Origin of the sequence: Microbacterium plantarum (genome assembly GCF_035231185.1) — a bacterium.
GTDB classification, from domain to species: domain Bacteria; phylum Actinomycetota; class Actinomycetes; order Actinomycetales; family Microbacteriaceae; genus Microbacterium; species Microbacterium plantarum.
The window spans coordinates 2,622,918-3,084,290 of record NZ_CP141117.1 but is presented as its reverse complement, the minus strand read 5'-3'; the positions used below and the strand labels follow the sequence as shown (position 1 = coordinate 3,084,290).

At 69.4% G+C, this 461,373-nt stretch carries 430 protein-coding genes, 1 tRNA gene, 3 rRNA genes and 3 pseudogenes (2 of these 437 running past the window's edge); 275 read left to right on the top strand and 162 right to left on the bottom strand.

Translation table 11 applies throughout. The features are described 5' to 3' along the window. The 5 genes from VC184_RS14915 to VC184_RS14895 form a co-directional block, all read right to left on the bottom strand. Positions 1-476: the 5' portion of a DUF6226 family protein gene (locus VC184_RS14915; protein WP_282502649.1), read on the bottom strand. It extends 199 nt beyond the left edge of the window; only the first 476 of its 675 coding nucleotides appear in the window; it begins with the start codon at positions 474-476; its stop codon lies off the left edge, out of view. A gap of 37 nt (positions 477-513) precedes the next feature. Further along, positions 514-1,363 (bottom strand): IS5 family transposase gene (locus VC184_RS14910; protein ID WP_404568988.1). Its coding sequence is split into 2 segments (ribosomal slippage): positions 514-1,056 and positions 1,058-1,363, totalling 849 coding nucleotides; the frame shifts between segments, so codons are not numbered across the junction. Between the two features lie 123 nt (positions 1,364-1,486). Beyond that, on the bottom strand, positions 1,487-2,173 hold the full coding sequence (locus VC184_RS14905; RefSeq protein WP_234058073.1) for a hypothetical protein: 687 nt from the start codon (positions 2,171-2,173) through the stop codon (positions 1,487-1,489). A 5-nt stretch (positions 2,174-2,178) separates the two neighbouring features. After that, positions 2,179-3,471 (bottom strand): hypothetical protein, encoded by a 1,293-nt coding sequence (locus tag VC184_RS14900; RefSeq protein ID WP_323986762.1) that lies wholly within the window; start codon positions 3,469-3,471, stop codon positions 2,179-2,181. A 77-nt stretch (positions 3,472-3,548) separates the two neighbouring features. After that, complete coding sequence (locus tag VC184_RS14895; RefSeq protein WP_234058075.1) at positions 3,549-3,899, bottom strand: PadR family transcriptional regulator; 351 nt, start codon at positions 3,897-3,899, stop codon at positions 3,549-3,551. Positions 3,900-4,043: 144 nt separating this feature from the next. On the opposite strand from VC184_RS14895, the gene VC184_RS14890 reads away from it, so the two are divergent. The 8 genes from VC184_RS14890 to VC184_RS14855 all read left to right on the top strand — a co-directional run bounded on the left by VC184_RS14890 (position 4,044) and on the right by VC184_RS14855 (position 9,609). After that, positions 4,044-4,763 (top strand): hypothetical protein, encoded by a 720-nt coding sequence (locus VC184_RS14890; RefSeq protein WP_323986761.1) that lies wholly within the window; start codon positions 4,044-4,046, stop codon positions 4,761-4,763. A 435-nt stretch (positions 4,764-5,198) separates the two neighbouring features. Then, the gene (locus VC184_RS14885; protein WP_234058077.1) at positions 5,199-5,396 is read left to right on the top strand and encodes a hypothetical protein; all 198 of its coding nucleotides are present in this window, start codon (positions 5,199-5,201) and stop codon (positions 5,394-5,396) included. A gap of 114 nt (positions 5,397-5,510) precedes the next feature. After that, positions 5,511-6,146 (top strand): hypothetical protein, encoded by a 636-nt coding sequence (locus VC184_RS14880; protein ID WP_269268788.1) that lies wholly within the window; start codon positions 5,511-5,513, stop codon positions 6,144-6,146. Between the two features lie 41 nt (positions 6,147-6,187). Then, entirely contained in the window at positions 6,188-6,397 is a 210-nt protein-coding gene (locus VC184_RS14875; RefSeq protein ID WP_269268789.1) for a type II toxin-antitoxin system HicA family toxin, read from the top strand. A 13-nt stretch (positions 6,398-6,410) separates the two neighbouring features. Then, entirely contained in the window at positions 6,411-6,845 is a 435-nt protein-coding gene (locus VC184_RS14870; protein WP_269268790.1) for a hypothetical protein, read from the top strand. Positions 6,846-6,976: 131 nt separating this feature from the next. Then, positions 6,977-7,738, top strand: a complete 762-nt coding sequence (locus VC184_RS14865) for a ParA family protein (protein WP_282502687.1) — start codon at positions 6,977-6,979, stop codon at positions 7,736-7,738. Continuing rightward, complete coding sequence (locus VC184_RS14860) at positions 7,735-8,124, top strand: hypothetical protein (protein WP_269268792.1); 390 nt, start codon at positions 7,735-7,737, stop codon at positions 8,122-8,124. The genes VC184_RS14865 and VC184_RS14860 overlap by 4 nt, the downstream gene beginning before the upstream one ends. 258 nt (positions 8,125-8,382) lie before the next feature. Beyond that, positions 8,383-9,609 carry a hypothetical protein gene (locus VC184_RS14855; RefSeq protein ID WP_282502688.1) on the top strand — a complete coding sequence of 409 codons (1,227 nt, stop codon included), beginning with the start codon at positions 8,383-8,385 and terminating at the stop codon, positions 9,607-9,609. 556 nt (positions 9,610-10,165) lie between these two features. Here the strand turns inward: VC184_RS14855 and VC184_RS14850 are convergent. Continuing rightward, complete coding sequence (locus tag VC184_RS14850; protein ID WP_269268733.1) at positions 10,166-10,483, bottom strand: hypothetical protein; 318 nt, start codon at positions 10,481-10,483, stop codon at positions 10,166-10,168. Between the two features lie 158 nt (positions 10,484-10,641). On the opposite strand from VC184_RS14850, the gene VC184_RS14845 reads away from it, so the two are divergent. The 11 genes from VC184_RS14845 to VC184_RS14795 all read left to right on the top strand — a co-directional run bounded on the left by VC184_RS14845 (position 10,642) and on the right by VC184_RS14795 (position 19,756). Next, positions 10,642-11,841 carry a nucleotide-binding protein gene (locus VC184_RS14845; RefSeq protein WP_323986760.1) on the top strand — a complete coding sequence of 400 codons (1,200 nt, stop codon included), beginning with the start codon at positions 10,642-10,644 and terminating at the stop codon, positions 11,839-11,841. Position 11,842: 1 nt separating this feature from the next. Beyond that, positions 11,843-12,121: a hypothetical protein gene (locus VC184_RS14840; protein WP_269268735.1), complete on the top strand. Its 279-nt coding sequence runs from the start codon at positions 11,843-11,845 to the stop codon at positions 12,119-12,121. Positions 12,122-12,325: 204 nt separating this feature from the next. Continuing rightward, complete coding sequence (locus tag VC184_RS14835) at positions 12,326-12,805, top strand: hypothetical protein (RefSeq protein WP_323986759.1); 480 nt, start codon at positions 12,326-12,328, stop codon at positions 12,803-12,805. Beyond that, on the top strand, positions 12,805-14,061 hold the full coding sequence (locus tag VC184_RS14830; RefSeq protein ID WP_269268737.1) for a hypothetical protein: 1,257 nt from the start codon (positions 12,805-12,807) through the stop codon (positions 14,059-14,061). Before VC184_RS14835 ends, VC184_RS14830 begins: the two co-directional genes overlap by 1 nt. Beyond that, positions 14,058-15,731 (top strand): SCO6880 family protein, encoded by a 1,674-nt coding sequence (locus VC184_RS14825; protein ID WP_269268738.1) that lies wholly within the window; start codon positions 14,058-14,060, stop codon positions 15,729-15,731. Before VC184_RS14830 ends, VC184_RS14825 begins: the two co-directional genes overlap by 4 nt. Continuing rightward, a complete protein-coding gene (locus tag VC184_RS14820) occupies positions 15,728-17,209 on the top strand; it encodes an ATP/GTP-binding protein (protein WP_269268739.1) in 1,482 nt (493 codons plus the stop codon). The genes VC184_RS14825 and VC184_RS14820 overlap by 4 nt, the downstream gene beginning before the upstream one ends. Further along, entirely contained in the window at positions 17,206-18,189 is a 984-nt protein-coding gene (locus VC184_RS14815) for a M23 family metallopeptidase (protein WP_269268740.1), read from the top strand. Before VC184_RS14820 ends, VC184_RS14815 begins: the two co-directional genes overlap by 4 nt. Beyond that, positions 18,186-18,485 (top strand): hypothetical protein, encoded by a 300-nt coding sequence (locus VC184_RS14810; protein WP_269268741.1) that lies wholly within the window; start codon positions 18,186-18,188, stop codon positions 18,483-18,485. Before VC184_RS14815 ends, VC184_RS14810 begins: the two co-directional genes overlap by 4 nt. A 30-nt stretch (positions 18,486-18,515) precedes the next feature. Beyond that, positions 18,516-18,902, top strand: coding sequence for a single-stranded DNA-binding protein (locus tag VC184_RS14805; RefSeq protein ID WP_269268742.1), 387 nt, complete (start codon positions 18,516-18,518; stop codon positions 18,900-18,902). 6 nt (positions 18,903-18,908) lie between these two features. Then, positions 18,909-19,238, top strand: coding sequence for a hypothetical protein (locus VC184_RS14800; RefSeq protein WP_269268743.1), 330 nt, complete (start codon positions 18,909-18,911; stop codon positions 19,236-19,238). A gap of 14 nt (positions 19,239-19,252) precedes the next feature. Beyond that, the gene (locus VC184_RS14795) at positions 19,253-19,756 is read left to right on the top strand and encodes a thermonuclease family protein (RefSeq protein ID WP_269268744.1); all 504 of its coding nucleotides are present in this window, start codon (positions 19,253-19,255) and stop codon (positions 19,754-19,756) included. A gap of 12 nt (positions 19,757-19,768) precedes the next feature. Here VC184_RS14795 and VC184_RS14790 read toward each other — a convergent pair whose 3' ends face one another. Together VC184_RS14790 and VC184_RS14785 are read right to left on the bottom strand one after the other, a co-directional pair. Then, positions 19,769-20,104 carry a hypothetical protein gene (locus VC184_RS14790; protein WP_269268745.1) on the bottom strand — a complete coding sequence of 112 codons (336 nt, stop codon included), beginning with the start codon at positions 20,102-20,104 and terminating at the stop codon, positions 19,769-19,771. A gap of 420 nt (positions 20,105-20,524) precedes the next feature. Beyond that, positions 20,525-21,268, bottom strand: coding sequence for a VIT1/CCC1 transporter family protein (locus VC184_RS14785; RefSeq protein ID WP_269268746.1), 744 nt, complete (start codon positions 21,266-21,268; stop codon positions 20,525-20,527). A gap of 234 nt (positions 21,269-21,502) precedes the next feature. On the opposite strand from VC184_RS14785, the gene VC184_RS14780 reads away from it, so the two are divergent. From VC184_RS14780 to VC184_RS14750, 7 genes are all read left to right on the top strand, one after another. Then, positions 21,503-22,834, top strand: a complete 1,332-nt coding sequence (locus tag VC184_RS14780; RefSeq protein WP_282502679.1) for a ferredoxin reductase family protein — start codon at positions 21,503-21,505, stop codon at positions 22,832-22,834. A 275-nt stretch (positions 22,835-23,109) separates the two neighbouring features. Continuing rightward, positions 23,110-23,334, top strand: a complete 225-nt coding sequence (locus tag VC184_RS14775) for an FMN-binding protein (RefSeq protein WP_311200160.1) — start codon at positions 23,110-23,112, stop codon at positions 23,332-23,334. 2 nt (positions 23,335-23,336) lie between these two features. Beyond that, positions 23,337-24,098: an FAD:protein FMN transferase gene (locus VC184_RS14770; RefSeq protein ID WP_269268748.1), complete on the top strand. Its 762-nt coding sequence runs from the start codon at positions 23,337-23,339 to the stop codon at positions 24,096-24,098. Between the two features lie 29 nt (positions 24,099-24,127). Further along, positions 24,128-24,796, top strand: coding sequence for a response regulator transcription factor (locus tag VC184_RS14765; RefSeq protein WP_269268749.1), 669 nt, complete (start codon positions 24,128-24,130; stop codon positions 24,794-24,796). Further along, positions 24,796-26,037, top strand: coding sequence for a sensor histidine kinase (locus VC184_RS14760; RefSeq protein WP_269268750.1), 1,242 nt, complete (start codon positions 24,796-24,798; stop codon positions 26,035-26,037). The genes VC184_RS14765 and VC184_RS14760 overlap by 1 nt, the downstream gene beginning before the upstream one ends. Positions 26,038-26,093: 56 nt before the next feature. Then, on the top strand, positions 26,094-26,426 hold the full coding sequence (locus VC184_RS14755) for a PadR family transcriptional regulator (RefSeq protein WP_269268751.1): 333 nt from the start codon (positions 26,094-26,096) through the stop codon (positions 26,424-26,426). Positions 26,427-26,549: 123 nt separating this feature from the next. Then, on the top strand, positions 26,550-27,149 hold the full coding sequence (locus VC184_RS14750) for a DNA-binding protein (protein WP_282502681.1): 600 nt from the start codon (positions 26,550-26,552) through the stop codon (positions 27,147-27,149). Positions 27,150-27,236: 87 nt separating this feature from the next. On the opposite strand, the gene VC184_RS14745 is transcribed toward VC184_RS14750, so the two are convergent. The 5 genes from VC184_RS14745 to VC184_RS14725 all read right to left on the bottom strand — a co-directional run bounded on the left by VC184_RS14745 (position 27,237) and on the right by VC184_RS14725 (position 30,417). Next, positions 27,237-28,484, bottom strand: coding sequence for an MFS transporter (locus VC184_RS14745; protein WP_282501775.1), 1,248 nt, complete (start codon positions 28,482-28,484; stop codon positions 27,237-27,239). After that, positions 28,481-28,825, bottom strand: coding sequence for an ArsR/SmtB family transcription factor (locus VC184_RS14740; RefSeq protein WP_282501776.1), 345 nt, complete (start codon positions 28,823-28,825; stop codon positions 28,481-28,483). Before VC184_RS14740 ends, VC184_RS14745 begins: the two co-directional genes overlap by 4 nt. Positions 28,826-28,914: 89 nt before the next feature. Further along, positions 28,915-29,493 carry a copper resistance CopC family protein gene (locus tag VC184_RS14735; RefSeq protein WP_323986758.1) on the bottom strand — a complete coding sequence of 193 codons (579 nt, stop codon included), beginning with the start codon at positions 29,491-29,493 and terminating at the stop codon, positions 28,915-28,917. Positions 29,494-29,594: 101 nt separating this feature from the next. Further along, positions 29,595-30,215 (bottom strand): hypothetical protein, encoded by a 621-nt coding sequence (locus VC184_RS14730; protein ID WP_323986757.1) that lies wholly within the window; start codon positions 30,213-30,215, stop codon positions 29,595-29,597. Positions 30,216-30,288: 73 nt separating this feature from the next. After that, on the bottom strand, positions 30,289-30,417 hold the full coding sequence (locus tag VC184_RS14725) for a hypothetical protein (protein WP_323986756.1): 129 nt from the start codon (positions 30,415-30,417) through the stop codon (positions 30,289-30,291). A 59-nt stretch (positions 30,418-30,476) separates the two neighbouring features. On the opposite strand from VC184_RS14725, the gene VC184_RS14720 reads away from it, so the two are divergent. The 6 genes from VC184_RS14720 to VC184_RS14695 all read left to right on the top strand — a co-directional run bounded on the left by VC184_RS14720 (position 30,477) and on the right by VC184_RS14695 (position 35,414). Next, positions 30,477-30,758, top strand: a complete 282-nt coding sequence (locus tag VC184_RS14720) for a metal-sensitive transcriptional regulator (protein WP_323987779.1) — start codon at positions 30,477-30,479, stop codon at positions 30,756-30,758. A 24-nt stretch (positions 30,759-30,782) separates the two neighbouring features. Beyond that, positions 30,783-31,103 (top strand): heavy-metal-associated domain-containing protein, encoded by a 321-nt coding sequence (locus VC184_RS14715; protein ID WP_323986755.1) that lies wholly within the window; start codon positions 30,783-30,785, stop codon positions 31,101-31,103. Positions 31,104-31,163: 60 nt separating this feature from the next. Next, positions 31,164-33,296: a heavy metal translocating P-type ATPase gene (locus tag VC184_RS14710; RefSeq protein ID WP_323986754.1), complete on the top strand. Its 2,133-nt coding sequence runs from the start codon at positions 31,164-31,166 to the stop codon at positions 33,294-33,296. Positions 33,297-33,338: 42 nt separating this feature from the next. Beyond that, positions 33,339-33,779, top strand: coding sequence for a DUF6153 family protein (locus tag VC184_RS14705; protein WP_323986753.1), 441 nt, complete (start codon positions 33,339-33,341; stop codon positions 33,777-33,779). A gap of 93 nt (positions 33,780-33,872) precedes the next feature. Beyond that, positions 33,873-34,475, top strand: a complete 603-nt coding sequence (locus tag VC184_RS14700) for a DUF305 domain-containing protein (protein WP_323987777.1) — start codon at positions 33,873-33,875, stop codon at positions 34,473-34,475. A gap of 63 nt (positions 34,476-34,538) precedes the next feature. Next, entirely contained in the window at positions 34,539-35,414 is an 876-nt protein-coding gene (locus VC184_RS14695; protein WP_323986752.1) for a beta propeller repeat protein, read from the top strand. A gap of 809 nt (positions 35,415-36,223) precedes the next feature. On the opposite strand, the gene VC184_RS14690 is transcribed toward VC184_RS14695, so the two are convergent. Together VC184_RS14690 and cmtR are read right to left on the bottom strand one after the other, a co-directional pair. Beyond that, a complete protein-coding gene (locus VC184_RS14690) occupies positions 36,224-36,826 on the bottom strand; it encodes a cadmium resistance transporter (RefSeq protein ID WP_016997609.1) in 603 nt (200 codons plus the stop codon). Further along, positions 36,823-37,182 (bottom strand): Cd(II)/Pb(II)-sensing metalloregulatory transcriptional regulator CmtR, encoded by a 360-nt coding sequence (gene cmtR, locus VC184_RS14685; protein ID WP_006590980.1) that lies wholly within the window; start codon positions 37,180-37,182, stop codon positions 36,823-36,825. Before cmtR ends, VC184_RS14690 begins: the two co-directional genes overlap by 4 nt. 220 nt (positions 37,183-37,402) lie before the next feature. Between cmtR and VC184_RS14680 the strand changes: the two genes are divergently transcribed. Continuing rightward, positions 37,403-38,137: a recombinase family protein gene (locus tag VC184_RS14680; RefSeq protein ID WP_323986751.1), complete on the top strand. Its 735-nt coding sequence runs from the start codon at positions 37,403-37,405 to the stop codon at positions 38,135-38,137. 122 nt (positions 38,138-38,259) lie between these two features. Here VC184_RS14680 and VC184_RS14675 read toward each other — a convergent pair whose 3' ends face one another. Next, a complete protein-coding gene (locus tag VC184_RS14675; RefSeq protein WP_323986750.1) occupies positions 38,260-39,084 on the bottom strand; it encodes a helix-turn-helix transcriptional regulator in 825 nt (274 codons plus the stop codon). A 100-nt stretch (positions 39,085-39,184) separates the two neighbouring features. Between VC184_RS14675 and hxlB the strand changes: the two genes are divergently transcribed. Then, the gene (hxlB, locus tag VC184_RS14670; protein ID WP_323986749.1) at positions 39,185-39,763 is read left to right on the top strand and encodes a 6-phospho-3-hexuloisomerase; all 579 of its coding nucleotides are present in this window, start codon (positions 39,185-39,187) and stop codon (positions 39,761-39,763) included. 28 nt (positions 39,764-39,791) lie between these two features. Next, the gene (gene hxlA / locus VC184_RS14665) at positions 39,792-40,415 is read left to right on the top strand and encodes a 3-hexulose-6-phosphate synthase (protein WP_271174940.1); all 624 of its coding nucleotides are present in this window, start codon (positions 39,792-39,794) and stop codon (positions 40,413-40,415) included. Between the two features lie 4 nt (positions 40,416-40,419). On the opposite strand, the pseudogene VC184_RS14660 reads toward hxlA, so the two are convergent. Beyond that, a pseudogene (locus VC184_RS14660) lies at positions 40,420-40,629 on the bottom strand (IS5/IS1182 family transposase); the annotation flags it as partial. Between the two features lie 244 nt (positions 40,630-40,873). Between VC184_RS14660 and VC184_RS14655 the strand changes: the two are divergent. Together VC184_RS14655 and VC184_RS14650 are read left to right on the top strand one after the other, a co-directional pair. Further along, positions 40,874-42,040, top strand: coding sequence for a glutathione-independent formaldehyde dehydrogenase (locus VC184_RS14655; protein WP_271174932.1), 1,167 nt, complete (start codon positions 40,874-40,876; stop codon positions 42,038-42,040). Positions 42,041-42,067: 27 nt separating this feature from the next. After that, positions 42,068-42,370 (top strand): putative quinol monooxygenase, encoded by a 303-nt coding sequence (locus tag VC184_RS14650; protein ID WP_076697299.1) that lies wholly within the window; start codon positions 42,068-42,070, stop codon positions 42,368-42,370. A 60-nt stretch (positions 42,371-42,430) separates the two neighbouring features. Here VC184_RS14650 and VC184_RS14645 read toward each other — a convergent pair. Beyond that, positions 42,431-44,023: pseudogene (locus VC184_RS14645) on the bottom strand (excinuclease ABC subunit A); the annotation flags it as partial. Between the two features lie 368 nt (positions 44,024-44,391). Between VC184_RS14645 and VC184_RS14640 the strand changes: the two are divergent. Next, positions 44,392-45,393: a glycosyl hydrolase gene (locus VC184_RS14640; protein ID WP_323986748.1), complete on the top strand. Its 1,002-nt coding sequence runs from the start codon at positions 44,392-44,394 to the stop codon at positions 45,391-45,393. 6 nt (positions 45,394-45,399) lie between these two features. Here the strand turns inward: VC184_RS14640 and VC184_RS14635 are convergent, their stop codons facing one another. Next, the gene (locus tag VC184_RS14635) at positions 45,400-46,770 is read right to left on the bottom strand and encodes an ROK family transcriptional regulator (protein WP_323986747.1); all 1,371 of its coding nucleotides are present in this window, start codon (positions 46,768-46,770) and stop codon (positions 45,400-45,402) included. Here VC184_RS14635 and VC184_RS14630 point away from each other — a divergent pair. From VC184_RS14630 to VC184_RS14585, 10 genes are all read left to right on the top strand, one after another. Continuing rightward, the gene (locus VC184_RS14630; protein WP_323987776.1) at positions 46,702-47,541 is read left to right on the top strand and encodes a LacI family DNA-binding transcriptional regulator; all 840 of its coding nucleotides are present in this window, start codon (positions 46,702-46,704) and stop codon (positions 47,539-47,541) included. The genes VC184_RS14635 and VC184_RS14630 overlap by 69 nt on opposite strands. A gap of 192 nt (positions 47,542-47,733) precedes the next feature. Next, a complete protein-coding gene (locus VC184_RS14625; protein WP_323986746.1) occupies positions 47,734-50,838 on the top strand; it encodes a cellulase family glycosylhydrolase in 3,105 nt (1,034 codons plus the stop codon). A 56-nt stretch (positions 50,839-50,894) separates the two neighbouring features. Further along, a complete protein-coding gene (locus tag VC184_RS14620) occupies positions 50,895-52,190 on the top strand; it encodes an ABC transporter substrate-binding protein (RefSeq protein ID WP_323986745.1) in 1,296 nt (431 codons plus the stop codon). A 64-nt stretch (positions 52,191-52,254) separates the two neighbouring features. Then, positions 52,255-53,196, top strand: coding sequence for a carbohydrate ABC transporter permease (locus VC184_RS14615; RefSeq protein WP_323986744.1), 942 nt, complete (start codon positions 52,255-52,257; stop codon positions 53,194-53,196). Beyond that, entirely contained in the window at positions 53,196-54,092 is an 897-nt protein-coding gene (locus VC184_RS14610; RefSeq protein ID WP_323986743.1) for a carbohydrate ABC transporter permease, read from the top strand. The genes VC184_RS14615 and VC184_RS14610 overlap by 1 nt, the downstream gene beginning before the upstream one ends. Further along, the gene (locus VC184_RS14605) at positions 54,089-56,569 is read left to right on the top strand and encodes a glycoside hydrolase family 2 protein (protein ID WP_323986742.1); all 2,481 of its coding nucleotides are present in this window, start codon (positions 54,089-54,091) and stop codon (positions 56,567-56,569) included. Before VC184_RS14610 ends, VC184_RS14605 begins: the two co-directional genes overlap by 4 nt. A gap of 50 nt (positions 56,570-56,619) precedes the next feature. Beyond that, positions 56,620-57,558 carry an ROK family protein gene (locus VC184_RS14600; protein ID WP_323986741.1) on the top strand — a complete coding sequence of 313 codons (939 nt, stop codon included), beginning with the start codon at positions 56,620-56,622 and terminating at the stop codon, positions 57,556-57,558. Further along, a complete protein-coding gene (locus tag VC184_RS14595; RefSeq protein ID WP_323986740.1) occupies positions 57,555-58,400 on the top strand; it encodes an ABC transporter transmembrane domain-containing protein in 846 nt (281 codons plus the stop codon). The genes VC184_RS14600 and VC184_RS14595 overlap by 4 nt, the downstream gene beginning before the upstream one ends. Further along, on the top strand, positions 58,397-59,758 hold the full coding sequence (locus VC184_RS14590; RefSeq protein WP_323986739.1) for a carboxylesterase family protein: 1,362 nt from the start codon (positions 58,397-58,399) through the stop codon (positions 59,756-59,758). Before VC184_RS14595 ends, VC184_RS14590 begins: the two co-directional genes overlap by 4 nt. 190 nt (positions 59,759-59,948) lie before the next feature. Further along, positions 59,949-60,653, top strand: a complete 705-nt coding sequence (locus VC184_RS14585) for a DUF3800 domain-containing protein (protein WP_323986738.1) — start codon at positions 59,949-59,951, stop codon at positions 60,651-60,653. Between the two features lie 305 nt (positions 60,654-60,958). Here the strand turns inward: VC184_RS14585 and VC184_RS14580 are convergent, their stop codons facing one another. Both VC184_RS14580 and VC184_RS14575 read right to left on the bottom strand, forming a co-directional pair. Beyond that, on the bottom strand, positions 60,959-62,098 hold the full coding sequence (locus tag VC184_RS14580; RefSeq protein WP_323986737.1) for an XRE family transcriptional regulator: 1,140 nt from the start codon (positions 62,096-62,098) through the stop codon (positions 60,959-60,961). Continuing rightward, the gene (locus VC184_RS14575) at positions 62,095-62,805 is read right to left on the bottom strand and encodes a hypothetical protein (protein ID WP_323986736.1); all 711 of its coding nucleotides are present in this window, start codon (positions 62,803-62,805) and stop codon (positions 62,095-62,097) included. Before VC184_RS14575 ends, VC184_RS14580 begins: the two co-directional genes overlap by 4 nt. A 344-nt stretch (positions 62,806-63,149) precedes the next feature. On the opposite strand from VC184_RS14575, the gene VC184_RS14570 reads away from it, so the two are divergent. After that, positions 63,150-63,515, top strand: coding sequence for a hypothetical protein (locus VC184_RS14570; protein WP_323986735.1), 366 nt, complete (start codon positions 63,150-63,152; stop codon positions 63,513-63,515). Between the two features lie 189 nt (positions 63,516-63,704). Further along, positions 63,705-63,971, top strand: a complete 267-nt coding sequence (locus VC184_RS14565; protein ID WP_323986734.1) for a hypothetical protein — start codon at positions 63,705-63,707, stop codon at positions 63,969-63,971. A 65-nt stretch (positions 63,972-64,036) separates the two neighbouring features. On the opposite strand, the gene VC184_RS14560 is transcribed toward VC184_RS14565, so the two are convergent. Next, the gene (locus VC184_RS14560; RefSeq protein ID WP_323986733.1) at positions 64,037-65,440 is read right to left on the bottom strand and encodes a serine/threonine-protein kinase; all 1,404 of its coding nucleotides are present in this window, start codon (positions 65,438-65,440) and stop codon (positions 64,037-64,039) included. A gap of 184 nt (positions 65,441-65,624) precedes the next feature. Here VC184_RS14560 and VC184_RS14555 point away from each other — a divergent pair, with 184 nt between their 5' ends. Further along, positions 65,625-66,941 (top strand): SIR2 family protein, encoded by a 1,317-nt coding sequence (locus tag VC184_RS14555; RefSeq protein ID WP_323986732.1) that lies wholly within the window; start codon positions 65,625-65,627, stop codon positions 66,939-66,941. An 88-nt stretch (positions 66,942-67,029) separates the two neighbouring features. Here the strand turns inward: VC184_RS14555 and VC184_RS14550 are convergent, their stop codons facing one another. Further along, the gene (locus VC184_RS14550; RefSeq protein ID WP_323986731.1) at positions 67,030-67,857 is read right to left on the bottom strand and encodes a hypothetical protein; all 828 of its coding nucleotides are present in this window, start codon (positions 67,855-67,857) and stop codon (positions 67,030-67,032) included. Positions 67,858-68,345: 488 nt separating this feature from the next. Between VC184_RS14550 and VC184_RS14545 the strand changes: the two genes are divergently transcribed. The 3 genes from VC184_RS14545 to VC184_RS14535 all read left to right on the top strand — a co-directional run bounded on the left by VC184_RS14545 (position 68,346) and on the right by VC184_RS14535 (position 73,093). Next, positions 68,346-68,489 carry a hypothetical protein gene (locus VC184_RS14545; protein WP_323986730.1) on the top strand — a complete coding sequence of 48 codons (144 nt, stop codon included), beginning with the start codon at positions 68,346-68,348 and terminating at the stop codon, positions 68,487-68,489. A gap of 3,259 nt (positions 68,490-71,748) precedes the next feature. Continuing rightward, entirely contained in the window at positions 71,749-71,988 is a 240-nt protein-coding gene (locus tag VC184_RS14540) for a helix-turn-helix transcriptional regulator (RefSeq protein ID WP_323986729.1), read from the top strand. Further along, positions 71,936-73,093: a tyrosine-type recombinase/integrase gene (locus VC184_RS14535; RefSeq protein WP_323986728.1), complete on the top strand. Its 1,158-nt coding sequence runs from the start codon at positions 71,936-71,938 to the stop codon at positions 73,091-73,093. The genes VC184_RS14540 and VC184_RS14535 overlap by 53 nt, the downstream gene beginning before the upstream one ends. Positions 73,094-73,347: 254 nt before the next feature. On the opposite strand, the gene VC184_RS14530 is transcribed toward VC184_RS14535, so the two are convergent. Beyond that, a complete protein-coding gene (locus VC184_RS14530; RefSeq protein WP_323986727.1) occupies positions 73,348-73,785 on the bottom strand; it encodes a hypothetical protein in 438 nt (145 codons plus the stop codon). Positions 73,786-74,261: 476 nt separating this feature from the next. Between VC184_RS14530 and VC184_RS14525 the strand changes: the two genes are divergently transcribed. The 3 genes from VC184_RS14525 (at position 74,262) to VC184_RS14515 (ending at position 76,737) form a co-directional block, all read left to right on the top strand. Continuing rightward, the gene (locus VC184_RS14525) at positions 74,262-74,531 is read left to right on the top strand and encodes a hypothetical protein (protein WP_282501629.1); all 270 of its coding nucleotides are present in this window, start codon (positions 74,262-74,264) and stop codon (positions 74,529-74,531) included. Positions 74,532-74,572: 41 nt separating this feature from the next. Next, a complete protein-coding gene (locus tag VC184_RS14520; RefSeq protein WP_323986726.1) occupies positions 74,573-76,279 on the top strand; it encodes a hypothetical protein in 1,707 nt (568 codons plus the stop codon). A 77-nt stretch (positions 76,280-76,356) separates the two neighbouring features. After that, on the top strand, positions 76,357-76,737 hold the full coding sequence (locus tag VC184_RS14515; RefSeq protein WP_274179305.1) for a DUF2267 domain-containing protein: 381 nt from the start codon (positions 76,357-76,359) through the stop codon (positions 76,735-76,737). 253 nt (positions 76,738-76,990) lie between these two features. Here the strand turns inward: VC184_RS14515 and VC184_RS14510 are convergent, their stop codons facing one another. The 3 genes from VC184_RS14510 to VC184_RS14500 form a co-directional block, all read right to left on the bottom strand. Further along, positions 76,991-78,325: an SDR family oxidoreductase gene (locus VC184_RS14510; RefSeq protein WP_323986725.1), complete on the bottom strand. Its 1,335-nt coding sequence runs from the start codon at positions 78,323-78,325 to the stop codon at positions 76,991-76,993. A 10-nt stretch (positions 78,326-78,335) separates the two neighbouring features. Beyond that, positions 78,336-79,178: a helix-turn-helix transcriptional regulator gene (locus VC184_RS14505; RefSeq protein ID WP_323986724.1), complete on the bottom strand. Its 843-nt coding sequence runs from the start codon at positions 79,176-79,178 to the stop codon at positions 78,336-78,338. A 120-nt stretch (positions 79,179-79,298) separates the two neighbouring features. Next, positions 79,299-79,424: a hypothetical protein gene (locus tag VC184_RS14500; RefSeq protein ID WP_323986723.1), complete on the bottom strand. Its 126-nt coding sequence runs from the start codon at positions 79,422-79,424 to the stop codon at positions 79,299-79,301. Between the two features lie 11 nt (positions 79,425-79,435). On the opposite strand from VC184_RS14500, the gene VC184_RS14495 reads away from it, so the two are divergent. After that, positions 79,436-80,464: a S41 family peptidase gene (locus VC184_RS14495; protein WP_323986722.1), complete on the top strand. Its 1,029-nt coding sequence runs from the start codon at positions 79,436-79,438 to the stop codon at positions 80,462-80,464. A gap of 20 nt (positions 80,465-80,484) precedes the next feature. On the opposite strand, the gene VC184_RS14490 is transcribed toward VC184_RS14495, so the two are convergent. Genes VC184_RS14490 through VC184_RS14470 form a run of 5 tightly spaced genes read right to left on the bottom strand, consistent with a single transcriptional unit; the run spans position 80,485 to position 84,209 of the window. Beyond that, on the bottom strand, positions 80,485-81,336 hold the full coding sequence (locus VC184_RS14490) for a hypothetical protein (protein WP_323986721.1): 852 nt from the start codon (positions 81,334-81,336) through the stop codon (positions 80,485-80,487). Then, positions 81,329-81,877, bottom strand: a complete 549-nt coding sequence (locus VC184_RS14485; protein WP_323986720.1) for a hypothetical protein — start codon at positions 81,875-81,877, stop codon at positions 81,329-81,331. The genes VC184_RS14490 and VC184_RS14485 overlap by 8 nt, the downstream gene beginning before the upstream one ends. Continuing rightward, entirely contained in the window at positions 81,870-82,481 is a 612-nt protein-coding gene (locus VC184_RS14480) for a hypothetical protein (RefSeq protein ID WP_274179293.1), read from the bottom strand. Before VC184_RS14480 ends, VC184_RS14485 begins: the two co-directional genes overlap by 8 nt. Positions 82,482-82,515: 34 nt before the next feature. Further along, positions 82,516-83,778, bottom strand: a complete 1,263-nt coding sequence (locus VC184_RS14475) for a hypothetical protein (protein ID WP_323986719.1) — start codon at positions 83,776-83,778, stop codon at positions 82,516-82,518. After that, positions 83,775-84,209 (bottom strand): hypothetical protein, encoded by a 435-nt coding sequence (locus VC184_RS14470; RefSeq protein WP_323986718.1) that lies wholly within the window; start codon positions 84,207-84,209, stop codon positions 83,775-83,777. Before VC184_RS14470 ends, VC184_RS14475 begins: the two co-directional genes overlap by 4 nt. Between VC184_RS14470 and VC184_RS14465 the strand changes: the two genes are divergently transcribed. Together VC184_RS14465 and treS are read left to right on the top strand one after the other, a co-directional pair. After that, the gene (locus VC184_RS14465; protein ID WP_323986717.1) at positions 84,208-84,867 is read left to right on the top strand and encodes a YoaK family protein; all 660 of its coding nucleotides are present in this window, start codon (positions 84,208-84,210) and stop codon (positions 84,865-84,867) included. The two genes, VC184_RS14470 and VC184_RS14465, sit on opposite strands and share 2 nt — an antisense overlap. Positions 84,868-84,929: 62 nt before the next feature. Then, the gene (gene treS / locus VC184_RS14460) at positions 84,930-87,227 is read left to right on the top strand and encodes a maltose alpha-D-glucosyltransferase (protein WP_323986716.1); all 2,298 of its coding nucleotides are present in this window, start codon (positions 84,930-84,932) and stop codon (positions 87,225-87,227) included. A 126-nt stretch (positions 87,228-87,353) separates the two neighbouring features. Here the strand turns inward: treS and VC184_RS14455 are convergent, their stop codons facing one another. Continuing rightward, positions 87,354-88,598 (bottom strand): maltokinase N-terminal cap-like domain-containing protein, encoded by a 1,245-nt coding sequence (locus VC184_RS14455; protein WP_274179288.1) that lies wholly within the window; start codon positions 88,596-88,598, stop codon positions 87,354-87,356. A gap of 161 nt (positions 88,599-88,759) precedes the next feature. Between VC184_RS14455 and VC184_RS14450 the strand changes: the two genes are divergently transcribed. Beyond that, positions 88,760-89,035: a hypothetical protein gene (locus VC184_RS14450; protein ID WP_114588784.1), complete on the top strand. Its 276-nt coding sequence runs from the start codon at positions 88,760-88,762 to the stop codon at positions 89,033-89,035. Here VC184_RS14450 and VC184_RS14445 read toward each other — a convergent pair. Beyond that, complete coding sequence (locus VC184_RS14445) at positions 89,032-90,321, bottom strand: MFS transporter (protein ID WP_274179287.1); 1,290 nt, start codon at positions 90,319-90,321, stop codon at positions 89,032-89,034. The two genes, VC184_RS14450 and VC184_RS14445, sit on opposite strands and share 4 nt — an antisense overlap. A 70-nt stretch (positions 90,322-90,391) precedes the next feature. On the opposite strand from VC184_RS14445, the gene VC184_RS14440 reads away from it, so the two are divergent. Both VC184_RS14440 and VC184_RS14435 read left to right on the top strand, forming a co-directional pair. After that, entirely contained in the window at positions 90,392-91,000 is a 609-nt protein-coding gene (locus tag VC184_RS14440; RefSeq protein WP_274179286.1) for a TetR/AcrR family transcriptional regulator, read from the top strand. After that, the gene (locus VC184_RS14435; protein ID WP_323986715.1) at positions 90,997-91,698 is read left to right on the top strand and encodes a FadR/GntR family transcriptional regulator; all 702 of its coding nucleotides are present in this window, start codon (positions 90,997-90,999) and stop codon (positions 91,696-91,698) included. Before VC184_RS14440 ends, VC184_RS14435 begins: the two co-directional genes overlap by 4 nt. 7 nt (positions 91,699-91,705) lie before the next feature. On the opposite strand, the gene VC184_RS14430 is transcribed toward VC184_RS14435, so the two are convergent. Next, a complete protein-coding gene (locus tag VC184_RS14430; RefSeq protein ID WP_274179284.1) occupies positions 91,706-91,897 on the bottom strand; it encodes a hypothetical protein in 192 nt (63 codons plus the stop codon). A gap of 186 nt (positions 91,898-92,083) precedes the next feature. Between VC184_RS14430 and VC184_RS14425 the strand changes: the two genes are divergently transcribed. From VC184_RS14425 to VC184_RS14415, 3 genes are all read left to right on the top strand, one after another. Then, positions 92,084-93,514 carry a four-carbon acid sugar kinase family protein gene (locus VC184_RS14425; RefSeq protein ID WP_323986714.1) on the top strand — a complete coding sequence of 477 codons (1,431 nt, stop codon included), beginning with the start codon at positions 92,084-92,086 and terminating at the stop codon, positions 93,512-93,514. A 20-nt stretch (positions 93,515-93,534) separates the two neighbouring features. Beyond that, a complete protein-coding gene (locus VC184_RS14420) occupies positions 93,535-94,431 on the top strand; it encodes an NAD(P)-dependent oxidoreductase (RefSeq protein ID WP_282501604.1) in 897 nt (298 codons plus the stop codon). 370 nt (positions 94,432-94,801) lie between these two features. Next, positions 94,802-95,011, top strand: a complete 210-nt coding sequence (locus VC184_RS14415) for a DUF3072 domain-containing protein (protein ID WP_274179344.1) — start codon at positions 94,802-94,804, stop codon at positions 95,009-95,011. Here VC184_RS14415 and VC184_RS14410 read toward each other — a convergent pair whose 3' ends face one another. Genes VC184_RS14410 through VC184_RS14395 form a run of 4 tightly spaced genes read right to left on the bottom strand, consistent with a single transcriptional unit; the run spans position 95,012 to position 97,363 of the window. Next, entirely contained in the window at positions 95,012-95,482 is a 471-nt protein-coding gene (locus tag VC184_RS14410; protein ID WP_282501603.1) for a BLUF domain-containing protein, read from the bottom strand. Beyond that, a complete protein-coding gene (locus VC184_RS14405; protein WP_274179280.1) occupies positions 95,479-95,721 on the bottom strand; it encodes a hypothetical protein in 243 nt (80 codons plus the stop codon). Before VC184_RS14405 ends, VC184_RS14410 begins: the two co-directional genes overlap by 4 nt. Continuing rightward, a complete protein-coding gene (locus VC184_RS14400) occupies positions 95,718-96,074 on the bottom strand; it encodes a DUF6804 family protein (RefSeq protein WP_274179279.1) in 357 nt (118 codons plus the stop codon). The genes VC184_RS14405 and VC184_RS14400 overlap by 4 nt, the downstream gene beginning before the upstream one ends. A gap of 59 nt (positions 96,075-96,133) precedes the next feature. Further along, entirely contained in the window at positions 96,134-97,363 is a 1,230-nt protein-coding gene (locus VC184_RS14395) for an ROK family transcriptional regulator (RefSeq protein ID WP_323986713.1), read from the bottom strand. Positions 97,364-97,451: 88 nt separating this feature from the next. On the opposite strand from VC184_RS14395, the gene xylA reads away from it, so the two are divergent. Together xylA and xylB are read left to right on the top strand one after the other, a co-directional pair. Then, the gene (gene xylA / locus VC184_RS14390; RefSeq protein ID WP_114588790.1) at positions 97,452-98,639 is read left to right on the top strand and encodes a xylose isomerase; all 1,188 of its coding nucleotides are present in this window, start codon (positions 97,452-97,454) and stop codon (positions 98,637-98,639) included. 47 nt (positions 98,640-98,686) lie between these two features. Next, positions 98,687-100,003: a xylulokinase gene (gene xylB, locus VC184_RS14385; RefSeq protein ID WP_274179277.1), complete on the top strand. Its 1,317-nt coding sequence runs from the start codon at positions 98,687-98,689 to the stop codon at positions 100,001-100,003. A gap of 6 nt (positions 100,004-100,009) precedes the next feature. Here the strand turns inward: xylB and VC184_RS14380 are convergent, their stop codons facing one another. After that, positions 100,010-100,855 (bottom strand): NAD-dependent epimerase/dehydratase family protein, encoded by an 846-nt coding sequence (locus VC184_RS14380; protein ID WP_274179276.1) that lies wholly within the window; start codon positions 100,853-100,855, stop codon positions 100,010-100,012. 53 nt (positions 100,856-100,908) lie between these two features. Here VC184_RS14380 and VC184_RS14375 point away from each other — a divergent pair, with 53 nt between their 5' ends. Beyond that, the gene (locus VC184_RS14375) at positions 100,909-101,448 is read left to right on the top strand and encodes a YaeQ family protein (protein WP_269268216.1); all 540 of its coding nucleotides are present in this window, start codon (positions 100,909-100,911) and stop codon (positions 101,446-101,448) included. On the opposite strand, the gene VC184_RS14370 is transcribed toward VC184_RS14375, so the two are convergent. Continuing rightward, positions 101,433-102,284: a hypothetical protein gene (locus tag VC184_RS14370; protein WP_323986712.1), complete on the bottom strand. Its 852-nt coding sequence runs from the start codon at positions 102,282-102,284 to the stop codon at positions 101,433-101,435. The genes VC184_RS14375 and VC184_RS14370 overlap by 16 nt on opposite strands. Before the next feature lie 92 nt (positions 102,285-102,376). On the opposite strand from VC184_RS14370, the gene VC184_RS14365 reads away from it, so the two are divergent. Further along, on the top strand, positions 102,377-104,719 hold the full coding sequence (locus tag VC184_RS14365) for a helix-turn-helix transcriptional regulator (RefSeq protein ID WP_323986711.1): 2,343 nt from the start codon (positions 102,377-102,379) through the stop codon (positions 104,717-104,719). On the opposite strand, the gene VC184_RS14360 is transcribed toward VC184_RS14365, so the two are convergent. Beyond that, entirely contained in the window at positions 104,626-105,810 is a 1,185-nt protein-coding gene (locus tag VC184_RS14360) for an MFS transporter (RefSeq protein ID WP_274179273.1), read from the bottom strand. The genes VC184_RS14365 and VC184_RS14360 overlap by 94 nt on opposite strands. 179 nt (positions 105,811-105,989) lie before the next feature. On the opposite strand from VC184_RS14360, the gene VC184_RS14355 reads away from it, so the two are divergent. From VC184_RS14355 to VC184_RS14330, 6 genes are all read left to right on the top strand, one after another. Continuing rightward, positions 105,990-108,572 carry a DUF7507 domain-containing protein gene (locus tag VC184_RS14355; RefSeq protein WP_323986710.1) on the top strand — a complete coding sequence of 861 codons (2,583 nt, stop codon included), beginning with the start codon at positions 105,990-105,992 and terminating at the stop codon, positions 108,570-108,572. A gap of 190 nt (positions 108,573-108,762) precedes the next feature. Then, on the top strand, positions 108,763-110,073 hold the full coding sequence (locus tag VC184_RS14350) for a hemolysin family protein (RefSeq protein WP_274179271.1): 1,311 nt from the start codon (positions 108,763-108,765) through the stop codon (positions 110,071-110,073). 78 nt (positions 110,074-110,151) lie between these two features. Beyond that, entirely contained in the window at positions 110,152-111,414 is a 1,263-nt protein-coding gene (gene nhaA / locus VC184_RS14345) for a Na+/H+ antiporter NhaA (RefSeq protein ID WP_323986709.1), read from the top strand. Between the two features lie 127 nt (positions 111,415-111,541). Then, positions 111,542-112,096 (top strand): MarR family winged helix-turn-helix transcriptional regulator, encoded by a 555-nt coding sequence (locus VC184_RS14340; RefSeq protein ID WP_240309765.1) that lies wholly within the window; start codon positions 111,542-111,544, stop codon positions 112,094-112,096. A 74-nt stretch (positions 112,097-112,170) separates the two neighbouring features. Continuing rightward, positions 112,171-112,422, top strand: coding sequence for a hypothetical protein (locus VC184_RS14335; RefSeq protein ID WP_269268212.1), 252 nt, complete (start codon positions 112,171-112,173; stop codon positions 112,420-112,422). A 61-nt stretch (positions 112,423-112,483) separates the two neighbouring features. Further along, the gene (locus VC184_RS14330; RefSeq protein WP_112617734.1) at positions 112,484-112,801 is read left to right on the top strand and encodes a DUF7882 family protein; all 318 of its coding nucleotides are present in this window, start codon (positions 112,484-112,486) and stop codon (positions 112,799-112,801) included. Positions 112,802-112,852: 51 nt separating this feature from the next. Here VC184_RS14330 and VC184_RS14325 read toward each other — a convergent pair whose 3' ends face one another. Continuing rightward, on the bottom strand, positions 112,853-113,197 hold the full coding sequence (locus VC184_RS14325) for a DUF7882 family protein (RefSeq protein WP_112617735.1): 345 nt from the start codon (positions 113,195-113,197) through the stop codon (positions 112,853-112,855). 88 nt (positions 113,198-113,285) lie between these two features. On the opposite strand from VC184_RS14325, the gene VC184_RS14320 reads away from it, so the two are divergent. Genes VC184_RS14320 through VC184_RS14310 form a run of 3 tightly spaced genes read left to right on the top strand, consistent with a single transcriptional unit; the run spans position 113,286 to position 114,783 of the window. After that, on the top strand, positions 113,286-113,426 hold the full coding sequence (locus VC184_RS14320; RefSeq protein ID WP_162815491.1) for a hypothetical protein: 141 nt from the start codon (positions 113,286-113,288) through the stop codon (positions 113,424-113,426). Positions 113,427-113,436: 10 nt separating this feature from the next. Then, complete coding sequence (locus VC184_RS14315; protein ID WP_323986708.1) at positions 113,437-114,300, top strand: transposase; 864 nt, start codon at positions 113,437-113,439, stop codon at positions 114,298-114,300. Between the two features lie 9 nt (positions 114,301-114,309). Continuing rightward, positions 114,310-114,783, top strand: coding sequence for a glutaminase (locus tag VC184_RS14310; RefSeq protein WP_282501591.1), 474 nt, complete (start codon positions 114,310-114,312; stop codon positions 114,781-114,783). Between the two features lie 39 nt (positions 114,784-114,822). Here VC184_RS14310 and VC184_RS14305 read toward each other — a convergent pair whose 3' ends face one another. The 5 genes from VC184_RS14305 to VC184_RS14285 form a co-directional block, all read right to left on the bottom strand. Further along, complete coding sequence (locus VC184_RS14305; RefSeq protein WP_282501590.1) at positions 114,823-115,866, bottom strand: YihY/virulence factor BrkB family protein; 1,044 nt, start codon at positions 115,864-115,866, stop codon at positions 114,823-114,825. Positions 115,867-116,011: 145 nt separating this feature from the next. Further along, the gene (locus tag VC184_RS14300; protein ID WP_114588803.1) at positions 116,012-116,587 is read right to left on the bottom strand and encodes a DUF3618 domain-containing protein; all 576 of its coding nucleotides are present in this window, start codon (positions 116,585-116,587) and stop codon (positions 116,012-116,014) included. Beyond that, positions 116,584-117,000 carry a phage holin family protein gene (locus VC184_RS14295; protein WP_323986707.1) on the bottom strand — a complete coding sequence of 139 codons (417 nt, stop codon included), beginning with the start codon at positions 116,998-117,000 and terminating at the stop codon, positions 116,584-116,586. The genes VC184_RS14300 and VC184_RS14295 overlap by 4 nt, the downstream gene beginning before the upstream one ends. After that, positions 116,990-117,820, bottom strand: coding sequence for a hypothetical protein (locus VC184_RS14290; protein WP_323986705.1), 831 nt, complete (start codon positions 117,818-117,820; stop codon positions 116,990-116,992). Before VC184_RS14290 ends, VC184_RS14295 begins: the two co-directional genes overlap by 11 nt. A 210-nt stretch (positions 117,821-118,030) precedes the next feature. Continuing rightward, positions 118,031-119,437, bottom strand: coding sequence for an HNH endonuclease signature motif containing protein (locus VC184_RS14285; RefSeq protein ID WP_323986703.1), 1,407 nt, complete (start codon positions 119,435-119,437; stop codon positions 118,031-118,033). 209 nt (positions 119,438-119,646) lie between these two features. Here VC184_RS14285 and VC184_RS14280 point away from each other — a divergent pair, with 209 nt between their 5' ends. From VC184_RS14280 to VC184_RS14250, 7 genes are all read left to right on the top strand, one after another. Continuing rightward, entirely contained in the window at positions 119,647-119,934 is a 288-nt protein-coding gene (locus VC184_RS14280; RefSeq protein ID WP_112617469.1) for a WXG100 family type VII secretion target, read from the top strand. A 164-nt stretch (positions 119,935-120,098) separates the two neighbouring features. After that, positions 120,099-121,415, top strand: a complete 1,317-nt coding sequence (locus tag VC184_RS14275) for a hypothetical protein (RefSeq protein ID WP_323986701.1) — start codon at positions 120,099-120,101, stop codon at positions 121,413-121,415. A gap of 157 nt (positions 121,416-121,572) precedes the next feature. After that, positions 121,573-122,337 (top strand): hypothetical protein, encoded by a 765-nt coding sequence (locus tag VC184_RS14270; RefSeq protein ID WP_323986698.1) that lies wholly within the window; start codon positions 121,573-121,575, stop codon positions 122,335-122,337. A gap of 127 nt (positions 122,338-122,464) precedes the next feature. Further along, entirely contained in the window at positions 122,465-124,678 is a 2,214-nt protein-coding gene (glgX, locus tag VC184_RS14265; RefSeq protein ID WP_323986696.1) for a glycogen debranching protein GlgX, read from the top strand. Next, a complete protein-coding gene (gene treY / locus VC184_RS14260) occupies positions 124,675-127,080 on the top strand; it encodes a malto-oligosyltrehalose synthase (RefSeq protein ID WP_323986694.1) in 2,406 nt (801 codons plus the stop codon). Before glgX ends, treY begins: the two co-directional genes overlap by 4 nt. Continuing rightward, the gene (treZ, locus tag VC184_RS14255; protein WP_282501581.1) at positions 127,077-128,813 is read left to right on the top strand and encodes a malto-oligosyltrehalose trehalohydrolase; all 1,737 of its coding nucleotides are present in this window, start codon (positions 127,077-127,079) and stop codon (positions 128,811-128,813) included. The genes treY and treZ overlap by 4 nt, the downstream gene beginning before the upstream one ends. Before the next feature lie 31 nt (positions 128,814-128,844). Further along, a complete protein-coding gene (locus VC184_RS14250; protein ID WP_282501580.1) occupies positions 128,845-129,696 on the top strand; it encodes a tryptophan-rich sensory protein in 852 nt (283 codons plus the stop codon). A 118-nt stretch (positions 129,697-129,814) separates the two neighbouring features. On the opposite strand, the gene VC184_RS14245 is transcribed toward VC184_RS14250, so the two are convergent. Next, positions 129,815-130,540: a glutamine amidotransferase-related protein gene (locus VC184_RS14245; RefSeq protein WP_282501579.1), complete on the bottom strand. Its 726-nt coding sequence runs from the start codon at positions 130,538-130,540 to the stop codon at positions 129,815-129,817. A gap of 75 nt (positions 130,541-130,615) precedes the next feature. Here VC184_RS14245 and VC184_RS14240 point away from each other — a divergent pair, with 75 nt between their 5' ends. Then, positions 130,616-130,915: a hypothetical protein gene (locus VC184_RS14240; RefSeq protein WP_112617750.1), complete on the top strand. Its 300-nt coding sequence runs from the start codon at positions 130,616-130,618 to the stop codon at positions 130,913-130,915. Positions 130,916-130,943: 28 nt separating this feature from the next. Here the strand turns inward: VC184_RS14240 and VC184_RS14235 are convergent, their stop codons facing one another. Beyond that, positions 130,944-131,705 (bottom strand): LysR substrate-binding domain-containing protein, encoded by a 762-nt coding sequence (locus VC184_RS14235; RefSeq protein WP_323986692.1) that lies wholly within the window; start codon positions 131,703-131,705, stop codon positions 130,944-130,946. A 22-nt stretch (positions 131,706-131,727) separates the two neighbouring features. Continuing rightward, positions 131,728-132,135, bottom strand: coding sequence for a UDP-3-O-(3-hydroxymyristoyl)glucosamine N-acyltransferase (locus VC184_RS14230; protein WP_023953942.1), 408 nt, complete (start codon positions 132,133-132,135; stop codon positions 131,728-131,730). Between the two features lie 230 nt (positions 132,136-132,365). Between VC184_RS14230 and VC184_RS14225 the strand changes: the two genes are divergently transcribed. Further along, positions 132,366-133,013, top strand: a complete 648-nt coding sequence (locus VC184_RS14225; protein ID WP_112617752.1) for a YitT family protein — start codon at positions 132,366-132,368, stop codon at positions 133,011-133,013. Positions 133,014-133,048: 35 nt separating this feature from the next. On the opposite strand, the gene VC184_RS14220 is transcribed toward VC184_RS14225, so the two are convergent. The 4 genes from VC184_RS14220 to VC184_RS14205 form a co-directional block, all read right to left on the bottom strand. Beyond that, positions 133,049-133,822, bottom strand: a complete 774-nt coding sequence (locus VC184_RS14220) for a DNA-formamidopyrimidine glycosylase family protein (RefSeq protein WP_114588815.1) — start codon at positions 133,820-133,822, stop codon at positions 133,049-133,051. After that, positions 133,815-138,650 carry an Lhr family ATP-dependent helicase gene (locus tag VC184_RS14215; protein WP_323986689.1) on the bottom strand — a complete coding sequence of 1,612 codons (4,836 nt, stop codon included), beginning with the start codon at positions 138,648-138,650 and terminating at the stop codon, positions 133,815-133,817. Before VC184_RS14215 ends, VC184_RS14220 begins: the two co-directional genes overlap by 8 nt. Positions 138,651-138,839: 189 nt before the next feature. Continuing rightward, entirely contained in the window at positions 138,840-140,510 is a 1,671-nt protein-coding gene (locus VC184_RS14210) for an ABC-F family ATP-binding cassette domain-containing protein (protein ID WP_282501575.1), read from the bottom strand. A gap of 216 nt (positions 140,511-140,726) precedes the next feature. Further along, a complete protein-coding gene (locus tag VC184_RS14205; protein WP_282501574.1) occupies positions 140,727-141,380 on the bottom strand; it encodes an alpha/beta hydrolase in 654 nt (217 codons plus the stop codon). 57 nt (positions 141,381-141,437) lie between these two features. On the opposite strand from VC184_RS14205, the gene VC184_RS14200 reads away from it, so the two are divergent. Continuing rightward, a complete protein-coding gene (locus VC184_RS14200; protein WP_269268189.1) occupies positions 141,438-142,049 on the top strand; it encodes an NUDIX hydrolase family protein in 612 nt (203 codons plus the stop codon). 26 nt (positions 142,050-142,075) lie between these two features. Further along, positions 142,076-143,995 carry a M3 family metallopeptidase gene (locus VC184_RS14195; RefSeq protein ID WP_282501573.1) on the top strand — a complete coding sequence of 640 codons (1,920 nt, stop codon included), beginning with the start codon at positions 142,076-142,078 and terminating at the stop codon, positions 143,993-143,995. A 23-nt stretch (positions 143,996-144,018) separates the two neighbouring features. On the opposite strand, the gene VC184_RS14190 is transcribed toward VC184_RS14195, so the two are convergent. Continuing rightward, entirely contained in the window at positions 144,019-144,993 is a 975-nt protein-coding gene (locus VC184_RS14190) for a helix-turn-helix transcriptional regulator (protein ID WP_282501572.1), read from the bottom strand. A gap of 100 nt (positions 144,994-145,093) precedes the next feature. On the opposite strand from VC184_RS14190, the gene VC184_RS14185 reads away from it, so the two are divergent. Then, positions 145,094-145,549 (top strand): VOC family protein, encoded by a 456-nt coding sequence (locus tag VC184_RS14185; protein WP_282501571.1) that lies wholly within the window; start codon positions 145,094-145,096, stop codon positions 145,547-145,549. 81 nt (positions 145,550-145,630) lie between these two features. Here the strand turns inward: VC184_RS14185 and VC184_RS14180 are convergent, their stop codons facing one another. Continuing rightward, positions 145,631-146,758 (bottom strand): threonine aldolase family protein, encoded by a 1,128-nt coding sequence (locus VC184_RS14180; RefSeq protein ID WP_323986688.1) that lies wholly within the window; start codon positions 146,756-146,758, stop codon positions 145,631-145,633. 47 nt (positions 146,759-146,805) lie between these two features. Next, positions 146,806-148,293: a DUF6421 family protein gene (locus VC184_RS14175; protein ID WP_282501569.1), complete on the bottom strand. Its 1,488-nt coding sequence runs from the start codon at positions 148,291-148,293 to the stop codon at positions 146,806-146,808. Positions 148,294-148,541: 248 nt separating this feature from the next. Between VC184_RS14175 and VC184_RS14170 the strand changes: the two genes are divergently transcribed. Together VC184_RS14170 and VC184_RS14165 are read left to right on the top strand one after the other, a co-directional pair. Continuing rightward, the gene (locus VC184_RS14170) at positions 148,542-149,225 is read left to right on the top strand and encodes a thiamine pyrophosphate-dependent enzyme (RefSeq protein WP_323986686.1); all 684 of its coding nucleotides are present in this window, start codon (positions 148,542-148,544) and stop codon (positions 149,223-149,225) included. Then, positions 149,225-150,097 (top strand): transketolase family protein, encoded by an 873-nt coding sequence (locus VC184_RS14165; protein WP_323986684.1) that lies wholly within the window; start codon positions 149,225-149,227, stop codon positions 150,095-150,097. Before VC184_RS14170 ends, VC184_RS14165 begins: the two co-directional genes overlap by 1 nt. Here VC184_RS14165 and soxR read toward each other — a convergent pair. After that, positions 150,092-150,574 (bottom strand): redox-sensitive transcriptional activator SoxR, encoded by a 483-nt coding sequence (gene soxR / locus VC184_RS14160; protein WP_114588822.1) that lies wholly within the window; start codon positions 150,572-150,574, stop codon positions 150,092-150,094. The two genes, VC184_RS14165 and soxR, sit on opposite strands and share 6 nt — an antisense overlap. A gap of 190 nt (positions 150,575-150,764) precedes the next feature. Here soxR and VC184_RS14155 point away from each other — a divergent pair, with 190 nt between their 5' ends. The 5 genes from VC184_RS14155 to VC184_RS14135 all read left to right on the top strand — a co-directional run bounded on the left by VC184_RS14155 (position 150,765) and on the right by VC184_RS14135 (position 156,017). Continuing rightward, entirely contained in the window at positions 150,765-151,751 is a 987-nt protein-coding gene (locus VC184_RS14155; RefSeq protein WP_274179239.1) for a diacylglycerol/lipid kinase family protein, read from the top strand. Between the two features lie 72 nt (positions 151,752-151,823). Then, a complete protein-coding gene (locus tag VC184_RS14150; RefSeq protein ID WP_274179238.1) occupies positions 151,824-153,020 on the top strand; it encodes a histidine kinase in 1,197 nt (398 codons plus the stop codon). Further along, complete coding sequence (locus tag VC184_RS14145) at positions 153,017-153,673, top strand: response regulator (RefSeq protein WP_112617765.1); 657 nt, start codon at positions 153,017-153,019, stop codon at positions 153,671-153,673. Before VC184_RS14150 ends, VC184_RS14145 begins: the two co-directional genes overlap by 4 nt. A gap of 95 nt (positions 153,674-153,768) precedes the next feature. Further along, positions 153,769-154,530 carry an ABC transporter ATP-binding protein gene (locus VC184_RS14140; protein WP_114588824.1) on the top strand — a complete coding sequence of 254 codons (762 nt, stop codon included), beginning with the start codon at positions 153,769-153,771 and terminating at the stop codon, positions 154,528-154,530. After that, positions 154,527-156,017, top strand: coding sequence for an ABC transporter permease (locus tag VC184_RS14135; protein WP_112617767.1), 1,491 nt, complete (start codon positions 154,527-154,529; stop codon positions 156,015-156,017). The genes VC184_RS14140 and VC184_RS14135 overlap by 4 nt, the downstream gene beginning before the upstream one ends. Before the next feature lie 34 nt (positions 156,018-156,051). Here the strand turns inward: VC184_RS14135 and VC184_RS14130 are convergent, their stop codons facing one another. After that, positions 156,052-156,606 (bottom strand): GNAT family N-acetyltransferase, encoded by a 555-nt coding sequence (locus VC184_RS14130; protein ID WP_282501567.1) that lies wholly within the window; start codon positions 156,604-156,606, stop codon positions 156,052-156,054. 7 nt (positions 156,607-156,613) lie between these two features. Continuing rightward, a complete protein-coding gene (locus VC184_RS14125) occupies positions 156,614-157,144 on the bottom strand; it encodes a hypothetical protein (RefSeq protein WP_112617768.1) in 531 nt (176 codons plus the stop codon). A 32-nt stretch (positions 157,145-157,176) separates the two neighbouring features. On the opposite strand from VC184_RS14125, the gene VC184_RS14120 reads away from it, so the two are divergent. Then, entirely contained in the window at positions 157,177-157,824 is a 648-nt protein-coding gene (locus VC184_RS14120; RefSeq protein WP_282501566.1) for a 2-phosphosulfolactate phosphatase, read from the top strand. Between the two features lie 89 nt (positions 157,825-157,913). Here the strand turns inward: VC184_RS14120 and VC184_RS14115 are convergent, their stop codons facing one another. From VC184_RS14115 to VC184_RS14105, 3 genes are all read right to left on the bottom strand, one after another. Next, positions 157,914-158,402 carry a SprT-like domain-containing protein gene (locus VC184_RS14115; protein WP_323986681.1) on the bottom strand — a complete coding sequence of 163 codons (489 nt, stop codon included), beginning with the start codon at positions 158,400-158,402 and terminating at the stop codon, positions 157,914-157,916. A gap of 43 nt (positions 158,403-158,445) precedes the next feature. Further along, positions 158,446-158,973 (bottom strand): hypothetical protein, encoded by a 528-nt coding sequence (locus VC184_RS14110; protein WP_112617925.1) that lies wholly within the window; start codon positions 158,971-158,973, stop codon positions 158,446-158,448. 79 nt (positions 158,974-159,052) lie between these two features. Further along, positions 159,053-159,916 (bottom strand): spermidine synthase, encoded by an 864-nt coding sequence (locus VC184_RS14105; protein ID WP_114588825.1) that lies wholly within the window; start codon positions 159,914-159,916, stop codon positions 159,053-159,055. A gap of 173 nt (positions 159,917-160,089) precedes the next feature. Between VC184_RS14105 and VC184_RS14100 the strand changes: the two genes are divergently transcribed. The 3 genes from VC184_RS14100 (at position 160,090) to VC184_RS14090 (ending at position 163,800) form a co-directional block, all read left to right on the top strand. Then, positions 160,090-161,763 carry an ABC transporter substrate-binding protein gene (locus tag VC184_RS14100; RefSeq protein ID WP_112617772.1) on the top strand — a complete coding sequence of 558 codons (1,674 nt, stop codon included), beginning with the start codon at positions 160,090-160,092 and terminating at the stop codon, positions 161,761-161,763. Between the two features lie 82 nt (positions 161,764-161,845). Next, a complete protein-coding gene (locus tag VC184_RS14095; RefSeq protein WP_112617773.1) occupies positions 161,846-162,850 on the top strand; it encodes an ABC transporter permease in 1,005 nt (334 codons plus the stop codon). After that, on the top strand, positions 162,847-163,800 hold the full coding sequence (locus tag VC184_RS14090; RefSeq protein ID WP_112617774.1) for an ABC transporter permease: 954 nt from the start codon (positions 162,847-162,849) through the stop codon (positions 163,798-163,800). Before VC184_RS14095 ends, VC184_RS14090 begins: the two co-directional genes overlap by 4 nt. 156 nt (positions 163,801-163,956) lie before the next feature. Here the strand turns inward: VC184_RS14090 and VC184_RS14085 are convergent, their stop codons facing one another. Further along, the gene (locus VC184_RS14085; protein ID WP_323986679.1) at positions 163,957-165,648 is read right to left on the bottom strand and encodes an ABC transporter ATP-binding protein; all 1,692 of its coding nucleotides are present in this window, start codon (positions 165,646-165,648) and stop codon (positions 163,957-163,959) included. Positions 165,649-165,867: 219 nt separating this feature from the next. On the opposite strand from VC184_RS14085, the gene pxpA reads away from it, so the two are divergent. The 7 genes from pxpA (at position 165,868) to VC184_RS14050 (ending at position 178,053) form a co-directional block, all read left to right on the top strand. After that, on the top strand, positions 165,868-166,614 hold the full coding sequence (gene pxpA, locus VC184_RS14080) for a 5-oxoprolinase subunit PxpA (protein ID WP_282501563.1): 747 nt from the start codon (positions 165,868-165,870) through the stop codon (positions 166,612-166,614). A gap of 88 nt (positions 166,615-166,702) precedes the next feature. Continuing rightward, the gene (locus VC184_RS14075) at positions 166,703-168,295 is read left to right on the top strand and encodes a 5-oxoprolinase subunit B/C family protein (RefSeq protein ID WP_323986677.1); all 1,593 of its coding nucleotides are present in this window, start codon (positions 166,703-166,705) and stop codon (positions 168,293-168,295) included. A gap of 70 nt (positions 168,296-168,365) precedes the next feature. Then, positions 168,366-169,004 (top strand): hypothetical protein, encoded by a 639-nt coding sequence (locus VC184_RS14070; RefSeq protein WP_323986675.1) that lies wholly within the window; start codon positions 168,366-168,368, stop codon positions 169,002-169,004. A 98-nt stretch (positions 169,005-169,102) separates the two neighbouring features. Then, positions 169,103-169,711 (top strand): DcrB/PsbP domain-containing protein, encoded by a 609-nt coding sequence (locus tag VC184_RS14065; protein ID WP_323986673.1) that lies wholly within the window; start codon positions 169,103-169,105, stop codon positions 169,709-169,711. A 250-nt stretch (positions 169,712-169,961) separates the two neighbouring features. Next, positions 169,962-173,456, top strand: a complete 3,495-nt coding sequence (rpoB, locus tag VC184_RS14060; protein WP_112617780.1) for a DNA-directed RNA polymerase subunit beta — start codon at positions 169,962-169,964, stop codon at positions 173,454-173,456. 41 nt (positions 173,457-173,497) lie between these two features. Beyond that, positions 173,498-177,370, top strand: a complete 3,873-nt coding sequence (locus VC184_RS14055; RefSeq protein WP_112617781.1) for a DNA-directed RNA polymerase subunit beta' — start codon at positions 173,498-173,500, stop codon at positions 177,368-177,370. A 95-nt stretch (positions 177,371-177,465) separates the two neighbouring features. After that, a complete protein-coding gene (locus VC184_RS14050) occupies positions 177,466-178,053 on the top strand; it encodes a hypothetical protein (protein WP_323986670.1) in 588 nt (195 codons plus the stop codon). A 39-nt stretch (positions 178,054-178,092) separates the two neighbouring features. Here VC184_RS14050 and VC184_RS14045 read toward each other — a convergent pair whose 3' ends face one another. Further along, positions 178,093-178,740, bottom strand: coding sequence for a hypothetical protein (locus VC184_RS14045; protein ID WP_323986668.1), 648 nt, complete (start codon positions 178,738-178,740; stop codon positions 178,093-178,095). 129 nt (positions 178,741-178,869) lie between these two features. On the opposite strand from VC184_RS14045, the gene VC184_RS14040 reads away from it, so the two are divergent. From VC184_RS14040 to VC184_RS13840, 41 genes are all read left to right on the top strand, one after another. Beyond that, a complete protein-coding gene (locus VC184_RS14040) occupies positions 178,870-179,985 on the top strand; it encodes an ABC transporter (protein WP_323986666.1) in 1,116 nt (371 codons plus the stop codon). Continuing rightward, positions 179,985-180,458, top strand: coding sequence for a hypothetical protein (locus VC184_RS14035; RefSeq protein WP_112617785.1), 474 nt, complete (start codon positions 179,985-179,987; stop codon positions 180,456-180,458). The genes VC184_RS14040 and VC184_RS14035 overlap by 1 nt, the downstream gene beginning before the upstream one ends. A gap of 45 nt (positions 180,459-180,503) precedes the next feature. Beyond that, complete coding sequence (locus tag VC184_RS14030; protein WP_112617786.1) at positions 180,504-181,166, top strand: spermidine/putrescine ABC transporter substrate-binding protein; 663 nt, start codon at positions 180,504-180,506, stop codon at positions 181,164-181,166. Positions 181,167-181,206: 40 nt separating this feature from the next. Next, positions 181,207-182,865, top strand: a complete 1,659-nt coding sequence (locus VC184_RS14025) for a DUF5684 domain-containing protein (protein WP_323986664.1) — start codon at positions 181,207-181,209, stop codon at positions 182,863-182,865. Between the two features lie 261 nt (positions 182,866-183,126). Beyond that, positions 183,127-183,495 carry a 30S ribosomal protein S12 gene (gene rpsL / locus VC184_RS14020; protein ID WP_018187369.1) on the top strand — a complete coding sequence of 123 codons (369 nt, stop codon included), beginning with the start codon at positions 183,127-183,129 and terminating at the stop codon, positions 183,493-183,495. Between the two features lie 5 nt (positions 183,496-183,500). Beyond that, positions 183,501-183,971: a 30S ribosomal protein S7 gene (gene rpsG / locus VC184_RS14015; protein ID WP_023954027.1), complete on the top strand. Its 471-nt coding sequence runs from the start codon at positions 183,501-183,503 to the stop codon at positions 183,969-183,971. Positions 183,972-184,040: 69 nt separating this feature from the next. Beyond that, positions 184,041-186,155 carry an elongation factor G gene (fusA, locus tag VC184_RS14010; RefSeq protein ID WP_112617787.1) on the top strand — a complete coding sequence of 705 codons (2,115 nt, stop codon included), beginning with the start codon at positions 184,041-184,043 and terminating at the stop codon, positions 186,153-186,155. Positions 186,156-186,299: 144 nt separating this feature from the next. Beyond that, positions 186,300-187,493 carry an elongation factor Tu gene (gene tuf / locus VC184_RS14005; RefSeq protein ID WP_023954029.1) on the top strand — a complete coding sequence of 398 codons (1,194 nt, stop codon included), beginning with the start codon at positions 186,300-186,302 and terminating at the stop codon, positions 187,491-187,493. Between the two features lie 130 nt (positions 187,494-187,623). Beyond that, the gene (locus VC184_RS14000; protein ID WP_023954031.1) at positions 187,624-187,839 is read left to right on the top strand and encodes an Rv0909 family putative TA system antitoxin; all 216 of its coding nucleotides are present in this window, start codon (positions 187,624-187,626) and stop codon (positions 187,837-187,839) included. Positions 187,840-188,018: 179 nt separating this feature from the next. Continuing rightward, the gene (locus VC184_RS13995) at positions 188,019-188,975 is read left to right on the top strand and encodes a hypothetical protein (RefSeq protein ID WP_282501555.1); all 957 of its coding nucleotides are present in this window, start codon (positions 188,019-188,021) and stop codon (positions 188,973-188,975) included. 478 nt (positions 188,976-189,453) lie between these two features. Continuing rightward, positions 189,454-189,762 (top strand): 30S ribosomal protein S10, encoded by a 309-nt coding sequence (gene rpsJ, locus VC184_RS13990; RefSeq protein WP_017201594.1) that lies wholly within the window; start codon positions 189,454-189,456, stop codon positions 189,760-189,762. Between the two features lie 8 nt (positions 189,763-189,770). Further along, positions 189,771-190,430, top strand: a complete 660-nt coding sequence (rplC, locus tag VC184_RS13985; protein ID WP_023954036.1) for a 50S ribosomal protein L3 — start codon at positions 189,771-189,773, stop codon at positions 190,428-190,430. Positions 190,431-190,432: 2 nt separating this feature from the next. After that, positions 190,433-191,095: a 50S ribosomal protein L4 gene (gene rplD, locus VC184_RS13980; protein WP_023954038.1), complete on the top strand. Its 663-nt coding sequence runs from the start codon at positions 190,433-190,435 to the stop codon at positions 191,093-191,095. Next, on the top strand, positions 191,092-191,391 hold the full coding sequence (gene rplW / locus VC184_RS13975) for a 50S ribosomal protein L23 (RefSeq protein WP_023954040.1): 300 nt from the start codon (positions 191,092-191,094) through the stop codon (positions 191,389-191,391). Before rplD ends, rplW begins: the two co-directional genes overlap by 4 nt. A 24-nt stretch (positions 191,392-191,415) precedes the next feature. Further along, positions 191,416-192,255, top strand: coding sequence for a 50S ribosomal protein L2 (gene rplB, locus VC184_RS13970; RefSeq protein ID WP_023954042.1), 840 nt, complete (start codon positions 191,416-191,418; stop codon positions 192,253-192,255). 12 nt (positions 192,256-192,267) lie between these two features. After that, positions 192,268-192,549, top strand: coding sequence for a 30S ribosomal protein S19 (gene rpsS, locus VC184_RS13965; RefSeq protein ID WP_023954043.1), 282 nt, complete (start codon positions 192,268-192,270; stop codon positions 192,547-192,549). 38 nt (positions 192,550-192,587) lie between these two features. After that, complete coding sequence (gene rplV, locus VC184_RS13960; protein WP_036304774.1) at positions 192,588-192,986, top strand: 50S ribosomal protein L22; 399 nt, start codon at positions 192,588-192,590, stop codon at positions 192,984-192,986. Continuing rightward, on the top strand, positions 192,986-193,744 hold the full coding sequence (rpsC, locus tag VC184_RS13955; RefSeq protein WP_023954045.1) for a 30S ribosomal protein S3: 759 nt from the start codon (positions 192,986-192,988) through the stop codon (positions 193,742-193,744). Before rplV ends, rpsC begins: the two co-directional genes overlap by 1 nt. Then, a complete protein-coding gene (rplP, locus tag VC184_RS13950) occupies positions 193,744-194,163 on the top strand; it encodes a 50S ribosomal protein L16 (protein WP_023954047.1) in 420 nt (139 codons plus the stop codon). The genes rpsC and rplP overlap by 1 nt, the downstream gene beginning before the upstream one ends. Beyond that, positions 194,163-194,471, top strand: coding sequence for a 50S ribosomal protein L29 (gene rpmC, locus VC184_RS13945; protein ID WP_023954048.1), 309 nt, complete (start codon positions 194,163-194,165; stop codon positions 194,469-194,471). The genes rplP and rpmC overlap by 1 nt, the downstream gene beginning before the upstream one ends. After that, positions 194,471-194,800 carry a 30S ribosomal protein S17 gene (gene rpsQ, locus VC184_RS13940; RefSeq protein ID WP_023954049.1) on the top strand — a complete coding sequence of 110 codons (330 nt, stop codon included), beginning with the start codon at positions 194,471-194,473 and terminating at the stop codon, positions 194,798-194,800. Before rpmC ends, rpsQ begins: the two co-directional genes overlap by 1 nt. 4 nt (positions 194,801-194,804) lie before the next feature. Further along, complete coding sequence (gene rplN, locus VC184_RS13935; protein ID WP_023954050.1) at positions 194,805-195,173, top strand: 50S ribosomal protein L14; 369 nt, start codon at positions 194,805-194,807, stop codon at positions 195,171-195,173. A gap of 2 nt (positions 195,174-195,175) precedes the next feature. Then, complete coding sequence (gene rplX, locus VC184_RS13930) at positions 195,176-195,535, top strand: 50S ribosomal protein L24 (RefSeq protein ID WP_112617789.1); 360 nt, start codon at positions 195,176-195,178, stop codon at positions 195,533-195,535. Positions 195,536-195,537: 2 nt separating this feature from the next. Beyond that, positions 195,538-196,128 (top strand): 50S ribosomal protein L5, encoded by a 591-nt coding sequence (gene rplE, locus VC184_RS13925; protein WP_112617790.1) that lies wholly within the window; start codon positions 195,538-195,540, stop codon positions 196,126-196,128. 133 nt (positions 196,129-196,261) lie between these two features. Beyond that, positions 196,262-196,660, top strand: a complete 399-nt coding sequence (rpsH, locus tag VC184_RS13920; protein WP_112617791.1) for a 30S ribosomal protein S8 — start codon at positions 196,262-196,264, stop codon at positions 196,658-196,660. A gap of 4 nt (positions 196,661-196,664) precedes the next feature. Continuing rightward, positions 196,665-197,201: a 50S ribosomal protein L6 gene (gene rplF, locus VC184_RS13915; protein WP_112617792.1), complete on the top strand. Its 537-nt coding sequence runs from the start codon at positions 196,665-196,667 to the stop codon at positions 197,199-197,201. 2 nt (positions 197,202-197,203) lie between these two features. Further along, complete coding sequence (rplR, locus tag VC184_RS13910; protein WP_112617793.1) at positions 197,204-197,563, top strand: 50S ribosomal protein L18; 360 nt, start codon at positions 197,204-197,206, stop codon at positions 197,561-197,563. Beyond that, positions 197,560-198,258, top strand: a complete 699-nt coding sequence (rpsE, locus tag VC184_RS13905; RefSeq protein ID WP_023954060.1) for a 30S ribosomal protein S5 — start codon at positions 197,560-197,562, stop codon at positions 198,256-198,258. Before rplR ends, rpsE begins: the two co-directional genes overlap by 4 nt. Beyond that, positions 198,258-198,443, top strand: coding sequence for a 50S ribosomal protein L30 (gene rpmD / locus VC184_RS13900; RefSeq protein WP_023954062.1), 186 nt, complete (start codon positions 198,258-198,260; stop codon positions 198,441-198,443). Before rpsE ends, rpmD begins: the two co-directional genes overlap by 1 nt. Beyond that, a complete protein-coding gene (rplO, locus tag VC184_RS13895; RefSeq protein WP_181574259.1) occupies positions 198,443-198,934 on the top strand; it encodes a 50S ribosomal protein L15 in 492 nt (163 codons plus the stop codon). The genes rpmD and rplO overlap by 1 nt, the downstream gene beginning before the upstream one ends. A 131-nt stretch (positions 198,935-199,065) precedes the next feature. After that, the gene (gene secY / locus VC184_RS13890) at positions 199,066-200,391 is read left to right on the top strand and encodes a preprotein translocase subunit SecY (RefSeq protein ID WP_112617794.1); all 1,326 of its coding nucleotides are present in this window, start codon (positions 199,066-199,068) and stop codon (positions 200,389-200,391) included. Beyond that, on the top strand, positions 200,388-200,975 hold the full coding sequence (locus VC184_RS13885) for an adenylate kinase (RefSeq protein ID WP_114588836.1): 588 nt from the start codon (positions 200,388-200,390) through the stop codon (positions 200,973-200,975). The genes secY and VC184_RS13885 overlap by 4 nt, the downstream gene beginning before the upstream one ends. 44 nt (positions 200,976-201,019) lie before the next feature. Then, positions 201,020-201,805, top strand: coding sequence for a type I methionyl aminopeptidase (gene map, locus VC184_RS13880; protein ID WP_407667145.1), 786 nt, complete (start codon positions 201,020-201,022; stop codon positions 201,803-201,805). Between the two features lie 11 nt (positions 201,806-201,816). After that, complete coding sequence (locus VC184_RS13875; RefSeq protein ID WP_112617796.1) at positions 201,817-202,503, top strand: DsbA family protein; 687 nt, start codon at positions 201,817-201,819, stop codon at positions 202,501-202,503. Positions 202,504-202,659: 156 nt separating this feature from the next. Further along, positions 202,660-202,881 carry a translation initiation factor IF-1 gene (gene infA / locus VC184_RS13870; protein WP_017201569.1) on the top strand — a complete coding sequence of 74 codons (222 nt, stop codon included), beginning with the start codon at positions 202,660-202,662 and terminating at the stop codon, positions 202,879-202,881. Between the two features lie 76 nt (positions 202,882-202,957). After that, a complete protein-coding gene (gene rpmJ, locus VC184_RS13865; protein ID WP_005050492.1) occupies positions 202,958-203,074 on the top strand; it encodes a 50S ribosomal protein L36 in 117 nt (38 codons plus the stop codon). Between the two features lie 156 nt (positions 203,075-203,230). Then, positions 203,231-203,605, top strand: a complete 375-nt coding sequence (gene rpsM, locus VC184_RS13860; RefSeq protein WP_023954076.1) for a 30S ribosomal protein S13 — start codon at positions 203,231-203,233, stop codon at positions 203,603-203,605. Between the two features lie 34 nt (positions 203,606-203,639). Then, entirely contained in the window at positions 203,640-204,038 is a 399-nt protein-coding gene (rpsK, locus tag VC184_RS13855) for a 30S ribosomal protein S11 (protein WP_023954078.1), read from the top strand. Between the two features lie 122 nt (positions 204,039-204,160). Then, positions 204,161-205,150, top strand: a complete 990-nt coding sequence (locus VC184_RS13850) for a DNA-directed RNA polymerase subunit alpha (protein WP_023954080.1) — start codon at positions 204,161-204,163, stop codon at positions 205,148-205,150. 29 nt (positions 205,151-205,179) lie between these two features. Next, a complete protein-coding gene (rplQ, locus tag VC184_RS13845) occupies positions 205,180-205,755 on the top strand; it encodes a 50S ribosomal protein L17 (protein ID WP_323986650.1) in 576 nt (191 codons plus the stop codon). A gap of 85 nt (positions 205,756-205,840) precedes the next feature. Then, positions 205,841-206,842, top strand: a complete 1,002-nt coding sequence (locus tag VC184_RS13840) for a GNAT family N-acetyltransferase (RefSeq protein ID WP_323986649.1) — start codon at positions 205,841-205,843, stop codon at positions 206,840-206,842. On the opposite strand, the gene VC184_RS13835 is transcribed toward VC184_RS13840, so the two are convergent. After that, positions 206,836-208,710: an acyltransferase family protein gene (locus VC184_RS13835; protein WP_323986648.1), complete on the bottom strand. Its 1,875-nt coding sequence runs from the start codon at positions 208,708-208,710 to the stop codon at positions 206,836-206,838. The genes VC184_RS13840 and VC184_RS13835 overlap by 7 nt on opposite strands. A 135-nt stretch (positions 208,711-208,845) precedes the next feature. On the opposite strand from VC184_RS13835, the gene VC184_RS13830 reads away from it, so the two are divergent. Genes VC184_RS13830 through VC184_RS13820 form a run of 3 tightly spaced genes read left to right on the top strand, consistent with a single transcriptional unit; the run spans position 208,846 to position 211,269 of the window. Beyond that, positions 208,846-209,730: a PfkB family carbohydrate kinase gene (locus tag VC184_RS13830; RefSeq protein ID WP_323986646.1), complete on the top strand. Its 885-nt coding sequence runs from the start codon at positions 208,846-208,848 to the stop codon at positions 209,728-209,730. Between the two features lie 4 nt (positions 209,731-209,734). After that, a complete protein-coding gene (gene truA, locus VC184_RS13825) occupies positions 209,735-210,568 on the top strand; it encodes a tRNA pseudouridine(38-40) synthase TruA (protein WP_282501549.1) in 834 nt (277 codons plus the stop codon). 32 nt (positions 210,569-210,600) lie between these two features. After that, positions 210,601-211,269: an endonuclease/exonuclease/phosphatase family protein gene (locus VC184_RS13820; RefSeq protein WP_112617802.1), complete on the top strand. Its 669-nt coding sequence runs from the start codon at positions 210,601-210,603 to the stop codon at positions 211,267-211,269. A 92-nt stretch (positions 211,270-211,361) separates the two neighbouring features. Here the strand turns inward: VC184_RS13820 and VC184_RS13815 are convergent, their stop codons facing one another. From VC184_RS13815 to VC184_RS13805, 3 genes are all read right to left on the bottom strand, one after another. After that, positions 211,362-211,925 carry a hypothetical protein gene (locus tag VC184_RS13815; RefSeq protein ID WP_282501548.1) on the bottom strand — a complete coding sequence of 188 codons (564 nt, stop codon included), beginning with the start codon at positions 211,923-211,925 and terminating at the stop codon, positions 211,362-211,364. Between the two features lie 184 nt (positions 211,926-212,109). Further along, positions 212,110-212,658: a cell wall protein gene (locus VC184_RS13810; RefSeq protein WP_269268138.1), complete on the bottom strand. Its 549-nt coding sequence runs from the start codon at positions 212,656-212,658 to the stop codon at positions 212,110-212,112. 11 nt (positions 212,659-212,669) lie between these two features. Next, entirely contained in the window at positions 212,670-214,463 is a 1,794-nt protein-coding gene (locus VC184_RS13805) for a DUF4012 domain-containing protein (protein WP_323986644.1), read from the bottom strand. A gap of 59 nt (positions 214,464-214,522) precedes the next feature. Here VC184_RS13805 and VC184_RS13800 point away from each other — a divergent pair, with 59 nt between their 5' ends. The 3 genes from VC184_RS13800 to VC184_RS13790 all read left to right on the top strand — a co-directional run bounded on the left by VC184_RS13800 (position 214,523) and on the right by VC184_RS13790 (position 217,668). Further along, the gene (locus tag VC184_RS13800) at positions 214,523-215,155 is read left to right on the top strand and encodes a hypothetical protein (RefSeq protein WP_323986642.1); all 633 of its coding nucleotides are present in this window, start codon (positions 214,523-214,525) and stop codon (positions 215,153-215,155) included. A 128-nt stretch (positions 215,156-215,283) separates the two neighbouring features. After that, positions 215,284-216,045, top strand: coding sequence for a fructose 1,6-bisphosphatase (locus VC184_RS13795; RefSeq protein WP_282501545.1), 762 nt, complete (start codon positions 215,284-215,286; stop codon positions 216,043-216,045). A 126-nt stretch (positions 216,046-216,171) separates the two neighbouring features. Continuing rightward, positions 216,172-217,668, top strand: coding sequence for a glycosyltransferase family 2 protein (locus VC184_RS13790; protein WP_323986640.1), 1,497 nt, complete (start codon positions 216,172-216,174; stop codon positions 217,666-217,668). A 21-nt stretch (positions 217,669-217,689) separates the two neighbouring features. Here the strand turns inward: VC184_RS13790 and VC184_RS13785 are convergent, their stop codons facing one another. Further along, positions 217,690-218,751 carry a response regulator transcription factor gene (locus tag VC184_RS13785; RefSeq protein WP_282501543.1) on the bottom strand — a complete coding sequence of 354 codons (1,062 nt, stop codon included), beginning with the start codon at positions 218,749-218,751 and terminating at the stop codon, positions 217,690-217,692. Positions 218,752-218,831: 80 nt separating this feature from the next. Continuing rightward, positions 218,832-219,959: a glycoside hydrolase family 6 protein gene (locus VC184_RS13780; protein WP_282501542.1), complete on the bottom strand. Its 1,128-nt coding sequence runs from the start codon at positions 219,957-219,959 to the stop codon at positions 218,832-218,834. 70 nt (positions 219,960-220,029) lie between these two features. Between VC184_RS13780 and VC184_RS13775 the strand changes: the two genes are divergently transcribed. Continuing rightward, positions 220,030-220,737, top strand: a complete 708-nt coding sequence (locus VC184_RS13775) for a universal stress protein (protein ID WP_282501541.1) — start codon at positions 220,030-220,032, stop codon at positions 220,735-220,737. Then, positions 220,734-221,135 (top strand): VanZ family protein, encoded by a 402-nt coding sequence (locus tag VC184_RS13770; protein WP_269268128.1) that lies wholly within the window; start codon positions 220,734-220,736, stop codon positions 221,133-221,135. Before VC184_RS13775 ends, VC184_RS13770 begins: the two co-directional genes overlap by 4 nt. On the opposite strand, the gene VC184_RS13765 is transcribed toward VC184_RS13770, so the two are convergent. The 7 genes from VC184_RS13765 to VC184_RS13735 are packed head-to-tail and all read right to left on the bottom strand — an operon-like array spanning position 221,114 to position 226,596. Then, on the bottom strand, positions 221,114-221,527 hold the full coding sequence (locus tag VC184_RS13765; RefSeq protein ID WP_404568923.1) for a PLD nuclease N-terminal domain-containing protein: 414 nt from the start codon (positions 221,525-221,527) through the stop codon (positions 221,114-221,116). The genes VC184_RS13770 and VC184_RS13765 overlap by 22 nt on opposite strands. A gap of 47 nt (positions 221,528-221,574) precedes the next feature. Beyond that, positions 221,575-222,645: a spore photoproduct lyase family protein gene (locus VC184_RS13760; RefSeq protein ID WP_282501539.1), complete on the bottom strand. Its 1,071-nt coding sequence runs from the start codon at positions 222,643-222,645 to the stop codon at positions 221,575-221,577. An 8-nt stretch (positions 222,646-222,653) separates the two neighbouring features. After that, positions 222,654-222,902 carry a hypothetical protein gene (locus tag VC184_RS13755; RefSeq protein ID WP_023954097.1) on the bottom strand — a complete coding sequence of 83 codons (249 nt, stop codon included), beginning with the start codon at positions 222,900-222,902 and terminating at the stop codon, positions 222,654-222,656. Between the two features lie 9 nt (positions 222,903-222,911). Then, a complete protein-coding gene (locus tag VC184_RS13750) occupies positions 222,912-223,742 on the bottom strand; it encodes a metal ABC transporter permease (RefSeq protein WP_407667144.1) in 831 nt (276 codons plus the stop codon). 41 nt (positions 223,743-223,783) lie between these two features. Next, positions 223,784-224,533 (bottom strand): metal ABC transporter ATP-binding protein, encoded by a 750-nt coding sequence (locus VC184_RS13745; RefSeq protein ID WP_323986637.1) that lies wholly within the window; start codon positions 224,531-224,533, stop codon positions 223,784-223,786. Then, positions 224,530-225,471 carry a metal ABC transporter substrate-binding protein gene (locus VC184_RS13740; RefSeq protein WP_323986636.1) on the bottom strand — a complete coding sequence of 314 codons (942 nt, stop codon included), beginning with the start codon at positions 225,469-225,471 and terminating at the stop codon, positions 224,530-224,532. The genes VC184_RS13745 and VC184_RS13740 overlap by 4 nt, the downstream gene beginning before the upstream one ends. Positions 225,472-225,480: 9 nt before the next feature. Then, entirely contained in the window at positions 225,481-226,596 is a 1,116-nt protein-coding gene (locus VC184_RS13735; RefSeq protein ID WP_323986635.1) for a Gfo/Idh/MocA family protein, read from the bottom strand. A 77-nt stretch (positions 226,597-226,673) separates the two neighbouring features. On the opposite strand from VC184_RS13735, the gene VC184_RS13730 reads away from it, so the two are divergent. After that, complete coding sequence (locus tag VC184_RS13730; RefSeq protein WP_323986634.1) at positions 226,674-227,636, top strand: alpha/beta fold hydrolase; 963 nt, start codon at positions 226,674-226,676, stop codon at positions 227,634-227,636. Positions 227,637-227,668: 32 nt separating this feature from the next. On the opposite strand, the gene VC184_RS13725 is transcribed toward VC184_RS13730, so the two are convergent. Genes VC184_RS13725 through VC184_RS13710 form a run of 4 tightly spaced genes read right to left on the bottom strand, consistent with a single transcriptional unit; the run spans position 227,669 to position 230,351 of the window. After that, positions 227,669-228,469: a MerR family transcriptional regulator gene (locus VC184_RS13725; RefSeq protein WP_323986632.1), complete on the bottom strand. Its 801-nt coding sequence runs from the start codon at positions 228,467-228,469 to the stop codon at positions 227,669-227,671. Beyond that, positions 228,466-229,002: a VOC family protein gene (locus VC184_RS13720; protein WP_323986630.1), complete on the bottom strand. Its 537-nt coding sequence runs from the start codon at positions 229,000-229,002 to the stop codon at positions 228,466-228,468. Before VC184_RS13720 ends, VC184_RS13725 begins: the two co-directional genes overlap by 4 nt. Positions 229,003-229,054: 52 nt before the next feature. Next, positions 229,055-229,231, bottom strand: coding sequence for a hypothetical protein (locus VC184_RS13715; RefSeq protein WP_162815494.1), 177 nt, complete (start codon positions 229,229-229,231; stop codon positions 229,055-229,057). A 19-nt stretch (positions 229,232-229,250) separates the two neighbouring features. Then, positions 229,251-230,351: a VanZ family protein gene (locus tag VC184_RS13710; protein WP_323986628.1), complete on the bottom strand. Its 1,101-nt coding sequence runs from the start codon at positions 230,349-230,351 to the stop codon at positions 229,251-229,253. Positions 230,352-230,468: 117 nt separating this feature from the next. On the opposite strand from VC184_RS13710, the gene VC184_RS13705 reads away from it, so the two are divergent. Next, on the top strand, positions 230,469-231,158 hold the full coding sequence (locus VC184_RS13705) for an L-ribulose-5-phosphate 4-epimerase (protein WP_323986626.1): 690 nt from the start codon (positions 230,469-230,471) through the stop codon (positions 231,156-231,158). 11 nt (positions 231,159-231,169) lie between these two features. Here VC184_RS13705 and VC184_RS13700 read toward each other — a convergent pair whose 3' ends face one another. Then, positions 231,170-231,403, bottom strand: coding sequence for a three-helix bundle dimerization domain-containing protein (locus tag VC184_RS13700; RefSeq protein WP_112617818.1), 234 nt, complete (start codon positions 231,401-231,403; stop codon positions 231,170-231,172). Between the two features lie 91 nt (positions 231,404-231,494). Between VC184_RS13700 and VC184_RS13695 the strand changes: the two genes are divergently transcribed. Then, the gene (locus VC184_RS13695) at positions 231,495-231,962 is read left to right on the top strand and encodes an acyl-CoA thioesterase (RefSeq protein WP_240309703.1); all 468 of its coding nucleotides are present in this window, start codon (positions 231,495-231,497) and stop codon (positions 231,960-231,962) included. On the opposite strand, the gene VC184_RS13690 is transcribed toward VC184_RS13695, so the two are convergent. From VC184_RS13690 to VC184_RS13655, 8 genes are all read right to left on the bottom strand, one after another. Next, the gene (locus VC184_RS13690) at positions 231,963-235,724 is read right to left on the bottom strand and encodes a phosphodiester glycosidase family protein (RefSeq protein ID WP_323986625.1); all 3,762 of its coding nucleotides are present in this window, start codon (positions 235,722-235,724) and stop codon (positions 231,963-231,965) included. A gap of 124 nt (positions 235,725-235,848) precedes the next feature. Continuing rightward, positions 235,849-236,565 carry a glycosyltransferase gene (locus tag VC184_RS13685; protein WP_323986623.1) on the bottom strand — a complete coding sequence of 239 codons (717 nt, stop codon included), beginning with the start codon at positions 236,563-236,565 and terminating at the stop codon, positions 235,849-235,851. Next, on the bottom strand, positions 236,562-237,929 hold the full coding sequence (locus VC184_RS13680) for a PIG-L family deacetylase (protein ID WP_323986621.1): 1,368 nt from the start codon (positions 237,927-237,929) through the stop codon (positions 236,562-236,564). Before VC184_RS13680 ends, VC184_RS13685 begins: the two co-directional genes overlap by 4 nt. After that, the gene (locus VC184_RS13675) at positions 237,923-238,990 is read right to left on the bottom strand and encodes an acyl-CoA dehydrogenase family protein (RefSeq protein WP_323986619.1); all 1,068 of its coding nucleotides are present in this window, start codon (positions 238,988-238,990) and stop codon (positions 237,923-237,925) included. The genes VC184_RS13680 and VC184_RS13675 overlap by 7 nt, the downstream gene beginning before the upstream one ends. A gap of 82 nt (positions 238,991-239,072) precedes the next feature. After that, the gene (locus tag VC184_RS13670; protein WP_323987773.1) at positions 239,073-240,383 is read right to left on the bottom strand and encodes a UDP-glucose dehydrogenase family protein; all 1,311 of its coding nucleotides are present in this window, start codon (positions 240,381-240,383) and stop codon (positions 239,073-239,075) included. A 96-nt stretch (positions 240,384-240,479) separates the two neighbouring features. Continuing rightward, a complete protein-coding gene (locus tag VC184_RS13665) occupies positions 240,480-242,354 on the bottom strand; it encodes an amidase family protein (RefSeq protein WP_323986618.1) in 1,875 nt (624 codons plus the stop codon). Next, entirely contained in the window at positions 242,351-243,103 is a 753-nt protein-coding gene (locus tag VC184_RS13660) for a cohesin domain-containing protein (RefSeq protein ID WP_323986617.1), read from the bottom strand. The genes VC184_RS13665 and VC184_RS13660 overlap by 4 nt, the downstream gene beginning before the upstream one ends. Before the next feature lie 127 nt (positions 243,104-243,230). After that, positions 243,231-243,989, bottom strand: a complete 759-nt coding sequence (locus VC184_RS13655) for a hypothetical protein (RefSeq protein WP_323986615.1) — start codon at positions 243,987-243,989, stop codon at positions 243,231-243,233. Between the two features lie 58 nt (positions 243,990-244,047). Here VC184_RS13655 and VC184_RS13650 point away from each other — a divergent pair, with 58 nt between their 5' ends. Together VC184_RS13650 and VC184_RS13645 are read left to right on the top strand one after the other, a co-directional pair. After that, on the top strand, positions 244,048-245,508 hold the full coding sequence (locus VC184_RS13650) for a protein adenylyltransferase SelO (RefSeq protein ID WP_323986614.1): 1,461 nt from the start codon (positions 244,048-244,050) through the stop codon (positions 245,506-245,508). Between the two features lie 129 nt (positions 245,509-245,637). Further along, positions 245,638-246,228, top strand: a complete 591-nt coding sequence (locus tag VC184_RS13645; RefSeq protein WP_323986612.1) for an excalibur calcium-binding domain-containing protein — start codon at positions 245,638-245,640, stop codon at positions 246,226-246,228. An 11-nt stretch (positions 246,229-246,239) separates the two neighbouring features. Here the strand turns inward: VC184_RS13645 and VC184_RS13640 are convergent, their stop codons facing one another. After that, the gene (locus VC184_RS13640) at positions 246,240-247,175 is read right to left on the bottom strand and encodes an aldo/keto reductase (protein WP_323986610.1); all 936 of its coding nucleotides are present in this window, start codon (positions 247,173-247,175) and stop codon (positions 246,240-246,242) included. 59 nt (positions 247,176-247,234) lie between these two features. On the opposite strand from VC184_RS13640, the gene VC184_RS13635 reads away from it, so the two are divergent. After that, entirely contained in the window at positions 247,235-247,723 is a 489-nt protein-coding gene (locus VC184_RS13635; protein ID WP_323986608.1) for an SRPBCC family protein, read from the top strand. 34 nt (positions 247,724-247,757) lie between these two features. Here VC184_RS13635 and VC184_RS13630 read toward each other — a convergent pair whose 3' ends face one another. After that, the gene (locus VC184_RS13630; RefSeq protein WP_323986606.1) at positions 247,758-249,182 is read right to left on the bottom strand and encodes an HNH endonuclease signature motif containing protein; all 1,425 of its coding nucleotides are present in this window, start codon (positions 249,180-249,182) and stop codon (positions 247,758-247,760) included. A 196-nt stretch (positions 249,183-249,378) separates the two neighbouring features. Further along, positions 249,379-250,776 (bottom strand): hypothetical protein, encoded by a 1,398-nt coding sequence (locus VC184_RS13625; protein ID WP_323986604.1) that lies wholly within the window; start codon positions 250,774-250,776, stop codon positions 249,379-249,381. 236 nt (positions 250,777-251,012) lie between these two features. Between VC184_RS13625 and VC184_RS13620 the strand changes: the two genes are divergently transcribed. From VC184_RS13620 to VC184_RS13600, 5 genes are all read left to right on the top strand, one after another. Further along, positions 251,013-251,777 carry a hypothetical protein gene (locus VC184_RS13620; protein WP_323986603.1) on the top strand — a complete coding sequence of 255 codons (765 nt, stop codon included), beginning with the start codon at positions 251,013-251,015 and terminating at the stop codon, positions 251,775-251,777. A gap of 374 nt (positions 251,778-252,151) precedes the next feature. Beyond that, positions 252,152-252,334: a hypothetical protein gene (locus VC184_RS13615; protein WP_323986602.1), complete on the top strand. Its 183-nt coding sequence runs from the start codon at positions 252,152-252,154 to the stop codon at positions 252,332-252,334. Between the two features lie 19 nt (positions 252,335-252,353). Continuing rightward, positions 252,354-252,566: a hypothetical protein gene (locus VC184_RS13610; protein ID WP_323986601.1), complete on the top strand. Its 213-nt coding sequence runs from the start codon at positions 252,354-252,356 to the stop codon at positions 252,564-252,566. A 214-nt stretch (positions 252,567-252,780) separates the two neighbouring features. Next, positions 252,781-252,993: a hypothetical protein gene (locus tag VC184_RS13605; protein WP_323986600.1), complete on the top strand. Its 213-nt coding sequence runs from the start codon at positions 252,781-252,783 to the stop codon at positions 252,991-252,993. A gap of 508 nt (positions 252,994-253,501) precedes the next feature. After that, a complete protein-coding gene (locus tag VC184_RS13600; protein ID WP_323986599.1) occupies positions 253,502-253,951 on the top strand; it encodes a hypothetical protein in 450 nt (149 codons plus the stop codon). 345 nt (positions 253,952-254,296) lie between these two features. Here VC184_RS13600 and VC184_RS13595 read toward each other — a convergent pair whose 3' ends face one another. Beyond that, complete coding sequence (locus tag VC184_RS13595; RefSeq protein ID WP_323986597.1) at positions 254,297-255,373, bottom strand: hypothetical protein; 1,077 nt, start codon at positions 255,371-255,373, stop codon at positions 254,297-254,299. Between the two features lie 1,343 nt (positions 255,374-256,716). On the opposite strand from VC184_RS13595, the gene VC184_RS13590 reads away from it, so the two are divergent. Further along, positions 256,717-257,460 carry a hypothetical protein gene (locus tag VC184_RS13590; protein WP_323986596.1) on the top strand — a complete coding sequence of 248 codons (744 nt, stop codon included), beginning with the start codon at positions 256,717-256,719 and terminating at the stop codon, positions 257,458-257,460. A 184-nt stretch (positions 257,461-257,644) separates the two neighbouring features. On the opposite strand, the gene VC184_RS13585 is transcribed toward VC184_RS13590, so the two are convergent. The 5 genes from VC184_RS13585 to VC184_RS13565 form a co-directional block, all read right to left on the bottom strand. Further along, a complete protein-coding gene (locus VC184_RS13585; RefSeq protein ID WP_323986595.1) occupies positions 257,645-258,424 on the bottom strand; it encodes an SGNH/GDSL hydrolase family protein in 780 nt (259 codons plus the stop codon). 883 nt (positions 258,425-259,307) lie between these two features. Beyond that, entirely contained in the window at positions 259,308-259,595 is a 288-nt protein-coding gene (locus tag VC184_RS13580) for a Dabb family protein (RefSeq protein WP_323986594.1), read from the bottom strand. Continuing rightward, positions 259,592-260,572, bottom strand: a complete 981-nt coding sequence (locus VC184_RS13575; RefSeq protein WP_323986592.1) for a GDP-L-fucose synthase family protein — start codon at positions 260,570-260,572, stop codon at positions 259,592-259,594. Before VC184_RS13575 ends, VC184_RS13580 begins: the two co-directional genes overlap by 4 nt. After that, positions 260,569-261,597, bottom strand: a complete 1,029-nt coding sequence (gmd, locus tag VC184_RS13570) for a GDP-mannose 4,6-dehydratase (protein ID WP_323986591.1) — start codon at positions 261,595-261,597, stop codon at positions 260,569-260,571. The genes VC184_RS13575 and gmd overlap by 4 nt, the downstream gene beginning before the upstream one ends. Continuing rightward, a complete protein-coding gene (locus VC184_RS13565) occupies positions 261,594-262,886 on the bottom strand; it encodes a glycosyltransferase (RefSeq protein ID WP_323986589.1) in 1,293 nt (430 codons plus the stop codon). The genes gmd and VC184_RS13565 overlap by 4 nt, the downstream gene beginning before the upstream one ends. 67 nt (positions 262,887-262,953) lie before the next feature. Here VC184_RS13565 and VC184_RS13560 point away from each other — a divergent pair, with 67 nt between their 5' ends. The 4 genes from VC184_RS13560 (at position 262,954) to VC184_RS13545 (ending at position 267,070) form a co-directional block, all read left to right on the top strand. Beyond that, the gene (locus VC184_RS13560) at positions 262,954-263,514 is read left to right on the top strand and encodes an LbetaH domain-containing protein (RefSeq protein ID WP_407667117.1); all 561 of its coding nucleotides are present in this window, start codon (positions 262,954-262,956) and stop codon (positions 263,512-263,514) included. Continuing rightward, the gene (locus tag VC184_RS13555; protein ID WP_323986587.1) at positions 263,511-264,638 is read left to right on the top strand and encodes a glycosyltransferase; all 1,128 of its coding nucleotides are present in this window, start codon (positions 263,511-263,513) and stop codon (positions 264,636-264,638) included. The genes VC184_RS13560 and VC184_RS13555 overlap by 4 nt, the downstream gene beginning before the upstream one ends. Then, positions 264,631-265,731 (top strand): glycosyltransferase, encoded by a 1,101-nt coding sequence (locus VC184_RS13550; RefSeq protein ID WP_323986586.1) that lies wholly within the window; start codon positions 264,631-264,633, stop codon positions 265,729-265,731. The genes VC184_RS13555 and VC184_RS13550 overlap by 8 nt, the downstream gene beginning before the upstream one ends. 706 nt (positions 265,732-266,437) lie before the next feature. Further along, the gene (locus VC184_RS13545) at positions 266,438-267,070 is read left to right on the top strand and encodes a glycosyltransferase (protein ID WP_323986585.1); all 633 of its coding nucleotides are present in this window, start codon (positions 266,438-266,440) and stop codon (positions 267,068-267,070) included. A 298-nt stretch (positions 267,071-267,368) separates the two neighbouring features. Here VC184_RS13545 and VC184_RS13540 read toward each other — a convergent pair whose 3' ends face one another. The 3 genes from VC184_RS13540 to VC184_RS13530 form a co-directional block, all read right to left on the bottom strand. Beyond that, a complete protein-coding gene (locus VC184_RS13540; protein ID WP_323986584.1) occupies positions 267,369-268,535 on the bottom strand; it encodes a lipopolysaccharide biosynthesis protein in 1,167 nt (388 codons plus the stop codon). Positions 268,536-268,646: 111 nt separating this feature from the next. Next, a complete protein-coding gene (locus tag VC184_RS13535; RefSeq protein WP_323986583.1) occupies positions 268,647-269,597 on the bottom strand; it encodes a hypothetical protein in 951 nt (316 codons plus the stop codon). A 22-nt stretch (positions 269,598-269,619) separates the two neighbouring features. Next, positions 269,620-271,182, bottom strand: a complete 1,563-nt coding sequence (locus tag VC184_RS13530; RefSeq protein ID WP_323986582.1) for a sugar transferase — start codon at positions 271,180-271,182, stop codon at positions 269,620-269,622. A 375-nt stretch (positions 271,183-271,557) separates the two neighbouring features. On the opposite strand from VC184_RS13530, the gene VC184_RS13525 reads away from it, so the two are divergent. After that, complete coding sequence (locus VC184_RS13525; RefSeq protein ID WP_323986581.1) at positions 271,558-277,104, top strand: fibronectin type III domain-containing protein; 5,547 nt, start codon at positions 271,558-271,560, stop codon at positions 277,102-277,104. Positions 277,105-277,455: 351 nt separating this feature from the next. Here VC184_RS13525 and VC184_RS13520 read toward each other — a convergent pair whose 3' ends face one another. From VC184_RS13520 to VC184_RS13505, 4 genes are read right to left on the bottom strand one after another with little or no spacing between them, the layout of a single operon-like run. After that, the gene (locus VC184_RS13520; RefSeq protein ID WP_323987770.1) at positions 277,456-279,420 is read right to left on the bottom strand and encodes a glycoside hydrolase family 127 protein; all 1,965 of its coding nucleotides are present in this window, start codon (positions 279,418-279,420) and stop codon (positions 277,456-277,458) included. 2 nt (positions 279,421-279,422) lie between these two features. Continuing rightward, positions 279,423-280,346, bottom strand: a complete 924-nt coding sequence (locus VC184_RS13515) for a carbohydrate ABC transporter permease (RefSeq protein WP_218823014.1) — start codon at positions 280,344-280,346, stop codon at positions 279,423-279,425. 1 nt (position 280,347) lies between these two features. After that, complete coding sequence (locus VC184_RS13510) at positions 280,348-281,253, bottom strand: carbohydrate ABC transporter permease (RefSeq protein ID WP_323986580.1); 906 nt, start codon at positions 281,251-281,253, stop codon at positions 280,348-280,350. A gap of 57 nt (positions 281,254-281,310) precedes the next feature. Then, positions 281,311-282,612 (bottom strand): extracellular solute-binding protein, encoded by a 1,302-nt coding sequence (locus tag VC184_RS13505; RefSeq protein WP_323986578.1) that lies wholly within the window; start codon positions 282,610-282,612, stop codon positions 281,311-281,313. A 158-nt stretch (positions 282,613-282,770) separates the two neighbouring features. Here VC184_RS13505 and VC184_RS13500 point away from each other — a divergent pair, with 158 nt between their 5' ends. The 9 genes from VC184_RS13500 (at position 282,771) to VC184_RS13460 (ending at position 304,702) form a co-directional block, all read left to right on the top strand. Next, positions 282,771-283,793 carry a LacI family DNA-binding transcriptional regulator gene (locus VC184_RS13500; RefSeq protein WP_269268067.1) on the top strand — a complete coding sequence of 341 codons (1,023 nt, stop codon included), beginning with the start codon at positions 282,771-282,773 and terminating at the stop codon, positions 283,791-283,793. Positions 283,794-283,927: 134 nt separating this feature from the next. Beyond that, positions 283,928-290,161, top strand: coding sequence for an OmpL47-type beta-barrel domain-containing protein (locus VC184_RS13495; protein WP_323986576.1), 6,234 nt, complete (start codon positions 283,928-283,930; stop codon positions 290,159-290,161). Positions 290,162-290,276: 115 nt separating this feature from the next. After that, positions 290,277-291,290 carry a LacI family DNA-binding transcriptional regulator gene (locus tag VC184_RS13490; RefSeq protein ID WP_269268064.1) on the top strand — a complete coding sequence of 338 codons (1,014 nt, stop codon included), beginning with the start codon at positions 290,277-290,279 and terminating at the stop codon, positions 291,288-291,290. 65 nt (positions 291,291-291,355) lie between these two features. Continuing rightward, positions 291,356-295,483 carry a LamG-like jellyroll fold domain-containing protein gene (locus VC184_RS13485; protein ID WP_323986574.1) on the top strand — a complete coding sequence of 1,376 codons (4,128 nt, stop codon included), beginning with the start codon at positions 291,356-291,358 and terminating at the stop codon, positions 295,481-295,483. Positions 295,484-295,737: 254 nt separating this feature from the next. Then, positions 295,738-299,367 (top strand): OmpL47-type beta-barrel domain-containing protein, encoded by a 3,630-nt coding sequence (locus tag VC184_RS13480; RefSeq protein ID WP_323986573.1) that lies wholly within the window; start codon positions 295,738-295,740, stop codon positions 299,365-299,367. Beyond that, positions 299,364-301,328, top strand: coding sequence for a discoidin domain-containing protein (locus tag VC184_RS13475; RefSeq protein WP_323986571.1), 1,965 nt, complete (start codon positions 299,364-299,366; stop codon positions 301,326-301,328). The genes VC184_RS13480 and VC184_RS13475 overlap by 4 nt, the downstream gene beginning before the upstream one ends. 21 nt (positions 301,329-301,349) lie before the next feature. Continuing rightward, on the top strand, positions 301,350-303,062 hold the full coding sequence (locus VC184_RS13470; RefSeq protein WP_323986570.1) for a LuxR C-terminal-related transcriptional regulator: 1,713 nt from the start codon (positions 301,350-301,352) through the stop codon (positions 303,060-303,062). A gap of 171 nt (positions 303,063-303,233) precedes the next feature. Continuing rightward, complete coding sequence (locus VC184_RS13465; protein WP_323986568.1) at positions 303,234-303,581, top strand: PadR family transcriptional regulator; 348 nt, start codon at positions 303,234-303,236, stop codon at positions 303,579-303,581. Next, complete coding sequence (locus VC184_RS13460; protein ID WP_323986567.1) at positions 303,578-304,702, top strand: hypothetical protein; 1,125 nt, start codon at positions 303,578-303,580, stop codon at positions 304,700-304,702. Before VC184_RS13465 ends, VC184_RS13460 begins: the two co-directional genes overlap by 4 nt. 153 nt (positions 304,703-304,855) lie before the next feature. Here VC184_RS13460 and VC184_RS13455 read toward each other — a convergent pair whose 3' ends face one another. Together VC184_RS13455 and VC184_RS13450 are read right to left on the bottom strand one after the other, a co-directional pair. Then, a complete protein-coding gene (locus VC184_RS13455; RefSeq protein ID WP_282501497.1) occupies positions 304,856-305,311 on the bottom strand; it encodes a MarR family transcriptional regulator in 456 nt (151 codons plus the stop codon). A gap of 111 nt (positions 305,312-305,422) precedes the next feature. Beyond that, complete coding sequence (locus VC184_RS13450; protein WP_323986565.1) at positions 305,423-306,178, bottom strand: SDR family NAD(P)-dependent oxidoreductase; 756 nt, start codon at positions 306,176-306,178, stop codon at positions 305,423-305,425. Positions 306,179-306,256: 78 nt separating this feature from the next. Here VC184_RS13450 and VC184_RS13445 point away from each other — a divergent pair, with 78 nt between their 5' ends. Then, entirely contained in the window at positions 306,257-306,523 is a 267-nt protein-coding gene (locus tag VC184_RS13445) for a hypothetical protein (RefSeq protein ID WP_323986564.1), read from the top strand. Between the two features lie 31 nt (positions 306,524-306,554). On the opposite strand, the gene VC184_RS13440 is transcribed toward VC184_RS13445, so the two are convergent. Beyond that, a complete protein-coding gene (locus VC184_RS13440; RefSeq protein WP_269268053.1) occupies positions 306,555-306,932 on the bottom strand; it encodes a MerR family transcriptional regulator in 378 nt (125 codons plus the stop codon). Between the two features lie 155 nt (positions 306,933-307,087). Between VC184_RS13440 and VC184_RS13435 the strand changes: the two genes are divergently transcribed. Then, the gene (locus VC184_RS13435; RefSeq protein ID WP_323986562.1) at positions 307,088-308,617 is read left to right on the top strand and encodes a SulP family inorganic anion transporter; all 1,530 of its coding nucleotides are present in this window, start codon (positions 307,088-307,090) and stop codon (positions 308,615-308,617) included. A gap of 30 nt (positions 308,618-308,647) precedes the next feature. Here VC184_RS13435 and VC184_RS13430 read toward each other — a convergent pair whose 3' ends face one another. Continuing rightward, positions 308,648-308,821, bottom strand: a complete 174-nt coding sequence (locus VC184_RS13430; protein WP_323986561.1) for a hypothetical protein — start codon at positions 308,819-308,821, stop codon at positions 308,648-308,650. Positions 308,822-309,631: 810 nt separating this feature from the next. Here VC184_RS13430 and VC184_RS13425 point away from each other — a divergent pair. From VC184_RS13425 to VC184_RS13410, 4 genes are all read left to right on the top strand, one after another. Next, positions 309,632-310,975 (top strand): HNH endonuclease signature motif containing protein, encoded by a 1,344-nt coding sequence (locus VC184_RS13425; protein WP_274179385.1) that lies wholly within the window; start codon positions 309,632-309,634, stop codon positions 310,973-310,975. Positions 310,976-311,220: 245 nt separating this feature from the next. Beyond that, entirely contained in the window at positions 311,221-311,673 is a 453-nt protein-coding gene (locus tag VC184_RS13420; protein WP_323986560.1) for a helix-turn-helix transcriptional regulator, read from the top strand. A 52-nt stretch (positions 311,674-311,725) separates the two neighbouring features. After that, positions 311,726-312,022, top strand: coding sequence for a DUF7882 family protein (locus VC184_RS13415; RefSeq protein ID WP_112617853.1), 297 nt, complete (start codon positions 311,726-311,728; stop codon positions 312,020-312,022). A gap of 118 nt (positions 312,023-312,140) precedes the next feature. After that, complete coding sequence (locus VC184_RS13410) at positions 312,141-313,691, top strand: UDP-N-acetylmuramoyl-L-alanyl-D-glutamate--2,6-diaminopimelate ligase (protein WP_323986558.1); 1,551 nt, start codon at positions 312,141-312,143, stop codon at positions 313,689-313,691. Here VC184_RS13410 and VC184_RS13405 read toward each other — a convergent pair. Beyond that, entirely contained in the window at positions 313,625-314,011 is a 387-nt protein-coding gene (locus VC184_RS13405) for a hypothetical protein (RefSeq protein WP_114587647.1), read from the bottom strand. The two genes, VC184_RS13410 and VC184_RS13405, sit on opposite strands and share 67 nt — an antisense overlap. Positions 314,012-314,174: 163 nt before the next feature. Here VC184_RS13405 and VC184_RS13400 point away from each other — a divergent pair, with 163 nt between their 5' ends. The 4 genes from VC184_RS13400 to VC184_RS13385 all read left to right on the top strand — a co-directional run bounded on the left by VC184_RS13400 (position 314,175) and on the right by VC184_RS13385 (position 317,697). After that, positions 314,175-314,543: a hypothetical protein gene (locus VC184_RS13400; RefSeq protein ID WP_112617855.1), complete on the top strand. Its 369-nt coding sequence runs from the start codon at positions 314,175-314,177 to the stop codon at positions 314,541-314,543. Positions 314,544-314,676: 133 nt separating this feature from the next. Next, positions 314,677-315,699, top strand: a complete 1,023-nt coding sequence (locus VC184_RS13395) for an SDR family oxidoreductase (protein ID WP_323986557.1) — start codon at positions 314,677-314,679, stop codon at positions 315,697-315,699. A gap of 25 nt (positions 315,700-315,724) precedes the next feature. Then, positions 315,725-316,240, top strand: coding sequence for an ASCH domain-containing protein (locus VC184_RS13390; RefSeq protein WP_323986555.1), 516 nt, complete (start codon positions 315,725-315,727; stop codon positions 316,238-316,240). A gap of 152 nt (positions 316,241-316,392) precedes the next feature. Then, positions 316,393-317,697 (top strand): alpha/beta hydrolase, encoded by a 1,305-nt coding sequence (locus tag VC184_RS13385; protein WP_323986553.1) that lies wholly within the window; start codon positions 316,393-316,395, stop codon positions 317,695-317,697. Positions 317,698-317,712: 15 nt separating this feature from the next. On the opposite strand, the gene VC184_RS13380 is transcribed toward VC184_RS13385, so the two are convergent. The 8 genes from VC184_RS13380 to VC184_RS13345 form a co-directional block, all read right to left on the bottom strand. Beyond that, positions 317,713-320,223 (bottom strand): DUF2156 domain-containing protein, encoded by a 2,511-nt coding sequence (locus VC184_RS13380; RefSeq protein ID WP_323986552.1) that lies wholly within the window; start codon positions 320,221-320,223, stop codon positions 317,713-317,715. Between the two features lie 55 nt (positions 320,224-320,278). Further along, positions 320,279-321,169 (bottom strand): hypothetical protein, encoded by an 891-nt coding sequence (locus VC184_RS13375; protein ID WP_323986550.1) that lies wholly within the window; start codon positions 321,167-321,169, stop codon positions 320,279-320,281. A gap of 47 nt (positions 321,170-321,216) precedes the next feature. Then, entirely contained in the window at positions 321,217-322,230 is a 1,014-nt protein-coding gene (locus VC184_RS13370; RefSeq protein WP_274179377.1) for a LacI family DNA-binding transcriptional regulator, read from the bottom strand. Beyond that, entirely contained in the window at positions 322,223-323,767 is a 1,545-nt protein-coding gene (locus tag VC184_RS13365) for a sugar ABC transporter ATP-binding protein (RefSeq protein ID WP_407667143.1), read from the bottom strand. Before VC184_RS13365 ends, VC184_RS13370 begins: the two co-directional genes overlap by 8 nt. Before the next feature lie 46 nt (positions 323,768-323,813). Next, a complete protein-coding gene (locus tag VC184_RS13360) occupies positions 323,814-324,833 on the bottom strand; it encodes an ABC transporter permease subunit (protein WP_274179375.1) in 1,020 nt (339 codons plus the stop codon). Beyond that, the gene (locus VC184_RS13355; protein ID WP_112617864.1) at positions 324,830-325,873 is read right to left on the bottom strand and encodes an ABC transporter permease; all 1,044 of its coding nucleotides are present in this window, start codon (positions 325,871-325,873) and stop codon (positions 324,830-324,832) included. Before VC184_RS13355 ends, VC184_RS13360 begins: the two co-directional genes overlap by 4 nt. Beyond that, positions 325,870-327,387 carry a sugar ABC transporter ATP-binding protein gene (locus tag VC184_RS13350; RefSeq protein ID WP_240309640.1) on the bottom strand — a complete coding sequence of 506 codons (1,518 nt, stop codon included), beginning with the start codon at positions 327,385-327,387 and terminating at the stop codon, positions 325,870-325,872. Before VC184_RS13350 ends, VC184_RS13355 begins: the two co-directional genes overlap by 4 nt. 61 nt (positions 327,388-327,448) lie before the next feature. Further along, the gene (locus tag VC184_RS13345) at positions 327,449-328,429 is read right to left on the bottom strand and encodes an ABC transporter substrate-binding protein (protein ID WP_114587640.1); all 981 of its coding nucleotides are present in this window, start codon (positions 328,427-328,429) and stop codon (positions 327,449-327,451) included. Positions 328,430-328,745: 316 nt separating this feature from the next. On the opposite strand from VC184_RS13345, the pseudogene VC184_RS13340 reads away from it, so the two are divergent. From VC184_RS13340 to VC184_RS13320, 5 genes and pseudogenes are all read left to right on the top strand, one after another. Next, positions 328,746-329,293, top strand: a pseudogene (locus VC184_RS13340) (linear amide C-N hydrolase). 139 nt (positions 329,294-329,432) lie between these two features. After that, complete coding sequence (locus VC184_RS13335) at positions 329,433-329,603, top strand: CsbD family protein (protein ID WP_094260399.1); 171 nt, start codon at positions 329,433-329,435, stop codon at positions 329,601-329,603. 159 nt (positions 329,604-329,762) lie between these two features. Continuing rightward, positions 329,763-330,134, top strand: coding sequence for a sigma factor (locus VC184_RS13330; RefSeq protein ID WP_282501480.1), 372 nt, complete (start codon positions 329,763-329,765; stop codon positions 330,132-330,134). Positions 330,135-330,209: 75 nt separating this feature from the next. Next, positions 330,210-331,220: an LLM class flavin-dependent oxidoreductase gene (locus VC184_RS13325; RefSeq protein WP_323986545.1), complete on the top strand. Its 1,011-nt coding sequence runs from the start codon at positions 330,210-330,212 to the stop codon at positions 331,218-331,220. Beyond that, complete coding sequence (locus VC184_RS13320) at positions 331,217-332,869, top strand: alpha-amylase family protein (protein WP_323986543.1); 1,653 nt, start codon at positions 331,217-331,219, stop codon at positions 332,867-332,869. The genes VC184_RS13325 and VC184_RS13320 overlap by 4 nt, the downstream gene beginning before the upstream one ends. Positions 332,870-333,022: 153 nt before the next feature. Here VC184_RS13320 and VC184_RS13315 read toward each other — a convergent pair whose 3' ends face one another. The 3 genes from VC184_RS13315 to VC184_RS13305 all read right to left on the bottom strand — a co-directional run bounded on the left by VC184_RS13315 (position 333,023) and on the right by VC184_RS13305 (position 336,184). Then, a complete protein-coding gene (locus VC184_RS13315) occupies positions 333,023-333,943 on the bottom strand; it encodes a hypothetical protein (protein WP_323986541.1) in 921 nt (306 codons plus the stop codon). A gap of 6 nt (positions 333,944-333,949) precedes the next feature. Then, the gene (locus VC184_RS13310; protein ID WP_323987769.1) at positions 333,950-335,488 is read right to left on the bottom strand and encodes a polysaccharide biosynthesis tyrosine autokinase; all 1,539 of its coding nucleotides are present in this window, start codon (positions 335,486-335,488) and stop codon (positions 333,950-333,952) included. Positions 335,489-335,584: 96 nt separating this feature from the next. Then, positions 335,585-336,184 (bottom strand): arsenate reductase/protein-tyrosine-phosphatase family protein, encoded by a 600-nt coding sequence (locus tag VC184_RS13305; protein ID WP_274179367.1) that lies wholly within the window; start codon positions 336,182-336,184, stop codon positions 335,585-335,587. A gap of 23 nt (positions 336,185-336,207) precedes the next feature. On the opposite strand from VC184_RS13305, the gene VC184_RS13300 reads away from it, so the two are divergent. Both VC184_RS13300 and VC184_RS13295 read left to right on the top strand, forming a co-directional pair. Next, entirely contained in the window at positions 336,208-336,975 is a 768-nt protein-coding gene (locus VC184_RS13300; protein ID WP_323986539.1) for a CPBP family intramembrane glutamic endopeptidase, read from the top strand. Between the two features lie 25 nt (positions 336,976-337,000). After that, entirely contained in the window at positions 337,001-338,635 is a 1,635-nt protein-coding gene (locus tag VC184_RS13295; protein WP_323986537.1) for an ATPase, read from the top strand. On the opposite strand, the gene VC184_RS13290 is transcribed toward VC184_RS13295, so the two are convergent. Both VC184_RS13290 and VC184_RS13285 read right to left on the bottom strand, forming a co-directional pair. Further along, positions 338,627-339,688 (bottom strand): sensor histidine kinase, encoded by a 1,062-nt coding sequence (locus VC184_RS13290; RefSeq protein WP_112617938.1) that lies wholly within the window; start codon positions 339,686-339,688, stop codon positions 338,627-338,629. The two genes, VC184_RS13295 and VC184_RS13290, sit on opposite strands and share 9 nt — an antisense overlap. Before the next feature lie 51 nt (positions 339,689-339,739). Continuing rightward, positions 339,740-341,437: a PAS domain-containing sensor histidine kinase gene (locus VC184_RS13285; RefSeq protein WP_274179365.1), complete on the bottom strand. Its 1,698-nt coding sequence runs from the start codon at positions 341,435-341,437 to the stop codon at positions 339,740-339,742. A gap of 228 nt (positions 341,438-341,665) precedes the next feature. Here VC184_RS13285 and rplM point away from each other — a divergent pair, with 228 nt between their 5' ends. From rplM to glmM, 3 genes are read left to right on the top strand one after another with little or no spacing between them, the layout of a single operon-like run. Next, a complete protein-coding gene (gene rplM / locus VC184_RS13280) occupies positions 341,666-342,112 on the top strand; it encodes a 50S ribosomal protein L13 (protein WP_112617876.1) in 447 nt (148 codons plus the stop codon). Positions 342,113-342,141: 29 nt separating this feature from the next. Beyond that, the gene (gene rpsI, locus VC184_RS13275; protein WP_023954328.1) at positions 342,142-342,633 is read left to right on the top strand and encodes a 30S ribosomal protein S9; all 492 of its coding nucleotides are present in this window, start codon (positions 342,142-342,144) and stop codon (positions 342,631-342,633) included. Positions 342,634-342,638: 5 nt separating this feature from the next. Continuing rightward, positions 342,639-343,997: a phosphoglucosamine mutase gene (gene glmM / locus VC184_RS13270; protein ID WP_112617877.1), complete on the top strand. Its 1,359-nt coding sequence runs from the start codon at positions 342,639-342,641 to the stop codon at positions 343,995-343,997. 72 nt (positions 343,998-344,069) lie between these two features. Here the strand turns inward: glmM and VC184_RS13265 are convergent, their stop codons facing one another. After that, positions 344,070-348,119 (bottom strand): IPT/TIG domain-containing protein, encoded by a 4,050-nt coding sequence (locus VC184_RS13265; protein ID WP_323986536.1) that lies wholly within the window; start codon positions 348,117-348,119, stop codon positions 344,070-344,072. 173 nt (positions 348,120-348,292) lie between these two features. Further along, positions 348,293-349,309, bottom strand: coding sequence for an NAD(P)/FAD-dependent oxidoreductase (locus VC184_RS13260; protein ID WP_323986535.1), 1,017 nt, complete (start codon positions 349,307-349,309; stop codon positions 348,293-348,295). A 158-nt stretch (positions 349,310-349,467) separates the two neighbouring features. Here VC184_RS13260 and VC184_RS13255 point away from each other — a divergent pair, with 158 nt between their 5' ends. Further along, complete coding sequence (locus VC184_RS13255; RefSeq protein WP_323986534.1) at positions 349,468-351,198, top strand: ATP-binding protein; 1,731 nt, start codon at positions 349,468-349,470, stop codon at positions 351,196-351,198. 7 nt (positions 351,199-351,205) lie between these two features. On the opposite strand, the gene VC184_RS13250 is transcribed toward VC184_RS13255, so the two are convergent. Beyond that, positions 351,206-352,150 (bottom strand): Ppx/GppA phosphatase family protein, encoded by a 945-nt coding sequence (locus tag VC184_RS13250; RefSeq protein WP_269268822.1) that lies wholly within the window; start codon positions 352,148-352,150, stop codon positions 351,206-351,208. A gap of 65 nt (positions 352,151-352,215) precedes the next feature. Between VC184_RS13250 and coaA the strand changes: the two genes are divergently transcribed. From coaA to VC184_RS13200, 10 genes are all read left to right on the top strand, one after another. Then, complete coding sequence (coaA, locus tag VC184_RS13245; protein WP_404568870.1) at positions 352,216-353,172, top strand: type I pantothenate kinase; 957 nt, start codon at positions 352,216-352,218, stop codon at positions 353,170-353,172. A gap of 93 nt (positions 353,173-353,265) precedes the next feature. Further along, on the top strand, positions 353,266-354,480 hold the full coding sequence (locus VC184_RS13240) for an esterase/lipase family protein (protein ID WP_274179359.1): 1,215 nt from the start codon (positions 353,266-353,268) through the stop codon (positions 354,478-354,480). A 37-nt stretch (positions 354,481-354,517) separates the two neighbouring features. Beyond that, complete coding sequence (gene glmS, locus VC184_RS13235) at positions 354,518-356,368, top strand: glutamine--fructose-6-phosphate transaminase (isomerizing) (RefSeq protein ID WP_274179358.1); 1,851 nt, start codon at positions 354,518-354,520, stop codon at positions 356,366-356,368. A gap of 25 nt (positions 356,369-356,393) precedes the next feature. Further along, complete coding sequence (locus VC184_RS13230; RefSeq protein WP_112617885.1) at positions 356,394-356,750, top strand: holo-ACP synthase; 357 nt, start codon at positions 356,394-356,396, stop codon at positions 356,748-356,750. Continuing rightward, on the top strand, positions 356,747-357,883 hold the full coding sequence (gene alr, locus VC184_RS13225) for an alanine racemase (RefSeq protein ID WP_323986532.1): 1,137 nt from the start codon (positions 356,747-356,749) through the stop codon (positions 357,881-357,883). The genes VC184_RS13230 and alr overlap by 4 nt, the downstream gene beginning before the upstream one ends. Beyond that, positions 357,880-358,383: a tRNA (adenosine(37)-N6)-threonylcarbamoyltransferase complex ATPase subunit type 1 TsaE gene (tsaE, locus tag VC184_RS13220; protein WP_269268828.1), complete on the top strand. Its 504-nt coding sequence runs from the start codon at positions 357,880-357,882 to the stop codon at positions 358,381-358,383. The genes alr and tsaE overlap by 4 nt, the downstream gene beginning before the upstream one ends. Before the next feature lie 36 nt (positions 358,384-358,419). Then, positions 358,420-359,082, top strand: a complete 663-nt coding sequence (gene tsaB / locus VC184_RS13215; protein ID WP_274179356.1) for a tRNA (adenosine(37)-N6)-threonylcarbamoyltransferase complex dimerization subunit type 1 TsaB — start codon at positions 358,420-358,422, stop codon at positions 359,080-359,082. Continuing rightward, the gene (gene rimI, locus VC184_RS13210; RefSeq protein WP_269268830.1) at positions 359,079-359,546 is read left to right on the top strand and encodes a ribosomal protein S18-alanine N-acetyltransferase; all 468 of its coding nucleotides are present in this window, start codon (positions 359,079-359,081) and stop codon (positions 359,544-359,546) included. Before tsaB ends, rimI begins: the two co-directional genes overlap by 4 nt. Further along, positions 359,543-360,610 (top strand): tRNA (adenosine(37)-N6)-threonylcarbamoyltransferase complex transferase subunit TsaD, encoded by a 1,068-nt coding sequence (tsaD, locus tag VC184_RS13205; protein WP_323986531.1) that lies wholly within the window; start codon positions 359,543-359,545, stop codon positions 360,608-360,610. The genes rimI and tsaD overlap by 4 nt, the downstream gene beginning before the upstream one ends. Further along, the gene (locus VC184_RS13200; RefSeq protein ID WP_274179354.1) at positions 360,607-361,068 is read left to right on the top strand and encodes a hypothetical protein; all 462 of its coding nucleotides are present in this window, start codon (positions 360,607-360,609) and stop codon (positions 361,066-361,068) included. Before tsaD ends, VC184_RS13200 begins: the two co-directional genes overlap by 4 nt. Here the strand turns inward: VC184_RS13200 and VC184_RS13195 are convergent. Then, the gene (locus tag VC184_RS13195) at positions 361,047-362,282 is read right to left on the bottom strand and encodes a class I SAM-dependent methyltransferase (RefSeq protein ID WP_323986530.1); all 1,236 of its coding nucleotides are present in this window, start codon (positions 362,280-362,282) and stop codon (positions 361,047-361,049) included. The two genes, VC184_RS13200 and VC184_RS13195, sit on opposite strands and share 22 nt — an antisense overlap. Positions 362,283-362,424: 142 nt before the next feature. On the opposite strand from VC184_RS13195, the gene groES reads away from it, so the two are divergent. The 3 genes from groES (at position 362,425) to VC184_RS13180 (ending at position 365,317) form a co-directional block, all read left to right on the top strand. Continuing rightward, positions 362,425-362,721: a co-chaperone GroES gene (gene groES, locus VC184_RS13190; protein WP_023954390.1), complete on the top strand. Its 297-nt coding sequence runs from the start codon at positions 362,425-362,427 to the stop codon at positions 362,719-362,721. 122 nt (positions 362,722-362,843) lie between these two features. After that, positions 362,844-363,785: an EamA family transporter RarD gene (gene rarD / locus VC184_RS13185; protein WP_323986528.1), complete on the top strand. Its 942-nt coding sequence runs from the start codon at positions 362,844-362,846 to the stop codon at positions 363,783-363,785. Between the two features lie 173 nt (positions 363,786-363,958). Continuing rightward, the gene (locus VC184_RS13180; protein ID WP_112617893.1) at positions 363,959-365,317 is read left to right on the top strand and encodes an ABC transporter substrate-binding protein; all 1,359 of its coding nucleotides are present in this window, start codon (positions 363,959-363,961) and stop codon (positions 365,315-365,317) included. Here VC184_RS13180 and VC184_RS13175 read toward each other — a convergent pair. The 5 genes from VC184_RS13175 to VC184_RS13155 form a co-directional block, all read right to left on the bottom strand. After that, positions 365,229-366,521, bottom strand: coding sequence for a hypothetical protein (locus VC184_RS13175; RefSeq protein WP_323986526.1), 1,293 nt, complete (start codon positions 366,519-366,521; stop codon positions 365,229-365,231). The two genes, VC184_RS13180 and VC184_RS13175, sit on opposite strands and share 89 nt — an antisense overlap. A 124-nt stretch (positions 366,522-366,645) precedes the next feature. Further along, positions 366,646-367,368, bottom strand: a complete 723-nt coding sequence (locus tag VC184_RS13170; RefSeq protein ID WP_091503903.1) for an ABC transporter ATP-binding protein — start codon at positions 367,366-367,368, stop codon at positions 366,646-366,648. Then, positions 367,365-368,402 carry an ABC transporter ATP-binding protein gene (locus VC184_RS13165; protein WP_114587620.1) on the bottom strand — a complete coding sequence of 346 codons (1,038 nt, stop codon included), beginning with the start codon at positions 368,400-368,402 and terminating at the stop codon, positions 367,365-367,367. The genes VC184_RS13170 and VC184_RS13165 overlap by 4 nt, the downstream gene beginning before the upstream one ends. Next, the gene (locus VC184_RS13160; RefSeq protein WP_269268837.1) at positions 368,392-369,372 is read right to left on the bottom strand and encodes a branched-chain amino acid ABC transporter permease; all 981 of its coding nucleotides are present in this window, start codon (positions 369,370-369,372) and stop codon (positions 368,392-368,394) included. Before VC184_RS13160 ends, VC184_RS13165 begins: the two co-directional genes overlap by 11 nt. 5 nt (positions 369,373-369,377) lie before the next feature. Further along, entirely contained in the window at positions 369,378-370,652 is a 1,275-nt protein-coding gene (locus VC184_RS13155) for a branched-chain amino acid ABC transporter permease (RefSeq protein WP_407667142.1), read from the bottom strand. Between the two features lie 251 nt (positions 370,653-370,903). Between VC184_RS13155 and guaB the strand changes: the two genes are divergently transcribed. Together guaB and VC184_RS13145 are read left to right on the top strand one after the other, a co-directional pair. Next, on the top strand, positions 370,904-372,409 hold the full coding sequence (gene guaB / locus VC184_RS13150) for an IMP dehydrogenase (RefSeq protein WP_094261156.1): 1,506 nt from the start codon (positions 370,904-370,906) through the stop codon (positions 372,407-372,409). Positions 372,410-372,604: 195 nt separating this feature from the next. Beyond that, on the top strand, positions 372,605-373,468 hold the full coding sequence (locus tag VC184_RS13145) for an endonuclease domain-containing protein (protein WP_323986524.1): 864 nt from the start codon (positions 372,605-372,607) through the stop codon (positions 373,466-373,468). Positions 373,469-373,590: 122 nt separating this feature from the next. Here VC184_RS13145 and VC184_RS13140 read toward each other — a convergent pair whose 3' ends face one another. Next, a complete protein-coding gene (locus VC184_RS13140; protein ID WP_323986523.1) occupies positions 373,591-374,703 on the bottom strand; it encodes an FAD-dependent oxidoreductase in 1,113 nt (370 codons plus the stop codon). A 104-nt stretch (positions 374,704-374,807) separates the two neighbouring features. Between VC184_RS13140 and VC184_RS13135 the strand changes: the two genes are divergently transcribed. From VC184_RS13135 to der, 28 genes are all read left to right on the top strand, one after another. Next, positions 374,808-376,496, top strand: a complete 1,689-nt coding sequence (locus tag VC184_RS13135; RefSeq protein WP_274179347.1) for an ABC-F family ATP-binding cassette domain-containing protein — start codon at positions 374,808-374,810, stop codon at positions 376,494-376,496. Positions 376,497-376,553: 57 nt separating this feature from the next. Next, complete coding sequence (locus VC184_RS13130) at positions 376,554-377,672, top strand: GuaB3 family IMP dehydrogenase-related protein (protein WP_112617902.1); 1,119 nt, start codon at positions 376,554-376,556, stop codon at positions 377,670-377,672. Between the two features lies 1 nt (position 377,673). Further along, positions 377,674-378,555: an SURF1 family protein gene (locus VC184_RS13125; RefSeq protein ID WP_323986521.1), complete on the top strand. Its 882-nt coding sequence runs from the start codon at positions 377,674-377,676 to the stop codon at positions 378,553-378,555. Between the two features lie 10 nt (positions 378,556-378,565). Continuing rightward, positions 378,566-379,087 (top strand): DUF3817 domain-containing protein, encoded by a 522-nt coding sequence (locus tag VC184_RS13120; protein WP_112617903.1) that lies wholly within the window; start codon positions 378,566-378,568, stop codon positions 379,085-379,087. Further along, a complete protein-coding gene (gene guaA, locus VC184_RS13115; RefSeq protein ID WP_323986520.1) occupies positions 379,084-380,664 on the top strand; it encodes a glutamine-hydrolyzing GMP synthase in 1,581 nt (526 codons plus the stop codon). Before VC184_RS13120 ends, guaA begins: the two co-directional genes overlap by 4 nt. Next, positions 380,661-380,825: a hypothetical protein gene (locus VC184_RS13110; protein ID WP_323986518.1), complete on the top strand. Its 165-nt coding sequence runs from the start codon at positions 380,661-380,663 to the stop codon at positions 380,823-380,825. Before guaA ends, VC184_RS13110 begins: the two co-directional genes overlap by 4 nt. A gap of 448 nt (positions 380,826-381,273) precedes the next feature. Beyond that, positions 381,274-382,793 (top strand): 16S ribosomal RNA (locus VC184_RS13105). Between the two features lie 374 nt (positions 382,794-383,167). After that, a 23S ribosomal RNA gene (locus tag VC184_RS13100) occupies positions 383,168-386,274 on the top strand. A 100-nt stretch (positions 386,275-386,374) separates the two neighbouring features. Beyond that, positions 386,375-386,491, top strand: a 5S ribosomal RNA gene (rrf, locus tag VC184_RS13095). The 16S, 23S and 5S rRNA genes sit together here, the layout of an rRNA operon. A gap of 217 nt (positions 386,492-386,708) precedes the next feature. Next, the gene (locus VC184_RS13090; RefSeq protein WP_323986517.1) at positions 386,709-387,074 is read left to right on the top strand and encodes a hypothetical protein; all 366 of its coding nucleotides are present in this window, start codon (positions 386,709-386,711) and stop codon (positions 387,072-387,074) included. A gap of 29 nt (positions 387,075-387,103) precedes the next feature. Continuing rightward, positions 387,104-387,736 (top strand): hypothetical protein, encoded by a 633-nt coding sequence (locus tag VC184_RS13085; protein ID WP_269268025.1) that lies wholly within the window; start codon positions 387,104-387,106, stop codon positions 387,734-387,736. Then, on the top strand, positions 387,736-388,770 hold the full coding sequence (locus VC184_RS13080; RefSeq protein WP_274179021.1) for an HAD-IIA family hydrolase: 1,035 nt from the start codon (positions 387,736-387,738) through the stop codon (positions 388,768-388,770). Before VC184_RS13085 ends, VC184_RS13080 begins: the two co-directional genes overlap by 1 nt. Before the next feature lie 20 nt (positions 388,771-388,790). Continuing rightward, the gene (locus VC184_RS13075) at positions 388,791-389,000 is read left to right on the top strand and encodes a hypothetical protein (RefSeq protein ID WP_323986515.1); all 210 of its coding nucleotides are present in this window, start codon (positions 388,791-388,793) and stop codon (positions 388,998-389,000) included. Further along, positions 388,997-389,803, top strand: coding sequence for a TlyA family RNA methyltransferase (locus VC184_RS13070; protein ID WP_323986514.1), 807 nt, complete (start codon positions 388,997-388,999; stop codon positions 389,801-389,803). Before VC184_RS13075 ends, VC184_RS13070 begins: the two co-directional genes overlap by 4 nt. Positions 389,804-389,811: 8 nt before the next feature. Next, positions 389,812-390,735 carry an NAD kinase gene (locus tag VC184_RS13065; RefSeq protein ID WP_404568845.1) on the top strand — a complete coding sequence of 308 codons (924 nt, stop codon included), beginning with the start codon at positions 389,812-389,814 and terminating at the stop codon, positions 390,733-390,735. After that, positions 390,732-392,423 carry a DNA repair protein RecN gene (recN, locus tag VC184_RS13060; RefSeq protein ID WP_323986512.1) on the top strand — a complete coding sequence of 564 codons (1,692 nt, stop codon included), beginning with the start codon at positions 390,732-390,734 and terminating at the stop codon, positions 392,421-392,423. The genes VC184_RS13065 and recN overlap by 4 nt, the downstream gene beginning before the upstream one ends. Positions 392,424-392,441: 18 nt before the next feature. Then, on the top strand, positions 392,442-394,136 hold the full coding sequence (locus VC184_RS13055) for a CTP synthase (protein ID WP_094262415.1): 1,695 nt from the start codon (positions 392,442-392,444) through the stop codon (positions 394,134-394,136). Further along, entirely contained in the window at positions 394,129-394,695 is a 567-nt protein-coding gene (locus tag VC184_RS13050; protein ID WP_112617526.1) for an NUDIX domain-containing protein, read from the top strand. The genes VC184_RS13055 and VC184_RS13050 overlap by 8 nt, the downstream gene beginning before the upstream one ends. A gap of 5 nt (positions 394,696-394,700) precedes the next feature. Further along, positions 394,701-395,624, top strand: a complete 924-nt coding sequence (xerD, locus tag VC184_RS13045; protein WP_274179017.1) for a site-specific tyrosine recombinase XerD — start codon at positions 394,701-394,703, stop codon at positions 395,622-395,624. 51 nt (positions 395,625-395,675) lie between these two features. Then, positions 395,676-396,752 carry a DUF2207 domain-containing protein gene (locus VC184_RS13040; RefSeq protein ID WP_323986511.1) on the top strand — a complete coding sequence of 359 codons (1,077 nt, stop codon included), beginning with the start codon at positions 395,676-395,678 and terminating at the stop codon, positions 396,750-396,752. Positions 396,753-396,844: 92 nt separating this feature from the next. Continuing rightward, on the top strand, positions 396,845-397,468 hold the full coding sequence (locus tag VC184_RS13035) for a vitamin K epoxide reductase family protein (protein ID WP_323986510.1): 624 nt from the start codon (positions 396,845-396,847) through the stop codon (positions 397,466-397,468). Positions 397,469-397,629: 161 nt separating this feature from the next. Then, entirely contained in the window at positions 397,630-398,514 is an 885-nt protein-coding gene (locus VC184_RS13030; RefSeq protein WP_094262410.1) for a ParA family protein, read from the top strand. Then, entirely contained in the window at positions 398,498-399,346 is an 849-nt protein-coding gene (locus tag VC184_RS13025; protein WP_323986507.1) for a segregation and condensation protein A, read from the top strand. Before VC184_RS13030 ends, VC184_RS13025 begins: the two co-directional genes overlap by 17 nt. After that, on the top strand, positions 399,336-399,929 hold the full coding sequence (scpB, locus tag VC184_RS13020; RefSeq protein ID WP_112617521.1) for an SMC-Scp complex subunit ScpB: 594 nt from the start codon (positions 399,336-399,338) through the stop codon (positions 399,927-399,929). The genes VC184_RS13025 and scpB overlap by 11 nt, the downstream gene beginning before the upstream one ends. Then, entirely contained in the window at positions 399,926-400,702 is a 777-nt protein-coding gene (locus VC184_RS13015) for a pseudouridine synthase (protein WP_114588643.1), read from the top strand. The genes scpB and VC184_RS13015 overlap by 4 nt, the downstream gene beginning before the upstream one ends. After that, entirely contained in the window at positions 400,699-401,826 is a 1,128-nt protein-coding gene (locus tag VC184_RS13010) for a prephenate dehydrogenase (protein WP_323986505.1), read from the top strand. Before VC184_RS13015 ends, VC184_RS13010 begins: the two co-directional genes overlap by 4 nt. Then, positions 401,819-402,517, top strand: coding sequence for a (d)CMP kinase (cmk, locus tag VC184_RS13005; protein WP_274179012.1), 699 nt, complete (start codon positions 401,819-401,821; stop codon positions 402,515-402,517). The genes VC184_RS13010 and cmk overlap by 8 nt, the downstream gene beginning before the upstream one ends. Continuing rightward, positions 402,517-404,043 carry a ribosome biogenesis GTPase Der gene (gene der / locus VC184_RS13000; protein ID WP_269268010.1) on the top strand — a complete coding sequence of 509 codons (1,527 nt, stop codon included), beginning with the start codon at positions 402,517-402,519 and terminating at the stop codon, positions 404,041-404,043. Before cmk ends, der begins: the two co-directional genes overlap by 1 nt. Positions 404,044-404,075: 32 nt before the next feature. On the opposite strand, the gene VC184_RS12995 is transcribed toward der, so the two are convergent. Together VC184_RS12995 and VC184_RS12990 are read right to left on the bottom strand one after the other, a co-directional pair. Then, complete coding sequence (locus VC184_RS12995) at positions 404,076-405,482, bottom strand: HNH endonuclease signature motif containing protein (protein ID WP_323986503.1); 1,407 nt, start codon at positions 405,480-405,482, stop codon at positions 404,076-404,078. Between the two features lie 99 nt (positions 405,483-405,581). Beyond that, positions 405,582-406,001: a GNAT family N-acetyltransferase gene (locus VC184_RS12990; protein WP_112617516.1), complete on the bottom strand. Its 420-nt coding sequence runs from the start codon at positions 405,999-406,001 to the stop codon at positions 405,582-405,584. Between the two features lie 93 nt (positions 406,002-406,094). Between VC184_RS12990 and VC184_RS12985 the strand changes: the two genes are divergently transcribed. Both VC184_RS12985 and VC184_RS12980 read left to right on the top strand, forming a co-directional pair. After that, positions 406,095-406,985, top strand: coding sequence for an NUDIX domain-containing protein (locus VC184_RS12985; RefSeq protein WP_323986501.1), 891 nt, complete (start codon positions 406,095-406,097; stop codon positions 406,983-406,985). After that, complete coding sequence (locus VC184_RS12980) at positions 406,982-407,389, top strand: ribosomal maturation YjgA family protein (RefSeq protein ID WP_323986499.1); 408 nt, start codon at positions 406,982-406,984, stop codon at positions 407,387-407,389. Before VC184_RS12985 ends, VC184_RS12980 begins: the two co-directional genes overlap by 4 nt. Here the strand turns inward: VC184_RS12980 and VC184_RS12975 are convergent. Further along, positions 407,328-407,918 carry a TetR family transcriptional regulator gene (locus tag VC184_RS12975; RefSeq protein ID WP_323986498.1) on the bottom strand — a complete coding sequence of 197 codons (591 nt, stop codon included), beginning with the start codon at positions 407,916-407,918 and terminating at the stop codon, positions 407,328-407,330. The two genes, VC184_RS12980 and VC184_RS12975, sit on opposite strands and share 62 nt — an antisense overlap. Positions 407,919-408,026: 108 nt before the next feature. On the opposite strand from VC184_RS12975, the gene VC184_RS12970 reads away from it, so the two are divergent. From VC184_RS12970 to VC184_RS12960, 3 genes are read left to right on the top strand one after another with little or no spacing between them, the layout of a single operon-like run. Further along, entirely contained in the window at positions 408,027-408,668 is a 642-nt protein-coding gene (locus VC184_RS12970) for a biotin transporter BioY (RefSeq protein ID WP_323986497.1), read from the top strand. Continuing rightward, on the top strand, positions 408,665-409,351 hold the full coding sequence (locus tag VC184_RS12965; protein WP_274179006.1) for an energy-coupling factor ABC transporter ATP-binding protein: 687 nt from the start codon (positions 408,665-408,667) through the stop codon (positions 409,349-409,351). The genes VC184_RS12970 and VC184_RS12965 overlap by 4 nt, the downstream gene beginning before the upstream one ends. Before the next feature lie 25 nt (positions 409,352-409,376). After that, positions 409,377-409,973, top strand: coding sequence for a CbiQ family ECF transporter T component (locus VC184_RS12960; protein ID WP_323986496.1), 597 nt, complete (start codon positions 409,377-409,379; stop codon positions 409,971-409,973). Positions 409,974-410,003: 30 nt separating this feature from the next. Here VC184_RS12960 and VC184_RS12955 read toward each other — a convergent pair whose 3' ends face one another. From VC184_RS12955 to VC184_RS12920, 8 genes are all read right to left on the bottom strand, one after another. After that, the gene (locus tag VC184_RS12955) at positions 410,004-410,720 is read right to left on the bottom strand and encodes an anaerobic ribonucleoside-triphosphate reductase activating protein (protein ID WP_274179004.1); all 717 of its coding nucleotides are present in this window, start codon (positions 410,718-410,720) and stop codon (positions 410,004-410,006) included. A 10-nt stretch (positions 410,721-410,730) separates the two neighbouring features. Next, positions 410,731-412,527, bottom strand: a complete 1,797-nt coding sequence (locus VC184_RS12950; protein WP_323986495.1) for a ribonucleoside triphosphate reductase — start codon at positions 412,525-412,527, stop codon at positions 410,731-410,733. A gap of 120 nt (positions 412,528-412,647) precedes the next feature. Further along, entirely contained in the window at positions 412,648-415,677 is a 3,030-nt protein-coding gene (locus VC184_RS12945; protein WP_323986494.1) for an alpha-mannosidase, read from the bottom strand. 27 nt (positions 415,678-415,704) lie between these two features. Next, positions 415,705-416,556 (bottom strand): carbohydrate ABC transporter permease, encoded by an 852-nt coding sequence (locus VC184_RS12940; protein WP_112617507.1) that lies wholly within the window; start codon positions 416,554-416,556, stop codon positions 415,705-415,707. A 1-nt stretch (position 416,557) separates the two neighbouring features. Further along, on the bottom strand, positions 416,558-417,502 hold the full coding sequence (locus VC184_RS12935; RefSeq protein ID WP_112617506.1) for a carbohydrate ABC transporter permease: 945 nt from the start codon (positions 417,500-417,502) through the stop codon (positions 416,558-416,560). Between the two features lie 7 nt (positions 417,503-417,509). Beyond that, entirely contained in the window at positions 417,510-418,871 is a 1,362-nt protein-coding gene (locus VC184_RS12930) for an extracellular solute-binding protein (RefSeq protein WP_323986493.1), read from the bottom strand. 107 nt (positions 418,872-418,978) lie between these two features. Then, on the bottom strand, positions 418,979-420,208 hold the full coding sequence (locus VC184_RS12925; protein WP_323986492.1) for an ROK family transcriptional regulator: 1,230 nt from the start codon (positions 420,206-420,208) through the stop codon (positions 418,979-418,981). An 88-nt stretch (positions 420,209-420,296) separates the two neighbouring features. After that, complete coding sequence (locus tag VC184_RS12920; protein ID WP_282502596.1) at positions 420,297-421,193, bottom strand: Bax inhibitor-1/YccA family protein; 897 nt, start codon at positions 421,191-421,193, stop codon at positions 420,297-420,299. A 158-nt stretch (positions 421,194-421,351) separates the two neighbouring features. On the opposite strand from VC184_RS12920, the gene VC184_RS12915 reads away from it, so the two are divergent. Genes VC184_RS12915 through VC184_RS12900 form a run of 4 tightly spaced genes read left to right on the top strand, consistent with a single transcriptional unit; the run spans position 421,352 to position 425,654 of the window. Further along, positions 421,352-422,350, top strand: a complete 999-nt coding sequence (locus VC184_RS12915; RefSeq protein ID WP_323986491.1) for a glycerophosphodiester phosphodiesterase family protein — start codon at positions 421,352-421,354, stop codon at positions 422,348-422,350. Between the two features lie 46 nt (positions 422,351-422,396). Further along, entirely contained in the window at positions 422,397-423,374 is a 978-nt protein-coding gene (locus VC184_RS12910; protein WP_323986490.1) for an ABC transporter ATP-binding protein, read from the top strand. Beyond that, the gene (locus tag VC184_RS12905) at positions 423,371-424,462 is read left to right on the top strand and encodes an ABC transporter permease (RefSeq protein ID WP_112617501.1); all 1,092 of its coding nucleotides are present in this window, start codon (positions 423,371-423,373) and stop codon (positions 424,460-424,462) included. Before VC184_RS12910 ends, VC184_RS12905 begins: the two co-directional genes overlap by 4 nt. 7 nt (positions 424,463-424,469) lie before the next feature. Continuing rightward, entirely contained in the window at positions 424,470-425,654 is a 1,185-nt protein-coding gene (locus VC184_RS12900) for a sensor histidine kinase (RefSeq protein ID WP_274178996.1), read from the top strand. 10 nt (positions 425,655-425,664) lie between these two features. On the opposite strand, the gene VC184_RS12895 is transcribed toward VC184_RS12900, so the two are convergent. The 3 genes from VC184_RS12895 to VC184_RS12885 all read right to left on the bottom strand — a co-directional run bounded on the left by VC184_RS12895 (position 425,665) and on the right by VC184_RS12885 (position 427,325). Then, entirely contained in the window at positions 425,665-426,582 is a 918-nt protein-coding gene (locus VC184_RS12895) for a helix-turn-helix domain-containing protein (RefSeq protein ID WP_274178995.1), read from the bottom strand. A gap of 19 nt (positions 426,583-426,601) precedes the next feature. Then, positions 426,602-426,928 (bottom strand): DUF7882 family protein, encoded by a 327-nt coding sequence (locus VC184_RS12890; RefSeq protein ID WP_112617498.1) that lies wholly within the window; start codon positions 426,926-426,928, stop codon positions 426,602-426,604. Positions 426,929-427,115: 187 nt separating this feature from the next. Then, positions 427,116-427,325: a hypothetical protein gene (locus VC184_RS12885; protein WP_274178994.1), complete on the bottom strand. Its 210-nt coding sequence runs from the start codon at positions 427,323-427,325 to the stop codon at positions 427,116-427,118. Between the two features lie 134 nt (positions 427,326-427,459). Between VC184_RS12885 and VC184_RS12880 the strand changes: the two genes are divergently transcribed. The 3 genes from VC184_RS12880 to VC184_RS12870 all read left to right on the top strand — a co-directional run bounded on the left by VC184_RS12880 (position 427,460) and on the right by VC184_RS12870 (position 429,414). Then, the gene (locus tag VC184_RS12880) at positions 427,460-427,795 is read left to right on the top strand and encodes a DUF7882 family protein (protein ID WP_269267985.1); all 336 of its coding nucleotides are present in this window, start codon (positions 427,460-427,462) and stop codon (positions 427,793-427,795) included. A 163-nt stretch (positions 427,796-427,958) separates the two neighbouring features. Continuing rightward, positions 427,959-429,065 carry a fatty acid desaturase family protein gene (locus tag VC184_RS12875; RefSeq protein WP_269268047.1) on the top strand — a complete coding sequence of 369 codons (1,107 nt, stop codon included), beginning with the start codon at positions 427,959-427,961 and terminating at the stop codon, positions 429,063-429,065. Between the two features lie 43 nt (positions 429,066-429,108). After that, positions 429,109-429,414, top strand: coding sequence for a biopolymer transporter Tol (locus VC184_RS12870; RefSeq protein ID WP_323986489.1), 306 nt, complete (start codon positions 429,109-429,111; stop codon positions 429,412-429,414). 8 nt (positions 429,415-429,422) lie between these two features. Here the strand turns inward: VC184_RS12870 and VC184_RS12865 are convergent. From VC184_RS12865 to VC184_RS12855, 3 genes are all read right to left on the bottom strand, one after another. Further along, a tRNA-Met gene (locus VC184_RS12865) sits at positions 429,423-429,498 on the bottom strand. Between the two features lie 63 nt (positions 429,499-429,561). Beyond that, the gene (locus VC184_RS12860) at positions 429,562-429,906 is read right to left on the bottom strand and encodes a hypothetical protein (RefSeq protein ID WP_323986488.1); all 345 of its coding nucleotides are present in this window, start codon (positions 429,904-429,906) and stop codon (positions 429,562-429,564) included. Next, positions 429,903-431,363, bottom strand: a complete 1,461-nt coding sequence (locus tag VC184_RS12855; RefSeq protein ID WP_323986487.1) for a PspC domain-containing protein — start codon at positions 431,361-431,363, stop codon at positions 429,903-429,905. Before VC184_RS12855 ends, VC184_RS12860 begins: the two co-directional genes overlap by 4 nt. Positions 431,364-431,477: 114 nt before the next feature. Here VC184_RS12855 and VC184_RS12850 point away from each other — a divergent pair, with 114 nt between their 5' ends. From VC184_RS12850 to ligD, 5 genes are all read left to right on the top strand, one after another. Then, entirely contained in the window at positions 431,478-432,719 is a 1,242-nt protein-coding gene (locus VC184_RS12850; protein ID WP_323986486.1) for an ATP-binding protein, read from the top strand. Continuing rightward, on the top strand, positions 432,688-433,371 hold the full coding sequence (locus tag VC184_RS12845; protein WP_274178989.1) for a LuxR C-terminal-related transcriptional regulator: 684 nt from the start codon (positions 432,688-432,690) through the stop codon (positions 433,369-433,371). Before VC184_RS12850 ends, VC184_RS12845 begins: the two co-directional genes overlap by 32 nt. Positions 433,372-433,415: 44 nt before the next feature. Beyond that, positions 433,416-435,884 (top strand): ATP-dependent helicase, encoded by a 2,469-nt coding sequence (locus tag VC184_RS12840; RefSeq protein WP_274178988.1) that lies wholly within the window; start codon positions 433,416-433,418, stop codon positions 435,882-435,884. Positions 435,885-435,929: 45 nt separating this feature from the next. After that, positions 435,930-437,012, top strand: a complete 1,083-nt coding sequence (locus VC184_RS12835) for an SseB family protein (protein ID WP_323986485.1) — start codon at positions 435,930-435,932, stop codon at positions 437,010-437,012. Positions 437,013-437,198: 186 nt separating this feature from the next. After that, positions 437,199-438,230: a non-homologous end-joining DNA ligase gene (gene ligD, locus VC184_RS12830; RefSeq protein WP_323986484.1), complete on the top strand. Its 1,032-nt coding sequence runs from the start codon at positions 437,199-437,201 to the stop codon at positions 438,228-438,230. A 15-nt stretch (positions 438,231-438,245) separates the two neighbouring features. On the opposite strand, the gene VC184_RS12825 is transcribed toward ligD, so the two are convergent. From VC184_RS12825 to VC184_RS12810, 4 genes are all read right to left on the bottom strand, one after another. Next, positions 438,246-439,544, bottom strand: coding sequence for a threonine/serine exporter family protein (locus VC184_RS12825; RefSeq protein ID WP_274178985.1), 1,299 nt, complete (start codon positions 439,542-439,544; stop codon positions 438,246-438,248). A gap of 80 nt (positions 439,545-439,624) precedes the next feature. Continuing rightward, the gene (locus tag VC184_RS12820; protein ID WP_323986483.1) at positions 439,625-441,739 is read right to left on the bottom strand and encodes a phosphatase PAP2 family protein; all 2,115 of its coding nucleotides are present in this window, start codon (positions 441,737-441,739) and stop codon (positions 439,625-439,627) included. 143 nt (positions 441,740-441,882) lie between these two features. Continuing rightward, a complete protein-coding gene (locus VC184_RS12815) occupies positions 441,883-442,926 on the bottom strand; it encodes an ATP-dependent DNA ligase (protein WP_112617487.1) in 1,044 nt (347 codons plus the stop codon). A gap of 9 nt (positions 442,927-442,935) precedes the next feature. Continuing rightward, positions 442,936-444,093 (bottom strand): AI-2E family transporter, encoded by a 1,158-nt coding sequence (locus tag VC184_RS12810; RefSeq protein WP_274179039.1) that lies wholly within the window; start codon positions 444,091-444,093, stop codon positions 442,936-442,938. A gap of 219 nt (positions 444,094-444,312) precedes the next feature. Here VC184_RS12810 and VC184_RS12805 point away from each other — a divergent pair, with 219 nt between their 5' ends. Further along, entirely contained in the window at positions 444,313-446,184 is a 1,872-nt protein-coding gene (locus tag VC184_RS12805) for an alkaline phosphatase (RefSeq protein WP_323986482.1), read from the top strand. A 74-nt stretch (positions 446,185-446,258) separates the two neighbouring features. Continuing rightward, on the top strand, positions 446,259-447,239 hold the full coding sequence (locus VC184_RS12800; RefSeq protein ID WP_323986481.1) for a COG1470 family protein: 981 nt from the start codon (positions 446,259-446,261) through the stop codon (positions 447,237-447,239). Between the two features lie 18 nt (positions 447,240-447,257). On the opposite strand, the gene VC184_RS12795 is transcribed toward VC184_RS12800, so the two are convergent. Next, positions 447,258-448,505 (bottom strand): acyl-CoA dehydrogenase family protein, encoded by a 1,248-nt coding sequence (locus VC184_RS12795; protein WP_274178980.1) that lies wholly within the window; start codon positions 448,503-448,505, stop codon positions 447,258-447,260. Positions 448,506-448,551: 46 nt separating this feature from the next. Continuing rightward, on the bottom strand, positions 448,552-449,217 hold the full coding sequence (locus VC184_RS12790) for a TetR/AcrR family transcriptional regulator (protein ID WP_323986480.1): 666 nt from the start codon (positions 449,215-449,217) through the stop codon (positions 448,552-448,554). A gap of 61 nt (positions 449,218-449,278) precedes the next feature. Between VC184_RS12790 and VC184_RS12785 the strand changes: the two genes are divergently transcribed. Then, positions 449,279-450,799 (top strand): FAD-dependent oxidoreductase, encoded by a 1,521-nt coding sequence (locus VC184_RS12785; protein ID WP_323986479.1) that lies wholly within the window; start codon positions 449,279-449,281, stop codon positions 450,797-450,799. Positions 450,800-450,808: 9 nt separating this feature from the next. On the opposite strand, the gene VC184_RS12780 is transcribed toward VC184_RS12785, so the two are convergent. Both VC184_RS12780 and VC184_RS12775 read right to left on the bottom strand, forming a co-directional pair. After that, the gene (locus VC184_RS12780; protein ID WP_323986478.1) at positions 450,809-452,503 is read right to left on the bottom strand and encodes a long-chain-fatty-acid--CoA ligase; all 1,695 of its coding nucleotides are present in this window, start codon (positions 452,501-452,503) and stop codon (positions 450,809-450,811) included. Positions 452,504-452,565: 62 nt separating this feature from the next. Beyond that, on the bottom strand, positions 452,566-453,066 hold the full coding sequence (locus VC184_RS12775; RefSeq protein ID WP_323986477.1) for a small multidrug efflux protein: 501 nt from the start codon (positions 453,064-453,066) through the stop codon (positions 452,566-452,568). 112 nt (positions 453,067-453,178) lie between these two features. On the opposite strand from VC184_RS12775, the gene VC184_RS12770 reads away from it, so the two are divergent. From VC184_RS12770 to sucD, 4 genes are all read left to right on the top strand, one after another. Beyond that, positions 453,179-454,423, top strand: a complete 1,245-nt coding sequence (locus tag VC184_RS12770) for a sensor histidine kinase (protein ID WP_323986476.1) — start codon at positions 453,179-453,181, stop codon at positions 454,421-454,423. Next, positions 454,420-455,022: a response regulator transcription factor gene (locus VC184_RS12765; protein WP_274178975.1), complete on the top strand. Its 603-nt coding sequence runs from the start codon at positions 454,420-454,422 to the stop codon at positions 455,020-455,022. Before VC184_RS12770 ends, VC184_RS12765 begins: the two co-directional genes overlap by 4 nt. Positions 455,023-455,155: 133 nt before the next feature. Further along, positions 455,156-456,322 (top strand): ADP-forming succinate--CoA ligase subunit beta, encoded by a 1,167-nt coding sequence (sucC, locus tag VC184_RS12760; RefSeq protein WP_269267968.1) that lies wholly within the window; start codon positions 455,156-455,158, stop codon positions 456,320-456,322. A gap of 27 nt (positions 456,323-456,349) precedes the next feature. Continuing rightward, entirely contained in the window at positions 456,350-457,252 is a 903-nt protein-coding gene (gene sucD / locus VC184_RS12755) for a succinate--CoA ligase subunit alpha (RefSeq protein WP_112617478.1), read from the top strand. 93 nt (positions 457,253-457,345) lie between these two features. Here the strand turns inward: sucD and VC184_RS12750 are convergent, their stop codons facing one another. After that, positions 457,346-458,782 carry an NCS2 family permease gene (locus tag VC184_RS12750; protein ID WP_269267966.1) on the bottom strand — a complete coding sequence of 479 codons (1,437 nt, stop codon included), beginning with the start codon at positions 458,780-458,782 and terminating at the stop codon, positions 457,346-457,348. 79 nt (positions 458,783-458,861) lie between these two features. Here VC184_RS12750 and VC184_RS12745 point away from each other — a divergent pair, with 79 nt between their 5' ends. The 3 genes in view from VC184_RS12745 to purH are tightly spaced (at most 39 nt apart) and all read left to right on the top strand, a layout consistent with a single transcriptional unit that may run on beyond the window. Further along, positions 458,862-460,148 (top strand): cell division protein PerM, encoded by a 1,287-nt coding sequence (locus VC184_RS12745; protein ID WP_282501430.1) that lies wholly within the window; start codon positions 458,862-458,864, stop codon positions 460,146-460,148. Positions 460,149-460,152: 4 nt separating this feature from the next. Then, positions 460,153-460,767, top strand: a complete 615-nt coding sequence (purN, locus tag VC184_RS12740; RefSeq protein WP_274178973.1) for a phosphoribosylglycinamide formyltransferase — start codon at positions 460,153-460,155, stop codon at positions 460,765-460,767. Positions 460,768-460,806: 39 nt separating this feature from the next. Next, on the top strand, positions 460,807-461,373 hold the beginning of the coding sequence (gene purH / locus VC184_RS12735; RefSeq protein WP_323986475.1) for a bifunctional phosphoribosylaminoimidazolecarboxamide formyltransferase/IMP cyclohydrolase. It continues 1,038 nt past the right edge of the window; 567 of the gene's 1,605 nt are visible here — the first part of the coding sequence; its start codon is at positions 460,807-460,809; its stop codon lies off the right edge, out of view.

Here is a 461,373-nt window from a genome sequence, read left to right as displayed (position 1 = left end):
ATCGTCTCTCGGTAGTTGCCGCTGACGGTCGCGAATACTTGCTGCTCGAGTTCATCGGCTTCGGCCTCCCAGTTCGAGTCGCAAGCGTCGCAACCGCAGACTGGGTAGTGGAAGTCGTGCAATAGTCCCGCGTGCATGTAGATCCCCGGATAAGCGGTGAAGACCAACGTCAAGGACGCGCACTTCGGATCATTAGGACGTATCCGCACCGCGCGCACCACATCATGAAACGCGGGACGCAGCAGATCCGCTGTCACCTCAACGCCCTCATCGACCTCGACGTCATACGTCTCTCGGAGGTGGGCGATAAGGGCGTCAGCGACAACGTGCAGCGGTGCGAACCGCTCGGGATGCGTGTCGACCGAGTAGGTGTCTTCCGGAGGTGACTCGTGCCACCGGCTCCCGTAGTTGATCACCGCGCCGTCAGCGTCGCGGAACACCGGCGCTTCGATCAGAGGGCGAACGTAGGAACTCATCCCGTCATCCTGCCGCATCGGCGCGGCGCCGGCCGGCCTATGGCCAGGCCGGACGGGACAGGTCCGTCTTGATCCAGATCAGCGTCGCAGCGAGGCTGATCGCGGCACGATAGTTGCGAGCGAGCTTGTCCGAACGCATCGCGATGCCGCGCCACTGCTTGAGCTTGTTGAAGCAGCGTTCGACGACGTTGCGGCCCTTGTAGCGTTCCTGCTGCTGATCGCCGAAGTCGATCGGTCGGCCTGGCCTCTTGCGGCGGTGCGCGATCTGATCGTCCCGCTCGGGGATCGTGGCCGCGATCCCTCTCGCGCGCAGCCATGCACGGTTTGCCTTCGACGGGTAGCCTTTGTCGGCGAGCACCCGGTCGGGGCGGGTGCGCGGCCGGCCCTCCCCATCGCGGGGCACGCGGATGTCCTCAAGCACGGCGGGCATCATCGTGGTGTCGTTGACATTCCCACCGGTGATGACCATGCCTAGCGGCCTTCCGCGGCCGTCGCAGACCAGGTGCAGCTTGGTCGTCAGTCCGCCCCGGGAACGTCCAATCCCGTGATCAGACGGCTCGAACCACGGATTCTTGTGATTCGGCAGAGCCCCCTGTGTCACGCTTCAGTGTCGCGCCGTGCTGATGCACACGTGCAATCGTGGAGTCGATCGAGACGACCCAGTCGATCTTCCCGGCGGCGTCGGCCTGCTTCTGCACCTCGGCCAGCAGCTTCTCCCAGGTGCCGTCCTCGGCCCACCGGTTGAACCGCTTGTAGATCGAGTTCCACTTACCGAACCGCTCCGGCACGTCCCGCCACGGCGCCCCGGTGCGGTACTTCCACGTCATACCCTCGACCGCGGGGCGATGATCCGTCCACGGCCTCGACCTCCCGGTCACCGTCGGCATCAACGGCTCCAGCACGGCCCACACCTCGTCCGAGATCTCCTGCCGCGTCACCGTTCAAGACTCGCCCAGCGGAGAGTGAACCCTCTTGATCAACACGGCCTAGAGGGAGTCGGCTGTGTTGCGCTAGAGGCCGCGGCGTTGCGCGAACCTGAGGTCCAGGTACTGAAGATGCTCGCGCGAGATCACGACCGTCAGTGTTCCGCCGCCCGGGAGCTCTGCGCCGATGGCGTATACGAAAGGATCCGTGTCGATCTCCGCACCTGTCACCGTGGTGCCGTCGACGACAACCCCCGCTCCATGCCGGACCGCGCGCTCCGTAGTCAGCGCGGGCGACTCCCAATCGTGCAGGCTGAGTCCGAGCTGTTCTCGAAAGTGGTTCATCAGGATGTGGTTCGCGTGATGAACGAGAAGGTAGGCGAGCGTTGTGCGCTCGGACGCGTCCCGATGCCAGGTGGTCTGCACCGCCTCCCACAGGGAGGGGTACCGCATGCGCTCTACTGACTCGATCAGCCAGGCAGGGCGCGGCCACGGCGGGACCTGCTCGATTGATCGACGTGTCTGCTCGTCGAGGTCGGCGAGGTTGATCGGGTCTGATTTATCGTCCGGGTTTCGCCACAGTGTGGCCGAGACGCTCGCGGTCATCATGTTCATGCCGCGCCCATCGGTGCCGGAGCTCACGCCGATGTCGGTGTCGCCAACAGCGCGCTGCGCTGCGAATTCGTAGATAGGGATCGGCATGGCCTTGAGATGCTGTTCCCGTTCGAAGCGGGGATCGGGTGCGTCCTCGGGGAGAACTCCAGCGAACTGCATCGTTTCTATCCTTGCGTTGTGCGGAAAGCGGTGGGCATGGCGGCCTCTACGCGACGCAGTTGGGTGTCTGGTCGTTTTCGTCGCCCAACCACGAGGGCGAGGGTGATCGCGGCGAGGGGGACGGTGAAAGCGAGTATGGGGACGACGGTCATGCCGAACAGTGCCGCATAGGCGAGGCCGAGTGCTGCGCTGACGGCGACCCGGATGGCAGGGGTGCCGCGCAGCCGCGGGATGCTCCACCAGGTGACAGCTCCGCCGCCCAGCGCAGCCGATACCCCCAACCAGAGTGTCATCTGTGACCCGGCAGGCGCGGAGACGTAGGCGACCGCGACCGCGATCAGGGCGAGGGTGACCAGGCCGAGGGGTCCCCAGACTGCTGCTCGCCCGTAGCGGGTCGGGACGATCAGCGCGACGGCCGTCAGGAGGGGGATTGCTGCGGCGAGGAGGATCGTGATGCCCTGGCTCATCGCGATCGTCGTATCGACGGCACCCGCCGACCAGCCGGCGCCGGTAAGTGCGTACGCGACCCCTACCGCCCCGAAAACGCCGCTGACTGCGCTCAGCCAGAGGACCGTGCTGCGGGTGTCAGCAGGCCGGGATCTCTTCGCGGCGTTGCGTACCGGGAGTGTTCGGGCGCGTCGGCCACTGAGCGCGCGGAGCGCCGCGACGGCCAGGACGGCGGCGATGACCGTCGACACCGTGGGAGTGGTGAGGGTCAGACCCAGCGCGGGCGCTGCCACGGCGCCGGTGAATGCGGCCAGAGGAAGTTGGGCGAACCATCGCCAGCGAGTTCGGTAGAGGAGCCCGTCGACGCCCAATCCGATCCCTGCCGCGCCGACGACCCACGCCGACACGAACAGCAGACCCCACCATCCGGCAAGACCGGTCAGCGGCTGGTTGGCGTCCGCGAGCCGAAACCCCCACGCCCACGACAACTGCGTCAACCCGGCTAGCAACAGGGCTAGCAAGAGGATGGGGAGGATGAGGAGGGCACGCGGTGGGATGAGCCACCGTCGCTGTCTGGCGACCGCGATCAAACCGATCGCCGTCAGCATCGGGGCGACACTCGTTGTCGCAAGCCCCACCCCCCAACCGGGCTGGGGTCCACCGTTCACGCCCACCAGAAGCCCGATCCACGACAACGCACCCAACGCGATCGCGAGCAACGACGCCCACAACGCGACCCGCGCGTCCAGGCGAAGGCCGACACCGTTCACGAACGCGGAGAACCGGTCGCCCGGTGACGGAGCCGCGCGCTGCTCATGATCCGCGTGATCACGCAGACTGTCCACGAACACGGCGCCATTCGCCCGCCGCCACCATGCCGGGTACCAGCGCAACAACCGCTCGAACGGATCCCGTCTCCGGCGGCCCATCACGCGATCAACCCGGCAGGCGCGTAAGCGAACCCGTGCACGGCAAGCTGGGTCCGGGCCGCACGCGCAGACCGCTCCATTAGATCGGCCTCCGCCGACAACCGCGCCGCGCCCTGCTCCGTGATCACGAAGTACCGTCGGGCACGGCCCGCGACGATCTCCTCACCATCGGGTGTGATGGCGCCCTCCGCTTCGAGCCGATCCAGAGCCGCATACAAGGAGGCAACCTTCAACGACACCCGCCCGCCCGACGCGTCACTGGTCTCCCGGAGAATCTCGTAGCCATGTCGCCGCCCCGACGCGAGAGCGGTCAGGATCCAGAACGATGGCTGAGACAGGAACGCGGTCATAACGTCAAGCATATTCCAGAATTGGGAGTATTGCACTCATCGCTCCCCGCCCCCATTGGCCGACCCCATTAGCGTCAACACATACCCTGCTTCTATTCAGTTGTGAGCGTGAGGTCCCGGGCAGCCGGTTCGTAGACTGGCGTTATGTACACGTACACCTCGCTCGCTGGGGCGTCACGGCGCGGGCGTGTATGGCGGTGGCTGAAGTACGGCGGCGGCATGATGCGTGGTGGGGCCGCCTACCTGGAGGTGACCACACCGCGCCCGTGGGCCGTGCCGTGGCGAGCTTGGCGTGCACTGGCCCGCCACCGGCTGATCATCCCGTCGCCGCTGCTGTATCTTGTGGCCGCTGGCATCGGCCTCGTGGTCGGTGTCGTAGTGCAGCTCACGGTCGGCGTGTGGTGGTGGCTTCCGCCCATCGTGCTGCTGGTCGTCGCGTGGCTGGTCGCGTTCACCTCGATCTGGTGGCGTCCACGAACGCGAGCCGAGAGCCTGCGCGTGGCGATCCTGTCCGCAACCGACCCGCAGCGAGGTTTCGAGGAGCGGCGCCGTGAACAGCGCGACCGGCTGCTGGCCTCGCAGCTGCCGCTGTTCGAGCTCGAGTCCTGGCCGGGCACCGTGCGACTGGCCGGTTGGGGTGGTCCCCCCGAGAGGATCACGCACATCAGCGTCGGCTTCTACGACGAGCCCGACACCCCAGCGGTCGTCTCGATCACGACCGTCGCCGATGAGGCCGGCACGAGGACCGTGTGCAGGCGCGGCTGCTGGGCGAGCTCAGCGGCCGCGATCTGGAGAGCCGCACAGGCCCGCTCCCATCGCCCGAGGCAATCCGCGACGGCCTCGATCAAGCACGAGACGAGCTGAGGAGGCTGAGGTGGGCGCCCGCCATCATCCACATCAACGGCCGCGACCATGAAGGCGCCGCATTCCGGGCGCCGCAGGGCTCAGCCGCATACTGCGCGGTGGGCGACCTGTGGGTGACGATCGAAGGGTCCTCCGACGTCGACTACCGGCTGCGCACGCTCGCTGACCGCGACCGGCTGATACACCAGAGCTGAGAACTGACGAGTAACCATCGCTTGAATAGGTACTTGCACCATTGAAGAGACGGTCCGATGATCACCTCCGCCAGCGTGTTCGTCACGGCCGCGCATGCCAGCGAACCGTCGCTGGTGATGGTCACGAACAGTGTGGCGCAACCTCCTGAGGTGGCGTGATCGTGATCGATTTGGCCACCGCTCGCTCAACCAGAGAATGGGGCACCCCTGACGCACCAGCCCGGCGGGTTAGCGTGAGGGCATGACGATCGAGACGTACATCGCACTGCTGCACGAAGACGTCACGCCGACCAAAGAAGGTCGACCCGTCCTGTGTCCCCTTCAACCGGACGGCACAGCCAAGCCCGTGATCGATCACGACGGGGTCCTGTACCACCTGATCGGATCGAACTCTGGCGCCGACGTGTTCGATTACACGCGCGCCCCGCGCAACGCATGAAGGGCCGTCCACGAACTGCGAGCGGGGAGGCGTAACGAGCGCGGAAACTGATTCCACGCCGAATAGTGCAACCTTCGATATTGCCTCTCCGCCAGTCCCCGAGGCGGTGAACGCATGAGCGCCACCGTCGCCGCTCCCCTGGTCGCCGCAATCGAGCAGGCGTGGGCCGATATCCGCAAGCGTCACCCCGAGGTTCCCGAGGTCGTCGTCACGATCGGCAGCGGGAGCGAGGCAAAGGGGATGAAGCTCGGACACTTCGCCGCAGCGCGATGGGTGCGCGGAGAGGACGAGCTGCACGAGCTGTTCGTCGGCGGTGAGGGCCTGGCCGGGGGCGCCGCGTCCGTCCTCGCGACGCTGCTGCACGAGGCCGCACACGCGGCCGCACAGTCCCGCGGCATCCAGGACACCAGCCGTCAGGGCCGCTACCACAACCAGCGATTCAAGAGCATTGCCGAAGGCCTCGGGCTCACCATCGAGCACGATCAGAGCATCGGGTGGAGCGTGACGACACTCCCCCGTCACACCGAAGCCGAGTACGCCGAGACGATCGCGACGCTGCACACCGCGATCACCGCTCACCGCCGCGCCGAAGCGATCGCCACCGGCGGAGGACGGAAGAGCAACAACAACGGCGCCGCCGTCGTCTGCGGATGCGGGCGGAAGATCCGCGCCTCTCTCAGCGTCATCGAGGCAGGCCCCATCATCTGCGGCATCTGCGGCACCGCGTTCGAATCCGAAGAAAATAGCTAGTCCCCCTTGCATTGCAGTGCTAGGGGGACTAGCATAGTCTTATGACCAAGCGACAGAAGCACCGGGACGTAGCGAAGTTCCTGCGCTCAAAGGGCTGGGAGCACGTGCGAACCAAAGGCAGTCACGAGACGTGGAAATCGTCAGACGGCGCCATGACGCTGGTGATCGCCGCTCACGGCGGCGAGGTGTCCGCGGGCATCGTGCGACAGATTCAGAACGCATTCGACGACACCCCGGCCAACTGGAACTGAAAGGAGCCGACAGATGACCCGACAGCTTGCAGCTCGCGCGTACCGAGACGAAGACGGATGGTGGACGATCGAGATCCCCGAACTCACCAGTCCCTCCCCCGCCGGCGGCACGATCATCGCGACCGGCACCGCGACGACCTTCCGAGGCATCGACAAGGCGGCTCACGAACTCGCAGCGGCGTGGCTCGATGACGACGCGGTAACCGTCGATGTCGACGTCGTGATCCCCGAAGACGTCGCCCAGCTCTGGAAAGACAGCACCGCCGCCGAAGAAGCCGCCCGCGAACAGCAGACCCGCGCAGCCATGCTCCGCCGTGACGCCGTTCGAGCCCTCCGCGCTCAGGGCTACCCCGCAGAGGCCGCGGCGGCAGCGCTCGGCATCAGCCGCCAACGCATCGACCAGCTCGGCAAGGCTGCGCCCGTGCGGACCAGCGAACTCGCGTCGTAAGCGTCTCAGACGAACCGTCTGAGACAGGGCGGTAGCTAGCTGTCTTTCTAGAAAGCTAGCTAGTCAGATAGGCAGAAAGAAAGCTAGCTGGAACGTTAGCTAGAAGGTAGGATGGAAGCATGCAAATCGTGATGGTCTACAGCGAGGCGGGCGGAGTCAGTAAGACGACCGCGGCGGTATCGGTGGCGATGACCTCGGCCGAAGCCGGGCATCGCACGGTGCTTATCGACCTCGACCCACGTGCGGCATCGACGAAGTGGACGCGCACTGAGCCGGTGGGGGAGGGGCTGCACGTTGGCGCGATCCTCGGGGCCAAGGAAGAGCCCACTGGTTGGGCGCAGGATCTCGCCGTGCCGAGCCGTTGGCATGAGCTGTTGCGCGTGATCCCCTCCGCTCGTGACCTCAGCAACCGCGAGAGCGAGCGCGACGACTACGCCGAGCTGCGGCTCAAGGCGTCGCTGGTCGACCTCGACGCCGACGTTGTGGTGATCGACTGCGCGAACCGTCAGGGCGGTCCTCTGACGCTGTCTGCTCTGCACGCCTCGGATCGGGTGCTGTACGCCGCTACGGCGTCCGATTCGGGCATCGATGGGGTGACCGGTGCGAAGCGCACCGTGGAGGCGTTCAGGCGCAGCATGGCGCGCCTGGGAGCGGCAACCGGGATCGAAGAAGCCGGAGTCACGATGACCCGCGACGGCACGGGCTTCTTGTCCTACGCCGAACAGGACGCGATCGACCAGGTGCGCGAGCTCGCGCCGATTATCGAGCCGATCGTCCCGCACCTGGCGATCGTTCCCGAGGTCCGCATGGCGGGGGAGTGGTACGGCGCGTACCGCAAGGGAACGCCGGTGCGAGAGGCATACAGCGAAGTGATGCGAAAGGTGATCCGATGACCGCGAACCAGCCCGACCGGCCCGCCCGTTCCCGCCCACGTCCCGCTCCCGACGCCGGGGTTGACCCGATCGATTACAAACCCAGCCCCGCACCGACGCCGGCGCCGGCAACCGTGTCCAAAAGCCCTGTCGAGGGCAAGGGCGCCGAGGCGCCCGCGGCAGCCCCGTCGCCTGCTCCGACGACGAACACGCGGTTCGCGGCATCGCCCGCGCCGGCCCCCGTGGCTGGGGGTTCGGAAGTGACCGTGCAGCTCGCGACGCGCATCAGCCCCGACGTCGCGGCCGTGCTCGATGCCGCAGTCGCGCGCGAGAAGGCAAGGCGCGGAAGCAAGGCGTCAAAGCGCGTCCTCATCGAAGAAGCGATCCTCGCGCTCTGGAGCCAATAGCCGCAGCGCCCAGCTGACCATCATCCATATGGATGAGATCCATCGGAAAAATTGGGCGGCCTGATCAGCCCGGTGGCGCGGCCACACAGCGACAGGTCTCGCGTTGAGAGCCGCCTTGAATGGCGTGGGGCGGCTTGCGACGTAACGCGTGCGGCATGGGGCACAAGGAGTATGTGTCTCGACGGCTGCATGTCATCTCGTATGACCGTGCACCGATCCCAACCTCACCCCAGCGTGAAAGAAGATGCGGAGCGATCGATGAAGAAGTCCCGACTCATGGCAACTGGAGCAACCGCAGCGGTTTTGGCTCTCGTAGCGACCGCCCCGAGCTATGCCGCCGAACCGGGGGGCGAGGCTACAGGGAGCCCGCCCACCGCTGTCTCTGCTCCCGCCACTGCCCGGGTCGACGTGCCCCTCACTTCTCATCAGCGTCTTCAGGATGTTGTGAGCATGGAGGAGGCTCTCGGCTACCCCGTTTCGGCGTTCCGGTTCGAGAACGATGTGGTGGTCGGTGAGTACTCCCCGAGCTCTGGCGTGGACGTGGAGACGTATCTCGCGGAGTTCAACGATCTCTATGGGACGCAGCCAGAGATATCTCACGTTGTTGTAGAGATGCCGACGGAGCAAGCGAAAAGCCTCTACATGTCTAAGGGGCTCACCGTGAGTCCGCCTCTCAGCTCTACAGCTCGTTCCTCGAGTTACGTTGCCCCGGCTGCCGATCCGGCACGCATCGAGCAGCTGTTCGAATCTCGTCGGGAGCGAGCAGGAATCGATATGGCAGGCGTGGACCAGCAGGCGAGGGGCGCCGCCCGGGCGGCCACGCGTTGGGAGCCCACCTCGGTCGACGTCCAGATCACAAGACCCACCAGCAGCACTGTTCTGTTCGATCAGTACTTGAACTGGTACCCGGGTCAAGCTTCCACAGATGTCATGAACGGCGAGGACGGATGGGAAGCCGAGGTGAACGTGTACACAGATGCGTCGGCTTACCAGGTCAACCAACGTCCTAACTGCTCGGTCGCTGCGGCCAACTACAAAGATCGACCGTTCGCGAAGAACTACGGGTGGAACTGGTCGGTGATGTACGACTCGGGCTTCGGCTTGAACCCGCTGCCCTCGCGTCTCGGCGCATACGCCGACTACAACGATCTCTTCGACGAGTGCAACCGCAACTCGATTGGCATCGGCATCCGGAGCCCGCAAACTCTCGGCGCGTGGCCGAACGGGATGCAAGAGATGCTCATCCTCGTCACCGCGCCCCGTGGACTCGACAACATCGGACGGATCTCGGGGAACATCCAGCCCGTCAACTCCACAGGCTGCCTTCTTCAGCCCTGGCTGTCCAACACCGACTGCATGGGGCTCACGCAGACCGGATACCAGTCGCGCGGCACGCTCGCCTCGTGGCGAAACTGGACGGCACCGACTGTGTGCTGGAACTCTGGGGGCTACGGAGAGATTCCCCCCAGCAAGTACCCGTGCTGACTCCAGTACTTTCTTAGCGGAGGTCCGACTATGAGAAACAAAGGGCACGGGCGGCTCAGAGCCGCCCTCACGGCCGTTTTCTTTGTGGCGGGATCGTTTCTCGTAGTCGGACTTGCTGCGCAGTACCTGGAAACGAGGGTCAGCGCAGAGGCGCAATGTCAACTTGCGCCCCCTGCCAACGTTGCCTTGACAGAGCAGGCGCTGACGTACGCCGAGGCCTCCGCGTGGCCCATCGGGCGGCAGTGCACCTGGCTGCTCGCAGACGGCACTACAGCCACGATTCACTCGAGCTGGACAGTCACATTCCTGACAGTTGGTGCCACCGCCGTCTGCATCTTGCTTGCTGTGTGGGCGGGCTACATTGCACACCGGACACGCGACCGCCTGCTGTGGGGTCTGGCTTCCGTGAGCGTTATCGCCCCCGCCCTGACGTGGATCATCCTTGGCTGGGCTGCTTCCACCTTTCAGTACGGAACAGCCAGTTAGCTGACAGTGCGGACGCTACTCGGGGTTGACACGTACGTGTCAACCCCGAGTGCCATGTCGGCGGGCGTGACTACCTGAGAACCCAGCTCACGAACGCGAGAAGTTCGGTCGTGACTCGTTCCCGATTCGCCTTGTACTGCGGACGCCTGCCGGCACGAGAATGCGCGGGCATGTTCGGGTCTGTCACGTAGCCGCGCTCTTCAAGCTCTGTGAGGGCTTCGACAGTCGTCGTCACCGCAAGGCCGGTGGCCTGTGTGATCTCGGCGCGGGATGCGGACTCGACGCTGAGGAGGTACCGCAGGCAGATCAGGCGCGATTCGTTCTGAATGACCCGATGCGCGTTCAGCGGTTCCCCCGTCAGGTCGGGTATCGGGGTGCGAATCGGCATGGCTTCATTGTGCCAGTAGTGGCATGACCCAGATTGTTAAAGCACTCTCATCCAACATCTCGGGTAACGCGTTACCGTTGATTCGAGGGCGAGTTATCGCCTCCCGCGGGGAGCATGTCATCGCCCGTCGTTAGCATGGTGCACGCAGGGGGTGCGAAGTGACTGAAAAGGTCGAAAATACAAGCTTCCGAGGCGCGTCACGCGCCGAGGGCTACGTCGAGTCGGTCGAGCTGCCGTCATCGCCGCGAGCGGGTGAATCTGTCCCCCAAATGGGGGACAAGACGCATAAAGCGCAAGCTTCACCGACGGACGATCTGCTCGACCGGTTTCGCAACGATGTTGCACCGGCCGAGCCTCCGGCGGTGATCGACGACGTGCCCCTGCCGGATGAAGCGCAGGGCGCGCCGGAGGCTGCCGGCGGCGTCCCGTCGGTAGATCTCCGAATTAACCGTCGCGAACGTGCCGCAGAGGCGCCGTCGCTTGGCTGGCGGGCCGTCGCACGAAACCTGGGTTTCAAGGTGAAGCAGGGCCCCGCGGAACTGGCCGCGGCCGAGCTGGGTAGCGCTCGATCGCTCATCCGACTGTCGCGCTGGCAGCGCAGCGTCGGGATTCTCGTTGCCAATCCCAAAGGCGGCGTCGGGAAGACACCCCTCTCGCTCGCGATCGGTGGCTGCTTTGCTACCACCCGTGGGGGAGGGACAGTTGTTGTCGAGGTCGCAGACGACCCCGGCGCCCTGTCGGTGCGTTCCGAAGGTCGCGCGAACGTCGGCGTTGCCGAGCTGCTGCGCGACCTCGACCAGATCCGCGGCGCCGGCCACCTCGCCGGCTATGTCTCGCAGCAAACCAGCTACGCATCCGTGATCGGCACCGTGGGCGACCGGGAGCCCCTGAGCGGCGAGGACGTCAAGCGGATCACGAGCAAGATCGACGAGTTCTTCCCCGTCCGCGTCATGGACACCGGTAACCAGCCCAGCTCGAGCGCGTTCCACGGGGCACTCGATGTCACCGACGTTCTCGTGATCCCCGTGCTGGATGCTCTCGACGCCCTGCAAGGCGCTATGCAGCTCCTCCGGCACCTCCACCAGGGCGGCGGCCACGCCGCGCATCTGGCACGAAACGCGATCGTCGTCCGTACCCACGACGGCCGGCCCGAGGATGCCGAGGTCAGCGCTTACGCAGACGAGCTGATCGAGAAGGCCGGCATCCGAGCGGTCTACCACCTGCCGATGGATCACCACATCGCTGAGCGCACGACGCTCGTCTACGGCCAGCTCGCGCCTGCCACGAAGGACGCAATCACCCGACTGACAGCCGGCGTGGTCGAGCAACTCAACACCGAACTACGAAAGGCGCAGTGACATGCAGAATCCGCTTGACGGGATCATCCCCGACTTCACGATCTTTGGAGCGCAGTTCACTGAGCTGTGGCAGAAGATCCTCGCCGGTGTCTGGGCGATCGCAATCGTCATCAGCATCGTTTTCCTCATCCAAGCGATCGTGAAGGTTGGCCAGAACGGCGAGAGCAACCCCGCCGCCGTCGCAGAGGGCAAAAAGCAGGTGCTGTGGGCCAGCATCTCCCTCGGCGTCTTGGTCGCCCTCGCCGTCGTTGTTGGCGCCATCATCGCGATCTTCGCCTGACCATGAGCACGCCGACGACAGCACCGCGCCGCCGCTGGGTATGGGTCGCGGTCATCGCGGCCGCCGCGATTCTCGTCGCCGGCGGCATCGGGCTCGGCGTATTCCTCGGCAGCCGCGGGGACAACACCGCGGCGCCCGAGCCGCCCGCTCAGCCCACAACCCCACAAACCCCGTCGACGTCCGCCACGACCTCCCCCCCCTGCCGTGGCGGGCGTCGACGGCTGCCTCGGAGGCGACTCCCGTGGACCGCAGGCCGTGCTCGACGCGCAGGCCGCGGCACCGCAAACCCCCGAAGGCGCCGTCTCGTTCGCGATCGCGTTTACGCGGTGGATCGGGCAGAAGCCGGTCGTACCCGCCGAAGAGGTTGCGCTCATCGACGGTGTGGCGTCTGTCGCGCCGAACCTCGCGCAGTCGGCTGCATCTGCCGAGAAGGTCGATGCGTCGCAGTTCTACCTCACCAGCCTGAACGGCTACTACCGGGTGGACAGCTTCACGGATCAGCGAGTGGATCTCACGCTGATGCTGCCGCTGGTGCTTCAGGGGGCGATCGATCCGACGCTCAACTTCATGCCTTCCTATGGCGTCGTTTGGACCGATAACGGGTGGGCGATCGAAGACGGTGAGTTCAAGGACGATGCGAACACACTTCGCACCACAGGAACGGTCATCCCGGAGGGCTGCTGATGCACCGCATCGACCTTTGGGGTGACTTCACCGACGGTGTGTCCGGTGCTGTCGACGCCGTGGGCGGGGTCGTCAACTTCTGGTCCGATCCGTTCGGGAACATGTACAAGTCGGGCCGCGACGCGACGATCAGCCTCAGCCGGGACGTCATTCCGGCGATCACCGAGTCGACTCTCCCGGATCTCACGTTGCAGTCGTTCCTAAGCACCTACGCCGTGTCGTTCGCGCTCGCGTTGATGCTCGCCGTTCTGTTGCTGTTCCCGCAGTTCGTGCGCGTCGCGAAGGGCGACCAGAGCGGGCAGGAGCTTTTCGAGGCGATCGGGCTGTACTTCCCCGGTTTCATCATGGGCGCGATGTTCGGCCCTCTCATTGGGCTGTCGATCATCGAGCTGCTGCGACTGCTGACCCGCAGCATCATCGATTGGGCCTATGGCGGATCGATCGAGCAGATGGTTGAGACGTTCTCGACCATCGCCCCGGATGACCCCGCGAAGATGACCGGCGCGGCCGTCGTGGGCATGATCGTCATCTGGGCGATGACGCTGGGCATGCTCATCATCCCGTTCATCTTCATCTTCCAGCTCGTCGTCCAGTACTTCACCGGCGCGCTCATCCCCATCGCTATTGCATGGATGGTCGACCCGCGTCGCCGTGCTGCCGCGTCGCGAGCCGTTGGCCTGTGGGTCGGGATGCTCCTTGTGCAGCCTCTGCTCTTCCTCGCACTCGGATTCGCGTTCCGGTTGCCGATCGACTCGGTGGCCGCATGGGGTAACGACGGGTTCAAGAACCTCGCCCGCGTCATCATCGCCGTCATGGCGATCGTGCTGGCCGTCTTCCTGCCGTTCGTGCTGATCACGTGGGCTCGGAAGAGCATTGCCGCGGCGCCGACGTCGGATTCGACGCCGACGACACCGATCGGGCCGACGTCGCCCGGCCGGTCGCACCGCGCTCCCAGCCGTGAGGCGCCCGCAGCGCCCACGCGTCAGACCGTTCGCACATCTGCGCGGCCGAGCGACGCTGCGGGCTCCATTGCCCCCAAGCTCGGCGCCCAGAACGCGGGGAAGGTACGCGCGAAGCAGCCCACCGGCGCCGGCACGCCCGCCCTGGCAAGTGCGGGCACCAAGGCGTCGACGGCATTTAACGCGGGGACCGCCGTGGCCGCGAAGGGTGCGCAGACCGTCGCGAGGAAGGCAAGCGAGACAGCACACGAATCCGTCACACCCCCGCCCGTTCAAGGTAAGGAGCGCCCGCAGTGAGCGAGTCACAGTACGAGTCCGAGCGCGGCATCTACATCCTCGGCGGCGAGGGCCGCCACCGCGGATTCTGGGGCACTCAGAGCAAGTCCCGGGGATGGGGCACGGTGGCGATTATCGGTGTCGGCATGGTCTTCACGCCGGCCCTCGGGTGGGTCGCGATCGTCTCCGCTTTGGTGGGCGTGACGGTCCTCGTCATCCTCACGAGCGGCACCCATAACGGGAGCATCATCGAACGTCGGCGCCGCTCGCGGCGGCACCAGCTCGCCCAGCGCACGCACGCGGATGAGTTCATCCCGTACGACGCCGATCGTGCGGCGCTGCTGACCACCGCGCTTGAGCAGACGAACAAGACCAAGGACAAGGCTGACCGGGCCGGCCGCATCGAATGGGCGCGTGAGCTGAACGCGATGCGAGCCAACCCGGACGGCTGCGACGGTATGGGCTGGTTGCAGTCCGGCCGTGGCGTCCCCGGGATCGCCTGGCACGGCCCGACCGGGGAAGAGCCCTACCTGAGTGTCGCGTTCTCGGTGAGTGGCCAGCTGCGCGGCATGGAGTCGTCCGAGAACGTCGTACGCGGCGCCGAAGCGTTCGGAGCCTTCCAGGCCAGTAAGGCCGCTCCGGGCTCGCTGATGCGCATGATGCAGTCGGTCACCCGGGTTCTGCCGGCAGACACCGCGCTGCAGGAGTTCTGGGTGCTCAACAACATCGACGAGGACGCGCCCGATTGGGCGAAGAAGTCCTACGAAGAGGTGCTGATCGAGTCGTCTCGTGGAGCCATGGTGCAGCGCCACTACGTCGTGGGCCGCTGGCCCGTGAACGCTCGGTTCGTCGAGCAGGCACGCAAGTACGGCACCGGTCGTGACGGGTGGCGCAAGCTCATGGCAGCCGAGATCGAGTCGTTCCGCCGCGGGCTGCTCGACTCCCGCCACTCATGGGCGGAACCGCTCACCGCCCGCGGAACGGCGGCGGTGATCCGCCACATGCAGAACCCCTCACGGCCCCTCGACCTGGTGCGCGACATGGAACCCACGAGCACCGGAGAACGAGCCCGGGGCGGGGAGTACTCCGCTCACGTCGTAGAGGGCATCGACCCGGAATCGGGCGAGCACGTTGAGTGGTGGCACCGCACCGCGGTGATCCGCGCGGAATCGCTCACCGTCGCGCAGCGGCGCCCGCTGTGGCTGCTCGAGCTGCTGGTCGGCCGCGAGCTGGACATGATCCGCACCGTCAGCTTCCACGTCGAGCTGATCCCCGCCGGGGAAGCCCGCCATGCCGCACGTCGTGACCTCGTGTCGGACATGGCCGCGGAGATCTCCGAAACATCGAACGGGAAGATCCCGCTGGACGAGGGCAAGGTGAAGATCCTCGCCGCCCAGCGTCGACGCAGCGACCTCGCGGAAGGCAGCGGACACCACGGCGCGAACTGGGTCGGTTTCATCACCATCACCACCGACAGCCGCGACCGTCTCGCCTCAGCGAGCCGGGAACTCGCGGAGGTCTGCGCCAACGAAGTCGGCATCCAGCGGTTGGAGTGGCTGGACTCGTACCAGGCCGCAGCAAGCGGCACGACCTGGCCCATCGCGCGCGGGCTGCGCCCGCACGTACCCACCTTCGGTGCACGCGCTATGCGCGTCATCGCGGGCGGGGGAGACAAGGAGGCGATCGCGTGAGCGAGAGCACGACGCCCCGCCGGTCGCGGCGGAGCAAGAAGCAGTCCGACGTTGCCGTTGCGGAGATCCCCGCTGACGTCGAGGAGACGCACGGCGAGGTCTCGCCCTATGAGCTGCCCGGGCGTAACCGGCGTGCGAACACTCGAAAGGCGGGACGTGGGTACTACGCGCCGGTATTCGAGGGAGCCCCCTCGACGACCCGGCAGACCTCCGTGCTGAACACTGCGCTCATCGGCCCGGTGACGGGAACCGCCGGCGTCGCGAACGGTCGCGACATGCTCTCGCACACCCTCATCGCCCATGATCCGATCACCGCGTACAACTCGAACCCCCGCCTGATCTCCTCCCCGAACACCGTGGTCGCCGGCGGTGTCGGAGGAGGCAAATCGTCGTTCGTGAAGACGGTTTACGTGATCCGGCCGCTGCTGATCCGGCGCCGGCGCGCGGTGATCTTTGACAAGAAGAACCGCGGCGGCGAAGGCGAGTACGCGGAGCTGGTGCGTGAGTGGGGGACTGGTGAACCGATCCGGTTCACCACGGACGGTTCCGGGTCGCGGCTGAACCTGCTCGACCCGCTCATCGTCAACCAGATCGGCTCAGCCGGCACCTACCGGCTGCTGCACGCGATCCTCCGTATCGCTCGTGACGGTGAGCGCATCGACGAGTGGGAGGAGAAGGCGGCACGCTCGGCCCTCACCCGGGCTCTCGTGCAGTTCGAGGACGCGCGGCGCGTACCCACCATGAGCGATCTGCTGCCGCTGCTGGGCGACGTCGATGCCGAGGAGCTGAACGGCAGCGAGCAAGCACGCGACCGGCTGCATCAGGCCGGCCTTGGGGTCCGGTTCACCCTCGAAGGGCTGTTGGAGGAGTACGGCGGCCTGCTCGACGGCGACACCAGCAAAGAGGTGGCGCTGACCGGCAAGCTGACGAGCTTCGATATCTCTCAGCTCCCCGGTGAGGGTCCGTCCTCGCACGTGGTCCGCGCGATCGGCAACCAGTGGATGCTGGGCCGGCTTCGTGCCGATCCGGGCTGGCAGACGACCTGCATCAACGAGGAAGGGTGGGACATGGTTCAAGGCCCCACCGCGCACCTGCTGAAGTCGAACCAGAAGCTCTCTCGTGGCCTCGGCCTGAGCAACGTGTTCGTGTTCCACAAGGGCGCCGATATCCCCGTCGATTCCCCCGGCCGCACTGTCATCAGCGAAGCCCAGAGCATCTACATCTTCCGGCAGGACCGCCAGGAAGATGCCAACTGGGCGGTGCAGACGTTCGGGTTCGACCCGTCGACCGCTGAGACGTTGCAGAACCTTGCCCCCGGACACTTCGTCTTCAAGTACGGCAGCGTTCCCGAGACGCACGTGCAGCACGTGCGCTCATCGATCGAGATCGGGTTGACCGACACCGACGAGGGCATGCGAGGCGACGGCCAGGCTGAAACCGCCGAGGAGACGCGAGGGGACGGCCAGGCTGACGCATGAAGATCAAGCTGGTTGCGATCGTCGCGGTGGTTGGGTTCGTCCTGACCTTCGGGGTGGCGTTCATCCTCGCATCGGTGCAGCGCGCCGATGCCGCCGACATGTGTATGGCCGACACCGGCTCACTGCCGGCCGAGGTCAACGGCTATAAGCGTGACCAGCTCACCAACGCCGCGGCGATCGTCCGCGCCGGCATGGATCTCGGCATCGACCAGCACGGCCAGATCCTCGCGGTGATGACCGCGATGGGGGAGTCGTCACTGCGGAACGTCACCTATGGAGACTGGGAGACGTCGGGGGTGACGAACCCGGACGGGTCGCGTACGACGTCGATCGGACTGTTCCAGCAGCAGGATTCGTGGGGCACCGTCCAGGAGCGAATGGACCCCTCCCGCTCGGCCGCACTGTTCTACGGCCGGCTGACGAGCGTGGACGGGTGGCAGACGATGCCCGCGACCCTCGCGATCCACGCCGTGCAGGTCAACGACAACCCCCAGCACTACGCCCCGTTCGAGGCTGACGCGAAAGCGATCGTTACGGCGTTGACCACGGCGTGCAGCGCAGGCACGGGGGAGTGGGTCGTTCCCGCCCGGGGGAAGATGACCGACCGATTCGGCTCGTGCGAGATCAACCGCCCGGGCGATAGCTGCCACAAGGGGACCGACTTGGCCACCGGGTCATGCGGGAGCCCGATCTGGGCCGCTGGCAGCGGCACCGTGACCTTCGCCGGCGTGCAGCCCTACCGCGGAAACGTCGTGTGGATCGACCACGGCAACGGCATCGAGTCCGGCTACTTCCATATGGAAGACGGCAGCCTGCGGGTGGCCAAGGGCGATCAGATCGCCGCGGGAACACAGATCGGCACGATGGGCGAGACAGGGTTCTCGTTCGGGTGCCACCTCCACTTTGAGATCCACCACAGCGGCAAGCCGATCAATCCCGAGCCGTTCATGCAAAACGCCGGCGCACCGCTGCCGGGGTGACCGCCAAGAAAGGAAACCGCATGTTTCTACCCCTGATCCGCCGCAACAGCGGGAACACGGACCTCATCAACGTCACCCACATTCGCCGCGTGTGGGTAGAGGCAGCTGATGACCTTGACGGCAGCGATGCCGTCGTGAAGAGCACGCTCATTCTGTTCGTTCAGCTCGGAGAGGACGGCACCACTCACCGGTACGTGCCGGTCGACGTCACCGGGAAGGCGTGGCCGGACGCGAATGACAAGGAGCGGGCTCTACTGGGCTTCACGACACGCGCTCATCAGTCGCTGTCCGAGTGACCTCGACCTCGACCTCGAAAGGAACTACCCATGTCCACTCGATTCATTACCGGCCGTCTCTCTGCCGACCCTGAGGTGCAGCAGGCGGGCCGCATCCAGATCACCAAGTTCACGGTGCTCGAGAACACCTACGAGTACCGCGGCGAGGAGCGAATCGAGGGGCACCAGCCCCTCGCTCACTATGTCGAGGCGAAGTTCGAGCTCGGCGCGAATGCCGCGAGCTCGCTGCACAAAGGCGACGCGGTGATCGTCGTCGGCGCCGAGCGGGATGCCTCGTTCGGGGGCCGAGAGGGCACCGTGTACCGGCGCATCATCGACGCCTCCGCGATCGGTCCCGACCTCGCCCACGCGACAGCCACCGTCGATCCCATCCGCCGTGCCCCTGCTACAGCAGCGCCGGCCTCCGCAGAAAGCTGACCGCGCATGTTCTCGCAATCCGGCATGCCCGACATCCAGCCGCAAATCCCACCCATTCCCGGACTTGCTGAGTCGATCGCGGGGTTCGGCGCCGTTGCCGGGGGCATCGCGTTCGTCGCGCTCGTTCTAACCGCGGTATTCGCCGCTTTGGGTGATCGGTGGCGGCTGGGTGTTGTGACCGTCACGATCGGCAGCGTCGCGGCGGTTGTCACGGTCTTCTGCTGCGTCGCTGTGGGTGACTGGCGGCCCGCGATCGCGGTCGTGGCTGGCCTCGTGCTCGCGATCGTCATCGTCGTGGCCGTGCGCTGGCAGCGCCGCCGAGTCTCATGGCGCTGAGCCCGCGGCGCTTGATGCTCGCTCCGATCCTGATCGGGGCGAGCATCTGCGTTACCGCGTGTGTGCCTCTCGGCGGTCCCGACGCCGGCAGCTCGTCGACGAGCGGTGTCGTGGTCGCGGTCGTTGACGGCGACACGATCGACGTCGACACCGGCGCCGGCGCGCAGCGGGTGCGGATCATCGGGATAGACACCCCCGAGATCGGCCGGGGTGGGAACACAGACGAGTGTTACGCGCAGGAGGCGCGCGAGATCCTGGATGAGCTGATCTACCGCAGCGACGTCGAGCTGATCGCGGACCCCACCCAAGCCGACGTCGACCGGTGCGGCCGACTACTGCGGCACGTCCGCCACGACGGCCACAGCATCGCCCTGACACTCATCGAGGCGGGCGCTGGGTATGAATACACCTACGACGCCGCTTATGACGGCCAGGAGGCCTACAGGGCCGCTCAGAACGCCGCCGAGCGCGACGGTCGCGGCCTGTGGGCAGCGTGCGCGACGGGCGGCGACAGATGACCGCGTTCGCGCTCACCCGGCGGGCGGCTTCGCGCTGAGAGGCGTCACCGCAGAGGCCCATACCCACGCGCGATGCTCAACACCGCCCACGGGGAACCGGATAGCTACGGCATCCGGTGTCCACCGGCACGCCTCGGCTTCGACCCACACGGGTGTTGCGCTGAACCGCACCCACGCCCGGACGGGCCTTGGTTTCGGGTCGATCGTCACGGGCTCGGTGTCGAGGCCGATCTCTTCGCGGGAGAGAGACTGCAGCGGGCCGGCGTCGCGCGCGATGCGTTCCAGGATCTTCTGATCCATCCGCCGGTCGACCGAGGCCGCATAGCGCTTGTTCGTCCCCACGGTCACACCTGCCCCTCTCGGAACCAGGGTAACCGCGTTCGAACATTTGTTCTATCCAGCTCGCGCCGTGGGCAGGGGTGTCCGCTGCAGCGGCACCCGAAGCCGCGCAGCGGACGGCCGGCGGCGGGGCCATGGTGCCCCCCGGAGGGAAACGAGCACCATGATGACCGCCGTCGGGATTGCAGTCATGGCGGTGCGCATATCTGGATGCGATGGTCTCGTCGGCCTGACCGACGAATCTGGAGTCTGGTACTGGCTGAAGCAGCAACGGTCTCCCTCCTCCGCATCGTCGGGCTCGTCCTCCTTGCAAACCTTACAACGGTGCTGAATAAGCCACCGGAACTTGCAGCATTCCTTGGCTGCTCCGCTTCATAAGCGGCTGATGGGCACCGGTGACCGCGAACGGGAGCAGATCCTCGCTCAGTATCAGGCCACTCCCGAGGCGCCCAGGAGCACCCCGACCCCGTAGGTGGCGGCGAGTGCGAGGGCGCCGCCGGTGACGACGCGGATCATGGCGCGGGGTCGGGAGCTGCCGCCGATGTGTGCGGAGATGGCGCCGGTGATGGCGAGGGCGATGAGGACGGCCGCGAAGGTCACCGGAACACGCCACTCTGGTGGGGGTAGGAGGATGGCGAGCATGGGGAGGATCGCGCCGATCGTGAACGCGGCTGCGGAAGCGACCGCCGCGTGCCAGGGGCTCACGACGTCGTCCTCGTCGATGTTGAGCTCGGCTGATAGGTGCGCGGCAAGGGCGTCGTGCGCGGTGAGCTCCACGGCTACCTGTCGTGCGGTCTGCTCGCTGAGCCCACGGGCCCGGTAGAGCCCGGTGAGCTCGTCGAGCTCTTCCTCCGGCATGTCGCGCAGTTCCTGCCGTTCCTTCGCGATCAGGGCGCGTTCGCTGTCGCTCTGGCTGCTGACGGAGACGTACTCGCCGAGGGCCATCGAGATCGCACCCCCGACCAACCCCGCCAGCCCGGCGGTGAGGATGGGCCCGGAGGCGGTGGTCGCGCCGGCGACGCCGACCACGATCGCGGCAACAGAGACGATGCCGTCATTTGCGCCGAGCACGCCGGCACGCAGCCAGTTCAACCGTTGCGCAATGCCGTCGCGATGCGGCTCATCGGGGTGCGGCTGGAGCGCGGGGTTGTCTGCGGGCAGATCTGTCGACATGACCCCAATACAAGCACCGCTGGTCCCGGTGAGCAACGTTGGTGAGGAAGCGTGCCGCGGCCAGGCGGCTAAGAATCCTGGAAGAAAGGAGGGGGATCGTGGGAACTGTCGATAGCCGGAGCTACGCGAAGTGAGTTGAGAATGGCGACAGATACGGCCCCCCTTTCACGGGCGGCAACGTTCCGCACTGACGATACGGTTGCGCGGGTCCGGCGGGTCCGCACTCGTCGACGGATGCGCGCGGCCGACCTGATGGTTGTTGCGGTCTGGCTGTCGGTCGCCGTCGCGATCTCCCTGTGGCTCGCCTACGGCGGGATGAACCAGGTCACCGATCCCGCTTCCGCGATCACCGCGCTCGGCATCGTCACGGGACTTGTGGGTACCGACCTGATCCTGGTGATGCTGGTGCTCGCCGCTCGCATTCCGGCGATCGACCGCGTCTTCGGCCAGGACAAGGCGATGGCCCTCCACCGCAGGCTCGGCAAGCCCGCCCTCTCACTGATCCTCGCCCACGCAGCCCTCCTCACCGTCGGTTACGCGATGAGCGACGGGTCGAACGTGGTTGCCGAGACGATCGGGTTCCTCCAGAGCAAGGACCTGCTGCTCGCCTATCTCGGGTTCGGGCTGCTCGTCGCGGTCGTGGTCACTTCGCTCGTCGCCGTCCGCCGTCGCTTCTCCTATGAGGCCTGGCATCTGATCCACTTGCTCAGCTACCTCGCCGTGCTGGTCGCCGTGCCTCACCAGCTGAGCGCGGGCGGTGTGCTCGCCGAAGGCACCGGACAGCGGGTGTACTGGCTCGCCCTGTACGTGCTCGCGTTCGGTTCGATCGGTGTCTTCCGCTTCCTGGTGCCGATGATCCGCAGCGCGCGTCACGGCATCCGCGTCGCCGGGGTCGAGCAGGTCGCTCCGGGTGTCGTGTCGCTCCACCTCACGGGGCGGAACCTGGATCGGCTGCACACGGCCGGCGGCCAGTACGCGATTTGGCGGTTCTGGACGGGTGCGACGTGGTGGCATGCGCATCCCATCTCCTTCTCCGCTGTGCCGACCGCCACGACGGCGCGCATCACAGTGCGTGACCTCGGGCGCGGCAGTGCCGCGATCGGACGCGTGCGTCCGGGCGCGCGCGTCTCGATCGAAGGTCCGTACGGTGTCTTCACTGACGCGCACCGGGTCGCTCCGAAACTCGCAGTCGTCGCGGCGGGCATCGGCATCACGCCGATCCGATCCCTGCTGGAGCATTCCCCGCTCAGTCCGGGTGAAGCCACCGTCGTCCTCCGCGGCACCGATTCCACCCAGAGCTACCTGTGGAGCGAGATCGGCGCACTGCCCAGCATGCGCGGCAATACCGTGTATACGATGCTCGGTGCACGGCCTCCGGGCCTTGCCACCTGGATGTCTGCCGAGGCGCTGTCGCGTGGGGTGACGATCACCTCGGCGTTCCCTGACTTGCTGCGCTCGGACCTTTACGTGTGCGGGCCGCAGGCGTGGACGGATCTGGTGATTCGCGATGCCCGCGCCGCAGGATTGCGGGAAGCGCAGATCCACGTGGAGAGGTTCGACTGGTGAGGGCGCGCGCTACGATACTGGGCGCCCTGTCCTCGATTGCCGTACTCGCGGTCGGTTGGCAGCTCGGCGCTGATGGCCAGCAGTCAGAGACAACGACATCCGATACGGCTGCCGGATCAGCACCGACTTCGACTGTCACGCCGTCGGCGGATGCCGGAAGCAGCACAGCGACGCCCGCACCGACACCCAGTGCGTCCGCGTCGGAGACCACGACGTCAGCTGTCTCGGGGACTTTCACGGGGACATCCGTTCATACGCGTTTCGGTGACGTCCAGGTGCAGATCACCGTGCAGGACGGCATCCTCAGCGACGTGACCGCGCTGCAGCTCACCGACCAGGATTCCCGGTCGGTGTCGATCAGCAACCGCGCTGCCCCGATCCTTCGTCAGGAAGTCCTGTCCGCACAATCAGCGAACGTGCACAGCGTCTCAGGTGCCACCTACACGAGCAACGCCTACCTGACCTCGCTCCAGTCCGCCCTCGACCAGGCTGGACTGTGACCGTGACGACGCATGTGTTCAACACGATGGGCACGACGGCGAGCCTCCGCTTCGCGGGGCCGGTGCCGAGCGATGAGGTGCTGCTCCAGGTGGAAGATGCCTTCGCCGAGTTCGACCGCCGGTTCAGCCTCTACCGTGCCGACTCAGAGCTCAGCCGCATCGCGACAGGGGAGTTGACGCTCGCGCACTCCAGCGATGCCGTGCGCGACTGCTACAGGGAGGCGATGATGTGGTCGCATCGTACGGCTGGCGTGTTCACGTCTCACCGGCCGGACGGTGTCCTGGATCTGTCCGGCATCGTGAAAGCCGCGGCCATCGCAGCGGCTGGCACCATTCTCGACACCTTCGGCATGCCCTCCTGGGTGCTCAACGTCGGCGGCGACATCCTCACCCGCGGCAGCATCAACGGCTCCGCGTGGCGGATCGGGATCACAGACCCCGACGCCCGAACATCCCTCCTGTGCGCCCTCGAAGTGCAGAACCCACGGCAGGCGGTGGCCACCTCCGGCACCGCAGAACGCGGCGAGCACATCTGGCGAGCCCCGGCTACATCGGACACTCTCGTCCGTTACCGGCAGGTGACGGTCGTCGCCGATGACATCGTCACCGCCGATGTGCTTGCGACCGCGATCCTGGCCGGCGGTCCTCAGTGGTGCGACGACATCCTCGACCGGTTCGACGTCGACGCCCTCACCGTCGACGACCACGGGGGGATCACCGCATCGCCCGGGCTGCGGGAAGCCGCAAGCCTAATCCTCGGATGAGCGCGTCAGGCCCTGCCTATACTGCGATCATGCCCGAGCGTGCGCGGATCCTGCTCGTCGAAGACGACGCCCGCCTCGCCGGCATGCTCGAGCAGTTGCTGCGCTCCGAGGGGTATGACACCGTCCTTGCCCGCGACGGGCAGCGAGCCTTGCACGAAGGACTGACTCAGAGCTTCGATGCCATGATCCTGGACCGTGGCCTGCCGGCTATCGAGGGTCTCGACGTGCTCAACAGGCTCCGCAAACGCGGCGTGCTCACCCCTGCGCTGATCCTGTCCGCCCTCAGCAACCCCGCCGACCGTGTGGAGGGGCTGGACCGGGGAGCCGAGGACTACCTCGGCAAGCCGTTCGACATTGACGAACTCCTCGCCCGGATCCGCGCGCTGCTGCGCAGACATCTCAACATCGTGCCCACGCTTCCCCTCCCAAACGGAGCCCTGGACACGAGGAGCCGCACCGTCACGACTCGCGACGGTGACACGATCGACCTCTCCGAGCGGGAATCTCAACTCCTCGAGCACCTCGCACGCCGACCCTCGCAGATCTTCGAACGGCACGATCTGCTCGGCACGGTGTTCCCCGATGCGGACGATCCTGGCGTGATCGACACCTACGTGCACTATCTGCGCAGAAAACTCGGCCGCGAATCGGTGAAAACGATCCGCGGCATCGGCTACCAACTGGGACCGCTCCGGTGATGGCGCGCAGGCCTCGCGACCCGGAGGATCTCCGGGGCGCCGCGCTACGACTCACCGCCCAGTTCACCGCGCTCGTCCTCGTGGTGCTCGTCGTCGTCGGCGGGGTCGTCTTCGCGATCGTGAGCAGCAGCATCGCCGAGGCCAGCGAGCATGCGCTGCGCGCCGCCACCCAACTCGACTCCAGGAAGGATGCCGCCTCCGGCACCTTTGTGACCATCGTCGATACTCACAGCGGCGGCCAGATCGTCACGTCCGAGAGTATGCCCGACGGCCTGCTCGACACCGCCGCGATCCAATCCGTCGAAGCTGGCGGCGGGGACCAGCGATCCGAACGCACCGTCGACGGTCGCACCTACGCGCTGCTCACCACCGCCGATGGGGACCACGACCGCGTCATCCAGGTCGCTATCGATCAGCACGAGACAGCTGAGGAGCTCAGTCGTCTTTCGGCCGCGCTTCTTGTCGGCGGTGTGATCGCAGTCGTGCTCTCGTTCGCCGCGTCGTATCTGATGGCGAAGCGTGCCATGCGGCCCCTCGCCGATGCGCTGGCACTCCAGCGCCGCTTCGTCGCAGACGCCAGCCACGAGCTCCGTACCCCCCTCACCCTCCTCAGTACCCGTGCCCAGCTGCTCAAACGCAGAGGGCAGGACAGCCTGCCGAGTGACGTCACCGATGCCATCGAGGACGTCGTCACCGACACGAACGCCCTCACCGAAATCCTCGACGACCTCCTTATCGCCGCCGACCCACGAAGCAGCGCGACGCAGGAGCCCGTCGATCTCGTCGCCGTCGCCGACCGGGCCATCGCCCTCCTCGCCGACGACGCGACCGCCCGACACATCGAACTGATACGCACAGGCAAGTCAGGATCGGTAACCGTGACCGGGTCGCCCGCGGCACTCCTGCGCCTCGTCCTCGCACTGTGCACGAACGCGCTCGACCATGCGCAGCACGCCGTCAGCATCACAGTGACGGCGAGCGCGTCCAGAGCGGTCCTAACTGTGACCGATGACGGGCCCGGGTTCGACCCGACGATCGCCGCGACCGCTTTCGAACGATTCTCCAGCAGCCGAGCAGGCACCCGCACCGGCGCTCCGGGCAGCGGCACGCGACACTATGGCCTCGGCCTCGCCCTCGTGAGCGAGATCGCGCGGCGACACCATGGCACCGTCGCCATCGACCACTCGAACTCGGGCGGCACTGTCGTGTGCAGCTTCCCCGTCGCATCGTCGGCGCGTTAAGCACACGTTCACCTGCCCTATCGACATTCGATATCGAACTCCGATAGAAAGCCGGAGTGGCGAGCGAACCTTCCGTTGACGAACTGGAGGAGTACCGTGACCTCCTCGCTGGGCTCGTCAGGATGCACGTGCTGCACCACGCGTCACAGGAAGAGATCTACGGCGCCTGGATGATCGAGGAGCTCGCCAGTCACGGATACCGCCTCTCAGCGGGCACCCTCTACCCCATGCTCCACAGAATGGCCGAAGACGGCTACCTCACCGTACGAACCGAACGAACTGAGCGCGGCATCCGCAAGCTGTACTCCGCGACCGAGAAAGGCCAGCGCGGCCTCGCGGTCGCCCGGCAACGGATGCGTATCTTCACACAGGAAGACACAGGCCGATGACAACGGACACCACCACTCCCGCGCAAGCTAGACAGGGATCCACCCGCGAGGTGCTAGGTGTCTGGGTAACATGGGTAACAAGTAACAACGATTCCCACGTTACTCACGAAAGGAAGTGGTCGCATGGCCGAGGTAAACGAGCAGGCAGCCGCGACGAGCCGCGCGGCTGCGGCCGCCGAAGCGTTGGCCGCGGAGGGAGCCGCAGTCACGGCGAGAGCCGTGCGTGAGCGCTCCGGCGTGAAGATGTCTGTCGCCGCGGACGTGGCACGCGAGTGGAATCAGCGCGAGCAGAGCAAGGGCGATGTTCCGAGTGTCCCTGACGCGCTACGGACTCGCTTCGATGCGATCTGGGCCGAGGCGGTCGTGCTCGCGCGGGCGGAGCACGCCGCCGAGCGGGAGGGCTGGCAGCAGCGTCTTACGCAGCTAGAGGCAGAGCGCGACGCGCTCACGGATGACCTCGCCAAGGCTGAGGATGCGCTCGACAGCGCGGTGACGGACGCGAAGGTGCAGCAGCAGGAGGCACAGCAGCTCGCGGAGCGTGCCCGAGCGGAGGCCGAGCAACGCGCACAGCTCACAGCAGATGAGCTTGCCGGCGAACGGTCCCGGGCCGATCGAGCAGAAGCGCGTGCGGAGGCGCTGGTCGAGGAACGCGACCGACTGATTGGCGAGCGCGATCGAGCCACCCAGGAGGCGCGCGAGAGCCGTAAGCCGTCCAAGGGCTGACGCTTGACGAGGCCTGCCAGAAACGATCGTTTCTGACGCGCCAGCACCTACCCCGCCATATTGGGGGTCAGAAACGGTCCCCGATACCTAGTTTCGGCGGACGTTTGCGGTCGTTTGGCTCGTGGGTTCGGGGCGTGCTTTCCGTGCCTGGAAAGTGGCGGCCGCGAGGGCTCCGATGGCGAGGGCGGCGAGGGTTACGGCTGCTGCCAGCAGGCTTGCGCCTCCGAGCCACCCGGCGATCGGGTAGGTGATGAGGAAGCAGGCGTGGGAGAGCGCGAACTGTGCCGTGTAGACGAGGTTTCGGTTCTGCGGGGTTGAGGCTTCGGCCAGCAGCCGGGACGACGGCGTGTTCACAAGCGAGGTGCCCATGCCGAGCAGCATCCAGGTGCCCAGGAGCACGGGCCAGCCGGCGTCGGTGTCGGTGAGGAGCGCGGTGAGTGCCACAGCGGCGAGCAACCCGATGGCGATGAGCGTGCCACCGGCGAGCATGGGGCGGATGACTCCGAACCGGTCGACGAGCCAGGGAACGTTGAGCGCGACGGCCAGGGAGCCGATGCCGTAGCAGGCGAGCGCGAGGGTGAGCGCGGTGTCATCGAGCCCGAAGACCCCGCGGGCGTAGACGACGGAGTTGACGAGGACGATCGCCGTGCCCGCGGCGACGACGACGTTGGTCAGCAGCACGAACCGCAGCGTCGGGGTCCGCGCGAACACGCGCACGCCGGTGGGGAGGCGTTGCCAGAACGTGTCGGTCGAGGCGTTGGGTTCTCGAGCGGGGAGCTTCGCGATGAGTACCAGGACTGCGGAGCAGGCGAAACCGAGCGCGGTCCCGAGGAACAGGTTGTTGTAGGAGACGATGGTGAGCAGCGCCGCGGCGATGATTGGGCTCACCAGCGCTTCGAGGTCATACGCGAGGCGGGACAGCGAAAGGGCGCGGGTGTAGTCGCGTGACTCGGGGAGCACGCTGGGGATGAGGGACTGGAACGCGGGTGTGAATGTCGCGGATGCTGATTGCAGGACGAACACGAGCACGTAGATCTGCCACGTCTCGGTCACCATCGGAAGAGAGAGCGCGATCGCGAACCGGATCGCGTCGGCACCGACCAGGACAACCTTTTTCGGAAGCCGGTCAACGAGGGCTGCGACCAGCGGTGCCACGCCGACGTAGGCGACCATCTTGATCGTCAGCGCCGTGCCGAGCACGGCGCCGGCGGACTCACCCGCGAGGTCGAACGCGAGCAGCCCGAGAGCAACGGTGAGAAGACCTGTGCCGAGGAGGGCGAGCACTTGGGCCGAGAACAACGCCCGATAGGTGGGGTTGCGAAGCACGCGGATCATGCGTGGTGTCCCGGGGCGTCGTCGACGGCGTGCTCCGCCTGCCGGATCGCCTCGACGACGAGCCGCATCGCGTGCTCATCGGTGAGGCGATAGAACGCTTTGTTCCCGTCCTGGCGAACCCGGACGAGCTTCCCCCACCGCAGTTTTGCGAGGTGCTGCGAAACCGCTGCGGGGCTGCGGTCGACGATGTCCGCGAGATGGTTCACCGACAGCTCCCCGTCGCGCAGCGCCAGCACGATGCGGATACGGGTCGCGTCAGCGAGGAGCCGGAACACTTCGACGGCGACCTCGACATACTCACTGGCGGGATTGAGGTCGTCTCCATTCGTATCTACGTGCATACGCAGATAGTAGTACATGTGAAGGGCGGCCCGGTCACGCACCGTGAGGTGCTGCCCGGGCCGCCCTGTTGCTGCCGCCGCGTCGTTGGTTAGGTGCGGCGACGGCGGACGAGGATGACGGCCAGGAAAGCGAGACCGGCGGCAACGACAGCGCCACCGACACCCAGTGTCACGAGTGCCCACGCGGGGAGTGCGGCGGAGTCACCTGCCGTCTCCGAATCCGCATGGTCCGGGTCGGAGTCTTCGGAGTGGGAAGAGTGCCCGTCGTCGTGCGTCTCGGTCGAGACTTCCGCGTCACCAACGGCGAACGGGATAGTCGACGAGATGGGGTGTCCGTCCCCGGACACCACCCGCCACTGCACTTCGTAGCCGGCGTCCGGCATACCCGTTTCGAGGGGGATCGTTACCGTCGAGCCGTCGATTGTTGCCTCACCGTCAACCCAGTCTGTGCCGGCGTCGTCGACGACGGCGATGGCTGCGCCTTCCGGGAGAACTTCGGCGGTGAAGACGAGTTCGACCTGCTCCGGGGCAGTGTCGAATTGCTGCCCCTCGGAGGGTGAGCTTGATGCCAGGCTCTCGTGGGCGAAAGCCGGCGCACCGCCGGCGGTGACGAGGAGTGCTGCGAGGACCGCGGCCGCAGCGCCGCTGAAGAGATGTGTATGCCGCATGGGCATCCTTTCGGAGAGTTCCCGGCAGGGAGCGGGAACGAACTGACACCCGGCGCGATTCGCGCACGGGTCCGCGACGGAGAGACCGTCGCGTGAAGTGGTCAGATGCCGAAAGACAGCGGTGGCCCGCGGCGCCGATCACTAGGGAGGACGCACAACGACCGCAGGGCACGCGCCGCAGGGGCGACCACCCAGAGGGATCCGTCCGGGATCACGACCGAGGGGGCGGCGACGATCGCAGTCTTCCGACGCAGCCACGCACGGGCCTCGCCTACCGCGGCGGCCGCCAGCAGCACGGATCGTTCTCCGACATAGATGCCGGCGACCGTGATCACCGCAGCAACAGCGTGGGCCACCCACATAGTCCTGCCACCGTGATCATGCGTCACCGCCGAGGCAGCAGCTTCGGTAGCGATCATCGCGGTGTGATGGTGCCCGTGCACGTACCCGTCGAGCGAAGCTGCGCCCCCGGGAGCCCCAACAGTGAACAGAGTATGGAAGAGCAGCTGTGAGGCGGTGACCGACAGCGTCAGGCGCACCATGGACAACCGGTGGCCGAGAATGACCGTCGACACCGCAGCCGCCAGCACGAGTGGCACGAACAGCCCCAGCCAGCCTGGAACCTCACCGCCACCCGCAACGTGAGACATCAGCGCGACGAACGTCGCAAACAGCGCGACCAGGCCACCGCGCGCAGCGCGAGCACCCCGGTGCAGCCTCATCGATCCATTCTCGCTGACTGAATGTAGGTCACGATCCCCCCGCCGAAAACGATCGTTCCTGACGCGCCAGCGCCTACCCCGCCATACCGAGCAACACCCACGTGCCCAGGAGCATGGGCCAGCCGGCCGTGGTGGCTGTGAGGAGCGCGGTGAGTGTCACGGCGACGAGCAGCCCCACGACGAGCGTCCCGCCGGCCAGCATCGGGGCGGATGACTCTGAACCGGTTGCACTGCATACCCTAGGGGGGTACGGTGCCCATCATGAATGGGTATGCCGCTAGCAAGGACGATCTGCAGCAGCGACTTCGCCGTATTGAGGGGCAGGTGCGCGGGATCGCGCGGATGGTCGATGAGGAAAAGTACTGCATCGACGTGCTGACCCAGGTGTCGGCCGTGACGAATGCGCTGGAGACGGTGGCGTTGTCGTTGTTGGGGGATCACCTCAACCATTGCGTCGCTGAGGCCACCGCCGAGGGTGGCGCTGTGGCGGCCGAGAAGATCCGGGAAGCAAACGATGCGATCGCGCGCCTGGTCCGTTCATGATTCGACTGATTTAGGGAGAGAGATATGACTGACCGCATCGAGCTTGGGTTGAAGGACGCCAACGCGGGGTGTGCGTGCTGCGCGACATCATCGGTGTCCGAAACTGCTGCCGCGACGTCGGCGGTAACGGGCGAGGTGCTCGTATCGGGCATGACGTGCTCGCACTGCGTGTCCAGTGTGACTGAGGAGCTATTCGCGATCGACGGCGTTCAAGGCGTCACTGTCGACCTGAATGCCGGTGGCGTTTCGCGTGTCACCATCCACAGCGACCGCCCGATCGATGAGGGATCCGTGAAGGCTGCAGTCGAGGAGGCCGGGTACGCCCTGACCAGCGCGACTGCGTGAACGCGGTCGGCGCACCCGATTGACCCGCGCACCTGCTGCGCTGAAAAGAGGGAGGCTCTGATGAGCCAGCACGAGCATCACGACCACGCCGCCCACCAGGGCTACGCGGTCGCTGCAGAGCACGACCATGCCGCGATGGGTCACAGCCCGAACGACGAGAGGGCGCCCGCATCGGGTCATTCCGCGCATGGGCATGCTGATCACGGCGGGCATGCTGGCCACGGGGACCACGTCGCGAGCTTCCGTCGACTGTTCTGGATCATGCTGATCTTGGCGGTTCCGGTGGTCGGGTTCTCGATGATGTTCGCGATGCTCATCGGGTATGAGCTTCCCGATGCGGCGTGGGTGGGGTGGATCTCTCCGGTTCTGGGCACGGTCATGTACGTGTGGGGTGGTGCCCCGTTCCTCACCGGTGCGGTTAGTGAGCTGCGGGCACGCAAGCCCGGGATGATGCTGCTGATCGCCCTCGCGATCACGGTCGCGTTCCTAGCGTCCTGGGGTGCGAGCCTTGGGGTCCTCGATCATGAGCTTGATTTCTGGTGGGAGCTCGCGCTGCTGATCGTGATCATGCTGCTCGGGCATTGGATCGAGATGCGTTCGCTCGCGCAGACCACGTCCGCTCTGGACTCCCTTGCCGCGCTCCTGCCCGACGAAGCGGAGAAGGTCGACGGGGACAACACCGTGACCGTCGCGCCGGCGGACCTGCAAGTGGGGGATGTTGTGGTCGTCCGCCCCGGCGGGCGGGTTCCCGCAGACGGGCGGATCGTGCAGGGCTCAGCCAGCATGGACGAGTCGATGATTACCGGCGAGTCTCGTCCCGTCCGCCGCAGCGACGGCGACCAGGTCGTCGCCGGGACGGTCGCGACCGACTCGGGTGTCCGGGTGGAGATCACTGCGGTGGGGGAGGACACCGCTCTCGCCGGAATCCAGAAGCTTGTCACCGATGCGCAGAACTCGTCATCCCGCGCCCAGCGGATCGCGGACCGTGCGGCCGCGTGGTTGTTCTGGTTCGCGCTCGGCGCTGGTGTGATCACCGCGATCGTGTGGACGCTGGTTGGGTTGCCCGATGATGCGGTGATCCGCACCATCACCGTGCTGGTGATCGCATGTCCCCACGCCTTGGGCCTGGCGATCCCTCTCGTGGTATCGATCGCGACCGAGCGGGCCGCTCGCGGCGGTGTGCTCATCAAGGACCGGCTCGCGCTGGAAAGCATGCGCACCGTCGACACGGTCCTGTTCGATAAGACCGGCACCCTCACTAAGGGCACCCCCGCGGTTACTGCGATCAAGCCCGCCGGTGCCATCACCTCGGACGAGCTGCTCGCTCTCGCCGCGGCAGCGGAGTCCGACTCCGAGCACCCGCTGGCCCGAGCGATTGTGAACGCCGCGAAAGAGAAGCTGCTACGCCTCCCTGCTGCCACCGACTTCACATCGTCGCCCGCAGTGGGGGTGCGTGCGCAGGTGGAAGGACGCGCCGTGCAGGTCGGTGGACCGTACCTGCTGGAACAAGCAGGCGGCACGGAGTTGCCGGTCGCGGAGGAGTGGCGCAAGGAAGGTGCGATCATCCTTCACGTCCTCATCGACGGGCAGGTCGCTGGTGCACTACGCCTGGCCGACGAGGTGCGGTCCGAGTCGCGAGCGGCAGTGGCTGCCCTTCACGAAAGGGACGTGCAGGTGGTGATGATCACCGGAGATGCCGACGCTGTCGCCGGGTCCGTCGCCGCGGAACTCGGGATCAACCGGTACTTCGCCGGGGTCCGCCCCGAGGACAAAGCCTCAAAGGTGAAAGCGCTGCAGGACGAGGGCCGGAAGGTCGCGATGGTCGGTGACGGCGTCAACGACGCCCCCGCTCTTGCTCAGGCCGACGTGGGTATCGCGATCGGCGCTGGAACCGATGTCGCGATCGCCTCCGCGGGGGTGATCCTCGCTAGCGACGACCCGCGGTCGGTGCTGTCGGTGATCGAACTGTCCCGCGCGAGCTACCGGAAGATGAAGCAGAACCTGTGGTGGGCGGCCGGTTACAACCTCATCTCCGTTCCCCTTGCCGCGGGCATCCTGGCCCCGGTCGGGTTCGTGCTGCCCATGTCGATCGGGGCGATCCTGATGTCCCTGTCGACGATCGTCGTTGCGCTCAACGCGCAGTTGCTGCGCCGACTGGATCTCACCCCTGACGCGGTGGCAGGGCGCCGCTGATCGATAGGCGCTGGTCGTAGCCTGGAACGGAGGAGGTGAATCGTGTCGCTGATCAACATCGCTGAGAGCGTCAACCGCTCGCGCACGCTGACGCGAACGCGCACGCTTCTCACCCTCCTGGCCGTGACGAGCGCGGTGATCCTGGGGCTCCTCGCGATGCACTCGCTCAGCTCCGCCCACGGGCACGACCCCGCCACAGTGGCTCACACCGCCTTGATGGATACCGGACACGGCGCAGCTCACGCGGACGGACACGAGGCGGCGGCCGCGACGGAGTGCGCCGACTGTGGCGGGGGTCACGCGGACATGCTCGCGATGGCGTGCATCCTCGCCCTAATGGCCCTCACGGTTCTGCTCTCCCCACGGGTCGGGCACCTCCTGGGACTGCTGCGCGGCAGAGCACCCACCGTCGCCCGGGCATGGGTTCGCGGCCACGTTCCTCCCACACCGTCGTTATCCGTTCTCTGCATCAGTCGCACGTGAGCCGTGGCTGAGCGGCGTACCTCGTACCCGCTCGTCCCGCTCTGTTGCCAGCGAGCTGCTGGCGTCACGTACACCGATATTTGGAGAACCCTGATGAAGATTCGTACCGCGGCGACCGTCGCACTCACCCTCGCCGCCGCTCTCACCCTTGCCGGGTGCGCAGACGGCGGAAACTCCTCTTCAATGCCCGGAATGAACCACGATGGAGACTCATCGCCCTCGGCGGAGGCCGCGAACGCGAACGACGCGGACGTGATGTTCGCGCAGATGATGATCCCGCATCACACCCAGGCCGTGGAGATGTCCGACACCCTCCTAGCCAAGGACGGTGTCGACGAGCGGGTGACCGCACTGGCCGAGAAGATCAAAGCTGCCCAGCAACCCGAAATCGACCAGCTCGAACAGTGGCTGGAAGAGTGGGGCGCCGAACCCGCCAAGGACAGCATGGACGGGATGGACCACGGCAGCGGGATGATGAACGAAGAGGACATGCAGGCCCTCGATGATGCCACCGGGAACGACGCCTCCCGACTCTTCCTCGAGCAGATGACGGCGCACCACGAAGGGGCGATCGAGATGGCGCAGGACGAAGTCAATAACGGCCAGAACCCGGGCGCGACCCAGATGGCGCAAGACATCGTCGACACCCAGACCGCGGAGATCACGGAGATGGAGGACATCCTCGCAACGCTCTGACCCCGAACGTGTGGAGCGCTCCCGCGCTCCACACCCGGGTCAGACCCCTGCCAGGTCCCGACAATGCGCCGCAGCTCCATCCCCAGCGCCCACAAGTCCTCCGCCAACTCCGTCCGCCGCGCCTTGACCTCAGCAGCAGCGATCGCCGCCGCGATGCTGGTCACCGGATGCGGCGCCAATCCCCGCGATGCCACTGCGGCTCCCGAACCGGAACTCACCCATGTGCACGGGGTCGTCACTGACCCCGCGGGCGACGGTTTCCTCGTCGCCACCCACGCGGGAATCATCCCCGCCACCGCTGAGGGTGCGATCGGCGCCCGTATCGGGCCCGGATTCGACGCAATGGGTCTCACCCTTGCGGGAGACACCCTGCTGGCATCCGGTCATCCCGGTGAGGACACTCCGGCCGAGCTCGGAACACCACACCTGGGCATCATCCAAAGCACCACCCGGGCGATGTCCTGGACTCCTGTGACATTCACCAACGAGAAGGACTTCCACGTCCTAGCCGGAACCCCCTGGGGCGTCGTCTACGGAATCGCCACCGACGGCCCCGACCTCCTCATCAGCAAAGACAATGGGCACACCTGGGAACCCGCGGGCGCAACCCTCCCCGCATACAACCTCGTCGTTGACGCCACCAAACGCGTCATCGCCTCCACAGAGAACGGACTGCAGACCAGCACAGACTCGGGAGCAACCTTCACCAACTGGGCCAACACCCCCACCATCGCGCTCCTGAACAACTCGCCCGACCACGAACAGATCGTGGGCGTAGACACGGAAGGGACCGTATGGGTCACCACTGCCGGCGCGACCGGATGGGACAAGGCCGGCAGTACCAGTCTTAGCGTGCAAGCTGTCGCCATCACCAACGACGGTGACGTCGTCACGGTGGATCAGACAGGCGTCACCTCCCTCACAACGGCCCGTCCGTGACCCGTCTCCTGCCATGACAAAGCAACGAAAGACTCAGCGGCGAACATCCGATGAGCTGCACACGCAAGACCAACCTGTCATCGTGGTGTGCCGCGGCGGGGACTGCGGTAGTCGTACCAAGCATCCCGAGATCAACCATATGGAACAGCTGCGCCGGGTCAGAGAGGGAGCATCCGACTCAGCACTTGTCGCCACCAGCAAGTGCCTCGATGCGTGTGAGCACTCCAATGTCATTGTGGTTGTCCCCGGCGATGCAGCACGCCATACCGAGCCCGACCCCGTCTGGTTCGGTGAGATGAACGACCCAGAGCTCACGGAGGACTTGATCGATTGGGTCAATGAAAAGGGCCCGGAGAGCGTGAGCATACCTGTCTCACTAAACCTCGCCAGATTTACTCCGACCCGAGCCAGTCGGCATGAGCTGGGGAGCGGCGCTGTCATGATGCCGTCTTCCGGCAAGCTTCGGCGTCCGCGGTAACGCGGTCCCTCGTTGCGCAGGAAACCGAGCGCTCCTAACGAGTCTTCAGCACCGATCGTGCCTATGCCGCGAAATCTCCCGCCTCACCATCGGCCCCCTGACCCTCGTTACCTCTGTCCGTTCCTGCCGAAAACGATCGTTTCCGGCAGGCCCGTCGACATCGACGGGCAGCTGCGCGACATGTGGCTTCGTTCGCTTGGTGGCGGGGTTTTTGCAGCGCTCCGTGGCGGTCTTGTTGCCGCGATCACGCAGGACTGGCTGCAGGAAGGTGTCGCGGTCTGAACCGAGAGGGGTGCGCCCGGTCGGGGCCGTTTGGATCGCTGCCGCTACGTCAGAGTCCGAAGGCTCCGCCGCTGACGAGGATCACGATGCCGAGGCCGATGAGAACGATGGGGAAGAGGATGTGCTCCCAGCGTTCGAGCACTTCTGCGATCGGGGGGCGGGTGGCGACGAACTTTGCCAGGGCCACCAGGACCGCGACGAGCGCGAGGAAGACGATGCAGTAGGCGACTACTGCGAGAGGTTCCACGCTGAGGAAGACAGGGGTGTAGACGCCGATGTTGTCGCCGCCGTTGGCAAGGGTGACGCCTGCGACTGTCCACACGCCGACCTTCTTGCCGGCAACCTTGGCCTCGTCGTCATCGTCGTCATCGTCTCCGCGCCAGGCCTGCCATGCGGCCCAGAGGCCGAGGCCCAGAGGGATGAGACCGAAGTACGGGATGGCTGCCGAGGGCAGGAATGCTCCGGCACCGATGGTCACCAGGACCGCGGCACCGAGGATGCCGGCGAATCCGAGGTACTGGCCGGCCAGAATGCGGGCGGTAGTGCCGCGCTGGCCTGCCCCTCGCGCGAAGAAGAGGGAGAGCACGATGATGTCGTCGATGTTGGTCGCTGCGAACAGGCCCATCGCCTGCAAGACCGAGGTGAGGATCATGCGCCCTCCCCAGCTGCGTCGCATCCGGGAAGCGAGCAGGCGGGATCGATGCACGGGGCGTCTTCGTCCACTGCCAGGGTGGCATCGACCAGTGCCGTCAGCGCCTGCGCCAGGTGCGAATCGGCGATCTCATATCGTGTCCGACGACCCTCGGGCTCGGAGACGACGATCCCGCAATCGCGCAGGCATGCCAGGTGGTTGGACACGTTCGGGCGTGTCAGGTCCAGATCTCGGGCCAGTTCCGCCGGGTAAGCGGGATGGTCGAGCAGGGTCAAGATGATCCGAGATCGAGTGGGGTCGGCCAGTGCACGACCCAGGCGGTTCATCACGTCGAGACGCGAAGCAATAGTCAGCATGAACTGAACTATACAGCGCGCACTGAACACTCGTTCACAGGCGTCAGCCCAGATCGCATGCCCGTAAGGGGATCGCTTTGTGGGACGGCATCGAGCGTGCGCGCTTGCTGACGACTCAGGCAGAATCACGTGCCCCACCGACGATGTCGACCGTCCCATATAGCGTGTTCGTAAGGAATCCCGCTGACGGTTCCCTATATGGGACGACGAGGAGGGTCAGATGATCGTTGGCTACGCGCGGGTGTCCACTATCGCCCAGGACGTCGAGACGCAGCGCCTCGCCCTGCTCGAGCTGGGTGTCGCCCCCGACCGGATCTACACCGACGAGGGGTTCACGGGTAAGAACCTCGAGCGTTCGGGGCTGCGTGAAGCGATGGCCGCGGTGCGAGAAGGGGATACTCTCGTCGTCCCACGGCTGGACCGGTTCGCGCGGAATGCGGAAGAGACGCTCCGGCGTGTTCGTGAGCTCACCGAACGCGGCGTGATCTTTCAGATGGGGCGCACCACGTACGACCCTCGCGACCCGTGGTCGAAGCTGTTTCTCACTTTCCTCGCTGGCATGGCTGAGGCGGAGGGTGGATGGATCAGTCTCCGGACCCAGGAGGCGATGGCGCGCCCCGCGGTCCGGGCGAAGTTGAAAGGCCGGCAGCCGAGCTTGTCGCCCGAGAAGGATGCGGCGATCGCCAGGCACCTCGCGGACAACGAGATGACTCCGGCTGAGATCGCCACGCTATTCAACACGTCGCGCAGCAGCGTCTACCGCGCGGCCGGCAGGCATCAGAAGCGGATGGAGGCGCGTCGTTCACCGAGGCAGACATCCGCGAGAACAGCGCAGCGCGTGACTATGTGGTCGAGAACCTCGGCTATACCGAAGCGCCCGTCGTGGTCGTCTCCAGTCCGTCCATGGTGCTCAGGATACGAGCGCGACGACACTAGTGGGCTGGCACCCGCATAGGAGCGGTAGAGAACCGGGGACGGTTCAATCGTCTATCGCGCCGCAGTGATCCTCAACGCCGTCATCGCCTGGACCCGGCTATTGTCAGACATGCCCTAGGTCACGGGTGACGCTGGTGAAAATCATCTCGACGTTGCAATAAGCTGCGCCCGATTGCGCGCGCCGACCTTCCGGAGAAGGTTCGACACATGGAACTTCACCGTGTTGACGGAGATGAGGAGCTCCTCCGCGATTTCGGCATTGCGCGCTCCCGATGCGAGAAGCCGTAACACATCTCGTTCGCGCATGGAGAGTTGTGAGAATTCCGGAAGTGGCTCGGGTTCCGCCGGCGGATCGAGGGGGAGGCGGATGTCGACTGAGGACCCCCAGCCGGGTGTTGAGGAGACCGCAATCGCGCCGTCGAGGGCTGTGACGCGTTCGACGATTGGGCGGATCGAGTCGTCGTGTGCGGAAAGTTCGCCGGCCCCGTCATCTCGGATGCCGATCAGGAGATTTAGGCCGTCGCAGTCCCACTGGATGCGCACCCGCCGAGCCTCGCTGCGATCCGCGAGTGCGAGCACCGAGCTGCGGACGATGGCGCGCGCCGCGTGCGCGACCTCTCCGGGGAGTGCCCGACCGGTCGCGGGCGGCTCAACGAACTGCACGTCGAGATCGCCGAACCGGACGAGGGGGAGCAGGTCGCTCTGCAGTCGGGCGAACGCTCCGACGACGGGTTCGAGGATGCTGCTGCGTTCCTGATCGGTGACAGCGCGCAGCCCGATCAAGGCGCTCGTTGCCGCCTCGATCGCCATGTTGCGTGCTGCGCGGTCATCGAGGCGAGGCGATCGCAGAAGTGCGAGCAGAGATTCGAGCGTGATCGCGTGCCGGTCAGCATGCTCGGCGACGATTCGGGCGTGGTCGGCGACATGCTGACGGGACGCGGGCGACGCCAGTTCGGTGAGGTCCACGGTGACAACCTACCCACTCAGGTAGGCCCATGCCTACGGGTAGGTTGGCCTGGTCCTTTGCGGAGGAGCCAACGCGGCCGACGGCCGTGATGATGGGGCGATGGACGTCCTCGAAATCGGTGTGGGCAACTCGCTCAGCCGCATCGCCCGCGAACTCGAACTCGCCACCGACAGACTGATCGCTCGCGACCGGGCGGAATTGGCGGAGCTCGCGGATATCGTCGGCGCTGCTCCGCGAGTCTTCGTGCTGGGTGCAGGCCGATCGGGGCTCGCGCTGCGAATGACCGCGATGCGACTCATGCATCTTGGCCTGACCGTCCACGTCGTCGGGGAGGTCACCGCTCCTGCGATCGAACCAGGTGACTTGCTCCTCGCTGCCAGCGGTTCCGGAACAACGGACGGCATCGTGCGCGCGGCACAGACAGCCGTCGATGCTGGCGCCCGGGTGGCGGCGATTACAACAGTCCCAGACTCTCCGCTCGCAACGCTGGCAGCCGTCACGGTAGTCGTGCCGGCTGCGGGCAAGCTTGATCGCTCTGAAACGGCATCTGAGCAGTATGCCGGCAGTCTCTTCGAGCAATTGGTCGTTGTCCTCGGCGACGCGCTTTTCCACACACTCTGGTGCCGCTCCGGCTTGACCGCTGATGAGCTCTGGCCTCGCCACGCAAATCTCGAATGACGCAAACCACTGCACGAAAGGAATCCAAATGAAACTGCAGTTTGCCATGGACACCCTCTCTACCGAGGCCGCGCTCGAACTCGCTGCTGCCGCCGCGCCGCACGTCGACATCCTCGAGCTCGGTACCCCGCTTATCAAGAGTGCTGGCCTTTCGGCGATCACCGCGATCAAGAAGGCCCACCCCGACAAGGTCGTCTTCGCCGACCTCAAGACGATGGATGCCGGCGAGCTCGAGGCTGATATTGCCTTCGCTGCGGGTGCCGATCTCGTGACGGTTCTCGGTAGCGCCGGTGACAGCACGATTGCCGGTGCCGTGAAGGCGGCGAAGAAGCACGGTAAGGGCGTTGTCGTCGATCTCATCGGCGTGAGCGACAAGGCGAAGCGTGCGAAGGAGGTCGTTGCACTTGGAGCGGAGTTCGTCGAGATGCACGCGGGCCTCGACGAGCAGGCCGAAGAGGGCTTCACCTTTGCCACCCTGCTCGAGGACGGCAAAGCTTCGGGCGTGCCGTTCTCAGTCGCAGGCGGCATCAATAGCTCGACGATCGCTTCGGTGCAGGAATCTGGGGCGCAGGTGGCTGTGGCGGGAGGCGCGATCTACGGCGCTCCCGATGTCGGTGCTGCCGCCGCGGAACTCCGAGCAGCCATCGTCTGACGACCTAGGGCGTGTCTGACAATAGCCGGGTCCAGGCGATGACGGCGTTGAGGATCACTGCGGTGCGATGGACGATCGCATGCTTGTCGAAGTGGGTGGCGAGTCCACGCCATTGCTTGGAGTGGCAGTAGTGGCGCTCGATGACGTTGCGGCCCTTGTAGTCGGCGGCATCGAACCCGACGGGTCGTCCGCCGCGTGACCGGCGGCGCTTGCGAGCGCAAGCGGCGCGCTACTCACCGCTGATTCGCACAGCCGCGTTGGTTGGCACAGGGCCCGCGCTGACGACCACAGTCGTGACGCTTACCCCTCTGCGGTACCGGCTCCTCATCAAACACATCAACTCAAGGCGAGCCCCTTGACATGTCGTTCGGTGGGGGCGTTTGCTGTCTCGCGCAGGGCCCAGCGTTGTCGAGGCCCTACCAAAGAAACACCGAGCAACACATCGGATCGGAGTGGACATGAAGGCAGTGGTGTACGAGGGACCCCGTCAGGTCAGCACGAAGGACGTCCCGGACGCGAAGATCGAGCGCCCTACCGATGTGCTGGTCAGGGTGACGACGACGAACATCTGCGGCTCGGACCTCCACATGTACGAGGGGCGGACCTCCTTCGAGGTGGGCCGGACGTTCGGTCACGAGAACATGGGGGAGGTCATCGAGGTCGGTAGTGGTGTGGAGAAGGTCAGGGTCGGAGACCGGGTTGTGCTCCCTTTCAACATCTCGTGCGGATTCTGTAAGAACTGCGAACGCGGCCTGACCAACTACTGCCTCACCACCCAGCCCGACCCATCATTCGCCGGTGCGGCCTACGGGTTCGCCGACATGGGTCCCTACGGCGGTGGCCAAGCGGAACTGCTCCGTGTGCCTTTCGGTGACCACAACGCACTGCGCTTGGGCGAGGATGCGGAGGAGAAGGAGAACGACTACGTCATGCTCTCCGACATCTTCCCCACCGGCTACCACGCTACCGAGATGGCCGGGGTGGTCCCGGGCGACAGCGTTGTCATCGCCGGTGCAGGTCCGGTCGGGCTTATGGCCGCCCTGTCCGCGATGATCAAGGGCGCCGCGAAGGTGATGGTGGTCGATCGCCACCCTGACCGGCTCGCGTTGGCCGAGCAGATCGGCGCGATCGCCATCGATGACTCCAAGGTCGATCCCGTGCAGGCTGTGCTCGACGAGACGATGGGGCTGGGAGCTGACCGGGGCTGCGAATGCGTGGGTTACCAGGCCCACGATCCCCAGGGCAACGAGGACACCGCCGCCACGATGAACATGCTCATCAACGCGGTGCGTTTCACCGGAGGAATCGGCACCGTCGGCGTGTTCGTCCCCCAGGACCCCGGAGCCAAGGACGAATTGGCCAAGCAGGGAAAGGCGGCCATCGACTTCGGAATGCATTGGTTCAAGGGTCAGACCTTGGGGAGCGGTCAGGCCCCGGTCAAGCGGTACAACCGCCAGCTGCGGGACTTGATCGCCGCCGGCAAGGCGACCCCTTCCTGGATCGTCTCCCACGAGATCTCGCTGGACCAAGCCGCCGACGCGTACAAGAACTTCGACGCTCGGTCAAAGGGTTGGACCAAGGTTCTCATCAAGCCCGGGATGTCGACCGAGAAGAAGGCGAACTGATATGGCCGCCCAGGAAGAGGTGACGTCATGAGCGTGACGAAGGGACTGCTTGTCAGGCTGGAGGCCCTGCCTGGCAAGGAAGACGAGGTCCAGGAATTTCTCGGCATCGGGCGAGGACTCGTCGAGGAGGAACCGGCCACCGTCGCGTGGTTCGCGATCCGCCTCGGACCGTCCTCCTTCGGGATCTTCGACGTGTTCCCCGATGATGCCGGCCGCGACGCGCACCTGTCTGGCGCGGTTGCGACCGCTCTCGGCGAGCAGACGGGCAAACTGTTCAGCGAGCCGACGATCGAGAAGTTGGACGTCCTGGCCTCGAAGCTCCCCGCCTGAGACCACGACCTCGTCGAGCGTGCCGCTGTCCGGTTCTCATATCGCACAGCGGCACGCTCGTCACGATGGGGTCACGTTGGTCGCTGCCTGCAGTGCGGCAGCGAGGTAGCCCGCGGAAGCACCGACGCCCTTATCCGCGACGTGAGCGGGCGTACCAGCTGCAACCACGGTCCCGCCGGCGTCGCCCGCGCCGGGTCCAAGATCGATCACGTGATCGGCCACCGCGATAACGCGCATGTCCAGCTCCGCGGCGACGACCGTGTTGCCTGCATCGACCAGCGTCTGCAGATGCGCGACCAGACGATCCGTGTCGGCGCAGTGGAGCCCGGAGGTCGGCTCGTCCAAGACGTATAGCGTGTCTCCGCGCTGCGCGCGTTGCAACTCGGTTGCGAGCTTGACACGCCGCGCTTCACCCCCGGAAAGCTCGGTCGCCGGTTGACCCAGCCGGACGTAATCGAGTCCGACATCCGACAAGGCTGCCAGCGATCGAGTGATCTCCTCATCGCCCACGAAGAACAGGTTCGCCTCCTCGACGCTCATCGACAACACGTCAGCGATCGTGCGCCCCCGCCACGTGACCTCGAGCGTTGATGCCTTGTATCGGGTGCCGTGGCAGTCGGGGCATTCGGTGTACACGGAAGGCAGGAAGAGGAGCTCGACCATCACCGATCCCTCGCCCTCGCAGGTCGGGCAGCGCCCGCCGGCGACATTGAAGGAGAATCGGCCAGGCTTGTACCCGCGGGAACGAGCTTCCGGGGTGTCTGCAAATCGACGACGTACGTGATCGAACAGCCCGGTGTAGGTGGCGACGTTCGACCGCGGGGTCCGGCCGATGGGCCGCTGGTCGATGGTGACGAGCCGCTGTACACCGGTGACGGGCCCGGCGACGCGCCCATCGAGACGCTCCGGCGCATCCGCGAGGAGGGACTCGTCGCTGACCGGCTCGTCATCGGCCCGGACGGCCCGGCCAAGGCGGTCGCCAAGCAGCGCTGGAAGCGCCTGGCTGACCAAGCTCGACTTGCCGGACCCGGACACGCCCGTGACGGCGGTGAAGACACCCAATGGGATATCGACCGTGAGGTCGTGCAGGTTGTTCCGCGTCACGTTCTCGAGGCGCAGCCAACTGCGTGCCTCACGGGGTGTGCGAAGAGGGAGACCGCGGCCGCCGAAGAGGTATCCGCGTGTCACGGACTCCTTGATGTCGGCGAGCCCGTCGGGCGTGCCGCTGTAGAGCACGCGGCCACCGTGTTCACCGGCGCCGGGGCCGATGTCGACCAGCCAGTCCGCATGCCGCATCACAGCCACGGAGTGTTCGACGATGAACAGGCTGTTCCCTCGCCCCTTGAGTCCATCCAGGATCTCGAGGAGCGCCGCCACGTCCTGCGGATGCAGCCCCGCCGATGGTTCGTCGAGGACGTAGACGACCCCGAAAAGATCAGAGCTGAGTTGCGTCGCGAGCCGGAGTCTCTGTAGCTCGCCGCCCGACAGCGTTGGCGTCGTCCGGCTCAACGACAAGTAGCCCAGTCCCAGATCGACCAGTGGACGAAGCCGCTGCAGCACCCCTGAAGCGAGCTGGACCGCAGCAGCACGCTTCTCTGGCGCTCGGCTTGCGGTGGGTCGCACATCGGGCGCGGGGGCAAGCGGAGCCTTGCCAGCAGCGACCTGCCCTTCCTCCCCGGCACGCGGAGCTTGGCCGGTGAGCGAGCGCGCACGCCGCGGCTGGAGGATCGCCAGCATTGCGGCCGGCGGGGCCGTCGTAGGCGCAGTGGCTGCGGCTGCAACGCACTGAGCTTGGTCGCCGCCGTCCACGTTGTGGTTGCGGCTCCAGCGCAGCGGCAACCCTGTTAGTGCTATTGATGATAGCGGGTGAGCAGAGGCCCGGTGCACTCGACGCCAAGGACGGTGCCGCCAACAACGGAGCGTCCGGGCGGCCATCAACCCATAAATAACTGATCTAAGTCTGGACGGAGGTCGCTCTTTTCGTCATGCTGAAGTTCTCAATGACGAGGAGGGTCCAGCCCATGAAACGAACACGACTGCTCAGTGTCCTCGCGCTCGCGGTGGCCGCTGCCTGCATCACGTCGGTCGTTCAGCCGTCCACTTCGGCGGAGGCGTTTCAGCCTTCGACGCGGGCGAGCGTGATCCAGTACTTACAGTCCATCTCAGGAACAAGCATTGTCTCGGGTCAGCACAACAAAGAACCCGCGTCGCAGCCGGGACAGTACACGCAGCAGGTTAAGGACATCACGGGTCAATACCCGGGGCTATGGGGCGGCGACCTGTTCTTCGCCGCCACCGATGCCGCGAATCGTCAACGGATGGTCGATCAGGCTAAAACTGAATGGCGCAATGGCTCGCTCGTCACCATCGCATGGCACGCCTGCCCACCGACCGGTCCGAGCACCTGCGCTTTCGAGGGTGGCGTCAAAAGCAATATCTCCGACGCGCAGTTTCAGCAGATCATCACCGGCGGCACAGCATTGAATACCACCTGGCGTCAGCGGATGGCCGAGGTCGTCCCCTACCTGCGAGAGCTGCGCGACGCGGGGGTACCGGTGCTGTTCCGGCCGTTCCACGAGATGAACGAGACCTGGAACTGGTGGGGAGGACGCCCCGGAGTGAACGGCAGCGCCAAGATCTACCAGCAGATGAAGGACTACTTCGACGCTCAAGGGCTGACCAACCTGGTGTGGGTATGGAACGTCCAGGACAATCCGAACGCCAACTGGTCGAGCTACTACCCCGGCTCGTCCTACGTCGACGTCGCCTCACTCGATGTCTGGTACAAAAGTTTCCCGAGCTCGAGCGATTACTCGCAGATGCAGAGCATCGCGGGTGGCAAACCCATTGCGATCGCTGAGATGGGCAAGGCTCCTACTGCGAGCCTCCTCACGTCTCAGACGCGGTGGTCGTACTTCATGATCTGGTCAGAGCAGTTGCGCCAGAACAACACAAATGCCGAGATTCAGGCGGCGTACTTCCACCCACGTGTGCTGAACCAGGGTGAGGTGGGCCTGCCGTGACCGTCGTCACGGCCCGGCGAATCGCAGCGCCGGGCCGTGACCGGGCGCAAGCTGTCCTTGGAGCGTGAGCGCAGCGGCGCCAATCGCCGCCGAGTCGGTCGGGTTGATCGACAGTTCCACCGAGGTGGGATGGGCCTTCCTGGAGAACGCCCGGCTCAGAGCCTTCCGCACTTGCCGCACGAAGATCGAGCCGGCCGTTGCGACTCCGGGACCCGATAGCACGATTTCGTCAAGGTCGAACAAGTTGGTCAGTGTCAGGGTCGCTCCTGCCACCGAGCGTGCGCTCTGTGCCAGCAGGGCCTCCGCCTGCGGATGGCCCTCTATCGCGGCGCGCGAGAGTATCTCCCAGTTCTGCGCGACTGTGGCGCGTCTGTCGAGGTCGAGCGATTCGCGTGTCGCGTGCTCGCTCAGGGCCCGCGCCACGACAGCCCGCGGTGCCGCGACGGCCTCGAGGCACCCAACATTCCCGCAGAAGCACTCGGGCCCAGCGGGGTCGATGGTGATGTGCCCGAGTTCGGCGGCGTTGGAGCTGGATCCACGGAAGAGTGCTCCGTCGACGACGACTCCGGCGCCGATGCCCGAGCCGATGTATACGCAAGCGAACGCGTGGTAACGCGAAACTCCGCGACTCCAGAACTCGCCGAGGGCGGCAGCGCTGGCATCGTTATCGACCAGCACCGGCATCCGCAGGGATGCCTCGAGATCCGACCTGAGCGCAACGTCGCGCCAGTGCGGCAGGGTCGGAGCTTCGATGATCGTTCCCGGGTCGGTGCGCATGGGCCCCGGCAGGACGACCGCGACGCCTTCCACGCTCGCCGCGGGAATGTCGGCGGCCGCCATAAACGCGCGCAGTGATTGGGAGAGACGCTCGATGACGCTCGAAGGCTGATCAGTGCCGGCGCCGGGAAGGCGCTCTCGCGCGACCACGCCGCCGTTGGTGTCAGTGGCGACCAGGGTCATCGACTCGAAACCCAGTTGCACGCCGACGCCGTGGCGCGCTCGCCTGTTGATGTCGAGCAGACGTCGCGGCTTGCCCCCGGTCGAGGGGACGGTTCCGGCCTCGATGATGACTTCATCATCGAGGAGCTTGCGAACGATGAGCGATATTGCTGGCTGCGTCAGGCCTGTTGCCGTCGTGAGCTCCGTGCGACTGATCGGTCCGGCTGACCGGATGAGGTCTACGACGAGCGCACGGCTACCAGGAGACTCCGGCGTCGCCTGTGGACGTGCCATCGTGTCGCCTCCTGCAGTGCTAGATAGATTACGAGGGCCGAATGAACCCGCGAGAGGATCGTACCCGTGGCCCAGATGCAACCCCCCATCGGTCTTGCGTTGGTTCGCGATACCGAGATCCTCGGCGCCGAGCCGTACTTTCATGACCTCATAGTCGGCATCGAAGAAGCCACCATGCCCGAAGGCCATTCGGTGCTGCTGAGGGTGCTCGCTTCGCGTGCGGACGAGGAGCGGCTATACCGTTCCTGGGTGAACGCGGGGGCAGTAGCCGGCGTGCTCCTCGTCGACATCGAGGAAGACGACCCGCGCCCGGCGCTCACTATCGAACTCGGGCTCCCGACGGTAGTGGTCGGGCCGCCGGTCCCGGAGAGTCTCATGACAGTGTGGACCGACGACGACGCCGCTATGCGTATCGCCGCGCAGTACCTCATCGCGCAGGGCCACCGCGAAATCCTCCACGTCGGCGGACCGACGCACATCCGACACTCCCTGTCGCGCCGCAACTCCTTCTCTCAGTCATGCGACGACGGCAATGTCGTCGCGCGGCTGGCGACGGGCGACTATTCGCGCGCATCGGGGGAGGCGGCGACCGCAGCAGCACTGGCGGAGCATCCCGACATCACCGCAGCGGTGTACGACAGTGACTTGATGGCTCTCGGTGGTCTTGATGCGGCGGGGGCGGCACAGCGGGAAGTGCCCGGGTCTCTGGCGATCATCGCGTGGGACGACTCGATCCAGGCGCAACTGTCGACACCTCCTCTAAGTGCTATCGCTCGCGACACCCGTGCCGTTGGGCGCCTCATCGGCGAGGCCATGCTCGACGTGATCGACGGTGCAAGGGCGGACGTGCGACACGCCGCCGATGCTGCGCTGCGCGTTCGACGTAGCTCTGACCGTGACGAACCTGTTACATAAGTTATTTATTTAACCTCTTGACCTGCTCCACTGCTTGGCGGATGCTGGGTTCATCGCCGCAGGGCGTGCCCGTATCCGCCGGTCAAAGGAGCCTGGTCGTTGTCTCATTCCCGAACCCCCGTTCGCGGCCTCCTCGCCGCGACGCTCAGCGCCTCTGTGATCGCCGGGTCCTTACTTACAGCTCCTGTAGCGATGGCAGCTCCCGGGGCGTCCGCCTTCGCACTCACATCGAAGAACACCACGTTCGTCGAGCGCGAAGGTGCTCGCCTGATCCTCGACGGTGAGACCTTTCGTGCCAGCGGTACCAACATCTACTGGCTTGGGCTCGACGAGAACGTCGGGGGAGTCGATTTTCCCACGTACTTCCGCATCAAGGACGTTCTCGACACCGCGAGCCGCATGGGTGTGAATGTTGTGCGGTCGCACATGATGACCTCGACCGGTCAGAACGACGCGAACCCGCTCGCGATCATGCCTCGCTTGGGGGAGTACAACGAAGAGGCGTTCAAGACGATTGACTTCGCCGTCGCGTACGCCGGCAGCCTCGGCATCCGCCTCATCCTTCCGCTGACCGACGAGTGGGAGTACTACCACGGCGGTCACCGCGACTTCACCACACCGCTGGGCTTACAGTCATCCGATTTTTACAGCTCGCCGGAAGCAATCGAGGCGTACCAGGAGTACGTCGACGTCATCCTTTCGCGCACGAACGCGCTCACCGGGGTGAGATACGTCGACGATCCCACCGTGCTCGCATGGGAGCTCGGCAACGAGCTCGAGGGTATGACTCTTGAATGGATCAACGCTCAAGTTGACTTCATCGCAGAGCGCGCGCCGCAGCAGCTGATCGCTGCAGGACGCCGGTTCGACATTGATCCTGACACGCTAGCCGCACCCGACCTCGATATCGTCGACGTCCATTACTACCCACCGACGGCGCAGAAGGTGTCGGCAGACGCTGCCACAGTCGCCGCCGCGGGGAAGGTCTACATCGCGGGCGAATACGCCTCCACCGCGGCTTCCAGCGAACTACTCGAATCCGCCGCCGCGGACGCGAATGTATCGGGGATGTTCTTCTGGTCATTGTTCGGAAACAACGACCGCGGTGGTCTCGTGCCCCACGACGACGGTTTCACCCTGCACTACCCCGGAGAGACCGACCGGATGCGACAGTCGGTCGAGGCGATCAGCGGTTACAGCAGCGACCTCGGTCTGGCTGCGGCCACGGGCGCGCCCGACGCGCCGCTCATCGTCTCGATCGAACAAACCAACGCCATCAACCGTGTCGCCTGGCGCGGATCCGCAGGAGCGCAGGACTACGTCGTACAGCGCAGCATCGACGGCGGCGCGTGGGACGACCTGACCGTTGCCCCGGTGGGGGCCCAGGACTCTCCCGTTACCGACTACGAATCGCCCGCGGGAGCCGCATACCGAGTGGTGGCGCGTGCCCTCGACGGAACCACCACCGCTTCGCAGCCCGTCCGGTCCGCGGGTGGGACGGTGACTGTAGACCCTCTTTCGGACTGGCGGGTCGCGGCGGCTCACAGCGGGGCCGAGCTCGTCGCCCCAGAGGGCGCACGAGCCGTGGACGCTACCGCAACGGCCACCTGGCGCGCCGCAGGCATCCGGGAGGCTGCCTTCCGTCTGACCGACGCCGACGGCGCGGAGGTAAGCGTCAGCGTCGACGGATCGACCTGGACGACCGTATCGACGACGCTCCGCGACGTCGACGCGGCCACCGAAGTCCTGGCATCTGACCTCAACGGCGAATATGTGCGGGTGTCGTGGGCGCAGGACGCCGTGCTCGAGCGCGCTACCGTGTCGAGCACCGCGCCGCGCGTGGCTCTCTTCGATCCCCTCGACGACTTCAGCCGCACGTCCGCCCACAGCGGCAGCCTGTCGTTCGACACAGGCAATCCCGCCCTGTTCTCGGGCGACGCCTCCCGCCTCAAACGCGACGCTGCCGACGGCGGGGCATCCGTAACGTGGTCATACGAGGGCATTTCGGGCGCTGACCTTGTGAGCTACTACTGGCCCGACCAACCCGTGATTCCACTGACCTTGTCGGGATCAGCAGACGGTGAGCAGTGGCGCACCTTGGAGCCCGCGGTCGACGGCGGCGACGGCAATTGGAAGCGCTACGTCTATCGCCTGCGGGATCTGGAGGACGTGAACCATCTGCGCGTGTCGTGGGATGGCGCCCAGGGTGAAGTGTGGACGCCGCAGCTGTCACAGATCTCACTCTTCTCGCCAAACGCCCCCGAGCTGGGAGCGCCCGGTGCGGTGGTCGCCGAAGCCCCGGCCGACGGCCAGAGGGATGTCCGCGCCACCCCCACCTTCCGCTGGTTGCCCGCCGCAGACGCCGCGTACTACCGCTTCACGCTGGCGACCAATGCCGCGCTAACCGACGTGGTCGCAACGGAGACCGGGCTGACCTCCTCGTCCTACCGCCCGGCGATCGATCTGCGACCCCAGACGACGTACTACTGGCGCGTCGAGGCGGTTAACGGCCTCGGCACGTCTACGTCCCCGACGTGGAGCTTCACTACGACTGCCCGTCCGATCACCGACCTCGTGATCGACGACTTCGAGTCGTATGCCGATGACGCCGCTCTGGCTGCTGCCTACGTGCGCAACACCGGTGGTGGCGAGATCACCCCGGTCCTGCGTGCCGACGAAAACACCGCGAATCACTCGGGCGTGTTTTCCTACGACCTCGGCGCCCCGGGCTACGCCGGCGTGGTGCACGCCCTGCCCGAGGCCGCCAGCTGGTTCGGCTATGAAGGAATCGGCCTCACCCTCGATGCCCCCGTTGGTGCAACGGTCACCGTGCAATTCGTCGCGTCGGGTGGATATTGGGAAACGCAGGTACCCGTCGAGACGACCGGCGCCCAGCGTCTCGAACTCGCCTTCGACACGTTCACGCCCCCCGCATGGGCCGGCGAATCCCGCCTGGACCTGTCATCGGTCACGGAAATCTCGCTCTACCTCGCTGGTACCACGCAAGGCTCACTACTCGTGGATGATGTCACCGCCTTCGCACCCGCCATCGTTCCCGATCCCGAGCCCACCCCGGGACCGGAGCACACGCCCGGACCCACCCCGGTCCCCGGCGAGAACCCCGCCCCGGGTGATTCACCCAACTCTGCCACCGAACCGGCGCCCGGGCCCGACGCTTCGGGATCACTAGCCACGACAGGAGCGGCCGCTCCGATCGGCCTCGCTGTCCTGGGCGCGCTGCTATTGCTTGCCGGTGTCGGCAGCGTCGCTTCGCGTCGCGGTCGCTCCCGTTCCTGAACCACACACCCGGTGCGGCGGCGAAGCAGCCGCCGCACCAACCCGAAGGAGAACCCATGAAAAGGCATGTCATCACCCTCGCGGGCCTCGCCACCGTGGCTGCTCTCGCACTGTCCAGCTGCTCCGGCGGCGGACCCGCCAGCACCGATGAGAACCCGTCAGGCGAAATTACAGTGCTGACCAACCGCACCGACATCGTCGACACCGTCTTTGCCGACTACGTCACCGAGTTCCAAAAGACCTACCCCGACGTCCAGGTGAAGTTCGAAGCCCTCACCGACTACGAGGGCGACGTTCGCATCCGCCTGAACTCGCGCGACTACGGCGATGTACTACTCATCCCCACCTCGAACGTCACGCGCGATCAGTACCCCGAGTTCTTCGAGCCCCTCGGAGACGAAGACGAACTGAGCGAGACGTACCGCTTCATTAGCGACGCGACCTACGACGGCACCGTTTACGGGCTGTCGACATTCGGCTCGGCGATGGGATATGTCTTCAATCGTGACGTGTGGACCGCCGCCGGTATCACCACGCCCCCCGCAACCGAGGCGGAGTATCTCGACGCCCTGCAGGCGATCAAAGACACCGGCGTCATCCCGTACTACACCAACTACTCGGACGGGTGGCCGCTCTCTTCGCTCGCCGGGAACATCGGGGGCGTGACCGGACCGAGCGCACTCAATGACATGCAGACCGACAACGCGCCATGGAGCGAAGGCGTAGACATCTATGAGATTGACAGCCTGCTGTACGACACGGTTGCAGCCGGGCTGAGTGAGCCAGACCCGACAACGACCAACTGGGAGGAGTCCAAGACGCTCCTCGCCAACGGCGAGATCGGCTCGATGGTCCTCGGTTCGTGGGCCGTAAGTCAGATGCAGGATGCGGCAGAAGCCGTGGGTAAGTCGCGCGACACCATCGGGTTCTGGCCCATGCCATGGCAGACCGACGGTCAGTTCACATCCGTGACCGCTACGGACAAACTGCTCGCCGTGAGCAAGTACTCGGACAACAAGCCGGCCGCCAAAGCCTGGTTGAACTGGTTCGAGAACGAATCTGGCTTCGCTGAGAGCCAGGGTGCCATCAGCCCCATCAAGGCTGACGATGCTCCTGTCACCCTGTCTGACTTCACCGACCTGGGGGTGCAGTACATCGAGCTCGATCCTCGTCCCGAGGGAGAGGAGAGCCGCATCACCGACATCGCCAACTCGGCAGAAATCACCCTCTTCGGTGAGCAGTACCGGCAGCAGATCATCGACACGGCGCGAGGTGCGCGTGCCGGCGATAAGGAGTCGTTCTTCGCCGACCTCAACTCGCGCTGGGGCCAGGCGGTCTCCGACACCCAGTAACACTCCGATGTGGGGCGGGCAGCGAGCCCGCCCCACATCACCTCTCCGGAAAGGAGTGCGTGCGATGGCCATCGCCGAAGGCACCCCCCTCGAAACCGTTCCTGCCCGCCGACGCCTACGTCGAGCGGGCCCCCGTCGGTCCGCCGCCCGGGGCTGGCGCATCACACCTTGGCTTTTTCTCTTCGTGCCGCTGGGGTTCCTGATCCTGTTCACCTACGTACCTGTAGTGAACTCATTTTGGTACAGCGTCACCGACTGGGACGGTCTCAGCCCGCAGCAAGCGTTCGTCGGCTTGGACAATTACGTAACGATCTTCACCCGCCCGGAGTACTTCCAGGTATTCGCGGTCAGTCTGTACTATCTCGTAGGGGCGATGGCGCAGTTGGGTCTGGCATTACTATTCGCCGTCCTGCTCAGCTTCCGCACCCGGTTCAAGAACTTCTTCAAGGGCGTCATTTTTTTCCCTTACCTCATCAATGGCGTCGCCATCGGGTTGATGTTCCTATTTTTCTTCCGTCCGGGCGGAACCTTGGATGCTGTATTGGCAACCTTTGGCGTCGTCGACCCGCCGCAATGGCTCGGCGACCCTTCCATCGTGAATGTTTCCCTGGCGGCAACGTCCGTGTGGCGCTACATGGGGTTGAACTTCGTGCTATTCCTCGGGGCAATCCAATCGGTCCCGGCTGAACAGTACGAGGCCGCGGATCTCGACGGCGCGAACTCCTGGCAGAAGTTCCGCTTCATCATCCTCCCCAGCATCCGTCGCATCTTGGGGCTCTCTTTGATCCTCGCCGTCTCGGGTGCTCTGTCCGCGTTCGAGATGCCGTACATCATGACCGGCGGGGCTAACGGTTCCGAGACGTTTGTCATACAGACGGTCGACACCGCATTCCGTTTCGCGCAGGTCGGGTTGGCATCGGCAATGGCCGTTGTGCTGCTGGCAATCGTGCTCGTCATCACTGCGGTACAGAGACGGTTCTTCCCTGATGAGAAAGCGAGCGTGTGATGACCAGCACTCTCAGCCGAACGACTGTGCCATCCCAGCCCTCACCAAGTCGCCGCTCCCGCCGGCATGCTGACCTCGGGTGGATCGCCGCAGTCCTGAAGTATGCCGCACTGGTCGTCGCATGCTTGTTCGCTCTCTTGCCGATCGTGACGATCTTCGCTCTGGCGTTTAAGACATCGGCGGAGTATCGCACTACCGGGCCGCTTGACCCTCCGTCGAACTGGCTGAACTTTGAGAACTTCGTCGTCGCTTTCTCGCAGGGCGGCATGCTGACCGGCTTCCTCAATACCGGGATCATCCTGGTCATATCCATTACGGGCACGATCCTCATAGGCACGATGACGGCTTATGCTGTCGACCGCTTCCGCTTCCGTGGACGCGGCCTCGTCACGGGTGTCTTCTTGCTGGCGACACTGGTACCCTCCATCACCACGCAGGTAGCGACCTTCCAGGTGATTAGCGCGCTGGACCTGTTCAACACCCGCTGGGCGGCAATCGTTCTATTCACGGGCACTGACATCATTGCGATTTACATCTTCTTGCAGTTCATGCAGAACATTCCGGTTGCCCTCGATGAAGCAGCAATGATCGATGGCGCGAACCGCTTCACTGTGTATTGGCGCATCATCCTGCCCTTGCTCAAGCCGGCCATCGCGACGGTTGTGATCATCAAGGGAATCGCGGTCTACAACGAGTTCTACATCCCCTTCCTCTACATGCCGTCGCGAGATCTCGGAGTGATCTCGACGTCGCTGTTCCGCTTCATGGGGCCGTTCGGGTCACAGTGGGAAGTCATCGCCGCCGGCACCATCCTCGTCATCATTCCCACCCTCGTCGCCTTCCTCTTCCTGCAGCGATTCATCTACAACGGACTCACCTCTGGAGCCACCAAATGACCGATGTCACCACCGCACGACCTGTCGCCGCCCGTATCACCGCTCTTCCCGAGGTGTGGGATCTTCGAGCCCTTGACGGGCCCGTTCCCGCCAACATCGCGGGCCGCACGGTTCCGGCGAGCGTGCCCGGCCTCGTGCACGTCGCTCTACTGGACGCGGGGCTCATTCCCGACCCCTTCCTCGACCGCAACGAGACACAGGTCACCTGGATTGGTCAGAGCGCATGGGAGTACGCGACGCGGTTCGTATGGAAGTTTGACGGTCAGGACCGCCACGAACTCGTCTTCGAGGGACTCGACACGTTCGCTGAGATCGTTCTCAACGGTCACATCCTCGGGCGCACGCGCAACCAGCACCGCACATACCGCTTCGGCGTGGACGAGGCGCTGCGCGAGGGAGAGAACGAGCTCGTAGTGAGCTTCGCATCGCCTGTCGCGGAGGCTGATAAGGCCAGCCTCGAGATTGGATACCGCCCTCACACCTACTTCCACCCGTTCAACGCGGTGCGAAAGGCCGCTTGCAACTTCGGATGGGACTGGGGCCTCGACGCCGCCTCGTCCGGCATCTGGAAGCAGGCGCGCCTCGAAGCGTGGTCGGGAGCCCGCCTGGCGACCGCCCGCCCCGTCGTCACGGTCGAGGGCACGACGGGTGTCGTCGCCGTGCACGTCGAGATCGAGCGCGCCAACGACGCCGACTATCGTGTCGACGTCGCGCTCGCGGACGGGAGGGTCGTGCACCTCGATCTCGTCGACGGTGAAACCTCCGGCGTCGTCGAGCTGCGGGTCGACGACGTGAAGCTGTGGTGGCCGCGCGGCTTCGGCGAGCAGCCACTGTACGACCTCACTGTCTCGCTGGAACACGACGGTGAACGTCTCGCTGAGCGGGCACACCGTGTTGGCTTCCGCACCATCGACGTGCAGCTCGAGCGCGACGACGAAGGAACCTCATTCCGGTTCGTCGTCAACGGCGAACCGGTCTGGATCCGCGGGGCCAACTGGATCCCGGACGATGCGTTCGTCACCCGCGTCACTCGGGGGCGCCTGGCCCACCGGCTCGACCAGGCGGAGTTCGCGAACATGAATCTGCTCCGCATCTGGGGCGGCGGATACTACGAATCGGACGACTTTTACGATCTGTGCGACGAGCGCGGGATCCTGGTCTGGCAGGACTTCCTTTTCGCGTGCGCGAGCTACGCCGAAGAGGAGCCACTATGGTCCGAAGTCGAGGCCGAGGCCCGCGATAATATCGCGCGCATCATGCCGCACCCGAGTCTCGCGTTGTGGAACGGCAACAACGAGAACGTTTGGGGCTACGAGGAATGGGGTTGGGCCAAGCGTTTGCAGGGCCGGACCTGGGGTCTGGGCTACTACCTTGATCTGCTTCCGCGATTGGTGGCCGAGCTCGACCCGGCCCGAGCGTACACCCCGGCGAGCCCGTGGTCGGGCGACCCCGAAATCTTCGCAAACGATGTCGACCACGGCTCCGTGCACCTCTGGGAGCTGTGGAACCGCGTCGACTATCCGGCCTACCGCGACATCCACGCGCGGTTCGTGGCCGAGTTCGGGTGGCAGGGGCCAGCGACCTGGTCGACCATCACCCATGCCATTTCCGACTCGCCCCTCACGCCCGAATCGCCCGGCATGTTCCATCACCAGAAGGCTACCGACGGCAACGACAAGCTGACAGACGGGCTCGTCGCCCACCTTCCGCTACCGGATGACACGGAGGACTGGCACTGGGCGATGTCGCTGAACCAGGCGCTGGCCGTGACCGTCGCGATCGAGCACATGCGCTCGGAGTCACCACGCTGCATGGGGTCGGTCGTGTGGCAGCTCAACGACTGCTGGCCGGTCACCTCGTGGGCCGCCGTCGACGGATACGGCCGCGCGAAGCCGTTGCTGTACGCCCTGCGGCACGTCTACGCCGATCGGCTGCTGACGATCCAGCCACGTGACGGCGGCCTGGCAGCCATCGCGGTCAACGACGCATCATCGGCATGGTCCGCCCCTGCGGTAGCCCGCCGCGTCGCGTTCGATGGGACGGTCCTCGCCGAGGCGGAGATCGTCCTCGACATCGAGGCGCGAGGGACGTTCACCTTCTCGCTCCCCGCCGAGGTGGCCGAACCGGGCGATGCCGCGAACGAGCTCGTCGTTGTCGAATCAGACGGCGCCCGCGGGCTGTGGTTCTTCGCCGAGCATCGCGACTCCGCCCTTGGACGCGCCGAGCTCACCACCAGCGCCCGGCGCACGGAATCCGGGTACGAGGTGACGGTTAAAGCCGCGAACCTCGTGCGCGACATTGCGCTGTTGGTCGACAAGGTCGACCCGGAGGCGGTTGTCGACGACATGCTCGTGACGCTGCTTCCCGGGGAATCCGTCACCTTTCACGTGAAGAGCGGGAGCGACGCCGCCCCCGAGCAGTTCTGCGACTCCGCCGTCTTGCGTTCGTCGAATCAGCTCGTCGCCGACTGGAACTGACCTGAAGTGGGGAGGGCGCCGCCCTCCCCACTTCCGTCGAGGGAACACCCATGCACGACACCTTCGTCCTCGCCGTCGACATCGGCGGCACCAAGCTCGAAACGGCCGTCGTCGACGGTGCGGGCTCGATCGTCGCGGGCACGCGCTCGCGGCGCTCAACGGGTCGGACCCGAGAGCGCGCCGAGACCGTCGCCGCGCTGCGCGACAGCGTCGCCGCGAGCCTCGCTGCATCCCCCGCGCCGGTTACGGCCGCGGGCATTGGTTCGGCGGGTCCGGTAGACCTCGCCGCGGGCTCGATCAGCCCGCACAACCTCCCGCTGCTCTGGGGGTTGCCGGTGCGGGACATCGTCGCGGAGGCCGCGGCCGTGCCCACCGTTCTACGTCTAGACGGCACTTGCATCGCCGTGGCGGAGAGCTGGCTCGGGGCGACGCGGGGGAGCGAAGTGTCGCTGAGCATGGTCGTGTCCACGGGGGTCGGAGGGGGGATCATCGCCGACGGGCGCCCCCTCGCGGGGGCCTCGGGCAACGCCGGCCACATCGGTCAAATTCACGTGCACGTCGACGAGCCGACCGAGGCCGTCGAGGACAGCACCCTCGAGGCCGTGGCCTCTGGTCCCGCCGCGGTGCGGTGGGCTCGCCGCCTCGGCTGGGACGGCGTCAGCGGAGAGGAGCTCGCACGCGGCGTCCTCGACGGCGATCCCATTGCCGACCAGGCGACGCGGCGTTCGGCGCGGCTGGTGGGTCAAGCGATCGCTAGTGTCACCACTCTGCTCGACCTGGATGCCGTGGCCATCGGAGGCGGATTCTCCCGCGTCCGCGCGGACTACATCGACATCGTGCGCGAGGCGGCCCGCGATGCGGCGCTGTTCCCCTACGCCCGACGCGTGCGCATCAACTCGTCGGGGCTCGGCGATGAGGGGCCGCTGCTGGGGGCGGCGAGCCTGGCCCTGCGGATCGACGAGGCGGCCTTTGTGACCGTGCCGTCGTGACGAGCGTCCGCGCCCTCCACCCATATCTGCGCCCCCACCGGCGTCGCGTCACCCTCGCGGTCGCGGCCTTCGTGGTGAAGGACAGTCCACTATGGGTACTGCCCATCGTTACAGCAGAGGTCATCGACCTGTTCATCGCGCGCTCTGAACCGACAGCGCTCGTGCCGTGGGCGGTGCTCGGTGCCGCCGTGATCGCCGTGAACGTTGCCGCAAACGCGGTCTACGTGCGCGCCTACTTCTCAGCCGTGCGCGGGCTCGGCGCCGACCTGCGCCGCAGCCTCACCCAGCGCCTCCAGACGCTCTCGCTCAGCTATCACTCGCGGTCCGCAAGCGCGCTCACGCAGACCAAGCTAATCCGGGACGTCGAGAACGTGGAGCTGATGCTCCGGCAGAGCTTCGGCCCGATCCTTACCGCGGCATCCGTGCTGATCGGAGCGAGCGCGACGATGGCGGTCCGCGCGCCGGTCTTCCTCGTCTTCTTCGCAGTGACGGTGCCGATCGCAGTCCTGCTCATCCGGTGGCTGCGCGGACGGACATTCGCAGCAAATGAGAACTTCCGCCGAGAGGTAGAACATCTGTCCACGCGCATCAGCGAGATGGGCTCGCTGATGCCGGTCACGCGGGCCCACGGGCTCGAGGCCGTCGCGGTAGAGCGGGTCACCACGAGCGCCGAGCACGTGCGCGCGGCGGGTTTCGACCTCGACCGGATCAACGGTCGGTTCGGCGCAATGTCGTGGGCGAGCTTTCAAGCGCTGAGCCTCGCGTGCTTGTTCGGGGCGGTATTGGCCGCACTCGACGGCTACTATCGCACGATGCTGCGGCGTGGCGAGGAGACGCGATGACAGAAGCGTTTTCTTCGTCATCCCATGTACGTGTCGAACGCGGTATCCGTTATGCGCGTGCCGCTCGATTCGGACGCCCCGCGCTCGAACCTCTTAGCCAGGACCGTCTGGTGGCCCTTGCGCCCCAGCCGAACACCGACGGTGACGAGGACTGCCTGCACCTCACCGTATGGTCGCCGCGGTCTGCACAGGGTGCGCCCGTGCTCGTTTGGATCCACGGCGGCGCGCACGTCAGTGGCGGGGCGGCGGACCCCGTCACCGACGGTGCGCGTCTAGCCGAGACCCAGGGCCTCGTCGTCGTCGCGGTGCAGTACCGCCTGGGAGCATTCGGTTACCTACTGATGGAAGACGACGGCGCAGGTGATGGCGCGAATGCGGCGTTGCACGATCAGCTCACCGCGCTGCGCTGGGTGAGCGCGCACATCGCAGACTTCGGTGGCGATCCTGACTCGGTGACGGTCATGGGGCAGTCGTCGGGCGGCGTCGACGTGCTCACCCTTCTCGCCATCGCGGCCGACTCCTCCCTCTTCCACCGCGTGATCGCGCACAGCTGCACCGCCGAACGCGCTCACTCCCTCAGCCAGAATGAGGAGATCCGCGAGCAGCTCGCGTGCGCTGCCGGGGTGTCGTCAACGGCCGGTTTACGTGCACTTTCCACGAAGGCGCTTCTGCGGGCGCAGACGCGCCTGATCGAACAACGCTCGGCCTCCGCCGCGATCGACTCCCTGCCCTTCCGTCCCGTCATCGACGGTCGGCTCCTGCACCGACGCCCGTTGGAGGAATTCGCAACGGGAACGGGCTCGGCGATTCCCCTCCTCACCGGTACCAACCGGTATGAAGCGCTGCCGTGGCTGGGCGACTCACCAGACGACGCGCGTGCGCTCGATCTCCTCCTCGGCGCAGTTGCCCCGAAGGCCCATCCAGACGAGCTGGCGGCCGCGTACGAGAACGATCGGCGGAGCGTGCCGACGGCCCGTGACCTGCGCGAGGCTGTGCTGTCGGAGGTGATGTACCGCTCGCCGGTAGCTCGTGTAGTTGCGGCTCGCGTAGACGCTCCGACGTTCGCCTACGTCTTCGATCCCGACGGCCTCGACGGTGTCGACCCAGGGCATTCCGGGGAACTCCCGCTGGTGTTCGGCACGGCGGACGGGCCCGCGCCCGCCACGGCGTTGTCGCGACGAATGATGGATGCCTGGGGCTCGTTCGCGCGCGACGGTTGTCCCTCGAGCGAACCGGAGTGGCGGGATTCGCGGCACGGCGTCTTCCACTGGGGGCCCGACCCGCGTATGGATGCGGCGAACGATCCGGCAATGCGAGCCGTGCTCGACGCAGCGGACGCGGAGTGTGACCGATTGTGATGCGCGCCACGCGCCGCCGAGACCCAGGCGCGGGGTGAACGCACCTCAGCACACTGAATGCTCGGTCGAGTACGGGCTCGAACGCATCCTCCACGAACTGCTGACGCTCTACAGGTGGCAGCAGTTCGGCAGTACCAGTAGGCAAGCTCGGCCGCACCTCCTGTGCGGGCCGTGGCGGTAGCGTTGCTCCGTGCCTGATCCTCTTGCCCGCTTGGTCTACGTGGATGATTCGGGGCACCAGCAAAGCGGCCTCGTTGTATATGGCTGGGTACATTTCGCCCCTAGCCACTGGCCCCTCGTTCTTCGGCGGTGGCTGGAGCTGCGCAAACGGCTCTACCGTGAGTTTCGCATTCACGTGGAGACCGAACTCCACTCCACCGACTACATCCACGGCCGCAGGCACGTAACCGACCGTCCCCCTCAAAAACACATCCACAACGGCATCACCTACTGGAAAGATCTAGGGCGCGAGGTGGCGGCGCTCCTCCTCGATGAGATCAGCTCGATGGAGGGGATGACCGCCGGCGCCGTCTACCGCAGGTACTCGCCAAACCCGCCAGCCTCGCAGAAGGTTGAGGTGTACAGAGCCCTCATCATGCGGTGGGAAGAAGAGCTTCGCGAAGCGGGAGAGTACGGCATGGTTTTTGTGGACGGCGACGGCACCGACACCTCCTACCAGACCGCACATCGCGGCTTGGAGCTTGACCGTCGACGCATCCTCGAGGACCCCATCATGACGCAATCGTGGATGTCGCAGCTGATCCAGATTGCAGATCTGGTCGCCTGGTGCGCCTTCGTTAGCGTGGAGCGACACCCGTCACAGCAGTTCGCGTGGGACTGGTACGACCGATACATCTCCGTACGGGATCCCCATCGAACGCCCGAACAGATATAGCCCTAGAAACAGCTAGACCCCCTGGTCCGCACTGCTGCGGGGGGGTCTGCGTCACCTATTATGCCACGTGTTCGACCCATCGGCGAGCCCCGAGAGCGGATGCGAGTCGTGTCTGACCCACCATCCAGCTACTCGGGCCTCCCGTACCCGCTCACGGCGCCTAGGTTGCGCTGAGCACTCTTGAGATGCTCAGTCAGCGCGACTCTCGTTTCAATCCCATGGAGCGTTTTTTCGAAAGAACCCGTTCGAAGCACCCCTCGCCGCGTCGTTCTTGACCGGCTCGGCTGCTAGCGGGGCGGTCGGTCCTACTCCGCCAGCGTTAAGTGTGGCCGGTCATCCTGAGCGCCAAGCATTCTGCGGACGTGGGCCGGCGACCACGCCAGCTCCCTTGCCAGCTCAGGAATCGTCACGCCCCGTTGCTCCGCCAACTCGACTGCCTTGGATAGCAGCGAGGGGAGCTCGCCGGGGAAACGGGCTACCGGCTCGTGCGGAATATTCATCTGGTTGAGCCGGATGTATCCACGCCGAGCGGTGGCTTCAGAGATCTTGCCCAGCTCTCGGCTGCGATACACGACCGAGCGGGGCTCGATACCCCACTCTCGACTGACTGCCAGCACGTCGGCCATGTCCAGCCGTGTTCTCAGGCGAGACTCCATCACGCGAGCTGGGGTGAGGAACTCAGCGGCGAACTTATCCGCCTCGCGCTCGATGTCGACTGTTCCGGCGGTACGGCCGCCGTGGAGAATGATGTGGCCCAGTTCATGGGCGGCACTGAATCGGTGCCGGTAGACGTCGTCAGCGCGGTCGGGGGAGAGGACGAGGATCGGCCGGTTGAGCGCGACGGTGGAGAACGCGTCGATCTTCGCAACCTCGTCCTCGACCATCGGCACGAGGACCGCGACAATGCCTTTCGTCTCCGCAAGTCGCACCATCTGCGAGATGGGACCATCGCCCAGTCGCCACGCATGCCTGAGTTGCTGAGCTGCGGCCGCCGGGTCCGCCGAGAAACTGCCCGGCGCTACCTCACCACCGGAGAAGCCTGGGATGTCGATGTTGGGGAAGCGTACGTGCCGCTCAAGAGCGTTCGCGAGCTCCCATACCTGCTCGGTATAAGACACGGACTTACTTCGTTGCTTAGCGGTCGTAGAGCGAAGGCTGCGGAAGAAGACGCTTCCCGACTCGAGTTGCGCGCGGGGTCGGCCAGCCGTAAAGAACGCCACGGGAACTTTCAGGAACGCGGCGAGCTTGTCGACGGTGTCAGCGCGCGGTGGGGTGACACCGGACTCGAACTGACCGATGGCCGCCGCGGACACGCCGACTGCATGCGCCACATCCTGCTTGGTGCGTAGGGCAAGCTGGCGCGCCTGCCGCAATCGCTCGGGATCGAAAGCTCGCGCAACCGCGGCTGGATCTGCGCGACCGCCGCTGTCGGATACGAGCTTCACGGAGTTCCTTCCAACGCGTCGTCTCGCGCCGACATGTCGAGGTCGTCCATCGGCGCCTCATCGAAACGGGTGACCGCAGCGCGCGGCATCATGTGTGCGAGGTCGAGCTGCACCTTCACAGGGAGCTCTTCGTGGTGAACCCAGATCACCGCGCCGTCGGAATCTAGGTAGCCGTCACCGATGAAGATGCGTTCGAGGCCGCCGCGGTCGCTGGCAACGTAGGTCACGAGCACGACCGCTTCGGATTCGGAGGTGGGGGGCGTTAGTTCTGCGTCCTCCTCGTCCTGCCATTCGGCAAGCGGAAGCACCTCGTCGGGGAGGCGCTCGACTTCCCTCAGAAGCTCGTCTCGAAAGTGAGACCAGCTCAGCAGCAGTCGGCCAGCGCTGCGACCAGAGCGCGATGCACACTTAGCGGCGTACACGGTGGTTCCGCTGATAACGGGAATCTCGAATCTGCTGCCTTTCGGGCGAACAGTTCGGGTGCCTTGGATCGCGGCGAGCTGTTCGACGACGGTCAGCGCGAGGACCTGCCAAAATGTGGCGCCGTAGGGCTCGTCTGTCGACAGGCCGCTTGCCGTTTTCGTCTCGGCAGAGGTTTCATGCGCCGCGCGGCCAGCCCTGATGAGCCCCTCTGCGACTGCCGGTGCTACCTGACCGAACCGCTTGCGAAACCACTCACTTTCGCCCAGCGTGACTCCTGCGTCCATGACATCTCCCCGTGTCGACCACCCGTCGTCATCACTTTACTTTAATACATCGAGCGCGCACAAGCGGTTCAGTAAATACCCTAGCGCCAACACGCCTTGCAGCAGACGACTTCGGCACCTAGCTGGTTGTCGTTCACCCGTCTATGCGCCGCGCGGGAGGCATGTTCATGAGCGGGCGGGACGTCGCGTCGGCCCGCCCTTGTTGGACGGGACTAGGTGCGTCACGAGCATCGGGCGCCCCGGGAAGCTTTTGACATAACGTCGATTATCGGTGTTTCTCAGAGCGAACTGTGGGCGACCTTCGCAGGCAACGAGCGTACGCTGATGCCGTGACGGCATCGACAGTGACCGCTCAACGCGAACGCACCACCGAGATGGACATACACGACATCGTTCGCGCGCTGAACGCTACTCTCGGCTCGACGCTCGTGGCCGCGCTTTCCGGCTCGAAGGATCGCGAGCTCCCGCGTCGCTGGGCTAAGCCGGGTGGCCCCGAGCCCCGAGGTCAGTTCGCGAACCGATTGCAGTTCGCTCACCGCCAGTGGGCGCTACTCGCCGCAGCCGATGGCGACCAGGTTGCCCGCCAGTGGTTCATTGGAGGCAACCCTCTGTTGAATGGGGCGACGCCGATCACAGCGATCCGTGAAGATCGTCACGATGCTGTAGCGCGTGCTGTCGTGGTCTTCATCGCCGGCGACATCGACGAGTGACCGGGCGCTGCGCGAGCGTGATTGTGCGCTGACGCCTCCCCAAAGCCCTGACTCCGAGCGCGTACGTTCGAATAGTGCGGATAAGTGCGAATATCGCGGGTCAAGTACGGACCCCTTGAAGTGGGATGGGGCTGAGCCGGAAATCGAAGGCTCGTGAGTAGGGTTGCCGCGATGACAGAGGATCGAGTGATGATGATGATGCTCGCTCGACGGGAGATCATCGCGGCCGACGTCGCGGTGTCGGCTCGTCTTGATGAGTTCATTCAGATCTGTTCCACGACCCCGAGTGGACGCGACGAGGTGAGAACGACCGTGCAAGAAGCGTTCAGCCCCGCTGAGGTACCTGCTGAGGCCGTACTCTCGACGCAGATGCTCCGCTCGTCCCCGGCCGAGCGCCAGAAGACGAGAGACGAGCTTGCCGCGCTCGATGTACACATTGCGAGCATCGAAGACTGACCGGCACCCTGCCGCAAACGATCGTTTCTGGCGGACGCCGCTAACCCGTGCGTAGGGTCGCACCGTCAGTAGCGGCGGCGGGGGTACGTCGTACGACCGTCCGGGAGACTGGACAACCTCGGAAACTTGCCTTGCGCTGCCAATCCGAACCAGGTAGCCCACCTCTGCACGAAGTCTTCGGGGTCGCCCGGGTCGAGGGGGGAGATGCCCCAGCCCAGTTGGCCGCCACCAACCGCGCGGCTGGTCAGAATAGAGAGCCCTTCTGGCCCAGGCAGCGCTCTAGGTTCGTTGTCGAAGTCTGCGCCCCAACCCTGCATGAACCCCATCTCGTACCAGACGTAGTGGTGAGGCTCGTCGAAGTCTCCGAAGTAGAGCGAGTGGCCACGAGATCTGCCTCTGGCAGAAAGCTCAATGCTCGAAGCTGCAACGACATCCAGCGTCCCTCCAGAGGACCCAACAGGCTGCAGCGGGGTGATTCGCAACTGGGCGCCGCCCAGCGTCAGAGCGACGCCACCCCCGCGCCGTTCAGCGCTTGTGTCGGGCGCGCTGTCACGGATGAACTCGACTACCTCTTCGATAACTGCCTCATAGCCCGACCTTGCCGCCGAAACCAAGTTTTCCCGACGTTCCGCTTCGGTCCGCGCCACCGCGGCGGCGGCCTCAGCTTCTGCCCTTTCGGCGAGAAGGGAAGATTGCGCTTGCCCAAGCGCCTGAGCTGCGGGCGAGGTGGCCTCGGTTCCCACACGGGCGAGGCGGGCTGTTATGTTGGCCGCTGAAGGCCGCGCCTCAGGCGCCTTCCCGAGGCACTCGTTGACAAGCCAAGCCAGTTTCCGCGGACCCTCAAGCATCGGCGCGACCTCGGTTAGATGCCCCATCCGTATCTGCTCTCGGGTACCAGTGAAGGGGCGATGCCCCGACAGGAGCTCGTACGCGATGATCCCAAACGCATACACATCTGTCGCGGAAGTAGCGCGCTCGAAGCGCCATTGCTCAGGGGCCGCGTAGGGCGCGGTCATCGAGTCCTTCAGCGTATCCGGAGCGGTCGTGGCTTCGATATACCTTGCGATCCCGAAGTCGCAGAGGGCCCACGCCCCGTCTAGGAACAGGATGTTCTCCGGTTTCAGGTCGCGGTGAACAACTGCTGTCGCGACCTCAGCCAGCCCCTGTGCAATGTCTTTGAGGATCGTGATCGCTTCCGGCACTGAGACTGGTTTGAACATTCGATCTCTCAGTGAAAGTTCGGCGCGAGGCATGAACAGAACCCATGAGTCCTCTGTCTCTTCCACCTGCAGCACGGGGATGATGTGACGCGAATGTGGCAGGCCGGACACCACCAACTGTTCGCGATCGCCCCCGGTGGCCTTCTTCACTACCTTCGCAGCACCGGGTCCCGACGGCCCCCAGGCTTCGTACACATGACCAAAGCCGCCGCGGCCGAGAGGCTTCTCGACATCCCACTTCCACTCCATGGCGAGAGACTAACGGTCACCTGTGACGCGTGGGGCCATCCAGCCAGATCACGCACCGACGACGAGCGCTTCCGGCTGGCGCGTCGTGAGGGACGAGCGCGAGAATGACGAGGTGGATACATCTGAGCCCTCACGCCCGGTGTACGTCCTAGGTGCTGGGTTCTCCCGTGCAGTTCACCAGAGCATGCCGCTCACAGACGAACTCGGACGGGCCGTCAGGCACACCATCGGCGACGACCTCCCTCCGATGGAAGAGGGGTCCTCGTTCGAAGACTGGCTCACCCTCCTCTCCACACCGCTGCCCTTCTTGGAGGGACATGCGAACACTAGACGGCGCGCTTCAGCGGAGCAGGTAACCGCCGCCATCGCAGCCGAGTTGGAACAGCGCGTCGATCATGCCAGCAGAGATGCAGCGCCAGGATGGCTGCTGCAGCTGATCGCGTTGTGGCATGCGGAGCGAGCGGTCATCATCACCTTCAACTACGACCTCTTGGTCGAGCGAGCGCTGACAACCTACCGACCAGCCGTTGGATTCCAAGGAGATGGACGCCCGTACATCGTGCAGGGCACGCAGACCGTTTACCCCGCACCGAGTGCGACGCCAACATCGTGGGGCGACGAGGGTGCCGCCTACGATGGTTCGCTCCAGATCCTCAAAATGCACGGGTCGCTCAACTGGTACTGGGCGCAGGGAAACGAGGCCACACTCACTCGTGTGAATGACGCTGCAGTGCTCGGTCAAGCGCTGCAGCGGAGACGGTCAGATCTGACGGGCACACGTAACCTCGATCGCTTTCTGATCCCGCCCGTCACGAGCAAGGACAGTTACTACAACGTCACGCTCGTGCACACGCTATGGCGAGAAGCCTATGAAGCCATCCAACGCGCCTCGCGGCTGACGATCATCGGCTATTCCATGCCGGCGGGCGATCGAATCGCTGCGGAGCTTCTGCGCCAAACGCGAGACGACACTCCTGTAGACCTTATCAACTGGGACGTGGGCAGTAGCGGCGCACCGCAGACACCCCTCGCACGCTCTGAGTCCCTCAGCTTGAACATCGATCGCACGTGGACCGGCGCGCGGGCCGTCGCTGAGTACGTGCGGGAACGGATCGCGAGCGCCTCGATGCATGCCTTCGACGACATCGACCTAGACCAACTGGCATCAGACAACGTCATCGTCTGCCTAGCCTCGTCTACTCAATCCGGGCGATATGCGGCGCTCTACGGAGACGCCAACGAACCCGCGACGGCAGTCGAGGTTCCATGGGGTATGGCGTTCCGCTCGGAGATGCCGCCTAACGAGATCGCCTTCAATCAGCTCCCCGCGGGCACGAGCAGCTTCGAACTCTTCTACCGGGGAGATCGCCTCGCTCGCGCGAAGATGCCACTGGAGATCAACGCAGGGCCAGATCTTCTCGTCGCTATTGGAGCCAGCACCCAGCGAATGGAGCGGTGGTCAGTATTAAGCCTGCGCACAGCGCCCGCGTCTGACTCGTGACCGAACGCGCCTCTTTGGTTGTGACCGATTTGAGCTGAGGCGGTGATGTGGAGCCTTAGTGGTGGGTAGTCCGTTCTGGTTCAGTCAATCAAGGATGAGTCCGCACATTCACTTGCGCTGTCGAGCCTTCGATACTGAAGAGGTAGTGGTTACCGAATTCTCGGGTGAGCGTGAACCGCGGCGCAAAGTACGGCGATTGGAGATGCTCGAGGAGCCTTGAGAGCGGCATGGGCTCGTGTGCGGGGACAGTCAGCTCCACGTGCAATATGTCGGGAGTCGTCCATGTCTCGATCACGAAGGGGTTGACGGAAAGGAAGAGGCCGAGTCTGCGTACCACTGCGCTGAGAGCGATGAACTCCGCCTTATTTCGAGGAGGGGCGTCAAGTTCGCGGCCGAGCACCGGGTCTCCGCAGCGGGCGCCTACGAGATCGCCGCAACGCAGGAAGGTCTCGCGTTCCGCCTCGAGCGCTGACATCGAGATGCCAACGAAGGTCACTTCTGCATCGACACCGAGCCGAAACAGGGTGACCCCAGTGTGGCTGGCATTCTCACGAGCGCGAAGAAACGGGATGCCCACGTCGAGCCCCTCGTCTGAGTTCCAGGCTGGTAGGAGCGCACACAGTTCGCTGGCCAGCTGGCGTTGGCCAACGACGAGGGTGAGGTAATTGCGTCCGGCCTCAATCTCCAGTGGAACCATGCGGTACTCGCTCGGGTACTCGGGTTGATCAATACGGAGGAGGTAACGCATCTCTTTCAAGATGCGTCCTTCGAGTGCCTGCTGTTCGAACGTCGCTCTTGGCACGAGCGGGCCGTCAGGATGAAATCGGACGTACGCCTGCGCTTCCCTCAAGGGCACGAGAAGGGCCGAGCTGCGTAGCTGAGCGGGTGTGAAGGGGAGTGTTTGTGTGCGTGTCATTGAGACTCCAAGTCGTGGTGCCATGCGATTGCGGCGGCCGCCGCCGCCGCAAGAGGGTAGGTCTAGTGGTACCGCCTCAACGTCTCGTTGCTTCATCAGTTCGGCGGTGCTGATGCGCCGTGAGTTGCCGATTGCGCTCAAGAACGAGCAGAAACCGCATCGGTCACAGCTTCGTATCGATTGGGTCAAAGGCCTGGCGGCGCTCGAGGCGTCTTCCCCGTCTGCGGTGCGGGTACTACCTTCGAGAGTTCCCCCAGCCATGCGTGGCGACCTGACGCAACCGAGGCCTCGCGCCGCACGCGCGCTCATCGCCGTGAGGCACAGGGACTTGCGCATGGTTGCACGGTCGGGGCTCAAAGCCGCACGGCCCGGCGAGAGATTCATCGCGCACCGTTCGCGGAAGCGGGCGTCGCTCGCTCAGCCCGGGAGTTCGCGCGGAGAGTCCCCTCGAGCTCGACCGGCGAGCAGCAGAAGAGCACGGCGGCACCGTGGTGATCGACGTCGCCCTCGATGCCGAACGCCAGCTCCCCGTCGTCGTCGAGCTCAACGGCTTACCCAACTCGGGGCTGTACGCCTCCGCCCCCTGGCTGCTCACCCGGGCGCTCATGGTCGCCGCCGATCGCGGCTACTGACGCTCCCGCGGAAGAACCCTCGTCACCTTCGGGTGGCGGGGGTCCTTGCTTTCTTGAATCAGCAGCACGGTCTGACGACGGTGGTGTCCGATAGGAAGAGGCCATGCCTCGACATCGCCCCTATCGCTCCCTCGCCTCGGCTACGGGGTGCACGGTTGACCTGAGGCTCAGAAGCCAGGACGAGACTGATTCGCCCGAGCACGAAGGTGTGCTGATCCTCGCGACCACAGGCTGGCGGGGCAAGCGCCGCGCGTGGGTCAGGTACAACGATGGTCGCGAGGGCGTCATCCACGAGAGCGAGATGACCGCTTGGGCTCCTGCCGGCCCGACACGGAGCTGACCGCCTGCTCAGCCCCTCGATCCGCCCCCGGCGCAGCACCAGCTGCGGCCGGGGGCTTCTTCTTTCGCGACGGCCGCCCGGTGGCCCAGGCTTGCCCGCCTCGTGGCCACCCGCTGCCCCGCCCACGGCCCGCAGCGACGCGATGAGGACCCGGCGGTCAGCGGGTGGGTTTCCGCTGGGCGCTATCGGTCCCGCGTCTGGTCACGAGACGGCCACCGCATCGATTCGCCCCGCGAAGCGATGACTTCCGGACGCTCCCGCTGGTCGCCGCCCCGCCGATGCCCACCATCCGGTCACGCCGCGGACATAGCTGGGCTGACCGTGGGCGGCGGGTGACCGGCAACTGGTCACGGTTTCCGGCCCCGGAAGCTGATGCTGGAGCAGGGGTGAGGGGCTGAAGGGTCGGGGGCGTGAAGCGATGGGGGCGACCTACGAAGCCCCTAGTGACTGGAGCTGCGTCGCCGCGCCCGCTTCCACCCTCCGGCTGCGTTCGCTGCGCTTTCTCCGCCTCCGGAGTGTCCGAGTTCGCGTCGCCACCTTTCCACTCGCAGCAAAGGCCTGAGGGCTGCTCGGGGCCTCAATGGCGACAGTCTCGCCAGGGCTGACGGGCCGCTTCCCTCCCCCTCCGACGAGATCTCCTCGGGGACGGTGGAGCAGCTGATCCAGCGTCCGGTGGAGTGCGCGGTCGGTGGGCTTCCGGCAGCCGTGCTGCCGACCACGGAACAGATCAGCCGGCGGAGCCAGATGGAGGCGAAGGCCTTCCCCGGGGGCTCCGCCCCGGAGGCATGGTCGCGCAGTCTCATCACCGAGCGGGGCTCGGCGATGAATCCCGGTCTCCGATGGTGAGAGAGCGACGTCCTGACTTCTCAACTGGGCGTCAATGGGGCCAAAGCCGGTGCCAGTTGAGAAGTCGATCATGCGACGGGTCGAGACGGTGACTGGGCCGGCCGCGAGGGGCTGCGAGGTGACAACGCCTCCGGGCCGGGGGTGGATGCCGAGCGTCGATACTCGGCGCATCGGGGCACCCAGGCGCTGCGCGCGCCCGCTGTCGTGACGGTGCTCGGCGACCGGTTCTGTGACCACCACGGTGGTGTCCTGGCCGCTCCACAGTCGCGGCCGATGAGGCGAAAGAAGGCCCCCCCAGCGCCGCCTGCAGCGGCTGTCGCGAGACCTGGTGGCCACGTCATCTCTGGCGAGCTGCCGCGTCCAACAGAGAGTGTGAGAGCGCGTACCGAAGAGGTCTGAGCGATGCTCCGACCTGCGCTGATGCGAGGCGAAAGCGACCGCGTGCCCGCGGCCGCGACGGGGTCTGAGTCAGAGGGCGATGCCGCCCTCTGCGTCGCTTCGCTCGAAGCTGTTAACAAGACGCCGATGAGGCTGGAGTCTTGTTAACAGCCGGACCCCGTCTTTTCAACGGTTTCTGACGCCCTTGTCAACAGCCCGAGTCGCCGCTGCGCTCTGACTCAGCCTGTTTCCAGGGATGATGACTCAAACGAAACCGCTGATGCAGCAGCAGAAATGACCTCGATCCGGCGCTGAAGCTTCGGATGCGAGGGAGAGAAGAAAAAGAGCATAAGGGGAGGTGACGCCGGGCTGCGTTTCACCCTTCGCTGCGCTCGGTCGAAACTTGCCCTGCGGTCGGCACAGCCGACACCTCTTCGGAAGCCCCTGAGACTGTCGCTTCGCTCGGTCTCCTGGTCTTCCTCACCCTCACCGCTGGCGCGTCTCGGGCCCTCACTCGAAGCTGTCGCTCCTCGCCCTCTGACGCCCCACCGGGCGTCTTCGGGTGCTCCCGCCGCTGACGCATCTCCGCGCTGCTCCGATGCGTCAGACGGCGGCTGACCGCGTCCTTCGCGGACGCGGGAGAGACGGTGCGGCGATGCCGCGGAGGATGCGCGGAGGAGACGGCGCTTCGACCGCTGCGTCGCTTCGCGCCGCAGCGAGGAGGGGTCCCGATCTCGTGATGCCTCGCGAGCGCGATCGGACGGCGGCGAAGTACGTCGCAAAGGTCGGACCCCTGTGAGATCGTTGGCGTCTTGCTCGTGTGGCCCGTCGCGCTGCCGCCACGCGCCGACGAGCGAGCGCCGCCAACTCCGGAGGGGGCGTCCCGAAAAGATCGCGCGATGTTGCCTCCTGCGCCTCGCGCGACTTAGCACTTCGACACAGACGGCGCGAATCAGTCGTTGTCAACCATGTGCCCGAGTCCGTCGTCGCGATCACCCAGCTCGGCGCCGAGCCCATCACCCTGCGTGTCTCTGGGGTTCCGCTGACTCCGTCCCGCGGGTGAGCAACCCCTTCTCGACCGGTCGCAGATCGTCATGCCGCACCGCTTGTTCGAGCAACCGCCTCGGGGCCGGGTCGAACACGCGCCTCGGATTCGACGCGCGAATCTTTACCGGAATCATTGCCGCCGCTCCTGCCGCGTATGTGAGCTGGAGGTTGGCGTGCCGCTCGAGGCACGGTTCCTAACCGAGCCCTTCGGTGATGAACCTGCCGGCTTGGGGATGCACACCCCCCCCACAGGTCGATCAGGGGGTCTCGCTCCTTCTTCGCGCCGCACCCGTCTTTTTGCGGTCTCGCGCGCCCCCGCGCCGCGCCAGTGACACCTGATGCGGTCCTCTCGGAACGACGATCAGGCCCACCTCAACTCGAACTTGGTGCGATCAGCGGTTCGGCAAGCGCGCGCCGTGGTGGCATCAACCTCTGTGCTGAGATGCCCGAGTGTGAGATGTCGGTAGTACGTGGGAGCATGTGGGTCTAATCGAAAACTGAGTGTTGTCGCGATGACGGCTAGCTCGGCGCGGAGACACTCCCGCGTCACGACCAAACAGTCGTAACGGGGCACAACGATGGGCAAGGGACCCGTCGGAAGCACTCCTCACACCATGAGGAGATGTCCCTTTGTCTACATCCACCACTATGCCCGTGCGCAGTTTGGTCGAGGCTGTCGCCAGCTCTGAACTGCTCGACGCTCTGATCCGGCCGGACACGCTTGCCGATCGACTTGGCACCACCGAGCGCAACCTCAGCGAGTGGCGTATCACCGGCCGTGGTCCCAGATACATCCGAATCGGACGTTCGGTGCGTTACCGGCCCGAGGCAGTGGATGCCTGGCTTCTCGCCCAAGAGCATGCGAGCACGGCGGAAGAAGCCTGCTGACGTGGGAACGATCAGGGCGTACGCCACGAAGAACAAGGGCCGGCTCTACGAGGTCTGGTACCGCAAGCCCGATGGCTCACGGGGTCATGATCGCGGCTTCAAACTCAAGCGCGATGCTGAAGCACACCTCGCTTCCGTCGAAGTCGCCAAGCTCCGGGGCGGGTACATCGACCGCGCCGACGCGAAAGCGACCGTCGCTGAGCTCGGCGCCGAGTGGCTTGCGCGGCATAAGGCCAAGGTGACGGTCAGTTCGCATCATTCAGTGGACAGTGCATGGCGCGTGCACGTTCTCCCACGGTGGGGCCATTACGCCGTTGGCGCGGTCACACGGCGCGAGGTTGAGGCATGGCTGACCGATCTCGGCCGCACGCGCTCTCACACCACCGTCGCGCGAGCACGCGACCTGGTCGCCGGCATCTTCGACGACGCCATCGAAGACAACAGGGTGCTCAAGAATCCTGCTCGTGGACTCACGATCAAGAGGAAGCCCATCCCGGACGAGGTGTTTCTCGACCACGCGCAGGTCGAAGAGCTCGCGCTCGCATCCCGCTATCCAGACCTGATCCGTTTCCTCGCCTACACGGGACTGAGATGGGGCGAGGCCACAGCGCTCCGGGTGCGAAACGTCGATCGTCAGCGCCGCCGAGCTCACATCCGGGAAGCTGTGGCGGACGTCAACGGCACGCATCATCTGGGGTCGGTGAAGTCGCACGAAAGGCGCTTAGTCGCCTATCCAGATTTCCTAGATGGCGCCATCGAACGTGCCTGCAGAGGCAAGAGCCCCGACAGTCGGCTCTGGGAGGGGCCCAACGGGTCGTACCTCCGGCCCGGAAACACCTACAGCGGGTGGTTCGCCGGCGCGGTGCGTCGTTGCATGGACGCCGATCCCACCTTTCGTCGTGTGACCCCGCACGATCTGCGTCACACCGCTGCGTCTCTCGCCATCAGCGCGGGGGCCAATGTCAAGGTCGTGCAGCGCATGCTCGGGCACAAGTCCGCGAAGGTGACGCTGGACACGTACGCAGCCCTCTTTCCGGATGACCTCGACAACGTCACCGCCGCGTTGACGCACAGGCGTGCGGAGCGGCTATCGCGAGCTGACTGACGACTCCGATGGAGTGCGGCTCGTGGTGCATTTTGGTGCACTTTTAGGTGTGGATGCCCGTGCGTAAGTGTGAGCTTGCCCGCGCAGATGTGCACGAAAACGAGCAGAAATCGCGAAAGTGGCATCCTTGCGAGGCCGCCGAAATGGGTTCAAATCCCACCGTCACCGCCAGTGAAAACCCCCGGTTACCCGGGGGTTTTCTGCATGTGTGGGGCGTGTGTGGTGCGGTCTTGGTGCGGATCTGGGTCGTGCTGTCAGCCGCGGTTCTGCGGCGAGCCCGGCCATGGCTGCGGCGGGTATCGCTTGTAGTAACGCTTCCAGGCGAACACGTTCGCAGCACCTGCGAGAGCTACCCACAGCCCCAGGAGTACCCAGGGCAACGGGGCGCCGGGCTCGCCGAGCGCATGTAGCAGCAACAGTCCCGCCACGGGGTAGCAGAGAACGCCCGCGATCATGAGCTGGTGGTTTCGCCGACGAGCTGCAGGATCCGTCGGTGGCTGAGGTGTTTCCATAGTTCGATGCGCCTCCGAACCCATCATCGGGGTAGGGCCGCGACCGTGCATAGGCTCGGCGGCCAGCGCGGCACTGACTGTCGGAATGCTCGTCTCGTGGGCGTTCGCTGCCTTCGGGTCGCTGACGAGATCGACGACGAGCTCCGGCAGCGCGCTCGAGAGGGCCTGCTGTTGCAGCATCCCACTGTGGAGGCGCTCAACACGCTGGGAACCCTGGAGCTAGAGGATGAGGCGCGACGACTGCGACGCCTGAACTCGTCTGGCGGAGTCGATCCGTGCGGGCACGCGCGTCGAAACTGGGCAGGCGATTCCAACTCCTGATTGCGGCATTCCTGCTGGTCGTGGTCCTCGGACTTGTTCGTATGATCTGGGCGATTGCTCTGGGGCAGGAGTTCTGGTCAGGGCTGATCGGCGGCGTCGGTGGAGGGGCGGTTCTCTTCGTCATCCTTTCCTCCCTGCACCGACGCCAAACTCGCGACGAGCCGCCTGCGGGAGGCTGAACCGATCCGGCTAGGGTCAGGTACACCCGCAGCACCAGCTGCGACCGGGGCTTCTGCGTTCGCGCTGGCGAGCCTTGGCCGAGGAATTCTCATCCGTTTGGGCGATTCGCTTCTTCGACTGCGCTCATAGGCTGGCCATGCCTTGAGGAGGGTGGCATGACCGACGTTTCCGTGCATTTCGACACGCTTCGCTCGTCGGCAACCACGATCGGTGCGGCGGGCCGCGCTGTGAGGAACTCCGGCGAGCTCGGATACGTCAGCGAGAGCGTGATCGGGTCGAACGAGGTCGCGTCTGTTCTGCAGGATGTCGCTACCGAGCACAGCATTCGTGCGGCGGTCGCGAGCGAGACGTTGGTGACCGTTGGTCGGCGCCCGGAGGCATCGGCGAACGAGTTCACTCAGCTCGACGGAGTCATGGCGTACTGATGGTCGCCCGGAATGACCCTGGCGCCGGCGACCCTTCCGCGATGGCTGCCATGGCCGACGACTGGGGAGAGCGGGCAGAGAGCATCCGTTCGTCGCAGACGAGCGTTCGTTCCGCAGCGGAGGCGGCATCCGGTTCGTGGTCGGGCGAAGCTCACGATGCTTTCCAGCGCCAGGTGGCGGCGGTGGAGCCCGATCTGCTGGTGCTGGCGACGGGCATGAGCGCCGCGGCCGGTGCGCTGAGGGGATATGCGGAGGTGGTTCGCGCGATCAAGGACGAGCAGGACTCGCTCGCCCGGCGCCGCGCTGTTGTCGCGGATGAGCGCGAGGAGCTCCGTGGCCAGCTGCGGGTTGCGCGGGCGGAGTCGTCGAACAATTACGTCTCGTTTCCCGAGCCTGTTGCTCGCGCTCGTGCGTTGGAGATCGAGCTCGGCGACGCCCGGGATGCTCTCGACGCCGTGGAGGCGGAATGGGATGCGCTGTGCGAGAGGCGTGCCGCGGCCGACGACGCGCTGATGTCCGCGCTGTCATCCCGAGACGTTCGAGGCGCGCTGGGAGTGTTCGCTCGCGGGGGTGCTGCGGCTATCCCACGCGGCGGGCTGCTGACGCTGGTCGCGTCGCTGTCGGAGGCGGACCTTCGGGCGCTCGTCGCCGTGCACCCGGAAGTCCTCGACCTGATCCGCAGTGTCCCTCCGGCGGAGGTCGCGACCTGGTGGGGCGCGCTCGTCGACGGAACCCGGACCCTGCTGGTGAACGGTATCCCCGAGTTGATCGGAACCCTCGGTGGCATCCCGGCTGTCGTTCGCGAAGCGGCGAATCGTCTCGTGGCCGCGGCGAATCTGGAGGGCCTCCTGCGGGAGCGAACCCTGCTCACCGGTGAGGGGCCGCCGATCCTTAGCCCTCTCTCCAGGCTGGCCGACCCGTGGTTGTTGAGGCAGATCATCCACCAGTTCAACGAGCAGCAGTACGTTGATCGCCTTGCCGCTCTTGACTCCGAGATCGCCTACCTCGAGCGCGTGGTGGCAGGAGACGTGTCGCTCTACCACTACGACCGGGACCGGCAGCAGATCATCGAGATGTTCGGTGACGTCGGGAAAGCGGATGTCATCATGAGTTTCATGCCCGGGACCAACACGACGATGGAGAGCTTCTACTCCTCCACTGGTGAGGAAGGGATCACCGCGCTCACCGAGCTGGTTGTTGACGAGGGGCCCATCGGGGTTGATGTCGCCGGATTCGTTCTGAAGCAGGGATTCTTCCCCCACCTCGCGCCCGAGACAATTGTCACGCAGGGACCACAGGTGAACTTCTGGGCGCTTCCTCTCGGCAGTCGGTACGCAGCTTTCGAGAACGAGCTCGACGTCGTCGTGGGCGACACGCCGTTGATGTCGCTAGAGCACTCCTTCGGGACCGCCATCGGCGGTGCGGCGGAATCTGCGGGCGCCGATTTTCAGGCACGCGTGCTGCTAGGTGGGATCGGGATGCTGGAGGGTTGGGAAGCCCGCGACGGCACTGAGTACTACGCCATTCAAGGCCCCCATGACGTCAACCGTTATCTCGACGGCGTGCAAGTCGGCCCGCTGGGGTATGCCATCGCCCCATCGCATGAGAATGGCATCACTGAGCTCGATTCCGGGATAACCGCGGGGGATCCCATCGAACAACATAACTGGCTATTGTCAACAGACGCGCAGCTCAATCCGCGCACGCGCCGTGAGGTCAACCGAATCTTGTACGAGCTAACACGATGAGCCGCCGTCGGGCCGTCGGAGTTGCCCTCGGGATCCTGACAGCGCTGCTCATAACGGGCTGTACATCAGGAGAGCAGATGACACTCGACGAGGCACGCGCAATGACCGAGACGGTGATGCAAACGATCGCTGATGAAGTTCCAGGCGGCACGATCGAGGATTTCTCCGCAGAATCGCCCTACCTGGCCTGCGGAGAAGGCGCATACATCTACAGCGCCCGGTGGGGGGTGACGCCAGACCGGCCCTTCGATGGTGCGGATTTCGTTCGCGACCTCCCCGACCGTCTGGGCGAAGATTTCGTCGTCGACGAGAAGGTCGTCGACATTTCGTTCCCGGCGGTCGCTCTGAACCATGCGAGCGGGATCATCCTGGATGTCATCGTCGCCGGCGTCGATGGGGCCGAGGTCGTTGACGTCTACGCGATCGCTCCATGTGCAAGAGGTGAGCTGCCGGGGTGAACCGCGGGCTTCCCGGTCCTCGCGGAAGCGGCGGGGCGTTGAGAGGGCTCAAGAATGTCGCGGCCACGGCGATCCTCATTTTGGCTGCAACGACGATGACGGGGTGCGTGATGGCAAGTGGGCCGACGATCGATGAGGTGCGTGCTGATACGGACGCGATGATGCAGCGCGTCGCGGATGAGGTTCCCGGCGGGGTCCCGGAGGTCCTGCCGTCCAACTCGCCCTACCTGGAGTGCGCCGAAAACTCCTTCTACTACTCGACGCGCTGGACCGTTGCCCCCGAAGCGGGGTTCAACGGATCGGCCTTCATCGAAGCGCTCCCGGATCGTCTGGGTGACGGGTTCCGCGAGTTCGAGACGGTCGAGGTATCGGTGCCTGCCATCGCATTGAAGCACTCCAGCGGCATGATCCTCGATGTCCAGGTGATCGATCTGGACGGCCGCACGGTCGTCTCCCTGCTGGGCGTCTCTGCGTGCGGTGAAGGGGAACCGCCGGCGGAGTAGCCGAGACCGCCCGTCGCCCATGGCCACCCCGCGCCCGTCCCGCTCAGATCGCGAACCGCTCGCCGATCATCTCGAGCGAGGCATCCCAAAGACGCGGTCCGTCGGTGAGGTCGCGGAACGGCGCCCAGAACTCCTGGCGACGCGGTGCACCCGCGATGACGCGACGTGGGCCGTAGAACTCGTCGCCGCGGGAATCGGGGCCGGCTGCCGCGACCAGCGCGGGCTCCGCCGCGCCCGGCACGGTGCCGGGCGGGCTCCGCCGCGCCCGGCACGGTGCCGGCGAGCCCCACGCGCGAGAGCGCGACGATCAGCGCCCGGCCCGGAGACGCCTTCGCCCGGCCGATCCCGGGCTGCGCCGCGAGCAGATTCGTCGGGCTGACGCCGGGGTGTGCGATGTTGCTCGACACGCCCCATCCGCCGGCGCGGCTGCGCGCGTCGAGCTCGCGGGCGAAGAGGGCGACGGCGATCTTCGACTGCCGGTACGCGGCCATGTCGTCGTAGCCGCGCCGCCAGTCGAGGTCGTCCCAGTTCAGCCCGCCCGAGCGGGCCGCGACGCTCGTCTGGTGCGTCACGCGCGCTCCGCCGGCGCGCAGCAATGGCAGCAGTCCGAGGGTGAGCGCCACGTGGCCGAGGTGGTTCACGCCCCATTGCAGCTCGAAGCCTTCCGCGGTGGGTCGCCGTGAGCCGGGGTGCATCACACCGGCGTTGTTGACGAGCAGATCGACGGGTCGGCCCGCCGCCACGAGGTCGCGCGTGAACGCGGCGACCGAGTCGAGCGAGGCGAGATCGAGCGGACGCGTCGTGACCTCGGCGCCCGGCACGGCACGGCGGATGCCGTCGAGGGCTGCCTCGGCTTTGGCGGGGGACCGTGCCGGCAGGACGACGGTCGCTCCGGCGGCCGCCAGCCGTGTCGCGATCACCCGGCCGATGCCGTCGGTCGCGCCGGTGACGACGGCGAACCGTCCATGCAGGTCGGAGAGGGGAGCGGTGCCGCGGGTCATGGTTCCTCCGTCGTTCGCGCGGACCGGGCGGTCCGCTCGTCCCATGCTGATCGCGGCGCGCGGCGGCATCCAGAGCCGGCTCATCCACTGATCGTCAGGTCGCCCCTGCGCCGGCGCCGATGACGGCCAGCAGCTGCAGCTTGTCGTGACTCTCGCTCCCGGGCGCCGCGGTGTAGACGAGCAGGCGGTGCGACTGATCGGGGTCGAGGAGGGTCTGACACTGCAGCTCGAGCGCGCCGACCTCCGGATGCCGGAACCGCTTGACCTCGGGCGGAGCGATGCCGACCTGCTGGGCATCCCAGAGAGAGCGGAACTCCGCGCTGCGTTCTCTGAGCGACGCCGCCAGCGCGGCCGCGCGCGACGACGGGCCGCGCAGTGCCACGATCTCGCGCAGACCTCCCGCGTACACCCGGGAGAGGACCTGATGCTCCGCCGCGTCGTACGACTCTCGCGCCGACGGGTCGGTGAACCAGCGGTAGCCGAGGCTGCGGGCATCTCCCGTGTGCCGGGTCGCATCGCCGACGAGAGCGATGCTCAGCGGCGTCTGGCGCAGGGTCTCGCCGAGCTCTGTCACGATCTCCGCCGGAGTGTCGTGCAGCCGATCGAGGATGCGCAGCAGACCCGGGCTGACGTGATCGCTCGCGGGCCCGCGAGGGGGCGGCGCGTGTCCGGCAAGTCGGAAGAGGTGGTCGCGCTCGCCGAGCGTCAGATGCAGCCCCTGTGCGATCGCGGCGAGCATCTGCTCCGACGGGCGGGGCCCGTTGCCGCGCTCGAGACGGGCGTAGTAGTCCGTCGACATGTTGCAGAGGGCGGCGACCTCCTCGCGGCGCAGCCCCGGAGTCCGGCGGCGCTCGCCCCGCTGCAGCCCGACATCCGAGGGCTGCAGCGCCTCTCGCCGCATCCTCAGGAATGCGGCGAGCGTGTCTCGATCGATCATGTGTCGTTCGCCTTCCCGGTCACGCGGTGCGGCCTCTGTTCTACCGGTCGGGGGGCCTCGCAGCCAGGACCTGCTGCTCCACCCCTCGCCGCCCGTCGGCGGTGCTGCGTACGCCTTCGCTCAGGTGGTGCTCGCCGTCACCGACTGATCGCGGATCTCCTCCTCGGGAATGACATCCGCTGGCGCGGCTACATCGCAGTGGCGATGTGCCGAGGCTGCGAGATCGAGACGATCGGTGAGTGCCACGGTCGAGAAACATGACAGCAGCAGGTCCGGAGCGGAAGAGCCGCCGTCGTCGGCGGCGTCTGGTCGGCGCGACCGTCGCGGTGGGTGCGCTCGCGGCGGTGACAGTCGTCGGCGTCTTCGCACTCGACGTCTACGGCCCCCGGTTCGGCGTCTACCTGGTTCCTCCGTCGGTGCAGAAGTACGCGGAGATCGCCGTCGAGCGCCTCGACCGTGGGTATCACACCGACAGCGCCGAGTGGCCGCCGGTTCGCGCCGCGCTCCTCGAGGCCGCGGCGCATGCTTCAACGTACGCCGAGCTGTATCCCGCTCTCGGGGAGGCGGTCGCGGTCGCCGGCGGGCCGCACTCGCGCTTCATCCCCTCGGGCGAGGAGCGATCCGCCGAGGCGACCGCGTCCGTGCCGGCGCCGACGGTGAGTTCCGAGGGCGGCATCACCACGGTCGTGCTGCCGGAGATGCTCTCCACGGATGCGGACGACCAGGACGCGTACGCGATCACCGTCGCAGACGGGATCGACCGGGCTGCGGCGGGCACGTGCGGTTGGCTCGTGGACCTTCGCGGCAACGTCGGCGGCAACATGTATCCGATGCTCTCGGGGGTGACGGCGCTGCTTCCTGACGGGCCGGCGCTGTCGTTCCGCGACCGGCACGGCAGTGACGCCGTCGTGACGGTGCGGCCGAACGGGGTGGCACTGGGCGAGAACGTCTTCGTGGACGTCGGCGACCGAGCGAAGGCGACCGGAGTGCCCGTCGCGGTGCTGCAGGACGACAGAACGGCATCGAGCGGCGAGTCCGTGCTCGCATCCTTCCGCGGAGTCGACGGTGTCCGCACGTTCGGCACGCCCAGCGCAGGCTACACGTCGGCGAATGCGAGCACGACGCTCTACGACGGGGCCACGCTCGTGCTCACGGAGAGTGCTTACGTCGACCGGACCGGTCGCAACCACGACGAGCGAAGCATCGACCCGGACCAGCCGGCGACGGCATCCGCGTCAGAGGACGAGGCGCGCGCGTGGCTTCGCGAGCAAGGATGCGGTGGATGATCCGCGCCTTTCGCTGACGCTTACTGGCGCTGGCTCACCGGAAGCCACAGCATCGTCTGCTCGTGGATGATGAACCCGCCGGGAGGAGTGTCCGGCTCGTCAGCCTCCATCGCTCCGCCGCGTGAGCGGAGTTCGTCGATCGCGGCGCTGCGCCGCCTGACCAACTCGGCCACATCCGTGCGCCCGTCGAGATCGCGCATCAGCTTGGCCGTCATCCGATCGCGCTCGACGGCGATCTCGGCTGCCACGTCCAAGTGCGCCAACTCGACCCCGTTGTCGATGTCTGTGGTCATCGAGCCACCGCGTGCCCTCATGAGCCGGACGACGATCGCTGCGATCGCTGCGAGCACAGCGCCCAGAAGATAGAGCATCCGGATGCCCCCGTCGGTTACCACCCAGGCCACGGCCGCGGCGGCGATCACGAGGACTGCGAGCAACGTGCTCTGCAGAGCGACCGGTCGCCCGAGCGGTCGGCCACCGGCAGCCGCCACGGCCGCCAGAGCCCCGATCCCCACGACGACGCTGACGATCCCGCCGGGAACCACCGTGTTCTCGATTCCGAGGCGGATGCCGTTGAGCATGCCGATCGGCAGCACCGAGAGCAGCAGCAAGACGAACACGACGCGCAGGATCACTCCGCTGTGCGGGTCACGTGCGCCGAAGCGCTCACGAAGATGTGCTGTGACGCTGCGCCGTGCGGCGTTGCTGGCCGCGGCACCCTCGTGCCAGAGCCGGTCGACCAGGTCGCCCAGGCCCGCCGAGCGCAGAACCGCGGCGTCGACGTCCGCCCGAGTGAGGCGCTGGTGGGGCCGTGCGCCGAAGTCCAGGCCGGCCAGGCCGTTGGGAGACGAATCGGGACGAGATTCAGGCATCTGCCACCTCGATGCTCGCGAGCAGCTCTTCGGCCAATGGCATCGCGAGAGCCGATGCAGCAGGCGGGAGGGGCGACATCTGCGCGACGGCGAGCCTCCCGCCGAGCGCGAAGATGTACATCGCCCGGACGGTCTGGATGACGCGTGGTGCGCCCTCGTTGGGTCCATCGTCGATGACAATCGTCAACCGCCAGGCAGGCATCCCATGGAGCTCGAAGGGAACCGCCACGGGCTCCCACGCCGAGGGGGTGGCGGCCAGAGCGATTCGAACCGCGTCGGACTCGTGCGTGACGGCGGGCAGTCCCGGGACCAGCAGGGTGAGCGCGGCGTAGAGGCCGGCATCGGGTTCGCACAGCAGCAGGACGGAGCCGGACCGGGCAGCCTCGCGAGTGAGGACGGCCAGCTCGGCCGCCGTGAGGATGTCGCGGATGACCGACTCGTCGCGCCCCTCGCACAGATCGTTGAGCCATGGCAGAGCATGCTCGCGATCAGGCACAGCCGACCAGATCCTGCTGTCGGCCGACAGCGACAGCTCAGGCACGTCGTTCCCAACGCACGGTCGAGACGATCGCATGACTCAAGGCCGTCATAGCGGAGATCCCCTCCTCGTCGACTGCAGCTGAATCTGCCGCCGCCAGCATCTCCGCACGCAGGAGCAGACCGTGCGCCGGCTGGTCGGGGACGGGTAGCAGGTAATTCAGGGCGGTCGTGGATATCTGACCGTTCGTCACCGTCACGTTCTCGTTACTACGCCAATGCAGGATTCCGGCGATGTCTCCGAGCGGGGCGGCCCCGCGAGCTGCGATCAGCTGTGCGCCGACCTCCATGATGGATCGGCCGAGCGGCGCGTCCATCCGTGACGCGGTGATCGATAGCGGCAGATAGTCATCGGGAGTGACGTCGACCTGCGCGAACACGCGGATGACGTTCCCCTTGGCCGCAGACGACGTCATGGTCTCGAACAGCTCCTCGAGCTGCGGCGCCAGCACGGCTCGCTGCGCCCCCGGGAGGGCCCGCAGTGAGCGCGTGGCCCGCTCGCGCAGCTCTTCCCCACTGGGCGCGAATGAGCCCCACCCGCCCGGGAGCACCAATGCGAAGCCCGGAACCTGTGGCGACGCGCCGACAAGTTCGGCTCGGAGCGACATCTATGACCTTTCTGGCGGAGGTACGCGGTCGAGCCTATCGAGCCTGCGGGGCCGGGCCCGCCAGCACCGACTTGGCATTCTGTCCGAGGCCGGCGAATTGCTGGATAGCCTGCATCGAGCCCCAGAAGCCCTCGGCAAGGGTCGACGGCATCGTCCCCGGCGCGAAACCCCCGAGATTGCGGAGGCTGTTACCCCAGTTGCCGGTCCACTCGATGGTCTGCCACGCCGCCTTCGGACCGAGAAACAGCCGGAACATGTTGCGGGTGTTCATGCCGTGGTTTGCGAATGCATCCGGCAAACGGGTGCGAAACAGGAGGTCGTCGATCTGTGCGAAGCCGGCGCGGGCATCGATGAACTCCGAGAACGTGAGGCGCATCGTCCGGGTGAACCGAGAGACGTCTCCGGCCGCATCGAACAGGGTCGTCACTTTCGCGAGCTTCCCGAACGGGAGGACCCCGAAGATCGCGAGCCCCACTTCACCCCACGAGCCGCGCCCGGTGTGCAGCCGCGCAAGCTCGCCGAGGAGCGAGATCACGCCGATGATGGCCGCCGCTGCTGCCGCGATCGCCGCCAACGGTCCCGTGACGACCAGTGCGACGACGAAGAGGATGACGCCGACGATCGCCAGGACGAACAGCATCCCCTCGATGAATGGCATGGCGTTGTCCCAGAACCCGTCGGAGACGCCGTCCTCGTTCACGCGCTCCAGACGATCGACGGCGCGGTCATACGCCGCTTCCCACGACTCGACGGGTGCGTCGTAACGCGACCAGTAGCTCTCGAAAGTATCGAGCGCGTTGTCGAAGGCAGCCTGCTCGCCTGCCGTGGACGGGCGCGGACCGAGTTGCTCGACGTCGTTGCGCTCGTCGCGTTCGTAGTCGCGAACCTCGCCTTCGGCGCTCTCCAGCGACCGCGAGGCGGCGTTGACCTCCGCCCATGCCGCGGCGGCGTTGTCGACCAGCGTGTCCGTGCTGGACTTCACCTCTTCAAGGGCGCCGGCGTACCAGACCAGCGCTTGCCCGCTGGGACGGTAGCGGGACGCCGCCGTGGAGAGATCTGCGTGCACCTCTTTCGCCTGATCGCGGATCGAGGTGAACGAGTCGCCGCGGCCGACGGTTCCGTCTGCGAACAGCTCGAGCGTGCGAGCGGCCGACGCCATCTTGTCGCCGAGCTCCTGGATCGCTTCGCCGCGTGTCTTGATGCTTCCCGGGGCGCCTGCGATTTTCTCGAGTCGGCGGCCTCCGGGAGTCGCCGGCATCGATTCGGACTGGTAGCGGTAGTCGTCGTGGCTCATCATTCGCTCGATTCCAGGGACGCCGCGAGCTCGAGGTCGACCTCAGCCCATGCCTCGCGGCTGTCGTCGATTCGCTTCTTCATCTCTTCCAGGTGACGACGCTGCGTCTCCCGCTTGTCGTTCCATTCGGACTCGAAGGCGCTGGCCGCTGCGGCGAGCGTGCCGTCCCCCCGCGGCCGGTCGATCGCCTGTTCGAGAAGGTTCGTCTCGGACCCGGCGTCCGCGTACTCGGCGATGATCAGCGCGAGTGCCGTGCTGAGCTCTTCCATCGATGCAAGCGGAATCTCTACCCCGTCGCCTGCCATGTCGTCCCCCTGTTGTCCGTGAACATCGTCCTGCGCGCCGCCTAGCGTATGCGTGGTCGTGGCTTCGGTGCCATGGGGAGTTCTCCCCATGACTCCGGCGATGCCGCGCGGGGAGGAGACTGATGGCATGGTCCGTCAGCTCAGCGCGCGTCGTCTCGCCGTCGCGGTCGCTCTCGCCTCGCTCGCGGGGTACCTCGACGGCTGCGGCTTCATCCTGCTGGGCGGCTACTTCGTCTCGTTCATGACCGGCAACACCACCCGCCTGGCGGTCGACCTCGCGCACGTCGATTGGTCGGCCGCGGGCCTCGCGGCTGCGCTCATCACAGCGTTCGTCATGGGCGTCATGGCGGGCACCGCGCTCACCTCGCCGGCATCCGACCGCACCGTGCACATCCTCGGCGTCATCACCGCCTCCGCGGCGCTCGCGGCCGCGCTGGCTCCCACGACCGCGCCCGCCGTCGCCGGGTCGCTGCTGGCGTTCGGGATGGGGGCGGCCAACACCGTGCTGGCGCAACGACAGGATGTCGCGTTCGGGGTCACCTACATGACTGGAGCGCTGGTCAAGGTCGGCCAGGGCGTCGTGCGGGCGCTGCGCGGCGGGGACCGCTGGGGCTGGTCCCGTCACCTGCTCATGTGGGCGGCCGTCGCCGCGGGGGCGGTGGCGGGAGGCCTCGCCTCGTCGCTTCTCGCGTCGAGCGCGCTGTGGATCGCCACGGGTGCTGCCGGCGTGCTCACGGCGGTTGCGGCCGTGTTCCGGATGCGGCGCGGTCGGGCGCGGACCCCATAATGCTTCGCCCGCTCGGGCACCAGCCCTTTCCGCCGGATCCGCGCCGCCCCTAGCGTTGAGGCATGGCGCGCGACGACGAACAGCCGGAGGACCTCTACACCGCCCCGATCACCCTCCCGGGTGCGGCAGGCGCCGACGGCGAAGACACCGATCTCGAAGTTCCCGAGATCAGCTACGACGAACAGCGCTACCCGGCACGCCCGCGGCGACTGCGGCCGCGCGACCAGTTCCGCGGCGGCAGCGTCCGCCGCAACATGACCGACCCGCGGACCGCGAACGGCAGCAACCCGTCGTATGTCGAGTGGCTCGTGCGGCAGTCGATGCTCAAGGATGCCGACGTGCTCGCGCGTCAGCTGTCGGGGCAGCCCGCCATGTGGCGGAATCCATACGCCCGTCCTGACGCGCGCCGGGCGATCTCGACGACGGACGTGTGGTTCACCGCCTATCCGATCTCGCTCATCACCCGCCCGGGGCAGTCGTTCCTCGCCGCCCTCGGCGACGACGCGCTGTGGTCGGTGTTCGAGCGCATCGGCATCACCGCGATCCACACGGGCCCGGTGAAGCGGGCCGGCGGCATCACCGACTGGCGCGAGACGCCCAGCGTCGACGGTCACTTCGACCGCATCAGCACGTCGATCGATCCCGCATTCGGCACCGAGGAGGAGTTCCGGAACCTCTGCGACGTCGCCGACGCGCACGGCGGCAGCGTGATCGACGACATCGTGCCGGGTCACACCGGCAAGGGGGCGGACTTCCGCCTCGCCGAGATGGGCTTCAAGGACTACCCGGGGATCTACCACATGGTCGAGATCCCGCCGGAGGACTGGCACCTGCTGCCCGACGTCCCCGAGGGATACGACAGCGTCAACCTCGACCCCGCGAACGAGCACGAGCTCGCCGAACGCGGTTACATCATCGGAGCGATGCAGCGGGTCATTTTCTACACCCCGGGGGTGAAGGAGACGAACTGGAGCGCCACGGCGCCCGTCATCGGCCCCGACGGCGCGACCCGGCGCTGGGTCTACCTGCACTACTTCAAGCAGGGTCAGCCGTCGATCAACTGGCTCGACCCGACCTTCGCCGGCATGCGGCTGGTGATCGGCGACGCGCTCCACTCGCTCGGCGAGCTCGGGACCAGCGCGCTGCGCCTCGACGCCAACGGCTTCCTCGGTGTCGAGAAGAGCGCGGAGGGCCTTCCCGCATGGTCGGAGGGGCACCCCCTCTCGCACGCGGCGAACCACATCATCGCGGGCATGGTCCGCAAGGTCGGCGGCTTCACGTTCCAGGAGCTGAACCTGACGATCGAGGACATCCGCGACACCGGAGCGGTGGGCGCCGATCTCTCGTACGACTTCATCGGACGCCCGGGCTACCACCACGCCCTGGCGACCGGTCAGACGGAGTTCCTCCGTCTCGCGCTGACCTCGTCGCTCGAGCTCGGCGTCGCGCCGGTGCAGCTCGTGCACGGCATGCAGAACCACGACGAGCTCACCTACGAGCTCGTGCACTGGGCGACGCGGCACGGCGACGACGAGTACCGCTTCCGCGGACGCGACATCACGGGCGGCGAGCTCGCGGAGGAGATCCGCGCCGACCTCACCGAGCACCTCACGGGCACGGCCGACTACAACCGCGTGTTCACGCAGAACGGCATCGCGTGCACGACGACGTCGCTCATCGCGGCATCCCGCGGCATCGCGCGCCTCGACGACATCACCGACGCCGACGTTCCCGGCATCCGCGACGCCCACCTGCTGCTGTGCGCGTACAACGCCTGGCAGCCCGGGGTCTTCGCCCTGTCGGGCTGGGATCTCGTCGGCATGCTGACGGTGCCCGCCGACGAGGTCGCCGACCTGCTGGGCGCGGGGGACACCCGCTGGATCGAACGGGGCGCGCACGACCTGCTCGACGCCGACCCGACCGCCATGCGCTCGGCATCGGGGATGCCGCGCGGCCGCGCCCTCTACGGAGCTCTGCCCGCGCAGCTCGACGATCCGGACTCGTTCGCGTCGCGGCTGTCGGGCATCCTCGACCTGCGCCGCGAGCACGGCATCGCGACCGCGTCACAGGTCGACATCCCCGAGGTCGCCCATGCCGGGATGCTCGTGCTCGTGCACCGGCTCGACGAGGGCGATCCTCACGCGGACGCCGCGATGCAGGTGACGGTGCTGAACTTCTCGCCCGAGCCGACGGAGGGCACCGTGCGCTCCGAGCAGCTCGTACCCCGCAGCGAGGTCTACGACGCCGCGTCGGGCGAGACCATCGGGCGCGTCGACGACCTGCAGAGCTTCAGCGTCTCGCTGCCCGGCTACGGCGCGAAGTTCCTGGTGCTCCGCGCTCCCGAGCCCGTCGAGGACTGAGTCCGCGATACATCCGTCGGATCGGTGGTGCTGGTGTCGCCTCGGCGGGCCGTTCGGTAGACACGGGCACCGTCGGACCGACGAACGTATCGGCGCATCCGCCGGGGGGCGGCGCCGCAGCCCGGCTCAGGCCAGGGCGGCGTCGATCCCGGCCAGCGGCACGGGTAGCCAGTCCGGTCGGTTCCGCGCCTCGTAGATGGACTCGTACACGGCCTTGTCGAGCACGAGAGCGCGCAGCAGCACCGGGTCGAGGTCGATCGCGCCGGGTGCGGCGCCGTAGGCCTCGATGAAGGCTGCGCGGCAGGCCGACGCCCATCCGATCGGGTCGGGGCCGTCGCCGACCGCGCCGGCGTAGTCGAACGACCGCAGCATCCCGGCGACATCTCGCGGCGGCAGATCGGGGATGGCGCGCTCGGCCATGGGCCGCAGCGGCTCGCCCTCGAAGTCGACGATGCGCCAGCCCCCGGCCGGAACTGCCAGCACCTGCCCGAGGTGGAGGTCGCCGTGGATGCGCTGGAGCCGCGGCCACGGGCGTGCGAGAGCCGCGTCGTACACGGCTCCGATCGCGTCCACGCGATCGGCCACGGCCGGAACCTCGTTGGCGGCGATCGACAGCCGTCGGCGCCATGCGGCTCCGGTCGCCGTGACCTGCTCCGCCGCGGCCTCCGTCGAATCGAGGGCTGCGCCGAGCGCGCCGTGCACGCCGGCGACCGCGATGCCGAGATCACGGGCCGCGTCGGTGAAGTCGCGATCCTCGCGGGCGGCCTCGAGAGCTACGGCCCAGCCGTCGCGGACGCCGCGGAGGAACTCCTGGGCGAACCCGAGCGTGCCGCGGGCTGCACCCGAGTCGCGCCCGATGTCGGGCCATTCGGCGTCGAGGCTCCCGAAGAAACGCGGGACGAAGGGCGAGCCGGCGTCGCTCAGCACGCGCTGCACGGTCACGTCGGGGTTCTCGCCGTGGTGGAGGGTCCGGAAGAGCTTGAGGATGATCGTCGGCTCGCCGTCGACGTCGTAGACGATCGAGGTGTTCGACTGCTCGCCCGTCAGCACGCGGGAGTCGGTCACGCGCGAGACGTCCACGCCCATCTCGGCCAGCGTCCCGATGGTGAACCCGGTGTGCGTCGCGGCGTCGACGAGGTAGTCGTCGCCGTCACGGGCGACCACGTCGTCGCCGTCCGCCGGAGCCGACACCCGGGCGAGCGGCACGTTGTAGAGCGTCGGCAGTGCGCCGGCGTCGTCCATGAGGAGGTAGCGCGTCGCCCCGCCGGGGGCGGGTTGCGCGTCGAGGATGCGGAACCGCGGTTCGTGACTCTTGCCGGCATACCACCGCTGTCGCGCCGCCCAGGCGCCGAGCTCGTCTGTCAATCGCACGGTCCCACACTGTCGGTTCGGAATCTCCGAGCAAAAGGGCTGGACGCGCGCGGGGGAGAGGCGTAATGCTCTGTTCCAACGCCGGCCCGCACATTCGCAGCGACGCGACCGATAGTGACCGGTGGAGCGGGGCACCCGAGAACCCCGCCCGCGGAGAGAGTATGTCCCTGCATGGCACGGTGAACACGCGGATGCGGCGCGCCCGCCGCATCCGCGTCATGGTCGGTCTCGGGTTGATCGCCGTGATCGCGACCCTCGTCTTCGTTCAGGTGGCCACGGGGTGGCATCTGCGGCAATTGCGGGTTCTCGCCTTCGCCGGGATCGTGGTGGTCGTCCTGCTCGCGGCGTTCGTCGCCGTGACGTTCGCGAACGGACGCCGCACGTCCGCACGCGCGGACGACGCCGACGGGATGCCGCACCCGCGTCTCGACGTCTAGGGGCGCGCCCCGGTCCCGAGGCCGGCCGGATCATCGATGAGGGGCGCGGGGCGGTTCGTCGCCGCATCGACGATGGGCGCGCGCATCACGGTGGCCGCGGCAATGGCCATGAGCACGGCGCCGAGAGCGTAGGGCGCCGCGTGTGCGACGACGGCGTAGAGCACGCCCGCGAGGATCGGGGCGATCGTGCCCATCGCCGCGGTGAGCGACTGGGTGACTCCGCCGAGCCAGCCCTGCTCGTGCGGACCGACCGCGTTCGACATGACACCGTCGAGCGCGGCCTGCGATGCCCCTTGCCCGGCGGCGAGCGCGAGGGCGCCGAGGACGAAGAGCCAGGGCTGCGCGATGAGTGAGGCGACGACGGCGAGGGCGACGAGCCCGGCTGCCTGGGCGGCGATGCCGGCGACGATGACGCCGCGTTCACCCATCCGGGGCAGCAGGAAGCCGAGAAGGACGCCCTGGACGACGATGTCGATCACACCGACGACGGCGATCAAGAGCCCGATGGCCGTCGGACCCCATCCGATCGAGTCGAGCGCGAGCACGCTGAAATTGTTGACGAAGAAGCCGAAGGGGAGGGCGAGGAGCGCGAACGCGATGAGCAGTCCGCGGAGCTCCGGGCGGACGAAGGCGCGGCGGAACACCGCGAACGGGTTGAGGTCCGATGCCGCGATCGCGGGGATGCGATTTCTGCGCTCGAGGCTCTCGGGCAGGAGGAAGACGCTGAGGGTCGCGATGAGGAACGAGATCCCGGCGGTCACGAAGACGGGCAGGGCGAGGTCGACCGCAGCGAGAAGACCGCCCAGGGCGGGGCCGACCATGGTGCCGATCCCGGAGAGGGCGCCCAGGAGGCCGAATCGCTGCGCGCGCTTCTCGGGTGGGGTGATGTCGGCGAGGTAGGCGAACAGCGCGGGCAGGTCTCCGGCCGTCGCCCCCTGGATGACGCGCGCGAGCAGCAGAACCCAGATCGCGCCGCCGATGCCGAAGAGAAGCATGCTCACCGCGGCCCCGAACGACGCGACGATGATCACTGGGCGGCGACCGAACCGATCGGACAGGCGACCGAGGAAGGGGGCCGCGATGAAGGCGCACAGCCCGTTGACGGCTTCGAGCGCGCCCACCCAGAGCGCGAGGTCTCCCTCGCCGGAGACGTAGCGCAGCACGACGAACGGGAGCACGGGGAGGACGACGGTCATGCCTGCCGTCGTGAGCGTCGTGAGCAGGATGAGCATCACCCATCGGCGGTCGGCGCCGGCGGGCTGCGGACGCGAGAAAACTGAAGTCATACCGAAACTGTATTGATACCAAGTTTGGTGTCAATACAGTTTTTCGTGCTCGCCGCCTAGGATCGACCTCATGAACCACACTGCGCCGCCGGGACGCCGCGAGCGCAAGAAGGCGGCCACGCGCAAACGGATCTCGGATGTCGCGACGATGATGTTCCTCGAGCGGGGTTTCGACGACGTCAGCATCCGTGAGATCGCCGACGCGGCCGATGTCTCTCCGACGACCGTCTTCGCGCACTTCAGTCAGAAGGAGGCGCTGGTCTTCGACGAAGACGACGAACAGCGCGAGCGCCTCGTCGCGGCCGTCCGGGACCGCCCCCCGGGAACGTCGATCTCCCGATCGATCCGTGACTACTACGCCCGTGAGATCCGCGCCGGAGCCGCCGAGCATGGCGATGACGTGGCGCGCGTGTTCATGGACTTCCTCAACGCCACGCCCGCGCTGCGCGATTACGCCGCGCGCATGTGGCTGCGCCACGAGGAGGCGCTCGCCGAGGCGGTCGCCGCAGAGCTCGGCGAGGCGCAGCCCGACCCCTACATCCGTGCGTTCGCGCGGTTCGTGCTCCAGATCCAGACGATGGTGAACGAGAGCGACGATCCCGAGGCGACGCTCGATGCCGGGTTCGCTGTGCTCGAGAACGGCTGGGCGGGTTTCGAACGGCGAGGTGAGGGGCGGTGAGCCGTCGCAAGTCGCTCGTGAACACCGTCGCCGACGATCTGCTCGACCGGATCATCGGGGGACGCTTCGCCCCGGGCGATGCCCTGCCGACCGAGGCGGAGATCGGCGTCGAGTTCGACGTCAGCCGCGTGACCGTGCGCGAAGCGCTCCGCACCCTGTCGGCGCGGGGCATCGTGCGGGTGGTGTCGGGGGTGGGGTCCCGCGTGGCTCCGGTCGAAGAGTGGGGCTCGGTGTCCGACGCTCTCCGGTTCCGGGCCGCACACGGTGATGACGCCCTGGTGGCGGAACAGCTCATCTCGACGCGCCGGATCATCGAATGCGAGGCAGCGGCTCTCGCTGCGCCGCTCATCGACGACGCCGCCCTGGCGGAGTGCGCGGCGTGCATCGACGAGATGGTCGCGGGAGCGACCGCGGCCGATGTCGATCGCTTCGTGGACGCCGATCTGCGCTTCCACGCCGTGATCCTCCGCGCCTCGGGCAACCTGTTCCTCGCCGTGCTGCTCGCGCCCCTGACCGAAGTGCTCGCCGAGCGCCGGACGCAGACATCGCGGGCGCCGGAGATCCAGCAGCACGCGATCGCCGAGCATCGCGGAGTCCTCGAGGCGTTGCGGACGGGCGACCCGGATGCCGCGAGGGCGGCGATGGACCAGCACCTGCAGCAGACGCTCGACGACTTCCGCCGCTACGTCGCAGGGTGAGCGCGCCTCACTCCGATTCCGGTTCGTCGTCGTCCACCGGCACCTCGTGACGCTGCTCCCACACGTCGGCCGCGTCGGCCTCCGTGCTCGGGGCGGGAATCTCGGGGGCCGCGCTGTCGTCGGCCGTGGCCGGCAGCTGCTGTTCCTCGGCGTCGGCGACAGGAACCTCGGTGCCGTGCTTTCGCTCGATGTCGGGCATGTCTGACTCCTCACGTTCGTGGTACCGGGTGACCAGTGATGCCAGCGTGCGATCCGCGAGGGGGTTGGCGCAAGCCCCGGGGCGATCTCGTCTCCGATGTTGACGGCGATGCCCGACTGCTGCATGCTGTCATACAGCTGACAGCAGCCGTCATCGGCTGACCTCACTCGACGACGAGGAGAACACGTGGCCCCCACGGTGCCCCTGCCCGATCTGCCGGCCGTCTCGCGCCCCGACCTCGATCTCCTGGCGGAGCGCATGGCCGACGGTCGTCGTGTGTTCGTCGTCCTCGACGACGATCCGACCGGGACGCAGTCGGTCGCCGACCTGCCGGTGCTCGGCGCGTGGGACGTGCCCGATTTCGCGTGGGCGTTCTCGTCCGGCGCTCCCGCGGTGTACGTCCTGACCAACTCGCGCAGCCTCGCGCCGGCGGAGGCCGAGCGCATCAACCGTGAGGTCGTGCGGGCGGCACTCGCGGCCGCGGAGACAGCGCGCGTGCGCGTCGACTTCGTCAGCCGCAGCGATTCGACGCTCCGCGGGCATTTCCCGCTCGAGCCCGACACCATCGCCGACGAGATCGGTCGCTCCGGGGCGCTCGCTCCGACGAACGTCGTCGTCGTGCCCGCCTTCCCGGATGCCGGACGCGTGACGGTCCGCGGCGTCCATGGCATCCTGTCGGACGAGGGCTTCACTCCCATCGGCGAGACGGAGTTCGCCCGCGACTCGACCTTCGGCTTCCGCGCATCGCGGCTGGCGGACTGGGTGGCGGAGAAGACGGGCGGCGCCATCCCGGCTGCGGACGTCGTCGAGGTCACGGTCGATGACCTCCGCGCGGGGACGGCAGCCGTGGCGGCGGTGCTGCGCGCCGCCCCGGCGGGGGCTCCCATCGTGGTCGATGCGGTCGTGGAGGAGGACCTCGTCGAGCTGGCGCTCGGTCTCGAGGCGGTGGAGGCCGAAGGCCGATCGTTCGTCTACCGGGTGGGACCGCCCTTCGTCCGAGCCCGCATCGGCCAGCGCCGCCGGCCGCCCGTCGACGCCGCCGAGCTGAGCGTCGACCATGCGACCCGCGGGGGACTGGTCATCGTCGGCTCGCACGTCGGTCTCACCAGCCGCCAGCTCGCCGACCTCGTGCGTCGCCGCCCGCTCGAGGCGGTCGTGGAGCTCGACGTCCCGCGACTGCTCGATCCCTCCGAACGGCGAGCCGAACTCGACCGCGCCTGCGCGACCATCGCCACCGCGCTGCTGCGCGGCGATGTCGTGCTGCACACCAGCCGCACGCTCGTCCGCACCGACGACCCCGACGAGAGCCTCGACATCTCCCGTCAGGTCTCGGGAGCCGTCGTCGAGGTCGTCCGAACGGTCGTCGCACGGGTCACGCCCCGTTTCGTGATCGCGAAGGGCGGCATCACCTCGAGCGACGTCGCCACGCGCGGGCTCGAGATCCGGCGCGCGCGGGTCCGCGGTTCGCTCTTCCCCGGCATCGTGTCCGTCTGGGAAGCAGCCGACGGGCCGGCATCCGGAATCCCCTACATCGTGTTCGCCGGCAACGTCGGCGACGACGGGTCGCTCACCGCCGCTGTCGAGCGGCTCTCGCTGACGCCCGCACATTCCGCCTGAGACGAAGGAGCACGGTCGAAATGAACGACAACACCACGGTTGCGGTACTGGGGCTCGGCGCTATGGGCCTGCCGATGGCCGCCCGCCTGGCGGAGACTTTCCGTGTCCGCGGCTTCGACATCGCCCCCACCCGGCTCGCACTGGCCGCTGAAGCGAACGTGACCCCGGCTGCTTCCGCCGCGGAGGCTGCGGCGGGTGCGCAGGTCGTCCTGGTGGCGGTGCGCGACTCCGCTCAGCTCGCGGATGTCCTGTTCGGGGATGCCGGCATCGTCGACGCCCTCGCCGAGGGAGCGGTCGTCGTTCTCACGAGCACCGTCGGAACCGACGGGGTCGCCGACGTCGCGGCCTCGCTCGCGCAGCGGGGCATCGGCCTCGTCGACGCCCCGCTGAGCGGTGGCCCGGTCCGGGCGCGAGAGGGCGATCTGCTGATCGTCGTCGGGGCCGACCCCCGAGCCCTCGCGGTCGCGAGGCCCGTCCTGGAGGCGCTCGCGTCGACGCTCACCATCGTGGGCGAGCGCGCCGGCGACGGTCAGGCGCTGAAGACCGTCAACCAGCTGCTGTGCGGTGTGCACATCGCTGCAGCCGCCGAGGCGCTCGCGCTCGCCGACCGCCTGGGGCTCGACCTCGAACGCACACTCGAGGCGCTGCAGGTCGGGGCCGCCGCGTCGTTCATGCTCGGAAACCGCGGCCCGCGCATGCTGCAGGCCTGGGACGACGAGGGCGCCGAGGTGCTCAGTCGCCTCGACATCTTCGTCAAGGACATGGGCATCGTCGGCGCCGCCGCGCGGCGGGCGGGACTCCCGGCGCCGCTCGCCGCTGCGGCCGAGCAGAGCTACCTCCTCGCACAGGCTCAGGGCCTCGGTGAGGCGGACGATTCCGCCGTGATCCGGCTCTCCGCCCCTGCGCGCCGCGGCTGAGGCCGATCTTGCGGATTTCTTGCGGTTGCTCGGTGTGCGCGTTGCGTATTCCTTGCGGTCGATCGCCGAACATCGAAGAACACCCGGTCACGGGGACGTTGCCCGAACGACGTCCCCGGGCCGGGTTCTCTCGTTGAGTGCTTTTCGCGGAACGCGCAAGTGCCTCGGCTTCTGGGGCCCGTCGGCCTAGCGTCGAGGAATGAGCGATCAGAGCATCCCCACACCCGACGAGCCGACCTTCCCCGCCCCCGCCGAGCCGACCGTTCCCGTTCCCGCCGAGCCGACGGCGCCGGCGCCCGTCGAGCCGTCGGCCCCGACTCCGCCGGCGTCGCCGGAGCCCGCGGCCGAGACGCCGGGTGCGACCGACACGCTGGGCGGCACCGAGGGCGGCGGCGAGGGCTCGCCGGTCAAGGATCCCGACACGTGGGTCACCGGCGATGAGCCCATGACGGGCCCGCAGCGGAGTTACCTCGACACGCTGGCGCGCGAGGCGGGCGAAGAGTTGCCGGGCACCCTCACCAAGGCCGAGGCGTCCGAGCAGATCGACCGCCTGCAGGACGCCACGGGGCGCGGCGCGTAACTACGACCCGGCGTCCGCGTTCCCCTGCGGACGAGCCGACCGCACACGGAACCACAGGCTCAGCTCCCGGGCGGCGCGCAGCGTCGCGCTCGGGTCGTCCGAGCCCTCGAGGTCGTCGAAGGTGTCGCGGAACCCCGTCGGGGCGTCGCCCGTCGTCTCGGCGATCGGCTGATAGCCCATCGTCCACTCGCGGAACTCGCGGTGGGCGATGGGCTGCTCGATGAGGACCCGCATGTCGGAGTGGCGGGAGTCCTGCCGGATGGTCGCGAGCAGATCGCGGACGGCGGGCTCGGGTCCCTCGAGCACCTGCACGAACCGGCCGCCGCGGTACAGCAGCATCCCGGTCAGGTCTCGCGCCGCGTTGGACGCCCGGCTCTGCGCGAGGAGCGCCGCCAGGTCGTCGTCGCCGAAGGGCGCGCGGGCGTTGCTCGTGTAGAGGATCGAGAGCAGGCCCTCGGAGGTCGAGGTCATCGGATCTCCCGGAGTTCGATGGGCGGTTCTTCGGCCGCGATGCCGGGCGTCGCTCGCAACGCGAGCGTGCGCATCGCCGCGGTCAGGTCGGAGAACGATCCGGCGCAGGCCGACCGTGAGTCGTAGGCGAGGTACCGGCCGTCGGGCTGCCGGTCGATGTAACCCACGAACTCGCCGGTGCGGCTTCCGACGTGGAACCCGTCCTCGACGCGAGCCCAGACGATTCCGGTTCCGGTCACCGCGCGGCCTCGGGGCGGGGTACCCACACGAGGGCTCCCGCTGCGATGAAGGTCGCCGCGCCGGCGACGTGCGCGGCCAGCCAGACCGGCTGGTCGAGCGAGAAGGGGTACACCGGGTTCCACAGCACCGCGATAGCCGCCATCGGCAGCGCCCACCACCACTGCCGCGCCTGGATCGCGAACCACGCGATGATGAGCGCGAGGATCGCGACGACGAACGTGATGACCATCGCGAACTCGCCACCGATGAGCGGGATTCCGGCCACGAGCGCAGCGGCCCCGAGGATGCCGGGGGCGAGCGCGTTGCGCTGGCGCAGCGGCGGGTCGGCGGGGCGGGCGGATCTCGAAGCCATGCGGACGTTTCTCTCGGGACGGATGACGCGAGGTCGCGCGTCTTCTCGATCGTACGAGTTCAGCGCGCGGGCCGACCGGCGCTTGACGCCACGCCGGAATCCGTCATGGCGGCGTCGGCGCCGGTCATGACGGGGACCGGATCCGACAGCAGCGCGGCGAACGCGGTCTCGGCGGCGCCGACGAGCAGGCGGTCGTCTCCCAGCTCGGCGGTGCGCACGAGCGGCGCCGAGCCGGAGATCGTCTGACGGGCGACCGCGTCGGCGAAGCCGTCGACGTCGGTCTCGACGAGCGGCGCGAGGAAGCCGCCGAGGACGACGACAGCGGGATCGAGGACGTTGACCGCGCTCGCTACGGCGGACGCGAGGATGCGGCGCTGCCGATGCACCTCGGCGCGCGCCGCCGGATTCGCGGCGCCGTGGACCGCCGCCCGCAACTCGGCGTCGTCGGCGCCGGGCAGCCCGAGCGAGGCGATCAGACGGTGCCGGCTCACTTCGTCTTCGAGGGCGGCGCGTTCACCGGATCGCCGGTCCGCGGCATCCTCGAAGATCGCCGGATTGTGCCCGAACTCCCCCGCGAGGCCTCGCGCGCCGCCGACGAGTCCGCCGCCGACGACGAGCCCGCCGCCGATGCCGCTCGCTCCGCCGTTGAGGTAGATCACGTCGGCGACGCCGCGCGCGGCGCCGAAGAGGTACTCGGCGTGCGCGCCGTACGAGGCATCGTTGCCCACGGTCGTCGGAGTGCCCGTCGCGGCGGTGACGAGATCGGCGAGCGGGGCGTCCGTCCACCGCAGGTGCGGCGCGTGCACGACCAGGCCGGCAGCCGGGTCGACGAGCCCGGGGACGGCGACACCGACCCCGATGACCCTGGTCGTGGCGAGCGGCCCGCTGCGCCATTCCTCGATCGTCGCGGCGATCAGTGACGCCAGCGCGTGCGGCGTGATGAGGGTCGTCGTGACTGCGCGGCGGCGCGCGTGGATCCGGCGGTCGAGGCCGACGGCGGCGAGTGTCACCGCATCGACCTCGGGGTTCACGGCGACAGCGACCACATCGGGGCGGGCCGTGATGACGGGGGACGGGCGCCCGATCCGACCCTCGGCAGCGCCGGCGGTCTCGGTGACGAGGCCCAGGCGCGCGAGCTCGGCGGTCAGCGCTCCGATGGTCGAGCGGTTGAGGCCGAGGTCCGCGGTGAGCGCGGCCCGCGAGATCGGACCGTCGCGGTGCACGACGACGAGCATCCGGGCGAGGTTCACTCGCCGGACGAGTTCGGCGGTTCCGGGCGCGACACTCACGGCATCAGCCTACGAGAACACAGTTTGTTGACGTAATAGACAAACCGACCTACGCTGAGGTCGCAGCAATCGAAGCGAAGGAGCACGCATGCGCACCCCGACCCCGGCCGACAAGTTCACCTTCGGCCTCTGGACCATCGGCTACAACGGAACCGACCCGTTCGGCGGACCGACCCGGCCGCCCCTCGACGTCGTTCACGCCGTCGAGAAGCTCGCCGAGCTCGGGGCCGCGGGGCTGACGTTCCACGACGACGACCTGTTCGCGTTCGGGTCGAGCGAGAGCGAGCGGCAGACGCAGATCGATCGCCTCAAGGGCGCGCTCGCCGACACCGGCCTGACCGTGCCCATGGTGACCACCAACCTCTTCAGCGCCCCGGTCTTCAAGGACGGCGGCTTCACCTCGAACGACCGCGCGGTGCGGCGCTTCGCGATTCGCAAGGTGCTGCGTCAGATCGACCTCGGCGCCGAGCTCGGCGCCGAGACCTTCGTCATGTGGGGCGGCCGCGAGGGTGCCGAGTACGACTCGGCGAAGGATGTCCGACAGGCGCTGGAGCGCTACCGCGAGGCCGTGAACTTCCTCGGCGACTACGTCGTCGAGAAGGGCTACAACCTGCGTTTCGCGATCGAGCCCAAGCCGAACGAGCCGCGCGGCGACATCCTGCTTCCGACCGTGGGTCACGCCCTCGCCTTCATCGAGTCGCTCGAGCGTCCCGAGCTCGTCGGCCTGAACCCCGAGGTTGGACACGAGCAGATGGCGGGCCTGAACTTCGCGGCCGGCATCGCGCAGGCGCTGTACCACGGCAAGCTCTTCCACATCGACCTCAACGGTCAGCGCGGCATCAAGTACGACCAGGACCTCGTCTTCGGTCACGGCGACCTGCACAATGCGTTCGCGCTCGTCGACCTGCTCGAGAACGGCGGCCCGAACGGCGGCCCCGCGTACGACGGACCCCGCCACTTCGACTACAAGCCGAGCCGCACCGAGGACGAGACCGGCGTCTGGGACTCCGCCGCCGCGAACATGCGCACCTACCTGCTGCTCAAGGAGCGGGCTGCGGCGTTCCGCGCCGACCCGGAGGTGCAGGAGGCGCTCGAAGCGGCGCGCGTTCCGGAGCTCGCCCAGCCGACCTTCGGCGAGGGTGAGACCTACGACGACTTCGTCGGTGACCGCTCGGCCTACGAGGACTTCGACGCCGACGCGTACCTCGGCGGCAAGGGCTTCGGCTTCGTCCGCCTGCAGCAGCTCGCGACCGAGCACCTGCTCGGCGCACGCTGACGCCGGCGCCGCGAGAGTCCCCTAACCCGAGAGAAGAGGATGCCGGCATGACGCTGGTCATGGGTGTCGACTCGTCGACCCAATCGTGCAAGGTCGTGATCGTCGACGCCGAGACCGGTCGGGTCGTCCGGGAGGGGCGTGCGCCCCACCCGGACGGCACGAGCGTCGACCCCGAGTCGTGGTGGACCGCCCTGCAGGCGGCGATCGAGCTCGCGGGCGGGATGGCGGACGTTCAGGCCTGGTCGATCGGCGGCCAGCAGCACGGCCTCGTCGCGCTCGACCAGCGGGGCGCCGTCGTGCGCGACGCGCTGCTGTGGAACGACACCCGTTCGGCGCAGGCGGCATCCGATCTCGTGGCCGAATACGGCGCCGACCGGCTCGCCGAGCGCACCGGACTCGTTCCGGTCGCCTCGTTCACCATCAGCAAGCTGCGGTGGTTGCGCGAGCACGAGCCGGAGAACGCCGCGCGGACCGCGGCGGTGGCCCTTCCGCACGACTGGCTGACCTGGCGCCTGCGCGGCTTCGGCCCGGTTTCCGACGGCACGGGCGGGGCCGCCGCGCTGGCCGAGCTCGTCACGGATCGTTCCGACGCCTCGGGAACCGGCTACTGGAGTGCGGTCACGGGCGAGTACGACCGGGAGCTGCTCGTAGCCGCTCTCGGGCACGACGCCGTGGTTCCGCGGGTCCTCGCCGCGGACGAGTGGGTCGAGGATCAGGGCGGCCGCCGGGTCGCCGCGGGCGCCGGCGACAACGCGGCATCCGCTCTCGGTGTCGGCGCGGGCGTCGGCGACGTCGTCGTCTCGATAGGCACGTCCGGCACGGTCTTCGCCGTGAGCGAGACGCCCGCGGTCGATGCCACCGGGACCGTCGCGGGCTTCGCCTCGGCGGACGGGCACCACCTGCCGCTCGTATGCACGCTCAACGCCGCTCGCGTGCTCGACGTCGTCGCCGCCCTGCTGGGGGTCGACCACGACGGCCTGTCGCGCCTCGCGCTGTCGGCCGAGCCCGGGGCGGGAGGGCTGACGCTCGTGCCGTACTTCGAGGGCGAGCGCACGCCGAATCTGCCGGATGCGACGGCCTCGCTGACCGGGATGACGCTCGCCTCGACCACGCGGGAGAACCTCGCCCGTGCAGCGGTCGAGGGGATGCTGGCAGGCCTCGGCGCCGGACTGGACGCGCTGCGCGACCAGGGCGTGCCGCTGCGGCGCGTGCTGCTGGTCGGCGGGGGAGCGCGGTCGGCAGCCGTGCAGCAGATCGCCCCCGCGGTCTTCGGACTCGACGTCGAGGTGCCCGCGCCAGGCGAGTACGTCGCGCTCGGCGCGGCCGAGCAGGCCCGCCGCGTCGCCGCGGCGGGTGCCCGTTAGATCGCCTCAGACATGGTCGCGCCAGGAGTGCTTCGGCTCGTAGCCCAGAAGCCGCCGGGCTTTCTCGGTCGAGAAGAGCGACTCGTTCGTTCCGAGGTCGCCGCGGATCTCGACGCCGGGGAACACCTCGGCCACGAGCTCCGCGTTCGGGCGTGACATGACGGTGTCGGCGGCGGCGATGAGGAACCGATCGAAGCCGGCCGGTGCGTTCTCGAGCGCGCGCAGCACGGCCTGGGCGCCGTCGCGCGCGTCGATGTAGCTCCACACGTTCCACTTGCGACGCATCGGGTCGGCGTCGAACGACGGGAACTCGGCGTAGTCCTCGGGCACCATGACGTTCGAGAAGCGCAGTGCGGTGATCGAGAGGCCCGGGTGCCAGCGCACGAGCTCGATCGCGAGCTGCTCCTCGAGGTGCTTCACGAGCGAGTACACCGACTCGGGGCGCGCGGGATACTCCTCGTCGACGGGGATGTACGGCGGCGGCACGTCGAACGGCAGCCCCTGCACCGTCTCGCTCGAGGCGTAGACGACGCGGTCGATGCCGAGTCGCGTCGCGGCGTGGAAGACGTTGAAGGTCGCCGCCATGTTGTTGTGGAACGTCGCGATGTCGGGACGGATCCCGGGAGCGGGCACCGCGCCGAGATGCACGATCGCGTCGACGCCGTCGTGGCGATCGCCGACCGAGCCGAAAGCGTCGACGACCTGGCCGTAGTCGGTCAGATCGATCTGCACGAACGCGGGCCCGCGTGTGCCGATCACGTCGAAGCCGATGACCTCGTGCCCCGCCGCCGTGAGTTCACGAGCGACGACCGTGCCGAGTTTTCCCGATGATCCCGTCAGTGCGATCCGCATGGGAACAGCGTCGCACACGGATGCCCACCCCGGGGCGGCTAGGCTCGATCCTCATGGCTGCCGGGGCGACGATCCACACGTTCGATGCGACGCTCGCCGACGTCGACCGAGGCGTGTACGAGTCGTTCGCGCTGCGCGTCGCGCGGCATCCTTCCGAGACCGACGCCTTCATGCTGACCCGGTTGCTGGCGTACTGCCTCGAGTACGAGGAGGGCATCGACTTCACCGAGGGGATCGCCGCGAAGGACGAACCCGCCGTGCTCGTGCGCGACCTGACCGGATCGATCGTCGCTTGGATCGAGGTGGGGGCGCCGGATGCCTCGCGGCTGCACCTCGGGAGCAAGCAGGCCGACCGCGTCGCGGTCTACACCCAGCGCAACCCCGGCCCCATCGTGGCCGCGTGGGCGGGGAAGAAGATCCACCGCGTCTCGGAGATCGCCCTTCACAGCTTCGAGCCGGGCTTCATCGACACGCTCGTCTCGGCGCTCGACCGCCGCAACACCGTGACGGTCTCGGTCACCGAGCGCCACCTCTACGTCGAACTCAACGGTGTCACCGCCGAGTCCGACGTCATCACTCAGCCCGCGGGCTGAATGCCTGCCTCACCGGGAGCCTCCGGCGCAGCGGAGGAGGTCGGGGCCTCGGACACGAAGACGTCGACTCCGGCATCGGTGAGGACGAACTGCAGCGCCGTACCGACGGGATAGCGCTCGAGGAGCTCTTCGGGCTGATCGTCCCAGACGATGAAGGAGACGGCCGCGGAGAACGCGCCGGCCGAGCAGCCCTGATACGACGATCCGCTGACGGAGCCGTCGCCCTGGTCGTCGTCGATGCGCGCGACCGACAGGCAGATGTTGTCCCCTCCCCGCCAGATGTCCGTGGTGCGGAATACCGACAGGCCGAGAAACTTCTCGAACGACCCCGCCTCGACCCCGTCGCCATACGGGCGCATGAAGTCGGGGATCTCCTCGCCCGTCGGCAGCAGCGTCGTGACGTGCGAGACTCCCGCGTCCGGCGGCAGCGCGGTCGCGGTCGAGGCGCTGCGGGCCGTCGCGAACGCGGTGATCCCGACCGAGACGACCGCCACCGCGACGAGCGAACCGGCCCAGATGAGCAGCGGGCGCAGCCGTCGCGCGCGGGGAGCCGTCGGCCCCGCGTCGTCATCCCGGGACTCGTCGGTCTGCGACTCGTCAGCCCGCGGATCGTCGGATCGGGGCGTAGCCAGGTCGGGGATCCCATCGATGATCGGCGGACGCACGGGCTCCGGATCGGGTTCAGGCGCGTGCGCGTGCGGCATCCGGTCTTCGCGTTCGCGCGCCTCCAGCTCCGCCAGCCGAGCCAGGGCGGCGGGATCGTCGGCGATGTCGCCGCCCGGCGCGTAGGCGCGGACGCGGAGGGCCCGGAGCTCCGCGGCAACTCCCTCGTCCATCCCTGCATCGTGACATATTCCGCGAGTCGTGGGGGCGGCCAACCTCACCGGTTTCGTCGACTGACGCGCCGCGCTCCGTTAGCATTCCAGCCATGGCACCCCTGCGCGCCCCGGTGCGCCTGGATCGCCCACGTCTCCTCTCGGCGCTCGCATCGCCGGCGCCCCTGGTCGCCCTGCTCGGGCCGGACGGGGCGGGGGCGAGCACTCTGCTCCGGCAGTTCGCAGAGGGGCGTCGCGACGTCACGTGGGCCGGAGACGGGCGGATACCGGACGAGGTCTCACGCACGCTCATCATCGATGACGGCGACTCCCTCTCTCCCGGCGCATGGGAACGACTGCGACAGCTGCGAGCCACCAGGCCCGACCTGATCGTGCGTCTCGCCGTGAGGAGCGCCCGCGCTGTGCCCGTGGCCTGGGACGTGGAGTGGGTGCGCGATCTCGCGTTCACCCTCGACGAGACGATCACCTACGTCGCCGCGCGCGGCTCCCACCTGGATCCTCGCGCGGTGCAGGCGGCGACGGGTGGGCTGCCGGCGGCCGTCGTCGCGGTCGTCGAGGCGAACGTCACCGACCCCGCGGCGGTCCAGCTCGTGCTGGCGCGGCTGGCGCCGCATCCGCTTCCTGCCACGTCGGCGGCGCTGGCCGTGCCCGAGTTCCTCACCCCCCGGCTGGCTGCACAGCTCGGCGGAGGCGACGACGTCATCGAACGGGCCGAACGGACGGGGCACGGCGAATGGCGCACCGACGACGGGACGCTGATCTTCGCCCTCACGGCGCCGATACGAGCCGCCACGCTCGCCGCCGCGCCCATCGCAGCGGAGGACCAGCGCGCCATCCGTCATCGGGCCGCCCGTGCGCTCCTTCAGGAGGGGGCGGGGCTGGGGGCGGTCGTCGAAGGCGCGGCGGCCGACGCGCTCGACATCGTCGATGCTGCGCTGCGCCGCGACGGGCTCAAGCTGCTCTGGGGGAACGGCGCGCGCATCGCAGCAGCCCTCCGTCCGATCCCGTTGCTGCAGCTGCGTCGCTGGCCCGTCATCGCCCTCGCCCAGGCACTCATCCTCAACGCCCGCCGGGAGCACCGGGTACGCGCGGCCGAGCTGCTCGGCGTCGCGCTGCTCGGTGTGCAGACGGGGCAGAGCGAACCGGCCGACCGTGCGCTGCTGCGGATCATCGAGTCGGTCGCCCGCCGCCTCACCGGGGTCGGAGACCGTGGTGTTCGAGCCGCACGTCTGGCCGCGCAGACCCTCGACGAACTGCCTCCCGACGACCTCGAGCAGCTGCGCGGACTGCGGGGCGACCTCCACGCGCACGCGGCGATCAGCCTGCTGTACGGGGGAGACGACCGAGCCGCGGGCGATCAGTTCGAGCAGGCGCTCGCCACGGCGACCCGGCCCAGCGTCGAACTCCTCGCTTACGGCGGGTTGGCCCTCATCCAGGCGAGCGCCGGTGAGCTCCCGGCCGCGCAGAGCTGGGTCGAGCAAACGCTCGCGCGCCCCTGGCCTGACGACATCCTCGACGAGTATCAGGGCAGTCTGCTGCGGATCGCCGAGAGCCGGCTGGCGCTCGAACGCGGCGATGCCGCCGCAGCAGAGGCCGCCGTCGCGACCATCTGGCCGATCATCGACACCATCGAGCACTGGCCGGCGCTCGGCGCCGCGCGCGCATGGGCCGACATCTCGGCGGGGCGCCCCGTCGAAGGCCTCGAGCGGCTGCGGTCGCTGCGGTCGCGACGTGGCAGGAGGATGTCGGCGAGCTCGCCGGCCGCACGCATGCTCGACGCCACCGAGAGCATGCTCGCTCTCGCCGCGGCGGATCTCGCGTCAGCGCGACGCCTCGCGTCACGCCCGTCGGACCGCGCCGAGGTCGTGCTCGCCGCGGCGCGGGTCGCGGTCTTCGATCGGCAGCACGAGCGCGCTCTCAAGCTTCTCAACGCTGTCATGACGCGCACACCTCGGCAGCGGACCGAGGCAGCCGCGCTGGAGGCGATCCTGCTCCACCGTCTCGGTCGCGTCGACGAGGCTCGAGCGCTCGCCGGCCGCGCGGGAGCCCTCGCCCGCACCTACGGGTTGCGCACCCCGTTCCTCATCCTTCCCGCCGCCGAGCACGACCTGTTCCAGGGTGACGTCGACGACCTGCCCGCTCCGGTCACGATCGCGGGCGTCGCCCCGCAGCTCACGACGCGAGAGAGCATCGTCGCTCGTCACCTCGTCGACACGGCGAACATGGAAGAGATCGCCGCGCGCCTTCACGTCTCCATCAACACCGTGAAGTCGCAGCGACGCTCCCTCTATCGCAAGCTCGGCGCCTCGTCGCGTGAGGAGGCCATCGCCGCCGCCCTCGCTTACGGCCTTCTGGCGGGGGCCGATCCGACCCGGGCGATGATCGCGGTCGATGACAGCGCGGCCAGCGCCGCGAGGACGAAGAGGACACCGTAGGAGCCCGAGCCGAGGATCAGCACGAGCCCGGCCAGGGCGGGGGCGAGCGTCTGCGGCACGATGGTCGCCAGACCCAGCAGACCGAGGTCTCGTCCCGAATCGTCCCGTGACGGCAGGACGTCGATCATCAGGGCCAGGTCAGCGGCCAGATACACGCCGCGTGCCGCACCGCCCACCACGGCGAACGCCACGAGCCCTGCGACGTTCGGGGCGGCGACGGGGATCAGCAGGGATGCCGCAAGGACGGCGCTCGCCGCCACGACCCAGGGGACCCGGCGCCGGATCCAGAGTGCCCCGGCGAGCGAGCCGCAGATCAGGCTGACGATGTGGAGACCGATGACGAGGCTCGCGGTCCGGCCGGCTTCCTCGACCGACGCGCCCGTGAAGTCCATCACGATATAGAGCAGATACCCCATCACCAGCTGGTGACCCAGCACCAGGGCGAATCGGGCTGAGAAGACGAGCCGGAGGTCGCGCGACGCCCAGGCCTCACGGGCCGGGACGCGTGTCGTGGTCCCTGCGCTGGACCGGTCGGGGTTGGCCACCACGAACCCGACCGACGCGACGAGCAGTCCGGCCGCCAGGGCCAGGTACACCGCGTGCGGCGCCGCGACTCCCAGCCCGGCACCCGCCGCGCCGGCAGCGAGTCCGCCGGCGGCCCCCATCCCGAAGAACGCCGCCGCTCGGGGCCGCCGCGAAGGCTCCACCCGATCCGCGAGCACAGCATCGAGCGGAGCCTCCACGACGTTGAGCAGCGGTTGCAGCACGAGCCACCCGAGCACCACGGCCCCTGCCGACTCGGCGTATCCCAGCGCCACCATGACGGCGGCGCTGCCCGCTGCCCCCGCGACGATCCACGGCGCTCGTCGGCCCCGCCATGAGCGTGTGCGGTCGGAGGCCGCTCCCGCCAGCGGATGGACGACGAGCGTGAGCAGCGACGACGCGGTGAGCGCGACGGCGAGGATGGCGTCCTTGTTCGCGGCATCCGCTCTCGCGATCTGGGCCGGGACGAGCACGCCCGCCACAGCTCCGTAGACGGCGTTCAGCGCGAGCGCGGCCAGGAGCAGCGACCAGAGGAGCCGGGTGTGCACCAGAGCATTCTGGTGCGCGACGGCGGGTCACGGCGAAGCGGGGATGAAATCCGAGGTGAAGTTCGCCGTCATCGCGCGTCGCCAGCGCGCCGGGGCCGCCAGGGTCGAGCGCGATGCGCGTTCGCTGCGCTCGCACAGTCGCTGCCCGAGCAGCTGTGCCCCCGACCCGAAGGATGACCGTGAAAGACCTGCGTCCAGATTCACCGCCGCCGCGACGACGTCGCGCCCGTCACGCTGCGAGAGGCCTGCTCGCCGCGGCCCTGTCGTCGGCCCTCGCTCTCGGCGGATCCGTCGCCGCTCAGGCCGTCGAGTCGGACGTGCCGCCGTCGACGAATCCGCCGCTGAGCGAACGCTGCGACATGAGCATCGCGATCAGCGTCGACCTGTCCAACTCCGTGACGGACGCGCAGCTCGCGCAGACCCGCTCCGAGCTCGCCGGGCTGGCGCAGGCCCTGGAGGGGTACCCGCTCGCGCTCGCCGTTCACAACTTCGCCTCGAACGCGCCGGCGACCACGGGCGCCGCGAACGCGCCGCTGCCCCTGACCTCGCTCGCCGATGAGGCCGGAGTCGCCGCCGTCAGCACGTACGTCAACGGCATCCAGCGTCCGGCCAGCGCTCAGGGCGGCACGAACTGGGACCGCGGATTCGCCGCCGTCACCGCGTCGCCGGAAGACTATGACGCGCTCATCTTCCTCACGGACGGCAACCCGACTCAGCACGGCAGCCCGGCGCGCGGACCCGGTAACAGCACCGACCGCGCCGTCATGGACGCCTCGGTCCGCAGCGCGAACGACCTGAAGGCGACGGGAACCCGGATCGTGCCGATCGGTGTGAGCGACAACCTCTCCGGCCAGGCGCTCGCCGACTTCCGCGAGCACATCCGCCAGGTCTCCGGGCCGGCGGAGGGCTCCGATTACTACATCGCCGGATTCTCCGCGCTGCAGCGCACTCTGATCGACATCGTCAACGAGAACTGCGTCTCGATCGCGCTGGAGAAGACCGGTGTGCTCGCAGACGGCGATCACGGAGTCGCCGGAGACACGGTCGACTACGCCTTCACGATCACGAACAACGGCGGCGTGACGCTGACCGATGTGACGCTCACCGACCCCAAGCCGGGCTTGTCGTCGATCCGCTTCGGCGCATGGCCGGGCGCCCCCGGCGTGCTCGACCCCGGCCAATCGGTGCCGGCGACCGCGACGTACACGGTGACGGATGCCGATGTCGCCGCGGGCAGCATCGAGAACGTCGCGACCGCGACCGGGACGCCACCCGCCGGTGCCCCCGTGTCGGATGAGGCGCCCGCGCTGGTCGCACTGCCCGACCCGGTTCCCGCGATCTCGCTCGAGAAGACCGGTGCCCTGGTCGGCGACGCGATCGCATACACCTTCACCGCGACCAACACCGGCGACGTGACGCTGACGGACGTGTCGATCACCGACGCCCTGCCGGGCCTGTCCGGCATCTCGTACGGTGCGTGGCCGGGGGCCTCGGGCGTGCTTGCTCCGGGTCAGTCGGTCATCGCGACCGCGACGTACGCGCTGACGCAGGCCGACCGTGACGCGGGCATCGTCGAGAACACGGCCACCGTGGTCGGCACGCCGCCGACGGGCGGCCCCGTCACCGACGAGGACGAGTTCGATGCGCCCGTGCCGCAGGCACCCGGCATCCTGCTCGAGAAGACCGGCGCGCTCGAGGGCGACATCGCGACCTACACCTTCGTCGTCCGAAACGCCGGCGATGTCACCCTCCGCGACGTGTCCGTCACCGATGCCCTCCCGGGTCTGTCAGCCGTCGCCTACGGTTCCTGGCCGGACACCGCGGGCGTGCTGGCCCCGGGCCAGTCGGTCACCGCGACGGCGACGTACACGCTGACGCAGGCCGACCGTGACGCGGGGCTCGTCGACAACACCGCCACCGCGACGGGCACCCCGCCGACCGGTGACCCGGTCACCCACGAGGACGAGTTCGAGTTGCCGGTTCCGCAGGCTCCCGGCATCGCCCTCGTCAAGACGGGTGTCCGGGAGGGAGGCGAGCTGACCTACTCGTTCACCGCGACCAACACCGGCGACGTGACGCTGACGGACGTCGCGATCGTCGACGAGCTGCCGGGTCTCTCCGAGCTCTCGTACGGTGACTGGCCTGCTTCGGCCGGTGTGCTCGCCCCGGGCCAGTCGGTGACGGCGACAGCGACCTACACGCCGACGCAGGCCGACCGCGATGCCGGCCTCGTCGAGAACACCGCATCCGTCACCGGCACGCCGCCGGCCGGCGATCCGGTGACCGACGAGGACGAGTTCGACCAGCCGCTCCCGCAGGGGCCCGCCATCGAGCTGACGAAGAGCGGGGAGCTCGACGGCGACCGCATCCGCTACACCTTCACGGTGACGAACGCCGGCGACGTGACGCTGCGCGACGTCGCGATCCAGGACGGGCTCCGCGGCCTGTCGGAGATCGCGTTCGGCGCCTGGCCCGGAGCGCATCACGTGCTCGCGCCCGGAGAGTCGGTGACGGCGACCGCCGTGTACACGGTGACCACGAGCGATCGCGTGGCCGGTGAAGTGATCAACACCGCTACCGTCACGGCGACCCCGCCGGCCGGCGACCCGGTGACCGATGACGACACCGTGCGCACCGCGGTGGGCGCGCTCGCCGCGACCGGTGCCGGGAGCGAGCAGCTGATGCGGCTCGCCCTGTTCGCCGGTCTGACGATCGCTCTCGGCGCGGCAGCCGTGATGCTGCGACGCCGGACGCGGGCCTGACAGCCGCCGAGGCCCCCGCGACGCACCCGACGTCGTGGGGGCCTCGGCCTGTGTCAAGCGTTCAGCGCATCCCGAGCGGATGCCGCTATTTTTATGCGATGACGCATCGAGCCTCGAAGGCCTCCGATTCCGACAGTCCCGGCGCCCGGGTGACCCCGGGCGCGCCACGTCTCGCGAGCGAGGTCCGCCGGTGAACGGCGACCTGCTCCTCAACATCGTCCTCGTCGTCGTCTTCGTGCTCATCGGTGGCGTGTTCGCCGCCACCGAGATGGCGCTCGTCACGCTGCGCGAGAGCCAGGTCAACGCGCTCGCCCTGCGCGGCAAGCGGGGTGAGAAGGTCGCCGCGCTGGCGCGGAACCCCAACACCTTCCTGTCGGCCGTGCAGATCGGTGTGACGGTCGCGGGCTTCGCTTCGGCGGCGTACGGCGCCTCGTCGATCGCGCCCTCGCTCGCTCCGCTGCTGGTCTCGTGGGGGCTGTCCGAGGCGGCCGCGATGACGGTGGCGACCATCGTCCTGACGCTGATCATCGCCTACCTCTCGCTCGTGCTGGGCGAGCTGGTGCCCAAGCGCCTCGCCATCCAGCGCAACGCCGCCTTCGCCTACGGCGTCGCGCCGGTGCTCAACGGATTCGCGAAGCTCATGCGCCCGGTGATCTGGCTGCTCTCGCTCTCGACCAACCTTCTCGTGCGGCTGTTGGGCGGTGACCCGAACAAGACCGGCGAGGAGCTGAGCGACGAGGAGCTCCGCGACATCGTGTCGAGCCACGAGGGGCTCCCCGAGGACGAGCGGCGCATCCTCGACGACGTGCTGTCGCTGCGCGACCGTCAGCTGAGCGAGGTGATGCGTCCGCGCCCTGAGGTCGTGTCATTGCCGGGCGGCGAGACCGTGGGTGCCGCGGCCGCGCTCGTGCGCGATCTGCCCTACTCGCGCTACCCGATCATCGATCAGACGATCGACGATGTTGCCGGGTTCGTGCACGTGCGCGACGTGCTGGATGCCGCGGGCACTGACGACGCGCAGCCGCTCCAGTCCATCGTGCGGCCGATCCGGTACTTCCCCTCGACCGCACGCCTCCTGCCGACACTCACCTCGATGCGGGCGGAGGGCAGCCAGATCGCGGTCGTCGTCGACGAGTACGGCGGCACCGACGGCATCGTGACGCTCGAGGATCTCGTCGAGGAGGTCGTCGGCGAGATCGTCGACGAGTACGACACAGAGGTCATGCCGCATCCGCTTTCGGGTGACGGCGGACCCGTCGACGGGCGGCTGAACCTGCAGGACTTCGAGGAGGCCACCGGCATCTCGATCCCGCGCGGGACGTCCGACACCGTCGCCGGGTTCGTGATCGAGCAGCTCGGGCGCCTCGCGAGGGTCGGCGACCGCATCGAGGTCGACGGCGCGACGATCGAGGTGACGCGGTTGGACCGTCGTCGCATCGCCGAGCTCCATGTTGCGCGCGCGTCGACGGAGGGTCCCGCGGTCGAACCTGCCGAAGGGTAAACTGGGGGTCGGTGCGTCGGGAAGTCTGGTCGACATGTCCGTCGGCGACTGCCGACGGAGGATCGAAAGGCTCCTCGCATGTACGACGCTCTTCCCCGCCGAGCCCGGCTGCGCCGCTGGCTGTCCCGCGAGACGACGGGCGGAGCACTTCTGCTCGGTGCTGCAGCGCTCGCCCTGATCTGGGCCAATTCGCCGCTCGCTGCCTCGTATGCGGCGCTGTCGGAGTTCACGATCGGGCCCGAGGCTCTGCACCTGGACCTCTCGCTGTCGACCTGGGCCGCGGACGGCCTGCTCGCGCTGTTCTTCTTCGTCGTCGGTGTCGAGCTGAAGCACGAGTTCGTCGCGGGCAGCCTGCGCCGCCCGCGCGAGGCCGCGGTGCCGGTGCTCGCGGCCGTCGGGGGGATGCTGCTCCCCGCGATCCTCTTCACCGTCGTGATCCTCGTCTCGGGCGACGCCGACGCGCTGCGCGGGTGGGCGATCCCGACCGCGACCGACATCGCCTTCGCGCTGGCGGTGCTGGCGATCTTCGGCCGGGGGCTCCCGCCGGGGCTGCGCACGTTCCTGCTGACGCTCGCCGTCGTCGATGATCTGCTCGCGATCCTGATCATCGCGATCTTCTACACCGCGACGATCCACATCGTGGCACTCGTGGTGGCGCTCGCGACCGCGGCGGTGTTCGCCGTCGTGGTCCGGCAGCGGTGGGCCCGGTGGTGGGTACTGCTGCCGCTCGGACTCGTCGTGTGGGGCTTCCTCCACGCGTCCGGCGTCCACGCCACGATCGCCGGGGTGCTGCTCGGGTTCGCCGTCCCCGCCCGCCCGGTGCACGGCGAGAGCGTGGCGCGCACCGACACGTACGACGACCTGGTGCGCCCCTTCTCCTCGGGTATCGCGCTCCCGGTCTTCGCATTCTTCGCCGCCGGGGTCAGCGTGGTCGGAACCAGCGACCCCCTGGCGGTCGTCGCGCAGCCCGTCGTCCTCGCCATCGTCGTCGGTCTGGTCGTCGGCAAGGCTGCGGGGGTGCTCGGGACGACCGCGCTCGTCACGCGCGTCACGCCGCTGCGCCTGCCCGGGGGTGTCGGGATGCGTGACCTCCTGCCCATCGGTCTGCTGTGCGGCATCGGGTTCACGGTGTCGCTGCTCATCACCGGCCTGTCGTTCGCCGACGGCGTCCACACCGACGGCGCTCGCCTCGGCGTGCTCCTCGGAACGCTGCTGTCGGCCGCGGGGGCCGCCGTGCTGCTCAGCAGGAGCGCTCGTCGGGCCCGGGCAGAGGCCGGCGCGCCCGCCGCGCACACGATCGACCGCGAAGGCCCCGCGCTCGGCTACGACCGGGACGAGTGAGCGGTGGCGGCCAGTGACCGGCCGCGTCGTGCGTGTTTCGGATCATCCCGTCTCACGGATGGGCCATCGAGTCAATCCCTGCGCGCGCCACGTGCACACACCCCTGAGCACGTTTTAGGATGCCGAAGTGCCCGAAGTCCCGACGCCCACGCATTACTGGTATCCGTCGGACTCTGATGATCCCGGCACTCCCCGCGAGCGCGGCATCGCCGTTCTGCAGGCTTTCCGCCTCTACCGCGCCGCCGAAGCCGCCATGCGGCGGCGGACCCGCGACTCGATGTCGATGGGTGAGAACGAGCTGCTCGTCCTCCGCTACCTCATCAAGGCGCAGGGCGAGGGCCGTCTCGTCGGGCCGACCGAACTCGCCCGCTACCTCGGTATCTCGACCGCTTCGACGACGGCCCTGATCGATCGGCTGCAGAAGTCGGGCCACGTCGTCCGCCAGGCGCATCCGAGCGATCGGCGCAGTGTCCACGTCGTGGCCACCGAGAAGTCGGACGACGAGGTGCGGGCGACGCTCGGGAGGATGCACGAGCGCATGATCGCCGCTGTCGACGGAATGACCGTCGACGAGGCGCGAGCCGTGATCGCGTGCCTCGGACGCCTCCAGCAGGCCGTCGACGAGGTCGACGCTCACGCCCATGACCCACGGGCAGAGCAGGCGCGCAGCGACCGCTCCTGACAGGTAGCTAGTCAGCGGAGAAAGCCCGCGAATTGACATTCGTCAGGCGGGGAACCGCATGACACGATGGGAACATGTGTTCCCTCCCGGTGACCCCGATCGAGGAGCGTTTCACCATCGAAGGGCAGGTGGTGACGTCGTTCTCGGGCGTCGTCTCGCGCCTGGCCGCCGCGCACCCGTCGCTCGCCGTCGTGGACGTCGAGCGCGTGGTCCTGCGGGAGTGGGAGGCCTTCAGCGCCAGCCGCCCCGTGGTCGTCCCCATCGGCGTCGAAGAGGGTGCGGCCGAAATGCTCGCGGTCGAGACCTCGGCTCAGATCGACGGTTAGCGGATCACGCGCCCGCGGTCCGTCGTTTATCGGACCGTCCGTTGCGCGTTAGGCTCACTGCGTGGGCCGATTCATCTACGACACGCTGGGGAACTCCGTCGAGATCGACGACCGTACTCTGGCACACCTGCGCATCGTCATCATGAACAAGCTGCGCCGTTCCGAGCCGTTCATGTTCGACATCGATCTGCCCCGCGGGGGTGAGCGTCGCAGCTACTGGATCCACCCGTCCGTGCCGCTGCAGTTCCATTTCTCGGGCAGCAGGCAGCCGCGGATCAACCGGCATTGGGTCGAGGAGCTCATGCAGGTGGCGAGCGGCCCGGCGGGACTCTCCATCGTTCCCGAGCCCGTGGACGACGGCGCACCCGAAGTCGGCTGACGTCGCCTGAGGCAGACCGCTCAGGCAGACCGCCGGGCGGCACACAGCCCGTCAGGCAGTCGTGTCGCTTCCGGACGGTGCGACCGTGTCGGGGTCGTCCAGATGCTCGGCGACGATCATGATGCCGCCGGACGAGTTGGCCGAGTTCGCCATCTCCTCGACCCACTCGCGGCTGAGCGTCGTCGGCTCGGGGTCGTCGAAAGCGAATCGGAGCGGGATCGAGGGGTGCAGCCAGATCGTGCTTCGCCCGGTGGGCTCGCCGTCGGGGTGTCGCCACGAGAGCGTGAAGCTCTCTCCGCGCCGCAGCTTCGTGGCGATGACCACCTTGAGGTGCGCCAGCGTGCGGTCTTCGATGTGGATCGGCGATGCGCCGTCTCCGTAGTAGATGGTGCCCACGACACCACATTAAACCGCCGCGAGACGAACCCCAATCTTGTTGTCAAGGCCTCGACGCTCCGTGGATAGCGGAGAAAAGTTGAAGTCGATGACGATCGATCCCCGCCCCGATGACGAGCTCGAGCCGAGAGGTGCCGGCCCGCTCGACGACGATGTGTTCGCGGATCTCCCGGCCTTCGATGTCGTCGACGGCGAGCTGATGCCGCGCGCTCCGAAGCGCCGTCAGTGACAATGGCGGGATGACGGCGAACGGCGCGCGGACCGGCGGCAGCGGGGATGACGGGTTCGACGCGGTGGCCGCGGAGCTGCTCGTCGTGCCGCCGGGAGACTTCGTCGCGGCCCGTAACGCTCGTGCGGCCGAGGCTTCCGGGGCGCTCGGCTCCCGCATCCGCGGTCTGCGCAAGCCGACGGTGGCAGCGTGGGCGGTCAATCTGCTGGCCCACGACCCCTCGTTCCGTGAGGCGCTCGAACTGTCCACCGCGTTGCGCGAAGCTCAGGACGACCTCGACGCGGCGGAACTCGCCCGGCTCGGCAAACAACGGCGTGCCCTCGTCGCGGCGCTCGCGCGGCGGTCCGCCGACCTGGCTGACGACGCCGGTGTCTCGCTGTCAGCGGCGGCCCGTGACGAGGTGGAGCGGACCGTCAACTCGGCGATCGTCGATGCTGCGGCGGGGGCCGTGGTGGCGGCCGGCCGGCTGGTGCGTACGCTCGAACCGGGCGCGCTCGACTCGGACGCGCTGACGGACCGCGTCGCCGGTTCGATACCCGGCGCTCCCGACGCGCCCGACAGGCCGCGTGACGACCTCGCCGAGCGCCGCGCTCGACGCGAGGCCGAGAAGCGGAGGCGTGAGGCGCAGCGCGAGGCGAGCGAGGCCGGTCGCGTGCTGGCACGAGCGGAGGAGCGTCGCTCGAGCGCCCGGGAACGGGCTGACAGGCTGCACGAGCGGGCCGACGAGCTCCGGCGAGACCTCGCGCGGGTGTCCGAGGATGCCGAGCGGGCCGACGCCGCCGTCGACGAGCTCGACGACGTGGTCGCGTCGGCGCGGGAGGCGCTGGCGGCGGCGGAGCGCAAGGTGCGCGCGGCCGACGACGACGGTCAATAGCATCGAAGGATGCCGGATGCTGCGACCGAACTGATCTCCGACGCCCGCCGTCGGCTGGTCGGTGTTCCCCGCGAGCGTCTCGGCGTCCGGAGTGAGGGGCGCCGCCTGCTCGGTTTCGGCCGCGCCGCCCGCATCCTGCCGGTCGGGGATGCGTGGCATCTCGGTGTTCTGCTCATCACCGACGACGAGGTGTTCGCGACCGGCGAGCTGCTGCGAGCCCGGGCCGAGGCGATCCGCGGGTACACCGCCGAGGCGCAGCGTGCCCGCTCCGAGCGCGCAGCGGCGGCGTTCCGCGGTGGCTTCGCCGAAGGCGAGCCGGTGCATCTGGACTGGTCGCCGATCGATCTCGACGTCGTCGATGCGGGCGGGGCTTCGGGTCCGCTCGCGCGCAGCGACGACGGTGTCGTGACCGTCGCGTTCGCGGCGGGCGCCCGGATGCCGCTGGCCGCCTACCTCGACGACCGGATCGCGCTGCTGCCCTGAGGCGTTCTCGGGGCCCCCGGGCAGCAGCGCGGCACAGCCTCAGTCGTCCGACTTGCCTCCCGTCGCGCGCAGGCGCCGCGCTTCCGCGCGCTCCTCGGCCTCTTGCTTCGCGGTCTTCTCGATCCGGGTGGTGTCGCGCGGCGGCAGCTGAATCGTCTCCTCCGCCGGCATCCCGGCCTGCAGTTCGCGTCCGCGCTCGAGCTCGGCGTCGAACTCGGCGCCGAACAGCAGTGCGAGGTTCGTGATCCACAGCCACAGCAGGAAGATGATCACGCCCGCGAACGACCCGTAGGTGCGCTCGTAGTTGGAGAAGTTCGCGACGTAGATGCCGAAGCCCGCGGTCGCGATGGCGAGCACGACGATGGCGATGACGGCGCCCGCGCTGATCCAGCGGAAACGCGGCTGCTTGGCGTTGGGCCCGAAGTAGTAGAGCACGGCGACGAGCAGGATGACGATGAAGGCGAGCACGGGCCATTTGGCGATCTGCCAGATGAGCACGGCGGTGCTGCCCAGGCCGATCGCGTCGCCGATGGCCTCGGCCACGGGGCCGGAGACGACGAGAAGGACGAGCGCGACGACGACGAGCGCGACCGCGAGAAGCGTCACGCCGAGCTGCTGCGGCTTGAGCTTGAGGAACGGTCGGCCCTCGTCGATCTCCCAGATGCGGTTCATGGCGCGGCTGAACGCCCCGACGTAACCCGAGGCCGACCACAGCGCCAGAACGATGCCGGAGACGAGGGCGAAGCCCGCTGCGGGGGAGCCCGCGATCTCCTCGATCGGCCCGCGGAGGGTCTCGGCGGCGCCTCCGGGCGCGATCTGTCCGACGATGTCGAGCACCGCATCGGCGGCCTGCTGTCCCTGTCCGATGACGCCGAGGAGCGAGAACACGGCCAGGAGTGCGGGGAACGCCGACAGAACGGCGTAGTAGGTCAGGCCGGCCGCGAGGTCGGGGCACTGGTCACGGCTGAACTCGCGGATAGTCCGCTTGAGCACGTGTTTCCACGAGGGCTTCTCGACATCGGTGATGGAGTCCGGCTTCGCGGGGTGCTCGGGGTCGGGTCCGTCGGTTCTCTGGTTGCTCATGTCTCTCCTGGGGGATCATGCACGCGGCGGGTGTTCGGCGCCGCGGGGGTGATCGGCGACGCGGGGGGAACGCGACCGTGCACCGGGCCGGCGACGACGGCCGCCCCGGTGCACGGTTCGTGCAGCGCTCGCGCTGCGGGGGGTGTCAGCTGCCGCTGACGTTGTCGCGGGCCTCCTGGGCGCGATCGGTGACGGTGCCGACCCCGTCCTGGGCGTCGCTCTTGACGTGGGAGACCGCCTCGGAGGCCGTCTCCTTCACCGCTGCCGCGGCATCCTGCACCGGCTCCTTCAGGTCGGAGCCGACCTGCTGGGCGACGCTCTTGGCTTCCTCGACGAGGGGCTGCGCCTGCTCCTTGACGTCGGCCGCGATGCCCTTCTCCTTGCTGGATGCGGGGATGAGCGACGCGACGAGCAGACCGCCGGCGAAGGCCATCAGCCCGACGGCGAGAGGGTTGCCCTCCGCCTTCGCGCCTACCTTGTGGGCAGCTCCGGACACGCCTCCGGCGACGGAGGACCCGGCGTCATGGAGCGACGAGCCGGCGTCGTCGGCCGCGCCCATCACCCGGTCACGGACGGATCCGAGTGCGCCTTTGATCTTGTCGGTCTGACGATGGGCGATCTTCGAGGGCGTCACCTTGTCGACGAGGGCGTCGGTGTCTTGGCTCAGCTCGCGACGCTTGCGCTCGATGTCGGCGCGGATCGCTTCCGGTGAATCGGTCATCGGTTCTCCTCATTTCTCTTCAATGCGTCGGGGATCTTGCCCAGGGTCTCGGCTGTCTTCGGGGCGCCCTGGACCTGCGCGAGCTGCTTGCGCCCGAGGGCGTAGAGCACGGCCGCGATGACGCCCCAGATGACGGCGACGATGACGGCCGACCAGCCGAGTCCGACCAGGTGGCCGAGCGCCCACCAGAGCGCGATCGACAGGAAGAAGATCGCCATGAGCGCCGCGTATCCCGCGCCGCCCAGCATTCCGGCGCCCTTGCCCGCGCGCGTTCCCGATTGCTTCAGCTCGGCTTTGGCCAGGTTGATCTCCTGGCGCATCAGCTCCGACAAGTCGCGCGTGACCTCGCCCAGCAGATCGCCGAGCGACGTATTCGCCGCCTGCTGCTCGGAAGGCGTGGGGTTATCGGTCATCTCGGCGCTCCCCGATGCCCTCGGTGTACGGCTCGTCGGCGGTCCGCCCGACGGAGCTGTCGTACAGCGGGGTGGGCTCGACAGCGTCCGGAGCGACGTCGATCGGCTCGTCGAGCGGAGCTCCGACGGGAGCGTTCGACGGGGCCGACGGCGCTGCGGGGATGCCGGTGGCTGCGGATCCCGGCGTGCCGATCGGCGCGTCGAGCGGAGCGTTCACCGGCGCGGGGGACGGTGCCGACGGTGCCGAGGGCACTCCGCCGGCAGTCCTTCCGGTCGCCCCGGAGACGGGGGCGGAGTCATGCTCCTCCTTCGCGCTCTCGGTGAGGGCGCGGGTGAGGCGGCCAGCGACGACGCCCGCGATCAACGCTCCCGCGATGAACACGCCAGGCTTGCGTCGGGCGAAGCTCTTCACTTCGCTCACCAGCGAGCCCGGGTCGCGCTGCGACAGCCAGTCCGACGCGCCGCTCACGCGGGTCGACACCTGGCGCACCAGGTCGGTGGCGATGCCGGGGTTCTCGGAGTTCTGCGCCAGAGAATCCAGCTCGTCGCCGATGGACCGCAGCCCGTCGGCGACACGCTGCTGCTGCGACGCCGCCTGCTCGGTGAGCTGCTGCTTCGTCTGCGCATAGACCTGCTTCGCCTGAGACTTGGCCTCCGACGCGACACCCGCCGCTTCCTGCTTGGCCGTCTCGACGACGTGCCCGGCCTCGGCCTTTGCGGCGCCCGCGACCTCTCCGGCTTCGTGCTTCGCCGTCTCCGCCGTTCCCGACCCTGATCCTGCCTGCGAGCCGGACGTCGGCTCACCATAGTTCTGCGACATCGGTTCTCCTCTCGGTACCGCTTGCGTTCGTGGGGTGCCGATGTAACGCCTCTTCCCCTCGTCTTGCCCCGGGGCTTGACGACGGCGAAGCGCTGTGGGATGGTCGCGCCTTCTGTACCGGCGCTGCGCGAAACGGATCCGAATCCGGGCCCTGGGGCATGCTCGGGCGCACGCTCTGGCACGCGGGCGCGCGTTTCGGCACGCGCTGGATCAGAACGGTGGGCGCCCCGGATCGGGTGGGTCTGGGATCGTGGTGGCGACGGTGAAGGCGACGAGTGGTGGTGGTGCGTCTTCGCGGTAGATCCGTCCGGTGGGTGAGGTCCAGATCAGCCTTCCGCCCGCGAGTTGTTGGACTCGCCATCGGGTGTGGTGTTTGACGTCGTGATGGCGTTTGCAGAGGTTGGCGAGGTTGCACACGTGCGTCGCGCCGCCGTCGGATGCGGCGATGGTGTGGTCGATCTCGCAGCGGATGGCGGGTTGCCGGCATCCGGGGAACCGGCAGTGCCGGTCCCGTGCCCGCAGCAGCCGCACCATCGCCGCCGTGGGCCGGTAGGTGTCGCATTCGAGCACGGTTCCCGTGACCGGGTGGGTCAGCAACCGATCCCACGAGGTTGCGTTGCCCGCGAGTTCGCGTGCAGTGGCGGCGTCGATGGGCGAGCGCCCGGCCAGGTCAGCGGGCCCGTCGTCCTGACCCATCAGCGTGAGTGCGGACACGGCGACCTGCACGTGTGCCCGGATCGCCCCGAGCGTTCCCTTCCCGTCACCGGTGCCAGTCGGGTCGAGGGCCGGCGCCCCCGCGAGGAGGAGGTCGGAGAACACGTCGGCGCGGACCTGGTCGATCGATCGCGCATCGTCGATGAACGACGACCCGTCGCGAATCGTCGTGTCGGCATCGGGTGAGCCGCCGTTCGCGTCGGCTCGAGTGTCAGGCGTGCCAGGCGCATCAGCCTGAGCCCGCGCGTTGATGATCTCCCGCGCCTGCCGCGTCAGCCGGTCAACAATCCCATCTGCGATCACCGTCGGCAGCGTCGCGATCAGGTCCGACATCCCATCGGCCCCGGCCTGCACCCGCACGCCCCGCCCCGCCGCGGCCTCCTCGTGCCGCTCCGTGAACGACCGCGGGTGAATCCGCTCCGCGATCATCCGCAACGCATCCCGCACCCGGTTCGGCGTCTCGCCCTCGCACCGCTCGACCGCAACCCGCTCGAACTCCGCCCGCTCCGCCACGGGCACGATGCACCCGACCTCCTGAATGGCCCGCACATGCCCGCGCACGATGCGCCCCGCCTCCCACGCGGCCATCGTCACCGGGTAGTTCTCGACCAGATCGCGCGCCTCGTCGATGCGCCGCTGCAGGGTCCGGTCGGTCGCGACGAACACTCCGGCAAGTTCCGCGGCGATGCCCCGCAACGCCATCTCGCGCGCCTTGACCTTCTCCGATGCCCCAGCAGCCTGCTTCTCCGCGAGCACACCAGCCGCCGCGAGCACCCGAACCTCACGGATCTGCGCCGCCCGCGCAGCATCCGCCGCCCCCTCGGCATCCGCGACGAGCTGAGCGAGGGCGTCGACATCGCCGTCGCTGCCCATCCCGCTGCCGAGCCCGCCATTCGAATGCATGTTCTAATGTTGCCACGAACCCCCGACATCGGCCCGCGACTTTCCACAGGCGCCGCAACGCCGCAAGCGGTGCCTCCGCCACAAGACGCTGATGTCCGAGCGGAGCAGGGTGGGGAGTTCTCCCCATCGACCCGGGCCGATCGGTGCCGATAGGTTTTCTGTGTCGGCTCCGGAGGGGGGTCGGGACATCTACTTTCAGGAGGGCCGTCATGGCTGATTTCGGTGCATCTTATGGCGAGATGGAGCAGGTTGCGAGCTCGCTGGCGCAGGCTCGTGATGACATTCAGGGTCAGCTGGACACCCTGAAGTCGCAGGTCGACACGCTTCTGGGCGACGACTTCAAGACGCAGCACGCGTCGGGCAAGTTCGGTGAGGGCTACTCCGAGCTCACCACCGGTCTGAAGAACGCGGTCGATGGCATCAACGACATGTCCGAGTCGCTGCTGGGCATGATGCGCGCGATCCAGGACCTCGACCAGCAGCTCGCCGGCAGCTGATCGGTTCGCGACATCGATGCGGTGCGGACCGGGCTGCATCCTGGTCCGCACCGAACTGAGGCGGTGTTGCGTTCGATGATCGTCGACGATGTGATCGAGCGGCGACAGGCACCAGACTTCATCCCCGCAGACCTGATCACTGCGAACGCGAAGGAGCAACCCGGGTGGCGCGAGTGACGGCGGAGACGCCGCAGGAACTGGCGCAGCACGCGACCGGCTGGGATCGAGTGTCGTGGTGGAAGCTCGAGGCCACCGCGTTCCGCGCGCACCCCGAGGTGCAGTTGGCGCTGGCCCGGTTGGCGCCGCGTGGGGCCTGGAGCTCGCTCGTGCCCGATCGTCCCGTTTTCGTGCAGCCGCTGCTCGCTTTCGCCCAGATCGCCTCCCTCGTGATCCCCGCCGTCGCCGCTTTCGCCTCGTTGCGAGCGGTGCTCATCGAGGGCGATCAACTGGATCTCGCGGTGGCGGGCACGGCGATGGGCGTCGCCGCCCTCATCGCGTTGTTCGGGGTGCTGTCGCAGCGAGGCCGCCCTGAGAGCGTGCACCCGCGCACCATGCGCACGATCGGCATCGTCCATCTGATCTCCGCGTTGGCGGTGGCGGTCGTCGCGGTGCAGGCACTCCTCGATGATCGGCTCCTCGGCGCGTGGGGCATCGCCGGCGTGCTGGTCGACCTCGCGCTCGGCGCCTTTCTGACGATCCGCCAGCGCCGGATGCCGACGGATGAGAACCGTGACAACGTCGAGCGTGCCGGTGCAGGCTTGAACCGTCGGATCGACGCGCTGCCACCCGCAGCGGCGGCGGCGACCCTCACGACGATCGGGGAGGCCGTCGACATCCTCGCCTCGCGTGGGCTGATCAGTGCTACCGATGCAGCGCGCGCGCGCCGCGCACCGTTGGGTCTGCTCGCGGCCACGATGACCGCCGTGGCGGGCATCGTCCTGACGGGATGTGGAGCGACGGTGGCGCAACCGGCGGGAGACGAGCTGTACCAGGAGGCGGAGAGCCTGTACCTCGACTTCCGCGAGACGACGAATGGCGTGCTGGCCGTCATCAACGAGGGGCCGTGGGAGGTGCGGACGTACGGGATGACCCCATCCGGTGTCGGGTGCGACGACGGCTGGAAGTTCGACCTGACACGCACGACCACGATCGATCCGGCAGAGGTGGCTGGCAGGCGCGACGCTGTCGCGCAGCACCTGGTGTCCGAAGGCTTCGATGTCGACGGCATGGACCTTGCGTCGGGCGAGGTCGCGTCTAGCGACGTGATCGTCCGTGAGCAGGGCGTCTACTCCCTGCTCACGGTGACGCTGGTCGACAACGGGAACGTCGTCGTCACCGCCACGTCGCCGTGCAAGCCCGGCGACAAGTTCGAGCTCAGCCGGATGCTGTTCGGCAAGGGCCCCCTGCCTGAGGGGTATCTCCCCGACCGGGAATCTCCCTCCGACCCCGTGTTCTTCGGCACCGACCGCGGCGAGCGCTGACTCTCATCGCGACGAGCCGACGAGATGTCGACGGTTCGTCGACGGCTGTCGAGTGCACCGGGTCGTACGGATCAGTCTGAGTGATGTGAAACTCAGGAACAGGGGAGATCATGTCGAGCATGGCCGCCATCGGCAAGGGTCGTTCGGAGCAGGCGACATGACGTCGGGGCCCGCCGCGCGTTTCGCGGCATCGCGCCGCACGTGGGAGCCCATCGACTGGTGGCGTCTCGAAGCGCGTGCCTGGCAGGAAGCGCCCGAGGTGCGTCGGGTCATGGCCTTCTCAGCGCCCACCTCGGTGTTCCGGGAGTTGGCTGCCCACTCGGGTCGGCACCCCGTGATGACGATCCTGCTTCTGATCTGGAACCTCGTCGGGATGGCGGCGCCGGTGGTTGGCGCTGCGCTGCTTCTCGGGTGGGTGTTCGGCCGAGCGGATATCGCCGCGGTCGGTGCTGCTGGTGTCGTCTTCGCCGCGGGTGCCGTGGTCGCCGGTGCCGGGCTGCTCACGAGCGGGAGTGATGGAGGCCGCGTCGACGCGGGATCCGCTCACGCGGTCGGCTGGATACACGCTCCGGCAGCGGCCGTCGCGCTGGTCGTATCAATCCTCGCAGCGACCCAGGATCAGGCCGAGGGCATGTGGGGCATCGCGGCGATCGCGGCAGATCTCATCGTGGGCGCGTTGTACTTCGTGGTCTTCCGGCGCAAGCCGACGGACGGCTCCGCACGCTGGAAGGGGACGGTGGATCGGCTCGCCGCGGCCATCGCCGCTCTCGATGAGGACACACGCGCCCGCATCCTGGCGGATGTCGGCGACGCCATCGACGAGCTCGAGATCGCGGGCCGCATCACGGAGTCCATCGCGACGGACGCGCGGCAGACGCCGCCCGGTATGCTCGGCGCGCGCTTCGCGCCCCGCCGCGCTTGACCGGGCGCTGACGCCCGACCGAGCGACGAGCCTCATTGAGAACGGACTCCCGCCGCGCGCTTGTCAAGGGCACCGGGTCGCGTGATTCGGCCTGAGTAGTGTGAGCCTCACGAACAGGGGAGATCACATGCAGGCATGGCCGGGTTCCGCGTATCCGCTCGGAGCGACCTACGACGGCAACGGGACGAACTTCGCCCTCTTCAGCGAAGGCGCCGAGAAAGTCGAGCTCTGCCTCTTCGATGAGGACGGCACTGAGACGTGCGTCGAGTTGCGCGACGTCGACGCCTTCGTCTGGCACGCCTACCTGCCGAACGTGCAGCCGGGGCAGCGTTACGGCTACCGCGTGCACGGTCCGAACGACCCGGCCGACGGCAAGCGGTTCAACCCGAGCAAGCTGCTGCTCGACCCGTACGCCAAGGCCGTCGAGGGTCAGATCGACTGGGGACAGCCGGTGTTCGGCTACAACTTCGGCGAGCCGGACTCGTTCAACGACGAGGATTCGGCCGCTCACATGATGAAGGGCGTCGTCGTCAACCCGTTCTTCGACTGGGCGGGCGACCGTCAGCCGAAGATCCCCTACGCCGAAAGCGTCATCTACGAGGCTCATGTGAAGGGCCTGACGCAGCTGCACCCCGACATCCCCGAGGACATCCGCGGGACCTACGCCGGGCTCGCGCATCCCGCCGTGATCGACCACCTCAAGAAGATCGGCATCACGGCGATCGAGCTGATGCCGGTGCACCAGTTCGTCAACGACTCCACGCTGCAGGAGAAGGGCCTGTCGAACTACTGGGGCTACAACACGATCGCGTTCTTCGCGCCCCAGAACACCTACTCGGCCACGGGCGACCACGGCCAGCAGGTGCAGGAGTTCAAGGCGATGGTCAAGGCGCTGCACGCCGCCGGCATCGAGGTCATCCTCGACGTCGTCTACAACCACACCGCCGAGGGCAACCACATGGGCCCGACCCTCTCGATGCGCGGCATCGACAACGAGGCCTATTACCGGCTCGAGGACGACGACAAGCGCTACTACACCGACTACACCGGCACCGGGAACAGCCTCAACGTCGGCAACCCGCACGCACTGCAGCTGATCATGGACTCGCTGCGCTACTGGGTGACCGAGATGCACGTCGACGGCTTCCGCTTCGACCTCGCGGCGACGCTGGCGCGCGAGTTCTACGACGTCGACCGGCTGTCGGCGTTCTTCGAGCTCGTGCAGCAGGACCCGATCGTCTCGCAGGTCAAGCTCATCGCCGAGCCGTGGGACATCGGCCCCGGCGGTTACCAGGTCGGCAACTTCCCGCCGCAGTGGACCGAGTGGAACGGCAAGTACCGCGACACCGTCCGTGACTTCTGGCGCGGCGAGGCTTCGACGCTCGGCGAGTTCGCCTCTCGGCTCACCGGCTCGGCCGACCTCTACGAGCACGACGGCCGGTGGCCGGTGGCATCCATCAACTTCGTCACCGCGCACGACGGCTTCACGCTGCGCGACCTCGTGTCGTACAACGAAAAGCACAACGACGCCAACGGCGAGGACGGCAGCGACGGCGAGTCGCACAACCGCTCGTACAACATGGGCGTCGAAGGCCCTACCGATGACCCGCACGTGCTGACGATGCGCGCTCGCCAGCAGCGGAACTTCCTCGCGACCCTGCTGCTCAGCCAGGGCGTGCCGATGATCTGTCACGGCGACGAGCTCGGACGCACGCAGCAGGGCAACAACAACGGCTACGCGCAGGACAATGAGTTGACGTGGATCCACTGGGACCAGGTCGACCAGCCGCTCATCGAGTTCACGGCGGCTCTCGCGCGACTGCGGCGCCTGCACCCGACGTTCCGGCGCAGCCGCTTCTTCGACGGTCGTCCCGTACGCCGCGAAGAGGGTGCGCCGCTTCCCGACATCGTGTGGCTGCGCCCCGACGGCACCGCCATGCAGCCCGAGGACTGGGACTCCGGGTTCGGGCGGGCGGTCGGCGTCTTCCTCAACGGCGACGGCATCCGCGAGCGCGACCGGCGCGGTGAGGACATCTCCGACGACCACTTCTTCGTGCTGTTCAACGCCGGTGACGACGAGGTCGAGTTCACCGTGCCCTCCGACCAGTACGCGGACCGATGGGAGGTGCTGATCGACACGAGCGGCGAGCTCGTCGGCACCGACCCGCTCGAGGGCGGCAACGCGCTGCAGGTCCGTGCCAAGTCGCTCGTCGTCCTGGGGGAGTACACCGAGCCCGAGCCCGAGACCGACCACTCGGTGGCGGCCTCGCTCGCGGGGTACACGACGCCCATCGACATCGTTCCCGCCGAGGCGCCGACCCCCGAGGTCACGGGCCGATGACGGCTCCGATCTCGACCTACCGGCTGCAGATCCGACCGGCGTTCGACCTCACGGCGGCCGCCGAGGTGACGGACTACCTCCGTGACCTCGGCGTGGACTGGGCCTACCTCTCTCCGCTGCTCGCGGCGGCGGAGGGGTCGGACCACGGCTACGACGTCGTCGACCCGACGATCGTCGACCCGCGCCGCGGCGGCGCCGAGGGGCTCGCGCGGTTCTCGGCCGCCGCCCGCGGTGCCGGACTCGGTGTGCTCGTCGACATCGTGCCCAACCATCAGGGCGTCGCGGTTCCGGCCGAGAACCCCTGGTGGTGGGACGTCCTCCGACACGGTCGCGCATCAGTCCACGCCGAGGCGTTCGACATCGACTGGGAGTACGGCGGGGGCAAGGTCGGCCTGCCGATCCTCGGCTCCACGCTCCGCGAAGCCGTCGCCGCCGGTGAGATCGAGGTCGCGCCGGTGACGGCCGACGAGGCGAACGGCGCCGAGGGTGTCGCCCGCTATTACGACCACGTGCTGCCGCTCGCCGACGGAACCGCACCCGCGGCGGCGACCACCGACCCCGCCACCGTGGATGCTGTGCTCGCCGCGCAGCACTGGCGTGCCGCGTTCTGGCGCGACGACGCGACCGAGCTGAACTACCGGCGCTTCTTCGCCGTGAACACGCTCGCGGGTGTGCGCGTCGACGTGCCGGCGGTCTTCGAGGCGAGCCATGTCGAGATCCTCCGCTGGCTGCGCGAGGGCTTGGCCGACGGCCTCCGCATCGACCACCCCGACGGCCTCGCCGACCCCGGCGGGTATCTCGAGCAGCTCGCCGAGGCGACCGGCGGCGCGTATGTCGTGGTCGAGAAGATCCTCGAGCACGCCGCCACGGATCACGCCGAGCAGCTGCCGTCCTGGTGGCCGACCGCGGGTACGACCGGGTACGACGCGATGGCCGAGATCGACCGTGTGCTCATCGATCCGGCCGGCGAGGGTCGACTCGACGAGCTCGACGCCGCGCTCCGCTCGGACGATGCCCCCGCGTCGTACGACGAGATCGTGCGCGGGGCCAAGCGTGCGGTCGCTGATACGCTGCAGGCCGCAGAGGTGGGGCGTCTCGTGCGCTGCCTGCCCGAGGAGGTGCGCGAAGCGCTGGGAGCGGATGTCGCGCGCGACGCGTTCGCCGAACTCCTGACGAGCTTCTCGGTGTACCGCGTCTATCCGCCGGTGGGTGACGAGCTCGTCGCCGAGGCGGTGGCCGCGGCATCCGCATCCCGCCCCGATCTCGCCGACGCGATCGCGACCCTCGCCCCGCTGGTCACGGCGGGCGACACCGAGCTGAGCCGCCGCTTCGGTCAGACGACCGGGCCGGTCATGGCCAAGGGCGTCGAAGACAGTGCGTTCTACCGTTATCCGCGTCTCGGCACGCTCACCGAGGTGGGCGGCGACCCGGGCGTCTTCGCCCTCGACGTCGCGGGCTTCCACCTCGCGCAGGCGAACCGTCAGGCGATGTGGCCGCAGGCCCTCACGGCGCTGAGCACCCACGACACCAAGCGCAGCGAAGACGTCCGCGCCCGGCTGTCCGTCATCGCCGAGCTGCCCGACCGCTGGTCCGACGCCCTCGGACGCCTGCGGGCGATCGCCTCGACCGGCGACGGCCGCCTCGACGACCTGCTCTGGCAGGCCATCATCGGTGCGTGGCCCGCGTCGCCCGAGCGGCTTCGCGACTACGCCGAGAAAGCCTCGCGCGAGGGCGGCATGGTCACGACCTGGACGGACCCCGACGAGGATGCCGAAGCCCGCATCGCCGCGCTGGTGGATGCCGCCACCTCGGGCGAGGCCCGCGCGGTGGTCGAGGAGGTCGTCGGTGAGCTGACGCCTCCCGGGCGCTCGAACTCCCTCGCCGCCAAGCTGCTGCAGCTGACCGCGCCCGGGGTGCCCGATGTCTATCAGGGCTCCGAGCTGTGGGACCTCTCGCTGGTCGACCCCGACAATCGTCGCGACGTCGACTTCGCCGAGCGCCGCGAGCTGCTCACGAAGCTCGACGGCGGATGGCATCCCGAGATCGACGACTCCGGTGCGGCGAAGCTCCTCGTCGTGTCGCGAGCGCTCCGCCTGCGTCGCGATCGTCCCGAACTGTTCACGCGCTACGCCCCGCTGCCGGTCGTCGGCTCCGCCGCCGACCACGCGATCGCCTTCGACCGCGGCGGCGCCGTCACCGTCGCGACGCGCCTGCCCGTCGGCCTCGCCGCGCGCGGCGGATGGGGCGGCACAGTCGTGATGGTTCCGCCGGGGCGCCACGTCGACCAGCTGACCGGCCATGCCTGGAACGGCGGCGCGGTGCGCTTGGCCGACCTGCTCGACACGTACCCGGTGGCGCTGCTCGCCGCCGAACGTCCGACCGCCGAAGGGAAGAACGCATGATCGAGGTATGGGCGCCGCGCCCCGAGCGGGTGCGGCTGCGACGGCCGGATGCCGCGGACGTCGAGCTCTCGCGCTCGGCGGACGGCTGGTGGTCGGCCGACGTCGACCTCGGCCCGGGCGATCGGTACGGCTTCGTCCTCGGCGACGGCGACGACGCGCGCCCCGACCCGCGCTCGCGGCGGCAGCCTGACGGCGTCCACGGTCTGTCGGCGATCGACGACCCGTCGTCGTTCGCGTGGACCGATCAGGCCTGGACGGGAAGGTCGCTCGCCGGCGGCATCATCTACGAGCTGCACATCGGCACCTTCACGAGCGCCGGCACGCTCGACGCCGCCATCGGGCGCCTCGACCATCTCGTCGAGCTCGGCGTGACCCACATCGAGCTCCTTCCGGTCAATGCCTTCAACGGCACCCACAACTGGGGCTACGACGGGGTGCTCTGGTACGCCGTCCAGGAGAGCTACGGCGGGCCGGACGCGTACCGCCGATTCGTCGATGCCGCGCACGGGGCCGGTCTCGCCGTCATCCAGGACGTCGTCTACAACCACCTCGGGCCTTCGGGAAACTACCTGCCCGAGTACGGTCCGTATCTTCGCGACGGTCGCCGCAACACGTGGGGCGACAGCGTGAATCTCGACGAGGATGCCGTTCGCGAGTACATCATCGGCAACGCCGAGATGTGGTTGCGCGACTTCCACGTCGACGGGCTGCGGCTGGACGCCGTGCACGCGCTGCACGACGACGACAGCCCCGTTCACATCCTCGGCGAGATCGCCGACCGCGTCGACGCGCTCGGCACGCACCTCGGGCGCCCGCTGACGCTCATCGCCGAGAGCGACATGAACGACCCCGTCATGATCCTGCCGCGCGAGGCGGGCGGGCACGGGATGACGGCGCAGTGGTCGGACGACTGGCACCACTCCGTGCACGTCGCGCTCACGGGCGAGACGGGCGGCTACTACGCCGACTTCGACGCGCTCGACGCCGTGCCGAAGACCTGGAACTCGGGCTTCTTCCACGACGGCACCTACTCGTCGTTCCGGGGCCGCGAGCACGGCCGTCCGATTCCGGCCGAGTCGCCGTCGTGGCGGCTGGTGACCTTCGCGCAGGACCACGACCAGATCGGCAACCGCGCGGCGGGCGATCGGCTGTCGGCGACGCTCGACGCCGACCGGCTCGCCGTCGCGGCCGTCCTGACGCTGACCGCGCCGGGAACCCCGATGCTGTTCATGGGCGAGGAGTGGGGCGCGTCCACGCCGTGGCAGTTCTTCACGTCGCACCCCGAGCCCGAGCTCGCCGAGGCGACCGCTGCCGGACGGAAGCAGGAGTTCGCCGAGATGGGCTGGGATGAGGACCTCGTTCCGGACCCCAACGATCCGGCGACCTTCCTGCGGTCGAAGCTCGACTGGACGGAGGTCGGCGAAGGCGACCACGCTCGCCTGCTCGCGCTGTACCGCGAGCTCGGACGGCTGCGCCGTTCGGTGCCCGACCTGACCGACCCGCGATTCACCGCGCGCGGTGCCGGTGCGGCGGAAGGTGAGGGCGGCCGGCTCTACGACCTCCAGCGAGGTCGTGCACGCGTGCTCGTGAACCTCTCCGAGGCGCCGTGGCGGGTCGAGCCGAACGGCGACGTGGTGTGGCTCGAGACGCTGCCGAGCCGGATCGTCGACGATCTGCTCGTCGTCGAGCCGAACTCGGCCGTCATCGTGGGGCCGGATCTGTCAAGCGGATGACCGGCCGCGGGGTCGGATCTACCGTGAAGGGATGAGCACCACAGCGCACCACGCCGCCCGCCCTCCGCAGAAGTCGTCGGACCTCGTCCGGCAGATCGCGGTCATCTCGGCCGTCGTCTTCATGATCATCGCCGCGATGGTCGGGACCGGGCTCTTCGGCGGGACGAACGTGCGCGATCTGCAGGGCGGCGCGCTCGACGCCGACTCGACGGTGCTCGCGCCGGGAACTCAGGCGTTCAGCATCTGGTCGGTCATCTACCTCTTCATGATCGGCTACACGATCTGGCAGGCGCTGCCCGCGCAGCGCTCCCGCGACCGGCAGCGGCTCGTGGGATGGTGGATCGCGCTGACCGCCGTGCTCAACGGGGGATGGCTGCTCGCGGCGCAGTTCACGACCTTGCCGCTGACGGTCGTCGCGATCGTGGCGCTCCTCGCCGCGCTCGGCTGGACGTTCCACCTGCTGGTGCGCTCGCGGCCGCAGTCGGTCGGCGACCGGCTGCTCATGGACGCCACGGTGGGCCTGCACCTCGGATGGGTCTCGCTGGCGACGGTCGCGAACGTCACGGCGTGGCTCAGCCGCACCGTCCCCCAGTCGTGGGGCATGCAGGCCGACGTGTGGGGTGTGGCCGTGCTCGTGCTCGTGGCCGCCGTCGGCGTGGGCATCGCAGCCTTCTCGCGCGGGCGCCCCTCGCCGATCATCGCGCTGTCGTGGGGCCTGGCGTGGGTGGCCATCGCCCGCACGACCGATCAGCCCCACTCGACGCCGGTGGCCATCGCCGCCATCGCCGTCATCGTCGTGGTCGTCGCCGCCGCAGCCGTGACGGCCTGGCGCTCGAACGGCCGCGAGCACCGCGGCATCCTGCGCCGCACCCGCACAGCCTGACCGGTCGCCTGACCGGCCGCGCCGATACATTCGTCGGACCCATGGTGCTGGTGTCGCCTCGAACGTCGTCGGAGGCGACATCCGCACCACCGATCCGACGGTTGTATCGCGCCCGGCGTCAGAACGTCGCGGCGAACGCGGCGAGGAAGCGGCTCGGCTCGGTCACGGGGGCCGCGAGCACGCGGGCCGCGACGCGGTCGTAGTCCGCCGCGTCGAAGTAGCCGTCGTTGCGGTAGATCGTCATGCGCTCGGTGAAGTCCTGCGGCGTCGGCTCGGGGTGGAACTGCGTCGCGTACAGGCGATCTCCCACGCGGTAGGCCTGCACGGGACAGGCGCTGTTCGTGGCGAGGAGCACCGCCCCGGCGGGAAGCGTCTGCGTCCCCTCCTTATGCGCGGTGAGCGCGGCGAAGGTCGGGGAGAGCGAGCCCAGCAGCGGGTCGACCCGGCCGGCCTCCGTCAGGGTCACGTCGGTCGGGCCGGTGTCCTCGGGGTAGTCGCGAGAGATCGTGCCGCCGAGGTAGGTCGTGGCCACGCCGATGCCGAAGCAGGTGAACAGCGCCGCCGTCCGAGCGGATGCCGCCGCCTCGACGATGCGCGCGAGGTCGGCCTCCAGGCGCAGCTGGCCTTCCGGCTTCGCGCCGGGATCGTCAGTGGCGTTGAAGGGGCTGCCGCCGACGACGAAGCCGCGCCAGCGCGTGAACGCGTCCGCGGGCAGGGCGTCGCGCGTCAGATCGATGCGCTCGAGCTGGGACTCGTCGAGGCCCATGGCGGTGCGGAAAGATGCGTACTCCGCGTCCGCGGCCGCCTGCTGCGGGCGCACGCAGACGTACACGAGCGGGGCCATGCCGAAAGTCTATGGTTCCCGCCGAGCCGACCCGGTGGGGATGACCTTCCGTGACGAGCGGAGGACAATGGCCGGATGACCGCCCGCGTGATCATCTCAGACCCCAGCGAGCTCATCGCGGTGCTCGACCGGCTCGACGTCGCCGCCGCGCGCCGGGGCTGGCGGGTGCGCCGCCCCGTCGACGCGGCCGGCATCGAGTCGCGGGCGCGGGACGCTCGCACGGCGATCCGGTTGCCCGCTCCCGTCGTGGTCGAGCTCGAGGCGGATCCGGATGCCGCCGCGCCGGACGACCCGATCGACGCCGCCGCCCTGCTGAGCCGCACTCCGGTTGCGGGTGCGATCCCCGACGGGGCGCGGCGGCTGCACGGGGCGTGATTCGGGCGACCGGCGCTGGCGGTGCGCGTCAGCGCGAGGAGTTCGCGGTACGGCCGCGCACGATCCCGATGAACGTCTCTACCAGCGGCGTGGTCGCCTCCGTCGGCCAGGCGAGCGCGACCGTCGACGTCGGAGCGTCGACCACGGGCCGGTACGTGGTGTCTTTGCGGTGATGCAGTCGCGCGAGCGACATCGGCACGAGCACGATGCCGACGCCGGTGGCCGCCGTCGCGACCGCGTCACCCGTCGTGGCAATGGCGGAAAAGGCGGGGGCGATGGCGCCGGGGACCTCGATACCCAGAGCGTCATCACCGGTCACCATGACGACCTCCCCGGCGAGGTCGGCGAGGGTCAGCTCATCGGCGACGGTGAGGGACGAGTCGGCGCTGCACACGGCGACCGTGATCTCGTCGTAGAGCGGGATGATGCTCAACCCAGCGCGTTCGATCGGAAGCCGCACGAGGGCGGCGTCGACCTCACCGCTCGCGAGGGCGGCGGCTTGGTCGACGAACTCGAGGGAGACGAGATCGACCGGGTTCGCCGGCATCCGCTGCTTCCACACGTCGATCCACTTGCCGGGCGTGGCACCCGGGGCCGCTCCGAGGCGGAAAGCGCCGAGGCCGCTCAGGTCCGGTGCGGCGGCATCCGACTCGCGGCGGGTTCCCGAGGTGCGGTCTGCCTTGCGGGCCACGGACCGCTGCCCGGATGCCGGGGCGCCGCGGCGCCCGGGGGCACCGCCGCCTCGGCCGCCGCTACGAGCGGGGCGGCCCGAGGAACGTCCGGGTGTCATGCCTGAAGCGTATCCCGGCGGGTCAGGCGGCCAGACGCAGTCCGCGCTGGTCGGTCGCCACGTGCTCGCCGTCGGCGATGTTCTCGTCGTCGCCGATGAGCGAGCCACCGGCGACGTGCGCGTGCGCTCCGATGAAGGCACGGATGCCGATCTTCGCCCGCGGACCGATGGCGGCGCCGGAGCCGACGTGCGCGTGCGGTGCGATCTCGACGTTCGGGCCGATGACGGCTTCGCGCTCGATCCACACGCCCCGGCCGATGTGAACGCCCGCCGCGACCTGGACTCCGGGTTCGACGTAGGCGCCTGCTTCGACCAGTGCGGTCGGGTGCACCTTGGCCCCGTTCGCGATCAAGCCCCGACCGTTCGCGTGCTTGCGGTAACGCAGCGTCTCTCCGCGGTCGTTCTCGATGTCGATGTAGTTCTTGCCCACGATCCCCTCCGACAGTTCCGGGTCCGGTACTGAGTACTGGAAACAACCCCGCGACCCGCGTTTTCATTCCCACGAATCATTCGGAGCGGCAGGTCGACCGGTTTGCTGGAACAAGCGTGCGATGCGCAGCCGCCGAGGTCGAAGGGGTGTGCGAGCTGACCTTCGCGCGATAACATGCCGCCGCCGCGGGGCTTGCTTCCACTCGCGCCCCGGTTTGCGAGGATGGGCGGGTGGAGCCTTCTCGCGCACCGTCGACCGGACCTTCCCTCGTGTTCGAGGCGGCGCTCACGCGCCACACCCGCGCGGAGGATCTGCTCGGCATCGTGACCGGCACATTCGTGGCATCCCTCGGCCTCTACCTGTTGCAGTCGTCGGGCTCGGTGACCGGCGGCACCGCGGGCCTCGCGCTGCTTCTCGGTTACGCGACCGGATGGTCGTTCCCGGTGCTGTTCGCAGTCGTGAACGCGCCGTTCGCGGCGCTGGCCCTGTGGAAGAAGGGGGTGTCGTTCACGATCCGCACCTTCGTCTCGATCGGCCTGGTCTCGGCGTTCACCTTCGTGCACCAGCACCTGCTGCAGTTCGCGAGCATCGAACCCATCTACGGCACGCTGGGCGGCAACCTGCTCGCCGGCGTCGGGCTGCTGATTCTGTTCCGCCACCGTTCGAGCCTCGGCGGGGTCAACATCATCGCCCTGGTGCTGCAGGAGCGCATGGGCTTCAGTGCGGGATGGACCCAGATGATCTTCGACGTCGTGATCATCGCGTCCGCGCTGCTGGTGCTGCCGTGGCCGGCGGTGCTGCTCAGTGCTGCCGGAGCGGTCGTGCTGAGCGTCGTGCTCGTCCTGAACCACCGCCCCGGTCGGTACATCGGCCGCTGAGTGCAAGCGTCGGATCGCTCCAGGCCCGGCGGGGTTCAGCTCTGGCAGCGCGGGCACCAGAAGATGTTCCGCTCGCTCGTCGGCAGCGCTCCGATCTCGCCGGCGCGGATCAGCGTCCCGCACCGGCGGCAGGGCTTGTTCTCGCGGCCGTAAACCCACATCCGCTGCCCGGGCCGGTCGTTGCCGGTGAAGGTGCGCGCCGCGCGATCGCGATTGGCGTGGATCATCCGGTACCCGGTCTCGAGCACGGCGGCCGCGTCGATCTCGGTGGCGGGGGTCATGGGCAGGATGCCGCGCACGAAGAGCAGCTCGTTCGCGTAGACATTTCCGAAGCCGGCGACGTTCCGCTGGTCGAGCAGGGCGACGTGTGCGGCTCGGGAGTCGGCGCTCACGCGACGCACCGCTTCGGCCAGATCCCAATCGGGGCCGAGCAGGTCGGGCCCGAGGTGGCCGACGAGGCGATCCTCGTCGGCGGTGGGAAGGACCTCGACCATCGCGAGCTCGAAGCCGACGGCATCCCGATCGCGCGTTCCGACGATCGCGCGGGCCTGGAACGCGGGTGCCCGCCAGCGCTCGCCGTGGCGGTAGACGTGCCAGCGACCCTCCATCTTCAGGTGCGAGTGCAGGCTGAATGCGCCCATGCGCAGCAGCAGGTGCTTGCCGCGGGCGATCGACGACGAGACGGTCTCACCGCGCAGGTCGGCTGTCGCGCTGCCGGGAACACGGATGTCGAAGCGGGTGACCTCCTGTCCGACGAGCGCCTCACCCAGCTTCCGCGCGGCTCGGAAGACGGTGTCGCCCTCAGGCACGCTCGCTGCTTCCGGACATCGCCGCCCGTGAGCCCGCGGTCAGCCGGCGCAGCGTGAGGCCGCGCGACGACTCGACGAAACCGCCTGCGCGCAGCGCCCGCCCGGTCGGGGTGTTGTAGACGAACTCGCCGTTGACCTGCTCGACGGTGAGCGTGTCGAGACGGCGTGCCTGCGCCGTCCTCACGAGATCGGCTGCGGCCGCGGTCAGCACCTCCTCGTCGTCGGTGAAGGCGAGCGCCGAACGCCCGCCGCGCTCGAGGTAGAGCACGAGTGCGCCGTCGACGAGCACCACGACGCCGCCAGCCTTCCGGCCCGGTCGATGCGAGACGCCCTCGAGCGCCGGCCAGCCGAGGGCTGCACCGTAGGGATTCGCCGGGTCGGTCGCGGCCAGCGTGACCGCACGCCGCGGCGGCGGGTCGGGGAGCGCCGCGAACTCGCGCAGGCGGTCGACGGTGACGGATGCCGCGAACTGCGCGGCGCCGAGGGTCTCGATGACATAGCCGCGGCGGCAGTGGCCCGCCTCTTCGAAGCCCGCGAGAACGCGGTAGACCTGCGCGAAACCGCCGGGAACCCCCTCGGACTGGACGCTGCCCCGGGTGACGACGCCGTAGCGGTCGAGCAGGAGCCCCGCCGATGCCGTGACGCGGAGCGAGGGATCGGGCTCGACGGCCGGCAGGAGCGACCACCGGCCGCCGAGCGTCGACGGGCGCGGCGCCGCCGGCGTCGTGGGGCGCGCGAGCGGTGTGCCGCGATACAGGCGGGACCGCGGTGTGCGGCGGGCGCTGCGGTGTGCCTGCGAACCGCCCGAGAGGAGGGATCGGACCGGCGTGAACGTGTCGTTCGTCAGGCGGCCCGCCCACGCGAGACGCCAGAGTGCGTCGAGCACGCTCTGCTCGTTGGGGGCGCCGATCGCGGCGACGAGCTGCCCCGCGAACCAGCCGCCGCCGACGGCGAGAGCTTCGAGGATGCGCACGTCGAGGTCGCCCGACGTCGACGACTCGTCGGCCTCGGAGTCGGCGTCGGCCAGCGCCAGGGTGAGCGGCGCCATGTCGGCGGGATGGAGCGCGATCCAGCCGTCGCGCCCGGGCAGGGTGCCGTGCCCCGACCAGACCACCTCGCCCGTCGCGGTCAGCTCGTCGAGCATCCCGGGTGCGTAGTCGCGCACGCGCGAGGGCAGGACGAGCGACTCCCAGGCGCTCGCAGGAATCGGCACACCGGCGAGCTGCTCGATCACGGCGGCGACGCCGTCGACGCCCTCGAGCGGCCGGGTGACGTGCTGCCACACGGGCAGGAACCGCGCGAACGCCTCGGGCGATACCGGCTCGACGCTGCCCCGGATAGCCGCGAGCGACCGCATCCGCAGCCGGCGCAGCACCTCGGAATCGCACCACTCGAGGTCGTCGGCCTCGCTGCCGGAGGTCTCAGGCAGGAAGTAACCGCTCGCGATGCGCCCCTGCGACTCGAGCCGCTGCAGTGTCTGACGCGCGACGGCGGTGCCGATGCCGAGCCGCGTCGCGACGTCCGCGGTGCGGAACGGCCCATGGGTGCGGGCGTGCCGTGCGACGAGGTCGGCGAGCGGGTCGACGACCGGCTCGAGGAAGGCGGTGGGGATTCCGACGGGGAGCGCCGCGCCCAGTGCGTCGCGCAGGCGGCCGGCATCCTCGATCGCCGCGGTGCGCTGCACGCCGGCGATCGTGACCGGGATCGCGCGGCGGGCGGTCACGAGCTGTTGCAGCAGGTCGGCGGCCTCGGCGACCCGGTGCTCGGGAGGAGATTCGCCGTCCGGAGGAGCGGGCGCGGCGCTCGCATCCGCCGCTGTGCCGATTTCCTCCGCTGTGCCGGTGCCGGTCCCGGTGCCCGCGGAGTCTTCGAGGCGGGCTGCGACCTCCCCGGGGTCGAGCGGGCCGAGGATGCGGAGCAGATCGGCGACGCCCTCGACCCCGCGCGCGCGTCGGTCGGGAGCGAGACGCTGGGCCTCGCGCTCGAACTGCGCGATGACCTCGGGGTCGAGCAGCTCGCGCATCTCGACCTTGCCGAGCAACTCCGACAGCAGCGCGGGATCGACGGACAGGGCCGCGGCGCGGCGTTCGGCGAGCGGCGAATCGCCCTCGTACATGAAGGCGCCGACGTAGCCGAAGAGCAGATCGCGGGCGTACGGCGACGGCTGCGATGTCGTCGTCTCGACGAGGCGGATGCGGCGGTCGGCGATGCTGCGGGTGATGCGCAGGAGTGCGGGAAGGTCGTAGACGTCCTGCAGCACCTCGCGAAGCGTCTCGAGGATGATCGGGAACGACGGATGCCGCCGCGCGACCTCGAGCAGCTGCGCCGAGCGCTGCCGCTGCTGCCAGAGCGGCGCGCGTTTGTTGGGGTTGAGCCTCGGCAGCAGCAGGGCCCGCGCCGCGCACTCGCGGAAGCGCGAGGCGAACAGCGCCGATCCGCCGACCTCGTCCGTGACGATCTGTTCGAGCTCGTCGGCGTCGAAGACGAAGAGGTCGGCGCCGGGCGGTTCGGCAGCCGCGTCGGGGACCCGCGCGATGATGCCGTCGTCGCTCGCGACGGCTGCGCCTTCGACCCCGAGACGTTCGCGGATGCGTGCGTTGACGGCCAGCGCCCACGGAGCGTGCACGTGCATGCCGTACGGGGAATGCAGGATGACGCGCCAGTCGCCGACCTCGTCGCGGGAGCGCTCGACGGTCAGCGTCCGGTCGGTGGGTAGGCTGCCGGTCGCCTCGCGCTGCTCGGCGAGATGCGCCAGGAGGTTCTCGATCGCGTAGTCGTCGAGCCCCGATTCGCGCAACCGCTCGGACGCCTTCTCGGGACCGGCCGCCGACACCTCGCGGCTGAACTTCCCCAGCGCCTCGCCGAGCTCGGCGGGACGCCCCAGTCCGTCGCCGTGCCAGAACGGGAGCTTGCCCGGCTGGCCGAACGCGGGCACGACGTTGACCCGGTCATGAGTGATCTCGACGATGCGCCAGCTGGTCGTGCCGAGCGTGAAGACGTCGTTGACGCGCGACTCGTAGACCATCTCCTCGTCGAGCTCGCCGACGCGCGCGTTACGGCTCTCGCCGGCGACGAAGACGCCGAACAGACCGCGGTCGGGGATCGTGCCACCGCTCGTAACCGCGATGCGCTGCGCTCCCGGGCGCCCCGTGAGCGTGCCCTGATCGCGGTCCCAGACCAGGCGTGGACGCAGCTCGGCGAACTCGTCGGAGGGGAAGCGGCCTGCGAGCAGATCGAGCGTCGCTTCGTACGCCGAGCGGGGGAGCGTACGGAAGGGGGCGCTGCGCCGCACCGTCTCGAACCAGGCCTCGACCTCGATCGTGCCGGTCGCGCACGCGGCGATCGTCTGCTGGGCGAGGATGTCGAGGGGATTCTGCGGAACCGCGATCGCCTCGATCTTGCCCGCCAGCATCCGCTCGGTCACGACCGCGGTGTGCAGCACGTCGCCGCGGTGCTTGGGGAACAGCGCCGCCCGGCTGACCTCGCCGACCTGGTGGCCGGCGCGTCCGACGCGCTGGAGTCCGGATGCCGCCGACGGCGGTGCTTCGACCTGGATGACGAGGTCGACGGCCCCCATGTCGATGCCGAGCTCGAGGCTCGAGGTCGCCACGACGCAGCGGAGCACACCCGACTTCAGCTCGTCTTCGACCTGGGCGCGCTGCTCCTTCGACACCGAGCCGTGATGCGCCTTCGCGAGTACCGGCTCGGCGCCGGCGGAGGCCCCGGCCTGCGCCATCATGCCCGCGGGGACCGCGGGCTCGGGAAGGTCGCCCCCGAGACGCTCGGTGTAGATCTCATTGAGTCGTCCGGTCAGGCGTTCGGCGAGCCTGCGCGAGTTCGAGAACACGATCGTCGAGCGGTGCTTCAGGATGCGGTCGACGATCGCCTCCTCGACGTGGGGCCAGACCGACCCCGTGACCTCCGTCGCCTGCGGGGCGCGGTACCAGGCGCCGTCGCCATCGTCGTCGTCCCCCTCGTCGTCTCCGTCATCGCGACCGCCCGGAGCGCCGGGGGCACCCGCATCCTCGGCGCCGGGTGGGGCCGGGGGATGCAGCATGTCGGGGATCGGCACGACGACGTTCAGGTCGAACGCCTTCGACGCCTTCGGTGCGACGATCTCGACGGGGGCCGCGCCGCCGAGGAAGCGCGCCACCTCGTCGATGGGACGGACCGTGGCCGAGAGACCGATGCGCTGAGCCGGCTTCTCGAGGATCGCGTCGAGGCGTTCGAGGCTCACGGCCAGGTGCGCACCGCGCTTCGTGGCCGCCACGGCGTGCACCTCGTCGACGATGACGGTGTGGACGCCGCGCAGTGTCTCGGATGCCTGCGAGGTGAGCATGAGGTAGAGCGACTCGGGCGTCGTGATGAGGATGTCGGGCGGTCGGGCGACCAGGGCGCGCCGGTCGGCTGAGGAGGTGTCGCCCGATCGCACTCCGACCGTCACGTCGGGGACGGGCTGACCGAGGCGGCGCGCCGACTGTCCGATGCCGACGAGGGGCGACCGCAGGTTTCGCTCGACGTCGACGCCCAGCGCCTTCAGCGGTGAGACGTACAGGACACGGGTGTCGGCCGGCGCGGCATCCGCCTTTCTGCGCTTCGCCGGTTTGTCGTCGACGGGGCCGGCCGCCACCTTGTCGCGGAAGATGCGGTCGATCGCCCAGAGGAACGCGGACAGAGTCTTGCCCGACCCGGTCGGCGCGACCACGAGGGCGTGCTTGCCGGCGGAGATCGCGTCCCACGCACCGGCCTGCGCCGACGTGGGCTTCGAGAACGCGCCGCGGAACCAGTCCGCGGTGGGCGCGGAGAATCGGGCGAGCACATCGGCCATGCCTTCATCTTCGCGCGGACCTCCGACATCGGCGCGGCCTTGCGCCCGCGGCATCCGCCGTGCCAGGTCCCGCCGTGCCCCGCTGCCCGCGCGCTACCCCGCGAGGTCCCACTTGAGCCGGGAATCGGGCGCAGATCCCCGGCCCAACTGGGACCTCGACGGTGACACCGGCCCAACGGGGACCTCGGTTCACGGGCCAGCCGGCGGGACCTCGCTCAGCCGGCCGTCGCGCAGCTCGAGCATCAGGGTGGGCGCGAGGCGGGCGAGGAAGCCATCGTCGTGGCTGACCACCAGCACGGCACCGCGGTAGGCGGCGAGAGCCTGCACGAGCTGCTCGACCGTGTCGAGGTCGAGGTTGTTCGTCGGCTCGTCGAGCACGAGCAGCTGCGGCGGGGGATCGGCCAGCAGCTCGCAGGCCAGGGCCAGCCGGAACCGCTCCCCGCCCGACAGTGCCGCGACCGGGCGCAGCACGGTGTCGCCGCGCAGCACGAATCGCGCGAGCCGGTTCCGCAGCTCGACGTCGGTGGCGGCGGGCGCGGCCGCGCGCACGCTGTCGAGCACCGTCGCCTCGTCCCGCAGCCCGTCGACCCGCTGCGACAGGTAGCCGACGCGGTCGGTATGCGCGACCGCCGTGCCATAACTCCTCAGATCGGGCGCGCCGGGGCCGCCCGAGCGACGATCGGATGCCGCAGCACCTGATTCTGAGGAGTTAGCGTCCGCCGACCGCACCAGCACCTCGAGCAGCGTCGTCTTCCCCGCGCCGTTCGGCCCGACGAGCGCGACACGCTCGGGCCCTTGCACGACCCACGAGCGTTCGCCGTCGCCGATCGTCGCGAGGCGCCGGCTCGCCGCGACGCCGGGATCGGGCAGGTCGATCCGCACGGCGTCGTCGTCGCGGACCCGCCGCCCTGCCGCATCGAGGGCCGCCCGAGCCGAGGCTTCCCGATCGGATGCCTCGCCGCGCGCGCGACCCGCCGACACCTGCGCGGCCGACGCGCGGTTGCCGGCGACGATCCCGGGCACGCGTTTCTCGCGCTGCGCCTTCGCTCCCATCGCGGCACGCCGCGCGAGCTTCGTCTCGGTCTCGGCCCGGTCGCGCCGCTCGCGCCGGAGGGCCGCCGCCGCGGCGGTCTCCGCGGCGCGCGCCGCCGCCTGCTCGTCGTCGCGCCAGGCTCGCCACTCGGAGTACGGCCCGCCGAACGTATCGAGCGCCCCGCCGTAGAGCTCGGCGGTGTCGTCCATCAGCTCGAGCAGCGCGGTGTCGTGGCTGACGACGATGAGCGCACCCCGCCACGCTCGCACGAGCTCGCCGACCCGCTCGCGCGCGTCGCGGTCGAGGTTGTTGGTCGGCTCGTCGAGCAGCGCGATCTCGGCTCCGCGCAGTCTCACGCCGACGAGTGCCGCGAGAACCGCCTCACCGCCGGAGAGCTCTCCGACGCGGCGGTCGAGCGCTCCCGGCGGCAGACCGGCCGCGGTCAGCGCGGCGACCGCTCGTGCCTCGGCATCCCAGTCGTCGCCGATCGTCTCGAAGTGGCGCGGGTGGACGTCTCCCGACTCGACGGCGCGCACGGCGTCGACGACGGGAGCGACGCCGAGCAGGTCGGCGACGCGCCGCCCGACGTCGAGGGTCAAGCGCTGCGGCAGCAGCTCGACCCGTCCGGACGTGGTGACCGAGCCGGAGGTCGGCGCGAGCTCGCCCGCGATCAGCCGCAGCAGCGTGGTCTTGCCCGAGCCGTTGCGGCCGACGAGGCCGGTTCGCCCGGTGTCGAAGGTTCCGGAGGTGTTCCGCACGGCGGGAGTGCCGTCGGGGTGGATGAGGGTGATGCGGTCGAGGACGACCGCGGGAGCGGGATGGGGCATGACTGCCTCCTCGGATGTCGTCGGGCGCGGGCACGACCGACACCGAGGACACCCCGACCGGGGGTGGAACGGTCCGGCGGCCAGCGCGGAAATCGGAGAATGCGCTGGCCAGGTCGGACGCCCGAAGGGTCGACGGATCAGCGCGGGATCACAGCGCGGTCGCGTCGAAACCGATCAACGGTCGTTCCTCACACTCGGGACAGGGGCCCGGGAAGTCTACGCCGACGGGAGCTGCTTGTGCAGGAACGTCGCGACGTCGCGCAGTTCCTCCGCCGAGACGGCGTGTCCGAGATCGGGGTAGACGCGGCCGCTCAGGTCGACCCGGCCGGGCAGCCACTGCGCCGTGTGTGCGACGAGTGCGGGCGGGATGACGTCGTCGAGCGCCCCGCGGCCCCAGAACACGGGCGGGCGGCGTTCGGCGAGCTCGGCGTCGGTGTCGAGATCGCCAGGATTGGCGTAGCCCGACAGGGTGACGGCGAACGCGTAGTCGTCCGGGCGCAGGCGAAGCGCCTCGATCGCTATGACCCCGCCCTGCGAGAAGCCGAGCAGCCCGACGGATGCCGCATCGCCCCGCTCCGCGTCGATCCACGCCGTCAGCGCGCGGGCGGATGCCGTCGCCGCGTGCGGATCGCGACCGTTCAGGCCCTCGATCGGGTACCACGACCACCCCGGCGTGGGGAAGCGCGGGGTGAGCGGGGCGCGGACCGCAGCCACGACGTACTCGGCCGGCAGGTGCGGCGCGAGGGCGAACAGATCGTTCTCATCCGAGCCGTAGCCGTGCACCATCACCAGTAACGGGCGGCGACCGCGGTCGGCGGGAGCGGCCGACCAGCGCACGGCCGCAGGATCGAGGACCGGATCGGGCGACATGCGACCATCCTGCCAGCCTCATCCGACACCGCCGGGGGTCATTGGTATACATGAGGCATGGCCGTGCGCACCCCCGATCCCGATCCCGACGAGCGCGGCGAGTCGTCGCTCCCGGCCGACCCGCTGCGCGGAGCCCCGGGCGGCGGAGCCACGAACCCGGCCTGGCTCAGCGATGTGGAGCTCACCGAAGCGCGCCGCCGGCTGCCGATGCTCTACGTCGAGGCGGTGCCGGTGCGCACCGACGGGCTCGGGGCCGTCACCCAGGTCGGCATCCTGCTCCGTGCCACGCCGGTCGGGGAGATGACGCGCACGATCGTCTCGGGCCGCGTGCGCTACGGCGAGACGATCCGCGACGCACTGTTCCGGCACGTCGAGAACGACCTCGGGCCCATGGCCTTCCCGCTCCTGCCCGCGTCGCCCACGCCCTTCACGGTCGCCGAGTACTTCCCGATCCCCGGGGTCAGCCCCTTCCACGACGACCGCCAGCACGCCGTGTCGCTCGCCTTCGTCGTGCCGGTCACGGGCACGTGCGAGCCCCGTCAGGATGCTCTCGAGGTCACATGGCTCGACCCCGTGGAAGCGGCATCCGACGCCCTCGCCGCCGAGATGGAGGGTGGCCGCGGCACGCTCATCCGCCTCGCGCTCGCCTCGGTGGGTGCTCTTCGCTGAGGCCCGCTCCTGCGTAGGCTCGGGTCATGACCGATCCGAAGCCCCTCGCCTTCCCCGCCGACACCGCCGGATGGCTCGCGTTCGCCGCCGAGCGCCCGGACGCCCGCATCGCCCGCGTCCGCGAGGTCGACTCGCAGCTGATCGCGGGGCGTGAGCTGTCGCCCCTGGCCCGTCTGCAGCTGTGGAACGAGGCGTCGATCGCGATCGCCGAGGCGGCGTCCGAGGCATCCCTGCTGAGCGAGTCGCACCCCGATGCCGACGTCCGCGTTGCCGCCGAGGCCCGGGTGCAGGCCATCGACGCCCTGCTTTCCGAGCGGGCGCTCGACCCCGCTCTCTTCGCCGTCTTCGACGGCCTCGCGACCGACGGGCTGGATGCCGCCGCCCGCCGCCTGCTCGCTCACATCCAGCGCGACTTCCGCCGCGGCGGCGTCGACCGCGACGAGGCGACACGCGAACGGCTGCGGGCGCTGGCCGAGCGTGACACCGAGCTCTCGCTGACCTTCTCGCGCAACATCCGCGACGGCCGGCGCGAGCTGAAGCTCCCCGCCGACGCGCTGGAGGGGCTGCCGCAGGACTTCATCGACGCTCACCCGGTCGACGACGAGGGCCTCATCACCCTCACGACCGAGTACACCGACCTCATGCCGGTGCGCGAGTTCGCGGTGCGCCGGTCGACGCGCACGGCACTGCTGTCGGTCTACAACGACCTCGCCTGGCCCGACAACGACCCCGTGCTCGCCGAACTGCTCGCCGTGCGCGCCGAGCGCGCGGAGCTGCTGGGCTACGGCGACTGGGCCGACTACGAGACCGAAACGCGCATGATCGGCTCGAGCGCGGCGATCCGGTCGTTCCTCGACGACATCGACGCGGCGACGCGCGAGGCCGCCGCCGCTGAGTACGACCGGCTGCTCGCGCGGCTGCGCGTCGACGAGCCGGATGCCGAGGCGGTCACCGCGGCCGACCTCTGGTACCTCCTCAGCGCGCTGAAGCGCGAGGACTACGCCGTCGACGCGCAGGCAGTGCGCGCCTACTTCGCGTTCGACAACGTCCTGGCGGGCGTGCTCGATGTCACGGCGCGACTGCTCGACGTCGCCTACGTCCCCGTCGACGCGGGTGCCTGGCACGACGACGTCCGCAGCTACGACGTCGTCCGCGGCGAGCGCCGGCTCGGTCGGATCCACCTCGATCTTCACCCGCGCGAGGGAAAGTACAACCACGCCGCGTGCTTCAACCTCGCGCCCGGCATCGCGGGCCGCTCGCTTCCCGAGGGCGTACTGCTCTGCAACTTCTCGCGGGGACTCCTCGAGCACGACCAGGTCGTGACGTTCTTCCACGAGTTCGGGCACCTCGTCCACGGCATCCTCGGCGGCGCCGACGCCGTCTGGGCCGACTTCAGCGGCATCGAGACGGAGTGGGACTTCGTCGAGGCGCCGAGCCAGCTGCTCGAGGAGTGGGCGTGGGATGCCGGCGTGCTGGCGACGTTCGCGCGCAACGCCGACGGCGAGCCGATCCCGGCCGACCTCGTCGAGCGGATGCGGGTGGCCGACGCTTTCGGTCGCGCCCTCGAGGTGACCCGCCAGCTCGGGCACGCCAACGTCTCGTACGGCCTGCACGTCGAGCGGCCGAGCGACCTGCAGGCGGCCGTCGAGGGCTGGTACCGCGCGTCGTCGCCGGTGCACCCGCTGCCGAACGGGCACACGTACGCGGGCTTCGGCCACCTCACCGGATACGGCGCCTGCTACTACACGTATCAGTGGAGCCTCGTCATCGCCCGCGACCTGCTCTCGGCGTTCGGCGACGAGCTCATGGACCCGGCCGTTGCGACCCGCTACCGCGAGCGCATCCTCGAGCCGGGTGGCAGCCGCGACGCGGCCGACCTCGTCGCCGACTTCCTCGGCCGCCCGTATTCGTTCGACGCCTACCGGGCCTGGCTCGCTGGCGCCTGAGCGGCGGCCTCCCCGGTGATCCGTCAGGTGGTGACAGCGCGGGCGTAGCGCGCGGCGAGGAACGCGAACGCGTCGGCGAGCTCGGGCGGACCGACGACCTCGAGCTCGGCGTCGAACCGCCCGAACGAGGCCGCGAGCGCGGTCCATGACCACGACCCGGCTTCGAGCCGACAGTGCCCGTCGTCGAGCGCGGTGACCGTGCCATCGCCCGCGAACGGCGCGACCGCGGATGCCGGCAGGTGCAGCACGACGGAGCCGCGGCAGGGCCATGCGGCCGAGTCCGACCCGCGGAAGCGTGCCGACACGAACGCGTCGACGTCGCCGCCGGGCACGCCGCGGCGCGTGAACGGGGCGCCGGCCGGAAGCCGCGGACGGACCCGGTCCGCCCGGTACAGGCGCCAGTCGTCGCGGTCGAGGTCCCACGCGACGAGATACCAGCGGCCGCCCGACGCCACGAGATGATGCGGCTCCGCGCGTCGGGTCGGCGCGGACCCCACGGCATCCGCATCGCCCGCCTCGCCGTAGTCGAACCGCACCGTGACACCGTCGCGGATCGCGTTCGCCAGCGTCGACAGAACCTCGAGCGAGACGTCCGCGGCGGCGGCATCCCCCGGGCGGCCCACGACGGTCGGAGCCAGGGCGTCGAGGCGATGCCGGAGTCGCGAGGGCATGACCTGCCGGATCGTGGCGAGCGCGCGTGCCGCGGCCTCTCCGATGCCCGCGCCCAGGGCGGGAGCGGTTCGCAGGGCGAGGGTCACCGCGACGGTCTGGTCCTCGTCGAACAGGAGGGGCGGCAGCTCGCTGCCGGCCTCGAGCCGGTACCCGCCGTCGAGGCCGGTCGTCGCCTGGATGCGGTATCCCATCTCGCGCAGTCGCTCGACGTCACGTCGCACCGTGCGATCGCTCACCCCCAGCCGCGAGGCGAGCACTCCGCCCGGCCAGTCGCGGCGGGCCTGCAGGAGCGACAGCAGGGTCAGCAACCGGGAGGTCGTCGTCATCGCCCCACCGTATCCGCCCTTGCGGACAGAAACTGACCGGAAGGGCTGTCAGGGTGAGGGCGTCGAGCCGATCGGGCCGGCCCTTTCCTCAGGAGCAGCGATGACCATCCACACCACCCCTCACCTCAACTTCCGCGGCGACGCCCGTCGGGCACTCGAGTTCTACGGCGCCGCCTTCGACGGACACGTCTCGATCACGACGTACGCCGAGGTCGGCATGCCCGCAGACCTCCCCGGCGCGGATGCCGTCGTCTTCGGACTCGTCGCCGGGAGCACCGGCTTCCGTGTGATGGCGTACGACATCCCGGGAAGCACAGAGGGATCGATCGCCGGCGGCGGTGCGACGCGCCGTCAGGACAACGCCACCATCACCGATCAGGCGTTCTTCGTCTCGGTCGGTTCCGAAAGCCTCGACGAGCTCCGCGGCCCGTGGGACGCGCTCGCCGCCGATGCCGTCATCGTCGAGCCCCTCGCCGCGTCGGCGTGGAGCGCGGGCTTCGGCATGCTCACCGACCGGTTCGGCGTCACGTGGAGCTTCAGCGTCACCGCCGCCTGAGCGCACGAGAGCCGCGGCCGGTTCGACCCCGCCGCGGCTCTTGTCGTGCGTCGCGTGGATGCCCGCCGACGCGGGAGGTGGTCAGTCGGTCGTCAGGCGCGCGAGCTCGGCGACGAACGCGTCGACGTCGGATGCCGAGGTGTCGAACGAGCACATCCACCGCACCTCGCGGCGTGCCTCATCCTCCCCACCGACACTCGAAGCATCGCTGGCGCGATCCTCCGAGCCTCCGTCGGCGGGGCCCCAATCGTAGAAACGGAACGACTCGCGCAGCCGGTCGGCGACGCCCTCGGGCAGCACCGCGAAGACACCGTTGGCCTGCGTCGGCTGCGTGAACTCCACGCCCCGCACCGAGCCGTCGGCGATGCCCGCCTCGACCGCCGAGCGCAGGCGCTGCGCCATCCCGTTCGCGTGCTCGGCGTTGCGGCGCCACAGGTCGTTCTCGAGCAGCGCGACGAGCTGGGCCGAGACGAAGCGCATCTTCGACGACAGCTGCATGTTGAGCTTGCGCAGGTAGGTGAGCCCCTCGGATGCCGCGGGGTCGAGCACGACGATCGCCTCGCCGAGCATCGCGCCGTTCTTCGTGCCGCCGAAGCTCAGCACGTCGACACCGACATCGCGCGTGATGGCGCGCAGCGGCAGGCCGAGGGCAGCGGCGGCGTTGGCGATGCGCGCGCCGTCCATGTGCAGCCGCATCCCGCGCTCGTGCACGTGGTCGGCGATCGTGCGCAGCTCGTCGGGCGTGTAGAGCGTGCCGAGCTCGGTCGACTGGGTGATCGACACGACGAGCGGCTGCGCGCGGTGCTCGTCGCCCCAGCCCCAGGCCTCGCGGTCGATGAGCTCGGGGGTGAGCTTGCCGTCATCGGTGGGGACGTTGAGGATCTTGATGCCGCCGACTCGCTCGGGGGCACCGCCCTCGTCGACGTTGATGTGCGCGGTCGACGCGGCGATCACCGCGCCCCAGCGCGGCAGCATCGACTGCAGCGCCGTGACGTTGGCGCCCGTGCCGTTGAAGACCGGAAAGGCCTCGGCGCCCGCGCCGAAGTGCTCGCCGACGAGGTCCTGCAGCCGGGCGGTGTACACATCCGAGCCGTAGGCGGTCTGGTGGCCGTCGTTGGCGGCGGTGATCGCCGCGAGGACCTCCGGGTGGATGCCGGAGTAGTTGTCGGACGCGAAGCCGCGCACCGAGGTGTCGTGCAGGGAGGTCATGACCTCATCCTTTCAGCCTCGGGCGCGGCCTCGGGCCCGTGTGCGGGTCAGCCGCGGATGCCGCGCGTGGACGCGATCACGTCGCGCATCTTCTTCTCGAGCGCCTCGTAGAACATCGACAGCGGGAACTCGTCGTCCAGCACCGCATCGGTGTAGCCCTTCGGCGGACCCGCGAGGACGTCGTCGGGGAGGCCGCGCGCCCACACCGACGCCGGGTGCGGTTCGAGCACCGAGCGCACGAGGTCGTATGCCGCCAGCCAGTGCGCGGTCTTCGGGCGGTCGATCGATTCCCAGTACAGGCGGTCGATCGCGTCGCCGAGGGCGACCACGGCATCCGGCACCTCGCCCCATTCGAAGGCGAGCGCGGTGTCGGTCCAGTGCAGCACGCCCCGGCGGTGCAGCCACGCGAACAGCAGCTGGCCGCCGAGTCCGTCGTAGTTGCGCACGCGCGTGCCGGTGATCGCGAACCGGAAGATCCGGTCGAAGATCACGGCGTACTGCACGAGCCGCGAAAGACGCAGCAGCTCGGCATCGACCGGGTCGAGATCCGCCTCGGTGCTCAGCCGCCGGTCGAGCGCGACGCACTCGCGGAACGCCGTCAGATCGCACCGCAGCTCTTCGAGGGAGTACAGGAAGAACGGCATCCGCTGCTTGATCATGAACGGATCGAACGGCAGATCGCCGCGCATGTGCGTGCGGTCGTGGATGAGGTCCCACATCACGAACGCCCGCTCGGTGAGCGCCTGGTCGTCGAGCATCTCGGCCGCCTCGGCGGGCAGGTCGAGCTTCGTGATCTCCGATGCGGCGCGCACGACCCGGCGGTAGCGGGCTGCCTCGCGGTCCTGGAAGATCGCCCCCCACGTGAACGGCGGAATCTCGCGCATCGCGACGGTCTCGGGGAACAGCACCGCCGAGTCGGTGTCGTAGCCGGCCGTGAAGTCGAGCAGTCGCAGCGAGACGAAGAGCCGGTTCGGATACATCGTCTCGAGGCGCGCGATCTCCTCCGGCCAGATCGCCTCGACGAGCAGCGCCTCGACGTGCCGGTCGCGCGAGCCGTTCTGCGTGTACATCGGGAACACGACGAGGTGGCGGATGCCGTCGACGCGGTGGAGCTGCGGCTGGAACGCCACAAGCGAGTCGAGGAAATCGGGCACGCCGAATGCCCCCTCCGTCGAAGCGGCGCCGTCCGGTTGATCGGAGGCGGCCCATCTGTTGAAGTCCCGGATCGACGCGGTGAGATAGTCCGCGTCGTGCGGGAACCGCGGCGCGAGGCGGCCGATCGCGGCGGTGATCGCCGCGACGTGGCGCCGCGCCGTCTCATGGTCCCCGGGGTCGGGCACCGAGCCGTCGGCGGCCTGCAGCTGCTGCAGTGCCGTCGCAGCGTCGCGCAGCGAGATCCAGGCGGGGTCGTGCTCGACGCCGTCGGCGAGCGCGATGCTCAGGGCGTCGACCGCGCCGCCGTCCTCGACGACCTCGGGCTCGCCGATGATCGTCTTCGTGGCACCGGGGGTGGGGTGCGTCTGAGCGATGGACATGGGGAACCTCCGATCTACGAGGTACGGCTCCCGCGCGGGAGCGGTGGTCAGGTTGGCGTCAGCCTAACCGGGCGCCGGGTTTTCGGCGACGGTAGTGGCGGTGCACCGTGCCGATACACCCGTCGGGCGGGTGGGGCTGGTGTCGTCTCGGCGGCGCCGCGACGCGACAGCAGCCCCAGCCGTCCGACGAATGCATCGGTCACCGCGAGCTTGACCTCAACTGAGCTTGAGGTTTTACCGTTCGAACCATGACCATGACTGAACCCGACTCCTTCACCGAACGGCTGCCGGCCGCTCTGCTCGACCGCCTCGCGCGGGTGACCGGCGACGAGAAGCACAGTGCCGCCGCGCATTCGACCCTCGATGCGCTGTGGGTGCTGCACGACCGCGTACTCCGCCCCGAGGGCGGTGACCGCTTTCTGCTGTCGAAGGGGCACGGCCCAGCCTCGTACTACGCCGTGCTGGCCACGCGCGGCCTGATGCCCGACCGCTGGCTCGACGATCTCGCGGGCGTCGATTCGCCCCTCGGTCACCACCCCGACCGTCTGCTCATCCCCGCCGTCGAGATCTCGTCCGGGTCGCTCGGGCACGGACTGCCGATCGCCGTGGGCCTCGCCCGCGGCCTCGACATCACCGGCACTCCCGGCCGCGTGTTCGTCCTGATCGGCGACGCCGAGCTCGACGAGGGCAGCAACCACGAGGCGATCGCCGTCGCAGGCCGCCTCGCCCTCGCCCGGCTGCACGCCATCGTCATCGACAACTCCTCCGCGTCGCTCGGATGGCCCGGCGGGATCGCACGCCGGTTCGCGCTGGAGGGATGGGATGCCGCCGAGGCCGACTCGCACGATCACGCTGCGCTCGCCGCAGCTCTCGAGACGCGCGGCGCGGCGCCCCGTGTCACCGTCGTCCGTACCGCTGCGAAGGGATCCTGATGCGCGCCCGCTTCTCCACCGTCATGTCAGATCTGTTGGCCACCGACGACCGCGCGACACTCGTGCTCGCCGACATCGGCCCGCTCGATCTGGCCGCGGGAACCCCGGCCGCCGACCGTGTCGTCAACGTCGGGATCCGCGAGCAGGCGATGATCGGGGTCGCCGCCGGTCTCGCGCTCGCCGGACTGCGTCCTTTCGTCCACACTTACGCGCCGTTCCTCGTCGAGCGGCCCTTCGAGCAGATCAAGCTCGACCTGTCGCACCAGGATCTCGGGGCGGTGCTCGTATCGATCGGCGCGAGCTATGACGCGGCCGCCGCGGGGCGCACGCACCAGTGCCCCGGCGACATCGCCCTGTTGAGCACCCTGCCCGGATGGCGGCTGCACGCGCCGGGGCACCCGGATGAAGTCGAGGCGCTCGTCCGGAATGCGGCGACGACCGACGACCGCCAGTACATCCGGCTCTCGACGCAGGCGAACCGGGCGGCATTCCCGACGGACGGACGCATCCACCTCGTGCGCGAGGGCGCGGGCACGCTGGTCCTGGCCATCGGCCCGCTCCTCGACACGGCGCTCGAGGCGACGGCGGGCGACGGGTTCGCGGTCGCATACACCGCGACGCCCGTGCCGCTCGATCGCGACGGTTTGCGCGCGCTGAGCTCCACCTTCGACCGGGTGGCCGTGCTCGAACCCTTCCTCGAGGGGACGACCGCCGCCGCGGTCGGTGCGGCGCTCGGCGGCAGCGGCATCCTCGTCGAGCACATCGGGGTCGGCGTCGGTGAACAGCGCCGATACGGCACCCCGGCCGACCATGCGCGGCTGCACGGCCTCGACGCGCCGGGGATCAGGCGACGCCTCGACCTGCTCTCATGACGGAGCGGCTGCGTCGTCGTCGAGCGCGTGCCGGAGCGCGGGCGCGACGCGGCGCGGTCCGCTGCCCTCGGCGCCGAGCGCGTCGCCGGGGTTGAGCAGGTCGCACGACCGCATCGAGAGGCAGCCGCAGCCGATGCATCCCACGAGTTCGCGCTCGAGCGATTCGATCGCCGCGCGCCGTTCCTCGAGACGCACCTTCCACGCCCGCGAGACCCGCTTCCAGTCCTCGCTGCTGGGCTCGGCCTCTGCGGGCAGCGACGCGAAAGCCTCGGCGACCTCGGCGAGCGGGATGCCGAGTCGCTTGGCCACGAGGATGAGCGAGATGCGGCGCAGCATGTGGCGACTGAACCGCCGCTGATTACCCGCAGAACGGGTCGACGTGATGAGTCCGTGCCGCTCGTAGAAGTGCAGCGCGGAGACGGACACACCGGTGCGCGCGCTCACCTCACCGATGGTCAGGAGATCGTTGGACCGCATCACGCCTGCGACTCTACGACGCACCGATACATCCGTCGGGTCGGTGGGGCTGCTGTGGCCTCGGGCCGTCTCGCACGCCTCATCAGCACCGCGGGTCCGACGGTTGTATCGCGGTCAGCCCTGACCGTCGGGGTCGGGCGGGACTGTCAAGCCGTCGCCGTCGCTGCCTCCGCGGCGTTAGCGTCACTCCATGCCCACTGATCGCCACGCCGAATCCGAATCCGCAGCCGGCGCGCCCGCAGCAGACGCCTCCACCTCCGACGGGCGCGGCGTGCTGGTGATCACGAACTCCCGAGCGGGCACGTCGGTGGTCCGGCCCGATCCGCTGCCCGAGATCCGGCGGCGGCTGTCCGAGGCGCGGATCGAGAGCCTGGGCGAGTCGTCGATGGACGACATCGTCGCGTCGGCCATGTCGGCCGCCGATGCGCCGACGGTGCTCGCGGTGCTCGGTGGTGACGGCTCGGTCTCGCGTGCCGCGCACCTCGCGCGTCGTCACGACCTGACGCTGCTCGTGCTGCCGGGCGGCACCTTCAACCACTTCGCGCGGGCCGCCGGCGTGGACACCGTCGAGGCGGCGCTCGATGCGTACGACGCGGGCTCGGTGCGCAGCGTCGTCGTCGCCGAGGCGGTCATCGACGACGGCGATCCCGTGACCGTGCTCAATGCCGTGTCGCTCGGCGCCTATCCCGAGATGCTCGCCGAGCGCGAGAAGCGCACGAGCCTCGGCAAATGGTGGGGTGGCGCGATCGCGGCGTGGCGCGAGATGCACGGAGCCCACCGCATCACGATCGTGCGCGACGGCCGCCGGGCCGTCGTCTGGTCGGTATTCGCGGGTATCGGACGGGGAGACCCCCGCCGCATCGCGATGATGCGTCGAGCGAGCCTCGACGAGCCTGAGCTCGACGTCCGTCTCCACCATGCCCGCGGCACGCGGCTGCGGGCGGTGACCTCCTTGGCCTTCGGCCGGCGCACGCTCGCGGTGATGCGCGCGCTGCGGCTCATGCCGCCGGCATCCGACCTCGAGCGAGCCGTCGTCTCCGAGATCGAGCTGACCGTCCGGCCCGGCGAGGCGACGCCGGTGCTCGCGCACGACGGCGAGCTGGCCGAGACTCCCACCGGCGACTACCGGCTGCGGCTCCGCGCGATCCCGGACGGCCTGCGCGTCTACGCGCGCTGAGCTCGTCGCGCTCGCCGCCGGATACATCGCGAGAGGGATGCCGCGCCTGTGGCGCTCGCGTACCGTCATAGCGTGCTCCGTCCGCTCCGCCGCTACCAGCTGTACGTCGACGTCGCCGTAGCGGTCGCCTTCGCGGCGATCATGCTGCTCGTGACCTGGGTCGCCGTCGTCGGCACGGGCATCCCCGACGATCCGCTCTCCTCGCTCGTCGCGATGCTCCTGGTCGTCCCGTTCGGTGCCGCGGTCGCGCTGCGCCGGCTCTCGCCGCCGATCGCGCTCGCGCTGGCCTGGGTGGGCGCGGTCCTCCAGATGCTGGCGCAGCTGCCACCGCTGCCGGTCGACATCGCCATCTTCGCGGTGCTCTACACGTGTGCGGCGTACGGCACGAACCGGGTCTTCTGGCTCGGGTTCGCCTCCTCGATCGGGGGCGCCCTGGCCATCACCGTGTACCTGCTCATCCCCTCGGCGAGATACTCCATCGCCGTGTCGGGGGGCGAGTTGATGTACTTCCTCGTCATGGGCACGATGCTGTTCGTCGCGGCGGTGTTCGGCTTGCTCCTGGCGTGGACCGTGGGCGCTCTGGTCCGCGTCGGTCTGCGCGCGCGCGACAACGCCGAGGCGCAGCGGAAGGCCGAGGAGCGGGCGACGGCCGAGTTCGAACGCAATCGCATCGCGCGAGACATGCACGACGTCGTCGCCCATTCGCTCGCGGTCGTCATCGCTCAGGCGGACGGCGCACGCTACGCCGCCGCGGCCGACCCCACGGCCGCGGCGGAATCGCTGAAGACGATCTCGTCGACGGCGCGCTCCGCCCTCGCCGACGTGCGGATGCTGCTCACCCAGCTCCGCCACAGCGAGGGCGAGGGGCCGCAGCCGACCGTCGCGGACCTCGAGGTGCTGTACGCGCAGGTGCGCGCCGCCGGTCTCGACCTGCGCGTCGACGTCGACCCCGCCCCTCCGGGCGAGCCGCCCGCGGCCGTGCAGATCGCGGTGTACCGCATCCTGCAGGAGGCCCTGACGAACGCGATGCGCCACGGCGCGGGCGGTACCGTGGACGTGTCCCTGTCCTGGCTGCCCGATCGCGTGGAGGTGCGTGTGAGCAATCCGCTCTCGCCGGTGAACGAGTCCACCGGCCCGGTGCGCACGGGCGGACACGGTCTCATCGGCATGCGCGAGCGCGCCCAGCTGATCGGCGGCAGCATCGAGGTGGGCCCGACGGGCGGCGCGTTCGTCGTCGCGGCGAGTCTGCCCATCGGCGGCCCCGCGTGAGCGCCATCCGGGTCGTCCTCGTCGACGACCAGGCGCTCTTCCGCGCCGGCATCCGCATGGTCGTCGCCTCGCAGCCCGACCTCGAGGTCGTCGGCGAGGCGTCCGACGGCGCCGAGGCCATCGGCGTCGTGCGGGCGACGCGCCCCGACGTCGTCCTGATGGACATCCGGATGCCGGTCATGGACGGGCTCACCGCCACGGCGCAGCTGCTCGACGACCCGGTCTTCGACGGCGCTCCGCCGCGCATCGTGATGCTGACGACCTTCGACCTCGACGAGGCAGCGGCGCGGGCGATCCGGCAGGGAGCGAGCGGCTTCCTGCTGAAGGATGCCGACCCCGAGTTCCTCCTCGCCGCGATCCGCACGGTGCACTCCGGCTCGTCGGTCATCGCGGCTTCCGCGACGCGCGAGCTGTTCGCGACGTTCGCGGCCCCCGAGCAGAAGCCCGTGCCGCCTGCGTTCGCGGAGCTGACCGATCGCGAGCGCGAGATCTTCGGTCTGGCCGCGCGCGGCCTCTCGAACGCCGAGATCGCCCAGCGGGAGTTCCTCTCGGAAGCCACGGTGAAGACCCACATCAGCCGCATCCTCGCCAAGCTCGCCCTGCGGGATCGCGTGCAGCTTGTCGTCTTCGCCTTCGAGCACGGGCTCGCCTGACGTCGCGCTGCGGATGAGGGATCATCCGCGAGATGTACAGGCCCGCGACGAGGGACCGATGCCGGGTGCCCGGCCCGGTTCGTAGCGTCGGAGACATGCAGATCTCGACCACCGACCTCGGCCTCGCCGCCCGGGTCCAGAACCTCTCCAAGACCTACGGAGCCGGCGAATCGGGCGTACGCGCCCTCGACGGCGTCTCGGTCGGCATCCGTCGTGGCGAGTTCACCGCCATCATGGGCCCCTCGGGCTCGGGGAAGTCGACCCTCATGCACATCATGGCCGGGCTCGACGCGCCGACCTCGGGTCGCGCGTGGATCGGCGACACCGAGATCTCGGGTCTGTCGGACCTCGACCTCACGATCCTGCGGCGCCGCCGCGTCGGCTTCGTCTTCCAGTCGTTCAACCTCGTTCCCACCCTCGATGTCATCGGCAACATCACCCTCCCGTTCGAGCTCGACGGGCGGTCGCCCTCGGCGCTCGAACGTTCGCGCATCGACGGACTGGTCGACTCGCTCGGCCTCGGGGCGCGGCTGCGGCACCGTCCGCACGAGCTGTCGGGCGGCCAGCAGCAGCGCGTCGCGATCGCCCGCGCTCTCGCGACGGCGCCCGACCTCGTCTTCGCCGACGAGCCGACGGGGAACCTCGATTCGCGATCGGGGCGCGAGGTGCTCGCCCTCCTCGCCACCGCGAGCCGCGAGCACGGTCAGTCCATTGCGATGGTCACCCACGACCCCGTGGCCGCCTCGCACGCCGACCGGGTGATCTTCCTCGGCGACGGCCGCATCGTCGCCGACAAGCCCCGCCAGAGCGCCGAGCAGATCTCGGCCCACATGCTCGCCGCAGAGGTGTCGGCATGACCGCCGTGACGGCGCCGTCCGCGGCATCCTCATCGGCGCGCACACGACCCGGGTCGGGCCCGTCCGCCGCGGCGTCCGGGCGCTGGGCGTGGTTGCGCGAGCGGGGGATGGGCGCCTCAGTGCTCGTCGCGGCGATCTCGGGCGGGTTCGGCGTGCTGCTGGTCGCGGTGACGGGACTGATCGGCGCGTGGCTCATGGCCGATCCCTTCCTCTCGGGCGGTGAGACCGTCGTGATCGTCGTCGCGATCCTCAGCGTGCTGCTGGTCGCCGTCGCGATGTACGTCGCCGCGATCGTGACGGCCAACACCTTCGCCACGATCGTGGCGGGGCGCACCCGCCAGATCGCCTTGATGCGCCTCATCGGCGCGTCGGCGCGATCGCAGCGGTCGCACATCGCGCGGCAGGGCCTCGTCGTCGGCGCGATCGGCGCCGTGATCGGGCTCGTCGGCGGAACCGCGGGCGCTCTGGGCCTCCAGGAGATCGCCGCGCGAGCGTGGGGCCTGAACGTCGACTACAACGTCGTGCAGCCCGTGCTGCTGGCGCCGGCTCTCATCGTGGCGCTGACGACGTGGATCGCCGCGTGGTCGGGGTCGCGTCGCGTGCTCGAGGTCACGCCGCTCGCCGCGCTGGCAGGATCCGCGCCGCGCACGGCCGAGGAGGCTGCCGGGCGCACGCGTCGTCGCGTCACCGCGGTGTCGCTGTTCGGCGTCGGGGCGGTGCTGCTCGCGCTCGGCATCCTCGCCGGCTTCGTCACCCCCCTCGGCGTGGTCGTCGCGTTCTTCGGCGGGCTCGCCTCGTTCACCGGGCTGAGCCTCGGCGCCACGCTCGTCATGCCGCCGCTGCTCCGCCTGACGGGCCGGCTCTTCGGCCGCTCGGCCTCGGCCCGGCTCGCGGCCGAGAACGCGCTGCGCTATCCCGAGCGGTCGAGCCGCATGGCGATCGGCGTCGTCATGGGCGTCACGCTCGTCACGATGTTCGCCGTCGCCAGCGAGTCGGTCAAGGGCGTCATGGCGGCGTCGGGCGGCGGCGAGGTGTCGGGCGACATGGCCCGTCTGCTCGACACGTTCAGCGCGGTCATGATGGCGCTCGTCGGGGTCTCTGCCGTGATCGCGGCCGTCGGCCTCGTCAACCTGCTCACGATCGGCGTCGTGCAGCGCACCCGCGAGCTCGGGTTGCTGCGCGCGCTCGGCCTGACCGGACGTCAGATCCGCTCGATGGTCCTGTTCGAGGCGGCGCACATCACGATCACCTCGGTCGTGTTCGGCCTGCTCCTCGGCATCGCCTACGGCTGGGCGGCCGCGCAGTCACTGCTGGGCTCGGTGCGGGTTCCGCCGCTGTGGCTCGCCCCGACCTTCGTGCTGCCGGGCATCCCGTGGCTCACCGTCGCCGGGGTCGTCGTCGCCACCGCCGTGCTGACGCTCGTCGCCGCCGTCGTCCCGACCCGCCTCGCGACCCGGGTCTCGCCGGTGGAGGCGCTCGCCGAGTGACGCGGCTGCGTCGTCGGCCGGTCCGGCTCGTCCCTCATTCGCGGACGAGCCGGACCTCGCTGATGCTCTCGCCCCAGCTGGTGTCGTCCTTCTCGGCGCCGTCGGGGCGGAACCCGTTCCGGGCGTAGAACGCGCGGGCGCGCGGGTTGTCGGCGAGGACCCACAGCGACGCGGACTCGTCGCCGAGCGCGGCGTCCAGCAGCGCCTGCCCCGCGCCGGTGCCGTGATGGGCGGCGAGCACGTAGATCGCGTACAGCTCGACAGGCGCGACGGGAGGGTCGTCGCGGGACGACCCGCTGACCGCGAAGCCCACGATCGACCCGCCCGTCACCGCGACCCACGTCCGGCCGAGGTCGTGCGTGCGCTCGGTGTGGTTCGGCCTCGCGGCACCCGACGACTCCCGCTCGTCGAGACGCTGCTCGTGCCCGAGCAGCTCGCGCCGCACGCGCGTGAGACGGTCGAGATCGAGCCGGTCGAGGATGCTCTGCGGCATCCGTCCGGTGTAGGCCTCATGCCAGCCGCGGACGTGCACGCGCGCGATCGCCGCGGCGTCTGCGGGCACCGCCCGCCGCACGGCGACCGCGGTCACGACGCGGTCACGATGCGGGCGCGGAATCGTCTTCAGGGTCGTAGGCCCAGGTCGGCGCAACCTGCCGCAGGCGCGTCGACCGCCACTGCCACGTCGCCCAGAGCATCGGCCACAGCGCCGGCGCGGCGAGGCCTCCGATGACCAGGCGCTCGCGCCAGAGCGTGCGGGTGGGGTCGCCGGGTGCGGGCGACACCGCCATCTGGTGGTCCCAGACGTCGAGCACCGAGAGGGGCCCGGTCAGCGGGATGCCGCTGTCGCGCAGGATCCGCACCGTCGACGCGTCCGTCGCGCCGGGCCGCCGCTCTTCGACCGCGCGGTCCGACACATGGATCAGCTGCCGGCCGACCGGCACGCCGAGAGCCGACAGCTGCACCGGTACGTCGGCGCCCGGCTCGAGCGAGGTCGGCATGCCCTCGGCGGCGAGAGGCGCGAGCCCCATGAGCGGTGCGTAGAGCTCCGCGAGTGCGCGGGGGGAGTGCAGGGCACGCCAGGCGGCGTCGGCGTCGCAGTCGAGCACGAGCTTCTGGAGGATGCGCATGAGCCCAGTCTGCCCCGTCGTAGGCTGATCGGATGCCGTCGCCCGCCGCATCCTCGCCGTTCGACCAGTCCCGGTATCAGGTTCGTTTCGACTGGGGGGTCGCCGGCCTTCGCCGGGTGGCGCCCGCCGATGTCGTCGTCGTGGTCGATGTGCTGCGCTTCTCGTCGACCGTCTCCGCCCGGGTGGCCGCGGGGGATACCGTCGCGCTGGATGAGGCCGCGCTTGCGGTCTCGCGCAACGGTGCGGCCATCGCCGGCGCGGCATCCGACTCGGTGGTTCTGCTCGGCTGCCTGCGCAACGCCGACGCCGTGGCCGCCGCCGTGCTCGCGGAGCAGCAGCGGCGCGGAGCCCGTACGAGCATCGCGGTGATCGCGGCCGGTGAGCTCGCCGGCCCGGAGGGCGAGACGGAGCTCCGGTTCGCGGTGGAGGATCTGCTCGGCGCGGGTGCCGTCGTCGACGCGCTCTCGCGGCTCGGGATCGACCACACCTCACCCGAGGCGGCTGCGGCGTGCGAGTCGTTCCGCGGGTTGGGCGGCGCGGTGCGTCACCTGCTGACGGCGAGCGGCTCGGGGCAAGAGCTGCTCGAGCGCGGGCTGCGCGACGACGCGCTCGCCGCCGCGCAGATCGGCGTCGACGAGGTCGCCCCGCTCCTCCGCGGCGGCGTCTTCACCGCCGCCTGACGCCAACTCCTCAGAATCCGCGAGGTTCGAGCCCGCAGCGGCCGGATCCGACGGCTCGGCGGCCGAGATTGAGGAGTTGGTGCAGCGGGTCAGCGCGGGGTCGCGGCGGCGCGACGGTCGGCCGAGGAGATCTCGCGGCGCACCCACCGGAAGAGGAAGCGCTCGTCGTACGACGACGCGCACATCCGGCACGACGCGGCGCGGGTCGGGCGCCGGTGACGGTAGGCCACGTGGCCGGCAGGGCAGTGGCCGACCCAGGGCGCCAGCTCGACGGCCGTCTCGCCGCGATGGGTCGTGCCGCCGACGTACCCGAGCTCGCGGGCCGTGCGCAGCCAGTCGCGACCGTGGCCGGCGGCCGGTCCGGCGATCGCATGGGCGACTTCGTGCAACAGGGTCTGGTGGTTCTCGTCGTCGTCGAACCGCGCCGCGAGGTATCGCGAGACGCTGATGCACCGGCGCGTGTCGTCGCACTGGCCCGCGCGGCGCTTGGCGTTGTCGAACCGGAACGTCCACGAGTCGTCGAGGTGCGCTGAGATCAGCGCCTCGGCCCAGACCCGGACCCGATCGAGATCACTCATACGGTCGACGCTACGCGCGGGGTGAGACAGCGGGACGCAGCGCTCAGCTGGCGACGATCGAACGCGAACGGCGCCGCTCGGCGGCATCGACGGCGAGCAGGGTCGACTCGAGCTGATCCTCGGGAGCGCCGCCCTCCTGGCGGAGGAAGAGCGCACGCTTGAAATCGGTGCGGGCGTCGGAGTACTCCTCGGCGTCGTACGACACCTTGCCGCGGTGCTGGTACGCGAACGCGGCGAGCAGCGGCCAGTTCTGGCCCTCCGCCTCTTCCGCGCACGTCGTCAGCTCCTGGATCGCCGCGGCGAAGGCACCGCGGTTCTGCAGGATCGTCGCGTGCAGCACCCGGGCGCGCAGCAGATCCTTGCGGGTTCCGGCCATGCGGGCCACCCGCACTGCCTGCTCCGCGACGACGAGTGCCTCATCGAGCCGGTCGAGCACCTTCAGCAGCCAGACGCGCTCGAGAAGCGCGGGCAGGCTGCGCTGCTCGCCGATCTCGGCGAGGCGCTCTGCGCACTGATCCGGGTCGACGATCTCCCGCAGCGTGTCCGGGTCGTACCCGAGGATGTAGCCCACCGTCATCCACCTCCGCGATTCGAGAACGGTGGATCCCAGTCTCGTCCAAAGCGGTGCAAGCACCCGCCCGCCGCGCCGGTCAGCGTTCGAACACGGATGCCGACGGCTTCGGCGACGGGGTCGCGTCGGCATCGGTCGCGACCCGCGCCCCGCGGGCGAACTCGTCGATCTCGGCGCCCTGCGCGACCTTGGCCGGGAACGGTCCGGCGGCCATCAGGCGCGGCAGCCACTCCGACGGCAGGGGCGAGGCCGATGCCGCGATCACGATGTTCCCGAATCGCCGTCCCTTCAGCAGCTGCACCTCGGCGAGCAGCAGCACCTCAGGGAGCACCTCGCGGACGGTGGCGACCTGTCGGCGGGCGAACGCGAGGCCGGCGCCGTCGGCGACGTTGACCAGGAGCACGCCGGTCGGGGCGAGCAGCCGCGCGAGCGAGCGGTAGTACTCCACCGTCGTCAGGTGAGCGGGCGTCTGCGCGCCCGCGAACACGTCGGAGACGACGAGGTCGGCGGCGCCGGTGAGGCCCGGGGGGAGCTTCTCGGCGACGGCGCGGGCATCGCCGATGCGTACGCGCACCTGCGCGCCCCGGGGGAGGGGAAGCGCCTCGCGCACGAGGTCGACGAGGGGCTGCTCGAGTTCGATCACCTGCTGACGCGATCCCGGCCGCGTGTGGGCGATGTACCGGGGGAGGGTCAGCGCGCCGGCGCCCAGATGGACGGCGGTGAGCGGCTGTCCCGGCATCCGCAGGCGGTCGATGACGGCCGCCATCCGGGCGATGTACTCGAAGTGCAGGTGCGTCGGATCGTCGAGGTCGACGTGCGACTGGGGGGTCCCGTCGACGTCGAGCTCGAAGCCGGACGTGAATGATGACGTCACGATGCGCGCGATCGTGCCGTCGGACAAGCGTGCCTGCGGACCGGACTCCTCGACGCGCGCTCGTGCCATTCCTCAACGCTATCGGCACGGGTCGGCATGCGCGCGAGCCGGTCTGCGCAGTCGAAACACGATCGAGACATCGATGTAATGACTTCGACCCTCCTGCCCGTATAGGTTCGGACCCAATTACCTCGGAGTGCGCCGCGGTGGGCCCGCTCCGGACCTCAGAAAGGGACACCCCCATGCTCTCCACTCCTCGCAAGCGCGCGCTCGCGGGACTGGCGGCGGTCGCCATCGGCGCCCTCGCCCTCTCGGCGTGCACCAGCCAGCGCGGAGGTGGCGGCGAGACGGATGCCGCGACCGACGTCGACGGCACCTTCGTCTTCGCCGCCTCCGCCGACCCCGCCAGCCTCGACCCGGCGTTCGCGCAGGACGGCGAGACCTTCCGCGTCTCCCGCCAGATCTTCGAAGGCCTCGTCGGCACCGAGCCCGGCACGGCCGACCCCGCGCCGCTGCTGGCCGAGAGCTGGGAGTCGTCCGACGACGGGCTGACGCACACCTTCCAGCTGAAGGAGGGCGTGACCTTCCACGACGGCACGCCCTTCAACGCCGAAGCGGTGTGCGCCAACTTCGACCGCTGGTACAACTGGACGGGCCTGGCGGCCAGCGAGGCGCTCTCGTACTACTACGGCAAGCTCTTCCGCGGCTACGTCGAGACCCCCGACACCGCCGTCTTCGAGTCGTGCAGCGCCGATTCCGACCTCGAGGCCACGATCCAGCTGAAGCAGCCCTTCGCCGGTTTCATCCCGGCGCTGTCGCTGCCCGCCTTCGCCATGCAGAGCCCCACGGCGCTCGAGGAGTACGGCGCCGACGAGATCGGCGGCACCGAAGAGGCCCCCTCGCTCTCGGAGTACGGCGCCGGGCACCCGACGGGCACCGGTCCGTACAAGTTCGACGAGTGGTCGCCGGGCGAGGAGCTCACGCTCTCGGCCTATGACGATTACTGGGGTGAGTCGGGCCAGGTGAACAAGATCATCTTCCGCGTCATCGACGACCCCACCGCCCGCCGCCAGGCCCTCGAGGCCGGATCGATCGACGGCTACGACCTCGTCGGCCCCGCCGACACCGCCGCGCTCGAAGAAGCCGGCTTCACGATGGTCTCGCGCCCGCCGTTCACGATCCTCTACCTCGCCTTCAACCAGGCGCAGCCCGAGCTGCAGGACGTGCGCGTCCGTGAGGCCCTGTCGCACGCGATCGACAAGGAGGCCCTGATCTCGCAGGTGCTCCCCGAGGGCACCGAGGTCGCGACGCAGTTCATGCCCGACACCGTCAACGGCTACAACCCCGACGTCACCACCTACGACTACGACCCCGAGAAGGCCAAGTCGCTCCTCGCCGAGGCCGGCTACACCGAGGCCAACCCGCTGACGCTGACCTTCAACTACCCGGTCAACGTCTCGCGCCCCTACATGCCGGACCCCGAGCAGATCGCGACGGTCATCTCGACGCAGCTGACCGACGTCGGCGTGCAGCTGACGCCGCAGACGGATGCCTGGAGCCCCGACTACCTCGACAAGATCACCGGCACCCCCGACCACGGCATCCATCTGCTGGGCTGGACGGGCGACTACAACGACACCGACAACTTCGTCGGCGTGTTCTTCGGTGCGCCCTCGGCCGAGTGGGGCTTCGACAACCCCGAGCTGTTCGCAGCGCTCAACTCCGCACGCGGCGTGCCGAACCTCGAGGAGCAGACCGCGCTCTACGAGCAGATCAACGAGCAGGTCGCCCAGTTCATCCCGGGCGTCCCGCTGGCCCACCCCGCCCCGACGCTCGCGTTCGATCCGCGCGTCGAGAGCTACCCGGCCAGCCCGGTCAACGACGAGGTGTTCACGGACATCGTCCTGACCGAGTGACGACGACCCGCTGATCCTCGCGGGGCGGGCCACCGCCTCGGGCGCGAGCCCGCCCCGCACTCCTCGACCGAAAGATTCCGCGTTGCTGCGAACCATCGGCCAACGGCTGCTTCTGCTGATCCCCACGCTCCTCGGGCTCAGCATCCTCCTCTTCCTCTGGGTCCGCGCCCTGCCCGGCGGCCCCGCCGTCGCCCTCCTCGGCGAGAAGGCGACCCCCGAGGCGATCGCCCGGATCAACGAGCTGTACGGCTTCAACCGGCCGATCCTCGAGCAGTACGCCACCTATATGGGGCGGTTGCTCACCGGCGACTTCGGGTCGTCGATCGAGACCGGGCGCCCCGTCGTCGAGGAGTTCCTCCGGCGCTTCCCGGCGACCGTCGAGCTCTCGATCGCCGCCCTGATCTTCGCCGTCGGAATCGGCATCCCGCTCGGGTACCTCGCCGCCCGCCACCACGGGAAGGTCAGCGATCACGTCGCTGTCGTGCTGAGCCTCGTCGGCGTCACGATCCCGGTGTTCTTCCTGGCGTTCATCCTCAAGTACGTCTTCGCCGTCCAGCTCGGCTGGCTGCCCTCGGACGGCCGCCAGGACCCGCGCATCGACGCGACCCACTACACGAACTTCTACGTGCTCGACGGTCTGCTCACCGGAGAGTTCGACGCCGCCTGGGATGCCGTCCTGCACCTCATCCTGCCGGCGCTCGCCCTCGGCACGATCCCGCTCGCGATCATCGTGCGCATCACCCGCGCCTCGGTGCTCGAGGTGCAGAACTCCGACTACGTGCGCACCGGCCGGGCCAAGGGCATCGCCCGCCGCACGCTCCGCGGCCGCTTCATCCTGCGCAACGCCATGCTGCCGGTCGCCACGACCGTCGGCCTGCAGGTCGGGCTGCTGCTGGCCGGGGCGATCCTGACCGAGACGGTGTTCGCGTTCCCCGGAATCGGCTCGTTCCTGGCCCGGGCCATCAGCGCCCGCGACTTCCCGGTGCTGCAGGGCTTCATCCTCTTCATCGCCGTCATCTACGCGCTCATCAACCTCATCGTCGATGTCTCGTACAGCCTGATCGATCCGAGAGTGAGGGTCTCATGAGCACCAACGCGCTCCCGCCCGCCCCCGGCGACGGACCCGCCACCGCCGTCGCCGAGCACGAGGTGCTCGAGGCCCGCACCGGCGGCGGGTTCTGGCACGACGTCTTCGCGCGCCTGCGCCGCAACCCGGTGGCCTGGATCGGCGCCGGCATCGTGCTGGTCTTCCTCCTCGTGGCGATCCTCGCACCCTGGCTCGCGCCCTACCCCGAGACGGCCCTCCCCGGCGCGCGCGAGGTCACCCCGACCCACATCCCCGGTCCCGGCGAGATCGCCGGCTTCCCGCTCGGCCTCGACCGCTTCGGCGGCGACGTGCTGTCGAAGCTCATCTGGGGTGCGCGGGCCTCGCTGCTCATCGGCGTCATCTCGACCGCGTTCGGTCTCGCCGGCGGCATGCTCCTGGGCCTGATCGCCGGCATGTTCGGGGGCTGGGTCGACACCGTCGTCATGCGGTTCGTCGACATCCTCCTGTCGGTCCCCAACCTGCTGCTCGCCGTCTCGATCGCGGCGATCCTCGGTCAGTCGCAGCTCGCGATCATGATCGCCATCGGAGCCTCGCAGGTGCCCATCTTCGCGCGCCTCCTGCGAGCGTCGATGCTGCAGCAGCGCAGTGCCGACTACATCCTGTCGGCGCAGACCCTCGGGCTCGGCCGCGGCAAGATCACGATGAGCCACGTGCTGCCCAACAGCCTCGGGCCCGTCATCGTCCAGGGGACGCTCACTCTCGCGACCGCCGTCATCGACGCCGCGGCGCTGTCGTTCCTCGGCCTCGGCGGCGGCGGAGCGGCGACCGCCGAGTGGGGCCGCATGCTCACCTACGCGCAGAACGAGCTCGCGATCGCCCCGTGGCTCGCGTTCCTCCCGGGCCTGTGCATCATGATCACCGCGCTCGGCTTCACGCTGCTCGGCGAATCGCTGCGCGAGGCCATGGACCCGCGCACCCGCGCCCGCTGACCCGGCCCGGGGTCGCGGCTCTGCGATACACCTGCAGGACCGGTGGGGCTGATGTCGCCTCACCGGTCTTCGCTGGCTGCACCAGCCCCAGCGGTCCGACGGCTGTATCGCCGCCGGGCGCGACGGGGAGCCCGCGGGGTGGCAGGAGGCGCCGGGTCAGGAGGCGATGTCGAGCTCGTTGCCCGGGATCGAGGAGAGCAGCCGCCGCGTGTACGGGTCGCGCGGGTTGGTGAAGATCTCCTCGCTCGACGCCGCCTCGACGAGCGCGCCGTCCTTCATGACGCAGACGTAGTCCGAGATCAGGCGCACCACGGCCAGGTCGTGGGAGATGAAGAGGTAGCTCAGTCCGTATTCGCCCTGCAGGTCGCGCAGCAGCGTGAGGATCTGATCCTGCACGAGCACGTCGAGGGCCGACACCGGCTCGTCGCAGACGATCAGCTCGGGGTTCAGCGCGAGGGCACGCGCGATAGCGACGCGCTGACGCTGGCCGCCCGAGAGCTCGGAGGGGTACCGGCGCAGCATCGTCTGCGGCAGGGCGACGTCGTCGAGCAGCTTCCGCACGCGGGTAGCGCGATCCTTCGCGGTGCCGCGCTTGTAGAACTCCAGCGGCTCGGCGACGATCCGCTCGATCGTGAACATGGGGTTCAGCGACGAGTACGGGTCTTGGAAGATGGGCTGCACCCTCTGCCGGAACTCGCGCAGCTGCGCACCCTTCAGCCCGGCGACGTCCTGCCCCTCGAAGCGGATCGTTCCCGACGTCGGCTCGATCACCTTCAGCAGCATCCGGGCCGTCGTCGTCTTGCCCGATCCGGATTCGCCCACGATCGCGACCGTCTCACCGCGCGGGATGGCGAGGGAGACGTCGCTCACGGCGGCGAAGTCGTCCTTGCGGCCGCGGATCTTGTACAGCTTCGTGAGGTTCTCGATCTCGACGATGTTGTCGCGCCGTGCCGCCGTCTCCGCAGGTGCGGCGGAGGCGGATGCCGCGCGGTCGGCGACGGCGGCCGGTGGCGGCGTCGCCCGGTAGGCCTCCGGGCGCAGGCGCACCGCCGCGACCGAGGGGGCCGCCTTGACCAGGGCCTGCGTGTAGGGCTGCTGCGGGTCCTCGAGGATCTGGCGGGCCGGACCTTGCTCGACGATCCGGCCGCGGTGCATGACGACGACGCGGGCGGCCCGCTCGGCGGCGAGGCCGAGGTCGTGGGTGATGAGCAGCACCGACGTGCCCAGCTCACCCGTCATCCGGCCGAGCTGATCGAGGATCGTCTTCTGCACCGTCACATCGAGGGCGCTCGTGGGCTCGTCGGCGATGAGCAGCCGCGGGTTGCACGCCAGCCCGATCGCGATGAGCGCGCGCTGCCGCATCCCGCCCGAGAACTCGTGCGGGTACTGCTTGGCGCGCTCGGCGGCATCCGGGAGGCCCGCGGCGGCGAGGGTCTCGACGACCTTGGCGTCGACGTCCTTCGAGGTGGCGAGGCCGTGCGCGAGCAGGGTCTCGGCGACCTGGGTGCCGATCTTCGACACGGGGTTGAGGTTCGACATGGGGTCCTGCGGCACGAGTCCGATCGACCCGCCGCGGATGCGGCGCAGCGTGCTCTCCGGTGCGCCTACGAGTTCTTCGCCGTCGAGGCGGATGCTGCCGCGCACGACGCGCCCGTTGCCGGGGAGGAGCCCGATCACGGCCATCGCCGTCGTCGACTTGCCCGAGCCCGATTCGCCGACGATCGCGACCGTCTCGCCCGCTGAGATCTCGAGGTCGACGCCTTCGACCGCGTGCACCGGGCCCTCGAGCGTGCGGAAGTCGACGGCCATGTCGCTCACCCGCAGCAGGGGAGTGGAGGAGTCTGCCATTGGCCCATCCTGCCTGCCCGCGGCGCCGAGCGCACCGTGTCGGGCCCACCCGTTACATCGACGTAACGCCGGCCCGTCGTGTCGCGTCGTGTCTCGGACCGGGTGTGCTCGCGCCGTGGACAGGCTGAGCCGCCCCGGGGTGCCGTTCGCGGGGCTGGTGAAGGTGTTCAGCCTGTCGACGGCACAGCCGGGTACGGCGGCGCGGGCTAGCGTTGGTCCATGGACCTCAACGCAGACCTGGGCGAGACGGTCGAGGGTGTCGCAACGGCGGACGACGCCGCGATGTTCGCCCTCGTGTCGAGCGCGTCGATCGCCTGCGGCGGGCATGCCGGCGACGCGGCGTCGATGCGGACAGCCGTGGCCGGAGCGGCTGCCGCCCGCGTCGCGGTCGGGGCCCACCCCTCCTATCTCGACCGGGCCGGGTTCGGGCGGGTGCGGGTCGCCGTCGAGCCTGACGTGCTGCGGCCGCAGGTCGTCGCGCAACTGCGTGCGCTCGCCGCGGCGGGCGGCGACATCCGCTACGTCAAGCCGCACGGGGCGCTGTATCACGCCGCGACCGAGGATGCCGCGACCGCGCGAGCCGTCGCCGCTGCGGTGGCAGACCTGTCGGCCGAGCTCGGCCGGCCGGTCCCGGTGCTGGGTCTCGGTGGTGCGATCGCGTCGGCAGCGTCTGATGCCGGCCTGCCGTTCCACCGCGAGGCCTTCCTCGACCGCGGCTATCGCGCCGACGGCTCGCTGGTCCCGCGCGGGGCTCCCGGCGCCCTGCTCGACGACCCGGGCCTCGTCGCCGAGCGCGCCCTGCGCCTCGCGTCCGAGGGGGTCGTGGTCGCGGTCTCGGGCGAGACGGTGCACACCGACGCGACATCGCTCTGCGTGCACGGCGATTCCCCCGGTGCCGTCGCGATGGCTCGCGCGGTGCGGTCGGCGCTCGATGCCGCGGGGATCGAGGTGCGCTCGCCGTGGTGACCGTCAGGCCCGCTTCGCCGGCAGGATCGCGCAGACGGGGTCGCCGTGGGCGTGCCGAACCCGGGACGCCGGCATGAGGATGCTGCCGATGGGGCCCGACGCGGTGCTCGTCGAGGTCTCGGACCTGGCGGAGGTGATGGCGCTGCACGCGCGACTCACCGCTGCGCCGCCGGCGGGCGTCATCGACGTCGTGCCCGCGGCCGCGACGGTCCTCGTCCGCGTCGATCCCGTCGCGCTGTCCCTCGCCGCGGCCCGCACCTGGGTCTCGACCGCTGCCTCGTCAGCGGCGCCGCCGGCATCCGCCCCCGCGCCCGTGACGCTGCCGATCCGGTACGACGGCGACGACCTCGGCGACCTCGCTGCGGCGCTCGGCGTCAGTCCCGAGGCGCTCGCGGCCCGCCATGCCGCGACGGACTGGACGGTCGCCTTCACGGGCTTCGCCCCCGGGTTCGGTTATCTCGTCGGTGCGGGCTGGGATCTCGACATCCCGCGCCGGACCTCGCCGCGGACGAGGGTGCCGGCGGGGTCTGTCGGTCTGGCCGGGGCCTTCTCGGGCGCGTACCCCCGCGAGACCCCGGGAGGGTGGCAGCTCATCGGCACGACGGACGCGCCGCTGTTCGATCCGGATGCCGCCCAGCCCGCGCTCCTCGTTCCCGGTGGCGCGGTGCGATTCGATCCCGCGCGCGCCCGCGCCGTCGGGTCAGATGGCGCCCTGCCCGGTCGCACCGCGTCGCCGACTGCGGGGGAGCCGGGCGCCCGCTCGGAGCCTGTCACCGCTCCCGGCGGCATCCGCGTCATCTCGCCGGGCCCGCAGGCGACGATTCAGGATGCCGGCCGCTCGGGTCGTGCCGCCGAGGGCGTCGGCGCGGCGGGCGCGGCCGACCCCGCCGCCTGGGCGCTCGCCAACCGTCTCGTCGGCAATCGTGACGGGGCGGCCGCGATCGAGATCGCCGTCGGCGGTTTCCGGGCCGTGGCGGAACGCGATCTGACGGTGGTCGTGACGGGCGCGTGGGCGCGGGTCGAGATCGACGGCCGGACCGGTGACCCGTACGTCGTGCATGCGTGGCCCGCCGGGACCGAGCTGCGCCTCGACGGATTCCTCGCGGGCACCCGCGCCTACCTGGCGGTGCGCGGCGGATGGGACATCGCCCCCGTTCTGGGCTCGCGGTCGACCGACACGCTCTCGGGGCTCGGCCCGCCGCCGCTTCGGCCGGGTGACGTCGTCGCCGCCGGACGCGAGACCGCCGGGCCGGTCCCCGCGCTGCCGCTGCATCCGTGGGGTCTGCCGCCGACGGGCACGGATGCCGTTCCCCTCGACATCCCGTTCACGACCGGCCCGCGCTCGGACTGGCTCACCTCTTCGTCCCGCCGCCTGCTCGCCGAGGCGACCTGGGTCGTGTCGGCGGCGGCCGACCGGGTCGGCATCCGCCTGGAAGGGCCACGCCTCGAACGCGCGCGCGGCGAGGAGCTGACGAGCGAGGGGATGGTGCCGGGGGCGATCCAGGTTCCGCCGGCCGGCCAGCCCGTCGTGTTCGGAGTCGACGCGCCCGTGACGGGCGGGTACCCGGTCGTGGGTGTCGTGACATCGACGGGCCGGAGCCGGCTCGCGCAGGCCCGATCCGGCGATCGCGTGCGGTTGCGTCCGACGGTTCGAGGTGCGGGTACCGCTCAGCGAGGCTGATTCGTCAAGGGGGAGAACTCCCCGTGTCAAGACCCCGTGCGGATGCGGCGGGTCCCCTAGCGTCGAAGCCATGACTCGCACCAAGACCACCGCCTCCGCCGCGCTGCTCGTCTCCGCGGCTCTTCTCCTCGCCGGATGCGGCGGGCAGTCGGGCGACACCGCGGCGTCGGGGGACGCCGGCGCGTCGTCCGCCCCCTCGTCCTCGTCGTCGTCCGCTCCGGCCGCCAGTGCCCCCGATGTCGCGCCGGCGTCGGGCGAGATGATCACCGGAACGGGCTACAGCTTCTCTGTGCCCGAGGGCTGGGCGATCCCCGAGCAGCAGCTCCCCGGCATGGAGAAGGTCGACGTCTTCGTCGCCGATCTCTCCGACCCCTCGGCGACGTTCGCCGACAACGTCAACGTCGTGCTCTCGCCGGCGCCGCAGGCGATCTCCGCCGACGACGTCGAGAAGTACGGCGTCGAGGAGCTCGAGGGGCAGGCGGGCGCGACCGACGTCGCCGTCCAGGAGCGCACCTCGATCGCCGGCGGCGAGTCGGCCCACATCTCGGCATCCGTCACGCAGCAGGACGTCACCTACAACGTCGACCAGTTCTACCCGTCGCACGACGACCAGACCTACGTCGTGACCTTCTCGTTCAGCCCCGACGTCTCGGAGGCGGACCGTGCGGCGGTCTACGACGCCGTGCTCGCCTCGTGGGCGTGGGCCTGATCCTCACCCCCGCAACGCGCCGTCCGCTCCCGCAGCGGGCGGCGCGTTGCCGTGTCAAGGGGAGTGCCGGCGCGACGGATTCGCCTAGCGTGTGATGCATGATGCGCTCCCGGATCGCTCCGATCGCCGCCGCGCTCATCTCGGCGGCGCTGCTGCTCGCGGCGTGCGACGCGCGGCCGGGCGGGATCGGCGGGGCCTCCGGATCCTCCGCCCCCGGCTCGGCATCGGCGACTCCGACGCCCACCGCGACCTCGTCGAGCGACGCCGCCCCCGGCGAGACGGTGCGAGGGACCGGATACAGCTTCGCCGTGCCGGCTGGCTGGGCGGTGCCCGCCGAGGACCCGACGGGCGGGCAGGTCGACGTCTTCGTCTCGGAGTCCGCCGACGCCGACGGTCGGTACATCAGCGTGGTCGTCTCTCCCGGCGTCATCACGCCGGCCGATGTCGAGGCCGACGGGGCCGCGAGCCTCGAGGCGGTCGGGGCCACCGACGTGACGCTGGAGGATCGTGTCGACATCGCGGGCAGCGAGTCGGCCCACCTCGTGGCGACGCTCGCGCAGGACGGCGCGGAGACGCTGATCGACCAGTACTACGCGACGCAGGACGAGCAGACCTTCGTCATCACCATCGCGTCTCCGGCCGACACCACCGAGGACGATCGACGTCGCCTCGCGGACACGGTGCTCTCGAGCTGGGCCTGGGAGTGACCCACGACCTCGGGCGGCGCGCATTTATACCGCAGCATCCGGGGGTCGTCAAGGATTGCGCTGGACATGGCGCGTCGCGACGCCTATAGTTGGTAGTTGCGCTCCCGTCCCCCTTGCCCTCATATGGTGGTCGGCTTGTGCTCTGCGCGATTCCGCCCCGTCCGACGGCGTGAGACGCGAGAGCTCGGACCGGGAGCACTCCACCTGACGACAAGGAACCGGCCCCACCCGGGCCACGGAGGTAATCCCCTTGGCTGCTGCGAGCAACGCATCCACCACCACCCCCAAGAACGGTCGCGGCGCTTCCCGCCTCTCGTTCGCGAAGATCTCCGACAAGCTGACGGTCCCCGACCTGCTGGCGCTGCAGACGGAGTCTTTCGACTGGCTCGTCGGCAACGACGCCTGGAAGGCCCGCCTCGCCGAGGCGCAGGCCGCCGGCCGCACCGACGTCGCCCTCCAGAGCGGCCTCGAGGAGATCTTCGAGGAGATCTCGCCCATCGAGGACCTCGGCGAGACGATGCAGCTCTCGTTCACCAACCCGTACCTCGAGCCCGAGAAGTACTCCATCGAGGAGTGCAAGGAGCGCGGCAAGACCTACGCTGCCCCGCTCTACGTCGAGGCCGAGTTCATGAACCACCTCACCGGTGAGATCAAGACCCAGACGGTCTTCATGGGCGACTTCCCGCTCCAGACCGGCAAGGGCACCTTCATCATCAACGGCACCGAGCGCGTCGTCGTGTCGCAGCTCGTCCGTTCGCCCGGTGTCTACTTCGACAAGACGCCCGACAAGACCTCCGACAAGGACATCGTCTCGGCGCGCGTCATCCCCTCGCGCGGCGCATGGCTCGAGTTCGAGATCGACAAGCGCGACCAGGTCGGCGTCCGCATCGACCGCAAGCGCAAGCAGTCGGTCACCGTCTTCCTCAAGGCCCTGGGCCTGACCAGCGAAGACATCATGGCGGAGTTCGCCGGGTACGACTCGATCGAGGAGACCCTCGCGAAGGACACGATCCTCACCAAGGAGGACGCGCTCCGCGACATCTACCGCAAGCTGCGCCCGGGCGAGCAGGTCGCCGCCGAGGCAGCGCGCGCGCTCCTCGACAACTTCTACTTCAACGCCAAGCGCTACGACCTCGCCAAGGTCGGCCGGTACAAGATCAACCAGAAGCTGGGTCTCGACACCCCGATCGAGGAGTCGGTGCTCACCGTCGCCGACATCGTCGCGACCATCAAGTACCTGGTCCGTCTGCACCGCGGCGACGCCACGTTCGACGGCATCCGCGACGGCAAGCCCGCCGAGATCCGCCTCGACACCGACGACATCGACAACTTCGGCAACCGTCGTATCCGCGCCGTCGGCGAGCTCATCCAGAACCAGGTCCGCACCGGTCTCTCGCGCATGGAGCGCGTCGTCCGCGAGCGCATGACCACGCAGGACATCGAGGCCATCACGCCGCAGACCCTGATCAACGTGCGCCCGGTCGTCGCCGCGATCAAGGAGTTCTTCGGAACCTCGCAGCTGTCGCAGTTCATGGACCAGAACAACCCGCTCGCGGGTCTGACCCACAAGCGCCGCCTGTCGGCGCTGGGCCCCGGTGGTCTGTCGCGTGAGCGCGCCGGCGTCGAGGTCCGCGACGTCCACCCCTCGCACTACGGCCGCATGTGCCCGATCGAGACGCCGGAAGGCCCGAACATCGGTCTGATCGGCTCGCTCGCCTCGTTCGCGCGCATCAACGCGTTCGGCTTCATCGAGACCCCGTACCGTCGTGTCGTCGACGGCAAGGTCACCGACGAGATCGACTACCTCACCGCCAGCGAGGAGAACGACTACGTCGTCGCGCAGGCCGGTGTCGAGCTCAACAAGGACGGCTCGTTCGTGGCCGACCGCGTCCTCGCCCGCCGCGGTAAGGGCGGCGAGGTCGACCTCTTCCCGAACGAGGAGATCGGCTACATGGACGTCTCGCCGCGCCAGATGGTGTCGGTGGCGACCTCGCTCATCCCCTTCCTCGAGCACGACGACGCGAACCGCGCCCTCATGGGTGCGAACATGCAGCGTCAGGCCGTGCCGCTGCTGCGCAGCGACTCGCCGCTGGTCGGAACCGGTATGGAGGGCTACGCCGCGATCGACGCCGGTGACGTCATCACCGCGCAGAAGGCGGGTGTCGTCTCCGAGGTCTCGGCCGACGTCGTCACCGTGCAGCTCGACGAGGGCGGCACGCAGGACTACTTCCTCCGCAAGTTCGACCGCTCGAACCAGGGCACGTCGTACAACCAGCGCGTCGTGGTCTCGGCCGGTGAGCGCGTCGAGGTCGGCGAGGTCATCGCCGACGGCCCCGCGACCGAGAACGGCGAGCTCGCGCTCGGCAAGAACCTCCTCGTCGCGTTCATGACGTGGGAGGGCCACAACTTCGAGGACGCGATCATCCTCAGCCAGGAGCTCGTGAAGAACGACACGCTCTCCTCGATCCACATCGAGGAGTACGAGGTCGACGCCCGCGACACCAAGCTCGGCAAGGAGGAGATCACCCGTGACCTCCCCAACGTCGCGCCCGACCTGCTGAAGGACCTCGACGAGCGCGGCATCATCCGCATCGGCGCCGAGGTGCGCCCCGGCGACATCCTCGTCGGCAAGGTCACGCCCAAGGGTGAGACCGAGCTGTCGGCCGAGGAGCGTCTGCTCCGCGCGATCTTCAACGAGAAGAGCCGCGAGGTCCGCGACACGTCGCTGAAGGTCCCCCACGGTGAGCAGGGCACCATCATCGCTGTCAAGGAGTTCAACGCCGAGGACGGCGACGACGAGCTCGGCTCGGGCGTCAACCGCCGCGTCGTGGTCTACATCGCCCAGAAGCGCAAGATCACCGAGGGCGACAAGCTCGCCGGCCGCCACGGCAACAAGGGTGTCATCGCGAAGATCCTCCCCGTCGAGGACATGCCTTTCCTCGCCGACGGCACGCCGGTCGACGTCGTGCTCAACCCGCTCGGCATCCCGGGTCGAATGAACTTCGGCCAGGTCCTCGAGCTGCACCTCGGCTGGATCGCCGCGCAGGGCTGGAAGGTCGAGGGCAACCCCGAGTGGGCCGAGCGCCTGCCCGAGATCGCTCGCGAGGCCGCTCCCGGCACGAAGGTCGCCACCCCGGTGTTCGACGGCGCGTTCGAGTCCGAGATCGCAGGGCTCCTCGACTCGACGAACCTCACCCGCGACGGTGAGCGTCTCATCGACTCCTCGGGCAAGACGAAGCTGTTCGACGGTCGCTCCGGCGAGCCGTTCCCGGCTCCGATCTCGGTCGGCTACATGTACATCCTGAAGCTCCACCACCTCGTCGACGACAAGATCCACGCGCGTTCGACGGGCCCGTACTCGATGATCACCCAGCAGCCGCTCGGTGGTAAGGCGCAGTTCGGTGGCCAGCGCTTCGGTGAGATGGAGGTGTGGGCCCTCGAGGCCTACGGCGCCGCGTACGCCCTCCAGGAGCTCCTGACGATCAAGTCCGACGACATCGTCGGTCGCGTGAAGGTCTACGAGGCCATCGTCAAGGGCGAGAACATCCAGGAGCCCGGCATCCCCGAGTCGTTCAAGGTGCTCATGAAGGAGATGCAGTCGCTCTGCCTGAACGTCGAGGTCCTCTCGGCCGACGGCACCGAGGTCAACCTCCGCGACACCGATGACGAAGCCTTCCGCGCAGCGGAGGAGCTCGGCATCAACATCTCCAGCCGCTTCGAGTCCTCGTCGATCGACGAGATCTGATCCGGCCAGGCAACGAACAGAATTCCGACACAGGAGAATCAGTGCTCGAGTCACACACCTTCGATCAGCTTCGCATCGGCCTGGCCACTGCTGACGACATCCGTCGTTGGTCCTTCGGCGAGGTCAAGAAGCCCGAAACCATCAACTACCGCACGCTCAAGCCCGAGAAGGACGGCCTCTTCGGCGAGCAGATCTTCGGCCCCTCCCGCGACTGGGAGTGCGCCTGCGGAAAGTACAAGCGCGTCCGCTTCAAGGGCATCGTCTGCGAGCGCTGCGGCGTCGAGGTCACCAAGTCCTCGGTCCGTCGTGAGCGCATGGGCCACATCGAGCTCGCCGCTCCCGTGACCCACATCTGGTACTTCAAGGGCGTGCCCTCGCGCCTCGGGTACCTGCTCGACATGGCGCCGAAGGACCTCGAGAAGGTCATCTACTTCGCCGCGTACATGGTCATCTCGGTCGATGAGGATGCGCGTCACCGCGACCTCCCAACGCACGAGAACAACCTCCGCCTCGAGATCAAGAACCTCGGTGACCGCCGTGACGCCCGCGTGGCGACGCGTCTGGCCAAGCTGGAGGAGGAGCTTGCGACCCTCGAGGCCGACGGCGCCAAGGCCGACCAGAAGAAGAAGGCCAAGGACTCCGCCGAGAAGGACATGGCGACGGTCCGCAAGAACTTCGACGAGCAGATCTCGCGCCTCGAGCGGGTGTGGGAGGAGTTCCGCTCCCTCGAGGTCGGCCAGCTCAAGCAGGAGGACGACGTCTTCCACGAGCTGCAGGACCGATTCGGCCAGTACTTCGAGGCCTACATGGGCGCCGAGGGCATCCAGCGTCGCCTCGCGGCGTTCGACCTGGCCGCCGAGGCCGACTCGCTGCACCTGCAGATCTCCGAGGGCAAGGGCCAGCGCAAGATCCGTGCGATCAAGCGCCTCAAGGTCGTCAACTCGTTCCTGCAGACCGGCATGTCGCCGGCCTCGATGGTGCTCGACGTCGTCCCGGTGATCCCGCCGGAGCTGCGTCCGATGGTCCAGCTCGACGGTGGCCGCTTCGCGACCTCCGACCTCAACGACCTGTACCGCCGCGTGATCAACCGCAACAACCGTCTGCGTCGTCTGATCGACCTCGGGGCTCCCGAGATCATCGTCAACAACGAGAAGCGGATGCTGCAGGAGGCCGTCGACGCGCTGTTCGACAACGGCCGCCGTGGTCGCCCCGTCACCGGTACCGGCAACCGTGCGCTGAAGTCGCTGTCCGACATGCTCAAGGGCAAGCAGGGACGTTTCCGTCAGAACCTGCTCGGAAAGCGCGTCGACTACTCGGGTCGTTCGGTCATCATCGTCGGACCCCAGCTGAAGCTGCACCAGTGCGGTCTGCCCAAGCAGATGGCCCTCGAGCTCTTCAAGCCGTTCGTCATCAAGCGCCTGATCGACCTCGGTCACTCGCAGAACATCAAGGCGGCCAAGCGTGCCGTCGAGCGCACGCGTCCCGAGGTCTGGGACGTGCTCGAGGAGATCATCCGCGAGCGTCCCGTGCTGCTCAACCGTGCACCCACCCTGCACCGCCTGGGCATCCAGGCCTTCGAGCCCCAGCTCGTCGAGGGCAAGGCGATCCAGCTGCACCCGCTCGTCTGCGCCGCGTTCAACGCGGACTTCGACGGTGACCAGATGGCCGTCCACCTGCCGCTCTCGGTCGAGGCGCAGGCCGAGGCCCGCATCCTGATGCTCGCGTCGAACAACATCCTCAAGCCCTCGGACGGCCGTCCGGTCACCCTGCCCTCGCAGGACATGATCATCGGTCTGCACCACCTGACCACGGTCATCGAGGGTGCCAAGGGCGAGGGCCGCGTGTTCGGCTCGGTCGGCGAGGCGATCCTGGCGAAGGACGAGGGCACCCTCGACCTGCAGGCCAAGGTCCGCATCCGCATCCCGGGTCTCGCGTTCCTCGAGGGCGACGCCCCCGAGGGCTACGAGCGCCACGGTCTGGTCGACGCGTCGCTCGGACAGGCGATCTTCAACGACACCCTGCCCAAGGGCTACCCGTTCGTCCGCGAGCAGGCCGACAAGGGCAAGCTGTCGCAGATCGTCAACAAGCTGGCCGAGGAGTACCCCAAGACCGAGGTCGCGGCATCCCTCGACCGGATCAAGGACGCCGGCTTCCACTGGGCGACCCGCTCGGGCGTCACGGTGGCGCTCAGCGACGTCCTGACGCCGCCGAACAAGGCCGAGATCATCTCGAAGTACGAGAAGCTCGCCTCGAAGGTCCAGGGCCAGTTCGAGAAGGGTCTCGTGACCGACGCCGAGCGTCGTCAGGAGCAGATCAAGATCTGGACCGAGGCGACCGACGAGGTCCAGGCCGCCATGAAGGCGAACTTCCCCGCCGAGAACACCATCAACCGCATGGTCTCGTCGGGCGCCCGTGGTAACTGGCTGCAGATCCGTAACATCGCCGGTATCCGAGGCCTGGTCAACAACACCAAGGGTGAGATCATGCCGCGTCCGATCATCTCCTCGTACCGCGAGGGGCTGTCGGTGGCGGAGTACTTCACCGCGACGCACGGTGCCCGTAAGGGTCTGGCCGACACCGCTCTGCGAACCGCCGACTCGGGTTACCTGACCCGTCGTCTGGTGGACGTCTCGCAGGACGTCATCATCCGCGAGGACGACTGCGGCACGTCGAAGGGCCTCGAGCTCCCGATCGCCGCACCCGGTGCCGACGGCGCCCTCATCAAGGACGCCAACGTCGAGAACTCGGTGTTCGCCCGTACCCTCGCCGCAGACGCCGTCTCGCCCTCGGGCGAGGTGCTGGCCGCAGCCGGTGACGACGTGGGCGACGTGCTGATCAACAAGCTCGTCGAGGGCGGGGTGACCTCCATCAAGGTCCGCTCGGTCCTGACCTGCGACTCGGCCGTGGGTGTCTGCGCGAAGTGCTACGGCCGTTCGCTGGCCACCGGCAAGATCGTCGACATCGGCGAGGCGGTCGGCATCATCGCCGCCCAGTCGATCGGTGAGCCCGGTACCCAGCTGACGATGCGTACCTTCCACACCGGTGGTTCGGCCTCGGCCGACGACATCACGCAGGGTCTGCCCCGCGTGCAGGAGCTCTTCGAGGCCCGTACCCCCAAGGGTGCGTCGCCGATCGCGGAGGCCAGCGGCCGCATCACGATCGACGAGACCGAGAAGGCCAAGAAGGTCATCATCACGCCCGACAACGGCGACGAGCCCTTCGTCTACCCGGTGCTGAAGCGTGCGACGCTCCTCGTCGAGGACGGGCAGCACGTCGAGGTCGGCGACCCTCTGCAGGTGGGCACGCTCGACCCGAAGGACATCATGCGCGTGCAGGGTGCCCGCGAGGTGCAGAAGTACCTCGTCGGCGGCGTGCAGGGCGTCTACCGCTCGCAGGGTGTGCCGATCCACGACAAGCACATCGAGGTCATCGTCCGTCAGATGCTGCGGAAGGTCACCGTGGTCGACCACGCCGACACGACGCTGCTCCCGGGTGAGCTGGTGGACTTCAAGAAGTACCAGCAGATCAACCGCGAGGCCGTGGCCGAGGGCAAGCGTCCCGCGTCGGGCCGCCCCGAGCTGATGGGTATCACGAAGGCGTCGCTCGCGACCGAATCGTGGCTGTCGGCCGCGTCGTTCCAGGAGACCACCCGCGTCCTCACGCAGGCGGCCATGGAGGGCAAGAGCGACCCGCTCGTCGGCCTCAAGGAGAACGTCATCATCGGAAAGCTCATCCCCGCCGGAACGGGCCTTGCGAAGTACCGCAATGTGGCCGTCGAGGCGACGGAGGAGGCGAAGAGCGAGCGGTACCCCAACCGCATCTTCGCGTCGGACGGTGCGTACAGCGACGCCGACCTGAGCTACGTCGACTTCGACAGCTTCTCCACCGACGGCGACTTCACCAGCTACAACTGATCGATCGCTGATCTCGCGAAGGGCCCCGGGCATGTCCCGGGGCCCTTCGTCGTGTCGGTGGGCGAGAGCGCTCCCCGCCGGATTAGCGTGGAGACGTGGCACGGATCGGTGGTCGGAATGTCGTCTTCGCGTGGATCGTCGGGGTCCTCTGCGCGGGCGTCATCGGGGTGCTGGCAGTGCTGACCGTGCCGCTCGTGTCGACGGGCATGGGACTGCTCGGCGGCAGCGGAGCGGGCGCCGGCGGTGATGCCGCTGCGGCGGACGGCCCGCAGGAGTGTCGGGATCTGTACCCCGAGGCGCTCTGGGTGACCCTCCAGTACGCCCCCGGCGCGAAGCTCGAGCAGTCGCAGGACGCCCCCGTGTCGACCGCCGTGGCCCTCGTCGAGGCGCTCGCGCCCGAGGTGCGCTTCACCTGCAGCTGGACCTCCGACGCGGGGTCGATCTCGACCACGGTCGGAGCGGTGGGGACGGATGCCGGTTCGATCGCGGCATCCGCGCTGCCCGCTCAGGGCTTCACGTGCGACGAGCGCGGCGCGCGCACGCTCTGCTCGCGCACCGCCGGCGACCTCGTCGAGACGATCGAGGCAGGGGGAGGGCGCTGGGTGTCGACGTCGCAGTCGGCGTGGCATCCCGAGCAGTACGCCACCCGGGTCGGAAACGCGGTCTTCACGTCGGGCGATTGACCTCGTTGCGCGCCCGGTCGCCCCGGGTCGTGCGACCCCTCAGGGAGCGGGTGTGGCCGCCCCCGCCGGCCACACCGAGGCGATGATGCCGGTCGTGTACCCCTCGGGGGCGAGGTGCGAGAACTGGGTGTCGATGAGCACGCCGTCGCGGAAGAAGAGCGTCCGTCCGTCGGTGACGGGGTAGCGCGCGTTCTGCCAGGTCTTCTCGCAGCGCACGCCGCCCGCCGGCTCGTAGCAGGTGAACCCGATCTCGGTGAGCTCGTTGAAGAAGTCGATCACCGGGTTGCGCTCGGCGTAGGCGATCGTGGTCTCGATCTTCGCGGTGTCGGCGGCCGGGTCGGCCCAGACGCAGCGCAGCGACCCGTCCGGAAGCGACCCGCTCTCACCGAAGGCCGCGTCGTTCAGCGGCACCGACGCGAGCGCGGCGCGTGCGGGGGCGCCCAGGATGCCGGCGCAGTCGCGGGGGAGGACCGTCGTCGAGACGACAGAGCCGGATGCCGTCGGCGGCGGGCCGCCCGCTTCGGCGGAGACCGTCATGGCCGGGGTCGGGCTGGGGGCCTCTGCGGACGCGCTCGTATCGGGTGCCGGCCCGGCGGCGGTCCCCGGTTCCGGGGCGCATCCCGCGAGCAGTGCGGCCGCGATGAGGAGAGCGGCCGGCGCGAGGCGGGGAAGGGCGCGCGAGGTCATGGCACGACGATACGTCCGCACGCACGCACGGGTGCGCAGACACGTCGGCACGCCTGCGCGGCACGCCCGCATCGCCGGGATATCCTCGCCTCTGCGGCGGCACCGGCCACCGCGTGAGGAGCACATCGCATGAGCGACCCCAAGTACGGCGAGCCGGTCGAAGAGCCGAAGCCGGTGGACGACGTCGTGGGCAGCGCCCGGGCCGGGCTCGCCGACGCCGAGGCGTCGCGCGATGCGGTCTCGGCCGACGACTGGGATGCCGCCTACGCCGGTTCCGGAACTCTCCCCGAGCGGTCCGCGAGCGCCGACGCCTCGACCGACCGACCCGTCGCCGACGGAGCGACCTCCGACGCGGATGCTGCTCGGATCGATGCCGCCGCAGCGCGCGACGAGCGCACCGACACCGTCGGCTCGTCGTCGGACGATGCGTGGAACTCGCCGAGCGAGTGGGACACCCCGCGCGACGCCGAGGCGGATGCTGCGGCGACGACTGACCGGGATGCCGCCGCGGGCGGGGCAGCAGGCGCCGCCGCCGCTACGACCGCCGCGGGCGGAGCAGCCGCGAGCGACACCGCCACGCGCGCCTACCGTGCCGATGACACCGACGCCGGCGCCACGCGCACCGTGAGCGCGAGCGAGCCCGTCGCCGAGACGCCGGCGGCTGCGGCCCCGAGCCCGCAGCCGATCTTCGTCCAGGCCCCCGAGGCGCCGACTCCGCGGGGCAACCGTGGAGCGGCCGGCGCCATCGGCCTCCTGGCGGCCATCGCCTTCGCGCTGATCTACCTCGGCGCGGCCCTGGGCATCGACGCCGTACGCGGCGAGGTGACGACGGCCAACGTCGGCGATCAGGCCCTCGCAGCCGCCACCTCGTGGTGGTTCTGGGTTCCCGTCGTGGTGTTCTTCCTCGCCTTCTGGGTCCTGGGCGCGTTCATCAACCGCGGCCGCTGGGGCCTGTGGGTCCTCCTCGGACTCCTCGTGGGCCTCGCGTCATACGCGGGGCACATCGCCGGACAGCTCTTCCAGGCGCCGTTCTGGACGATCGCCCCGAGCCAGGCCCTGACCATCGTCGGCGAGCAGGCGTTCGCGCCGCTCGCGCTCGTCGCTCTGGTCGCGGGTCGCGAGCTGACGATCTGGTTCGGCGCGTGGGTCGCCGCCCGCGGACGCCGAGTCACCGAGCTCAACGCCGAGGCGCAGCGCGAGTACGAGCGCACCCTCGAGGCGGGGCCTCAGCTGCACCGCTACTGATGTCCACCCCCTCCGGCGGGATGCGCCCCGGGCTCGCCACCGCATTCGCGGTCGTGGGCTTCGGGGCGCTCGCCATCTGCGGCCTCGGCATCCTGAGCCTGGTGACCGGCCAGGACGTCGTCGCCGTCCGCGGTCTCGGGCCGATCCCGGGCGCCGTCGGCTTCGGCGCCGCGGTCATCGCGATCGCTGCCACGCTGGCCACCGTGCTGCGGGTGCCGCGCCCCTCGTACGCGATCTCGGTTCCGGTGGGAATCGTCGCGCTGCTGTCGTACCTCGCCGGCCTGGTCGTGGCCGCGCTGCTCGTCGGGGTCGACGCGGCGCGAGCCCTGGCCGCGGCCGGCGGTTTCGCGGTCTCCTGGTTCGGCGTGCTCCTCGTCGCCGCGGCGGCGATCTCGGGCTGGACGGCCGTCGCGCTGGTCCGCACGCGCGCGACGCCGCCACGGTGGGCCTGGGAACGCGACGAGGACGAATGACGCGAAATCCCGGACCGACCGGCTCGGATCGGTCACAATAGGCCCGTGGAGCGGTCGCTCGAGACCCAGGTCAGCCAGGCGGTGGATGCCTGGCTGCGCTGGCTGCCGCGCTGGCAGCCAGCGACGCACCGAGGGCGCATCGCTCCCTGCCGTCGCTGCATCGGTTCGCCGGTGCTGTCGGCGGTGGGTCTCGGGTCGGACGTCCCGCACGGCGTGCAGCACGGACTCTCCACACGCATGAAGGCGATCGTGGATGCCGCCGTCGCCGAGTACACCTCGCGCAACCTGCCGATGCTGCAGGCCGAGCTCGACCAGCAGGCCGCACGCAACCGCGCGCGTACGTACCGGCCCTCCGAAGGGCTCGAGCCCGAGTTCGACGGCCTGCCGCTCGATCCGGAACCGGTGGCCGGGGCGCCGTTCCTCTTCACCATCTCCGGCCTCGCGCAGGAGTCCGACGACGCCGTGCCCGAACTGCCGCCGCTCAGCAGCGAGGCGAAAGCCGCCCTGCGGCAGGAGGTCGGTCTCGCCGACGACTACGCCAACATGATCGGGCGCGAGGTCTGCGCGGTGCTGCTGCACCACCGGCTGCGCGTGCAGGCCGCCGTCGCGCAGCATGTCGAGCCCCAGATCGAGGCGATGCTCGCCGAGCTCACGCGGTCGCTCGATGCGCCCTTCGAGCCCGGCGCGGAGCGCGGCGGTGAACCGTGACGGCGGTGACGGGGCGTCACGGGCCCTATCGTGGGATGCGATGACCACCTCCGGCAACGAATCGCTCCTCATCCTGCTCGTCGTCCTCTCGACGGTGCTGGGTGCGGTCCTCTATGTCTGGACGGCGCTGGCGCTGGCCGGGCTCTTCCGCAAGACCGACGAGGAGCCGTGGCAGGGGTGGGTGCCGCTGCTGAACATCGCGGTGGTGCTGCGCATCGGCGGCTTCAGCCCGTGGCTCGTCCTCATCGGCCTCGTCCCGGTGCTCGGGCCGCTCGCGGTGTACGTGCTGCTGGTGATGGCGGCGCACCGCATCGGCCGCGGCTTCGGCGCCGGTCCCGGCATGACGGTGCTCGCCGCACTGCTCTTCGTCGTGTGGGCCAGCATCCTCGGTCTCGGTCCCGCCCGCTGGCGGGGCGAGCAGGCCGCCGAGGTCACGGCGCCGCCGTGGGTCTTCACCCCGCCGCTGTCCGAGTCGGATCCGGAGCGCGACGCGCAGTTCCGCCCGGCCCGCTCTCCCGAGCCGGCGGCGCCGCCGACGCTGGCGAGCCCGACCCTGTCGGCACGTCACTTCAGCCCCGAGCCGCATGCCGCCAGCGGTGAGGCCGATGCGGCCGCCGTGCCCGAGCGCGAAGAGGCGCCGACCGACCTGCAGCCGTCGCCGTGGGCGCCGCCGTCGCCGTTCGCCCCCGCCGCGACCACCCCCGACGTTTCCGCGCCGGCACCCGATCGCAGCCGGTCGGCGACCGAGCCCGCCGTCGAGCCGGCCGCTCCGGACGTTCACCCGGTCGAGCCGGAACCCGCGGCCGAGCCCGCCGCGGCATCTTCTCCTGAGCAGCAGCCCGACGACGCCCCGGCGCAGCCCGAGGCCCGGCCCGCGTTCTCGGAGCCGGCCCCGAGGGAGGCGCGCGAGCCGATCCTGCGCGAACCCGCCCCGCAGGTCGAGACGCGGCCCGATGAGGATGCCGCCATCCGCGACGCGGACGCCGACGAAGACGGATCCGACGACGCGCGCTGGCCGTCCGAGATCGACGACGTCTCGGCGATCTCGCCGTCGCCGTTCCCGTCGCGGGCGGCATCCGATCGTCCCGGTGTGGTCCCGTCGTTCGCCGACCCCGACTCCGCGTCCGGCTTCGGGGCGGGTCGCCGCACCTGGGATGCCGTCTCGGCGACGCCGATCGCCCGCCGCGCCTTCGCGCGCACGCCCGACGAGTTCCCGGAGCTGTCCGACGAGGTCTCCGCGGTCGCGAGCGCTCCGGCGGCGGGGGCTCCGCGGACGGCCGAAGCGGCGGTCCCCGCCCAGCTGCGCCGCGCCGAGGTCTCCGACGACGGCGACATCGACCACACCGTCGTCGTCGCTCGGCGCCGGGTGTACTGGCAGTTGGTGCTGCCCGACGGGGAGATCGCACCGCTCACCGGTGACGTCGCGATCGTCGGGCGTCAGCCCGCGCCCGACCCCGCCTACCCGCGTGCCCAGCTCGTGGCCATCGAGGACCGCACGCGCACCGTCTCCAAGACGCACGCCCGTCTCGAACTGCGCTCGGGGCTGTGGCACATCACCGACCTGCACTCGACGAACGGCGTCGTGCTGACGAACTTCCTCGGCACCGAGATCGAGCTCGAGCCCGGGTCGGACGCGCCGGCGGGCGAGCGCTTCCTCCTCGGCGACGCCGAACTGCGCATCGAGCGGCCCGGAGCCTGACGCCGATACCACCGGCTCGCATCGGCGTTTGCCCGCCTCGCCGGAGAGGCGTATCATTGATCGGGTGTGCGCTCGTGCGCGCCCTGCGTCGTGCCTCGGTCCGATGATCAGGTCGAAGCGGAGCACGCGAATCGGGATCGTTCTGCGAACAGGACGCCCCCACGGCATATCCACCCTTCGAAAACGCAGCATTCGTGACGCGCCGGTGGATCTGTGGTGAAACCACGACGCTGTCACCGTGCAGCACTACAAGGAGAGAACGTGCCAACCATTCAGCAGTTGGTTCGCAAGGGTCGCTCGCCGAAGGTCACCAAGACCAAGGCGCCCGCTCTGAAGGCGAACCCCCAGCAGGCGGGTGTCTGCACCCGCGTGTACACGACCACGCCCAAGAAGCCGAACTCGGCCATGCGCAAGGTCGCCCGTGTCAAGCTCCGCAACGGCACCGAGGTCACCGCCTACATCCCCGGCGAGGGCCACAACCTGCAGGAGCACTCGCTCGTGCTCGTCCGCGGCGGTCGTGTGAAGGACCTCCCCGGTGTCCGCTACAAGATCGTCCGCGGTGCGCTCGACACCCAGGCCGTCAAGAACCGTAAGCAGGCTCGCAGCCGCTACGGCGCGAAGAAGGGTTGAGTTAGATGCCTCGTAAGGGACCTGCACCCCGCCGCGTCGTCGTCAACGACCCGGTCTACGGTGCTCCGATCGTCACGCAGCTCGTCAACAAGATCCTCGTCGACGGCAAGAAGTCGATCGCCGAGTCGATCGTCTACACCGCCCTCAAGGGTGTTGAGGCCAAGAACGGCCAGGACGCCGTCGCGACGCTGAAGAAGGCGCTCGACAACGTCCGTCCGACCCTCGAGGTCAAGAGCCGCCGCGTCGGTGGCTCGACCTACCAGGTGCCCGTCGAGGTCAAGCCGCACCGCGCGAACACGCTCGCGCTGCGCTGGCTCGTCTCGTACGCCAAGGGCCGTCGTGAGAAGACGATGACCGAGCGCCTGCAGAACGAGATCCTCGACGCCTCGAACGGCCTCGGTGCCGCGGTCAAGCGCCGCGAAGACACCCACAAGATGGCCGAGTCGAACCGCGCCTTCGCGCACTACCGCTGGTAAACAGCTTCTCGGCGCCGGCCGGGGTAACCACCCCGGCCGGCGCTCCCGACCAAACGTAAGGAACAGCCCGTGGCACAAGAAGTGCTCACCGACCTCAACAAGGTCCGCAATATCGGCATCATGGCGCACATCGATGCCGGCAAGACGACGACGACCGAGCGCATCCTGTTCTACACGGGCGTCAACCACAAGCTCGGCGAGACGCACGACGGCGCCTCGACCACCGACTGGATGGAGCAGGAGAAGGAGCGCGGCATCACGATCACGTCCGCCGCCGTGACCTGCTTCTGGAACAAGAACCAGATCAACATCATCGACACCCCCGGCCACGTCGACTTCACGGTCGAGGTCGAGCGTTCGCTGCGCGTCCTCGACGGCGCGGTGGCGGTCTTCGACGGCAAGGAGGGCGTCGAGCCCCAGTCTGAGACCGTCTGGCGTCAGGCCGACAAGTACGACGTCCCGCGCATCTGCTTCGTCAACAAGATGGACAAGCTGGGCGCCGACTTCTACTTCACCGTCGACACCATCGTCAGCCGCCTGGGCGCCAAGCCGCTCGTGCTGCAGCTCCCGATCGGCGCCGAGAACGACTTCGTGGGTGTCATCGACCTCGTCGAGATGCGCGCGCTGGTCTGGCCCGGCGACGCCAAGGGTGACGTGACCATGGGCGCGAAGTACGAGATCCAGGAGATCCCGGCCGACCTCGCCGACAAGGCCGCCGAGTACCGTCAGCGCCTCCTCGAGACCGTCGCCGAGTCCGACGACGCGCTGCTGGAGAAGTTCTTCGGTGGCGAGGAGCTCAGCGTCGCCGAGATCAAGGGCGCCATCCGCAAGCTCACCGTCGCCGGCGAGCTGTACCCGGTGCTCTGCGGCTCCGCGTTCAAGAACCGCGGTGTGCAGCCCATGCTCGACGCGGTCGTCGACTTCCTCCCGTCGCCCCTCGACGTGCCCGCCATCGAGGCGCACGACCCGAAGGACGAAGAGAAGATCATCGAGCGTCACCCCGACGCCAACGACCCGTTCGCCGCGCTGGCCTTCAAGGTCGCGGTGCACCCGTTCTTCGGTCGCCTCACCTACGTCCGCGTCTACTCGGGTCACCTCGACTCGGGTGCGCAGGTCATCAACTCGACCAAGGGCAAGAAGGAGCGCATCGGAAAGATCTTCCAGATGCACGCCAACAAGGAGAACCCGGTCGACTCGCTCACCGCGGGCAACATCTACGCCGTCATCGGCCTGAAGGACACCACCACCGGTGACACCCTCGCCGACCCGGCCGAGCCCGTCGTCCTCGAGTCGATGACGTTCCCCGAGCCCGTCATCGAGGTCGCGATCGAGCCGAAGACCAAGGCCGACCAGGAGAAGCTGGGTGTCGCCATCCAGAAGCTCGCCGAAGAGGACCCGACGTTCCGCACCGAGCTCAACCCCGAGACGGGTCAGACCGTCATCAAGGGCATGGGCGAGCTGCACCTCGACATCCTCGTCGACCGCATGAAGCGCGAGTTCCGCGTCGAGGCGAACGTCGGCAAGCCGCAGGTCGCGTACCGCGAGACGATCAAGAAGGCCGTCGAGCGTCACGACTACACCCACAAGAAGCAGACCGGTGGTTCGGGTCAGTTCGCGAAGATCCAGTTCGCGATCGAGCCGCTCGAGGTCACGGCCGACAAGACGTACGAGTTCGAGAACAAGGTCACCGGTGGCCGCATCCCGCGCGAGTACATCGAGCCGACCAACCAGGGCTTCCAGGACGCGATGAACGTCGGGGTGCTCGCCGGCTACCCCATCGTGGGTGTCAAGGCGATCCTCATCGACGGCGCGTCGCACGACGTCGACTCGTCCGAGATGGCGTTCAAGATCGCCGGCTCGATGGGCTTCAAGGAGGCGCTGCGCAAGGCCAACCCGGTCATCCTCGAGCCCCTGATGGCTGTCGAGGTGCGTACGCCCGAGGAGTACATGGGCGACGTCATCGGCGACCTGAACTCGCGTCGTGGCCAGATCCAGTCGATGGAGGACGGCTCGGGCATCAAGATCGTCCGCGCTCTCGTCCCCCTGTCGGAGATGTTCGGCTACATCGGCGACTTGCGCTCGAAGACTTCGGGCCGCGCGGTCTACTCGATGGAGTTCGACAGCTACTCCGAGGTCCCGCGCGCGGTGGCCGACGAGATCGTCCAGAAGAACAAGGGCGAGTAAGCCCTCGGGATGCCGGGGGCCCAGGCTCCCGGCATCCACTCAAACTGAATATCGACCTCTCTACTAGAGTGAAAACATCCCCGTAGAGAACCGGTCGCAATCCAGCGCCCGGAGATCTACAACGACAGTCCTGAGGAGGACCCAGTGGCTAAGGCCAAGTTCGAGCGGACCAAGCCGCACGTCAACATCGGAACCATCGGTCACGTCGACCACGGCAAGACGACGCTCACCGCGGCGATCTCGAAGGTGCTCGCCGACAAGTACCCGTCGGCCACCAACGTGCAGCGTGACTTCGCGTCCATCGACTCGGCGCCCGAAGAGCGTCAGCGTGGTATCACGATCAACATCTCGCACGTCGAGTACGAGACCCCCAAGCGTCACTACGCTCACGTCGACGCCCCGGGTCACGCTGACTACATCAAGAACATGATCACCGGTGCCGCTCAGATGGACGGCGCGATCCTCGTGGTCGCCGCCACCGACGGCCCGATGGCTCAGACCCGCGAGCACGTCCTGCTCGCCAAGCAGGTCGGCGTTCCCTACCTGCTGGTCGCGCTCAACAAGTCGGACATGGTCGACGACGAGGAGATCCTGGAGCTCGTCGAGCTCGAGGTTCGCGAGCTCCTGTCGTCGCAGGACTTCGACGGCGACAACGCTCCTGTCGTCCGCGTCTCGGGCCTGAAGGCTCTCGAGGGCGACGAGAAGTGGGTCAACGCGATCGTCGAGCTCATGGACGCCGTCGACGAGTCGATCCCCGACCCGGTGCGTGACAAGGACAAGCCGTTCCTCATGCCCGTCGAGGACGTCTTCACGATCACCGGTCGTGGAACCGTCGTCACGGGCCGCGCCGAGCGCGGCACCCTCGCCATCAACTCCGAGGTCGAGATCGTCGGCATCCGCCCGACGCAGAAGACCACGGTCACCGGTATCGAGATGTTCCACAAGCAGCTCGACGAGGCCTGGGCCGGCGAGAACTGTGGTCTGCTCCTCCGCGGCACCAAGCGTGACGACGTCGAGCGTGGCCAGGTCGTCGTGAAGCCGGGTTCGGTTACCCCGCACACCAACTTCGAGGGCACTGCCTACATCCTCTCGAAGGAGGAGGGTGGCCGTCACAACCCCTTCTACACGAACTACCGTCCGCAGTTCTACTTCCGCACCACGGACGTCACCGGCGTCATCTCGCTGCCCGAGGGCACCGAGATGGTCATGCCCGGTGACACCACCGACATGTCGGTCGAGCTCATCCAGCCGATCGCCATGGAAGAGGGCCTCGGCTTCGCGATCCGTGAGGGTGGCCGCACCGTCGGCGCCGGCACGGTGACCAAGATCATCAAGTAAGTCTCGCGACTTCCTTCGCGGAACCCCTCGGACCTTCGGGTCCGGGGGGTTTCGTCGTTTCCGCAAGCTGTTGACGCGGTGTGCCGCCACGCGCTCTCATAGCGGGATACGACCCGACGAAAGGACGATCATGGGCGTCGACGACATCATCAACAAGGGCAAGCAGATGTTCGAACAGAACCGCGACAAGATCGAGGAAGCACTCAAGAGCGAGAAGGCCGAGGAGGTCAGCGACAAGTTCCTCCAGGGTGCGGCGGATGCCGTGAAGAAGGTCGTCCCGGAGCAGCACCATGGCAAGGTCGACGAGGTCCGCGAGAACGTCGACAAGAACATCGGCAACCAGTAGGCCGAGCGCCGAGAACGCACCGCCTCCGCGAGAGCGCACCGTGAACGGTGCGTGGTCGCGGGGTCGGTGCGTTCTCGCGTTCGGGGCGGTGGTTCCTCCCCAGGACGGGCGGGGGCGGGAGCGTGCACGGGGAGCAGGGGGCGCGGATGCGGGGGCGGCGCGGGCGGCATCGTGGGGGAGTGACCGAATGCGATGACCTCATCCTCCGGCGCGATGCGCGCCGTCGCGGCGAGACGTCCACGCTCGAACGGGCCGTCGGTGACGGAGAGCTCGTGCGCGTCCGGCGGGGCGTCTACGTCGCGGCGGCGCGCTGGGCGGCCGCGCGACCGGAGGCGCGGATGCGGCTGCGCGCGCACGCCCTCGCCGCTGTCGCGACCCGCGAGCCGGTCTTCTCGCACACGACGGCCGCCGCGCTGCACGGACTGCCGGTCCACCGAGGCGACGACTCCCGGGTGCATACGCTCGAGCTCGGTCCGGCGCCCGCGCCGAGTCGCAGCGACGTCGTGCGCCACCGGCACGAGGTCGCGGACGCCGACGTCTCGCGCATCGGTGCGTTGCAGGCGACGAACCTCGCCCGCACGGTGTTCGACGTGCTCTGCGCCGAGAAGGCCGAGACCGCGACGGCAGCGATGGACGCGGCGCTGCGAGCGGCGGCGTGGCGCGGCAACGGCGCCTACGACCCCGCCGCCGCCGCAGCGCTCGTCGCCGATGTGACTGCTCGCATCGAGCAGGCGCCCGGTGCCCGCGGCATCCGCAGTGCGCGATTCGTCGCCTCGATCGCCGACGGGCGGGCACAGCTGCCGGGCGAGAGCATCAGCCGGCTGTGGATGCTGCAGCTGGGCGCTGCGGAACCGGTGCTCCAGCATCCCGTCGCGATCGGCGATGGGCAGTGGGCGTTCCTCGACTTCGCGTGGCCTCGGCTGCGGAGGTTCGGCGAGTTCGACGGCGACGGCAAGTACCTCGACCCGGCGTTGACGGGCGGACGCTCGCCCCGCGACGTGTTGCGCGCCCAGCGCGAGCGCGAGAGTCGCGTCGTCGCGGCGACCGGCTGGACCCCGGTGCGCTGGGGCTGGGAGCGCCTGGCATCCCGCCCGACGTTCGCCGCGTTCCTCCGCGCCCACGGTCTCCTGCGTTGAGCGCGATCCGTCGCTCCGAGGACGCACCGTCGCCGCGAGGGTGCACCATAGAAGGTGCGTGTTCGCGGGGAGAGTGCGTGCCCGGCGGCCCGCCGCCACGGTGCGGGACGCGACGCGGATATCGCGACACGCCCGGGTTTGCGACACGCCCGGGCGGCACGTAGACTATTCAGGTTCCACATTCCGACGGGTGCCCAGCATCCCGGATCACTGTCACGACAGTGCATAGGCGGCGCGAAGCGCAGAGTCCTAGGCCGCGGGCAGATGAACATCGAACCCCACACCGACCTGGAGACAGGATGCGTGCGTGCGCGCACGGTGCGGAACCGCAGGGAGACCCGCGGGTTTGACATCAGAACAGTGGTGCAGCATCACCGCCCCGGCGGTGAGAAGTGCCCGGCGCAGACCGCGCCACCGGGCGTCCAATGCGCTCGCGACCAGCGAGACGTAAGACGCGATAAAGAGAGTGAGCAGACAAATGGCGGGACAGAAGATCCGCATTCGCCTGAAGTCGTACGACCACGAGGTCATCGACACCTCGGCACGCAAGATCGTCGACACCGTGACCCGTGCGGGCGCGACTGTCGTCGGACCCGTGCCGCTGCCGACCGAGAAGAACGTCGTGTGCGTCATCCGGTCGCCCCACAAGTACAAGGACAGCCGCGAGCACTTCGAGATGCGCACCCACAAGCGTCTGATCGACATCGTCGACCCGACGCCCAAGGCTGTCGACTCGCTCATGCGACTCGACCTCCCGGCCGACGTCAACATCGAGATCAAGCTCTGAGGTTCGACATGGCTGACATCAACTCCAAGGTTTCCAAGGGCCTCCTCGGCACCAAGCTCGGCATGACCCAGGTCTGGAACGAGCAGGGCAAGCTCGTCCCCGTCACGGTCATCGAGATCGCGCCGAACGTGGTCACCCAGGTCCGTACGCCCGAGAAGGACGGCTACTCGGCCGTCCAGATCGCTGCCGGCCAGATCGACCCCCGCAAGGTCAACAAGCCCCTCACGGCCCACTTCGAGGCCGCCGGCGTGACCCCCCGTCGCCACCTCACCGAGGTGCGCACGGCGGATGCCGCTGACTACTCACTCGGTCAGGAGCTCACCGCCGGTGACACGTTCGAGGCCGGCCAGCTGGTCGACGTCGTCGGCACCAGCAAGGGCAAGGGCACCGCGGGTGTCATGAAGCGCCACAACTTCAAGGGCGTCTCGGCCTCGCACGGTGCGCACCGCAACCACCGCAAGCCCGGTTCCATCGGTGCCTCGTCGACGCCCAGCCGCGTCTTCAAGGGCATGCGTATGGCCGGCCGCATGGGTGGCGAGCGCGTGACCGTCCTCAACCTCACGGTGCACGCCGTCGACGCCGAGAAGGGTCTGCTGCTCGTCAAGGGCGCCGTCCCCGGTGCACGCGGCCGCATCGTCTACGTCCGCAACGCTGTGAAGGGTGCCTGATCATGGCTGACTCGACTCTCGCGCTCGACGTCCGGAGCGCCTCCGGCAAGAAGGCCGGCTCCGTGGAGCTGCCCGCCGCGCTCTTCGACGTCAAGACCAACGTTCCCCTCATCCACCAGGTCGTCGTCGCGCAGCTCGCGGCGGCTCGCCAGGGCACCCACTCGACCAAGCGTCGCGGTGAGGTCTCGGGCGCCGGCCGCAAGCCCTTCAAGCAGAAGGGCACGGGTAACGCCCGTCAGGGCTCGATCCGTGCGCCGCACATGACCGGTGGTGGCATCGTGCACGGCCCCAAGCCGCGCAACTACTCGCAGCGCACCCCCAAGAAGATGGTCGCCGCCGCGCTCCTCGGAGCGCTCAGCGACCGTGCTCGCGGCCAGCGTCTGCACATCGTCGACTCGTTCGGTGTCGAGGGCACGCCCTCGACCAAGGCTGCTGCGGCGGTTCTGACCGGCCTCGGCGCCACGAAGAACGTCCTCGTGGTCATCGAGCGCGGTGACGAGATCACCGTCAAGAGCGTGCGCAACCTCGCGTACGTCCACGTGCTGACGTTCGACCAGCTCAACGCCTACGACGTGCTCGTCTCGGACGACCTCGTCTTCACCAAGGCCGCCTACGACGCGTTCGTCGCGTCCAAGGCCGGCGCCACCGAGGAGGTCTCGGCATGACCGCCGTCAACAAGGACCCGCGCGACATCATCCTGAAGCCGGTCGTCTCCGAGAAGAGCTACGGGCTCATCGACGAGGGCAAGTACACGTTCCTCGTGGACCCCCGTGCGTCGAAGACCGAGATCAAGCTCGCGATCGAGAAGATCTTCGGCGTCAAGGTCGCAGCGGTCAACACGCTCAACCGCGCGGGCAAGTCCCGTCGCACCCGCTTCGGCACCGGCAAGCGCAAGGACACCAAGCGCGCCATCGTCACCCTGAAGTCGGGCACCATCGACATCTTCACGGCAGTCGGCTGACGGTCGGGATAGAGGACAACGAACATGGCTATTCGCAAGTACAAGCCCACGACCCCGGGTCGCCGCGGTTCGTCGGTGGCCGACTTCGCCGAGATCACCCGATCGACGCCCGAGAAGTCGCTCCTCCGCCCGATCGCCAAGACCGGTGGCCGTAACAATCAGGGCCGCATCACGACGCGTCACATCGGTGGTGGCCACAAGCGCCAGTACCGCGTGATCGACTTCCGTCGCAACGACAAGGACGGCGTCAACGCCAAGGTCGCTCACATCGAGTACGACCCCAACCGCACCGCGCGCATCGCGCTGCTGCACTACTTCGACGGCGAGAAGCGCTACATCATCGCCCCGAACAAGCTCCAGCAGGGCGACATCGTCGAGTCGGGTGCCGGCGCCGACATCAAGCCCGGCAACAACCTGCCGCTGCGCAACATCCCGACCGGTACGGTCATCCACGCCATCGAGCTCCGTCCCGGTGGCGGCGCGAAGATGGCTCGCTCGGCCGGCGCCAGCGTGCGTCTGGTCGCGAAGGACGGCCCCTACGCGCAGCTGCGTCTGCCCTCGGGCGAGATCCGCAACGTCGATGCGCGCTGCCGCGCGACCATCGGCGAGGTCGGCAACGCCGAGCAGTCGAACATCAACTGGGGCAAGGCCGGCCGCAAGCGCTGGAAGGGCGTTCGCCCGACGGTTCGTGGTGTCGCCATGAACCCGGTCGACCACCCGCACGGTGGTGGTGAGGGCAAGACGTCCGGTGGACGTCACCCCGTCACTCCCTGGGGCCAGGCTGAGGGTCGCACCCGCCACCCCAACAAGGAGAGCGACAAGTACATCGTCCGCCGTCGCAACGCCGGCAAGAAGCGCAAGTAGGAGTAGAGGAAGATGCCTCGCAGCCTGAAGAAGGGCCCCTTCGTCGACGAGCACCTGCTTCGCAAGGTGGTCGCGCAGAACGAAGCCGGCTCCAAGAACGTCATCAAGACCTGGTCGCGCCGTTCGATGATCATCCCGGCCATGCTCGGCCACACGATCGCCGTGCACGACGGACGCAAGCACATCCCCGTGTTCGTGTCCGAGACCATGGTCGGCCACAAGCTGGGCGAATTCGCGCCCACCCGCACCTTCCGCGGCCACGTGAAGGACGACAAGAAGGGCCGCCGCCGCTGACGCGGGGGCAGTTCCAGAGAGGACAGAGGAGGAGAGACATGGTGGAATCCACCGCGCGCGTGAAGCACATCCGCGTGACCCCTCAGAAGGCTCGTCGTGTCGTCGCGCTCATCAAGGGCAAGCAGGCTCAGGAGGCACTCGCCATCCTGAAGTTCGCCCCGCAGAGCGCCAGCGAGCCGATTTACAAGCTCGTCGCCTCGGCCGTCGCGAACGCTCGCGTCAAGGCCGACAAGGACAACGAGTTCCTGGACGATGCAGACCTGTACGTGAAGAACGCGTACGTCGACGAGGGCACGACGCTCAAGCGTTTCCAGCCCCGCGCCCAGGGTCGTGCCTTCCAGATCAAGAAGCGCACGAGCCACATCACGGTCGTGCTGTCGACGCCGGAGAACGCGGATGCCGCGGCCGCCGGTACGAGCAAGAAGGCGAGCAAGTAATGGGACAGAAAGTCAACCCGTACGGCTTCCGCCTCGGCATCACCACGGACCACGTGTCGCGTTGGTTCTCGGACTCGACCAAGCCGGGCCAGCGTTACGCCGACTACGTCGCCGAGGACATCAAGATCCGTCGTCTGCTGACCACGTCGCTCGACCGCGCCGGCGTCAGCAACATCGAGATCGAGCGCACCCGTGACCGCGTCCGCGTCGACATCCACACCGCCCGCCCGGGCATCGTGATCGGTCGTCGCGGCGCCGAGGCCGAGCGCATCCGCGCCGACCTCGAGAAGCTCACCGGCAAGCAGATCCAGCTCAACATCCTCGAGGTCAAGAACCCCGAGGCCGACGCCCAGCTCGTCGCGCAGGGCATCGCCGAGCAGCTCTCCGCTCGTGTGGCTTTCCGCCGCGCGATGCGCAAGGGTCTGCAGGGCGCTCAGCGCGCCGGTGCCAAGGGCATCCGGATCCAGGTCTCGGGCCGCCTCGGCGGCGCGGAGATGAGCCGCTCGGAGTTCTACCGCGAGGGCCGCGTGCCCCTGCACACGCTCCGCGCGAACATCGACTACGGCTTCTACGAGGCCAAGACCACCTTCGGCCGCATCGGCGTGAAGGTCTGGATCTACAAGGGCGACCTGACGGCCAAGGAGCTCGCTCGCGAGCAGGCCAACGCGCCGAAGACCTCGCGCGGTCGCGACGACCGCGGTGACCGCCGTCGCGGTCCCCGCAACGAGGCCCCCGTGGCAGAAGGAGCGTCGGCCTGATGCTTATCCCCCGCAAGGTCAAGTACCGCAAGCAGCACCACCCCAAGCGCGATGGCCAGGCCACCGGCGGCACGAAGGTCTCCTTCGGCGAGTTCGGTATCCAGGCACTCACGCCCGCTTACGTGACCAACCGTCAGATCGAGTCCGCTCGTATCGCCATGACGCGTCACATCAAGCGTGGCGGCAAGGTGTGGATCAACGTCTACCCCGACCGTCCGCTCACCAAGAAGCCCGCCGAGACCCGCATGGGTTCGGGTAAGGGCTCGCCGGAGTGGTGGGTCGCCAACGTCAAGCCGGGTCGCGTCCTCTTCGAGGTCGCCGGAGTCAACGAGGAGCTCGCTCGCGAGGCCCTGACCCGTGCCATTCACAAGCTGCCGCTGAAGGCACGCATCATCAAGCGCGAGGAGGGCGACGCGTAATGGCTGTCGGCACCAAGACGCTCGCCCCGAGCGAGCTCGACACGTTCGAAGACCAGCGCCTCGTCGAGGAGCTGCGCAAGGCCAAGGAAGAGCTGTTCAACCTGCGCTTCCAGTCGGCCACCGGCCAGCTCGAGAGCCACGGCCGCATCCGTGCGGTCAAGCGCGACATCGCGCGGCTCTACACGGTGATCCGCGAGCGCGAGCTCGGCATTCGTGCCACGCCCGTCGCGGAGGCGCCGAAGGCGAAGAAGACCAAGGCCAAGAAGGCGGATGACGCCACCGAGGCCGCGAAGGAAGAGACCGAGTAATGGCTACCGACAAGAACGCCGCTGAGGCTGTCGCCGAGGGCCACGAGCACGGCGAGCACGACGTCCGCGACCCGCAGGCCCGCGGTTACCGCAAGGCTCGTCGCGGCTACGTCGTGAGCGACAAGATGGACAAGACGATCGTCGTCGAGGTCGAGGACCGCGTGAAGCACCCGCTCTACGGCAAGGTCATCCGCCGCACGTCGAAGGTCAAGGCCCACGACGAGGCCAACACCGCCGGCATCGGCGACCTCGTCCTCATCAACGAGACTCGCCCGCTGAGCGCCACCAAGCGCTGGCGTCTGGTCGAGGTCCTCGAGAAGGCGAAGTGATCTCATGATTCAGACCGAATCCCGCCTCAAGGTCGCCGACAACACCGGCGCCAAGGAGCTGCTCACCATCCGCGTGCTCGGCGGCTCCGCCCGCCGGTACGCCGGACTGGGCGACATCATCGTCGCCACCGTCAAGGACGCGATCCCCGGTGGCAACGTCAAGAAGGGTGATGTCGTCAAGGCCGTCATCGTCCGCACCGTCAAGCAGACGCGCCGTCCCGACGGCTCGTACATCAAGTTCGACGAGAACGCCGCCGTCATCCTGAAGAACGACGGGGAGCCCCGTGGCACCCGCATCTTCGGACCGGTCGGTCGTGAGCTTCGCGACAAGAAGTTCATGAAGATCGTCTCGCTCGCCCCGGAGGTCATCTGATCATGGCGAACATCAAGAAGGGTGACCTGGTTCAGGTCATCACGGGCGCCAAGCCCGAGCGCGGCGGCGACCGTGGCAAGCAGGGCAAGGTCCTCGAGGTCCTCGTCGAGCAGAACCGCGTCATCGTCGAGGGCGTGAACTACGTCACCAAGCACACCCGCGTCGGCCAGACGCAGCGTGGCACCAAGACGGGCGGCATCGAGACCTTCGAGGCCCCCATCCACATCTCGAACGTCCAGGTCGTCGACCCCGAGACGAAGAAGCCGACCCGCGTCGGCCACCGCGTCGAGGAGAAGACGAAGGACGGCGTGAAGCGCACCGTCCGCGTGCGTTACGCGAAGAAGAGCGGCAAGGACCTCTGAATATGAGCAGCACCACTGCCGCGGCGGCTGGCAAGATCCAGCCCCGCCTGAAGCAGAAGTACCAGAGCGAGATCAAGAAGGCTCTGCAGGAAGAGTTCGGCTACGCCAACGTCATGCAGATCCCCGGTCTCGTGAAGGTCGTCGTGAACACCGGTGTCGGCGAGGCAGCTCGCGACAGCAAGGTGATCGACGGCGCCGTGGACGACCTGACGAAGATCACGGGTCAGAAGCCGATCGTCACGAAGGCCCGCAAGTCCATCGCGCAGTTCAAGCTGCGCGAGGGCCAGGCCATCGGCGCGCACGTCACCCTCCGCGGTGACCGTGCGTGGGAGTTCATCGACCGTCTCGTGAACCTCGCGCTGCCCCGCATCCGCGACTTCCGCGGTCTGTCGCCCAAGCAGTTCGACGGTCACGGCAACTACACCTTCGGTCTGCAGGAGCAGGCGGTCTTCCACGAGATCAACCAGGACCGGATCGACCGCGTCCGTGGTTTCGACATCACGATCGTCACCACGGCGAAGTCGGATGACGAGGGACGCTCGCTGCTCCGCCAGCTCGGCTTCCCGTTCAAGTCGGACGACGCCCAGGCGTAATCCGGTACAATCGATCGTTCGGCCTCGGGGCATGCTCCGGGGCCGAACGACTGCACAACTGAATATGGACATTCATCGAAGGTCGCCTGTCGTGTAACGGCAGTCGAAACCTCATGATCGAAGGAACACACCTATGACGATGACAGACCCGGTCGCAGATATGCTGACCCGTCTGCGCAACGCGAACTCGGCGCACCACGACTCCGTGTCGCTGCCGAGCTCGAAGCTCAAGACCAACATCGCCGAGATCCTCAAGCAGGAGGGCTACATCTCCGGCTGGGAGGTCACCGATGCCCGCGTCGGCCAGACCCTCACCATGACGCTGAAGTACGGCCCCAACCGCGAGCGGTCGATCGCCGGCATCAAGCGCGTCTCCAAGCCCGGTCTCCGCGTGTACGCGAAGTCGACCGAGCTGCCCACGGTCCTCGGTGGCCTGGGCGTCGCGATTCTGTCCACCTCCTCTGGCCTCCTCACGGACCGCCAGGCCGACTCGAAGGGCGTCGGCGGGGAAGTCCTCGCCTACGTGTGGTGATCTGATGTCGCGTATTGGACGTCTCCCCATCGACATCCCTGCCGGTGTGACCGTCGAGGTCACCGGACAGGACGTCCTCGTCACGGGCCCCAAGGGCGAGCTGCGACTGACCGTCGCCAAGCCCATCGAGGCCAAGGTCGAGGAGAACCAGGTTCTCGTCACCCGTCCGGATGACGAGCGCGAGTCGCGTGCCCTGCACGGCCTGACCCGCACCCTGATCAACAACAACATCATCGGCGTGACCCAGGGCTACACCAAGGGTCTCGAGGTCGTCGGCACCGGTTACCGCGTCGCTCAGAAGGGCTCGTCCGTCGAGTTCGCTCTCGGCTTCTCGCACCCCGTCACCGTCGAGGCACCCGCCGGCATCACCCTGACCGTCGAGGGCAACAACAAGCTCACGGTCAGCGGCATCGACAAGCAGGCGGTCGGCGAGACCGCGGCCAACATCCGCAAGATCCGCAAGCCCGAGCCCTATAAGGGCAAGGGTGTGCGGTACGCGGGCGAGGTCGTCCGCCGCAAGGCCGGAAAGGCTGGTAAGTAAGCATGGCTGTGAAGAGCAAGTCCGACGCGCGCGCGCGTCGTCACGCCCGCCTTCGCAAGAAGATCGTGGGCACCGAGGCCCGGCCGCGCCTGGTCGTGACCCGCTCGGCCCGCCACGTCTTCGTGCAGCTCGTCGACGACGCCAAGGGTCACACCGTGGCTTCGGCGTCGACCCTCGAGGCCGACCTGCGCACGTTCGACGGTGACAAGACCGCCAAGGCCCGCAAGGTCGGCGAGCTCGTCGCCGAGCGCGCCAAGGCCGCCGGCGTCGAAGACGTCGTGTTCGACCGCGGTGGCAACCGCTACGCGGGCCGTGTCGCAGCGATCGCCGACGGCGCTCGCGAGGGAGGTCTGAACCTGTGAGCGATGCAGTGACCAACAACAACGGAGAGAACCCTGTGACCGAACAGGCTACGACCGAGCAGGCCGCAGGCACCGCTCCCGTCGAGCGCGAGGCCCGCGAGCCCCGCCGCGGCAGCCGCGAGCGCAGCAACAACCGCGACCGCGGTTCGCGCGACGCCGACAAGAGCCAGTTCCTGGAGCGCGTCGTCACCATCAACCGCGTGTCGAAGGTCGTCAAGGGTGGTCGTCGCTTCAGCTTCACCGCTCTCGTCGTCGTCGGCGACGGCAACGGGCTGGTCGGCGTCGGCTACGGCAAGGCGCGTGAGGTCCCCCTCGCCATCTCGAAGGGTGTCGAAGAGGCCAAGCGCAACTTCTTCCGCGTTCCCCGCACCGGCTCGACCATCCCGCACCCCGTGCAGGGTGAGGCAGCCGCCGGCGTGGTGCTCCTGCGCCCCGCTGCCGCCGGTACCGGTGTTATCGCCGGTGGTCCCGTCCGCGCCGTGCTCGAGTGCGCCGGTATCCACGACGTCCTGTCGAAGTCGCTCGGCTCGTCGAACACGATCAACATCGTGCACGCGACCGTCGAGGCACTGAAGCAGCTCGAGGAGCCCCGTGCGGTCGCCGCACGCCGTGGCCTGGACTTCGACCAGGTCGCACCGGCTCGCCTCGTGCGCGCTGAGGCCGAGGCGAACGCCGCACAGAAGGTAGGTGCCTGATGGCCGCTCGACTGAAGGTCACCCAGGTCAAGTCCAAGGTGAGCGAGAAGCAGAACCAGCGCGACACGCTGCGTTCGCTGGGTCTCAAGCGGATCGGCGACTCGGTCGTCCGTCCCGACGACGCGCAGACGCGCGGCTACGTCAAGACCGTCGCGCACCTCGTGAAGGTTGAGGAGATCGACTGATGGCTGAGAAGAAGGACGACAAGAAGGCGAAGGCCGAGACCACGGCCGCTCGCCCCGGTGTGCTGAAGGTCCACCACCTGCGTCCCGTGCCCGGATCCAACACGGCGAAGACCCGTGTCGGCCGCGGTGAGGGCTCGAAGGGTAAGACCGCGGGCCGCGGAACCAAGGGTCAGAAGGCCCGGTACCAGGTCAAGGCGGGCTTCGAGGGTGGCCAGATGCCGCTCCACATGCGCACCCCCAAGCTGCGCGGGTTCAAGAACCCGTTCCGCGTCGAGTACCAGGTCGTGAACCTGGACAAGCTCGCGGAGCTCTACCCGCAGGGCGGTGACGTCACCATCACCGACCTGGTCGCGAAGGGTGCCGTCCGCAAGAACGAGAAGGTCAAGGTGCTCGGCACCGGCGACATCTCGGTGGCGCTGAACGTGTCGGTCGATAAGGTCTCGGGCTCTGCCGAGCAGAAGATCGTCGCGGCCGGCGGGTCCATCAAGTAATTCGCCAGCGAGGGCCGGAGTTCGCTCCGGCCCTCGCTTCGTCGTATCCGAGGCGCGCCTGTGAACGGCCTGGGATACCCTGGTTGACGGTGTCTTCCCGAGACGCCGCCCATCCCTTGGGAGGAATCCACTTGTTCAGCGCCATAGCGCGGGTTTTCCGCACTCCGGATCTCCGGCGGAAGATCGGCTTCACCCTGGCGATCATCGCCATCTACCGCCTGGGCGCGCACGTGCCGACGCCGTTCGTGAACTTCCCGAACGTGCAGAGCTGTCTCGACCAGAGCGGCACCGCGCAGGGCCTGCTCTCGCTCGTGAACCTGTTCTCGGGCGGCGCCCTGCTGCAGCTGTCGATCTTCGCGCTCGGCGTCATGCCGTACATCACCGCGACGATCATCGTGCAGCTGCTGCGCGTGGTCATCCCGCACTTCGAGACCCTCTACAAGGAGGGTCAGTCCGGCCAGGCGAAGCTCACGCAGTACACCCGCTACCTGACCATCGCGCTGGCGCTGCTGCAGTCCACGACGCTCGTCACGGTCGCCCGCTCGGGTCAGCTGATCCCGGTGACCGGTGTTCCCGAGTGCGCTCAGCTCGTGACCTCGGAGGCCTGGTACGCCCAGCTCCTGATGATCATCACGATGACCGCCGGCACCGGCCTGATCATGTGGTTCGCCGAGCTCGTCACCGAGCGCGGCGTCGGCAACGGCATGTCGATCCTCATCTTCACCTCGATCGCCGCCACGTTCCCCGCGGCCCTCTGGTCGATCGCGATCGCCCGCGGCTTCGAGATCTTCCTGCTCGTGCTGGCGGTGGGCATCGCCGTCGTCGCCCTCGTCGTCTTCGTCGAGCAGTCGCAGCGGCGCATCCCGGTCCAGTACGCCAAGCGCATGGTCGGCCGGCGCACGTACGGCGGCACGAACACGTACATTCCCATCAAGGTCAACATGGCGGGTGTCGTCCCGGTCATCTTCGCGTCGTCGCTGCTGTACATCCCCGCGCTGATCGCGCAGTTCAACCAGAACCCGGATGCCGACGGCAACGTGCCCGGCTGGGTGGCGTGGATCCAGCAGTACTTCACGACCGGCGATAGCCCGCTGTACATGGCGGTCTACTTCCTGCTGATCATCGGCTTCACCTACTTCTACGTGGCCATCACGTTCAACCCGGTCGACGTCGCGGACAACATGAAGAAGTACGGCGGGTTCATCCCCGGCATCCGTGCCGGCCGGCCCACCGCGGAGTACCTCGACTACGTCCTCACCCGCATCACCGCTCCCGGCTCGATCTACCTGGGTCTCATCGCCCTGCTTCCGCTGATCGCGCTCGCGACGGTCGGTGCCAACCAGAACTTCCCGTTCGGCGGCGCCTCGATCCTCATCATCGTCGGTGTCGGACTCGAGACGGTGAAGCAGATCGACGCGCAGCTCCAGCAGCGCCACTACGAAGGGCTGCTGCGATGACGGCTGCACGTCTGCTGATCGTCGGGCCCCAGGGCTCGGGCAAGGGCACTCAGGGAGTGCGCATCGCCGAGGCGCTGGGCATCCCCGCCGTCTCGACGGGCGACGTCTTCCGGGCGAACGTCAAGGAGGGCACCGAGCTCGGCCAGCAGGTCAAGGCGATCATCGACGCCGGCGACCTGGTTCCCGACGAGCTGACGAGCGCGATCGTGCGCGACCGGCTGGAGCAGGCCGACGCTGCCGGCGGCTTCCTGCTCGACGGGTACCCGCGCAACCTGGCTCAGGTCCGCGATCTCGACGGTTTCCTCCAGGGCCGCGGCGAAGAGCTGACGGCCGTGATCGAGCTCGTCGTCCCCCGCGAGGAGTCCATCGCGCGACTCTCCAAGCGTGCGGCCGAGCAGGGTCGCGACGACGACAACGAGGAGTCGATCGCCAAGCGCCTCTCGATCTACGAGAACGAGACCGCCCCGATCCTCGACGTCTTCCGCGAGCGCGGGATCGTCGATCAGATCGACGGTGTCGGCTCGCTCGACGAGATCACGGAGCGGATCACCGCGGCTCTGACGGCCCGCGGCATCACAGCGTGATCGGTCGCCGCTCCATCTACAAGTCGCCCGCCCAGCTGCAGGCGATGGTCGAGCCCGGCCTGATCACGGCCGCGGCCCTGCAGGCGGTGCGCGACCACGTCGCGCCCGGCGTGACGACGCTCGAGCTCGATGCCATCGCCGCGGACGTGATCCGCTCACGCGGTGCCGAGTCGAACTTCCAGCTCGTCCGGGGCTACCGCCACACCGTGTGCGCGTCGGTCAACGAGCAGGTCGTGCACGGCATCCCGAACTCGCGTCCGCTGGAGCCGGGCGACATCCTCTCGATCGACGCCGGCGCGCAGTTCCGCGGCTGGAACGGCGACTCGGCGTTCACGATCGTCATCCCCGATCCCGAGCGACCGGAGCTCGTCGCGTCGCGCGAGCGGCTGTCGCAGGTCACCGAGGAATCGCTGTGGGCCGGCATCGCCGCCATGGCCAACGCCAAGCGCATCGGCGAGATCGGTGACGCGATCCAAACCTCGATCGAGGCGTCCGGCGAGCAGTACGGCATCCTGCGCGACTACGTCGGGCACGGCATCGGCCGCAAGATGCACGAAGCGCCCTCGGTCTTCAACTACCGCGTGGCCGACCTGGGCCCCGAGGTGAAGCCCGGTCTCGTGCTCGCGATCGAGCCGATGGTCGTAGCCGGCTCGGAGGAGACGTTCACCGAGGACGACGACTGGACGGTCTCGACGATCGACGGCTCGGACGGCTCCCATTGGGAACATAGCGTCGCGGTGCATGATGGGGGCATCTGGGTTCTCACGGCGCCCGACGGTGGCGCCGCGGGGCTCGCCCCGTATGGAATCGTGCCGACGGAAATCGGCTGAGGAGAGAAGTGATGGCTACTGCGGCGACGGGCAAGACCAACTGGTTCGCGATCTGGGTGTCGACGGCCGTGGTGGTCGTGGTGGCCCTCATCGTCGCGCTGGTCGTGTGGATGAACAACAGCGCGACTGACCCCGGCACCCCGCCCACGGGGTCGGGCATCGAGCAGGAGACCGGCGCCGTCGTCGTCGGAGACGGCTCGCAGACGCTCGACACGTACGTCGACTTCATGTGCCCGATCTGCGGTCAGTTCGAGACGACCTACGGACCCGAGATCCTCGATCTCGTGAACGACGGAACGATCACCCTCAAGATCCACCCGATCTCGATCCTCGACCGTGCGTCGCAGGGCACCGAGTACTCGACGCGTTCGGCCAATGCGATGTACTGCGTCGCCGAGGCCGACCCCGACGCCGCCGTCCCGTTCATGCAGGCCCTCTTCGAGCAGCAGCCCGCCGAGCAGTCGACGGGTCTCACCGACGAGCAGCTCCTGCAGATCGCATCCGATGCGGGGGTGACGGGCATCGACTCGTGCGTCACCGATCGCACCTACGAGTCCTACGTCGCCGCGAAGACCAAGGAGACGCCGCTCCAGCCCGGATCGGACCGCGTCGGAACGCCGACGATCGCCGTCAACGGCGAGACGATCTCGAACAGCACGATCCCGGCACGCGGCTCGTTCGCCACGCTCTTCAACTGAGCGGAGCGGGGCGACGCGCCGTGCGAGATACGGCGAGTTGCTCGAGCGTGCGGTAGCGCGTATGCTTGCTCTTTGGTGCGTTGCGCCTCTCTTGGCGTGTCACCGAAAATCCCATCCAACGCAGACCGACCGGCCTGCACAACTGTAAGCGAGCGTATGGCGAAGAAAGACGGTGTCATCGAGATCGAGGGCGTGATCTCCGAGGCTCTGCCCAACGCGATGTTCCGCGTCGAGCTCAGCAACGGACACAAGGTCCTCGCAACGATCTCGGGCAAGATGCGGCAGAACTACATCCGCATCATCCCCGAAGACCGCGTGGTCGTGGAGCTCAGCCCCTACGACCTGACCCGCGGTCGCATCGTCTACCGCTACCGCTGAGCCCAGCGCACGCCGGTCGAGAAGTAACGCCCCGGAGCCCCTGCTCCGTCGGCGAAGACAGCGAATCAGGAACATCATGAAGGTCAACCCCTCCGTCAAGCCCATCTGCGACCACTGCAAGGTCATCCGTCGCCACGGTCGCGTCATGGTCATCTGCAAGTCGAACCCGCGTCACAAGCAGCGCCAGGGCTGATCGGATGCCGCGTCCGCGCGGCACCCGGTACGACGACAACTCAATACACCTCAGGCAGATCAGAACCCGCGCGGCGCAGCCGGCGGGGGACACCTCGGGACGAAGGCCCGAGCACCGATCCTGCTCCACACCTTCGATTACTCCTAGGAGAACCGCATGGCACGTCTTGCCGGCGTTGACATCCCGCGCGACAAGCGCGTGGTGATCGCCCTCACGTACATCTACGGCGTGGGCCGTACCCGCTCGAACGAGATCCTCGCAGCGACGGAGATCGACGAGAACATCCGCGTCAAGGACCTCACCGACGACCAGCTCGTCGCGCTCCGCGACTACATCGAGGGCAACTACAAGGTGGAGGGTGACCTGCGCCGCGAGGTCGCCGCCGACATCCGCCGCAAGGTCGAGATCGGTTCCTACGAGGGTCTGCGCCACCGCCGTGGCCTGCCCGTGCGCGGTCAGCGCACCAAGACCAACGCGCGTACGCGCAAGGGTCCCAAGCGCACCGTCGCCGGCAAGAAGAAGGCGCGCTAAGGCGCGGCCCCCACAGGTTTAGGAGAACACGCACATGGCACAGGCCAAGTCCGCAGCGCGCAAGCCGCGCCGCAAGGAGAAGAAGAACATCGCGCTGGGCCACGCCCACATCAAGTCGACGTTCAACAACACGATCGTCTCGATCACCGACCCGTCGGGCGCCGTCATCAGCTGGGCCTCCTCGGGTGGCGTCGGCTTCAAGGGCTCGCGCAAGTCGACCCCCTACGCCGCCGGCATGGCCGCCGAGTCCGCTGCGCGCCAGGCGCAGGAGCACGGCGTCAAGAAGGTCGACGTCTTCGTCAAGGGCCCCGGTTCGGGCCGCGAGACCGCGATCCGCTCGCTGACGGCCGCCGGCCTCGAGGTGGGGTCCATCCAGGACGTCACGCCGCAGGCCCACAACGGCTGCCGTCCCCCCAAGCGCCGCCGCGTCTGAGCTGACACGGATCCGGATGCCGCATCGCGCGGCATCCGGACTTCCGTCGTTTCCTTGAAAACTCAACACCTCACTGAATTGCACGTGTCATATAGCGGTCACGTGATCGAAAGGAACACATAGTGCTCATCGCACAGCGTCCCACTCTGACCGAGGAGAAGATCGGCGAGTTCCGCAGCCGGTTCGTCGTCGAGCCGCTCGAGCCCGGCTTCGGCTACACCATCGGCAACGCGCTGCGCCGCAGCCTGCTGTCGTCCATCCCGGGTGCCGCCGTCACCAGCATCCGCTTCGACGGTGTGCTGCACGAGTTCAGCACGATTCCGGGCGTGAAGGAGGATGTCACCGAGATCATCCTCAACATCAAGCAGCTGGTCGTCTCGTCCGAGCGCGACGAGCCCATCACGGCGTACCTGCGCAAGACCGGTGCCGGTGAGGTCACGGCCGCCGACATCTCGGCTCCCGCCGGTGTCGAGGTGCACAACCCCGACCTGGTCATCGCGACGCTCAACGACAGCGCGAAGTTCGAGCTCGAGCTCGTCATCGAGCGCGGTCGCGGCTACGTCTCCGCGACCCAGAACCGCAACGAGTACGCCGAGGCCGGTCAGATCCCGATCGACTCGATCTACTCGCCCGTGCTCAAGGTCAGCTACCGCGTCGAGGCCACCCGTGCCGGTGAGCGCACCGACTTCGACAAGCTCGTCCTCGACGTCGAGTCGAAGGCGTCCATCTCGCCGCGCGACGCCGTGGCTTCGGCCGGTCGTACGCTCGTCGAGCTGTTCGGTCTCGCCCGCGAGCTGAACGTCGAGGCCGAGGGCATCGAGATCGGCCCCGCGCCGGTCGCCGAGGTTCTCACCAACGAGCTGTCGATGCCGATCGAGGACCTCGACCTGTCGGTCCGCTCGTACAACTGCCTCAAGCGCGAGGGCATCAACACGGTGTCCGAGCTGGTCGCCCTCTCGGAGACCCAGCTCATGAACATCCGCAACTTCGGTCAGAAGTCGGTCGATGAGGTGCGCGACAAGCTCGTCTCGCTCGGCCTGTCGCTGAAGGACTCGGTTCCCGGGTTCGACGGTGCGCACTTCTACGGCGGATACGACGACGAGAACCTCTGAGCCCCCCTTTCTTCCTGGAGTAATCAAAAATGCCTAAGCCCACCAAGGGTCCCCGCCTCGGAGGCGGCCCCGCACACGAGCGCCTGCTTCTCGCGAACCTCGCCGCGGCCCTGTTCACCCACAAGTCGATCACCACGACCGAGACCAAGGCCAAGCGCCTGCGTCCGTACGCCGAGCGTCTGGTGACCTTCGCGAAGCGCGGCGACCTGCACGCCCGCCGTCGCGTCGCGTCGGTCATCGGCGACAAGAGCGTCGTTCACGAGCTCTTCGCCGAGATCGCTCCGCTCGTCGCCGAGCGCGAGGGTGGCTACACGCGCATCACCAAGATCGGCAACCGCAAGGGCGACAACGCTCCCATGGCTGTCATCGAGCTCGTGCTCGAGCCGGTGAACCCGAAGCCGAAGTCGGCCAAGAAGTCGGCTGCCGCCGCTCCGGCCGCCGAGGAGGCCCCGGTCGAGGAGGCTCCCGTCGAGGAGACCGCCGAGGCTCCGGCCGACGACGACGCTGCGGCCGACGCCGGCGCCGAGTCGCCGGAGGAGGGCGCAGCCGCTGAGGCTGCCGCCGAGGACGCCGCTGAGGCTCCCGCCGAGGACGACAAGAAGTAACAGCGTTTCGCGCTGACATCGGGCCCGCACTCTCTTCGGAGGGTGCGGGCCCGCTGTGTGCCGGGGCATGTGCAAGGGTGGAGGGGTGAGCACGCCGAACGCACCGACCTGCCCCGCCGTCGCGCACTGGCGCACGGCGACCCGCGACGACATCGACGTCATCCACGGCGTGCTGGTGGCCGCCGACCGGGTGGACCACCCGACATGGACGACTCCGCGCGAGGACGTCGCCGAGACGTTCGAGCTGTCGCACGTCGACCATGAACGCGACACGTTGATCGCGTTCGATGAGACCGGCGAGGCGCTCGCGGTCGGTACCGTCACCCTGCATCCCTCGCGCGAGGAGCACCTGCACATCTACCTCACCGGCGCGGTGCGGCCCGACCGGCGCGGCCGCGGGATCGGCACCGCGCTCTTCGCATGGCAGCACGAACGCGCCGAGGAGCAGCTGCGCGAGGCGGCGGCAGCGGATGCCGCGGCGGCGAGCCTGCCCGCCGAGATCCAGGTGTACGCGTCGGAGAAGGACACGGCTCTCGAGCGCATCGCCGAATCGCTCGGCTACCGCACCGAGCGCTGGTTCTCGACGATGCACCGCGACCTGTCCGAACCGATCGCCGCGGTGACGACGCCGGACGGCATCGAGCTGGTGCCGTTCTCGTCCGATCGTGCCGAGGACGCGCGGCTGGCGCGCAACGACGCGTTCCGCGACCACTGGGGCAGCCTGCCGAGCCCGCCGGAGCGTTGGCAGCAGTTCATCGGCGGTCCGTTCCTGCGGCCCGATCTGTGCACCCTGGCCCTCGACGGCGGCGAGATCGTCGCGTTCTGCCTGGCTTCCGTGAACGAGGGCGACTTCGCCGTCCTCGGCCCCAACGCGTACATCGATCTCGTCGGCGTGGTCCGGTCGCACCGCAGGCGCGGGCTGGCGCCGGCGGTGATCTCGCGGTCGCTCGCTGCAATGCGGGAAGCGGGCCTCGGCACGGCGGTACTCGACGTCGACACCGAGAGCCCGACGGGCGCCAACGCGCTCTACGGCGGTCTCGGGTTCACGCCGTACGAGCGCGACCGGGTGCTCGTCCGCCGCTACTGATCCTCGGCGCGGCCGAACAGTTCGAGCAGGGTCGTGCGGGTCTGCTCGGCGGCCCACTGTGCCGCCGCGAGCTGGGTCGCGGCACCGTCGACCGCGCGCTTCACCGTGCGCGCGTAGATGTCGCCGCCGGCTGACTCGGGGTGGATCTGATCGCCGGCGAGCAGATCGTCGTGCCCGGCGATCGCCTGCGACCAGTCGGCGACGGCGACGCGAGGGTGCGACGCCGCGAACGCCGTGAGGTCGCTGTTGACGCCGGGGATCCAGTCCCGCGGTCCGTACGCATTCACCAGGATGACGTAGCGATCGGGGCCGGCGGCGTCGACGATGCTCTGCAGCGCCTCGGTCGAGACCGGGCCGTTCGTGCCGAGGCCGACCACGACATACTCGCGCAGTTCGCCAGAGGCGGCCAGATCGTCGATGATCCGCGCCCCGGCCCACAGCGATCGCGACACCTCGGCGTCGACCTCGATACCCGGCATCGCCTGGAGGAGCCCCGGGGCGGAGGCGAGCATGACCGAGTCGCCGACGGCACTCACGCGGGTGCCGTCGACCGTCTGCGCCCCCGGCGCGGGGGCCGGTGTCGGCAGCCGCCGCGCCTGCTCCAGGGCATCGCGACCGGCGTCCACCGCGCTCTGGCTCGTCGTGGTGCGCGGGGCGGCCGCCACCGCCGCCGTCGTGCCGCCGAGGGCGAGCGCGGCGACGAGGGCGACCGCCAGCGTCGCGGCGCGCCGCGACGGGCGCGCGCGCAGCCCGTGGCGGGCCAGGGCGAGCGCACCTCGGAATCCGTGGCGGCGGACGGGCTGCTCGAGCCAGCGGTACGACCCGGCCGCCAGAACGACCGAAGCCAGCGCCACGCCCGCGCCCGCCAGGACCGGGACGCCCGTCTCGGGGCCTGCGCCGGTGAGCTGGAACGACAGCAGCACGAGGAGAGGCCAGTGCCACAGGTACACCGCGTACGACCGTTCGCCGAGCCACCGCAGCGGGGCGATGTCGAGCGCGCGACCGAACCACGAGCCCGGCCACGCCGCGATCAGCAGCACGACGGCGGTGAGGAGCGACGCGGCGAGGCTCGAGGCCGGGAACGTGATTGCCTCGCCGCCGCCCACGGCTGCGGCGGCCACGATGCCCGCGGTCGCGAGCGCTCCGACGATCACGCCCCACACGGGTCCGACGCCGGCGACCGACGACCTCCTGACGACGAGGCCGTGGAGGGCGAACGCGACGGCGACGCCGATCAGGAGCCCGAAGGCGTGCGTGTCGGTGCCGAAATAGACGCGAGTGAGGTCGGCGCCCGCGGTGACGCTCGTGAACGCCCACGCGGCCGACAGTGCCGCGAGCCCGAGCGCTGCCGCGGCGCGCGAGCGGCGGCCGGGAAGCAGGAGGAAGAGCGGCAGCAGGAGCGGCCAGAGCAGGTAGAACTGCTCCTCGACCGCGAGCGACCACAGGTTGCGGAAGATCTCGGGGTCGGCCGCGGAGAAGTAGGTGCCGCCGTCGGCCATCGACACCCAGTTGTACGAGAACGTGGCCGCCCCCAGCACATGGAGGCCCATGTCGACGAGGACGTCGCCGCCGACCAGCCAGGCCAGCGAGGCGCTCACGGTGACGACGGCCGCGAGGGCGGGCAGCAGGCGCCGCGCGCGCCTCGCCCAGAAGCGTCGCAGCCGGATCCGCCCCTCGCGTGCACGTTCGCGCAGGAGGAGCGTCGTGATGAGGAAGCCGGAGATCACGAAGAACACGTCGACGCCGACGTAGCCGCTCCGCAGGAAGGCGTCGGGGAAGAGGTGGTACACGACGACGAGCACCACGGCGACGGCGCGCAGGCCGTCGAGTCCCGCGATGCGGGCGCGCGGAAGAGGCGGAGGAGTCATACGGCTGTGTCCGGGGTCGTCGGGGGGACGGGCGGCGGCAGCCTCCCAGTGTAGAGCGGGTGCCTGGGGGTGATGTGGTAGACCGGAGGAGAAGCGCGGATCCCGCGCGGACCGTGTCGTGAGAACAGGTGGAACATGGGCGCTCCCGAGGTGCTGGTGCTGGGTGAGGCGTTGGTCGACATCGTCGAGACCGACGATGGTGTGACCGAGCACGTCGGCGGCAGCCCGGCGAACGTGGCGGTGGGCGTCGCCCGGCTCGGCGTCCCCGCCCGGTTGGCGACGCGGCTCGGACGCGACGAGCGCGGTGAGCGGGTCGCCCGCCACGTGAGCGAGGCCGGCGCCGTTATCGCCGAGGCGTCGTGGACCGACGCCGCCACCGACACGGCGCGCGCCCGCATCCGCCCCGATGGCTCGGCGGAGTACACGTTCGAGGTCGCCGGCGTCGTCGAGCCCGCTCCCCGTGGCGATGCCGTCCTCGTGCACACCGGATCGATCGCCCTGTTCCTCGACCCGGGCGGAGAGACCTGTCTCGCGGCCCTCGAGTCGGCCCGTGGTCACGCCGTCGTCACGGTCGACCCGAACATCCGTCCGGCGCTCGTCGGCTCGCGCGAGAGCGCGCACGCGCGCTTCGCGCGTGCGGCCGCCGCGGCCGACCTCGTGAAGCTCAGCGACGAGGATGCCGCGTGGCTCTGGCCCGGCGCCGACTCGCGGACGGTGCTCGAGACCATCGCCGACCTCGGCGCCTCGGCGGTCGTCATGACCCGCGGGGGAGAGGGAGCGATCGGGCGGGCGCCCGACGGTGCGATCGTCGAGGTCGCCGGGGTCGCCGTGACCGTGGCCGACACGATCGGCGCGGGCGACTCGTTCATGGCGAGCCTCATCGTCACCCTCGTCGAAAGCGGCGCGCCGGCCCACGGCGAAGCGCTCGCGCAGGCGATGCGGACCGCTGCGCGCGCCGCGGCGATCACGGTGTCGCGGCCGGGGGCGAACCCGCCCTCGCGCGCGGAGCTGGAAGACTGATCGGGTGCGCCTGAGACTGGACATCGCCTACGACGGATCGGGTTTCTCGGGGTGGGCGCGCCAGCCCGGTCTGCGCACCGTGCAGGGGTCGATCGAGGCCGCCGTCAGCCGGGTACTCGGCGGCGATGCTCAGCTCGTCGTGGCCGGGCGCACCGATGCCGGTGTCCACGCGTCGGGCCAGGTGGCGCACCTCGACCTGAGCGAGGCGCAGGCCGCGAGACTGCAACGCGGACGCGACCCCGAACCGGCCGCCCTCGCCGGGCGGCTGAACGGCGTGCTCGGACGCTACGCAGACGTGCACGTGCGGGCGACGTCGGAAGCACCCGCCGGTTTTGATGCGCGGTTCTCGGCGGTCTGGCGACGGTACGCCTATCGGGTCGCCGACCGGACGACCGGATACGACCCGCTCGAGCGCTTCCGCACGACGTTCGTGCCCGTCGCTCTCGACAACGCGTCGATGGATGCCGCAGCCCGCAGCCTCACCGGGCTGCACGACTTCGCGTCCTACTGCAAGCCGCGCCCCGAGGCGACGACGATCCGCACGCTGCTCGAGTTCGACTGGCGGCGCGACGAGAGCGGCGTGCTGGTCGCGAACGTCAAGGCCGACGCGTTCTGCCACAGCATGGTCCGCGCGCTCGTCGGAGCCTGCGTCGCGGTCGGCGAGGGGCGGCTGGACATCGAGGATGTGGCGGCGCTGCGCGACGAGCGTCACCGCACCAGTGCCTTCGCGGTGCTCGCCGCTCGCGGGCTCACCCTCACCGAGGTCGGGTACCCCGCCGACGACCTCCTCGCGGCGCGGGCGGAGCAGACCCGCGCCCGCCGCGCAACAGACACCTGACCGAAAGGAAGCGGGCGTAGCCTGGCGGCACCATGAAGGTCATCTCGTACAACCTGCGCAAGCACCGCGCCGCATCCGAGCTCTCGGAGCTCGTCGAGCAGCACGGTGCCGACGTCCTGTGCCTGCAGGAGGCCGACACCAGCGGCATCCCGGATCGGATCGGCGGCCTGCGGCTGGCCGATGCGACGGCCCGCAACCGTCTCGGGCTCGCCGTCTACTACCGCGAGAACACCTACCGGGCAGTCGAGGTGCGTTCGCTCGCGCTGAAGAAGTCGCTGCACGACCGCGTGTTGAAGCCCGCGGAGGAGCGCATGCTCGGTGTTCGGCTCCGCGATATCGACGACGGGCGCGACCTGATCGTCGCGAGCTTCCACGCGGCGCCGCTGACGGCGCTCAACTCGCTGCGACGCAACCAGATCCAGGCGGCGCTCGGTGCGCTGTCCGAGCTCGGCGCGGGCCTGCCGATCCTCATGGTCGGCGACTACAACTACCCCGTCTTCAAGGAGAACCTCGGGCAGGTGGTGCGCAAGCAGGGGTACGAGCTGACGCTCAGCGATGCCCGCACGTACACGCGGTACAAGTTCTTCCGCGGGCACTACGACTTCGCGACGAGCGTCGGGTTCGACATCTCACGGGTGCAGACGCTGCCGCAGGGGGCGAGCGACCACCTGCCGATCCTGGTTAGCGCTGAACCGGTCTGAGCTGAACCGGTCTGAGACGCCCGAAGCGCGCCGAGAACGACGGATGCCCCGGAGCCGAAGCTCCGGGGCATCCGATCATGCGTTGCGCCTGATCAGGCAGCGGCCTCGCCGTTGCGGTGACGGCGGACCGTGCTGGCCACGGCGATGCTGCCGCCGGCGAGGGCGAGAGCGCCACCGCCGATCCACAGGCCGAGGAGAGCGGCGTTGTCGCCACCGGTGGCGGGCAGCGTGCCCGATCCACCGGTGCCGCCCGTGCCGCCGGCGGCGGCCGGAACGGCGATGGTGACGCTGCTCGCGCCGGAGACGGCGCCGTCGGCGGTGAGCGTGTACTCGCCGCTCGCGTTCGCGGGGAGCGTCACCTGGAAGGCGACCTCACCGGCCGCGTTGGCAGCCTTGGTGGTGCTGGTCGAGGTGACCGCGAACTTGACGAACGCGACGCTGCCCGCAGCAGCGTTCTCGCCCGTCAGGGTGCCGGTGACGGTCTCGTTCGGGTCGAAGTTGTTGAAGGCGATCGTCGCGGTGCCGCCGGCGGTGACGGTGACGGACGAGCCGCCCACGGGTGCCGGGGTGTAAGCGTTGGCGATCGCGGGGGCTGCAAAGACAGCCGCTGCTGCGATGGCCGAGGCCGCCGCCGCCTTGATGAGACGGTTCTTCATGAGTCCTGCTTTCCTTGGGGTCATCCGGAGGCTCACACCCAACGGAGAAGTAATACTAAGGATTACGTCAGGAGTGGTCATAGCAAGTATTCAGGGTCGGAGGTCCCTGATGCAAGCTGGAACATTTCCATCGCGTTAACATTTCGCGATCCGGATGCCCGGCGGCGCGCCGCGGACGGGGGATTCAGCGCGCGTCGCGTGCGCGGCGCACAGCGGAGGCGAGCGCGATCGTCGCGCCCGCGGCCACGAGCGCGCCGCCGCCGACCCACAGTCCGAGCGACGTGCGAGCGTCGCCGCCGGTGGCGGGAAGACCGGCCGCGTCGACGACCGAGGCGCTCGCGGTGCCGCCGGCCGACGATGCCGAGATCGCCTCGATGTTGTAGACGCCGACCGCGTCGGAGGGGAAGGTCAGGGCCACGGGGGCGAGCGCGCCCTCCGCGGACGATTCGCGCACCGTGCTGCCGGTGGAAACGGCGAAGGCGACGCGTGCGAACGTGACGCCGGCGCCGTTCTCGCCGCGGACCGTGATGGTCACGGCCTCTTCCGGACCGAACGTGCCCTCGGCGCAGGCGAACTCGACCGTGCCGCCGGCGACGAACGCGCTCGGCGTGGTCGTGCAGGAGTTCGTCGGCGGGTAGATGGTCGCGCCGGTGGCGGCGGACGCCGCGGCCGGCAGCGCGATGATCGCGGCGGCGAGAGTCGCGACGGCGACGAGGGAGACGGTGCGGCGCATGATCGGTGAGTCTATGCGTCGCCGCAACGAGCGACAACAACGGTAGGCCGGTCCGCGTCGACCGTCGGGGTGACGGCGGCTGTCGCCGTCGTCGGACCGCCCTGCGCGACCACGCTCACGGTGGCCGTGACCGACTCGCCGGGCGCGAGATCGGAGGAGAACACCATCACCTGGCGCCCGGCGTGCGAGCCGCCGCCGAAGCCCGCGCCGTCGGATCGGGCCGCAGACGACAGGGCGTAGCCCTCGGGCAGGTACAGGTAGGCGACGGTGCGGGCGACGCCGGCGGGAACGCCGAAGCTGCCGCCGCCGGTGACGTACGACGGGAGCGAGGTCGCGGCATCCGCCGGGGCGTTGTTCGCGATCGTGACCTCGAGCGTCACGGGCGACGAGGTGCGCCCGTCGCCACCCACCGCGCACGTGTCCCAGGCGAGACGGGTGTCGGCGGTGACGTAGTAATCCATCTTCGAGCCGGTGCCGTCGTTGAGGAACACGCCGAACCCGGCGGTGTCGGCATCGGTGGTCGGCAGCGGACCGGCCAGGGTCGTGTCGGCGAGGACGGCCTGGTCCTCGGGGATCGCGCTCCACAGCAGCAGCCGTCGCTCGTCGCCGGCACGACCGAGCGCGGCGATCAGCTTCGCCGGGTCGGCGCCGCCGGCCGCGAGCCGCTCGAAGACGGCTGCCGAGGCCGCGGCGAAGAACGCATCCTGTTCGCGCGGGTTCTCGTAGCGCGCGTACACGTCGTTCAGGAGCAGCGAGACGGCGTTGTCGGCGGAGATCACATCACCCGTCGGAAGCTCGATGGGGCCCGTGGCGTCGAGGATGTACGACAGGGCGACGGGGTCGGTCGCGATCACGCCGTCGACGCTCTGCCCGGTCTGGCGCAGCAGCATCTCGCGCGCGAGCGGGCCGCCGACGGAGAAGTCGGGGATCTGCGTGACGTTCTGGATGTAGCGGCCCGGACGGGTCTCGTAGATGCGCTCGACCTCGGCATCGAGGGGGAGCACCGGCTCGCCGAAGTTGGGGAAGTCCGAGGACGAGGCCTGGCCCGCCAGCTCGATCCGGCCGTCGACGGTGCGCACGATCGCCATCGCGCCGACGATGCCGCCCGTCGAGCGCCACTCGGCGTTGTTCTGGAACGCCAAGAGATAGTTGCGTTCGCCGGAGGCGCCGAGCATCGCGGGCAGGAGCGTGGCGGCGCGGGCGAGAGCGTCCGTTGCCGTGGCGCCCGTGTCGAGGAGGTCGATGACGTCGTCGACGGCGGCGCGCACCGGGCCGATGAGGGGGGTGTCGTCGAGAGCCCGCACGGATGCCGCCGCGGCGGCCACGGTGTCGGCGCCGGCGCGGGCGGGCTCGGCGATCTCGCGGAACACGGCGGTGTCGATGCGGCCGTCGACCGGTCGGAAGGAATCGGGCGAGAAGGCCGACGCGACATCGGCGAGCGGGAGGAGGCCATCACGCGCGATGTCATCGGCCGCCGCGGCGATCGTGCCGACGGCGTGGAGCTGAGGCCCGACCCAGGGGGTGCCCTCGACGAGCGACCAGACCGGGTCGGACGTGAGCTCGCGCGCCCGCTCGGCGTGGTCGGCGACGTCGTTGATGTGCGGTGCGGCCGCCGCGGGGTCGGCGATCAGATCGACGGCGGTGCGGGCGGATGCCTCGACCTCGCGGAGCTCGCCGTAGGCGAGGGCGCCGCGCACCCCGACCCACGCGGCGATCGCGACGAGGGCGATCAGGAGCGCCCCGGCGAAGGCTGCCAAGACGAGCTGCGTCCGGCGCAGAGGGCGGGGCTGGTCAGCGGTGCGCACCCGATCACTCTAAGGGGCGGGGGCGTGCGTACACTTTGCGAGAGGAAGCGGAGGACTCGATGAAGCGACGCTGGGGGACGGCCGCCGCGACAGCGGTGATGGCTGTGGCTCTCGTGGGATGCGGGCCCGCGCCGTGGAACCTCCCGTCCGCTGACGGCGGCGACGCGAGCAGTCCCGCGCCCTCTCCGAGCGTCTCGCGCACCGCCGTACCGCCACCGGTGCCGAACGACCTCTCGAGCGGGTCGACCGAGCGCCAGGTGACTGCCGGCGCCGTGACCGGGTCGCTCAACTACTGGTCGGACCTGTCGATGGATCGGTGGTCGGCGACGGCCCTCAAACCGGTCAGCCTGTCGCTCGTGACCACCGTCAGTCCCGACGACGGACAGAAGGTCTACCTGCAGAAGGCGACGATGATCGCCGTCCCCGGCAACGCCCAGGGCGACATGAGCCCGCTCGCGCCGACGTCGGACCAGTCGGCCACGAACCCGGGCTACCTCGTGCTCTCGCCCTACAGCTACTCGCAGACCTTCTACGTCGGAGAGGTTCCGCCCGAGGCGACGTTCGTGACCATCCGGTTCACCTACGACTTCCTCGTGCAGACGACGCCGACCTCCGACGAGTTCGCGAAGCAGACCGCGACCGACAGCATCACCGTCGCGATCGCGGCGGCATCCGAGGCCGACGGCGGGTGAAACCTCAAGGTCGCCGCAAGGCAACCTGAAGAGATCGGAAAGCGGCCGGGATCGCGTCGGCCGGGGTGCTTGTATGGCGAGGCCCGCGGCATCCGACGCTGGTCCCGCCTTGAGAAATCCGGTCTGCCATGTCTCCGCGCCGCACACCCGCATCCCGCACTCGTGCCCTCCGCACCGCCGTGTCGGCGGGCGCCATCGCTCTCTCGCTCGTCGCCCTGTCGGGCTGCTCGCAGCTGACCGGGATGATCAACTCGGTCCAGGGCGAGCCGGTGTCGGCGGTTCCGGCGCCCGCGCCGTCGCAGTCGCCCGCCATGGCCTTCAACTCGCAGTTCACCTACGACGGTTCGGTCTCGCTCTCCTCCGACGTGGCGCAGGACCTCGAGCTTCGACTCGACGTGTGGGCTCAGGACCCCAAGCGGACGCAGGAGTGGACTCCCGGCGCCGAGAAGACGTTCGGCTTCGCCGTCAACGTCCACGACAACCGCGTCGACGAGAAGTCGGTCCTCTCGCAGAAGCGACGCGTGTTCATCTCGTCGATCTCGATCACCTCGCAGACCGCGCAGACCTCGGGCCAGGTGCAGAGCCCGTTCCAGTTCAGCGCCGACCCGCGCACGCTCGTTCCCAGTGACACGATCCGTTCCGACCGCGGGCTGCTGCTCAACAGCTTCCAGGGCGGGCTCTACGTGCCCGAGACGGTCATCCACGGGCTGCCGGCCGACACCTACGGCATGACGCTCGAGTTCGCGATGACCGTCTGGGTCGAGGGCAACGCCAACGACGACGCCAGCTTCACCCAGCAGACGGTGTACCAGTACCTGCCGGTCGCGATCTCCAGCGAGGAGCAGGCGGCGGATGCCGCTCCCGCGCCGGCTCCCACCGCGACTCCCTGACCGTCAGACGCCCCGAATTCCTTGCGCAGAAATTGCGGTTGACTTCGTCCTCTCTGAACACGGCGCGTTCCAGAATGGATCCCGGCGGGCAACAGCCGCCCATCACCTCGCACAGGATGTGACCGCATGACTCAGACGCCGTACACGCCGTACACGCCCAACCCGGCGTTCGGCCAGCAGCAGCACCCCGCCCCGCAGGCGCCGGTGCAGCTGGCCGACCACTTCGAGACGGCGGTCCCCGACGACTTCGAGTCGGTCCTCGAGAACACGACGGTCCACCGTTCCACCATCGGCTGCGTCATCCCGGCGTACAACGAGGAGGAGTCGATCGCCGACGTGATCGAGGGCCTGCTCGCCCAGACGCGCGTGCCGGACGTCATCCACGTCATCGCGAATAACACCTCCGACAACACGGTGAAGATCGCGGCCGGGTACGCCGGGCCGCACGAGGTCACGACCGAGCTCGGCACGCAGTTCACCGAGGTCTTCGTCCACGACATCGGCAAGAACCCCGACAAGAAGGTCGGGGCGCTCAACTACGGCTACTCGCTCGTAGAGGGGTACGACTACCTGCTCGGCGTGGACGGCGACACGATCGCCGACCGGCGCGCGGTCGAGTACCTGGAGTCGGAGGCGGTCGGCGATTCGCGCATCGGCGGCATCTCGGCCATCTACTCGATCGACGACAAGCCCATCAAGGGAACGATCGCCAAGTTCCTCATCGCCGGTCAGCGCACGCAGTTCGCGGCCTTCAACATGCAGAACCTGCTGCGCGGACGCAACATGGCCGTCCTCGGCGGGCAGTTCTCGATCTTCTCGACGAACGCGCTGCGCGACGCGATGAAGCAGAACCACCAGTCGACGCCCTGGGTGAAGGACTCCGAGGTCGAGGACTCGCTGCTGTCGCTGCAGATCAAGAGCGCGGGCTACCTGACGAAGATCAGCCCGTATGCCCGCGCCAACGTCGGCGGCATGACGACCCTCAAGGGGTACGACGCGCAGCAGGTGAAGTGGACCTACGGCGCCATCGAGCTGATGTGGCCGGGCCAGCGCGGCGACACGAAGGGACAGCCCTTCCACCCGAACCTGCGACTGCGCTGGTTCGAGAACTTCGGGATGCTGACGAACCTGTTCGTGCGCGTCGCGTTCCTCATCCTGCTCGCCGGCTCGCTGTCGATCAGCGCGTTCGTCTTCTCGCCGCTGTGGCTGATCCCGCCGCTCGTCGCCGTGCTGCTGAACCTCCGCATGGCCCGCAGCATCAAGGACCACAACCAGCGCGACATCCTCTTCGCGATCCTCGTCTTCCCCGCGGAGGCGTTCATGTGGATCAGGCTCGGCCACTTCATGCGCTCGTGGTCGCGGTTCCTGTCGAAGAAGAAGGTCGACAACTGGGCGATGCAGGCCAAGGCCGAGAGCGGTGGCGGCAGCATCGGTCACTGGATGCCGATGGTCATCCTCGCCGCCGTGCTGCTGGCGATGGCCGTGGTCTGGAACCTCATCGGACCCGTCGCGCAGTCGTCGATCCTGTGGATCGGATGGCCGATCGTCGGCGTCGTGACCGTGCTGCAGACGCTGCTGATGTTCTCGAAGCTCGTCCGTCGTCAGAACGGCTACAAGGTCTGAACCGGATGCCGGTCTGAGCGATCAGACCGCTGCGTTCTCCGACGTCATGCGGTACCCGACGCCCCGAACCGTCTCGATGTAGCGCGGGGTCGTCGGGTTGTCGCCGAGCTTCCGGCGCAGGTTCGTCATGTGCGCCTCGATCGCCCGCTTGTCCGCCTCGCCGACGAAGTAGCTCGTGACGTAGGACTCACCGCGCAGGACGAGCGTCAGGTCGGCCTTCGACCGCACGCGGCGCTTCGAGGCCATCAGGGTCGAGAGTAGATCGAACTCGGTGCGCGTGAGGTCCAGCTCGCGTCCGGACACGTAGGCCAGCCGCGTGTCGGTGTCGACCTGCAGGTCGCGGTGCGCGAGCCAGTGCTCTCCCGCGGCCGGCACGAGGTCGCCGGCGGGCTGGTGGACGACGAGGTCGGCGCCGGCCGTCGGGACCGGGGCGGGCATCGGGGCGTCGCTCGGGTGGTGGACGATGACCTGCTGCGGTGGCACCTGCTGGGGCGGCACCTGCTGGGGCGGCGCGGGCTGCTGCGGCATCGGCTGTTGCGGGGCCGCGCCGGGGAAACGGGCGAGGTACTCCTCGTACGACATCGGCGCAGCCTCGGCGGGTGCCGGTGCCGGTGCCGGCGGTGGCGCCGGGGTGAAGGCCGCGGGGCGGGCACCCGGGAAGGAGGGGCCGACCGAATCCTGCTGCGGAGTCTGCTGGGGCGCGGCGGCGCGCGGGCGTCGCAGCAGCGCGTCCACGCGCGCACGGAACTCGCGCGGGCGGAACGGCTTGACGATGTACTCGTCGGCGCCGGAGCCCAGACCGAGGACGACATCCGCCTCTTCGGACAGGCCGGTGAGCATGATGATGTACGTGTCGCTCTGGGCGCGGATGCGGCGGGCGGCCTCGAAGCCGTCGATGCCGGGCATGTTGACGTCGAGGGTCGTCAGCAGCGGGCGGTACGACAGCACGGCCTGGATGCCGTCGATGCCGTTGCCCACCGAGACGGTGGAGAAGCCGGCCGCCTCGAGCACCTCGACGAGGAGATGGCGGATGTCGGGATCGTCCTCGACGATGACCGCCGTCTTCAGCTGCTCGGACATCATGCTCGACACTCGTCTCCCTCAGGTTCGGGTTATTTTGCCACACGCAAAGGACGAGGTAGTTCCCGGGCGCGGTCGGCGGGTCAGGGCGCGACGCCGCGGGTGAGCTCGACGGCCCCGGCGGGCCACCACACGCCGGCGTCCGGGCCGCCGTTGCACGGCCCGTCGCTCTCTCCCGGCGGCTTGATCCACAGGTTCGTGTCGACGACGTCGTCGCCGTAGGTGCCGCTCGGGTCGCCCACGGCGCGTCCCGGCGGATTGCACCACTCGTCGTCACCGGGAGCGCCTGCGCCGTTGCGCGAGGTGTCGACGAGGGCGTGCATGCCGCCGAGCCGATCAGACAGGGCGTGGGCGTAGGCGAACTCGTCGTACGTGTCGTTGAAGTTCGACACGTTCGTCACGAAGCCGCGGACGCCCGAGACCGCGACCCGCTCGACGAGCTCGGCCATCGCGTCGGCCCCGAGCCAGTTCGAGTGCCCGCCGTCGACGTACACCCAGGTGTCCGTGCCCGTGAGGCGCCCCAGGGCGCCGCGCAGCTGGTCGACGCGTTCGTCGACGTTGCCGCACTGGGGCGCGAGCGCGAGGCTGTCGGGCTCGACGATGACGACCTTCTTCACGTCCGGAACCGACCGCAGGGCCGTGCCGATCTGCGTCGTCCACGTCTCGTAGTCCGCCTCGTCGAGGCCGCCCGCGGAGTGATTGCCGCAGTCGCGTCCGGGGAGGCCGTAGACGACGACGGCCATCGCCGTATCCGTCTCGCGGGCCTCCTGTGCGATGTTGAGCACGCGCTCGCCGACCTCGCCGATGGGGTCCTGTTCGGGGGTGAGCCAGTACGCCGTCGGCTGGGCGGCGAGGTACCGGGCGGCGGCGACCTCGTCGGCCGAGCCGCCCTCGGCGACGGCGCGCGCGGCCTTCGACTCCGCGGGCGCGACGAAAGCGGTGCCCACGCCCGGGGGTCTCGCCGTGAGCGCCTGCACCCCGCCCATCACGAGGGAGACCGCCAGGGCGATCCCGGCGACGATGAGGGCGACGGCGGCGACGATGATCGCGATCCATGCCCAGCGAGGCAGCCGACGTCGCCGGCGAGGGGGCCGAGGCGGTGCGGGCCGTTCGGGACGCGGCGGCGCTTCGTAGTGGCCGCTCACGACATAGGGGCCGGCATCGCGACCGGCATCGGGATGCGATGCATCGGAGCCGGGTCGCTGTGCCACGGACTGACTCTAACCGCTGGCGACCGCGAGGCCCATCGTGCCGGTCCGCCGTGGCCGATACCCTGGGGCCATGGGCGACGTGATCCTGGGAGTGACCGACGCGACCGGCGCGGGGGCGCGCGAATGGGCGGTGCGCCGGGCCGAGGCGCTCGGCCTCGCGCTGCGTGAGCTGCTGATCGCCCCGACGCGCGACGATGTCGATCGGGTCGCCGCGGCCACGGCGGATGCCGAGATCCTCGTGCTCCCCGAAGAGCACGGTCATCCGTATCGCACGCTCATCGCGCACGCGCACTGCCCGATCGCGATCGTGCCCGACCACCGCAGCAGCGACGACGGGGCTCCCGCCGTGGCGAGGGAGGGCGTGCTCGTCGGCGTCGACGCGTCGGACGTCTCGGCCCGCGCTCTCGACTTCGCCGCTCGCGAGGCTCAGCGAACGGGGCAGCCGCTCGTGGCGCTCGCGGCATGGGAGCCGGTCTCGGTCGGCACGGAGCCGGGCCTCGACCTCTGGACGGGGCCGATGCCGGTCGACCTGACGGAAGCGACCGCCGGGATGCTCGACCGCATGCTCGAGCCGGTGCGCGCGGAACACCCGCAGCTCGAGGTGCGCACGCGCATCGACGTCGGCGACGCCTCGACGCTCATCGAGGACGCCTCCCGCGGCGCCACGCTGACGGTCGTCGGCTCGCACGGTCGTACCGGGCTGTCACGTCTGCTGCTCGGGTCGGTCAGCGAGCGCGTGGCCTCGCACGTCGGCTCTCCGACCGTCATCGTGCGGTGACGCGCGCCGCGCGAGTCCTGCTCGCCGGCTACGTCGTCGTCCTCGCGCTCATCGCGTTCTGGCCGACGCCCGTCGACCGCGACGCCGGCCCGATCCTCCGGGCGATCACCTCGGCCGTGCCGTGGCTGACCTATGCCCGCATCGAGTTCGCCGCCAACATCGCCCTGTTCGTCCCGTTCGGGTGGTGCGCGGCCCGGGGCTGGCCCCGCTGGCAGGCGTACGTCATTCCCGCCGGGCTCATCATCTCCGCCGTGATCGAGACGGCGCAGGGCATTCTGCTCGCACAGCGGACCGCGAGCGTGTGGGACGTCGTGGCCAACACCCTCGGCGCGACCGCCGGCTGGCTGATCGCCCGCGGGCGGGTCGTCGGGCGGCGTCAGCCGGCCTCGGGCGACTGAGACCCCTCCGACGACGAGGAGCCGCCGCGCGCACGGCGCCGCCGGACCTCGGCCTCGAGCTCGGCGATCTCGATCTCGCGTTCGAGGTCGGCGAGCTGCTGCGCGGTCGTGCGGTAGTCGCGGGGCTGCGGACGGCTCGCGGGCGCGGGCGGTGCCGGCTCGTCCCGCGACCACCGGCGCGGGTCGCCGAAGCTCATCGACTCCCGCGGGGCCGTGTCCCACTCGCGCCCGAGGGTGAACCAGAGCACGGAGCCCACGAACGGCAAGAAGATGATGAACAGCACCCAGGCGAACTTGGGCAGGTGCTTGACCTGGTCTTCGCGGCGGGTGATCGCGTCGACGAGGGCGGCGACCATCAGGACGAAGACGAGCAGGGGAAGCAGCAGATACACCCCGCCAGGGTGGCGCAGATCCGCGCGGTCGCGCAAGGGAGGGGGGATCAGAACGCGTAGCGGATGCGGCACGACGGCAGCTCGCGCTCGATGAGAGCGCAGAGTGTCGCGACGGCCTCGCCCTTGAGCGGTGAGCGGTACCGGACGTTGATGGCGCCGTTCTGCGAGCGTTTGGTCTCCTGCATCCGCGGGGTCCACAGCAGGTCTTCGCCGCGCGGATGCCACCCGAGGTTGACCTCGTGCAGCCCCTCGTTGTGGGTGAGCATGATGATCTCGCACGCCAGCTGCGCCTTGGCGCGGTCGGAGAGCACGTCGTTCAGCTCGCGCAGCAGCGCGGTCCAGTCGGCCACCCAGGTCGGGGTGAGGATGACGGGCGAGAAGTTCAGGTGCACTTCGTAGCCGGCCTCGACGAAGTCGTTGATCGCGGCGATCCGCTCGGCGACCGGCGACGTTCGGATGTCGGTCACTTTCGCCGTGTCGTGCGGCATGAGCGAGAAGCGGATGCGGGTTCGCCCGAGCGGGTCCCAGTCGAGCAGGTCGCGATTGACGTACTTCGTCGCGAACGAGGCCTTGGCCGTCGGCGACATCCGGAACAGCTCGCACAGATCGCGGACGTTCTCGCTGATCATCGCGTCGACCGAGCAGTCGCTGTTCTCGCCGATGTCGTAGACCCACGCCTCGGGGTCGCACTGGTTCGGCTCGGTCTTGGGGCCCTGCCGGGAGATGTGCCGTGCGAGATGGCGCGAGATCTCGTCGATGTTCGCGAACACGGTCACGGGGTTGCTGTAGCCCTTGCGTCGCGGCACGTAGCAGTAGGAGCAGGCCATGGCGCAGCCGTTCGCCGTCGACGGCGCGATGAAGTCGGCCGAGCGGCCGTTGAGGCGGGTCGCGACCGACTTCTTCACACCGAGCACGAGCGCCTCGGTCTTGATCCGCACCCAGCGGCGCACGTTCGTCTCGTCGCCGTGGATCTCGGGAACGAGCCAGTGCGAGTCGATCGGCACGATCTCGGCATCGGGCCACCGCGCCACGATCTCCTGCCCGCGGGGCAGCGCGAGCGCGGCCTCCTCGGCGTAGATGCGGCTGATCTGCAGCAGCGGGGCCCGATCCCGGGACATCCGGCCGGTCAGCCGGCCTGCTCGAGCTCGATCTCGCCGGCGGCGAGGGCGTCGGCGTACGTGCGGACGTCGGGGCCGGGCTCCCAGTCGATGAACTTGTCCTTCATGTGGCTGACGAGCGCGGCGTAAGCCTTGTCGGCGTCGTTCGCGTCATCGGTCGCGGCGACGGCGGCGACGGCATCCTGCAGGACACGGTCGGCGTCGTCGAGCACCTTCTGGCGGGCTTCGTCGTTCCAGTGGATCTCGCTGATCTTCATAGCGGCACGCTAGCCAGCGGGAACGGATTCGGCGACGGACTTGCGCGAGGCCATCCGACGCCCGATGATCCCGTGTCTCGGGCTGAAGAGGTAGACCGCGGCGAACACGACGCCCTGCACGAGCACGACGAGTCCGCCCGACGAGGCGTCCACCCAGTAGCTCAGGTAGATGCCGACGATCGAGGATGCCGCCGAGAGCACCGGCGCGATGACGAGCATGCGGCCGAAGCGGTCGGTGAGCAGGTGCGCCGTGGCTCCCGGGATGATGAGCATCGCGACGACGAGCACGACGCCCACGACCTGGAGCGCGACGACCGCGGTCAGCGCGAGCACGCCCAAGAGCAGCCCCGAGAGGAGCCGGGGCGAGAGCCCGATCGCGAAGGTGTGGATCGGATCGAAGGCGAACAGCGTGAGGTCGCGGCGCTTGATGAACAGGATCGCGAAGGCCACTGCGGCCAGGACCGCGATCTGCACGAGGTCGCCGGTGGAGACCCCGAGGACGTTGCCGAACAGGATGTGGTTGAGGTCGGTCTGGCTCGGCGTGACCGAGATGAGCACGAGGCCGAGCGCGAACAGCGTCGTGAACACGATGCCGATGGCGGCATCCTCCTTGACGCGGCTCGTGCCCCGGATGATGCCGATGAGGGCGACCGCGAGGAACCCGAACACGAGGGCACCGATCGCGAAGGGGGCACCGAGGACGTACGCGAGCACGACGCCGGGCAGCACCGCGTGACTGACGGCGTCGCCCATGAGCGACCAGCCGATGAGGACGAGCCAGCACGACAGGACGGCGCAGACGATCGCGGCGATCGCCGTGGCCGACAGGGCGCGCAGCATGAACTCGTACTGGAGGGGCTCGAGCAGGATGTCGATGAGGTTCACGGGCGCTCCTCGATGGTCAGGCCGAAGGCGCGCGCGAGCAGCTCGGGGCGGAGCGCCTCGTCGACGGCTCCCTGGAAGACGACGCGGCGCAGCAGCAGCACGGCTTCGTCGGCGAGCGAGGGGAGGGCGTGCAGGTCATGGGTGGAGACCAGCACGGTGCGGCCGTCGGCCGCGATCTCGCGGAGCAGGCGCACGATCGTCGCCTCGGACTTCTTGTCGACTCCTGCGAAGGGCTCGTCGAGGAGCAGGACGCCGGCATCCTGGGCGATGCCGCGCGCGACGAACGCGCGTTTGCGCTGCCCGCCCGACAGCCGGCCGATCTGGCGGTCGGCGAGGTCGCCCAGTTCGACCCGCTCGAGGGCGGCGTCGACGGCGCGATGGTCCTCGGGGCGCGGGCGGCGGGTGAGGCCGAGGCGACCGTACCGGCCCATCATGACGACGTCTCGCACCGAGACCGGGAAGGTCCAGTCGACGTCCTCGCTCTGGGGCACGTAGCCGATGACGCCGCGGCGGCGGGCGAGCGCGGGGGTCTGACCGGCGATGCTCACCCGGCCGCTCGCGGGACGGACGAGACCCGTGATCGACTTGAACAGCGTCGACTTGCCCGATCCGTTCATGCCGATCAGCGCGGTCACGCGGCCGGGCGTGACGGTGAGGTTGACGTCGTCGAGTGCCACGATGTCGCGGTAGCGCACCGAGACTCCGGTGACCTCGATTCCCGGAGACGCGCCGGCCACGCCGCTCACGAGGCGCTCCCGGTCAGCGCCGCCGTGATGGTCTCGGCGTCGTGGCGGAGCAGGTCGAGGTAGGTCGGCACGGGGCCGTCCTGCTCGGAGAGCGAGTCGACGTAGAGGGTGCCGCCGAAGACGGCATCCGTCGCCTCGACGACCTGCTGCATCGGGCGGTCCGAGACCGTCGACTCGCAGAACACGGCGGGCACGTCATTGTCGTCGACGAACTCGATCGTCTGCCGGATCTGCTGGGGTGTCGCCTGCTGCTCGGCGTTGACGGGCCAGATGTAGGCCTCGGTGAGCCCGGCATCTCGAGCGAGGTACGAGAAGGCCCCTTCGCACGTCACGAGCGCGCGCTGCTCGACGGGCACCGTCTCGAGGTCGGCGACGAGATCGTCGTGGATGCGCTGCAGCTCGTCGTTGTAGGCGGCGCCGTTCGCGGCGTAGGCGTCGGCGCCCGCGGGATCGAGCTCGCTGAACGCCGCGACGATGTTGTCGACGTACAGCTGCACGTTCAGGGGGCTCATCCAGGCGTGGGGGTTGGGCTTGCCGGCGTAGGCGTCTCCGGTGATGTCGATCGTCTCGACGCCCTGGGACACGACGGCGTGCGGTGCGTCGGCGGTCTCGACGAACCGCGCGAACCATGACTCGAGGCCCAGCCCGTTGTCGAGGATCAGGTCGGCGTCGGACGCCGCCGCGATATCGCGCGGGGTGGGCTCGTAGCCGTGGATCTCGGCCCCGGCCTTCGTGATCGATCGCACATCGAGTCGGTCTCCCGCGATGTTGCGGGCGATGTCGGCGAGCACCGTGAACGTCGTCAGCACGACGGGCCGGTCGCCCGACGGCTCGCCGGCGACGTCGGCGTTCGAGCCCGTCGCGCAGCCCGCGAGGAGCGCAGCCGTCGCCCCCAGGGCGACCAGCGCGGAAAGGCGGCGAGGTCGATTTTTCGGCATACCGAAAAATTACCCGCTGGCCTCCCGGGCGTGCAATTCCTCGTCGACGACATCGGCCCAGGGTTGACGCGTCGAACGCACGGTGTTACCGGACTCGGCCGCCTGCTGCATCAGCAGCGCGAGGTAGTGGTCCTGGCTGGCCTCGGCCAGCGAATAGACCGGCGCGTGCCCGTCGATGGCGCCCGGCATGCCGTCGAGCATCCGCGCGATCGCGATCTCGTCGTCGTTGAGGCGGGCCGGGAGGAAGGGGTTGCGGAAGACCCACTCGTCGCCGAGGAGGATGCCGCGCAGGAACATCCCCTCCAGGTTGCCGCCCTCGCCCGTCATGACCCGTCGCAGCGAGTCGAAGACGGGCTCGTCGAACCGGCGGAGGTGGCGCACCTCGCCGTTCTCGATCTCGCCGCGCTCGCCGCGGATCAGCAGGCGGTTGCCGCGGATCCACGAGAAGTACTGCTCGCCGGCGAAGTCGTACACGCCCAGGCGGTCGCCGAACGCGAACCGTGCCGTGGTCTGCGTCGCGGTGACGATCCGCTCCTCGGTGGGGTCGCCGTCGCGGCCCGGGCCCGCCACGAGCGGAGACCGGAAGACGGATGCCGTGATCTCGGTCTCGTCGGCCCCGATGCCGAGCGCTCGCCGCATGACGCTGACGCCGTGATAGTCGTGGCACTGCGCGACGAGCGCCTGTGACGGGGTGCCCAGCCGTCCGGAACGGGCCACCGCGAGCTGTGCCGACAGCAGCGGCGACAGGTGGTACTGCTCGGCGACCTGCACCGTCGGCATCCCCGGGCGGGCGAGGTGCTCCCACAGGTCGACGAGGTCGTCGATCCCGGCGGCGGGCGGTGTCTCGGTCAGGACCGGGATGCCGCGGTCGGCGAGGTCGACGATGATCCCGGGAGCCACGTCGCGCGGCACCGAGACGACCACGAAGTCGGGGGTGCCGTCGGCGAGCAGAGCGTCGAGGTCGCTGTAGCCGCGGACGCCCCACCGGTTCTCGATCTCGGCCGCGGTCGCCGCGCTGCGGGTGACGAGGCCGGAGATGCGGAACCGCTCGGGAAGGGCGGCGGCGATGCGCAGGAAGAAGTCACTGCGCCATCCGCTGCCGACGATGGCGAAGGTGAGGGTCATCGGCACAGTCTGCACGGGGCGGCGTGTGAGACGGTAGGGGCATGGTGGAGGGGCGCGCTCGCGGCGGTGAAGATGATATGGAGCCGGCCGACATCGACGTCGAGACGGTCGCGTTCGACGGGGTGCGCACTCGGGTCACGCGGGTGCAGACCGCGTCGTCGGCGGATGCGGGGCGGGCCTTCGTGCTGATCGCGGGCATCGGGGTGGCCGCGACCTACTTCGACCTGCTCGCCCCGACGCTCGCGCAGAACGCGCGGGTCTACGCTCTCGACCTTCCGGGCTTCGCCGGTCAGCGTGCGCCGCGCGACGAGCCATCGGTGGCGTTCTTCGCCGACCAGGTGGAGGCGGTGCTCGATCGGTTCGAGCTCGATGATCCCGTATTGCTCGGGCACTCCTTCGGCACGCAGATCGTCACGGAGGTGCTCACGCGGCGCCCCGGCATCGGTCAGGCCGTCCTCATCGGTCCGGTCGTGAACGACCGCGAGCGCTCGGTGGTGCTGCAGGCGATCCGGTTCGGGCAGTCATCGCTGTTCGAGCCGTTCCGCCTCGTGATGCTGGCGGTCAGCGCCTACCTGCTCTGCGGCTTCGCCTACTTCATGCGGGTGCTGCCGCACATGATGCGGTATCCGCTGCGCGAGCGCCTGGCGGACGTCTCTGCGCAGGTGCTGCTGATCCGCGGCGCGCGCGACTTCTCGTCGCCGCGGTACTTCCACTCGGAGCTCCTGGCCGTCGCGCGCGACGCGTGGCGGTGGGAGATCCACGGCGCCGCGCACTCGGTCATCAACGGCAACGCGATCGGCGTAGCCAAGCTCATGGACGCCTTCGTCGCGGGCGACCTGCCCCGCCGCGGTCAGATGTCGCAGGAGGAGGCGCGCGTGCCCCGGCCTGCGTACGGCGGGATCGCCCTCATGTGGCGCGCGGCGCGCTACCGCGTGCAGGAGTGGTTCAGCGCGCGGGAGGGCGACGAGGTCGGCGTCGAGCATGCGAAGGAGTCGCACGCCGCCGTCATGTGGCGCGCGTTCACCGGCGGACGCAGCTGAGTCGGCGGGCTCGCGACGTCACTTCCTCGTCGTCACTCCCACACCGCGGTGTCGGGGTCGATGCCGTGCGCGCGGGCGCTCGCGTCGATGCTGCGGCGCAGCCACGAGGTGAGGCCGGGACGGAGACGATCGTAGTGCGCGGTGAACGCGGCATCCGCTTCGTACATCCGACCGAGGCAGACCTGCATCGACCGGCTCACCGGGAAGTACTCGCTGATCGCGGCACGGTGGCGCTCGACGAGCGCCTCGGCCTCCGGCGCGCCGGGCTCGATGCCCGCGTCGGCGGCCGCGGCGAGGTCGGCCTCGAGCGCGGTCATCGTCGCGGTGATCTCCCGCCACTGGTCGGGGGTGCGGGTGGCGGCGCGTTCGGCGTACTGCTGCCACTGCGGGGAGTCGCCGTAGCGGCGCCGGGCGAGGGCGGGCCAGTCGGGGTTCCAGTCGGGGCCGAAGATCGACAGCTGCTCCTCGGCGGTGAGCAGCACGCCGCGCTCGTGCGCCTCGATCATGCGGTCGAGACCGGCGCGGAGGCCCTCGAGCCGGGCGAGCGATCGCGACACCTCGTCGCGTTGCTCCCGGAGAGCCGCGGAGGTGTCGCGACCCGGCTCGTCGAGGATGGTGCGGATCTGGTCGAGCCCCAGCCCGACCTCGCGGTACACGACGATGCGCTGCAGGCGAGCGATGTCGGCGGCGGTGTACAGCCGGTACCCGGCGTCGGTGCGCAGCGACGGCGAGGCGAGGCCGATCTCGTCCCAGTGGTGCAGGGTGCGCACCGTGACCCCGAGATCGGATGCCGCGCGCCCGACCGTCACCCCGTCCGTGCTGATGTCGCTCATGGGTGCTCCTGCGAGGGTGTGATGCCGATGGCGGCGAGGGAGCGTGCTGCGGCGCTGTCGGGCTCGTAGGGCTTCGCCGCCGTGACGACGATACGCGCGTTCTCCGGGGTGAGGATCTCGACCTCGCGACTGTTCCACGGGGTGTCGCGGGGCTCGCCGACCGCCCCCGGGTTCAGCGCGCGGCAGGCCTCGACGATGCCGTCGAGCTCGGCGAGGACGCAGGCGTAGCTGTAGGTCAGTGCGGGCGGTTCGGATGCGGGCGCCGATCCCGGGTCGCCGGCGACGAGCAGGACATCCTGGAATGCCCAGCGGCGCAGGTGGATGAGCGTGCCGGGGATCGTGAAGAGCTCGAAGAACCCCAGGCCCGCGGTCCAGAACCGCGACGAGGTCGTCAGATCGTGCGTGGGGATCGTGACGAACGCCGGCATCCCGTAGATGCCGCGATAGGGCTCGGGCGCGACGGCATCCGGTCCGGGCGGGGGAACGGGGCTGATCTCGAAAGCGTCGTAATAGGGGGTCTCGGGGTCGGTCATGCGACCACTCTCGGCCCTCACGTCGCGTGAGGGTCAAGCGGGGGTGCCCCGGTCAGCGGTAGACGCCGCGCGGGAGCAGCATGGCCGCAGCGATGGCGAGCACGACCATCGCGACGCCGCCGACGATGACGCCGAGCATCGGGTTGAGGGTGAGGAGTCCCACCAGGAATCCGAGGGCGATGCCGACAAGAGCGCCGGTGGCGGTGTGGGCGAGTGCTTCGACGTCCATGCTCTCGACGCTACGGATCTCAGCGCCGGGGCGCGTCCCCCATACGGGTGATTTCGACTCGTCCTGCGGGACCATGCTCCCGGCTGTCGCGCAGTACCTGAGCACCGAGCAGACCGGGCAGGCCGCGGCCGCCCTGCGTCGTGAACGTGAGGATCGCGCAGGCCACGAGGAAGACGAAGGCGAGGAAGCCCCAGGGGCCGGGGAGCTGATCCAGCAGCGCGTAGCCGCCGATGCCGCCGAGGAACCGCGTGAGTCGGGTCACCACGGCGGGGGCCGGGCCACCGGCGTAGCGGAGGCGCACGGTCAGGTCGCCGATCGTCCGGCCCGACACCAGGACGCATCCGCCGACGACCGCGAGCGCGGCGATCGAGCCGGCCTGACCCGCGAGGTCGGTCTCGACGGCGACGTCGCGGTTGCCCGTGAAGACGAGGGCCGCCTGGATGCCGACGCTCACGAAGATGCCGACGAGCGAATAGGCGAGCAGGTCGCACACCATCGCGAGGATGCGGCGGCCGCGCGTCACCGGTCGCGGTGCGTCCGGCTCCTCGGAGACCGGGCGGCGCGGCACGAGGAGCGCGAGGATCGAGCCGATGACCGCTCCGACGGTGTTGGTGAGCAGGTCGTCGACGTCGAAGACGCGGTAGGCGCACGGGTAGACGCCCCAGACTCCGGTCAGCTGTGTGAACTCGACGATGAGCGAGATGCCGAGGCCGGCCGCGAACGCGACGAGGATGCCGCGGCGGGCGAGAACCCGTACGAAGAAGCCGAGCGGGAGGAAGAGCAGGACGTTGAGGGCGAGCTGCAGGAAGGCCGAGTCGGAGAGGAAGGCCCGCGGGCTGCCTCCGGCGCGCTGCGCAGCGCCGCGGATGTCGTCGACGAGCTCGAAGAGGTTCAGGTTGGATCCGGCGCACCGCATGCTCGACGGGTCGGGGAGCGGCAGCAGCGTGTAGGTCCAGATCGCGAAGAAGTAGACGAGGGCCGCGCCCGACAGCACGAGCTGGCCCGCGGTGAGATGCCCCGCGCGCCGGTACTGGACCGCGACGAAGGGCACGAACAGCACGAGGCCGACGAGCGCGCCGATGCCGATCGCGACGGCGCCGAGGAAGACGTTGTCACCCATTCCGACAACTTTTCCAGACCAGGCGGGTTCTTCTGGACACTGTGAGTGTTACCGGTAACATGACGACCGCCGGTCCCGAAGGCGGAGCCGGCTGATTCCGAGAGGCGGAGGAGTCCGATGGAACACGAAGCGGTGGCGCGGGTTCGGGCCGAGGTGGCGTCGTTGCACGCGGAGCTGGTGCGTTACGGGCTGGTCGTGTGGACCGGTGGCAACGTGTCGGGGCGGGTTCCGGGGGCTGATCTGTTCGTGATCAAGCCGTCGGGGGTGTCGTATGACGAGTTGGCTCCGGAGAACATGATCGTGTGCGATCTGGACGGCAATGTGGTGCCGGGGACGCCGGGCAGTGACCGGTCGCCGTCCAGTGATACGGCGGCGCATGCGTATGTGTATCGGAACATGCCCGAGGTGGGTGGTGTGGTGCACACGCATTCGACGTATGCGGTGGCGTGGGCGGCGCGGGGTGAGGAGATCCCGTGTGTGATCACGGCGATGGCTGATGAGTTCGGGGGGCCGATCCCGGTGGGTCCGTTCGCGATCATCGGTGATGACTCGATCGGCCGGGGGATCGTGGACACGCTTCGGGGGCATCGTTCCCGGGCGGTGTTGATGCAGAACCATGGGCCGTTCACGATCGGGTCGAGTGCGAAGGATGCGGTCAAGGCTGCGGTGATGGTGGAGGACGTGGCTCGCACGGTCCACATCGCCCGGCAGGCGGGGGAGTTGCTCCCGATTCCGCGGGACGCGATCGATGCGCTGTACGACCGGTATCAGAACGTTTACGGACAGACCACCGACGACCGCCGGTAGCCCCGCACCGGTCAGTCGGACTCGGTCGGCGCCTCGTCGGCGATACCGGCGAGGCGCTCGCGGGTCTCGCGTTCGGCGATGATGCCGATGAAGTCCGTGACGCGGGCGTCGGCGTGGCTCTCAACCGAGGCCGCCGCCTCGCGGTGGATGAGCTCGTCGTCGAGGTCCGGCATCCGCTTCTTGACCCGGTCGGCGACCTCTTCCGTCACCTCGTGGGCGTCGAACTCTTTCGCAGGCTTGTCCATGGCCACATCATCCGACGTCCGTGCTGCCGGCGAAACCCGTCGACGCGACGCCCCGCGCGTGCGATCATGTGCGGGATTAGGCTGGATCAACGTGAGCGATCAGACGAGTTCCGAATGGCCCTGGTCGGAGGGCGGCATCAACTTCCACACCCGCAAGTGGGTGCGGCCGGAAGACCTGAACGCCAACGGCACGCTCTTCGGCGGCAGTCTGCTCCGCTGGATCGACGAGGAAGCCGCGATCTACGCGATCATCCAGCTCGGCAACTACCGCGTGGTGACCAAGCTCATCTCGGAGATCAACTTCGAGTCGTCGGCGCTGCAGGGCGACCTCATCGAGATGGGCCTGACCGCGACGCACTTCGGTCGCACCTCGCTGACGATGCGCGCCGTCGTGCGCAACATGATCACGCGCAAGCGCATCCTCTCGATCGAGCGTCTCGTGTTCGTGAGCGTCGACGAGGACGGGCAGCCGATCCCGCACGGCTACTCCGCCATCACGTACGACCGTGATCGGATGCCGCGCGAGCACCCCAAGACCGACTCGGTGCGCCTGCCCTGATCACCGGGACGCGGCCCTCGCGCGACGTCGCCACACGAGCAGCGCCAGGCCGAGGGCTGCGACGAGAGCCGCCAGTCCGGCGACCCCGCCGATCGTCCCTGCGTCGGCGCCGGTAGCGGCCAGAGCATCGCTCGACCCGGCATCCGGCCCCGACCCGCCGCCGGAACCGGGCATGCCCGGCCCGCTGTCGCCCGGTGCGCCCGACCCGCTGTCGCCCGGTGCGCCCGGCCCGCTGTCGCCCGGTGCGCCCGGCCCGCTGTCACCCGGTGCGCCCGGCCCGCTGTCACCCGGTGTGCCCGGCTCGCCGTCACCCGGCGCCGCGACGACCGTGACCTCCACCGTGTCGGTCACCCCGTTCACGGTCACCGAGATCGAGGCATCGCCGGCCGACACGGCGGTCAGCTCACCGGAGGAGGGGTTCAGGCGCAGCGCGCCCGAGGCGGCTGCTTCGGTCTGCGCGCGCTCGGCGCGCCCCGATCGCGCCTCGGCGTCCGCCCGTGCATCCGACCCGACGACGTCGAGCCCGGCGCCGGCCCAGTCCGCGCTCACCGGCCAGGCGACGGGAACCGTGCGCCCGCCGTCCTGTGTCAGCGTCGCCGACACGGGCACCGTCTCGCCGACCTCGAGCACCGTCGGTGCCGCGAGATCGAGCGATTGCACGCGCGGCTTCGTCTCGGCCTGCATCCATCGGATGCGGTCCTCCACCACGGCGGGCCCCGTGCCCACGACACCGGCGCCGGGGTTCACGCCGAGCATGGTCCAGCCGGTGAAGCCGCCGGCATCCGGGGTTCCCGAGGGCCCCTTGCCCGAGTTGCCGTTCAGCACCCGCGAGACGCCGTCGTAGCTCGTCGCGTCGAAGACGCCGACGTGGCCGTTCACCATGGCGACCGACTTGCCGGTGTCGGCGCGGAAGGCCGCGAGCGTCGACACGAACTGCGCCGCCTCGTAGCGGTCGGAGAGCTGGCTCGCCTTCGACGGCAGCGGGTCGTCGGCCGGGTGGTGCGAGAAGACGAGCACGCCCGTCACCGACGAGTCCTCCGCCGCGGCGGCCAACTCGGAGTCCAGGAACTCCAGCTGCTCCATGCCCGACGCCCGGAACGAGCCGGCCGACGAGTTCAGGGTGATCATGCGCGTCGAGCCGAGGTCGACGGATCGGAACGCCGCGCCGAACGCCGAGGTGAAGTTCGAGATCGCGCCGCCCATGATCTCGTGGTTGCCGGGCACGTAGATGTAGGGCACACGGTCGCCGACCTCCTCCTCGAGGATGCGGGCAGCGAGCTCGAAGTCGGCGACGGATGCCTCGTCGACGAAGTCTCCGTTGATGACGAGGTAGTCGGGCTCGGCCGCGACGATCTCGCGCAGTGTCTCGCGTGCGGCGACGACGACCTCGGAATCGGGGTTGCGGGCGACGAACTGCGCGTCGCTCATGACCGCGATCCGCTGGGAGCGGCCGTCGACGCTGCCGTCGGTGACGATCACCGGGTCGAACACCTTCGGGGCCACCGGCTGGTCGACGTCGGGTGCGACGATCGACTCGAGGCCGGAGATGGCGATGTCGCCGTGGTAGGTGGCCGACGACCGGGTCTCCATAATGCGCACACGCTGGAATGTCAGCGGATACGCCGTGCCCGCCGGCACGGTGAAGCGTGCCTGGCGCCAGCCGGTCCAGTCGATCATGGGGCCGTCGAGGTTGATCGTCGTGTCGGTGCCGGTTCGCATCTGCAGGCGGGGCCAGGCGCCCGAGCCGTCGCCGTCGATCCACAGCGTGATCGCTTGCGGCTGGCCCTCGAGCACGCGGCCCGACGCGGCATCGACCTGCTCCGGAGCGATCGCGTAGTAGCCGCGCGTGCTGGTGGTGGTGGTGAAGTCGTAGGTCATGCGCAGCGCGGCTCGACCGTCGGGGCCGGTGGTCGGGGTGAGCTCACCGGTCGCACGCGCGACTCCGGCGGTCCACGACGCCGCGTCGGTGAAATCGGCCACCGAGATGGTGCGGTAGCCGATGGTCACCGCGACGTCGACGCTGCGTCCACCGGCGGTGAAGGTCACCGTCGCCGAGCCGCTGTCGGTGGTCGGGGTGATGAGGAACGCGTCCAGGCCGTTCCGCTCGACGGTCACGTCGGCCCCGTGCTCGACGCTGACGTCGGCGGTCTCGAGCGGCGCGGTGAAGCCGTCGGCGTCCAGACCCGTGAGGCGGACGGTCGCGGTCTGGCCGGGCTCGGGCAGGGCGACGACCGTCGACGACGGGCGCACCCGCTCGAGGTCGCCGAGCACCCGCACCTCGGTGGTCGCGGTCTTGCCCTCGGCCTCGAACGAGACGGTGGCGGTGCCCGGGGTCACGCCCGCGACGAGCGCCGTCGCGTCACCCGACGCAGACACCGTGACAGCGGCATCCGTCGCGGAGAAATCGCCGATGACGTCGACCCCCGTGAGGTTGGCGTCGAGGCCGGTGCCGGCCAGCGTGCGGTGGAGCCCGGGGAAGACGGCGTCGGAGCCGGCCGCGTCGAGGGCCGGTGCGACCTTCACGTCGTCGACGACGCCGGCCGGGGCCGACGAGAAGAAGGCGAGGCTGTTGGCGACGACGCGCTCGCCCCCGTCGGAGGGGCGGTTGTGGATGGACGCCTCGGCGTCACCGGGTTCGCGCACGGCGAGCATCGTCGAGCCGCCGCCGTCGAGGTTGACGGCGTTGTAGACGTCGAGGTCGAGCATGAGGTCGCCGAGCTCTCGGATGGTCATGCCGCGGCTGTCGCCGGCGCGTCCGTCGATGGTGACGACGGTGACCTCCGTGCCGTCGCGGTTGACGCCGATGGCGGTGCGGGCCGCCTCGACCTGGTCTTCGTCGGTCTGCACGCCGTCGACGATCATGCGCTGCGACCCGCTGACGGCGAGGTCGACGTCGGCGGACGCCTCGACCGTGACCTCGACCGTGTCGCCGACCTCGAAGGCGGCCAGCGTGGTGGCGCCGCCGTCACGGCCGATGAGCACGCCGGAGCCGTCGGCGATGGCCGTCGTGCCCGTGACGGATGCCGCGTCGGTGGTGACCTCGGTCACGACGCCGTCCTGCACCGTGACGCGGGCGATCGAGCCGGCGATCTCGGCGGGTCCGCCGAGCGGGCGGCTCAACGGGTGGGAGCCCCACGCGGGGGTGTACCACCCGATGCCGTCGACGCCGATGTCGGGGCTGTTGACGCCGGCCAGTCGGTGCACGGTGCCGTCGACGGCGACCGTGGCGCCCGAGGTCAGGGCCTGCACGGCGGCGAGTCCGTCGGAGATCGTGAACGCCTGGCGCATGCCGGGGGCCGCGGTACGCAGACCTTCGGTCGGTGACACGTTCGTGCCGACCGGTGCGGTCGAGTAGTTCATGTCGAAGTAGTCGCCGTTGATCGCCGCGACCGCACCGGTGCCGGCGATCTGGTCGCTGAGCATGGCACCACCCGACACCGTGCCGGCGTCGAGCACGTCGAGCGACAGGGTCGGTGTCGTGAGGTCGGCGCGCATCACGTGGCCGGTCACCCAGCCGGCGGGTTGCAGCCGGCGGAAGTCGGTGAGCTCCAGTCCGGGCGCGAGCGTCTGAGCGTCGGCGCTGAGCATCGACGAGTTCCCGCCGCCGAGGTCGAGTCCGCCCGTGTCGGGCGCGGCGACGGCGGATGCCGGGCTCAGGGCGCCGATGCTCGCAGCGGTCGCGGTGACGACGGCGAGCAGTGCGACTGCGCCGCGGCGCGTTCTCGGGGCCGGGCGGGAGAGACGTGAGGTGAGGGCGGGCACGCGGAGCACCCTACGGACGGGGGCGTCCGAGAGGATGATGGTCCGGTGGCGGGGGGATGACCCTCAGGTGAACCGTCGGTGCCGCGCCCGGTGACGATGCGCGCGGCCTGAGGACCTCAGTGCCTCAAGGTGACACCTGACCTGAGATGCGCTGGTGCGTCGCCTGGACGAACGCCGCGTAACCCCCGGGCGTCCGGCCCTCGAACCGGCCCGAGGTCGTGACCTCGTTGACGTCGGTGGCCACGACCCGCGCACCGGCGGCGCGCGCGGCTCGGACCGTCTCGACATCCTCGTGCTCGTCGAGATCGGGGAATCCGCCCGCTGCGCGGTAGGCGGCGGCGCTCATCCCCAGGTTCGCGCCGTGCACGTTGCCGGCGGGTCGTCCCCGGGGGTGCGTGGCGAGCCAGTGCGCGGTGTGGGCCGACGTGAGGTCGGCGAAATCGGGGCGCACGGTTCCGAGGACGACCTCGGCGCCGGCGGCGCGGAGATCGAGCTGGTGGCTCAGCCAGGCGAGCGGCACGGTGGAATCACCGTCGGTCGTCGCGATCCAGGTGTCTTCGGGCGCGGGGTCGCCGAGCTCGGCGAGAGCCGCCTCGACCCCTCTCCGGCGTGCGGTGCCGACGCGGCGCGCGTCGATGCGGCGGATGCCGACGGGCCACGACCTCGCGATCTGCTCCGAGGCGTCGGTGCAGGCGTCGAGGACGACGACGGGGGCGACCCGGAGGCCGGGATGCGTTCGACGCGCGTGCGCGATGGCCGCGGTGAGCGCTGCGAGGCAGGCGTCGAGCAGCGCCGCTTCGTCGTGCACGGGGACGACGACGGCCACGGCGATCGGAGTCACGGGACGAGGCCGGTCTCGGACGCCACCGATCGCGCCTGCGCGCCGCCGAAGACCTCGAGGACGAAGTCTTCCTCCCCGTGCCGGACCAGCCGGGTCAGACCGGGCTCGGCGGCGAACGCGGCATGGACCTCATCTCCCGAGAGCGGGTATTCCGCCACGGGATGCCGCCAATGGCAGGCGATGACGTGGCCGTCGGGGGTGAGGGACGCGGCGATCCGCGAAATGGTCCGGGCGAGGTCGTCGGGGCCCCAGTAGTAGCCCACCTCGGACAGGACGATGAGGTCGAACTCACCGGCCGGCCACTGGGCCGGCAACTCGGCGCGGGCGAGCCGGACGCCCGCGCGCTCACCGAGACGACGTGCGGCGACGGCCAGCGGAGCGTCGGCGATATCGAGGGCGAGCACGCTGTCGCATCGGTCGGCGAGCAAAGCGGTGAGCGCGCCCGTGGAGCAGCCGAGCTCGAGAGCCGAACGGTAGTGCGCTCGGGGGAGGCTCGCCATCGTGATCGTGCGCTTGCGCTGTTCGTACCAGCGGGAGTCGAAGCCCCAAGGGTCGTCGCCGTTGCGGCGGTAAAATGCGTCGAAGAAGTCGCGGCGGAGGCTGCCGGTGTCGCGCGGGGGGCGGAGGAACACCTCGAACGGCCGCTCGAAGTGCTGCTGCATTCCCCCGTGGAGCATCTCCTCGTCCCCCGCGGCCGCCGAGAGCGGCTCGACCTGTGTGCGGTGGAGGCGCATGGCGGCCCGCTTGCGCTCGAGCGCATCCCCGTCGAGGTCGACGAGGTCGACGTCGTCCCAGGGCGCGTCGTCGGGGGAACCCCAGTGCCAGAGCCAGATCGGGTAGGACCGCCACGGGACGTCGCGCTCGCCGCACACCGCCGCGGCGACCTCGCCGACGACGCGGTGATCGCGATGGCCGTCACCTGTCCATGTCGAGACCACGAGCGTGCGTTCGGGGACCGGTTCGTCGCCGAGCGCGTCTGCGATCGCGCCGGCGATCTCGTCGCGGTGGTCGTCGGTCCGGCCGTCGGGAAGACCGAGAAAACGCCGCCGGATGGTCGGCGAGAGACGCGTGAGCGCCCGCTCTGCCTCGTCCCGTCGGAGCGCAGCCAGCTGGATGGGCGAGTGCGTCGGTGAATCGGGATGCGATCCTTCACCGTCGGTCGCGATGATGACGGAGACCGTTGCTCCGCGCCGGGCGGTGCGCGTCATCAGGCCGGCGGCGCCGAGAGTCTCGTCGTCGGGATGGGCGGCGACGACGAGGAGGTGGTCGAAATCCTCGGGCAGCACCGGCAGCGACCGTTCGGCGAAGGCCGCGGCCCACGTCGCTTCAGGGGTGCCGGGATCTCGGTGGCTGAAGCTCACCACTCGCCGCGCCCTTCGCTCACGCTGCCGCCGAGGCGAGCGAGATCGCGCTCGCCGTGGTGCTGACGGATGTAGATCTGCAGGTCGGCGACGCGCCGGGCGTGCCTCTCATCGGCGACGAGAGGCAGGGGGCCGAGCGCGTGCGCCGCCTCAGTCAGCGCCGTCTCGACGGCATCCGACACGATCGCGCGCACCCGGCCGGCGAGCAGTGCCGGGTCCGGGTCGGCGTCGATCGTCGCCGCTGCGGCCTTCAGCGTCAGCCGCGCGTTCCACAGAGCGGTGTCGACGCGGGCGAGGTGGACTCGTGACAGCTGGTCGGCGCCGGTACGCCGAGCCGCCTCGAGCAGAGCGTCTCGGAGGGGGAGGGCTCCACCCCACCAGCAGGCGGCGACGCCGATCCCGCCGTGTGCGAAGCCCGAACGACGCAGATACCAGCCGGCTTCTCCGATGGGCACCGCGGGCGCGTCGGCGAAGTCGACCGGCGCACTCACCACCTGCGGGAGCCCGCGGGCGTGCCAGGGGCCGGTGTGCGGGACGACCTCGGGTGGTCGCAGCGCCACGGCGAACAGCCGGCGGTCGTCGCCCACCCAGGCGGTGACGAGTGCATGGGTGAGCTGACCCGCGAGCGAGCACCACGGCTTCGTTCCCGACAGCCGCCACCCGTCGGCGGCGCGGTGGGCATCGAGTCGCATGCCCGGTGCTTCGGCGGCGAACACACCCCAGGTCGAGTTCGCGCTCGCTCCGATGGACTCGAGGGCGACGTCGACGTTCACGTCGAGACGATGCGCCTGGTCGAGGATGTCGAGCGCGTCGAGGTGGGGTTCGAGGATGCGGGCAGCGGCGACATCGAGACTCGCCACCGAGGCCAGCAGTGACCAGTCGTCGACCACCGGGCGCTCGGCGGGCCGTGCGGCGCCGACCGCGACCGCCCAGTCGAGGGTGGCGGCGACATCCGTGCCGAAGCCGTCTATGGTCTCAGCGGCGTCGAGTGCGCGGGTGATGCCGTGGGTCAGAGGCCGCTCCGCCAGGAGGGGACTGGTTCTCGGGTCGCGGTGTGCGGGCATCGCTTCATCATCGCCTGCGGGACGAGCGTGCAGGTTGCAGATGCTCGATCCGGCGCGGTGGTGTATGTCGGCGGTGGGTGGGTCAGGGGCGGCCCATGCCGCGGTAGTCCCAGCCGGCTGCGCGCCAGGCGTCGGCGTCGAGGCAGTTGCGGCCGTCGACGATGAGCCGGCCGGCGGTGAGCGTCGCGGCGTGCGCGGGGTCGAGCTCGCGGCGGTACTCGTCCCACTCGGTGACGACGATGACGGCGTCGGCGGCGCGGAGGGCCTCGTCGCGGTCCTGGACGTAGTTCAGCTGAGGGTGGATGCGGCGGGCGTTCTCGATCGCCTCGGGGTCGGTCACGGTGACCCAGGCACCGAGACCGTGCAGGCGTACGGCGACGTCGAGTGCGGGGGAATCGCGGGTGTCGTCGCTGTGCGGCTTGAACGCGGCGCCGAGCACCGTGATGTTCTTCTTGAACACCGATCCGCCGAAGGCGCTGACGACGAGGTCGACGGCGCGGTCGCGGCGGCGCATGTTGATGGCGTCGACCTCGCGCAGGAACGCGACCGACTCGCCGCGGCCGAGCTCTTCGGCGCGAGCCGAGAACGCGCGGATGTCCTTCGGCAGGCAGCCGCCGCCGAAGCCGATGCCGGCCCCGAGGAAGCGGCGGCCGATGCGGGCGTCGTGGCCGATCGCGTCGGCCAGGGTCGTGACGTCGGCGCCGGTGACCTCGGCGATCTCGGCCATCGCGTTGATGAAGCTGATCTTGGTCGCGAGGAAGGCGTTCGCGGCGACCTTGACGAGCTCGGCTGTGGCGAGGTCGGTGATGATGAACGGCGTGTTCTTGGCGACCGAGGGGTGGTAGACCTCCCGCAGGATGTCGGCGGCGCGCTCGCCTTCGGCACCGGCGGGGACGCCCGCGACGAGGCGGTCGGGGTCGACGGTGTCTTGCACCGCCCAGCCCTCGCGCAGGAACTCGGGGTTCCAGACGAGCGTGGCGCCGGTGGGGGTCACGCGCTCGGCGAGCGTGGCCGCGGTGCCGACGGGGACCGTCGACTTGCCCGCGACGATGTCGCCCTCGGCCAGGTGCGGGATGAGCGCGTCGACGGCGGCGTTGACGTAGGTGAGGTCGGCGGCGTAGCCGTCCTTCTGCTGCGGGGTGCCGACGCCGATGAAGTGGACGGCGGCGCCCGCGGCATCCGCCATGTCGGTCGAGAAGCGGAGTCGGCCCGACGCGAGGCCGTCGCTCAGGATCTCCTGCAGACCGGGCTCGAAGAAGGGAGCTTCGCCGTTGGAGAGCGAGGCGATCTTGCGCTCGTCGACGTCGATTCCGACGACCTCGTGACCGATGGATGCCATGGCGGCAGCGTGGACCGCACCGAGGTAACCGCAACCGATGACCGACAGACGCATCATGCTCTCTCTCCGCGGCCCCGACGGCACCGACACTCTTTCATACCAACTTCCCGTGACGCGGGTGTAAACGACCCACCCGCGTCACGGGAACGATCAGCCCGCCGGAAGCGGTCCGTACAGCGCCGGCGTCGTCCGCGCGCCGGTCGCCTGCTCGAACGAGAACGCCAGACCCAGCAGGGTTCCTTCGGCGAAATCGCGTCCCAGGAACTCGAGGTTCACGCCGGCGCCGGGGATCTGCTCGGTCGCGCTCGCCTGCCCCATCGGCACCGTCACGGCCGGAAGGCCCGTGTTCGGGCTCAACCGCATGTTGCTGCCGACCGTGCCGTAGGGGGTGCCGCTGGGATAGATGATGGCGTCGATGTCGTTCGCGTCGAGGAACTCCGTGACGATCTGCTTTCCGCGGGCGAGTTGCAGCGTGTGCGATCCCGCCGGTCCCGCCCAGTCCTGGTACTGCTGCGGGGTGACGGTCGAGCGCGGCCCGTACGTCGATGGGCCGCGGTTCGGCGCGATGTTCGGCGACTGCGCGATGGCCGCGAGGCTCCGGGCGCTGACCGCCGGGTTCAGGTAGTCGTCGATGTAGCCCTGCAGGTCGTACCCGAACTCGACGGCGCTGCCGCTTCCCTCGCTCAGGATGCCGTTGAATCCCTCGGGCGCCGCGAGCTCGACGACCTCCGCGCCCTGCGCTTCGAGCGTCTCACGCGCAGCGCTGAACAGGCGCTGCGTCGTGGCGTTGCTGCCGACCATGTTCTGCGAGGTCGGCAGACCCGTGATCACGGCGATGCGCGCGCCGCGGAGGGCGTCGGCGTCGAGTGAAGCGGTGTAGCTGGCGGGGACGAGCCCCTCCTGGCGAGCTGTCACCGGATCCGCCGAATCGGCGCCCACGACGGCGTCGAGAGCGACCGCCGCGTCGGTGACCGAGCGCGCCATCGGGCCGCCGGTGTCCTGCGAGAGCGCGAGCGGCACGATGCCGTCGCGGCTCGCGAGTCCGACCGTCGGACGCACGCCCACGAGCTGGTTGTAGGTCGACGGGATGCGGATCGAGCCGCCCGTGTCGGTGCCGAAACCGATCGCGGCGAGGTTGCTCGCAATGGCGGCGCCCGTCCCGCCTGACGATCCGCCGGAGCTGCGGTTCGTCGCGTACGGGCTCGAGACGGTGAGGGCGGTGCCGGCCGGCTGGTAGGCCGACCACTGCGACGACAGGTTGATCGCGAACTCGTCCATGCTCGCTTTGGCGAGGATGACCGCGCCGTCGGCGCGCAGGCCCTCGACCATGTGCGCGTCCGAGGCGGTGCGGTTGTCGTTCCAGCATCCGCAGCCGGCCGTGGTGGGCATGTCGACGGTGTTGTAGTTGTCCTTCACCGCGATCGGCACACCGAGCAGCATGCTCGTCATGCCCTTCTCGGCGCGAACGGCGTCGGCTGATGCTGCGGCGGCGAGGGCAGCGGCGTCGCCGGTCGTGACGATCGAGTTCAGCGCTCGTCCGCCGGGCTCGATCACCGTGCGGTCGTAGGCAGCGATGCGGTCGAGATACTGCTGGGTGAGCTCGACCGAGGTGACGACCCCGGCGTTCATCGCCGCCTGCATCGATACGATGTCGGCCTCGACGATCTCGAAGGGACCGTCGTCGTAGATGGCTCGCTCGGAGACGAGGGCGATGTCGGATGCCGTGATCGCCCCGTCGCCGTCGAGGTCGTACGCGGCCGCCTCCGCCCAGTCGGCGTCGGTGTCGGTGCTGCCGATGAACGCCGCGACGACGGCGAGGTCATCGGTGGTGACCCTGTCGTCGCCGGTGAGGTCGAGCTCGGTGTAATAGGGCGCGAGGAACGCGGCCCCGGCGGTGGGCTCGGCCGCGGCGGCCTGGGCGGCGGCTAGGGCGACGGGCGCCGCAGCGGCGGGGGCGGCGACACCGCAGGTCAGCAGCGCGCCGACGGCGACGGCGACGCCGGGGGCGATCAGACGGCGGTTCATGCGTTCACCGCCCGACGGCGCAGGACGATCACGGTGCCCGCGGCGAGGAGGGCGGCACCGAGCGCCGCGCTCAGCACGATGGGCGTCGCGTCGCCGCCGGTGGCCGAGAGCGATCCGCTCGCGGCTCCGCCGCCGGAGGCGGAACTTCCGGATCCGGCAGCCGGGGTGCCCACGACGGGCGCGCTCGCCGACGGTTCGGGTTCGGGTTCGGGTTCGGGTTCGGGCTCGGCGACGGGAAGGGCGGCGATCGTGATGTCGGTGGTCGCGGCATCCGTCGCCGTCGCCGTCTCGCCGGTGCCGCCGACGAGGCGGACGGTCGGGAGCGTGATCTCGGCCGTCCCGGCGCCCTCGGCGGTGAACGAGAGCGTCGCGAGAGTGAGGGGAGCGGCGGGGTCGGACGCGAGGCCGGGCGAGGTGCCGAGGCGGGAGTGGGTGACGGTGATCGTGCCGCTCGCGGTCTCGCGCGCGGCGGTGAAGCCGCCGTCGGGACCCGTCGCCGAGTCGTCGACGTAGTCGAGCAGAGCGCCCGGCACGGAGACGTCGAGGTCGTAGGCGTAGAGGTCGACGACGTCGGTCGCCGTGAGGACGACGTCGATCCGATCGCCTTGCGTGGCGGTGGCGGCGACGCCGATCGCGAAGGTCGCGGTGGGTGGTGCGGCCACCGCGGCCGGCGCCGCGGCGAGTGCCGCGGTCAGCGCGACGACGCCGGCGAGGGCGGGCGCGAGGGTGATCGATGGGCGAGCAGGCATGCGGAAGCAGCCCCTTTCCTGGGTCGGGTGCACTCAGGACGACAGGCTCTCGTGGGGCTCCGAGCCCACGGTCCTCGGGGGATGTGCCGAGCTTGGCAGGACAGCGTTTCCTGCCGGTGTCGGTGCGTTACGCGCCGGTTTCGCCAGCCTCGCCGCGGAGGCCGGCCGCGAGCCGGCCGTCGAACTCGCGTCGGCCCGCCTTCGTCAGCGAGGCGGAGGGTGCGGCATCCGCATGCGTGATGCTGACGAGCCCCTCGCGTTCCAGCGCGCTCAGGTGCCCCTGCACGCTCGGCTGCTCGCCGTTCCCGTGCCCGAGGCTCTCTGCCAGGACGTCGACGCGCGCCGACGTGACCGGGCGGAGGGCGGCGCTCAGCCGGAAGCGCTGGGCGTCGGCGAATGGGGCCGCAGAGCGCGGAGCGCGGGCGAACGGGCGGACGACGTCGGCGGCGAAGGTGCGGTCGTAGGCGGTCACACCCAGGAACGAGACGACGAGACCGGCACCGGCCGTGAGCGCGATCCAGCCGCGCTGCCCGATCACCGCGAGGGCCATCGAGGTGACGGCGAGCCCGAGGACGACGACCGCGAGAGCGAAGCCCACGGCCCAGCTGCGCCATCCCGCCGGCAGGTCGATCGCCATGCCGAGGCGGCGGCGGAAGAACATCTCGACACCGACGAGCGCGCCGACGACCACGACGAAGGCGACGATCGTCGGGATGCCGACGCCGAGGGCGGGTACGGCGATGATCAGGGCGAAGCAGACCGATTGCGCGAGCGAGGCGGCCGGCGAAGCTCTGCGGAAACGTTGGGCCAGGCGGCGGCGGTCTTCGGCCACCGTGCGGAACAGGTCGTGGATCGGGGCGGAGTGGTCGGTCGTTTCGATCGCCATCACTCCACTCTGTCAAACCTGCGGCCCCGGTGCGGCGCACCGCGCGTAGCCTCGATTCATGACTCCCGTCACGCTCTCGCTGTCGCACGACTTTGCTGACGCGCTGCCCGCGCTCGCGCGGCCGTGGTCGGCGGATCCGGCGCCCGCGCCGCGGCTGCTCGTGCTCAACGAGGCGCTCGCCGACGAGCTGGGGCTGGATGCCGGGTTCCTGCGCAGCCCCGAGGGGGTCGACCTTCTCGTGGGTGCCGCGCTGCCGGAGGGCGCGCAGCCGGTCGCCCAGGGTTACGCCGGTCACCAGTTCGGCGGTTTCTCGCCGCGGCTCGGCGATGGGCGGGCGCTGCTGCTGGGCGAGCTGACCGCGCCGGACGGATCGCTCCGCGACATCCATCTGAAAGGCTCCGGACCGACGCCCTTCGCGCGGGCCGGCGACGGGCTCGCGGCCGTCGGGCCGATGCTTCGCGAGTACGTGATGAGCGAGGCGATGCACGCGCTCGGCATCCCGACGACCCGGTCGCTCGCCGTCGTCGCGACGGGGCGCGAGGTGCTGCGTGAGGCGGCGCTGCCGGGAGCGCTGCTCGTGCGGACGGCGTCGAGCCATCTGCGGGTGGGCAGCGTCGAGTTCGCTCGAGGGACGGGCGACATCGCCGTGCTGCGCGCGGTCGTCGACTACGCCATCGCGCGGCACCACCCCGAGGCGGCGGACGAGGACGTGCCCGCGCTCGGACTGTTCCGCGCGGTCGTGGCGGCGCAGGCCGACCTCGTCGCCCGCTGGATGCTGGTCGGCTTCATCCACGGCGTGATGAACACCGACAACATGACGCTGTCGGGCGAGACGATCGACTACGGCCCGTGTGCCTTCCTGGATGCGTACGACCCGGCGACCGTGTACAGCTCGATCGACACCGGCGGGCGTTACGCCTACGGCAATCAGCCGTACATCGCCGAGTGGAACCTCGCGCGGCTCGCCGAGGCGATGCTGCCGCTGTTCGACGACGACCTCGAACGCGCGGTCGAGCTGGCGCAGGGCGTCCTGGCGGAGTTCCGGCCCCGGTTCGCCGAGGCCCGGGCGGCGGGCATGCGGCGCAAGCTCGGGCTCGCCGATGCGCGAGTCTCCGATGAGCAGGTCGAGGCGCTCGCCGGTGACTTCCACGAGATGCTCGAGCGCAAGCGCGCGGACTACACCTCGACGTTCCGGTCGCTGTCTGCTGCCGGGCGGGGCGACGCGGCCGGTCTCGAGGCGTCGCTCGGCGCGGATCCGGCGCTGGCCGGCTGGCTCGATCGGTGGCGCGTACATGCGCCCGACGCCGAGGTGATGGATGCCGCGAACCCGATCTACGTGCCGCGCAACCATCTCGTCGAGGAAGCGCTCGCCGCGGCGACCGCCGGGAACCTCGAGCCGCTCGGCTGGCTGACGACCGTCCTGTCGACCCCGTTCACCGAGCGCGCGGGCGCGGAGCGGTACGCCCAGCCGGCGGGTCCGGACTTCGCGGCCGGCTACCAGACGTTCTGCGGCACCTGACCGGATCGGAACGCGCGCGGGCGGTCCGTATTGCGACGCTCGTACCGCGCGTGCGTGGCGCGGCGATGCGCGTCCCGCGATGATGACGGCGGGGCCGCGCGGGGGCGCGGCGATGGGGGAGAAGAGAACATGGCCGGATCGAGCCTGCGCGCCGATGGCAAGCCGTCGTTCCTGGCGCGTCCGATGTCGCGCAAGGCGGCGCTGATCACGTCCGGGTCGGCGCTCGTGGCCGGGTTGCTGCTCGGCGGTGGCGCCGGAGGCGCGGGTGCGCAGTCCGAGGTGACGTCGCTGAAGGACCAGGTGGCCTCGCTCGAGACGGATGTCGCCGACGCCGAGACGGTGGCTGTCGAGAACGACACGGCGCTGACCGACGCCCGAGCGGATCTGGACGAGGCGCTCGATGACCTCGCAACGGCGACCGCGGCGCTCGAGACCGCCACCGCTCAGGTGACCGAGATGCAGACCGCGGCGACGGCGTCGCAGACCGAGCTCGATGCTCGCGCGGCCCGGATCTCGGACCTCGAGGGCCAGCTGTCCGCCCGGACGGTGCAAGCCCCCGCTGCTCAGGCACCGGCTGCTCAGGCACCCGCGGCACCGGCATTCACGTACTACGACAACTGCACGGCGGCCCGGAACGCCGGCGCCGCCCCCGTCCGGACGGGGGATCCCGGTTACGGGCGTCACCTCGACCGGGACGGCGACGGCATCGGCTGCGAGTAGGTCTCCGGGGCTCAGGGCACCTTGTGCCCGGCGGCCTGGATCAGCCCGTACCACTCGCCTCGCGTCAGGGGGATGTCGCTGCCTACGGCTGCATCCGCGACGCGCTGGGGGTTCGTGGTGCCGAGCACGACCTGCATTCCGGCGGGGTGGCGGGTGATCCACGCCGTCGCGATGGCGGTCGGGGTGACGCCGTACTTCGCGGCCAGCTCGTCGAGCTTGGCGTTGAGCTCGGGGTACTCCTCGGCGCCGAAGATGACGCCGTCGAAGAAGCCCTTCTGGAACGGCGACCAGGCCTGGAGCGTGATGCCGTTGATGCGCGAGTAGTCGACGAGTCCGCCGCCGTCACGGGTGATCGAGTCGTCTTCGCCGGCCATGTTCGACGCGAGCCCCTGGGCGATGATCGTCGAGTGCGTGATCGACAGCTGCACCTGGTTGGCCACGAGCGGCTGGGTCACCGCCGTCTTCAGCAGGTCGATCTGGCGGGGTGTGTGGTTCGAGACGCCGAAGGCGCGGACCTTGCCCGAGGATTCGAGGTGGTCGAACGCGCGGGCGACCTCGTCGGGCTCGACGAGAGCATCGGGACGGTGGAGCAGTAGCACGTCGATGCGGTCGGTGCCGAGCGCTTCGAGCGACTCCTCGGCGGAAGCCACGATGTGCTCGTAGGAGTGGTCGAAGTGCCAGTCGTCGGCGACGATGCCGGTCTTGGTCTGCAGCGTGATCTCGTCGCGCTCGGATGCCGTGAGCTTGAGCGCTTCGGTGAAGCGTCGCTCGCACGCGTGGCGCGACGAGCCGTAGAGGTCGGCGTGGTCGAAGAAGTCGACGCCGACCTCGCGGCAGCGGTCGTAGAGGGCGCGGATGTCGTCGTCGGAGAGCTCCTCGATCCGCATCATGCCCGCGACGACGTTGGGGACCTGGATGTTGCTCTGACCGAGGGGGACGCTGCGCATGATTCTTAGTATGCGCCGCGGGAGCAGGACGCGCGGCGGGGGCATGCCACCATGGGCGGATGCCGGTCGTCGAGTCGCGTTGCGTCGTTCCCGTGCCCGTCGACGTCGCGTTCGCGGTGTCGCAGACGCAGGGCGAGGTGCGGAAGCGGTGGGATCCCTTCATCCGGCGACAGCACCTGATCAGCGCGGATCGGCCCGCGAAGGGCATCCGCACGTACACGGTGCAGCGATTCGGGCTGGCGATGGAGAGCGAGTACGTCTCGTACAACCCGCCGTCGAACGTCGGGATGAAGATGACGAAAGGCTCGTGGTTCTTCGCTCGGATGGGCGGCGGATGGCGGTTCAGTCCGGTCGAGGGTGACCCCTCGCGCTCGCTCGCGGTGTGGCGCTACAACTTCGCCTGCCGTCCGGCGTGGCTCGCGCCGCTGGCGGAGCGCATCGGCGCGATCATCCTGCAGCGCGACATCGACCGGCGGATCGCGGGTTTCGCGCGCGGATGCGAGGATCCGGTCGTGCTCGCCGAAGCGGAGCGCATCCGGGGCGTGTGACGGCGCCGGGCAGCGTCGGCCAGCGCCGGCCAGTTCAGAAGGGCGGCGGCTCATCGTTGCCCACCACGGGTGGTGGCGCCCCGCCGGCGTCGGGAACGAAACACACCGACGGGATCGGAACGTCTTCGCGGTAGACCCGGCCCAGGGGTGAGGTCCATTCCAAAACCCCGCCGCCGATCTGCCTGACCTCCCATTTCGTGAATTGCTTCATCGAATGGTGTCGTTGGCAGAGGTGCGCGAGGTTGAAGATGTGGGTGTGCCCGCCGAGGGCGTAATCGATGGTGTGGTCGAGTTCGCAGCGGATGGCCGCCCTCCGGCATCCGGGGAATCGGCAGTGCTGATCTCGTGCTTTGAGCAGTCTGCTCATCGCCGCGGTCGGCCGGTAGGTGTCGACTTCGACCGGGGTGCGGGTGATGGGGTCGATGAAGAGCCGGTTCCAGATTTTGGCGCGGCCGGCGAGCTTGCGGGCGGTGTCGGCGTCGATGAGCGCGGCGCCCACGAGCTCGGCGGGGGCGTCGTCGACGCCGGTCACCGTCTCGGATGTCAGCGTCACCTGGACCTGCGCCCGGATCGCACCCAGCGGCCCGGCGGCGTCGCTGCCGTACGTCGGGTCGATGACAGGGGCGCCCCCGAGCAGTAGGTCGCCGAGGATGTCGGCGCGCAGCTGATCCATCGTGCGGACATCAGGCGCGCCACCATCGGCCGGCGCCGCAGCATCCGCCGCCGCAGAACCCTCACCCGCGACAGCATCCCCTGCCGGACCATCCGCAGGCGCCCCCGCAGCGGTAGCACGGGCATCCTTGACGGTCTGCGCCATGGCGGTGAGGCGGTCGTGGATGCCCGCGGCGATGACCGTCGGCAGGGTGGCGCCGAGCTCGGACATGCCGTCGGTGCCGTGCGTCACCCAAACGCCTCGCTTCGCCGCGGCGGTGCGGTGTCGCTCGGCGAAGGACTCGGACCCCATGCGGGCGGCGAGGTTGCGGAGCGGCTCTCGCACGCGCGAGGCGATGTCGCGCTCGCAGATCGAGATCGCCTGCCGCGCATAGTCGTCGCGGATGTCGTCGGCGAGGCCGCATCCCATCCGGACGACGACGTCGACGTGGTCGCGCGTGATGCGCTGCTGCTCCCACGCCTCGAACACAGCGGGGTAGTCGTCGACGATGGTCAGCGCGTGGTCGATCTCGTTCTGCGCGCGGCGGTCGTGCGACCGTCGCACCCCGGCGATCTCCGCAGCGATCGAGCGCATCTCCATGTCTGACCCCATGCCGCGCGGCCGCTCGCCGGAGCGCGCAGCGACGCTCAGAGCGCTGCGCCCCGCCTCGGCGAGCGCACGGGTCATGGCGATGTTCGCCGCGTGGAGCAGGTCGTCTGCCTGACACACCCGATCGACGATGCCCGCGTACGGCGAGCTCGACGAGCCGGCATCCGGTTCGTGTGCGCTTTCGCCGTGCGTTGTCATGTTCCCATTATTGCCAGGGGGTCGGACATTCACCTCGAATATCCGTACATCTGTGGAGAACAATTTTGCGGCTCGGTTGGGGAGGAATGGGCGGCCCCGGCGGAGCCCGTTTCTCTACAGGGAGCTCCTGGATTTGTCGTTTCTCCATGACGAATCGAGGGTTGACCCGGCAGACGGGCCGGTTGGCAGTGCCGACTCACGTGGTAGTTGCGGTGGAAATCGCGAGTGCCACGGCGGGGACGATCAGCACGAGGCTTGCAACGGTCCACGAGATCACCTCCGCGGCTCGCGCCCACCCTTCGCCGCGCTCTTCCGGCGGTGAGACCGTGGCGATCTGTTCGCGCGCTGCGGCGGCGAGTATCAGCCCGAGGGGGAACACGACGCTGACGAACGGACTGATGACAGCGAGCCGGTTCAACGGCAGCGTCGCAGGGCGCCTGCTTTCGTCCCGCAGGACACCGTCGTGGAGCCTGTTCGCCTTGCTTTCTGCGAGCTTGATTGCGATCGCTCGGAGAAGCCGGCTCTCGGCGGGACCATCGTCGGAGCGCGGCCGCCGTCGCCGGCCGGTGAGATAGAACGCCATGCCGGCGTTGCTGCAGGTGACGACGGCGAATCGAAGAAGAGCGTCGGCCGCAGCGCGGACCGGGTTCGTCCCGTCGGCCGATTCGATACTCGCGATGACGATCGTCCCCGAGACGCCGACCACGGCGAGGATGAACGGCAAGAACGCGGGTGTGAGCGGTGACCACCGGCGGCGAGCGGCCGCGACGAACGTGTCGTACACGGCAGCCGTGACGAAGACGGCGAAAGCCGTCAATGCGGCGGCGCGCGCCACGACCACCTCAATGTCGGCAGGTGTGACCGCGTTGAGCACGAGGAGCTGAGCAACCACAAGACCGACGATGCGCGCAATGTCGCCGATCACCCCACGCACGGATGACGGCCCCGCGCGGAGCTTGAGCGCGGAAAGGGCTGCGCGCTGTTCTTCCGCGGCAATCTTCCGGCGCGTGCGACGCACAGCTGGGTCGGTCGGTGGGAGGGGGACTGCCGCAGCGGCGTCTGCCGCGAAGAGCGCTAGGAGGATTCCAATAGCTATCGGGCCGAAGCCGCGCACCAGGTCGATGCCGGTCGGCGCGGATTCGATCATGTAGGGGATGGCGATGTAGATGCCCAAGCCGAGCGAGGTGGGCACGAGCAGCGCGGCGATCAGTGTGAGTAGTTGCTGCCGTCCTGCCGATGCTGTGGGCTGTTGAAGCGCCCCGGGGTCTCGTACGGCGAGTTGCAGAGTGGTGACGAACAGGCCGACGACACCGAACGCGGCGAGTGCGTCGCCGCCGTCGAACCGTGGCAGGACGAGCCGGGGCGCGTCTGGGTTGAGCTGGGTGAGGGCGAAGAGTGAGACGAGCGCGAGGGCGGCGACTCCGCGACCCAGCGTTGCGCCCAGAGTCCGTGCGTACTGCGAGAAGTCCTCGTCATGGGCTCGCAGCAAGTCGGCGAGATCGTCCGCGACCGATTCCTCTTCGGCAACCGGATCGGTGTCGGCGGGTGCGCTCAGCGAGGCATTACGAGGCGGCCGTCGGCTACGCAAGAGCATTGTCGCGAGGACTCTCATAAGGCGATTCTGCCGGTGGGCGCCTCGCCGTCGTGACGGCGCCGGGCATCTGACTTCGCCCGTCAGGTTGCGCCGATGTCACTCGCGTGGACGCGCGAAAGGCACGCAGGTGACCGTGATCGCTAGAGTGGCGCCGCGGGGACATGCGGTCGCTTCGGCAGACGCGGCAGTGCCCGCTCGAGCCGGGCGGTGACCGATTGAACGTGATGCGACGGAGCGTGGCGCGAAGGCCGCGCCGCCTGTTCGTCGCGACCGTCGGGTGCGTCGCCCTCGTGCTCGCGGTGAGCGCGTGTTCGCAGGGGCGCGTCGACCCGCAGGAGTACGACCCGTACACGGTGGCGCAGCGTGCGGATGCGGCGGCGGCGGCCGAAGCAGCGCTTTCGCGCGCGGCGGGCGGGGTCGTGCTGACCACGGAGACCACGGATGTCTGCTCGCCGGGGCGGAGGAACTGGTGGGTCCAGGATCTCAGCGCGTGGACCTGCTCGCGTTCCTCTCGATGGCTCGTTGCGGCTGCGAGCGGCGACCCGGGGGAGGTGATCGCCGGATATCGGGCTCATCTGACCGACGCCGGATGCACGGTCGACGAATCGTCATACGGGATGGTCGAACGCTACTGGGCTGACTGGGGAGTCGCGGGGATGTATGAGAACGGTGACCCCTACACCGTCGACGACCTTCCCTCGGCGTCTGCGATGTGCGACAACCAGTCGGTGGGCATCGCTTTTCGGACGCCCGCTGCGGTGCGGGCCCCTGCCCCCGCGCTCTCATCCGCACTCGTGATCGAATACGACGCTTTCGAGCTCGAAGCGGTGACCGGCGCCGGAATACCCTTCGTCGTCGTGCTCCGCACGAGCCGGGGCTACCACTCCGTTTCGTGGACGGGCGAGATCAGCGGGAAGGACGAGGATGACGCGGAGTCGGACTTCCCGCCCGGCTGGTGCGCCTGTTACAGCGGAAGCGACTGCGACTGCCCGGGCGGATAGAGCCGTCACCGGGTGAGAGCCACGTGCGCGTTCGGTCAGCGACTGCGGTGACTGCGGCGTTGGCCGTAGGCGGCGGCCGTCGCGATCGCGGCGACGGCGAGCAATGCGGCGGTGGGGAAAACGGTGGTGTCCACGGAGGCTCCTCGCGGTCGTCGGGTGCGCGCCACGCTACGCGCAAGACGGATGCCGCGGGCGGCTCGGTTGTGGCGGAACCTCAGCGCCGGCGCAACCCGACCGGTAGTCGATACGGGTGGTAGCCCTGGGTTTGCTCAGGCCTCCTGTGCCCGCGGCGTAAGCGGCGTATCGTCGCGTCGTGTCGGGAGCGGGGTGCCGACGTGCATCGATCAGGGGCGGTCCGCGGAAGGGGAGTAACCATGCGCAAGTATCGAGTGACTCACATCTACGACGCAGCCTATGGCTGGCGCCAGGTGCAGCCCTTCGTCCTGACCGCTGACATCCGCGATGAGCTCGTGCGGGGCGGATGCAGCATGGTTCGAGTCCGCTCAGGGCTCACGCACCGAAAGCTCTCGCTCCTCCGGGTACGCGACCTGCACTGAGGCGACCGCAGATTGCTGGGTGCAGCGCTTCTCAGCCAGCGCCACGGGCTCGATGAATCTACGCGGCGGCGTAGCCCTCTCCCGCGCGGATGCAAAGCGCGCGGATGCCGCGGAGCCTGGCGAAGAGGTGTTGTCACGCACGGCGGACGGGGCGGTGCTGACCACGCTGACCTCGAATGTCTGCACATCGGGCAGGAAAGATCGGTCGGTCCACAAATACACCGAGGCGTGAGGAAAGGACGCGCAACCTGAACGCCTTCGTTACGGCTGACGAGGCGTCGTTCGGGAGGGTCGAGAGCTACTGGTCGGAGCTCAGGGTTGCGGGGCAGTTCCTCGACGGCGACCGTGTATGAGGCGACCGGGGATGCCTTTGTGTCGACGGGCCGCCCGCATGAGATGAACTATCGGACACGATAGGTGAGGGGCGATCGACGAATAACGTGAGGATGTACGGCGCAGTCGGCGACGCGTCTGACAGCACCGAAGTGTCCGCGACGATGCTGGAGGAGGCAAAGAACGCTCGTCGCTCCGGCACGCCGTCCAGCATGAGCGATGGTGCGGGGACCTACGTGATCGAGCTCCCGGCCGGTAATTTCACGATCAAGCAGCTGAACGGGCTGCTCGCATCGAAGCTCCCGCAGGGAAGACGGTCGAGCTGAAGATCGAGGGTGCTGGCTGGACGCTCATAAACACCATTCTTGACCCCGGCGTGCCGAGGCAAGCCCTGTGTTTCAACGACGACTGGCTGGGACTCCGGTTCGAAGGCATCCGATCCGTCGCTAAGCAGGCTGACTCGACCTTCATGCGGTCATACACCACTCATTCCGCGCAGGGCTGCACGTGCATAGTCGTCGCGTGGCGGGGGCGGAAGTACGGCATCGATCTTCAGGAGAAAAACAACAACTCTGAGTTCCGGTTCATCGGGGGCGCGACCTCCAAAACGCAGAAGCACGGGTCGTTCCTCTACATCGGAACGACGAACGCCAGCGACCAGTTTCTCAAATACTGGGTCTACGGGTTCGAGCACTGGTCAACCTCCGCGCCGATCATCGACGCCGCCAAGGGCGGATACTTCCATCTCTCCGATGTCCACGTCTCCGACTGGGGGACTGAGCTCACTGCGCCGGGGTGCATCTTCAACTTGCGTGGCACGCCCACTCGTTCGGCGTGCAGGGCTTCACCGCCAACGGAATGTGTTTCGAGGCTAAACCTGCGTTCGCGGGCCTCCTCTTCTCTGAGTGGGCCGACGGAAACGTCTCGATCGAGCGCGACTCGTCGTCCCGGGTCAACGGGTTCACATACGCGGACAACATCTCCATCAGCCTCGAGAACGTTCCCGGTGTGATGTACCACTTCCATGACTCACACCTACCCGGCGGCATCAAGGTGAAGTACGCCGTCAACGCCTGGCAGGCCCAGCACTTCATCGTTTTCTCGAACACCGTGTGGCGTCAGCGGTTTACCCCGTCGGAAGTTGTCACCTGGGACGGGACGGGACGGGGCGGCGGCAGGCGGCCTCGTGGTGCGTCCGATGGTTCGCTTGGAGAACTGCCGTGGCACCACGCAGGACGCCTGCAACGCGGCCGGTTCGTCGGTTTAGGACGCAGCCGTCGGTGACGGGGACATTGTGTAAGCGAGAAAAGTGCTCCATCGTCCTCAAGGAAGGCGCGCGTAGGCCGGCATCGTCCGCGATCTACGCCGCGCTACCACTGAGAGCGATCATCACCGGGCTCACGGCGCTCGGGCCAGCTGGTGTCGTGACAGAGGCAGACGGGGGCAGGTGGACCCTGTCCACAACTGAGTCGACTCCGACACAGATCGCCCAGGTCGCCGTTGCAACGGCGCTATGCGCGGGCTTCAATCGGACGCAGGAACCCGCGGTGCCGTTCCTTTGCGCCTCGCGCGAGAAGGCGACTGTCAAGGTGGCGCCTACGGGGGCTACCCAAGGGATCCGGTCGGCACTCATCCTGCTCGAGGGGTACTGGTGAGTCCTCGCCCTGCTCGCCCGTTTCGCAGCCCAGTGCGCTGCGAGCGGGCGAGCAGGGCGAGTCCGCGACGAACTAGCTCCACAACCATCAAGTACACGAGTAGCCGGCTGGCAAGCCGCAGGTTGTACTGGGTCATCTGAAGCGCGAACAGAACGACAAAGCCCATGATGAGACCTGCGTAGAGGAGGCGTCCGTCGACGACGCCCCGGCGAATGATGTTCTCGAAGTACCCAAGCAAAACGCCCACGCCGCCCAGAATGATGACAACTGCGTCCCATCCCACATTGCCAAGCTCACCGATACCAGCCATCGGCGTGTACGCGTTGAGTCGCAACCGCTGTGAGATGTCGTAGAAACCTGCCGCATCGCCGGGAATTGGGTTGAGGGATACGGCGATGTCGCCCCAACCGACCGGTGCGCCGCCGTATGCCGACTGGCCGATGATGGGAAAGCTGATGAAGATGTTGTTCAGCGCACTCAGATAATCGGCGCGGAACCAATCGTGGCTCATCAATATCGAAGTGTAGGGTGCGATTCCGTGCGTCGGGCTTGACCTGAAGTCGAGTGGGAGTGGAAGCAGCAGGAAAGTCACGACGGCGCCGAGCAATAGCCCCCAACGTGCCCATCTTGTGTTCCCGGCGAGGAACACGCCGAGCGCGAATAGGACGGGGATCAGCGCGAAACGTCGGGATCCGTATGAACCGATCATCAAGACGTATCCCAGCAAGATCAGGATGGCGACGAACCGGGTGCCTCCGGACGCGCGAGCCACGATGTACCCGAGCACGACGATCACGAGCGTTGTGAGCTGGGTGACTACTGACGATGCGAATGACCCTTGCTCGCCGAAGAGATAGCTGGCTCGGCGCACGAACGGCTCGATGCCCACCGTCGCCACGGAATACACGAGGGGCAAAGCCGTCAACGCTAGGACCACAGGGTGGGCCCTGGGGGCGGTCCACGAGAGCTTGGCTGGACGTGCGACCGGGTCGCGACGGTTCAACGCGGTCGCTGTGGCCACCCCGGTCATGATGACCACCGCGGCGCTCACGGATATGAGACCGAGGGTTCGAGCCGCTGTCACCTCGTCGAGGCGAATGATTATCGAGGCCCCGCCCTGTCCGTATAGCGCGTCGCGCAACAAGTATCCGACTGCTCCGACGACAGCGAAAAGCAAGCCGCAGATTGCGACAGGGGAGATGTACAACGGGTTGAGTTCGACCGCGCAACAGCCCATGCGGTGAACGGCAGCACTAGTGCGCCGACATGGAAGACGGTGTCTGTGGTAGCGCCGGTGATGATGAGTGCCAATGCGACACCGGCGGCAGCGAACGCGCCGAGCGCGAGGCGTGTGAGCGGCGAGGATGCCGTGCCCGTGTCAGAAGACACATCACTCCTTGCGGGTCGAGCGAGCAAGGCCCCAAACGAGAAGAGTCAGACCGCCCCCTTAGTATATGAGAGCCCACGGGTCGAAGTAGACACCATTGATGCAACCGCCACCATCCCCGCTGAGGTCGCCTCCGTCCTCGATGACCTCATGGGGCAGGCAATCGTCACCCCGACCGCGGATGTCCCTACCCTGGCGGTCACTGGACCCGGTGGGCTTCACCGGTGTCCGGTGTCGATTACCCCTTCTCGACGTCGCGGGTCACGTCGCTCGGGACCTTCGATGTCGCTGTGTCCAGTTCGGGGCCTCCTACCTTCAGAATCAGTCCGCCGGCCAGAGCGGGTCCGGCGCGGAGACATGGGCCCGGCAGTTCGTCACCGATGCCGCCGACATCGTGATCCCGTTCCGCACAGCTGGGTGTTCATGGACGGACGTCCTGTCGGATGCGAACCGTTCGTGCCGGCGGCATCATCGGTGTCTGCGGGATCGAAGTCCTTCCTCCGCCTGACGTTCTCAGGTGAGCGGAACCGAGTGATCCGCATCTGCGGTGCCCAGGCCGCCTTCGGCGGAGTTTCCGTGCCGGCGGGGAAGAGCATCGTTGCCGCGCTCAAGGCCGAGGCCATCCGCCTCTTCGCCCACGGAGACTCCTGGCCCGGAGGGTCCGACGATGGCGGGTGGCCCCTCGCCCCAGAGACGTTCTCGCGGCAATGCTGGGTTGGGAGGTGATGTACGGCGGTATCGGAGGCATCGGGTACAAGAAGACTGCCAACCCCTTCGGCTCCGAGTCCCGCCTCGCTGCCCTTCTCGCCTTCGCGCCCTAATACGCGCTCATCAGCGGCTCCATTAACTACAACGACCAGACACCGTCGGGCATTCAGGCTGCCGCGTCCGTCCTTTATGGGTGGTACGCGACCAATCTGCCGGACACGAAGCTCATCGTCGTTGGGCCGCAGCCGGTCAGTGGCGGGTACGCGACTCATGCTCCCCACCTCGCCAACGTCGCAGCTGTGAAGGCCGCAGCGGCGTCCGCATCGAACGTGCTGCTGTTCATCGACCCCACGACGGAGCGGTGGTCCTCCGGGACCGGGAAGTCCGACGCGCCGACTGGCGACGGCAATGCGGGCTTCTTCGTCGGCCCGACGAACCTGCACCCGTCCCGACTGGGCTCACGGTTCTACGCTCGCATGATCGCAGCTCGGATCGTGACCCATCTCCAGCGCATTGGCCGGTCCTGGAATCGCTGGGAGGGTAACCCCATCGCGCAGCCTGTGCGGCCACTGCTCGACACCATCGACGCGAGGCTCATCGCCGACTACGACGCGTCGTGCCTTCTGACGCTCGCGAATGGCGCGGCCGTCACATCGTGGCCCGCGCGGCGCGGCGACGGGAACGTGCCTCTAGTGCAAGGTGTTGCGGCGAGCCAGCCCACCCTTGCCCAGTCCGACGCGGGAGGGAAGCCGACCGTCCGCTTCGACACCGACGACTTCCTCGAGACGGCGCTTTGGGGAGTCGAGTACCCGCAGCCTGTCACGCTGTTTTTCGTGCATCGGGAGGGCGCAGAGGTCCCCGGGAGCAACGACCTCACTCGCGGTTCCGCGTCGGCTCAGCGTCAGGTTCGGTTGCTTTGTTCGGGCCGTCGGCTGGCGGTGGAAACGCTGGCCTCCACATCATCGGTGTGCGGGCCAACGCGCTCGCTGCCTCGCCCGGCCACGGGCGTTCGGCCAGTCTCCACTTGGGGGCGGCTCGCTTAAACGGCAACGGTGACTCCTACTACTGGCACAACCAGAGCAAATCGGGGGGCCCGCTGGTCGTCGGCGCGGCGTCCCTCGCGACCGCAGGCTTGACGTCGCTGCGACTGCTTTACAGCGGCGCGATGAGCGACAGCGACATCGGCCGGATGATCACCTACCTCGCGAGTAAGTGGGGGATCAGTTTCTAGGGCAGAGCGAGTGTCGGAGCGATGAGGCCACCGATCTGGTCGGCGAGGAACTGGTGACCCGTATCATTCGGGTGGATCCCGTCCGCGCCGATCAGGTCGGGCCGGTCCGCGAACCATTCGACCGCGTCGACAAACTGGAATCCGTTCTCGGCGGCGACGTCCCGGACCGCATCGCGAGCTGCGATCAGCGTTGACGGCACACTCGCGCCGCGCGCCAGTTCGGGGCTGGGCGGCCCGACCACGATGACGGTCGCGCCCGGGGCGCGCTCACGAAGTGCGGCGAATGCGCTCCGGACGCCCTCAGCCGTAACGTCGTAGCCGTCTTGGTCGTTCAGGCTCCCGAAAATCACTACGGCGCGCGCATCGGCGGGCACGGCGGCGACGAGCTTGGTGAAGTTGTGTTCGTCAGCCAGCGTGTACCCGTTGCCACCGAACGCGGACACCGCGGAGCGGATCGGCAGGCGCTCAGCTAGCAGTGCCGGGTATCGGGCCGGGTCGCCTGAGTCTTCCCTGGAACCTGCCGTGTACGAGTCGCCGACGAACACCGCAAGCGGCAGAGCTTCCGCGGGTGTACCGAAGTTGAACGTCGGGATGGGGCGCGGCTGACGGTTCGGGTCGGCGGCGACGGTCGCGGGGCGGAGGGCGAGCGCCCCAGCCGCCATGACGAGGACGAGCGCGAGTCCACCGACGATGCCCCACAACGGCATCCCGCCGAACTCCTGACGCCAGATGCCTCCGGGCTGGTCGTAGCTACCGCGGCCGCGTCGTTTCCCCATGCGCGGATTCTACGGGAGCGCTCACCCTGCACCTCACGTCGATGCGTTCCACGGCTAGCTCACGCACTTAGCCGAGCAATCTCGTGCGTGCTAGGGGTCACGAAAGTGCTACCGGTCTCCGGGCCTGGGGATGCCCTGCTGCCACCGTAATTCCGCGACCACAGGTCAGCGCCTGGGCGCTCCACGACGCGGTCAGGCGCGGCTCGACAGTGCGAGAGTAGTTCCCCCAGATTCCCGGAGTGAGCGCGAGGGCGTCGTCGCGGCCACCCGCAGCAGGGGTGAACTCGCTATGGCACGGCGGGATCGCGGGTATTGGTTGCGTGTGCAGATCACGCGCCGCAGGACGTCGAGCAGGTGCCGGCTTCGACCCATGTCCGGTTTGTCACCACGCCGGCGACGAAGATGCCGTCGTACGCCGACACCGTCGTCCGCTACGCTCGCGGCTGGATTGCTGGCGGGCCTACACATGGGCGGGTTCACGGCTGTGGTTGCGGGGGCGTTCAGATCTGTGCGGTCGGCGGCCTGCTCGCCATCAACGTCTGGTCCGCCGCGCGTGACGGCGGCGCGTCGTGATCGTCGTCCTCTGTTGCAGGCTCCTGGTGTTCTGGGTAGCCACTTTGCTCGGAGTGACGTGCCTTGCAGCGCCCCGATCGAGAAAGGGTCTCCGAGTTCAAGGCTGCGGACCCGGCTTGGACCGGCAAGGAAGAGCGAGCCAACACGGGCCAGATCAAGAACGGTTGACAACCTGCGCGTCGCGTCTTCGGCGTGCGACTCGCGGGATGACCCAGATCAGCGGGGGGCAAAGAGTAGTACTTTCCACCCGGCTGGTGCGCCTGCCACAGTGGCGGTGACTGCGGCTGCCCGGGCGGGGAAGGGGTCCCGGTCAGGCTAGATAGTCGCCGACCCACCAATCCGAGATCTCAGCCATCGCCTGGGCCGTCGATCTGTGCAGCGGCGCAGCGTGGAACGCCTCGAACGCGGCCTGATCACTGAAGACCCCATCCTCCACGATGACGCGGCCTTTACGTCGGTCCAGAGAAAGCTCGACCGCCCACGACTGGATGCCGGGCAGAACGGCGAGTGACCGAAGCGCATCGATCGCTTCGGTCACTCGTTGGTCCGAGACCTCATCGTGGATGCGGAACAGCACGATGTGGCGGAACGTGCTCACTCGCGAATGCGCTCCACGTTCTCGTGGTACCAGGCCACGGTGCGCTCCAAGCCCTCTTGCAGCGAGATCTGAGCGGTCCAGCCGGCCTCGGCGAGCTTCGATACGTCGAGCAGCTTCTGCGGCGTGCCGTCGGGCTTCGAGGTGTCCCACTCGGTCTCGCCCTGGAAGCCGGTGACGTCGGCGATCGTCTCGGCGATTTCGCGAATGGTGACGTCAGACCCGGTGCCGACATTGACCTGCTCGGGGCCGTCATAGTGCTCGAGCAGGTGGAGCACGGCATCCGCCATGTCATCAGAGTGCAGGAACTCGCGACGCGGGGTTCCGGTGCCCCAGTTCGTCACTGAGCTGGCACCCGAACGTGCCGCCTCGTCGTAACGACGGATGAGCGCGGGCAGGACGTGAGATCCCTGCGGCGAGAAGTTGTCGTTCGGCCCGTAGAGGTTCGTCGGCATGGCCGAGATCCAGGGGAGCCCGTACTGCCGCCGAACCGCCTGGGTGTGAAGGATGCCGGCAATCTTCGCGATCGCGTAGGCATCGTTCGTCGGCTCCAGATGGCCCGTCAGCAGCGAGTCCTCGCGGATGGGCTGCTCGGCGAACTTCGGGTAGATGCACGACGAGCCGAGGAAGGCGACACGCTCGACGTCGTTCGCGAGCGCGGCATCGAGCACGTTGGTCTGGATGCGCATGTTGTCGCTGAGGAAGTCGACCGGGTACGTGCTGTTCGCCATGATGCCGCCGACCTTGGCCGCCGCCAGCACGACGTACTTCGGCTTGATCTCGCCGAGATACGCGAAGACATCATCGCGGTTCTTGAGGTCGAGCTCCTTCGACGTCCTTCCGACGACGTTGGTGAACCCGGCCTTCTCGAGCCGGCGCACGATGGCGGAACCGACGAGCCCGCGGTGACCTGCGACATAGAACGTCGCGTCGCGGTCGAGCTCGCCCGGCGTGTAGGTCAGGCCGTCGCTGGCGGTCACTTGTGACCCCACGAGGCGAGCTTCACGGTGTCGATCCAATCGGGGCCCTGTTCGAGTGCTTCCACGTCAGCATCAACCATGAGCTTCGCCAGTTCCTTCCCATCAATGGTGGGAACCCAGCCGAGCTTGTCCGCAGCCTTGGCGGGCTCGCCGATGAGTGCGTCGACTTCGGTGGGGCGCAGGTAGCGCTCGTCGAACTTCACGAACTCCTGCCAGTCGAGCCCGACGTGTCCGAAGGCTGTCTCCAGGAAGTCGCGGATCGTGTAGCCGACACCCGTGGCGAGAACGAAGTCCTCCGGCTCGTCGACCTGCAGCATCCGCCACATGCCTTCGACGTACTCGGCGGCGTAGCCCCAGTCGCGGATGGAGTCGAGGTTGCCGAGGTAGATGTCCTTCTGAACACCTGCCTTGATGCGAGCGACGGCACGGGTGATCTTGCGGGTGACGAAGGTCTCGCCGCGGCGTGGCGACTCGTGGTTGAAGAGGACGCCGTTGACCGCGAACATGTCGTACGCCTCGCGGTAGTTCTTCGTGATCCAGTACGAGTAAAGCTTCGCGACGCCGTAGGGCGAGCGCGGGTAGAACGGAGTCTCCTCGTTCTGCGGCGGGGGAGTGGCGCCGTAAAGCTCTGAGGTCGACGCCTGGTAGAAGCGGGTCGTGATGCCCGAGAGGCGGACCGCCTCAAGCAGCCGGATCGTTCCGGTACCGGTGGTGTCGGCCGTGTGCTCGGGCTCGTCGAACGAGACACGCACGTGCGACTGCGCGGCCAGGTTATAGACCTCATCGGGGTTGATCTCGGACATCAGCGTGACCATGCGCGCGCCGTCGGAGAGGTCGCCGTAGTGGAGGAAGAGCTTGGCGTTCGGATCGTGCGGGTCGACGTAGAGGTGGTCGATGCGGTGCGTGTTGAAGGTGGACGCACGGCGGATCAGCCCGTGCACCTCGTATCCCTTCGACAGCAGCAGCTCCGCGAGGTAGGAGCCGTCCTGGCCGGTGATGCCGGTGATGAGTGCGCGCTTAGTCAAGATGAAGATCCGTTCAGGGGGCTGTCGCCAGTGGAGGGTGCCTCGTGCTGCTCATGTCCCCTACGGATGAGCTGCACCAGTAGGTTAGCGAACCGATCGATCGCGAATGATTCGTCGAGCACGGTCTCTCTGTATCGTCGACCGTTCGCACCCAGCGCGTCGGCGCGCGCGGTATCACGACCGAGAGAAACGGCCGCTTCGAGGAGCGCTGACGGAGAGCCCGCCGGGACAACCACTCCCGCCTCAGCGGCGCGAATCTCTTCGGCCGTGATGCCGTTCTCGTCAGTAGCGGCCAGTACGGGGCGGCCTGTCGAGAAGTATGAGGTGAGCTTGCTCGGCACAGCCATCTCGGAGACCCCGGGCTTCTCGTTCACAAGGAGAACATCGGCGGCGGTCAGAGCTGTGGCGAACTGAGCGTCTGGCAAAGGGTCGAGGAAATCGAGTTGAGTCACGCCCTCGGCCGATGACTCGAGCGCGGCGCGCTCGCCGCCGTTCCCGAGAAGGACGAAACGTACGCCGGCCTCAGTATCAGCCGAAAGACGAGCGGCTTCGACGACGTTCTCTAGCCCCTGCTTGACCCCCATGTTGCCGGCGTGCAGTACGACGGTCTCGTCACCCCACCCGAGGTTCTTGCGCGCCGCTGGCCGGTCCACCGCGGCCGCGGGGGGAAGGTGCGTCCAGTTCCGGACGACAGCGATGTGGTCGGGATCGAGCCCGAAGTCGACGGCGACGCGGCGAGCAAAGCGGTCGTGGATCACGACCACTTTGTCAGCTCGCCTCAGAACGAGACCCTCGACCAGCCGCATGATTCGCGCGGTGAGGCCCGCTCCCTGCCCTGTCTCGGTGAGCCCAAGGCTGTACAGATCCTGGACCCACACCACCGTTGGCGTATTCCTGTGGGCAACTCTCGCGCGGAGCATCCCGGCGCACGAGGCGAAGAGTGCCGGTGAAACGAACACCAGAACATCCGGTCTGCCCCAACGAGTCGTAACGGCCCGGATACCGAAGGTGATCTCCGAGAGCAGCCTCCTCAGACCCGTTGGAGGGCGCGGCACGTAGTGCCGGACTCGGTGCACCGCGACCGACGCGAGATTTTCACGGCGCGACCACTGGCCGTAACCTGGCGCGACCTTCCAGTCCGGATAATGAGGGTGAGCCGTTACCGCTCGCACGCGGTTTCCGCGGGCGGCGAGGCCCCGAGTCATCGCTCCGGTGTACGGGGCGATGCCTGTGGGCTCCGGGGGGTAGTTGATGCCGACTACAGTGACAGCGGGGGCATCATTCGGCATACCCTCGACCATATAGCGGGCATCGTTTCGCAGTCGTTACGGAGGGCGCACATTGGATGACATCCCGGTGATCGACCTCTCCCAGGCGCCTGGCGAGCGTGCGGCCTGGGACCGTCCCACTTGGCAGGTCTACCTGTGGGCAGTGGTCGAACTCCTGCTCGTCACCAATCCCTGGCAGATCAGCTCTGGCTTACGCATCCGCGCACTTCGAGCGTTCGGCGCCGAGATCGGTCGCGGAGTCGTCTTCCGTCCGCGGACGCGGGTCAAGTTTCCGTGGAAGCTCCATATTGGCGACCGCTCATGGATTGGAGAAGGCGTCTGGTTCCACAACCAGGATCATGTGTACGTCGGTCATGATGCCGTCATCTCGCAGGACACCTTCGTCACTACGGGTAGCCATGCCCACCGACGCGACATGGGGCTGATCACGCGCCCGGTCCACATCGGAGACGGGGCATGGATCACATCCCGGTGCGTCGTGCTGGGGGGGAGCCGCGTAGGACGGAGCGCTCTCGTGCGCCCGTTGAGCTTGGTCGACGGACGCCTCGTTCCGGATGCCGAGGTGTGGGGCGGCAATCCGCTGGCGTACGTCGCTCCGCGCTTCTCGAAGACGGCCGTGCCCGAGTGAAAATCGCGCACGTCGTCACCTATTCGTCGTCGGACGGCGCATTCGGCGGGCCGACGCGGGTCGCTCTCGCCCAAGCTAAGGCCTTGGCTCGTCGTGGGCACGAGGTCACGGTCTACGCCGGCACTCCTCGTGACGAGGCGAACAATGTCGTACAGGACGGCTACCGATTGCGTACCTTTCCCGTTCGACGGCTCGCGCCTTTTGGAGGGTTTGCCACGCTGTGGCCGGAGGGGATGCAGCGAGCGTTGCGTCGTGACCTCAGCGACACCGACGTCGCGCACATCCATCTCGCGCGCGACCTGGTCACCCTCCCCGCGGCGATGCTGTCCGCGAAGTCGGGGGTCCCCTTCGTCGTGCAGCCCCACGGGATGGTGGACGCCTCCGATCGTCTCCTCGCCAAGTTGCTCGATGCCGTTGCAATGCGAAGAGCGTTGCGGCGTGCGCGGGCCTGGCTCGTCCTGACGGAGCGGGAGCATGCCGATCTCGCTGATCTCGCATCCGCCGCACGCGTGACGCGCCTTGTCAACGGCGTGGAGCCCACGCCGCCGCCGCCCTATGACGGTCGACGTGACGAGGTTGTGTTTCTTGCTCGACTCCACGAGCGCAAGCGGCCCCTGGCGTTCGTCGAGATGGCCCGGCTGCTGGCGGATCGCCTGCCGACTACGACGTTTCGGATCATCGGACCCGACGAAGGCGAAGGCGGCAAAGTCGCAGCCGCGATCGACGCGGCGCGGATGGGTGACCGGCTCGTGTGGTCGGGGCCGCTTCCGCCATCGGAGACCGCCGACGCTCTCGCGTCCGCTCGGGTGTACGTGCTTCCCTCAGTGAACGAGGTGTTCCCGATGTCCGTCCTCGAAGCGTTTATCGCAGGGACTCCTGTCGTGACCACCTCGTCGTTAGGTATTGCGCGCGATTGTGAACGATATGGCGCCGCGATGGTGACGGACGGTTCCGTCCAAGCGCTGGCGAATGCCGTGCACGAGGTGTGCGGGTCGCCAGCGCGCTCGAAAGAGCTGCGCGACGGGGCGCGGCGGTACGTGGAGACGGAACTCGACATCGATGCTGTAGCGGCAGTGCTGGAGCGAGAGTATGGGCTCGCTCAGGAACCGGCGCGGCATGCGTGAGCTGTCGATCGTGCAGCCTTACGTGCCTCGCTACCGCGTGGCCTTTTTCGATGGCTTGGAGCGGGTACTTCGAGACGACGACGTTCGCCTACGAGTCATCGCGGGAGAGCCGACGAAGAGCCAGAAGGCACGGGGAGATTCAGCCACGGCTGGCTGGCTCGAGAGAGTGGCGCCTCGAATAGTCGAGATCGGCAGCAGGCATCTATCTCTCACCTACTCGCGTTCGCTTTGGCGAGGATCCGATGCGGTCATCGTGCCGCACCAGGGGTCATCCCTTGACGCGATGTCAGCGCTGGCGCGCCGGGGGCAGGCCCGCGTGGGCGTGTGGGGCCACATCGCGTCTTATACCTCTCCTCTCAACGCCGTCGACGGGCTGGTCGAACGCTGGCAGCTGCGACGCGCACACCACGTCTTCGCCTACACCCCGGGGGGCGCGGAATTCGCCAGGAACGCGGGTGTAGCCCCGCGGGATATCACTACGGTGATGAACACCATCGACTCAGACGAGTTGCTGAGCGCGCTGGACCAGCTGTCGGTCGCGGAGGCGCAGGCTGCACTGCGTGCACGCGGCGCTCCCGATGGGCCGTATCTCGCGTACATCGGTGGTCTCGACGAGAGCAAGCGAATCAGATTCCTCGCAGCAGCGCTGGACCTCGCTCACCGACGCGGCGCCGACGTGCACATCGTGGTGCTCGGCCGCGGCGACCAGGCCGAGCTTCTAGACCGGGCAGTCGCTCGTGGGCAGGTGACGCGGCTCGGATACGGCGGAGTTGCCGAGAAGGCCGCGGTCTTGCGCGGAGCGCGAGCCGTCGTCAACCCGGGCCGAGTTGGATTGCTCGCGGTCGACTGCCTGGCGTCTCGTACCCCGCTCATCACCACGGACTGGCCATGGCACGCTCCCGAGCTGGAGTACATGCGGGGCGGAGATCTCACCCAGGTCGTTGCGGATGACGCTGGAGCGTTCGCTGAGGCTATGACCGCGACGATGCGGGGAGCATCGCCGCACCGTGTTGCCGATTGGCCAGATCCACCGGCGCTGGGCGACATGGTTGAGAACTTTCGACGCGGCGTCCGTTCGATGCTGGACGGATGACGCGCGCGAGCGAGTCCGCAGGGTTCACGCAACTGTCACTACATGTTCATCATCCAGAGCTTGGTGAAACCGACTGTGTCGACGTTATGCGGTACGCTCCGGAAGCGACCTCGATGATGTGGTGCGAGGCCTCCCGCTTCTCGGTGGGTTTCTTCCCTCGGTCGTCGAACCCGAATCGGCGATCGTGGCCTTGCACCGTGGCTCAATGTCGAGCCGCGGGGGAGTTTAGGTGTCATCTTCGGCTGGGGAGCCACGAGTTCTTTGGGTTACCAACAATGCGGCGCCGTACCGAATACCGGTCTGGCAGTCCATCTCGGAGAGCGTGGATCTGAGCATCCGGTTGCTTCAGCGGGACGAGGGGGTCCTGGCCGACGCGAGGCGATCCAGCGAGTGGACCGTCACTTCCGCGCAGTCGAGCGGCCTAGACATCGCGGCCTTGCGGACTGTGCGCGCGGGCATAGGGGAGCGCCGGTACTACGGTCTACTCGGATCCGGCGCGCGGTTGATTCGTCGGTGTGACGCCGTAGTGCTGGGATCCTGGGAGTCGCCCGCGTGCTGGCAGTTATCTGCTGCGGCCAAACGCCGCGGCAGACGCCGTGTCGGCTTCTACGAGTCGACACAAATGTCGCAGCGACACAGAACTGGCCCCGTAGCGCGAGCGCGTAGTCAGTTCTTCCGAGGCCTGGACGCAGTAGTCGTGCCCGGGGTGGCGGCTGCCGATGCTTTGCTGGAGCTCGGCGTGGAGGCGCGCAGAATTCATGAAGGCTTCAACGCAGTGGACGTGGATCGCTTCGCGGCGGTGGCGCAGGTTGCGCCAACCGGTGGGGGTCACCGATACCTGTATGTAGGTCAGCTCATCGAGCGAAAGAACGTAGATGGCCTGCTGCGGGCTTTCGCAATATGTGCACGTGCGGAGGATACGCTGACCATCGTCGGAGCGGGTGAACGCCTTAATCATCTTAAAGAGCTGGCCAAAAGCCTGTCCACTTCAGACGCGATTCAATTCGTGGGCGAAGTGTCATACGACGCGCTGCCGACGGTGCTGTCAGCGCACCATACACTTGTGCTCCCTTCTACCGAGGAGGTATGGGGTCTCGTTGTGAACGAGGCGTTGGCGGCCGGACGGCACGTCGTTGTCAGCGAACGGGCGGGCGTGCAACGTAGCGTCGAATCGATGCCTGGCACCTTCTCCTGTGCTGTAGGTGTGCGCTCGATTGCCGATTCATTGGTCGCCTCGCGCGCGGCTTGGCGCGGACCGATAGCGCCCCATCCCATGCTCGGGAACTCCCCACAAAAGTTCGCGAGCATCTTCTTGGACGCCCTAGGCTTTCAACGGTAGCAAACAGGAGGCGCGTCTCATTGCTATTGACAGCGCGTGGCCTGTCTGGACTCCGCCGCCCTTCGAGTCACCGAGCTAACGCGCCGGATGACTTCGATGCCAAAAGGTAAGTGATCAGGCGGGCGGCCAACCGTGAATGCTCAGTCAGTCGCATGAGGTTCTCGTTCCGAGAAGAGGTGTGGGTCCGCGTGCTCGCATCGCACACGAATGCTTCTCGAGTGCCCGCACTGAGGTGGCGTCCCTCGGGGTTTCGGGAGCTCGCGCCCGGCCCGGCGGTGAAGTGGATCACCCACCAGTGCTACCCATCAATTTTCCGAATAGCGACCTCGCAAGGGGCGATAATCGAAACTGCCAACAAAAGGTGCATTGCGACAAATCCGATGGCCGCTCCGGAAATCCCGGCGTTCTGACTCAGCAACCAGATCAAGCTCAAACCTAGGGCGACAGATGCCCACATTCCAATAGGTACGATCCTCGGCACGCCTATCGCATAGAACCAACTCATGTGTAGCTGTGCAAGTCCGGATATGGCAGCTGAAACAAAGACTGCGATCGCGATAGGCGCTGCGCCCGAAAACTCCGGTCCGTACAGGAATGTAACTAGCGCGGGCGCAAATGCCGACGCTCCGACTGTGACGATCGACGCCAGCAGAACAAGCTTGCGAGCACGTAGGAAGTGCTGTTTTCGTTGGCTCTGAGAAGGCGCGCTTGCGAGTTCAGGGATCAGCACCTGAAGAAGGGTATTGATGCCCAGGTTAATGGGATTGAAGAGCCGCATCCCGGCTCCGTAGTAGCCAGCTCCGGCTGTGCCGAGACTCGAGGCAACGATCGCAGTGTCAAGCTGCGAAAGGTTGGTCGCGCCACCGCTCGCTATGAGCGATAGATTCTCGCGCATGAGGCGATTGAGCGAGACCGGCCTTGCCAGGTTCGCTGCAGCGACTGCCGCGTAGGATGTGATGCCGACGACGGCGGCAATGAGCATTGCGGTCGCCGCCGCTTGTTCCGAGTTTGATAAGACGAGCGGCGCAATCGTCGCGGCTCGCCGGACCAGGAGGATTGTCATCGCGGTAACGCTGGACTTCCGCCCTTGACGGATGCCTACTGCGACGTCACCGGTCGACTCGCCAATCGCGTACGCCGCGGCGCAAGCAGCGATCCAAACCGGTTCTTCAAGACTACCAGCGACGATGGCTGCTGTCACCGGGAGGACCGCAGCTAGGACTGCTCGCAAAATCGAGTAAGTCGCTAGTGCTCCCTTCTCGCGGTTATCTCTGAGCCCTCGGAGTACGCGATTACCCATTCCGAGATCGAGTAGCGATAGTGAAAAGCCAGACATTGCGAGGGCTAGCGAGAATACCCCAAATCCGTCGAGACCGAGTGCGCGTGCGAGGAGTGCAAAAATGCCGGCCTGCAGCAGCGCAGATCCGATGCGGCCGCCTATCGAAACGGCGAAGCGGGCTCTCATCCGGTGGCTCCGAACCAATCCTTGATTTGTGCGCGTGACCCCTATGAGTGGCGGTGCGCGCAGTTGAATACTGATTTAGGCTGTGCGGAGCCAGTCTGTGATCGCCCTGAGTTAGGCCGACCTCAACGATCTCAGGGCGTGTGCGACCGCGTCCAAAATTAGGCGAAGTGGGTGGCGACGTCGCACTCCGAGGAGTCTGGCGGAAGTATCAACGAACGTTCGCCGCTCCCCTTGCCAAAACCATGATTGGGGATTCGCAGCAGCCTTATAAAGCCGTTTGAATCCGCGATCCTTCTCGGAGGGTAGGTGCCAGATGCTCAGTGTGTCTTCGTCTCCGTAAACTGTGCGGTGGCTGTGGGCCGTCCAGATGCGCCGCACGTGGTCACTCGCCTCGTGAACGGGAACGCCTGCTAGGGCGTAGGTCATAACGTGTTCCTCTGTACGAAAGTGCGGCTCGCCGGCTGCCCAAGCGCGTAGCGCTTCCGACCAAGCGATCTCAACACGGTTCCGCACCTCAGCTATTCTCGACCGAGGTATTCCGTATAGTTCCCCTCCTAGGTGGCGTGGCGTGTTGATGGCGGCATACTGGTCCACATCGAGGCGGCCCAAGATTCTCTGGGCATCCCGCGGGCGTAGCCCGTTGATCGCGACTGTTGGCGGTGAAGGTATTGATATGGCCGAAACGGCGTCGTGATGCATGAGGAGGGGGGCGACGGTGTCGACGCAGAGGACGTCTGGGTCGACGAGCAGAAGGTACTCTGCGTCGAGTCGCAGAGCATCGAGAAGATATAGAGAACCGAGAAACCGATCCGAAAAACCGGTGGGCGGCAGGTGATCGAAGGGCTCGAATCTGACCGATACTCCGATATTCGCGAATTCTGAAATCCATCTCGGCGATGGTGTGCTATTTGTGACCAGCACGAGGTCGGTTTCGGGGTTCCAGCGGCGGAAAGAAGCGAACGCGACAAAGGCGGCGCAGAAGTAGACGTCGGTCGAGCTGGATCGCTTCACATTGGGGTTCTGCTCCGCTGGCATCGGCGCGAACGGGATTGCGACGGTCAACAAAATCTGCCCTCAAAACTTGTCAATGGGCGTTCTCGCCCGGGGCGAGCGTTGCTTGGGCAGTCCTGGCCAAGATCAGCAAATCACCCATCAGAGTCCAGTTCTCAACATACGACAGGTCCAGGCGAACCGAATCCTCCCACGACAGGCTCGATCGTCCGCTGACCTGCCAGAGGCCCGTGATGCCGGGCTTGACGAGGAAGCGGCGGTGCACGTGGTCGGCGTACTTCGCCACCTCGGAGGGCAGTGGTGGGCGAGGGCCGACGAGCGACATCGATCCGCCGATGACGTTGAAGAGCTGGGGCAGCTCGTCGAGGCTGAACTTGCGCATCACACGACCGACGGACGTGACCCGGGGATCGTTCTTCATCTTGAAGAGGACCTCGTTGCCCGAGTCGCGTTGCTGTTTGGCAAGCGCTTCGAGCATGTCTTCCGCGTTGACGACCATCGTGCGGAACTTCAGCATCGTGAACTCGCGCCCGCGCAGTCCCACGCGCGTCTGCCGGAAGAAGATCGGTCCCTGGCTCGACAGTCGAACGCTGAGCGCCAGGAACAGCAGAACGGGGCTCAGGAAGATGACACCGATCGTGCTGGCGACGACGTCGACGGTGCGCTTGAGGAAGAGCTGCCCGCGACTGAACTTCGGCGTCTCGACGTGCATGAGGGGCACGCCGGCAACCGGGCGCGTCTGCACGCGCGGGCCGGCGACATCGACGATGCTGGGTGCGAGCACGAGGTGCTGGCGGCCGGCCTCGAGTCCCCACGAGATCTGCTTCACCTTGTCGGGTGGCAGCTCGTCGGTGCTGGTGACGGCGACAGTGTCGGCACCCGTTGCGGCCATGGCCTGGGCGACGGCATCCACACTGCCCATGATCGGGATCTTCGTTCCCTTGACGGTTCCGGCGACGCGTCCCGACGGAACGCACGCTCCGACGACGCGGTATCCCGAGCCCGGCATGCGCTTCAGCTCACGCGCGAGATGGGTCACGGATGCCTCGGACCCCACCAGCAGCACGCGCGCGGAGTACTCGCCGACCGAGCGTTTCGCGACGAGCCACTGCCGCCAGAGCCAGCGCGAGAACAGCAGCATCCCGACGCCGACGGGCAGGCTGATGAGCAGGAATCCGCGAGCGACATCGACCCGCGCGAGGAAGGCGAGGATCGCGATGACGCCGAAGAGCGACAGGCTCGATCGTGCGATGCGTGCGTACTCCTCGGCGCCCGCGCCGATGATGCGGTGGTCGCGGGTGTCGGCGAGGCTAAGCGTCCACATCCACACGGCGATCAGCCCCGCAGAGAAGAGCCAGTACGAGAAGTCGGTGATGCGCGAGTCTTCGCGGATCGAAACCTGCGCGTTGCCGAAGCCGAACCAGGCGATCTGCGTTCCGTAGACGACCCAGATCAGCACCAGCAGATCGGTCAACCGCAGCAGTGAAGCGTAGCGGCGGCGCCAGTCACGGGGTCCGCGGTATGCCGTCGCGGAGGACGGCGCAGGCGGGGGTGTGGCCGCGGCGGACGAGGGTGCCGTGATGACGTGCGTTCCCGTAGCCCCACGAGCCGTGGCAGAGGAGAAGTCATACGGCATGACATCCTCCTCGCGCTGTGTGATGTGGTGCTGAGGGGGAGATCGTACGCCTGCGATGTGTCGGGCGTGTGAACCGGGATCGCCAAAAACGACGGCCTTCCCCCGTGCCGATGGTACCGGTGCCACGCCTCGGAGCGATGTCGGCCATCCGGTGGACAAGCCCCGAAAATACCCGGTCAGGTCCGGTGTTCCTCTCGTGCGGCTACGGGGCCGACTCGTAATTCGTACTAGGGCCACGCGCGCGACGGATCGCGAGCAGGGCGGAGGGTGGCGGCGTATGACGAAATGCCGCTATGTTCTCGCTGGGGGTCGATTCAGGCCTCTGCCTCTGGGGGGGAGAAATCGATGGCTTTACGCCATAGCGCTTCGTCGCGCTTGCTTACTTTCGTTTCGGCATCGGTCGCGAGCTTCGCGCTGGTGCTGTCGAGTGCCTCGGCCAGCTACGCGGCCACGCCCGACCCGACGCCGACACCGGCCGAGACGATCGTCGACGACACCGCGCAGGTCGTCGACGAGACCGCTGCGCCCGATAACGACGGCGCCGACCCGGTCATCCCCGCGCCGTCGACCGAACCGCGTCCCGACGGTGCTTCCGACACCGACGGGAATGCGGATGTGGCGACGCAGCGTGCGGAGGTTGCGGCATCCGCCTCGCCCGTATCCTTCCGATTCGGTGATGTCGAGACGCAGGTCGAGGCCACGCCGGGGAAGGCAGGAGTGAGCACGTTCACCGGTGTCGTCGTCGACGCGGGTACCGGCAACCCGGTCGGCGGAGTGTCGGTCTGGGCTGCGAGCTCGGGCGGCGACGGCATCCCCGCCGACAACGCCGTCACGACCGCAGCGGACGGCACGTTCACCGTCGTGGTGAGCGAGGGGCGCGGCTGGTACGGCTTCGAGATCGGGGCGTCGTTCGATCCGCTGTACCTCGGTGCCACGGGTCAGATCGACGGAGCCGCCTTCGGCTACGCCTACGACCTGGGCGCGGTCGGGGTCGAACGCGGTGCCGTGCTTTCGGGCTCGATCACCGTTCCGGATGCGGGCGTCGACACGGTGCGTGTCGGCGTCGAGATCGCAGCGGTCGGCGACGGACAGAGCCAGTTCTGGACCGACAGCACCGTCGCGGCGGGCGCAACGGCCGCCTGGAAGACCGTCGTACGCCCGGGCACATACACCGTTGGCTTCTCGACCTCCGGCGTGCTGGCCCCGACGTGGTGGAAGAACGCTTCGTCGCTCGCGACCGCCACGCCGGTGACCGTCGCGGCAGGGGGCTCGGTCTCGGGTCTCGACGCATTGATGCGCATCGGCGCGAGCCGTCTGTCCGGCGTCGTCACATCGGCCGCGGGCGCACCGTTGGCGAAGGTCCAGGTGCAGGCGATCGCGGCCGGCGGGGGTGGCGGCGTGTACGCCGAGACCGACTCGCGCGGACGCTACGTCTTCACCGGCATCGCGGCCGGGAGCTACACCGTCGGGTTCTCGCCCGCTCCGGGTGACGGCCTGCGCACATACTTCGGCGGGAACGACTACAGCTCGGCGACGCCGATCGTGATCGCTGAGGGCGCCGCCCGTGACGACGTCAACGTCGTCATCCAGCCGGGTGCGACCGTCACCGGCCAGCTGCCCGAGCCGACTCGCGCCGGGGTCGACTCGCTCATGCTGACCAGCAGCGGTCCCAACTCCAACAGCGCCTGGGCGGCGGTCGCCGCCGACGGCACCTTCACGTTCCTGGATGTGGCCGCCGGAACCTACCGGCTCGAGCTGCGCTCAGGGTCTGCGAGCATCACGGCCGGCGATCCCGTCGTCGTGACCGGCCCAGGTCGCGTTGTCCTCGACCTGTCGGGGCTCGCAACGGAGATGGCCGAACTGACGATCACCGTCGCCGAAGGCGCTTCGATCAGCGGCACCGTGACGCTGCTCGACGCCGAGACGCGGCGTTCCGTCGCGACCGCCTGGCTCTCGAACGGCGGCGCGCTCACCATGCGCGTGCCCGCCGGGAACTACATCGTGCAGTACCAGGGCGCCAACGGGTCGCCCGTCTACTACCCGGGCGGCAACTCACCTGCATCGGCCATCGTGCTCGAGCTGACCGCCGAGACGCCGCAGGCGATCACCCTGAGCGCGAGCCGCGGCTCGATCTCGGGAACCGTCACCGACGCGGAATCGGATGCGGCGGTAGCGGGCGTTGCGGTCGAGCTCTACCGGGCTGACAGCCTCGGTGGCACACCGATCGCGCGCACCCAGACCGCCGCTGACGGCTCGTACGCATTCGGCGCGCTCGGCGTCAACAACTACGCCGTTCGCGTCGTCGGGGGAGAGACCCTGTACGTCGACCGCTGGTTCGGTGGTGCCGGTGACCAGGCCAGCGCCACACCGATCGAAATCGGCGCGGACGCGTCGTTCGATGCCGCTGACTTCCGCGTCGTTCGCGGCGGCGGAATCGCCCTGACCTTCGCCGACGAAGCCGAGTTCTCGGGATGGGAGAGCCTCTGGGTCAGCCTCTGGACCCCGGAGGGGACGATCACCAACCACGGCATCCCGATCTCGGACATCCGTCGTGACGGCGGCGCCACCATCACGGGTATCGCCGCGGGCACGTATCGCCTGAGCGCCTCGGTGGGCTCCACGAGCCTCTCGTCCGTGGATGACATCGAGGTGACGGTCGGCGAGGTGACCGGTCCGATCGCCCTTGCGCTCCCGCCCGCGCAGATCGTCGGCGTCGTGACGGCTTCGGCCTCGGGGGCTCCCGCGTACGCGCGGGTGATCGCCCGGTGGACCGAGGAGACCGAATGGGGCACGGATCACCGGGAGATCTGGTCGTACAGCAACTCGACCACGGGCCGATACCGTCTCAGCGGCATCCCGACCGGCGCCTCGGTGACCCTTGAGTTCTCGCGCGGCAACTCTGGCGACAACCTGTCGACCAAGTGGTGGCAGAACGCACAGAGCGAGGCTGAGGCGACCCCGATCCTGGTCACCGACACCCCGTTCGTCGCCGACGTGGCGCTGGACGCGGGCATCGCCGTTCGCGGCCGCATCATCGACGCGCAAAGCGGCGAACCGGTCGCGGGTATCTCGGTCAACTACGGTGCGACGACCAGTGCAACGGGAATGTTCACCACGTACGCCGACCGCGCTGGGGCGTTCGTCCTCACCACAAGCGGCGGGAGCACCCACATCGCATCGACGACCCCGGTCACCGTTCCCGCGGAGGGCCTCGATGGCGTCACGTTGCAGTTGCAGCGCGGCTACCGCATCGTCGGAGACGTCGCGGCGGCCAACAACGGGGCGGCGCTGTCGAACATCAACGTCGGCTTCCACCGAGCGGACTCGACCGAGGCGTGGCCCGCACCCATCGGGTCGTCGTACACCTACCTCGACGGTCGTTACGAGAGCCCGCCGCTGGCCCCCGGTCGCTATGTGGTGCGGGCCGAGAACTACCAGGGCCTTTATGTGAGGCAGTGGTTCGACGGCGCTGACGCCTACAGCGATGCCCGTGTCATCGAGATCGTCGACCGCGACGTCGAGACCGACCTCCGCATGGCGCTAGGCGGCACCGCCTCGGGCCGAGTGGTGGACGCCGACGGCGCTCCCATTGCCGGTGCGACGGTCGGCGTCGCGACAGCGCCGGAGACGGGCGTCGCCCGGTTCTTCGCTGACGCGTGGAACACGCTCGTCGGCGCTGCCGACGCCAACCCGCTGCTCGACATCACGGTGCAGACCGACGCGAACGGCAACTTCCGTCTGCCCGCTCTCGAGCCGGGCGAGTACACGCTCTACGTGTACACGCCTGACCGGGGGACCACCTGGTACGACGGCAAGAAGACACGAGCCGACGCCGACGTCATCCGCATCACGGCGGGGCAGAACATCGTCCTCGACTCGGCTGTGGCCGTGCCCGACCTGGCTGAGGGCGAGACTCCGCTCACGCCGACGGAGACGCTCAGCTCGGAGTTCGCGATCGTCTCGAACCCGGCGGATGTCTCGGTGGCATCGGGCGAGCGGGCCGAGTTCACCGCGATCGCCTCGGGTCTGCCGGTTCCGGCCGTGCAGTGGCAGTCTCGCCAGAACGGCGGGGAATGGACCGACATCGCAGGCGCGAACGGCCCGACCTACGTCATCAGCGAGACGACGGCGGATGCCGACGGCACCGAGGTGCGGGCGGTCTTCACGCAGGGCGACCGCGAGCTCACCAGCTCGACCGCGCGCCTGAGCGTGACGCGTCCGGCCACCGTCCCCGAGACGCCGGCTGCGCCGCGGGTGGACTCGGTGACCACCGCCTCGGCGTCCCTCGCCTGGGACGCCCCCAAGGACGGCGGGGCACCCATCACCGGCTACGTGCTGCGCGCTTACGAGAAGGGCGCGGAGGTCGCCACTCGCGTCATCTCGATCGGTGCCGTCACGACGACCACGATCAGCGGTCTCGCGCCGGGTACCTCGTACGAGTTCACCGTCGCTGCGACGAACAACGTCGGGTCGGGCGTCGAGTCGCCCCGTACACCCATCGAGACAGTTCCTCTCACGGCCCCGACGGCTCCGACCGCCGTCGCCGTGACCGACGTCACGGCGACGAGCCTCGCGGTGAGCTGGGCAGCGCCGAACGGAAACGGCGGCACGCCGGTGACGGGTTACATCGTCACCGCGAGCACGGCGGGGGCGGAGGACATCGTGATCGTCACGGATGCTGCGACGACCGCGACCACCCTGACCGGCCTCGAGTCGGACACGGCCTACTCCATGACGGTGAAGGCACGGAACGTCGTCGGCGACAGCCTGGCGGCGTCGATCGAGTCGCGCACTGCGGTCGAGCCTCCGGTCATCACGGCGCCGTCTGCGCCGACCGGCCTCACGGTCCGCAGCAGCACGGCGGCATCCGCCGAGGTGCAGTGGAACGCGCCGGTCGCCGACGGCGGATCCGCCATCACCGGCTACGCGGTGACGGTGACCGAGGCCGGTGTGCAGGTAGCGGCATCCGTGTCGGTCACCGGCACGTCGGCGACGATCAACGGTCTCGCGCCGTCGACCACCTACACGGTAACCGTCGCCGCGATCAACAGCGCCGGCACCGGTGCGAGCTCGAACGCGGCCGAGCTGACGACGCTCGCACCGCCGGTTTCGCAGCCCGGAGCACCGACCGCGCTGAAGGCGACGGCGGTGTCGGCGACCGAGGTCGTCGTCACCTGGGACGCTCCGGACAGCGACGGGGGAGCGGCGGTGTCGGCATACGACGTCGTCGTCACCACAGCCGGAGTCGTGGTCAACGCGCCCGTCGTGATCGTCGGGACCGAAGCCGTCGTCGCGGGCCTCAGCCCAGACACCGAGTACGTGCTCACGGTGACCGCTCGAAACAGCGCGGGCGCGGGGCCGGTCGCATCGACGTCGGTGCGCACCCTGACGGTCACGGTTCCGGTCGACCCGGAGCCCGGAACCGGCGGAGGCAACCCGGGTTCGGGCAACCCCGGTTCGGGCAACCCCGGCTCGCTGCCTTCGACGGGTGGAGCGGCCGCGCCTGCAGCCCCCTCCGCCGCTGCCCTGACCGACGCGAACCGTGGCGCGCTCACGGTGTCGGAGCCGACGGTCATCCCCGGCAGCACCATCCGGGTCTCGGGGCTCGAGGCTGGCAAGGCGTACGACATCTGGTTCTTCTCGAGCCCGACCTACGCCGGGGCGGTCACCGCAGACGCGGCCGGATCGGCCCGGGTGACGGTTCCCGCCGGCCTGCCGGCTGGCCCGCACCGGATCGTCGCGGTCCTCGCCGGCACCGACACGATCGCCGGATGGACGACGGTCACAGTCGCCGCCCGTCTCTCGGCCACGGGTGGGCAGCTGCCGATCGCGGGAGGCCTGATCGCGGGCATCCTGGTGCTCGGCGGACTGTCGCTCGTCGCCGGGTCGCGGCTGCGACGTCCGAGCGGGGTAGCCCGCTAACCGGCGCACGAACCGCGAGGCCCGTATCGAGAGGATGCGGGCCTCGCGGCGTCAGTGCCGGGTTGTCGTCGCGGCCGTCAGCTCACGGATCGGGCGGCCTGCCGACCAGGCGCGGATGGCTTCGACGGCCTGCGGGTAGAAGACGCGGTACGTGCCGTCGGTGACATACCCCAGGTGCGGGGTCAGGCCGGTGCCGCCGATGCGTCGACGACCTTCTAGACGTCCTCGAGGTCTAGGTCACGGCAACGACTTGGGGGGGGGGGGGGGGGGGGGGGGGGGGGGGCGTTCGACGAGCAAACAAAAATGGGGCCCGCATCCATAGTGATGCGAGCCCCATTCGATCGACGGGAGTCACTCGACGGGCAGCCAGACCCGCATCGTCGACGGGCCGCGGTTGGCCCAGTCGTGATAGGCCACGAGGGGGACCAGCTCGGCCTCTTCGGCGGCTGCGGTGGCGCTCGCCGACGGATTGCCATATGGCCATCCGTCGCTTTCGTCAGGGCGCAGCCCGACCCGCAGCCACACGCGGCCGTCGCGCTCGACCGGTTCGGCGTCGCGTGCGATGGCCGCGCGGCCGACGTCGGCACCGCCGGGCAGATCGGTCGACTCGAGCGCGAGCACCTCGGGGCCGCGCTCGACCGCGACGCAACCGCGCACGGCGTCGATACGCGCATCGGGGGCGACGAGCCGCGGCGCCATCGGCAGCTCGAGCTCGACGACCTCGCCGGCGCGGAAGTGGCGACGCACCTCGACGCGGCCCGGAGCGGCGGCGTCGTCGTCGATGACCGCGCCCGCGGCATCCCGAACGCGCAGGCGCGCGCCCTCGGCCCACTCGGGCACGCGCAGCGACAGGGTCCACGCGCCGCCGGCATCCTCACCGACCACCACCCGCACGACGCCGTCGGCGGGGTAGGCCGTCTGCACCTCGAGCGACACCATGCGGCCGTCGGGCAGAACCATGCGGATCTCTGCCGGCGCGTACTGGTGCAGCTGCACGCCCTCGTCATCGGCGGTCGCCACGTAGGCGTCGAGGCTCGCGAGCGTGCGCGCCACGTTGGGCGGGCAGCACGACACCTCGAACCACGGTGCTCGCAGCGACGACGACGCGCGCGGCGACGTGCCCTCGGGGTCCGCCTCGACGCCGGGCACGCGCTGGTGCAGCGTGTTGGCGTAGAAGAAGCTGCGACCGTCGGCCGCGGGCGAGGTGGCTACAACGTTGTAAAGCGTGCGTTCGATGAGGTCGGCATACGCGGCATCGCCCTTGGCGAGCAGCAGCCGCCACGAGAACATGATCGACGCGATACCGGCGCACGTCTCGGAGTAGGCGCGGTCCGGCGGCAGCTCCCAGTCGTCGCCGAACGCCTCGTCCTGGTGGTGCGACCCCTGACCGCCGGTGATGTAGGTGCGGCGCCCGCGGGTGCGCTCCCACTGGCGGCGCAGGGCGGCGAGCAGCTCGTCGTCACCCGCGTCGACGGCGACGTCGACCGCTCCGGCGGCGAGGTAGTTCGCGCGCACGGCGTGACCGGCGAGGGCGTCGGCATCGCGGAGGGGCACGTCGTCCTGGAAATACGTGCGTCCGAACTCGATGTCGTCGAGCGTCTCGTGTCCACGGCGCTCGACGAACAGCTCCGCCTGCGCGCGGTAGCGCTCGTCACCGGTCACGCGGGCGAGCTCGGCCAGCGCGGTCTCGACCTCGGGATGCCCGCAGAAGGCCGGGATGCCCGTCGGCCCGAAGACCTCGCACACGAGGTCGGCGGCACGTCGGGCGACGCCGAGCAGACCGTCATCCGCTCCGGGGCGCGTGCGCTCGCGAGCGACGGCCGCCTGGAACAGGTGACCGAGGCAGTACAGCTCGTGCCCCCACTCGAGGTCGGACCAGCGCGGCTCCTGGCCGGGGCGGCCGAACTTCGTGTTGAGGTAGCCGTCGGGCTCCTGCGCGGCGGCGACCCGGGCGACGACCGAGCGCAGCGTCGCCTCGAGTTCGGCGTCGTCGCTGCGACCGATCTCCCAGGCCACGGCCTCGAGGTACTTGTAGACCTCCGAGTCGGAGAACTCACGCCCGCGGCGGCCGGCGGGAAGCGTGCCCGCGGCGGCGCGATCGAAGTTGGGCAGCCAGCCCTCGGACTCGAGGCGGCCGAGCACATGGCTGAGGGTGTGCGCCGCGTTGATGCGCTGGCGCTCACCCCAGAAGCCTCCGGTGATCCGCACTTCGTGCAGACCGAGCGGACGCAGCCGCGAACGCGCCGGCACGACGGGAGCGGCAGCGGCGGCGGATGCCGCAGAGCCGAGGGGGCGGGTGGGGAAGGTAGTCGACATGGTCATCCCTTGAATGCGCCCGACATGAAGCCGCGCACGTAGTGACGTTGAAGGATCAGGAACAGAACGATGCAGGGCAGCGCGAGCACGACGACACCGGCTTCGGTGACCCCGTAGTCGATGACGCCCATCGTTTGGCCGCGCAGGTTCGCCACCGCGAGGGGCAGCGTGATGCGCGAGGTGTCGTTGATGAGGATGAGCGGTGCGATGAAGTCGTTCCACGCGGTGAGGAACGCGAACAGGCCCACCGTGATGAGGCCCGGCTTGACCGCGGGGAGCAGCACGCGCCACAGGGCGGTGAGGCTCGTGCATCCGTCGACCAGCGCCGCCTCGTCGAGCTCGCGCGGCACCGATTCGAACGAGATGCGCATCATGAACATCGAGAACGGCAGCTGGAACATCGTCAGCACCAGCGCGACCCCGACGAGCGAGTTCTGCAGGCCGACGGCATTGAGGATGACGTACAGCGGAATGAGCAGCGTCGCGTACGGCACCATGAGGATCGCCAGCACCAGCAGGAACAGCATGTTCTTGCCGGGGAAGTGGAAGCGCGCGAACGCGTACCCGCCGAGGAACGAGGTCAGCAGCGTCAGCGTGACGGTCAGCAGCGAGACGAAGAGCGAGTTGCCGAGGTAGACCCAGATGCCCGACTGGAAGTTGGCGAGGGTGACGTAGTTGCCGAACCCCCACCCGTCGGACTGGCTCGTGCCGGCCTGCGGGCTCACCGAGGCGACACCGGTCCAGACGAGCGGATACAGGAAGATGATCGCCAGCGCGCCCGTGAACACGGTCGAGGGGATGCCCCACAGCAGGCGACCGGTCGGCCGGCGCCGCGTGCGCGGCCGGGACTTCGGGATGACGATCGTGCGCGTGGTGTCGGGGGCGGCGGGCGGGACGGAGCCCGCCGGGGCGTCGGTCAGAGCCATGTCAGGCCTCCTCGGGGCGACGGAACGCGCGCAGCTGCACGACGTTGATGACGACCAGGGCGAGCAGGATGATGACCGACAGCGCCGCGGCGACGCCGAGGTTGTTCTGCCCCTGGAACGCAATGTTGTAGATGAGCTGCACGACGGTCATCGTGCTGTTGTCGGGTCCGCCCTTGGTCAGGATGTAGAACTGGTCGAACGCCAGCAGCGACCCGGTCACGCACATGACGGTCGTCAGTGCGAAGGTCGGACGCAGGAGCGGCACCGTGATGTCGCGGAAGATCTGCCAGCGCGAGGCGCCGTCGATGCGTGCGGCCTCGTAGACGTCTTCGGGGATGCCCTGCAGGCCCACGAGCAGCAGCAGCATGTAGAAGCCCGCGTACCGCCAGACGATGAGGAACACCGTCGACCACAGGGCGCCTTCGGGCGTTCCCAGGAAGGTGATGCCCCACGATTCCATCAACCCCGCGAACGGGCCGGCGATGGGGGAGTAGAGCACGTAGAAGAGGAGGGATGCCGACGCCAGGCCCAGAGCGCTCGGCAGCAGGAACGCCGTGCGGAGGAAGCCCTTCCAGGCGGTCGACTCCTGCACGAGCAGGGCGAGTCCGAGACCCAGGCCGATCAGCAGCACGGTCGTGATCGCGGTGTAGACCAGGGTGAATCGCACCGAGTCCCAGAACAGCCGGTGGTCGAGCGCCTCGGCGAAGTTCGTCGGGAAGTTCGGCGCCATGTTGCCGCGCAGCAGCGGCCAGTCGGAGCCCGACATCTGCAGCACCAGCACGAGCGGGATGAGGAACAGGGCGATGACGAAGAGGGCGGTCGGGGCGGCGTACAGCCAGCCCTGGACCGGTCCGCCGAGGGCGGTGCGCCGATATCGGGTGCGGCGCGGTGATGTGGTGAGTGCCACGTCATTCCTTTCGGAGGGTGGGGGCGCCGCCGCGCGGCGGCGACGCCCCCGGGTGTGTCACTGACCGAGGATCGCGGTGATCTCGTCGTTGTCGGCGTCGACCGTCGAGGTGCCTTCGAGCACGGCGTTGCGCACGAGGGTCAGCCAGGGGCTGCCCGGGGCGTTGAACGCCTGCTGGAAGTTCAGCGCGACGGGCGTCTGACCTTCGGCGGCGACCTGGTTGATCGTCACCTGGCGCGGGTCGGCCGAGGCGTAGGTGTTCTCAGCGAGGTCGCCGCGCGAGACGGCGTTGCCGTCCTTGGCGAGCACCTCGACCTGAGCGTCCTCCGACATCATCCACGAGAGGAAGTTCCACGCCTGCGCGGACTGCTTCGAGTCCTTCGAGATGCCGATGCCGTCGCCACCGACGAACGTCGAGGCGCCGCCGTCGACACCGGGGATGCCGGCGACCCCGGCCTCGAAGTCGAGGCCGGACAGCAGGGTGGCCGGGAACGGCATGACGCCGACCTTGCCTTCCTGGAAGCCCGCGACCCAGGTTGCACCGGTCTCGTCGGCCGAGCCGGGAGCGACAGCGCCGGCAGCCTCGAGGTCCTTCCAGGTGTTGTAGACCTCCTGCGCGGCGTCGCCGGCGAGAAGCGACTCGGTGCCGTCGTCGCTGAGAACCTGCTCACCGGATGCCCAGACCGAGGGGAACCACGTGAAGACGAGGCAGCCACCGCAGTTCAGGCCAGTCGAGGTGCCCGAGACGCCCGGCTTGCCGAGCTCCTGAACCGCCTTGGCCGCGTCGGCGAACTCCGACAGCGTCGCGGGAGCCTTCTCGGGGTCGAGGCCGGCTTCGGCGAAGAGCTCCTTGTTCCACATCAGCATCGACAGGTCGAGGACGAAGGGCAGTACGTGCTCCTTGCCGTCGACCGTGCCGGCCGACAGGTGGCCCTGGTTGATGTCGTCCTTGTAGTCGAGGCTGTCGACCTGCGCCGTGATGTCCTGGAACAGGCCCTGCTCGACCCAGTTCGGCACGTAGACGATGTCGGCGGCGAACAGGTCGGGGAGTCCTCCCGAACCGGCGGCGGCGCCGACCTTGGCGACGTAGTCGTCGTTGGGGACGACGGTCAGCTCGACCTGGTTCTCGTGGCTGGCGTTGTACGCCTCGACGAGCAGCTTCGCCTGACGCTCGAGCGGTGCGCGCGTCCACAGCGTCAGCGTCGTGCCGTCGTCGGTTCCTGCGGCGGGAATGTCGGCCGGGGCAGCGGTGTCGCCACCGCCGCTGGTCGAACACGCGGCGAGGCCGCCGACGAGGACGCCGGCGACGAGCGCGGCGGTCGCGGCCCGGAATGCCGGGCGGCGCCGGAATGGGGTCATTGCAGTCTCCTCTTGCTCTTCATTGAGCGGCTGCGCCGTTCGGGCGGGCACCGCGTGAGTCCGGGAATCCGAAAAAACCGAAATCCCTTTCGGGAAGGTAACCTAGGTTAGGACGGGCGTCAAGACGGCCGGATGTAACGATGAGGAAACGGATCAACATGGCACCGACCGATGGGCAACGCGCCACGACTCTCAGCGATGTGGCACGTCGCGCCGGTGTCTCGATCGCGACAGCATCCAAGGCTCTGAACGGTCGCGGCGACGTCGCCCCGGCCACCCGCAAGCGCGTGCTCGCCGCCGCCGACGAGCTGACCTTCACCCCGAACGCGGCGGCGCGCAGCCTCCTCGCCGGGCGCACCGGAACCGTGGGACTGCTCACGAGCGACCTCGAAGGCCGCTTCATGATCCCGATCCTCTCCGGCGCCGAAGACGCCTTCGGGGCCGGGCAGGTCAACGTCTTTTTGTGCGATGCGCGCGGTGACGCCATCCGCGAGCAGCACCATCTGCGGGCGCTCCTCAGTCGCCGCGTCGACGGGATCATCGTCGTGGGGCGGCAGACCGACCCGCGCCCCTCGCTCGGGCAGGAGATCCCGGTGCCCGTCGTCTACGCCTACTCGCCCTCGGACGACTCTCGGGATCTCTCGCTCACGCCCGACAACTATTCCGGCGGGCGCCTGGCGATCGAGCACCTGCTCTCATGCGGCCGCACCCGGATCGCCCACATCACCGGCGATCCGACCTACGCCGCCGCGCAGGACCGCCTCGCCGGTGCGCGCGCCGCGCTCGGCGCCGCCGGCCTCGACTTCGTCGCCGAGCCGATGTTCGCCGCGTGGACAGAGCATTGGGGTCGCGACGCCGCCGCGATGCTGCTCGAGCGGCATCCCGACGTCGACGCGGTCTTCTGCGGCTCGGACCAGATCGCGCGCGGGGTGCTCGACACGGCGCGCGACCTCGGGCGCGACGTGCCGGGCGACCTCGCGGTCATCGGCTACGACAACTGGGAGCTGCTCGCGGGCAATGCGCGACCGCCGCTGACCACCATCGACGCGAACCTGCAGCAGCTCGGCCGGCAGGCGGCGCAGCGCATCTTCGACGCGATCGACGGTGCCGACATCGGATCGGGCACCCACCAGCTTCCTGTCAAGCTCGTCATCCGCGGCTCGACGATCGCCCACCGCTGACGCGACCGAGGTCACAGTTTTTCGGGCTGTTTCGAAATTCCCGAAAAGCGTTGCGGAATCCGGCATCCTCTCTGTAGCGTCCGAGCACGCACGCGTCGCTCATGGACGAACGGCGCCGAGAGGAATCAATCACCGTGGACTGCACTCCGACGACCTCCGGTCGGCTCGGGCGAACCGCGATCGCTACCGCAGCGGTCACGGCCGTGCTGGCGACGACCTTCGCGGTCGCGCCCGCCTACGCCGCCAACACAGACATCGGCTATCCGACCTTCACGGGCAGCCCCAACCCCGTGCCGGACACGGGGGTGACCTACACTCCCGGCAACCAGCTCATGCGGATCTTCGACGCCGACGTCGCCGCAGGCGCGGGTAGCAACGCCCAGAACGACTTCTGGATGGACGAGATGCTCGCCCGCACCGGCACCGCCGGCAGCTTCGGCGACAACAACCAGTGGCTCTTCACGCGCGGCCGCGCCGCGTTCATGAAGGAGCACAACCCCGCCGTCCTCGGCTTCGCGGGGCAGCTGGCGTACTGGGAGTCGATCGACGGCCGGAACGCCTACACGATCACCGCTCGCGTCGGCGGCGCCGACATCGCCCTCACCGAGGACACGACCAAGCGCAAGCAGGCCCCGAGCTACTGGCAGAGCGTGCACACCGACGCGGGCACCGGCATCGAGGTCGTGCAGACGAAGTTCATCACCGACGCGAACGTGCTCGTGACGAACCTCGACGTGCGCGCCACGGGCGGCGCCGTCGACGTCGAGCTCATCGTGAGTTCTCCCTACGCCGCGACGGCCGAGGGCGACGAGCTCGTCGGTCACGTCCAGGCGCTGAACGACCTGACGAAGCTCTCGCCGCGGCTGTCGGGTGACCAGTTCACCCCCGCCGGCGCGACCCTCGTGCGCACCCTCGCGGTGCCCGCGGGAGGGACGGCGTCGACGAAGGTGCAGCTCGGCCTCGTCACCGACGAGATCGCCGACTCGCGCGCCGACTACGACGCGATCCGCGAGGCCACCTCGGCGGCGGCGTACACCGCTCACGTCACGCTCTACAACCGGTGGTGGGCCGAGAACGTGCCCTACCTCGACACCCCGGAAGACAACATCGACAAGACGCTCTACTACCGCTGGTGGCTGATGCGTTACAACTTCCTCGACGCCGACATGCCGGGCAACACCTACCAGTTCCCGACCTCGATGGAGGGCGTGCTCGGCTACAACAACGCGATCGTGCTCACGACGGGCATGTTCATCGACGACCTGAAGTACTTCCGCGACCCGATCTACTCGTACGGTCCGTGGGTCTCGGCGGGAGAGACGAGCAAGAGCTACAAGTTCGTCGACAACCCCGGCGACCCCGCGAACTGGTCCAACAGCTACACGCAGTACATCTCCGAGGCGGCCTGGCGCGCCTACGAGCTGCACGGCGGCCCGACCCCGATCGCGCAGAACCTCGCCGAGTACGCCGAGTACGACGTCAAGGGACTCGTCGACGCCTACGACCACAACGGCAACGGCCTCATCGAGTACGACTGGGGCGCGATGACCGGCAACGACGCGGATGCGGTGTCGTTCCACTGGAAGGGCGGGTTCCAGGACCGCGCCGAGAACGCCTACCTGTACTCCAACGCGCTCGCCGCGGCGGAGGCCTACCGCGTCGCGGGCAACACCGCCAAGGCGGACGAGATGGAAGCCTTCGCGCAGAACATCAAGACCCAGGTCATGGACGTGCTGTGGAACCCCGATCGCAAGCTCCTCGAGCACGCGATGGCGAACAACGGCGAGCACGTGCCCTGGAAGGAGATCAACAACTACTACCCCTTCACCGTCGGGCTCGTCCCCAAGCCCGGTGACGCCGACTACGACGACGACTACGTCGAGGCGCTCCGACTGTTCGCCGACGACAAGCAGTACCCGATCTTCCCGTTCTTCACCGCCAACCAGGCCGACCAGGCCGCGTACAACGCGACCGGCGGCCAGGGCAGCAACAACTTCTCGGTGATCAACTCCACGGTGACGTTCCGCATGCTCTCCACCGTGCTGCGCGACTACCCCACCGATGCCATCAACGCGGAGTGGTACAAGAAGCTCCTCTACTGGAACGCCTGGGCCCACTACCAGAACGGCGGCGACAACCGCCTGCCGGACCAGAACGAGTTCTGGGCGAACGGATCGGCCGACCCGCAGAAGATCGACTACCGTTCGTGGATCCACCACACGATCCTCGGTGCGACGAACTTCACGATGATCGAGGATGCGATGGGCGTGCGCACCCGCAGCGACGCCAAGATCGAGCTCGACCCGATCGCGATCGGCTGGGATCACTTCACGGCCAACAACATCCGCTACCGCGACCGCGACCTCACCGTCACGTGGGACCAGCCGGGCGGCGAGCGCCACTACGGCGACGACGTCCCCGAGGGCTACTCGGTCTTCCTCGACGGCGAGCTCGCGTTCACGGTCGACGACCTCGCACACGTCGTCTACGACCCCGCCACCGGTGAGGTCGAGGTGCTGGGCGGCGACGCCGAGGTCGTGACGGCCACGGCATCCGCCGTGCAGACGCCGCAAGAGGTGCGATTCGCCGACGACGCCCGCATCGTCGACCTGTTCGCCAAGGCCGGTGCCGACATCCGCACCGCAAGCACGGGCAGCGCCAACCTCGCCGAGTCGGCGACCGCGACCTTCTCGGCTGCCGGGCGCGAGCCCGCGGGCGCCGTGAACGGCACGACGATCAACGAGCCCTTCTGGGGCACGGCAGGCTCGCCCAACGATAAGGACGCGCTGACCGTCGAGCTCGGCGGAGAGCAGACCTTCGACGACGCACGGGTGTACTTCTACGACAGCTCGTCGTCGGCGACGGCGGCCGGCTATGCCGAGCCGTCGGTGTACACGCTCGAGGTGCGCCGGAACGGTCAGTGGACGCCGATCCCGCAGCAGGCACGCATGCCCGCCTACCCGCGCGCGAACTACAACCACGTGCAGTTCCCCGAGGTCACCGGCGACGCCGTGCGACTGACGGTCACCCACGCGGCCGGCGCCAAGACCGGTGTCAAGGAGCTGCAGGTGTTCCGCACCGGTCTCGCAGCGCCGGAGTCGACCAACCAGGCGCCGCTCGTCACCGCGTGGGAGAACCCGCAGGCATCCGTCGGTGGAGCCGCCGCACTCGTCGGCTCGGTGAAGGACGACGGACTGCCCAGCGGTGAGCTCAGCTCGCAGTGGACGGTGCAGAGCGCGCCCGACGGCGCCACGGTGCTGTTCGACGACGCCGCCTCGGCATCGACGACGGCCCGGTTCTCGGATGCCGGCGAGTACGTGCTGCGCCTGACCGCCACCGACGGCGAGAAGACGTCGCAGGCCGATGTCACCGTGCAGGGCGAGCCGGCCACCGCCGGAGCCAACGTCGCACCCGACGCGGTGCCGACGGCCGAGTACACCGCGTCGTGGAACGACGTGCGCGCGGTCAACGACGGCAAGGTGCTGTTCTCGGGCGGCGATCAGAGCGACATCTGGGGCACCTGGTCGGGCAACCACCCGGCGACCCGCTGGCTGCAGTACGAATGGCAGTCGCCGCAGCGCATCGCCGGTGCCGAGATCAGCTTCTGGAGCGACCAGCCCGACCCGGCTTCGACGAGCGGCGTGAACGTTCCGAAGAGCTGGAAGGCGCAGTACTGGACCGGCTCGGCGTGGGCCGACGTGACCGGCGCCTCGGCGTACGGCGTCGACCGCACCGCACCGAACAACGTCACCTTCGACGCCGTGACCACCACCCGCCTGCGGGTCGTGCTCGAGGCAGCCGGCACCGGTTCGGCGCGCGCCGCCGTGGCCGTCAGCGAGCTGGAGGTGTACGCCGACGCTCCGACGGCGATCGAGCCGATCGACGTCCGGACGGCGGTGGGCACCATCCCGCAGCTGCCGACGACGGTCGACGCGACCTACTCCGACGGCAGCCACGCCGACCTCCCGGTCTCGTGGGCTCCCGTCACCGAGGACCAGGTCGCGGGCGAGGGCAGCTTCCCGCTCTCGGGCATCGTCCCGGGATCGCCGCTGCCGGCGAAGGCGACGGTCTGGGTGCGTGCCACTGCCCCCGGCCAGATCAACCAGGTCGACACGGTCACCACGCGCACCCTCGTGGGTGTGGCTCCGGTGCTGCCGAAGAGCGTCGGCGTGCTGTTCAACGACGGCTCGCGGCAGGACCTCCCGGTGACCTGGAACGCCGTCGAGCCCGCTTCGTATGCTCAGGCCGGCGACTTCACCGTCGCCGGAACGGTGCAGAGCGATCTGCCGGGCACGAAGGTCGCCTCGGCCGCCGTGACCGTCGGGGGCGGGGGAGACGACACCACGGCGCCGACCGTCGCCTTCGAGGTCTCGCCCGCCGCGCCCGACTCGGGCTGGCACACGCAGGCGGTCACCGTGGCCGTCACTGCGACCGACGACCAGGACTCCGCTCCCCGCACCGAGGTGCGCGTGGACGAGGGGGCCTGGACGGCATACACCGCGGCCGTCTCGGTCGACGGTGACGGCAGCCACGTCGTGCAGGCACGGTCGACGGATGCCGCCGGCAACCAGTCGGCGGTGGCTGAACAGGTCGTGCGCATCGACACCACCGCCCCGGTGGTGGAGGTCACCGCCGACGCCGTCTCGCGGACCGTGAAGGCGACCGCCACAGATGCGGCATCCGGGGTCGTCTCGGTCGAGTACCGGCTGAACGACGACCAGACCTGGACGCCGCTGACGGGCAGTGTGCTCGTCGGTCTCGACGAGACGCGGGTCGCGGTGCGGGCCACCGATACCGCGGGCAACGTCTCGCAGATCGTGGAGCGCACCGTTCCCCGGGCCGATGGTGAGCAGCGCCGCAACGTGGCGCTGCTGGCGACCCCGACCGCATCGGGGACGGCAGGCTGGAACACGGTCGACGGTCTGAACGATAACGTCCAGCCGACCTCATCGGGCGATGTCACCCCCAACGACAACGCCAACGTGTGGGGTGTGTGGCCCGAGGTCTCGCCGCAGTGGGTGCAGTACGAGTGGACCGAACCGGTGCGCGTCAGCTCGCTCGGAGTGTACTTCGTCTCGAACATCGACGCGCAGGGACTCGGCATCGACGTGCCGAAGGACTGGGCGGCGGAGTACTGGGATGCGGATGCCGAGGCCTGGGTCCCCGTCGAGGCGACCGGTGACTACGGCGTCGCGAAGGACGCCTACAACACGGTCGACTTCGCACCCGTCGAGACGACGCGTCTGCGCCTGAACCTCACCCCGGCGGGGACCGAGTCGGGCAAGGGCAGCGTCGGCATCAAGGAATGGCAGGTCTGGGAGCAGCCCGAGGTGGTCGTCCCCGACACGCAGGCCCCGGTGGTCGCGGCCGCCGTGTCGCCGGCGGCGCCGGCCAGCGGCTGGCACACCGGCACGGTGAGCGTCAGCGCGACGGCGATCGACGATCGCGACGACGCACCGGCGATCGAGGTCCGCGTCGGCGACGGTGCCTGGGCGGCGTACACCGCGCCCGTCGAGGTCGCCGCGGACGGAACCACGACCGTGTGGTTCCGTGCCACGGATGCCGCAGGCAACACCTCCGAGCCCGGCTCGGTCGAGGTGAAGCGCGACGCGGCGGCGCCCGAGGCGAGTGTCGGTTGGAATGCGGCATCCCGCACCATCACCCCCACGGGGACGGACACCCTCTCGGGAGTGGCGCTGGTCGAGTACCGGTTCGGCGAAGGCGCGTGGGCGACGGCGACGGGCGGGGCGATCCCGACCGGCGATGCCGCGACGACCGCGCAGGTGCGGGTGACGGATGTCGCCGGCAACGTCTCGGCCGTGGCCGAGGCAGCCGTCCCGGCCAAGACGACCGGCGGCACCGACCCGGGCACCGATCCCGGGACGGGTCCGGGCACCGACCCCGGGACGGGTCCGGGCACCGATCCCGGCGGTGAGCCGAGCGGTTCGCTGACGGGTGACGAGGTGCTGCGCCTCGGCGTCACGCAGGTCGCCCCGGGTGGTCAGCTGCCGGTGAGCGTCTCGGGCGCCAAGCCGGGCACGGTGTTCGCGGTGGAGTTCCGGTCGACCCCGGTCCGCCTGGGCACCCTGACCGTGGGCGCCGACGGGACGGCATCCGGTGTGTTCACCGTTCCCGCCTACGCCGAGGCCGGCGTGCACACCGTGGCACTGGTGGTGCCCAGCGGTGAGCTGACGGCCCAGGTGACGGTGGTCACGCCCGGCGCGACGTCTCCCACCGTGACGGGACTTCCCGCCACGGGCCAGGAGGCCGGCGTCGTCGCGAACACCATCGGAATCGGCGCGAGCGTGGTCCTGCTCGGACTCGCGCTGGTCGCCATCGGCATCATCCGCCGCCGCCGCGCGGCGTGACGCCGAGGGGCCGGGGGGTCACACCCCCGGCCCCTTCCCCTCTCCTTCCTCTCCCGAGAACTCCGACGGCGCGGTGAACCGGTTCACCGTTGAACCGGTTCACCCGAAAGGCATCATGGCCACCATCACCGACGTCGCCCTCGCGGCGGGCGTATCCCGGGCGACCGTCTCGTATGTGCTGTCGGGCAAACGAACGATCTCCGAGCCCGTCTGCCAGCGCGTCCGGGAGGCCGTCGAGTCGCTGGGCTACACCCCGAATGCCGGCGCACGCGCGCTGGCGACATCGCAGACCAAGGTGCTCGCCCTGATGGCGAGATTCCTCTCCGACGAGTTCGCGCCGGCCATGCTCGAGTTCATCAGAGCGGTGACCGACGGCGCTCGTGATCTGGGCTACGACACCCTGCTGGTGTCGGACGAAGACGGCGTCGCGGCGCTGCGGCGACTCGCGGCGTCTCGCATGGTCGACGGGATCGTGCTCCTCAACGTCGGCGAGAACGACGACCGGCTTCGCGTCCTGGCGGAGATCGATCAGCCCAGCGTCCTCATCGGGTCGCCGGGCGACCCCGCGGGTCTCCTGGTCTTCGATCTCGACTTCCGCTCGACGGGGCGACTGATGGTGCGTCACCTCCACGCCTTCGATCACCGCGAGGTCGTCCTCGTGTCGCAACCCCGCCACGTCGTCGACCGGGGCGGGGCCTACGTCTGGCGTCTGGCCGCCGGGGCGAAGGAGATGGCGGATCGGCTGGGCGTGACCCTGCACCGTCACCACGCTGCCGCATCGCAGCCGGACGTCGGCCGCCAGCTGCACGACATCCTCGACATGCACCCCGATGCGACCGGCATCCTGCTGAACAACGAGGCCGCCGCGGCGGCGCTGCCGTTCGTCCTGCGGGAACGCGGCCTGCGCGCGCCCGACGACGTCTCGGTCATCGGGCGGTACTCGGACGACTTCGCCCGCGCGTTCTCGCTGCCGTTCACCGCGATCGACAGTGCCGCCGGAGAGCTCGGGCGCCGCGCCGTGGCGCAGCTCGTCGGCGCCATCGAGGACGCCGCGCCCCGCGACGCCCACCTCCTGCTTCCGCCGGTCGTCATCGACCGCGGCTCGGTCGCGCAACCGCCGCAGCCGTGACGACCCGCTCCTGTTCCCACCCCCCGCACGACCCGAACTCCACCGTTCCGAAGAGAGGCAACGACATGACCCATCCACGATCGCGCCACCTGCGCAGACGCGTCACCGCCGTGACCACCGCATTCGCGGTCGGCGGCGGCCTCGCGCTGACCGGCGCCGCCCTGCCCGCCGCGGCCGCGGCCCCCGAACCCGACCTGCACTATTCGATGGACGGCGTCGCCGACGGCGTGGTTCCCGACTCGTCGGGCAACGGCTGGAACGGTGCACTCTCGGGCGCGGCAACCACGATCGCGGGACCCGATGGCGCCGCGCTCGACCTGAGCGGCGGATCCATCCGCATCCCGCGCGACCCCATCGCCGGGGCGACGGACCTCAGCGTCACGACGCGGGTTCGCTGGGACGGCGGCGCGAACTGGCAGTGGCTCTTCGGGATCGGCACCGACAACCAGAAGTACCTCTTCTTCACGCCGCAATCGGGTGACGGCAACCTGCGCACGGCCATCACCCGTGCCAGCGGCGGCGCTGCCGAGAAGCAGATCCTGGGTTCGAACCCCCTCCGCGTCGGCGACTGGGTAGACCTCGCGTTCACCCTCGACGCCGACGCCGACGAGCTGACCGCGTACATCAACGGCACGGAACTGGCCACCACCACGACCGACATCACCCCCGGCGAACTCGTCACGGCGACGTCGGAGTTCGGCGGCTCGATCGGCCGGTCGTTCTACCCTGATCCAGCCTTCGACGGAGCCGTCGACGACTTCCGCATCTACCGGGCGGCGCTCACCGCGTCCGACGTGGCGGAGATCAGCCGAACCGCGCAGCCCACGCTGCAGTCGCTGACGCAGCAGGTCTTCACCGCATCCACGCGGATCGGGGAAGCCCCCGCGCTTGCGCCGGCGGTTCGCGGAGCGTTCTCGGACGGCTACGCCCGAGACATCGCCATCGACTGGGAAGACGTCCCCGCCGAGCGCTACGCCGAACCCGGCACCTTCACCGTGTCGGGCGTCGCGGCGGGCCAGAGCGTCCGCACCGACGTGACCGTCGCCCGGGGCGAGCTCACGGTCGACCTGTCGGCGCGCACCGGCGAATTCCAGGGCGGCGCGTCGGGCCTGCTCTACGGCCTCTACGGCGACGGCATGCCGACCGACAACCTCATCGAGGGGATGAACGTCCGCTCGGTCGCGACCAAAGCGCAGGACGGCGGCCAACACCCCGGGTCGGACGCACTGGAGATCCTGCCGAACCTCGCCCGCGCGGGCGGCGACGTCTACCTCCGCATCACCGACTACTACCGCGGTTTCCCGTATCAGGTGCCGGGCAGCACGCCCGAAGAGCGGCGCGCCGACTACACCCAGCGCCTGAACGACCAGCTCGAGATGATCGAGCAGTTCGCCGCGGTCGACGACACCCAGCGCGGCTACGTCGCCGATCACCTCGTCATCGAGCCGTTCAACGAGCCCGAGGGCAACATGTTCAGCAACCGCAACGTGCCGTGGTCGCTGTCGGGCAACGTGTCGTGGCTCGATGACCCCACCGTCTACTTCGCGATGTGGGACGACACCTACCGCACCATCCGCGACTGGTCGGAGCGCACCGGCATCCCGCTGCGCATCGCCGGCCCGGGAACCGAGCACCTCTTCGCACAGGTCGAGGGGTTCCTCCGCCACACGGTGCAGGCCGACACCGTGCCCGACATCGTCACCTGGCACGAACTGTCGCACCCGCAGGCCATCCGCGAGTCGGTGGCGCGCTACCGCGGCTGGGAGGCCGCGGCATTCGCCGGCACCGCCTGGGAGGGCGAGCCCCGTCCGATCAACATCAACGAGTACGCGTTCAACTACCACACCTCGGTCCCGGGCCAGATGGTGCAGTGGATGTCGGCGATCGAAGACACCAAGGTCGAGGCGATGATCGCCTTCTGGAACATCAACGGCAACCTGTCGGACTCGGCGGTGCAGCAGAACCGCGGCAACGGGCAGTGGTGGCTGTACAACGCCTACGCGCAGATGAGCGGTCAGTCCGCCACCGTCACCCCGCCCTCACCCGGGGTGAACTACACGCTCCAGGGCGTGGCCTCCATCGACGACGACAAGCGCGTCGCGCGAGCGCTCGTCGGCGGTGCCAACGGCAGCGCGCCCGTCGACGTCACCGGCATCTCGAGCGAGACCTTCGGAACGTCGGTGCGCGTCCAGGTGCGCGAGATCGGGTGGACCGGGCAGATCGGCGACTCGTCGGAGCCGCGGCTCCTGAGCGACCGGGTGGTCGCCGTCGAGAACGGGACGATCACCGTGCCGTTCGGCCGTGACGGGCTGCCGGCGATGACGGACTCCGATGCCTACGAGATCGTCGTCACCCCCGGCGAGAACGCGCAGCCGATCGACGTCGCCGCCACCTGGCGGGGCTCGTACGAGGCGGAGGATGCCGCCCTGACCGGCGACGTGACGCGCAACGGTCCCGAGGGATCGCCGAACGCCGTGGGCAACTACTTCACCTCGGGGGCCTACAACATCGGCGGGTTCCGCACGGGCGCCGATTCGACCGCGGTCTTCACCGTCGAGGTGCCCGAGGACGGCTCGTACGACCTGTCGGTCTTCTCGAGCAGCCTCAACACCGACCCCGAGATCGCCGACAACGGCCCGACGAACGTGTTCCTCACCGTCGACGGCGGCAGCGAACAGGAGATCCACCTGCCCCTCAGCTACCGCTGGGTCGTGTGGGACCACGCTGACACCCGGGTCGAGCTGAGCGCCGGACGTCACGAGATCGCTCTCTCGACCTCGAGCGTGGACGGATCGCGTTCGACCCAGGGTGACGCCATCATCGATCGCATCACGCTGGAGACGACCGAGGCGGCCCCGAGCACCGTGTACGAGGCCGAGCACTCCGACCACAACGGCGAGGTGTCGGTGCAGAACCCCGGTTCCGTCGTCCTCGACGCCGCGGACTCGGCGACCTTCTGGGTCTACAGCGACACCGACGGCGAGGCCTACCTCGAGGTCGCGGGCGCGGGCGGCGGAACGGTCAGCCTCAACGGCGACGACATCCTCGACCTCTCGCGCGCGGGAGCGGCCAACGTCCAGCTGCAGGGCGGCGTGAACAAGATCGTCGTGCGCGGTGCGGCATCCCTCGACAAGATCACCGTCTCGGGCTCACGCGACAAGATCGAGCACCGCACCTACCAGGCCGAGGACGGAGCACTCGCCGGGACGGCGACGGTCGTCGAAGCCGACCTCGCCGACGGCGGCGCGGCGGTCGACGGCATCGGCGGCGAGCCGGGTAACGACAACACGCTCACGTTCACGGTGGATGCCGCCGAGGCGGGTCCGCACGCGGTCGTCGTGCGGTTCTCGAACCCCGAGCAGGTTCCGGCCACGCACTACAACCCGAACCCGATGGCCCGTCACGCCGACATCTCGGTCAACGACGGCGCCGCGCAACGAGTGCTGTTCGTGCCGACCTTCCACCGCAACAACTTCTGGGAGCGCACCCTGGTGCTCGACCTCGCCCAGGGGCAGAACCAGATCCGGTTCGCATCGTCGGAGCAGCCGAACTTCGATGGCGAGACCTTCGCCGAGGACAACTTCCCCGGCATCCCGTTGCGGGCGGAGCTGTCTCCGATCATCGACCGGATCGTCGTGTCGGCGCTCACGGCGTCCGCCGGCTCGACCCCGGACCCGGACCCGGAGCCGGAGCCGGAGCCGACGCCCGGGCCCTCGACCCCGCCGACCCCCGGCCCCACGGCGGGACCGACGCCGAGTTCGACGACGCAGCCGACGACCTCGAAGGCTCCGACGTCAGCGGAGCTGACGGAAGCGACGCGCGACTCGGTGTCGGGTCCGACGACGCTCGTGCGCGGTGAGACGGTGAGAATCACCGTCGGAACCGCCGCGGCCGGCCGAGACGTGTCGGGCTGGCTGCTCTCGACGCCGAGCGCGCTCGGATCGGGAACCGTCGCCGCGGACGGAACCGTCTCGCTCCGCGTGGCCAGCGACGCGCCGCTCGGCGAGCACCGTCTCGCGATCACCGGCGCGGACGGCCGCGTCATCGGGTGGTACGGGGTGACCGTCGTCGAGCCGGGATCGCTGGCGGCCACGGGCGGCACGTTCGCCCTCGGTGCCTGGGTGCTCGGCGGCGCCGCGCTCGTCGGCGCGGGTGCCGCGCTGGCGCGGTCTCGCCGACGTCGCCTGAGCTGACCCGGTCGTCGTCAGGGGGTGCGCACGCAGACCGCGCACCCCCTGACGGCGCGCCTCGGCGCCGGCGCGCCGCGCCCCGATTTCGAGCCGTTTCGAAATCACCGAAAAGCATTGCGGTCGCATGGGCGGGCTCGATAGCGTGCCATCCACGCACGTCTCCGGTCCACCTTTTCGGCGGGCCGGCCGGCGCTGTTGACCCCGCCGCACCCCGTTTCTCTCCGCGGCACCCGTCGCTCCGGTCGAAGGAGACCGTCATGCCCCGCTCGCTTCCCCGCCGCGCATCGGCCGCCCTCATCGCGGGTGCCGTCGTCGCCGGTCTCGCCGTCGCCGTGCCGGCCACCAAGGCCACCGCGCTCGACAACCCGATCCTCGGCGACGGCTCGGTGTACTCGGCCGATCCCGCCACGCTCGTCGTCGACGACACCCTCTACGTCTACGCGGGGCGCGACGAGGCGGGGCCGACCACGAACGACTTCATCATGAACGAGTGGCAGGCCTTCTCGACCGCGGACGTCGGCGGCGGAGAGTGGGAGCGGCATCCCGCGCTCATGCGTCCCGAGCAGGTCTTCGACTGGGCGACACCCGGGCGCGCGTACGCCGGACAGGTCGTCGAGGGCGCCGACGGCCGCTTCTACTGGTACGTGCCCGTGCACGAAGCCGGCAGCGACTCGCCCGACCCCTTCGGCATCGGCGTCGCGGTGTCGGACACCCCCCTCGGCCCCTGGACCGACGCGGTCGGGGCGCCGATCGTGTCGCAGGAGATCCTCGGCAACGACGCCCACAACATCGACCCGACCGTGTACGTCGCGAGCGACGGGCGCGTGTGGATGTACTGGGGCAGCTTCAGCCGGCTGTTCGCGATCGAGCTCGGCGCCGACATGACCAGCCTCATCGGTGAGCCCACCGCCATCACGAGCGGCGTCGACGGGTTCTTCGAGGCGGCGTGGCTGTTCGAGCGCGCCGGCACCTACTACCTCGCCTACGCCGCGAACACGGCCGGCCCCGACAGCTGGTGCACGCCCGCGGTCTACCACGCGTGCATCGCGTACTCGACGGCGCCCGGACCGCTGGGGCCGTGGACGTCGCAGGGCCGCATCCTCGCGCCGGTCTCGTCGACGACCAGTCACCCGGCGATCACCGAGTTCCAGGGGAAGTGGTACATGGCGTACCACACGGCCGACGCCGAGGGCGGCAACCACTTCCGCCGCTCGGTCGCCGTCGACGCCCTGCGCTGGGACGACTCCGTCACCCCCGCCCGCATCCTGCCCGTCGTCCCGACCCTCGGTGCCGAGCAGGTCGAGACCCCGAGTGCGAACGTCGCACCGCAGGCGACGGCCTCGGCATCGAACGAGCCGATCCCCGCGCAGTACTGGATCGCCGCGCTGAACGACGGAATCGTCCGCCCGAACCCGCTGCCGCCGGACATGTGGGGCTCGTACGACGGCGACCGTGCCGCGGCGGAGTGGATCCAGTACGACTGGACCGAGCCGGTGCGCATCGACCGGTCGACGATCCAGTTCTGGAGCGACCGTGAACCCGGCAGCGGCGACGGCGTCTCGGCCCCCCGCGCCTGGAAGCTGCAGTACTGGCAGAACGGCGGGTGGCGGGATGTCGAGGGAGCGAGCGGATACCCCACGACGACGCGCACGCCGATCGAGGTGACCTTCGCCCCCGTGACGACGACGCGCCTGCGGGCTGTGCTCGACGCCGCGCCGGGAACGGGCGCGACGCCGCGCTACTCGGCCCTGGCGGTGGAGGAGTGGTCGGCCGACGCCGTGGTCGCCGACGGCTACAGCCCGGCGTCTACCCGCACCGCCGTCGGCGAGGCGCCCGAGCTGCCCGAGACCGTCGAGCTGCGCTACGGCGAGGAGCGCGTGCCCGCTCCGGTGCGCTGGGATGCCGTCGACCCGGCGGCATACGGGCAGCCGGGCACGTTCACGGTGAGCGGCGTGGCCACGGGCTATGCGGCTGCGCGCGTCGAGGTCACGGTGACCGTGATCGACCCGAGCGACGCCGGCGAGCCCGACGTGACCGCGCCGGTGCTGCAGCTGACGGCCCGCGGCGCGGAAGGTGCCGACGGCTGGTTCGTCGGTGCCGTGACGGTCCGTGCCGAGGCGACCGATGACCGCGACGTGCGCTCGAGCATTGCGGTGTCGGTCGACGGCGGCGACTGGACGACGACGTCGGACGTTCGACGCGTCGACACCACGATCGAGACCGACGGTATGCATACGGTCTCGGCGCGGGCAACGGATGCCGCGGGCAACGTCTCGGCCGAACAGACCATCTCGGTGCGTGTCGACCGCACCGCCCCCGTGGCGACGGGTGTCGTCGACGCGCAGGCGCGCACGGTCGCCGCCGCCGCGACGGACGCGGGTTCGGGGCTCGCGAGCCTCGAGTACGCGGTGGACGAGCCGACGGGTTGGCAGCCGTACGGCGCCCCGATCGCCGCCCCCGACCTCGAGCGCCACGTCGTCTACTTCCGCGCGACCGACGCCGCAGGCAACGTGTCGATGCCGGTGCCGGTGACGATCCCGCGCTCGCCCGACGCTCCGCTGACGGGCAACGTCGCGCCGTTCGCCGCGGTGACCGCGTCGTACGCATCGCCGTGGGCGCCCGTCGACGCCGTCGTGGACGGTGCCCTCGGTGGCGCGTCGTGGGGCACGTGGCCGCGTGTCGGCGAGCAGTGGCTGCAGCTGGCCTGGGACCGCCCCGTCACCCTCGACCGTGCGGCCGTGGTGTTCGCGCGGGATGCCGCCGACGACCAGAACGCCGGTCTCATCCCCCCGCGCTCGTGGGTGCTGCAGTACCGCGATGCCGCCGGCGCGTGGCACGACGTCGAGACCGACGACGTCTACGAGCGGTCGACGACCGATCGCAACGAGGTGCGCTTCGCTGCGGTCGAGACCACGGCGCTGCGCGCGCTGATGCAGTCGTGGGGCGCGGCCGAGGCGGGAGGCTCCGTTGCGGCGCACGAGTTCGAGGCCTGGACCGCCGAGGTCACGGAGCCCGTCGACACCACCGCCCCCACCCTGAGCTTCGACACCGCCGACGTGGTGCCGGCCTCGGGCTGGTTCCGGCAGCCGGTGCGTTTCGCCGGCGCCGCCGAAGACGACGCGGATGCGGCACCGGCGGTGCGCGTTCGCATCGACGGCCAGGCCTGGCAGCCGTTGTCGGATGACGTCGTGGTGGCCGATGACGGCATCCATCTCGTCGAGGCCGAAGCCGTCGACGCGGCGGGCAACGTCTCGGACCGCGTCGCGGTGACGGTGCGGATCGACACGGTCGCCCCGGAGGTGCGGGGCTCGGTGAGCGAGGACGAGGAAGGCTTCCTGGTCGACCTGCAGGCCACCGATGACGGTTCCGGGGTCGGCGTCGTCGAGGTGCGCTCGGGCGATGCCTGGGTGCCGGTGCGCGGCGGCGAGCTGCGCGTCGCGAGAGACGGCACGGCGCGCCCACCCCTCGACGGCGTGCTGCGGTTGCCGCGCGGCGGGGGCGCCGTCGACGTGGTGTTCCGCGCGACCGATGTCGCGGGCAACGTCTCGCCGGACCGCTCGCTGCGGGTCGAGACCGGTTCCACCGGGACCGATGAGCCGGGCGTGCCCGGAGTCCCGGGAGGGCCCGGCACCCCCGGCGTGCCGAACGTCCCGGGCGGCGCTGGGGGCGGAGCCGGGGCCGGTGTCGCCGGTCCGGGAACCGTGCGCGCGGACGCGAAGCCGAGCGGTCGCCTCGCGAACACCGGTGCCGAGGTGCCGACGGGGCTGGCGGCGGGGGCGCTGCTGCTGCTCCTGGCCGGCGGCGGTGTTCTCCTCCCGCGCATGCTCCGCACCGCCGACGGCGTCGGAGCACGGCCGCGGACCCGCACCGGACGCGCGGGATCGTGACGGTCGGCGCCCGCCGTGCGACGGCCGCGAGCCGTCGCACGGCCGCTGTCCTCAGCGCGGTCCTCGCCATCAGCGCCGCGGTGCTCGCGGGGGCCTCGCCCGCTGTGGCCTCGCCCGTGCGGGCCGAGGCCGGGCCGGGGTTCGTCGATGTCGACGTCCCGGCACGCGCCGACATCCGTGATCACCGGGTGACGATCGCGCTCCTCGCGCCGCAGGGCTCGGAGCCGTCGTTCGCGGCGGACGAGGCGCGGCGCTCGCTCGAGCTCGTCGACGAGTTCTACGACCGTGAGACGAACGGCGCGATCCGCTTCGAGCTCGAGCAGCTCCTCGACTGGCAGAGCGTCGACCAGCCGATCGGATGCAGCGACACGGCCGGTCTGCATCAGTGGCTGCGCGAACGGATCGGCTGGCAGGGCGGAGCGGCCCGGCACCTCGTCATCATGGTCCCGCCCGGTGACCCGTGCCCCACGTGGGCCAACGGTGAGCAGCCCGGTGATCCCGACGACGGCGGCGGGACGTTCCAGCCCGGGCCCGACCCGTATCTGCTCGCGCACGAGCTCGGTCACAACCTCTCACTGGCTCACGCGTCCAGCATCCGCTGCGACACGAGCTGGGACTATCCCGCCGGCGTCGAGTGCCCGCGCGACGAGTACGGCAACCGGACCGACATGATGGGCGGCGCCTGGTCGTTCCTGCCGCTGTCGAGCCCGACCCTGGCGCGCCTGGGCGTGCTCCCGAACGTTCGCGAGCCGGTGTGCGGCGATGCCCGCACGGCGGTGCTCGACAGCCTGGGAGCCGGGACCGCCGCATCCCGGACGCTCACCTGGACCGACCCCGAGAACCCCGACGCGCGGTACTGGGTGCAGTACAGCGACGCGTCCGACCCGGTGAGCGGCGACGGTGCCTGGCCGAGCCCGTGGCAGGCCGAACGGACCGTGTCGGGCGTTCAGATCCTCCGCTCGAACCCCGCGCAGCCGTACGGCGGTGACCTGCTGGAACGGCCGGGCGACACGACCGAGGCGAACGAGTTCGTCACGGCGGGCGAGACGGTCGCGCTCAACTCCGGGATGACCGTCCGCGTCGACGAGATCGATGAGATCGCGCACCGGGCCACGGTGACCGTCACCGTGCCGTGCGCCGACCCGACGACGGTGCGCGACATCACCGGTTCGGCCGTGGCGACCGCGTCGTACGTGCCTGAGTGGTCGAGCGCGGCTGCCGCCGTGGACGGCGACCCGGGCAGTGTGTGGAGCTCGTGGCCGCGGGTGGGCGAGCAGTGGCTCGAGCTCACGTGGGGCGGCCCGGTCACCGTGGAGCGGGTGTCGGTCGCCCTCGCGCGGGATGCCGCAGACGACGAGGCGCGGGGGCTCATCCCGCCGCGCGCCTGGCGCGTCGAGCGGTGGGATGCGGCCACCGGCCGGTGGCTCGCGGTGGCGGGCGCCACGTTCACGCCGTCCCGCGACGAGCCGTCCCGCGACGAGTCGCCCGGCGAGGTGGCGTTCCAGCGTGTCACGACCTCGGCGATCCGGCTCGTCTTCGATGCCTGGGGTGAAGCCGAGTACACCGGATCGACGGGAGTCGCCGACATCGCCGTGTTCGGCGGGACGGCCCCGCCCGTGGTCGACCCCGAGCCGCCGGTCGTGGTGGACCCCGAGCCGCCGGTCATCGTCGACCCGGAGCCGCCCGTGGCGGTGGAGCCGGAGCCGCCGGTCGTCGTGCCGGGCGGGTCGGCGGTGCCGGGCGGATCGGCGGTGCCGGGCGGATCGAGCGCCGGCACGGCCCGCGGCGCGGCATCCGGGGTTCGCTCTCTCGCGGCGACCGGGGGCGCTGCGCCGTCGGCGGCGATCGCCGTCGCGGCGCTGCTTACGGTGCTCGCCGGCGGCGGCGCGATGCTCGCGCGACATCGCACACCGTCACGCCCGCGAGTGCAGACGACGAGCCCGCCGCACCTGGCAGACTGAACGCCGACAGAAGGGCGGCGGATGCCACGACACCCGCTTCTCGACGAGGCCCGCTCCGCGTGGCGACGCCGGGAGACCGAGACCGCGGTCCGCGCCGCACTCACCGCACATGCCGCCGGGGATGCCGACGGCCTCGCACTGGCCTGCTCGATCGGGATGCGCGGCTACCGCGCCGACCTGCTCGCCGCCCACCGGGACGACGTGGCTGCATTGCCGGAGGGGATTCTGCGCGAGGGCGTGCTCGCGATGCTGCAGATCGGCGACGGCGACCTCGACAGCGCTGTGGCCCGCATCGTCGCGCTCGCCGAGGTGCCGCTCGCGTCGGTGCCGGGGCCCGTCGCCGGGGATCCGCTCGAGGGCGAGGGGATGCTGCTGCCGCTGCTGCTGTCCTACGTCGCGACCGGCTGCGTCGCATCGGCGTCGTGGGTGCCGGCGCGACGGTGCATCGACGCGGCCCGGGCGGTCATGGCCGCGGCATCCGCTGTCGAGGGCCGGGTCGCGGCCCCGGAGCACGTGGCCTTCGACTTGCTCGGTCTCGACGCGATGGTCGAGCAGCACACGGCAGCGGGGGATGCCGCGCGGCGTGCCCTCATCGAGACCCTGGCGCCGCTGCGGATGCGCAACAGCCTGTCGCCCGCGCATGCGCTCGCCCTCGTGAGCCTCGGCAGTGTCGAGCACCTGTCGGGCCGGCTGGGGGAGGCGGCGCTCAACCTCGCGCGCGGTGCGCGCCTCGCACCCGCGTGGCGGCCCGGGGTGCGCCTGCACGCCGAGGTCGAGCTCGCGTTCGTCCGCGTACGCCAGGGGCGGTGGCGCGAGGCGGCCGAGGCGGTGCGCGCGACGACTCCGCCGACCGGGTCGATCGAGCACGACTGGCTCGAGCCCCAGGCGCTCGCGGTACACGGGCTCTTCCTCGCCCTCCGCGGCGACATGGACGCGAGCCGGCCCGTGCTCGACCGAGCCGCACTGCTGTGCCGCGACACCCCGTCGTTCCTCGCGCAGATCGTGATCACGCACGCCCGCATCATGATGGCGATCTCGCTCAGTGACTGGTCGGCGCTGCGGCGGGCCCTGGAGGATGCCGCCGAGCCCGGGTACCGGCATCCGTACCGGGTCGACGAATGGCGGATGCTGAACCTGCTCGCCTCATGGCACCTCGGCCGGGTCGACGAGGTGCGGCGCGGCGTGGCCCTGTGGACCGCCCAGCCCGGAGCCGACCAGAGTGCGTACGCCTGGGCCTTCGTGTCGATCCTGGCGGAGCACGACGAACGGTACGCCGAGGCGACGAAGGCGGTCGACCGGGCCCTCGCGCTGCTGACCCTCGACCACGACCCGCTCGGGCGGGCCTGGGTGCGCGTCGTTGCCGGCATCCACTACAGCCTCTTCGGTGCGCACGGCCGGCCGGATCCGCGGCGCGCGCTCGTCGTCTACGAAGACGCCAGTGCCGAGCTGCAGGAGCTCGGCGCGGGCGGGCTGGCGCGGCGGTACGACGAGGCGGTCGCCGCGACGACGACGGAGATGCAGCGCGGATCGCGCGGCGGCGACCCGACGGCGCGACTGACCGAGCAGCAGCGGAAGGTCGCCGACGCCGTCGGACAGGGCTACACGAGCGGCGAGATCGCGGGCCTGCTGCACCTTTCGAAGCGGACCGTCGACTACCACGTCGCCAACATCATGCGACGCCTGGGGGTGTCGAGCCGCCGCGAGATCGCCCGCGTGCTCGGCGGGCGGCGCTGAGCTCTGGTCGGCGCGCGGGTGCGCGGGTGCGCGGATACAAGGGATCGTGAGCGACGCGCCGGGGATGCGGCATCCGGGTCGGGGTGTCGGATCGGATGCCTCGCATCGCGGCACGGGCGGCGGACCAAGGCGAAGGGGCTATCTCTAGGTATATAGACATAGCATGCGGTCATGCAGCCGCTCACACGCATCACCCCGGCGACCGTCGATGTGCTCGAGGCCCTGATCAGCGAGTCCGAACCGGTGTGGGGGCTGCGCATCGTCAACCGCACCGGCCGGCCCGCGGGCAGCGTGTACCCGATCCTCGAGCGCCTCGAGTCGATGGAGTGGGTGACCTCCGAGTGGGAGGTCGACCCGAACCGCAGCGGGCCCCGGCGGAGGCTGTACCGCCTGACGCCCGACGGCCTCGTCGCAGCCCGCGCCGCCGTCGACGCTCACGCGGTGCGGATGCAGCGCCGCCGAGCGCGTCGGCACGAGCCCGGACGCGGCCGGGGCGACGCGAGGGGAGTGATCGCATGAGCCTCGATCTCGTCCTTCGGGCGGTGAGCCGGACGATGCCGGTCGCGTCGCGGGCACGTCATCTCGAGCAGTGGCGGGCGGATGTCGCCGGGGCTCACGAAGCCGGGGTGCGCCGGGGCGACGTCGTGCGCGGTGCGATCGCGGTCGCCCTCACCGCGGACCGTGACTCTCCGGTGCTGACCGGCGAGCCCCGGGGTACCGCCTCGCGCCGGCTGAGTCGGCGGGGTGTCACGCTGCTCGCCGCGGTCGGGGCGACGTCGGCCGCGCTGTGGCTGACCGGGGATCTCACCTCCCCGGAGGTCGCCATACCGGCTGCGGTCGAGATCGCGCTCGCCGCCGGCCGTTCCGCGCTCAGCGTGCTCCTGTTCGGGGGAGCGCTGCTCGCCATCGCCCTCTTCATCGGCGCGGCCGCGCTGTCGCGGTCGGCGGTCGTGAGGGTCGCGTTCGCCGCCACCGCGCTCGGCATCCCCGTGCTCGCGCTCGCCGCGGTTCGCCCCGTGGCGGCTGGGGTGAGCGCGGCGGGCGTCGGCCTCACCGTCGGCGGTGCCGCGATCGGACTGGCCGGCGCCTGGCGATCGATGCCGCTCGCCCTGGAGGACCGCTCCGCACCGCTGGCTCGACGGCGGCCGGTCGCGATCGCGGGGCTCGTGTCCGTCACGGCGTTGCTCGTGCTCGGCGCCCTCGATCTGCTGGTGTGGAATCCGCTCGCCAAGGTGTCCGGCTACGAGTTGGACGCCATCTACGCCGCGATGATCGCGGCCGACGGGTTCGACCCGGCGTTCGCTGCGGGGGCGGTGGCTGTGTGGGTCGGGGTGTGGCTGGTGGCGGCGGCCGGTGTGACTGTCGGCTCGCTGACGAGGGGCGGGGCGTGGCTGACGCCCCGCCGGCTCGGCATCCTGTACCTCTCGATCATCGGGGCCGCGCTGTTCCTGCGACTGTTCGCCGGATTCTCGATCGGGATGTCGATCGCCGACACCTTCGCCACCTCGGGCGGTGACGTCTCAGCGCTGTCTCAGGTCTTCCACCTGATCGGGCCGCTCAGTTTCGCCGCGGCGCTTCTCCTCTTCGGCTGGGCCCCGGCCGGGCGTCGGACGACGGGCGTGCCGGTCGCCGCGACCTGAGCCCGGGCGCCCCGGTGCGCGGTTGCAAGGGATCGCGGGCGACTCGCCGGGGCAGCGGCATCCGGACCGGGGTGTCGGATCGGATGCCTTGCATCGCGGCACGCGTCGGCACGCGGCGGCACGTCGCGGCACGCGGCCGACGCGCGCGGGGCGTCAGGCGGCTTCGGCGGCGATCCGCATGCGCGAGAGGAAGTCGACGAGCACGGCGGCGGAGCCGGCGGGCATGTCGGCGATGACGTCCTCGACGCGGTGCTGCACGTCCGTACCCGACTGGCGCAGGTTCTCGACCGGGCGATCACCGAGCGTCACGAAGACCTTGCGACGGTCGGACGGATGCGGCTGGCGCCGCAGATACCCGGAACGCTCGAGGCGATCGAGCATCGCGGTCGTGCTCGCGGACGAGATCCCGAGCTCCTGGGTGATGTTCGACGGGGTCAGCGCGACGTCGCGATCCTGCGCCTCGATGAGCTTCTCGAGCGCGATCAGGTCGTTCTCGCACACGAGCATCGAGTCGCGCAGCCGCAGCCGGATGGCGCCCTCGGCGGCCTCGTACGCCCACAGCGCGTCGAGGACTGCCGATGCCGACGATGTCTCACCCTGCACTGCCATGACGACTCCCCGTATTGATCGACCTAGCGGCTCAGTCTGTCCGAGCGTGCAGTCGAAGGGGAGCCCTTCCCGTGGGAGCACTCACCTGATATGGGCGAAGGAAGGTGAGCCTCAGTGGACCGAGAACCCGCCGTCCACGGCGATCGACTGGCCGGTGACATAGGCCGAGCCCGGGCCGGCGAGGAAGATCGCCGCGGCGGCGAAGTCGTCCGGCACGCCGTTGCGCCCGACGAAGGTGCGAGCGGCCAGCGCGTCGACGACGTCGGGGTTGCTCGCGAGGCGCTCGTTGAGGCGAGTGAGGACGAAGCCCGGGACCAGCACGTTCGAGGTCACCCCGGATGCCGACCACGCCTCCGCCTGCGAGCGGGCGAGGCCCTCGAGGGCGGCCTTCGACGCGCCGTAGGCGCCGCTCGATGCGAAGGCGCGGCTCGCCTGCTGCGAGCTGATGGAGATGATGCGGCCGTACCCGCGCTCGATCATCCCGGGGGCGAATCGCTGGCCCAGGATGAAGGGCGCGTCGAGGTTGACCGCCATCGTGGCATCCCAGGCGGGCTCGTCGAGGTCGAGGAGGGGAGGGCGGATGTTGATGCCCGCCGAGTTCACGAGGATGTCGACGTCGCCGGCCTGATCGGCGAGCTCGTGGCACCCCGCGCGGGACGACAGGTCGGCGACGATCCCCGACGCGAGCCCGCCCTCGGCGCGGATCCGCCCCACCGTCTCGTCGATCAGCTCGCGACCGCGGGCGGCGACGATGACCTCGGCCCCTGCGGCGGCCAGCGCCTCGGCGATTCCGCGGCCGATGCCCGAGCTGCCGCCGGTCACGAGGGCGCGTCGGCCGGAGAGCCCGAAGAGGGAGAGCAGGTCCATCCGTTCAGCGTACGGAGCGAAGCTGTGTTCGGATGATGCTCTGGCGAGTGTCGAAGATGTGTTCTATCCTCGGTTGTCATGACCGACACGACGAGCGCCCACGATGTCACCCTCTGGCTCGTCGACGACGTCCCGGCGCGGATGTTCTACGCGGGCAGGCGATGGAGCGTGAGCGACATCCCGACCCGCCTCCGCGACTCGGTCTGGTCCCTCGCCGCCGACGACGATCGGCGACGGGGGCTCTACGGATGGCGCTTCCAGGCCACCGACCCCGGCGGTGAGGCGTTCGTGTTCGACGTGTACTGCGGCGAGGGCGGGTGGCACGTGCACCGGGCCTACGCGTGAGCTCGGGCCGCGATCCGCGGCCGCGCGTCGGTCAGATGTCGCTCAGCTGCTCGAGGAACTCGTCGGCCATCGCGACCTGCCGGGTCAGCTTCTCGCGCCGCTCGGTCGCGCCCGCCCGGATCGTCTCGAGGCGAGCGCGCAGTTCCTCGTCGGCGGGGGCGGCCGTGAGGGCGTCGACGACGTCGAGCAGCTCGCGCATCTCGTCGAGGCTGTACCCGAGCGGCTTCATGCGGCGAATGAGCAGGATGCGGGCCACGTCGTCCTCCGTGTAGAGGCGGAAGCCCCCATCGGTGCGCGCGGACGGCGTGACGAGGCCGATCTCGTCGTAATGGCGGAGCGTGCGGAACGACAGCTCGGTCCGCTCGGTCACCTCTCCGATGCGCATGGTCACCTCATCGCGATTCGACATCAAACCTCACGTTACGTTAGATTCTTGTCGGCGCCGATCTGCGCCGCCCCCTCATTCTTCCTGCGTCCGACAGCCGGCGCTGCGCGGGCTGCGCGACCACCCCGCCCGCGCGATCACTCCGCCCGCGTCGTCGGGCGCCGACCGAAAGGCACCGAGTGACCGCCGTCACCCCCGCCCGCGACAGCGCCGCGCGCTATCGCATCGAACCGACCGTCCTGCAGGCTCTGCGCAGCCCTCGGCTGCTGACCCGCGAGGTGCTGGCGGGGCTCGTCGTCGCCCTCGCGCTCATCCCCGAGGCGATCGCGTTCTCGATCATCGCCGGAGTGGATCCCCGCGTGGGGCTCTTCTCATCGTTCATCATGGCTGTCGCGATCGCCTTCCTCGGCGGCCGCCCGGCGATGATCACGGCTGCGACGGGGGCGATCGCGCTCGTCATCGCGCCCGTCGTGCGCGAGTACGGCATGGACTACTTCATCGCCACCGTGCTTCTCGGGGGCGTGATCCAGATCGTGCTGGCGGTGCTCGGCGTCGCGAAGCTCATGCGGTTCATCCCGCGGTCGGTGATGGTGGGCTTCGTCAACGCGCTCGCGATCCTCATCTTCCTCGCGCAGATGCCGCAGCTCTTCGGTGACGGCATCCCGTGGCTCGTCTGGCCGCTCGTCGCCGCGGGGCTCATCATCCTCGTCGCGCTGCCGCGGCTGACGAAGGTGATCCCGGCCCCGCTCGTCACGATCGTGCTGCTCACGGCGGCGGTCGTGGCGTTCGGCTGGCAGGTGCCGACGGTCGGCGATCAGGGCGAGCTGCCCTCGAGCCTGCCCGAACTGTTCGTGCCCGACGTGCCGCTCACCCTCGAGACACTGCGCATCATCGCGCCGTACGCGCTCGCCATGGCGGTCGTGGGTCTGCTCGAATCGCTCATGACCGCCAAGCTCGTCGATGACATCACCGACACTCACTCGCGCAAGACGCGCGAGGCTCTCGGCCAGGGCGCAGCCAACATCCTGTCGGGCGCGTTCGGCGGCATGGGCGGGTGCGCCATGATCGGGCAGACCATGATCAACGTGAAGGCGTCGGGGGCGCGCACGCGCATTTCGACGTTCCTCGCCGGGGTCTTCCTGCTGATCCTCGTGCTCGCGCTCGGCGACGTCGTCGCGATCATTCCGATGGCGGCACTCGTGGCCGTCATGATCATGGTCACCGTGGCGACCTTCGACTGGCACAGCATCCGTCCGGCGACCCTCCGGCGGATGCCGAAGAGCGAGACGGCCGTCATGCTCATCACCGTCGTGGCGACGGTGTGGACCCACAACCTCGCGATCGGCGTCATCCTCGGAGTCATCGCCGCGATGGTGATGTTCGCTCGTCGCGTCGCCCATTTCGTCACCGTCACGCGAACCCTCGACGCCGTCGGTGACGAGCCGGTCGCCCGGTACGAGGTCGACGGCGAGCTCTTCTTCGCCTCGAGCAACGACCTCACCACGCAGTTCGCGTACGCCGACGATCCCGCCCGCGTCGTCATCGACATGACCCGCTCGCACGTCTGGGACGCCTCGACGGTGGCCGCGCTCGACGCCGTCGTGAACAAGTACGAGCGGCACGGCAAGACCGTCGCGATCGAGGGACTCAACGCGACCGCATCCGCTCTGCACGGCCGCCTGAGCGGCAACGTCGTCGGCGGGCACTGACCCGCGGCGGCGCGGTTGCGGGCGGTTCGGTCAGTACGCCGTGAACGACACGAAGGATGCCGGACCGAATCGTCCGGTGGTGGGGTCGAGGTAACGCAGCCCCAACGTCACCGGTCCGGCGGTCGGCACCGAGAACCGCGAGGTGTACCGGCCGTCGGCATCGAGCGCCATCGGCTGATCGCGCCACGGCACCGCCTCGCCCACGCGGGCACGTTGCGTCTGGAGATTCGGCTGTCCCGTCGCGGCCAGATCGAAACCCGCTGCGGTCGCGGGAGGCGGCGTGGTAGTGGGGCTCGGAGCGGGCGTGGGTCGCATACGCCTCGTACGAGAAGCCGTCGCAGACGATGGTCGCCGTGATGGCCTCACCGTGCGACTTGTCGGTGACGAGGATGAGGCGGGCGGGCGCCCCCTCGCGGCTGGTCGTGCCCGACGAGCACACGAAGCCGACGTCGCCGCGCTGCCATGACCGCTTGCGGGCGTTCGGGCAGCCCCATGCGGCCGTGAGAGTTGCGCCGTCGATCTCGATCCAGGACGGACGGATGGCTCCCGAGCGGCCTGCTGACCTCGTGCCCGCGTGCGACCGAGCGGCCACGCGTGGGAGCGGAACCTGATCGTGCCGACCCGGGTGGGCGGCTCGGCGGACGCGGGGGTGAGGCTGGTGGCGCGAGTGCGGGCGCGGTCGCGGTCGCGGCTGCGGGTGCGGGCTCCGGCGCGCGGTCGGTCGCGACGGAGGGAAGCGCGGGTCCGGGTGCCCGTTTCGGAGGGAGCCGGACGGGCGTTCGTCGCAGGGTGCATGTTGATGAGACGTTCGAGGCGACGGATCGTGACGCGGAAACCCGAAAAAAGTTGCGGGGGGAGCCTCGTCGGATGAGATTCGGACCGAGACTGATGGCCTGGCTCGGGGATGCTGGATTGTGGTTTCGTCGATTCCTCCCCAATCGGTCGAGCGGACCGCGTTCTCGCATCGAAGATAAGTTCGACCCGAATGTCGTAACCCGCTGCGACAATGGGAACATGACATCGAATAGCGGTCGCAGGCTCGGAGGCGAAGGCGCCTCGGGTGGGTCGTCGCACGCCGCGGCTTTCGCGGGGTTCGCTGAGGCCCTCGACCTCTTTCATGTCGGGGATGTCGCGCGAATGCGGGCGTTGGCGGAGCTGGGCAGGTCGGCTCTGCGTGAGGCGCGTCGCGACGGGGTACGAGGTATGGCGTCGGACATGGAGCTGCGTTCGGTGGCAGCCGAGGCGGCGGGGATGGCGCGACTCACCGACCGCAGGTTGCAGGGCGAGATCGACCACGCGATGACCGTCATCGACGACTACCCCGCGGTGTTCGACGCGTGGGTTGAGCGCCGGATCGAGCGCGGACACGTGGATGTGGTCGTGCGGGTCGGTGCCGGGGTGCCTGCGGAGGTGCGGGAGTCGTTCGCGGAGGCGGCGATCGCGGTGTGTGAGCGGGATGTGCCCTCCCGGGTGCGGGGAGCGTTGGATGCATTGGCGGCCCGGTTGCATACACAGAACTTCACGGAGCGGCACAAGGCCGCGGCGGCGGAGCGGTGCGTGCGGGTCTTCCACGGCACGGACGGGATGTCGAACCTCGTCGCCAACCTCCCGACGGTCATCGCCGCCGGGATGCTCGACCGACTCACCCAGATGGGACAGTCGGTGAAGGACGCCCGGGCGGAGAGTGATTCCGCAGACACGCGGACGATGGATCAGCTCCGCGCAGACATTCTGGGCGACCTCGTCCTCGGCGGGGCGCCGGTGGTGGACCCGACGTATGGGATCGATCGGGCCGGTGGGCTGGGGGCGATCCGGGCACGCGTGCAGGTCGCCGTCACCGCCGAGACGCTGATGGGGCGTGACGAGAACCCCGCCGAAGCGGTGGGCGCTGCGCTGATCGATGCCGATACGGCGCGCGAGCTCGCCGGGCAGGTCAGCGAGTGGGACCGGTTGTTCATCGACCCGGTCACCCGAACCCCGATGGAGATCGACACCTACCGACCCACGGCTTCGATGAAGAAGCTCCTGATGGCACGGGATCAGCACTGCCGATTCCCCGGATGCCGCCGGGCCGCGATCCGGTGCGAACTGGATCACACCATCGACTACGCCCTGGGTGGGCACACCCACATCTTCAACCTCGCCCACCTCTGCCAACGACACCACTCCATGAAGCAGTTCACGAAATGGGAAGTCCGACAGCTCGGCGGAGGCGTTCTCGAATGGACCTCACCCCTCGGCCGGGTCTACCGCGAAGACGTTCCCATACCGGCGGTGTGCTTCACGATCGACACCGCGGATCCGCCACCGGATGCCGCACCCGGCGGACCGCCGCCGGACGAACCGCCACCGTTCTGAGCCTGCCCCCGGACTCCGCGCACGAATGTTGGGAAGTCGCGTCACGATTCGGGCTTCGGGCATCCCCTCCATGAGCGCATCGCGTGTGCTCGGGCTCGACTCGCTGGGGTCGCTGTTCGCTGCGGTGGCCGAGACCTACGCGGTGGCCGGACGTCCGCGTGACGCTGGGCTGTACTCCTCGAGGCCCTCGCCGTCGCCGACACCCTGCTGGGAGCCGGAACTCTCGACGCGACCGTACGCGCAGCATGCCGCAGCCACGGCGGAAGCGATCGCGCTCGTCCTCCGCGGCGACCCCGCCGAGGCGACCCTCGCGCAAGGATCGGCTCGGCGTCCGCCTGGCTCATCACGCCGGCGACGTCATCGCGCCATTCATCAGCGTGCCGCGAGAGCAGCTGGCCCCGCTACGAGAACGCCTCCGCGAGCGCCGTCCCGACCTCGCCGCCGCGGTTGCCGACGCGACGGAGGAATTTTACCGGCGGGAACCACGCGCGTCACAGGCGCTGCCTGCCCTGACACCCCGCGAGCGATCCGTCGCCTCGGTGATGCGAGGCGGCAAGACCTATGGCGAGATCGCCGGGGAGTTCACGGTCTCCATCAACACGATCAAGTCGCAGATGCGGTCGCTGTTCGCCAAGCTCGGCGTATCGACGCGCGATGAGGCCGTCGTCGTGCTCGAGCGTCACGGCTTCTATCTGTGAGCGGATGATACGCCCCGGCCCCGCGTTGCCCGCAGCCGCCTAGGCTGTGCCGGTGGGCAGATTCTTCTACGACAACGCGGCCAACTTCGTCGAGATCGACGACCGTGCGCTCGCGCATCTCCGGCTGGTCCTGATGACGAAGCTGCGGCGCGGCGAACCGCTGATGTTCGAGACGACCTCGCCGCACGGCACGAGCCGTCGCGATTTCTGGCTGCACCCCACGATCTCGGTCCAGTTCCAGTTCGCCGGCAGCCGCCAGCCGCAGATCAACCCGAAATGGATCGACGCCCTCATGGAATCGGCCAACAGCGCCGACGGTCTGCGGATGGTGCCCGAGCCCCAGAGCTGACGTTCTCCGTCTTAAGCGGCGCTTACGTTATGGTGCCAATCTCAGGCTCCGACGTGTTCTTCCCGCGGGTGACCGCCCGTTCATGGAACTGTCGAGTCAGAGATCGATGGGGCGGTACATGCAAGACGCTGGGGAGGGTCGGAAACTCGACCCTGATTGGTGGGCGACGGGGGTCGCCGGGGGGAACGTACCCGGCGGTCGCCTGCGCGGCGACAGCCGCACCGTGCAAGCCGGCGACGTCTTCGTCGCGCTCGGCCGAGACGAACGGGTCCGCGAGCACATCACGCAGGCGCTCGAGCGCGACGCGGCTCTCGTCCTGACCGACGCGAGCGTCACGCACGTCGATGCGCGGGTGCGCGGCATCCCGAACCTGGCCGCCGTGATCGGGCGGCTGGCCGACCAGTACACCGGTCGTCCGTCGGCCGACATGACATTGGTGGGCGTGACCGGCACGAACGGCAAGACCTCGACGGTGCAGCTCCTCGCGCAGAGCTGGGAGCTCCTCGGACGCCGCGCCGCCACCATCGGCACACTCGGAGCCGGCCTGTTCGGCGCTCTGGCGAAGACGTCGCTCACAACCCCGTCGGTGGTCGACATGCACGAGCTCCTCGCCGACATCCGGCGGGCCGGCGCCGACGTGGTCGCGATCGAGCTGAGCTCGCACGCCCTCACGCAGGGAAGGGTCGAGGGATGCCACTTCGACATCGCCGCGTTCACGAACCTCACCCGCGACCACCTCGACTACCACGAGTCGATGGAAGCGTACGGCCAGGCGAAGCAGGGCGTCTTCCGCCTTCCGGGTGTGCGCGCCGCGGTGCGGAACATCGACGACCCCTATGTCGCGGGCATCGCGCTCCCCGCGGGACTCGACGACGTCACCGTCTCGACGTCCGGCGCAGCGGCGGCGACGGTCCGCGCCGACGACATCCGGATGCGCGCTGACGGCGCCGACTTCACTCTCGCGATCCAGGACGACCGCTTCGAGGTAGCATCACCCCTCATCGGCCGGTTCAACATCGACAACCTCGCGATGACGGCGGGCATCCTCCGCGCACAGGGCGTCGCCCCCGGCGCCATCGCGCGGGCAGTGGGGGAGATCCGCCGGGTACCCGGACGCATGCAGGTCGTGTCGCCCGGCGCCGGCCCGCAGGTCGTCGTCGACTACGCCCACACGCCCGACGCCCTGCGGCAGGCCCTCATCGCCCTGTCAGGCGGCGCCGGCCAGCTGACCGTCGTGTTCGGCTGCACCGGCGACCGCGACCGTGGCAAGCGACCCGAGATGGCCGTGATCGCCGAAGAGCTCGCACAGACGATCATCGTCACCGACGACGATCTGCATCACGAAGACGGCGACGCGATCGTGGCCGACATCCTGGCCGGTTTCCGCTCGGTCGAGAACGTCCGCGTCATCCGCGATCGAGCGGCCGCGATCACGATGGCCGTCGCCCCCGCCGGTCCCGACGACATCGTCCTCATCGCCGGCAAGGGCCACGAGTCGGTGCAGATCATCGGCGACGACGCCGTCGCCTCCGACGATGTGTCGATCGCCACGGCCGCCCTCCGGGAATGGCGCGAGAAGCACGCCGCCGGAAGCGGCGACTCTCAGTTGCCGAGGGTCGAGGGCTCGCCCGCGTCGTCCTCCGCGGTGCTCTCCGACGGCTCGAAATGACCGAGTGACTTCTCCTGCAGGAAGGCGCAGAGCTCTGCAGCGATCTGGAGCTCGTGAGTCAGTGCGTTGAGCTCGTGACTGGTCAGGACGAGAGTGTCGGGCGCGCCCTCGATGGAGACGCACCAGTCGAGGTCGTCGCCCGCCGGCCGCGGCTCGATGTACACGGCGTTCGGCGCGTTCGTGAGCGGGACGAGGACGAGGCCCGTGTCGGCCCCGTCGGAACCGTCCTGCACCGCCACGCGCACCTCTTCGCCGGCGCCGCGAGCGTCGATGAACTCAGCGACCCAGTGCTCGAGGGTCTGCTTGCTGTGAAAAGGCACGTTCTCTCCCGGCCGTCGGCGCTCGTCAAACCGCCCGAGCGTAACACCTCCTCGGCCGGGAGAATCCCGGGCAGACCCGGATGCGACGGGTAGTTCGATTCATCGTCGTATCCAACCCGAAATGACGGGCGATCTCGTTCGATATATGACAAAATCCCACGTGATGAGCGATGACATCCCGCGGGTCCCCGTGCGGACCAAGACCCTCCTGGAGGAATGGGTCGCCGAGTTCCTCGAACAGGGGAAAGTTCCCGGCGTCTCGGTCAAGGTCGCCATCCAGGACGGGTCGGACGGGCTCGACACCGGACTCGTCATCGTGCACCTCGAGAATGCGCCCGCCGACGTCTACATGCAGCCGCGGGCGATCGACGACCCCGAGTGGGAGGCGACCCTCACCGCGCGGTCCGACGACCTCACCCTGACGCCCTATCAGATGGCCGGTCTTGCCGCCGAGGTCGCCTTCGCCGGCAACCTGTGCACGTTCCTGCAGTTCAAGTCGATCGAGTGGGACCGGATGTCGGGCATGCGCTGATCGCGCACGCCGAGACCTTTCCCTAGACCATCGCACCCTGCCTGGCAACAGGTGCGTTCCCGCGCGCTCGCGTGCCGACAATGGTCGCGATCGCGAGCTTCCACCGTGGATGTCTCGGTGGAAGGAGATCGTCATGGCTGCAGCGAGCGGGCGCGGAGTCGCCGTCGTCACCGGGGGAAGCGCGGGCCTCGGCCGAGCCATCGTCCGTGAGCTCGCGCACCGCGGCTGGGACGTCGCGGTCCTCGCGCGCGGACGTGACGGCCTCGACGGCGCTGTCGCCGACATCGAGGCGGCGGGCCGGCGCGCGCACGCGGTGTCGGTCGACGTGGCCGACGCGGATGCCGTCGACCGGGCCGCCGCCGACGTCGAGAACACCCTCGGCCCGATCGACCTCTGGGTCAACAACGTCATGTCGGGGGCGATCGCCACGTTCCTCGACACCTCGGCCGATGACTTCGACCGCGCCACGGCCGTCACCTATCTCGGCACCGTCAACGGCACCCGCGCGGCGCTCCGGCGGATGCGCGACCGGGGCCACGGACACATCATCCAGATCGGGTCGGCGCTCGCCCACCGCGGCATCCCGCTGCAGGCGGCCTACTGCGGCGCGAAGCACGCGATCCACGGCTTCACCGATTCCGTCGTCTCCGAGCTCACACACGAGAAGAGCCGCGTGGCCGTCTCGATCGTCGACATGCCCGCCCTCAACACGACGCAGTTCGGATGGGTGAAGTCGAACTTCTCGCAGCATCCGCAGCCGGTGCCGCCCATCTTCCAGCCCGAGGTCGGTGCCCGAGCCGTCGCCGACGTCGCCGACAAGCCGCGCCGGCGCACGTGGGTGGGGGAGTCGACCGTCGGGCTCATCCTCGGCACCCGCGTCGCCGGGCGCTTCCTCGACTGGTACCTCGCGAAGAACGCCTGGGAGGGGCAGTTCGCCCCGCAATCCGACGCCGCCACGACCGCGCCGAACCTCTACGAGCCGGTGCCCGGTGATCACGGCGCCCACGGCGCCTTCGACGATCGTGCGCGGAACGGAAGCGTGCAGACCTGGGCCATCCGTCACCGCGCCCCGCTGTACACCGCGGCGTCGGCGGCGGCATCCGCGGCGCTCGTCGGCCTGATCGCCGGCGCGAGGGCGGTGACGCGGCGGCGCTGAGACCGGCGGGTGCGAGGATCGCGGGATGAGCGAATACAGCGGATCATCCCGTGCCCTGCCCCTCGATGAAGCCGCCGCGGCCGAGATGTGGGAGCAGTACCGGACGGCGCACCCCGAGGCCGTGCTCGCTGCACCCGAGTACACCGTCGAACACTTCGGCGACAATGCGCGCCTGGCCGATGAGCTGCTCGGCATCGTTCTCGCCGGCGGCAAGCGCGCCACCGCCGAGCTCGTCGCCGACTTCGTCGCCCGCGGCGATCTGATCCCGCGGATCGGATCGCACTGGATCGCCTGCGACAGCACCGGCGCTCCGCGCATCATCATCCGCACGACCGAACTGCGCCTGGGGTCGTTTACGAGCGCGGATGCCGCGTTCGCCGCCGACGAGGGCGAGGACGACCTGTCGCTCGAGAGCTGGCAGCGCGAGCACCGGCGCTACTGGACGCGCGTCGCCGCCGCCCGCGGGGCGGAGTGGTCGGAGGACGAGGACATCGTCTTCGAGCGGTTCTCGGTCGTCTGGCCGCCCGAGCACGCCGACTGAGCCCGACCGCGTCGCGGCCATCTCCGACCTGATGAAACCGCCGCGAAAACCGGACCGCGCGCGGGGTCGAGCACGCGGTCCGGTTTACGCTGTGGACGGGTCGGTGAGCCCGCCGCGCCATCCCGGCTCGACGCGACCCTCGGGAGGTCGATGTGAACTGGCTGCTCGACATCAACATCCTCTCCGGACCGGCCGTGGTGATCACGTGCATCCTCGCCGCCCTCGCGTTCGTGTCGCTCGTCGTGCTGCGACCCAGCCGGCGCTGGCAGCGTCGCCGGTGGACGCTGACCGCTGCGGCGGCGGCCGTCGCCGCGGGTCTGTTCGGGATGGCGCTGACGTGGCTGCTGGCGGATCACTACAACCTGTTCGGCGTCGTCCTCACCGCCGATTCACGGATGTGGGTCGCACTCGGATTCGCCGCCATCGGAGTCGCCCTCGCCTCGCTGTGGCGGCCGACGTGGCGCCGTGCTGTCGCGGCGCCGCTCGCGATCGTGCTCTTCGCGACGACCGCCGCCATGGGCGTGAACATCGCGTTCGGCCAGTACCCGACCGTCCGTCTCGCGCTCGGGCTGCCCGCGTTCGGTGCTGCCGAGCTGCCCTCTCTCGACAGCGGCGCCGACCGTCCGACGATCGCGGACTGGACCGCCCCCGACGGAATGCCGTCGATGGGCGAGGTCGGCACGGTCACCATCCCGGCCACGGCCTCCGGGTTCGCCGCCCGCCCGGCCGTCATCTATCGCCCGCCCGCAGCGCTCACCGACAACCCGCCGCTGCTGCCGGTACTCATCGTGCTCTCGGGGCAGCCGGGGCAGCCCCAGGACCCGCTGATCGCGGCGCACCTGCAGCAATCGCTCGACGCCTACGCCGCGGCGCACGATGGTCTGGCCCCGATCATCGTCTCGCCCGACCAGCTGGGCTCACCCGACGCCAACCCGATGTGCATCGACTCGCCGCTCGGGAAGTCGGCCACCTACCTGACGGTCGACGTGCCGACGTGGATCAAGGCCAACCTGCCGGTCCTGGACGCCCCCGACTTCTGGGGGATCGGCGGGCTCTCGCAGGGCGGCACCTGCTCGATCCAGCTCGGGGCCGCCCATCCCGAGCTCTTCAGCGCGATCCTCGACGCCTCGGGTGAGGAGTTCCCCTCGCTCGGCGACGAGGCGACCACCATCGCGCAGGGCTTCGGCGGTGACCGGGCCGCGTACGAGGCGGCCAAGCCCGCCGCGATCATGGCCGCCCACGCCCCGTACCGCAACATGACGGCGGTGTTCGGGGTGGGAAGCAACGACGCCGGCTTCCTCCCGGGTGTGCAGCGGATCTACCAGGCGGCGCAGGCCGCCGGAATGGATGCCACCTACGTCGAGGCACAGGGGAGCGCCCACGACGCGACATCGTGGTCGTACGTCTTCCAGCAGGGGCTGCCCATCATCGCGGACCACTGGGGCCTGGGCCGCTGAACCGCTGAGCCGCGGCTAGCGCAGCGCGCCCGCCATGCGCACCGCCTGCGACAGGGTCAGCGTGGGCAGGTAGCAGCGGGTGAGCGCGACCCCCAGCGCGGGGAGCATCGCCGGGTCGGGGTACACGGCCCACAGCGGCACGAACTCGGGCTGGAACTTGCGCTTGAAGTTCAGCAGCGACCGGAACCCGTAGGCCGGCTCGAGCAGCCCGCCCAGCAGGTCGAGCAGTCGCGCGACATTGGTGCGGGCGGCGTCGTCACCGAGCTGCGTCGAGGCGAGCGGCGACCCGGACAGGCTGAGGAGCGTCAGCCCGTCGCCCTTCATCCGGTCGGCGGCGGCGCCGATCACGAACTCCATGATCCCGTTCATCGCATCGCCCCGCCGGCGCATGAAGTCGAGGGTGTATCCGGTCACCGTGCCGTGCTCGAACATCGGCAGCCAGCTCGTGACCGCTTCGATCCGGCCGCTCTCGTGGACCGCCATCATGATGCGCACCGCCGGGTCGTCGAGCTCGTCGACACCGCCGAGGGTGAACTCCATCTCGGGCAGCGACCGGTCGGCGACCCAGCCCTCGGAGATCTCGCGGATCTGGGCGTGCTGGCCCGCGGTGAGCTCGCGCCATGAGGTCCACACCGCGGTGATGCCCGAGCGGGATGCGCGGTTGGTGGCGGTGCGGATGTCCTGGCGCTTCTTACCGGCCGTGTTCCAGTCGGGCAGGTGGAGCACGGCTTCCTCGGCGACCGGCATCCGCTGCCAGCCGAGGTGATCGAAGATGCTGCCCTCGCGTGCGTCGACGCTGTAGAACACCGCCGTCCAGCCGTGGGCTCCGCAGAACTCCACGAAGTTCGACACGACGTCGGGGCGGTCGTGATCGGGGCCGAAGGGGCCGCCGAGGGTCACCGCGATGGTGCCGCGCACGCGGTAGGCGATCGCAGCGTCCGCGTCGGGAGCGAACCAGTACGAGTTGCCGCGCCAGGTCGACATGAACGACAGCGTGTCGCCCCCGCCCCGCTCGAGCACGCCCCGGGCGCGCAGGCGGTCGGGTGCGTCGAGCACGGTGCGCGGATTCAGGAGCACCCGAGCGACCGCCACGATCAGCAGCATCCAGAACACCAGCGACGGCAGGTACCACAGTGCCTGCGCGGCGGCCGACTCGGGCACGAACTCGACGATGTCGGAGGGGATGAGGGTCGGCGGCACGAGGCGCAGCGGCAGCGCCCGCAGCACCATCACGGCGTCGATCGCCGGACGGAAACCGCCGGCGAGGAGGAGCGTCCCGACGAAGGAGGCAGCGAGCGTCAGGGCGGTGCCGATCGCCACGGTGAGGGCGAACGTGCGCTTGGCCGTAGCGGCCGTCGAGACACGCGCAGCCCCGCGGAACGCGATCAGCACGACCGCCACGGCCAGCGGCACGATCGCCCCGACGATGACGCCCGTGAGCGTCTGCCAGACGAAGTCGGCGGTCTCGGGGTCGACGGCGGCGCCGATCGCGGCGACCGTGTCGGGCTCGATCACGAGGAAGGTGTAGACCATCCCCGCGAAGATCGCGAGATTGATGGCGACCGCGACCGCGAGCGCGATGCGCCGCCCGCCCCGGATGCCCCAGGCCGCGAGCAGCAGGACGATCAGCGGCAGCAGCGCCACGACACTCGACCAGCCCTGCAGGTCGGCGATCGAGGAGAAGTCGTCGGGGCACGGCGCGCCGGGCGAACCGAAGGCGCACACCCGACCGTCCACCACGCTCAGCGGATCGATGGAGAGGTACCCGTAGATCGACAGCAGCCCGGCGCCCGAGCCCGACGCGGTCGCCACGACCGGGCCGATCGCGGTGATCGCGACGATGGCGGCCAGCAGGACGCGCTTCTCGTAGTACGAGCTGCGCACCAGCCGGAAGCCGCGGACGCGGCCCCCCAGTGCGAAGCCGAGCGCGAAGCCGACGGGAACCGCGAGGAGCGAGAACAGATCGTTCGCGCCGCCGGAGTAGAGGTAGAGCGTGATGGCGGAGAAGAGCGCCAGCAGTCTCGTGCGGCGGCGCCAGATCGTCCCGAAGAAGGCGCTCGCCGCCATCGCCGTCGCCAGCAGCGGGGCGGTGGGGGAGAAGACGTCGACGGCGGGTGCGTTCAACGGGATGCCGGCGAGGTAGGTCTGCTCGAACAGATCGATCGCGAACCCGAGGAACGACGCCGCGACCCCGCCGACGACGTACGCGATCGCGGTCCGCAGGCTTCCCATCGCGCGCTCCGCCGCGCCGACGACGAGGATCACGAGGACGACGAACGCGACGAGCGCCGGCACCGTCTCCACGACGAAGAGCGAGGTGAGCGAGCTCCACCAGTGACGCACCGCGGTGCCCGCCGGGTCGGCGTCGTCGACCGGGATGAAGCCCCAGTCGATCGGCTGGAAGATCATCCCCGCGACGCTGAGTCCGATCGTCAAGGCCGCGATCAGCAGCGTCACCGGTCGATGGCGCAGCCACGAGCGCGCGCTCGTGGCGAAGGTACGCAGGTCGCGCAGGGGTGGCGTCACCTGACGCACGATAGTGGCTCCGCCTGTGGGCACAGAGTCCACGCACAGCTCACGCTTATCCGGCTCGCACGGAGCCGAACCACAGCGCGAAGTAGTAGGCGAAGTTGCGGTTGCCGTACGACGAGCACGGGCCGCCCGGGCCCCACCCCGCCGACATCGCCGCCGGGTCGGGCTGGTAGGGCGTGTAGTTGTACAGCGCCGCCGTCGCGTCGTTCTCGATCGCGACATCCGTCCCCCCGCACGCGGGGTCGGGGTGGAAGGCGATGAAGTGCGTGCCGGGCTGGCGCATGAAGCCGGAAGCGCGGTACGAGGCCAGGTCGGTCGCCCCCGCGACGATCTGCGCGCCCACGCCCTCGTACTGCGGGTCGCAGGGAGCGGTGTCGGGACAACTCGCCCCCATCGCCGCCCGCAACCGTCCGTCCGTGGGCGCCCGGGCGGCGCGGCCCTCGACCAGCGACTGCTCCTTCTGCAGGGTGACGAGGATGACGCGGGCCGAGATCCCGCAGGCCTCCTGCACCCGGTGGATGATCTCCGCGACCGGCAGCTCACCCCCCTCGATCGCGCGGCAGATGACGTCGCCGGTGCGTTGCGAGACCCGAGCCTCACGCGACGAGATCCCCGCGGTGGCGACGTTCAGGCACGCGTCATTGGCGCACTCGCCGATCCGATCGTCGAGGAACGCCTGGATCTCGGCGGCTGAGAGCGCGTCGTGATCGAAGAACAGGGCGTCGTCGATGAGGTTCCCGGGATCGATGTCACCGACGTTCGGCGGGAGCTCCCGCGGCTCCTCGGCCGGCTGCGGCTGCGCGCCGGGGAGCGCCGAGAGATTCGACGCCGTCACCCCGATCGCGACGATGACGGTGACGAGCAGTGCGGGGACGAGAACGAGCACAGCCGCGATCCCGATCCGGCGACGGCGCCGCCGCATCCGGGATCGAGAGGCCATGGGAACGATCGTGCCGCACCCGGTCACGAGAACGCTGGGAGCGGCGCTCAGCCGTCCGACACCGACGACTGCCGGACGATGAGGCGGGTCGGCAGCGGGGTGGCCTCGGTGACGACATCGGGCTGCTCCACCACGAGCAGGACCTTCTGCATGATCAGGGCCCCCAGGGCCGGGAAGTCCTGCTCGACCGTCGTGAGCGCGGGATGGAGGAACGCCGCTTCGGGCACGTTGTCGAATCCGACGATGCCGACGTCCTCGGGCACCCGCAGACCGCGTTCGCGCAGCGCCGACAGTACTCCGATCGCCATGTGGTCGTTGCTCACGAAGATGCCGTCACCCGCGGCGATGTCGCTCTCGATCGCGATGCCGAACCCGCTCGCAGCCGACCAGTCGCCGTAGGTGAGCGGCGGGATGTCGAGCCGCCTCGCGACGAGCTCGTCGCGCCACCCGCGCACGCGCTCGGCGGCGTCGGGATTGCGGGCGGGGCCCGCGATGTGGTGGATGCGGCGGTGACCGCTCTCGGCGAGGTGGCGCACGGCGCTCCGCGCACCCCGGTACTGGTCGATCGACACGAGCTGCGGATGCGGCCGGCTGGTGGCGGCGACGGCGACCAGCGGGATGTCGAGCTCGAGCCCCTGGATGGCCGCGAGCACGTCGAGGTCGACCACGATGAGGACGATCGCGTCGACGCGCTGGCGCAGCAGGCCGTCGATCGCCGACCGCACGGCGGCGACGTCGCTCTCCGGCGAGCTGATCGCATCGACGTTGTAGCGTTCCGAGCGCGCGGCGAAGTTGAAGTGGGTCGCGACGGAGGTCGGCCCGAACTGCACCGTCCCCGGCGTGATCAGACCGATCGTCCGGGTGCGGCGGGTCACGAGCGCCCGCGCCGCGGGAGAGGGGCTGTAGCGCAGCTGCGCGATCGCCTTCTCGACCCGCTCGCGTGTGGCGGGCCGGACGTTCGGCATGTCGTTGAGCACCCGCGACACCGTCTGATGAGAGACACCGGCGAGTCTCGCGACGTCGAAGATGTTCGCTGCCCGGGGCGTGCGCGCGTCAGTCATCGGCCTCTTCGGTCTTGTCGTCGGCGCGCGCCACGAGGGCGATCAGCAGGTCGGAGCTGAGATCCGCGGCCGGTACGACGTGGGCGATGCGGCCGTCGCGGACGACCGCGATGGTGTGCGAGACCCGCAGCACCTCGTCGAGCTCGGCCGAGATGTAGACCACCGAGACGCCGTTGTCGGCGAGCTCTCCGACCAGGCGCTGCACCTCGGCCTTCGCGCCCACGTCGATGCCCCGCGTGGGCTCGTCGAGCACGACCACGCGGGGAGACAGGGCCAGCAGCCGCGCGAGCAGGACCTTCTGCTGGTTGCCGCCGGAGAGCTCCCGGACCGGGCGGTCGATGTCGGCGGGTCGGATGTTGAGGGCCTCGATCCAGCTGCGGGCGAGCTCGCGCGCGCGGGCGGCGCCCACGGGGCGCAGGATGCCGCGCTGCGCCTGCAGGGCGAGCGTGATGTTCTCGAGCACGCTGAGGTCGCCCAGCACACCGTCGGTGCGGCGGTTCTCCGACGAGTAGACGACACCCCGCCCGATCGCCGACCGCGGGCCGTGGCCCCCGAGCGGGGTGCCGTCGAGGAGCACCGTGCCCTCGTCGAGGCCGTCCACGCCCGTCAGCGCGCGGGCGAACTCCGTGCGTCCGGAACCCAGCAGGCCGGCGAACCCGATGACTTCGCCCTCGGCGAGCTCGAGGTCGAACGCATGTCGCGTGCGGCTCGACCGTGCTCCCCGGGCCGACAGCACGACCGGCCCGTCGCTCAGCGGCGCGATGTCGTCGTCGATCGCGGCGAGGCGGGCTGCGGAGTCGCCGAGCATCTTCTCGACGAGCTCGACGCGCAGGAGCTCGGTGGTGGAGTACTCGCCGACGAAGCGGCCGCCGCGCAGCACGGTGACCCGGTCGCACAACTCGTAGACCTGGTCGAGGAAGTGAGACACGAACAGCACCGCGATCCCGCGAGCGGTCAGCTCGCGGACGACGCGGAACAGCTCGGCGACCTCGTCGGCGTCGAGGCTCGAGGTCGGCTCGTCGAGCACGAGCACCCGCAGGTTCGATCCCGAGACCGCGCGCGCGATTGCCACCAGCTGCTGCACGGCGAGCGAGTGCGACGACAGCAGCGAACCCGGGTCGATCGAGACCCCGAGGGACTCGAGCGCCGAAGCGGCGCGGCGCCGCATCTCGGCATGGTCGATCAGCCCGAACCGGCGCGGTTCGCGTCCGAGCGAGACGTTCTCGGCGACCGTGAGGTTCGGCAGCAGGTCGATCTCCTGGTAGACGGTCGAGATGCCCGCCGCGAGCGCGTCCGCGGGGCGAGCGAGGTGCACCGGTGCGCCGTCGAGCAGGATCTCGCCGGCGTCCAGGCGGAGCGCGCCGGTGATCGCCTTGATGAGCGTCGACTTCCCGGCGCCGTTCTCGCCCATCAGCGAGTGCACCTCGCCCGCGAACAGCCGCAGATCGACGTTCGCGAGCGCCTGCTCGGGGCCGAAGCGCACGTCGGCGCCGCGCACCTCGAGCGTCGGCGCCGCCTCGGGATCCATGCGCACCATCATGCCGCCCCGATGCCCCGCCGCGCTGCCGCGGCGCGGCGGGCCGTCACCGCCGCGTCGCGGATCGGCTGACGATCACCCGCTGCACCACGACGAACACGAGCAGCAGCGCGCCCACCGTGATCCGCGTCCACGACTGCTCGGCGCCCAGGAACGAGATGATCGTGCGGATGAGCCCGTAGACGAAGACGCCGATGAGCGACCCGACGACGAACCCGCTGCCTCCCGTGAGGAGGGTGCCGCCGATCACGACCGCGGCGATCGTGTCGAGCTCGGTGCCGACGCCGTTGAGGGGATAGCCCGCGCCCGAGTAGGCCGTGAGCACGATGCCTGCGATCCCCGCGCACACGCCGCTGATGACGTACACCAGCAGGCGGGTGCGCACGACCGGCAGGCCCATGAGGCGCGCCGACTGCTCGCTGCCGCCGATCGCGTACACGGTGCGACCGAAGCGCGTGTAGCGCAGCACGAGCGCGGCCAGCACGACCGTGAGCAGGGCCAGGATGCCGGTGGGCGTGATGTACCAGCCGCCGACCGAGAGGCGGGTCGACTGCAGCCACAGCAGGCCTTCGTCGGCGACCTTGATCGACTCCAGGCTGACCACGAAGGCGAGGCCGCGCGCGAGGAACATCCCGATGAGCGAGGCGATGAAGGGCTGGACGTCGAAGAACTGCACCAGCACGCCGATCAGCAGGCCGATCGCGCCGCCGATCACGATCATCGCCGGCACTGCGACGGCGACGGGCACTCCCTCCGACAGCAGCCTCGCGCACAGGATGCCGGTGAAAGCCATCACGGCGCCGACCGACAGATCGATGCCGCCGGTGAGGATCACGAAGGTCATGCCGACAGCGAGCACCAGGAGGTAGGCGTTGTCGAGCAGGATCGACGACAGGATGCGGGGCAGCTGGAAGTTCGGGAAGTTGATCATGGCGCCCGCGATCATCACGACGAGGATCACGGCGGCGGCGAACACCGGCACGAGGGCGATGTGGCGGCTGAGGAAGCGGCGCCACGGGGTCAGGGCGCGCTCGTGCGCGCGGGGGGCAGCGGTGAGCGATGTCATGACAGCACCTTCGCGTCGGAGCGGGCGGAGACGGCGCGGGCCGCGGGGCGGGCACCGGAGGTGAACCAGCCGCGCACACGGCGCGACTGCAGCAGGACGACCACCAGCACGGCGCCGGCCATGAACACCGGGCTCACGGCGGGCGGGACCCCGAGGAAGGTGATCGTGGTCTTGAGGGTCTGGATCGTGAAGACGCCGATGACGGTTCCGGCGATGCTGAACTTGCCGCCCGCGAGCGACGTGCCGCCGAGCACGACGGCGAGGATCGCGTCGAGCTCGATGTACATCCCCGCCGCGTTCGCGTCGGCGGCCATGATGTTCGAGCTGTAGAGAATGCCCGCGATACCCGCGAGGGTGCCGCTGGCGATGTAGGTGCCCCAGATGATCCCGCGCGAGCGGACGCCCGCCAGGCGGCTCGCTTCGGGGTTGATGCCGACGGCCTCGGTCAGCATCCCGAGGGCGGTGCGCCGCTGGACGACGGCGACGACGATGATCGCGGCGACCGAGACGCACAGGGCGAACGGCAGGCCGAACACGTATCCCTGCGCCATGAACTGGTACGGCTCGCTGTTGATCGTCGTGATGAATCCGCGCGTGATGAGCAGAGCGACACCGCGTCCGGCGAGCATGAGGACGAGCGTGGCGATGATCGGCTGGATGCCGAGCACCGCGACCAGGAAACCGTTCCACGCGCCCAGGACGAGAGAGGTGCCGACACCCGCCGCGATCGCGATCGCGACGACGCCGAGATTCCCCGGCTCGGGCGATGCCTCGATGATCGTGAGGGCGACGGCGCCCGACACGGCCATGATCGCGCCCACGGACAGGTCGATCCCGCGGGTGGCGATCACGAGCGTCATCCCGAGGGCGACGAGCATGAGCGGAGCGCTGTTGCGGAGGATGTCGATGAGCGAGCCGTACAGCTGACCGTTCTGCACCGTCACGCTGAGGAACGAGGGCCGTGACACGGTGTTCACCGCGATCAAGGCCACGAGGGCGAGCGCCGGCCAGACGAGCCGGTGCGTGATGAGCTTCTTCACGCGATCTTCTCCTTATCCGAGGGGTTCTCGGCGTCGCCTTCGGCGATGAAGGCGACCAGTGTGTCGACGTCCACATCCTGGGTCATGAGTTCGCCGATCTTGCGGCGATCGCGCAGAACGGCGACGCGTTGCGCGATGCGCAGCACCTCCTCGAGCTCCGACGAGATGAAGACGACGGCGAGGCCCTGAGCCGCGAGCTCGGCGACCTTGCGCTGGATGTCGGCCTTGGCGCCGACGTCGATTCCGCGGGTGGGCTCGTCGAGGATGAGCAGTTCGGGCGCGGTGGCCAGCCATCGCGCCAGCAGCACCTTCTGCTGGTTGCCTCCCGAGAGGTTGCGCACGAGGGCGTTCGGGTCGGCGGGGCGGACGCCGAGGGCCTCGAGGTACTCGGCCACGAGTGCGTCGCGTTCGCTCTGCGGGACCCGGCGCAGCGCGCCGCGCCGCGCCTGCACGCCGAGCACGATGTTTTCGGCGACGGTGAGGTCCGCGATGATGCCCTCGGATCGGCGGTCCTCCGAGGAGAACGCGATGCCGTGATCGAGTGCGTGACGCGGGGTGGTCAGACGGGTAGGGACGCCGTCGACCTCGACGGAGCCGGCATCCGATCGATCTGCGCCGGCGAGCAGGCGCGCCAGTTCGGTGCGGCCCGAGCCGAGCAGGCCCGCGATCCCGACGACCTCTCCGCGGTGCACATCGAGATCGGACGCCTCGATGACGCCGCGGCGTCCGACGCCGCGGGCACGCAGAACCGGGACGGCGTCGCGGTCGATCTCGCGTTCAGCGGTCGACGACAGGGCGTCGAGGGCGCTCAGCTCGCGTCCGATCATGCGCGCCACGAGGGCCTCGCGTCCGAGCTCGGCGATGGGGTACTCCCCGACGAGCCCGCCGTTGCGCAGCACCGTGAGACGGTCGGAGATCTCGTAGATCTGGTCGAGGAAGTGCGAGACGAACAGGATGGCGACGCCGCGGTCGCGGAGGCGCCGCATGACGGCGAAAAGCTGCTCGACCTCGCCGCGGTCGAGGCTCGACGTGGGCTCGTCCAGGATGAGGACCCGCGTGTCGATGACCATCGACCGGCTGATCGCGACGAGCTGCTGCACCGCGATCGAGTGGCTGGCCAGCACGGAGTGTGTGTCGACGTCGAGACCGAGCTCCGCGAGGTGTCCGGCGGCCGCCTCGTGCGTTGCGCGCCAGTCGATGCGTCCGGCGCGGCGCACCTCGTTGCCGAGCATCACGTTCTCGGCGACCGAGAGGTTGGCGCAGAGGTTCACCTCTTGATAGACCGTCGAGATCCCCGCGGCCTGCGCGTCGGCGGTGCTGCGGAACGAGCGCTCGCGTCCGTCGACGACGATGCTGCCGCTGTCGATCGCGTAGACGCCCGTGAGTGCCTTGATGAGTGTGGACTTGCCGGCGCCGTTCTCTCCCATGAGGGAGTGGATCTCACCGCCGTAGAGCGTGAGATCGACGGCATCGAGTGCCTTCACGCCGGGGAACTGGATGGTGATTCCGCGCATGGCGACTGCGACGGGGCGTTCCGTGGTCATCATCGACCCGCTTTCTGGAAGGGGTGGCGGATCAGTAGGGGCGGCTGTCCAGGACTTCCTTCGCCTGCTCCTGCGTGAAGCTCTGGTCCTCGACGATGTAGGTCTTGTCGACCGACTCGCCCGCGACGACGGACTTCACGACCTCGGCCGTCTTCTCGCCGAGCAGCGGGTTGCACTCGACGATGAAGTTGAACTCGCCGTTCGCGAGAGCGGTCATGCCGTCCTTGACCGCATCGATCGTCACGATCTGGATGTCGGTGCCCGGCTTCATGCCCGCCGCCTTGATGGCGTCGAGGGCACCGAGACCCATGTCGTCGTTGTGAGCGAAGAGCACGTTGATCTCGGAGCCGAACTTCTGCAGGAAGCCCTCCATCACGGTCTTGCCCTCGGCGCGGGTGAAGTTGCCGGTCTGCGAGTCCAGCACCGTGATGTCGGTGCCGGCCACGGCGGCGTCGAAGCCGGTCTGCCGGTCGGTCGCGGCGGACGATCCGGTCGTCCCCTCCAGGATCACCATGTTCGTCGGCTTCGAGCCGAAGTTCTCGGCGACCCACTCGCCGGCGGTCTTGCCCTCCTGCTCGAAGTCGAGCCCGATCCAGCTGGCGTAGAGGTCCTCGGATGCCGAGACCGTGCGGTCTTCGAGGATGACGGGGATTCCGGCATCCTTCGCCTCCTTCAGCACGTCGTCCCAGCCGTCGCTGACGATGGGGGCCAGGACGATCGCGTCGACGCCCTGGTTGATGAAGCTGCGCACCGCGGCGATCTGCGCCTCGGGCTTGTTGTCGGCGGCGTTGAAGATCAGGTCGAAGCCGTTCTCAGCCGAGAACGCCTCCTTGATCGACTCGGTGTTGGCGCTGCGCCATCCGCTCTCGGAGCCGGTCTGGGCGAACCCGACCGTGATGACGTCGTCGCCGCCGGACGCACCGGGGGAGCTGGAGCTCGCGCACGCCGTGGCGCTGAGCGCAACGACGCCGAGCATGGCGATCGCGGTGACGACGGACTTCACCTGGGACATCGGAAACCTCCTCGTTTCGTCCGGCGGCGTCGCCGGATCTCTGATGCGTGTCACCTCTCGGGGACGCTCGAATGTTAGCGCTCACAACACGGGTGCTGTCAAGAGCGTCTCGGGTCACGAAAGCGCAACGCCAGGGGTTCTGTGCCATAGGTCGCCTCGGTGATCCGTTTCATCGAGGTGAGCGCTCACAAGAGCGGTGGGCCATGACTGCACCGAGCGGCGATGCCGGTGTCAAGTGCCCTAGCGAGCGTCGCGCGGATCGGGATAGGGCTGGGCCAGGGCCGAGGGGCGGCCCGTCACGACAGGAGGCGGCACCGTGTGCACAGGAGTCAGTTACACCACCCGCGATCACTACTTCGGCCGGAATCTCGACCTCGAGTTCTCGTATCACGAGGAGGTAGTCGTGACCCCGCGGAACTTCCCTTTCCGGTTCCGCCGGGTCGACCCGCTCGAGACGCATCACGCGATCATCGGCATCGCGACGATCGCGAGTTCATCCCCTGGGTGCTCGGACGATTCGAGACCGTCGACGAGGTCGAGGCCGCCCTGGCTGGCGTCACGATCGTCGACGTCTCGTTCAGCGAGGCCTTCCCCGCGTCGCCGCTGCACTGGATCATCGCCGACCGCTCGCGTTCGATCACGGTCGAGAGCGTTCGGGAGGGTCTGCGCGTCTCGCCGGAGCTGCCGCCGGATCGCTACAGCCGCGGCATGGGGGCGATCGGGCTCCCCGGCGATCTCTCGTCGTCCTCCCGGTTCGTCAGGGCCGCCTTCACGCGTGTCGACATGCACCGGGAAGACCTCGACGCCGATGCTCTCGTGCACTACCCGCTGGTGACCGGCCAGCAGATCAACATGCAGAACTGACGGCGTTCATATCGCATTCGCGCCGTGAACGCGAGCGGGTGCGCGGGCGGAACCGGTCGACCTACCGTGTGATGACCGGGATGAACCGTCCCGGCATCCGGGGATCAGACCCGGACGCAGATCGACGGAAGGGGCCGATATGGGACTCGACGACAAGATCAAGAACGCAGCTCAGGACGTCGCCGGCAAGGCCAAGGAGGCCACCGGCAAGGCGACCGACAACGAGCGTCTCGAAGCCGAAGGTCACAAGGACCAGACCGCTGCCAACGTCAAGAAGGCCGGCGAGAACGTCAAGGACGCCTTCAAGTAAGACGCTCCCTCACGCGAGCGCCCCGGGTCCCCGCGACCCGGGGCGCTCTGCTGTGCGTGCGGCGCCGCGGATCCATTCATATGACTGGATCGGCCTACCACGGGCGGCCTCGGGACTCAAGCGCTTCCTGCCCGGTCCGCGGTGTCGGACGATTCCCTCATGACAGACCTGCTCGCGCCGGACACGGCCGCGGACGAGCCCGCGCGTCCTGGCACCGACGCCGAGCTCGGCGCGCTTCTCACCGCCGTCGCCGCCGGCGACCGGGGAGCGCTCGCCGACCTGTACGACGCGACGTCAGCCGCCGCCTTCGGGCTCGCGCTGCGGCTGACCGCGAACCGAGCGGCCGCCGAAGAGGTGGTGCGGGAAGCGTTCCTGAATGTCTGGCGCGACGCCCGCCGCTACGACCCCGGTGCGGCCCCCGTCCGCGCGTGGATCCTCGGGCACCTCCGGCGTTGCGTCCTCGATCGCGGTGGGCTGGCCGGGCTGCGCGAAGCGCTCACACGCGTCCACGAGACGGGCGGGCCCGCCTGAGCGCCGGCCTGTACCGCACCCGGCGGCATCGAGCAACCCGACGTCGTCGGGTGCGCGGGACCGAAAGACTGGGGCATGGCCTTCATCGGATATCACGCTTCGCACGAACAGCTCGCGCCCAGCGCGCTCCTGGAAGCCGTCATCGAAGCCGAACGCGTCGGCTTCGACGGGGCGTTCAGCGCTGACCATCTCGCCCCGTGGACGCCGCGTCAGGGGCATTCCGGGAACACGATCGCTTGGCTGGGCGCAGCGCTCGCGTCGACGCGGTTCCCCATCGGGTCCGTGTCGACTCCCGGGCAGCTGTATCATCCCGTCGTCAGCGCACAGGCGATCGCCACCCTCGCCGAGATGTTCCCCGGCCGGTACTTCGCGGCGCTCGGCAGCGGTGAGCTGCTCAACGAGCACGTCACGGGGGCGCCCTGGCCATCCAAGGACGAGCGCACGGCACGCCTGGGGGAGTGCGTCGACGTCATGCGGGGGCTGCTCGCGGGTGAGAAGGTCGATCACGACGGCCGCGTCCGCGTGCATGAGGCCCGGCTGTGGAGCCTGCCCACCGGACCGGCGACGCTCATGGCCACCGCGGCCTCGCAGGAGACGGCGCGCTGGGCCGCCGGGTGGGCCGATGGGCTCGTCACGGTCGGGACGAGCCGCGAGCAGGTCGCCGAGATCGTCAGCGCCTACCTGGATGCCGGCGGCCTCGGTCCCACGTGCCTGCAGGTCCACATCGCCCTCGCCGAATCGTCGGACGAAGCCGCCGCGCTCGTGCGCGACCAGTGGCTCCACGGCGTCGTGACGCCCCCGGAGGCGTGGGACATCGCTCAGCCTGAGGACTTCGCGGCCCGCGCGGGCGACCCCACAGACGCCGAACTCGCCGAGCACGTCATCATCGGCGTCGACTCGCCGAGCGGCATCGCCGAGCTGGCGGACCGTCTCGCCGGCCTCGTCTCCACCGGTTTCGACCGGCTCTACATCCACGAGATCTCCCAGGACCAACGCGCCTTCCTCGGCGAGCGGGCGGAGGCGCTCCTGCACGCGCTGCGCGAACGGCTCGGCGCGAGAACCGACCTCCCCGGAGGCGCACGATGAGGATCTCCGACACGAGCGACCTCTGGTGGAAGAACGCGGTGCTGTACTGCGTGGACGTCGAGAAGTACCTCGATGACGACGGCGACGGCGACGGCGATCTGCAGGGCCTCGCTCGGCGGCTGCCCTACCTCGCCGACCTCGGTGTCACCTGCCTGTGGCTCATGCCCTTCTACCCGACGCCCGGACGCGACAACGGCTACGACGTGTCGGACTACTACGGGGTCGATCCTCGGGTGGGGTCCCACGGCGACTTCGTCGAGCTCATCCGTACCGCTGAGGACCGCGGTATCCGGGTCATCGTCGATCTCGTCATGAACCACACCTCCGACCGGCATCCCTGGTTCCTCTCGGCGCGCGAGAGCCGCGAATCGCCCTACCGCGACTTCTACGTGTGGCGGGACGAGATCCCCGACGACCCCCGTGAGACGCAGTTCCCCGGCGAGGAGGACGGCGTCTGGGAGTGGGACGAGAAGACTGGGCAGTACTACCTCCACAGCTTCTACGCCCACCAGCCGGATCTGAACGCCGAGAACCCGGCCGTCCAGCGCGAACTCGCGAAGGTCATGGGCTTCTGGCTGCAGCTGGGAGTCTCCGGCTTCCGGGTGGACGCGGTGCCCTCGTTCGTCTCCTCGCCAGAGCGCCGCGAGCCGCAGCGCGATCACGATGTCCTGCGCGCGCTGCGGCGCTTCGCCCAGCGGCGCTCGAGCGCGGCGATGCTCGTGGGCGAGGTCAACGTCCCGCACGATGAGCAGGCCGCGTACTTCGGGGTCGACGGCGACGGCGAGCTGCACATGCAGTTCGACTTCGCCAGCAACCAGGCGCTGTATCTCTCGCTCGCGCGAGAAGACCCGCAGCCGCTGCGCTCCGCGCTCGAGAGCCGGCCCGACATCTCGACGATCTCGCAGTGGGCGAACTTCGTCCGCAACCACGATGAGCTCACCCTCGATCAGCTGTCGGACGCCGAGCGCGAAGAGGTCTTCGCCGCCTTCGCCCCCGAGGAGTCGATGCAGGTCTTCGGGCGCGGCATTCGGCGACGCCTTCCTCCGATGCTGGGCGGCGATCCGCGCCGCATCCGACTCGTCTACAGCCTGCTCTTCTCGCTCCCCGGAACACCGGTGCTGCTGTACGGCGAGGAGATCGGGATGGGTGAGAACCTCGACATCGACGAGCGAGACGCCGTCCGCGTGCCGATGCAGTGGCGTCCCGACGGCGGATTCTCCACCGCCGCCGCGAGCGCGCATCCGCTGCCGTCGCCCGAGGGGCCGTATGGGCCCCAGCACGTGAACGTCGAGGCGCAGCTCATGGCCCCCGACTCGCTGTTCGCGTTCGTCCGCGGGCTCGCGCGGAGCTACCGGCAGTCCCCGGAGATCGGCTGGGGCGACCTCGAGCTCGTACCCGCCACCGCGCCGTCTGTACTCGCGCATGGCGCCCGCACGAGCGAGAGCCGATTCGTCGCCGTGCACAACTTCGCGGGGGAGCCGGTCGCCTTCGAGATCGACCTCGGCGAGGAGCCCGACGGCACCGAGCTCGTCTGCCTCGCCTCGGGCGAGAGCTGGGCGCTCGAGGGGGCCACGGTCTCGATGGAGCTCGACGGCTACGGTGCGCGCCGCCTGCGCGTCACGCGCCCGGGTGACGGGCGCCTGCGCTGAGGGGGTTAATCCGCGGGTGAAGCCTCGGGTGAAATCCTCCCCGGGGGCGGTGTGGGCGTCCGGTTCGCGAGCAGGATGGGGACGGGAGCTCGGGAGACGGGGAACGGAAGGCCGGGGGGATCGTCCGTTCCCCGCCTCCGGGCCCGGTCGGCGCTAGCGGGCGATGGTCGTCACGGCGTCGCCCGACCACACGATGACCTCGTCGTCGAAAGCGGCGATCGCCGCCGGCGCGGCCGGATCGCTGTCGGGGATGCACTCCGGGGTCGAGGCTGTTCCCGCCGCGTCGACCCACGTCAGGGCCAAGGTTCCCGCGCAGGCATCCGTCCCGGCGCTCACGAGCGCGGTCGCGCGGCCCAGGACATCGAGAGCGACGACATCCGCGAGCGGCAGAGGAGCGAACGCACCGCTGCCGACGCGGGTGTGGGCGACCCCGTCGCACACCAGAGCGGTCTGCTGCGCCCCCACTCGCACGCTGGCGGGGGCGGCGCAGGGGAGCGCGACCTCGCCCGAGGGCGACGCCAGCACCGTGGGTGCGGAGCCCGAGGGATAGGTCGCTCGCGCCAGGAGATCGGGGTACGGGTCCCAGAACCGGCCCTGCGTGTACGTCCGCAGCAGCTGGGGAGAGCAGTCCGCCGCATCGGCGATCAGCTCGGCCTCGGTGCCGGACAGACCCGACAGCGCGCGGACCTGAGCGATGCCGCGGGAACGCGGGGTGACGTCGACCCAGGTGGTGCCGCCGTCGTCTGATCGCTCGACGACCGGTTCGCCGGCGCCGCAGGCTCCCGCCGTCGCGCGCCACAGCATGCCCTCGGCTGAGCGAGCGAGGAAGCGCTCCTCGGCACCGCCCGTGGCGGGGGTCGCGCTCGACGACGGTGAAGCGCTCGCGTCCGGCCCCGGCCCCCGGAACGAGAAGGTCGGCACGGGGCCCGCGGTCGGCGCGCCCGACGGCTGCGGACTGCGGTCGTGCTGCAGCGCCAGCGCCGTGAGCGCGACCACGACGAGCGCGAGCGCGCCGACGCCGGCCACCGACAACGCGCGGGCGATGGGCGGTGCGGTCAGGTCACGTCGCGCCATGCGCCATCAGCTCGCAGAAGGACCGGAGCGGCGGGACTCGTCGGAGGAGCGAGCGCGGAAGCCGAGGTCATCGAGCGTCGGAGCCGGACCGGTCTCGACCGGCTCGGCGCGGCGTCCCCGACGACCACGCGGCTGCTTCGCCGGGGCAGCGGCTTTGCCACGGCGAGCCTCGCGGGCCGCGTTCTCCTCCTGCGTGTAGCCGTAGCCGTAGCCGTAACCGCCGTAGTACGCGTCGGGCCCGCGGGTGGGCACCATCGTCAGCACCACGCCGGCGACCTTGGCGTCGACGGTCTGAAGAGCGTCGATGGCGCCGGTGAGCTGGTGGCGGGTCGTCCGGCCCGCCGCGACACCGACGATCGCTCCGCTGGTCGCACGGGCGAGGATGGCCGCGTCCGTCACGGGCAGGAGCGGCGGGGCGTCGCACAGCACCACGTCGAAGTCGCGCTCCAGGACCTCGAGCAGCTGACGCATCTGGGGCGATGCGAGCAGCTCGCTCGGGTTCGGCGGGATCTTGCCCGACGGCAGCACATACAGGCTGCGACCGCCCCAGGGCAGCATGACGTCGCCCAGGCGTGCTCGGCCGATCAGCACATCGGTGAGGCCCGCTCCGCCCTCGAGGCCGAGATACTCGTCGACCTTCGGCTTGCGCAGGTCGGTGTCGAGCAGGGCGACCTTCTTGCCGGCGTCGGCGAGGGCGATCGCGAGGTTGATGGTCGTGGTCGACTTGCCTTCGCTCGGCACCGAGCTCGTGACGACGAAGCTGGAGCGGCCACCCATGTCGAGGAACTGCAGGTTGGTGCGCAGCGCGCGGAACGATTCCGCGCGGGGGCTCAACGGATCGGCGTGCACGATGAGCGGCCGGTCCTTCGCCTTCGGGTCGAAGGCGATGGCGCCGATGAGGGGCGACTCGGTGACCTGCTCCACATCGCGCGAGCTGCGGATGCGGGTGTCGAGCACGGTGCGCAGGACCGCGATCCCGATGCCGAGCGCCAGGCCGACGAGGAGGCCGAGCGCGAGGTTGAGGGGAACGTTCGGGCTCGACGGGCTGAGGGCCGGCTGGGCGTCGCGGACGCGCGACAGCTGAATGGGGCTCGCGCCCGACTCGCTCGCGGGCTCGATCGCGGGGACCGCCGCCGACAGGCTCGCAGCCAGGGCGTTGGCGATGTCCGCCGCCGCGACCGGATCGGTGTCGACCACGGTGATCGTGATGAGCGTCGTGTTCAGGGCAGCGCTCGCGTTGACCTTCTCGGCGAGCTGGCCCGCCGTCGTCCCGAGGCCGAGCTCGGCGATCACCGGGTTCATCACGATCGGCGTCGAGACGAGGCCGACGTACGTGTTGATCCGCGCCTGCGCGAACGTCGACCCCTGCTGCAGCTCGGCGACGCTGCCGGAGGTCTGCGTCGAGACGAAGACCGTGCTGGACGATTCGTAGGTGGGCGTGCGCGTCAGCGAGTACGCGGCCGCGGCGCCCACACCGACGAGGGTGACCACGAGGATCACGATCCAGTTCTTGCGGAGGATGCGAATGTAGTCGGAGAGCTCCATGCTGCCCTTCGGTGCGCGCCACGAGGGCATCGGCGGAAACTCGGATCAGTCTGCCACAGCCATGTTTCCGGCCGGGGTCGGATCGCGCACCTCGGATCAGGAGGTCGTCGCGACCGCCACGACGCGCACCACCTGGTCGATCGCGGGATCGAGCTGCGCCGCCGACGCCTCATATGTCGACCACGACCGGCGGTAGGGGTCGACGACGTCATCCTCCGTCGGATCGGCGGGCGGGAGGACGAGGCCGCGCTGGCCCGCGACCGCTGCGACCGCCGCCCGCAGTCTGCCCGCGGCATCCTGGTCGGCCGCCGTCGCGACGGCCCCCTGCAGCGCGGCGTCCGACAGCGACGAGGCCAGGCGCGCGAACTCGCGCACGGTGAACGCCACGCGTGTCCGCGCGGGGACGAGCTCCGCCACGGCGCGCCGGTGCTCGCGGGCCATCGCCAGGACGAGGTCGGCCGAGACGAGGTGCTGCTCGGTCAGGAAACGAGCCCGGTGCGCCTCGGCATCCGAGGCCGAGATTCCGCGCGCCAGCGCCAGGCGCTGCGCCTCGGGCGTCATCCCGTGATCGGCCAGGCCTCGCGTCCCGGCGCTCGTGACGCGCACGCCCCGGCCGGCCAGACGGGTCTGGAGCATCAGAGCCGCCAGGGGTGAACGGCAGATGTTCCCCGTGCAGATGGTCGCGATCTCGATCATGGGACCTCCGCTAACGTGGGCGCGTGCACACCCACCCTAGCGAGCCGGTCGCGACGACGTCGCGGCGCCCACGTCACCGTCGCGTCGACTGGCGCCAGGGCGGATCGAGCGTGCGCCGGTGGCGCGAGATGATGCTCGCCTGGGCGCTCGTGAGCCTGGGCGCGGGAATCCTGCTGGGGTATCTCGTGCTGTGGCTCCAGCCCGCGGCGTCGTGGTCGGGCGTCGCCGCGACGGCGGCGCTCTGGCTCGGGATGCTGATCCCCGTCGTCCTCGCGCTTCGCGTCTCGCGACCCGCGGGTCTCCTCCGGTTCCGAGCCGCCGACCTCCTCATCGGGCTCGGCTTCGGCATCGTGCTCCGTCTGGTGCAGGGGCTCATCCAGCAGGGGGTCGAGGGGCAGGCCCGCTTCCCCGGGCTCCTGCTCGTCGACGGGCGGCTTCCCGCGAGCTGGTGGCTGACGGATGCCGCCGCCGCGGGGCTGGTCGCCCCGGTCCTCGAGGAGTTCTTCTTCCGCGGGGTCGTGCTCGTCGCGGTCTACACGCTGCTGCGCCGGGCCGCGGGGCCGGCCACGGCCGGCGTGGCGGCACTGCTGGTGTCGACGGCCGTCTTCCTCGTGAGTCATCTCGTCGGCGGGGCCCTCGGTGTCGACGGCGTCCTCTCGATCGCGCTGGTCGGGGTCGTGTGCGCCGGCCTCGTCCTCCTGACCGGGCGCATCTGGACCGGCGTCGTCGCACACGTCGTGTTCAACCTCTCGGGCGTGGGCCTCGCCCTCGTCGGGGCGTTCGCGGGCTGAGAACGCCGGAGAGCGCGGAGCCGGCATGACGACCTGGTGGAACGCAGTCTCCGGAGGCGCCTTCTACACGCGGTGGAGCGCGGCGGTGTCGCTGCTGGTCGCCGGCGTGTTCTCGGTGCCGTCCGTCGGCGGCGCCGGAATCGAGGCGTATCTGCGCGGTGCCACGGTGGCCGTCCTGGGCTGGTCGGTGCTCGCGGCGATGGTCGTCCCGGTCGCCGCGGCCGAACGGCGGCTCGCGTCGCGTCCCGCGCGCGGCGTCGTCGTGCTCGCGTCGCTCGTCGTCGTCGCGACGATCCGTCCCGCCGTCAACGACGCCATCAGCTCCGCCCTGTTCGGCATCGTCCCGAGCGGGCCGGCGTCGTCGCGGATCGCGACCAACCTCGTCACCGCGCTCGCGCTGCTGTCCATCGTCGCCGTCATCACGTCGCGTCACGCCGCCGCACGGGCAGCCGCCGAGCGGTTGCGCGCGGCGCTCGTGCGGGTCGAGCGCGCGGAGGCGCACCGGCAGCATGTCGCGGCCGAGGCCCGCGCCGCGCTCGTGGCGGGCATCGCGGCCCTGCGCCGCTCACGCGAGCGCATGCTCGCCGGACCGATCGATTTCGACGTCGTCCGCACCTTCTCGGAGGATGTCCGCGGGCTCAGCCACCGCATCGACCGCCTGTTGCGCGAGCGCGACGACGAGATGAGCGAGGCCGGCCCCGCGTCGCACGGGAGAGGCCCGGGCCTGTCGATGCGGCTGGTCGCGCCGCCGTGGTTCAGCGTCGCGCCGCTCTACGCGCTGGCGTGCTTCCCCTACGCCGTCGCCGCCGGCGGCGTCGGAGTGGGCCTCGCCGGCATCGCGGGGGGAGTCGTCGTCGATGTCATCGCCGGCGGTGCGGTGCGTCGGTGGGCCCGGCCGCCGCGTCCGGTCGTCTTCCTGCTGGTGTGGATCGCCGCCGGGTGCGCGATGAGCGTCGTCACCTACCTCTTCCTCCCGCGCATCGGTGTGCTCGGCCTCGTCCCCGTGCTCGCCGTCCCGGTCGTCGCGGTGCTGGTCGGCCTCTGCCGCGACGCGCTGTCGCGCGCCCGTACCGATGAGCGCCGGGCGGCGGCCGGGCTCGCCGAGGTCGCACGCGAGGCCGCCGAGATCGATGAGAGCGCGGGCCCGCGGCGCGCCATCGACGTGCTGCACGGGCGCGCGCAGGGCGCCTGCGTCGTCTTCGCGGCCCGCGTCGACGAGCGCGCCCCGACCCCCGACGAGGTGGACGACTTCCGGTGCCGTACCGAGGCCGCGTTCGAGGAGATCCTCGAGTCCGGTGACCCCGAGCGGATGCCGGCGAGCGAGTCGCTGGATCGCCTGATCGAGGCGTGGGCGCCCGCCGTCGCGGTCACGCAGCGCATCGACGACGCGGTCCGGCTGCGGTTGAGCGACCCCGACGCGGCCGAGCGCGTCGTCTCCGTCGTCACCGAGGCGCTCGTCAACGCCGTCAAGCACTCCGGGGCGCGGCGTGCCCGGGTCGTGGCGCGGGTCACCGGATCGGGTTCGCTGCTGCTGCGGGTGTCGTCGCCCGGGCGGCTCGGGCCCGTTTCCGGACGCGGTCTCGGGACCGTCGGGCGACGCGTGTACCAGGACGGCGACGACGTCGTCCTGGAGACGGTCATCACGCTGCCGTCACTGTGAGGGCGGCAGGCGCAGGGTGACGGTCGTCCCGGTTCCCCTGATGCTCTCGATGGATGCCTCTCCGCCGAGTCGTCGCGCGATGTCGCGGACGCTCGCGAGGCCGACGCCCGTGCCGCCGTCGCCCGGATCGGAGAGGCGGCCGCGGTGATAGGGCTCGAAGATCGAGGCGAGGTCGTCGGAGTCGATGCCCCGGCCGCTGTCGGCGACCGTCACCACGGCGGCATCCGGCTCCTCCGACACCGACACGACGATGGTGTCCTCGCTGTACTTGGCAGCGTTGTCGATGACGTTCGCGAGAGCGCGTCGCAAGAGCGCGCGATCGGTCGAGACGTGGGCGCGGCCGGCGCCGCGGACATCCACGCGCTCGTTGACGTCGCCCGGCAGCACGAGTTCCGCCGCCTCACGGGCGAGAGTCAGCAGGTCGGTCTCCTCGCTCTCATCGCCGTCGGTTCCCCGCACATGCGCCGAGAGCTCTGCGGCCATGGCGATGATGTGGTCGGTCACGCGTGAGACGTGCTGCAGCAGACCCGACTGCGCCTCCGGGATCTCGTCCTCGAGCAGGTCGACGTAGCCGCGCAGAGCGGTGATCGGCGAGAGGAGGTCGTGGGCGAAGGCCCGCAGGAAGCCGTCCTTCTCGTCGTCCAGGCGCTTGGCCTCGCTCAGGTCGCGCACGATCTTGACGAAGCCCGCGGGTTCGCCGTCGTCGTCGCGGACCGCGGTGATCAGCACGTGCGCCCAGAACAGCGTGCCGTCGCCGCGCACCCGCCAGCCGGTGTCCTCGACCGACCCGTCGGTGCGTGCGGCGGCGAGCAGTCGCGCCGGCCGACCGCGCTCGCGGTCCTCGCGGCGGTAGAAGCGCGAGAACGACGTGCCGATGACCTCATCCGCGGGGTAGCGCTTCAGACGCTCGGCCCCGGGGTTCCATGACCGCACCACGCCGGCGTCGTCGAGCTCGACGATCGCGACCGACGTCACCTGCGCGGCCCAGTCGGTGGCCGTGCCCGCGAGGACGGCACCCGTCGCGCGGGCGTGGTCATAGGGGGAAGCGCTCATCGTCGTCGTCACCTCGAACGGGCCGAGTTGTCGAGAATCTCAGCGTCGAGGTCATTCTTCCGTCGTGACGAATGTGCCGCCCGCGCTTGACACGGGGTGGTCGAGTGCACGATCGTCGTGCGCCGCACCGGGCAGCACGATCGCCATCGCCGTGCCGCCCGATGCCGAAGCGCCCACGCGAACACGGCCGCCGTGCGCGACGACGGCGTTGCGGACGACCGAGAGGCCGATGCCGAAGCCCTGGATCGCGTTCTCCCGGGCATAGGGGGTCCGGTAGAACGGATCGAAGACGCGCGTCCGCTCGATCGAGGTGAGCCCGGGGCCGTTGTCGCTGACGACGATGTGCACACCAGACTCGTCGACGCGCTGGCCGATGACGACCGCGGACGAGGGCGGGCTGAACTTCACGGCGTTGATCAGCAGCTCCTCGAGCGACTGGCGGATGCGCACCGGGTCGAGCACGACCCGGTCGTGCGTCGCACCGATCTGCTGGATCGAGCTGCCGCGACGCTCGGCGCGCGGCGAGACGGCGCGCACGGCCGAGGCGATCAGGTCGCTGAGCGTCACCGGACGCGGCGAGACCTCGGTGTCGGTCGACGCGGCGGCGAGCAGTTCGTTGATGCGATCGGTGAGCACCAGCACATTGCGCTCGACCAGCGAGAGGTAGCGCGTCGCTGCGGCGTCGTCGGGCCGGACGTGGTCGGTCAGAAGATCGAGGTAGCCGGTCACGCTCGTCAGCGGCGTCCGCAGCTCGTGCGACACCGTGCGGAGGAAGTCGTGTCGCAGCTGCGCGGCATCGGCCATCTCGGTCACGTCGTGGGCGACCACCAACGTGCCCAGGAGAGTCCCGTCGGCGCGGCGCACGCGGTCGGCGTCGGCGAGGATGGCCCGTTGCGCCGCCGGCGGACCGACCCACTCGACGGCGTCGCTGAGCTTGTCGCCGCGCAGGGCACGGGGGATGAGCTGCTGGTGATGGGGTACCGGCGTCGTGCGGTCCGCCGCCAGCACGGCGTCACCCGCGTAGGGAGCCTCGCTCAGCGAGAACCCCATCGCTCGGGAGAGGTCCTCGGCGGTGCGGTTCGCGAGCATGAGCCGCCCCGCGTCGTCGTAGAGGGCGACACCGCTGCGGACGGTGTCGAGCACCGTGCGCAGGACGAGTTCGTTGTCGCGGGCCCGGGCGAGCGCGCGCTCCCGTTCCTCGTGGGATGCGCGCAGGCGGCGGCCGCTGCGCCGCAGATGCTGGGCGGCGATGTTGACGACGACGGCGACGGCGAGGATGAGGCCCGGGAGGGTGAAGACGTTCGCCCACTCGAGCGGCGTGACCGGCCAGCTGCCGCGGACGAAGAAGGGGAGCGAGGTCATGAGCGCCGCCCCGCCCACGGCGGCGGTGAAGGCGATGGGCGGGAAGCCGTAGGCGATCCAGAGGATGGGGAAGATCGCCAGCATGCTGACACCGGGCAGGAGCCACACCACCTCGGTGCGCACGAGCGCGACGGCGACGATGTCCGTCACGGCGAGGGTGACCAGCCAGGAAGGCGAGAACCGCTCCCACGGGAGGAGGGCGCCGGCCATCGACGCGAGGATGACGATCACGACCGCGGCGCACATGAACGGCGACGAGAGTGACTCTGGTGCTCCGAAGGCGAGCGCGACGATCACGACGAACGTGCCGACCACGAACGGCAGCTGCGCCCGGGTGAAGACGCGGATGCGACCGAGGCGAGAGCGCCGCAGTTCGAACAGGGGCATCCGGGGTCTCCGATCGGGGTGCATGAGAGATCGAGGACGGCCCGGGGGGACAGGCGCGGCTTTGATAACGTCGACAGATAGCGTACGCTGTCTCTTTGGTGCGCGTGCCACGCAGGCGTGCCGCTACGAACGTGAGCCCTCCACTGGCGTGTTCGTCCGATTTCGGACCAACCACCCCGGAGCGGGATTCACGAACTCCTCCGTTCGATTCAAGAAAGCAGCACTACTGTGACGCGCACTTTCACCCCCAAGGCTGGCGAGATCCAGCGCGAGTGGCTGGTCATCGACGCAACCGACGTCGTCCTCGGCCGCCTCGCCTCGCACGCCGCCGTCCTCCTCCGCGGCAAGCACAAGGCTTCGTTCGCTCCTCACGTCGACACCGGTGACTTCGTCATCGTCGTCAACGCCGACAAGGTGGCCCTGACGGGTCAGAAGCTCCAGAAGAAGATGGCCTACCGCCACTCGGGCTACCCGGGCGGCCTCAAGTCGGTCTCCTACGAGGAGCTCCTCGAGAAGAACCCCGTCCGCGCGGTCGAGAAGGCCATCCGCGGCATGCTCCCGAAGAACAGCCTGGGCCGCCAGCAGCTCTCGAAGCTCAAGGTCTACGCCGGTGCCGAGCACCCGCACGCTGCGCAGCAGCCCACCACCTACACCTTCGACCAGGTCGCCCAGTAAGCGCCGCGAAAACACTCAAGGAAACACTGATGGCGAAGATCGCTGACTCCCTCGAGGAGACCCCCCAGAACTACTCGACCGAGACGCCCGCCTCGGAGGCTGCTGCAGCCGCCGCGCCCCGTCCGGTCCTCTCGGTCCCCGGTGCCGCCGTGGGTCGCCGCAAGCAGGCCATCGCCCGCGTGCGCCTCATCCCCGGTTCGGGCACCATCACGGTCAACGGGCGCACGCTCGAGGACTACTTCCCGAACAAGCTCCACCAGCAGCTCATCAACGACCCGTTCACGGTGCTCGAGCTCGCCGGCTCGTACGACGTCATCGCCCGCATCTCCGGTGGCGGCCCCTCAGGCCAGGCCGGCGCGCTGCGCCTCGGCATCGCCCGTGCGCTCAACGAGATCGACGCCGAGAACAATCGCCCGACCCTGAAGAAGGCCGGCTTCCTCTCGCGCGACGCTCGCGTCAAGGAGCGCAAGAAGGCTGGTCTCAAGAAGGCCCGTAAGGCTCCTCAGTACTCGAAGCGTTAAGCTCCGTGGCGCTGTTCGGTACGGACGGTGTTCGGGGGCTGGCCAACGGCCCCCTCACCGCCGAACTCGCACTCACCCTGGCCCAGGCGACTGCCGTCGTCCTGGGCCAGGGCCGTATCGCGGAGGCGCGCAAGGCAGCCGGCAAGAGGCTGACCGCCGTTGTGGCGCGCGACCCGCGCGTCTCGGGGGAGTTCCTCTCCGCCGCGGTCGCCGCCGGGCTGGCGTCTTCGGGAGTCGACGTTCTCGACGCCGGGGTGCTGCCGACGCCCGCTGCGGCGTTCCTCGTCAGCGACATCGACGCCGACTTCGGCGTCATGGTCTCCGCGTCCCACAATCCCGCGCCCGACAACGGCATCAAGATCTTCGCCCGCGGCGGGGTCAAGCTCCCCGACGAGGTCGAGCGCCGTATCGAGGAGGCCCTCGCCGGGCCCAAACTCCAGCCCACCGGCGCCGACGTCGGCCGCATCCGCGTTTTCGCCGATGCCGAGGACCGCTACGTCGTCCACCTGCTGGGCTCGCTGCCGCATACCCTCGACGGGCTGCACGTCGTGCTCGACTGCGCGCACGGAGCGGCATCCGGGGTGTCTCCGCAGACGTTCCGCGACGCGGGTGCGAAGGTCACCGTCATCGGTGCCGACCCGGACGGTCTCAACATCAACGACGGGGTCGGCTCGACCCACCTCGACCGCGTCGCAGCGGAGGTGATCCGGACCGGAGCCGACATCGGCATCGCCCACGACGGCGACGCCGATCGCTGCCTCGCCGTCGACGCCGACGGTCGTGTCATCGACGGCGACCAGATCATGGCGATCCTCGCCGTGGCGATGAAGCAGCGGGGGCGGCTGCCGTTCAGCACCCTCGTCGCGACCGTCATGAGCAACCTCGGTCTGCACCGGGCCATGGCCGAGCACGGCATCACCGTCGAGCAGACCGCGGTCGGCGACCGCTACGTGCTGGAGCGGATGAACCAGGGCCGCTTCGGGCTCGGTGGAGAGCAGAGCGGGCACGTCATCATGAGCCGCTACGCGACGACCGGCGACGGCCTGCTGACCGGGCTGCACCTCGCCGCCGAGATGGCTCGGCAGGGCAAGACCGCGGCCGAGCTCGCGGCCGTCATGACGGTGTATCCCCAGGTCCTCGTGAACGTCCGCGGCGTCGATCGCGACCGGGTCGAGAGCGACGCCGGCGTGCAGGATGCCGTCGCCTCGGCGTCCGCGCGCCTCGGCGACTCCGGCCGTGTGCTGCTGCGCGCCTCGGGTACCGAGCCGCTCGTGCGGGTGATGGTTGAGGCGACCACCGAGGCCGAGGCCCAGGCGATCGCCGACGAGCTCGCGGCCGTCGTGGCCGACCGCCTCGCGCTCTGAGTCGCCCTGACAGCCGAGCGGCCCCCTCCTCCTCACGGGGGAGAGGGCCGCTCGTGCCGTCGGGCTCAGGGCTCAGGCGAGCCGGCGTCGCGCGATCATCAGCGCCCCGCCGAGCATGAGCAGCAGCGCCGTCATCGCGAGCGCGCCTGCCCCGTCGCCGTCTCCACCGGTGGCAGCGAGAGAGCTGCTGCCGTTGCCGCTCGATCCGGACGCGGACCCGGCCGAACCTGCCGCGTAGGTGAACGCGCCCGGTTCGACGGCCGTGCCGCACTCGCCCGCGCCCACGACCGTGACCGGCACCGTTCCTGTCGTCGCAGCCGACGGTGAGATCGCGCGGATCACGCCGTCGTTGATCACCTCGAACTGTGCGGGCACCTCGCCGAACAGCACCGCGGTCGCCCCGGTGAAGCACTGCCCGGTGATGGTGACCACCGTTCCGCCCGAGATCGGGCCGGTGCCCGGCGCGACCCCGCCGATGTCGGCGACCGGGTAGAAGGTGAACGCACCCGCGTCGCTCGACCCCGCCGGGGTGGTCACGACCACCGCGGCGTCACCGGCTGCGTGGGCCGGAGTGGTCACGCGCAGCTCGGTGTCCGACACGACGGTCAGAGCCGACCCCGCGACGCCGTCGAAGGTGACCGATGTCGTCCCCGTGAAGTTCGTGCCCGTGATGGTCACGACGGTTCCGCCGGTCTCGGGCCCGCGATCCGGGGCGATCGTGCCGATGACCGGCTCATCGGTGTACTCGTAGCCGTCCGGCAGCGTCTCGCTGCCGCACGCGGCAGCCCCCACGACCTCGACGTCGACGACGCCCGTGCCGGCCGGGACGACCGCGGTGATGCGCGTGTCGCTGTCGACGGTGAAGCTCGTCGCCGGCACGCCGCCGAAGAGGACCGCCGTCGCGCCCGTGAAGCACGAGCCCGTGATCACGACGGTGTTCCCGCCCTCCTCCGGTCCGCCCGGAGGAGTGACACCGTCGATCTCCGTTCCCGCGACGTAGGTGAAGTCGAACGGTGCGCTGTCGCCGTTCGGGTGGACCACCACGACGTCGACGAGTGCCGGCGCGTGCGCGGGTGTCGTCACTCGGATCTCGGTGTCGCTGACGACCTCGAGGTCGGTGCCCGCGATCCCGTCGAACGTGACCGCGGTGGCTCCGAGCAAGCCTTCGCCGATGATCGTCACGACCGTGCCACCGTCCTCGGGCCCGGTCGCCGGGTCGATCGACGTCACGGCGGGCACGTCCAGGTACTCGAAGTCGCCCGCGACGACGTCACCGCCGGGGTGGCTGATCACCACGGGAACCGTCCCGGGTGCGCCCGGAGGCGTCGTCACCCGGATCTCGGTGTCGCTGACCACCTCGAGGTCCGTGCCGGCCGTCTCGCCGAAGCTGACGCCGGTGGTGCCCGTGAAGCCCTCGCCGTCGATCGTCACGACGGTCCCGCCCGTCTCGGGGCCGGATGCCGGCTCGAGGTCGGTCACGACCGGCGGCGCCACGTACTCGTAGCCGTCGGGGATCTCCGCGGTGCCGCAGTCGCCCGTACCCACCACGACGACATCGACGGCGCCGGCCGTCCCCGCGGGGACGACCGCCGTGATCTGGGTCGGCCCGTCGACGGTGAAGCTCGTCGCGGGGATTCCGCCGAAGGTGACTCCGGTGGCACCGGTGAAGCAGTCTCCCGTGATCACGACGGTGTTGCCGCCGGCCTCGGGCCCGCTGCCGGGGGTGACGTCATCGATCTCGGCGACGTCGACGTACTCGAAGTCCAGCGGTGCCGACGCGCCCGCCTCGTTCGTGACCACGACGTCCACGACACCGGGCGCGTGGGCCGGCGTCGTGGCCTCGATGACGGTGTCGCTGACGACCTCGAAGTCGGTGGCGTCGATGCCGTCGAAGGTGACCGCGGTGGTCCCGGTGAAGTCCTCACCCGTGATCGTCACGACCGTGCCGCCCAGCTCGGTGCCGCGCTCCGGAGTGATCGTGGCGAGAGTCGGTGCGCCGGGCTCGACGTAGACGAACCCGTCGTCGACGACGGTGCCGCCGCAGTCGGTGGGGTTGACGATCTCGACGTCGACCACGCCCGCGGTTCCGGCCGGTGTCGTCACGGTCAGCTGCGTGTCGCTGACGACGGTGAGGCCGGTTCCGGCGACGCCGTCGAACAGGACGGCGGTCGTCCCGGTCAGACACGTTCCGGTGATCGTGACGGTGTCGCCGCCGAGCGTCGAGCCCGACGGCGGCGCGATCGCATCCACGGCGGTGACGTCGAAGTACTCGAACGCGAGCGAGTCATCGGCGCCGTCGACGTTCGTGACGGTCACCGCAACGACTCCCGCCACGGCCTGCGGCGGGGTGACGGCGGTGATCGTCCCGTCCGGGTTGATCGTGAACGAATCGGCCGGAACGCCCCCGAAGTCGACGGCGGTCACGGAGTCGAGTCCCGTTCCCGAGATGGTGGTGGTGGTTCCGCCGGTCACCGGGCCGCGAGCCGGGTCGATCGTCAGGTCCGCCGGAACAGCGAGCGGCACGGCCCGCACGGTCGCGGACGCGAGGTTCAGCTCCACGCCCAGGAGCGCGGGTGCGACGGCGACGACGAGCGCGCGCTGCGTGAAGGAGCCGTCGTCGAAGCCGCGCGGGTCGCGGAAGTCGCCCGGGGTCTCCTGGACGTTCGCGGTGAGCGACACGACATCCTGGAGCACGTCCACCAGCGGCGCGAGTGTCGTCACGGTGCCGGTCGCCGCCGTCGTGACCAGGTCCTCGACCGCGTCGGTGCTGAGCACGGTCTCGATGAGGTCGCCGACGGCCGGGAGGATCGAGTCGACCACGACATCGACGATCGGGTCGGCGAGCGGCCCGAGCGGCAGTCCGAGCAGGGTCCCGTCAGCGGTCACGACCGGTGCGGCCGAGCCGGGCGTGCCGAGCAGCCCGCCGACGGTGCCGTCGACCCTGATGGTGAGGTCGCCGACGCTCGGGGGCAGCAGCGGCAGCGCGACCGCGACACCGGTGTCGATCACGATGGTGGCCGCCGTCCCGTTGAGCGTCGCGGTCAGCGCCGTTCCGACGCGTGCGGGCAGCTGAGCGGTGAGGATGTCGCTGAGCGCAGCCGTCACCTCGCCGTTCAGGGTCGCCGCGTCGATGAGCTCGGTCCCGGGCGCCAGCGCGTTCAGGTCGTACACCTCGTCGAGATCGATGACGATCTCGCCCGTGCTGAGAGTCACGGTCAGCGGGCCGGAGACGAAGGGAGTCGCCGTCGCCGTGTCCAGGACCCCGCTGAGGTCGAGAGCGAGTCCCGTGGTCACGGTGGGGTCCTCGAGGTCGACGAGGCCGCCGAGGGCGGTCTCGAGCACGGTGTCGATGCCGCCGAGCAGCCCGCCCACCGTCGTGTCGATGGGGCCGCCGGTCGCACCGAGCGCCGTGACGGACTCGCCGATCGCTGCGAGGTCGGCATCCAGCGCGGCGGTGAGGTCTGTCAGGGCGGGCGCGTTCGCGGAGACGAGACCGCTGGCGATCTGATAGTCGCCGGTGGTCGTCACGCCGCCCGCCGCGCGGGTCGCGAGAGCGGATGCCGAAACCGCGCCCAGCTCCACCGACAGCTCGCTGATGAGCCCGTCGGCCCCCACGGCGCCGAGGACGGGCGTGAGGTTGAGCGTCGTGTTCTGGCCGGGGCTGCCGTCCCCGACGGCGATGGCGCCGTCGGCTGCCAGCAGGCCGGTCGCGGCGTACGCCTCGGCAGCGGTGCTCCGCTGATACTGCTCGGTCGCGCCCAGCGCGACGATGCTGTTCGGTCCGAACAGCTGCAGCCCGAGGCCGATGTCGATCGCGCTCAGCAGCGAGAGGTCCAGCGAGCTGGAGGACTCGGATGCCGGCGGGAAGGCGCCGTAGGCGCCCGCGAGGGCCGCCACGCTGTCCAGGTCGAGCGCTCCACTGCTCGACAGGAAGACCGCCTCCGATTCCGCGCGGTCCGTGGGCGCCGCGATCGCCGCGCCGGCGCCCAGCGAGCCCGCCGTCAGGCCGAGCGCTGTTCCCGCCGCCAGGAACGGGAGCCAGCGTCGTGGCGGCCGGTCGGGTGCGCGTCCTCCCCTCCGGGTCGTGGGCCGCTTCCTCGTTCCCGTGCTCGCATCGACCACCGGGTCCCCCTCATCATCGAACGGAGCCGCGTGACCATCGTCACGCGGGCGACCGCCGCCCCGCGGGGCGCGCGTCTGCCCGAGAAGCTAGGGAGTGTCGACGGAGGCGAGGAAACGGCTTGACACCGCCTGAGTGAACCATCAGAATCCGCTCAGTATTCACTGAGGAGCGCTCAGGTGATCCGTCCTCGCAGCTCCGCCTCATCGGTGGGCGCGTCGGCGAGGACGAGGCGCGCAGCATCCGTGGCGTCGGCGACGTTCCAGAGCAGCACGCCGACCGGCGCGCCCGTCTCGTCGCGGTAGTACACCACTGTCCGCGGTCCGGATTCGTCGTCGCCGGTCTCCACGACGAGGGTGTCGAGATCGGGGTCGAGGGTGCCGACCGCCTCCCACCGGACGTCGAACACCTGCGAGTAGAAGTACGGGGTGTGGCGGTAGGCCTCGCCTCCGCCCGCCATCGATCGCCCGGCCGCCCGGCCCATCTCCTGGGCGTTGTCCACGTGCTCGACGCGGGTGCGACCGAGCAGCCGGTCAGGGTACGAGGCGATGTCGCCGGCCGCCCAGATCGCGTCGTCGGTCGTGGCGAGGAACGCGTCGACCACGACCCCGTCATCGACGGCGAGCCCGGACTGCTCGGCGAGGTCGGTCACCGGCGAGACGCCGAGGCCGAGCACGACCGCGTCGCCGCGCAGCCGCGATCCGTCGTCGAGCACGACCTCGAGGCCGTCGGCCGACGCGTCCGTGACCACCTCCTCGACCCGGCGGCCGGGCACCAGGCCCACACCAGCGTCTCGGAACAGCCGCTGGTACCGCTCGGCGAGCGGAGGCGGGAACGTGCCGTCGCCGAGTGTGGTGCTCGGGAAGACCAGATCGACCCCCACGCCGTTCTGCACGAGGGCGGCGGCGAGCTCCGCGCCGATGTAGCCCCCGCCGACCACGACGATCCGCTCGCCCTCGGCGGCGAGCTCGCGCAGCCGCCGGTAGTCGTCGGCGGAGCGGAAGAAGAGCACCCGGTCGCTGTCGGGCGCATCGACCTCGTGCGGGCGTGAACCGGTCGCGAGGAGCAGCCGACGGTAGCCGATGCGCTCGCCGGATTCGTCCTCGACCGTGCGCCCGTCGCGGTCGATCGCGGTCACGGTGGTCCGCAGTCGGATCTCGGCGCCCGTGTCGTCGGCCGTGCCGAGCGGCACCTGATCCCAGGTGAAATCCGGGTGGGCGCCACCCGATCCCAGCGCGTGCCGCCGACTCCAGCCGAGCGTATGATGCGCGCGTTAACGGCGACGTCGCTCGGATTCGCTAGGATTTCGGCCGGTGCGGCAGCGGCCCGCCGAAGTCGAGGGGGGCGGATGTGAGCCGGGGGCGAACATCGCGATATCGAGCGCGGGTTCGTCCGGGCGTCGCGATCTGGTGGGATGCCGTGTCGAGCGGGCGGTTCTTCACACCCTGGAGCGCCCTCGTCGCCGTTCCCGTCTCCGCCATCGTCCTCGCCCCGTACGCGACCGTCGACACGCCCCTGGAGCTGCTGTCGGCGCAGTTCTCGGGTCTGCTCGTCGCGGGGATCCTGGCTGTGGCCCTGCTGCCGGTCGTGCTCGCGGAACGACGGATACCGTCATCGATGGCACGCGGGGTGCTCGTGCTGGCAGCTCTCGTCGCCGCGGCCGTCGCGCGGCCCTTCCTCAACGACGCTCTGGCGGTCGGTGCGTTCGGACTCGGAACCGACCCCGCGTGGAGCGAGCGCATCGTGACCAACGTCGTCGCGTGGGTGAGCGTGCTGTCACTCGTGGCCGTGACCGAACAGCTCTACGTCAGCTCGCGGACCGCGAGGACGCGCCTCGCCGACGCGCTGCGGACGGTGACCGACGAGCAGCGCCGCGCCGGTCGCTACGAACGGGACACGCGCGAGTTCCTCACGTCCGAGATCAGCGCCCTGCGCACCGCCCTGGCCGCTCTCGTCGCTTCCCCGCTCGACTTCGAGCGCGTGCGAGGTTTCTCCGACGGCGTCCGCTCGGTGAGCCACCGCGCCCGAGATCGCGCGGGGCTCGAGCTCGCCGACATCTCTCCCGACGACGCGGGGCCGTCGGCGATCGAGATGGCACGCACCGTGTTCGAGCGATTGCGTCCGCCGGCGCCGGGCCTCGTCGGCGTCATCTTCGCCGCGGGGAGCGCGCCGTTCGCGCTGCGCACCGAGGGCCCCGTCTTCGCGGCGGTCCTCATCGTCGGGGTGGTCGCCCTGTGCCTCGCGGTCGACCGGCTCACCCGCGGCATCGCCTGCCGCTCGTCCGCGCTGCGACGGGGGAGACGCCTCGTCGGGCTGTGGCTCGGCGCGGGGATCGTGGTGGCCGCGGCGGCGGCGGTCGTCGTGGGGCTGCCCAGCTTCATCCCCGTCATCCCGGCGATCGCACTGCCCGGCATCGCGATCGTGGCGGCGCTGTGTGCCGAGGCGATCCACCGGGGCCGGGTCGAGACCCGTCGGCTGGGCCGTGCGCTGCAGGCGCTCGTCCGCTCCGCCGCGGACCAGACCTCGAGCACGAGGCAGGACCTGGCGCATGCCTCCGACGTCCTTCACAGCCGGGTCCAGAGCACGTGCGTGATCCTCGCGGCCCGCGTGGACGACGAGATCGCGACGCCCGGCGACATCCGCGACTTCGAGCTCGCGATCAGCGCGGGGCTGACCGACGCCCTCGGGGCCCGTCGGCCCGGGGCGGCGCGAGCGGCGGACCTCGCCGAGACCGTGGCGATCTGGCGACCCGTGCTGACGGTGTCTTCCGCGGTGGATCCTGCTGCGACGGTCGCCATGTCGGACGCCCTCGTGACGACGCGCGTCGTCGCGGTCGTGGCCGAAGGGCTCGTGAACGCGGTCAAGCATGCCGCGGCCCGCTCGGCCGACATCGAGGTGCGAGGCGCCGCCGACGGGGCATCCCTGTCGGTCCGCGTCCGCACCCCCGGGCGGTTGCGCAGCGACGCCGGTGCGGCGACGGGCCTGGGCCTCGCCGGGCTCGGACCGTCGGCGCGGGTGTTCCAGAACGGCCGCGACGTCGTTCTCGAAGCCTCCGTGCCGGTCGGCGCGGACGTCGGGTGATCGACGGTCAGGGACGCGGAGCGCTCCATGACAGCGACTCGATGTAGCGGAGAAGCACTCCCTCGCGCAGCGCCCAGGGCGAGACCTCGAGCTCGTCGACGTCGAACGCGCGCATCGCCTCGTGGAGGACGACGGCGCCCGCGACGATCTGGAAGGTGCGGTCGGCGGTGATCCCCGGGAGCTCCTGCCGGGCGGATGCCGGGATGCGGGCGAGCCGCGGGATCCACGAGTTCAGCGCCGAGCGGGGCAGGGTCATCCGCTCGATCCCCGACCAGCCCGGCACCGGGTCGCCCGCGAGCTTCGCCAGCGAACGGATGGTCTTGGAGGAGCCGACGACGTGGTCGGGTCGAGGGCTGTCCGCCATCGACGCGACGATCGGCTTCAGGGTCGCGCGCGCGTGCTCCCGCAGGACGTCGACGGCATCCTCGCCCGGCGGGTCGGCGGGCAGGAACTGCACCGTCATCCGGCCTGCGCCGAGCGGCACCGAGGCGGCCGTGTCGGGCAGCTCGTCACTGCCGGCCGCGATCTCGAGAGAACCGCCGCCGATGTCGAACAGCAGGATCTCGCCCGCGGACCAGCCGAACCAGCGGCGCACCGCCAGGAAGGTGAAGCGCGCCTCCGACTCGCCGCCGAGCACCTGCAGGTCCTGCCCCAGGGCTTCCTCGATCGCGGCGATGACCTGCGGTCCGTTCGCGGCGTCGCGCACGGCGCTCGTGGCGGTGGCGAGGAGCTCAGCGACGTTCTCCGTGCGCGACACCGCGACCGCCTCGGTCACGGCGGCTACGAGGGCGCGGACGCCGTCGTCGCTGATCGAGCCGTCGGGCTCGAGATAGCGCATCAGTCGCAGCACCGTCCGCTTGCTCGTCCGGGCGAGGGGGCGCCCTCCGGGGCGGACATCGGCGACGAGCAGGTGGACGGTGTTCGAACCGATGTCGAGGACTCCCAGACGCACAGGTTCACAGTAGTGGCAGGCCGCCAGCGCCGCCGGGCCTCCGGCCGGGGGTTACGATGAGCGCGATGTCCCCTGAAGATGTGCAGGCGCTGGCGCCGCTCGCTCCCGCCCTGTACCGCGAGATCGACCGCTCCGACTGGTCCCGGCTCGCGGCGGGTGTGACCCAGCCGCTGACCGAGACCGAGATCGTCCAGCTCCGCGGACTCGGGGACCGGATGGACCTCGGTGAAGTGTCGCAGGTCTACCTCCCGCTCAGTCGGCTGCTCTCGCTGTACGCCAGCGCGACCCGGCGCCTCGGGGCCGACACCGACGCGTTCCTCGGCGAGCAGGACAGCACGACGCCCTTCGTCGTCGGCGTGGCCGGATCGGTCGCCGTCGGGAAGTCGACCGTCGCGCGTCTGCTTCGCGAGCTGATGAGTCGCTGGCCCGGGACGCCCCGGGTGGAGCTCGTCACGACCGACGGCTTCCTGTATCCCAACGCCGAGCTCGAGCGTCGCGGGCTGATGGCTCGGAAGGGCTTCCCCGAGAGCTACGATCGCCGCGCGCTGATCGAGTTCCTCACGGAGGTGAAGTCCGGCGCCCCCGAGGTGCACGCCCCGTTCTACTCGCATATGCGGTACGACATCGTCCCGGACGCGCAGATCACCGTCCGCCGCCCCGACGTCGTGATCGTCGAGGGGCTGAACGTCCTGGCACCGCCGCCCGCGCCGCACGAGGTCGCCGTCAGCGACATGTTCGACTTCTCGATCTACGTCGATGCGGATGCCGAGCACATCAGTCAGTGGTACGTCGAGCGCTTCATGGCGCTCAAGGCGGGCGCATTCAACAACCCCTCGTCGTACTTCAACACCTTCGCCGACCTGGACGACGACGAAGCGGTGGCGATGGCGCGCGGCTTCTGGAACGACATCAACCTCCCGAACCTCGTCGAGAACGTCCTGCCGACGAAGCACCGGGCGACACTGATCCTGCACAAGGGCGCTTCGCACGCCGTCGAGCGCGTGCTCCTGCGGAAGGTCTGACTGCCTCGACCCGGCGTTCTGTCAGCGAGTGCTCGCTAAGCTCCGGTGTCTTCTGTTACGCACCCGTCACCGCAACCTGCTAGGTATGGATCCATGGAACTGGGGCGGCGTTCGCGCGCGCTCGTGCGCGGTGCGTTACGCGCGCGCTCGCGGCTGCGCCGCCGGCGGTCCCGGTGGCGGTCCCTCGTCGCGCTGAGCACGGTCGTCGTGCTCGCGGCGACTGCGACCCTCGCTCCCGCGGCGGCGTCGTCCGCGTTCGCGCCTGCGGCAGTGGCCGGCCCGGCCGTGGCGCTCGGCGACCGTGTCGTGCGGCTGAGCGAGCAGGCGGAACCGGACTCGCGGGCGGTGCTGCTCGTCCACGGGTGGCTGAGCACCGTCCTCCCCGACGCCGACGGCCAGCGCTCCTACGCCCGGTCGCCGTTCGCTCGCCCGGTGCAGTGGCGCGACGGCTCCGGTGCGCCGGTGGCGCGGGGGATGACGGCGTCGCTGCAGCAGCGGCTCGAAGCGCGGCCGGGGGTCGCCGTGTACGCGTTCGACTACTCCGCGAACTCCGCCGGGTGGGTCGGCTCGACCGGTTCGGCCGACAATCTCGCCGCCGCGATCCGTTCGATAGCCGACGCCGTCCACGGCCCGGTCGACGTCGTGACCCATTCGATGGGCGGGCTGGCCCTGCGGTACGCCCTGCGCGACGCCCCGGACATCGCCGCGCTCATCGGCGAGGTCGTCACGGTCGCCGCTCCCACGCAAGGCTCGGACATCGCCAATGTCGCGGTCGACATCGCCGGGGCGATCCGCGCCACGATGTCGACGGTGCCGGTGCTGCAGAACCTCGTGCTGCCCTGGATCGGCGCGGTCTGCAACAAGCAGCTCGCGGAAGACGCGCGCGGCGGCTGCGATCTGCCACCCGTCATCCGGACGGGTATCGCCGCCCTCGGCCCGGCAGGTACGTCCCTGCGCGCCGGGTCGGCGGAGCTCGCCGATCTGCCCGACTGGCCGGCGGGTCTGCACGTGCACGCGATCGCGGCGTCCGCCGTCGTCGCGATGCCGCTCCCATCGGGGAAGACCGGGGAGGCCCGCCTCGGCGACGGTCTGGTCGCCGAGACGTCCGCCCTCGCCGGAGCGGCGGACACGACGGTGGTCACATGCCGCAGAGACCTCCCGCCCGGCGTCGGCGGAGTCGGGATGATCCTGTCGGGCCAGGTCGCCGCACCGCCGTTCGGCGGCGCGTGCGGGCACGACGCGGTCTTCTCCAATCTCGAGGTGGTCGACGCCGTGCTAGCAGCGTTGCGCGGGCCCGCGTCCGGCTGAGCTCGAGCGCCCGGGCTCCCGATCTAGGATGGACCCCATGTGCGGAATCATCGGCTATGTGGGTCCTCGTCCCTCGCAGGACATCCTCATCTCGGGCCTGGCCCGCCTCGAATACCGCGGCTACGACTCCGCCGGCATCGCCGTCATCGACGGTGAAGGAGGTCTGGGAACGCGCAAGCGCGCGGGCAAGCTGCAGATCCTGCGCGACGACCTGGCGGCGCACCCCCTGGCCGACGGCACGACCGGGATCGGCCACACCCGGTGGGCGACGCACGGCGGCCCGACCGACGCGAACGCGCACCCCCACCTGGCCGACGACGACAAGCTCGCGGTCATCCACAACGGCATCATCGAGAACTTCTCCGAGCTGAAGTCCGAGCTCGTCGCCGAGGGATACACCTTCCGCAGCGAGACCGACACCGAGGTCGCCGCTGTGCTGCTGGGCCGCGAGTACCAGGCATCCGGCGATCTGGTCGAGGCGTTCCGCGCGACGGTGTCGCGCCTGGAGGGGGCATTCACGCTCCTGGCCCTGCACCGCGACCAGCCCGGTCTCGTCGTGGGCGCCCGCCGCAATTCGCCGCTGGTGATCGGCCTCGGCGACGGCGAGAACTTCCTCGGCTCCGACGTCGCCGCCTTCGTCGAGCACACCCGCCACGCGCTCGCGATCGGCCAGGACGAGATCGTCGCGATCACCCCTCAGGAGGTCACGGTCACCGACTTCTCCGGTGCCGCCGTCGACGTCGAGCCGTTCGAGGTCGTATGGGATGCCGCCGCCGCGGACAAGGGCGGCTGGTCGTCGTTCATGGCCAAGGAGGTCTCGGAGGAGCCCGAGGCCGTCGCGAACACCATCCGCGGGCGCGTGCACGACGGTCTCGTGCAGATCCCCGAGCTCGATGGCCTCGACGAGCTGTTCACCGGCATCGATCGCGTCATCGTCATCGCGTGCGGCACCGCCGCTTACGCCGGCATGGTCGGCAAGTACGCCCTCGAGCAGTGGGCGCGCGTTCCCGTCGACGTCGAGCTCGCCCACGAGTTCCGCTATCGGGATCCCGTCATCGGCCCGCGCACGCTCGTCGTCTCGATCAGCCAGTCCGGCGAGACGATGGACACGCTCATGGCGGTCAAGTACGCCCGCGAGGCCGGCGCGAAGACGCTGTCGATCTGCAACACCCAGGGCGCGACGATCCCGCGCGAGTCCGATGCCATCGTCTACACCCACGCCGGTCCCGAGGTCGCCGTCGCGTCCACGAAGGCGTTCGTCGCGCAGATCACCGCGCTGTACCTGCTGGCCCTGCACGTTGGCCGTGTGCGCGGTGCGCTGAGCGCTGAGGCGATCGCCGAGCAGGTCGCTCAGCTCGAAGCGGTGCCCGAGAAGATCGCCCGGGTGCTCGCGAGCGAGCAGGAGCACATCGAGCAGTTCGCCCACTGGATGGCCGACACCCGCTCGGTGATCTTCCTCGGCCGTCACGTCGGCTACCCGATCGCGCTCGAGGGCGCGCTCAAGCTCAAGGAGATCTCCTACATCCACGCCGAGGGCTTCGCCGCCGGAGAGCTCAAACACGGCCCGATCGCGCTCATCGAGCCCGGTCAGCCGGTGTTCGTCATGGTGCCCTCGCCGACGAGCTCGCCGCTCCTGCACGCGAAGGTCGTGTCCAACATCCAGGAGATCCGTGCCCGCGGCGCGCGCATCATCGCGGTCGCCGAAGAGGGGGATGCCGCCGTCCTCCCGTTCGCCGACGAGGTGCTGCGCATCCCGCTCGCCGAGCCGCTGTTCGAGCCGCTCCTCGCGGTCGTTCCGCTGCACATCTTCGCCATGGGCCTGGCCACCGCCAAGGGCCTCGACGTCGACCAGCCGCGCAACCTCGCCAAGTCGGTCACCGTCGAGTGAGTCCGTCGGGCTGGAAGGGGATGCCGTGATCGTCGGCATCGGCGTCGACCTGGTCGACGTCCCGCGCTTCGAGCGTTCGCTCGAACGCACCCCTCGCCTGCTCGACAGGCTCTTCTCGCCCGCCGAGCGCGCCCTCAAGCCCCGGTCTCTCGCTGCCCGGTACGCCGCGAAGGAGGCGCTCATCAAGGCCCTCGGCGGCTCGGAGGGCGTGCACTGGGTCGACATCGAGGTGGCGTCGGAGTCTTCGGGGCGTCCGGTCTTCGCCCTCACCGGTGAGACGGCCGCCACGGTGGCCGCACGGGGCGTGACGGCGGTGCACCTGTCGCTCTCGCACGATGCGAACCTCGCCACCGCCTACGTGATCGCCGAGGCCGCATCGTGACCGTACGCCCGCTGCGCGAAGCCCTCATCGACGTCGAGGCGATCGAGCACAACGTCCGTCATCTGCGGCGTCTCGTCCAGACCGAGATCATCGCCGTCGTGAAAGCCGACGGTTACGGGCACGGCGCCGTGCGTGCGGCGACCGCGGCCCTGTCGGGTGGCGCGACGCGACTCGGCGTGGCGGACATCGCCGAGGCCGTCGCCCTGCGCCGAGCGGGAATCACCGCCCCCATCGTCGCGTGGCTGCACGCGCCCGGCGCGGATTTCCGCGAGGCGGCCGAGCACGGCGTCGAGCTCGGGATCTCGAGCTTCGCGCAGCTGCAGGCCGCCGCGGCGGCAGCATCCGTCGGGCGCTCCGTCGGTGTGCACCTCAAGGTGGAGACCGGGCTCGGGCGCAACGGCGTCGAGCCGCGCGAGTGGCAGCGCGTCTGCGCGGAGGCGGCGAGACTCGAGCGCATCGGACAGCTGCGGGTGATCGGCGTCTTCAGTCACCTCTCCAACACGAGCATCGAGGACGACCGCGCCGCGCTCGCCCGATTCCACGACGCTCTCGCTGAGGCGAGCGCGGCGGGGGTGCATCCACCGCTGCGCCACATCGCCGCGTCGAACGCGGCGATCGCGCTGCCCGAGACGCGGCTGAACTGCGTCCGACTGGGGCTCGCGATCTACGGCCTCTCTCCGCTTCCGGGTCGCTCCTCGGCAGACCTCGGGCTGCGGCCGGCGATGACCCTGCGCACCTCGGTCGCCGCGGTGCGACGCGTGCCGGCCGGCCAAGGCGTGTCGTACGGCTACACGCACCGCACCGCGTCCGAGACGACGCTCGCCCTGGTCCCCCTCGGCTATGCCGACGGCGTGCCCCGGCAGGCCTCCGGCCGCGGCCCGGTGGTCATCGGCGGCCGGCGGTTCACGGTCTCGGGCCGGATCGCGATGGACCAGTTCGTCGTCGACGTCGGTGACGCCGAGGTCTCGATCGGCGACGAGGTCGTGCTCTTCGGCGACCCCACGCTGGGTTTTCCCGCCGCCGCCGACTGGGGTGATGCCGCGGACACGATCGATTACGAGATCGTCACCCGTATCGGCCCGCGGGTGCACCGCACGGCGGTATCGTCCGAGATGACGGGAGGCCGGCGATGAGCGGAATGGACGACTACCTCGGCGAACGCGAGGTGACTTCAGCCGACGAGATGGAGGCCTGGGGGAGGGAGATCGGATCGCGGCTCCGCGCCGGCGATCTCGTCGTCCTCACCGGGCCTCTCGGCGCCGGCAAGACGACGCTGACCCGGGGGATCGGCGCCGGCCTCGGCGTCCGCGGACCGATCCAGAGTCCGACCTTCGTCATCGCACGCACCCACCCCTCGCTCGTCGACGGTCCGCCGCTGATCCATGTCGACGCCTACCGCCTGGGGTCCCCGGCGGAGCTGTCGGACCTCGATCTCGACCTGGACGCCAGTGTCACGATCGTCGAGTGGGGACACGGCATGGTCGACGGTCTTCGCGACAGCTGGTGGGAGATCGAGCTCGAGCGGGGCTGGAGCGGCACCGGGCTCGACAACGCCTGCGGCACGAGCGGCCCGGCGGCAGCGGAGATGGCCGACGCGGCCCCGCGCCTCGTGACGGTCACGCGGCGCCCCTGAGCGCGAGGCCGCACGGCCCGGGCTACCCTGGGTGACGTGATTCTGGGCATCGACACCTCGATCGGCACGGCCGTCGCGATCGTCGACCCCGCGGGCCGTGTCCGCGCCGAGGTCGTCAGCCGCGACCCCCGCGGTCACGCCGAGGTCATCGGCGATCTGCTCGTGCGCGTCTTCCACGAAGCGGGGGTCGACCCCGTCGAGATCACGGCCGTCGCCGCGGGCATGGGGCCGGGTCCGTTCACGGGACTGCGGGTCGGGATCGCGGCCGCACGGGCGTTCGCCCTCGGGCGCGGCGTCCCCCTGATCGCGGTCGCGAGCCACGATGCGGCGGCGCGCGCACACGTCGATCCCGCGTACGCCACCGCCGGCGCGGCTCCCGTCGAGGGCGAGCCGGTCGCGATCGTGACCGATGCCCGCCGTCGCGAGGTCGCCGTCTCGATCTATCGCGTCGAACGGGGGATGCCGGTGCGCCTCACCGACGCGCATCTCGTGCCGCGCGCGTCGACCGAGCCCCTCGCCCTGTTCGGAGCTCCCGCCTCGGAGCTGCCGGAGACGACATCCATCAGTGCCGCAGCCCTCGCCCGGATCGCGGCCGAACGGCTGTCGGCGGGCGCCGCCGACGCGTCGGCCGCCGAGCCCCTGTACCTCCGCGCCCCGGACGTGACGGTGCCGGCCGGACCGAAGAAGGTGGGCACGTGAGCCTGCGGACCGCGACCGGTGACGACCTCGACGCGATCATGGCGCTCGAGCAGGCGTCGTTCCCCACCGATGCGTGGAGCCGCACCGCCATGTCCGCAGAGCTCGCCTCGCCGCACGGGCGCTACCTCGTCGACGTCGAGGACGATCGCGTCGTCGGTTACGGCGGTGTCCGGTCGGTGCGGGGCGCGGATGACGCCGACATCCAGACCATCGCCCTCGAACCGTCTCGGCGCGGCACCGGTCGCGGCCGAACCCTGCTGCGGGCGCTCGTCGCCGAAGCCCGCGACCGCGGCGCTCGCGAGCTCTTCCTCGAGGTGCGCGCCGACAACCCCGTCGCCCAGGCCCTCTACGTCTCGGAGGGGTTCGTCGAGATCGCCCGCCGTCCGCGGTACTACCAGCCCGACGACGTCGACGCCATCATCATGCAGCTGAACCTCCGCGGTGAGGGAGGGACCGACCGATGACCACCGACCTGACCCGCTCCGAACCCCTCGTGCTGGGGATCGAGACCAGCTGCGACGAGACCGGCATCGGCATCGTCCGGGGGCGCACGCTGCTGTCGAACACGATCGCGAGCTCGATGGCCGAGCATGCCCGCTACGGCGGCGTCGTGCCCGAGGTCGCGGCACGAGCTCATCTGGAGGCGCTTCAGCCGGCGATCGAGGCCGCCGTGGCCGAAGCGGGCGTCTCGCTGCAGGACCTCGACGCGGTCGCCGTCACGAGCGGGCCGGGGCTGGCCGGGGCGCTCATGGTCGGCGTCGGGGCTGCGAAGGCCCTCGCCGTGTCGCTCGGGAAGCCGCTCTACGCGGTCAACCATCTGGTCGGTCACATCGCGGCCGACATCCTGACCGGTGACGACGTCGAGTACCCGACCGTCGCCCTCCTGGTCAGCGGCGGGCACACCTCGCTCCTCCTCGTCCGCGATCTGGTCTCCGACGTCGAGATGCTCGGCGAGACGATGGATGACGCCGCCGGCGAGGCCTTCGACAAGATCGCCCGCATCCTCGGTCTGCCCTACCCCGGAGGCCCCGAGATCGACCGCGCCGCAGCCAGCGGCGACCCCGACGCCATCCGATTCCCGCGCGGACTCTCCCGAGCGTCCGACCTGGCCGCGCACCGGTACGACTTCTCCTTCTCCGGGCTGAAGACCGCCGTGGCGCGCTGGATCGAGCAGCGCGAGGCGGCGGGCGAGACCGTGCCCGTCGCCGACGTCGCGGCATCCTTCCGCGAAGCAGTCGTCGACGTCCTCGTGACCAAGGCGCTCGACGCGTGCGCGCAGCACGGCGTGCCACGGCTGCTCCTCGGCGGCGGCGTGATCGCCAATCGCCGGCTGCGCGAGGTCGCGCTCGAACGAGCCGCCGCCGCGGGCGTCGCGGTGCGCATCCCACCGCTGAGCCTGTGCACCGACAACGGGGCGATGATCGCTGCGCTCGCCGCCGAGCTCATCTCCTCGGGCGCCGACCCGTCGACCCTCTCGTTCGGCGCCGACTCGACGCTTCCGGTCACCGAGATTCAGGTACGCGGGTGAGCGATGACCGTCGGCGCAGTCGGCGCCCCGCCGTGGCAGCGCCGACGGATGACGTCGCGTCGGCTCCCGAGGCCGCGAGGCTGCCGGGCGAGCACCGCGGTGGGTTCCAGCGCGAGTTCACGCAGCCGACACCGCTGCTGAGCAGCCCCGAGGTCGGCCCGCGCGCCGAGCCCGCTGCGTCGCAGCCGCGCGTCGAGTGGGCCCCGGCGCCCGAGATCCTGCCGCGGTCGGGGGCGTGGGCGCTGGCCCTGGCGATCGTGGCGCTCCTACTGTCGCTGTTCGTCGGGTGGGCGTTCCCGCTGGGTATCGCAGCGGTCGTCATGGCGGTGCTGGCGCTGCGCCGACCGTGGGAGCGTCGCGGGGTCGCGGTGTGGGCGCTCGGCCTCGCCGCGTTGTCGATCCTCTACAGCGCGGGCTGGCTCGTCTGGGCGGCGGCTCAGGCCGGGCTGCTGGACTGAGCCCCGTCGCCGGGGCGGCCCTCACCGTCCTCGACGCGGTCGGCGAGGACGGCCACCCGGCGGTCTCCGACGCGCGTGAGGAGGAGGGTCGCCGACGCGCTCCCCGACAGGCTCAGCTTCTTGCGGAACTGCGCAGGATCGATGTCGACCCCGCGTTTCTTGATCTCCAGGATGCCGATCCCTGCGCGCTTGAGCGCGGCGTCGATCTCGCGGGTCTTCAGCGGCAGGACCTCGCGCACCCGGAACGTCGTCGCGAACGCGCTGGTACGCCCCGTGTCGGAGGTCATGTACGCCGTGCCGCCGGCGAGCATCCCCGCGTCGAGTGAGCGGGCCACGTCGCCGATCAGCCGAGCGCGGATGACGGCGCCGTCTGGCTCGTGCAGGTAGGCGCCCAGATCGCGCGGATCGACGTCCGAAGCATCATCGGCGGCGGTGAGCTCGGCGGCACGATCGCCGCGGATCACGAGGGCGGACCGCCGGACGCCCGGGCGAGCAAGAGCGCCCGACCAGAGGACGAGCTCGATCGTCGAGCCGTCCGCGCTGATCCACTGCGCCTCGCCGTCGGTGGGAAGGTCGTCGCGGTCGAACGCAGGGCCGAGCTTGATGCCCGTCGGCATCCGACCTGCGAGGTCGAAGGCCCACTCGAGCGACGGCGTGTAGTCGGATGCCGCGATGCGCCGCGTCTCGCTGTGGCCCGAGGTGCGGCGAGCGGGGTCGAGCCAGACGGCATCGACGCCGTCGAGATCGGTCTCCTCCGCCCGCCCGTGGCGCACGCGAGCGGCTGCACCGAACGGGGCGAGGTTGTAGGCGGCCAGGGCAGCGGTGATCTCGTCGGCGTCGACGGCCAGGACCTCGAGCCCGATGCCGGCGAAGCCGAGCGCATCGCCGCCGATGCCGCAGCCGAGGTCGGCGACGCGGGCGATGCCGGCATCGCGGAACCTGCCGGCGTGGCGGGCGGCGACAGCGAGACGCGTGGCCTGCTCGAGGCCGGCCCGGGTGAACAGCATCCGATCGGCGAACGGACCGAACTTCGCCCGCGCGCGCTCGCGCAGCCGCGCTTGCCCGACGACGGCCGACACGAGGTCGGGGGAGAGGCCCTCGCGTCGCAGCCGCGACACGGCCGACGCGGCATCCGCCGTCGACGAGATCCGGAGGGCGTCGACCAGACGGAGTCCCTCGGGGGTCAGCAACGCGGAGAGCTCGGCGTGATCCACCACGACAGCCTACGCGGGGCGGTGCCGCCGGTTCAGGGACGTTGGCACTCGCGTTGCATGAGTGCCAACGTCCCCCTAGACTCGGAGTTGGCACTCTCAGGGTGAGATTGCCAACAAGTCTTGTCGAAGAAAGAGGTAGACCGTGTCGGTTTCCATCAAGCCGCTCGAGGACCGCATCGTCATCAAGCAGGTCGAGGCCGAGCAGACCACTGCGAGTGGTCTGGTCATCCCCGACACCGCCAAGGAGAAGCCCCAGGAGGGCGAGGTCGTGGCGGTCGGCCCCGGCCGCATCGATGACAACGGCAACCGTGTTCCGCTCGACGTCGCCGTCGGCGACCGCGTGATCTACAGCAAGTACGGCGGAACCGAGGTCAAGTTCGGCGCTGACGAGTTCCTCGTGCTCTCGGCGCGCGACGTCCTCGCCGTCGTCGTCCGCTGACGCAGAGCTCTTCCACGAAGGCCCGGGTGCATCGCATCCGGGCCTTCGTCATGGCAGGCGTGCGGCGGCGGATGGCAGTCCGTCGTGACCTCGCCGTGTCATGACCGTCCTATGCTTGGCTCGTGACACCCCTCGATCCCGCCCGTGAACGCTCGCTCGGCGGGATCTACGCTTTCTCGGCCTACGTGCTCTGGGGCTTCATGCCCCTCTACTTCCTCACGCTCGCCCCGATGGGGCCGTTCGAGGTCGTGTCGTGGCGCATCCTGTTCTCGCTGGTGTTCTGCGCGATCCTCCTCACGGTGCTCCGGGCCTGGGGCAAGCTGATCGCGATCCTGCGCACGCCGCGCCTGGTGCTGTGGACCATCGTGGCTGGGCTGCTCATCTACGTGAACTGGCAGGTCTTCCTCATCAGCACCCTCACGGGGCACGTGATCGAGGGGAGCCTCGGGTACTTCATCAACCCGATCGTCACGGTGCTCCTCGGCGTCCTCGTCCTGAAGGAGCGGCTGCGGGTGGCCCAGTGGGTCGCGATCGGCATCGCCGCCGTCGCGGTCGGCGTCATCGTCATCGGCTACGGGGCCTTCCCGTGGATCGCCCTGACCCTCGCCGCGAGCTTCGGCACCTACGGACTGGTCAAGAAGCAGATCGGGCCCTTGGTCGACGCCGTCAGCGGCCTGACCCTCGAGTCGCTCTGGCTGGCGCCCGTCGCGATCGTGCAGGCGATCATCGTCGCGGTCACCGGCGGGCTCGTGTTCGGCTCGGTCAGCCCCGGCCACACCGCGCTGGTGACCCTCGCCGGGATCGTCACCGCCGTGCCCCTGCTCTTCTTCGCCGCCGGCGCCCGTCGCAGCAGCCTCACGGTCATCGGCCTGCTGCAGTTCGTCGCGCCGATCCTGCAGTTCATCACGGGAGCCTGGATCCTCGGCGAGCCGATGCCTCTCGAGCGCTGGATCGGCTTCGGGCTCGTCTGGCTCGCCCTCGTCGTGCTCAGCGTCGACTCGCTGCGCGCCGCTCGTCGTCCGAAACGCGTCGACGAGGCATCCGACGTCGCCCCCGTCGTCTGACGTGGCACCGGTCCCACCCGCGTCATCGCGCGGGATGCGGCGGGCCGGAAGTAACGATTAGGTCGCGTAACAGACCGTTAACACATCGCAACATCCCTGATGCAGCGGCACCACTAGGTTTGACCCAACCTCGCGGGGCTTCGGTGCCGCGTTCCCACTCATCAAGGAGCACAATGGGCGTTCTCACCCGTTCCCGCACCGCGAAGGTCCTCGGCGGTATCGCCGTGATCGGCGCGAGTGCCCTCGTCCTCGCAGGCTGTGCCGGAGGCAGCGAACCGGCTGCATCGGGTGACGCCGAAGGGAACTCCTCGGCCGATTTCCCCATCGACTGCGAAGCGGCCGAGCCCGCGTCGTACACCCCCGAGTACACCTCGACCTCCACCGGTCCCGGCACCGACCTCACCTACACGATCGGCACGGCTCTGCCCGTGACCGGCAACCTCGCCTTCCTCGGCCCGCCCGAGATCTCGGCGACCGAGTTCGCCGCATCCGAGATCAACGCCGCGGGCAAGGGCATCACGATCGACCTCAAGCAGGGCGACTCGGGTGACACCGACAACAAGGCGTACGAGACGGAGATCCCGCGACTGCTGGGCGAAGGCGCCACGGCGATCATCGGCGCGGCGTCCTCGGGCACGTCGCTGCAGTTCATCGACCAGGTCATCGCCGCCAACGCCATCCAGTTCTCGCCGGCGAACACCTCGGCCGCCTTCACCGGCTACGAGGACAAGGGTCTCTACTGGCGCACCGCTCCCTCGGACGTCCTGCAGGGCGAGGTGCTCGGCAACCTGATCGGCGCCGACGGCAACGAGACGCTCGGCATGATCGTCCTCAACGACGCCTACGGCACCGGCCTCGCGTGCTTTACCAAGGCCGCCTTCGAGGCTGCCGGCGGCGAGGTCGTCGCGACCTCGCTCTACAACACCGGTGACACGAACTTCTCGGCCCAGGTCGAGGACGTGCTCGCAGCCGGCCCGGACGCGATCGCCCTGATCACGTTCGAAGAGGTCAAGACGATCATCCCCGAGCTGATCGGTGCCGAGGTGGCCCCCGAGCAGCTGTACCTCGTCGACGGGAACCTGGCGAACTTCGGCGACGACTTCGAAGCCGGCACCATGGCCGGCGCGAAGGGCACCTACCCCGCCGTCGACCCCGCGTCGATCGCAACCTTCCGCGACAACCTGCAGGCGTTCTGGACCGGTGCCGGCAACGCCGAGCTGCAGGACTTCACCTACGGGCCGGAGTCGTATGACGCCGTCGTGCTGCTGGCCCTCGCGGCGCTGCAGGCCGGATCGACGGCCGGCCCCGACGTCGCCGCGAACCTGCAGGCGGTCTCCGGCGGCTCGGGCGAAGGCACGAAGTGCACGACCTTCGCGGAGTGCGCCGACCTGATCATCGCCGGTGAGGCCGCGGACTACGACGGTGTCTCGGGCCCGATCACCTTCAACGAGGTGGGCGACCCGACGGAGGCATCCATCGGCGTCTTCGAGTACGGCGACGACAACAACTACGAGTTCGTCCGCGTCGGCTGATCCCCGCGCACGAGGGCCCCGGTCTCCTGACCGGGGCCCTTCGTCGTGCGCGCCGTGGGGCGGGCTCGGGGTGTGGGTTGGCAGTTGGTGCCCGCTCCTGGCGCGTGTGTGGGCGCGAGCTGCCAGGTGAGCGCTGGGTGGGCTCGCGCTCGCGCGTGAGTTGGCAGTTGGTGCCCGCTCCTGGCGCGTGTGTGGGCGCGAGCTGCCAGGTGAAGCGCGGGGTCAGTTCGGGGGAGACCACCCGCGGCGCCGAAGGGGCACCGCGCACGAGCGCCACCGCCGCGGAGCCGGTGGGGCGGATGTGCGCGGACGTGAGCCTCACGACCTCGAAGCCGAGAGCGACGTAGGCGGTGTGCTTCTCGATGTCGCGCGCCCACTGGCTCCGCGATGTGCGATGGTGGTCGCCCTCGACCTCGGCGATGACGCGGTACTCGGGCCAGACGGCATCCGCGATCCCCGCCAGCCGCCCCGAGCCATCGCGGATCTCCCGGTCGAGCAGCGGCTCGGGCAGCCCCGCCGCGACGACGGCGAGCCGGAAGTCGGTCTCCAGCGGAGACATCGCCCCCTCGCGGACCAGGCTCAACGCTTTGACGAGCTTCGCGGAACCGACGCGCCTCCCGGAGGCGACCACCTCGGCGAGCTCATCCACCGTGCACAGCCGCGCCTCGGGGCGGCGCCGGCCACGATCGCCGCGCGGCACCCGCACGAGCGCGTCGCCGATCCGCACCAGCTCGCGGACGCCGGCGTCCCGCCCGAGCATTGCCCACGTCGACGCCGGTGACGACAGCCGCAGGCCCCCGAGAGTCCTCACCTCGACGTGCGTCGGCGCGAGCTGACGTCCGCGGATGCCGCGCCGCCGCGGCGCGCGTTCCGGCGCGACGACCCCGACCTCGAGCTCACCGGAGGGCAGAGCACCCGTTCCCCACAGCACCGCGGCTGTGCGCCCGCAGTAGAAGGCGTGTCCGCTCATGATCTGGGCATACGCCCGCGCGCGGTCGAGCACCCGCTGCCGCGCAGCGTGATCCTCGGCGAGCGGGCCGGTCGCCGCGGCCTCCCCGGCTCCCGCTCTCCGGCGCACCCCGCGGAACGGGATGTCGAGATCCAGGGCACGCAGACGCTTGAGCGATACGCCCGCGGCCGACGCATCGGCGCACGAGAACGCTTCGCCGAGGGCGTCAGGCAGAGGTTCCGGGAGTCGCGGCATCCCCCCGATTCTCCCGGTGTAGTCCGCCCCGCGGGGCTCAACGCCCACGCCTTGTGCGTCGCCCGCGCGCATCTCTCGCGGGGGAGGAATCGCCCCGAACCAGGCGAAGCCAGGCGAAGCGGGCTCAGGTCCCCAGCGTGCCGAGGTACAGGCCGATGACCTTGGGGTCGTTGAGCAGCTCACGGCCGGTGCCCGTGTAGGCGTCGCGGCCCTGATCGAGGACGTAGCCCCGGTCGCAGATCTGCAGGCAGCGTCGGGCGTTCTGCTCGACCATGATCGTCGTCACGCCGGCCTTGTTGATCTCCGACACCCGCAGGAACGCCTCGTCCTGGCGCGACGGCGACAGCCCCGCGGAGGGCTCGTCGAGCAGCAGCACGTAGGGATCCATCATCAGCGCGCGCCCCATCGCGACCATCTGGCGCTCGCCGCCCGACAGCGATCCGGCCCGCTGCTGCAGGCGCTTGGCGAGGTCGGGGAAGATGGATGTCACGAAGTCGGTGCGCTCCGCGACGACCTTCGGTCGCTGATACGCCCCCATCTGCAGGTTCTCCGCGATCGTCAGGCTCGGGAAGACGTTGTTCGTCTGCGGCACGAAGCCGACGCCCTTCGACACGAGCTTGTTGGCACGCAGCCCGGTGATCTCCTCGCCGTTCAGCTTCACCGAGCCGGAGCGCACCTTCACCTGCCCGAAGATGGCCTTGAGCATCGTGGACTTGCCGGCGCCGTTGGGGCCGATGATCCCGACGAGCTCGCCGGGAGCCGCGGTGAGGTTCGCGCCGTTGAGGATGTTCACCCCGGGCAGATAGCCAGCGTGCACATCCGACAGCTCGACGACGTTCTCGGTCACTTGCGGTCCCCATCCTTCTCGGCATCCACGGCGCCTGCCGCATCCGTCGTGCCCGCGGCATCCGTCGTCGGCGCCTCGTCGATCGCCTGGTCGAGCTCGTGAACCGTCTCGACGAGCTCTTCCGCCTCGGGCGGCAGTTCGCCGGCGTGCCGGCCCGTCACGACGCCGAGGTCGACGTCCTGGTGTGCGCCGAGGTAGGCGTCGATCACCGCGGGGTTCTGCATCACGGTGTCGGGCGGGCCCTCGGCGACGACGCGTCCTTCGGCCATCACGACGACCCAGTCGGCGATGTGACGCACCATGTGCATGTCGTGCTCGACGAACACGACGGTCATGCCGAGGTCCTTCAGGTCGAGGATGTGGTCGAGCAGCGACTGCGTCAACGCGGGGTTCACGCCGGCCATCGGCTCATCCAGCATGACGAGCACGGGGTCGCTCATGAGAGCGCGGGCCATCTCGAGGAGCTTGCGCTGTCCGCCCGAGAGCGACGCGGCGAAGTCCTTCTCCTTGGCGTCGAGCTTGAAGCGGGCGAGCAGACCGCGCGCCTTCTCCTCGATCTCGGCCTCCTGCTTGCGCCAGAGGAAGGGCAGGATGCCGGCGAGGATCCCCTCGCCCTTCTGCTTCGGAGCGCCGAGCTTCATGTTCTCGAGCACCGTGAGCAGGCCGAGCGACTTCGTCAGCTGGAACGTGCGCACCTGACCCATGCGAGCGGCCTTGAAGGCGGGGATGCCGGCGAGGTTGGTCCCATCGAACGACCACGACCCCGCGTTGGGCTTGTCGAAGCCGGTCAGCAGGTTGAACAGGGTCGTCTTGCCGGCACCGTTCGGGCCGATGAGGGCCGTGATCGCGCCGCGCGGGATCTCGAGGTGCTCGACGTCGACGGCGGTCAGGCCGCCGAAGACGCGCTTGACGCCGTCGGCGACGATGATCGGGTCGTTCTTCGCGACGCCGGGGCGGACCTCGCCGCTGCCGTCGTCTTTGTGCAGGCCGGTCGCCTTGGGGCGCGGCGTCGGGGGTACGACATCAGCGGACAAAGGTCAGCTCCTTCTTGCTTCCGAGGATGCCCTGCGGGCGGAAGATCACCAGCAGCATGAGCGCGACGCCGACCAGCACGAACACGAGCATCTGGCTCTGCTCGGTGGTCAGGAACGGCAGCCAGCCGATGTTGACGAGGGCCGGCAGCAGGTTCGACAGGAACGCGCGCACCACCCAGAACAGCACGGCGCCGAGCACCGGGCCGAAGATGGTGGCCGCGCCGCCGAGCAGCAGCGCCGTCCAGACGTAGAACGTCTGCGAGGTGACGTAGACGTTCGGGTTGACGTTGGTGCCCATGGCGGTGACGATGCCGCCGGCCGCGATAATGACACCGCCGACGATGAGCGCCTGCATCTTGAAGGCGAAGACGTTCTTGCCGAGCGAGCGCACGGCGTCCTCGTCCTCGCGGATGCCGCGGATGACGCGCCCCCAGGGGCTGCTCATGAGCAGCCAGACGAGGGCGACGACGATCGCGATCGTGATCAATCCGACGATAATGACCCACCACTGGTCGGACTGGTACGTCCACGGCCCGAAGCCCCACCGTCCGGGCGGAAGCGGGTTGCTGGCGCGGAACCCGGCCTGGAAGCCCGAGAGGCCGTCGGCCGATCCCGTCTGGTTGCGGAACGCCGACGTGAGGAAGAGCAGGCGCAGCACCTCGGCGGCCGCGATCGTCACGATGGCGAGGTAATCGCCGCGCAGCCGCAGGGTCGGGATGCCCATCACGAGCGCGAAGACCACGGCGGCGATGAGACCGATGAGCGCCGCCACCGGCCAGGCGAGGCCGAAGGTGAGGATCGAGATCGCGAACCCGTAGGCGCCGATCGCCATGAAGCCCGCGACGCCCATGTTGAGCAGGCCCGCGAAGCCGAAGTGAACCGACAGGCCGATGGCGGCGAGGATGTACCCGAGGGTCGCCGGGGCGAGGATCTGCGCCGCGGTGTTGCTGAGGATCTGAAGGAAGTTCACGATGCCTATCCGATTCGCTCTCGGCGCCCGAGGAGACCCTGCGGGCGGAACAGCAGGATGACGATCAGCACGACCAGCGCGCCGACGTACTTGAGGTCGGAGGGGATCCACAGCGTCGAGACCTCGACGAGGAGCCCCACGATGATGGCGCCCACGAGCGCACCGAACGCGGTTCCGAGGCCGCCGAGCGTGACGGCGGCGAAGATGAGCAGCAGGATGCTGGTGCCCATGTCCCACTTGATGCCCGGACGGAAGTAGGCCCACAGCACACCCGACAGGCCGGCGAGCGCCGCGGCGACGACCCACACGACCCGGACCACCGCATCGACGTCGATGCCGCTGGCGGCGGCGAGCGAGGGGTTGTCCGACACGGCCCGCGTGGCGCGGCCGATGCGCGTGCGCATGAGCCACCACGCGAAGCCGGCGATGACCACGAGCGAGACGCCCATGCTGATCACGTCGGTGAGGGTGAGGCGGATGGGGCCGAGCCCGGGGATGACCGAGGTCGAGCCGCCGGGGAGCTGGGCCGTCCCGCCGCCGACGAACATCTGGAAGATGTAGCGCAGCGCGAGCGAGAGACCGATCGAGACGATCATGAGCTGCACGGTGCCGAGGCCGCGGCGTCGCAGCGGCCGCCAGAGGCCGGCATCCATCGTCAGGCCGAACAGCGCCGAGACGGCGACCGCCAACGGGATCGCGATCCAGATCGGCAGGCTGAACCCGGCCGAGAAGAGCAGCGCGGCGAGCGCTCCGAAGGTGACCATCTCGCCGTGCGCGAAGTTCGACAGGCCCGTCGTGCCGAACACGAGCGAGAGCCCGATCGCGGCGAGGGCCAGCATGAGGCCGAAGTTCAGGCCGTTGACGGCGCGGGAGAGCAGCTGGTCGACGAAGCTCGTCGTCTGCCGCTCGGCCGCCTCGAGCGTGAAGTTGCGCGTGATCGTGCTGGTCGCGCCGAACTCCACCTCGAGCGTCGACTCGAAGCCCTCCGGGACGGTCACCCCCGAGGGGAGGCTGTCCTCGACGAGTTCGACGGTGTACGCGACATCCTTCGTCGGAACGCCGATCGAGAAGCTGCCTCTCTCGTTCGTCTCGCCTTCGGCTTCGAAGTCGCCGCCGGTCACGACGATGGTGGCACCCTCGACGGGTTCACCACCGGTGCGGACGTTGCCCGCGATCGTGAAGGGCAACGACTCGGCGTCGTCTCCTGCGGCCATGGCGGGGGAGGCGATGCACAGGAACGCCACGACGGCCAGGAGGCCGGCGATCAACGTCGAGAACATGCGCCTCGGGCGACGAGCAGCGCGCGTCATCGAAGTGATCGCCACTGGCACCTCCTGAGATAAGTGGACGAACGCCGAGAGGTACCGGTTCTGCTGGTGGCTTCGGCGACACCTGAACGTATGCGCTGATTGTTGCTTGCGTGTTTCCGGTGCGCAACAACGAATGCGGTGTGTCGTTTCGCGGATCTCGGGCGAGGGAATGCCGCGCGGCGCCGGGCGCTTAGAATCGTTGAGACTTCCAAGGAGTGCGCATGAGCGACTACAACGACCCGTTCGGATTCGTCGGCCTCACCTACGACGATGTCCTGCTCCTGCCGGGGCACACCGACGTCATCCCGTCCGAGGCCGATACGTCGTCGCGCGTGACGCGGCGCATCACCGTGGCCACCCCGCTGCTGTCGGCCGCGATGGACACCGTCACCGAGGCGCGCCTCGCGATCGCGATCGCGCGTGAGGGCGGCATCGGCATCATCCACCGCAACCTCTCCATCGAGGAGCAGGCGGCGATGGTCGACCGGGTCAAGCGCAGCGAGTCGGGCATGATCACCGACCCGATCACGACGACCCCCGACGCGACGATCGAAGAGGTCGACGCGCTCTGCGGGCAGTACCGCATCTCGGGCCTGCCGGTCGTCGACGACGAGGGGCACCTGCTCGGCATCGTCACGAACCGCGACATGCGCTTCGTCTCGGGCTTCGAGCGGCAGACCACCAAGGTGCGCGACGTCATGACGAGCGAGAACCTCGTCACCGGTCGCGTCGGCATCGGGGCGAACGAGGTCATCGCACTCTTCGCCCACCATCGCGTCGAGAAGCTCCCCCTCCTCGACGAGGAGGGCAAGCTCGCCGGTCTCATCACGATCAAGGACTTCGACAAGAGCGAGAAGTACCCCCTCGCGACGAAGGACGACCAGGGGCGCCTGCGCGTCGGCGCGGCCATCGGCTTCTTCGGCGACGCGTGGCAGCGGGCCGAGGCTCTCCGCGACGCCGGCGTCGACGTGATCGTCGTCGACACCGCGAACGGGCAGTCCGCGGGCGTCATCGACATGGTCAAGCGCCTGAAGGCGGATGCATCCTTCGAGCACATCGACGTCATCGGCGGCAACGTCGCGACCCGCGAGGGTGCGCAGGCGCTCATCGACGCGGGTGTGGATGCCGTCAAGGTCGGCGTCGGTCCGGGCTCGATCTGCACCACGCGCGTCGTCGCGGGTGTCGGCGTGCCCCAGGTCACCGCGATCTACGAGGCGTCGCTGGCCGCGCGCGAAGCCGGCATCCCGATCATCGCCGACGGCGGTCTGCAGTACTCGGGTGACATCGCCAAGGCCCTCGTCGCCGGCGCCGACTCGGTCATGCTCGGGTCGCTGCTCGCCGGAACCGACGAGTCGCCGGGCGAGATCGTCTTCCAGGGCGGCAAGCAGTTCAAGCAGTACCGCGGCATGGGGTCGCTCGGCGCGCTGCAGACCCGCGGCAAGAAGACTTCGTACTCGAAGGACCGGTACTTCCAGGCCGACGTCCCGAGCGACGACAAGCTCATCCCCGAGGGCATCGAGGGTCAGGTCGCCTACCGCGGCCCCGTGTCGGCCGTGGCCTACCAGCTCATCGGCGGCCTGCGTCAGTCGATGTTCTACGTGGGCGCGCGCACCGTCGAAGAGTTGAAGGCTCGCGGCAAGTTCGTGCGCATCACCTCGGCCGGGCTCAAGGAGTCGCACCCCCACGACGTCCAGATCGTGGTGGAGGCCCCGAACTACAAGCGCTGATCCGCGCACGCCTGCGCGCGAAGCTCGGAGATTCTGACGAAGGTCGGATCGATCGCTCCAGATCGTCCGACCTTCGTCGCATTCTCCGAGGCGCGACCGGTATGGGTCCTCCTCCCCAGGGCGAGAGGGCTGAGGGGTTTCCCCAGAACCGGGGAGGGATGCCGCGGGGCCGCGGCGCCGCACAAGGATGACGGGATGCCTCGCCGTTCCACAGCATCCGATGTCACCCGATGGGTCGAGGGCGCCGGTGGCATCGCGCACCGCAGTGAGGTGCTCGCCGCGGGGTTCTCCGTGCGGTTGATCCGCGACGCGGTCGCTTCGGGCGGCTTGCGGATGGTTCGCCGCGCCTGGTGCGTTTCTGCAGGGGCACCGGGAGACCTCCGTGCGGCGGCATCCGCCGGCGGAAGACTGACCTGCGTCTCGCTCGCGCGGCGGCGCGGGTGGTGGGTGCCCGACGATATCTCGTCGAAGCATCACGTGCACCTTGTGCCGCACGCGTCGTCCGCGGGGATCGACGCCGACATCATGGTGCATTGGACCCGCCCGCTCTGCCCGGTGGCGCGGACTGATCTGCAAGCCGGCATCGAGGATGCGCTTGGCCACATCGCCCAGTGCCTGCCGCGGGAGGACGCGCTCGTGGTGTGGGAGTCGGCCGCCCGCACCGAGGCTCTCGCGCCCGAGACCCTCCGGGCTGTGCCGTGGCCGGCGGTCGCGGCGCGCGAGCTCGCCGGCGCGGTCACGGGGTTGTCTGACTCCGGCCTCGAAACCTTGGTCTTCGCGCCGCTGCGTGCACGCGGGATCTCTGTCGTGCAGCAGGCGAAGGTCGCCGGTCGATTCGTCGACGGCCTCATTGGCGAGGCGCTGGTCGTTCAGGTCGACGGATTCGCGTTCCACGCCTCGAGTGCGCAGCGCACCGCAGACGTCGCCCACGACACCGAGCTGCGGCTGCGCGGCTACACGGTGCTGCGCTTCACCTACCGGCAGGTCGTGCATGAGCGGGCCGCCGTCCAGCGCACCCTCCAGCGTGCCCTCGCCCAACGGCTCCACCTGCGGCAGTAAGTGGGCTTGCGCGGGGACCGCCCGTGAACTTCGGAGAGTTTCGTCAGTATCGGAGCGATCGAGCCGATCGGTCCGAGTTTCGCGTCATTCTCCGAACTTCGCGCAGCCCGCCGGACCCGGACTCACCCCGCCGGCAGCCGGAAGGGCGCGGCTGCGCGCGCCGTCGCATCCAGCGCGAGGTCGGCCAGAGTGGCGCCGACACCGGGCGCGAACTTGAAGCCGTGGCCCGAGAATCCCGCGCCCACCACCACCGAGCCGACGCGATCCAGCACGAAGGCGCTGTCGTCGGTCGAGGTGTAGGTGCACGACAGGTGCACGGCGGATTCGGGGTCGAGCCCCGGCATCCATTCCCGCACGTACTCGACGAGCGTCTCGTGGTGCGTAACCCGGTGCGGGCGCGCATCGGGATCGACGACGTCCCCGACGCGGTGGAACCCGACCTTGACCCCTTCGTCCGGCGTCGGCATCCCGTACACCGGTGCCGGGTAGCGCGCGGGGTCGAGCCGATGGTTGAACGAGGGCCAGGGACCGGTCGTCGAAGCGAAATGCGCCGGGGTCTCCTCCGTCACCGTGAGGCGGGGCAAGCGGATGCCGGGCAGCAGACCCTCGGTCCAAGCTCCGACCGTCGCGACGACGACATCCGCGTCGATCTCGCCGCCGCTCGCCAGCCGCACTCGCGCGCCGCGCTCGCCGAGATCCTCGACGCCGGCGACAGGCGCACCCCAGCGCACCTCGCCGCCGCAGCCTCGCACGCGGCGCTCCAGCTCGAGCATCGCCGCCGACCCCCGCGCCACGCCGGCGTCCGACGAGTACAGGACGTCGGTCTCGAATCGCATCCCCGGCCACCGCGCGCCCGCCTCCACGGCAGACAGCATCTCCGCGGGGATGCCGCGCGCGCCGAGGCTCCGCGCGATCGTCTCGAGCCCGTCGCCGTCGTCGGCGCCGCCGCCGAGGTCGCTGCCGACGCCGTGCGTCACCAGCCCGTGCCGTCGCAGCAGCGGCTCCCCGTCGACCTCGCCGAGAGCGTCCCACCCGTCGCGGGCCCGCTGCAGCAGATCGAGGTAGTGCGCGTCGGCGTAGGCGTTGTTGAAGTTGCGGGTCGCGCCGTGCGACGCGCCGTGGGTGTGCCCCCGCCCGAAGCGCTCGAGGACGAGGGGGCGCTCACCCCGGCGGACGAGGGCCCACGCGGTGGCGAGGCCCATGATGCCCGCGCCGACGATCACGATGCGTGTCATGCCGCCAGCATCCCACTCGCCGCGGTCCGGGCGCGCGCACGAGCGCGCCCCGGCGTGCGATAGCCTGGTCGGCTCCGCAGTGGAGCGGAAAGGCCCGGTCCACGATGGGATCGCTCGACATACAGGGTGTCTCGTACACCCTCCCCGACGGCAGGCCGCTGCTCGACGAGGTCACGTTCCGCGTCGGCGCGGGTTCGACGACCGCGCTGATCGGGCAGAACGGCGCGGGAAAGACGACGCTGCTGCGCATCATCCGAGGGGATGCCGCGGCCCACGGCGGTGTCGTCCAGATCGACGGCGGCCTCGGGGTCATGGACCAGTTCGTGGGGCACGGCGGCGCCGGTGAGACCGTCCACGACCTGCTGATCTCGGTCGCGCCCGATCGTGTCCGTCGTGCGGCCCGTGAGCTGGATGACGCCGAGAACGCCGTCATCGCGTCCGACGAGCTCGACACCCAGATGCGCTACGCCGCCGCGATCGCCGACTACGCCGACGCGGGCGGCTACGAGTACGAGACGGTGTGGGACACCTGCACGACGGCGGCCCTCGGTGTGCCGTTCGAGCGGGCGCGCTACCGCGAGCTGACGACGCTCTCGGGCGGCGAGCAGAAGCGGCTCGCTCTCGAGGCACTGCTCCGCGGGCCCGACGAGGTGCTGCTCCTCGACGAGCCCGACAACTATCTCGACGTCCCGGGCAAGCGCTGGCTCGAGGACCGCCTGCGCGAGACGGCGAAGACGGTCCTGCTCGTTTCGCACGACCGCGAGCTGCTCGCCCGTGCCGCCGACCGCATCGTCACTCTCGAGGCCGGGGGAGCGGGCAGCACCGCCTGGGTCCACGGCGGGAGCTTCGAGACCTATCACCGCGCCCGCGACGACCGGATGGCCCGGCTCGACGAACTGCGCCGCCGGTGGGACGAGGAGCACGCGAAGCTGAAGAGATTCGTCGCCGATATGAAGGCGAAGGCCGCGGCCAGCGACGAGTTCGCGTCGCGATACCGCGCGGCGCAGACGCGGCTGCGCCGGTTCGAGGAGGCCGGGCCGCCCGAGGAGCGGCCGGCCGAGCAGAACCTCGAGCTGCGCCTGCGCGGCTCGCGCACCGGCAAGCGCGCGGTCGTCGCCGACGGGCTGGAACTCGTCGGCCTCATGCGGCCGTTCGACCTGGAGGTCTGGTTCGGCGACCGTGTCGCGGTGCTGGGCTCCAACGGCTCGGGCAAGTCGCACTTCCTGCGTCTCCTCGCCGCGGGCGGCACGGAGCCCGACGCCCTGCTCGGACACGTCACCGCCGTCGGCTCCGCCCTCGAGCCGGTCGAGCACGCGGGGACCGTGACGCTCGGCGCGCGGGTCGTCCCGGGCTGGTTCGCCCAGACCCACCGGCATCCGGAGTTCACCGGCCGCACGCTGCTCGAGATCCTGCATCGGGGCGACGATCGCCGAGCCGGGATGCCGCGGGATGCCGCGAGCTCGGCGCTCGACCGCTATGGGCTCGTCCGCCAGGCGGAGCAGAGCTTCGACAGCCTGTCGGGTGGTCAGCAGGCGCGGTTCCAGGTGCTGCTGCTCGAGCTGTCGGGTGCGACGCTGCTGCTGCTCGACGAGCCCACCGACAACCTCGACCTCACGTCGGCCGAGGCGCTCGAGCTCGCGCTCACCGCTTTCGAGGGCACGGTGCTCGCGGTGACCCACGACCGTTGGTTCGCTCGTTCGTTCGACCGCTTCGTCGTCTTCGGCGGCGACGGACGCGTCTACGAGTCGAATGAGCCCGTCTGGGACGAGCAGCGGGTCGCGCGCGCCCGTTGAGCGGACGGCCGGTCCGGCGGTCGTGTCCGGACCGGCCGGTAGGCTGGAGGAGTGACCATGGAGATCGAGCTCGGCCGCGCCAAGCGCGCCCGTCGGGCCTACGCGTTCGACGACATCGCTGTGGTGCCCTCGCGGCGCACCCGCAACACCGAGGACGTGTCGACCGCGTGGTCGATCGACGCCTTCCAGTTCTCGATCCCGGTGCTCGGCGCCCCGATGGACTCGGTCATGAGCCCTCGGACGGCCATCATGCTCGGTCAGCTCGGCGGACTCGGCGTGCTCGATCTCGAAGGGCTCTGGACGCGGTACGACGACCCCGAGCCGCTGCTCGCCGAGATCGCGGGGCTGCCCGACGCGTCGGCGACCCGACGCATGCAAGAGCTCTACGCCGAGCCGATCAAGCCCGAGCTCGTGCGCGACCGTCTGGCCGAGATCCGCGCGGCCGGCGTCACCGTCGCGGGCTCGCTGACCCCGCAGCGCACGCAAGAGCTGTACGAGACCGTCGTCGCCGCCGGCGTCGACCTGTTCGTCATCCGCGGCACCACGGTGTCGGCCGAGCACGTCTCGAGCGTCGACGAGCCGCTGAACCTCAAGAAGTTCATCTACGACCTCGACGTCCCGGTGATCGTCGGCGGCGCCGCGACCTACACCGCGGCCCTGCACCTCATGCGCACCGGTGCCGCGGGCGTGCTCGTGGGCTTCGGCGGCGGTGCCGCCTCGACCACGCGCGCGACGCTGGGCCTCCACGCTCCCATGGCCACGGCGGTCGCCGATGTCGCCGGGGCCCGCCGTGACTACCTCGACGAGTCGGGCGGACGGTACGTCCACGTCATCGCCGACGGCGGCGTCGGCACGTCCGGCGACATCGTCAAGGCGCTCGCCATGGGCGCCGACGCGGTCATGCTCGGCGTCGCCCTGGCGCGCGCGACGGATGCCCCCGGCCAGGGGTTCCACTGGGGCCCCGAGGCCCACCACGCTCAGCTCCCGCGCGGCCGCCGCGTCGCCGTCGAGCAGGTCGGCTCCCTCGAAGAGGTGCTCTACGGCCCGGCACCGGTGGCCGACGGCACCGCGAACCTCATCGGCGCGCTGAAGAAGTCGATGGCGACGACCGGCTACTCCGATCTCAAGGAGTTCCAGCGCGTGGAGGTCGTGGTGGCGCCGTACAGCGTGCGGTGACATGAGCTCGACCGACTCGGTTCCGCCACAGGCGTCGACGGCGGCCTTCGCGCCGACGTTGCGCGAGGTCATGCTGCGCCCGTGGTGGCTGGGCATGCTCGCGTTCGCCCTGCTCGTGGCGGCGGTCTTCGCGTGGCTCGGCCAATGGCAGCTCTCGCGCGCCGTCGACACGTCGCCCCCGCCGCCGGGTCAGACCGAGCAGGTGCGCCCGCTCGCCGACGTCGCCGAACCCGGGGAGTATCTCCCCGAGCCCCTCGTCGGTCAGCGGGTAGAGGTGAGCGGCTCGTTCGTCGCCGAGGACTTCGACGTCGTGTCGTCGCGATTCGACCGGGGTGAAGAGGGGTACTGGGTCACGGGGCAGTTGCGGGTCGATCCCGAGTCCGCGCGATCGTCGGAGCCGACCTCGCTCGCCGTCGCGGTGGGATGGACCTCGGATCGGGCCGAGGCGGATGCCGTTGCGGCAGCCCTCGACGCCGATCCGCCGCAGGATGTCGTGCTCACGGGGCGAATCATCTCCGACGAGGGGCCTGCTCTGCCCGGACGCGGGGCCGGTCCGCAGGAGATGACGCGGATGTCGCCGGCAGCTCTCCTCAGCCGCTGGCACGACACCGCGGGGCTCGACGTCTACCGCGGCTACCTCACCTCCGCGGAATCCTTCGGGGGACTCACCGCGATCCACTCGCCGGCACCCGAAGAGCGGTCGAACGTCAACTGGCTCAACATCTTCTACGCCGTGGAGTGGGCGGTCTTCGCGGGCTTCGCGTTCTACATGTGGTACCGCCTCGCCAAGGACGCGTGGGAGAAGGAGCTCGAGGACCTCGAGGACGAGCACGAGGACGCCGACGTCCCCGCAGCGGGAAGCGCGCCGTCGGGCCGCGACTAGACTGGACGCCATGCCTCGCGCCCCGAAACTCGCCACGTTCCCGGCGATCCGGAACGCTCTGCGCTTTTACCAGATCTGTTCGGTGATCACGGGTGTCGGCCTGCTGCTCCTGCTCGCGGAGATGATCCTGAAGTACACCCCGATCCACACCGAGCTCTTCGCCGGCGGCTCGGGTGGGTTGCTCTGGTTCGCGCCGGTGATCGCGGGCGCCGACTGCGAGTGGTGGTCGCTGTTCCTGCCGCAGACGAACTCGTGCGAGATGCTCTCGACGGGCGACGGGTTCAACATCTCGCTCGCGATCCTCGTGGTGCACGGTTGGTTCTACGTCGTGTACCTGTTCTCGTGCTTCCGCGTGTGGAGTCTCATGCGCTGGTCGTTCCCCCGCTTCATCCTGCTCGCGCTCGGCGGCGTCGTTCCCGCCCTGTCGTTCTTCATGGAGGCCCGCGTCGCACGCGAGGTGAGGACGTACCTCGCCGAGCGCGAAGCCGCTGAGGCAGCCGCATCCATCCCCGCCACGGAAGGCACCCGATGACCACACAGACCGAAACGTCGCAGCGTCCTGTCCTCGTCGTCGACTTCGGCGCGCAGTACGCCCAGCTCATCGCCCGCCGCGTGCGTGAGGCGGGGGTGTACAGCGAGCTCGTCCCGCACACCGCGACGGCCGAGGAGATCGCAGCGAAGGAGCCGGTGGGCATCATCCTCTCCGGTGGCCCCTCATCGGTGTACGAGCCCGGTGCCCCGGCTCTCGATCCGGGCGTGTTCGATCTCGGCGTCCCGACGCTCGGCATCTGCTACGGCTTCCAGGTGATGGCTCAGACGCTCGGCGGCGAGGTCGCCAACACCGGACTCCGCGAGTACGGCGCGACCGACGCGACCATCGTGACGGAGGGCACGCTGCTCGAGGGGCAGCCCCCCGAGCAGAACGTGTGGATGAGCCACGGCGACCAGGTCTCGCGTGCGCCGGAGGGCTTCGAGGTGCTCGCCCGGACTGCGGCGACCCCGGTGGCGGCGTTCGCCAACGACGTGCGCAAGTTCTACGGCGTGCAGTGGCACCCCGAGGTGAAGCACTCCGACCACGGGCAGAACGTGCTCGAGAACTTCCTGCACAAGGCCGCGGGACTTCCGGCGGACTGGAACAGCGGCAACGTCATCGCCGAGCAGGTCGAGCGCATCCGCCAGCAGGTGGGCTCGGGCCGGGTGATCTCGGCGCTGTCGGGCGGTGTGGACTCAGCGGTATCGACCGCGCTCGTGCACAAGGCGGTCGGCGACAAGCTGACCGCGATCTTCGTCGACCACGGGCTGCTCCGGAAGGGTGAGCGGGAACAGGTCGAGAACGACTACGTCGCGTCGACGGGAGTCCGGCTCATCACGGTCGATGCGCGCGAGCGTTTCCTCGAGGCCCTCGCCGGCGTCAGCGATCCGGAGCAGAAGCGCAAGATCATCGGCCGCGAGTTCATCCGCGCGTTCGAACAGGCCGAACGCAACCTGATGGCCGAGGCGGCCGCCGACGGGGAGCCGATCCGCTTCCTCGTGCAGGGGACGCTGTACCCGGATGTCGTGGAGTCCGGCGGCGGTGCCGGCACGGCGAACATCAAGAGTCACCACAACGTCGGCGGATTGCCCGAAGACCTGCAGTTCGAGCTGATCGAGCCGCTGCGAACCCTGTTCAAGGACGAGGTCCGTGCCATCGGGCGCGAGCTGGGTCTGCCCGAGGCCATCGTCGGGCGCCAGCCGTTTCCGGGGCCCGGCCTCGGAATCCGCATCGTGGGCGAGGTCACCGCTGATCGTCTCGAGATCCTGCGTGACGCCGACGCCATCGCGCGCGCCGAGCTGACGAAGGCGGGGCTCGATGCCGAGATCTGGCAGTGCCCCGTCGTGCTGCTCGCCGATGTCCGATCGGTGGGCGTCCAGGGGGATGGCCGCACCTACGGTCACCCGATCGTCCTCCGTCCCGTCTCGAGCGAGGACGCCATGACCGCCGACTGGACGCGGCTGCCCTACGACGTGCTGTCGAAGATCTCGAACCGCATCACGAACGAGGTCCGCGAGGTCAACCGCGTGGTGCTCGATGTCACGTCGAAGCCCCCGGGGACGATCGAGTGGGAGTGAGCGCGCGAGCGACGCTCCACAGCGAGACGGCGGATGCCGCGGCCGAACAAGCCGCGGCATCCGCCGTTTTCCGCGTCATGGCGCGGATCGCGGGCCTCCCGAGGCCGCGCGACACGCCCGGGATGTCACGCCGCTTTGCCACGATGCCGGGAGCCGCGTAACTTATTACTTGTTCGCCCCACAGGGAAGAGCGAGAAGGCCGGAAGGCCTACGCCCCCTCAAGCGGAGAACGAATCCCATCCCAAACCTCTTGCGAGAACAAGGCGCTTGCGTCTAGGATGGAACCTCCACCCCGAACAGCAGTCCTCGACTGGCGCGGAACCTCGTTCCGAAGACAGACCGAAGCGCGTCGCGGTGGGGTATGGTTGTGAAGTTGCCCTCTGGGCTGGCTGTGAGGTCAGTTGGGGGAGCGTCCGATCCTTGAGAACTCAACAGCGTGCACTTGTCAAATGCCAAATAACCTCGACTCCACTTCGGTGGGGTGAGATTCCTTTGGATCAAAGACCTTCCCTTCGGGGGAGGCAACGGATAGTCAGCAATGATTTATCTCTTTGGTCAGCATCAAACTCGCTGCTCCAGTCTTTTTCCGGCTGGTCGCAGCAAATTTTCTTTACGGAGAGTTTGATCCTGGCTCAGGATGAACGCTGGCGGCGTGCTTAACACATGCAAGTCGAACGGTGAAGCAGAGCTTGCTCTGTGGATCAGTGGCGAACGGGTGAGTAACACGTGAGCAATCTGCCCCTGACTCTGGGATAAGCGCTGGAAACGGCGTCTAATACCGGATACGAGCTGCGACCGCATGGTCAGTAGCTGGAAAGAATTTCGGTCAGGGATGAGCTCGCGGCCTATCAGCTTGTTGGTGAGGTAATGGCTCACCAAGGCGTCGACGGGTAGCCGGCCTGAGAGGGTGACCGGCCACACTGGGACTGAGACACGGCCCAGACTCCTACGGGAGGCAGCAGTGGGGAATATTGCACAATGGGCGAAAGCCTGATGCAGCAACGCCGCGTGAGGGATGACGGCCTTCGGGTTGTAAACCTCTTTTAGCAGGGAAGAAGCGAAAGTGACGGTACCTGCAGAAAAAGCGCCGGCTAACTACGTGCCAGCAGCCGCGGTAATACGTAGGGCGCAAGCGTTATCCGGAATTATTGGGCGTAAAGAGCTCGTAGGCGGTCTGTCGCGTCTGCTGTGAAAACCCGAGGCTCAACCTCGGGCCTGCAGTGGGTACGGGCAGACTAGAGTGCGGTAGGGGAGATTGGAATTCCTGGTGTAGCGGTGGAATGCGCAGATATCAGGAGGAACACCGATGGCGAAGGCAGATCTCTGGGCCGTAACTGACGCTGAGGAGCGAAAGGGTGGGGAGCAAACAGGCTTAGATACCCTGGTAGTCCACCCCGTAAACGTTGGGAACTAGTTGTGGGGTCCATTCCACGGATTCCGTGACGCAGCTAACGCATTAAGTTCCCCGCCTGGGGAGTACGGCCGCAAGGCTAAAACTCAAAGGAATTGACGGGGACCCGCACAAGCGGCGGAGCATGCGGATTAATTCGATGCAACGCGAAGAACCTTACCAAGGCTTGACATATAGAGGAAACGTCTGGAAACAGTCGCCCCGCAAGGTCTCTATACAGGTGGTGCATGGTTGTCGTCAGCTCGTGTCGTGAGATGTTGGGTTAAGTCCCGCAACGAGCGCAACCCTCGTTCTATGTTGCCAGCACGTAATGGTGGGAACTCATGGGATACTGCCGGGGTCAACTCGGAGGAAGGTGGGGATGACGTCAAATCATCATGCCCCTTATGTCTTGGGCTTCACGCATGCTACAATGGCCGGTACAAAGGGCTGCAATACCGTGAGGTGGAGCGAATCCCAAAAAGCCGGTCCCAGTTCGGATTGAGGTCTGCAACTCGACCTCATGAAGTCGGAGTCGCTAGTAATCGCAGATCAGCAACGCTGCGGTGAATACGTTCCCGGGTCTTGTACACACCGCCCGTCAAGTCATGAAAGTCGGTAACACCTGAAGCCGGTGGCCCAACCCTTGTGGAGGGAGCCGTCGAAGGTGGGATCGGTAATTAGGACTAAGTCGTAACAAGGTAGCCGTACCGGAAGGTGCGGCTGGATCACCTCCTTTCTAAGGAGCATCTGACTCTTCGGAGTCCAGAACCCAGTTCGAAGGCACATGTTCTTCGCTGGGAGCTCATGGGTGGAACATTTGACATGGTGCGAAGGATGAGGTTCTTCTCTAGTACGCCGCTTGCGGTGGGAACGGGGAGGGTTTCGGAGGTCGCACCTGCACGCTGTTGGGTCCTGAGGGACCGGATGAGAGTCCGCAACCTCTGGGCCTTTTCTTCATGCTGCTTGGGTGGCATGTGGGGAGGGTACCGCCCGTACTTTGAGAACTACACAGTGGACGCGAGCATCTTCGATGCGACACCTTCGGGTGTTGTGTCGTGAAGATGATCTTAAAGATCATTAGTCAATTTTTTGACGATTCAACTCATGTGATTTCAAGTCTTTAAGAGCAAACGGTGGATGCCTTGGCATCTGGAGCCGAAGAAGGACGTAGCAATCTGCGATAAGCCTCGGGGAGTGGATAAGCACACTGTGATCCGAGGGTGTCCGAATGGGGAAACCCCGCTGGGCGGCGTGCCGACCTAGTGACTCCCGCCTGAATATATAGGGCGGGTAGAGGGAACGTGGGGAAGTGAAACATCTCAGTACCCACAGGAAGAGAAAGCAACAGCGATTCCGTTAGTAGTGGCGAGCGAAACCGGATCAGGCTAAACCTTGCGTGTGTGATAGCCGGCAGGCGTTGCACGTTGGGGGTTGTGGGACTTTTCTGATCATTCTGCCGAGTGGTCGACGTTACAAGAAGGTATAGACGAACAGGTTTGAATGCCTGGTCATAGAGGGTGCGAACCCCGTAGTCGAAATGCTTCTCTTGGCGTGAAGAGTATCCCAAGTAGCACGGGGCCCGAGAAATCCCGTGTGAATCTGTCAGGACCACCTGATAAGCCTAAATACTCCCAGATGACCGATAGCGGACAAGTACCGTGAGGGAAAGGTGAAAAGTACCCCGGGAGGGGAGTGAAATAGTACCTGAAACCGTTTGCTTACAAACCGTTGGAGCCTCCTTAGTAGGGGTGACAGCGTGCCTTTTGAAGAATGAGCCTGCGAGTTAGCGATACGTGGCGAGGTTAACCCGTGTGGGGTAGCCGTAGCGAAAGCGAGTCTGAATAGGGCGATTCAGTCGCGTGTCCTAGACCCGAAGCGAAGTGATCTATCCATGGCCAGGTTGAAGCGACGGTAAGACGTCGTGGAGGACCGAACCCACTTAGGTTGAAAACTGAGGGGATGAGCTGTGGATAGGGGTGAAAGGCCAATCAAACTTCGTGATAGCTGGTTCTCTCCGAAATGCATTTAGGTGCAGCGTTGCGTGTTTCTTGCCGGAGGTAGAGCTACTGGATGGCCGATGGGCCCTACAAGGTTACTGACGTCAGCCAAACTCCGAATGCCGGTAAGTGAGAGCGCAGCAGTGAGACTGTGGGGGATAAGCTTCATAGTCGAGAGGGAAACAACCCAGACCACCAACTAAGGTCCCAAAGCGCGTGCTAAGTGGGAAAGGATGTGGAGTTGCTCTGACAACCAGGAGGTTGGCTTAGAAGCAGCCACCCTTGAAAGAGTGCGTAATAGCTCACTGGTCAAGTGATTCCGCGCCGACAATGTAACGGGGCTCAAGCACGCCACCGAAGTTGTGGCATTGACATTATTGGTAGGCCTTCGTGGTCCAGCCGTGTTGATGGGTAGGAGAGCGTCGTGTGCCGGGTGAAGCGGCGGGGTGACCCAGCCGTGGACGGCACACGAGTGAGAATGCAGGCATGAGTAGCGAAAGACGTGTGAGAAACACGTCCTCCGAAAGACCAAGGGTTCCAGGGTCAAGCTAATCTTCCCTGGGTAAGTCGGGACCTAAGGCGAGGCCGACAGGCGTAGTCGATGGACAACGGGTTGATATTCCCGTACCGGCGAAGAACCGCCCAAGCTAATCCAGTGGTGCTAAGAGTCCTAACCCGGGCTTAGTTGATCCCTTCGGGGTGAGACGGTCCGGTCTAACGCTCGACCCCATGCTGGTGCGGCTAGCGTATTAACAGGTGTGACGCAGGAAGGTAGCCCAACCCGGGCGATGGTTGTCCCGGGGCAAGTGCGTAGGCCGAGTCATAGGCAAATCCGTGACTCATCAAGGCTGAGACACGATGCGGATAAAAAGTGGGTGATCCTATGCTGCCGAGAAAAGCATCGACGCGAGGTTCTAGCTGCCCGTACCCCAAACCGACTCAGGTGGTCAGGTAGAGAATACCAAGGAGATCGAGAGAATCGTGGTTAAGGAACTCGGCAAAATGCCCCCGTAACTTCGGGAGAAGGGGGGCCTTCCACTTATTAGGATTTACTCCGAAAGGGTGTGGAGGCCGCAGAGACTAGTGGGTAGCGACTGTTTACTAAAAACACAGGTCCGTGCCAAGTCGCAAGACGATGTATACGGACTGACGCCTGCCCGGTGCTGGAAGGTTAAGAGGACCGGTTAGCCGCAAGGCGAAGCTGAGAATTTAAGCCCCAGTAAACGGCGGTGGTAACTATAACCATCCTAAGGTAGCGAAATTCCTTGTCGGGTAAGTTCCGACCTGCACGAATGGCGTAACGACTTCCCAACTGTCTCAACCGCGAACTCGGCGAAATTGCACTACGAGTAAAGATGCTCGTTACGCGCAGCAGGACGGAAAGACCCCGTGACCTTTACTACAGCTTGGTATTGGTGTTCGGTGTGGCTTGTGTAGGATAGGTGGGAGACTTTGAAGCGGTGACGCCAGTTACCGTGGAGTCATTGTTGAAATACCACTCTGGTCACTCTGGATATCTAACTTCGAACCGTAATCCGGTTCAGGGACAGTGCCTGGTGGGTAGTTTAACTGGGGCGGTTGCCTCCCAAAAAGTAACGGAGGCGCCCAAAGGTTCCCTCAACCTGGTTGGCAATCAGGTGGCGAGTGTAAGTGCACAAGGGAGCTTGACTGTGAGACTGACAGGTCGAGCAGGGACGAAAGTCGGGACTAGTGATCCGGCAGTGGCTTGTGGAAGCGCTGTCGCTCAACGGATAAAAGGTACCTCGGGGATAACAGGCTGATCTTGCCCAAGAGTCCATATCGACGGCATGGTTTGGCACCTCGATGTCGGCTCGTCGCATCCTGGGGCTGGAGTAGGTCCCAAGGGTTGGGCTGTTCGCCCATTAAAGCGGTACGCGAGCTGGGTTTAGAACGTCGTGAGACAGTTCGGTCCCTATCCGCTGCGCGCGTAGGAAATTTGAGAGGATCTGACCCTAGTACGAGAGGACCGGGTTGGACGAACCTCTGGTGTGCCAGTTGTTCCGCCAGGAGCACCGCTGGTTAGCTACGTTCGGGATGGATAACCGCTGAAAGCATCTAAGCGGGAAGCCGGCCTCAAGATGAGATTTCCATGCCTTCGGGCGAGAGGCTCCCAGCCAGACTACTGGGTTGATAGGCCGGATGTGGAAGCGTGGTAACACGTGAAGCTGACCGGTACTAATAAGCCGATGACTTGATAACACACCGTTTTTGGTGCTTGCGTCCACTGAGTGGTTCTCGATGTACGGTCGAGAACCGCATAACGAATTGATCGTTGTGCAGACTGAAACATCAATAGTGTTTCGGCGGCCATAGCGTGAGGGAAACGCCCGGTTACATTCCGAACCCGGAAGCTAAGCCTCACAGCGCCGATGGTACTGCAGGGGGGACCCTGTGGGAGAGTAGGACACCGCCGGACTTCTTTCGTGAAATGGCCACCCAATGTTGGGTGGCCTTTTCTCGTTTCCGGGACGAAAGGAACGTCGTGACTGAAGAAGACCGCCCGCGATCGGAGCGCAAGCCCCGTTACTCTGCTGCGGATTCCGGCGCACGGCGTCCGCGTCGCGACGGCGATGCTCGTCCGCCGCGTTCCAATGACGAGCGCCCGCGCCGGGAAGGCGATTCCCGTCCGCGTCGTGACGGCGATTCCCGCCCCCGTCGTGATGGTGACCGTCCGTCGTACCCGCGTCGCGATGGGGCGGGGGATGGTCGTCCCCGTCGTGACGGTGATTCGCGCCCCCGTCGTGATGGTGACTCGCGTCCGCGTCGTGACGGTGATTCGCGTCCGCGTCGCGATGGTGACTCCCGCCCGCGCCGCGACGGCGATCGTCCGTCGTACCCGCGCCGTGATGGTGACGCGCGCCCGCGGCGCTACGACCGCGACGGGGCACGTTCATCGCGTCCGCCGCAGGGGTCCGAGCGTCGCGACGTCCCGCGCGGCCCCGAGATCCCCGAGACCGTCACGGCTCGCGATCTGCCGGGCGCTGCGCGCAACGAACTGAAGACTCTGAGCAAAGAGAACGCGGAGCAGGTGGCCCGCCACCTCGCCATGGTCGCCCAGCTGATCGACGACGACCCCGCGCTCGCGCACGAGCACGCGCTCGCGGCTTCACGTCGCGCCGGACGCGTCGGGGTCGTGCGCGAGACCGTCGCCATCACCGCCTATGCGACGGGGGACTACGCCCTCGCCCTGCGGGAGCTCCGCACGTACCGACGGATCTCCGGCAGTGACGACCAGATCGCGATGATGGTCGACAGTGAGCGCGGTGTCGGTCGCCCCGACCGGGCGCTCGAGGTCGGTCGAGCGGTCGACCGGTCGACGCTTCCGATCGAGGTTCGCGTCGAGCTCGCGATCGCGATGTCGGGGGCACGGCTCGACCTCGGTGAGACCGAGCGCGCGCTGCAAGAGCTCGACATCCCCGAGCTCGACCCCGACCGTGCGTTCTCGTGGAGCCCCGCCCTGTTCGCCGCCCGGGCTGCCGTGCTCGAGGACCTCGGTCGCTCCGAGGAGGCCGCGCTCTGGCAGCGGCGCGCCCTCGTCGCCGAGGAAGCCCTCGGCGCGACTGATGCGGACCGTGAACTGATCGTGGTCGACGACATCGACGAGGACGCCGCGCTCGAAAGCGAGGCGCCGGCGGAAGGCAAGACCGAGGAGCGCGGCTGATGGGCCTGTTCTCCCGGGCACCGTCGACACCGCTCGACGGTGTGGATGCCGTCCTGGCCGATCTCGACGGTGTCGTCTATGCCGGTCCCGGCGCCCTGCCGCACGCGATCGAGAGCCTCAACCGCGCGGGGGAGACCCGCCGGCTCGGGTACATCACCAACAACGCGTCCCGGCGCGACTCGGTGGTCGCCGACCATCTGCGGGAACTCGGCCTGACGGCGACGCGCCCCGAGGACGTCATCACGAGCCCGCAGGCAGCGATGCGCCTCCTTCGCGAACGTGTTCCCGCCGGGGCGACGATCCTCGTCGTGGGCGGCGATGGACTGGTCCACGAACTCGAGAAGGCGGGCTACGTCCCCACCCGATCGGCCGACGACGATCCGGCCGCCGTCGTGCAGGGATTCGCACCCGAGGTCGGCTGGGCGCAGCTCGCCGAAGCGGCCTATGCGCTGGCGACTCCGGAAGACGAGGGCGGCATCCCCTGGATCGCCACGAACACCGACTGGACCATTCCGCAGGCGCGGGGGATCGCGCCGGGGAACGGCACACTGGTGTCCGCCGTGCACACGGCGGTCGGACGTCTCGCGACCGTCGCCGGCAAGCCCGAGCGACCCATCTTCGATGAGGCCGTCGCGCGTTTCGGCGCCTCCCAGCCGCTCTTCATCGGTGACCGACTCGACACCGACATCGCCGGGGCCCAGGCGGCCGGCATCCGGTCGGTGCTGGTGCTGACGGGTATCGATCGGCCCAAACACGTGCTGGCGGCGCCCGCCAACTCGCGCCCGACTTACATCGTGAGCGACCTGCGCGAGCTCCACGAGCCCTACCCCGAGGTCAGGACGAAGGGCGACGTGACGACCGTCGGCAACGCGTCGGTGCGCATCGACGGCGCCGACATCGTCATCGTCTCGGCAGGCGACCGGCCGATCGATCTGGTCCGGGCGGGCGCGGCCGCGATCTGGGCGACGGGTCGCGCGATCTACGGATTCCGGGTTCCCGAGGCTCTCTACGCGGATCCCTTCCACCGTCCCTGACCCCGCGTATCGTGGGAGCCATGTCGATGGATGGTGCCGACCCGGGCGAACACGAGCCCACCGCCGCGGACAGCGCGCCGCCGAGCATCGCCGAGCAATGGCGCGACGACCTGCTGTCGTCGCTCGACGTCATCGAAGACCAGCCCCTGAGCGAGCGTGCCGCGTCGTACGCGGCGCTGCACGACGAGCTCGCGCGCCGCCTCGACTCCGGTCCGACCGGCGCCGCGTGAGCACCCGACTCGATGCGGCCGTCGCCGCCCGGGGTCTGGCGCGCTCACGCAGCCACGCCGCAACACTGATCGCTGAGGGACTCGTCTCCGTCGACGGGCGCACCGTCGTGAAGGCATCCCATCCGGTGGCCGACACCGCGACCCTCGTCGTCGCCGGCGCCGACCACTACGTCAGCCGGGCCGCCCACAAGCTGATCGCCGGACTCGATGCGTTCGATATAGCCGTCGCCTCGCGGAGCGCACTCGACATGGGCGCCTCGACCGGCGGCTTCACCCAGGTGCTCCGCGAGCGCGGCGCTCGGCCGGTCGTCGCCGTCGACGTCGGTCACGGTCAGCTCGCGCCGAGCATCGCCGCGGACGACGACGTCATCGCGGTCGAGGGCTTCAACGTCCGCGACCTCTCGCCCGAGACGCTCGCCGGGCTCGTCGGCACCCCGTTCGAGCCGCAGGTCATCACCGGCGACCTCTCCTTCATCTCCCTCGAGCACGTCCTGCCCGCCGTCGTCTCGGTCTGCTCACCGGGAACGGATGTCGTCCTGCTCGTGAAGCCGCAGTTCGAGGTCGGGCGGACCGCCGTCAAGGGCGGGCTGGTCACCGATCCGGCGCTGCGGGCGGATGCCGTGATGGGTGTGCTGTGGTCGGCGTGGGACGCCGGACTCGCCACCCACGGGGTGATCGCCTCGCCGCTGGTCGGTACCCACGGCAATCAGGAGTACGTCGTCCATCTGTGCATCCGCGCTGGTGAGGCGGGCAATCCGACACAATGGATACACACGGTGGACGAACTGGCGGGAGCCCGATGATCGACGCGATGCGCAACATCCTCGTCGTCGCCCACGCGCGCCGCCCCGACACCGTCGCCGCGGCGCAACGCGTCCTGAACGCGCTGTCCGACGCGGGGGCGCGTCCCGTGCTGGCGGCCGATGATCGCGCCGAGCTCGTCGAGGCGCTGGGCGAGCTTCCCGGTGTCCTCACGCTCGACCTCGACGTGAGCGTCGCCGAGCTCGAACTGGCGATCGTCCTGGGCGGCGACGGCACGATCCTGCGCGCCGTCGACCTCGTCCGGGGCGGCACCGCTCCCGTCCTGGGGATCAACATGGGCCACGTCGGGTTCCTCGCCGAGATCGAGGCCGACGACATGGACGATGCCGTCCGGCGGGTCATCGACCGCGACTACGACGTGGAGGAGCGCATGGCGCTCTCGGTTCGCGTCAAGGACGGCTCCGGCGACGTCGTCTACGAGACGTGGGCGCTGAACGAGGCGACCGTCGAGAAGGCCAGCCGCGAACGGATGCTCGAGGTCGTCCTCGAGGTCGACCGGCGTCCGCTCTCGGCCTTCGGCTGCGACGGAGTGGTGATCGCGACTCCGACCGGGTCGACGGCGTACAACTTCTCCGCCGGCGGTCCCGTGATCTGGCCGGACGTCGAGGCGGTCGCGGTGGTGCCGCTCTCCGCGCACGCGCTGTTCGCACGCCCGCTCGTGATCAGCCCGGAGGCATCCGTCGCGATCGAGGTCGGCGCGGGTACGAACGGCACCGGCATCCTCTGGGCCGACGGACGCCGCTCGCAGGAGCTGCCTCCCGGAGCCCGCGTCGTCGTGCGCCGTTCGAAGACCCCGGTTCGCCTGGCCCGGCTGCATCCGGCCGCCTTCACCGACCGGCTCGTCCGGAAGTTCCGGTTGCCGGTGGTCGGGTGGCGTGGTCCCAGTCTCGAGCAGCGGGAGGGCGCCTCGTGATCGAAGAGATGCGCCTGCGCGGCCTCGGTGTCATCGCCGAGGCGACGCTGCCGATGGGTCCCGGGTTCACCGCGATCACGGGCGAGACGGGCGCGGGCAAGACGATGGTCGTCACCGGACTCGGGCTGCTGCTCGGCCAGCGGGCCGACTCGGGCGCCGTGCGTGCGGGCGCGCCGCAGGCATCGGTCGACGGCGTCTGGATCATCGACGAGGGCGGACCCGTCGCCGAACGCGTCCGCGAAGCCGGGGGAGACGTCGAACCGATCGGCGGAGGCCGCTCCGAGCTGTATCTGGGACGCGTGCTGTCGAGCGAAGGTCGTAGTCGCGCCAGCGTGGGCGGGCGTCCCGCGCCGGCGGCCGTACTCGCCGAGCTCGCCGAACAGCTCATCGTCGTCCATGGGCAGTCCGACCAGCTGCGGCTGAAGTCGGCCACCGCCCAGCGCGACGCACTCGACCGCTTCGGCGGCCCCGAGATCACCACGGCGCGCGACCGCTACCGCGCGGCGTTCGACGCCTGGCGTGCCGTCGACGCAGAACTGACGCAGCTCGACGCCGATCGCGACGCGCGCCGCCGCGAGGCCGACGACCTGCGCACGCGCATCGCCGACATCGAGGCCGTCGCCCCGCAGCCGGGGGAGGACGCGGCGCTCGCCGAGCGGGCCGAGAAGCTCGCCAACGTCGAAGAGCTGCGTGCCGCCGCTGCGACGGCGCACGACGCGCTCTCGAACGACGACGAGCTGCCCGACGCGGTGTCTCTGCTCGCCGAGGCCCGGCGCGCGATCGAGCGCTCGGCGTCGAGCGACACGGCCCTCGCCGCTTTCGTCGAGCCGCTGGCCGACCTCGGCTACCGCGCCGCCGACCTCGTGACAGGCCTGAGCGCGTACCTCGCCGATCTCGATGAGAGCGGGCCGCAGGAGCTCGCGGCCGTCGAGGAGCGGCGCGCCGCGCTCGGCGGTCTGCTGCGCGTGCACGGCACCCTCGACGAAGCACTCGCGCTGCTCGAGAGCGGGTCCGCACGGCTCATGGAGCTCGACGACGACGGCGGCCGCATCGAGCGCCTGCGCGCTCAGCGCGACGAGCTCGCCGAGGCGCTGGATGCCGCCGCCGCCGAGCTGACCGCGGCCCGTACTGCCGCCGCGGAGCGACTCGGTGCCGCGGTCACGGCGGAGCTCCGCGAACTCGCCCTGCCCGACGCGCGCTTGGTCGTCACGGTCGAGCCGGGCACGCCATCGGTCTCGGGGCGCGACGACGTCACGATCCTGCTCGCGCCTCACCCCGGCGCCGAGCCCCGGCCGGTCGCCAAGGGCGCCTCGGGCGGTGAGCTCAGCCGGGTCATGCTCGCGATCGAGGTCGTGATCGCGGGAACCGACCCCGTGCCGACGTTCGTGTTCGACGAAGTGGATGCCGGAATCGGCGGCGCCGCGGCGATCGAGGTCGGGCGCCGGCTCGCCCGGCTCGCCGAGACGAGCCAGGTGATCGTCGTGACCCACCTCGCCCAGGTCGCTGCTTTCGCGACGAACCACCTGACCGTCGTGAAGTCGAACGACGGCTCGGTGACCGCGTCGAGTGTCCGGCGTCTGGAGGGCGGCGACCGCGAGGCCGAGATGGCGCGTCTGCTGTCAGGCCTGCCGGATTCGGGGGCCGCGATCGAGCACGCCCGAGAACTGCTGAACCTCTCGCGTTCCTGACTGATAGAATAGAAGCCCGTGACGGACACTCATCGCGCGGCCTCTTCCCAGAACACCACCAAGCAGATCTTCGTGACCGGTGGTGTGGTCTCTTCTCTCGGTAAGGGACTGACCGCCGCGAGTCTCGGCAATCTCCTCACCGCACGCGGTCTTCGCGTCGTGATGCAGAAGCTCGACCCGTATCTGAACGTCGACCCGGGCACGATGAACCCGTTCCAGCACGGTGAGGTCTTCGTTACCGATGACGGCGCCGAGACCGATCTCGACATCGGACACTACGAGCGGTTCCTCGACATCGAACTGAGCCAGGCGGCGAACGTCACGACCGGTCAGATCTATTCGCAGGTCATCGCCAAGGAGCGCCGCGGCGAGTACCTCGGCGACACCGTCCAGGTCATCCCGCACATCACCGACGAGATCAAGCGCCGGATGCGGCTGCAGGCGACCGAGGAGCCCCGCCCCGACGTCATCATCACCGAGGTCGGCGGCACCGTCGGCGACATCGAGTCGCAGCCGTTCCTCGAAGCGGCCCGTCAGCTGCGCCACGAGCTCGGCCGCGACAACGTGTTCTTCGTGCACGTCTCGCTCGTGCCGTTCATGGGCGCCTCGGGCGAGCAGAAGACGAAGCCGACGCAACACTCCGTCGCGGCCCTCCGCCAGGTCGGCATCCAGCCCGACGCCCTCGTGCTGCGCAGCGACCGCCCCGTCAGCGAGAGCAACCGCAACAAGATCGCGCTCATGTGCGATGTCGACGTCGAGGGCGTCGTGAACACCGTCGACCTGCCGAGCATCTACGACATCCCCTCGACCCTGAACGATCAGGGTCTCGACGCGTACATCACGCGCCGGCTCGGGCTGGCCGAGAAGGCCGACGACGTCGACTGGACCCGGTGGAGCAAGGTGCTCGACGCCGTCCACAACCCCAAGCACGAGGTCACGATCGGTCTCGTCGGCAAGTACATCGATCTTCCCGACGCCTATCTCTCGGTCACCGAGGCGCTGAAGGCCGGCGGCTTCGCGCAGGAGACCAAGGTCAACGTCACCTGGATCCCCTCCGATCTGTGCGAGACCCCCGAGGGTGCCGAGAAGGCGCTCGCGAGCGTCGACGGCATCGTCGTGCCCGGCGGCTTCGGCATCCGCGGCATCGAGGGCAAGCTCGGCGCGCTGAAGTTCGCGCGCGAGCAGGGCATCCCGACCCTCGGCATCTGCCTGGGGCTGCAGTGCATGGTGATCGAGTACGCCCGCAACATGGCGGGCCTCGCCGGTGCGTCGTCGAGCGAGTTCGACCCCGAGACCGAGTTCCCCGTCATCGCGACGATGGCCGAGCAGGTCGACATCATCGCCGGCGGCGACCTCGGCGGCACGATGCGCCTGGGCCTGTACGAGGCCGACCTCGCCGAGGGCTCGCTCGCGGCCGAGGTGTACGGGGCGACGAAGGCCTCCGAGCGCCACCGCCACCGCTACGAGGTGAACAACCGGTACCGCGACCAGATCGCCGAGGCCGGCCTGGTCTTCTCGGGCCTGTCACCCGACCGCAACCTCGTCGAGTACGTCGAGCTGCCGCGCGACGTGCACCCGTACTACATCGCGACGCAGGCCCACCCCGAGCTCCGGTCGCGTCCGACCGAGGCGAACCCGCTGTTCCGTGGGCTGGTCGCCGCCGCCCTCGACCGGCACCGCGCGAGCGAGCTGTTCGAGGTCGAGGATGCCTGAGCTGCGCGACGAGCCCGTCGAGCCCGAGGTCATCTCGAGCGAGCTGGTGTACTCGGGGCACGTCTGGGACGTGCGGAGCGAGACGGTGCGTTTCGGTGACGGGGAGATCACGCGCCAGTTCGTGGACCACCCCGGGGCGGCCGCGGTCGTCGCGATCGACGACGAAGAGCGCGTCGTGCTGATCCAGCAGTACCGGCATCCGATCCGTCATCGCGACTGGGAGATCCCCGCGGGGCTGCTCGACGTCGCCGGCGAGCCCCCGATCGAGACCGCGCGGCGGGAACTCGCCGAAGAGGTCGACCTGGTGGCGGCGTCGCTCGAGCCGCTCGTCAGCATCTTCACGACGCCCGGGGGCAACGACGAGGTCATCCACGTCTTCCTCGCGCGCGGCCTCAGTCCGGCGCCGAGCGCGTACGAGCGCGAGGACGAGGAAGCCGACATGCGCGTCGAGCGCGTACCGCTCACGGAGGTCGTCGACGGCGTGCTCGCGGGACGGTTCCGCAACGGCATCCTGGCGACGGGCGTGCTGGCGGCGGCCGAACGGCTGCGCCGGGGCTGACGGACGTGCGGCTCGACCGCGCCGTCGCGGCGTACCTGCGCCACATCTCGGTCGAGCGCGGGCTGTCGGCGCACACAGTCGCGGCCTACCGGCGCGATCTCGACGCGTACACCGCGTGGCTCGCCGAGCAGGGGATCGGTGACACGTCCGAGATCACGGCTGAGGTCGTGACCCGGTTCGCCGAGGAGGCGGCATCCGCCGACCCGCCGCCGGCGGCCACGTCGCTGGCGCGGCTGCAGTCGTCGCTGCGCGGGTGGCACCGCTTCCTCGCCCGTGAAGGCATCGTCGATGCCGATCCCACGCAGCGGCTGCGCCCGCCCAAGACGCCGCGGCGCCTGCCGAAAGCTCTGACGATCGACCAGGTCGAGAGTCTGCTCGACGCGGCGGGTCCCGCTCCGGGCGATGTCGCCGCGACCGACATCGCCGCGCTGCGGGATCGAGCGCTGCTCGAGCTGCTCTATGCGACGGGCGCGCGCGTGTCCGAGATCGTGCAGCTGGATGTCGACGACCTCGCCCTCGGCGACGTGCTGCGCGTTCGCGGCAAGGGCGCGAAGGAGCGGATCGTCCCGGTCGGCTCGTACGCGCGCGCTGCCGTCGAGGCCTATCTGGCGCGGGGCCGGCCGGAGCTCTCCCGGCGCGGACGCGCGACGCCCCGACTCTTCCTCGGGGTACGCGGTGCTCCGCTGTCGCGGCAGAGCGCGTGGCTGATCATCCAGCAGGCGGCCGAGCGCGCGGAACTGACGGCGCATGTGTCGCCGCACACCCTGCGGCATTCGTTCGCGACGCACCTGCTGCAGGGCGGGGCCGACGTCCGCGTCGTGCAGGAGCTGCTCGGGCACGCGTCGGTCGCCACCACCCAGATCTACACGCATGTCACGGTCGACGCGTTGCGGGAGATCTACGCCACGTCGCATCCTCGCGCGCGCTGAGACGGGGTACAAGCGGACGGCGTCGCAGCCCCGGCACGGCAGGATAGGGGCATGAGCAGCGGCGCACCCCGGGACGACGCCGGCGCCACCCCGTTCGGCACCGAGGCGCTCACGACCCCGCTCCCCGAGCCTGGCGAAGAGGGGCTCCGTGGCGAAGCGGGCCGGCGCGCCTCATGGCTGGTCGCCGTGCGAGCGGTGTTCGTCTCGGCGGTGCTGGTGCTCGGGGTGGGCGTGCTCGCGTTGCTCTTCGTCCTCTTCATCCAATCGATGGCAGGCGGCTCGGGCCTGTCGTGGTCGAACATCGTGATCGCGGCGGTGATGGTGCTGCCACTCGCGGTGAGTCGCTTCGGCGGGATGCGTCGCGCCCGGCAGGAGGCCGACGCCGCGTTGTACCGTCTGGAAGGGTTCGCGACCGCGAACCGGCTCGGTCTGCGCCACCGCGAGGACGACCCGCAGGAGAGTGCGACCGTCTTCGGCCTCGGCAAGCGCCGGATGGCGACCGCTGTCGTGACGGGGAGCGAGCCGCGCCCGTTCCGGTCGGCGGACTACGCGTTCGACACCTGGATCGGCCGCTATCGGATGCCGCACTCGCTGACGTACCTCCGCGTAGGCCTCGCCGCCGAGCTGCCGCGGGCGAGCCTGGTCGCGGTGCACGCGCCGGGCGCGCCCTCCTGGCGTCCGCCCCTCGGGCAGGAGCGGATCGAGATCGGTGGCGGGTTCGACGAACACTTCGGCGTCTGGTGCGCGCCCGCCGACGGCGACCGTGTTCGCCGGATGCTCACGCCGTCCGTGCGCTCCGGCCTGGCGGCGGTCGCGCCCGACGTCGACGTCGAGACCGTCGGCCGACACGTGTACTTCCTCTCGCGTGGCGCGCTGGCGCGCTGGACCGCCCCGTTCTGGCGCTGGACCGAGGACCTGCTCGCGATCGCCGCGCGTATCGAGGATGCCGCGGCCGCTCACCCGGAGCCGTCGCCGGGCGGCGCGCTGCGCAGCACCGACGCGGAACGGGCCGAGACGCGAGCGCTCCTGTTCACCCGGCCCGCGGTCGGTCGCCCCGTCGCCATCGGCTGCCTGCTGCCCCTCGTCTTCGGGGTCGTCGCCGGTCTCCTCACCGCCACCTGGCGCTGAAGCTCGGGCGGGGCTCGCGGCATCCGGTCGAACCCGGTTTTTCCCGGCACGGGGCGGCCGCGGGCGCGGTACCGGCGCCGCAGGATGACAGCATGCCCACCGCAGCATCCGCCGCCGTTTCGGAGAACAGGCGCGGCATCCGTCCCGGCCCCGCGCTCGCCGTCGTCTGGATCGTGGCGGGCGTCGCGGGCTGGATCGTGTCGTTCCTGCTCTACCACGAGTACGTCGGCCAGCTCACCGGTGCCGAAGCCCTCATCTCGTGCGACATCAGCCCGATCGTCACGTGCGGCCCCAACCTGCTGAGCCCCGGCGGGAACCTGCTCGGGTTCAGCAATTCGATCATCGGGATCGTGCTCTTCCCGGGCGCCATCTACGCGGGAGCCTCCGGGCTCGCGGCGCCGGGCGGGCTGCGTCCCTGGTACTGGCGGGTGCACGCCGGGTTCGTCGCGGCGGCGTTCGTGCTCGTCCACGTCTTCGCCTACCGCAGCGTGTTCGAGTACGGCTCGCTCTGCCCGTGGTGCATGGTCGTGTGGCTCGTGACGATCCCGCTGTTCTGGACGACTCTCGGCTGGACGCTGCGCGAGGGTGTCTGGGGCCGCGCGCCGCAGCGCGTCGGCGCGCTGCTGCTGGCGTGGACGCCCCTCGTCGTGGTTGTCGACTACCTGCTGATCGCCGTCGCCGCCCAGCTGCGGCTCGACGTGCTCGGGAGCCTGTGACCCGGAGGCGTTGCGGCGATACGTTCGTCGGATCGGCGGTGCTGGTGTCGCCTCGGGCGTCGGCCCAGGCCACTTCTGCCCCGCGCGTCCGACGAACGTATCGGCTCACGCCGGGTGCCTGTGCGAGAATCGATCGCACGCTACGGAAAGCAGGAGTCTCGGTGACGGACAAGTCGCGGAAGGCCGGGAAGGCCCCCACGGAGGACACCCCGATCGGACCCACCGGTCGGCCATACCGAGGTTTCCCGACCCCGCCGAAGCTCGATGGTCACGGCCCGGCCCGCATCATCGCCCTCTGCAACCAGAAGGGCGGCGTCGGCAAGACAACGACGACGATCAACCTCGCCGCCGCGCTCGCCGAGTACGGTCGCAAGGTGCTCGCCGTCGACTTCGACCCGCAGGGCGCACTGTCGGCGGGCCTCGGAATCGCGACGCACGACGTGCCGACGATCTACGACCTGCTGCTCGACACCAAGCGCGACCCTCACGAGGTCATCGTCGAGACGTCTGTGCCCGGGCTCGACGTCATCCCCGCGAACATCGACCTCTCGGCGGCCGAGGTGCACCTCGTCAACGAGGTCGCCCGTGAGACGATCCTGGCGCGCGTGCTGCGCGGGGTCTCGTCCGAGTACGACGTCATCCTCGTCGACTGCCAGCCCTCGCTCGGGCTGCTCACGGTCAACGCGCTGACGGCGAGCCACGGCGTGCTTATCCCGCTCGAGTGCGAGTTCTTCGCGCTGCGCGGCGTCGCGCTGCTGATCGAGACGATCGACAAGGTGCGCGACCGGCTGAACCCCTCCATCGAGCTCGACGGCGTCCTCGCCACGATGTACGACCCGCGCACCCTCCACTCGCGCGAGGTGCTCGAACGCGTCGTGGAGGCCTTCGGCGACGACGTGCTCGAGACGGTCATCGGGCGCACCGTGAAGTTCCCCGATGCGTCGGTCGCCGGGGTCCCGATCATCACCTTCGCGCCGGAGCATCAGGCCGCGCAGGCCTACCTGCGTCTCGCGCGGGAGCTCGTCGCCCGTGGCGCCGTCGCCTGACCGGATCGTCGATGCGGCCGGGCCGGCCGAACCCGACGCGGGCGATCCGAACGGTCCGGGCTTCCGGGTCTCGCTGACGAACTTCGACGGCCCCTTCGACCTGCTGCTGAACCTCATCGGCAAGCACGAGCTCGACATCACCGAGGTGTCGCTCAGCAAGGTCACCGATGAGTTCATCGGCTACCTGCGCGGGCTCGAGCCCGCAGAGCTCGACGCCGCCTCGGAGTTCCTCGTCGTCGCCGCGACGCTGCTGGACATGAAGGTCGCCGGGCTCCTGCCGCAGGGCGAGCTCATCGACGCCGAGTCGGTGGCGCTGCTCGAAGCGCGCGACCTGCTGTTCGCCCGTCTGCTGCAGTACCGCGCGTTCAAGCAGGTCGCCGGCTGGTTCGCCGAGCGGGTCGTCGCCGAGGACCGTCGTCACACCCGGTCGGTTCGCCTCGATGAGAAGTACCGCGCGGCCGCGCCGGAGCTCGTGTGGACGCTGACCCCCGACGACTTCGCGGCACTGGCGATGCTCGCGTTCGCTCCGAAGGAGATCCCCGTCGTGGGGCTCGACCACCTGCACGCTCCGCTCGTGTCGATCCGCGAGCAGGCGGCCATCGTCGTGACGCTGCTGCGCGGCGCGGGTACCCTGAACTTCCGTGAACTCATCGCCGGGGTCGCGCAGCCCGGCGTCGTCGTGGCCCGTTTCCTCGCCGTGCTCGAGCTCTACCGTCACGCGGCGCTGTCGTTCGAGCAGCTCGAGCCGCTCGGCGAGCTGACGCTGCGCTGGACCGCGGAGCGCTGGTCCGAGGAGAACCTCGCCACCCTGGGAGCCGACTATGACCGATGACCCGACACCGACCGTGGCCAACCCGATCGCGGACGTCGCGCGGCGGCTCGAGGCGGTTCTGCTGATCGTCGACGAGCCGCAGAGCCTCGTCTCCCTCGCCGCCGCCGTCGGGGCGCCCGTCGCAGCCGTGCGGCAGGCGGTCGCCGGGCTTGTCGCCGATTACGACGGCGAGACGGGCGGGCCGCGTCGCGGCTTCGAGCTGCGCGAAGTGGGCGGCGGGTGGCGGATGTACGTGCGAGCCGAGCACGACGCCCTCGTGAGCGAGTTCGTCAACACGCAGGCGCCGTCGCGGCTCTCGCAGGCGGCCCTCGAGACCCTCGCGGTCATCGCGTACAAGCAGCCGGTGTCGCGCAGTCAGGTGGCGTCGATCCGCGCCGTCAACGTCGATTCGGTCGTGCGCACCCTGCTCTCGCGCGGGTTGGTGACGGAAGTCGGTCACGACCCCGAGACCGGTGCCATCCTGTACGGCACGACCGACGCGCTGCTGGTCAACCTCGGCATCAACTCGCTCGACGAGCTGCCGCCCATTTCGCCGCTGCTCGACGACGGCGCCGACGGTTTCGAAGGAGAGGCGACGCGATGACGGATGCCGAAGGGGTACGCCTGCAGAAGGTCCTGGCCAATGCCGGGGTGGCGTCGCGCCGCGTGTGCGAGCAGCTGATCGTCGAGGGACGCGTCCGGGTCAACGGCGTCGTCGTGACCGAGCTCGGCAGCCGCATCGACCCGGCTGTCGACAGGGTCGACGTCGACGGCACGGCCGTGCAGCTCGACACGACGAAGCGCTACGTCATGCTCAACAAGCCGACGGGTGTCGTCAGCTCGATGAAGGACGAGAAGGGCCGCGCCGACCTGCGCCGGTTCACGAAGGACTGGGACGAGCGCCTGTACAACGTCGGCCGCCTGGATGCCGAGACCAGCGGTCTGCTCGTGCTCACGAACGACGGCGAGCTCGCCCACGTCCTGGCCCACCCCTCGTTCGGGGTGACGAAGGTGTACATCGCGAAGGTGCGCGGGCGCGTGACCCCGCAGACGATCGCACGGCTGACGAAAGGCGTCGAGCTCGACGACGGCCCGATCGCGGCCGACAAGGCGCGGCTGCTCGACACGTCGGGTGAGACGAGCCTCGTCGAGCTGACGCTCCACTCGGGCCGCAATCGCATCGTGCGGCGCATGATGGCCGAGGTCGGGCATCCGGTTCTCGAGCTCGTGCGGCGACAGTTCGGGCCGCTTCACCTGGGAACCCTCCCGGCGGGACGCGCCCGGGAGTTGACTACAGTGGAACGCGGTGCGCTGCTGACGCTCTCGCGCAGCGCCGACGGTGCCCCCGAGCACCCGACTTCTCCGGAGAACCCGTGACCGATTCCTCGCTCGATCCCGTGCGCCCCGGCCGTGCCGCGCGCACGGCCGGCACCGTGCGCATCGTCGGCGCGGGCCTGCTCGGCTCGAGCATCGGTCACGCCTTGCGTCTGCTCGGCGTCGACGTCGTCCTCGACGACGCTTCGCCCGCTCAGCTGCGGCTCGCCGTCGACTACGGCGCGGGCCGGCTCGCGGCCCCGGACGACCGCCCCGTCCTCATCGTGGTCGCGGTGCCGCCCGACGTCACGGCGGATGTGATCGAGCGCGAGCTGCGCGCCCACCCCGGCGTCGTCGTGACGGATGTCGCGAGCGTCAAGCTCGAGCCCTACCTCGAGCTGCGAAAGCGCGGGGTCGACCTCACCCACTACATCGGCTCGCACCCGCTCGCCGGCCGCGAGCGGGGCGGCGCGATCTCGGCGCGCGCGGACATCTTCATCGGTCGCCCGTGGGTCGTGTGCCGTGACGATGAGACGCGCGCCTCCGATCTCGCGGTCGTCGAAGGGCTCGCGCTCGACCTCGGCGCGATGCCGCTCGAGATGACACCGCAGGAGCACGACGAAGCGGTCGCCCTCACCTCGCACGTCCCGCAGCTGGTGGCGAGCCTCCTCGCCGGACGCTTCGTCGCGGCTCCCGAGGGATCCCTGCGCTTGACCGGTCAGGGCGTGCGCGACACGACGCGTATCGCGGCATCCGCTCCCGAACTGTGGGTGCAGATCCTCGGCGCGAACGCGGCCCCCGTCGTCGCCGTGCTCGATGAGCTGGCGGGCGACCTGCGTGGAGTGGCCGACGCGCTGCGCGACCCGGCGGCCCCCGGTGCCCGCCGCGCGCTCGCCGACACCATCCGTCGTGGCAATGAGGGCGTCGAGCGCCTGCCCGGTAAGCACGGCCAGAACCGCCGGTTCGAGCAGATCGTCGTGCGCGTCGACGACACCGCGGGTCAGCTCGGGCGCCTGTTCGGCGACCTCGGCGAGCTCGGGGTGAACATCGAGGACCTCCGCCTCGAGCACTCCCCGGGCGCGCAGTTCGGGCTGGCCGAGCTGAGCGTCGTCCCCAGCGCCGTCCATGAAGCCGTCGCCGGGCTCGAGAAGCGCGGCTGGAAGATCGCGAGTGTTCCCCATGCCTGAGTCGTCTCCGGTGCCTGAATCGTTCCCGGTGACCGTCGCGATCGACGGTCCCGCCGGCAGCGGCAAGTCGAGCGTGTCGAAGCAGGCGGCCCGCGTGCTCGGCTACGGCTTCCTCGACACCGGGGCCGCCTACCGTGCGCTGGCGTGGCGCGTGCTCGAGCGCGATGACGACACCGCCGACGCGGACGCCGTGGTGCGCGCCCTCGACGGTTTCGACTACGCGATCTCGCTCGACCCCGATGACCACTGGGTCCGCGTCGGCGACGTCTTCGTCACCGATGAGATCCGCGAGCCCCGCGTCTCGGCGGCCGTCAGCGGCGTCGCACGCGTGCCCGAAGTGCGCGAGCGCGTGAACGTCCTGTTCCGGGCGCTCGTCGCGGCATCCGGATCGGCCGGTGTCATCGTCGAGGGGCGGGACATCACCACCGTGGTCTTCCCCGATGCGCCCGTGCGCATCCTGCTGACCGCCAGCCCCGAGGTGCGCGCCGCGCGCCGCAGCGCCGAGCTCACGGGGGAGGATGCCGCGGCTGTCGCCGAGGCGCTCCACCGGCGTGACGCGTCGGACTCGAAGGTCGTCGACTTCCTCACCGCGGCGCCCGGCGTCGTGGTGGTCGACTCGACCGAATTGGACTTCGATCGGACTGTGGACGCCGTCATCGACGTCGTTCGCACCGCGACAGGAGAGAACTGATGGCTACGACCGAAGACGAGTACCAGGGCGGTCCCGACCAGCTCGAGGAGAAGCTCGCGAACCTCGACGAGGAGCTCGCCGACCAGCGGGCCGCCGCGCTGCGGGCGACCCTCGCCGACTACGAGCTCGATGATGAGGATGCTCACCTGCTCGCAGGCCTGACCGCGGGTGGCGAGGTCGTCGAGGTGCTCCCGGCGCTGCCGGTGGTCGCCATCGTCGGGCGTCCGAACGTCGGGAAGTCGGCGCTGGTCAACCGCATCCTGGGTCGGCGCGAAGCCGTCGTCGAGGACACCCCGGGTGTCACGCGTGACCGCGTCAGCTACAAGGCCGAGTGGATGGACCGCCGTTTCACCCTCGTCGACACCGGCGGGTGGGAGCCCGACGCCCGCGGCATCGACCGTTCGGTGGCCGCGCAGGCCGAGGTCGCGATCGACCTCGCGGATGTCGTGCTGTTCGTCGTCGACGCGATGGTCGGGGCCACCGCCACCGACGAGGCCGTCGTCCGTCTGCTGCGCAAGAGCGACAAGCCGGTCTTCCTCATCGCGAACAAGATCGATGACGCGCGCCAGGAGCCCGAGGCTGCGGCGCTGTGGAACCTCGGCCTGGGCGAGCCGCACCCCGTTTCGGCCATCCACGGGCGTGGAGTCGCGGATCTTCTCGACGAGATCATGAAGGTGCTCCCCGAGGTCTCGGCCGTCGCGAAGAACGAGCTGGGCGGACCGCGTCGCGTCGCGATCCTGGGGCGCCCGAACGTCGGGAAGTCGTCGCTGCTCAACAAGGCCGCGGGCGAGGAGCGCGTCGTCGTGAACGACCTCGCGGGCACGACCCGCGACCCCGTCGACGAGGTCGTCGAACTCGGCGGCAAGCTGTGGCGACTCGTCGACACGGCCGGCATCCGTCGACGGGTGCACCTGCAGCAGGGTGCGGACTTCTACGCGTCGCTGCGCACGTCAGCGGCCCTCGAGAAGGCCGAGGTCGCCGTCGTCGTGCTCGACGTGACCGAGTCGATCAGCGTGCAGGACCTCAATATCATCGACCTCGTGCTCGAGTCCGGTCGAGCGCTCGTGCTCGCGTTCAACAAGTGGGACCGCCTCAACGACGCCGACATGGACAACGCCGACCGTCGCCGCTACCTCGAGCGCGAGATCGAGCAGGACCTCGCGCACGTCACGTGGGCGCCGCGCGTCAACCTCTCGGCCCGGACCGGTCGTCACCTCGACAAGCTGGTTCCCGCTCTCGAGACCGCGCTGCAGTCGTGGGATCAGCGCATCCCGACGGGCAAGTTCAACGCGTTCCTCGCCGAGCTCGTCGCGGAGCACCCGCACCCGCTGCGCGGCGGCAAGCAGCCCCGCATCCTGTTCGGGACCCAGGCGTCGACGCGTCCGCCGACATTCGTGCTGTTCACGACCGGGTTCCTCGACCCGGGCTACCGTCGCTTCATTCAGCGACGGCTGCGCGAGATCTTCGGCTTCGAGGGCACGCCGATCGTGACGAACATGCGGGTGCGCGAGAAGCGCCAGCGCTGACGCCCGGCGCAGCACGCCGCGGCCGCTTGTGCTCAGAACGGTGGAGCCCCCGGGCCGGGTGGATCCGTGGTCGTGGTGGCGACCGTGAAGGCGACGAGCGGTGGTGGTGCGTCTTCGCGGTAGATCCGCCCGGTGGGTGAGGTCCAGATCAGCCTTCCGCCCGCGAGTTGTTGGACTCGCCATCGGGTGTGGTGTTTGACGTCGTGGTGTCTCTTGCAGAGGTTGGCGAGGTTGCACACGTGCGTGCCCCCGCCCTCGGATGCGGCGATCGTGTGGTCGAGTTCGCAACGGATGGCGGGTTGCCGGCATCCGGGAAACCGGCAGTGCCGATCCCTCGCCCGTAGAAGTCGCACCATGGCGGCGGTGGGCCGGTAGCTGTCGCACTCGAGCACGGTTCCGGTGACGGGGTCGGTGAGCAGCCGGTCCCACGAGGTCGCGTTGCCCGCGAGCTCGCGTGCGGTCGCGGCATCGATGGGGGAGCGGCCGGCTAGATCGGCCGGCCCCTCGTCCTGACCCATCAGCGTCAACGCCGACACGGCAACCTGCACGTGTGCCCGGATCGCCCCGAGCGTTCCGTCGCCGTCACCGGTGCCAGTCGGGTCGAGGGCCGGCGCCCCCGCGAGGAGGAGGTCACTGAACACGTCGGCGCGGACCTGGTCGATCGATCGGGCATCGTCGACGAACGACGACCCGTCGCGAATCGTCGTGTCGGCATCGGGTGAGCCGCCGTTCGCGTCGGCTCGAGTGTCAGGCGTGCCAGGCGCATCAGCCTGCTGCCGCGCGTTGATGATCTCCCGCGCCTGTCGGGTGAGCCGGTCGACGATCCCGTCGGCGATCACCGTCGGCAAGGTCGCGATCAGGTCCGACATCCCATCGGCCCCGGCCAGCACCCGCACGCACCGCCCGGCCGCGGCCTCCTCGTGCCTCTCGGTGAACGACCGCGGGTGCATCCGCTCGGCGATCATCCGCAACGCGTCGCGCACCCGGTTCGGGGTCTCGCCCTCGCACCGTTCGATCGCGACCCGTTCGAACTCTGCCCGTTCCTCCGCGGGCACGAGGCATCCGATCTCCTGGATCACCCGCACGTGCCCACGCACGATGCGCCCGTCCTCCCACGCGGCCATCGTCAGCGGGAAGTTGTCGACCAGATCGCGCGCCTCGTCGATCCGACGCTGCAGTGTCCGGTCGGTCGCGATGAACACCCCAGCCAGCTCCGCGGCGATCCCGCGCAACGCCATCTCGCGCGCCTTGACCTTCTCCGATGCCCCAGCAGCCTGCTTCTCCGCGAGCACCCCCGCCGCAGCGAGCACCCGAACCTCACGCACCTGGCCAGCCCGAACGACGTCCGCCGCCCCCTCCGCATCCGCGACCAGCTGAGCGAGGGCATCGACGTCACCGTCGCTACCCATCCCGCCGCCGAGCCCATCATGCGAATGCATGTTCGAATCATGTCACGGACCTCCGACATCGCGCCTCGACTATCCACAGGCAGCGCCGTGTTGATCGCTGTCGGAGCGCGTCCACCGGTTTCTGCTGCCTCAGCGCTTGGCGGGTGACGCGCGACGCACCATCGCGGTCTCGTCGGGGGTCTCGAAGCCGAATTCGGCGTAGAGACTGTGCGCGTCGCGCGTGAACAGCGTCCAGCGGAAGTCGTGCCCGGGGCCCTCGTCGATCATGCGCCGGAGGATGCGGTGCGCGACGCCCGCGCCCTGGTGCTCGGCGACGACGAAGACATCGGCGAGATAAGCGAAGCTCGCGCCATCGGATGCCGCGCGGGCGAAGCCGATCTGTTCTCCGGTGTCGGCGCGATAGGCCCCGACGACCCGCCAGGCCGCGTCGAGCTGCGCCTCGAGCACGGAGCGCTCGCGCCAGCGGCCCCAGTAGGCCTCGGACGAGAGCCAGCGCCATACGACGTCGCGCTGGATGCGGGCGGGTGAGTCATCGATCTCGTACTCCACGTCCCCATTGTGCGCTGCAGCACCGGGGAGACCCGGCTGGTAACACGATGCCAATCACGGGCCCGCGGACCGCGGCTGTGTCAGGCTGTGAGGATGACCGACGATCCCGCCGCCGCCCCGCGCCCGCCGCACGGCCCGCGCGATCCCGGCGACGCGTGGGTCGTTGCGCCGTCGGGCGAGCGGTACTGGGGGCGCTTCGGTGCCGCGGGCCTGCTGGCCATCGATCCGGAGCGGGGCGTGCTGCTGCAGCATCGGGTGTCGTGGAGCCACTTCGGCGACACCTGGGGTCTTCCCGGCGGCGCGCGTCACGCGGGGGAGTCCGCGCGCGACGGAGCATTGCGCGAGTCGGCGGAGGAAGCTGGCGTTCCCGCGGACGCCGTTGCGCCGCGGTTCCTGTCCGTGCTGGATGTCGGGGTGTGGACCTACGGCACCCTCGTGGCCGACGTCACGACGCCCTTCCACCCGGTCATCAGCGATCCCGAGAGCCGCGAGCTCGCGTGGGTTCCCATCGATGAGGTCGAGTCCTTCCCGCTGCATCCCGGGTTCGCGGCATCCTGGCCCCGGCTGCGCGGCCTGCTCTCGCTACGCCCGACCGTCATCGTCGACGTCGCGAACGTGGTCGGTTCGGTCCCCGACGGCTGGTGGCGCGATCGGGCCGGTGCCGCCGAGCGGCTGCTCGCCCAGGTGGCGGCGTTGGCCGAGCGGGGGATGGATGCCGCGGACCTGGAGCTCCCCGAGGACATCTGGTTCCCGCGCGTGGTCGCCGTCGTCGAGGGGCAGGCGCGCGACGTCACCGCCCCCGCGGGGGTCGAGCTCGCTCGCGCACCGGCCGCCGGTGACGATGCGATCGTCGACGCGACCACCGCCGCCGTGGCCGCGGGTGAGCGGGTCAGCGTCGTGACGTCGGATCGCGAGCTGTGCGCTCGCGTCGAGGCGGTGGGGGCCCGGGCGGTCTCGACGTCGTGGCTCCGCGACCGGCTGTGACCACCGGCCGCGCAGCCCGGCGCTGGGGCGCGGCCGCGCTGGCCGTCGCTGTCGTCGCGGCAGGGCTCGTGGTCCACGGCATCCTGCCCGACACCGCCGCGACCGACATCGCCGGTGACGCGCTCTACGCCGTGTTGATCTACGCTCTCGTCGTCGCCGTCGCACCCCGTGCCGGAACCGTCGTCGTCGCGGCGGTCGCCGGGGGCTGGTGCATCGCGGTCGAGCTGTTGCAGCTGAGCGACCTGCCCGCGCGGGCGGCCACCGTCTTCCCGCCGGCGGTCCTGGTGCTCGGGACGGTGTTCGACGCGCGCGACCTGCTCGTCTACGTCGTGACGATCGTCATCACCGGGGCGCTGGATGCTGTGTGGCGCCGCCGGCGAGCACCGTCGTCACCCCCGCGATGATCAGGTCGAGCGCCGCGGTGAAGCCGTCATCGTCGCCGGCGGCGATGCGCGCGGGCGAGGCGGCGACGTCGCCCGAGGCCGCGCCCCACGCGTCGGCGCTGCGGCGCTGCTGCTGGTGGAAGGTGAAACCGACGACGAAATGGGTGACGGTGTCGGCGATCGTGTCGGCGAGAGAAGCCGACTCGCCGCGCTCGAGTGCGACGGCCCGGAGCCGCGCGTGCACGGGTGGCTCGACGAGCCCGAGCGCGAGCGAGCTGGAGACGACCTCGGCCCCGTCGCGGTAGGCGAGCAGGCTGTCGTGCAGGCGCACGGCGACCTCTCGGGCGGCGACGTCGAGGCTCGTGCCGGCCTCGTCATCTGCGCTGACCGGACGGAGGATGCGCGCGCTCACGGCCGCGAGCAGCTGCTGCTTGTTCTCGACGTGCCAGTACAAGGCACTCGGCTGCACGCCGAGATGCTCGGCGAGGCGCCGCATCGACAGATCGGGCAGGCCGACCCGGTCGAGCAGCTCGAGGGCGGCGTCGACCACGTCGTCCCTCGAGCGTCGGGGCGCGCGACCTCCGCGGTTTGAATCGTCGGCGATCATGGCGCTACTCTACCTGAACGCCGTTCACGTGAACGGTGTTCAGGAGGAGCCATGACCCCGTCGATCCCCGCGTCGCGCGCCGCGCTCGATGCGACCGACCTCGCCCGCGCCGCGGTGTTCGCGGCCCTCATCGCCGTGCTCGGGCTGCCCGGCTCGTTCCCGCTGTTCGGGGGTGTGCCGATCACAGCGCAGACCCTCGGCGTGATGCTCGCCGGCGCCGTTCTCGGGCCCGTCGTCGGCGCGGCCTCGGTGGGCACCTTCCTCGCTCTCGTCGCCGTGGGGCTTCCGCTCCTCGCGGGCGGCCGCGGCGGGCTCGCGGTCTTCGCCGGCCCGACGGCGGGCTACCTCGTCGGCTGGCTCGTCGGCGCCGTGGTGGTGGGGCTGATCGTCCACGCCGGCGAGCGGCGACCCGTGTGGTGGCGCACCGCGGCCGGGCTCCTCATCGGCGGGGTGCTGGTCGTGTATGCGTGCGGCATCCCGGTCCAGAGCCTCGTCCTGCGCCTGCCGCTCGAGCAGGCGGCGCTGGCGAACCTCGCTTTCGTCCCGGGCGACATCGTCAAGGTCGTCGTCGCGACGCTCGTGGTCGGAGCACTCGTGCGCGGCTACCCTCGCGCCTTCCGGCGCACGTGGGCGCCGCGTGCGAGCACCCGGGCCGGCGATGATGCGCCGACCCGGACCGCCGCCCCGGCATGACGGTCGGCATCCGTCTCGAGGCCGCGGCCGTCCGCCTCGGGGACGTGCAGGTGCTGGAACCCCTCACCCTCGGCCTCGACGCGCGCACGATCGCGGTGGTCGGCGACAACGGTTCGGGCAAGTCGACGCTCGCCCGACTCATCGGCGGACTCGTGCGGCCGACCTCGGGAGCCGTCCGGGTGCTCGGCTGCGACCCGGTCCGGGATGCGGCCGAGCTGCGGCGCCGCGTCGCGATCGTCTTCAGCAACCCGGACGCGCAGATCGTCATGCCCACGGTCGCCGAGGACGTCGCCTTCTCGCTTCGCGGCGATCGCGGCTCGCGCGCCGACCGCGTTGCACGGGTCGACCGGGCGCTCGATCGGTTCGACCTGACCGATCTCCGCGACCACCCCGCGCACGAGCTGTCGGGCGGGCAGAAGCAGCTGCTCGCCCTGTGCGGAGCCTTCGTCCGCGACCCCGAGCTCGTCGTCGCGGACGAGCCGACCGCGTTCCTCGACGGGCGGAACGCCGCCCGCATCGCCGGTCATCTTCTCGGCGACACCGGCCACCGACTGCTGCTCGTGACCCACGACCTCGATCTCGCGCGGCGGTGCGAGGTCGGCGTGCACGTCACCGCGGGACGCATCGTCGACGTGGGAAACGCGGCCGAGGTCGTCGATTCATACGCGAGGACCTGGCGATGACGTCTACCGAGGCGGGCGCGGCACGATGCTGACCCTTTACCGTCCGGATGCGCGGGGGTGGCACCGGCTCCCGGCGGGGCCGAAGACCCTGCTCCTCCTCGGCCTGGTGATGACGGTGTCGCTGCTCCCGGCTGCACCGGCGACTGCGGCCGGTACGGCCGCCCTGTGCCTCGCCTGCTACGCCGTCCCCGGAACGGGCTGGCGCGAGCTGGTCCGACAGATCCGGGCGCTGCGGTGGCTCGTGATCATCGCGCTCGCCGGCCAGCTCATCTTCCTGGGGCTCGAGTCCGCCGTGGTCGGAACCGTGCGCATCCTGGCCGCGATCCTGCTCGCCGCCCTGCTGGCGCTGACGACGCCGGTTGCCGCGCTGCTCGACCTCTTCGAGCGTGCCCTCCGTCCCGCCCGGGCGATCGGCGCCGACCCCGAGCGCATCTCCCTCCTCCTCGTCGTCGCGCTCGGCTCCGTGCCGACGCTCGCGCGCCTGGCAGGCGAGGTGCGAGACGCGCACCGCGCGCGGGGCGCGGGAGGCGGCATCCGTTCCTCCGCGCTGGCGTTCATCGTCCTGGCACTGAAACACGCCGACGACCTCGGCGACGCTCTCACCGCGCGGGGCGTGCGCTGACTCGTGCCGAGTTCGCGCAACCGCGGCGCCTCATCTCACGTCGACGCGCTCGAACCGTTCTCGCGGCACGCGGTCGAGCCGCAGCGGGGCGGCGACCGGCGTGCCGCACCGGCTGCCCGCCGCACGGAATCGCTGGATCGCCCACCGCCGCACCCCGCGGTCGGCCAGCAGCTCGCCGAGATCGCCGAGCCGGGCGTCGTCGATGAGGTCGGGATGCACGGTCGTGCGGACCTCGACATCGAGCGGATGCGGCGAGGCGGCGCGCTCGCGCTGAGCGGCGACCACGAGGTCGAGCGAGCGCAGTGCGGCGCGTCCGCTCGGACCCCGGCCCGTCACGCCGGCGTAGTCGTCGGCCCCCGCTTTCATATCGAGGCCGATCCACGACAGGGCCGGCAGCACGGCTTCGAGCAGGTCCGGGTAGGCGCCGCCCGTATGCAGTCCGACGTCGAACCCGAGTTCGCGGGTCCGTGCGATCGCGTCGGGGAGGGCGCGTTGCATCGTCGGCTCACCGCCCGAGAAGACCACCCCGTCGAGCAGGCCGCGGCGCTCGCCGAGGAAGGCGGCGACGTCCGCCCACGGCATCACCCCGCTTGTCCGCGGATCGATCAGATCGGGGTTGTGGCAGTAGGTGCAGTCCCACGGGCACCCCTGCAGGAACACCGTCGCCACGAGGTGCCCCGGCCAATCGACCGTCGAGAACCGCGAGAGTCCCGCGATGCGCAGCCCGGAAGCGCTGCGACCCGCCACAGCGGACACGTCACACGACCGCCGCGGCGCGTTCGTACGAGAACGCCACACGCTCGGCGGCCTCGCCTCTCTTGCCGATGTTGAACGACGAGACCGGGCGGAAGTAGCCCATCACCCGCGTCCAGACCTCGCACTCGGCGAGGCACTGAGGGCACGTCGCGTGGTCGCCCGAGAGGTACCCGTGCTGGGGGCAGATCGAGAACGTGGGGGTGATCGTGATGTACGGGATGCGGAACCGCTCGAGCGAACGGCGGACGAGGGTCTTGCACGCCGCCGCCGTCGGTGCGGCCTCGCCCATGTAGAGGTGCAGGACGGTGCCGCCGGTGTACCTCTGCTGCAGTCCCTCCTGGAGCTCCATCGCGAGGAATGGGTCGTCGGTGAACGCGACCGGCAGCTGCGACGAGTTCGTGTAGTACGGGTTGGCGGTCGTGCCGGCGTGACGGATGCCCGCGAAGCGCGCGATATCGGCGCGGGCGAAGCGGTAGGTCGCCGACTCGGCCGGGGTGGCCTCGAGGTTGTAGAGGTGCCCGGTCTGCTCCTGGAACTCCACCATGCGTACGCGCACGTGATCGAGCAGGTCTGCGGCGAACCGCATCCCCTCCTCGGTCGTGATGTCATCCGTGTCGCCCGAGAAGTTGCGCACCGCCTCGTTCAGCCCGTTCACGCCGATCGTCGAGAAGTGGTTGTCCAGGGTGCCGAGGTAGCGCCGGCTGTAGGGGAACAGGCCCGCGTCGAGGTTGCGTCCGATGACGGTGCGCTTGGCCTCGAGGCTGTCGCGCGCGATCTCCAGCAGCCGGTCGAGCTGCGCGTACAGGCCCGCGCGGTCGCCGGCGTGCACGAATCCGAGCCGCGCGCAGTTGATCGTGACGACCCCGACCGACCCGGTCTGCTCGGCCGAGCCGAACAGCCCGTTGCCGCGCTTGAGGAGCTCCGTGAGGTCGAGCTGCAGGCGGCAGCACATCGAGCGGATCATTCCGGGGTCGAGGTCGGAGTTCACGAAGTTCTGGAAGTAGGGCAGGCCGTACTTCGCCGTCATCCGGAACAGCGCGTCGGCCTCGGGAGAGTCCCAGTCGAAGTCCTTCGTGATGTTGTAGGTCGGGATGGGGAAGGTGAACGCCCGGCCGTCGGCGTCGCCCTCGGTCATCACCGACAGGAACGCGCGGTTGATCATCGCCATCTCGGGCGCGAGATCGCCGTACGTGAAGTCGGCGAGGCGCCCGCCGACGAGCGGGCGCTGGTCGGCGAGGTCGTCGGGGCAGGTCCAGTCGAAGGTCAGGTTGGTGAACGGGGTTTGGGTGCCCCATCGCGAGGGGACGTTGAGGTTGAAGACGAGCTCCTGGATGCCCTGGCGCACGGCTCGCTCGTCGAGCCCGTCGAGCCGCACGAAGGGTGCGAGATAGGTGTCGAACGAGCTGAACGCCTGCGCTCCGGCCCACTCGTTCTGAAGGGTGCCGAGGAAGTTGACGATCTGGCCGAGGGCGCTCGAGAAGTGCTTCGGCGGGGCCGACGAGATCGCGCCCGGAACCCCGTTGAACCCCTGCTCGAGGAGCTGGCGCAGCGACCACCCGGCGCAGTAGCCGGCGAACACGTCGAGATCGTGGATGTGGATGTCGCCGTCGCGGTGCGCGGCTCCGGCCTCGGGCGCGTAGACCTCGTCGAGCCAGTAGTTGGCGATCAGCTTGCCAGACGCGTTGAGGATGAGCCCGCCGAGGCTGTAGCCCTGATTCGCGTTCGCGTTGACGCGCCAGTCGCGTCTCTCGAGGTACTCCTCCACGGTGCTTCGGACGGGGATGGTGCGCGTGGTCATGGAGGTCCCTTCGCGAGATGCCCCAGATGTGGGGGTCGGATCTCGATTCAGCCACTACATGCTGTGTCGGCCCCGCGTGGCGCGCCGGAACAAATCCCGGCGCACCACGCGCATCAGCCGTCAGCGGGCGAAGCGGAGGGTCACGATCTCGAACGGTCGCAGGGAGAGGGAAACTCCATCGTCGGCGATGGTGGATGCCGCGACCTCGCGCTCGAGCAGATCGGTCCGAACCGCCCCGAGCGCGTCGAAACCGGGGTGCACGACGGTGTCGACCCGGCGGCCGAGCGCCTCGTACACCCGCACGACGACGTCGCCCGAGCCGTCCTCGGCGAGCTTGACCGCCTCGACGACGACCCCCGGATCCGCCACCGTCACGATCGGCTCGATCGCGGAGGCGGTCCCCCTCACCACCCGTTCGGGCAGATTCAGCCGATAGCCCTCGACGACGGCATCCTCGACGTCCGCGCCGACGACCAGGCCGACCCCCAGTGCATACGTGCCCTGATCCTGCGTGGGATCGGGGAACAGCGCCGACCGGATGAGCGACAGTCGGACGACCGAGACCGTGCCGCCGCCGACCGAGCGCTCGGCTCGCGTGATGTCGTGGCCGTAGGTGGAGTCGTTCACGACCGCGACGCCGAAGCCGGGTTCGCCCACGCGCACCCACCGCTGCGCGACGGTCTCGAAGCGCGCGGCATCCCACGACGTGTTGGTGTGGGTCTTCCGCTCGATGTGGCCGAACTGCACCTCCGAGGTCGCGCTGTCGGTGTGCACGTCGACGGGGAACGCGAGCTTGAGCAGTTTCTGCGTCTCGTGCCAGTCGAGTTCGAACCCGAGCGACAGGGTGCGCGACCCGGCATCGAGTCCGATGCGCTCGACCACGCGCGACGAGCCGAAGGACCGGGTGACGACGACCTCGTCGCCGTCGAGCTCGAGGCCGTCGATGTCGGTGAGGTCGGTGACGGTGTTCCGATAGTGCACGTCGACATCCCAGGCATCCCACTGCGTCGGGGTGTCGCGGTGCAGTTGCAGAAGAGCGGATGCCGCGCCCGGCGGCACACTCTCGCGACCACTCGCCACATCGACCGCCGAGACGATCAGGCCGCGATCGTCGATCACCACGCGCACGATGCCGTTGTCGAGCACCCAGCCCTCGGGCGAGCGTTCGGGGCGCACGCGGGATGCCGGGGCAACGGGTACGGCTCCGAGCGCCGGAACCCCGCCGCGCGCGTGCGGCGCGGCGTTGACCCTGAGCTCGGATGTGGCCTCGCCCGACTCGGGCGGTCCCGCGAGAGCGGTCAACGCGTCGCCGATGATCTCCTCGAGCTCGCGGGCGACCGCGGCGTAGTTGCGCTCGGCGTCCTGATAGACCCAGGCGATCGACGATCCCGGCAGGATGTCGTGGAACTGCTGCAGCAGCACCGTCTCCCACGCCCGCGCGAGCCTCTCGGCGGGATACGGCGCGCCGGTGCGCACAGCCGCGGTCGTCGCCCACAGCTCGGCCTCGCGCAGCAGGTGCTCGCTGCGGCGGTTGCCCTGCTTCGTGGCGAGCTGGCTCGTGTAGGTGCCGCGGTGGAACTCGAGATAGAGCTCGCCGACCCAGACCTCGGGCTCGGGGTACTCCGCTTCGGCGGTCTCGAAGAACCGCTGCGGTGTCGAGTGAACGACACGGGGTGAGCCCTCCAGCGAGGTCGTCCGCGCGATCGCCGCCGTCATCTCGCGCGTGGGGCCGCCCCCGCCGTCACCGAATCCATAGGGGAGCAGCGACACCGTGCCGCGCCCCTTGTCGGCGTAGTTGCGTTCGGCGTGCGCGAGCTCGGCTGCCGACACGATCGAGTTGTACGAGTCGACCGGCGGGAAGTGGGTGAACAGGCGGGTGCCGTCGATGCCTTCCCACCGGAAGGTGTGGTGCGGCATCCGGTTCGTCTCGTTCCACGAGATCTTCTGCGTGAGGAACCAGCGGGCGCCCGCGGCCTTCGCGATCTGCGGAAGAGCCCCGCTGTAACCGAACGAATCGGGAAGCCACACCTCGGGGGTGTCGATGCCGAACTCGCGCTCGAAGAAGCCTTTGCCCGCGATGAACTGCCGCGCCAGGGCCTCCGCGCCGGGCAGGTTCGTGTCGGATTCGACCCACATGCTGCCGACCGGCACGAACCGGCCCTCCGCCACACGCGCGCGGATGCGCTCGAACAGGTCGGGGTAGTACTCCTTCACCCATGCGTACTGCTGCGCCGACGACGCGGCGAAGACGAAGTCGGGGTCTTCGTCCATGAGCGAGAGGACGTTCGAGAACGTGCGAGCGACCTTCCGCACCGTCTCGCGCACCGGCCACAGCCACGCCGAGTCGATATGGGCGTGCCCGACGGCATGCAGGGTGTGTGCGCTCGCCGAGGCCGGCGCGGCCAGCACGGGAGCGAGGACGGCGCGGCCCGCGGCGGCGGTACCGGCGACGTCGTGCGGGTCGACGACGTCGATCATCCGCTCCAAGGCGAGAAGGAGGTCGGCACGGCGGGCCGACGCCGGGTCGAGCTGCGCCGCAAGTCCCCGAAGCGCCGAGGTGTCGTCCAGGAGAGCGGTGACCTCGAGGTCGCGCAGTCGCACATCGACCGTCCGCAGCACGTAGACGGGATCGTCCCCGGCGGTCGCCCGGTCGCCGACCGGTGTGGGCGCGAAGGTGAAGATGCTCCCGACGTCGGGGTTGGAGGCGCCCTCCACGAAGACGTCGATCTCACCGCCCGGCGACACCGCCTCGGTCACCGCGTCGTTGAACGGCGCGATGCCGCGCAGCGGCCGGCCGTCGACCGACCACACCATCGCCTCGCATTGGAAGCCCGCCTGTCCGGTCGTGAATCCGAGGTCGACGACGAGCTCGGGTCGCGTCCCGGCGATCGGCTCGCCCCCGTCGAACCACTCGTCCGGCGCCTCGCCCGTGACGCGGAACCAGGTCGTCCCCCACGGGCGTCCCCACGGTTCACCGACCGTGATCGGACGGTAGGCGCCGTCGCGGGCCTCGTCGAAGGCGACCGGCTCGGCCGGCGCCTCCCAGCAGCTGACCGCGAGCGGGCGGGAGTCGCGGTGGATCGCCGGGGCCAGACGTTCCCGGACGAATCGGTCGATGCGCAGCAGCGCGAGAGTGGAGCGGTCGTGCATGGAGGAGCCTTTCGAGGAGGAAGCGGGTCAGCCCTTGACGGAGCCGGCGAGGGCGAACGAGCCGCCCGAGAATCGCTGAACGAGGACGTACAGCACCACCATCGGTGCGGCGTAGAGCACCGAGTAGGCGGCGAGCTGTCCGTAGGCGATCGAGCCGTACTGACCGAAGAAGTTGAAGATCGACACCGCCGCCGGGAACTTCGACGACGTGAAGAGCAGCACGAAGGGGACGAAGAAGTTCCCCCAGGCGGTCGTGAAGACGAAGATGAACACGACGCCGATGCCTGAGCGCATGAGCGGGATGACGATGCGCGCGAGAGCCTGCATCGACCCGGCCCCGTCGACCCAGGCGGCCTCTTCGAGAGAGATCGGCACCGAGTCCATGAAGTTCTTCAGCATCCAGATCGCCATCGGCAGAGATGTCGCGGCCATGAAGACGATGACGCCCCACACCGAGTCGAGCAGCCCGAACGAGACGAACAGCGCGTAGACCGGCACCATCATCGCGGTGATCGGCAGCCCGGTGCCGAAGAGGATCGCGTACATGAACGTCTTCTGGAACCGCATCGCGTAGCGCGACAGCGGGTAGGCCGCGAGCACACCGACGACGACGGTGATGACGGCGGTGCCCAGCGAGACGAGGATCGAGTTCAGGAGAGGCTGGAACGTGAGCTCCCACGTCATCACCTGCGTGTAGTTCTCGAGGGTCCAGGTCTCGGGGACCTTCATCGTGACCTTCGCGTCGCCGTCGAAGGAAGCGAAGACGATCCACAGCAGCGGCACGAGGAAGAGCACGCCGATCGCCGCGAGGATGATCGACGACAGCACGGTCTGAGCCCGCTTCCGCGGTGCCGAGACCGAGGTGGCGATGGTGGCCATGTCAGTCGACCTCCGGCTTGAGGATGCGGATGTAGACGGCGGAGAAGACGGCGCCGATCAGGAGCGTCACGACGGCGATCGCGGTGCCGTATCCGACCTGGGCGAACTTGAACGCCTCCTGGAACGCCAGCACGGGGAGCGTCGACGACTGTGTTCCCGGACCGCCCCCGGTCATCACCCAGATGAGCGTGAACACGCCGAGCGTCTGCAACGTCGTCAGCAGCAGATTGGTCGAGATCGACCGCCGGATGACGGGGAGGGTGACGCGGATGAAGCGCTGCCAGGCGCCGGCGCCGTCGATCGTCGCGGCCTCGATCAGCTCGGGCGGCACCTCGGACAGCGCCGCGTTGTAGACCATCATCGAGAAGGCCGTGCCGCGCCAGATGTTCGCCAGGATCACCGCCAGCATCGGGAAGTAGTACAGCCAGCTCGTGCCCTCCAGCCCGAACCAGCCGAGGAAGGTGTTGAGGGTGCCGTCGGTCTGGAAGAAGGCGTAGAGGGCGAAGGCGGCGACGATCTCGGGCAGCACCCACGCCAGCACCACGAGTCCGCCGACGAGCGAACGCAGCGGCTTCACCGAGTTCCGGATGAGGACCGCGAGCAGCATCCCGAGGACGTTCTGGCCGATCACGGCGGACGCCAGCACGAACACCACGGTGAGCCCGAGCGAGAGCCAGAACTCTCCCGAGGCGAACAGGGCCGTGTAGTTGTCGAGTCCGATGAACTGCGGGTTCGCGGCGCGGGGCCCGGTCATGGCGCGGTCGGTCAGTGACCCGTAGAGCGCGTAGACGATCGGTCCGAGCATGAACGCCAGCAGCAGGAGCACCGCGGGCAGGAGCGGGAGAAGTCGTGCGGCGGCACGGCCGGCCGACCGGCCGGACCGGGAGGTGATCTCCCGGCCCGGGCGGTGCCGACCGCCGGTGGTGACGGTGGCGGTGGCGGTCATCGCTGGATCAGCCCGCCTGCGTGTTCTCCTCGCCGACGATGCCGACGAGAGCGGAGTCGTACGCGGCCTGTGCATCCTGCGGGGTCGCCTGACCGGTGAAGATCGACTCCGTCGCGCGCGGGATGTTCGCCGAGATCTGCGAGTAGTCGGGCGTCGCCGGCCGGAAGTGGGTGTACGGCACGAGCGATGAGAAGAACTCGAACGACGGGTTGTAGTCGAGGTACTCCTGGCTGGCGGCGACGTCCTTGCGCACGGCGATCTGTCCGGCCTCCTGGTGGTACATCAGCGCGTTCTCGAACGTCAGCGCCTGGGCGATGAAGTCGAAGGCAGCCTGCGGGTTCTTCGCGTTGGCGCCCATCGCGAGCGTCCAGCCGCCCGACATCGAGGTGAAGCCGTCACCGCCGCCGTCCTGCGTCGGCATCGCGGCGAAGCCCATCGTCTGCTCCCACTCCGGCCAGGCGTTCTCGCCGTCGATCCAGTTGCTCGGCAGCCACGAACCGTCGAGCGCGATGGCGATCCCGCCCTGGGGGAGGAGCTCCGTGCTGACTTTGGTTCCCCAGCCGGCGTCGAGAGCCAGCGCGGGGTCGGGGCCGAGCTTCTCCTCCGCGACCGTCTGATAGAACTCGAGTGCGTCGAGGAACCCCGCCGAGCCGGTGACCCACTTGTTCGTGTCGGTGTCGAGGAGCTCATCCTCGGTGCCGTAGAGCAGCATCTCGAAGCCCTGCATCGACGTCGCCTCGCCCAGGGCCTGCGACGCGTAGATGTTGAACGGGATGACGTCGGGGTTGCTCTCCTTGATGGTGCGCGCAGCCTCGAGCACGTCGTCCCAGCTCTCCGGCGCCCAGTCCTCGGGAAGCCCCGCCGCCGCGAACAGCTGCTTGTTGAAGTAGAGGCCCCGGGTGTCGGTGCCGAGCGAGACGCCGTACGTCTTGCCGTCGTCGCCGAGCCCGGCCTGCTTGGCGCCGTCGTCGTACTGCTCCCACTGGTCCCAGTCGGCGAGATAGTCGTCGATCGGCTGCAGGTATCCGGCGGCGGCATCCGATCGGATCTGGAAGGTGTCCTCGTAGATCACATCGGGCGCCGTCCCCGCCGACCCGTTCATGAGGGCGAGCTTGGTGAAGTACTGGTCCTGCTCCGCCTCGATCGGCACGAGCTCGACCGTCATCCCCTCGTGCGCGGCCTCGTACTCCTCCTTCGTCTTCTTCATGAGCTCGTCCATCGCGGTGAACGACGTCGTCTTCTGATAGGCGACGCGGATCGTGTCGGACGACGCTTCGTCTCCGCCCCCGCCGCCGCTGCCGCAGCTCGTGAGAGCGAGCGAGAACGCTGCGATGCCGACGACGGCCACGGTCGTGATGGGGCTCTTCATGGTCGAAGCTCCTTTGCTTTGACGAGGGGCGCTGGTGCGTGCGCACGTCTTTTATAAAACAAATGGAATAAAAGAACAAGGCTTTGCCTCGACGTTTCCCGGTGGGTTCAGTCCGGGGCGCCCGCAATCATGAGGTCGGTCGGGCGGGCGGTCATCGCGGCATCGAGCACGAGGCACGCGGCGCCCACGGCGGCGGCATCCGTGGCCAGTCCGCTTTCGAGCACGCGGATGCCGCGCACCGTGGCGGTCTCGGTGCTCGCCGCCACGGCGTCGGAGAGGGCGGGCCCGGCCGTCGTCGAGAGGAGCTTCCACAGCGGCCCCCCGACCACGACGACATCCGCGTCGAGGAGGTTGTTGATCTGCACGACGGCGCGGGCGAGGCTCGACCCGGCTCGCCGCACCGCCGACGCGGCGCGCTCGTCGCCGGCGCGCGCCCGGGCGGCGAGCTCGCGGAGGCGTTCCCGGAGCGCGGGTGCGGCCACGGGCACACTGCCGTCGATCACGCCTCCGTCGACGAGCAGCCGTTCGGGGGCGATGGCGGCGCCGAGGCATCCGCGCTGACCGCATCCGCATGCCGGCCCGCCCGGTTCGACGACGAGGTGGGCGACGTCTCCGGCGTTTCCCGTGCGGCCCCGGATCGGTGCGCCGTCGACGGCGAGGCCCGCGCCGACGCCCGCTCCGTAGTAAACGAAGATGGAGTCCTGCAGCTCTTGCGCGGCATCCCGCCAGAGCTCGCCGACCATCGCCGCGACGACATCCTTCTCGACCGTGGTCGGCAGTCCCGTCGCCTCGCGCAGCAACGGCCCGAGGGCGAGGTCGTGCCAGACCGGCGGCAGGAGCGGCGGCTCGAACAGGACCCCCGCGTCCGCGTCGAGGGGGCCAGGAGCGGCGACGCCGATGCCGAGCACGGATGCCCGGGAACGGCCGCCCTCCGCGAGCAGCGACTCGACGGTGCCGACGAGGTCGTCGAGGATCTGCTCGCGGGTCGCGTCGGGTCGCGGGGTGCGCTCGGTCTGAGCGACGACCTTGCCCAGAAGGTCGACCACGACGACCGTCTCGACTGCCGGATCGAGATGGATGCCGACGGCGCACCGGGCCGTCGGGTCGAGCTGGAGCGGGGTCCGGGGCTTGCCGGGGCCGGTGACGATCGGGGTTCCCTCGCGCACCCAGCCCTCGGCGACGAGACGGCGGGCGACGTTGCTGAGCGTCTGGGCGGACAGCCCCGTGCGGGCGGCGAGCTCGATGCGGCTGATGCCGTCGGGGGAGCGCCGGATCAGGTCGAGCACGAGCGTCTGGTTGTACGTGCCGACGGCCGGCAGGTTCGAGCCGCGTCTCATGGTTCCTCCCGTCGAACCATACTGCGCACGCGCATGACGAAGGCCCGCCCGGCGAACCGGACGGGCCTTCGGGGATCGCGGGGGAGCGTCAGTTGTTGCCGCGCAGGATCGCGATGATGCGGAGGATCTCGACGTACAGCCAGACGACCGTCACCATGATGCCGAATGCGCCGACCCAGCCGTACTGACGGGGTGCGCCGTTGCGGACGCCCCGCTGGATGTTGTCGAAGTCGAGCACGAGCGAGTACGCCGCCATGATGACCACGAGCACACCGATGATGAGGCCGAGCGGGATGCCGGCGATCTTCATGCTGTGGAGGCCGAACATCATGCCGCCCGGGATTACCCCGAAGAGCATCAGGCCGACGTTCAGCAGCGAGAAGACGAGGTAGCCGAGCATCGCGATCATGAAGATCTTCGTCGCCTTGGCCGACGCGCGGACCTTGCCGCTGGCGAAGAGGGCAAGGGTCACGCCGACGACCGCGAGGGTCGCGAGGGTCGCCTGCATGACGATGCCCGGGAAGATGAACTCGAGGTAGGCGGAGATACCGCCGACGAAGAGGCCCTCGAACGCGGCATACCCGAAGATCAGGCCGGGCCGGACCTTCTTGCGCGAGGTGAAGGTGACGACCATCGCCAGGACGAAGCCGCCGAGCGCACCGATGATCCAGGGCATCATCGTGGGGGCGGGGTTGTCGCGCGTCACCGGCGAGAGCGTCCAGACCCAACCGACGACCGCCGTGGCCAGCAGGATCGCGAAGAGCCCGAGCGTCTTGACGACGGTGTCTTCGACCGTCATGCGGGAGGTCTCGCGGGCACCGGCGGCGGGTGCCGCGTACATGCCTTCGAGGTGGGCCTGCGTAGCGGCGTTCACGCCGGCGTGCTGCGCCGAGGCGGTCTGCATGCCGGGGGCGGCGGGCGGCGTCAGACCCGGCCGCTGCTCCTTGAACGCGGGATTGTCGAATGCGGGGTTATTGAGGGCCACTGCTCTCACACTCCAAGTCGAGGGTCGACACAGCTGGATGCCGTGTATACCCAGCCTACGGGAACCGGTTCCTCCCGGATATGCGCGGCGCTGTGAGCAGGCCATGAAGCCGATCGCCCTGAGCGAAATCACGCGTCATCGGCCCGTACGCTGGGGTCGTGTCCCGCCCGCTCGTGATCGGCCACCGCGGTGCGCCCGGGTATCGTCCCGAGCACACCCGCTCCTCCTATCACCTCGCGCTCGAGAGCGGGGTCGATGCCGTCGAGCCGGACGTGGTCTTCAGTCGGGACGGGGTCGCCGTGATCCGGCATGAGAACGAGATCGGCTCGACCACCGACGTTGCCGACCATCCCGAGTTCGCTTCGCGCCGCACCACGAAGACCGTCGACGGCGCGTCGCTCACCGGCTGGTTCGCGGAGGACTTCACCTGGGACGAGCTGTCACGGCTGCGCTGCCGCGAGCGGCTCCCGGCGCTGCGGCCCGACAGTGCTCGTCATGACGGCGCGGAGCCGATGCTGCGGCTGCGCGATCTCCTCGACCTCGTGACGGATGCCGCGAAGACCTCCGGGCGGCGGCCCGGCGTCGTGCTCGAGATCAAGCACGCCACCTTCCTGGAGGCCGCCGGCTTCGACGTGTCCGAGCTCATCGCGGCAGAGCTCGACGCGGCTGGCTGGACCGACGGCGACCTGCCGCTGTGGATCGAGTCGTTCGAGCTCACGATCCTCGACCGCCTGGCAGACGCCGGCGTCCGGGGCGCGCGGATCTTCCTCCTCGAGGCCGACGGTGAGCCGTACGACTCGGTCGCGACTGAGGGCGCGGGGGCACGCAGCTACCGGGAGTGGTCGTCGCCCGCGGGGCTCGACGACCTCCGCGGGCGGGTCGCCGGTGTGAGCCTGGACAAGCGGATGATCCTCGACCCCGCGCGGGGCACGGACGGCGGTCGGGTGCTCGTTGCCGCAGCGCACGAGCGCGAGCTGGCCGTCTTCACGTGGACGGCGCGTCCCGAGAACGCCTTCCTCGTCCGGCGGCACCGACGCGGTGGCGGTCGGTCCGCCTGGGGAGACTACGCGGGCGAGTGGGCCGAGCTCGTGGCATCCGGCGTCGACGGCGTCTTCGTCGACCACCCGGATCTCGGCGTCGACGTGTTCGGGCGCTGACTGCCGCCTCTCGATCACGTCTCCGCCGTCCCCTAGGGTGTCGGACATGCTCACCGCCGGGATCACCGTCCGCGATGTCCGTCGATCGTTCGGGCGCGTCGAAGCCGTTCGCGGAGTGGATCTCGACGCTCGCGCGGGAGCGGTGACCGGACTCGTCGGCCCCAACGGCGCCGGTAAGACGACGCTGCTCCTGATGCTCGCGTCGCTTCTGCAGCCGGACGCGGGCAGCATCCGGATCGCCGGCGTCGACCCGGTGACCGATCCCGCCCAAGCCCGCGCGCGGCTCGGATGGATGCCCGACGCGCTGGGCGCGTGGGGCTCGCTCACCGTGCGGGAGACGCTGGAGATGACCGCCCGGCTCTACGACCTCGACAGAGCCGCAGCGGCCCGCCGCGCGCGGGAGCTTCTCGATCAGGTCGGTCTGGTCGATCTCGCCGAGTCGCCCGCCCGTGTGCTCTCGCGCGGGCAGAAGCAGCGCCTCGGTCTCGCCCGAGCTCTCGTGCACGACCCGTCCGTCCTCCTCCTCGACGAGCCTGCCTCGGGCCTCGACCCCCAGGCGCGGGTGGACCTGCGCGGACTCCTGCGCGCGTTCGCCGCTGCAGGGAAGACCGTGCTGATCTCCAGCCACATCCTCTCCGAGCTCGAGGAGGTCGTCGACGACGCGGTGTTCCTGCTCGATGGCGCGACCGTGAGTCCCGACCGGGTCGCGGCGGCGGCTCGCCGCACCCGCACCTGGCGCGTCCGCGTCGCCGATCTCGATGCGCAGGCTGCCGTGCTCCCGATCGCGACGGCCCTCGGACTCGACGTCGCGCGCGTGCCGACAGACCGCCGCGATGTCCTGATCCCGTTCTCGTCCGAGATCGAGGCTGCCGCCGGTCTGCGGGCGCTGCTGAGCGCGGGCATTGCGGTCGCCGAGTTCTCGGCCGCGACCGGGATGCTCGAGCACACCTTCCTCGATCTCGGCACCGGCCGGGATCTCGGCGCCGGCCGGGATCTGGGCACCGAGGGGAAGGAGGCGTCATGAGCGTCGCCCGGCTGTGGACGGTCGCTCGGCTCGAGCTGCTCCAGCGGGTGCGAACGGTGTCGTGGTACGTCCTGCTCGGCATCTTCGCCGTGCTGCTGATCGGTGTCACCGCGCTGTCGTTCCTGGCCTTCGGCGGGGGCATCGCGGAGGGCGAGCAGCGCGGCGCCGGCATCTACTCGACGATCGTCATCATCACGTTGCTGCTCGTCGTCCTCGTCTCGCCCACACTCAGCGGCAACTCCGTCAACGGCGACCGGGATGCCGCGACCCTCGCACCGGTCCAGGTGACGCTCGCGCGAACCTCCGAGATCCTGCTCGGCAAAGTGCTCGCGGCATGGGTCACGGGTCTCGCGTTCGCCGCGGTGGCCGCCCCGTTCCTCGTCATCGCGACCCTGGCCGGGGGAGTGGACCCCGTCGTCGTCGTGGTGTCGCTGGTCGTCCTCGTGATCGAGATCGGCATCATCGCTGCGATCGGCGTCGGGCTGAGCGGCCTCATCGCCCGGCCTCTCTTCTCGGTCGCCGCGACCTACCTCGTCGTCTCTGCGCTCGTCTTCGGAACGCTCATCGCCTTCGGCCTCGGCGCGACGGCGTTCTCGAGCGAGGCGACCGCGACCTACCGGCCGGCGCAGTACAACGCCGACGGGTCGCCGCAGTGCATCGACGGGGCGGACGACTGCTGGAACGATCCCGCTCGCATGGTCTGCGGCGAGCCGGAGACATCGACCTACACCGTGCCGCGGTTCGATCGTGTGTGGTGGGTGCTCGCGGCCAACCCCTTCGTCATCCTCGCCGACGCGACGCCTGCCGAGTACGACCGGTTCGGCTACCCCGTCGACCTGTTCGGTCAGATCGCATCCGGTGTCCGGCAGGCACAGGTCGCACCTGATCTCGAGACGGGGTACGACGAGTGCCGGCCAGCCGCAGACGGCGCCGTGCCGACCGCGGCGGAGATCCGAGAACGAACGGCGCCGAGCTGGTTCGTCGGACTGGCCGGGCAGATCGTGGTCGCGGGTCTGCTCGTGGCGGGAGCGTGGTCGCGGACGAGGACCCCGGCCCGAGCCCTGCCGCCCGGAACGCGGATAGCGTAAGAGTGCCATGGTCACCGAACTCGACATCACCCGCCGCGAGGCGATCGACGCCTATCACGTGATCGGCGAGGCCCCCGCGCCCGACCTGCAGGGGATCGTCCGTCTCGCAGCCACCGTTTGCGGCGTCGACACGGCCGTCATCAACATCATCGACGACCGCTCGCAGCATCAGATCGCCGCGGTCGGTTTCGAACCCGCGGTCTGCTCACGCGAAGACTCGATGTGCGCCGCCGTCATCGCGCGTCCCGGTCGGGTCATCGTGCCCGACGCGCGGCTCGACGAGCGGTTCGCACACAACCCCTTCGTCACCGGTGAGATCGCCCACGTGCGCTTCTACGCATCGAGTCCGCTCGTCACGCCGGCGGGCGTCGCCATCGGCACCCTCTGCGTCTTCAACGACTCCGTGGGCGACCTCGACGAATCGGCTCGCGAGGCGCTCGATCTGCTGGCTCATCAGGTGGTCGACCTGCTCGAGCTGCGCCGGATCAGCCGCGCTTTGAGCGAGTCGAACGATCAGCTCTCGCGTTTCGCGGGGCAGATCAGTCACGACCTCCGCAATCCGCTGACGGCCCTCACCGGCTTCCTCGAGCTCGCGATCGACAGCCCCGACATGGACAACGCGCCCGAGGCGGCGCGCGTGCTCGCCCGTGCGGAGTCGGCGGCCGACCGCATGAACGCCATGATCTCCGACATCCTCGCCTACGCCCGCATCGGCGGTGCGAGCCCCCAACGGGCGCGCGTCGATCTCGGTGCCGTGATGCACGCCGTCGTCGAGGATCTCGACGCGTCCATCTCGGCCTCCGGCGCCGACATCCGTCAGGACATCGAGGTCGAGCCCGCCGGTGATCCCACGCTCCTGCGCGCGGTGCTCCAGAATGTCGTGGCGAACGCGGTGAAGTTCACCGCGGCTGCGGGAAAGGTCCCGCAGGTGCGTGTCGAGGCGCACACGGTGCACGGCGGCTGGCGCATCACCGTCGACGACAACGGTCCCGGGGTGCCCCCGGCGGACCGCGAACGCGTCTTCGCGCTGATGGAGCGGGGGGACTCCGAGGCCGAGGGCCTCGGCATCGGCCTGTCTACCTGTCGACGGGTGATCCAGGCGCACGGTGGGCGCATCGGTCTCGACGACTCACCGCTCGGCGGCACCCGCGTCTGGATCCTCCTGCCGGACCCCGCGGCGACCGCCGCCTGAGTCGCGCGCCTCAGCGGCGCAGCGTGTGCGAGGGGTGCTCGCCGTACATCGCGGCGTAGAGCTGCGCGAAGCGTCCCGTGTGCGCGAACCCCCAGCGCAGAGCGACATCCCGCACGGTCGTCGACCCGGGAGGCGCAGCGCGGAGCTCGCGGTGGGCGCCCTCGATGCGCAGGCGGCGAAGGTAGGTGCTCGGCGGGATCTCGAACGCCTTGTGGAAGGCGCTCTGGAGTGCGCGGACCGATGTTCCGGAGGCCACCGCGATGTCGCTGATGCTGATGGGGTTGCTGACGTTCTCCTCCATGAACGCCACAGCGCGGCGCACGGCTCGCGCGGTCGGGCGTCGGCGTTCCCCCTCTTCGGGGTCGATGACGGGGAACGCCGTCACGAGCGATGCGACTGCCTGGTGCATGAGCTGAGTGCGCATGAGAGGCGAGGCGGCGACCTTCTCGTCGGCCAGCATGGTCGCCTCGAGAAAGCGCAGGGTCTCGGCGACGAGCCGTGGATTCTCAGCCCGGCGGTTCAGTCCGGAGAACTGCAGATGGTGAGGGTCGTCGCCGATCATGCCGCGCAGCACGTGGTCGAGCGTCTCCGTGGTGACGCTGAACGTGCGCAGGTGCAGCTGACCGAACTCGGCGGTGAACTCGGTGTCCGGCGGCACGATGAAGGGGGTCCGGCCGTCGCCGGACTCGCCTCCGACCTGCCACCGGTGGCTGCCATGCGCCGCGTGCGCCACGATGAGACGCGGAAAAGCTCGCGTCGTGGTGCGCATCGTCCCCGTGAACCGCACAGCGGCGGCGGCTGCGGCCGGGTGGGCGAGCGCCGCCATCTCGTATCGGAATGGCGCGGACCCGTCGACCGCGAGCGCCACCGGCGTCTCGTACAGCGAGCTGACCGATTCCTGTGCCCGACCGGGGTCGTCGGTCTGCAACCCCCGCCGAACGGGCTCGCTATTCAACAACGAGCTTGTCGGATGCGGACTCTGCCGGTTCGGGGACGACGTAAAGTCCGCTGGGGGAGTTGGCCGTGTACATCAGCGCCTCGAGCCAGGCACGGTTGATCGCGGGGGTCCGGCTGCCGTGGAACGTGAAGACGAGAGAGGCTCCGGCGTGCATCCAGACGGTCGTCCGCCCCTTGCCGACGCTGACGTCGTCCTTCCAAGTGAAGAAGAACGCCTCACCGCGACGAAGCTTCGCACCGATGGTCATCTGGAGGTGTGCGAGCGTGCGGTCCTCGATCTCGACGCGATTGTTGCCGTCGTAAACAAACCTGCCCAATATTCCTCCTCGCGCGCCATTCGGCGCGATCATCAGCTTCCGCGATCGGGTCACGACGCCGCGCGGAAGAGTCCGTTCCGCGCGCGCTCTGTCCGCGACGCGCACAGCCGTGCTGTGCCACCGCAGATTTCAGGCAGTTGTCAGGGAGCGGGAGGGGGTTGACTTTTACGGACGATTACGTAACACGTTAATCACCGGGGATGGCGGCGAGTGTGACGTCCACCCCGGAGGTGATGAGCAGATCGGTGGTCTGCGCCACGCCTTCGCCATCGTTCACGGTCAGCCAGCCGTGACCGAGCGCGAGTGCCGCCGCGATCTCGGCGCGGACGTCTTCGATGTCGCGACCGCCGATGCTGTACGGGCGACCGCCATAGAACACATCGACTCTCTTCGACACGCTTTCGCCCTTCGCTCCACCGGCGTCGAGTCCGCCGTGTCAGGCGAGACTACCGATCAGCTGAGGAATCACAAGGGGATGCGGCAGGACCGCGCTGATCACTATTGTCAGGTCGAGCACGGGAAGGAAGTGCGATGGGCAGATTCATCTACGAGAACCAGATCCGCGCAGATTTCGAGGATCGGACGCTCGCGCACCTCCAGGCCGTGATCACGACGAAGCTCCGCCGGGGCGAAGCCTTCACGCTCACCTGGAAGGACGACGTGAGCATCGGCGACGGCCGCACGACGGTATGGCTGCACCCGGGCTGCGGCCTCGTCTTCAAGTACTACGGCAGCCGGACGCCGTCGCTGAATCGCGCATGGCTCGAGGCGCTGACGTACACGGCGAACTCGCCGACGGGCCTGTACGTCGTTCCCGAGCCGCCGGAATCGCCCCGTAACGGCGCATTCCTCGACGGCGCGGAGTAGCGGGGCGCCGAGCGTCCCGCCTGTGCGACCGCCGTGCATCGCCGGTGAGACCGGGGCATATACCGCTCCGGCGATCCAGCGCTCCGTAGTGTGAGCCACAGCCGTCGGCATCCGCCTTCTGCTCCCGACCTTCCCGGTCACGAACGAGTCAGCAGGTGCTCTCATCGCTTCATCCGTCGTCGAGTCGCGTCTCGGCCCCATCCGCACCACTTACGCCGGAACCGCCGATTTCCCGCCGATGGCCAAGGCCTTCACCGATGTCTCCCGCGTCGTTCGGGAATCGGGTCTGCTGCGGCGCACGCCCTGGTTCTACGGCCTCGTCGGCCTCGCCCTGATCCTCGCGATCGGCGGCTGCGTGACCGGATTCGTCCTGCTCGGCGACAGCTGGTTCCAGCTGCTCATCGCGGCAGCCCTCGGCATCGTCTTCACCCAGGTGGCTTTCCTCGCACACGAGGCCGACCACCGGCAGGTTCTCGCCTCCGGCCCCGCGAACGACCGCCTGGCCCGCTTCCTCGCCGTCGGCGTCGTCGGCATGAGCCTGTCGTGGTGGACGTCCAAGCACGCCCGGCACCACTCGAACCCGAACAAGGTGGGCAAGGATCCCGACATCGAGATCGACACGATCTCGTTCATCGAAGAGGACGCGGCCACTGCGCGCGGCATCCGCCGATTCATCACGCAGCGCCAGGGCTGGTTCTTCTTCCCGCTGCTGCTGCTCGAAGGCCTGAACCTCCACGCGCTGTCGATGCGCCACCTCTTCAGCCGAGGCCCGGTGAAGAAGCGTGCGGTCGAGATCACGCTGATCATCGCGCGGTTCGCGGTCTTCGTCGCTCCGATCTTCATCTTCCTGCCGATCGGTATGGCCTTCGCCTTCTTCGGCGTGCAGGTCGCCGTCTTCGGGCTGTACATGGGCGCCTCCTTCGCGCCGAACCACAAGGGCATGGCGATCATCGCGCCCGACGCGAAGCTCGACTTCTTCAGCAAGCAGGTGCGCACCTCGCGCAACATCGGCGGCGGTTGGTGGGCGACGTGGCTGATGGGCGGCCTCAACTACCAGATCGAGCACCACCTCTTCCCGAACATGCCGCGGCCGGCACTCGCCCGCGCTCGCGAGATCGTGAAGGACCAGTGCGACGCCCTGAACGTGCCGTACACCGAGACCACACTCTGGCGCTCCTACGCCATCGTCATCGACTACCTCAACCGCGTCGGACTCGCCGCCCGCGACCCGTTCGACTGTCCCATGCGCGCGGAGTTCCGTCGCGCCTGAGGCGCAGCATCCCTCGACGTCGGCCACGGCTCATACTGAGTCCGTGGCCGAAGTCGATTCCGAACGCTGGCTCGTCATCGACGGGAGACGCTGGCGGCGCACCGACCCCTCGCTGTCCGATGATCTCGTCGCTGCGCTGAAGTCCCACCTCGGACGCGGCCGATCGGCGGTGAAAGCCGCGAAGCGCCGCGGAGACGACGAGGCGGTCGCCGCAGCACGCGAGCGCGTGGGCCTGGCCAAGCATGGCCTGGGAGAGCGCGGACCGTACTGGTGGGACGAGCCCGAGGGCGATCGCCTCGCGCGGGCGCGGGACGCGCTGCAGCGGCCCGATGCGCTCGATGAGGGCTGAGACCCGAATGGACGCGACGGCGGGAGTCGAACCCGCAACGCGATCGGTTATGAGCCGATGCCCGGGACCACCCGGATCGCCGCGATGCCTTCACGCTACGTGGGCGTCCGCCGGGTCGCCAGGGGTGTGAAGGCCGGAGACGCCGTGCTACGTCGTGTGACGCTCCGGCGTCTCGGTGACGTGGTCCGTGCTGGGCGCGGCAGCGTGGCGGGGCGCCAGCGAGCGCTGAGCGTGCCTGAGCATGCCGACGATTCCCGTGACGAGGACCGCGGCGCCCACGGTCAACAGGCCCGTGGCGACGAGCGTCGGAATCGAGATCGCCGCCACCCACTCGAGCAGTCCGCCGTAGGCGTCGGGTGACCGGGTGAGCACGACGCCCGCGACGGCGAGCGTCGCGAAGGCGAGACCCCACACGATGCCGGCCCACCGCACGCGGGGACGAGGAGGAGGCGAGGGGAACGCTGTGTCTTCGGTGGAGGTCAGGTCGGTCATCGGTTGGTCTCCTTCGGGTCGAGGATGCGGATCTCGATGTAGCCGCTCTCCTGGTCGAGGGTGAGCGACTGACGCGTCGTCGTCTCCCCTCGAGAGGGGATCGTCGTGTCGACCGCGGTCCGGTTCGCGCTGAGATCTCGCGCGTCGGGGCCGTCAGTGAGTACGGTCCATTCGTCGCCCTCCGAGAGGATGAGTGACGCTTCGTCGCCGACAGATGCGTGCAGCGTCACTTCGACACCGGGTGCGACCGTCACGTAGGTCGAGCCTGACCCCTTCTCGATGGTCAGCGGCGCCGCATCGGACGCGTCGACGAGCGCGACGCGGAGTTCGCCGAACGTCTGCCGATAGGTCTCCGTCCGGGCCTCGGATGAGACGTTCGAGATCCCGTAGACGCCGATGTGCAGTTCCTCGACGACGGAGACAGCGACCGCGACGCCCCCGCCCATGAGCAGGCATGCGGTTGCGAAGGCGAGGAAGCCGCTGCGGCGGCGGATGGCTCCGGCGACGATCATGGCGAGAGCCGTGACGGCGGCCGCGGCGAACAGCCCGAGCGCCGTCTGCAAATCACCCGACGCACTGAGCGCGGCGATCGTGCCCGTGACGACGGCAGCACCGGCGGTCACCGCGACGAACGCGACGCTGGTGCGCGGCCGTTCCGACCGCCGGATGCGCCGGCGTTCTGCCGCCTCGCGCGCGAAAGCGGCCGCCGACGCGCGACGCTCTTCCCGCGCGGCGGAGCGAGCCGCGCGATCGGCGTCATCCTGTTCCCGTCGCCACGCTCGATCGCGCTCTTTCCAAGCCGCGTGCTGAGCGCGCCAGGCCGTCAGGTCGGTCGGGTCGGCGTCGTTGTTCAGAGGCGCGGGCGGGGTGGGCGCAGGCTCGCGCTCCGCTCCCCCCGCGCCGGCATCCCCGACAGAGCGGTCGGCGGATGCAGCCGGCGCCGTCTCGGACGCTGCGGAAGCCCGACGCGCTGCTCGGACCAGCAGCGCGATCACGCCGGCCGCCACCACCACCCCGCCCATGAGAGCGAGTGCCCCGAGGACAGCCGTGACCGCTGCAGCGCTCGAATTCGTCGCGAGGCCGGCGAGAGTGATCAGGAGACCGAGGATCTGCACGACCCCGATGATCGCGACGGCGAGGATCGCACCCTGGGCGTACGAGAACCGGCCGCGCTCGAGGTCGGCGGCGTGCGACCGCCCCGAGGCGTCGGGCAGGATCGCCCAGGCGGTGGCGTAGGCGACGATGGCGGGGAGACCGATCACGGTCGCGACGACGGCGAGCCCGCGCACGATGACCGGGTCGACACCCCAGCGCGCGGCCACTCCCGCACACACGCCGCCGATCCACCCGTCTCGGCGGGCGGCGCCGAGGGCGTCGACCCAGCGGAAGAACCGGCCCTCCGTCGGTGACGCGGGATCGGGTCGCGGTGGGGCGGCGAGAGGCGGTGCGGAAGTCATGATCCGATCCTCCGCGGTGCGCGGCAGCGGACGATATGGGGGATCGCCCTGAGGCTTCCCTGATCCTACGCCGGCGCTGGTGTGCCGCCGCGGCCGGAGTGATTGGATGTGGCCATGTCCTCCGCTCTCGCGACTCCCGCCGCGCACCCGGGACCTCCGCCTCCGCGACCGGTCATCGGCCCGGGCACGCGACCGCCGCTCGATCGCGCTCGCGACAGCGTGGTCTCGGGCGTCAGCGCGGGGCTCGCCCAGCACCTCGGCGTCGGGGTGGGCAGCATCCGTGCGCTGTTCGTCGTCCTGACGCTCGTCGCGGGAGCCGGTCCGCTCCTGTACCTCTGGTTCTGGGCCCTCGTGCCCCGCCGACCCGGGCCTGCGGCGCCGACCCGGCAGGCGCCGGTCGCCTGGATCCTCGCCGCAGCCGCGACCGCCGCGCTGCCGATCCTGTTCGCGGTCCTCGCCATCGAGGCCCGTGATGCCTGGATGTCGCGATCCTTCTCGCCCACTCTTCTGGCGGTCGTCGCGTTCGTGACCGTCCTCGCGACGACCGCGGGGTGTTGGGCCGAGCTCGTCGATCGCCGAGACATCGATCGCGGGGGCCGGCATACCGTCACCGTTCGGACGGTCGCGGCCGGCATCCTGATCGTGGTGCTCCTCGCGATGCTGCCGCGCGTCGACTCCGACGGTCTCGTGGCGCTTCCTGACCTGGCCCTTCCCGTCGCGGGGGTGCTCGCGCTCGGCGGGGCATTCCTCGCCGGTCGGTGGCGCGACCTGTCGGGGGAACGCGTCCGGCGCATCCGCGAGGAGCAGCGAAGCGCGATGGCAGCGCATCTGCACGATTCGGTGCTGCAGACTCTCGCGCTCATCCAGAACACGGCGGGCGCCTCGAGCGAGGCCGCGCGCATCGCTCGGGCACAGGAGCGCGAGCTTCGCGCCTGGCTCTTCGACGGCGAGGCGCACCCCGACAGCGACCTCGTCAGCGACCTGCGCGACTACGCCGCCGCGCTCGAGCTCGATTATCCGGTGCGGATCGACGTGGTCTCCGCCGGGCTGTCGGCCGAGCAGGCCAGCGGTGAACTGGCGGCGGCGGCGCGCGAGGCGATGCTCAACGCCGCCCGGCACGCCGGCGGCGACGTCTCGGTCTACATCGAAGGTGGAGCCCACGGGGTCGACGTCTATGTGCGCGACCGAGGGCCCGGGTTCGACGTGACCGCGATCCCGGATGACCGGCTGGGCGTCCGGGAGTCGGTCATCGGCCGGATGCGGCGCGCCGGGGGATCGGCATCGGTCCGCACGGCGGCCTCGGGCGGCACCGAGGTCCACCTCCATGTCGGCGGCCCCGGGGACGCACGTGGCTGACGCGCTGCGCGTCGTCATCGTCGACGACCACTCCATCTTCCGGTCGGGGCTCCGGGCTGATCTGGGCACGGGGATCGCCGTCGTCGGGGAGGCCGCGGACGTCGAATCCGCCGTCGAGGTCATCGCGCGAACGGAGCCCGACGTCGTGCTGCTGGACGTGCACCTGCCCGGCGGAGCGGGCGAGGACCGTGCCGGGGGAGCGGAGGTGATCGCCCGGGCCGCCCCGACACCGGCGCGGTTCCTCGCGCTGAGCGTCTCGGATGCCGCCGACGACGTGGTGCGGGTCATCCGCGCCGGCGCACGCGGATACATCACCAAGGGCTCATCGGGCGACGAGGTGAGCCGCGCCGTCGCTGCGGTGGCGGGCGGCGACGCCGTCTTCTCGCCGCGCCTCGCGGGATTCGTCCTCGACGCGTTCGGGGCCGTGGCCGGTGAGACGGCGACGGCGGTGGAGGAGCTCGACCGACTGTCTTCGCGCGAGCAGGAGGTCATGCGGCTCATCGCCCGCGGCTACGCATACAAGGAGGTCGCGGCCGACCTGTTCATCTCCGTGAAGACGGTCGAGACGCACGTCTCGGCGGTGCTGCGCAAACTGCAGCTGTCGTCGCGGCACGAGCTGACCGCCTGGGCGACGGCCCGACGCCTGCTCTGAGTCACCGGGCGGGTGTCGGTGGCCGAACGTAGAATCGAGTGGTCATGCCAGAGCCCATCAAGCCCGTCATCGTCGGGTCCGCCGCATCCGTGCGCCCCGGCGCCTCCTCGGGCGAGCGTCCCGACGCCGACCTCCTCGAGGGACTCAACCCGCCCCAGCGCGAGGCGGTGACCTATCGCGGTCCGGCGCTGCTGATCGTCGCGGGCGCCGGCTCGGGCAAGACCCGGGTGCTCACACATCGCATCGCGTCGCTGCTCCGAGGCCGCGAGGCGTGGCCGAGCCAGATCCTCGCCATCACCTTCACCAACAAGGCCGCCGGCGAGATGCGCGAGCGCGTGCAGCAGCTGATCGGCGACAGCGCACAGGGCATGTGGATCTCGACGTTCCACTCGGCGTGCGTGCGGATCCTCCGGCGCGAGGCGCAGCAGTTCGGCTTCACCAAGAACTTCACGATCTACGACTCGGGCGATTCGCGCGCGCTCATCAAGCGTCTCGTGAAAGAGCACGAGGCCGACGCCTTCGGACTCACGCCGGCGGCTGTCCAGAGCCGCATCTCGAAGCTCAAGAACGAGCTCGCCGACGCCGACTCGTACGCGCGCCAGGCGAACATGTCCGATCCCGCCGAGCGCGTCTTCGTCGAGCTCTTCGGCGCCTACCAGTCCGCCCTGCAGCGGGCCAACGCCTTCGACTTCGACGACCTCATCGCCCAGACGGTCTACCTGTTCCGGGCGTTCCCGCATGTGGCCGATGTGTACCGCAAGCGGTTCCGGCACATCCTCGTCGACGAGTACCAGGACACCAACCACGCCCAGTACGCGCTGATCCACGAGCTCACGCGCCCCGTCCAGGGGCAGGGCGGCGACGCGTTCTCGTCGGGCGGCATGATGATCTTCGAGCCCGAGTCGGCCCCTGAGGTCGAGGCTGCGTCGCTGACCGTCGTCGGCGACTCCGACCAGTCCATCTACGCGTTCCGCGGCGCCGACATCCGCAACATCACCGAGTTCGAGCGCGACTATCCCGGCGCGAAGGTCGTGCTGCTCGAACAGAACTACCGCTCGACGCAGAACATCCTCTCTGCCGCGAACGCCGTCATCTCCCATAACTTCGACCGGAAAGACAAGAAGCTCTGGACGGATGTCGGCGCGGGCGACGCGATCGTCGGCTTCACCGGCTACTCGCAGCACGACGAGGCGCAGTTCGTCGCCGACGAGATCGAAGCGCTGCACCGCTCGTCGGTGCCTTACTCGCAGATGGCGGTCTTCTATCGCACGAACTCGCAGTCGCGAGCGCTGGAGGAGATCTTCATCCGCGCGGCGATCCCGTACAAGATCATGGGCGGCACGAAGTTCTACGACCGTGCCGAGATCAAGGATGCGCTGGCCTACGTCGTCGCGGTGGCGAACCCCGCCGACGAGCTCGCGGTGCGCCGCATCCTGAACCGCCCGCGCCGCGGCATCGGCGACGTCACCGAGACGTCCATCGCCCGGTACGCGGCCGACCACCAGATCACCTTCCGCGATGCGCTCGCCAACGCCTCGGCGCTCGGCGTGGGTCCGAAGATCCAGGCCGCGATCGCGCAGCTCGATGCCGTTCTCGCCGAGGCATCGGAGATCATGCTGCCGAGCTCGGGCGAGATCGCCCCGCCGACGTCCGTGACCGAGGGCCTGACGGTGCTGCTGAACAAGTCGGGGTACATGGACGCCCTCCGGGCGAGCCGCGACCCGCAAGACGAAGCGCGCCTCGAGAACCTCGACGAGCTCATCGCGGTGACTCGCGAGTTCGCCCGTAACAACCCCGAGGGAACCATCCTCGACTTCCTCACCGAGGTCGCCCTCGTCGCCGATGCCGACGACCTCGACGACGCATCCGGCACGGTGTCGCTCATGACCATGCACACGGCGAAGGGTCTCGAGTACGACGCCGTGTTCGTCACGGGCGTGGAAGAGGACCTCATCCCGCACCGCATCTCGGCGAACGAGCCCGGCGGCCCGCAGGAAGAGCGGCGGCTCTTCTACGTCGCGCTCACCCGTGCCCGCAAGCGCCTGCATCTCTCGCTCGCCATGACGCGTGCGCAGTTCGGCGAGGTGTCCGCCGCGATGCCGAGCCGGTTCCTGCAGGAGATCCCGCACGACCTGATCGACTGGCGGCAGTCGCCCGGTGACGTCAACTCGCGCGGGGGCATGCAGTCACGAGCCCTCAATGGTCGGCGTTCCGGCGGATCCGGCGGCGGCTTTGGCGGATCGGGCAAGCGATACGGCGACGACCTCGTGCCGCTTCCGCGCAAGGAGAAGAGCGGCGATATCGCGAAGTTCGCCAACCGCATCCCGGCCAAGGTCCGTGACAACGGCGACCTCGAGCTCGGCCCCGGCGACCGCATCAGGCACGACGACTTCGGCGAGGGTCGGGTCGACGCGGTCACGGGCGAGGGGGCGAAGCGCGTCGCGCACGTCCGCTTCGATTCGGCCGGCCCGAAGAAGCTGCTCATCAAGATCGCACCGATCGTCAAGCTGTGACGCAACCCCCCGCGCGGCGCGGGGGCGCGGGTTAGGCTCGGGGACATGGCGATCTTCAAGCGCTCCGCGCGAGACACCACGAGCCAGCCCGCGAACGCCGACGAGGTCGCTGCCGATGTCGACGGCGACTCCGCCGTCACCCCCGACGCCGAGACACCTGCCGAGGTGGTGCCCCACGTGGGCATCTCGGTGTCGACTTTCGGTGCTCCCGCTCAGGCCGCAGCCCCGGCGCAGCCCGAGCGGACGGTCACGCGACCGCCGGCTGAGGCCCCTGCCCGCACCGAGACGGTGACGGGAATGCCCGACAACACCCTCGTGCAGGCGGCCCTGGCGTCGCTGCCGGAGAAGCCCGGCAACGTCGACGTTATGAACGTCATGCGTCAGAGCATGCAGGGCACGATGTACGTTCGCGTGCGCGGAGACGCGCGGGCCCTGACGGCCGAAGGCAAGCCGATCACGCTCGCGGTCTCGCAGATCGACGGCGCCCGCTTCCTCCTCGCCTTCACCGGCGGCGCATCGCTGCGGGCGAGCGTCGAAGCCGACGGCGACCGCGACACCTCGGCGCTGGGACTTCCCGTCGCGAACGTGTTCCGCAACGCGATCGAGGGTCCGTACGAGGGCCTCATCATCGATCACGCGGTCGCCGGATCGCGCATCGTCCTGCCCGTGCAGCTCATCACGAAGGCGTTCGAAGAGGGCGATCCCGCCTTCACGATCAAGAACCTGCTCGCCGGACCCCGCAGCGCCGAGACGGCGGCCGCGGTCGGCGAGGCTCTCGCGCAGGCGCCGTTGTGGGTGGCCGCCGGGCCCGCGGGCGACAGCGGCCAGCTCGGTCTCGCCGAGTCGCGCACCGTATCGGGCGAGCGGCGCCTCGAGGTCTACTCGCACCCGCTCGAGGTGCTGGTGCTGCAGCGCGGCGACCGTCCCGTGCCGGTGACCGCGCCCCAGCTGGCGCGTGCCCTCCAGTCCAACCCCGCGCTCAACGGCGTCATCGTCGACCCGGGTGGGCCTTGGATCCATGTCGACCGTGCCGACCTCGGTCCCGTCCTCGCGCGGGCCGACGAGCCCGACCCCGAGCCCGCTCCTGCCGCACCGGCTGAGCCGGCCCCCGAGCCGCCGGCGTCCTGACGACGTCCTCGCGCTGATACATCCGTCGGGCCGCCGGTGCCGGTGAGCCCACACGCCGCGTGCGAGGGCTTACCAGCACCGCCGGTCCGGCAGGTGTATCAATCCGCTCGCTCCGTCGCCGAGCATTCCGCCGACGGGATTGTCCAGGGGCTACGTCATCCGTTCCCGACGCCCTAGGGTCGGGCCATGGCGAGCGAGCGCATCACCCTGACCGTGCCCGGCCCCGAGGGCGACCGTGAGGTCGGCCTCTCGAGCCCCAATCGCGTGCTGTGGCCCGAGCTCGGCATCACCAAGCACGAGTACGCCGAGTATGCGATCGCCGTCTCCGAGCCGTTCCTGCGGGCCAACGGCCATCGGCCCGTCTCGCTCGAGCGCTTCCCCGACTCGATCGACGGCGAGCGATTCTTCTCGAAGAATCCGCCGAAAGGCGCCCCGGGCTACGTCGATCAGGTCGTGTGCACCTACAACAGTGGGCGGCGGCATCCGCAGGTCGTGCTGAACGAGACCGCCGCCGTCGTGTGGGCGGTGCAGATGAACACGGTCGTCTTCCATCCGTGGGCCTCGCTCGCCGCCGACACGGACAACCCGGTCGAGCTGCGGATCGACCTCGACCCGCAGCCGGGCACGGACTTCGCGGATGCCGCATCCGTCGCGCCGGCTCTGCGTGAAGTCCTCGCCGAGGCCGGCCTGACGGCGTTCCTCAAAACGAGCGGCAATCGCGGCCTGCACGTCTTCTGTCCGATCGAGCCGACGCACGAGTTCCTCGATGTGCGGCACGCGGTCATCGCCGCCGGGCGCGAGCTCGAACGCCGGATGACCGACCGGGTGACCACCAACTGGTGGAAGGAGGAGCGAGGCGAGCGCGTCTTCGTCGACTTCAACCAGGCGAACCGCGACCGCACGATGGCGGGCGCCTACAGCGCACGGGCGCTGCCGGCGGCGACGGTGGCGACCCCGATCACCTGGGAGGAGCTCGAGGCCGGAGTCGAACCGTCCTCGTTCACGGTCCGCACCGTGCCGCAGCGGCTGGCGGACATCGGCGATCCCTGGGCCGAGCTGCAGGCCTGCCCCGGCCGCATCGACACCCTGCTGGAGTGGTGGCAGCGCGACCTCGACGCCGGTCTCGGCGAGCTGCCCTTCCCGCCGGAGTTCCCCAAGATGCCGGGAGAGCCGCCGCGCGTGCAGCCGAGCCGTGCTCGACAGCCCGGCGCCGACTAGCCGGGATCGCGCCGCTCACCGGGCGGAGGGTCGCTGCCATTCGCGCTCGGTGACCACACGCGCAACGGTGAGGCCCACCGCCAGAGCGACGACGACGAACACCGCCGTCACCCCGTACTGCACCGCGCTGATGGTGTCGCTCTCGATGGTCCCGACGATGGCCCGGTAGGCGGAGGCCCCCGGCACCATGATCAGCACGGCGGGCACGGTGAGGGTGATGCGCGGCGCCCGGACGAAGCGCGACACGGCGAACGCTCCGAATCCGACCGCGACACCGGCTGCGGCGGCCGCGACCGGCTGCATCGTGCCGTGGTCGATCATGAGCAGGCGGCCCACGTTGGCGACCGTGCCGATCGCCGCCGCCGCGAGAGCGATGCGCCAGGGCGTCGAGAACAGCAGCGCGAAGCCCATGACGCCGACGAACCCCGCGACGAGGCGTCCCAGCGACAGCAGCGGCTCGCCCAGTTCCGGGGCGGCGATGGCGACGGCACTCGTCTGGAACACGGCGGCCACGGCCCACACGGCGCACCCTGTCGAGAGCAGCACGAGGCAGGCGTACACGACGCGGTTCACTCCCGCGTTGAGATCGAGGCGGGCGAGATCGAGCGCGCCCGTGACAAGGGGGAATCCGGGCACCAGGTAGAGCACGGCGCTCGTCAGCGCGGCGCCGTACTGCGGCGAGGGCGCACCGAGCAGCTCGATCAGATGCGAGACGCCCAGGAAGGTGAGCAGCGCGGCCGAAGCCGACAGGAACACCAGTAAGAACTCGTTGACCTGCAGCCGGGCTCCGCGAACGCGCACGTACTGGCCGAGCGCGACGGCCAGCGCCACGCTCAGGCACTCGGCCCATCCGCCGTTGTTGAGGAACGCGAAGGCCGTGCAGGCCGCCGCGGCGGCCAGCACCCGCACCGCGGTCGGGTAACGCGGCGGCATCCGTTCGATCCGGTCGAGCTCGCGCTGCAGGTCGTCCGCGGTGACGCCGCCGGCGACGCGATGGGAGAGGTGCATGACCTCGGCGATCCGCTCGGAGTTGACGACCGGATGCCGCACGTCGGCCACCCTCGTGCGGAAGAGCTGTCCCCGCTGCGCGGTGATGACGATGTCGGTCATCCCGACGCGCGACTCGAGGCGATCGAGGCCGAGTCCGTGAGCGGTGCGGTCCATCGTGTCGCGCACACGGGCCGAGGAAGCGCCCGCGCCGAGCATCAGCGTGCCGAGGCGGAGGACCGCATCCGTCCGCGCGATGAACCGCAGGGGCTCGAGGTGCAGTTCGGCGGTGCCGTCGGGGACGTCGTCGCGCTGGTCATCCCGCATGGTTCGATCCTCCCACCCGAGGAGGCTGCTCGGGTGGGAGGATCGGCCGGACCAATCGGGTCGATCGGGTCGCCGCGCTGTCAGCGGCGCGCGAGGCGACGGAGCCGCGAGAGCAGCACGACGCCTCCGGCGGAGACCAGGAGGACTCCGCCGATCAGGAGACCGATCGGCGAGCCCTCGCCGCCGGTCCGCGCGATGCGGTCGGTGGTGGGCCGCGCCGCGCTCGTGCCGATGGCCGCAGCGGAGTCGCCTCCGGCAGCGGTGTCGGAAGCTCCGGGCATCGGAACGCCGGGCGCCGGGACGCCGGGCGCCGGGGTGCCGGGCGCCGGGGTGCCGGGCGTCTCCCCAGGGGCGGTGACGTCGACGAGGTACACCCCGTCGGCACGGTAGTCGAGTGCGCCGTCGAAGCCCGCGCCGGCGCCGGTGATCTCGACCGCGTCGAACGTCGTGTCGGCGGCACGCGCGCCGTACGCGATCAGCCGCAGGGGAGAGGTCGGAGCCTCCGCGGGAATGTCGACGCGCAGGGTGCCTCCGAGCGTGGCGGTGCCCGCGATCGAGAGGGCCGGCGCTGCGTTCTCGACCGACAGCTCGAGCGCGGCATCCTTCGCCTGCGTGAAGTCGCCGCCCACGGCGAGCCCGGAGGTCGCCTCGACGAGCGATCCGCCGGTGACCGAGAGGTCGCCCGTGCCGAGGGCCGTCGGGGAGGTCGCCTGCACGATGCCGTCGCCGACGATTGTGCCGCCGGTGTAGGTGTTCTCGCCCGACAGGACGAGGGTGCCGGAGCCGTCCTTCGTCAGCGACCCGAAACCGTCGATGTCGTTGCGCCACTCGTCGGCTGCGGCGAAGCCGCCGGAGCCGGCATCCATCGTCACCGTGACATCGGTGTCGAAGGCGCCGTAGCCGTTCGACGCTTCGAACAGGTTGAGTCGTCCCCAGCCCTCGGGGTCGTCGAGCACGGCGTGGCCGGAGTCGATGGCGGTGGAGTGGAGCACCCAGCGGCGCTGCTCGGCGTCGAGGTAGGGCAGCCGGTGCTCGAGCAGCACTTCGGCGCCGGCCGGGACGCGTGCGGGCAGGCCGGCGATGCCCGTGCTCGGCAGCCCGTAGGTCATGCGATCGCGGTACTGCTGCGCGAGCGCGTCGTAGTCGGCATCGTCGAGCGTGGATGTGGATGCCGGGGCGGGCAGCGTGTCGATCAGACCCTGCGCCTCGGCCGACGCGGCGGCGCGCAGCTCGGCGTTCGCGGGATCGTTCAGGCTTGCGGCGGCGAGGGCGGTCGCCAGCACGCGACCGCCGATGACGTCGAGCGAGGAGTGCATCCCGGCAACGATGCGGCTGTCGCCGATCTCGGCGGCGTTCGCGATCAGGAGGTCCTGGTACTGCGGCGCCGCGTCGGCGAGGGCGAACGAGGCGAGGTAGGCGGCGTTGGTGTGACCGCTCGGAAAGCCGCCGTCGCTCGCCGCCTCGCTGTCGGGCTTTCGCACCGGCATCAGCGCGGGGACGATGATCGAGTCGTCCACCCAGCGGAAGGGTCGCTTGTAGCTGAAGAAGTTCTTCGACGGGTTCGACGAGGCCGAGGGACCGCGCACCGTGTCGACGAGCGCGACGACCGAGCCGAGCTCGGAGTTCGGGTCTGCCCAGCGGCCCGACGCGTTGCCGGCGTCGTCGTAGCGCACCGTCGTGGCGTCGGCGGGGATGGCGTCGGGGATCGTGGTGCCGGCATTCATCGCCTGGCGGAACGCGGAGGCTGCCGGGCCGAGTCCGTCGATGGCGCTGTAGCTCTGATGACGGCGGTCGAAGATCCACGCGGCGGTCTCGTCCGCTGCGGTACGGGTGCGCGCGACCTCCACGTTGCGCGCGATGTTGGCGTCGAGCACCGCCGCGCCGGCATCCGTCGCCCGGCCGGTGTCCCAGGTGGCTCCCGGCTGCCAGAGGTCGAGCATTCCCGAGAGCACACCGATCGCGGGGTTCGTCTCGGGCGTGGTGTTGGCGGAGCTGTTCGCGGTGTAGACGTCGACGAACGTGCCGTAGGGAGCGGCGTGCGGTGCGATCGCGTTCTCGTCGAGCAGATCGCCGGCGGTCGCGTTCGCGGGCGCGGCGACGCCGAGAGCGAGGGTCGTGACGGCGAGCGCCGCCACGGCCAGGGGGATGCCCGTGCGGCGCCGGGATGGATCGGAAGCAGAGGGAGCGAGGTGCATGCAGCGTCCTTCGGATGCGGGGGGAGAATCGCGCCCCCAGCCCGGGCGGGCGGGGGTTGCGGGCGACTCTCGCACGCTAGGAAGCGGCGCGCAACGATCGGTGGCCGCGGCGTGAACGGCCGGTGTCGCCCCCTCGCCCGCCGTCAGTCCAGAACGTCGGCAAGGTCGTAGGCGGCGACGGTCTCGAGCTGGTCGAACGTGCACGAGCGGGCGTCCCGGTCGTGGCGCCAGCGCTCGAACTGGACCGTGTGCCGGAACCGCCGACCCTCGAGCTGGTCGTAGCGCACCTCGAGCACGAGCTCGGGTCGCAGCCTCACGAATGAGACATCCTTCGACGATGCGAAGCGCGAGCGGTCGGATTCGCCGGTGACCGCCGCCCCGGCGGCATCCCGCTCGACCAGCGGCTCGAGCTCGTCGATCAGCTCACGGCGCCGCTTGTCGCTCCACGCGGACACCCCGCCGACCCCGTGCAGCTCGCCGTCATCGCCGTACAGCCCGACGAGCAGTGAGCCGACCCCGGTGCCGGACTTGTGGATGCGGTATCCGATCGCGACGACGTCCGCCGTGCGGGCATGCTTGATCTTGAGCATCGTGCGCTTGCCCGGGGCGTAGGGCTGATCCACGGGCTTGGCGACGACGCCGTCGAGGCCGGCGCCTTCGAACTCCGCGAGCCAGCGACGCGCGGTGCGCACGTCGTCGGTCGCGCGCGTCACGTGGATCGGATCGGGCACGTCGCGCAGCAGCTCGACGAGTTCCTCACGCCGCCGCGAGAAGGGCTCGGCCTGCAGGTCTCGCTCGCCGCGGGCCAGGAGATCGAACGCGATGAACATGGCAGGTGTCTGCTCGCTCAGCAGCGCCACGCGCGAGGCAGCGGGGTGGATCCGCTGGGACAGAGCCTCCCACTGCAGCCGCCGGCCGGCACCGGTGTCGGTGGCCACGACGATCTCACCGTCGATGAGGCACGGCTCGGGGAGCAGCCTCGAGAAGGCGTCGACGAGCTCGGGGAAGTACCGGGTGAGCGGCTTCGAACCGCGGCTTCCGATCTCGACCCTCTCGCCGTCCCAGGAGACGATCGCGCGGAACCCGTCCCACTTCGGCTCGAACGACAGCCCCGCGCCGCGGGGCCCGGCATCCGGAATGGCGGGCACCGCTTTGGCCAGCATCGGCGCGGGGATGTCGTAGGTCATCGCGGTTCCTCAGGCGCGCAGCTGCTCGCGCGGCTTCGGTCGGGCCCAGCGGGCGGGCAGGTTCGGCCCGTCCCACACCTGCACGATCCCCCAGACGACGGCGGTGATGGGCACGGCGAGCAGGGTGCCCAGGATGCCGCCGATCGCGGTGCCGGCGGTCAGAGCGACGAGCACGACGAACGAGTGCAGCTTCATCGTGCGGCCCATGAGGACCGGCTGCAGGAAGTTGCCCTCGAGCTGGTTGACGAGCACGACGGCACCGACGACGAGGACCGCGTTGAGCGGGCCGTTCGCGACGAGTGCGACGAGCGCGGCCAGGATGCCGGCGAGCGTCGCACCGACGATCGGGATGAAGGCCAGGAGGAAGACGAGCACGGCCAGGGGGATGGCGAGCGGAACCTGGAGGGCGAGCAGCGCGATGAAGATGCCGACCGCGTCGACGAAGGCGACGGCGGCGGTGCCGCGGATGTAGGAGCCGAGCACCACGACCGTCTTGTCGCCGATACGGCGAGCCCGCTGCTCGTTCGCCCCGCGGAACGGGCGCAGCAGGAACTCCCACATGCGCGGGCCGTCCTTGAGGAAGAAGAACAGGATCACCACCATCAGCACCGCGCCGGTGATGAAGGTCGCGACCGCGCTCACGCCGGCGATGGCGCCCGAGCCGAACTGAGCGCTGGTGACGAAGTCGCCGAGGGCGCCCAGCCACTCGTCGATCTGCTTCTGATCGATCGAGAAGGGAAGGGTCTGCGCCCACGCGACGAGTTGCTGGAATCCTTCCTCGGCCTGGGAGTACAGGTCGTCCCACTGGTCGCGGACGGCCCACACGATGAGCCACGAGAGGCCGCTGAGCAGCAGCACGATCGTGAGCAGGGTGATGATCGTCGCCAGCAGCGACGGCACCCCGTGACGACGCATCCAGCTCATGGCCGGCGCGAACGCGCACGCGAAGATGAGCGCGAGGATCAGGGGGATCGCGACGACCGACACCTGGCGCAGCACGTAGACGACGCCGATCGCGAGGATCACCAGGACGATGATCTGCACTCCGCGGATGGCCAGCCGCCCGAAGCCGTCGGCCCACAGGCCTGCGGGAGGTCGCTCGGCGTCGCGGTCGATGGCATCCGCCAGCACGATCTCGGGCCGCGGTCTCCGTCGGAACAGGCTCATGACGACGACGCTAGCGGACCGCGACGCCCCTGACGCGGGGTTGCGCTCGAGGCGCTCGCGGGGCAGGGCAGCGGCGACGGCGGTCACGTCCGCGGCTCCTCCCGTTCACCGACCCGTCGCTCAGGTGTCGGCGGGTGGACACCTGCGCCGACCACCGTTGAAGGGCCGCCCGCACGCGGCGGCTTTCGCACCTCCCCCCAGATACGAAAGAGGATCTCCATGCAACGGAGAGCGCACACGCGCGCCTGCACATTGACGGCGACGAGCATCGTCACCGGCCTCGCCCTCGCGTCGGCACCCGCCATCGCCGCGGGCGCGACCGAGGCCGACCCGGCATCCCTTCCGAAGAACGTCATCCTGATGATCTCGGACGGCGCGGGCTACAACCAGTTCGACGCCGCGAGCCTCTACGAGCACGGAACGAGCGCGCACCAGGTCACCGTCGATCCCGCGACCGGCGCGATCGCGCACGAGGCGGCCACGCCCGGTCAGGCCTACGAGACCTGGCCCGTTCAGGTCGCCCAGTCGCACTACTCGGCCTCGGGTCGGGCGGAGTACGTCACCGAGAAGGCCTGGGGGGACTTCGACTGGGTCGCTTCGGGCGCCACCGACTCCGCGGCAGCGGGCACGGCGCTCGGAACCGGTGTGAAGACGAACAACGGGACCCTCGGCTTCGAGCCGGGCGGGGACCGCCTGCTCACCGTCGGCGAGCAGGCGCAGGAGGTCGGCAAGAAGGTCGGGCTCGTCACCTCCGTGCCCTTCAACCACGCCACCCCCGCGGGCTTCATCGCCCATAACGCCGACCGCAACGACTACCAGGGCCTGGCGGCGGAGATGATCGACAGCGGCGTGGACGTCCTCATGGGCGGCGGACACCCGATGTACACCGACGGACACCAGTCGCGTGCGGCCGACTGGACCTGGATCGCGCAGAACGACTACGAGCGGGTGTCGACGGGCGCCACGCCCTACAGCTTCATCGACGACAGAGCCGACTTCGAAGCTCTCGCCGCAGGCACCGCCGTCCCCGAGAAGGTGTTCGGCCTCGCGCAGGTGGCCGAGACGCTGCAGTACAACCGTCCCGGTCTCGCCAACGATGCCGTGCTGCCGTACACCGATCCCGCGAACGACGTCCCCGACCTGGACACGCTCGCTCGCGGCGCGCTCAACGTGCTCGACACGGGCGACGAGGGCTTCTTCCTCATGGTCGAGGGCGGGGCGGTCGACTGGGCCGGCCACGCGAACCAGACCACGCGCCTGATCGAGGAGCAGATCGCCTTCAACGACGCCGTCGAGGCCGTCGAGGCGTGGGTCGAGGAGAACAGCAGCTGGGACGAGACGCTCGTCGTCGTCACCGCAGACCACGAGACCGGCTACCTCGCGGGTGCGGGCGCCGGTCCCGAGGCCGGATGGACGCCGATGTCGGGAACGGCGGGTCAGCTGCCGGACCTCACCTGGCACTCGGGTGGACACACCAACGCGCTCGTTCCGCTCTTCGCCAAGGGCGCCGGGGCCGAGGTGCTCGAGGCGCGCGCCGATCAGTGGGACGTCGTCCGCGGCGCCTATCTCGACAACACCGCGATCGGCGAGACGATCTTCGACTTCCTCGGACACGGCGAGCGCAGCTCGGCGGATGCGGTGGCGCTCGAGGCCACGGTCGCGGGACATCAGGCGGAGGGGGCCCTGCGCCTGAGCGTCGCCGGCCACGGCGAGCGGGTGTCGTTCAGCGGTTCGGGGGAGGGGCTCGACGCCACTCTGCCGCTCGTGACGGTCGCCGATACGCGCAATGAGGTCCGCGCCCAGGGACGCGGTTGGACGCTCGCGGGCTCCGCGACCGATTTCGTCGCGGGCAACCGCACGCTCGCGGCGGAGAACCTCGCCTGGACGCCGCGCGTGGTCCGGTCGGAGTCGGGCGCCACCGCGGGCGGGCGCGCGACCCTCGAGGCTCCCGCGACTCTGGCGGCTGCGGACCGTACCTCGCGCCTGGGCGCGACGGTCGTGGGCGCTGATCTCGACCTGTCGATCCCCGCCGAGGCAGCGGGCGGTCGGTACGGCAGCGAGATCACGCTCACCCTGTTCGCGCAGGACTGAGCGTCCCGCGCAGCACACCCCCATCGGCGGGGGCGGGCTCCCGCCCGTCCCCGCCCACGCTCACCGGAGACACCATGCCCCGCATCTCTCTCGTCCGTGCCGTGCTGCTGGCGACCGGCGTCCTCGTCGCGCTCACGGCGTCCGCTTCGCTCACCGTCGTCCCGGCATCGGCTGCCGCGCCGGAGTCCCCCGCGATCGAGTGGGGGGTCGTCCCCGCCGACGCTGCGGGACCCGACGGCCGGGTGTCGCTGCGGCACACCATCGACCCGGGCGCCGCGATCACCGACGCCGTCGCGGTCACCAACCACTCCGCCGAACCCGCCGTCTTCGCCGTCACCGCCGGTGACGGGCTCGTCGGCACCGACGGTGCTTACGACGTCCGCACCGATGAGCCGGAGGCGGGCGGCGCGTGGATCGATGTCGGCGGGCTCGACGGGGGGTCGCTGGCCCTGGCGGCGGGCGAGACCCGGGTGCTGCCGGTGACGATCGCCGTTCCGGCGGACGCGACGCCGGGCGATCATCCCGCGGGGATCGTCGCCGGACTCAGCACCGACGAGACGGGTGTGACGGTGACGCACCGCGTCGGCGTGCGCGTGCACCTGCAGGTTGCCGGCGAGATCGCCCCCGCGCTGCGGATCGACGCCGCCACGGCGAGCTTCACACCGTCGTGGATTCCGTTCGCGCCCGGGACCCTGACGGTCGAGTATCAGGTGACCAATACCGGCAACGTCCGGTTCGGGGCGAGCGCCGCCGCCGAGGCCGCGGGGCCGCTGGGGCTCATGCCGGGCAGGGGTGCCGGTGAAGCGCTCGAGGTGCTGCCCGGCGGATCGGCGACGCAGCGCATCGAGCTGCCGATTACGCCGCTGTTCTTCGCCGCCGGCGAGGTCGCGGTGACCCCGATCTCGCTCGGCGACGATCGCGTGCCGCTGCCCGAAGCGGCATCCTCGGGGTTCTCGACGCCGGCCGTGCCCTGGTCGTCGATCGCGGTCGTCGCGCTGGGCGCGGGAATCATCGCGCTCGTGGCGGTCATCGTGTTGCGCCGGCGCGCGCGCTGAGCCGCCGCCCACCGCGGATCAGGTGAACGCGCCGACGCCGGTGATGTCGCGGCCGAGCAACAGCGCTTGCACGCTCTCGGTCCCCTCGTAGGTGTGGATCGCCTCGATGTCGGCCATGTGCTGCATGACCCCGTTCTCGAGCAGGATGCCGTTGCCGCCGAGCAGGTCGCGCGCGACCTGGGCGATCCGCCGTGCGGCGCGGGTGTTGTGGTACTTCGCCAGGGAGGCCTGGGTCGGGCGCAGGCCGCCGGCGGTCTCGAGGTCGGCGAGGCGGCGGCAGTAGAGCTGCATCGCGGTGAGCTCGTCGAGCATCTGCGCGAGGCGCTCCTGCACCATCTGCGAGCGGGCGAGCGGCCGCCCGAACTGGATGCGCTCCCCGGCATAGGTGACCGCAGCCTCGTAGCAGGCGGTCGCGTGGCCGAGCGCCGACCACGCGACCCCCGAACGGGTGGCGTAGAGGACGGTCGAGGCATCCCGGAACGACCTCGTGCCCTCCAGCACCGCGTCGGCCGGAACCCGCACGTCGCGCAGGGCCACGTGAGCCTGGTGGATGCCGCGCAGTGAAGCCTTGCCCGCGATGACGGTGCCGGTGTAGCCCGGGCGGTCCTGCTCGACCAGGAAGCAGCGCACCGAGCCGTGCAGATCATCGCCCTCATCGTCGACGCGTGCCCACACGAACGTGATGCCGCCCGAGGCGCCGTTGCCGATCCACTTCTTGGCGCCGCGGAGCACCCACTCGTCGCCTTCGCGGCGGGCGACGGTCTCGAGCGAGACCGAGTCGGAGCCGTGGTCGGGCTCGGTGAGGGCGAAGCTGCCCAGCACCTCGCCTGTCGCGAGGGGGCGCAGCCAGCGTTCCTGCTGGGCGGGCGAGCCGAACAGCGCGAGGGTGCGCAGCGCGAGCCCGCCCTGCACCGCGTGCGCCGTGCCGAGCGAGCCGTCGCCGCGCGAGATCTCCATCGTCACCAGGCCCGCCCCGAGCGGCGTGATGCGCGTCAGGTCCGCATGCTCGATGCCGTCGACGAAGAGATCGAGCTCACCCATCCGCCGGACGAGGTCGAGCGGGTAGATCGCGGAGTCCCAGGCCTGCTGCATCCGGTCGCCCACCTCGTCGACGAAGGCGCGGGCGCGGTTCCAGGCGGCCCGGTCCTCGTCGTCGACGTCGGCGAAGACGCCGTAGTAGTCGGTGTCGCGGCGTCCCGTCAGGACATACGAGGCGACGCGCTCGCCGGGGAGCGCGTCGAGATCACGGTCGGCTTCATCGCTCATGACATCCAGTATCGCCCCGAATGGCACTGAGTGTCACCGGTTGCACTCAGGAGAGATCGGCGCGGAGACGGCGGGTGACCTCGGCGAGCGGCATGCGGCGGGGGAAGACGGCCACCACGACGTCGTCGGCGGCGGGCGCCTGACCGTCGGGGTGCACGCCGAAGCGATGCAGCAGGCCGTCCAGCGCGGCTTCCACCGTGGCTCGCGTGACGGCGTCGTCGCCGCGCAGGAGGCGGCGCAGGACATGGTTGTGCACCGCGGTCACGGCAGCGCTGAAGGCGACGGCCTCAGCGGCATCGAGGTCGGGCAGGCGTTCGCGCAGGTGGTCGCCGAAGAGCCGCTCGTAACGGAAGACCATGACGATCTCGCGCTCGCGCAGTGCCGGGACACCCCGCACCACGCGATACCGGCGTCGCGCCAGCTCGACATCGGCGGCGAAATGGTCGAAGGCCGCGAGGGCGGCGTCGCACACGGCCCGCCAGGGGCTCTCGTGCGGCGTCTCGAGCAGCTCGCGCAGCGTCGCGATCGCCACGTCGTGGTCGGCGAAGACCACATCGTCCTTGCCGCCGTACTGCCGGAAGAACGTCGACCGCGACAGACCCGCCGCCCGCGCGATGTCGTCGACCGAGGTGCGCTCGTACCCCTGCTCGTCGAACATCGCGACGGCCGCGGCCACCAGAGGGTCGCCGGGGGTGCGGGAGGCCTCGGTCATGGGCACCGAGCCTAGTGTCAAGTCGCTTGCCGCCGTCCGGCGCTCGGCGTTGACTGCGAAGATGACCGCGCTCTGGAAGTCCGACGTCACCGTGCCCGCCGGAACGCCGTTCGAACCCGGTCGACGCCACGACGTGATCATCGTGGGCGCGGGGCTGACCGGCCTCGCCACCGCCCTCGAGCTGGTCCGGAGCGGCATGGATGTCGCGATCGTCGAGCGCGGCGGCATCGGCGAGCTCGCCTCGGGCTCGAACACCGGCAAGATCTCGCTTCTGCAGGGCACGACGCTGTCATCGCTCCGCCGGCACCACCCGGCATCCCTCGTCCGGGCCTATCTCGACGCGAACCGCGACGGCTTCGAGTGGATCACCCGCGCCGCGGACGAGCTCGGGGTCTCGACCACGACCCGAACCGCGTACACGCATGCGCAGGGGGCCGAAGGCGTGGCGGCCGTGACCGAGGAGTACCGGGCGGCCCGGGAGGCGGGCCTCGACGTGCGGCTCGCGGGCGCCGACGAGCTCGCCGCCAGTCCCGTCCACATGGCCAGCGCCGTCGCTCTGGATGGTCAGCGCGCGATCGACCCCATGAGCCTGTTGGCGGCACTGGCGACCGCGTTCGTCGCGGCCGGAGGTCGGCTCCACCTGGGCACGGCGGTGAGCCGGGTGCGGGTCGTGCCGAGGCCGCGGGTCGACACCGAGGCGGGCCCGCTGTTCGCCGGGAAGATCGTGCTCGCCACGGGTGCCCCCATCACCGATCGGGGGCTCTACTTCGCCAAGGTGAGCGGGATGCGGTCGGCGTGCGTGTCGTTCGACCTCGAGGGCGAGGTGCCCGACGGCATGTACCTGTCGGCCGACAGCCCCACCCGGTCGGTGCGCACCGCGACGGCCGCCGACGGTGCCGGCCCGGAGCGGTCACCGCAGCTCATCGTCGGCGGCGCCGGACACCCGGTCGGCCGGACCGACAGCGAGCTCGCGAAACTCGACGAGCTCATCGCGTGGGCCCGGGACACCTTCCCGGTGGGCGCGGAGACCCACCGCTGGTCGGCGCAGGACTACACCTCGCACAACCTCGTGCCGTTCATCGGCTCGATGCCGCGCTCGCTCGGTCGCGTGCGCTTCGCGACCGGCTACGCCAAGTGGGGGCTCACGAACGCGCCGGCAGCGGCCCTGCGGATCGCCAGCGAACTGCGCGGCGAGAAGATGCGCGAGCGGCCGACCTGGATGACGGTCATCGGAACGCGATTGACGGTGCCCGCAGACCTGGCGCGCGGGGTCTCCGAGAACGCGAAGGTCGGAGCCGTCGCCGCGCAGGGCTGGACCGCGGCGCTGGCCCGGTCCACCCCGGTCGCGCAGCCTGCGGAAGGCGAAGGGACCGTCGCGCAGCACCACGCCCGGCCGGTGGGCGTCTCGACGGTCGACGGTCAGACGCGGGCGGTCAGCGCGATCTGCCCGCACATGGGCGGTGTGCTCGAGTGGAACGACCTCGAGTGCACGTGGGACTGCCCGCTGCACGCGTCGCGCTTCACCCCCGACGGCGAGCGCATCGAGGGTCCCGCCTCGACGGGCCTGCGACGTCTGCGCTGACCCGAGAGGTCAGTCCCGCGCGAGCAGCTGTTCGCGCACCTGACGTCGCAGCACCTTGCCGATGAGCGACCGGGGCAGGTCGTCGACCGCGACGATGCGGCGCGGGACCTTGTACGCGGCCAGACGCGTCCGGCAGAAGTCGCGGAGCCCCTCGACGTCCAGCGAAGCGCCCTCGCGCAACACGACCGCGGCGACGACCTCCTCGCCACCGGATGAGCGGGGAGCCGCGACGACGGCCGCCGCCTCCACGTCGGGGTGCGCGTGCAGGGTGTCTTCGACCTCGCTGGGCGAGACGTTGAACCCGCCGGTGATGATCAGCTCCTTGAGCCGGTCGACGATCGTGACGAAACCGTCGGGCGAGACGACGGCGATGTCTCCGGTGCGCAGCCAGCCGCCGGGCAGCAGCGCGTCGGCGGTCTCGGCGGGGCGGCGCCAGTAGCCCGAGAACACCTGGGGACCGCGCAGGAGCAGCTCGCCCTCCTCGCCCGGTTCGCGGTCGACCGACGGGTCGTCGGGGTCGACGATGCGGATGTCCGTGCTCGGGAACGGCACCCCCACCGTGCCGGGGCGGCGCGAGGGACCCATGGGATTGCCGAGCGCGACGGGGGAGGACTCGGTCATGCCGTAGCCCTCGACGAGGAGCCCGCCCGTGGTGTCCTCCCAGCGGCGGACGGTGGCGACCGGCAGGCTCATCGCTCCCGAGATCGCGAACCGCACGCGCGAGAGGTCGATGGTGCCGCGGGATGCTGCGCGGGCGAGCTGGTCGTAGATCGGCGGCACGGCGGGGAGGAACGTCGGCGGGCTCTTCTTCGCGGCATCCGCCATGAGGCCGACGTCGAACTTCGGAAAGAGCACGAGCTTCGCTCCGATGCTCATCGCGAAGGTCAGGCAGAGCGTCATGCCGTAGGCGTGAAAGAGCGGCAGGACGCCGTAGAACGTCTCCTCGCCCTCGACGAGCCCGGGAACCCACGCGCGCCCCTGCCTCGCGTTGGCCCGCAGGTTGCGGTGGCTCAGGACGGCGCCCTTGGGGATGCCGGTCGTGCCGCTGGTGTACTGCAGCAACGCCGTGTCGTCGAGGGTCGGTCCCGCCACACGACGCGACAGGGGGCGGTGGTCGACGAGCTTCGACCAGGGCAGTGCATCCTTGGTCCGCGGCTTCGCGGTCAGCTGGGCGCGCGACTCCCGTGCTTTCGCGATCGGCAGCCGGAGCAGCATCCGCTTGCCGCGGGGGAGCGCCTCGGTGACGTCGACGCTGATGATGCGCTCGACGCGCAGATCGGTCGGGAAGTCGGCGATGGTGTCGACGGTCTTGTCCCACACGATGGCGAAGCGCGCGCCGTGGTCCTCGAACTGGTGGCGCAGCTCGCGGGCCGTGTAGAGCGGGTTGTGCTCGACGACGATCGCGCCGAGGCGCAGCGCCGCGTAGAACGCGACGACGTGCTGCGGGCAGTTGGGCAGCACGATCGCCACCCGGTCGCCCGCGGTCACCCCGAGCCGGCGCAGCCCCTCGGCGGCCCGGTCGACGTTCGCGCCGAGCTCGCGATACGTCATGGTGGCGCCGAAGAATTCCAGAGCGGTCCGATTGCCGTGCCGTTCGACGGTCGCGGCGAGCATCTCCGGCAGGGTCTGCGTCACCTCGTCGATCTCGGCGGGGACGCCGTCGGCGTAGGCCGACAGCCACGGGCGGGACTCGAGGGCGGTCATGTCCCCATCCTGCATTCCGCGGCATGCCCGCCGCTGAATACGGCCTGGGGGTTGCGTGCGCGTCAGGTGGCGACGTAGAGCACTCCGGTGATGAACAGCGTGATGATCGTCGTCCACATCACGATCGCCGCTCCCTGCCAGAGCAGGACGGTGCGCGGGGGCACTCCGGTGGCGGTCAGGGCGGCGGCGGTGAACTGCGTGGGCAGCAGAAGCGGACCGAGCAGGCTCACGCCCGGGGTGCCGTAGCGGTGGTACGCCTTCTGGAACTTCTCGCTTCGGGCCGACTTCGGCTTCTCGGGTGCCCCGCCGCGCGTCGTCACGGCCGTGCGGACACGAGCGGCCACGAGCACGACGACCGCGACGCAGACGAAGTTGCCGATGGCGCCGGCCAGCGCGGCGACGACGGGGTGGATGCCGCCGATGATGCCGATGCCCGCGGCGCCCTCGCCCTCGATGAAAGGCACAGCGCCGGCGAGGGCGACGATGACGGGCTGAAGGATGTCGGGCATCCGGGCCACGAGGTCCTGGAAGTCGAGGATGAGGTCTGCGAAGGGATTGGTCATGGATCCATCCCAGCGGCGGCCCGACGCTCACGGGAGTGCCGGGGCGTCACCGGAGTCCGGGAGGTTCTGCGACCCGGACCGTGACAAACGTCATGGCCGTACTGTGGGCCTCGTGAACGACCGCGACCCTCGCCCGGCAGCCGCGCCGCGCAGCACGACGCTCGCCCGCGAGGTCGTGGCCACCTCGTGGTACATCGCCGTGTCCATCGTCTTCTTCATGATCTCGGCGCTCGGCATCTGGAGCCTGTGGGCACTGCTGGTCCGCACCCGCCTGGAGGATCCGGCAGTGATCGTCGGATACGCGGTCGGATCGATCGCCGTCCTGGTGTCGACGGTCGTGCTGCTCGTTCGATACCGAGCCGACGGCGATGTGGGGGAAGCGGATCGCCCGCCTCGCCTGCGCCGCTTCCTGTCGTGGCCGGTTCTGCTGGGGACGGGCGGATCGGTGCTGCTCGGCGCGGCGACCGTGTCGGTGCTGTTCGGGGCCTCGGTCCTGGCGACCATCCTGTGCCTGGTGCGCTGGGGGCCCGGCATCCGATGGCGTGGAGTGATCCTGGTGGAGGCGGCGCTCGTGGCGCTCTGGTTCGCCGAGCGTGCCCGTCTCGAGGGTGCGGGCTCGCTGACATTCGCTCTCCTCGTCTTCGGTGTCGCTCTGCCGGCATCCATCGCTCTGTCGCTGTGGTCCTGGGACGTGGTGCTCGAGCTCGATCGTGCGCGTGCGACCGAGTCGCGCCTCGCCGCGACGCAGGAGCGGCTGCGCCTGGCGGGGGAGCTGCACGACCTGCAGGGGCACCACCTGCAGGTGATCGCGCTGCAGCTGGAGCTCGCCGAGCGGATGCTCGCCCGGGATCCGGATGCCGCGGGGGAACAGATCCGCCTGGCCCGCGCCTCCGTCGACGCGGCGCGAACGGGCACCCGAGAACTCGCCGGACGCTTCCGCGGCGTGCCCCTGCCCGATGAGTTGGCCAACGCCGCCGATCTGCTGCGCGCGGCCGGACTCGCGGTGCGGTCGGACGTGGCCGCCGACGCCGTCCTCGCCCCCGCTGACCTCCTGGGGCCGGTGGTCCGGGAGTGCACGACGAACGTGCTCAAGCACGGCGGTGGGCGATGGGCGGAGGTGCGGCTCGATCGCGACGGCGGATTCTGGCGTGTCGTCTTCGCCAACGACCCGGGCCCGACGTCGTCGCTCGGCGCTGGTTCGGGCCTCGCGGGCATCTCGCACCGGGTCGGGGTGGCCGGCGGCGATCTGCGGACCCGCCGCGAGCACGACCGGTTCGAGGTCGTCGTCTCGGTACCCGCGGAAGCCCCCGCGGCCGCCGCGAGGCGGGAGCAAGCGGGCGAGGGGATGCCGCGGTGATCCGGGTGCTCATCGCCGACGACGAGGACATGATCCGTTCGGCCCTCGCCGCGCTGCTCCGGCTCGAGGACGACCTCGAGGTGATCGCCGAATGCCGCGACGGCGAGAGCGCGGTCGAACAGGCGCTCGAGCTGCGTCCCGACGTCTGCCTGCTCGACCTCGAGATGCCCGGCATCGACGGGGTCGAGGCGGCGGCCCGCATCCGGCAGCGGGTTCCGGCGCGCTGCGTCGTCGTCACCCGGCACGCGCGGCCGGGTGTGCTGCGGCGCGCGCTGAGCGCCGGCGTCGACGGCTTCGTGCCGAAATCCCGCCGCGCCGACGACGTCGCCGCCGTCATCCGCGAGGTCGCTGCGGGGCGACGCTACGTCGACCCCGAGATCGCCGCCGACGCCCTCAGTGACGAGCGGAGCCCCCTCACCGATCGGGAACTCGACGTGCTGCGGGCAGGCGCCCGAGGCGAGACGATCGCCGAGATCGCGGCGACGCTGCATCTGTCGGCGGGCACGGTCCGCAACCACGTCTCGTCGGTGCTGGGCAAGCTCCATCTCGCCACCCGGCAGCAGGCGGCGATCATGGCGCGCGAGCGCGGCTGGATCTGACACAGCCCCCTCCGTTCGGCGGGGAGCGGACACGGGGCCGTCAGGCGCGGGTAGTAGGCTTTCCGATCGGGCGATCTCTCGACATCGAGATTCTTCACGCCCATCACCCACCGTCGCCCAGCGAAGGATTGCAGTGGACCTTTACGAGTACCAGGCCCGAGACCTGTTCGAGAAGTACGAGGTGCCGGTGCTCGCCGGCATCATCGCCGACACCCCTGAGGAGGCGAAGGCGGCGGCCGAGAAGATCGGCGGTGTCGTCGTCGTCAAGGCTCAGGTCAAGACCGGAGGTCGCGGCAAGGCCGGCGGCGTCAAGGTTGCCAAGACCCCCGACGAGGCATACGCCGCAGCCGAGGCCATCCTGGGCCTCGACATCAAGGGCCACGTGGTCCAGCGCGTCATGATCGCGCAGGGCGCCGACATCGCCGAGGAGTTCTACTTCTCGGTGCTGCTCGACCGCGCCAACCGCTCGTACCTGAGCCTGTGCTCGGTCGAGGGCGGCATGGAGATCGAGGAGCTCGCCGTCGAGCGTCCCGAGGCGCTCGCGCGCATCGAGGTCGACCCGCTGCAGGGCATCGATAAGGACAAGGCGGTCGAGATCGCCCGGGCCGCGAACTTCCCCGACGACCTCGTCGAGAAGGTCTCGGACGTGTTCGTCAAGCTCTACGACGTCTACAAGGGCGAGGGCGCGACCCTCGTCGAGGTGAACCCGCTCGTCCGCACGGGCGCCGGTGACATCGTCGCCCTCGACGGCAAGGTCTCGCTCGACGAGAACGCCAGCGAGGTGCGCCACCCCGAGCACGAGGAGCTCGAGGACAAGGGCGCCGCAGACCCGCTCGAGGCCAAGGCCAAGGAATCGGGCCTGAACTACGTCAAGCTCGACGGTCAGGTCGGGGTCATCGGCAACGGTGCGGGTCTGGTCATGTCGACCCTCGACGTCGTCGCCTACGCCGGTGAGAAGCACGGCGGCGTCAAGCCCGCCAACTTCCTCGACATCGGCGGCGGCGCGAACGCCCAGGTCATGGCCTCGGGTCTCGACGTCATCCTCGGCGACGAGCAGGTCAAGAGCGTCTTCGTCAACGTCTTCGGCGGCATCACGTCGTGCGTCGCCGTCGCGGAGGGCATCGTCAAGGCCCTCGAGATCCTGGGCGACTCGGCGACCAAGCCGCTCGTCGTGCGTCTCGACGGCAACCAGGTCGACGAGGGCCGCGCGATCCTCGCCGACGCGAACCACCCGCTCGTGACCCTCGCCGCCGGTATGGACGAGGGCGCCGACAAGGCCGCCGAGCTGGCGAACGCCTGAGCTCCGGACGCGAAAAGGACCAACGACATGTCTATCTACCTCAACAAGGACTCCAAGGTCATCGTCCAGGGCATCACGGGCGGTGAGGGCACCAAGCACACCGCGCTGATGCTCAAGGCGGGCACCAACATCGTCGGCGGCGTCAACGCCCGCAAGGCCGGCACCACCGTCTCGCACACCGATGCCGACGGAAACGCCGTCGAGCTGCCCGTGTTCGGATCGGTCGCCGAGGCGATCGAGAAGACCGGCGCCGACGTCTCGGTCGCGTTCGTGCCGCCCGCGTTCACCAAGGACGCCATGGTCGAGGCCATCGACGCCGAGATCCCCCTCCTCGTCGTCATCACCGAGGGCGTGCCCGTCGGCGAGTCGGCCGAGGCCTGGGCCTACGCGAAGTCGAAGGGCAACAAGACCCGCATCATCGGGCCGAACTGCCCCGGCATCATCACGCCCGGCGAGGCTCTCGCGGGCATCACGCCGGCGAACATCACGGGCAAGGGCCCGATCGGCCTCGTGTCGAAGTCGGGCACCCTGACCTACCAGATGATGTTCGAGCTGCGCGACCTCGGCTTCTCGACCGCCATCGGCATCGGCGGCGACCCGATCATCGGCACCACGCACATCGACGCCCTCGCGGCGTTCGAGGCCGACCCCGAGACGAAGGCCATCGTCATGATCGGCGAGATCGGCGGCGACGCCGAAGAGCGCGCGGCCGAGTACATCAAGGCGCACGTCTCCAAGCCGGTCGTCGGCTATGTCGCGGGCTTCACCGCCCCCGAGGGCAAGACCATGGGCCACGCCGGCGCCATCGTCTCCGGCTCCGCGGGCACGGCGCAGGCGAAGAAGGAGGCCCTCGAGGCCGCCGGAGTCAAGGTCGGCAAGACGCCTTCCGAGACCGCCGCGCTCATGCGGGAGATCATCGAGAAGCTCTGACGCTTCGGGATACGACGAAGGGGCGGATGCTGCGGCATCCGCCCCTTCGCTGTTCTCCGGAGCTGCGCCCGGCGGCGGCGTGCCGCGGTCGGGTCAGACTCCGAGGAGCGCCTCGAGGGGCCCGCGGGCGAAGAAGATCACGAATCCGCCGGCGACGACCCACAGCAGCGGGCTGATCTGCTTGACGCGGCCCGAGAGAGCGTTGACGAGCACCCACGAGATGAAGCCCGCACCGATGCCGTTGGCGATCGAGTAGGTGAGCGGCATGACGGTCGCCGTGAGGAACACCGGCAGCAGGACGCGGAAGTCGGTCAGGTCGATGTGCGCGATCTGCGACAGCATCATGGCTCCGACGATGACCAGTGCCGCCGCGGCGACCTCGGTGGGCACGATCGAGGTCAGCGGCGTGAAGAACATCGCCAGCAGGAAGACGAGGCCCGTCACGACGTTGGCGAGGCCTGTGCGCGCGCCCTCGCCGATGCCCGAGCCGGACTCGACGAAGACCGTGGCCGACGACGAGCTCGTCGCGCCACCCGCGATCGCACCGACGCCCTCGACGATCAGCGCCGACTTGATGCGCGGGAAGTCGCCCTTCGCGTCGGCGAGGTTCGCCTCCTTCGCGAGTCCGGTCATGGTGCCCATCGCGTCGAAGAAGTTGGAGAAGACGAGGGTGAAGACGAGCATGACGAGGGTCACGATGCTCACCTTGCCGAGGTCGAACCCGAAGTCGACTGCGCCGATGAGGCTCAGGTCGGGGACGCTGACGGGCGAGCCGGAGAGGGCCGGGACGGTCAGTCCCCACCCGCCGGGGTTCTCGGTGGCCGCGCCGAGATGCCAGATCGCCTCGACGACGATCGACAGGACCGTGCCCGTGACGATGCCGATGAGCATGCCGCCCTTGACCTTGCGAGCGACGAGGATGCCGGTCAGCAGGAGGGTGATGACGAACATCAGGGTCGGCACCGACGCGACGGACCCGCCGACGCCGAGACCGACCGGGGGAGAGGCCTGTCCGGTCGAGGTCACGAAACCGGAGTTGACGAAGCCGATGAACGCGATGAATAGGCCGATGGCCACCGTGATCGCGAGCTTCAGCTGCACGGGCACCGCATCGAAGATGAGCTTGCGCAGGCCGGTGGCGGCCAGCAGCACGATGATGACGCCGTTGATCATGACGAGCGCCATCGCCTCTGCCCACGTGACCTCGCCGACGACCCCGAACGCGACGAAGGCGTTGATGCCCAGGCCGGCGGCGAAGGCGAAGGGCAGACGCGTGATGAGACCGAACAGGATGGTCATGACACCCGCGGTCAGAGCGGTCGCGGCACTGACCGCCGCGAAGTCGAGGGTGGTCCCCGCGACATCCGGCTTGCCCGACAGGATGATCGGGTTCAGGATCACGATGTAGGCCATCGTGACGAAGGTCACGAGGCCGCCGCGGACCTCCGTGCCGATCGTCGAGCCGCGTCGGCTGATGTCGAAGAAGCGGTCGATGGCACCCTGGGGCGCGCGCGATTGCGTAGTGTTCACAAAATCCTCCGAGAAGACGGTAGCGCCCCGCGCGCGTCCGCCCGACACGCACAGGCTCGCTGGGTAGGGTCGATCAGGCATGAATCGCCTGCTCGTCGCCCTCCTCTCCGCCTTCGACGCCCTCGTCGCGGTGGCCGTCGGCGTTGCCGCGGCCCTGGCGCCGCTGACCGTCCTCTGGGCCGTCGCCTTCGGTGGTGGAGCCGACTGGTCGTCGCTCTGGCCCGCGTCGGTGCGCCTCTGGCAGTTCGGGAACCTGGTGCCGCTGGAGGTGACGCTGCCGCAGGAGTACACGGTGGGAACCGGCATCGGCGCCGACGCGATGTCGTTCTCGCTCTCGCTCGCGCCCCTCGCCGTGGCGCTGCTCATCGCGCTTTTCGCCGCGCGGTCGGGATCGCGCGCTGCCGGCGCGGGAGCCGGGTTCACGGGCGTGCTCGCGGGGGCATCGACCGTCGCCGTCGTTTCGGCCATCCTCGCCGCGACAGCCTCGACTCCGTACGCCGTCGTCGAGACCTGGCAGGCCGTCCTGCTGCCCACCGCCGTCTTCGCGGTGCCGGCCCTGGTCGGCTCCGTGACCCGCGCGTGGCGCGACGGCGACGACGGCCCCGTCGATTCGCTCTTCGTGCGGCTCGACCGCAGCGGTCATGCCGCCGCGGTATCGGCGGGGGCTCGCGGCCTCGCGATCGCCGTTCTCGGCTTCGTCGCGGTCGGTGCCCTCCTCGTCGGCATCGCCATGCTCGTCCGCGGCGGCGACATCGTGGCGCTCTTCCAGGCGGCCAACGTCGACGCGATCGGCGCGACGGTCATCACCATCGGCCAGGCGGCGTACCTGCCGACCTTCTTCGTGTGGGGCGGCGCGTTCGCGGCCGGCCCCGGGTTCTCGCTCGGCGCCGGCTCGACGGTCGCCGCCTCCGGCACGCAGCTGGGTGTGATCCCCGGTATCCCCGTGCTGGGAGCCGTCCCGCCGGCGACGCCGCCGATGCTGCTGCTCGCGGCGCTGCTGTTCGTCGCGGTGGGATTCGTCGCCGGGGCGGCGGCACGGCGCAGGCTTCCGGCGCCGGCATCCGCTCTCGCCGCCGAGCCCGTCGCGCCCCGGCTCATCGCCGCCGCGATTCTGGCGGTCGGAGGCGGTCTCGCCGTCGCGGTGCTGTCGATGTCGGCATCCGGCGCGTTCGGTCCTGACCGGCTCGACCAGATCGGCCCGTCCGCGGGCGCCGTCGGCCTCGCCTTCGCGGTCGAGGTCGGCATCGGTGCCGCGATCGCCCTCCTCGGCCCGCGGTCGTCGCATCGCGAACCCGGGCGCGACGCCCCCTCGGCAGCCGATGCCGAACACCCGGCTCAGACCGCCGGAAAGGCGTGGGTAGAGTAGGACGGTGCTGACGGTCGCGGTCCTCATCTCCGGTGGCGGGTCGAACCTGCGGGCCCTCCTGGACGCCGCGGCCGAGCCCGACTTCCCCGCCCGCGTGGTGGTCGTCGGAGCCGACCGGCCCGCCGACGGTCTCGCTCATGCCGACGCGTACAATATCCCGACCTTCGCGGTCCCGTTCCGCGAGTACGCGACGCGTGAGGAGTGGGGTGACGAGCTCGCTCGCCAGCTGGCGGCCTGGGCCCCCGACCTCATCGTGCTCAGCGGGCTGATGCGACTGCTGCCCGCCGCGGTCGTCGACGCGTGGTCGCCCCGCATCATCAACACCCACCCGGCGTATCTGCCCGAGTTCCCGGGCGCTCACGGCGTGCGCGATGCGCTCGTAGCCGGTGCCGAGCTGACGGGGGCAAGCGTCATCGTCGTGGATGCGGGCGTCGACACCGGGCCGATCCTGGCCCAGGAGCGCGTGCCCGTGCTCCCCTCCGACGACGAGGCGTCGCTGCACGAGCGCATCAAGCCCGTCGAACGCCGACTGCTCATCGACGTCGTGCGGCGCATCGCCACCGGCGAGATCGACCTCGCCGCGCCCGCATCCCCGAACCCGACCGCTCCGACCGCCTGACGCACCGCAGGCCCCACACCGCACCCGAGGAGAACCGCCATGGCCGGACCGAGCCACGACCCCGCCCTCTACCGCGCGCGCGACCTCGTCGCCGTCCGCCGAGCGCTCATCTCGGTGAGCGACAAGACCGATCTTCTGCCGCTCGCACAGGCTCTCGCCGATGCCGGTGTCGAGATCGTCTCAACCGGTGGATCGGCCGCGCTGCTCCGCGATGCGGGCCTGACCGTGACCGATGTCGCCGAGGTCACCGGGTTCCCGGAGTCGCTCGACGGGCGAGTGAAGACGCTGCACCCGGGCGTTCACGCCGGTCTTCTCGCCGACCTGCGACTCGAGAGCCACGAGGCCCAGCTCGGAGAGCTCGGCATCTCGGCGTTCGACCTCGTCGTCGTGAACCTGTACCCCTTCGTCGAGACGGTGGCCTCGGGCGCTGCGCCCGACGACGTCATCGAGCAGATCGACATCGGCGGGCCCGCGATGGTGCGCGCGTCGGCGAAGAACTTCGCCAACGTCGCGATCGTCGTCTCGCCCTCGTCGTACCCGGCCATCATCGAGTCGGTCTCCGCCGGCGGGACGAGCCTCGCGCAGCGCCGCGACCTGGCTGCCCGC

Bases quoted from the DNA above. Each gene is read 5' to 3' on its own strand.
- VC184_RS12925 (WP_323986492.1), bottom strand. From the start codon at position 420,208: ATGAGACGCGGCTCGAACCTGCCGGCCGTCGGCACGTACAACCAGACG.
- pxpA (WP_282501563.1), top strand. From the start codon at position 165,868: ATGGACCTCAACGCAGACCTGGGCGAGACGGTCGAGGGTGTCGCAACG.
- VC184_RS14615 (WP_323986744.1), top strand. From the start codon at position 52,255: ATGGCCATCGCCGAAGGCACCCCCCTCGAAACCGTTCCTGCCCGCCGA.
- rpmD (WP_023954062.1), top strand. From the start codon at position 198,258: ATGGCCGCTCGACTGAAGGTCACCCAGGTCAAGTCCAAGGTGAGCGAG.
- rplF (WP_112617792.1), top strand. From the start codon at position 196,665: ATGTCGCGTATTGGACGTCTCCCCATCGACATCCCTGCCGGTGTGACC.
- VC184_RS12795 (WP_274178980.1), bottom strand. From the start codon at position 448,505: ATGAGCGATGAAGCCGACCGTGATCTCGACGCGCTCCCCGGCGAGCGC.
- VC184_RS13065 (WP_404568845.1), top strand. From the start codon at position 389,812: ATGCGCAACATCCTCGTCGTCGCCCACGCGCGCCGCCCCGACACCGTC.
- xylA (WP_114588790.1), top strand. From the start codon at position 97,452: ATGCGCACCCCGACCCCGGCCGACAAGTTCACCTTCGGCCTCTGGACC.
- VC184_RS14295 (WP_323986707.1), bottom strand. From the start codon at position 117,000: ATGACCGATAACCCCACGCCTTCCGAGCAGCAGGCGGCGAATACGTCG.
- VC184_RS14860 (WP_269268792.1), top strand. From the start codon at position 7,735: ATGACCGCGAACCAGCCCGACCGGCCCGCCCGTTCCCGCCCACGTCCC.
- VC184_RS14115 (WP_323986681.1), bottom strand. From the start codon at position 158,402: ATGAGTGATCTCGATCGGGTCCGGGTCTGGGCCGAGGCGCTGATCTCA.
- coaA (WP_404568870.1), top strand. From the start codon at position 352,216: ATGTCCCCTGAAGATGTGCAGGCGCTGGCGCCGCTCGCTCCCGCCCTG.
- VC184_RS14620 (WP_323986745.1), top strand. From the start codon at position 50,895: ATGAAAAGGCATGTCATCACCCTCGCGGGCCTCGCCACCGTGGCTGCT.
- VC184_RS13520 (WP_323987770.1), bottom strand. From the start codon at position 279,420: ATGTCGACTACCTTCCCCACCCGCCCCCTCGGCTCTGCGGCATCCGCC.
- VC184_RS13785 (WP_282501543.1), bottom strand. From the start codon at position 218,751: ATGATGTCCGAGCAGCTGAAGACGGCGGTCATCGTCGAGGACGATCCC.
- VC184_RS13550 (WP_323986586.1), top strand. From the start codon at position 264,631: ATGCGTGAGCTGTCGATCGTGCAGCCTTACGTGCCTCGCTACCGCGTG.
- VC184_RS14445 (WP_274179287.1), bottom strand. From the start codon at position 90,321: ATGACTTCAGTTTTCTCGCGTCCGCAGCCCGCCGGCGCCGACCGCCGA.
- VC184_RS13505 (WP_323986578.1), bottom strand. From the start codon at position 282,612: ATGACCCCATTCCGGCGCCGCCCGGCATTCCGGGCCGCGACCGCCGCG.
- VC184_RS12790 (WP_323986480.1), bottom strand. From the start codon at position 449,217: ATGACCGAGGCCTCCCGCACCCCCGGCGACCCTCTGGTGGCCGCGGCC.
- VC184_RS12940 (WP_112617507.1), bottom strand. From the start codon at position 416,556: ATGGCCACCATCGCCACCTCGGTCTCGGCACCGCGGAAGCGGGCTCAG.
- VC184_RS13740 (WP_323986636.1), bottom strand. From the start codon at position 225,471: ATGCCGAAAAATCGACCTCGCCGCCTTTCCGCGCTGGTCGCCCTGGGG.
- VC184_RS13485 (WP_323986574.1), top strand. From the start codon at position 291,356: ATGACCCATCCACGATCGCGCCACCTGCGCAGACGCGTCACCGCCGTG.
- VC184_RS14495 (WP_323986722.1), top strand. From the start codon at position 79,436: ATGACAGCAGCAGGTCCGGAGCGGAAGAGCCGCCGTCGTCGGCGGCGT.
- VC184_RS14280 (WP_112617469.1), top strand. From the start codon at position 119,647: ATGGCTGATTTCGGTGCATCTTATGGCGAGATGGAGCAGGTTGCGAGC.
- VC184_RS13410 (WP_323986558.1), top strand. From the start codon at position 312,141: ATGCAAGACGCTGGGGAGGGTCGGAAACTCGACCCTGATTGGTGGGCG.
- VC184_RS14905 (WP_234058073.1), bottom strand. From the start codon at position 2,173: ATGCAGTTCGCTGGAGTTCTCCCCGAGGACGCACCCGATCCCCGCTTC.
- VC184_RS13820 (WP_112617802.1), top strand. From the start codon at position 210,601: ATGAAGGTCATCTCGTACAACCTGCGCAAGCACCGCGCCGCATCCGAG.
- xylB (WP_274179277.1), top strand. From the start codon at position 98,687: ATGACGCTGGTCATGGGTGTCGACTCGTCGACCCAATCGTGCAAGGTC.
- VC184_RS14865 (WP_282502687.1), top strand. From the start codon at position 6,977: ATGGTCTACAGCGAGGCGGGCGGAGTCAGTAAGACGACCGCGGCGGTA.
- VC184_RS14400 (WP_274179279.1), bottom strand. From the start codon at position 96,074: ATGGCTTCGAGATCCGCCCGCCCCGCCGACCCGCCGCTGCGCCAGCGC.
- VC184_RS14550 (WP_323986731.1), bottom strand. From the start codon at position 67,857: ATGACACGCACACAAACACTCCCCTTCACACCCGCTCAGCTACGCAGC.
- VC184_RS13715 (WP_162815494.1), bottom strand. From the start codon at position 229,231: ATGGACGTCGAAGCACTCGCCCACACCGCCACCGGCGCTCTTGTCGGC.
- VC184_RS13390 (WP_323986555.1), top strand. From the start codon at position 315,725: ATGAGCGAATACAGCGGATCATCCCGTGCCCTGCCCCTCGATGAAGCC.
- VC184_RS13800 (WP_323986642.1), top strand. From the start codon at position 214,523: ATGAAGCGACGCTGGGGGACGGCCGCCGCGACAGCGGTGATGGCTGTG.
- VC184_RS13400 (WP_112617855.1), top strand. From the start codon at position 314,175: ATGAGCGATGACATCCCGCGGGTCCCCGTGCGGACCAAGACCCTCCTG.
- VC184_RS14335 (WP_269268212.1), top strand. From the start codon at position 112,171: ATGTGTTCCCTCCCGGTGACCCCGATCGAGGAGCGTTTCACCATCGAA.
- VC184_RS14590 (WP_323986739.1), top strand. From the start codon at position 58,397: ATGACAGAAGCGTTTTCTTCGTCATCCCATGTACGTGTCGAACGCGGT.
- VC184_RS14480 (WP_274179293.1), bottom strand. From the start codon at position 82,481: ATGTCGCTCCGAGCCGAACTTGTCGGCGCGTCGCCACAGGTTCCGGGC.
- VC184_RS14515 (WP_274179305.1), top strand. From the start codon at position 76,357: ATGACACTCGACGAGGCACGCGCAATGACCGAGACGGTGATGCAAACG.
- VC184_RS13540 (WP_323986584.1), bottom strand. From the start codon at position 268,535: ATGAGAGCCCGCTTCGCCGTTTCGATAGGCGGCCGCATCGGATCTGCG.
- VC184_RS13480 (WP_323986573.1), top strand. From the start codon at position 295,738: ATGCCCCGCTCGCTTCCCCGCCGCGCATCGGCCGCCCTCATCGCGGGT.
- VC184_RS14270 (WP_323986698.1), top strand. From the start codon at position 121,573: ATGACGTCGGGGCCCGCCGCGCGTTTCGCGGCATCGCGCCGCACGTGG.
- VC184_RS14245 (WP_282501579.1), bottom strand. From the start codon at position 130,540: ATGGCCCCGCTCGTGTACGTCTGCGTGCGCCCGCAGCAGGCGGCCGCG.
- rpsC (WP_023954045.1), top strand. From the start codon at position 192,986: ATGGGACAGAAAGTCAACCCGTACGGCTTCCGCCTCGGCATCACCACG.
- VC184_RS14655 (WP_271174932.1), top strand. From the start codon at position 40,874: ATGAAGGCAGTGGTGTACGAGGGACCCCGTCAGGTCAGCACGAAGGAC.
- VC184_RS13325 (WP_323986545.1), top strand. From the start codon at position 330,210: ATGGCCTTCATCGGATATCACGCTTCGCACGAACAGCTCGCGCCCAGC.
- VC184_RS14525 (WP_282501629.1), top strand. From the start codon at position 74,262: ATGACCGACGTTTCCGTGCATTTCGACACGCTTCGCTCGTCGGCAACC.
- VC184_RS13660 (WP_323986617.1), bottom strand. From the start codon at position 243,103: ATGCCTGCTCGCCCATCGATCACCCTCGCGCCCGCCCTCGCCGGCGTC.
- rplX (WP_112617789.1), top strand. From the start codon at position 195,176: ATGGCGAACATCAAGAAGGGTGACCTGGTTCAGGTCATCACGGGCGCC.
- VC184_RS12945 (WP_323986494.1), bottom strand. From the start codon at position 415,677: ATGCACGACCGCTCCACTCTCGCGCTGCTGCGCATCGACCGATTCGTC.
- VC184_RS14735 (WP_323986758.1), bottom strand. From the start codon at position 29,493: ATGCGGCATACACATCTCTTCAGCGGCGCTGCGGCCGCGGTCCTCGCA.
- VC184_RS13035 (WP_323986510.1), top strand. From the start codon at position 396,845: ATGCCCACCGCAGCATCCGCCGCCGTTTCGGAGAACAGGCGCGGCATC.
- VC184_RS14200 (WP_269268189.1), top strand. From the start codon at position 141,438: ATGGCCGTGCGCACCCCCGATCCCGATCCCGACGAGCGCGGCGAGTCG.
- VC184_RS13330 (WP_282501480.1), top strand. From the start codon at position 329,763: ATGACAGACCTGCTCGCGCCGGACACGGCCGCGGACGAGCCCGCGCGT.
- rplB (WP_023954042.1), top strand. From the start codon at position 191,416: ATGGCTATTCGCAAGTACAAGCCCACGACCCCGGGTCGCCGCGGTTCG.
- rpsH (WP_112617791.1), top strand. From the start codon at position 196,262: ATGACGATGACAGACCCGGTCGCAGATATGCTGACCCGTCTGCGCAAC.
- guaB (WP_094261156.1), top strand. From the start codon at position 370,904: ATGAGCGACTACAACGACCCGTTCGGATTCGTCGGCCTCACCTACGAC.
- VC184_RS13450 (WP_323986565.1), bottom strand. From the start codon at position 306,178: ATGGACCTGCTCTCCCTCTTCGGGCTCTCCGGCCGACGCGCCCTCGTG.
- VC184_RS13130 (WP_112617902.1), top strand. From the start codon at position 376,554: ATGGAGATCGAGCTCGGCCGCGCCAAGCGCGCCCGTCGGGCCTACGCG.
- VC184_RS14125 (WP_112617768.1), bottom strand. From the start codon at position 157,144: ATGCGCATCCTCCAGAAGCTCGTGCTCGACTGCGACGCCGACGCCGCC.
- rpmC (WP_023954048.1), top strand. From the start codon at position 194,163: ATGGCTGTCGGCACCAAGACGCTCGCCCCGAGCGAGCTCGACACGTTC.
- VC184_RS13145 (WP_323986524.1), top strand. From the start codon at position 372,605: ATGCCTCGCCGTTCCACAGCATCCGATGTCACCCGATGGGTCGAGGGC.
- VC184_RS13425 (WP_274179385.1), top strand. From the start codon at position 309,632: ATGACATCGAATAGCGGTCGCAGGCTCGGAGGCGAAGGCGCCTCGGGT.
- VC184_RS14450 (WP_114588784.1), top strand. From the start codon at position 88,760: ATGTCCCTGCATGGCACGGTGAACACGCGGATGCGGCGCGCCCGCCGC.
- VC184_RS13365 (WP_407667143.1), bottom strand. From the start codon at position 323,767: ATGGTGCGCATGGATCCCGAGGCGGCGCCGACGCTCGAGGTGCGCGGC.
- VC184_RS13240 (WP_274179359.1), top strand. From the start codon at position 353,266: ATGGAACTGGGGCGGCGTTCGCGCGCGCTCGTGCGCGGTGCGTTACGC.
- VC184_RS14630 (WP_323987776.1), top strand. From the start codon at position 46,702: ATGCAACCCCCCATCGGTCTTGCGTTGGTTCGCGATACCGAGATCCTC.
- VC184_RS13350 (WP_240309640.1), bottom strand. From the start codon at position 327,387: ATGCGCGGAATCACCATCCAGTTCCCCGGCGTGAAGGCACTCGATGCC.
- rplP (WP_023954047.1), top strand. From the start codon at position 193,744: ATGCTTATCCCCCGCAAGGTCAAGTACCGCAAGCAGCACCACCCCAAG.
- VC184_RS14605 (WP_323986742.1), top strand. From the start codon at position 54,089: ATGACCGATGTCACCACCGCACGACCTGTCGCCGCCCGTATCACCGCT.
- VC184_RS14375 (WP_269268216.1), top strand. From the start codon at position 100,909: ATGGCTGCCGGGGCGACGATCCACACGTTCGATGCGACGCTCGCCGAC.
- treY (WP_323986694.1), top strand. From the start codon at position 124,675: ATGACGGCTCCGATCTCGACCTACCGGCTGCAGATCCGACCGGCGTTC.
- VC184_RS14880 (WP_269268788.1), top strand. From the start codon at position 5,511: ATGAGCGCCACCGTCGCCGCTCCCCTGGTCGCCGCAATCGAGCAGGCG.
- VC184_RS14035 (WP_112617785.1), top strand. From the start codon at position 179,985: ATGTCCACCCCCTCCGGCGGGATGCGCCCCGGGCTCGCCACCGCATTC.
- VC184_RS14120 (WP_282501566.1), top strand. From the start codon at position 157,177: ATGCCGTCGCCCGCCGCATCCTCGCCGTTCGACCAGTCCCGGTATCAG.
- VC184_RS13335 (WP_094260399.1), top strand. From the start codon at position 329,433: ATGGGACTCGACGACAAGATCAAGAACGCAGCTCAGGACGTCGCCGGC.
- VC184_RS13320 (WP_323986543.1), top strand. From the start codon at position 331,217: ATGAGGATCTCCGACACGAGCGACCTCTGGTGGAAGAACGCGGTGCTG.
- VC184_RS13630 (WP_323986606.1), bottom strand. From the start codon at position 249,182: ATGACAACGCACGGCGAAAGCGCACACGAACCGGATGCCGGCTCGTCG.
- VC184_RS12825 (WP_274178985.1), bottom strand. From the start codon at position 439,544: ATGCGGGATGACCAGCGCGACGACGTCCCCGACGGCACCGCCGAACTG.
- VC184_RS14300 (WP_114588803.1), bottom strand. From the start codon at position 116,587: ATGACCGATTCACCGGAAGCGATCCGCGCCGACATCGAGCGCAAGCGT.
- VC184_RS13670 (WP_323987773.1), bottom strand. From the start codon at position 240,383: ATGCGTCTGTCGGTCATCGGTTGCGGTTACCTCGGTGCGGTCCACGCT.
- treZ (WP_282501581.1), top strand. From the start codon at position 127,077: ATGATCGAGGTATGGGCGCCGCGCCCCGAGCGGGTGCGGCTGCGACGG.
- VC184_RS14025 (WP_323986664.1), top strand. From the start codon at position 181,207: ATGACCACCTCCGGCAACGAATCGCTCCTCATCCTGCTCGTCGTCCTC.
- VC184_RS14490 (WP_323986721.1), bottom strand. From the start codon at position 81,336: ATGCCTGAATCTCGTCCCGATTCGTCTCCCAACGGCCTGGCCGGCCTG.
- VC184_RS12880 (WP_269267985.1), top strand. From the start codon at position 427,460: ATGGGCAGATTCATCTACGAGAACCAGATCCGCGCAGATTTCGAGGAT.
- VC184_RS13155 (WP_407667142.1), bottom strand. From the start codon at position 370,652: ATGTTCTCGACGTTGATCGCCGGCCTCCTGGCCGTCGTGGCGTTCCTG.
- treS (WP_323986716.1), top strand. From the start codon at position 84,930: ATGGCGCGCGACGACGAACAGCCGGAGGACCTCTACACCGCCCCGATC.
- VC184_RS13530 (WP_323986582.1), bottom strand. From the start codon at position 271,182: ATGCCGTATGACTTCTCCTCTGCCACGGCTCGTGGGGCTACGGGAACG.
- tsaD (WP_323986531.1), top strand. From the start codon at position 359,543: ATGACCACCGACCTGACCCGCTCCGAACCCCTCGTGCTGGGGATCGAG.
- VC184_RS13500 (WP_269268067.1), top strand. From the start codon at position 282,771: ATGGCACCGACCGATGGGCAACGCGCCACGACTCTCAGCGATGTGGCA.
- VC184_RS13140 (WP_323986523.1), bottom strand. From the start codon at position 374,703: ATGACACGCATCGTGATCGTCGGCGCGGGCATCATGGGCCTCGCCACC.
- VC184_RS13050 (WP_112617526.1), top strand. From the start codon at position 394,129: ATGCCTGAGCTGCGCGACGAGCCCGTCGAGCCCGAGGTCATCTCGAGC.
- VC184_RS13120 (WP_112617903.1), top strand. From the start codon at position 378,566: ATGCCTCGCGCCCCGAAACTCGCCACGTTCCCGGCGATCCGGAACGCT.
- VC184_RS14105 (WP_114588825.1), bottom strand. From the start codon at position 159,916: ATGGCACGAGCGCGCGTCGAGGAGTCCGGTCCGCAGGCACGCTTGTCC.
- VC184_RS12960 (WP_323986496.1), top strand. From the start codon at position 409,377: ATGCTGACCCTTTACCGTCCGGATGCGCGGGGGTGGCACCGGCTCCCG.
- VC184_RS14420 (WP_282501604.1), top strand. From the start codon at position 93,535: ATGAACGACAACACCACGGTTGCGGTACTGGGGCTCGGCGCTATGGGC.
- rpsS (WP_023954043.1), top strand. From the start codon at position 192,268: ATGCCTCGCAGCCTGAAGAAGGGCCCCTTCGTCGACGAGCACCTGCTT.
- VC184_RS13040 (WP_323986511.1), top strand. From the start codon at position 395,676: ATGAGCAGCGGCGCACCCCGGGACGACGCCGGCGCCACCCCGTTCGGC.
- VC184_RS12805 (WP_323986482.1), top strand. From the start codon at position 444,313: ATGCAACGGAGAGCGCACACGCGCGCCTGCACATTGACGGCGACGAGC.
- VC184_RS12800 (WP_323986481.1), top strand. From the start codon at position 446,259: ATGCCCCGCATCTCTCTCGTCCGTGCCGTGCTGCTGGCGACCGGCGTC.
- VC184_RS13585 (WP_323986595.1), bottom strand. From the start codon at position 258,424: ATGGGGAAACGACGCGGCCGCGGTAGCTACGACCAGCCCGGAGGCATC.
- VC184_RS13315 (WP_323986541.1), bottom strand. From the start codon at position 333,943: ATGGCGCGACGTGACCTGACCGCACCGCCCATCGCCCGCGCGTTGTCG.
- VC184_RS14520 (WP_323986726.1), top strand. From the start codon at position 74,573: ATGGCTGCCATGGCCGACGACTGGGGAGAGCGGGCAGAGAGCATCCGT.
- VC184_RS14740 (WP_282501776.1), bottom strand. From the start codon at position 28,825: ATGCACGTAGATACGAATGGAGACGACCTCAATCCCGCCAGTGAGTAT.
- VC184_RS13135 (WP_274179347.1), top strand. From the start codon at position 374,808: ATGGGATCGCTCGACATACAGGGTGTCTCGTACACCCTCCCCGACGGC.
- VC184_RS12845 (WP_274178989.1), top strand. From the start codon at position 432,688: ATGTCGGCGGCCCCGGGGACGCACGTGGCTGACGCGCTGCGCGTCGTC.
- VC184_RS14745 (WP_282501775.1), bottom strand. From the start codon at position 28,484: ATGATCCGCGTGCTTCGCAACCCCACCTATCGGGCGTTGTTCTCGGCC.
- VC184_RS13675 (WP_323986619.1), bottom strand. From the start codon at position 238,990: ATGCCCGCACACCGCGACCCGAGAACCAGTCCCCTCCTGGCGGAGCGG.
- der (WP_269268010.1), top strand. From the start codon at position 402,517: ATGGCTACGACCGAAGACGAGTACCAGGGCGGTCCCGACCAGCTCGAG.
- ligD (WP_323986484.1), top strand. From the start codon at position 437,199: ATGGCGAGCGAGCGCATCACCCTGACCGTGCCCGGCCCCGAGGGCGAC.
- VC184_RS13285 (WP_274179365.1), bottom strand. From the start codon at position 341,437: ATGCCCCTGTTCGAACTGCGGCGCTCTCGCCTCGGTCGCATCCGCGTC.
- nhaA (WP_323986709.1), top strand. From the start codon at position 110,152: ATGTACGACGCTCTTCCCCGCCGAGCCCGGCTGCGCCGCTGGCTGTCC.
- VC184_RS12775 (WP_323986477.1), bottom strand. From the start codon at position 453,066: ATGACCAATCCCTTCGCAGACCTCATCCTCGACTTCCAGGACCTCGTG.
- VC184_RS14870 (WP_269268790.1), top strand. From the start codon at position 6,411: ATGACCCGACAGCTTGCAGCTCGCGCGTACCGAGACGAAGACGGATGG.
- rplW (WP_023954040.1), top strand. From the start codon at position 191,092: ATGACCGCCGTCAACAAGGACCCGCGCGACATCATCCTGAAGCCGGTC.
- VC184_RS14065 (WP_323986673.1), top strand. From the start codon at position 169,103: ATGATGCGCTCCCGGATCGCTCCGATCGCCGCCGCGCTCATCTCGGCG.
- VC184_RS13750 (WP_407667144.1), bottom strand. From the start codon at position 223,742: ATGCTGCGCGCCCTGTCGGCCACGGCGATCGCCGCGATCGTCTGCGCC.
- rplR (WP_112617793.1), top strand. From the start codon at position 197,204: ATGGCTGTGAAGAGCAAGTCCGACGCGCGCGCGCGTCGTCACGCCCGC.
- VC184_RS14000 (WP_023954031.1), top strand. From the start codon at position 187,624: ATGGGCGTCGACGACATCATCAACAAGGGCAAGCAGATGTTCGAACAG.
- VC184_RS14100 (WP_112617772.1), top strand. From the start codon at position 160,090: ATGCTCTCCACTCCTCGCAAGCGCGCGCTCGCGGGACTGGCGGCGGTC.
- VC184_RS14155 (WP_274179239.1), top strand. From the start codon at position 150,765: ATGCCCACTGATCGCCACGCCGAATCCGAATCCGCAGCCGGCGCGCCC.
- VC184_RS13885 (WP_114588836.1), top strand. From the start codon at position 200,388: ATGACGGCTGCACGTCTGCTGATCGTCGGGCCCCAGGGCTCGGGCAAG.
- VC184_RS13830 (WP_323986646.1), top strand. From the start codon at position 208,846: ATGGGCGCTCCCGAGGTGCTGGTGCTGGGTGAGGCGTTGGTCGACATC.
- rplD (WP_023954038.1), top strand. From the start codon at position 190,433: ATGGCTGACTCGACTCTCGCGCTCGACGTCCGGAGCGCCTCCGGCAAG.
- VC184_RS13125 (WP_323986521.1), top strand. From the start codon at position 377,674: ATGAGCTCGACCGACTCGGTTCCGCCACAGGCGTCGACGGCGGCCTTC.
- VC184_RS13655 (WP_323986615.1), bottom strand. From the start codon at position 243,989: ATGGCGATCGAAACGACCGACCACTCCGCCCCGATCCACGACCTGTTC.
- rpsG (WP_023954027.1), top strand. From the start codon at position 183,501: ATGCCTCGTAAGGGACCTGCACCCCGCCGCGTCGTCGTCAACGACCCG.
- rpmJ (WP_005050492.1), top strand. From the start codon at position 202,958: ATGAAGGTCAACCCCTCCGTCAAGCCCATCTGCGACCACTGCAAGGTC.
- VC184_RS12815 (WP_112617487.1), bottom strand. From the start codon at position 442,926: ATGACCTACGACATCCCCGCGCCGATGCTGGCCAAAGCGGTGCCCGCC.
- VC184_RS14720 (WP_323987779.1), top strand. From the start codon at position 30,477: ATGAATGGGTATGCCGCTAGCAAGGACGATCTGCAGCAGCGACTTCGC.
- VC184_RS14535 (WP_323986728.1), top strand. From the start codon at position 71,936: ATGCCTGGCTTCTCGCCCAAGAGCATGCGAGCACGGCGGAAGAAGCCT.
- VC184_RS14465 (WP_323986717.1), top strand. From the start codon at position 84,208: ATGGTCCGTCAGCTCAGCGCGCGTCGTCTCGCCGTCGCGGTCGCTCTC.
- VC184_RS14440 (WP_274179286.1), top strand. From the start codon at position 90,392: ATGAACCACACTGCGCCGCCGGGACGCCGCGAGCGCAAGAAGGCGGCC.
- VC184_RS13760 (WP_282501539.1), bottom strand. From the start codon at position 222,645: ATGTCCCGGGATCGGGCCCCGCTGCTGCAGATCAGCCGCATCTACGCC.
- guaA (WP_323986520.1), top strand. From the start codon at position 379,084: ATGACCACACAGACCGAAACGTCGCAGCGTCCTGTCCTCGTCGTCGAC.
- VC184_RS13515 (WP_218823014.1), bottom strand. From the start codon at position 280,346: ATGGCTCTGACCGACGCCCCGGCGGGCTCCGTCCCGCCCGCCGCCCCC.
- VC184_RS14725 (WP_323986756.1), bottom strand. From the start codon at position 30,417: ATGCTGGCCGGCGGGACGCTCGTCGTGGGGCTGCTCGTCGCCGTGACA.
- VC184_RS12995 (WP_323986503.1), bottom strand. From the start codon at position 405,482: ATGCATTCGCATGATGGGCTCGGCGGCGGGATGGGTAGCGACGGTGAC.
- VC184_RS12820 (WP_323986483.1), bottom strand. From the start codon at position 441,739: ATGCACCTCGCTCCCTCTGCTTCCGATCCATCCCGGCGCCGCACGGGC.
- VC184_RS14210 (WP_282501575.1), bottom strand. From the start codon at position 140,510: ATGCCCCATCCCGCTCCCGCGGTCGTCCTCGACCGCATCACCCTCATC.
- VC184_RS13735 (WP_323986635.1), bottom strand. From the start codon at position 226,596: ATGACCCTCACCTTCGCCATCGTCGGCAGCGGATGGCGCAGTGACTTC.
- soxR (WP_114588822.1), bottom strand. From the start codon at position 150,574: ATGCGGTCCAACGATCTCCTGACCATCGGTGAGGTGAGCGCGCGCACC.
- VC184_RS13460 (WP_323986567.1), top strand. From the start codon at position 303,578: ATGAGCCTCGATCTCGTCCTTCGGGCGGTGAGCCGGACGATGCCGGTC.
- VC184_RS14695 (WP_323986752.1), top strand. From the start codon at position 34,539: ATGCGCCGCAGCTCCATCCCCAGCGCCCACAAGTCCTCCGCCAACTCC.
- VC184_RS13080 (WP_274179021.1), top strand. From the start codon at position 387,736: ATGGGCCTGTTCTCCCGGGCACCGTCGACACCGCTCGACGGTGTGGAT.
- VC184_RS14475 (WP_323986719.1), bottom strand. From the start codon at position 83,778: ATGATGAGCCACGACGACTACCGCTACCAGTCCGAATCGATGCCGGCG.
- VC184_RS14715 (WP_323986755.1), top strand. From the start codon at position 30,783: ATGACTGACCGCATCGAGCTTGGGTTGAAGGACGCCAACGCGGGGTGT.
- VC184_RS12930 (WP_323986493.1), bottom strand. From the start codon at position 418,871: ATGAAGAGCCCCATCACGACCGTGGCCGTCGTCGGCATCGCAGCGTTC.
- VC184_RS14165 (WP_323986684.1), top strand. From the start codon at position 149,225: ATGCGCGCCCGCTTCTCCACCGTCATGTCAGATCTGTTGGCCACCGAC.
- infA (WP_017201569.1), top strand. From the start codon at position 202,660: ATGGCGAAGAAAGACGGTGTCATCGAGATCGAGGGCGTGATCTCCGAG.
- VC184_RS14170 (WP_323986686.1), top strand. From the start codon at position 148,542: ATGACCATGACTGAACCCGACTCCTTCACCGAACGGCTGCCGGCCGCT.
- VC184_RS14305 (WP_282501590.1), bottom strand. From the start codon at position 115,866: ATGAGCAACCAGAGAACCGACGGACCCGACCCCGAGCACCCCGCGAAG.
- VC184_RS14840 (WP_269268735.1), top strand. From the start codon at position 11,843: ATGCAGAATCCGCTTGACGGGATCATCCCCGACTTCACGATCTTTGGA.
- VC184_RS14625 (WP_323986746.1), top strand. From the start codon at position 47,734: ATGGCAGCTCCCGGGGCGTCCGCCTTCGCACTCACATCGAAGAACACC.
- VC184_RS14470 (WP_323986718.1), bottom strand. From the start codon at position 84,209: ATGCCATCAGTCTCCTCCCCGCGCGGCATCGCCGGAGTCATGGGGAGA.
- VC184_RS13725 (WP_323986632.1), bottom strand. From the start codon at position 228,469: ATGAGCGACATCAGCACGGACGGGGTGACGGTCGGGCGCGCGGCATCC.
- VC184_RS14700 (WP_323987777.1), top strand. From the start codon at position 33,873: ATGAAGATTCGTACCGCGGCGACCGTCGCACTCACCCTCGCCGCCGCT.
- rpsM (WP_023954076.1), top strand. From the start codon at position 203,231: ATGGCACGTCTTGCCGGCGTTGACATCCCGCGCGACAAGCGCGTGGTG.
- VC184_RS14750 (WP_282502681.1), top strand. From the start codon at position 26,550: ATGGCCGAGGTAAACGAGCAGGCAGCCGCGACGAGCCGCGCGGCTGCG.
- VC184_RS13755 (WP_023954097.1), bottom strand. From the start codon at position 222,902: ATGAAGATCAGCGAGATCCACTGGAACGACGAAGCCCGCCAGAAGGTG.
- VC184_RS13420 (WP_323986560.1), top strand. From the start codon at position 311,221: ATGCCGCAGCCACGGCGGAAGCGATCGCGCTCGTCCTCCGCGGCGACC.
- VC184_RS14365 (WP_323986711.1), top strand. From the start codon at position 102,377: ATGGCACCCCTGCGCGCCCCGGTGCGCCTGGATCGCCCACGTCTCCTC.
- VC184_RS14290 (WP_323986705.1), bottom strand. From the start codon at position 117,820: ATGTCGCAGAACTATGGTGAGCCGACGTCCGGCTCGCAGGCAGGATCA.
- VC184_RS14135 (WP_112617767.1), top strand. From the start codon at position 154,527: ATGACCGCCGTGACGGCGCCGTCCGCGGCATCCTCATCGGCGCGCACA.
- VC184_RS13375 (WP_323986550.1), bottom strand. From the start codon at position 321,169: ATGGCCTCTCGATCCCGGATGCGGCGGCGCCGTCGCCGGATCGGGATC.
- VC184_RS12965 (WP_274179006.1), top strand. From the start codon at position 408,665: ATGACGGTCGGCATCCGTCTCGAGGCCGCGGCCGTCCGCCTCGGGGAC.
- VC184_RS13730 (WP_323986634.1), top strand. From the start codon at position 226,674: ATGGAGCCGGCCGACATCGACGTCGAGACGGTCGCGTTCGACGGGGTG.
- scpB (WP_112617521.1), top strand. From the start codon at position 399,336: ATGACCGATGACCCGACACCGACCGTGGCCAACCCGATCGCGGACGTC.
- rpsJ (WP_017201594.1), top strand. From the start codon at position 189,454: ATGGCGGGACAGAAGATCCGCATTCGCCTGAAGTCGTACGACCACGAG.
- VC184_RS14505 (WP_323986724.1), bottom strand. From the start codon at position 79,178: ATGATCGATCGAGACACGCTCGCCGCATTCCTGAGGATGCGGCGAGAG.
- VC184_RS12860 (WP_323986488.1), bottom strand. From the start codon at position 429,906: ATGACCGACCTGACCTCCACCGAAGACACAGCGTTCCCCTCGCCTCCT.
- VC184_RS13015 (WP_114588643.1), top strand. From the start codon at position 399,926: ATGACGGATGCCGAAGGGGTACGCCTGCAGAAGGTCCTGGCCAATGCC.
- VC184_RS14680 (WP_323986751.1), top strand. From the start codon at position 37,403: ATGATCGTTGGCTACGCGCGGGTGTCCACTATCGCCCAGGACGTCGAG.
- VC184_RS14560 (WP_323986733.1), bottom strand. From the start codon at position 65,440: ATGGAGTGGAAGTGGGATGTCGAGAAGCCTCTCGGCCGCGGCGGCTTT.
- VC184_RS14710 (WP_323986754.1), top strand. From the start codon at position 31,164: ATGAGCCAGCACGAGCATCACGACCACGCCGCCCACCAGGGCTACGCG.
- VC184_RS13615 (WP_323986602.1), top strand. From the start codon at position 252,152: ATGCGCAAGTATCGAGTGACTCACATCTACGACGCAGCCTATGGCTGG.
- VC184_RS14430 (WP_274179284.1), bottom strand. From the start codon at position 91,897: ATGCCCGACATCGAGCGAAAGCACGGCACCGAGGTTCCTGTCGCCGAC.
- VC184_RS13705 (WP_323986626.1), top strand. From the start codon at position 230,469: ATGGAACACGAAGCGGTGGCGCGGGTTCGGGCCGAGGTGGCGTCGTTG.
- hxlA (WP_271174940.1), top strand. From the start codon at position 39,792: ATGAAACTGCAGTTTGCCATGGACACCCTCTCTACCGAGGCCGCGCTC.
- VC184_RS13490 (WP_269268064.1), top strand. From the start codon at position 290,277: ATGGCCACCATCACCGACGTCGCCCTCGCGGCGGGCGTATCCCGGGCG.
- VC184_RS14310 (WP_282501591.1), top strand. From the start codon at position 114,310: ATGCCGGATGCTGCGACCGAACTGATCTCCGACGCCCGCCGTCGGCTG.
- VC184_RS13645 (WP_323986612.1), top strand. From the start codon at position 245,638: ATGGCCGGATCGAGCCTGCGCGCCGATGGCAAGCCGTCGTTCCTGGCG.
- rplN (WP_023954050.1), top strand. From the start codon at position 194,805: ATGATTCAGACCGAATCCCGCCTCAAGGTCGCCGACAACACCGGCGCC.
- VC184_RS14890 (WP_323986761.1), top strand. From the start codon at position 4,044: ATGTACACGTACACCTCGCTCGCTGGGGCGTCACGGCGCGGGCGTGTA.
- VC184_RS14875 (WP_269268789.1), top strand. From the start codon at position 6,188: ATGACCAAGCGACAGAAGCACCGGGACGTAGCGAAGTTCCTGCGCTCA.
- VC184_RS14075 (WP_323986677.1), top strand. From the start codon at position 166,703: ATGGGGCCCGACGCGGTGCTCGTCGAGGTCTCGGACCTGGCGGAGGTG.
- VC184_RS12745 (WP_282501430.1), top strand. From the start codon at position 458,862: ATGAATCGCCTGCTCGTCGCCCTCCTCTCCGCCTTCGACGCCCTCGTC.
- glmS (WP_274179358.1), top strand. From the start codon at position 354,518: ATGTGCGGAATCATCGGCTATGTGGGTCCTCGTCCCTCGCAGGACATC.
- VC184_RS13295 (WP_323986537.1), top strand. From the start codon at position 337,001: ATGACGACCTGGTGGAACGCAGTCTCCGGAGGCGCCTTCTACACGCGG.
- VC184_RS13835 (WP_323986648.1), bottom strand. From the start codon at position 208,710: ATGACTCCTCCGCCTCTTCCGCGCGCCCGCATCGCGGGACTCGACGGC.
- cmk (WP_274179012.1), top strand. From the start codon at position 401,819: ATGCCTGAGTCGTCTCCGGTGCCTGAATCGTTCCCGGTGACCGTCGCG.
- VC184_RS14760 (WP_269268750.1), top strand. From the start codon at position 24,796: ATGGCGCGCAGGCCTCGCGACCCGGAGGATCTCCGGGGCGCCGCGCTA.
- VC184_RS13440 (WP_269268053.1), bottom strand. From the start codon at position 306,932: ATGTCGAATCGCGATGAGGTGACCATGCGCATCGGAGAGGTGACCGAG.
- VC184_RS13795 (WP_282501545.1), top strand. From the start codon at position 215,284: ATGTCTCCGCGCCGCACACCCGCATCCCGCACTCGTGCCCTCCGCACC.
- map (WP_407667145.1), top strand. From the start codon at position 201,020: ATGGTCGAGCCCGGCCTGATCACGGCCGCGGCCCTGCAGGCGGTGCGC.
- VC184_RS12910 (WP_323986490.1), top strand. From the start codon at position 422,397: ATGCTCACCGCCGGGATCACCGTCCGCGATGTCCGTCGATCGTTCGGG.
- VC184_RS14610 (WP_323986743.1), top strand. From the start codon at position 53,196: ATGACCAGCACTCTCAGCCGAACGACTGTGCCATCCCAGCCCTCACCA.
- tsaE (WP_269268828.1), top strand. From the start codon at position 357,880: ATGAGCGGAATGGACGACTACCTCGGCGAACGCGAGGTGACTTCAGCC.
- VC184_RS13700 (WP_112617818.1), bottom strand. From the start codon at position 231,403: ATGGACAAGCCTGCGAAAGAGTTCGACGCCCACGAGGTGACGGAAGAG.
- VC184_RS14650 (WP_076697299.1), top strand. From the start codon at position 42,068: ATGAGCGTGACGAAGGGACTGCTTGTCAGGCTGGAGGCCCTGCCTGGC.
- rplV (WP_036304774.1), top strand. From the start codon at position 192,588: ATGGTGGAATCCACCGCGCGCGTGAAGCACATCCGCGTGACCCCTCAG.
- VC184_RS14635 (WP_323986747.1), bottom strand. From the start codon at position 46,770: ATGAAAGTACGGCTCGGCGCCGAGGATCTCGGTATCGCGAACCAACGC.
- VC184_RS14175 (WP_282501569.1), bottom strand. From the start codon at position 148,293: ATGTCCATCGCTCAGACGCACCCCACCCCCGGTGCCACGAAGACGATC.
- VC184_RS14575 (WP_323986736.1), bottom strand. From the start codon at position 62,805: ATGGACGCAGGAGTCACGCTGGGCGAAAGTGAGTGGTTTCGCAAGCGG.
- sucD (WP_112617478.1), top strand. From the start codon at position 456,350: ATGTCTATCTACCTCAACAAGGACTCCAAGGTCATCGTCCAGGGCATC.
- VC184_RS13470 (WP_323986570.1), top strand. From the start codon at position 301,350: ATGCCACGACACCCGCTTCTCGACGAGGCCCGCTCCGCGTGGCGACGC.
- VC184_RS12850 (WP_323986486.1), top strand. From the start codon at position 431,478: ATGTCCTCCGCTCTCGCGACTCCCGCCGCGCACCCGGGACCTCCGCCT.
- VC184_RS12785 (WP_323986479.1), top strand. From the start codon at position 449,279: ATGACCGCGCTCTGGAAGTCCGACGTCACCGTGCCCGCCGGAACGCCG.
- VC184_RS14800 (WP_269268743.1), top strand. From the start codon at position 18,909: ATGTTCTCGCAATCCGGCATGCCCGACATCCAGCCGCAAATCCCACCC.
- VC184_RS14070 (WP_323986675.1), top strand. From the start codon at position 168,366: ATGACTCGCACCAAGACCACCGCCTCCGCCGCGCTGCTCGTCTCCGCG.
- VC184_RS12905 (WP_112617501.1), top strand. From the start codon at position 423,371: ATGAGCGTCGCCCGGCTGTGGACGGTCGCTCGGCTCGAGCTGCTCCAG.
- VC184_RS14885 (WP_234058077.1), top strand. From the start codon at position 5,199: ATGACGATCGAGACGTACATCGCACTGCTGCACGAAGACGTCACGCCG.
- hxlB (WP_323986749.1), top strand. From the start codon at position 39,185: ATGGACGTCCTCGAAATCGGTGTGGGCAACTCGCTCAGCCGCATCGCC.
- VC184_RS14240 (WP_112617750.1), top strand. From the start codon at position 130,616: ATGACCGCCCGCGTGATCATCTCAGACCCCAGCGAGCTCATCGCGGTG.
- VC184_RS13710 (WP_323986628.1), bottom strand. From the start codon at position 230,351: ATGGGTGACAACGTCTTCCTCGGCGCCGTCGCGATCGGCATCGGCGCG.
- VC184_RS13175 (WP_323986526.1), bottom strand. From the start codon at position 366,521: ATGCCGCGACTCCCGGAACCTCTGCCTGACGCCCTCGGCGAAGCGTTC.
- VC184_RS12935 (WP_112617506.1), bottom strand. From the start codon at position 417,502: ATGACCGCCACCGCCACCGTCACCACCGGCGGTCGGCACCGCCCGGGC.
- VC184_RS13305 (WP_274179367.1), bottom strand. From the start codon at position 336,184: ATGATCGAGATCGCGACCATCTGCACGGGGAACATCTGCCGTTCACCC.
- VC184_RS13665 (WP_323986618.1), bottom strand. From the start codon at position 242,354: ATGAACCGCCGTCTGATCGCCCCCGGCGTCGCCGTCGCCGTCGGCGCG.
- VC184_RS13790 (WP_323986640.1), top strand. From the start codon at position 216,172: ATGACTCAGACGCCGTACACGCCGTACACGCCCAACCCGGCGTTCGGC.
- VC184_RS13635 (WP_323986608.1), top strand. From the start codon at position 247,235: ATGCCGGTCGTCGAGTCGCGTTGCGTCGTTCCCGTGCCCGTCGACGTC.
- VC184_RS14090 (WP_112617774.1), top strand. From the start codon at position 162,847: ATGAGCACCAACGCGCTCCCGCCCGCCCCCGGCGACGGACCCGCCACC.
- VC184_RS14085 (WP_323986679.1), bottom strand. From the start codon at position 165,648: ATGGCAGACTCCTCCACTCCCCTGCTGCGGGTGAGCGACATGGCCGTC.
- VC184_RS14510 (WP_323986725.1), bottom strand. From the start codon at position 78,325: ATGAGCCGGCTCTGGATGCCGCCGCGCGCCGCGATCAGCATGGGACGA.
- rplE (WP_112617790.1), top strand. From the start codon at position 195,538: ATGAGCAGCACCACTGCCGCGGCGGCTGGCAAGATCCAGCCCCGCCTG.
- VC184_RS13565 (WP_323986589.1), bottom strand. From the start codon at position 262,886: ATGCCGAATGATGCCCCCGCTGTCACTGTAGTCGGCATCAACTACCCC.
- VC184_RS14895 (WP_234058075.1), bottom strand. From the start codon at position 3,899: ATGACCGCGTTCCTGTCTCAGCCATCGTTCTGGATCCTGACCGCTCTC.
- VC184_RS14180 (WP_323986688.1), bottom strand. From the start codon at position 146,758: ATGACCTCCCTGCACGACACCTCGGTGCGCGGCTTCGCGTCCGACAAC.
- VC184_RS13775 (WP_282501541.1), top strand. From the start codon at position 220,030: ATGGGCGACGTGATCCTGGGAGTGACCGACGCGACCGGCGCGGGGGCG.
- VC184_RS14830 (WP_269268737.1), top strand. From the start codon at position 12,805: ATGCACCGCATCGACCTTTGGGGTGACTTCACCGACGGTGTGTCCGGT.
- VC184_RS12985 (WP_323986501.1), top strand. From the start codon at position 406,095: ATGACCGACGATCCCGCCGCCGCCCCGCGCCCGCCGCACGGCCCGCGC.
- VC184_RS14185 (WP_282501571.1), top strand. From the start codon at position 145,094: ATGACCATCCACACCACCCCTCACCTCAACTTCCGCGGCGACGCCCGT.
- VC184_RS13445 (WP_323986564.1), top strand. From the start codon at position 306,257: ATGACCGACACGACGAGCGCCCACGATGTCACCCTCTGGCTCGTCGAC.
- rpsI (WP_023954328.1), top strand. From the start codon at position 342,142: ATGGCGAAGATCGCTGACTCCCTCGAGGAGACCCCCCAGAACTACTCG.
- VC184_RS14140 (WP_114588824.1), top strand. From the start codon at position 153,769: ATGCAGATCTCGACCACCGACCTCGGCCTCGCCGCCCGGGTCCAGAAC.
- VC184_RS14785 (WP_269268746.1), bottom strand. From the start codon at position 21,268: ATGTCGACAGATCTGCCCGCAGACAACCCCGCGCTCCAGCCGCACCCC.
- VC184_RS14040 (WP_323986666.1), top strand. From the start codon at position 178,870: ATGAGCGACCCCAAGTACGGCGAGCCGGTCGAAGAGCCGAAGCCGGTG.
- VC184_RS12900 (WP_274178996.1), top strand. From the start codon at position 424,470: ATGGTCACCGAACTCGACATCACCCGCCGCGAGGCGATCGACGCCTAT.
- VC184_RS14215 (WP_323986689.1), bottom strand. From the start codon at position 138,650: ATGGCCGATGTGCTCGCCCGATTCTCCGCGCCCACCGCGGACTGGTTC.
- VC184_RS14565 (WP_323986734.1), top strand. From the start codon at position 63,705: ATGATGATGATGCTCGCTCGACGGGAGATCATCGCGGCCGACGTCGCG.
- VC184_RS14045 (WP_323986668.1), bottom strand. From the start codon at position 178,740: ATGACCTCGCGCGCCCTTCCCCGCCTCGCGCCGGCCGCTCTCCTCATC.
- VC184_RS14690 (WP_016997609.1), bottom strand. From the start codon at position 36,826: ATGATCCTCACCTCGGTCTTGCAGGCGATGGGCCTGTTCGCAGCGACC.
- VC184_RS14850 (WP_269268733.1), bottom strand. From the start codon at position 10,483: ATGCCGATTCGCACCCCGATACCCGACCTGACGGGGGAACCGCTGAAC.
- VC184_RS13345 (WP_114587640.1), bottom strand. From the start codon at position 328,429: ATGTCCCAGGTGAAGTCCGTCGTCACCGCGATCGCCATGCTCGGCGTC.
- VC184_RS14805 (WP_269268742.1), top strand. From the start codon at position 18,516: ATGTCCACTCGATTCATTACCGGCCGTCTCTCTGCCGACCCTGAGGTG.
- VC184_RS14320 (WP_162815491.1), top strand. From the start codon at position 113,286: ATGACGATCGATCCCCGCCCCGATGACGAGCTCGAGCCGAGAGGTGCC.
- VC184_RS12780 (WP_323986478.1), bottom strand. From the start codon at position 452,503: ATGACCGCCCTCGAGTCCCGCCCGTGGCTGTCGGCCTACGCCGACGGC.
- VC184_RS13075 (WP_323986515.1), top strand. From the start codon at position 388,791: ATGTCGATGGATGGTGCCGACCCGGGCGAACACGAGCCCACCGCCGCG.
- rplC (WP_023954036.1), top strand. From the start codon at position 189,771: ATGGCTGACATCAACTCCAAGGTTTCCAAGGGCCTCCTCGGCACCAAG.
- rpsK (WP_023954078.1), top strand. From the start codon at position 203,640: ATGGCACAGGCCAAGTCCGCAGCGCGCAAGCCGCGCCGCAAGGAGAAG.
- VC184_RS14190 (WP_282501572.1), bottom strand. From the start codon at position 144,993: ATGACGACGACCTCCCGGTTGCTGACCCTGCTGTCGCTCCTGCAGGCC.
- VC184_RS14540 (WP_323986729.1), top strand. From the start codon at position 71,749: ATGCCCGTGCGCAGTTTGGTCGAGGCTGTCGCCAGCTCTGAACTGCTC.
- VC184_RS14380 (WP_274179276.1), bottom strand. From the start codon at position 100,855: ATGCGGATCGCACTGACGGGATCATCGGGAAAACTCGGCACGGTCGTC.
- VC184_RS14780 (WP_282502679.1), top strand. From the start codon at position 21,503: ATGCGCGCGGCCGACCTGATGGTTGTTGCGGTCTGGCTGTCGGTCGCC.
- VC184_RS12840 (WP_274178988.1), top strand. From the start codon at position 433,416: ATGCCAGAGCCCATCAAGCCCGTCATCGTCGGGTCCGCCGCATCCGTG.
- rplQ (WP_323986650.1), top strand. From the start codon at position 205,180: ATGCCTAAGCCCACCAAGGGTCCCCGCCTCGGAGGCGGCCCCGCACAC.
- VC184_RS13720 (WP_323986630.1), bottom strand. From the start codon at position 229,002: ATGACCGACCCCGAGACCCCCTATTACGACGCTTTCGAGATCAGCCCC.
- VC184_RS13815 (WP_282501548.1), bottom strand. From the start codon at position 211,925: ATGAAGAACCGTCTCATCAAGGCGGCGGCGGCCTCGGCCATCGCAGCA.
- VC184_RS13310 (WP_323987769.1), bottom strand. From the start codon at position 335,488: ATGGAGCTCTCCGACTACATTCGCATCCTCCGCAAGAACTGGATCGTG.
- VC184_RS12970 (WP_323986497.1), top strand. From the start codon at position 408,027: ATGACCCCGTCGATCCCCGCGTCGCGCGCCGCGCTCGATGCGACCGAC.
- VC184_RS13640 (WP_323986610.1), bottom strand. From the start codon at position 247,175: ATGCGCAGCGTCCCCCTCGGTCAGAGCAACATCCAGGTCCCCAACGTC.
- VC184_RS13625 (WP_323986604.1), bottom strand. From the start codon at position 250,776: ATGCTCTTGCGTAGCCGACGGCCGCCTCGTAATGCCTCGCTGAGCGCA.
- VC184_RS14795 (WP_269268744.1), top strand. From the start codon at position 19,253: ATGCTCGCTCCGATCCTGATCGGGGCGAGCATCTGCGTTACCGCGTGT.
- VC184_RS14195 (WP_282501573.1), top strand. From the start codon at position 142,076: ATGACCGATCCGAAGCCCCTCGCCTTCCCCGCCGACACCGCCGGATGG.
- VC184_RS14205 (WP_282501574.1), bottom strand. From the start codon at position 141,380: ATGTCGCCCGATCCGGTCCTCGATCCTGCGGCCGTGCGCTGGTCGGCC.
- rplO (WP_181574259.1), top strand. From the start codon at position 198,443: ATGGCTGAGAAGAAGGACGACAAGAAGGCGAAGGCCGAGACCACGGCC.
- rpsQ (WP_023954049.1), top strand. From the start codon at position 194,471: ATGGCTACCGACAAGAACGCCGCTGAGGCTGTCGCCGAGGGCCACGAG.
- VC184_RS14370 (WP_323986712.1), bottom strand. From the start codon at position 102,284: ATGGACGAGGGAGTTGCCGCGGAGCTCCGGGCCCTCCGCGTCCGCGCC.
- VC184_RS14315 (WP_323986708.1), top strand. From the start codon at position 113,437: ATGACGGCGAACGGCGCGCGGACCGGCGGCAGCGGGGATGACGGGTTC.
- VC184_RS13395 (WP_323986557.1), top strand. From the start codon at position 314,677: ATGGCTGCAGCGAGCGGGCGCGGAGTCGCCGTCGTCACCGGGGGAAGC.
- VC184_RS14600 (WP_323986741.1), top strand. From the start codon at position 56,620: ATGCACGACACCTTCGTCCTCGCCGTCGACATCGGCGGCACCAAGCTC.
- VC184_RS14855 (WP_282502688.1), top strand. From the start codon at position 8,383: ATGAAGAAGTCCCGACTCATGGCAACTGGAGCAACCGCAGCGGTTTTG.
- VC184_RS12855 (WP_323986487.1), bottom strand. From the start codon at position 431,363: ATGACTTCCGCACCGCCTCTCGCCGCCCCACCGCGACCCGATCCCGCG.
- VC184_RS13810 (WP_269268138.1), bottom strand. From the start codon at position 212,658: ATGCGCCGCACCGTCTCCCTCGTCGCCGTCGCGACTCTCGCCGCCGCG.
- VC184_RS12835 (WP_323986485.1), top strand. From the start codon at position 435,930: ATGGCGATCTTCAAGCGCTCCGCGCGAGACACCACGAGCCAGCCCGCG.
- VC184_RS13465 (WP_323986568.1), top strand. From the start codon at position 303,234: ATGCAGCCGCTCACACGCATCACCCCGGCGACCGTCGATGTGCTCGAG.
- VC184_RS13455 (WP_282501497.1), bottom strand. From the start codon at position 305,311: ATGGCAGTGCAGGGTGAGACATCGTCGGCATCGGCAGTCCTCGACGCG.
- VC184_RS14765 (WP_269268749.1), top strand. From the start codon at position 24,128: ATGCCCGAGCGTGCGCGGATCCTGCTCGTCGAAGACGACGCCCGCCTC.
- VC184_RS14250 (WP_282501580.1), top strand. From the start codon at position 128,845: ATGAGCACCACAGCGCACCACGCCGCCCGCCCTCCGCAGAAGTCGTCG.
- VC184_RS13650 (WP_323986614.1), top strand. From the start codon at position 244,048: ATGACTCCCGTCACGCTCTCGCTGTCGCACGACTTTGCTGACGCGCTG.
- VC184_RS14235 (WP_323986692.1), bottom strand. From the start codon at position 131,705: ATGACACCCGGACGTTCCTCGGGCCGCCCCGCTCGTAGCGGCGGCCGA.
- VC184_RS14730 (WP_323986757.1), bottom strand. From the start codon at position 30,215: ATGAGGCTGCACCGGGGTGCTCGCGCTGCGCGCGGTGGCCTGGTCGCG.
- VC184_RS12950 (WP_323986495.1), bottom strand. From the start codon at position 412,527: ATGACCACGCGCACCATCCCCGTCCGAAGCACCGTGGAGGAGTACCTC.
- VC184_RS13370 (WP_274179377.1), bottom strand. From the start codon at position 322,230: ATGACTGACGCGCGCACGCCCCGGGCAGCGAACATCTTCGACGTCGCG.
- VC184_RS13875 (WP_112617796.1), top strand. From the start codon at position 201,817: ATGGCTACTGCGGCGACGGGCAAGACCAACTGGTTCGCGATCTGGGTG.
- VC184_RS13290 (WP_112617938.1), bottom strand. From the start codon at position 339,688: ATGAGCGCTTCCCCCTATGACCACGCCCGCGCGACGGGTGCCGTCCTC.
- cmtR (WP_006590980.1), bottom strand. From the start codon at position 37,182: ATGCTGACTATTGCTTCGCGTCTCGACGTGATGAACCGCCTGGGTCGT.
- VC184_RS14530 (WP_323986727.1), bottom strand. From the start codon at position 73,785: ATGCTGCAACAGCAGGCCCTCTCGAGCGCGCTGCCGGAGCTCGTCGTC.
- VC184_RS13360 (WP_274179375.1), bottom strand. From the start codon at position 324,833: ATGACATCGCTCACCGCTGCCCCCCGCGCGCACGAGCGCGCCCTGACC.
- VC184_RS14410 (WP_282501603.1), bottom strand. From the start codon at position 95,482: ATGACCTCGACCTCCGAGGGCCTGCTCTCGATCCTCTACACGAGCAAC.
- VC184_RS13605 (WP_323986600.1), top strand. From the start codon at position 252,781: ATGTACGGCGCAGTCGGCGACGCGTCTGACAGCACCGAAGTGTCCGCG.
- VC184_RS14640 (WP_323986748.1), top strand. From the start codon at position 44,392: ATGAAACGAACACGACTGCTCAGTGTCCTCGCGCTCGCGGTGGCCGCT.
- glgX (WP_323986696.1), top strand. From the start codon at position 122,465: ATGCAGGCATGGCCGGGTTCCGCGTATCCGCTCGGAGCGACCTACGAC.
- VC184_RS14555 (WP_323986732.1), top strand. From the start codon at position 65,625: ATGCCGCTCACAGACGAACTCGGACGGGCCGTCAGGCACACCATCGGC.
- VC184_RS13180 (WP_112617893.1), top strand. From the start codon at position 363,959: ATGGGCGTTCTCACCCGTTCCCGCACCGCGAAGGTCCTCGGCGGTATC.
- VC184_RS14815 (WP_269268740.1), top strand. From the start codon at position 17,206: ATGAAGATCAAGCTGGTTGCGATCGTCGCGGTGGTTGGGTTCGTCCTG.
- VC184_RS14285 (WP_323986703.1), bottom strand. From the start codon at position 119,437: ATGCATTCGAATGGCGGGCTCGGCAGCGGGATGGGCAGCGACGGCGAT.
- VC184_RS12810 (WP_274179039.1), bottom strand. From the start codon at position 444,093: ATGAGCCTGTTCCGACGGAGACCGCGGCCCGAGATCGTGCTGGCGGAT.